At 71.4% G+C, this 385046-nt stretch carries 325 protein-coding genes, 5 pseudogenes and 1 riboswitch; of the genes and pseudogenes, 178 read left to right on the top strand and 152 right to left on the bottom strand.

Features of this window, described 5'->3' with window-relative positions; all coding sequences use genetic code 11:
• Positions 1 to 234: 234 nt before the first annotated feature.
• A complete protein-coding gene (locus tag ACW9J6_RS01875; RefSeq protein WP_457114720.1) occupies positions 235 to 1398 on the bottom strand; it encodes a mandelate racemase/muconate lactonizing enzyme family protein in 1164 nt (387 codons plus the stop codon).
• 114 nt (positions 1399 to 1512) lie between these two features.
• Between ACW9J6_RS01875 and ACW9J6_RS01870 the strand changes: the two genes are divergently transcribed.
• Together ACW9J6_RS01870 and ACW9J6_RS01865 are read left to right on the top strand one after the other, a co-directional pair.
• Entirely contained in the window at positions 1513 to 2442 is a 930-nt protein-coding gene (locus ACW9J6_RS01870; RefSeq protein ID WP_457114719.1) for a LysR family transcriptional regulator, read from the top strand.
• 74 nt (positions 2443 to 2516) lie between these two features.
• The gene (locus ACW9J6_RS01865; RefSeq protein WP_457114718.1) at positions 2517 to 2696 is read left to right on the top strand and encodes a hypothetical protein; all 180 of its coding nucleotides are present in this window, start codon (positions 2517 to 2519) and stop codon (positions 2694 to 2696) included.
• A 3-nt stretch (positions 2697 to 2699) separates the two neighbouring features.
• Here the strand turns inward: ACW9J6_RS01865 and ACW9J6_RS01860 are convergent, their stop codons facing one another.
• The 7 genes from ACW9J6_RS01860 to ACW9J6_RS01830 all read right to left on the bottom strand — a co-directional run bounded on the left by ACW9J6_RS01860 (position 2700) and on the right by ACW9J6_RS01830 (position 12087).
• Positions 2700 to 4658, bottom strand: coding sequence for a methyl-accepting chemotaxis protein (locus ACW9J6_RS01860; RefSeq protein ID WP_457114717.1), 1959 nt, complete (start codon positions 4656 to 4658; stop codon positions 2700 to 2702).
• A 397-nt stretch (positions 4659 to 5055) separates the two neighbouring features.
• Positions 5056 to 5847 carry an aldolase gene (locus ACW9J6_RS01855; RefSeq protein ID WP_457114732.1) on the bottom strand — a complete coding sequence of 264 codons (792 nt, stop codon included), beginning with the start codon at positions 5845 to 5847 and terminating at the stop codon, positions 5056 to 5058.
• 28 nt (positions 5848 to 5875) lie between these two features.
• The gene (locus ACW9J6_RS01850; RefSeq protein ID WP_457114716.1) at positions 5876 to 6205 is read right to left on the bottom strand and encodes a Rieske (2Fe-2S) protein; all 330 of its coding nucleotides are present in this window, start codon (positions 6203 to 6205) and stop codon (positions 5876 to 5878) included.
• A complete protein-coding gene (locus ACW9J6_RS01845) occupies positions 6202 to 7587 on the bottom strand; it encodes a xanthine dehydrogenase family Fe-S subunit (RefSeq protein ID WP_457114715.1) in 1386 nt (461 codons plus the stop codon). The genes ACW9J6_RS01850 and ACW9J6_RS01845 overlap by 4 nt, the downstream gene beginning before the upstream one ends.
• Positions 7584 to 8450, bottom strand: a complete 867-nt coding sequence (locus tag ACW9J6_RS01840) for an FAD binding domain-containing protein (RefSeq protein WP_457114714.1) — start codon at positions 8448 to 8450, stop codon at positions 7584 to 7586. The genes ACW9J6_RS01845 and ACW9J6_RS01840 overlap by 4 nt, the downstream gene beginning before the upstream one ends.
• Complete coding sequence (locus tag ACW9J6_RS01835) at positions 8447 to 10810, bottom strand: xanthine dehydrogenase family protein molybdopterin-binding subunit (protein WP_457114713.1); 2364 nt, start codon at positions 10808 to 10810, stop codon at positions 8447 to 8449. The genes ACW9J6_RS01840 and ACW9J6_RS01835 overlap by 4 nt, the downstream gene beginning before the upstream one ends.
• The gene (locus ACW9J6_RS01830) at positions 10810 to 12087 is read right to left on the bottom strand and encodes an amidohydrolase/deacetylase family metallohydrolase (RefSeq protein ID WP_457114712.1); all 1278 of its coding nucleotides are present in this window, start codon (positions 12085 to 12087) and stop codon (positions 10810 to 10812) included. Before ACW9J6_RS01830 ends, ACW9J6_RS01835 begins: the two co-directional genes overlap by 1 nt.
• Positions 12088 to 12195: 108 nt before the next feature.
• Between ACW9J6_RS01830 and ACW9J6_RS01825 the strand changes: the two genes are divergently transcribed.
• The gene (locus ACW9J6_RS01825; RefSeq protein WP_457114711.1) at positions 12196 to 12702 is read left to right on the top strand and encodes a MarR family winged helix-turn-helix transcriptional regulator; all 507 of its coding nucleotides are present in this window, start codon (positions 12196 to 12198) and stop codon (positions 12700 to 12702) included.
• 67 nt (positions 12703 to 12769) lie between these two features.
• On the top strand, positions 12770 to 13288 hold the full coding sequence (locus ACW9J6_RS01820; RefSeq protein WP_457114710.1) for a hypothetical protein: 519 nt from the start codon (positions 12770 to 12772) through the stop codon (positions 13286 to 13288).
• A 193-nt stretch (positions 13289 to 13481) separates the two neighbouring features.
• Here ACW9J6_RS01820 and ACW9J6_RS01815 read toward each other — a convergent pair whose 3' ends face one another.
• Entirely contained in the window at positions 13482 to 14330 is an 849-nt protein-coding gene (locus tag ACW9J6_RS01815; RefSeq protein ID WP_457114709.1) for a MurR/RpiR family transcriptional regulator, read from the bottom strand.
• 150 nt (positions 14331 to 14480) lie between these two features.
• On the opposite strand from ACW9J6_RS01815, the gene ACW9J6_RS01810 reads away from it, so the two are divergent.
• Genes ACW9J6_RS01810 through ACW9J6_RS01795 form a run of 4 tightly spaced genes read left to right on the top strand, consistent with a single transcriptional unit; the run spans position 14481 to position 19822 of the window.
• Positions 14481 to 15245, top strand: a complete 765-nt coding sequence (locus tag ACW9J6_RS01810; protein ID WP_457114708.1) for a hypothetical protein — start codon at positions 14481 to 14483, stop codon at positions 15243 to 15245.
• Positions 15246 to 15255: 10 nt separating this feature from the next.
• Positions 15256 to 15468 (top strand): hypothetical protein, encoded by a 213-nt coding sequence (locus tag ACW9J6_RS01805; protein WP_457114707.1) that lies wholly within the window; start codon positions 15256 to 15258, stop codon positions 15466 to 15468.
• Positions 15465 to 16715, top strand: coding sequence for an efflux RND transporter periplasmic adaptor subunit (locus ACW9J6_RS01800; RefSeq protein ID WP_457114706.1), 1251 nt, complete (start codon positions 15465 to 15467; stop codon positions 16713 to 16715). The genes ACW9J6_RS01805 and ACW9J6_RS01800 overlap by 4 nt, the downstream gene beginning before the upstream one ends.
• Complete coding sequence (locus ACW9J6_RS01795) at positions 16712 to 19822, top strand: efflux RND transporter permease subunit (RefSeq protein WP_457114705.1); 3111 nt, start codon at positions 16712 to 16714, stop codon at positions 19820 to 19822. The genes ACW9J6_RS01800 and ACW9J6_RS01795 overlap by 4 nt, the downstream gene beginning before the upstream one ends.
• Positions 19823 to 20368: 546 nt before the next feature.
• On the opposite strand, the gene ACW9J6_RS01790 is transcribed toward ACW9J6_RS01795, so the two are convergent.
• From ACW9J6_RS01790 to ACW9J6_RS01780, 3 genes are all read right to left on the bottom strand, one after another.
• Positions 20369 to 21898, bottom strand: coding sequence for an efflux transporter outer membrane subunit (locus ACW9J6_RS01790; RefSeq protein ID WP_457114704.1), 1530 nt, complete (start codon positions 21896 to 21898; stop codon positions 20369 to 20371).
• Between the two features lie 123 nt (positions 21899 to 22021).
• The gene (locus ACW9J6_RS01785; RefSeq protein WP_457114703.1) at positions 22022 to 25168 is read right to left on the bottom strand and encodes an efflux RND transporter permease subunit; all 3147 of its coding nucleotides are present in this window, start codon (positions 25166 to 25168) and stop codon (positions 22022 to 22024) included.
• A 19-nt stretch (positions 25169 to 25187) separates the two neighbouring features.
• Positions 25188 to 26495: an efflux RND transporter periplasmic adaptor subunit gene (locus ACW9J6_RS01780; RefSeq protein ID WP_457114702.1), complete on the bottom strand. Its 1308-nt coding sequence runs from the start codon at positions 26493 to 26495 to the stop codon at positions 25188 to 25190.
• A gap of 361 nt (positions 26496 to 26856) precedes the next feature.
• On the opposite strand from ACW9J6_RS01780, the gene ACW9J6_RS01775 reads away from it, so the two are divergent.
• The 3 genes from ACW9J6_RS01775 (at position 26857) to ACW9J6_RS01765 (ending at position 30664) form a co-directional block, all read left to right on the top strand.
• Positions 26857 to 27570: an MgtC/SapB family protein gene (locus ACW9J6_RS01775; RefSeq protein WP_457114701.1), complete on the top strand. Its 714-nt coding sequence runs from the start codon at positions 26857 to 26859 to the stop codon at positions 27568 to 27570.
• Positions 27571 to 27772: 202 nt separating this feature from the next.
• Complete coding sequence (locus ACW9J6_RS01770; RefSeq protein ID WP_457114700.1) at positions 27773 to 29920, top strand: carbohydrate porin; 2148 nt, start codon at positions 27773 to 27775, stop codon at positions 29918 to 29920.
• Positions 29921 to 30046: 126 nt separating this feature from the next.
• Entirely contained in the window at positions 30047 to 30664 is a 618-nt protein-coding gene (locus ACW9J6_RS01765; RefSeq protein WP_457114699.1) for a ParB-like protein, read from the top strand.
• A gap of 26 nt (positions 30665 to 30690) precedes the next feature.
• On the opposite strand, the gene ACW9J6_RS01760 is transcribed toward ACW9J6_RS01765, so the two are convergent.
• Both ACW9J6_RS01760 and ACW9J6_RS01755 read right to left on the bottom strand, forming a co-directional pair.
• Positions 30691 to 32037, bottom strand: coding sequence for an ATP-binding protein (locus tag ACW9J6_RS01760; protein WP_457114698.1), 1347 nt, complete (start codon positions 32035 to 32037; stop codon positions 30691 to 30693).
• Positions 32038 to 32140: 103 nt separating this feature from the next.
• Positions 32141 to 32818, bottom strand: coding sequence for a response regulator transcription factor (locus ACW9J6_RS01755; RefSeq protein ID WP_457114697.1), 678 nt, complete (start codon positions 32816 to 32818; stop codon positions 32141 to 32143).
• A gap of 164 nt (positions 32819 to 32982) precedes the next feature.
• On the opposite strand from ACW9J6_RS01755, the gene ACW9J6_RS01750 reads away from it, so the two are divergent.
• From ACW9J6_RS01750 to ACW9J6_RS01735, 4 genes are all read left to right on the top strand, one after another.
• Positions 32983 to 34344, top strand: coding sequence for an efflux RND transporter periplasmic adaptor subunit (locus tag ACW9J6_RS01750; RefSeq protein ID WP_457114696.1), 1362 nt, complete (start codon positions 32983 to 32985; stop codon positions 34342 to 34344).
• 8 nt (positions 34345 to 34352) lie between these two features.
• A complete protein-coding gene (locus ACW9J6_RS01745; protein ID WP_457114695.1) occupies positions 34353 to 37502 on the top strand; it encodes an efflux RND transporter permease subunit in 3150 nt (1049 codons plus the stop codon).
• 144 nt (positions 37503 to 37646) lie between these two features.
• A complete protein-coding gene (locus ACW9J6_RS01740; protein WP_457114694.1) occupies positions 37647 to 38141 on the top strand; it encodes an HD domain-containing protein in 495 nt (164 codons plus the stop codon).
• 251 nt (positions 38142 to 38392) lie between these two features.
• Complete coding sequence (locus ACW9J6_RS01735) at positions 38393 to 38827, top strand: hypothetical protein (RefSeq protein ID WP_457114693.1); 435 nt, start codon at positions 38393 to 38395, stop codon at positions 38825 to 38827.
• 426 nt (positions 38828 to 39253) lie between these two features.
• On the opposite strand, the gene ACW9J6_RS01730 is transcribed toward ACW9J6_RS01735, so the two are convergent.
• Together ACW9J6_RS01730 and ACW9J6_RS01725 are read right to left on the bottom strand one after the other, a co-directional pair.
• Positions 39254 to 40198 (bottom strand): hypothetical protein, encoded by a 945-nt coding sequence (locus ACW9J6_RS01730; protein ID WP_457114692.1) that lies wholly within the window; start codon positions 40196 to 40198, stop codon positions 39254 to 39256.
• Between the two features lie 711 nt (positions 40199 to 40909).
• Positions 40910 to 41134, bottom strand: coding sequence for a hypothetical protein (locus ACW9J6_RS01725; protein ID WP_457114691.1), 225 nt, complete (start codon positions 41132 to 41134; stop codon positions 40910 to 40912).
• A 357-nt stretch (positions 41135 to 41491) separates the two neighbouring features.
• Between ACW9J6_RS01725 and ACW9J6_RS01720 the strand changes: the two genes are divergently transcribed.
• Both ACW9J6_RS01720 and ACW9J6_RS01715 read left to right on the top strand, forming a co-directional pair.
• The gene (locus ACW9J6_RS01720; protein ID WP_457114690.1) at positions 41492 to 41818 is read left to right on the top strand and encodes a metal/formaldehyde-sensitive transcriptional repressor; all 327 of its coding nucleotides are present in this window, start codon (positions 41492 to 41494) and stop codon (positions 41816 to 41818) included.
• A 312-nt stretch (positions 41819 to 42130) separates the two neighbouring features.
• Positions 42131 to 43801, top strand: a complete 1671-nt coding sequence (locus ACW9J6_RS01715) for an FAD-dependent monooxygenase (protein WP_457114689.1) — start codon at positions 42131 to 42133, stop codon at positions 43799 to 43801.
• A gap of 188 nt (positions 43802 to 43989) precedes the next feature.
• Here ACW9J6_RS01715 and ACW9J6_RS01710 read toward each other — a convergent pair whose 3' ends face one another.
• A complete protein-coding gene (locus tag ACW9J6_RS01710; RefSeq protein ID WP_457114688.1) occupies positions 43990 to 44361 on the bottom strand; it encodes a hypothetical protein in 372 nt (123 codons plus the stop codon).
• Between the two features lie 199 nt (positions 44362 to 44560).
• Positions 44561 to 46291 carry a dihydroxy-acid dehydratase gene (gene ilvD / locus ACW9J6_RS01705; RefSeq protein ID WP_457114687.1) on the bottom strand — a complete coding sequence of 577 codons (1731 nt, stop codon included), beginning with the start codon at positions 46289 to 46291 and terminating at the stop codon, positions 44561 to 44563.
• A 270-nt stretch (positions 46292 to 46561) separates the two neighbouring features.
• On the opposite strand from ilvD, the gene ACW9J6_RS01700 reads away from it, so the two are divergent.
• On the top strand, positions 46562 to 46936 hold the full coding sequence (locus tag ACW9J6_RS01700) for a hypothetical protein (protein WP_457114686.1): 375 nt from the start codon (positions 46562 to 46564) through the stop codon (positions 46934 to 46936).
• A gap of 216 nt (positions 46937 to 47152) precedes the next feature.
• On the opposite strand, the gene ACW9J6_RS01695 is transcribed toward ACW9J6_RS01700, so the two are convergent.
• Both ACW9J6_RS01695 and ACW9J6_RS01690 read right to left on the bottom strand, forming a co-directional pair.
• Positions 47153 to 48820, bottom strand: a complete 1668-nt coding sequence (locus tag ACW9J6_RS01695; protein WP_457114685.1) for a methyl-accepting chemotaxis protein — start codon at positions 48818 to 48820, stop codon at positions 47153 to 47155.
• Positions 48821 to 49192: 372 nt separating this feature from the next.
• Positions 49193 to 50182, bottom strand: coding sequence for a LacI family DNA-binding transcriptional regulator (locus ACW9J6_RS01690; RefSeq protein WP_457114684.1), 990 nt, complete (start codon positions 50180 to 50182; stop codon positions 49193 to 49195).
• Between the two features lie 174 nt (positions 50183 to 50356).
• Here ACW9J6_RS01690 and ptsP point away from each other — a divergent pair, with 174 nt between their 5' ends.
• From ptsP to ACW9J6_RS01675, 3 genes are read left to right on the top strand one after another with little or no spacing between them, the layout of a single operon-like run.
• Complete coding sequence (gene ptsP, locus ACW9J6_RS01685; RefSeq protein ID WP_457114683.1) at positions 50357 to 52897, top strand: phosphoenolpyruvate--protein phosphotransferase; 2541 nt, start codon at positions 50357 to 50359, stop codon at positions 52895 to 52897.
• Positions 52894 to 53841, top strand: a complete 948-nt coding sequence (gene pfkB / locus ACW9J6_RS01680; RefSeq protein ID WP_457114682.1) for a 1-phosphofructokinase — start codon at positions 52894 to 52896, stop codon at positions 53839 to 53841. The genes ptsP and pfkB overlap by 4 nt, the downstream gene beginning before the upstream one ends.
• Before the next feature lie 55 nt (positions 53842 to 53896).
• Positions 53897 to 55588, top strand: coding sequence for a PTS fructose transporter subunit IIC (locus ACW9J6_RS01675; RefSeq protein ID WP_457114681.1), 1692 nt, complete (start codon positions 53897 to 53899; stop codon positions 55586 to 55588).
• A 717-nt stretch (positions 55589 to 56305) separates the two neighbouring features.
• On the opposite strand, the gene ACW9J6_RS01670 is transcribed toward ACW9J6_RS01675, so the two are convergent.
• The 3 genes from ACW9J6_RS01670 to ACW9J6_RS01660 all read right to left on the bottom strand — a co-directional run bounded on the left by ACW9J6_RS01670 (position 56306) and on the right by ACW9J6_RS01660 (position 61886).
• Positions 56306 to 57169 carry an intradiol ring-cleavage dioxygenase gene (locus ACW9J6_RS01670; protein ID WP_457114680.1) on the bottom strand — a complete coding sequence of 288 codons (864 nt, stop codon included), beginning with the start codon at positions 57167 to 57169 and terminating at the stop codon, positions 56306 to 56308.
• Positions 57170 to 57322: 153 nt separating this feature from the next.
• Positions 57323 to 60517 (bottom strand): efflux RND transporter permease subunit, encoded by a 3195-nt coding sequence (locus ACW9J6_RS01665; RefSeq protein ID WP_457114679.1) that lies wholly within the window; start codon positions 60515 to 60517, stop codon positions 57323 to 57325.
• An 88-nt stretch (positions 60518 to 60605) separates the two neighbouring features.
• Entirely contained in the window at positions 60606 to 61886 is a 1281-nt protein-coding gene (locus ACW9J6_RS01660) for an efflux RND transporter periplasmic adaptor subunit (protein WP_457114678.1), read from the bottom strand.
• 88 nt (positions 61887 to 61974) lie between these two features.
• Here ACW9J6_RS01660 and ACW9J6_RS01655 point away from each other — a divergent pair, with 88 nt between their 5' ends.
• The gene (locus tag ACW9J6_RS01655) at positions 61975 to 62577 is read left to right on the top strand and encodes a TetR/AcrR family transcriptional regulator (protein ID WP_457114677.1); all 603 of its coding nucleotides are present in this window, start codon (positions 61975 to 61977) and stop codon (positions 62575 to 62577) included.
• 794 nt (positions 62578 to 63371) lie between these two features.
• Here ACW9J6_RS01655 and ACW9J6_RS01650 read toward each other — a convergent pair.
• Positions 63372 to 64526, bottom strand: coding sequence for an ABC transporter substrate-binding protein (locus ACW9J6_RS01650; RefSeq protein ID WP_457114676.1), 1155 nt, complete (start codon positions 64524 to 64526; stop codon positions 63372 to 63374).
• A gap of 129 nt (positions 64527 to 64655) precedes the next feature.
• On the opposite strand from ACW9J6_RS01650, the pseudogene ACW9J6_RS01645 reads away from it, so the two are divergent.
• From ACW9J6_RS01645 to nikE, 19 genes and pseudogenes are all read left to right on the top strand, one after another.
• Positions 64656 to 64931, top strand: a pseudogene (locus tag ACW9J6_RS01645) (double zinc ribbon domain-containing protein); the annotation flags it as partial.
• Positions 64932 to 65036: 105 nt separating this feature from the next.
• The gene (locus ACW9J6_RS01640; protein ID WP_457114731.1) at positions 65037 to 68084 is read left to right on the top strand and encodes an adenylate/guanylate cyclase domain-containing protein; all 3048 of its coding nucleotides are present in this window, start codon (positions 65037 to 65039) and stop codon (positions 68082 to 68084) included.
• Between the two features lie 279 nt (positions 68085 to 68363).
• Positions 68364 to 69376, top strand: a pseudogene (locus ACW9J6_RS01635) (transposase).
• A 183-nt stretch (positions 69377 to 69559) separates the two neighbouring features.
• A complete protein-coding gene (locus tag ACW9J6_RS01630; protein WP_457114675.1) occupies positions 69560 to 69733 on the top strand; it encodes a metallothionein in 174 nt (57 codons plus the stop codon).
• A gap of 379 nt (positions 69734 to 70112) precedes the next feature.
• Positions 70113 to 72296: a TonB-dependent receptor gene (locus tag ACW9J6_RS01625; RefSeq protein ID WP_457114674.1), complete on the top strand. Its 2184-nt coding sequence runs from the start codon at positions 70113 to 70115 to the stop codon at positions 72294 to 72296.
• A 480-nt stretch (positions 72297 to 72776) separates the two neighbouring features.
• Positions 72777 to 73400: a GNAT family N-acetyltransferase gene (locus ACW9J6_RS01620; RefSeq protein WP_457114673.1), complete on the top strand. Its 624-nt coding sequence runs from the start codon at positions 72777 to 72779 to the stop codon at positions 73398 to 73400.
• Between the two features lie 8 nt (positions 73401 to 73408).
• A complete protein-coding gene (locus ACW9J6_RS01615; RefSeq protein ID WP_457114672.1) occupies positions 73409 to 74404 on the top strand; it encodes an MsnO8 family LLM class oxidoreductase in 996 nt (331 codons plus the stop codon).
• Positions 74405 to 74445: 41 nt separating this feature from the next.
• Complete coding sequence (locus tag ACW9J6_RS01610) at positions 74446 to 75768, top strand: NtaA/DmoA family FMN-dependent monooxygenase (protein ID WP_457114671.1); 1323 nt, start codon at positions 74446 to 74448, stop codon at positions 75766 to 75768.
• A 274-nt stretch (positions 75769 to 76042) separates the two neighbouring features.
• A complete protein-coding gene (locus ACW9J6_RS01605; RefSeq protein ID WP_457114670.1) occupies positions 76043 to 77386 on the top strand; it encodes an LLM class flavin-dependent oxidoreductase in 1344 nt (447 codons plus the stop codon).
• 10 nt (positions 77387 to 77396) lie between these two features.
• Positions 77397 to 78575, top strand: coding sequence for a M20 aminoacylase family protein (locus ACW9J6_RS01600; protein WP_457114669.1), 1179 nt, complete (start codon positions 77397 to 77399; stop codon positions 78573 to 78575).
• A 27-nt stretch (positions 78576 to 78602) separates the two neighbouring features.
• Complete coding sequence (locus tag ACW9J6_RS01595) at positions 78603 to 79130, top strand: GNAT family N-acetyltransferase (RefSeq protein ID WP_457114668.1); 528 nt, start codon at positions 78603 to 78605, stop codon at positions 79128 to 79130.
• Positions 79127 to 80923, top strand: coding sequence for an amino acid ABC transporter permease/ATP-binding protein (locus ACW9J6_RS01590; protein WP_457114667.1), 1797 nt, complete (start codon positions 79127 to 79129; stop codon positions 80921 to 80923). Before ACW9J6_RS01595 ends, ACW9J6_RS01590 begins: the two co-directional genes overlap by 4 nt.
• Before the next feature lie 25 nt (positions 80924 to 80948).
• Entirely contained in the window at positions 80949 to 81878 is a 930-nt protein-coding gene (locus ACW9J6_RS01585; protein ID WP_457114666.1) for an ABC transporter substrate-binding protein, read from the top strand.
• Positions 81879 to 81912: 34 nt separating this feature from the next.
• Complete coding sequence (locus tag ACW9J6_RS01580; RefSeq protein WP_457114665.1) at positions 81913 to 82854, top strand: ABC transporter substrate-binding protein; 942 nt, start codon at positions 81913 to 81915, stop codon at positions 82852 to 82854.
• Positions 82855 to 82858: 4 nt separating this feature from the next.
• The gene (locus tag ACW9J6_RS01575; protein WP_457114664.1) at positions 82859 to 83881 is read left to right on the top strand and encodes an LLM class flavin-dependent oxidoreductase; all 1023 of its coding nucleotides are present in this window, start codon (positions 82859 to 82861) and stop codon (positions 83879 to 83881) included.
• Positions 83882 to 83916: 35 nt separating this feature from the next.
• Entirely contained in the window at positions 83917 to 85566 is a 1650-nt protein-coding gene (locus ACW9J6_RS01570) for an ABC transporter substrate-binding protein (protein WP_457114663.1), read from the top strand.
• Positions 85547 to 86494 (top strand): ABC transporter permease, encoded by a 948-nt coding sequence (locus tag ACW9J6_RS01565; RefSeq protein ID WP_457114662.1) that lies wholly within the window; start codon positions 85547 to 85549, stop codon positions 86492 to 86494. Before ACW9J6_RS01570 ends, ACW9J6_RS01565 begins: the two co-directional genes overlap by 20 nt.
• On the top strand, positions 86491 to 87357 hold the full coding sequence (locus tag ACW9J6_RS01560) for an ABC transporter permease (RefSeq protein ID WP_457114661.1): 867 nt from the start codon (positions 86491 to 86493) through the stop codon (positions 87355 to 87357). The genes ACW9J6_RS01565 and ACW9J6_RS01560 overlap by 4 nt, the downstream gene beginning before the upstream one ends.
• The gene (nikE, locus tag ACW9J6_RS01555) at positions 87354 to 89045 is read left to right on the top strand and encodes a nickel ABC transporter ATP-binding protein NikE (protein ID WP_457114660.1); all 1692 of its coding nucleotides are present in this window, start codon (positions 87354 to 87356) and stop codon (positions 89043 to 89045) included. The genes ACW9J6_RS01560 and nikE overlap by 4 nt, the downstream gene beginning before the upstream one ends.
• A 274-nt stretch (positions 89046 to 89319) precedes the next feature.
• Here nikE and ACW9J6_RS01550 read toward each other — a convergent pair whose 3' ends face one another.
• Positions 89320 to 89595: a hypothetical protein gene (locus tag ACW9J6_RS01550; protein WP_457114659.1), complete on the bottom strand. Its 276-nt coding sequence runs from the start codon at positions 89593 to 89595 to the stop codon at positions 89320 to 89322.
• Positions 89596 to 89804: 209 nt separating this feature from the next.
• On the opposite strand from ACW9J6_RS01550, the gene ACW9J6_RS01545 reads away from it, so the two are divergent.
• The 9 genes from ACW9J6_RS01545 (at position 89805) to ACW9J6_RS01505 (ending at position 98890) form a co-directional block, all read left to right on the top strand.
• Positions 89805 to 90179 (top strand): YciI family protein, encoded by a 375-nt coding sequence (locus ACW9J6_RS01545; RefSeq protein ID WP_457114658.1) that lies wholly within the window; start codon positions 89805 to 89807, stop codon positions 90177 to 90179.
• Positions 90176 to 91459, top strand: a complete 1284-nt coding sequence (locus tag ACW9J6_RS01540) for an RNA polymerase sigma factor (RefSeq protein ID WP_457114657.1) — start codon at positions 90176 to 90178, stop codon at positions 91457 to 91459. Before ACW9J6_RS01545 ends, ACW9J6_RS01540 begins: the two co-directional genes overlap by 4 nt.
• 66 nt (positions 91460 to 91525) lie before the next feature.
• Complete coding sequence (locus tag ACW9J6_RS01535; protein ID WP_457114656.1) at positions 91526 to 91942, top strand: VOC family protein; 417 nt, start codon at positions 91526 to 91528, stop codon at positions 91940 to 91942.
• Between the two features lie 30 nt (positions 91943 to 91972).
• Positions 91973 to 92437 (top strand): SRPBCC family protein, encoded by a 465-nt coding sequence (locus ACW9J6_RS01530; protein ID WP_457114655.1) that lies wholly within the window; start codon positions 91973 to 91975, stop codon positions 92435 to 92437.
• 35 nt (positions 92438 to 92472) lie between these two features.
• Entirely contained in the window at positions 92473 to 92955 is a 483-nt protein-coding gene (locus ACW9J6_RS01525) for a VOC family protein (RefSeq protein ID WP_457114654.1), read from the top strand.
• A 78-nt stretch (positions 92956 to 93033) separates the two neighbouring features.
• Complete coding sequence (locus tag ACW9J6_RS01520; protein WP_457114653.1) at positions 93034 to 93516, top strand: DUF4188 domain-containing protein; 483 nt, start codon at positions 93034 to 93036, stop codon at positions 93514 to 93516.
• Positions 93517 to 93599: 83 nt separating this feature from the next.
• On the top strand, positions 93600 to 94013 hold the full coding sequence (locus tag ACW9J6_RS01515; protein ID WP_457114652.1) for a PaaI family thioesterase: 414 nt from the start codon (positions 93600 to 93602) through the stop codon (positions 94011 to 94013).
• Positions 94014 to 94130: 117 nt separating this feature from the next.
• On the top strand, positions 94131 to 95408 hold the full coding sequence (locus ACW9J6_RS01510) for a metallophosphoesterase family protein (RefSeq protein WP_457114651.1): 1278 nt from the start codon (positions 94131 to 94133) through the stop codon (positions 95406 to 95408).
• A complete protein-coding gene (locus ACW9J6_RS01505; protein WP_457114650.1) occupies positions 95408 to 98890 on the top strand; it encodes an AAA family ATPase in 3483 nt (1160 codons plus the stop codon). Before ACW9J6_RS01510 ends, ACW9J6_RS01505 begins: the two co-directional genes overlap by 1 nt.
• 36 nt (positions 98891 to 98926) lie before the next feature.
• Here ACW9J6_RS01505 and ACW9J6_RS01500 read toward each other — a convergent pair whose 3' ends face one another.
• On the bottom strand, positions 98927 to 99142 hold the full coding sequence (locus ACW9J6_RS01500) for a hypothetical protein (RefSeq protein ID WP_457114649.1): 216 nt from the start codon (positions 99140 to 99142) through the stop codon (positions 98927 to 98929).
• Between the two features lie 479 nt (positions 99143 to 99621).
• Here ACW9J6_RS01500 and ACW9J6_RS01495 point away from each other — a divergent pair, with 479 nt between their 5' ends.
• Positions 99622 to 99855: a hypothetical protein gene (locus ACW9J6_RS01495; RefSeq protein WP_457114648.1), complete on the top strand. Its 234-nt coding sequence runs from the start codon at positions 99622 to 99624 to the stop codon at positions 99853 to 99855.
• 8 nt (positions 99856 to 99863) lie between these two features.
• Complete coding sequence (locus ACW9J6_RS01490; protein ID WP_457114647.1) at positions 99864 to 100235, top strand: tRNA-binding protein; 372 nt, start codon at positions 99864 to 99866, stop codon at positions 100233 to 100235.
• A 28-nt stretch (positions 100236 to 100263) separates the two neighbouring features.
• On the opposite strand, the gene ACW9J6_RS01485 is transcribed toward ACW9J6_RS01490, so the two are convergent.
• The 4 genes from ACW9J6_RS01485 to ACW9J6_RS01470 all read right to left on the bottom strand — a co-directional run bounded on the left by ACW9J6_RS01485 (position 100264) and on the right by ACW9J6_RS01470 (position 102750).
• Positions 100264 to 100827: an NADPH-dependent FMN reductase gene (locus tag ACW9J6_RS01485; RefSeq protein ID WP_457114646.1), complete on the bottom strand. Its 564-nt coding sequence runs from the start codon at positions 100825 to 100827 to the stop codon at positions 100264 to 100266.
• A 45-nt stretch (positions 100828 to 100872) separates the two neighbouring features.
• A complete protein-coding gene (locus ACW9J6_RS01480; RefSeq protein ID WP_457114730.1) occupies positions 100873 to 101436 on the bottom strand; it encodes a YceI family protein in 564 nt (187 codons plus the stop codon).
• A gap of 71 nt (positions 101437 to 101507) precedes the next feature.
• A complete protein-coding gene (locus tag ACW9J6_RS01475) occupies positions 101508 to 102116 on the bottom strand; it encodes a cytochrome b (protein WP_457114645.1) in 609 nt (202 codons plus the stop codon).
• Positions 102117 to 102138: 22 nt separating this feature from the next.
• The gene (locus tag ACW9J6_RS01470) at positions 102139 to 102750 is read right to left on the bottom strand and encodes a YceI family protein (protein ID WP_457114644.1); all 612 of its coding nucleotides are present in this window, start codon (positions 102748 to 102750) and stop codon (positions 102139 to 102141) included.
• Between the two features lie 119 nt (positions 102751 to 102869).
• Between ACW9J6_RS01470 and ACW9J6_RS01465 the strand changes: the two genes are divergently transcribed.
• Complete coding sequence (locus ACW9J6_RS01465; protein WP_457114643.1) at positions 102870 to 103808, top strand: LysR substrate-binding domain-containing protein; 939 nt, start codon at positions 102870 to 102872, stop codon at positions 103806 to 103808.
• 54 nt (positions 103809 to 103862) lie between these two features.
• On the opposite strand, the gene ACW9J6_RS01460 is transcribed toward ACW9J6_RS01465, so the two are convergent.
• A complete protein-coding gene (locus tag ACW9J6_RS01460; RefSeq protein ID WP_457114642.1) occupies positions 103863 to 104129 on the bottom strand; it encodes a hypothetical protein in 267 nt (88 codons plus the stop codon).
• Between the two features lie 506 nt (positions 104130 to 104635).
• Here ACW9J6_RS01460 and ACW9J6_RS01455 point away from each other — a divergent pair.
• Positions 104636 to 105022 carry a response regulator gene (locus tag ACW9J6_RS01455; RefSeq protein ID WP_457114641.1) on the top strand — a complete coding sequence of 129 codons (387 nt, stop codon included), beginning with the start codon at positions 104636 to 104638 and terminating at the stop codon, positions 105020 to 105022.
• 51 nt (positions 105023 to 105073) lie between these two features.
• Here ACW9J6_RS01455 and ACW9J6_RS01450 read toward each other — a convergent pair whose 3' ends face one another.
• Complete coding sequence (locus tag ACW9J6_RS01450; protein ID WP_457114640.1) at positions 105074 to 105280, bottom strand: hypothetical protein; 207 nt, start codon at positions 105278 to 105280, stop codon at positions 105074 to 105076.
• A gap of 245 nt (positions 105281 to 105525) precedes the next feature.
• The gene (locus tag ACW9J6_RS01445; protein ID WP_457114639.1) at positions 105526 to 106233 is read right to left on the bottom strand and encodes a GntR family transcriptional regulator; all 708 of its coding nucleotides are present in this window, start codon (positions 106231 to 106233) and stop codon (positions 105526 to 105528) included.
• Positions 106234 to 106358: 125 nt separating this feature from the next.
• On the opposite strand from ACW9J6_RS01445, the gene ACW9J6_RS01440 reads away from it, so the two are divergent.
• From ACW9J6_RS01440 to ACW9J6_RS01415, 6 genes are all read left to right on the top strand, one after another.
• Entirely contained in the window at positions 106359 to 107111 is a 753-nt protein-coding gene (locus ACW9J6_RS01440) for an ABC transporter ATP-binding protein (RefSeq protein ID WP_457114638.1), read from the top strand.
• Complete coding sequence (locus ACW9J6_RS01435; protein WP_457114637.1) at positions 107104 to 107814, top strand: ABC transporter ATP-binding protein; 711 nt, start codon at positions 107104 to 107106, stop codon at positions 107812 to 107814. The genes ACW9J6_RS01440 and ACW9J6_RS01435 overlap by 8 nt, the downstream gene beginning before the upstream one ends.
• 44 nt (positions 107815 to 107858) lie before the next feature.
• Positions 107859 to 109082 (top strand): ABC transporter substrate-binding protein, encoded by a 1224-nt coding sequence (locus ACW9J6_RS01430; protein WP_457114636.1) that lies wholly within the window; start codon positions 107859 to 107861, stop codon positions 109080 to 109082.
• Positions 109083 to 109130: 48 nt separating this feature from the next.
• Entirely contained in the window at positions 109131 to 110036 is a 906-nt protein-coding gene (locus tag ACW9J6_RS01425) for a branched-chain amino acid ABC transporter permease (protein ID WP_457114635.1), read from the top strand.
• A gap of 10 nt (positions 110037 to 110046) precedes the next feature.
• Complete coding sequence (locus ACW9J6_RS01420) at positions 110047 to 111042, top strand: branched-chain amino acid ABC transporter permease (protein WP_457114634.1); 996 nt, start codon at positions 110047 to 110049, stop codon at positions 111040 to 111042.
• Between the two features lie 73 nt (positions 111043 to 111115).
• Complete coding sequence (locus ACW9J6_RS01415) at positions 111116 to 112009, top strand: dihydrodipicolinate synthase family protein (protein ID WP_457114633.1); 894 nt, start codon at positions 111116 to 111118, stop codon at positions 112007 to 112009.
• Positions 112010 to 112073: 64 nt separating this feature from the next.
• Here the strand turns inward: ACW9J6_RS01415 and ACW9J6_RS01410 are convergent, their stop codons facing one another.
• Entirely contained in the window at positions 112074 to 113411 is a 1338-nt protein-coding gene (locus ACW9J6_RS01410; RefSeq protein ID WP_457114632.1) for a hypothetical protein, read from the bottom strand.
• 234 nt (positions 113412 to 113645) lie between these two features.
• Between ACW9J6_RS01410 and ACW9J6_RS01405 the strand changes: the two genes are divergently transcribed.
• The 8 genes from ACW9J6_RS01405 (at position 113646) to ACW9J6_RS01370 (ending at position 124650) form a co-directional block, all read left to right on the top strand.
• Complete coding sequence (locus ACW9J6_RS01405; RefSeq protein ID WP_457114631.1) at positions 113646 to 114836, top strand: glycosyltransferase; 1191 nt, start codon at positions 113646 to 113648, stop codon at positions 114834 to 114836.
• The gene (locus tag ACW9J6_RS01400; protein WP_457114630.1) at positions 114833 to 116989 is read left to right on the top strand and encodes a GumC family protein; all 2157 of its coding nucleotides are present in this window, start codon (positions 114833 to 114835) and stop codon (positions 116987 to 116989) included. The genes ACW9J6_RS01405 and ACW9J6_RS01400 overlap by 4 nt, the downstream gene beginning before the upstream one ends.
• On the top strand, positions 116986 to 118137 hold the full coding sequence (locus ACW9J6_RS01395) for a glycosyltransferase (protein ID WP_457114629.1): 1152 nt from the start codon (positions 116986 to 116988) through the stop codon (positions 118135 to 118137). The genes ACW9J6_RS01400 and ACW9J6_RS01395 overlap by 4 nt, the downstream gene beginning before the upstream one ends.
• On the top strand, positions 118134 to 119555 hold the full coding sequence (locus ACW9J6_RS01390) for an O-antigen ligase domain-containing protein (RefSeq protein ID WP_457114628.1): 1422 nt from the start codon (positions 118134 to 118136) through the stop codon (positions 119553 to 119555). The genes ACW9J6_RS01395 and ACW9J6_RS01390 overlap by 4 nt, the downstream gene beginning before the upstream one ends.
• Before the next feature lie 128 nt (positions 119556 to 119683).
• Positions 119684 to 119860 (top strand): hypothetical protein, encoded by a 177-nt coding sequence (locus ACW9J6_RS01385; protein WP_457114627.1) that lies wholly within the window; start codon positions 119684 to 119686, stop codon positions 119858 to 119860.
• Positions 119860 to 121389 carry a lipid II flippase MurJ gene (locus ACW9J6_RS01380; RefSeq protein WP_457114626.1) on the top strand — a complete coding sequence of 510 codons (1530 nt, stop codon included), beginning with the start codon at positions 119860 to 119862 and terminating at the stop codon, positions 121387 to 121389. The genes ACW9J6_RS01385 and ACW9J6_RS01380 overlap by 1 nt, the downstream gene beginning before the upstream one ends.
• 2 nt (positions 121390 to 121391) lie before the next feature.
• Positions 121392 to 123755: a glycosyltransferase gene (locus ACW9J6_RS01375; protein WP_457114625.1), complete on the top strand. Its 2364-nt coding sequence runs from the start codon at positions 121392 to 121394 to the stop codon at positions 123753 to 123755.
• Positions 123756 to 123762: 7 nt separating this feature from the next.
• A complete protein-coding gene (locus ACW9J6_RS01370; protein WP_457114624.1) occupies positions 123763 to 124650 on the top strand; it encodes an FkbM family methyltransferase in 888 nt (295 codons plus the stop codon).
• A 33-nt stretch (positions 124651 to 124683) separates the two neighbouring features.
• Here the strand turns inward: ACW9J6_RS01370 and ACW9J6_RS01365 are convergent, their stop codons facing one another.
• The 6 genes from ACW9J6_RS01365 to ACW9J6_RS01340 all read right to left on the bottom strand — a co-directional run bounded on the left by ACW9J6_RS01365 (position 124684) and on the right by ACW9J6_RS01340 (position 131200).
• A complete protein-coding gene (locus ACW9J6_RS01365) occupies positions 124684 to 125562 on the bottom strand; it encodes an ATP-binding cassette domain-containing protein (RefSeq protein WP_457114623.1) in 879 nt (292 codons plus the stop codon).
• On the bottom strand, positions 125559 to 126365 hold the full coding sequence (locus tag ACW9J6_RS01360) for an ABC transporter ATP-binding protein (RefSeq protein WP_457114622.1): 807 nt from the start codon (positions 126363 to 126365) through the stop codon (positions 125559 to 125561). Before ACW9J6_RS01360 ends, ACW9J6_RS01365 begins: the two co-directional genes overlap by 4 nt.
• Positions 126365 to 127216: an ABC transporter permease gene (locus ACW9J6_RS01355; RefSeq protein ID WP_457114621.1), complete on the bottom strand. Its 852-nt coding sequence runs from the start codon at positions 127214 to 127216 to the stop codon at positions 126365 to 126367. The genes ACW9J6_RS01360 and ACW9J6_RS01355 overlap by 1 nt, the downstream gene beginning before the upstream one ends.
• Positions 127213 to 128160 (bottom strand): ABC transporter permease, encoded by a 948-nt coding sequence (locus ACW9J6_RS01350; protein ID WP_457114620.1) that lies wholly within the window; start codon positions 128158 to 128160, stop codon positions 127213 to 127215. The genes ACW9J6_RS01355 and ACW9J6_RS01350 overlap by 4 nt, the downstream gene beginning before the upstream one ends.
• Before the next feature lie 28 nt (positions 128161 to 128188).
• Positions 128189 to 129706 carry an ABC transporter substrate-binding protein gene (locus tag ACW9J6_RS01345; RefSeq protein WP_457114619.1) on the bottom strand — a complete coding sequence of 506 codons (1518 nt, stop codon included), beginning with the start codon at positions 129704 to 129706 and terminating at the stop codon, positions 128189 to 128191.
• A gap of 180 nt (positions 129707 to 129886) precedes the next feature.
• Positions 129887 to 131200 (bottom strand): aminotransferase class III-fold pyridoxal phosphate-dependent enzyme, encoded by a 1314-nt coding sequence (locus tag ACW9J6_RS01340; RefSeq protein ID WP_457114618.1) that lies wholly within the window; start codon positions 131198 to 131200, stop codon positions 129887 to 129889.
• A gap of 141 nt (positions 131201 to 131341) precedes the next feature.
• Here ACW9J6_RS01340 and ACW9J6_RS01335 point away from each other — a divergent pair, with 141 nt between their 5' ends.
• On the top strand, positions 131342 to 131893 hold the full coding sequence (locus tag ACW9J6_RS01335) for a cupin domain-containing protein (protein WP_457114617.1): 552 nt from the start codon (positions 131342 to 131344) through the stop codon (positions 131891 to 131893).
• A 44-nt stretch (positions 131894 to 131937) separates the two neighbouring features.
• Here ACW9J6_RS01335 and ACW9J6_RS01330 read toward each other — a convergent pair whose 3' ends face one another.
• Positions 131938 to 134988, bottom strand: coding sequence for an FG-GAP-like repeat-containing protein (locus ACW9J6_RS01330; RefSeq protein ID WP_457114616.1), 3051 nt, complete (start codon positions 134986 to 134988; stop codon positions 131938 to 131940).
• A gap of 689 nt (positions 134989 to 135677) precedes the next feature.
• Positions 135678 to 135941 carry a hypothetical protein gene (locus ACW9J6_RS01325; RefSeq protein ID WP_457114615.1) on the bottom strand — a complete coding sequence of 88 codons (264 nt, stop codon included), beginning with the start codon at positions 135939 to 135941 and terminating at the stop codon, positions 135678 to 135680.
• A 616-nt stretch (positions 135942 to 136557) separates the two neighbouring features.
• Between ACW9J6_RS01325 and ACW9J6_RS01320 the strand changes: the two genes are divergently transcribed.
• Both ACW9J6_RS01320 and ACW9J6_RS01315 read left to right on the top strand, forming a co-directional pair.
• Positions 136558 to 137343 carry a sensor histidine kinase gene (locus tag ACW9J6_RS01320; RefSeq protein WP_457114614.1) on the top strand — a complete coding sequence of 262 codons (786 nt, stop codon included), beginning with the start codon at positions 136558 to 136560 and terminating at the stop codon, positions 137341 to 137343.
• 1 nt (position 137344) lies between these two features.
• On the top strand, positions 137345 to 138019 hold the full coding sequence (locus ACW9J6_RS01315) for a response regulator transcription factor (RefSeq protein WP_457114613.1): 675 nt from the start codon (positions 137345 to 137347) through the stop codon (positions 138017 to 138019).
• Positions 138020 to 138143: 124 nt separating this feature from the next.
• On the opposite strand, the gene ACW9J6_RS01310 is transcribed toward ACW9J6_RS01315, so the two are convergent.
• A complete protein-coding gene (locus tag ACW9J6_RS01310; RefSeq protein WP_457114612.1) occupies positions 138144 to 138443 on the bottom strand; it encodes a hypothetical protein in 300 nt (99 codons plus the stop codon).
• Positions 138444 to 138870: 427 nt separating this feature from the next.
• Here ACW9J6_RS01310 and ACW9J6_RS01305 point away from each other — a divergent pair, with 427 nt between their 5' ends.
• Together ACW9J6_RS01305 and ACW9J6_RS01300 are read left to right on the top strand one after the other, a co-directional pair.
• A complete protein-coding gene (locus ACW9J6_RS01305) occupies positions 138871 to 139548 on the top strand; it encodes a sugar transferase (RefSeq protein ID WP_457114611.1) in 678 nt (225 codons plus the stop codon).
• An 87-nt stretch (positions 139549 to 139635) separates the two neighbouring features.
• Positions 139636 to 141738 (top strand): GumC family protein, encoded by a 2103-nt coding sequence (locus tag ACW9J6_RS01300; RefSeq protein ID WP_457114610.1) that lies wholly within the window; start codon positions 139636 to 139638, stop codon positions 141736 to 141738.
• 33 nt (positions 141739 to 141771) lie between these two features.
• On the opposite strand, the gene ACW9J6_RS01295 is transcribed toward ACW9J6_RS01300, so the two are convergent.
• Entirely contained in the window at positions 141772 to 143055 is a 1284-nt protein-coding gene (locus tag ACW9J6_RS01295) for a polysaccharide biosynthesis/export family protein (protein WP_457114609.1), read from the bottom strand.
• A 139-nt stretch (positions 143056 to 143194) separates the two neighbouring features.
• Here ACW9J6_RS01295 and ACW9J6_RS01290 point away from each other — a divergent pair, with 139 nt between their 5' ends.
• From ACW9J6_RS01290 to ACW9J6_RS01275, 4 genes are all read left to right on the top strand, one after another.
• Positions 143195 to 144289, top strand: a complete 1095-nt coding sequence (locus ACW9J6_RS01290; protein ID WP_457114608.1) for a glycosyltransferase family 2 protein — start codon at positions 143195 to 143197, stop codon at positions 144287 to 144289.
• A gap of 43 nt (positions 144290 to 144332) precedes the next feature.
• The gene (locus ACW9J6_RS01285; protein WP_457114607.1) at positions 144333 to 145625 is read left to right on the top strand and encodes a glycosyltransferase family 4 protein; all 1293 of its coding nucleotides are present in this window, start codon (positions 144333 to 144335) and stop codon (positions 145623 to 145625) included.
• Positions 145613 to 147352 carry a carbohydrate-binding domain-containing protein gene (locus ACW9J6_RS01280; protein WP_457114606.1) on the top strand — a complete coding sequence of 580 codons (1740 nt, stop codon included), beginning with the start codon at positions 145613 to 145615 and terminating at the stop codon, positions 147350 to 147352. The genes ACW9J6_RS01285 and ACW9J6_RS01280 overlap by 13 nt, the downstream gene beginning before the upstream one ends.
• 198 nt (positions 147353 to 147550) lie before the next feature.
• Positions 147551 to 148678, top strand: coding sequence for an acyltransferase family protein (locus tag ACW9J6_RS01275; RefSeq protein WP_457114605.1), 1128 nt, complete (start codon positions 147551 to 147553; stop codon positions 148676 to 148678).
• A 97-nt stretch (positions 148679 to 148775) separates the two neighbouring features.
• On the opposite strand, the gene ACW9J6_RS01270 is transcribed toward ACW9J6_RS01275, so the two are convergent.
• Together ACW9J6_RS01270 and ACW9J6_RS01265 are read right to left on the bottom strand one after the other, a co-directional pair.
• Positions 148776 to 150077 (bottom strand): Gfo/Idh/MocA family oxidoreductase, encoded by a 1302-nt coding sequence (locus tag ACW9J6_RS01270; protein ID WP_457114604.1) that lies wholly within the window; start codon positions 150075 to 150077, stop codon positions 148776 to 148778.
• A 112-nt stretch (positions 150078 to 150189) separates the two neighbouring features.
• Positions 150190 to 150402 carry a hypothetical protein gene (locus ACW9J6_RS01265; RefSeq protein WP_457114603.1) on the bottom strand — a complete coding sequence of 71 codons (213 nt, stop codon included), beginning with the start codon at positions 150400 to 150402 and terminating at the stop codon, positions 150190 to 150192.
• Positions 150403 to 150519: 117 nt separating this feature from the next.
• Between ACW9J6_RS01265 and ACW9J6_RS01260 the strand changes: the two genes are divergently transcribed.
• Together ACW9J6_RS01260 and ACW9J6_RS01255 are read left to right on the top strand one after the other, a co-directional pair.
• The gene (locus ACW9J6_RS01260; RefSeq protein WP_457114602.1) at positions 150520 to 151785 is read left to right on the top strand and encodes a putative DNA modification/repair radical SAM protein; all 1266 of its coding nucleotides are present in this window, start codon (positions 150520 to 150522) and stop codon (positions 151783 to 151785) included.
• Between the two features lie 7 nt (positions 151786 to 151792).
• Positions 151793 to 153226, top strand: a complete 1434-nt coding sequence (locus tag ACW9J6_RS01255; RefSeq protein ID WP_457114601.1) for a UdgX family uracil-DNA binding protein — start codon at positions 151793 to 151795, stop codon at positions 153224 to 153226.
• Positions 153227 to 153344: 118 nt separating this feature from the next.
• Here the strand turns inward: ACW9J6_RS01255 and ACW9J6_RS01250 are convergent, their stop codons facing one another.
• From ACW9J6_RS01250 to ACW9J6_RS01240, 3 genes are all read right to left on the bottom strand, one after another.
• Positions 153345 to 155078, bottom strand: a complete 1734-nt coding sequence (locus ACW9J6_RS01250; protein WP_457114600.1) for an autotransporter outer membrane beta-barrel domain-containing protein — start codon at positions 155076 to 155078, stop codon at positions 153345 to 153347.
• A 301-nt stretch (positions 155079 to 155379) separates the two neighbouring features.
• The gene (locus ACW9J6_RS01245; RefSeq protein ID WP_457114599.1) at positions 155380 to 156417 is read right to left on the bottom strand and encodes a TraB/GumN family protein; all 1038 of its coding nucleotides are present in this window, start codon (positions 156415 to 156417) and stop codon (positions 155380 to 155382) included.
• A complete protein-coding gene (locus tag ACW9J6_RS01240; protein WP_457114598.1) occupies positions 156404 to 158782 on the bottom strand; it encodes a tetratricopeptide repeat protein in 2379 nt (792 codons plus the stop codon). The genes ACW9J6_RS01245 and ACW9J6_RS01240 overlap by 14 nt, the downstream gene beginning before the upstream one ends.
• A gap of 345 nt (positions 158783 to 159127) precedes the next feature.
• Between ACW9J6_RS01240 and recN the strand changes: the two genes are divergently transcribed.
• Positions 159128 to 160801, top strand: a complete 1674-nt coding sequence (gene recN / locus ACW9J6_RS01235; RefSeq protein WP_457114597.1) for a DNA repair protein RecN — start codon at positions 159128 to 159130, stop codon at positions 160799 to 160801.
• 181 nt (positions 160802 to 160982) lie between these two features.
• Positions 160983 to 161171, top strand: coding sequence for a hypothetical protein (locus tag ACW9J6_RS01230; protein WP_457114596.1), 189 nt, complete (start codon positions 160983 to 160985; stop codon positions 161169 to 161171).
• A 342-nt stretch (positions 161172 to 161513) separates the two neighbouring features.
• Here ACW9J6_RS01230 and ACW9J6_RS01225 read toward each other — a convergent pair whose 3' ends face one another.
• Both ACW9J6_RS01225 and ACW9J6_RS01220 read right to left on the bottom strand, forming a co-directional pair.
• On the bottom strand, positions 161514 to 162236 hold the full coding sequence (locus ACW9J6_RS01225; protein ID WP_457114595.1) for a NepR family anti-sigma factor: 723 nt from the start codon (positions 162234 to 162236) through the stop codon (positions 161514 to 161516).
• 330 nt (positions 162237 to 162566) lie between these two features.
• Positions 162567 to 162821 (bottom strand): hypothetical protein, encoded by a 255-nt coding sequence (locus ACW9J6_RS01220; RefSeq protein WP_457114594.1) that lies wholly within the window; start codon positions 162819 to 162821, stop codon positions 162567 to 162569.
• 247 nt (positions 162822 to 163068) lie between these two features.
• Here ACW9J6_RS01220 and pstS point away from each other — a divergent pair, with 247 nt between their 5' ends.
• The 6 genes from pstS to phoB all read left to right on the top strand — a co-directional run bounded on the left by pstS (position 163069) and on the right by phoB (position 168637).
• The gene (pstS, locus tag ACW9J6_RS01215) at positions 163069 to 164109 is read left to right on the top strand and encodes a phosphate ABC transporter substrate-binding protein PstS (protein WP_457114593.1); all 1041 of its coding nucleotides are present in this window, start codon (positions 163069 to 163071) and stop codon (positions 164107 to 164109) included.
• 144 nt (positions 164110 to 164253) lie between these two features.
• Entirely contained in the window at positions 164254 to 165228 is a 975-nt protein-coding gene (pstC, locus tag ACW9J6_RS01210) for a phosphate ABC transporter permease subunit PstC (protein ID WP_457114592.1), read from the top strand.
• A 16-nt stretch (positions 165229 to 165244) separates the two neighbouring features.
• Positions 165245 to 166162: a phosphate ABC transporter permease PstA gene (pstA, locus tag ACW9J6_RS01205; protein WP_457114591.1), complete on the top strand. Its 918-nt coding sequence runs from the start codon at positions 165245 to 165247 to the stop codon at positions 166160 to 166162.
• A gap of 55 nt (positions 166163 to 166217) precedes the next feature.
• Positions 166218 to 167030, top strand: a complete 813-nt coding sequence (pstB, locus tag ACW9J6_RS01200; protein WP_457114590.1) for a phosphate ABC transporter ATP-binding protein PstB — start codon at positions 166218 to 166220, stop codon at positions 167028 to 167030.
• A gap of 29 nt (positions 167031 to 167059) precedes the next feature.
• Complete coding sequence (phoU, locus tag ACW9J6_RS01195; protein WP_457114589.1) at positions 167060 to 167782, top strand: phosphate signaling complex protein PhoU; 723 nt, start codon at positions 167060 to 167062, stop codon at positions 167780 to 167782.
• A gap of 150 nt (positions 167783 to 167932) precedes the next feature.
• A complete protein-coding gene (gene phoB, locus ACW9J6_RS01190; protein ID WP_457114588.1) occupies positions 167933 to 168637 on the top strand; it encodes a phosphate regulon transcriptional regulator PhoB in 705 nt (234 codons plus the stop codon).
• Positions 168638 to 169048: 411 nt separating this feature from the next.
• On the opposite strand, the gene ACW9J6_RS01185 is transcribed toward phoB, so the two are convergent.
• Positions 169049 to 169561 carry a GcrA family cell cycle regulator gene (locus ACW9J6_RS01185; RefSeq protein WP_457114729.1) on the bottom strand — a complete coding sequence of 171 codons (513 nt, stop codon included), beginning with the start codon at positions 169559 to 169561 and terminating at the stop codon, positions 169049 to 169051.
• 592 nt (positions 169562 to 170153) lie between these two features.
• Here ACW9J6_RS01185 and ACW9J6_RS01180 point away from each other — a divergent pair.
• From ACW9J6_RS01180 to ACW9J6_RS01165, 4 genes are all read left to right on the top strand, one after another.
• Entirely contained in the window at positions 170154 to 171041 is an 888-nt protein-coding gene (locus tag ACW9J6_RS01180) for a cell envelope integrity EipB family protein (protein WP_457114587.1), read from the top strand.
• A gap of 87 nt (positions 171042 to 171128) precedes the next feature.
• Positions 171129 to 171911 carry a hypothetical protein gene (locus tag ACW9J6_RS01175; RefSeq protein WP_457114586.1) on the top strand — a complete coding sequence of 261 codons (783 nt, stop codon included), beginning with the start codon at positions 171129 to 171131 and terminating at the stop codon, positions 171909 to 171911.
• Entirely contained in the window at positions 171908 to 172471 is a 564-nt protein-coding gene (locus ACW9J6_RS01170; protein WP_457114585.1) for a GNAT family N-acetyltransferase, read from the top strand. The genes ACW9J6_RS01175 and ACW9J6_RS01170 overlap by 4 nt, the downstream gene beginning before the upstream one ends.
• Before the next feature lie 240 nt (positions 172472 to 172711).
• Entirely contained in the window at positions 172712 to 174247 is a 1536-nt protein-coding gene (locus ACW9J6_RS01165) for a DEAD/DEAH box helicase (RefSeq protein ID WP_457114584.1), read from the top strand.
• A gap of 381 nt (positions 174248 to 174628) precedes the next feature.
• Here ACW9J6_RS01165 and ACW9J6_RS01160 read toward each other — a convergent pair whose 3' ends face one another.
• Entirely contained in the window at positions 174629 to 175255 is a 627-nt protein-coding gene (locus tag ACW9J6_RS01160) for an SIMPL domain-containing protein (RefSeq protein ID WP_457114583.1), read from the bottom strand.
• Positions 175256 to 175400: 145 nt separating this feature from the next.
• Here ACW9J6_RS01160 and ACW9J6_RS01155 point away from each other — a divergent pair, with 145 nt between their 5' ends.
• Positions 175401 to 175586, top strand: coding sequence for a YegP family protein (locus tag ACW9J6_RS01155; protein ID WP_457114582.1), 186 nt, complete (start codon positions 175401 to 175403; stop codon positions 175584 to 175586).
• A 149-nt stretch (positions 175587 to 175735) separates the two neighbouring features.
• Here the strand turns inward: ACW9J6_RS01155 and ACW9J6_RS01150 are convergent, their stop codons facing one another.
• Positions 175736 to 176035 carry an addiction module antidote protein gene (locus tag ACW9J6_RS01150; protein ID WP_457114581.1) on the bottom strand — a complete coding sequence of 100 codons (300 nt, stop codon included), beginning with the start codon at positions 176033 to 176035 and terminating at the stop codon, positions 175736 to 175738.
• 12 nt (positions 176036 to 176047) lie between these two features.
• The gene (locus ACW9J6_RS01145; RefSeq protein ID WP_457114580.1) at positions 176048 to 176338 is read right to left on the bottom strand and encodes a type II toxin-antitoxin system RelE/ParE family toxin; all 291 of its coding nucleotides are present in this window, start codon (positions 176336 to 176338) and stop codon (positions 176048 to 176050) included.
• Positions 176339 to 176669: 331 nt separating this feature from the next.
• On the opposite strand from ACW9J6_RS01145, the gene ACW9J6_RS01140 reads away from it, so the two are divergent.
• Entirely contained in the window at positions 176670 to 176864 is a 195-nt protein-coding gene (locus ACW9J6_RS01140) for a hypothetical protein (protein ID WP_457114579.1), read from the top strand.
• Positions 176865 to 176908: 44 nt separating this feature from the next.
• On the opposite strand, the gene ACW9J6_RS01135 is transcribed toward ACW9J6_RS01140, so the two are convergent.
• The 10 genes from ACW9J6_RS01135 to ACW9J6_RS01090 all read right to left on the bottom strand — a co-directional run bounded on the left by ACW9J6_RS01135 (position 176909) and on the right by ACW9J6_RS01090 (position 190332).
• On the bottom strand, positions 176909 to 178069 hold the full coding sequence (locus tag ACW9J6_RS01135) for an ABC transporter permease (protein ID WP_457114578.1): 1161 nt from the start codon (positions 178067 to 178069) through the stop codon (positions 176909 to 176911).
• On the bottom strand, positions 178066 to 179091 hold the full coding sequence (locus tag ACW9J6_RS01130; RefSeq protein WP_457114577.1) for an ABC transporter permease: 1026 nt from the start codon (positions 179089 to 179091) through the stop codon (positions 178066 to 178068). Before ACW9J6_RS01130 ends, ACW9J6_RS01135 begins: the two co-directional genes overlap by 4 nt.
• Complete coding sequence (locus ACW9J6_RS01125; RefSeq protein WP_457114576.1) at positions 179088 to 181016, bottom strand: ABC transporter substrate-binding protein; 1929 nt, start codon at positions 181014 to 181016, stop codon at positions 179088 to 179090. The genes ACW9J6_RS01130 and ACW9J6_RS01125 overlap by 4 nt, the downstream gene beginning before the upstream one ends.
• Positions 181017 to 181168: 152 nt before the next feature.
• The gene (locus ACW9J6_RS01120; protein ID WP_457114575.1) at positions 181169 to 182062 is read right to left on the bottom strand and encodes a hypothetical protein; all 894 of its coding nucleotides are present in this window, start codon (positions 182060 to 182062) and stop codon (positions 181169 to 181171) included.
• On the bottom strand, positions 182062 to 183936 hold the full coding sequence (locus ACW9J6_RS01115; protein WP_457114574.1) for an ABC transporter ATP-binding protein: 1875 nt from the start codon (positions 183934 to 183936) through the stop codon (positions 182062 to 182064). Before ACW9J6_RS01115 ends, ACW9J6_RS01120 begins: the two co-directional genes overlap by 1 nt.
• Positions 183933 to 186104 carry a glycosyltransferase gene (locus ACW9J6_RS01110; protein WP_457114573.1) on the bottom strand — a complete coding sequence of 724 codons (2172 nt, stop codon included), beginning with the start codon at positions 186102 to 186104 and terminating at the stop codon, positions 183933 to 183935. The genes ACW9J6_RS01115 and ACW9J6_RS01110 overlap by 4 nt, the downstream gene beginning before the upstream one ends.
• Positions 186101 to 187120, bottom strand: coding sequence for a glycosyltransferase (locus ACW9J6_RS01105; protein WP_457114572.1), 1020 nt, complete (start codon positions 187118 to 187120; stop codon positions 186101 to 186103). The genes ACW9J6_RS01110 and ACW9J6_RS01105 overlap by 4 nt, the downstream gene beginning before the upstream one ends.
• A gap of 155 nt (positions 187121 to 187275) precedes the next feature.
• Positions 187276 to 188514, bottom strand: a complete 1239-nt coding sequence (locus ACW9J6_RS01100; RefSeq protein ID WP_457114571.1) for a glycosyltransferase family 4 protein — start codon at positions 188512 to 188514, stop codon at positions 187276 to 187278.
• A gap of 11 nt (positions 188515 to 188525) precedes the next feature.
• A complete protein-coding gene (locus tag ACW9J6_RS01095; RefSeq protein ID WP_457114570.1) occupies positions 188526 to 189716 on the bottom strand; it encodes a glycosyltransferase family protein in 1191 nt (396 codons plus the stop codon).
• A 271-nt stretch (positions 189717 to 189987) separates the two neighbouring features.
• Positions 189988 to 190332, bottom strand: a complete 345-nt coding sequence (locus tag ACW9J6_RS01090; RefSeq protein WP_457114569.1) for a c-type cytochrome — start codon at positions 190330 to 190332, stop codon at positions 189988 to 189990.
• A 186-nt stretch (positions 190333 to 190518) separates the two neighbouring features.
• Here ACW9J6_RS01090 and metG point away from each other — a divergent pair, with 186 nt between their 5' ends.
• Genes metG through ACW9J6_RS01075 form a run of 3 tightly spaced genes read left to right on the top strand, consistent with a single transcriptional unit; the run spans position 190519 to position 193693 of the window.
• Positions 190519 to 192066 (top strand): methionine--tRNA ligase, encoded by a 1548-nt coding sequence (gene metG / locus ACW9J6_RS01085; protein ID WP_457114568.1) that lies wholly within the window; start codon positions 190519 to 190521, stop codon positions 192064 to 192066.
• 6 nt (positions 192067 to 192072) lie between these two features.
• The gene (locus tag ACW9J6_RS01080; protein ID WP_457114567.1) at positions 192073 to 192876 is read left to right on the top strand and encodes a TatD family hydrolase; all 804 of its coding nucleotides are present in this window, start codon (positions 192073 to 192075) and stop codon (positions 192874 to 192876) included.
• Positions 192877 to 192886: 10 nt separating this feature from the next.
• Positions 192887 to 193693 carry an MBL fold metallo-hydrolase gene (locus ACW9J6_RS01075; RefSeq protein WP_457114566.1) on the top strand — a complete coding sequence of 269 codons (807 nt, stop codon included), beginning with the start codon at positions 192887 to 192889 and terminating at the stop codon, positions 193691 to 193693.
• On the opposite strand, the gene ACW9J6_RS01070 is transcribed toward ACW9J6_RS01075, so the two are convergent.
• Entirely contained in the window at positions 193660 to 194022 is a 363-nt protein-coding gene (locus tag ACW9J6_RS01070) for a cupin domain-containing protein (RefSeq protein WP_457114565.1), read from the bottom strand. The genes ACW9J6_RS01075 and ACW9J6_RS01070 overlap by 34 nt on opposite strands.
• Positions 194023 to 194292: 270 nt before the next feature.
• On the opposite strand from ACW9J6_RS01070, the gene ACW9J6_RS01065 reads away from it, so the two are divergent.
• The 8 genes from ACW9J6_RS01065 (at position 194293) to ACW9J6_RS01030 (ending at position 203905) form a co-directional block, all read left to right on the top strand.
• A complete protein-coding gene (locus ACW9J6_RS01065) occupies positions 194293 to 195990 on the top strand; it encodes an outer membrane beta-barrel protein (protein WP_457114564.1) in 1698 nt (565 codons plus the stop codon).
• 500 nt (positions 195991 to 196490) lie between these two features.
• Positions 196491 to 197474, top strand: coding sequence for a LysR family transcriptional regulator (locus ACW9J6_RS01060; RefSeq protein ID WP_457114563.1), 984 nt, complete (start codon positions 196491 to 196493; stop codon positions 197472 to 197474).
• A 341-nt stretch (positions 197475 to 197815) separates the two neighbouring features.
• Positions 197816 to 198709 carry a prephenate dehydrogenase/arogenate dehydrogenase family protein gene (locus ACW9J6_RS01055; protein WP_457114562.1) on the top strand — a complete coding sequence of 298 codons (894 nt, stop codon included), beginning with the start codon at positions 197816 to 197818 and terminating at the stop codon, positions 198707 to 198709.
• A 95-nt stretch (positions 198710 to 198804) separates the two neighbouring features.
• Positions 198805 to 199818: a catechol 2,3-dioxygenase gene (locus ACW9J6_RS01050; RefSeq protein ID WP_457114561.1), complete on the top strand. Its 1014-nt coding sequence runs from the start codon at positions 198805 to 198807 to the stop codon at positions 199816 to 199818.
• Positions 199819 to 199925: 107 nt separating this feature from the next.
• Complete coding sequence (locus tag ACW9J6_RS01045; RefSeq protein ID WP_457114560.1) at positions 199926 to 201218, top strand: MFS transporter; 1293 nt, start codon at positions 199926 to 199928, stop codon at positions 201216 to 201218.
• An 85-nt stretch (positions 201219 to 201303) separates the two neighbouring features.
• Entirely contained in the window at positions 201304 to 202347 is a 1044-nt protein-coding gene (locus ACW9J6_RS01040) for an amidohydrolase family protein (RefSeq protein WP_457114559.1), read from the top strand.
• A gap of 146 nt (positions 202348 to 202493) precedes the next feature.
• Positions 202494 to 203177 carry a 4-carboxy-4-hydroxy-2-oxoadipate aldolase/oxaloacetate decarboxylase gene (ligK, locus tag ACW9J6_RS01035; RefSeq protein WP_457114558.1) on the top strand — a complete coding sequence of 228 codons (684 nt, stop codon included), beginning with the start codon at positions 202494 to 202496 and terminating at the stop codon, positions 203175 to 203177.
• A gap of 38 nt (positions 203178 to 203215) precedes the next feature.
• The gene (locus ACW9J6_RS01030; RefSeq protein ID WP_457114557.1) at positions 203216 to 203905 is read left to right on the top strand and encodes a substrate-binding domain-containing protein; all 690 of its coding nucleotides are present in this window, start codon (positions 203216 to 203218) and stop codon (positions 203903 to 203905) included.
• 455 nt (positions 203906 to 204360) lie between these two features.
• Here ACW9J6_RS01030 and ACW9J6_RS01025 read toward each other — a convergent pair whose 3' ends face one another.
• The gene (locus ACW9J6_RS01025) at positions 204361 to 204876 is read right to left on the bottom strand and encodes a MarR family winged helix-turn-helix transcriptional regulator (protein WP_457114556.1); all 516 of its coding nucleotides are present in this window, start codon (positions 204874 to 204876) and stop codon (positions 204361 to 204363) included.
• Positions 204877 to 204959: 83 nt separating this feature from the next.
• Here ACW9J6_RS01025 and hmgA point away from each other — a divergent pair, with 83 nt between their 5' ends.
• From hmgA to ACW9J6_RS01005, 4 genes are all read left to right on the top strand, one after another.
• Positions 204960 to 206309 carry a homogentisate 1,2-dioxygenase gene (gene hmgA / locus ACW9J6_RS01020; RefSeq protein ID WP_457114728.1) on the top strand — a complete coding sequence of 450 codons (1350 nt, stop codon included), beginning with the start codon at positions 204960 to 204962 and terminating at the stop codon, positions 206307 to 206309.
• A 21-nt stretch (positions 206310 to 206330) separates the two neighbouring features.
• Positions 206331 to 207659, top strand: a complete 1329-nt coding sequence (fahA, locus tag ACW9J6_RS01015) for a fumarylacetoacetase (protein ID WP_457114555.1) — start codon at positions 206331 to 206333, stop codon at positions 207657 to 207659.
• Between the two features lie 268 nt (positions 207660 to 207927).
• The gene (gene pepT, locus ACW9J6_RS01010) at positions 207928 to 209163 is read left to right on the top strand and encodes a peptidase T (protein ID WP_457114554.1); all 1236 of its coding nucleotides are present in this window, start codon (positions 207928 to 207930) and stop codon (positions 209161 to 209163) included.
• 963 nt (positions 209164 to 210126) lie between these two features.
• Positions 210127 to 210540 (top strand): response regulator, encoded by a 414-nt coding sequence (locus tag ACW9J6_RS01005; RefSeq protein ID WP_457114553.1) that lies wholly within the window; start codon positions 210127 to 210129, stop codon positions 210538 to 210540.
• A 23-nt stretch (positions 210541 to 210563) separates the two neighbouring features.
• On the opposite strand, the gene ACW9J6_RS01000 is transcribed toward ACW9J6_RS01005, so the two are convergent.
• Both ACW9J6_RS01000 and ACW9J6_RS00995 read right to left on the bottom strand, forming a co-directional pair.
• Positions 210564 to 212075 (bottom strand): sensor domain-containing diguanylate cyclase, encoded by a 1512-nt coding sequence (locus ACW9J6_RS01000; protein ID WP_457114552.1) that lies wholly within the window; start codon positions 212073 to 212075, stop codon positions 210564 to 210566.
• 77 nt (positions 212076 to 212152) lie between these two features.
• Positions 212153 to 212920, bottom strand: a complete 768-nt coding sequence (locus ACW9J6_RS00995) for a CDP-diacylglycerol diphosphatase (protein WP_457114551.1) — start codon at positions 212918 to 212920, stop codon at positions 212153 to 212155.
• Between the two features lie 155 nt (positions 212921 to 213075).
• Here ACW9J6_RS00995 and ACW9J6_RS00990 point away from each other — a divergent pair, with 155 nt between their 5' ends.
• Positions 213076 to 213597: a hypothetical protein gene (locus tag ACW9J6_RS00990; RefSeq protein ID WP_457114550.1), complete on the top strand. Its 522-nt coding sequence runs from the start codon at positions 213076 to 213078 to the stop codon at positions 213595 to 213597.
• 540 nt (positions 213598 to 214137) lie between these two features.
• Here the strand turns inward: ACW9J6_RS00990 and ACW9J6_RS00985 are convergent.
• The 8 genes from ACW9J6_RS00985 to ACW9J6_RS00950 all read right to left on the bottom strand — a co-directional run bounded on the left by ACW9J6_RS00985 (position 214138) and on the right by ACW9J6_RS00950 (position 224869).
• A complete protein-coding gene (locus ACW9J6_RS00985) occupies positions 214138 to 215100 on the bottom strand; it encodes an amidohydrolase family protein (RefSeq protein ID WP_457114549.1) in 963 nt (320 codons plus the stop codon).
• Positions 215101 to 215262: 162 nt separating this feature from the next.
• Positions 215263 to 216222: an amidohydrolase family protein gene (locus ACW9J6_RS00980; RefSeq protein ID WP_457114548.1), complete on the bottom strand. Its 960-nt coding sequence runs from the start codon at positions 216220 to 216222 to the stop codon at positions 215263 to 215265.
• Positions 216223 to 216247: 25 nt separating this feature from the next.
• The gene (locus ACW9J6_RS00975) at positions 216248 to 217168 is read right to left on the bottom strand and encodes an SMP-30/gluconolactonase/LRE family protein (protein WP_457114547.1); all 921 of its coding nucleotides are present in this window, start codon (positions 217166 to 217168) and stop codon (positions 216248 to 216250) included.
• Between the two features lie 45 nt (positions 217169 to 217213).
• On the bottom strand, positions 217214 to 218533 hold the full coding sequence (locus ACW9J6_RS00970) for an MFS transporter (RefSeq protein WP_457114546.1): 1320 nt from the start codon (positions 218531 to 218533) through the stop codon (positions 217214 to 217216).
• A gap of 259 nt (positions 218534 to 218792) precedes the next feature.
• Positions 218793 to 219467, bottom strand: a complete 675-nt coding sequence (locus tag ACW9J6_RS00965) for an RraA family protein (RefSeq protein ID WP_457114545.1) — start codon at positions 219465 to 219467, stop codon at positions 218793 to 218795.
• Between the two features lie 34 nt (positions 219468 to 219501).
• Entirely contained in the window at positions 219502 to 220416 is a 915-nt protein-coding gene (locus ACW9J6_RS00960; protein WP_457114544.1) for a DUF1932 domain-containing protein, read from the bottom strand.
• On the bottom strand, positions 220416 to 223532 hold the full coding sequence (gene ydiJ / locus ACW9J6_RS00955; protein ID WP_457114543.1) for a D-2-hydroxyglutarate dehydrogenase YdiJ: 3117 nt from the start codon (positions 223530 to 223532) through the stop codon (positions 220416 to 220418). The genes ACW9J6_RS00960 and ydiJ overlap by 1 nt, the downstream gene beginning before the upstream one ends.
• Before the next feature lie 5 nt (positions 223533 to 223537).
• Positions 223538 to 224869: an MFS transporter gene (locus ACW9J6_RS00950; protein WP_457114542.1), complete on the bottom strand. Its 1332-nt coding sequence runs from the start codon at positions 224867 to 224869 to the stop codon at positions 223538 to 223540.
• 147 nt (positions 224870 to 225016) lie between these two features.
• Here ACW9J6_RS00950 and ACW9J6_RS00945 point away from each other — a divergent pair, with 147 nt between their 5' ends.
• The gene (locus ACW9J6_RS00945) at positions 225017 to 225721 is read left to right on the top strand and encodes an IclR family transcriptional regulator (protein ID WP_457114541.1); all 705 of its coding nucleotides are present in this window, start codon (positions 225017 to 225019) and stop codon (positions 225719 to 225721) included.
• Positions 225722 to 226224: 503 nt separating this feature from the next.
• Here ACW9J6_RS00945 and ACW9J6_RS00940 read toward each other — a convergent pair.
• The gene (locus tag ACW9J6_RS00940; protein ID WP_457114540.1) at positions 226225 to 227988 is read right to left on the bottom strand and encodes a histidine kinase famiy protein; all 1764 of its coding nucleotides are present in this window, start codon (positions 227986 to 227988) and stop codon (positions 226225 to 226227) included.
• Between the two features lie 346 nt (positions 227989 to 228334).
• On the opposite strand from ACW9J6_RS00940, the gene ACW9J6_RS00935 reads away from it, so the two are divergent.
• Positions 228335 to 228556: a hypothetical protein gene (locus ACW9J6_RS00935; RefSeq protein WP_457114539.1), complete on the top strand. Its 222-nt coding sequence runs from the start codon at positions 228335 to 228337 to the stop codon at positions 228554 to 228556.
• 183 nt (positions 228557 to 228739) lie between these two features.
• Here the strand turns inward: ACW9J6_RS00935 and ACW9J6_RS00930 are convergent, their stop codons facing one another.
• Positions 228740 to 229978 (bottom strand): MFS transporter, encoded by a 1239-nt coding sequence (locus ACW9J6_RS00930; RefSeq protein ID WP_457114538.1) that lies wholly within the window; start codon positions 229976 to 229978, stop codon positions 228740 to 228742.
• A gap of 234 nt (positions 229979 to 230212) precedes the next feature.
• Between ACW9J6_RS00930 and ACW9J6_RS00925 the strand changes: the two genes are divergently transcribed.
• Positions 230213 to 232132, top strand: a complete 1920-nt coding sequence (locus tag ACW9J6_RS00925) for an adenylate/guanylate cyclase domain-containing protein (RefSeq protein WP_457114537.1) — start codon at positions 230213 to 230215, stop codon at positions 232130 to 232132.
• Positions 232133 to 232168: 36 nt separating this feature from the next.
• Here ACW9J6_RS00925 and ACW9J6_RS00920 read toward each other — a convergent pair whose 3' ends face one another.
• The 7 genes from ACW9J6_RS00920 to ACW9J6_RS00890 all read right to left on the bottom strand — a co-directional run bounded on the left by ACW9J6_RS00920 (position 232169) and on the right by ACW9J6_RS00890 (position 239727).
• Complete coding sequence (locus tag ACW9J6_RS00920; RefSeq protein ID WP_457114536.1) at positions 232169 to 232972, bottom strand: Crp/Fnr family transcriptional regulator; 804 nt, start codon at positions 232970 to 232972, stop codon at positions 232169 to 232171.
• Between the two features lie 31 nt (positions 232973 to 233003).
• Entirely contained in the window at positions 233004 to 235784 is a 2781-nt protein-coding gene (locus ACW9J6_RS00915) for a PAS domain-containing protein (RefSeq protein ID WP_457114727.1), read from the bottom strand.
• 186 nt (positions 235785 to 235970) lie between these two features.
• Complete coding sequence (locus ACW9J6_RS00910) at positions 235971 to 236570, bottom strand: SGNH/GDSL hydrolase family protein (RefSeq protein ID WP_457114535.1); 600 nt, start codon at positions 236568 to 236570, stop codon at positions 235971 to 235973.
• Complete coding sequence (locus ACW9J6_RS00905) at positions 236567 to 237559, bottom strand: hypothetical protein (RefSeq protein WP_457114534.1); 993 nt, start codon at positions 237557 to 237559, stop codon at positions 236567 to 236569. Before ACW9J6_RS00905 ends, ACW9J6_RS00910 begins: the two co-directional genes overlap by 4 nt.
• Entirely contained in the window at positions 237546 to 238916 is a 1371-nt protein-coding gene (locus ACW9J6_RS00900) for an MBOAT family O-acyltransferase (RefSeq protein WP_457114533.1), read from the bottom strand. Before ACW9J6_RS00900 ends, ACW9J6_RS00905 begins: the two co-directional genes overlap by 14 nt.
• Positions 238917 to 238964: 48 nt before the next feature.
• A complete protein-coding gene (locus tag ACW9J6_RS00895) occupies positions 238965 to 239306 on the bottom strand; it encodes a hypothetical protein (RefSeq protein WP_457114532.1) in 342 nt (113 codons plus the stop codon).
• Positions 239307 to 239553: 247 nt separating this feature from the next.
• Positions 239554 to 239727: a hypothetical protein gene (locus ACW9J6_RS00890; protein ID WP_457114531.1), complete on the bottom strand. Its 174-nt coding sequence runs from the start codon at positions 239725 to 239727 to the stop codon at positions 239554 to 239556.
• A gap of 232 nt (positions 239728 to 239959) precedes the next feature.
• On the opposite strand from ACW9J6_RS00890, the gene ACW9J6_RS00885 reads away from it, so the two are divergent.
• The 3 genes from ACW9J6_RS00885 (at position 239960) to ACW9J6_RS00875 (ending at position 243329) form a co-directional block, all read left to right on the top strand.
• A complete protein-coding gene (locus ACW9J6_RS00885; protein WP_457114530.1) occupies positions 239960 to 241258 on the top strand; it encodes an ammonium transporter in 1299 nt (432 codons plus the stop codon).
• 279 nt (positions 241259 to 241537) lie between these two features.
• A complete protein-coding gene (locus ACW9J6_RS00880; protein WP_457114529.1) occupies positions 241538 to 242560 on the top strand; it encodes a helix-turn-helix domain-containing protein in 1023 nt (340 codons plus the stop codon).
• 541 nt (positions 242561 to 243101) lie between these two features.
• Positions 243102 to 243329, top strand: coding sequence for a hypothetical protein (locus ACW9J6_RS00875; RefSeq protein ID WP_457114528.1), 228 nt, complete (start codon positions 243102 to 243104; stop codon positions 243327 to 243329).
• Positions 243330 to 243444: 115 nt separating this feature from the next.
• Here the strand turns inward: ACW9J6_RS00875 and ACW9J6_RS00870 are convergent, their stop codons facing one another.
• The 8 genes from ACW9J6_RS00870 to ACW9J6_RS00835 form a co-directional block, all read right to left on the bottom strand.
• Positions 243445 to 244101: an ABC transporter ATP-binding protein gene (locus ACW9J6_RS00870; RefSeq protein ID WP_457114527.1), complete on the bottom strand. Its 657-nt coding sequence runs from the start codon at positions 244099 to 244101 to the stop codon at positions 243445 to 243447.
• Complete coding sequence (locus tag ACW9J6_RS00865; RefSeq protein ID WP_457114526.1) at positions 244088 to 244858, bottom strand: ABC transporter ATP-binding protein; 771 nt, start codon at positions 244856 to 244858, stop codon at positions 244088 to 244090. The genes ACW9J6_RS00870 and ACW9J6_RS00865 overlap by 14 nt, the downstream gene beginning before the upstream one ends.
• Entirely contained in the window at positions 244855 to 245787 is a 933-nt protein-coding gene (locus tag ACW9J6_RS00860; protein ID WP_457114525.1) for a branched-chain amino acid ABC transporter permease, read from the bottom strand. Before ACW9J6_RS00860 ends, ACW9J6_RS00865 begins: the two co-directional genes overlap by 4 nt.
• Complete coding sequence (locus tag ACW9J6_RS00855) at positions 245784 to 246716, bottom strand: branched-chain amino acid ABC transporter permease (RefSeq protein ID WP_457114524.1); 933 nt, start codon at positions 246714 to 246716, stop codon at positions 245784 to 245786. Before ACW9J6_RS00855 ends, ACW9J6_RS00860 begins: the two co-directional genes overlap by 4 nt.
• A 7-nt stretch (positions 246717 to 246723) precedes the next feature.
• Complete coding sequence (locus ACW9J6_RS00850; protein ID WP_457114523.1) at positions 246724 to 248058, bottom strand: ABC transporter substrate-binding protein; 1335 nt, start codon at positions 248056 to 248058, stop codon at positions 246724 to 246726.
• 70 nt (positions 248059 to 248128) lie between these two features.
• Entirely contained in the window at positions 248129 to 249658 is a 1530-nt protein-coding gene (gene citF / locus ACW9J6_RS00845; protein WP_457114522.1) for a citrate lyase subunit alpha, read from the bottom strand.
• Between the two features lie 204 nt (positions 249659 to 249862).
• Entirely contained in the window at positions 249863 to 251221 is a 1359-nt protein-coding gene (locus ACW9J6_RS00840) for an MFS transporter (RefSeq protein ID WP_457114521.1), read from the bottom strand.
• 145 nt (positions 251222 to 251366) lie between these two features.
• Positions 251367 to 252383, bottom strand: coding sequence for a 2-hydroxyacid dehydrogenase (locus ACW9J6_RS00835; RefSeq protein WP_457114520.1), 1017 nt, complete (start codon positions 252381 to 252383; stop codon positions 251367 to 251369).
• 139 nt (positions 252384 to 252522) lie between these two features.
• Here ACW9J6_RS00835 and ACW9J6_RS00830 point away from each other — a divergent pair, with 139 nt between their 5' ends.
• From ACW9J6_RS00830 to ACW9J6_RS00815, 4 genes are all read left to right on the top strand, one after another.
• On the top strand, positions 252523 to 253287 hold the full coding sequence (locus tag ACW9J6_RS00830; protein ID WP_457114519.1) for a FadR/GntR family transcriptional regulator: 765 nt from the start codon (positions 252523 to 252525) through the stop codon (positions 253285 to 253287).
• 42 nt (positions 253288 to 253329) lie between these two features.
• Positions 253330 to 254097, top strand: a complete 768-nt coding sequence (locus ACW9J6_RS00825) for an SDR family oxidoreductase (protein WP_457114726.1) — start codon at positions 253330 to 253332, stop codon at positions 254095 to 254097.
• A 113-nt stretch (positions 254098 to 254210) separates the two neighbouring features.
• Entirely contained in the window at positions 254211 to 255257 is a 1047-nt protein-coding gene (locus tag ACW9J6_RS00820; RefSeq protein WP_457114518.1) for an L-idonate 5-dehydrogenase, read from the top strand.
• A gap of 63 nt (positions 255258 to 255320) precedes the next feature.
• Positions 255321 to 256523: a mandelate racemase/muconate lactonizing enzyme family protein gene (locus tag ACW9J6_RS00815; protein WP_457114517.1), complete on the top strand. Its 1203-nt coding sequence runs from the start codon at positions 255321 to 255323 to the stop codon at positions 256521 to 256523.
• Positions 256524 to 256562: 39 nt separating this feature from the next.
• On the opposite strand, the gene ACW9J6_RS00810 is transcribed toward ACW9J6_RS00815, so the two are convergent.
• Together ACW9J6_RS00810 and ACW9J6_RS00805 are read right to left on the bottom strand one after the other, a co-directional pair.
• Entirely contained in the window at positions 256563 to 257048 is a 486-nt protein-coding gene (locus ACW9J6_RS00810; protein WP_457114516.1) for a nuclear transport factor 2 family protein, read from the bottom strand.
• A gap of 638 nt (positions 257049 to 257686) precedes the next feature.
• A complete protein-coding gene (locus tag ACW9J6_RS00805) occupies positions 257687 to 258604 on the bottom strand; it encodes a LysR family transcriptional regulator (protein ID WP_457114515.1) in 918 nt (305 codons plus the stop codon).
• 190 nt (positions 258605 to 258794) lie between these two features.
• Between ACW9J6_RS00805 and ACW9J6_RS00800 the strand changes: the two genes are divergently transcribed.
• From ACW9J6_RS00800 to ACW9J6_RS00790, 3 genes are all read left to right on the top strand, one after another.
• Entirely contained in the window at positions 258795 to 260255 is a 1461-nt protein-coding gene (locus ACW9J6_RS00800) for an aldehyde dehydrogenase family protein (protein WP_457114514.1), read from the top strand.
• Positions 260256 to 260280: 25 nt separating this feature from the next.
• On the top strand, positions 260281 to 261027 hold the full coding sequence (locus ACW9J6_RS00795) for an SDR family oxidoreductase (protein ID WP_457114513.1): 747 nt from the start codon (positions 260281 to 260283) through the stop codon (positions 261025 to 261027).
• A 219-nt stretch (positions 261028 to 261246) separates the two neighbouring features.
• The gene (locus tag ACW9J6_RS00790) at positions 261247 to 262758 is read left to right on the top strand and encodes a fumarate hydratase (RefSeq protein WP_457114512.1); all 1512 of its coding nucleotides are present in this window, start codon (positions 261247 to 261249) and stop codon (positions 262756 to 262758) included.
• Positions 262759 to 262794: 36 nt separating this feature from the next.
• On the opposite strand, the gene ACW9J6_RS00785 is transcribed toward ACW9J6_RS00790, so the two are convergent.
• Both ACW9J6_RS00785 and ACW9J6_RS00780 read right to left on the bottom strand, forming a co-directional pair.
• A complete protein-coding gene (locus ACW9J6_RS00785) occupies positions 262795 to 263379 on the bottom strand; it encodes a glutathione S-transferase family protein (protein ID WP_457114511.1) in 585 nt (194 codons plus the stop codon).
• A gap of 14 nt (positions 263380 to 263393) precedes the next feature.
• A complete protein-coding gene (locus ACW9J6_RS00780) occupies positions 263394 to 264599 on the bottom strand; it encodes an ABC transporter substrate-binding protein (protein WP_457114510.1) in 1206 nt (401 codons plus the stop codon).
• Positions 264600 to 264917: 318 nt separating this feature from the next.
• Here ACW9J6_RS00780 and ACW9J6_RS00775 point away from each other — a divergent pair, with 318 nt between their 5' ends.
• Positions 264918 to 266120: an iron-containing alcohol dehydrogenase gene (locus ACW9J6_RS00775; RefSeq protein WP_457114509.1), complete on the top strand. Its 1203-nt coding sequence runs from the start codon at positions 264918 to 264920 to the stop codon at positions 266118 to 266120.
• 66 nt (positions 266121 to 266186) lie between these two features.
• On the opposite strand, the gene ACW9J6_RS00770 is transcribed toward ACW9J6_RS00775, so the two are convergent.
• Positions 266187 to 266369, bottom strand: coding sequence for a hypothetical protein (locus ACW9J6_RS00770; RefSeq protein WP_457114508.1), 183 nt, complete (start codon positions 266367 to 266369; stop codon positions 266187 to 266189).
• A 266-nt stretch (positions 266370 to 266635) separates the two neighbouring features.
• Between ACW9J6_RS00770 and ACW9J6_RS00765 the strand changes: the two genes are divergently transcribed.
• The 11 genes and pseudogenes from ACW9J6_RS00765 to ACW9J6_RS00715 all read left to right on the top strand — a co-directional run.
• The gene (locus tag ACW9J6_RS00765; RefSeq protein ID WP_457114507.1) at positions 266636 to 266974 is read left to right on the top strand and encodes an XRE family transcriptional regulator; all 339 of its coding nucleotides are present in this window, start codon (positions 266636 to 266638) and stop codon (positions 266972 to 266974) included.
• Positions 266975 to 266982: 8 nt separating this feature from the next.
• Positions 266983 to 268221: a type II toxin-antitoxin system HipA family toxin gene (locus tag ACW9J6_RS00760; protein ID WP_457114506.1), complete on the top strand. Its 1239-nt coding sequence runs from the start codon at positions 266983 to 266985 to the stop codon at positions 268219 to 268221.
• Positions 268222 to 268373: 152 nt separating this feature from the next.
• A complete protein-coding gene (locus ACW9J6_RS00755) occupies positions 268374 to 268880 on the top strand; it encodes a MaoC family dehydratase (protein WP_457114505.1) in 507 nt (168 codons plus the stop codon).
• A gap of 61 nt (positions 268881 to 268941) precedes the next feature.
• Positions 268942 to 270339, top strand: coding sequence for an MFS transporter (locus ACW9J6_RS00750; protein WP_457114504.1), 1398 nt, complete (start codon positions 268942 to 268944; stop codon positions 270337 to 270339).
• Positions 270340 to 270363: 24 nt separating this feature from the next.
• Positions 270364 to 271530, top strand: a complete 1167-nt coding sequence (locus tag ACW9J6_RS00745; protein ID WP_457114503.1) for an acyl-CoA dehydrogenase family protein — start codon at positions 270364 to 270366, stop codon at positions 271528 to 271530.
• The gene (locus ACW9J6_RS00740) at positions 271527 to 272723 is read left to right on the top strand and encodes a CaiB/BaiF CoA transferase family protein (RefSeq protein ID WP_457114502.1); all 1197 of its coding nucleotides are present in this window, start codon (positions 271527 to 271529) and stop codon (positions 272721 to 272723) included. The genes ACW9J6_RS00745 and ACW9J6_RS00740 overlap by 4 nt, the downstream gene beginning before the upstream one ends.
• A 123-nt stretch (positions 272724 to 272846) precedes the next feature.
• A complete protein-coding gene (locus ACW9J6_RS00735; RefSeq protein WP_457114501.1) occupies positions 272847 to 273620 on the top strand; it encodes a GntR family transcriptional regulator in 774 nt (257 codons plus the stop codon).
• Complete coding sequence (locus tag ACW9J6_RS00730) at positions 273610 to 274416, top strand: HpcH/HpaI aldolase/citrate lyase family protein (protein ID WP_457114500.1); 807 nt, start codon at positions 273610 to 273612, stop codon at positions 274414 to 274416. The genes ACW9J6_RS00735 and ACW9J6_RS00730 overlap by 11 nt, the downstream gene beginning before the upstream one ends.
• The gene (locus ACW9J6_RS00725; RefSeq protein ID WP_457114499.1) at positions 274413 to 275099 is read left to right on the top strand and encodes a class I SAM-dependent methyltransferase; all 687 of its coding nucleotides are present in this window, start codon (positions 274413 to 274415) and stop codon (positions 275097 to 275099) included. The genes ACW9J6_RS00730 and ACW9J6_RS00725 overlap by 4 nt, the downstream gene beginning before the upstream one ends.
• 387 nt (positions 275100 to 275486) lie before the next feature.
• Positions 275487 to 276241, top strand: a pseudogene (locus tag ACW9J6_RS00720) (IS6 family transposase).
• A gap of 78 nt (positions 276242 to 276319) precedes the next feature.
• Positions 276320 to 276667: pseudogene (locus ACW9J6_RS00715) on the top strand (LysR substrate-binding domain-containing protein); the annotation flags it as partial.
• A 382-nt stretch (positions 276668 to 277049) separates the two neighbouring features.
• Here ACW9J6_RS00715 and ACW9J6_RS00710 read toward each other — a convergent pair.
• The 11 genes from ACW9J6_RS00710 to ACW9J6_RS00660 all read right to left on the bottom strand — a co-directional run bounded on the left by ACW9J6_RS00710 (position 277050) and on the right by ACW9J6_RS00660 (position 287499).
• Positions 277050 to 277622, bottom strand: coding sequence for an NADPH-dependent FMN reductase (locus tag ACW9J6_RS00710; protein WP_457114498.1), 573 nt, complete (start codon positions 277620 to 277622; stop codon positions 277050 to 277052).
• A 59-nt stretch (positions 277623 to 277681) separates the two neighbouring features.
• The gene (locus ACW9J6_RS00705) at positions 277682 to 278146 is read right to left on the bottom strand and encodes an SRPBCC family protein (protein ID WP_457114725.1); all 465 of its coding nucleotides are present in this window, start codon (positions 278144 to 278146) and stop codon (positions 277682 to 277684) included.
• A gap of 39 nt (positions 278147 to 278185) precedes the next feature.
• The gene (locus tag ACW9J6_RS00700) at positions 278186 to 279100 is read right to left on the bottom strand and encodes a pirin family protein (RefSeq protein WP_457114497.1); all 915 of its coding nucleotides are present in this window, start codon (positions 279098 to 279100) and stop codon (positions 278186 to 278188) included.
• Positions 279101 to 279165: 65 nt separating this feature from the next.
• Entirely contained in the window at positions 279166 to 280353 is a 1188-nt protein-coding gene (locus ACW9J6_RS00695; RefSeq protein WP_457114496.1) for an HlyD family secretion protein, read from the bottom strand.
• Positions 280350 to 281918 (bottom strand): MFS transporter, encoded by a 1569-nt coding sequence (locus tag ACW9J6_RS00690; protein ID WP_457114495.1) that lies wholly within the window; start codon positions 281916 to 281918, stop codon positions 280350 to 280352. Before ACW9J6_RS00690 ends, ACW9J6_RS00695 begins: the two co-directional genes overlap by 4 nt.
• A 28-nt stretch (positions 281919 to 281946) precedes the next feature.
• Positions 281947 to 282498 (bottom strand): YceI family protein, encoded by a 552-nt coding sequence (locus ACW9J6_RS00685; RefSeq protein ID WP_457114494.1) that lies wholly within the window; start codon positions 282496 to 282498, stop codon positions 281947 to 281949.
• Positions 282495 to 284720, bottom strand: a complete 2226-nt coding sequence (locus tag ACW9J6_RS00680) for a xanthine dehydrogenase family protein molybdopterin-binding subunit (protein ID WP_457114493.1) — start codon at positions 284718 to 284720, stop codon at positions 282495 to 282497. The genes ACW9J6_RS00685 and ACW9J6_RS00680 overlap by 4 nt, the downstream gene beginning before the upstream one ends.
• Positions 284717 to 285709, bottom strand: a complete 993-nt coding sequence (locus ACW9J6_RS00675; protein WP_457114492.1) for an FAD binding domain-containing protein — start codon at positions 285707 to 285709, stop codon at positions 284717 to 284719. Before ACW9J6_RS00675 ends, ACW9J6_RS00680 begins: the two co-directional genes overlap by 4 nt.
• Positions 285706 to 286185 (bottom strand): (2Fe-2S)-binding protein, encoded by a 480-nt coding sequence (locus ACW9J6_RS00670; RefSeq protein WP_457114491.1) that lies wholly within the window; start codon positions 286183 to 286185, stop codon positions 285706 to 285708. The genes ACW9J6_RS00675 and ACW9J6_RS00670 overlap by 4 nt, the downstream gene beginning before the upstream one ends.
• Before the next feature lie 10 nt (positions 286186 to 286195).
• Positions 286196 to 286864, bottom strand: a complete 669-nt coding sequence (locus ACW9J6_RS00665; RefSeq protein ID WP_457114490.1) for a superoxide dismutase — start codon at positions 286862 to 286864, stop codon at positions 286196 to 286198.
• A gap of 35 nt (positions 286865 to 286899) precedes the next feature.
• Positions 286900 to 287499 (bottom strand): isochorismatase family protein, encoded by a 600-nt coding sequence (locus ACW9J6_RS00660; RefSeq protein ID WP_457114489.1) that lies wholly within the window; start codon positions 287497 to 287499, stop codon positions 286900 to 286902.
• Between the two features lie 162 nt (positions 287500 to 287661).
• Between ACW9J6_RS00660 and ACW9J6_RS00655 the strand changes: the two genes are divergently transcribed.
• On the top strand, positions 287662 to 288564 hold the full coding sequence (locus ACW9J6_RS00655; protein ID WP_457114488.1) for a LysR substrate-binding domain-containing protein: 903 nt from the start codon (positions 287662 to 287664) through the stop codon (positions 288562 to 288564).
• 714 nt (positions 288565 to 289278) lie between these two features.
• Here the strand turns inward: ACW9J6_RS00655 and ACW9J6_RS00650 are convergent.
• On the bottom strand, positions 289279 to 290310 hold the full coding sequence (locus tag ACW9J6_RS00650) for an AI-2E family transporter (RefSeq protein ID WP_457114487.1): 1032 nt from the start codon (positions 290308 to 290310) through the stop codon (positions 289279 to 289281).
• Between the two features lie 300 nt (positions 290311 to 290610).
• Between ACW9J6_RS00650 and ACW9J6_RS00645 the strand changes: the two genes are divergently transcribed.
• From ACW9J6_RS00645 to ACW9J6_RS00635, 3 genes are all read left to right on the top strand, one after another.
• Positions 290611 to 291237 carry a LuxR C-terminal-related transcriptional regulator gene (locus ACW9J6_RS00645; RefSeq protein WP_457114486.1) on the top strand — a complete coding sequence of 209 codons (627 nt, stop codon included), beginning with the start codon at positions 290611 to 290613 and terminating at the stop codon, positions 291235 to 291237.
• Positions 291238 to 291350: 113 nt separating this feature from the next.
• Positions 291351 to 292379 carry a patatin-like phospholipase family protein gene (locus ACW9J6_RS00640; protein ID WP_457114485.1) on the top strand — a complete coding sequence of 343 codons (1029 nt, stop codon included), beginning with the start codon at positions 291351 to 291353 and terminating at the stop codon, positions 292377 to 292379.
• Positions 292380 to 292382: 3 nt separating this feature from the next.
• Positions 292383 to 293831 (top strand): GntP family permease, encoded by a 1449-nt coding sequence (locus tag ACW9J6_RS00635; protein ID WP_457114484.1) that lies wholly within the window; start codon positions 292383 to 292385, stop codon positions 293829 to 293831.
• 37 nt (positions 293832 to 293868) lie between these two features.
• Here ACW9J6_RS00635 and ACW9J6_RS00630 read toward each other — a convergent pair whose 3' ends face one another.
• The 5 genes from ACW9J6_RS00630 to glsA all read right to left on the bottom strand — a co-directional run bounded on the left by ACW9J6_RS00630 (position 293869) and on the right by glsA (position 302095).
• The gene (locus tag ACW9J6_RS00630) at positions 293869 to 295092 is read right to left on the bottom strand and encodes an MFS transporter (RefSeq protein ID WP_457114483.1); all 1224 of its coding nucleotides are present in this window, start codon (positions 295090 to 295092) and stop codon (positions 293869 to 293871) included.
• Complete coding sequence (locus tag ACW9J6_RS00625; protein WP_457114482.1) at positions 295089 to 298181, bottom strand: efflux RND transporter permease subunit; 3093 nt, start codon at positions 298179 to 298181, stop codon at positions 295089 to 295091. Before ACW9J6_RS00625 ends, ACW9J6_RS00630 begins: the two co-directional genes overlap by 4 nt.
• Entirely contained in the window at positions 298178 to 299290 is a 1113-nt protein-coding gene (locus tag ACW9J6_RS00620) for an efflux RND transporter periplasmic adaptor subunit (RefSeq protein ID WP_457114481.1), read from the bottom strand. The genes ACW9J6_RS00625 and ACW9J6_RS00620 overlap by 4 nt, the downstream gene beginning before the upstream one ends.
• Positions 299291 to 299339: 49 nt before the next feature.
• Positions 299340 to 300974 (bottom strand): MFS transporter, encoded by a 1635-nt coding sequence (locus tag ACW9J6_RS00615; RefSeq protein ID WP_457114724.1) that lies wholly within the window; start codon positions 300972 to 300974, stop codon positions 299340 to 299342.
• 119 nt (positions 300975 to 301093) lie between these two features.
• Complete coding sequence (glsA, locus tag ACW9J6_RS00610) at positions 301094 to 302095, bottom strand: glutaminase A (RefSeq protein ID WP_457114480.1); 1002 nt, start codon at positions 302093 to 302095, stop codon at positions 301094 to 301096.
• Positions 302096 to 302638: 543 nt separating this feature from the next.
• Here glsA and ACW9J6_RS00605 point away from each other — a divergent pair.
• On the top strand, positions 302639 to 303181 hold the full coding sequence (locus ACW9J6_RS00605; protein WP_457114479.1) for a DUF1269 domain-containing protein: 543 nt from the start codon (positions 302639 to 302641) through the stop codon (positions 303179 to 303181).
• A 484-nt stretch (positions 303182 to 303665) separates the two neighbouring features.
• Positions 303666 to 304133: a DUF4344 domain-containing metallopeptidase gene (locus tag ACW9J6_RS00600; RefSeq protein WP_457114478.1), complete on the top strand. Its 468-nt coding sequence runs from the start codon at positions 303666 to 303668 to the stop codon at positions 304131 to 304133.
• Positions 304134 to 304580: 447 nt separating this feature from the next.
• On the opposite strand, the gene ACW9J6_RS00595 is transcribed toward ACW9J6_RS00600, so the two are convergent.
• Positions 304581 to 305894, bottom strand: a complete 1314-nt coding sequence (locus tag ACW9J6_RS00595) for an MFS transporter (protein WP_457114477.1) — start codon at positions 305892 to 305894, stop codon at positions 304581 to 304583.
• Between the two features lie 131 nt (positions 305895 to 306025).
• Positions 306026 to 306832, bottom strand: a complete 807-nt coding sequence (locus ACW9J6_RS00590) for a helix-turn-helix domain-containing protein (protein ID WP_457114476.1) — start codon at positions 306830 to 306832, stop codon at positions 306026 to 306028.
• A 114-nt stretch (positions 306833 to 306946) separates the two neighbouring features.
• On the opposite strand from ACW9J6_RS00590, the gene mhpA reads away from it, so the two are divergent.
• The 5 genes and pseudogenes from mhpA to ACW9J6_RS00565 all read left to right on the top strand — a co-directional run bounded on the left by mhpA (position 306947) and on the right by ACW9J6_RS00565 (position 312011).
• Entirely contained in the window at positions 306947 to 308446 is a 1500-nt protein-coding gene (gene mhpA / locus ACW9J6_RS00585; RefSeq protein ID WP_457114475.1) for a bifunctional 3-(3-hydroxy-phenyl)propionate/3-hydroxycinnamic acid hydroxylase MhpA, read from the top strand.
• Between the two features lie 33 nt (positions 308447 to 308479).
• On the top strand, positions 308480 to 309331 hold the full coding sequence (locus ACW9J6_RS00580) for a fumarylacetoacetate hydrolase family protein (protein WP_457114474.1): 852 nt from the start codon (positions 308480 to 308482) through the stop codon (positions 309329 to 309331).
• A 75-nt stretch (positions 309332 to 309406) separates the two neighbouring features.
• Complete coding sequence (locus ACW9J6_RS00575; protein ID WP_457114473.1) at positions 309407 to 310387, top strand: VOC family protein; 981 nt, start codon at positions 309407 to 309409, stop codon at positions 310385 to 310387.
• Positions 310388 to 310497: 110 nt separating this feature from the next.
• Positions 310498 to 310770 (top strand): annotated as a pseudogene (locus tag ACW9J6_RS00570) (3-keto-5-aminohexanoate cleavage protein); the annotation flags it as partial.
• A gap of 23 nt (positions 310771 to 310793) precedes the next feature.
• A complete protein-coding gene (locus ACW9J6_RS00565) occupies positions 310794 to 312011 on the top strand; it encodes an ABC transporter substrate-binding protein (RefSeq protein WP_457114472.1) in 1218 nt (405 codons plus the stop codon).
• A gap of 281 nt (positions 312012 to 312292) precedes the next feature.
• Here ACW9J6_RS00565 and ACW9J6_RS00560 read toward each other — a convergent pair whose 3' ends face one another.
• Positions 312293 to 313075 (bottom strand): FCD domain-containing protein, encoded by a 783-nt coding sequence (locus tag ACW9J6_RS00560; protein ID WP_457114471.1) that lies wholly within the window; start codon positions 313073 to 313075, stop codon positions 312293 to 312295.
• Positions 313076 to 313329: 254 nt separating this feature from the next.
• On the opposite strand from ACW9J6_RS00560, the gene ACW9J6_RS00555 reads away from it, so the two are divergent.
• The 3 genes from ACW9J6_RS00555 (at position 313330) to ACW9J6_RS00545 (ending at position 316721) form a co-directional block, all read left to right on the top strand.
• Positions 313330 to 314997, top strand: a complete 1668-nt coding sequence (locus ACW9J6_RS00555) for an L-lactate permease (RefSeq protein ID WP_457114470.1) — start codon at positions 313330 to 313332, stop codon at positions 314995 to 314997.
• 82 nt (positions 314998 to 315079) lie between these two features.
• Positions 315080 to 316225, top strand: a complete 1146-nt coding sequence (locus ACW9J6_RS00550) for an alpha-hydroxy acid oxidase (protein WP_457114469.1) — start codon at positions 315080 to 315082, stop codon at positions 316223 to 316225.
• A gap of 280 nt (positions 316226 to 316505) precedes the next feature.
• Positions 316506 to 316721: a hypothetical protein gene (locus ACW9J6_RS00545; protein WP_457114468.1), complete on the top strand. Its 216-nt coding sequence runs from the start codon at positions 316506 to 316508 to the stop codon at positions 316719 to 316721.
• 2 nt (positions 316722 to 316723) lie between these two features.
• On the opposite strand, the gene ACW9J6_RS00540 is transcribed toward ACW9J6_RS00545, so the two are convergent.
• Positions 316724 to 317347 carry a translation initiation factor IF-2 gene (locus ACW9J6_RS00540; protein ID WP_457114467.1) on the bottom strand — a complete coding sequence of 208 codons (624 nt, stop codon included), beginning with the start codon at positions 317345 to 317347 and terminating at the stop codon, positions 316724 to 316726.
• Between the two features lie 252 nt (positions 317348 to 317599).
• Here ACW9J6_RS00540 and ACW9J6_RS00535 point away from each other — a divergent pair, with 252 nt between their 5' ends.
• Complete coding sequence (locus ACW9J6_RS00535; protein WP_457114466.1) at positions 317600 to 317863, top strand: hypothetical protein; 264 nt, start codon at positions 317600 to 317602, stop codon at positions 317861 to 317863.
• Between the two features lie 110 nt (positions 317864 to 317973).
• Here ACW9J6_RS00535 and ACW9J6_RS00530 read toward each other — a convergent pair whose 3' ends face one another.
• Both ACW9J6_RS00530 and ACW9J6_RS00525 read right to left on the bottom strand, forming a co-directional pair.
• Entirely contained in the window at positions 317974 to 318150 is a 177-nt protein-coding gene (locus ACW9J6_RS00530; RefSeq protein ID WP_457114465.1) for a hypothetical protein, read from the bottom strand.
• 128 nt (positions 318151 to 318278) lie between these two features.
• Positions 318279 to 318464, bottom strand: a complete 186-nt coding sequence (locus ACW9J6_RS00525; RefSeq protein ID WP_457114464.1) for a hypothetical protein — start codon at positions 318462 to 318464, stop codon at positions 318279 to 318281.
• 381 nt (positions 318465 to 318845) lie between these two features.
• On the opposite strand from ACW9J6_RS00525, the gene ACW9J6_RS00520 reads away from it, so the two are divergent.
• The 6 genes from ACW9J6_RS00520 (at position 318846) to ACW9J6_RS00495 (ending at position 323934) form a co-directional block, all read left to right on the top strand.
• Positions 318846 to 319037, top strand: a complete 192-nt coding sequence (locus tag ACW9J6_RS00520; protein ID WP_457114463.1) for a hypothetical protein — start codon at positions 318846 to 318848, stop codon at positions 319035 to 319037.
• A gap of 20 nt (positions 319038 to 319057) precedes the next feature.
• Entirely contained in the window at positions 319058 to 319471 is a 414-nt protein-coding gene (locus tag ACW9J6_RS00515) for a hypothetical protein (protein WP_457114462.1), read from the top strand.
• A 191-nt stretch (positions 319472 to 319662) separates the two neighbouring features.
• Positions 319663 to 320910 (top strand): HlyD family secretion protein, encoded by a 1248-nt coding sequence (locus ACW9J6_RS00510; RefSeq protein ID WP_457114461.1) that lies wholly within the window; start codon positions 319663 to 319665, stop codon positions 320908 to 320910.
• Entirely contained in the window at positions 320907 to 323093 is a 2187-nt protein-coding gene (locus ACW9J6_RS00505) for a peptidase domain-containing ABC transporter (RefSeq protein ID WP_457114460.1), read from the top strand. Before ACW9J6_RS00510 ends, ACW9J6_RS00505 begins: the two co-directional genes overlap by 4 nt.
• A gap of 246 nt (positions 323094 to 323339) precedes the next feature.
• Positions 323340 to 323495 (top strand): hypothetical protein, encoded by a 156-nt coding sequence (locus tag ACW9J6_RS00500; RefSeq protein WP_457114459.1) that lies wholly within the window; start codon positions 323340 to 323342, stop codon positions 323493 to 323495.
• Between the two features lie 25 nt (positions 323496 to 323520).
• Positions 323521 to 323934, top strand: coding sequence for a hypothetical protein (locus ACW9J6_RS00495; RefSeq protein ID WP_457114458.1), 414 nt, complete (start codon positions 323521 to 323523; stop codon positions 323932 to 323934).
• 14 nt (positions 323935 to 323948) lie between these two features.
• On the opposite strand, the gene ACW9J6_RS00490 is transcribed toward ACW9J6_RS00495, so the two are convergent.
• Positions 323949 to 324575, bottom strand: coding sequence for a hypothetical protein (locus ACW9J6_RS00490; RefSeq protein ID WP_457114457.1), 627 nt, complete (start codon positions 324573 to 324575; stop codon positions 323949 to 323951).
• Between the two features lie 196 nt (positions 324576 to 324771).
• Here ACW9J6_RS00490 and ACW9J6_RS00485 point away from each other — a divergent pair, with 196 nt between their 5' ends.
• Positions 324772 to 324927, top strand: a complete 156-nt coding sequence (locus ACW9J6_RS00485) for a hypothetical protein (RefSeq protein ID WP_457114456.1) — start codon at positions 324772 to 324774, stop codon at positions 324925 to 324927.
• A 264-nt stretch (positions 324928 to 325191) separates the two neighbouring features.
• On the opposite strand, the gene ACW9J6_RS00480 is transcribed toward ACW9J6_RS00485, so the two are convergent.
• From ACW9J6_RS00480 to ACW9J6_RS00445, 8 genes are all read right to left on the bottom strand, one after another.
• Positions 325192 to 325758 (bottom strand): isochorismatase family protein, encoded by a 567-nt coding sequence (locus tag ACW9J6_RS00480; RefSeq protein WP_457114455.1) that lies wholly within the window; start codon positions 325756 to 325758, stop codon positions 325192 to 325194.
• A 30-nt stretch (positions 325759 to 325788) separates the two neighbouring features.
• Positions 325789 to 326715 carry a hydroxymethylglutaryl-CoA lyase gene (locus tag ACW9J6_RS00475; RefSeq protein ID WP_457114454.1) on the bottom strand — a complete coding sequence of 309 codons (927 nt, stop codon included), beginning with the start codon at positions 326713 to 326715 and terminating at the stop codon, positions 325789 to 325791.
• Positions 326712 to 327953 carry a CaiB/BaiF CoA transferase family protein gene (locus ACW9J6_RS00470; protein ID WP_457114453.1) on the bottom strand — a complete coding sequence of 414 codons (1242 nt, stop codon included), beginning with the start codon at positions 327951 to 327953 and terminating at the stop codon, positions 326712 to 326714. Before ACW9J6_RS00470 ends, ACW9J6_RS00475 begins: the two co-directional genes overlap by 4 nt.
• Positions 327954 to 327967: 14 nt before the next feature.
• Positions 327968 to 328660, bottom strand: a complete 693-nt coding sequence (locus ACW9J6_RS00465; RefSeq protein WP_457114452.1) for a cysteine hydrolase family protein — start codon at positions 328658 to 328660, stop codon at positions 327968 to 327970.
• 313 nt (positions 328661 to 328973) lie between these two features.
• On the bottom strand, positions 328974 to 330356 hold the full coding sequence (locus ACW9J6_RS00460) for an MFS transporter (protein WP_457114451.1): 1383 nt from the start codon (positions 330354 to 330356) through the stop codon (positions 328974 to 328976).
• Between the two features lie 63 nt (positions 330357 to 330419).
• On the bottom strand, positions 330420 to 331223 hold the full coding sequence (locus ACW9J6_RS00455; protein WP_457114450.1) for an alpha/beta fold hydrolase: 804 nt from the start codon (positions 331221 to 331223) through the stop codon (positions 330420 to 330422).
• A gap of 40 nt (positions 331224 to 331263) precedes the next feature.
• A complete protein-coding gene (locus tag ACW9J6_RS00450) occupies positions 331264 to 332397 on the bottom strand; it encodes a CaiB/BaiF CoA transferase family protein (RefSeq protein WP_457114449.1) in 1134 nt (377 codons plus the stop codon).
• The gene (locus ACW9J6_RS00445) at positions 332394 to 333623 is read right to left on the bottom strand and encodes a CaiB/BaiF CoA transferase family protein (RefSeq protein ID WP_457114448.1); all 1230 of its coding nucleotides are present in this window, start codon (positions 333621 to 333623) and stop codon (positions 332394 to 332396) included. Before ACW9J6_RS00445 ends, ACW9J6_RS00450 begins: the two co-directional genes overlap by 4 nt.
• Positions 333624 to 334561: 938 nt before the next feature.
• On the opposite strand from ACW9J6_RS00445, the gene ACW9J6_RS00440 reads away from it, so the two are divergent.
• Together ACW9J6_RS00440 and ACW9J6_RS00435 are read left to right on the top strand one after the other, a co-directional pair.
• Positions 334562 to 335179, top strand: a complete 618-nt coding sequence (locus ACW9J6_RS00440; protein ID WP_457114447.1) for a TetR/AcrR family transcriptional regulator — start codon at positions 334562 to 334564, stop codon at positions 335177 to 335179.
• 49 nt (positions 335180 to 335228) lie between these two features.
• On the top strand, positions 335229 to 336419 hold the full coding sequence (locus tag ACW9J6_RS00435; protein WP_457114446.1) for an MFS transporter: 1191 nt from the start codon (positions 335229 to 335231) through the stop codon (positions 336417 to 336419).
• A gap of 41 nt (positions 336420 to 336460) precedes the next feature.
• Here ACW9J6_RS00435 and ACW9J6_RS00430 read toward each other — a convergent pair whose 3' ends face one another.
• Positions 336461 to 337054 carry a histidine phosphatase family protein gene (locus ACW9J6_RS00430; RefSeq protein WP_457114445.1) on the bottom strand — a complete coding sequence of 198 codons (594 nt, stop codon included), beginning with the start codon at positions 337052 to 337054 and terminating at the stop codon, positions 336461 to 336463.
• Between the two features lie 236 nt (positions 337055 to 337290).
• On the opposite strand from ACW9J6_RS00430, the gene ACW9J6_RS00425 reads away from it, so the two are divergent.
• Positions 337291 to 338091: a pentapeptide repeat-containing protein gene (locus ACW9J6_RS00425; protein WP_457114444.1), complete on the top strand. Its 801-nt coding sequence runs from the start codon at positions 337291 to 337293 to the stop codon at positions 338089 to 338091.
• A 54-nt stretch (positions 338092 to 338145) separates the two neighbouring features.
• Here ACW9J6_RS00425 and ACW9J6_RS00420 read toward each other — a convergent pair whose 3' ends face one another.
• The 3 genes from ACW9J6_RS00420 to ACW9J6_RS00410 form a co-directional block, all read right to left on the bottom strand.
• Complete coding sequence (locus ACW9J6_RS00420; protein WP_457114443.1) at positions 338146 to 338313, bottom strand: hypothetical protein; 168 nt, start codon at positions 338311 to 338313, stop codon at positions 338146 to 338148.
• A gap of 33 nt (positions 338314 to 338346) precedes the next feature.
• Positions 338347 to 339747 (bottom strand): TAXI family TRAP transporter solute-binding subunit, encoded by a 1401-nt coding sequence (locus ACW9J6_RS00415; RefSeq protein ID WP_457114442.1) that lies wholly within the window; start codon positions 339745 to 339747, stop codon positions 338347 to 338349.
• 113 nt (positions 339748 to 339860) lie between these two features.
• A complete protein-coding gene (locus ACW9J6_RS00410) occupies positions 339861 to 340763 on the bottom strand; it encodes a 2-dehydropantoate 2-reductase (protein ID WP_457114441.1) in 903 nt (300 codons plus the stop codon).
• A 198-nt stretch (positions 340764 to 340961) separates the two neighbouring features.
• On the opposite strand from ACW9J6_RS00410, the gene ACW9J6_RS00405 reads away from it, so the two are divergent.
• The 9 genes from ACW9J6_RS00405 to ACW9J6_RS00365 all read left to right on the top strand — a co-directional run bounded on the left by ACW9J6_RS00405 (position 340962) and on the right by ACW9J6_RS00365 (position 350773).
• Positions 340962 to 341729, top strand: a complete 768-nt coding sequence (locus tag ACW9J6_RS00405; RefSeq protein WP_457114440.1) for a FadR/GntR family transcriptional regulator — start codon at positions 340962 to 340964, stop codon at positions 341727 to 341729.
• 144 nt (positions 341730 to 341873) lie between these two features.
• Complete coding sequence (locus ACW9J6_RS00400) at positions 341874 to 343325, top strand: FAD-binding oxidoreductase (RefSeq protein ID WP_457114439.1); 1452 nt, start codon at positions 341874 to 341876, stop codon at positions 343323 to 343325.
• A 29-nt stretch (positions 343326 to 343354) separates the two neighbouring features.
• Positions 343355 to 344689, top strand: a complete 1335-nt coding sequence (locus tag ACW9J6_RS00395; RefSeq protein ID WP_457114438.1) for an MFS transporter — start codon at positions 343355 to 343357, stop codon at positions 344687 to 344689.
• Positions 344690 to 344722: 33 nt separating this feature from the next.
• Positions 344723 to 345850 carry an iron-containing alcohol dehydrogenase gene (locus ACW9J6_RS00390; protein WP_457114437.1) on the top strand — a complete coding sequence of 376 codons (1128 nt, stop codon included), beginning with the start codon at positions 344723 to 344725 and terminating at the stop codon, positions 345848 to 345850.
• Positions 345851 to 345859: 9 nt separating this feature from the next.
• Complete coding sequence (locus ACW9J6_RS00385) at positions 345860 to 346762, top strand: dihydrodipicolinate synthase family protein (RefSeq protein ID WP_457114436.1); 903 nt, start codon at positions 345860 to 345862, stop codon at positions 346760 to 346762.
• A 187-nt stretch (positions 346763 to 346949) separates the two neighbouring features.
• A complete protein-coding gene (locus ACW9J6_RS00380; RefSeq protein WP_457114435.1) occupies positions 346950 to 348380 on the top strand; it encodes a sodium:solute symporter family protein in 1431 nt (476 codons plus the stop codon).
• A 12-nt stretch (positions 348381 to 348392) separates the two neighbouring features.
• Positions 348393 to 349583 (top strand): sialidase family protein, encoded by a 1191-nt coding sequence (locus tag ACW9J6_RS00375; RefSeq protein ID WP_457114434.1) that lies wholly within the window; start codon positions 348393 to 348395, stop codon positions 349581 to 349583.
• Complete coding sequence (locus ACW9J6_RS00370) at positions 349576 to 350259, top strand: SDR family NAD(P)-dependent oxidoreductase (RefSeq protein ID WP_457114433.1); 684 nt, start codon at positions 349576 to 349578, stop codon at positions 350257 to 350259. The genes ACW9J6_RS00375 and ACW9J6_RS00370 overlap by 8 nt, the downstream gene beginning before the upstream one ends.
• Positions 350260 to 350305: 46 nt before the next feature.
• Positions 350306 to 350773: a DUF4440 domain-containing protein gene (locus tag ACW9J6_RS00365; protein WP_457114432.1), complete on the top strand. Its 468-nt coding sequence runs from the start codon at positions 350306 to 350308 to the stop codon at positions 350771 to 350773.
• Between the two features lie 640 nt (positions 350774 to 351413).
• Here the strand turns inward: ACW9J6_RS00365 and ACW9J6_RS00360 are convergent.
• The 3 genes from ACW9J6_RS00360 to repA all read right to left on the bottom strand — a co-directional run bounded on the left by ACW9J6_RS00360 (position 351414) and on the right by repA (position 354277).
• Positions 351414 to 351941 (bottom strand): redoxin family protein, encoded by a 528-nt coding sequence (locus ACW9J6_RS00360; protein WP_457114431.1) that lies wholly within the window; start codon positions 351939 to 351941, stop codon positions 351414 to 351416.
• 96 nt (positions 351942 to 352037) lie between these two features.
• Complete coding sequence (gene repB, locus ACW9J6_RS00355) at positions 352038 to 353060, bottom strand: plasmid partitioning protein RepB (RefSeq protein WP_457114430.1); 1023 nt, start codon at positions 353058 to 353060, stop codon at positions 352038 to 352040.
• Positions 353057 to 354277 carry a plasmid partitioning protein RepA gene (gene repA, locus ACW9J6_RS00350; protein WP_457114429.1) on the bottom strand — a complete coding sequence of 407 codons (1221 nt, stop codon included), beginning with the start codon at positions 354275 to 354277 and terminating at the stop codon, positions 353057 to 353059. The genes repB and repA overlap by 4 nt, the downstream gene beginning before the upstream one ends.
• 250 nt (positions 354278 to 354527) lie before the next feature.
• Here repA and ACW9J6_RS00345 point away from each other — a divergent pair, with 250 nt between their 5' ends.
• From ACW9J6_RS00345 to ACW9J6_RS00335, 3 genes are read left to right on the top strand one after another with little or no spacing between them, the layout of a single operon-like run.
• A complete protein-coding gene (locus ACW9J6_RS00345) occupies positions 354528 to 355175 on the top strand; it encodes a MotA/TolQ/ExbB proton channel family protein (RefSeq protein WP_457114428.1) in 648 nt (215 codons plus the stop codon).
• 3 nt (positions 355176 to 355178) lie between these two features.
• Entirely contained in the window at positions 355179 to 355646 is a 468-nt protein-coding gene (locus ACW9J6_RS00340; protein ID WP_457114427.1) for an ExbD/TolR family protein, read from the top strand.
• Positions 355643 to 356455 (top strand): TonB family protein, encoded by an 813-nt coding sequence (locus tag ACW9J6_RS00335; RefSeq protein WP_457114426.1) that lies wholly within the window; start codon positions 355643 to 355645, stop codon positions 356453 to 356455. The genes ACW9J6_RS00340 and ACW9J6_RS00335 overlap by 4 nt, the downstream gene beginning before the upstream one ends.
• A 12-nt stretch (positions 356456 to 356467) precedes the next feature.
• Here ACW9J6_RS00335 and ACW9J6_RS00330 read toward each other — a convergent pair whose 3' ends face one another.
• The 3 genes from ACW9J6_RS00330 to ACW9J6_RS00320 all read right to left on the bottom strand — a co-directional run bounded on the left by ACW9J6_RS00330 (position 356468) and on the right by ACW9J6_RS00320 (position 360723).
• Positions 356468 to 357520, bottom strand: coding sequence for a LacI family DNA-binding transcriptional regulator (locus tag ACW9J6_RS00330; RefSeq protein WP_457114425.1), 1053 nt, complete (start codon positions 357518 to 357520; stop codon positions 356468 to 356470).
• A 66-nt stretch (positions 357521 to 357586) separates the two neighbouring features.
• The gene (locus ACW9J6_RS00325; RefSeq protein WP_457114424.1) at positions 357587 to 358372 is read right to left on the bottom strand and encodes a DUF1868 domain-containing protein; all 786 of its coding nucleotides are present in this window, start codon (positions 358370 to 358372) and stop codon (positions 357587 to 357589) included.
• A gap of 44 nt (positions 358373 to 358416) precedes the next feature.
• Positions 358417 to 360723: a TonB-dependent receptor gene (locus ACW9J6_RS00320; protein ID WP_457114423.1), complete on the bottom strand. Its 2307-nt coding sequence runs from the start codon at positions 360721 to 360723 to the stop codon at positions 358417 to 358419.
• A 1325-nt stretch (positions 360724 to 362048) separates the two neighbouring features.
• Between ACW9J6_RS00320 and ACW9J6_RS00315 the strand changes: the two genes are divergently transcribed.
• Positions 362049 to 363080, top strand: a complete 1032-nt coding sequence (locus ACW9J6_RS00315; RefSeq protein WP_457114422.1) for a hypothetical protein — start codon at positions 362049 to 362051, stop codon at positions 363078 to 363080.
• 428 nt (positions 363081 to 363508) lie between these two features.
• Positions 363509 to 364735: a sensor domain-containing phosphodiesterase gene (locus ACW9J6_RS00310; protein WP_457114421.1), complete on the top strand. Its 1227-nt coding sequence runs from the start codon at positions 363509 to 363511 to the stop codon at positions 364733 to 364735.
• Positions 364736 to 364751: 16 nt separating this feature from the next.
• On the opposite strand, the gene ACW9J6_RS00305 is transcribed toward ACW9J6_RS00310, so the two are convergent.
• The 7 genes from ACW9J6_RS00305 to ACW9J6_RS00275 form a co-directional block, all read right to left on the bottom strand.
• Entirely contained in the window at positions 364752 to 366668 is a 1917-nt protein-coding gene (locus tag ACW9J6_RS00305) for a PHA/PHB synthase family protein (protein ID WP_457114420.1), read from the bottom strand.
• A 187-nt stretch (positions 366669 to 366855) separates the two neighbouring features.
• The gene (locus ACW9J6_RS00300; protein WP_457114419.1) at positions 366856 to 367674 is read right to left on the bottom strand and encodes an SURF1 family protein; all 819 of its coding nucleotides are present in this window, start codon (positions 367672 to 367674) and stop codon (positions 366856 to 366858) included.
• Positions 367605 to 368024, bottom strand: coding sequence for a cytochrome o ubiquinol oxidase subunit IV (gene cyoD, locus ACW9J6_RS00295; protein ID WP_457114418.1), 420 nt, complete (start codon positions 368022 to 368024; stop codon positions 367605 to 367607). The genes ACW9J6_RS00300 and cyoD overlap by 70 nt, the downstream gene beginning before the upstream one ends.
• Entirely contained in the window at positions 368021 to 368647 is a 627-nt protein-coding gene (cyoC, locus tag ACW9J6_RS00290; RefSeq protein WP_457114417.1) for a cytochrome o ubiquinol oxidase subunit III, read from the bottom strand. The genes cyoD and cyoC overlap by 4 nt, the downstream gene beginning before the upstream one ends.
• Positions 368648 to 368650: 3 nt before the next feature.
• Positions 368651 to 370654: a cytochrome o ubiquinol oxidase subunit I gene (gene cyoB / locus ACW9J6_RS00285; protein WP_457114416.1), complete on the bottom strand. Its 2004-nt coding sequence runs from the start codon at positions 370652 to 370654 to the stop codon at positions 368651 to 368653.
• Between the two features lie 16 nt (positions 370655 to 370670).
• Positions 370671 to 371909, bottom strand: coding sequence for a ubiquinol oxidase subunit II (cyoA, locus tag ACW9J6_RS00280; RefSeq protein ID WP_457114723.1), 1239 nt, complete (start codon positions 371907 to 371909; stop codon positions 370671 to 370673).
• Positions 371910 to 371997: 88 nt separating this feature from the next.
• Positions 371998 to 373341 carry an MFS transporter gene (locus ACW9J6_RS00275; RefSeq protein ID WP_457114415.1) on the bottom strand — a complete coding sequence of 448 codons (1344 nt, stop codon included), beginning with the start codon at positions 373339 to 373341 and terminating at the stop codon, positions 371998 to 372000.
• Positions 373342 to 374001: 660 nt separating this feature from the next.
• Between ACW9J6_RS00275 and ACW9J6_RS00270 the strand changes: the two genes are divergently transcribed.
• Positions 374002 to 374208, top strand: coding sequence for a hypothetical protein (locus ACW9J6_RS00270; RefSeq protein ID WP_457114414.1), 207 nt, complete (start codon positions 374002 to 374004; stop codon positions 374206 to 374208).
• A 302-nt stretch (positions 374209 to 374510) separates the two neighbouring features.
• Here ACW9J6_RS00270 and ACW9J6_RS00265 read toward each other — a convergent pair whose 3' ends face one another.
• The 4 genes from ACW9J6_RS00265 to ACW9J6_RS00250 are packed head-to-tail and all read right to left on the bottom strand — an operon-like array spanning position 374511 to position 378351.
• Positions 374511 to 375764 (bottom strand): FAD-dependent monooxygenase, encoded by a 1254-nt coding sequence (locus ACW9J6_RS00265; protein ID WP_457114413.1) that lies wholly within the window; start codon positions 375762 to 375764, stop codon positions 374511 to 374513.
• A 29-nt stretch (positions 375765 to 375793) separates the two neighbouring features.
• A complete protein-coding gene (locus ACW9J6_RS00260) occupies positions 375794 to 376516 on the bottom strand; it encodes an alpha/beta fold hydrolase (protein WP_457114412.1) in 723 nt (240 codons plus the stop codon).
• 29 nt (positions 376517 to 376545) lie between these two features.
• Positions 376546 to 377238, bottom strand: coding sequence for an OmpW/AlkL family protein (locus ACW9J6_RS00255; protein ID WP_457114411.1), 693 nt, complete (start codon positions 377236 to 377238; stop codon positions 376546 to 376548).
• Between the two features lie 21 nt (positions 377239 to 377259).
• Positions 377260 to 378351: an AraC family transcriptional regulator gene (locus tag ACW9J6_RS00250; protein WP_457114410.1), complete on the bottom strand. Its 1092-nt coding sequence runs from the start codon at positions 378349 to 378351 to the stop codon at positions 377260 to 377262.
• Between the two features lie 357 nt (positions 378352 to 378708).
• Positions 378709 to 378810, top strand: a riboswitch (glycine riboswitch).
• Between the two features lie 145 nt (positions 378811 to 378955).
• Here ACW9J6_RS00250 and gcvT point away from each other — a divergent pair.
• The 4 genes from gcvT (at position 378956) to ACW9J6_RS00230 (ending at position 385011) form a co-directional block, all read left to right on the top strand.
• Positions 378956 to 380098: a glycine cleavage system aminomethyltransferase GcvT gene (gene gcvT, locus ACW9J6_RS00245; RefSeq protein ID WP_457114409.1), complete on the top strand. Its 1143-nt coding sequence runs from the start codon at positions 378956 to 378958 to the stop codon at positions 380096 to 380098.
• Positions 380099 to 380115: 17 nt separating this feature from the next.
• A complete protein-coding gene (gcvH, locus tag ACW9J6_RS00240; RefSeq protein ID WP_457114408.1) occupies positions 380116 to 380478 on the top strand; it encodes a glycine cleavage system protein GcvH in 363 nt (120 codons plus the stop codon).
• A 20-nt stretch (positions 380479 to 380498) separates the two neighbouring features.
• The gene (gene gcvP / locus ACW9J6_RS00235) at positions 380499 to 383339 is read left to right on the top strand and encodes an aminomethyl-transferring glycine dehydrogenase (protein WP_457114407.1); all 2841 of its coding nucleotides are present in this window, start codon (positions 380499 to 380501) and stop codon (positions 383337 to 383339) included.
• Positions 383340 to 383661: 322 nt separating this feature from the next.
• The gene (locus tag ACW9J6_RS00230; protein WP_457114722.1) at positions 383662 to 385011 is read left to right on the top strand and encodes a cytosine deaminase; all 1350 of its coding nucleotides are present in this window, start codon (positions 383662 to 383664) and stop codon (positions 385009 to 385011) included.
• The last annotated feature ends 35 nt before the right edge of the window (positions 385012 to 385046 follow it).

Genomic DNA, 385046 nt, shown 5'->3' with positions numbered 1-385046 from the left:
CACGACCCGACGTGTGAATCCGCAAGCCTGTGCGGGGGAGGGTGGCCTGCGGAGCAGGCGCAGCGGGACGCAGTCCCGCCGAGAGGCGCAGCGCAACGCTTCTCCAGAAGGTGCGGTTCCCCCGGTCGAGTTCTATCCGGAACCGTGGTTCCCCTCTCCCGCCCCGCGCACGAGTGCTTCGCACTCGCCGCGGGGCACCCTCCCCCGCAGCGGGGGGAGGGATCATGCGCCCCGTCACTCCGCCAGCTCGCGCATCACCCGGATCAGCTCCGCCTTGCCTTCGAAGCCGATGCCCGGCAGCTCCGGCATGGTGATGTGGCCGTCCTCGACCCGCACCCCGTCCGGGAAGCCGCCATAGGGCTGGAACAGGTCCGGGTAGCTCTCGTTGCCGCCGAGGCCGAGGCCGGCCGCGATGTTGAGCGACATCTGATGGCCGCCATGCGGGATGCAGCGCGACGGCGACCAACCGTGCTCGGCGAGCACGTCGAGGATGCGCAGGTACTCGACGAGGCCGTAGGCGAGGGCGCAGTCGAATTGCAGCCAATCGCGGTCCGGCCGCATCCCGCCGTAGCGCAGCAGGTTGCGGGCGTCCTGGTGCGAGAACAGGTTCTCGCCCGTCGCCATCGGCCCCGGATAGAAGGCGCCGAGCGCCGCCTGCAGCGCGTAGTCGAGGGGATCGCCCGCCTCCTCGTACCAGAACAGCGGGTAGTCCCGCAGCATCTTGGCGTAGGGGATCGCGGTCTCGAGGTCGAAGCGCCCGTTCGCGTCGACGGCGAGCCGCGCCCGTCCGTCGATCTCGGCCAGCACCGCCTCGATGCGCCGCCGGTCCTCGGCCAGGGTGGCTCCGCCGATCTTCATCTTCACGACGGTGTAGCCGCGGTCGAGGTAGCTGCGCATCTCGGCGCGCAGCGCCGCGTCGTCCTTGCCCGGATAGTAGTAGCCGCCCGCCGCGTAGACGAAGACCCGCGGGTTCGCCGCGCGTCCGCCGCGCTCGGCCAGCAGCCGGAACAGCGGCTTGCCGGCGATCTTGGCGGTGGCGTCCCAGACCGCCATGTCGAGGGTGCCCACCGCCACCGAGCGCTCGCCGTGGCCGCCGGGCTTCTCGTTGCGCATCAGCGCGGCCCAGATCCGGTGCGGGTCGAGGGTCTCGCCGGCCTCGTCGCGCAGGCTCTCGGGCGGGGCCTCCAGCAGCCGGTCGCGGAAGCGCTCGCGGATCAGGCCGCCCTGCCCGTAGCGGCCGTTCGAGTTGAAGCCGTAGCCCACCACCCGGCGCCCATCGCGCACCACGTCGGTGACGACGGCGACGAGGCTCGTGGTCATCCGGGTGAAGTCGATATAGGCGTTGCGGATCGGTGAGGCGATCGGCTTGGTGACCTCGCGGACGTCGACGATGCGCATGCGGCCCTCCTGATGTCCCGCCGGATAGGCCGGCGGCGCCGGCGGGGCCAATGCCGTTTCCGGCGCGGGTCATGCGCGACCGGCATCGCCCGCGACGCGGCGGTGGGAGAGGAGATGGACCTCGACTGGCTCAAGGATCTCCTCGCCCTCGCCGAGCACGGCAGCTTCTCGCGCGCCGCGGAGGCGCGCAACGTGACGCAGCCCGCCTTCAGCCGGCGCATCCGCGCCCTGGAGGACTGGGCCGGGACGCCGCTGTTCCGGCGCAGCGCCCAGGGGGCGGAGCCGACGCCGGCGGGCGCCCACCTGGTCCCTCAGGCGGCCGCTCTCCTGCAGGACCTGGAGCGGGCGCGCAGGGAGACGCAAGGCGTGGGCGCGCGGGCGACCGCGACGCTGGCGATCGCGGCGACCCACGCGCTCTCCTTTACGTTCTTCCCCGCCTGGATCCGCCGCCACCTGCGCGACGCTGCCGGCACCCTCAACCTCGTCTCCGACAGCCTGGAATCCTGCGAGGCGATCCTGCTGGCCGGCGAGGTTCATTTCCTCCTCTGCCACACCCATCCGGCCCTGCCTCCGCGCCTGCCGGCCGAGCGCTACCCGAGCGTGCCGGTGGGATGCGACCGGCTGATTCCGGTCTGCGCGCCGGATGCGGCCGGGGCACCCGCATGGCCGCTGCCGGCCGCCGCGGAGCGCCCGACGCGCCACCTCGCCTACTCGCCCGCCTCCGGCCTCGGCCGCATCCTCGCGGCCGCGGGCGCCGCCCCCGACCCCGCCGCGACGGTGTTCACCTCGCATCTCGCGGCGACGCTGCTGAGCATGGCCCGCGACGGGCACGGCCTCGCCTGGCTCCCCGAGAGTCTCGCCGAGGACGACCTCGCCCGCGGCGCGCTGGTCCGGGCGGGACCGGATTGCGTCCCGGTCGAGATCCGGCTCGTCCGCTCGGCCGTGTGCCGCAATCCGTCCGCGGACGCGCTCTGGGCGCAGCTGATCCGGGATTCCCGCGACCGGGGCGGGACGCCGGCCCCGGGCGGGCGACCGCCGGCTTGAGCTCCGGGTTAGGTCCATCGTCACACGGCGGGTCAGGGCGATCCCGGCCCGGCTCGCGACGGGCCCTTCCACGGATGCCGCGCGCGTCGGGACCCAGCGAGGTCGCTTTCGCGTCGGCAGAGTTCCTCCGCCTGATCGCGGCGAGCGGCCTCTCCCTGTCGACGATCCGCCGCCTTGCCGTGGCGGCCCTGCACCGCGCGGGCGGCGGCTTCCTCCCGGTGGGGTCCGGCACGATCGCCGTGCAGCGGGCCTGAGGGTCAGGCGCGCACCTGGGCGACGAACCGGCTGACCGACTCGTCGAGGCTCCCCGCCCAGCCCGAGACGTCCCGCGCCTCGGCGAGGGCCTGCCGGGCCGCGGCCGCCGCGGCCTCCGCGTCGCGCCCCACCCCCGCGATGGTGCGCGAGACGTCCTGCGTGCCGCGGGCGGCCTGGGCGACGCTCGCGGCGATCTCCTGCGTGGCCGCGAGCTGCTGCTGCACCGTGCTGCCGATCACCGCCGCGCAGGCATCGACCTCGCCGATCGTCGCGGTGATGCGCTGCACCGCCCCGACCGCGTCGCCGGTGGCGCGCTGGACGGCCTCGATCTGCCCGCGGATCTCCACCGTCGCGCGCGCCGTCTGGGCGGCGAGGTCCTTGACCTCGGCGGCGACCACCGCGAAGCCGCGGCCCGCTTCCCCGGCCCGCGCCGCCTCGATCGTGGCGTTCAGCGCCAGCAGGTTGGTCTGGTCCGCGACCGCGGCGATCAACCCGACCACGTCGCCGATGCGGGCCGCGGAGCCGGCGAGGTCGCGCACCCGCTCCTCCATGTGGCGGGCCTCCTCGGCGGCCCGGCGCCCGACCGCGACCGAGCGCGCCCCCTGCGCGGCGACCTCGCCGAGCGACGCCGTGAGTTCCTCGCTCGCCGCCGCGACGAGCTGCACGTGGGCGGCCGTGCCCTCGCAGGCGGACGCGACCGCGTCGGCCCGGCCGCTCGTTTCCTCGACGCTGCCCGAGACCTGGGCGGCGCAGAGCTGCATCGCCTCCGCGGCGCGGCGCAGTTCGGCGACGGTGTGGCCCACCTCGGTCTCGAGCTGGCCGGCGAGGCCCACCATCGCGGCCCGGCGCTCCGCCTCGTGCCGGATGCGCGACGCCGCCTGCTCCGCCGTCAGGGTGCCGTTCTCCACCATCTTGGCCTGGAAGACCGCGAAGGCCCGCGCGATCGCCCCGATCTCGTCCGCGCGGGACAGGGAGGGCCCGCGCACGTCGAGGTCCCCGCCCGCCAGCCGCTCCATCGCCCGCGCCAGCTGCCTCAGCGGCACCGTGGTGCGGTGCCCGACCCACCAGGAGAGGAGCCCCGCGCAGAGCAGGGTGGCGAGGATCCCGCCGGCGAGGAGCTGCGTCGTGCGCGTGCGCGAGGCCTCGCTGTCGGCCTGCGCCGCGGCGAAGCGGTCGCTGGCCGCGCGGGAGACCTCCTCCACCAGCGGCGCGAGGCGCTTGAAGATCGCGGCGAGGTCGTCCGCCTCCTCCTTCAGGCTGTCGAACCCCACCGAGTAGGCCAGGAACTTCCGCTCGTAGGTGCGGGCGAGGTCGCCGAGGTCGCTCCGGACCGGATCGGGCAGGGATGCCGCGGCGAGCGCCGGGCCGAAGGCGGCGACGCTCTCGCGCAGGGCGTCGGCGTCCTTCTCCGTCCCTCGCAGCATGTAGTCCTTCTCGTGCCGCCGCATCTGCAGCATCAGCACGGAGAGCCGCGGCTGGTCGAGCGCGTCGAGCTTCTGCTCGAGGGTGTGCACCGCCTCGCGCAGGGCGCCCTGGAGCCCGTCCTTCTCGGTGAAGCCGAGGGTCCGCTGGGCCGCGATGACGTTCTGGAACCGGGTGGCGTACTGATTGAGCCCGGGACGGATGATCTCGGCCTTCTTCAGCGGGTCCTCCGCGTCGAGGGGCGCCACCATGCGCTCGACCTGCTCCAGGGCCGAAGCGGCCTGGGCCACCAGCTCGTCGCGCCGGGTGACGAGCGCCTCCTGCCGGTGGAGCAGGAAGTCGGTCTCCGCCTGGCGGGCACCGAGCAGGCTCTCGGCCACGCTCGTGAGGGCGGCGCTGAGGGCGACGCTCTGGTCCGCCACCCGCTGGAGACGCGCCTGCGAGCGCAGGCCGATGAGGGAGATGGCGCCGAGGAGCACCACGCCACCGAGCGCCAGCAGCGCGATCTGCCCTTGGAGGCCGAGACGTGGGATCCGCATGGTGGAGTTCTCTGCCGTAATCGCGGATTATTCGCCGGGGATTCATGAAGAAAGGGATAAGTCGCGACGCCTTGCGGGATCGACCGCGGCCCGGCCCAGCCTGTCATGATCGCGGGGCGGCTCAGGCGACGACCGGGATACGACTAGAAGGCGAAGCGTTCGATGAAGTTTGGAGTCTTGGCAATATTCGCTCGCGAAGCTTGGAAATAGCAGACGGATGGCGTCCAGACGCTTGGTCAAGCGCCGGATCCCGCAGGGACTCCTGGCCTCTCGGCAGCGGATAGACCGCCGACCCGCTTGGAGAGGGTCGAACGCAGCTGGTGAGCAGGCCTCGCGAACGGGCCTGCTCTGTCGGTGTTCTGTGGGGACCGTCGGGCCTGCGGATCGGGCCGGGCGGTCAGGTCCGGTAGGCCGGCTCCTCGGCGTCGAGCTGGCGGCGCAGGCTCTGCAGGTGGAGACGGGCGGATTCGGGATCGCCCTCCCGCATCTGCCTTGCGGCCGCCGCCGCCACCGCCGTGTCGACGGGGCGGATCTCCCGGCCGGTCGCCAGGGCGAGGCACTGCACCTCGCAGGCGCGCTCCAGGTAGTAGAGGTCGTCCCAGGCCTCGGCGATGGTGGGGCCCAGCACCATCACGCCGTGGTGCTTCATGAACAGGATGTCGGCTTGCCCCACGGTGCCGGCGATGCGGTCGCCCTCCCGCTCGTCGAGGGCGAGGCCGTTGTAGTCGCGGTCCACCGCGACGCGGCCGTAGAACTTCAGGGCCGTCTGGCCAGCATAGAGGAGGGGCTCGCCCTCCGTCATGCTCAGCGCCGTGGCGTAGGGCATGTGGGTGTGGAAGGCCACGCGCGCCCGCGGCAGCGCCCGGTGCAGGCGGGCGTGGATGTAGAAGGCGGTGGCCTCGGGCCGGCCCTCGCCCGCGATCACGTTGCCTTCGAAGTCGCAGACGAGCAGGTGCGAGGCGGTCAGTTCCCGGAAGGCGTAGCCGTAGGGATTGACCAGGAAGAGGTCGTCGTGCCCCGGGACCACGGCCGAGAAGTGGTTGCAGATCCCCTCCTCGAAGCCGTTGCGGGCCGCCATGCGGAAGCAGGCGGCGAGGTCGCGCCGGGCCTCCCGGACCGCCTCGCTGTCGAGGTCGGGGCCGTTCGCGCCGCCGCGGCCGGGTCCGGATGAGGTGAAGGCGTGGGCCATGGCGGGTGTTCCCTCGTGGTTGGCGCCCTCAGCCGTCGCGGCCGGCGCCGATTGCGACAGCGACGTCATCGCCGATCACGCGCGCCGGGTACAGGCGGAGCGGGCGGGACGGCCAGCCGGCGCTGATCCGGCCGTCGTCGAGGGAGAAGGCGGCGCGGTGATGCGGGCAGTGCAGCCGGCCCGCGGCGCAGCGCCCGCGGGCGAGGTCGGCGCCCTCGTGCGGGCAGGCCCGCTCGGCGGCGACGATGCGGGTTCCCTCCCGCACCAGGATCAGCGACAGGCCGCCCGCCCGCACGGGCAGGATCGGGCGCGCCTCCAGGGCGGCGCGCGGGGCGACGGGGATCCAGGTCTCGCTCACCGCCGCGGGCCGAACCGTGCCGTCAGCGCGGCCAGGAGGAGGCGCAGCGGGTTCAGCGGCCGGGCGGGGGCCGCGCGCCCGGCGAGCCGCGCCTCGACGTTGCGGGCGAATTCAGCGGCGAGACGTCCGGCGAGGTCGCGCACCAGCCCGGGGCGGCCGAACTGCGCGAGCGGCCCCTTCAGCGTGTAGCCCACCGCGAGGTCGACCCGCGCGGTGCCGGGCGCCGCGCCCGGGCCCACCCGGTAGCGGATCTGGCCCTCGGTCGCCGAGCGCCCGCCCGCGTCGCGGCCGGCACCGCGGATGTGCCCGCTCAGCGTCGCGGAATCCTGCGCGATCCGTGCCTGGCCGCGGAAGACCGCGCCGATCGGGCCGATCCGCACCGACAGCCCGCCCTCGACCCGGTCGGGGGTGGGGCGGGCGGTCAGCACCGCGCCCGGCAGGCAGGCGGCCACCGCCTCGACGTCGCCGAAGAGCGCGAACACCGCCTCGGGCGGGTGGGAGAGGGCGAGCGTCTGGGCGAATGCGTGGTCGGGGGTGAAGGAATCGGGGAGGTCGACGGGAGTGTCTTCGCCTCGTGCCGCCCTCTCTTCCCCCTTTTCCGGACGACTGGAACGCAGTGGAAGGAGATCCGGAAACCAGCGCGAGACGACGCGGAGCGGCCGCTTGTCGACAACGGTGCCGGCAGACGGAGCCGCTTCGCGGCGAGTCGCTGTGCTGGTTCCCGGATCTCCTTCCGCTGACGCTGCTCTCGTCCGGGAGAGGGGAGGGAGGCGAACCGAACGAGGGACTGGATCCTCCGACGAGGCTTGACCCGCGCGGTCCTCACACACCCGCCCCCCGACCGGCCCGAGGGCGCGCTCCCCGCCCGTCTCCGGCGCGATCCCCCGCGCCCGGCGCTCCGTGATCACGGCCGCGACCGCCCGCACGATCCCCGCATAGCCGGTGCAGCGGCAGAGATTCCCCGACAGCCCGACCCGGATGCGCCGCTCGTCGGCATCGGGCAGGCGGCGGACGAGGTCGCGGGCGGTGACCAGCATCCCGGGCGTGCAGTAGCCGCACTGGAGCGCGTGCTCCCGGTTGAAGGCCGTGCGCAGCTCCGCGGCGATCGCGTCCCCGTCGAGGCCCTCGATCGTGGTGACGCGCGCGCCCGCGCAGGCGCCCGCCAGGGTCAGGCAGCCCCGGGCCGGCTCGCCGTCGAGGAGGAGGGTGCAGGCGCCGCAGACGCCGTGCTCGCAGCCGAGATGCGTGCCGGTGAGCCCGAGCCCGTCGCGGACGAGGTCGGCGAGATGCGTGCGCGGCTCCGCGGCGAGCCGGACCGGCGCGTCGTTGACCGTGAGGCTCACGGAGAGGAGCCCGTCGCGCGGGGCGGTCAGCACGGTCATGCAGCCTCCGGATATGCGGGACGGGTCCCGCCCGCTGCCTGCGCCACCGCACGAGCGAGCACCGTGACGTGGATGTGCCGGTCGGCCGGGTCGGCGATCCCCGCCTCGCGCAGGGCGGCATCGGCGACCTCGGGCACGAAGCGCGCGGCAAAGTCCGGCCCGATCCGGCCGCCGAAGAGCGGCCGCGCATCCGCCATCACCAGGGGCGCCCGCTCGATCGCCCCGATCACCGCCCGCCCACGCCCGGCCGCGGGGTCGAGGCAGACCGCCCCGATCGCGTGGGCGAACTCGCCGATCTTGGCGCAGTGTTTGACGTAGCCCCAGGCGGCGCCGTCGGGCAGCGGCGGGACCCGGATGGCCGCGACCACCTCCCCGGGCTCCAGCACCGTCGCGAGCGCCCCGGTGACGAAATCCGCGGCGGCCACGCGCCGCCGCCCGCCGCGCGCGGCGATCTCGATCACGGCGCTCAGCGCCGCCAGCGCCGTCACCCAGTCGGCGGCCGGATCCGCGTGGGCGAGGCTGCCGCCGATCGTGCCGCGGTTGCGCACCGCCCGGTAGGCGATGGCGGCGGCGACCCGGCGCATGGCGCCGCCGGTCAGGTCGGGGACGCGGCCATCCTCGATGTCGGCGTGGGTGACGCAGGCGCCGAGCACCAGCGCGCCCTCCGCGATGCCGGCCCGGCGCAGTTCGGGAAGCCCCGTGACGTCGATCAGCAGGTCCGGCTCGACGAGGCGCAGCGCCAGCATCGGCCCGAGGGACTGCCCGCCCGCGATGAGCTTCGCGGCGCCGCCGGTCGCCGCGAGGCGGTCGAGCAGGTCCGCCAGCGTCTCCGGGCGCGCATAGGCGAAGGGGGCGGGCTTCACGCGGCCTCCCGCGCGCCGGGCGCCGTCCGGGCCGCGAGCACGGCCTCGACGATCCGGCGGGGCGTCACCGGCGAATGCAGCATCTCGACGCCGAGGGGGCGCAGGGCGTCGTTGATGGCGTTGGCGATCGCCGCCGGCGGCGCGATCGCCCCGCCCTCGCCGATGCCCTTCTGCCCGAAGCGCGTGTAGGGGGAGGGGGTTTCCATGTGGTCGATGCGGGGTGCGGGCACCTCGGCGGCGCCCGGAAGCAGGTAATCCGCGAAGGTCGAGGCGAGGGGCTGGCCGCGGGAATCAAAGCGCATCTCCTCGTAGAGGGCGGTGCCGATCCCCTGCGCGAGGCCGCCGCAGATCTGGCCGTCGACGACGAGGGGGTTCACCAGCGTGCCGCCGTCCTCGACCACCACGTAGTCGAGGATCTCGACGGCGCCGAGATCGGGGTCGACCGCCACCACCACGGCGTGGGCGGCGTAGGAGAACGTCCCGGAATCCCGCTGCGGCTTGTAGCCGGCCGTGACATCGAGGCCGCCCGCGTCGGTGCCGGGCGCGAGGTCCTGCGGCCGCCGGTACCAGGTGTGGGCGATCTCGGCGACCGGCACGTCGCCCGACGGCCCGACGACGCGGCCCGCCTCGAAGCGGCAGGCGGCGGGATCGGCTTGGAGCAGGTGGGCGCCGATCGCCACCGCCCGCTCGCGCAGGGCCTCGCAGGCGGAGGCGACCGCGCCGCCCACCATCACCATCATCCGCGAGCCCCAGGCGCCGGTGGAGTAGGGGGTCGCGCCGGTGTCGCCGTGCACGAGCCGCACGCGGGCCACCGGCACGCCCAGGATCTCGTGGGCGACCTGGGCCAGCGTCGTCTCCAGGCCCTGGCCGTGCGAGTGGGCGCCGACGCGCAGTTCCAGCCCGCCGTCGGGCGTGAGCCGGGCGCTCGCCTGCTCGTGGCCGGGCACCATCGGGATGCCCCAGCCCGCGTAGACCGAGGTGCCGTGCGCGGCCTGCTCGCAGTAGATCGCGAGCCCGAGCCCCAGGCGCCGCCCGTCCGGCTCCCCCGCCGCCTGGCGCGCCCGCAAAGCCGGCGCGTCGATGGCGGCGAGCGCGCGGGCGAGGGCCTGCGGGTAGTCGCCGCTGTCGAAGTGCTTGCGGGTAATGTTGTCGAAGGGCATCTGGTCGGGGCGCACCAGGTTCCTCGCGCGCACGGCCTCCGGCGGCAGGCCGATCTCGGCCGCCACGGCGTCGAGGATCAGCTCCATCGCGAAGCACACGCCGGTGCGGGCGACGCCGCGATAGGGCAGGATCGGGCACTTGTTGGTGGCGACCGACCAGGTGCGGCAGCGATAGGCCGGGAAATCGTAGGGGCCGGGCAGGATGCTCGCCACCTGGGCGGCCTCCAGGCAGGCGGAGAACGGATAGGCCGAGTAGGCGCCGGAATCGACGGTCGCCTCGCAGTCGATGCCGCGCAGGGTGCCGTCGCGCTCCGCGTAGGCCGTGATGCGGTAGTGGTGCTCGCGGCAATTGGCGTTGGCGGTCAGGTGCTCGCGGCGATCCTCCAGCCAGCGCAGAGGGTGGCCGCAGCGGAGCGCCAGCCAGCCGAGGCAGATCTCCTCGGCGAGGAGGATCGCCTTGTAGCCGAAGCCGCCGCCGACGTCGGGCGACACCACCCGGACGCGCTCCTGGTCGAGCCCGAGGCATTCCGCGAGGCCGGTGCGCACGATGTGCGGCATCTGGCTCGCCGTGTGGAGGACGAGCTGGTCGAGGCGGTGATCGAACTCGGCCACCACGCCGCGCCCCTCGATCGGTGCCATGCACTGGCGGGCGGTCGAGATGGTGCGGGTGACCCGGACCGGCGCGTCGAGGGCGGCCGCGATGTCGACGTCGACCAGCGTCTCCAGGAAGACGTTGTCGCCCCAATGCTCGTGGACCAGCGCCGCGCCGGGTTCGCGCGCCGCCAGCATGTCGTGCACGGCCGGCAGTTCCTCCAGGTCGAGGACGACCGAGGCGGCGATGTCCTCGGCCTCGGCGCGGGTCGGCGCGACGCAGAAGGCCACGAGCTCGCCCACCTGCCGCACCTTGCCCGTGGCGAGGGGCGGCTGTTCGGAGACCTTGAAGCCCGGCAGGCCCGACACCGCCCGGATCGGCGCGACGCCGTCGAGATCCGCGGCCGTGAAGACCCGGCCGCGATGGGCCTCCGGCACCTGGATTCCCCGGATGCGGGCATGGGCGAGCGGGCTGCGCACGAAGGCGACGTCCTGCAGGCCCGGCCGCCGGATGTCGCCGACGAAGAGCCCGCGCCCCCGCATCAGGCGCTCGTCCTCCTTGCGGGGGAGGGGGGCGCCGACCCCCTCGCGGCGAGACGGCGCGCCCATCAGGCCGCGATCGCCTGCGGGAGGATCGGCGAATCCGCGTCGAAGCGCTGGCCCGCCCGCAGGCAGAAGGCCGGGCGCAACAGCCGGTCGGCGATCACCCGCGTGTCCTCGTTGTCGCGCAGGAGGAAGCGGCCGCGATCGTCGTGCAGCACCGAGATGTCGGCCGAGAAGCCGGGCGTCAGCGCGCCGATCCGGTCGGTGAGGCCGAGCATCTTGGCCGGGTGCGAGGTCACCATCGGGACGACCTCCTCCAGCGGGATCCCGAGCGCCATCATCGAGCTCATCGCCTGGGTCAGGCTGAACCGCGCCTGGCCGAGGAAGGGGTGGTTCTCGTCGTCGTGGTGCTCGTCCGGCGTGCCGGCCGGTCGCGGCACCTCGGTGTTGTAGCCGTGCATGTCGGCGCCGAGCGTGTAGGGCACCACGCCGGCCGGGATCGCCGCCCGGGCGACCCGGTAGGAGAAGTGGCTGCCGTGGCCGACATCGACCTTGAGTCCGGCATCGAGCGCGGCCTTGATGACGCCGTGCACCTCGCCCTGCTCGTTGATGAACCCGCCCGGATGCCGGGTGAAGGGGTGGGCGAGCACGTCGCCGGGACGCAGCAGCGGGATCACCCGCTCCATGATGGTGTTCGCGTCCTCGCCGTTGGCGCCGGATTCCGGCAGGCCCCAGAGCTGGCCGAAATGCACGTAGAGCGGCAGATCGGCCTTCCGGCTGATCTCGGCCGCCATCTCCATCACCTTGATGCCCCAGCGGGCGAAGCCGCCGATCTCGGCATGGCCCTTGATGCCGCGCACGAGGTCGCGGTTCTCGACCGCCGCCTTCACGGTGGCGTCGATATCGACCCCGTCCGGGCTGTACAGGTTCGGGTAGAAGTGCCCTTCGAGCCCGCCCACGAGGTAGGCCGACAGGAAGGCGTAGACCCGCGTCGCGGAGGGCTCGGCGATGAAGCGGCGGAAGCCCGGGAGCGTCATGCAGGACGGCCCGCCCTGGTCGACGACCGTGGTCACGCCCGAGCGCACGCCGACCATGTCCGGGTTCAGGCCGAAGCGGCCGGTGACGTACTGGTAGACGTGGGCGTGGGTGTCGATCAGGCCCGGCAGCACCAGCTTGCCGGCGACGTCGATCACCTCCGCGGCGCTCGACGGCAGGATCGTCTCCGCCACCGCGGCGATGCGCCCGTCCCGCACCGCGACGTCTCGGATCCCGTCGATGCCGTTCGCCGGGTCGATCACCCGGCCGCCCCGCAGCAGCTGATCGTAGCGCGCCGTCTCGCTCATGGCGGATCCTCCCGGTCTCGCGGTGCCCGATAAACGAAGCATGCTTCGTACTTTGACGGGAAGCAGGCTTCGTGCCACAAACCAATCTTCCCGGAGGGGCGGCAGGCGATGGGGGTTCGGCACGCGGAGGTTGTTGCGGACGACGATGCACCCTGGCCGCTGGAGGCGCGGCCGGGCTTCCTGGCGCGCCGCCTCCACCAGATCCATGTGGGCCTGTTCGCCGAGATCTGCGCGCCCTTCCGGGTGACGCCGCTGCAATACAGCGTGATGTCGGCCCTGCTCGAGCGCGGCAATCTCGACCAGACCGCGCTCGCCGCCGCGGTCGCCCTCGACCGCACCACCACGACGGGCATCCTCAAGCGCCTTCAGGCGCGCGGGCTGGTGGCGCGCCTGCCCTCGACCCGCGACCGGCGGGCGCAGGATTGCTCGCTGACGCCGGCCGGCCGCGATCTCTGCACCGCCATGGAGGCGGCGGCCCGCGAGGCGCACGCGGCGACGGTGGCGGTGCTCGCCCCCGCCGAGCAGGCGCTGCTCGTCGGCCTCCTCGGGCGCGTCGTCGCGGCCCATGACGCGGCGGGGGAGGGGCGGCGGACGGATCCGGGCCTCAGCGGCTGAGGGCGGTCATGATCCGGTCCGGTTGCCCTGCTAGGCGCGCGACTCCCGCCGACCGTCGAGAGACCCGATGCTGCTCCGCTCCGCCGCCCTCCTCGCCCTCCTCGCCGCGCCCGCGCTGGCCCAGGAATCCCCCCGCGGCGATCTGATCCGCGGCCTGTGCCAGAAGGACGGCTGCGACGAGTTCAGCGTCGTGAAGGTCGAGCCGGTGACGCGAACCGCCGAGGGCGTCCTCAACCGCACGCGGGTGCGCACCTTCCACGCGAGCTACCAGGGCCGGACCGAGGGGCCGGAGGAGAACGGCTACGTGTTCTGCTCCCCGACGCGGCCGGCGATCCTCTCCGAGCAGGAGGGCCGCACCACGGCTCTCTTGATCGCGCCCTCCGCGACTCAGGATTCCCGCGAGACGGTGCGCAAGAACGCGAATTTCGTCGCCCTCTACTTCGCGATCTGCCACGGGGCGGAGAGCGGCAAGGCGGCGGTGCGCGACCTGCGCGGCACGGCCGAGTCGCTCGGCTACCGCGTGGCGTCGGCGCAGTCGCGGTTCGTGCAGCTCAGAAAAGCCGAGGACATCGTGCGGCCGGATTGAGCAGGGCCGACGGACCGAACGAGACCCCGTCGGGTCACCACACCCGAGCCGCTCGATCCGGGCGCTCGCGACCGCCCTCGGCCGTCCCTCCCGCCATGTCCACGCGGCCGAGCCGATTCGGCCGGCTCGCCGAACGCGTTGGCGCCCGTCGCAATTCAGGAGCGGCGCGCCGCACGATCCCCGGCGAAAGCCCTCAAGGGCCGATCAGCTTCCTCAGCCGGTCGAGGTTGGCCAGTTGCTGAAGGGCGTTGTCGCGGTCGGCCGCGGCAAGGCCGAGGATGACCGCCTCCAACGCGATCAGGGTCGTGGCGTGGAGGGCAACCTCGTTGGCGCGACCGCGCCGGGCCAGCAGCACGACCGTGGCTTGCCGGGCGAGGGCGCTCGTCTGCGTGTCGGTCACGAGCACCACGGGCAGGGCCAGGCGGCGGGCCTCGGCCATCACGGCCTGAACCTCTCGGTAGGGCTGCCCGTAGGCGAGCAGCAGGACCGCATCGTTGGCGTGCAGGCCGAGCAGTTGATCGGCCAGCGCCCACCCCGTGGCGTCGAGGAGGAAGCTGCACCGCCCCGAACGGGTGAGCTGGAAGGCGAGGTATCGCGCGAGGTGGGCGGAGGGGCCGATCCCGAACACCCCGATGCGGGCCGCCGGATGCAGGGTGGTGATGGCCGCGAGGATGGCGGCCCTCCCGTTCTCCGTCTGGAGCGCCTCCATGCCCTCGCGGTGGGCCTCCAGGACGGCGCCGATCGCCTTCTCCGCGTTCTCGCCGACACTGGCGAGGGTGCGACGCATGTCGGCCGCCGGCGTCCTGCTCTCGTCGAGACCGGCGGCCAGCGCCTGCTTGAGATCCGTCAGGCCGTCGAACCCGAGCGCCTGGACCGCCCGGATGACCGTCGCGTCCGAGGTGCCGAGCTGCGCCGCGATCTGGGCGGCCGAGCTGGCCAGGACCGCCGCACGGTTCCGGTCGAGATAGCTCGCGACGCGGGCCGCCGAGGGCGAGAGCGACGGTGTCAGGCGTCTGACCGTGCTGCCGAAATCTTCCGTCACCGCGCCAAACCCTCCCTCCGGCGCGCCGCATCGGGGCCGCCCGGCTCGTGTAGCAAAAACTACATCACTCTTGACAACCGTAGTAATAGCTACAATCTGGCGGACGGGCAAGCCGCCCCGCGGCAGCGCGCCGGCAGGAGGGCGTTCCGGATGACCATCGATTGGGTGCATGCGTGGCCCACGGCCCTCGCGGCCTTCCTGGCGTCGGCGGTCGAGTTCGTCGAGGCGCTGACGGTGGTGCTGGCCGTCGGTGCGGTCCGCGGCTGGAGGCCGGCCCTGACCGGCACCGCCGCCGCCCTGGCCGTGCTGCTCGCCCTCGTCCTTCTCCTCGGTCCCCTGCTGACCCGCATCCCCCTCCGGGACGTCCAACTCGCCGTTGGCGGGCTGCTGCTGCTGTTCGGCCTCCGCTGGCTGCGCAAGGCGGTTCTGCGGGCGGCCGGCGTCATCCCCCTCCACGACGAGACCGTCGCCTACGCCCGGGAGACCGGCAGCCTGCGGGAGGCCGGTCCCGTCGCCGGAGCCTGGGACGCCGTCGGGTTCGCCACCGCCTTCAAGATCACCCTGCTCGAAGGCCTGGAGGTCGTGTTCGTCGTCATTGCCGTGGCTGCGGGCGGCGTCGGCCTCCTGGTCCCGGCCAGCATCGGTGCGGTGGCCGCGCTCCTGCTGGTGGTGGCGCTCGGGCTCCTCCTGCACCGGCCCCTGTCCATGGTGCCGGAGAATACGCTCAAGCTCTCGGTCGGGGTGCTGCTCTCCGCGTTCGGCACGTTCTGGGTCGGCGAGGGCATCGGGCTGACCTGGCCCGGCGCCGATTGGTCGATCCTGGGCCTCACGCTCGGCTTCCTCGCCGTCGCCGCGCTCGGCGTGCCGCTGTGCCGGCGCCGCGCCGCCACCCGTCTCTCCCTCGGACTTCGCTGAGCCGACGCCGATGAACGCCATCAGAGCCATTGCCCGCGAGCTCGTCGGCCTCGTCGTAGACGATGTCGGGTTCGCGGCCGCCGCCGTCGGCTGGATCGCCCTGGTCTGGCTGCTCTCCGCCGCCGCGCTGCTGCCGAGCTCCTGGCTGGCGGTCACGCTCTTCGGCGGGCTGGGGACCATCCTCCTCGAGAGCGTCCTGAGGCGTTCGGGAGACGCGCGATGACCCTTCCTCCACCCCCCTCCACCGACCGGCATGGCGACGCGGGCGCCCCGGCGCGGCAGGCCGCCCCGCCGTCCCCACGACGCGGCTCCTCCCTCCTCAAGATCGCGGTCGCGGTCGCGGCCCTCTGCGCCGTCGGGTTCGCCGTCTCTCGCCACGAGGCGGCGCCTCCGCCCGCCCCGAGCGCCGGCGCCCCGGCGCCCGTCCCCGTCGTGACGGCGACCGTCCGGAAGCAGAACGTGCCCATCGTCCTGACGGGGGTCGGGACGGTGACCGCGCTGAACGTCGCGACCATCCGCAGCCAGGTCACCGGATACCTGCAGAGCGCCGACTTCGAGGAGGGCCGGTTCGTCCGGCGCGGCGACGTGCTCGCCCGGATCGACCCGCGCATCTACCAGGCCCGCCTCGAACAGGCGCAGGCCCAGCTCGCCAAGGACCAGGCGCTCCTCGCCAATCAGAAGACCAACCTCGCCCGCAACGAGCCCCTGCTGCAGAAGGGCTTCGCGACCGACCAGCAGGTCGTGAGCGAGCGCGCCCAGATCGCGCAGACCGAGAGCGCCCTGAAGGGCGACCAGGCCGCCATCGACTCCGCGCGGACCGAACTCGACTTCGCGACGCTTCGCGCCCCGTTCGACGGCGTGACGGGCATCCGCCGCGTCGACATCGGCAACATCGTCAATCCCACGGACACCAACGGCATCGTCGTCCTGACGCAGGTCCAGCCGATCAGCGTGCTCTTCACCCTGCCCACGAGCGACATCGCGGCCGTGCAGGCGGCCCTCGGCCGCGGCCCGGTCGCCGCGACCGCCTACGACCCGTCCGGCGACAGGACGCTCGACACCGGCTCCCTGCTGCTCATCAACAACCAGGCCGACCCGAAATCCGGCACCGTGCAGCTCAAGGCGGTCTTCCCGAACGACCGGCGCCAGCTCTGGCCGGGCAGTTTCGTGAACGCCGAGGTGACGACCTCCGTCGAGACGGGCGCGCTGACCATCCCGACCAACGCCCTGCAGCTCAACGACAAGAGCCAGTTCGTCTACGTGGTCGGCGCCGATGCCGCCGTTTCGGCCCGGCCGGTGACGGTCCGGCAGCGCACGCGCGGCATGGCCCTGGTCTCGGATGGGCTGAAGGAGGGCGAGACCGTCGTGGTCCAAGGCCAGTACCGGCTGAAGCCCGGGACGCGGATCACGCCCGCGAGCCCGGACCAGGTGCCCGACACCTCCACGGCCTCGGCGGGGATGCTGCCATGAACCTCTCCTCCGGCTTCATCCGGCGGCCCATCGCCACCGGCCTGCTCATGCTCGCCGTGGTGGTGCTCGGCGCGATCAGCTACACGCTGCTGCCGGTCGCGGCGCTGCCGAACGTCGACTCGCCGACCATCCAGGTGACGGCCCAGTTGCCCGGCGCCGACCCCAACACCGTCGCCGCCTCGGTGGCGACCCAGCTCGAACGCCAGTTCGGCCAGATCCCCGGCCTCACCCAGATGACGTCGAGCAGCGGCACCGGCCTCACCCAGATCTCTCTGCAATTCGACCGCAGCCGCACGGTCGACTCGGCGGCGACCGACGTGCAGGCGGCCATCAATGCCACGCAGGGACAGTTGCCGGCGGCGCTCCTCAACCCGCCGATCTACCGGAAGACCAACCCGGCCGACGTGCCGATCCTGCTGATCGCGATGTCGTCGGACGTGTTCCCCATCACGACCGTCAGCGACTACGCCTACTCGCTGATGGCCCAGAAGATCTCCCAGATCCCCGGCGTCGGCCTCGTCGGCGTCGGCGGCCTGCAGAGCCCGGCCATCCGCATCCAGGTCAACCCCGCTCAGCTCGCGGCCGAGAACCTGGACTTCGAGACGGTGCGCACCGCGCTGTCCAACCTGACGGTGCTGCAGCCCAAGGGGCAGCTCTATGGCGGCCAGCAGGCCGTGGCGCTCCAGACGAACGACCAGTTGACGACCGCGGCCGGCTTCGAGGACGCCATCGTGGCCTACCGGGACGGCGCGCCGATCCGGGTCCGGGACATCGGGCGCGCGGTCAAGGCGCCGCAGGACGTCACCATCGCGGGCTGGATCGGCGAGAAGCCGGCGGTCGCGCTCGCCGTGCAGCGGGCGCCGGGGGCCAACGTCATCGCGACCGTGGCGGCCATCAAGCAGGCGCTGCCGCAGCTCCGGGCCTCGCTGCCGCCCGGCATCGACGTGCGGATCGCCTCGGACCGCACCCAGACCATCCAGGCCAGCGTCGCGGACGTTCAGTTCACGCTGCTCCTCACCATCGCGCTGGTGGTCGGCGTGATCGCGCTGTTCCTGCGCAAGCTCTGGGCGACCGTGATCCCCGCCGTCTCGGTGCCGATCTCGCTCGTGGGCACCTTCGCGGTGATGGATGTGCTGGGCTACAGCCTCGACAACCTGTCGCTGATGGCGCTCACCATCGCCATCGGCTTCGTGGTCGACGACGCCATCGTCATGGTCGAGAATATCGTCCGCCACATCGAGGAGGGCGCCAGCCCGATGCAGGCCGCGCTCGACGGGGCGGGCGAGATCGGCTTCACCATCCTGTCGATCTCGATCTCCCTGGTCGCGGTGTTCATCCCGCTGTTCCTGATGGGCGGCATCGTCGGGCTGATGTTCCGCGAGTTCGCAGTGACCGTGGCCGTCTCGATCCTCGTCTCGGTGGTCGTGTCGCTCACGCTCACGCCGATGATGGGCGCGCGGCTGCTGCCGGGCCACGAGGAGACGCCTCCGGGACGGCTGTCGCGCTGGCTGGAGGGCTTCTTCACCTGGCTCACCGCGCGCTACGACGACGGCCTGAGAGTCGCCCTGCGCCACCGCTTTCTCACCCTGCTGACCTTCCTCGGCACGGTCGCCCTGACGGGCACCCTGTTCTGGACGATCCCGAAGGGCTTCTTCCCGCAGCAGGACACCGGCCTGATCGTCGGCATCAGCGAGGCGGCCCAGGACGTCTCGCCCGAGGGCATGAAGCAGCGCCAGCAGGCCATCCTCGGCATCATCATGAAGGATCCCGCCGTGGCGGACGTGGCCGGCTACATCGGGCCCGGCGGCCCGACCGTGACCGAGAACAACGGCCGGGTGTTCATCACCCTGAAGCCGGACACCGAGCGGACCGTCACGGCCGACCAGGTCATCCAGCGCCTCTCGGCGGCCCTCGACCAGGTCCAGGGCATGAAGGTCTACATGCAGGCCGCCCAGGACATCACCATCGGCGCGCTCGTCTCGAAGACGCAGTACCAGTTCACCCTCAGGGACATCGACCAGAAGGAGCTCGACCTCTACGGCCCGAAGCTGCTCGCCGCGCTGCAGGAGCTGCCGGAGCTCACCGCAGTCGCGAGCGACCAGCAGTCGTCGGCGCGCATGCTCAACGTCGTGGTCGACCGCACGGCGGCCGCCCGGCTCGGCATCGACCCGGCGGCGGTCGACAACACCCTCTACGACGCCTTCGGCCAACGTCACGTCGCGCGCATCTACCTGCCGCTCAACTACTATTACGTCATCCTGGAGGTCGACCCGCACGACCAGCTCGGCCCGAACGCCCTGCAGCGGATCTACGTCCGCTCGCAGGACAACACCGCGGTGCCCCTGAGCCAGATCGCCCGGGTGGAGACCGGCACGATGCCCGCGGTGGTCAACCACCAGGGGCAGTTCCCGTCCGTGACGCTGAGCTTCAACCTGGCGCCGGGGGCCACCATCGGCGCGGCGGTCGCGGCCGTGCAGAAGGCAGCCGCCGACCTGCACATGCCGTCCTCCGTGGCCACCGCCTTCCAGGGCAACGCCCAGGCGTTCCAGACCTCGCTCGGCTCGACGCCACCCCTGATCCTGGCGGCCCTGTTCGCGGTCTACGTGATCCTGGGCGTGCTCTACGAGAGCACGATCCATCCGCTGACCATCCTGTCGACGCTGCCCTCGGCGGGCCTGGGGGCGCTGGCGACGCTGATGCTGGTGGGGCGGCCGCTCGACATGATCGGCATCATCGGGATCATCCTGCTCATCGGCATCGTCAAGAAGAACGGCATCATGCTGGTCGACGTCGCCATCGTGTCCGAGCGCGAGGGCGGCAAGTCGCCCGAGGCGGCCATCCACGAGGCGTGCCTGCTGCGCTTCCGCCCGATCCTGATGACGACGCTGTGCGCGCTGCTCGGCGGCGTCCCGCTGATGGTGGGCACCGGGACCGGCTCGGAGATCCGCCAGCCGCTCGGCTACGCCATCGTCGGGGGACTGGCCGTCAGCCAGGTGCTGACGCTGTTCACCACGCCCGTCGTCTACATCTACATGGACAAGCTCAGGCTGCTGCTCACCCGGACGCGGCCGGCCGGCGCCGGACGGGCGGTGGTCGAGGCGCGATGACCGCCGTGTGCGTTGCTGACGCCGCCTGCCTCCTCACCCCGCGCAAGGTCGGACAGTTCCGTGAGGCGCCCTGAGTGCCTCCGTCCCAGATCGAGAGCATTTTCCGACGAAGCGGAGACCGGTTGGTCGCTGAACAAGCCTAAAAATCAAAGACCTAGAGCAGTATCCGATCGCCACGTGATCGGATACTGCTCTAAGGGTCGAGATCGGGAATGACATCCGGCAACGGAACGTAGATGGTGTTGAGACGATAAGATCCGACAACGCATCGACGCGGGCTGACGTCCGTCGTGACAGCCCCCCGGCAGAGCGACTCGCAGAGCTCTGTCGCAGTGATCTGGTCGATGCCACAACCCTTTGCCTGACAGAATTGCCCAGAATTTTCGCAGGTTGCAATGTATTTTCCATTGTATATCCGACGCGTGGTCGCGAGTGCATGCGGATCGGCCGCGACGCAGATCGGGCTGCTGAACAAAAAGAGCGCCACTGCGACAAACAATGCAGCCGGCAAGCGGAAGAATCGGCAGCCCAACCGGTAGAAAATTTTCATATAAACTTGAATATTTCTTTTTCGGGAGACACAGGAGCGACGTCCGAGCGATTCCACCAGCCCCCTCCTAATGCTTGGAATAGCGCAGCCGTATCGGAATACTGATTAGCGCGGGCTTGCGACGCGGTCACGAGGGCCTGGAGATAAGCCTGCTCGGCGAGCAGGACCGTGACGCTGCTGACGGCACCAAGGGTGAATTGCCGCCTCACGAGAGTGAGACTCTGCTGAGTCGCCTGCTCGGCCGCGTGCGCCGCTGCGACGGCGCGGACGTCCGTCTGCAGGGCACGCAGAGAATCCGCGACGTTCTGGAACGCCGTGAGGACCGTCGAGCGGTACTGCGCCTGGGCCTGGGCGAGCGTCTCCTCCGCGGCGCGCTGCTTGTGGAACAAGGTGCCGGCGTCGAAGAGCGGCTGGGTGACCGAGCCCACGATCGTGAAGAAGGACGAGCGCGGATCGAGCACCTGCGCGAGCTTCACCGCGCTCGCCCCGCCCGTGACCGAGAGGTTGAACTGGGGCAGGCGGGCCGCGACGGCGACGCCCACCGAGGCGCTGGCTGCGTGAACCAGCGCCTCGGCCGCCTTCACGTCCGGGCGCTGCTGGATGAGGCGCGAGGGCAGACTCACCGGCAGCTTGCGCGGCACCTTGAGCGAGGCGAGCGTGAAGGTCTCGGTGATCTCCTGGCTCGGCAGGCGGCCGACCAGCGCGGTCAGGAGGTTGCGCTGCTGCGCGAGCTGCTTCTCCAGGGGCGGGAGCAGCTGCAGCGACACGGCGAGCGCCGCCTGCTGCTGGACCACGTCCGCCCCGGCGATCTGACCGAGGGAGAGCTGCTTGTTGTAGAGGTTCAGCACCTCGGTCTGCGCCTGGATGACCCGCTTCGTCGCGTCGATCTGCGCGCGGATCGAGGCCTCCTGGATCGCCGCCAGCACGACGTTCGAGGTCAGCGTCAGGTAGGTCGCTTCGAGCTGGAAGCGCTGGTTCTCGGCCTGCGCCTGGAGCGACTCGATCTGCCGCCGCTCGCCGCCGAACACGTCCGGCGTGTAGGTGATCTGCAGCTGAGGCGTGTAGAGGCTGTAGAGATACTGGTTCGGGTTGTTGAGCGGCGGCGAGAAGCTCTCCGTCGTCTTCTGGAGCGATCCCTGCGGCGTCGCCGAGATCGACGGGTAGAGGCTGCCGATCTGGGCCTCGGCGTTCTGGCGCGCGATCCGCAGCGAGGCCTGCGCGGCTTCGAGCGTGGGGTTGTTGGCGAGCGCCTCGTCCACGAGGCGGTTGAGGGCCTTGGAGCCGAACAGCGTCCACCATTGGCCCGGGATGTCGGCGCCGGCAACGAAGTGCTGCCGCACCGCCCCCTTGCTGCCCTGGTCCCCGGGGCTCGGGTCGCCGAGCGGCTCCTTGGTGAAGCGGGACACGGCCGGCGGCGCCGGCGGCACGAAGTCCGGTCCGACCGCGCAGGCGCCGAGGGCGAGGAGACCCGCCCCTCCGGCGAAGGCGGCCGCGCCCTTCCTTCTCCGTGTCGCTGTCCAGGCCATCTTGCCCCTGCGTCCAAGTCCCGTGCGGGCGGAGAGACCCCGCCCGTCACCGCTTGTCAACCAACCCGGCCGAAGCGCGCGGAGACGGAATCGTCCTGTGGCGCGCCCGCGACGCCGCCTCGGTCAGACCGTCTCCCGCGCCGGCGCCGCCCGCGACACCGAGAGCGGGCGACGGCGCGAGAACAGCGCGATCAGCACCGGCACCACGACCAGGATCAGGTTCGGCGCGACGACGATGCCACCCACCACCACGAGGGCGAGCGGCTTCTGCACCTGCGAGCCGATGCCCGTCGAGACGGCGGCCGGGAGAAGGCCGACGCAGGCCGCCACGCAGGTCATCATCACCGGCCGCATGCGGACATTCGCCGCGTTCCAGACCGCCTCCAGCCGCGGCTGACCCTCGGCCACCAGCTGGTTGTAATAGGCGAGCAGGATCACGCCCTCCATGGTCGAGATGCCGAAGAGCGCGATGAAACCGATCGCCGCGGAGACCGAGAAGGGCGTCCCGGTGAACACCAGGGCGCAGATGCCGCCGATCATCGCCATCGGGATCACGCTCAGCGACAGCAGCATGTCGACGATGGAGGCGAAGTTGAGGTAGAGAAGGATGGCGATCAGCGCCAAGGTCACCGGGATCACGATCTTCAGCCGGGCGATCGCGCCCTGCAGGTTGCTGAACTCGCCGACCCACTCGAGCCTGTACTCGGCCGGCAGCTTGACATCGTTGGCGATGGTCTGCTGCGCCTCGATGACGGCGCTGCCGAGGTCGCGGCCGCGGATCGAGAACTTGATCGGGATGTAGCGCTGCTGCCCCTCGCGGTAGATGAAGGACGCGCCCGACACCAGCTTGATCGTCGCGATCTCCGAGAGCGGGACCTGCACGGTGGTGCCGCCGGCATTGGCCACCCCGACGGTGATGTCGCGCAGGGTCTCCAGGGAGCCGCGGTAGCTCTGGGCGAGCCGCACCCGCATGGTGAAGTGCCGGTCCGACCCGTACTCGTAGAGGTCGCCCGCGGTCTGGCCGCCGATCGCCGCCTGGACGGTGGTGTTCACGTCGCCGGGGGCCAGCCCGTAGCGGGCCGCCTTCGCCCGGTCGATGTCGATACGGATCGTCGGCTGCCCCAGGGACGAGAAGATCGCCAGGTCGGTCACACCCGGCACCCTGGACAGCGCGTCCTTGATTTTCTCCGCGTAGTTGTTCATTTCCACGAGATCATTGCCGAAAATCTTGACGGAGTTCTCGCCCTTGACCCCGGAGGCGGCCTCCTGGACGTTGTCCTGAATGTACTGCGAGAAGTTGAATTCGATCCCGGGCAGCTCCTCGTCGAAGTCGTGCGAGAGCTGCTGCACGAGCTTCTCCTTGGTCAGACCGGAGGGCCAGGTGGAAGCATCCGTCAGCGGCGCGAAGAGCTCGACGTTGAAGAAGCCGGTGGGGTCGGTGCCGTCGTCCGGCCTCCCCTGGTGTGACACCACGGTCGCGACCTGCGGGTAACGGGCGATGATCTGGCGCATCTTGCGCACGTAGAAGTCGCCCGCCTCGAGCGAGATCGACGACGGCATGGTGCCGCGGATCCAGAGGTTGCCCTCCTCGAGGGTGGGGAGGAATTCGAGGCCGAGCCCGCGCGCGAGCAGCCCGACGCCGAACAGCAGGCCGATCGTGATCGCCAGCGTGGCGACCTGGTTGCGCAGCGCGGCGCGCAGGAAGCGCACGTGCAGGAAGCGCAGGAGCCGCACGATCAGCGTGTCCTTCTCCTCCAGGTTCGCCGGCAGGATCACCGAGGACAGGGCCGGCGAGATCGTGAAGGTGGCGATGAGCCCGCCGGCGAGCGCGTAGGCGTAGGTCTTCGCCATCGGGCCGAAGATGTGGCCCTCCACGCCGCTCAGCGTGAAGAGGGGCAGGAACCCCACGATGATGATCGTCGCCGAGAAGAAGATCGCGCGGCTGACCTCCGAGGCCGCCATGTGGATCACCTTCATGGGCATGCGGGTGCGGCGCGCGCCGGGCTCGGGCGGCGGCGGCCTGAACTCCGCGAGATGCCGGTAGATGTTCTCCACCATGATCACGGTCGCGTCGACCACGAGGCCGAAATCGATCGCCCCGAGGGAGAGGAGATTCGCCGAATCCCCGCGGATCACCGTGATGCCGATCGCGAAGCTCAGCGCGAAGGGGATCGTCGCCGCCACCACGATCGCGCTGCGGAGGCTGCCGAGGAAGATCCACTGGATCAGGAAGACCAGCGTCACGCCCTCGATCAGGTTGTGGATCACCGTGTGCGTGGTGGTGCCGATCAGGCCGGAGCGGTCGTAGATCCGCTCGATCCGCACCCCGGGCGGCAGGATCCCGCCGGTGTTGATCTTCTCGATCTCGGCCTCGACGAGGCGGATGGTCGGGAGGCTCGGGAAGCCGCGCCGCAGGAGCACGATCCCCTCCACGATGTCGTCCTCGTGGTCGTGACCGACGATGCCGAGGCGCGGCGCGTGCGAGACGCGCACGGCGGCGACGTCGCGCACCAGGATCGGCACGCCGTTCACCTGCGTGACCATGGTGTTGGCGATGTCGTCGGTGCTGCGGATCAGGCCGACGCCGCGCACCACGGCCGCCTGCTCGCCGACATTGAGGGTCTGACCGCCGACATTGATGTTCGCGTTGTTGAGGGCGGTCACGACCTGGACGATGGTGAGGCCCTGGGCCTGCAGGCGGCCGAGATCCACCGCGACCTCGTACTCCTTCGTCTGGCCGCCGAAGCCCGTGACGTCGATCACGCCCGGAACCGCCTTGAAGCGCCGCTGCAGCACCCAGTCCTGCAGCACCTTCAGGTCGGTGACCGAGTAGCCGTCGGGCCCGACGAGCTTGTAGCGCATGATCTCGCCCACCGGACTGGTCGGAGAGATCTGCGGCTGGACCCCGCCCGGCAGGGTCGGCATCTGCGAGAGCCGGTTCAGGACCCGCTGCTCGGCCTCCTCGTAGGTGAAGTTGTAGTTGAACTGGATCTTGACGTCGGAGAGGCCGAACAGGGAGATGGTGCGGATCACCTGGGCGTTGGGGATGCCGGCGAGCTGCACCTCCAGCGGGATGGTGATGTAGCGCTCCATCTCGTCGGCCGACTGACCGGGATTCTGCGTGATGACGTCGACCAGGGGCGGCACCGGGTCCGGATAGGCCTCGATGTTGAGCTGGAGGAAGCTGACGTAGCCCAGCATCAGCGTGGCCACGAACAGCAGGATGATCAGCACGCGCTGCTTGAGGACGACGCGGAAGAAGTGGTTCATGAGCGCGACGCTCCCGGGATCACGACGAGCGGTCGCCGGAGGCGGCGCGGTCGATGAACAGGGCGCCGCGGGTGACGATCGCGTCGCCGGGCTGCAGCCCGTCCTTCACCTCGAGCATGGTGCCGTCCTTGAGCCCGAGCGTGACGGTCCGCGACTCCACCGCGCCGTCCTGGCCGACGACCCAGACGCGCGCCCGGTCGCCCTCGTAGACGACGGCGCCTTCCGGGACCGCCGGGGCGGTGCGGGACGCGCCGGTGACGATCTTGAAGCGAGCGAACATCTCGGGGCGCAGGACCTGGTCCGGGTTCTCGATCTCGCTGCGCACGGGCAGCCGGCGCGTGGCCGGATCCAGGGTCGCCGCCATGTAGTTGACCCGGCCCTGGAACACCCGGTTCCCGAAACCGCTCACCGTCGCCTCGACCACCTGGCCGAGCTTCACGAGCGGGATCTCGCTCTCGCGGACATTGGCGACGAGCCACACGCTGGAGAGATCGCCGACCGTGAAGGCGGCGTCGCTGCTCGTGGTGACGTACTGGCCGAGCCCCACCTTGCGCTGGACGACGGTGCCGTCGATGGGCGAGCGGATCTGGGTCTCGGGGCTCATCACGCCGCTCTGGCCGAAGGCCGCGATCTCCTCGTCGGTCTTGCCCAGGATCCGAAGGCGGTTCACGACGGCCTGCCGCGTCGCCTCCGCGCTGCGCACGTCGCTCTGGGCGCCGATCAGGTCGTTCTGGGCCGACTGGTAATCCTTGAGCGCGGCGGCCTTGGCCTGGAAGAGCTCCTGAAGCCGATCGGCGATGATCTTGTTGAGGCGCAGCTGCTCGCGCGCCTTTGTCAGCGCGTTGGTGGCCGTCTGGTAGTCGTTCTGCGCCTGCACCATGTCGGTGGCCTCGACGCTGAACAACACCTGTCCCTTCTTGACCTTGTCGCCGGCCCGGACCGCGACGCTCATCACCCGCCCCGCATAGGGCGAGTAGACCGGGACGTTGTTGTCCTCGTTGAGCGCGATCCGTCCCTCGGCGAAGCCTTCCGGGACGAAGGCGCGGGTCGCCACCGTCTCGACCTCCACCGAGGCCCGCTGACGCTCGGTCAGCCGGAAGGCGCCGCGCTTCTCGCTTCCCGAGGTTTCGCCCTCCTCGCCGGCCGTGTGCCCGGCGATGAGATCCCAGACCCTGGCAACGACATCTCGCGTCCGCTCCGGTTCCGCATAGTAAGCGCCCGCGGCCGCCAGGATCAGCAGGAGAAGAAATCCGATACGCACCACCGGAACGCCCCGCTTGCGCTTGGCAGCCGCCCCTCCCACGCCGAGATGTTCGTTCATGTCCATGAGTGGACCACTCCGGCGGATAGCGACGCTTGGCAGACAACGCGTGTCGGCCCTCGCTTGCCGTGCGTGAGGGCCGGAGTCAAACGTCGATCGGTCGCGGAGGGCGCGGCCGGCGTATTCGGGGGACGAGTGTTGTCGGTGAGCCGGCTACTTTCCTAGCGGCGCCGCGGCTCCCTGCCGAGCCCCGCCGGTGATCCGACCGACGGCGCAACCGCGTCGGGCGGCAACCTGCGACATCGTCGCGGCGGATGATGGCCTGAACGAGTCCGAAGCGTCACGGGACGCCGTTAAACCGAAGCTTTGCCGTGCTCGAACGGTTCAACCGGAGCCGAGCGGGCGCGGCGGTGGAGAGAGGGTGAGGATGGGTTTCATCGCGAGCTTCAACGGGCCCGAGCTTTTGAACTCGGCCGTGAGCCTGGCGTCCGCCTTCGTGTTCGGGACGCTGATCGGCGCGGAGCGCCAGTACCGCCAGCGGACCGCGGGCCTGCGCACGAACGTGCTCGTCGCGGTCGGCGCGGCGGCCTTCGTCGATGCCGGCATGCGGATGACGGCCGCGGAGGGCGCCGTCCGGGTGATCTCCTACGTGGTCTCGGGCATCGGCTTCCTCGGGGCGGGCGTGATCATGAAGGAGGGCATGAACGTGCGCGGCCTCAACACCGCCGCCACCCTCTGGGGCTCGGCCGCCGTCGGCGCCCTGTGCGGCTGCGACCTCGAGACGGAGGCCGGGCTCGTGACGGTCGCGGTGCTCGCCGGCAACACGCTCCTGCGCCCGCTCGTGAACGCCATCAACCGCATCCCGATCGACGAGACTGCGACGGAGGCGACCTACGACATCCGGGTCACCGTGGATGTCCACCAGGTCGCCAAGGCCCGGGACCTGCTCGTCGAACAGCTCGAGGGGGCGCATTACCCGGTGAGCGAGGTCAAGATCGAGACCCGGAGCGAGAGCGAGGTCGAGCTGATCGCCACACTCGTGAGCACGGCGATCGACCCGGACGAGATCGACGCGGTCCTCGCGCGGCTGCAGCACGACGGCATCCGCTACGCGACCTGGACGGTGAGAACGACGGATTGAGACGGGATCCGCGATCGAAGCGGATCCTGCAGCGCGCGCGCGGCGGCGGCTGTGGCGGTGGCGACACGATCACGTCACGGAGCCGCATTTACGGTCTTGGCGGACGGCATCGGGTTGTTCACGGCGCCGGAATCAGCGTAAGTGCGGCCTGAGGAGCTCGCGAATGCAGTTTGGAACCGTTTTAAATTATGTTCCGGACTGGATGCGGGCGGCGCCCGCTGCGGAGATTCTTCATCGCGCGGCTGATTCCGCTGGGGCATGGCGCTGGATCTGCTCCGCCGGCGTGATCCTCCTGTGCCTGCCGGCCGCGGCGGCGTATGCCGGCCTCCCGGGGGCCGTGGCGCCGAAGCCGGCCGACAGGATCGACTGGTCGGGGCCCTATCTGGGCGGCGAGGCGAGCGGGGGTGGCTCCTACGGCGCCTTCGGCTTCGCGGGGACGAGCGTCGGCGGCCGGGCGGTCCTGCCGTCGCGGACCGGGGACGCGACCGGGCGCAGCGATCTTGGCCGGAGCGCGACCACGGCGGTGGGCGGCCTGTTCGGCGGGTACAATTGGCAGTTCGGGCCGTGGCTCTACGGCGTCGAGGCGACCCTCGACGGGGCGAACCTGAAGCGCCCGCTCGGCTCCGGCGCGCCCGGCTTCGGCTACGAGGGCGTGGACCCCGCCTTCGCGCTGATCCGGGGCAAGACGGACGCCTTGGGGACGCTCCGGGCGCGGTTCGGCTACGCCTTCGACCGCTTCCTTGTCTACGGGAGCCTCGGCCTCGCCGGCGCGGGCACCCGGTTCCTCGCCACCTATCCGGACCTCGCGGGCGGCGCCGTGAGCGCCGCGCGCCGCGACGAGGTCACGGTCGGCTTCACCCTCGGCGTCGGGGTGCAGTTCGCCGTGAGCCCGCACCTCGCTCTCGGGATCGACTACCGCTACGCGGATTACGGCAGCACGCCCCGCTTCGGGCTCGGCACGATCCCGGGCGCCGCCGGCGGCCCCGTCCTGACGCGGGCGAGCGAGACCTCGAACCAGGTGCTGGCGCGCCTGTCCTGGCATCCCGGCGGACTGGTCCTTCCGCCGGAGGCCGAGGAGGGGGGCGCTGCCGAACTCGGCAGCGACCGTTTCTCCCTCCACGGCCAGACGACGCTGATCGCCCAGGGGGTGCCGGGCTTCCACGCTCCCTACCGGGGTCCGGCGAGCCTGGTGCCGAACCAGACGCAGCAGACCACCACGGCCACGGCCTTCCTCGGCCTGAAGCTGACCGACAGCACGGAACTCTACTACAACCCGGAATTCTCGCAGGGCTTCGGCCTCGGCCGCACCACCGGCGTGGCCGGGTTCGTGAACGGCGAGGCGCAGAAGGCCGGCGCGCCCTTCCCCAAGCTGCGCTCGGACCGCTACTATCTGCGCCAGACCTTCGGCCTCGGCGGTGAGACCGAGTCGGTGCCGGACGGTCCCAACCAGGTCGCGATGACGCGCGACGTCGAGCGCGTCTCGGTGGTGGTCGGGAAATTCGCCCTGGGCGACTTCTTCGACGGCAACGTCTACGCGCACGACCCGCGCATCGACTTCATGAATTGGTCGCTGTGGGGGTCGGGGGCCTGGGACTTTCCGGCGAACCTGCCGGGCTACACGCAGGGCGTGGTGGTCGAGTACAACCGCAAGGAATTTGCCCTGCGGGCCGCCTACACGCAGGTGCCGAAGGAGCCGTCGAGCGACGTGCTCGACCCGCGGGTGACGCGCCGCGGCGGCGCCAATGTCGAGCTCGAGACCCGTCACACGCTCCCGCTCCTCGATCAGCCCGGCAAGATCCGGTTCGGCCTGTTCAGCAACGTCGGCAACACGGCGGATTTCCGGGAGGTCGTCGGCCTGACGCAGGCCGGATTGTTCGACGACATCAACGAAGCGGCCGCGGCGACGCGCCGCCCGCGGCGGAAGACCGGCGGCTACGTCAACATCGAGCAGGCGCTCACCGACGCCGTCGGCCTGTTCGCGCGGGTGAGCCTGAACGACGGCCGCAACGAGAGCCTGTCCTTCACGGATATCGACCGCAGCGTCTCGGGCGGCGTCTCGATCAAAGGCGCGCTCTGGGACCGCCCGACCGACACGATCGGGATCGGTGCCGCGATGAACGCGATCTCGCCCTCGCACCGCGCCTTCTTCGCCAATGGCGGCGTCGGCCTCGTCATCGGCGACGGCCGCCTGAACTACGCGTCCGAGCGCGCGGTCGAGGTCTATTACGCGCTGAGCCTCGCGAAGGCGATCACCGTCTCGTTCGACTACCAGCACGTCGAGAATCCGGCCTACAACAAGGACCGCGGCCCGGCCGATTTCTTCGCCACGCGCCTCCACGTCGATTTCTGAGGCGCGGCCGCGGGGCCCTTCCGCAGAGCCCGTCGACAAGATTTGCCGGCGTCACAGTAGCGGTGCGGTCCTGCGCGGCCTAAGCTCGGCCGATCAGGGGCTCGCGGCCCCGCGGGATGAACGATCATGACGGTGAGAGAACCTCTGCTCCGACCCGTGCCGATCGCCGAGCTGCGCCCGACGCAGATCACGGTCGGTTTCCTCGAAGTCGAGGAGAAGCGGCGGCGCTGGCGCGAGCACGATCCCGATAAGAGGGGCGAGTTCCTCGGCGCGCACATGGTCCCGACCGTCCTCGGCCCGAAGAAGCGCCACTACGTCATCGACCACCACCACCTGACGCGGGCGCTGCAGCTGGAAGGGGTCGAGAACGTGCTCGTGACCGTGGTGGCCGATCTTCACAAGCTCGAGAAGGACCAGTTCTGGACGGTCTGCGACCACAAGGCCTGGGTCCATCCCTACGACGCCGAGGGTGTCCGGGTCGGGTTCAAGGACGTGCCGAAGGCCATCGCGGACCTGGTGGACGATCCCTTCCGGAGCCTCGCCGGAGAGCTGCGGCGGGCCGGCGGCTTCGCCAAGGACACGACGCCCTTCAGCGAGTTCCTGTGGGCGGATTTCCTGCGGCGGCGCGTCAAGGCCAAGCTCATCGAGCACGACTTCCCGCAGGCGGTCGAGGAGGCCATGACGCAGGCGAAATCCGCCGACGCCGCCTACCTGCCGGGCTGGTGCGGCCCCTCGGCCGGCTGAACCGCGCGCCACCCCCGGGGCACCCGTCAGGGTTCCGGGGCCTCGCGCGGATCCGGGCAGCGCAGCTCGACGCGGCAGCCGCCGAGGGCGGACCCGTCGAGCCGCAGCGGGAAGCCGTGCAGATCCGCCACCGCCGCGACGAGGGCGAGCCCGAGCCCGTTCCCGGGCGCGGGGCCGCTCGCCTTCATGCGGTAGAAGCGCCGGAAGACGCGGTCGCGCTCCCCCGGCGGGATCCCGGGGCCGGAATCCTCGACCGCGATCATCGTCCCGCCGTCCCGCCGCGCCAGCCCGACCGCGACGAGGCCCCCCGGGGGCGTGAACTTCACGGCGTTGTCGAGGAGGTTGAGCAGCGCCTCGAAGAGCAGGTCGCGGTCACCCCGGACGATGCAGGCCGTCCCGGCCTCGACCCGGACCGCGACGCCCTTGTCCTCCGCGGCGGGCTCGATGAACTCCACCGCCTCCCCGACGACCCGGGTCAGGTCGACATCCGCGAACCCCTCGCGGCGGCGCCCGTGCTCGATCTCGCCGATGCGCAGCACCGCCGAGACCATGGCGAGCGTCTGGTCGATCCAGCCCAGCCCTTGGTCGACGGCCTCGCGGAATTCCTCCACCGAGCGGGCCTGGTCCCGGCTGACCTCCAGCCGCGCCCGCAGCCGCGTCAGGGGAGTGCGCAGGTCGTGGGCGACCGCGTCACCGACGCCGCGCACCTCCTCCACCAGCCGCTCGATCTCGTCGAGGAGGGCATTCACCTTCCGAGCGAGGCGGTCGAACTCGTCATCCGCCTCTCCGACGGGCAGCCGCTGGCTCAGGTCACCGCGCCGCAGCCGCTCGATCGCCGCCTCGGTGGTGGCGACGCGGCGGCGTCCGCGCCCGGCGAGGACCGCGCCGCCCGCCACCGACAGGACCAGCGCCGGCACCAGCGCGAGGCCGAGGGCCCGCGTCACCGTCTGGGCGAGCCGGTCGATCTCGTCGGTGTCGTGCGCGATCACGAGCCGCCGCCCGTCGGGCAGCGCCAGGGCCGCCGCCCACAGCTCCTCGTGCAGCCGCCGCCCCGCGAGCACGACCTGCGTGCCGATCCGGCGCACGCTCCCGTCGGGCGGGATGCCGACGGGCATCCGCTCCAGGTTGCCGCCCTGCCGGCCGCCATCGGACGCGAACAGGCCGGCGAAGTGGACGTTGTGCAGGTCCTCGTGGATCCAGGTCTCGATCCGGGCCGCAACCTGCGCCGGATCCGAGGCGGCGAAGCGCAGTTCGTGGCCGAGATGCTCCGCGAGGTCCGCCTCCATGACCCGCGCCGTCTGCCAGTAGACGAAGGCGAAGATCAGGAGGGCGAGCATCATCGACCAGGCGGCGATGCCGAGCGTCCAGCGCACCGCCGTGATCCGCAGGATCCGGGGCGGGAACCCGGCGCGCGGACCAGGGACCGGCCTGCGCGCGGCCCGCCAGCCCCCGGCCCGGCCCGCTTCTGCCCGCGGCTCAGGCATCCGCCACCAGGACGAAGCCGACGCCGCGCACGCTCTCGATCACCGGCGGCTCGCCCGCCGCTTCGAGCTTGCGCCGCAGGCGCCCGATATGGACGTCGATCAGGTTCGATTTCGGGGTGAAGCGGTAGTGCCAGACCTCCTCGAACAGCAGCGCCCGCGTGACCACCTGGCCGGGCCGCCGCATCAGGTATTCCAGCAGCTTCAGCTCCCGCGGCAGCAGGTCGAGGTCGCGGGTCCCCCGGCGGCCGACGCCCTCCACGAGGTCGATCTCCAGGGAACCCACCCGCAGGAGCGTCTCGCGGGGTTCGGCCGGCCGACGCAGCAGGGCCTCGATCCGCGCCGCCAGCTCGGCGAGGACGAAGGGTTTGCCGAGATAATCGTCGCCGCCCGCGCGCAGCCCGCGGATCCGCTCGTCGACGTCGCCGAGCGCGCTGAGCACGAGGGCCGGCGTGCGCCGCCCCTCCCGCCGCAGCCCGCGCAGGATGGAGAGCCCGTCCGGGCCGGGCAGCGTGCGGTCCAGGATGATGGCGTCCCAGGCTTCCGCGCGGGCCTCCCGCTCGCCCTCGACGCCGGTTGCGGCCCAGCGCACCGCGTGCCCGCGGCCGCGCAGATCCTCCAGGATCGCCCGCGCGGTCTCGTCGTCGTCCTCGACCAGCAGCAGCCTCGCCACGTTCCGCCCCCGCCGGCTCCTCCCCGCGCGGTCCGGCCGCGCCATTGACCGCGTGATCGCGGTGCGGGTCCAGGGCCTGCCACGAATGTGAACGCGATTTTAATGGCAATGCCGCGCGCGCGCCCTTTCTTAGAACGCATCCAATCTGGGGGATGCGAGGAGCCGTGCTGCTGGAGGATGATGGACCGGGTTCGGCCGCGCGCGAGGACGCGGCGGCCGGCGGTCGCCCCGCGGGCGGACGGGCGGCCGCGCGGTCGCCCCGGGGCGCCGCGCGGCGCGTCGGGCCGATCGCGCTGCTGGTCGCCGCCCTCGCCCTCGCCGCCGGGTGGTTTTTTCGGGACTCGCTGCCGCCGCCGGTGGCGCAGCTGATGGCGCAGCTCGGTCTGGCGCCGCAGGCGGCGCCGGAGACCTCCGCGGAGGCGAAGGATCAGGCCGAGGCGCAGCCGGGCGACGCCGACGCCGTCACCCTCGACGCCGAGGGCCGTCAGCGCCTTGGGCTCGCCTTCGGCACCGCCGAGACCCGCCGCATCGTCCGGCCGATCCGCGTGCCGGGAACCGTGGCCTTCGACGAGCGGCGCGTGACGCATCTGCGGCCCCGCACGGCCGGCCGCGTGCTCAGCCTCGCGGTGCAGCCGGGCGACCGTGTCGCCGCGGGCGACACGCTGGCGACCCTGGACGCGGCGGGCGTGCTCGACGCCCGCAACGGGCTCGCCGCGGCGCGGGCGAGCCTCGGCGAGGCGGAGGCGAGCGAGAAGGCCGCCGAGATCAACGTCAAGCGCGGCAAGGACCTGATCGCCATCGGGGGCATCCCGCAGGCGGACCTCGACCAGCGGCAGGTGGCCCTCGCCAAGGCCCACGCGGCGACGCAATCGGCGCGGGCGCAGGTCGATCTCTACACGGCCCAGTACGAGCGCCTCGCCCCGAACCCGGGCGCGGCCCCGGGGACCAGCGCCATCGTTTCGCCGATCGCCGGCGTGGTGACGTCGAGCGCGGTCACGGTGGGGGAGGTGGTCGACACCACGCACGACGCCTTCACGGTCGCCGACCCGTCGCGCATCCTGGTCCTGGCCAGCCTCTACGGCTACGACATCGCGAGCGTGCGGCCGGGCGACGCCGCGACGATCGAGGCGCCGATCGCGTCGCATCCCCGGTTCGAGGGAAAGGTGCGCTCCGTCAACGCGGCCCTCGACCCCGGCACGAACACGGCGCCGGCCCGGATCGAGATCACCAATCCGGGCGGCGTGCTGCGCGCCAACATGTTCGTGTCGGTGGAGATCGCGGCGGATCTCGACCGGGACGGCGTCACGATCCCGGCCGCTGCGGTGCAGCAGGGGGAGGACGGTCCGATCGCCTTCGTGCGCGCGGGTGACGACCGCTTCGAGCGGCGCAAGCTCGCCCTCGGCGTGCAGCGGGCGGATTGGGTGGAGGTCACGGAGGGGATCCGGCCCGGCGAGACGGTGGTCACCGCGGGCAGCTTCGGCCTGAAGGCGGTGCTGATGCGCAGCCTCCTCGGCTCGACCGATTAGAGGCCGCCATGCAGGCGTGGTTCGCCCTCCTGATCCGCAACCGCTGGCTCGTCCTGGCCATCGCCCTCGCCGGCGCGGCGGCCGGCCTCGTCAACCTGAAAGGTCTGACGATCGACGCGGTGCCGGACATCTCGCCCAAGCAGGTGATGGTGCTGACGGTTTCGCCCGGCCTCGGTCCCCTCGAGGTCGAGCGGCTGGTGAGCTTCCCCGTCGAGAACGCGATGGCGGGCGCGCCGGGACTCGCGAGCGTGCGCTCGACCTCCCGCACCGGCGTGTCGGCCGTCTACCTCACCTTCGACGACGGGGTCCCGATCACCGAGGCCCGCGCGCAGGTCTTCCAGCGCCTGCCCCAGGCCAAGGCGACGATGCCGGCGGGCGTGGGCGACCCGCAGATGGGCCCGATGGCCACGGGGTTGGGCGAGATCTACCAGTTCGAGCTGCGCGGCCCGGGCACCTCGCCGATGGCGCTCCGGCGGCTGCTGCAATGGACCATCGCGCCCAAGCTCCGGCTGACGCCCGGCGTCGCGGACGTGAACATCTACGGCGGCGAGATGCCGACCTACGAGGTGCGGGTCGCGTCGGAGTCGCTGCGCCGCTACGGCGTCACCATGGCGCAGGTTTTCGCCGCGCTCGCCGACAACAACGCGGCGCGCGGCGGCGCCTATATCGAGCACAACGACCAGCAGGAGGTCATTCGGGGCCTGGGCCTCGCCAAGAGCGCGGCCGACCTCGGCAGCATCGTGGTGACCACCGGGCCGGGCGGCGTGCCGGTGACGATCGACACGCTCGGCGGCGTGGCGGAGGCGCCGAAGGTGCGCCTCGGGGCGGTCTCGCACGACGGCGCGGGCGAGACCGTCGTCGGCATCGCTCTGATGCAGTACGGCGACAACGCGAGCGCCGTGGTCGAGCGGGTCAAGCAGACCATCGACCGCCTCCGGCCGCAACTGCCGCCCGGGGTCGAGATCCGCCCCTATTACGACCGCAGCGCCCTGGTGGAGCGGACGATCCACACGGTCACCCACAACCTCGTCGAGGGGGCGGGCCTGGTGATCGTCGTCCTGCTCCTGCTGCTCGGCAACCTGCGGGCGGGGCTGCTCGTGGCGACGGCAATCCCGCTGTCGATGCTGATGGCCTTCGCCGGCATGCGGGCGCTCGGCCTGTCGGGCAACCTGATGAGCCTCGGGGCGATCGATTTCGGGCTCATCGTCGACGGCGCCGTGGTGATGGTCGAGAACGTGCTGCGGGCCCGCGGCGAGCATCCGGGCCGGCCGCCCCGGGCGGTGATCCAGGCGGCCACCGCCGAGGTGGCCCGTCCGGTGATGTTCGCGGTGGCCATCATCATCCTGGTCTACGTGCCGATCCTGGCGCTGGAGGGGGTGGCGGGCAAGATGTTCCGGCCGATGGCCCTCGCGGTCATGCTGGCGCTCGCCTCCTCCCTGGTCCTCACCCTCACGGTGATGCCGGCGCTCGCCGCGGTGTTCCTGTCGGGTCCCGGATTGGGCGAGCGCGAGACCGTTCTGGTGCGCGCGGTCCGCCGGATCTACACGCCGGTGCTCGCGGCGACCGAGCGCCGGCCCGGCCTGACCTTCCTCGTCACCCTCGTGCTGTTCGGCGGGAGCTGCGTCCTGGCCACCCGGCTCGGCGGCGAGTTCCTGCCGAAACTCTCCGAGGGGTCGATCGTCGTCACCTCCGAGAAGCTGCCGGGCATCGACCTCGGCGCGTCGCTTAAGGTCGTGAACCGCATCGAATCCGTGCTGCGCGACTTCCCTGAGGTGAAGCGGGTGGTGTCGCTCACCGGAAGCGCCGAGATCCCCACCGACCCGATGGGGGTCGAGTCGACCGACAGCTTCATCACGCTCACCGATCCCGCGACCTGGCGGACGGCCGACACGCAGAACGGGCTGGTGGCCGCTTTCGAGAAGCGGCTGCGCGAGGAGGTGCCCGGGGTCGCCTACTCCTTCTCTCAGCCGATCCAGATGCGGATGGATGATCTGCTCGAGGGCGTGCGCGGCGACGTGGCGATCAGCCTCTACGGGGACGACCTCGCGGTGCTCAAGGAGCGGGCGGACGCGATCGTCCGGGTGGTCTCGGGCATTCCGGGCGCCGCCGACGTGAAGGCGGAAGCCCAGGCCGGGCAGCCGGCCCTCTCGGTCGAGGTCGATCGCGCGGCGGCCGCGCGCTACGGCGTCAGCATCAGCGACGTGCTCGACGTGGTCGAGAGCATCGGCGGGCGGACCGCCGGGATGGTCTACGGCGACGACAATTCGATCACCGACATCGTGGTGCGGCTCGCTGCCGCGGACCGCTCTGACCTGGAGCATATCCGTGACCTCCCGGTCGGGCGCTCCGGCCGGACGATGGTCCCGCTCTCGCTCGTGGCGAAGGTCGGGGTGACGTTGGGGCCCGCCCAGATCAGCCGCGACCGCCTGCAGCGGCGGATCTCGGTGCAGGCGAATGTGCGGGGACGGGACGTGCAGGGCTTCGTCGCGGCGGCCCAGGCGGCCGTGAAGGATCAGGTCAAGCTGCCGCCGCGCTATTCCCTCGAATGGAGCGGCCAGTTCCAGAACCTGCAGGAGGCCACCGCCCGCCTGTCCGTGGTGGTCCCGGCGGTGATGGCGGCGATCCTGATGCTGCTCGTCGCGATGTTCGGCGACCTGCGGCTCGCCGGGCTGATCTTCCTGAACGTGCCGGTGGCGGCGACGGGCGGCATCGTGGCGCTGACCCTGTGCGGGATGCCCTTCTCCATCTCAGCAGCGATCGGCTTCATCGCCACCTTCGGCATCGCGGTGCTGAACGGCGTGGTGCTGACGAGCTATATCCGCACGATCGAGGAGGGCGGCGTCGATCCGAAGGAGGCCGCGATGCGGGCCGCCGAGATGCGGCTGCGGCCCGTGATGATGACGGCACTCGTGGCGACGCTGGGCTTCCTGCCGATGGCGCTCTCGACGAGCGCGGGCGCCGAGGTGCAGCGGCCCCTCGCGACCGTGGTGATCGGCGGCCTGATCTCGGCGACGCTGCTCACCCTCCTTGTTCTCCCCTCGATTTACCCCTACGTCTCTCGGATCGGGTGGCCGCTCGCATCGCGACGAGGCAGCAGTCCCTCGGAACGGCGAAAGCTGCCGCGGAGGCACGATGCTCCGCTCGATGATCGCCGCTGAGACGGCAACGCCGCGCCAGCCTCCAGGCCGCGCCTTCACCATGCACGGCCCCCTGGTCGAGGCGCGGCGAGACTGCGTTGAATGTGGGAGACGTCAGTGGTCTCTCTGCGGTGACGGATCTGTCCAGTCACGGGACGGCCAGCGATGATGACCAGCGCCGACGCGAAGGCTTTCGCCAGGATCCAACATGCCGGCCAGGTCGACGAGACTGACGCGCCGTTTATCGAGCATCTTGAGCGGGTGGCCCATGCAGCGGAGGGGCGGGCGCGTCACGCGCAGGCGCAGGGTCTCAGCATCGATCCGGAGCGGACGATGCAAGCCGCCTGGCTCCACGACGTCCTTGAGGACACGCCCACCACGGTCAGCGATCTGTTCCAGGCTGGCTTCTCCAAGGCCGTCGTCGAGATCGTCTTCCTGCTGAGCCGTAAGCCGGAATTTGAGAGCTACGACGAGCACCTCGAAGCCGTCGCGCAGAGTGCAAACCTCGATGCGATTCTCATCGCGCTCTCGGAGATCGAGGACTGCATCGATCCGGAGACCGCGAAAGCCGAACATCGGGAGACGCTGACCGAACGCTTCGCGGTCTCGCGCGCGCGCCTCCGCATGGCAGCGGCAGCCTTGGGTTATACGGGACCTTGACCGGAGGGCGCATGAACGAATGCAACGGTGAGCGATCTGCGGCCGCCGGACCGCCCCCGCCGACGGGTTCCGACGATGGCCGTCACGGGCTCCGGGACACAGGGCGGCAGCCCCTTCTCGGTTCGGGTCGCATGGTCTCCAAGGCTGCGGCGGTTCTGGGTGGGCTCTTGGTGCTCCTGCCGATCGATCTTTCCGCACGTCCGTTTGTGCCGTCTCCCGCACGAGCAATCAGTCTCGTGCGGAGCCGGCGAATGGCGGAATTTCTCACCGTCGCGCAGGTACTCGCCTCTGCCGAGCGCGCACGGCCTGGGGCCTTCAAAGTGGCTCAATTCCGAGCCGAGCGCCGCCCCGGCGAGCCGTTCGAGCGCGTGCAAATCTGCTACTGGCTTGGCGCATCGCGTGATCTTGGTCGCCTCGTTTGCGGGATTGACTACATCGTTAGCGATGATCCGCCCCACATAAGCCTGCTCACTCCGGACACCGGGCTAGGACGCGAGCTTGAACACAGCCGGGCGCGGTTTATCCGCGCCCTTGACTGCGAGATCGCTTTGGAGCGAGATCCGGCGGTGAAATCGCTGGGAGATTTGCTTGCGCCCGTCAACCCTTACGATCATCTGTCCTCGAAGCCGATTGCGAGGACCGTGCTTGAGGGCGCAGTACCGGCTCCGTGCCGAGAACTTGAGTGATGAGTAGCCTTTTTCTTCGAGGCAAGACTTTTGTTTGGACGTTTAAATAAGTAAACTCTCAAAGAATTTCGGTCTCATTCAATATGAATATTAGGTGAAAAAAGTTGAAAAGTAGCAGGTCGCGGATCAATCCATTGCGAAGCGCCGAATAAATAATGTTTCCTTTATCTACAAATTGTACGGCCGCGCCCTCTATGTGCTCCTTTGATACCGGCGCGCCTTCGACGTGATCCGTTCACCCGAACCATGCCACCCGGAGAGACAGCGGGGAAGAGCGAATCAGCACAAATACTCATGTGAGAGGAGAGCGTGTCGATACCTATTCTTTTATAAGGTTCATAAAAAACTTCATAACACATTCTCCCCATTCATTTCAAAGGAAGCAAGATTACGGAATTTTCCGACCCTGGCAGTAAGAATGCGCGGTCAGCGCGAGAGCAGCGGCTTTCCGAAGATTGACGGAGCAAAATCGTCTAGGAAGATTAGGATCTCAGTGCGGAAACCAAGACCACGTCCGCCTTGACTGTTGAGCGGGACAACTGCCTCGGCTGAGACCTGCCAGACGTCCGCAACATAAGCCAAGCCCGGATTCATCGTAGCCGCCGTCTTCTGCCCTCGCGGTGTGTCGAAGGCGAACTCCACCAGCGGCACGAACTGGTGGAGTGGCTCACTTTTAGGGAGTTGCCCGGGTGTGAACCGGTCCGTCAGGTAGAGCGGGCTATATTCGACGGCAAAGCCCCAATGCAGCGTCGGCACGTCGGCGCTCGCCACGGTGCCGATCTTACCGGCAATCGGGTTATCACCGATGGTGCGCGACCGGGGGCCTATGGGTACTTCGAAGGCGACAGCGCCGGTCACCGCGAACGGCCGAAGCCAACTCAGGCTATCGGGCAGATCACCGAAGCCTTTGCCGAAGCTGATCGCCGGGGACAGCGAGTTGGAAGCACTTGCGCCGACGCGTTGCGACCCTGATCCACCAATGCCCCAACTCAGCGATGCTGATATCAGGGTTTCGTGCAACTCGTCCTTGAAGACAAGCTGCTTCATAGAAAGGCTCGTCCTGTCAAAGCCTGCGCGCGGCGGCTGGCTGCCACCGCTGCGGTAGATGCCGCCACTGTTGATGCCAAGGGCCAGTTCGTCGGTGAGCAGGCGTTGGAACGACCCGTAAATCGCCTGATCGTGCACCACGAAGCTCGGCAGGTTATCTGAAGAGTGCCGCGCACCAACAGTCCAGATTTGCAGCTCGTCCGCCACTGCTGGATCATCGAAAGTGATCGTACCGGGAAAGAGCCGGTTCCCGGCAATGCCGTGCGCGTGCGCGGCCGGGGCAGCGGCCAGGGCAACAGAGACGATCATCGAGCGCACCAGCATGACGCGGCTCCCTCATGTGGCTTCTCGTGTCCATCGGACCAATCCCCGGCATGTAAGAGGTGGATCCGGTTTACTGTCGAGGTCCAATCCAGCTTTATCGGCGGGCAGCAAATCGATCGCCGCGGCCTGTGGCGTGCACGCGACGCGGTGCCAGCCGAACCGGTCGGGACTGAACCGCCGATGTGTCGGAGACTGTCTGCCCGGGGTCGGGCGGCCAGGGCCCGGTCGTCGACGTGAGCAGGCGGCGATGGTTGGACCCATCGACCCAGTCCAGGGCGGCATACTCGACCGCTTCGAAGGAGCGCCACGGAGGGCTCGCAGCGCGTCGCGCAGGATGGCCGCGGCCAGGTCGGCCATGTGCAGGGCCTCCAGGACGGCGTTGGTGAGGGCGAGGCACGCGCCGCGCGGATGAGCCCGCACGGCACGCATCCCGGGCATCGCGACCATGAGGCTCTGCGCGCAGGCGGGTCGGGGTGGGATGAGCGACGACGGCGAGGTCGCATGAGGCGCGTGCGGGGGAGGCCGCCAGGGCCAGCATGGCGGGCCTCCTTCGGTTGGGTCGATTCGCAAATGGACCGGTCCGAAGAGCGCCCCGGTCGTGCCGACGACTGGGAGGCTCCGCGGAAGAGGGTTGCGGGTGAGCCGTCACCATCCTCTCCCGACGTGAGAGATGGCGCACAATACCCAGGGTGGTATTGTGACCCTACGCGATCACTGCGAGACGAGGTGCCAGGTGCAGACGAGGCGGCCCGCCTCGTCCTGATGCCACGCGCGAGCGAGCTGCTCCCTGCCACGCTTCCCGGTCACCTGAGAGGAGATCGTGGTGGGCAAGGTCGGAGCGGCTGCCGTGGTGCGGAGCCGGGCTGCGGGGCTCACGCCACGCAGCAGCCCGAAGGGCAGAACGCCGGCAAGGGCGAGGGTTTGAGCGAGGGCCATGGCCGCCTCCTCTGCGTGGGTCGGGTGCTGTCGCGACCTGAGAGGAGGGCTGAACCGGCCGGCGGACACGCTGCGCCGGCGGGATCTATCCTTGCCGGCTTAGCGCGTCGGGTGCTGGCGAGCGGTTCCGCTCCCCCTCAAGCCAAGAGTCCCACGCTGGCCGCTGGCCGCACCGAACGTGCAGCCACCGTGGCGAACGTGGGACAAGGGTCTAGATCGAGGGTTCATCGGTTCCGTAGAGCTGACTTCGAACCCGGCTGTCACCGGATACGGCGTGGGGTATGGTGGGACTGAGGACGGGTGTCAAGAACCCTTATTGGAATGATTCAAGAAAGCTACCGGCGAGGAGAGGCTCCCGTGTCTGAGAAGGATGATGCGCCGCAGCCCCCGCCTCTGCCGCATGCGGCGGCGCACGTGCTGCGTGACACGCGCGGCTTGGTGAACCGGGTGCGGCGGCTGCGCGGGCAGGTGGACGCGATCGAGCGGGCGCTGCAGGGCGAGGCCAGCTGCTCGGACCTGTTGCAGCGCATCACGGCGGCGCGGGGGGCCATGAGCGGCTTGATGGCCGAGATCCTGGAGGAGCATGTGCGCGAGTACCTGATCCCGCGCGTGGATCTGCCGGAGGAGACCCGCGAGGATGCAGCGGAGGAGTTGATCGAGATCATCCACTCTTACCTTACGTAGAATGATCGCAATAGCGGATTTAAATCAGCAAAAATCGCTTTCAAACGAATCAGTAGCAAGATTACCGGCTCATAGTGTATAAGTTGAATCGGCGGCGCCGCGAGAGGTACGGCGAGGTCCAATCCAGGCAGTGACTTGGGGAATTCGGCTCGCCGCGTGTCGGGAGAATGTCGGTGAGCGGACATTCACGATGGCCGCTTTCCGCGTCCGGAAGGGGTCATTCAGCGCCGTGTCACCGACGAAGTCAAAGTGATTGGCCGATCACTTTCGACGCTTATCGCCGTCGTCGGCCGCCATCAGGAGGAGAGACCTATGCCCACGCACGAGGTTCTCATCATCGGCGCAGGTCCCGTCGGCCTCACGCTCGCCAACGAGCTGGCCCGTCGCGGCGTGATGCCCCGCATCGTCGACAAGGCCCCGGCCATCCGCGAGGTCAGCAAGGCCCTCATCCTCCACGTGCGCACGCAGGAGATGCTGGGCCGGGTCGGGGTCATGGAGCGCCTCGCTGCCGAGGCGCGGCCCCTCACCGAGGTCGTTGTTCACGCCTACGGCAAGCACGTCGGCAGTTGGAACCTCGCCGGCATCGACAGCCCCTATCCCCACCCCCTGATCATCGGCCAGAACCGCACCCAGCACGGCCTCCTCGCCCTCCTGCGCGAGCGCGGCGTCGCGGTGGAGTGGGCGGTCGAGGCGCAGGCGCTCGCCCTCGACGAGGCCGGTGCCACCGTGACCCTGGCCGGGGCGAACCGGGCCCCCGAGACGGCCCGATTCTCCTACGTGGTCGGAGCGGAGGGCTCGAACTCGCTGGTGCGCCGGACGCTGGGCATTGCGTTCGAGGGCGAGCGCTACGCGGGCGAGCAGTTCATCCAGGCCGACTGCCGGATCGAATGGGCGCTTCCGCGGGGCCGCTCCTACCTGTTCCTGACCGCCGACGGCTACATGATGGTGATCGAGATGCCGGATTGCGTCCGCATCTTCATCTCCCTGCCCGACGCGAGCGCCGACGGGGCGGAGGAGGCGGGCCGGCACCTCGGCGCGGTGGAGGCCGTGAGCGAGCAGCCTACGCTCGAGGAGATCCAGCACCACCTCGTCGGGTTGTCCGGCTTCGAGGCGCGGCTCTCGGATCCCGTCTGGCTCGCCCGCTACCGCACCTCCCACCGCTACGCCGCCACGTTCCGGAAGGGCCGCGCCTTCATCGCGGGCGACGCGGCGCACGTGCACGTGCCGATCGGCGGCCAGGGCATGAACACGGGCATCCAGGATGCCTTCAACCTCGGCTGGAAGCTCGCCGGGGTGATCCGGGGCGAACTCGCCGAGGGCGTGCTGGACAGCTACTCGGCCGAGCGGCTGCCGGTGGCCGCGGGGCTGATCCGGGGCACCGACTTCGCCTACCGTGGCGTGCTGCACCCGAGCGAGATCCGCCAGCGCGCGGCCCGCGTGCTCGGCCCGTTCCTGATCCGCAGCGAGCGCGTCCAGGAGTTCATGCGCGACACGCTCGAGGAGCTGTCGATCTCCTACCCCGACTCGGAATTCAACATCGACCTCGGAGGCGCACGCGGGCCGAAGCCGGGTGAGCGGGTGCTCGACGCCGATGTGGTGCGGGCCTCGGATCTCGCCACCACCACGCTGGCGCGCGTGACCGCGGGCGAGCGCTGGAGCCTGTTGCTGTTCGGGGGCGAAGGGAAACGGGAGGACGGTGCGGCGCTCGCCCAGGTCGCGGCGCGGGCCGCGGCGTGCTTCGGTGAGCGCCTCGCCGTGTACCCCGTGATCGCCTCCGCCCGGGTTCCGGCCGCGCTCGCGGGACATCCCGGACTCCTGCTCGACGCACTGCACATCCTGCATGGGCGTTACGGCATCTCGGCCCCAGCCCTCTACCTGCTGCGGCCCGACACCTACGTGGGCGGGCGCGCTCCCCTGGGTCGATGGGAGGACGTGTCGGAGGCCTTGCGCCGCATCGTCGTCCCGGCAGCGGCCCCGGCCTGAGGCGCGGTGGGATCGCCCGGTTTTCGATACTGCTGGCGATTTCTGCTGGCACCCAGGAGGCCCGTCCGAAGCCGTTGAGACACGGGGCGGAAGCTGGTCACCGGCCGTGCTTCCGGCGACGGAACGAACTGGCAGACCGGAATTCGCCAGCAGTATAGGTTCGGTGGTTCTTGCTCATTGTTCGTGGATCAGGCGGCAAGACTCATTCGACGCGTGAGGCGGTCGAGGCCTGCCCGTCCGCAGCATTGGTGCTTGATGAGCTTGAGCCGATTGATCTGGGCTTCGGCCTGGCCGCTCCTCCCGGGCTCCGTCAGAGCAGCCCGGACGGCAGCGATGTCGGCGTCCAATCCCGAGGCGGACGTTGCGATGGCAGGAGCGGCGCAGGTCCGTGCCTGCGTGATCCGGGCGACGATGTCGGCACCGGCGTCCTGACCATGGGCGACGGTCTTGTCATGGGCTACGGTCTTGCCCTTCCCGGCGGCGCGCATGCGTGCGGTGAAGCGAAGGGCCAGACCCGTGACGGCCCGCGCGGTGTCGTCCTGCTCGACGCGGGTCACCACCGCCGCGCCTCGACAAGCGGCGCTCTCGCGACCGCTGGCGGGTCGACATGGACCATCTGCGACCATCTTCAACGTCCGGCCGCCGGAGCGCCGAAGCCCGCCTCGACCCTGAGCAGCCCTTCGGACGGTCGAGCTGAGCGGGTTCGGACCCCGGATCTTTGATTGTGTCGCATGTCCTGGCCCGAACTCGCATCCACCTTCAGCGGGAGATGCTCCCGCCACCCTCCGGCTCATCCCAATCCGTCACCGCCCCGCGCGAGGCGTCGGAGACGAGCCGCGCGTATTTCCCCAGGACCCCGCGCGTGTAGGTGGGCCGAGGCGGCGTCCGGGCGGCGAGGCGCTGGGCGATCACGTCGTCGGCGAGCGCCACGTCGAGCCGCCGCCGGTCGACGTCGATCGTCACGGCGTCGCCGTCGCGAACCGCCGCGATCGGCCCGCCGTCGAACGCCTCGGGCACCACGTGGCCGATCACGAAGCCCCGCGTCGCGCCGGAGAAGCGGCCGTCCGTGAGCAGCGCCACCTCTGCGCCGAGCCCCGCGCCCTGGAGCGCGCCGGTCACCAGCTGCATCTCGCGCATGCCCGGACCGCCCCGCGGCCCCTCGTTGCGCAGCACCATCACGTCGTTCGGCACGATCCTCCCGTCCTTGATCGCCGCGAAGGCGTCCTCCTCGGTCTCGAAGACCCGGGCGGGCCCGCGATGCAGCCGCTTGGTCTGGCCGGACACCTTCATGACGGCGCCCCCTGGCGCGAGATTGCCGCGCAGGATGACGAGGCCGCCCTCGCTCTTCAGGGGCGCGTCGGCGGAGACGATGACGGTCTGTCCCGCCGGCTCGGGCGCCCGGGCGATCTCCTCCCCGAGGCTGCGCCCGGTCACCGTCCGCGTCGCGGGATGCAGGAGCCCGGCCGCCATCAGGCGCTTGCCGACCACCGCCATGCCGCCCGCCGCGTGCATCTCCGGCGCCGTGTAGCGTCCCCAGGGGCGCAGGTCGGCGAGGACGGGGGTGCGGCGGGAGATGCGGTCGAAATCGTCGATGTCGAGCGGGATGCCGAACTCCCAGGCCGTGGCGAGGAGGTGCAGCACCGCGTTGCTCGATCCGCCGGTCGCCATCACGCCCGTGATGGCGTTCTCGAAGCTCTCCCGCGTCACGATCGCGCGCGGGGTCAGCCCGCTCCGCACGAGGTCCACGGCGAGCCGCCCGCACTGGAGCGCCGCCGCCGCCTTGTCGGCGTGCCCGGCCGGGATGTCGTTCCATCCCATCGCCGAGATGCCGAGCATCTGGTAGGCCGTGGCCATGGTGTTGGCGGTGAACTGGCCGCCGCAGGCCCCGGCGCCCGGGCAGGCGTGGTCCTCGACGTCGCGGAACTCCTCCGCCGTGATCCGCCCCGCGTTGTAGGCGCCGACCGCCTCGTAGACGTCCTGGACGGTGAGGTTGCGGCCGGCGAACACGCCGCTCTCGCTCCGGCAGCGGCCGGACGCGATCGAGCCGCCATACAGCATCGTGCCGGGGATGTTCAGGCGTCCGAGCACCATCGCCATGGCCGGGATGGTCTTGTCGCAGCCCGAGATCGTCACGAGCCCGTCGAACATGTGCCCGCGCGCGACGAGTTCGACGGAATCGGCGATGACCTCGCGGCTGATCAGCGAGGTCTTCATGCCCTCGGTGCCGGTGGTGATGGCGTCGTTGATCGCGACGGTGTTCACCTCCAGCGGCGTGCCGCCCGCCTCGCGCACCCCCTGCGCCACCAGGGCGGCGAGGTCCCGGTGGTTCCAGTTGCAGGGCATCGTGCCGATCCAGCAATGCGCGATGCCGATCTGGGGCCGCGCGAGGCTCTCGTCGGTCTCGCCGATGGCCTTCATCATGGAGCGGGCCACGGCCCGGTCCGGCCCCTCGAAGAGCCGCCGGCTGTTGCGTCGCGGATCCACCGCCATGGGTCTGGTCTCCTCCCGCCCAGGGTTCTGGCGTCGCGCGCCGGATGTCCTGGGCCTCTCCGGGCGAGTATGGCCCGCCCGCGCGGGCCCGTGGGCGTCGGATCGTGTGATCCGGCGTCACCCAAGGCGTAACCGAACCGAAAGCTGCAGACAACCTGGTTGCGCAACTCTAATCACATAACGTAAGGTGTTTCTAGTAGATTTGGTAGTGTGATCCGCTGAATATACAAGACAATCGATCGTAATGATCAAAAATGGAGATAGTTTGTCATGAAGGTGTCAATTTTCATCTTCTGCTTATTGATCTCGATACAATATGCCCGCGCAGGTGGCCAATGCTTTGTTAACCAAATCACTCGCATCAGCCAATGCCGGCTGGCAGATGCGAACGTCGGTTACTTGGACGAAATTCAAGAAATTTCGGCAGATTTCCTTGGCGAAGAGACAGAAAGCAAATCCGGAAATTGGACAATTATCAAAATTTCCGGAGACGATCCAAGTCGCCTCGGGATCTCAGCGGTTAAGTTACACCGGTGCGTCTTCTTCAATGTACGTCCCGGTACGCGCCTGCGTCTCGCGATCGGACGGTCGCGGATCGACAGGTCGTGGACGCTTGCTTGCGCGGGGGCGTGGAACCGCTTCTGATCCCACTAACGCGCGGCAGATCGGGAAGCGCAGAAGCGCGCCGCTTCCTTGATGTCCTTATACCAGCGGTCCAGGATGCTGACGCATCGGGCCGTTGACCATCTCGAATTTTCGATGCCAAGCCAGAGGCTTGGCGAAAATTCGAGAACGGAACCAGCGGTCATCGAAAATGGCCGCTGGTATCAGACCCGCTGAGCCGCGCACTGCGAAGCCTCCTCAGGCCGCCCGGACCGAGGTCAGGAACTGCGCCACCTCCCCTTCGAGGCGGCCGGCATGCCCGGCGAGCTCCTGGGCGGCGCCCAGCACCTGGGCGGAGGCCGCCCCCGTGATGCCGGCTCCGTCCTTGACCTGGACGATGCTCGCGGTCACCGACTGGGTGCCCTGCGCGGCCTGGGTGACGTTGCGGACGATCTCCTGGGTGGCCGCGCCCTGCTCCTCCATCGCCGCCGCGACGCCGACCGAGATGCCGCGCAGCTCGGCGATCGTCTGGCCGATCGCCTGGATCGCCCCGACCGCCTCGCGCGTCTCGCCCTGGATGGAAGCGATCTGGCCCGAGATCGTCTCGGTCGCCTTGGCGGTCTGCGCCGCCAGCGTCTTCACCTCGCTCGCCACCACGGCGAAGCCGCGGCCGGCCTCGCCGGCGCGCGCGGCCTCGATCGTGGCGTTGAGCGCCAGCAGGTTCGTCTGAGCGGCGATGCTGGTGATGAGCGCCACCACGTCCCCGATCCGTTCCGCCGAGGTCGAGAGCTGCCGGATCATGGCGTCGGTCCGCTCCGCGTCGCCCGCGGCGCGCTCGGCCATGGCCGAGGAGCGGGAGACCTGTCCGGCGATCTCCTGGATCGAGGCCGCCATCTCCTCGCTCGCCGCCGCCACGGTCTGCACGTTGGCGGAGGCCTGCTCGGCCGCCGAGGCGACCGAGACGGCGTGCTCGGTCGTCACGGAGGCGGTCTCGGTCATGGAGCGGGCGGTGGCCTCCATCTCGGTCGAGGCGGCCGAGAGGCCCTGCGTGAGCGCGGAGACCTGCGCCTCGAACTGGCGGGTCAGGGCGTCGACCGCCTGGGCGCGCCGCATCTTGGCGGCATTCTCGATCGCGCCGGCTTCGTCCGCCTCGCGCTTGGCGATCATCGCGTCCTTGAACACCTGGACGGCGCGGACCATGGCGCCGATCTCGTCGCGGCGCGCGGTCCCGGGGATCGTCACCGCGAGGTCGCCGCCCGCGAGCCGCGTCATCGTCGCGGTGGTGGCGAGGAGCGGGCGGGTGACGCCGACCAGCACCGTGAGGAGGCCGAAGGCACTCGTGGCCACGGCGAGCGCGAGGCAGGCGCTCAGCACCACCTTGGCCCAGGCGGCGAAGCGCTGGGCAGCCTCGTAGGTGCTGCGGGTCTCGCCGAGCTGGTAGTCCGACAGCCGCGTGAGCGCCGCGTTCGTCGGCTTCATCATCTCGTCGAGGGAGCGACGCGCGGCAGCGGACGCATCCGGCGCGTCCATCCGCAGCATCTGGACGACGTTCGAGATCACCCGGCCGTTCGCATCGATCCTGGCCTGGACCTCATCGGCGAGGCGCTTCTCGTCGGCCGTAATGTAGGTCGACAGGTAGTCTGACCAGGTCTTCTGGATGTCGCGCCCGAGGGCATCGATCTTCACCGCCGCCTGCTGTGGCGTGAGCTGGTTCTCCGGCACCGAGCGCGACGTATCGATGATCGCGTCATAGAGATTGCGGATGCTGATGAACTGGCTGAGGCAGATCACGCGATCCTCGTACACGGTCTTGAGGCTCGCATGGCTCGATGACAGGGAGAATAAGCCCGCCGCGGTCGTCACGAGGAGGAGGCTGATGAGGACAGCCAGACAGCAGACCAGGCGTCCCTTAATCGTCTTCAACATACCTAAAATCCCCCACATGACTTAGAGACCTTCTCCGGATGAGAAGGACGCCTTTCCTTACATTATTGCTTAGATGCGTTAAATAATAGTAATTTTTTTTAAACCGGCAGGTATGTACGGGATCGAACAACAGATCGCCGCAGATTGCGGGAGATTTTCCCGTTCTCACCCGATCGGCTCATCCGAGGCGCCTAGAGCGGGCGCTGCTGCGGTCCACCTGGGTGCGCCGCGGCAGCGCAGCAAAATCGAGGAAGTCGAATGACTTCCGGCGGGTGCCTCCGCTCTGTGCTGACAGAAGGTCCGCCGGAACGGCCGCCGGATCGTCGCAGGAAATGTTAGGGTAAGTGGGACGCAGAGCCGGCGTACATTAGGTCAGGAGGCCCTTCGCTCCGTCGAGCCGCGCACCACGAGGCGCCCGCCGAGCAGGACCGTCCGCGTCGGCCGGTCGGGCTCTTTCAGGCGGTCGAACAGCAGGGTCATGGCCTGCGCGCCGATCGCGTCCACCGGCTGCTCGATCACCGTGAGGCCGGGCTCGACGAGGTCCGTCCAGGGCTCGTTGTCGAAGCCCGCGAGCGCCAGGTCCCCGGGCAGGGCCAGCGAGAGGGCGCGGGCGGCCCGCAGCGCCCCGATCATCAGGAGGCCGTTCGAGACCACCAGCGCCTCGGGGCGGCCGGCCTCAGCGAGCCAGTCCGCCGCCGCCGCCTCGGCCGCCGCCGCGTTCGGCCTCACCGCCCGCACGGCCGGGACCAGCCCGTGCCGCTCCAGCGCGGCCTCGTAGCCCGCCCGCCGCTCCGCCGCGGTGGAACTCGTGGAGCCGATCAGGCCGCCGATCCGCGTGTAGCCCCGCGCCACGAGGTGGTCGACGAGGGCGGCGGAGGCGGCCGCGTTGTCGAGCACCACGCCGTCGTAGCGCCCCGCCGGGCCGGCGCGGTCGATCAGCACCACCGGGAAGCCGGGATCCGCCTCCGCCAGGGTGGCGGCCGTGGTGCGGGTCGGCGCGAAGATCACGCCCGTCACCCGCTCCTCCTGCATCAGGCGCAGGTACATCGCCTCCCGCTCCGGATCCTCGTCCGTGTTGCAGAGGATCACGCGCAACCCCGCCCGGTAGGCCGCATCCTCCACCGCGCGGCTCACGGCCGTGAAGAAGGGGTTGCGGATATCCGCCACGATCAGCCCGACCGTCCGCGTGGCCTGCGAGCGCAGGCGCCGCGCCGAGAGATTCGGCCGGTACCCCGTGGCGCGCACCGCCGCCTCCACCTGCGCGCGCAGAGCCTCGCTCACCGGCCCGCCGCCGAGGGCGCGGGACACGGTGGCGATCGACACGCCGGCCACCCGGGCCACGTCGCGGATCCCAACCGTCATGCGAGTGAAAACGTTACCACAACCACACGGTTCATTCTCGCATCGCAGCCGGAGGTCCGCAAGCGGGGTCAGGCGCCGTCCGATTGACAACATCTCTGAAAACGTTTTCAACGGTGGAAACAACGAGGTTTGGGACGGTGCCGGGACTCCGGCCCGCCGAACGGGAGAGACGCCATGCTGGCGCAGACGCCGACCTTCTCGCCGCGCTTGCTGATCCGCCTCGGGGCCGCCCCCGCGAGCAAGGAGGCGGCCATCCGCGAGGCCGCCCAGCTCCTGGCGGCGGCGGGCTGCATCGATCCGGGCTACGGCGACAGCATGCTGCGGCGCGAGGGCGTGGCGAACACCTATCTGGGCGCGGGCGTCGTCATCCCGCACGGCATGGTGGAGGACCGCCACCTCGTGCGCGAGAGCGGGCTCGCGGTGCTGCAAGTGCCCGGCGGGGTGGCGTGGCACGCGGGGCAGGAGGCCCACCTCGTGGTGGCGATCGCCGCCCAGTCCGACACCCATCTCGGGATCCTGCGCCGCCTCACCCGCCTGATCCAGGACGAGGCGCTCCTCGCCCGCCTGCGCGTCACCGACCGGCAGGAGGAGATCGCCGCGGCGCTCACCGCCGAGGCGGCGCCCGCGGCGGGCGCCGGACCGGTGGCGGACCTGCGCCAGCGCTTCGACTGGGTCGTGGATTACCCGAGCGGCCTTCACGCCCGTCCGGCCGCCCGCTGGGTCGAGGTGGCCCGGTCCTGCCCGGCGCGGATCCAGGTGCGCCACGGCGGGCAGGTGGCGGATGCCCGCAACCTGATCGGCCTGCTCCAGCTCGGCCTGCGCTGCGGCGACGCGGTGGTGATCTCGGCCGAGGGCGAGGACGAGGCGGGATCGCTCGCTCGGATCTGCGCCGCGGTCACCGGCCTCAGCGAGGGCGAGAAGGCGGCCGCCCGGCGCGCCGCGGACGCCGCTGCGCGCGCCGCCGGCCCGGTGCGCGGCTGGAACCCGGCGGGCGCGCCCCTCACCCTGGCGGGCCTGCCGGCGAGCCCCGGTCTGGCGATCGGGCCCGTCCACGTCCTCGCCCCGGCCGAGATCCAGGTGCCGGACAATCCCGAGCCCCTGGCGCGGGGCGGGGACCGCCTCCACGCGGCGCTCGCCGCCACCGCCGGCCAGCTCACCGCGCTCGCGGACGACGCCGAGCGGCGCCTGGGCAAGGCGGACGCGAACATCTTCCGGGCGCAGCGCGACCTCATCGCGGATACCGACCTCGTCACGCTGGTCTGCCAGCTCATGGTGGAGGGCCACGGCGTCGCCTATGCGTGGCACGCGGCGGTGGAGCGGATGGCGGGGCAGCTCTCGGCCCTGGGCAACCCGGTCCTGGCGGCCCGCGCGGCCGACCTGCGCGACGTCGGGCGCCGGGTGCTGGCGGCGATCGACCCGTCGCTGCGCAGCGCGCAGGTGCTGCCCGAGACGCCCTGCATCCTGGTCGCGCCGGACCTCGCCCCCTCGGACACGGCGGGCCTCGACCCCGCCCGGGTGATCGGGCTCGCCACCGCGCAGGGCGGGCCGACCTCGCACACGGCGATCCTGGCGCGCACCCTCGGAATCCCGGCCGTGGTGGCGGGCGGCGCGGGCCTGCTGGCGCTCGCGAACGGCACGACGGCGATCCTCGACGGCACGACGGGGCGCCTCTACGTCGATCCCGACGCGGCCGACCGGGACGCCGCCGCCGCCTTCCGCGAGGGCGAGCGCGCCCGGGCCGCCGAGGCGGCGCGGGCCCGCGCGCTGCCGGCCCGCACCCGCGACGGGCACGCGGTGGCGATCGGCGCCAACGTCAACACGCCCGAGCAGGTGCCCTTCGCCCTCGATCAGGGCGCCGAGGGCGTCGGCCTGATGCGCACCGAGTTCCTGTTCCTGGAGCGCGGCGACAGCCCGAGCGAGGACGAGCAGTACGAGACCTACCGGGCGATGCTGCGCGCCCTCGACGGGCGGCCGCTGATCGTGCGCACCCTCGACATCGGCGGCGACAAGCAGGTGGCCCATCTCGACCTGCCCCGCGAGGAGAACCCGTTCCTCGGCGTGCGCGGCGCGCGCCTGCTCCTGCGCCGGCCCGACCTGATGGAGCCGCAGCTGCGCGCGCTCTACCGCGCCGCGAAGGACGGCCTGCCCCCGGGCGCGCCGGGGGGCAAGGACGCGCCCCTCTCGATCATGATGCCGATGATCACCTCGGTGCCGGAGGTGGTGCGCCTGCGCGAGGTCTGCGAGCGGATCCGGGCCGAGATCGGCGCCCCGCCGCTGCCGCTCGGGATCATGATCGAGGTGCCGGCCGCCGCCATCCAGGCGGACGCGCTGGCGCGGATCTGCGACTTCTTCTCGATCGGCACCAACGACCTCACCCAGTACGCGCTGGCCATCGACCGGCAGAATCCCGACCTCGCCGCCGAGGCCGACAGCCTGCACCCCGCCGTGCTGCGGCTGATCCGCATGACCTGCGAGGGCGCGGCCCGGTACGGGCGCTTCGTGGGCGTGTGCGGCGGCATCGCGGGCGATCCCTTCGGGGCGGGCCTGCTCGCCGGGCTCGGCGTCGACGAGTTGTCGATGACCCCGCGCGACGTGCCGGGCGTGAAGGCGCGGCTGCGGGAGAGCGAGTGGCGGGCGCTGAAGGCCCTGGCGGCGCGGGCCTGCGAGCTCGAGGACGCGGCGGCCGTGCGCGCCCTCGACGGGGACGCCCCGTGATCGCGACCCTGACCCTCAACCCGGCGATCGACCTCACCGTCACCCTCGACGCCCTCGTTCCCGGCACGGTGCACCGGGCGCGGGCCGTGCGGGCGGATGCGGGGGGCAAGGGCGTGAACGTCGCCGCCTGCCTGGCCGATTGGGGCCTGCCCGTCAGCGCCTTCGGGCTCCTCGGGGCGGGCAACGACGGCGCCTTCCGGGACCTGTTCGCCCGCAAGGGCATCGTGGACAAGTTCGTGCGGTGTCCCGGCGAGACCCGCACCAACGTCAAGCTGCTCGACGCGGCGCGCGGCGACACCACGGACGTGAACCTGCCGGGTCTCGCCGTGCCCGACGGCGCGCTTGCCCGGGTGGCGGACGCCCTCGACGGGCACGTCCCGCCCGGCGGCCTCGCGGTGCTGGCCGGCAGTCTCCCCGGCGGCCTGCCGGCGGATGCCTACGCGCAGCTCACCGCCCGCCTGCGGGCGCGGGACCTGCGGGTCGTGCTCGACGCCTCCGGGCCGGCGCTCGCCGCCGCCCTCGCGGCCGGCCCGGCGGCGCTGCCCTTCGCGGTCAAGCCCAACCGGCACGAACTGGAGGACTGGGCCGGGCGCCCGCTGCCCGACCTCGCCGCGGTGGCGGCCGCGGCGGAGGACCTGCGGCGGCGCGGGATCCCGCTCGTCGTCGTCTCGCTCGGGGCGGAGGGGGCGCTGTTCGTCACGCAGGCGGCCCCGCTCCACGCAAGGGCGCCGGCCGTGAGGATGGCGAGCACCGTCGGCGCGGGCGACGCGCTGGTGGCGGGGCTCACGGCGGCGCTGGCGGCGGGGGAGGACCTCGCGGGCACGGCCCGGCTCGCCCTCGCCTTCGCGGCGGGCAAGCTCTCGCGGGAGGGCGCCAACCTGCCGGCGCGGGCGGAGGTCGAGGCGCTCGCGGCCACGATCCGGGTCGCGCCCCTGGCGCCGTGAAGGCGGGATCGCCGGGACACAAGAACGAATGCAAGAACGAACGGAGGAGGAGACGATGACGCGATTGCTGGCGGTGGTCGGGGGAGGGGAGCTGCCGACCCACGCGGTTCTGGCGGCGCAGGCCCTGCGCAGGGCGGCGGGCCGCCGCAACCAGGGCCTCGCCCTCGAACTGCGCGGCCCGGGCCTCGCCGGCGAACCGCTCTCGGAGGCGGCGATCCGCGGCGCCGAGACGGTGCTCCTCGTCGGGCCCGGGGATCTCGGGGAGGGGCGCTTCGGCGGCCTGCGCCGCGCCCGCGCCGCCCTCGACGAGGTGCTGGCCGATGTCGAGGGCGTGATCGACCGGGCGCTCGGCGCCGCCGACGAGACACCCGCCCCGGCCGGCGGGCAGCGCATCGTCGCCGTCACCTCCTGCCCCACCGGCATCGCCCACACCTTCATGGCCGCGGAGGGGATCCAGGCCGCCGCCCAGGCGCTGGGCCACGCGGTGCGGGTGGAGACGCAGGGGTCGGTCGGCGCCCGGGACGCCCTGACGGCGGAGGAGATCGCCGCGGCCGACCTCGTGATCATCGCCGCCGACACCAATGTCGACCGGGCGCGCTTCGTCGGCAAGCGCGTCTACGCCACCACCACCAAGGCGGCGATCCGCGACGGCAAGGGGCTGATCGCGACGGCGCTCGCCGAGGCGCAGGTCCAGGGCGCCACGCCGGAGGCGGGTCCCGCGCGGGAGGCCGCGGCCAAGCAGGCCGGCGCCTACCGCCACCTGATGACCGGCGTCTCCTTCATGCTGCCCTTCGTGGTGGCGGGGGGGCTGCTGATCGCGCTCGCCTTCGCGGCCGGCGGCATCGACGCGATGACGAAGCCCGGCACGCTCGCCCAGGCGCTGGGCGAGATCGGCGCCAAGGGCGCCTTCGCGCTGATCGTGCCGGTGCTCGCCGGCTACATCGCCTTCTCGATCGCCGACCGGCCGGGCCTCGCGCCAGGGATGATCGGCGGCATGCTGGCGGCGAACCTGCAGGCGGGCTTCCTGGGCGGGATCGCGGCGGGTTTCATCGCCGGATACACGGCCCGCTTCCTCAACGCCCGCATCCGCCTGCCGCGCAATCTGGAGGGGTTGAAGCCCGTCCTGATCCTGCCGCTCCTGGCGACGCTGGTGACGGGCCTGCTGATGGTGTTCGTGGTCGGCGTGCCGGTGGCGGCAGCGCTGGCGGCGCTCACCGGCTTCCTGAAGAGCATGCAGGGGGCGAGCGCGGTGGTGCTCGGCCTCGTGCTCGGCGCCATGATGGCGGCCGACATGGGCGGGCCCATCAACAAGGCCGCCTACGCCTCGGCGGCCGCGCTGATCTCCACGGGCGTCTGCGCCCCGATGGCGGCGGTGATGATTGCCGGGATGACGCCGCCGCTCGGCCTCGCGCTGGCGACCCGGCTGTTTCCCGGCCGCTTCAGCCCCGCCGAGCGGGAGGCCGGCCCGGCCGCCGCGGTGCTGGGCGCCGCCTTCATCACCGAGGGCGCGATCCCCTTCGCGGCGGCCGACCCCCTGCGGGTGATCCCGGCCATCGTGGCGGGCTCCGCGACCGCGGGCGCGGTGGCGCTCGGGCTCGGCGTCGAGCTGAAGGTGCCCCATGGCGGGATCTTCGTCCTGCCGATCCCGAACGCGGTCACGAATCTTCCGGGAGCGGTGCTGGCGCTCCTGGCCGGGACCGTGGTGACGGCGCTGGCGGTCGGGGCGCTCAAGCGGCGCCGGGTGTGATCGATTCTCCCGCCCTGGTCGCCGGGATGGCGTCACGGCTCGTCACCGGATTTGCCGTTCGTCGCGAGCGTACGGATGGTCTGATTTGCGGCGACGAGGTCCAATCATCGACGATGACACTTCAAGGCTGGGGCGGGATCCCCTCTCTCGAGTGGGCTAGCGTGTGCACACATCTTTGTAGTCCGCTCATCAGCTGAACACTTCTGGAAAACACAACACTCCTCATGCTGAGGTGCTGCGTAGCAGCCTCGAAGCATCACCAATCGTCAATCCAAGAGAAGAGTTTATCGGATACGCCGTTCTGGGGTGCTTCGAGGCTCCCTTCGGTCGCACCTCAGCATGAGGATCTGGGTTTGTTGCCATGAGCTGGGTTTGATGCTGTAGCTCACCATTACCTGACTAGATGGAATCGACCGGTCTTCAGCTCCATCGGCGTCGGTCGAGCCTTGCGACGCCCTGCGATGCCCTGCGAGCAAGCGCGCAGCGGGTGCGGCTGAGCGATGACGGATCCGCTCGAAGTCTGATCGATCGGAACGATCATCCTTATAATACAGAACATGATTTCCTATGCTATGCGCACGCAGAGAGAGGAGACACCCGCGCTTCTTGCGACGGCGCGTGAATGCTTCGGCCCATTCGGGAGCGAGGGCCCCCGCACTCCCAAACTGTGTCCGCCGCGCCGCACAGCACCGACACAGCCTCGCGAATGCGCGCGAATCAGCCCGCCTTGAGGCCGAAATCGTAGGCGAGGTGGCGGTAGGGGCGCTCCATCCGCCGCCCGTCCGGCGCCGGCCCCGGCGGCTCCTCGGTGAACGCCGCGATCAGCGAGGTCTTGACCCCGAACACCGCGTCCGAGTCGAGCCAGGGGCTGTCGGCGGCGAAGACGTGGGTGATCAGCGTCTCGTGGCCCGGCGCCGCGATCATGAAGTGCACGTGAGCCGGCCGGTTCGGGTGGCGGGCCGTCGCCGTGAGCATCTCGCCCACCGGCCCGTCGTCCGGGATCGGGTACCAGGCGGGCATGATGGTCCAGAAGTGGAAGCGCCCCTCGGCATCCGTGCGGAACCGCGCCCGGCCCGCGAGCCCGCCGAGTTCGGCGAGCTGCTGGACGTCGTAGGCCCCGTCCTCGTCCGCGTGCCAGACGTCCACCGTGGCGTCCGCGAGCGGCCGGCCCTCCGCGGAGGAGACCGAGCCGGTCACGAGCAGCGGCGTCCCGTCGAGCGGCCCGGCGATGTCCGACCCGTTCGGCCGCTCCGGCGCCGCCTCGACGTAGAAGGGGCCGAGCACGGTGGTCTCGGTGGCGCCCTCCGGCATGCGGTGGTTGATGGCGTCCACCAGCATCGACACGCCGAGCGTGTCCGAGAGCAGGATGAATTCCTGCCGGTGCGCGTCGCAGATCTGGCCGGTGCGGGTCAGGAAGGCGATGCCCGCCTGCCACTCCGCGAAGGTGAGGTCCACGTCGCGCACGAAGTCGTGCAGGTGGCGCACGAGGCTGGTCAGGATCGCCTTGAGGCGCGGATCGGGCGTGTCGGCGAAGCGGTCGATCACGGCCTGCGTGATGGTGTGCTCGTTGACGTCGCGCATCGGACCCTCCCGTGCTCCCCCGCGCCGGCTCCCGGCATCGGGTCGCGCGCGCGACCATAGCGCGGGCAGGGCCGCCCGGTCGCGTCCCGCGCGAGCCGGGTCCTCCAGCGGCCGGAGCGGGCCCGCCGGCGACCGCTCCGGTTGGACGAGGCCTCAGGCGACCTCGGCGACGGCGTCCCGAAGGATGGGCGGCGCCGCGTCGCCGTGGTGCTTGAGCGGCCTGTTGCCGGTGAGACCCCGCAGCAGGACGTAGAAGACCGGCGTCAGGACCAGCCCGAAGGCGGTGACGCCGATCATGCCGGAGAACACCGCGACGCCCATGGCGCGGCGCATCTCCGATCCGGCCCCGGTCGCGGTCACGAGCGGCAGGACGCCCATGATGAAGGCCATGGAGGTCATCAGGATCGGCCGCAGCCGCAGGCGGCTCGCCTCGATGGCCGCCCGGAGCGGGGAGCGGCCGGCGAATTCCAGCTCCCGGGCGAATTCCACGATCAGGATCGCGTTCTTGGCCGAGAGGCCGACGAGCACGATGAGGCCGATCTGCGTGAAGACGTTGTTGTCGCCCGCCGACAGCCAGACCCCGGTCATCGCGGCGAGCAGCCCCATCGGGACGATCATCAGGATCGCGAGCGGCAGGGCGAGGCTCTCGTACTGCGCGGCCAGCACGAGGAAGACGAGGAGCAGCGCGAGCGGGAAGACCCAGACCCCCGAATGGCCGGCGATGAATTCCTGATAGGTGAGGTCGGTCCACTCGAAGGCGAAGCCCCGCGGCAGGGTCTCGGCCGCGATCCGTGCCGCCGCGTCCTGCGCCTGCCCCGAGGAATAGCCCGGCGCCGCGCCCGCGTTGATGTCGGCGGTGAGGAAGCCGTTGTAGCGCATCGCCCGCTCCGGACCGGCATTCTGCCGCACGCGCAGCAGCGCCGAGAGCGGCACCATCTCGCCGGAGGCGGCGCGCACCTTCAGGAGCCCGATGTCGTCCTGGCGGGCGCGGAAGGGCGCGTCGGCCTGGACCCGGACCGAGTAGGTGCGGCCGAACTTGTTGAAGTCGTTCACGTAGAGCGAGCCAAGATAGATCTGCAGCGTGTCGAACACGTCCGTCACCGGGATGCCGAGCTGGCGCGCCTTGGTGCGGTCGAGGTCGGCGAAGAGCTGCGGCACGTTCATCTGGAAGCTCGAGAACAGGCCGGCGAGTTCGGGCGCCTGGGCGGCCTTGGCCATGAAGGCCTTGGCCGCCTCGTTGAGGGCGTCGTAGCCGAGACCCGCCCGGTCCTCGATCTGCAGCTTGAAGCCGCCGATCGTGCCGAGCCCGTTGACCGGCGGCGGCGGGAACATCGCGATGAAAGCCTCGGGGAGCGCCGCGTACTTCCGGTTGAGGGATTGCGCGATGGCCGCGCCATTGAGCGACGGGTCCCGGCGCTCCGCGAAGGGCTTCAGGGTCGAGAACACGATCCCCGAATTGGAGCTGTTGGTGAAGCCGTTGATCGACAGGCCCGGGAAAGCGACCGCGCTCTCGACGCCGGGCTCCTTGAGGGCGATCTCGCTCATGCGGCGGATCACCTCCTCGGTCCGGTCCAGGGTGGCGCCGTCGGGGAGCTGGGCGAAGCCGACGAGGTACTGCTTGTCCTGCGCCGGCACGAAGCCGCCCGGGATCTGGCGGAAAAGCACCACGGTCAGCCCGACGAGGACGAGGTAGATCCCCATCATCGCGGCCTTGCGCGAGACGACGAGGCCGACGGCGCGCCCGTACCCGTCCGAGGCGCGCCCGAAGGCCCGGTTGAAGCGGCGGAAGAACCAGCCGAGCAGCCCGTCGAGGATCCGGGTCAGCCGGTCCCTGGGCGCGTGGTGGTCCCGGAGCAGGAGCGCCGAGAGGGCGGGCGAGAGCGTGAGCGAGTTCACGGCCGAGATCACCGTCGAGATCGCGATGGTGAGGGCGAACTGCTTGTAGAACTGGCCCGTCAGGCCGCTGATGAAGGCGAGCGGCACGAAGACCGCGACGAGGACGAGCGCGATGGCGATGATCGGCCCCGAGACCTCGCGCATCGCCTGGTAGCTGGCCTCCCGGGGCGTCAGCCCGGCCTCGATGTTGCGCTCCACGTTCTCGACCACCACGATGGCGTCGTCGACCACGATGCCGATGGCGAGGACGAGGCCGAACAGGCTGAGCGCGTTGATGGAGAAGCCGAAGGCGTGCATCACCGCGAAGGTGCCGACGATCGAGACCGGCACCGCCAGGAGCGGGATGATCGAGGCCCGCCACGTCTGCAGGAACAGGATCACCACCAGCACCACCAGGGCGACCGCCTCCAGCAGCGTGTGGATGACCGCCTCGATCGAGGCGCGCACGAACTGCGTCGGGTCGTAGACGATCTGGTAATCGACCCCCTCCGGCATGGTGGCCTTGATCTCGGCCATGGTCCGGCGGACCTCGTCGGAGATCTGGATCGCGTTCGAGCCGGGCGATTGCGAGATCGGGATCGCCACGGCCGACTTGTTGTCGAGGAGCGAGCGGAGGGCGTAGTCGGAGGCGCCGAGTTCGATCCGCGCCACGTCGCGCAGCCGGGTGATCGCGCCGTCCGCGCCGGTCTTGACCACGATGTCGCCGAACTGCTCCTCGCTGGTCAGGCGGCCCTCGGCGTTGAGCGAGAGCTGCAGGTCGAGGCCGGGGAGCGACGGCGACGCCCCGATGGTGCCGGCCGCGGCCTCGACATTCTGGGCCTGGATCTCGCGCACCACGTCCCCGGCGGAGAGGCCGTGCGCGGCGACCTTCTGCGGGTCGAGCCAGATCCGCATCGCGTAGTCGCCGGATCCGAAGAGCTGCACCTGCCCGACGCCGTCGAGCCGGGCGAGACGGTCCCGGATGTTCAGCACCGCGTAGTTGCGCAGGTAGGTCATGTCGTAGCGCCCGTTCGGCGACACGAGGTGCACCACCATGGTGAGGTCCGGCGAGGACTTCACCGTGACGACGCCGAGCTGGCGCACCACGGCGGGCAGGCGCGGCTCGGCCTGCGAGACGCGGTTCTGGACGAGCTGCTGCGCCTTGTCGGGATCGGTGCCGAGCCGGAAGGTGACGGTCAGCGTCATGATGCCGTCCGTCGTGGCCTGGCTCGACATGTAGAGCATGCCCTCGACGCCGTTGATCTGCTCCTCGATCGGCGTCGCGACGGTCTCGGCGATCACCTTCGGGTTGGCGCCCGGGAAGGTGGCGCGCACCACCACGGAGGGCGGGACCACGTCCGGGTACTCGGAGATCGGCATCGCGAAGAGCGAGATCAGGCCGCCGATGAAGATGAGCAGCGAGAGCACGCCCGCGAAGATCGGGCGGTCGATGAAGAACTTCGAGAGGTTCATGCCGCCCTCCGGGGGCGAGGAGGAGTGTGGGGCGTCGCGGGGGCCGGCGGCGAGCACCGGTCCGGGTCGGATGCGCCGCGGGACGACGTCAGCGCTGCGCGAGCCGGCCCGGCCCGGACGCGGCATCGGGCGCGCTCCGCGCCCCCATGGTGACGGGCTGGGGGCTGACCCGCGTGCCGGGGCGGATGCGCTGCAGCCCGCTGACCACGATCCGCTCTCCGCCCGCGAGGCCGGAGGTCACGACGCGCAGACCGTCGACGGCCCGGCCGAGGGTGACGGTTCGGAACTCCGCCCGGTCCTCCGCGCCCACCACGAGGACGAACTTCTTGTCCTGGTCCGTGCCGACCGCCCGCTCGTCGACGAGGAGCAGCGTCTCGGGGGTGCCCCGCCCCAGCCGCATGCGGGCGAACTGGCCGGGGAGGAGCCGGCCCTCGCCGTTGGCGAAGGTGGCGCGGACGCGGACGGTGCCGGAGCGTGCGTCGACCATGTTGTCGATGAACTGCAGCTTCCCCGTCGCGCGGGCGCCATCGGCCGTGACCATCTCGACCGGGATGCGGTCGAGCGTCCCGCGCCCGCCCGACGGGCCGGCGATCGACGCCAGCGCGCTCAGGATCACGGTCTCGTCCGCGTCGAAGCTCGCGTAGATGGGATCGACCGAGACCAGCGTGGTCAGCACGGCGGCGCCGGCGCCGGCCGCGACGAGGTTGCCCGGCGTGATCTCGCGACGCCCGACGCGCCCGCCGACCGGCGCCCGGACTTCCGTGTAGCCGAGGTTCAGGCGCGCCGCCGCCAGCGCCGCCTTCGCCCCGTCGAGGCTGGCCTTCGCTTCCTTGAAGGCGTTGGCCCTGACGTCGAGGTCGCGCGCCGTGACGATGCGCTGGTCCGACAGCCTCTGCCCGCGCTCGAAATCGCTCGCCGTCAGGGCGAGGCGCGCCTCGGCGCCGGCCACCTGGGCCTCCAGGCGCTGCACCTCGGCCGCGTAGGGCGCGGGGTCGATCGTCACCAGGAGGTCGCCGGGCTTGACGAGTTCGCCCTCGGCGAAATGCGTCGACAGGACCGCGCCGCCGACCCGCGCCCGCACGTCGATGCGGTCGACGGCCTCCAGGCGCCCGGAGAACTCGTCCCAGAGCATCGTCCGGCGCGGCTCGACGGTGGCGACCGCGGCCGGCACCGTCTGCTCGGCAGGAGCCGCCACCGCTTCCGATCCGCGCAGCCAGGATCCCGGCGCGCCGTGGTAGGCTGCGCCGGTGAGGAGCGCGGCCAAGAGGCCGGCCAAGAGCCCGGCTCCGAGGCCGCCGCGGATCCGCGGGCGGCCGGTTGGACGGGAAGGGGAGACGTCACGCTGGGGGTTCACGACCGACTCCGACATCTGTACGGTATGCTACACATGTCGGCGTGGACGGCGGTCGTCAAGCGACTTATTTATCACTCGATACAAAACTTGGAGGTGGCGGACAATGGCGATGGGGCGGCCCCGGTCCTTCGACACGGACAAGGCCCTCGACGCGGCGATGGAAGTGTTCTGGCGCCACGGCTACGACGGGGCGAGTCTCGCGATGCTGACGCAGGCGATGGGCATCCGTCCGCCGAGCCTCTACGCGGCCTTCGGGAGCAAGGAAGGCCTGCTCAAGGCCGCCCTCGACCGCTACGCGGAGCGGCGCTCGCAGCACATGGGCTACGTCCTCGCCGCCCCGACCGCGCGCGAGGTGGCGGAGCGGTTCCTGAGCAGCATCGCCGAGAGCCACACGGATCCGGCCAATCCCCCCGGCTGCCTGCTGGTGCAGGGGGGGCTCGCCTGCGGGGCGGGTTCGGAGAACATCCCGTTCGAGCTGGCGGCGCGGCGGGCCCAGACCGAGACGGAATTGCGCGATCGCTTCGCCCGGGCCTTGCAGGACGGCGACCTGCCGGCGGATTCCGATCCGGCGGCCCTGGCGCGCTTCCTCTCGACGGTCGCTTCGGGCATGGGCGTCCTGGCCTCGTCCGGCGCCGACCGCGATGCCCTGAGGGAGGTGGCGCGCGTCTCGCTGAGCGCCTTCGCGGCCGGGCGGGCGTCGCCGTAGCGTCGACATCCGACCTGCTCCGGGCCGTTGGTGGGCCGGACATCGACCCGTTGAAGGCTCGAAGAAGCGACACGTCAGCTTGGTGATGATGGCCTTCGCGTTGTTGGCGGCAATCCGCCGTCACGCCAACGCGCCGCCCCCAAAAAGCCGAGCCCGGCCGAGGCGACGCGCCCAGTGATCCGCTGGTCGGTCCAGCAGATCCGCCGCATCGTCGTGCGGCTGGCGCAGCGGCGCATTGAGCCCGCCCCCGTCATCGCGTGGTCGCTCTGGCGACGGGCGAACCAGGCGGCCGCCCGCCAAGTCCATCTCAAGCGCCGCCCAACAAACGTCACACCGCGTCGCCGCCGGAAGCCCAGCACAACAAGCCACCCACGGAAACCCAAAAAAAGCGCAACTGTATTGCTAAGATCAAAAACCGGATCAGCTTGACCGTGCGAGGGGCTGCTTCCGACCCCGTTCAGACATACAGACTGCACTCGCCTGACCAGCGCTCCTGATCCATGGCGGCCTCGCCTGACACCCTCCTCGGATATCCAGGTGCGAGCGTTTCCCGGAGATACAGCGAGCAATGCCGACTCAAGCGTTCCGAATCGGGGACGATCAAGCCGGATCGCGGCAGTTTCTCAGGGCCCTGATGCGGCGGGCGATAGGGCAGCAGGATAGGATCCGCTCGCTCCTCCCAGGCGACCGCAACGGTAAGACGATGACGGAGGATAGATGCTTCTCACACAAATTACGTTTCGGACGAAGATTTCAATCTGACGCCGCGCATCACTCCCGATGGGCGGATGATTTTAGGAGAAATCGATACGCCTGTCGAAAATGAGTCTGCCCTTCTCGTTCTTGACGATGTTGTAGCCGTGCAGACCGTCGCCATTCTTGTCAAAGTTGTAGGTGCCCTCGGCGCCCTCGTGGCCGCGCACAGCGAGAAGCGCTGCGCGCACGGCCAGCGGGTCGGTCGTGCCGGCCTTGTTGATCGCCTGGGCGAGCACCGTGACCGCGTCGTAGGTCCAGGCCGCCCCGTTGTCGGCCCTGCCACCCGTCGTGGCGCGGTAGGCTTTGCCGAAAGCGCGAGCGACATCGCTGGACTCCTCCGCGTAATCGGTCACGCCGTAGGTGCCGTCGAGGGACGGGCCGGCGAGCCGGATCGCCGTCACGCTCACGACCGTGGTGGTACCCACCCATGGGATGTTCACGCCGAGTTGGCGCAGCTGCCGGGCGAAGATCCCGAGATCGTTCTCGAACGGGAAGTAGGAGCCGATGATCTCGGCGCCCGATTGCCGGATCGCGACGACGACCGGCGTGAAGTCCTGGCTCTGGTTCGCGTAGCCCTGGTCCAGCGCCACCGAGGCGCCCGCCTGGCCCAGCGCGTCACTCAACAGCTTCGCGCCGCTGGTGCCGAAGGCGTCGGTGGAGTGGATCACCGCCCACTTCTTCTTGGCCAACGTGGTGACGCCGAAATCCGCGATCACACGGGCCGAGTAGCTGTCGTTCGGCCGGAACCGGAACATCCACGGGTTGCCCATCTGTGTCAGCATCGGATCGGTGCCGCCGAAGCAGAAGGGCTTTCCCGTCTTGAGGATGTCAGGCGCCATGGCGTGATTCTGGGTCGAGCGGATCGACCCGATGAACCCGACGAGGTCTGCTTGAGAGGCGAGCTTGGAGAAGGCCAGCACGGCACCTGGATTGGTGGTCTGGTCGTCCTCGGTGACGATCTCCAAGGGCTTGCCCAGCACACCGCCGGCCTTGTTGACGGCCTCAAGGGCGATCCTGGCCCCATTGATCGCGTACTTCCCCGCCTCGGCCGCCGAACCGGTAACCGGCAGCACCATGCCGATCCGGACAGTCGATCCCGCACCCTGGGCACAAGCGGATCTCATCGTGCCCGATGCGAAACCCATCGCAACCGTGCTCGTCATACGAGCGAGGAAGCCACGTCGCGTGTCCATCTGTGCGTCCCCCCTTCACCATCTCGCCGCTTTGGACCGACGTTGCATTGTCAACCTGAAGGCGAAGCCGTTCGACGACGGACGCCGCCGCGCCTCAACGGGTCACCGGCCACATCAGCCTGAACGCCAATGCCGCACGCAAGTTCGAGTTCGCTCCAGTGCACTTACCGGCCGATCGTTCGAGCTCCACGTCATAGTCAGCTCTGGACGAAACCCAGCCATTCCCTATCTCAACGCAGTCATAACGGCCCGAGTCCAATAGACATGATGCACACCGGCTTGACAATATGCTTGAGCTGTTCATCCGCAAGCCCTTCGGGAAAGCGCTTCTGCGCTGACTGTGGAGCGCCGCTTCCCCGGATATGCGCCGATTGCGGCGGCCGAATTGCCCAGGGAAGCGAAGTTTGCGGTGAGTGCCGGGCCGATCCGCGTGCGAATTTGCCCGCGAAGCCGTCGAGTCCGCCGGAACGGACAGCCGCTGCGACGTCTGTCTCGCACAACAAGGTTCTGATGGGCGAAGCAGAGCGCCGTCAGCTGAGCGTCATGTTTTGTGACTTGGTCGGATCGACGTCGTTGGCAGGCCGGCTCGATCCCGAAGACATGCGGGATATTATCATATCGTATCAGAATGCAGTTGCGGCAATCGTCGAAAAATACGGCGGCTATGTTGCTAAGTACATGGGTGATGGCGTTCTCGTGCTCTTCGGCTACCCCCATGCGCAGGAGGACGACCCGGAGCAGGCGGTCCGGACAGGCTTGGCCATCGTCGCAGCCGTGTCGGCCCTGTCGAAGCCGGAGCCGTTGCAGGTAAGAATCGGTATCGCGACGGGCCTGACGGTCGTCGGCGATCTAATCGGCATAGGGTCATCGCGAGAGCAGGCCGTCGTCGGAGACACCCCCAACCTCGCTGCGCGACTGCAAGCTCTCGCCGAGCCAAACACCGTGTTCATCTCTGACACGACGAGGCGATTGGTTGGAACCCTGTTCGCTCTTCGCGATCTCGGCCCGCAGAGCCTCAAGGGCATTGCGGCCGAAGAGAGAGTTTGGCAGGCCCTCCGAGAGCAGCGTGGGGCCGGCAGATTCCAGGCCTTGCGGTCGAGCGCCACGACGCTCCTGGGGCGTGACGCCGAATTGCTGGCAGCGCAGGAACAGTGGGACCTCGCCAAGCGAGGTGCTGGCAGGCTTCTGATCATATCGGGTGAGCCCGGAATAGGAAAATCGCGGTTTGCCGAGGCATTACACAGGTTCGCATCGAAAGACGATTTCAATTTCATCAGGCTCGACTGCTCTCCAGCTCACACCAGCAGCGCATTCTATCCTATCATAGAGACCTTGTTGAAAAACATCGGCGGCGACGAGCAGGATGATTTTGAGATTTTTCGGGTCCGATTTGTGAAACGGTTGAGAGCTTGCGGATTGTCAAGCCGTGAGATCTCGTCCATCTGCGGATTCACATTTTCAAGACGCAATCAGAATGATGACGTTCATACTGTATCTTCATCAAGAAAAAGGGAAATGTTTGTCAGGTCTGTAGTTGTGTACATAGCAAAGCTCGCAGAGCAGGTGCCATTGTTGATGACTTGGGAAGATGTGCACTGGGCCGACCCTTCCTCATTAGAATTTATTGCGTATTTAGCGAACAACATAAACAAACTGCCTACCATGCTTGTTACTACAAGCCGTCCCGAACTGGATGATCGCTGGCAAGCGTTGCCCTGCACTCACGTCCTGCGTCTCAGCCGCTTGGACGACAAAGAGGCAGCGGACTTGGTGCGGAACGTCGCCTTTAAGCGTGACCTGTCCGATGATCTCGTAAGTGCTGTCGTCGGTCAGGCGGGTGGCGTACCGCTCTTCATCGAAGAACTGGCGAAGTCCGTCGTGGAAGGCCTCCACAGCCCGATTCAGCGGGCCAGCATCCCGACCACGTTGCAGGCGACCCTGACAGCGAGACTCGATCGCCTGGGCGAGAGTCGCACCATTGCTCAGATCGCCTCCGTGATTGGAAGAAAGTTCTCTTTCGATCTGCTCCTTAAAGTCAGTGGCGTTTCCTCAAGCGTCCTGCAAGATCGCCTGGCGTTTTTGGAGAGCTGCGATTTAATGTACAGAACTGGCATCCAGTCAGAGAACAGCTATGTCTTCAAGCACGCTCTCGTATGCGACGCTGCCTACAATATGCTACTCAGAGTAGAGCGTATCAGAATACATGAACGCGTTGTGCGGGCGCTGGAGCATTCTGCCCATTTTACCGCAGATCATCCGAACGTCTTGGCGGACCATTGCGCGGGCGCTCATCTCTGGGTCAAGGCAATTCGATACTGGATTGCCGCTTCAAGGCTGGCCATTGGGCAGTTTGCTCACCAAGAGGCTTCGCAATACCACGACCGGGCACTCGCGGTCTTGGATCAGATTCCCGACCCGGCCGTGAAACGCGGATTGCAGGTCCAGCTTCACTTGGTGTGTGCCGATATCATGCGCACCACGAGGGGATGGTCGGCACAGGAGACGTTCCTCCGCCTTCAGCGCGCACGCGCGTTGGTCGACAGCACTACGCCTTCCGACGAGAAGACCGACATCATCTGCGGTGTCTGGGGTTTCGAATTCACGAACGGAAGACCGCGTTCGGCGCTCGATTTTCTCGAGAGCGCGGCCGATCTCATCGACGCCGACAACCAGGCTTTCGTGACTTACATGAAAGCGGCGTCAAGACATAATCTGGGCCTGTTTCAAAGCGCTATCGGCGATTTCGAAAGCGTCTTGATCGCGACGAAGCTTCACGCTGCGGCCGGCATGAGGGCATTTGGGTACGGCGTTGCTCCGGTAGCAAGAAGCTGCTTGTGCCAATTGTATTACCTGACAGGTTGCTTCGAAGCCGCGGAAGAAGCAAAGAGATCGGCTCTCGCTGACGCGCGCCAGCTCGACCACCCAGTCACGCTCGCAAACGTATACGCACTCATCTTACCAATTGTGATATTTCTCGGAGATTTGCCTTTCGCACATCAGCTGGTCGATATGCAAACTAAAATAGCTCAGATGAATGGTCTCGATTTCTTTAAGCACAGGGCGGACATTTTTGGAGGGTGGCTGACATCGCTGGAGGCTGATCCGACACGGGGAGCGGATCAGATCATCTGCTCGCTCGAAGCCGGCGGGAGGCAGGGGCACGCCCAACATCGACCGTTCTACATGATGATCGCGGCGCAGGCCTTCGTGAGGGGAGGAGATTTCCGCCGCGGGGTTGCACTGGCGGCCCAGGCATTGCGTGAGGCCGAAGGGAGCCAAGAGCGCGTGCGGCATGCGGAAATCTACAGGATTTATGGCGATATCCTTTCCCATGAACCAAGACATGCAGGCTCAGAAGCCGCCTCATACTTCGAGCGCGCTTTAAAAATTGCAAGCGACCAAGGCGCGAAGACTCTTCAGTATCTTGCGGTACGGAGTTTAGAAAAATTAAAAAGCCAATACGTGCCCGAAATTTGCGCGAAAACTCAAGGTACGCAAATGGATTACGAGTGTTTCAAGGCCGTCTTCTCTCGAAGTCCCTATACGAACATGCTGTAAAGAGGCGCGCGCGGCCTCCATCGCTGAGCCGCATGTCTCGCAAATGTGACGCAGATTGCGTCCGGCTTCGAGACGCCGCCACTCGTCGTCCATGAGACTGGTCCTGGTGTGCACCGTCCCGCGTCACGTGGCCCTCCCACCAAGTTCCGCGCTCTGCTGTCAGGATTGTGCGATGGCAGCCGGAGGGACAATCGCCGGCTTTGAACGACCGCTATCGAGTGAGGTTGTGTGAAAAACACCCTAATCTGCTCAGCTTGTCGCCGATCTGAGGGGGTTGGGATGACCCGCTTCATCGCAGGTAAGGATCGTCGTCAGAGCACGCTCTTGCCTGACTGCCTCGATGATGACGTAGCGGCAGATAACCCGGCGCGCCTCGTCGAGGTCGTCGTCGACGAACTTGATCTCGCGTCTCGTCGCCGAGGGACGAACGGCACGGATCATCGAGAAGATCGCCGGTCTGCGCGAGCAGATGAAGGATCTGCAGGCGATGCGTCAGCAGGTCGAGGAGGCCCCGACCAGCAGGTCTCGTCGACCGACCCCGATGCTCGCTGGATGGGCATCTGCGGCAAGGGAACCGGCATCGTCGGCGACGACGTTCAGGCGGCGATCGATGCCGAGCATCACCTGATCGTCGCCCACGCCGTGACCAACGTCGGCAGCGACCGCGCCCAGTTCGTCCAGATGGGGCTCCTGGCCCAGGAAGCGACGGGATGCGCCACACTCACGGTGCTGGCCGACCGGTGCTACCTCAACGGGGTTCAAGTTCTGGCCTGTGAAGGCACCGGCCTCCAGCCGTGCGTGCCCAACATCCCCACCTTGAACCTCGCCAAGCACGGTCTCTTCACAGGACAAAACTTCGTCTACGACGCCGAGAAGGACCGCTACACCTGACCCGCTGGCCAGCACCTGACCAAGGACGCCGCCCGGTCCGACCGCCGGTCCGGGGATGACGCCATGGACTACTATAGTCATTCGATGGCTTGCTCGGGCTGTGCGCTCGGGCCCCGTTGGACGCCAACGAAGGCACGGCGCATCGAGCGCTGGGTGCACGAGGGCGTGCTCGATGCAATGCAGGATCGGTTCGATCGGATGCCAGAGACGATGATCATCCGCCGCCAGACCATGGAGCAGCCGTTCGGCACGCTGAAGGCCTGGATGGGGCGACACACTTCCTGACCCGGACCCACACAAAGGTCAGAACCGAGATGAGCCTGCAGGTTCTGTCCTACAACATGAAGCGGATGATCCAGATCGTCGGGGTCGGAGCGCTGATCACGGCGATCCGCGCGTAAGCCCGCCCGTGCACGCGAGTTCGCAACAAGGGCTCACTCAGCTGCCCAGCCATCAAAACCGCGTTCTCACACAGCCTGCACCCACAGCAGACGTTTCCGCTTTCAAACGTTTTTGCACGCTCTGTGCGGCAGGGTTAGCCTCGCCAACCTTGCGGCCACGCGTCTCAAGCGAGGGACCCAGCCATGACCAGCGTCAACGTCGATACGGTCAAATGCGCCTGCCCGGATTGCGTGTGTGTGTTCCCGCTGACGAGAGCGGTCATGCGGGGCGAGAAGGCCTATTGCTGCGACGAGTGCGCGGATGGGCACCAGGGTCATGCCGGTTGCGGGCATGCCGGCTGCACCTGCCACGGCTGATCCCGCTCGCGCAGCATGGTGTGCTGCGGCTTGCGTGCCTGCAAGCTTCCGGGAGTTCGCCGGCTCAGACACGAGGGGCGGCGTTCCACCCTCAGCAGGCCGCATAAGGTCAAGCTGATTGGATGAGGATCTCGCGCGGAGACGCCGACGGACGCGCCACGTGCTCATTGGCTAAGCGCTGGTGGGCGCGGGGGAAATCACGCCAAGCTTGTACGTCGTGAAGGTGTCCGCGCACGAGTTGCGCCGCCTGGTCCGTCGCGACGCCTGTTGTAACAGAGTGACATCGGCAGGGATTGTCCTCTGCGACTGACAAACGAGGTTGTCCGATGGCGCCCGCCAGCTAACCGTAACATTATAGCATTGCGGTAGGGCTCGGCACATGCGTTCAGATGCACACCGTCTCGCGGTCACCTCCCTGACGCTTCCGCTCTGGCTGGCCGTCCCGGCCGCACACGCGCAGGGAGACGGCACGATCGCCTTGGACCAGATCGATGTTGCGGCTCCCACACCATCCCCGGACGGAGCCGCTCCACCGAGCGCGACCTCCTCCGACACGCCCGCTGCAGCAGTCGAGCAGCGCTTCGAGGCGGCCCGCGCCCGGATCCTCGCACCCATCGGTGCCAACGTCTCGTCTATCGGACGTACCCAGATCGACAGCCTGCCCCAGGGCGACAACCAGCCCTTCAACCAGGTCCTCCTGCAACTCCCCGGCGTCACGCAGGACTCTGCTTCCGCCGGCAGCTTCCACATCCGCAACGAGCACGCCAACGCCCAGTACCGGATCAACGGCGTCCTCCTGCCCGAGGGCCTGTCGGGCTTCGGGCAGTTCATCGAGACGAGCTTCGTCGGGCAGGTCAACCTTCTCACCGGCGCGCTCCCGGCGCAGTTCGGCTTGCGCACGGCCGGCATCATCGACATCCACACCCGCACCGGCGCCTTCGAGAACGGCGGCAGCATCGGCCTCTACGGGGGCGTGCGCGGCACGATCACGCCGAGCTTCACCTATGGCGGCCACGAGGGGACGACGGACTGGTTCGTCGCGGGCCGCGACTTCCGCAGCAATCTCGGGATCGAGAACCCGACCCCGAGCTACAACCCGATCCACGACCACACGCAGCAGGGCAAGTTCTTCGGCTACGTCTCGACGCTGCTCGATCCCGACACCCGCCTGACCTATGTCACTGGCACGTCGGTCGATCGCTACCAGATCCCGAACAGACCCGGGCTCGTGCCGAGCTTCACTGCCTTCGGCCAGGGTGATTTCGACTCGCGACGGCTGAACGAGCGTCAGCGCGAGTTCACGAACTTCAACGTTATCGCGGTCCAGCGATCAGTCGACGATATCGACATACAATTCTCATACTTCAACCGCAATACGACGCTACATTTCAAGCCGGATATTCTCGGCGACCTGCTGTTCAACGGCGTGGCATCCGACGTCTATCGCAACAGCTTCGTCAACGGCATCGCGACCGATGCAGCCTATCGGATCAGCCCGAACAACACCCTGCGGTTCGGCTTCACGGCAAGCGCCGAGCAGACCCGCAACGTGAACAGCGACGTCCTGTTGCCGGTGGACGATGCCGGTAATCCGCTCGATGCGCCGTTCGGGGTGAAGGATCGCGTATCCAAGACCGGCTACCTCGTGGGCGTCTACGTCCAGGACGAGTGGAAGCTGACCGACCGTCTCACCCTCAATGCCGGCCTGCGCTTCGACCAGCAGTTCCAGTACGTCGATGCCAACCAGCTCAGCCCGCGCGTCAGTCTCACCTACGAGCCCTGGGACGGTACACACGTCCACGCGGGGTACGCCCGCAATTTCACGCCGCCCGAGCAGGCCCTGAGCGCGCCCGTCAAGCTGCCTCTGTTCCTCAACACCACACAGCAGCCGGGTGTCCTGCTCGACAGTCCAGTCAAGCCGGAGCGGTCCCACGTCTTCGACGTCGGCATTGATCAGAAAATCACCCCCGAGCTGGAACTCGGCGTTGACGCCTACTACAAGATCGCCCGGGACCTCCTCGACGATGGGCAGTTCGGGCAGGCGTACGTCCTCACCGCCTTCAACTACGCACGCGCGCACAACGAGGGTGTCGAGATCAAGGCACGGTACGTCAACGGCAACTTCACCGCCTACGGCAACCTCGCGATCGGCCAGCAGCGTGGGACACAGATCGTCTCGAACCAGTTCCTGTTCGATCCCGACAAGCTGGCTTACATCGCGACACACTCCATCTACACGGACCATGCCCAGCTGATAACCGCCTCGGCCGGCGCATCCTACCTGTACGAGGGGACGCGACTCAGCGCAGACATGATCTACGGCAGCGGCTTGCGAAGCGGTTTCGCCAACACCAGCCATCTGCCCGGCTACTTTCAAGTCAACCTCGGTCTGGCGCGAGATGTCCAATTGGCGCCAAGCTTGAAGCCGACCACCTTCCGGATCGACGTCGTCAATCTGTTCGATAGGATTTATCAGCTGAGGGATGGAACGGGCATTGGTGTGTTCGCGCCTCAGTACGGCCCGCGACGAGGAGTCTTTGCGGGGATCTCGCAGAGATTTTGATCGCGTGAGCCCGCACGGCGCAACGTGCGACCATCGAACGTCCGCTTCCCACCCAGGCTGCGTCTCAGCAGCCCTTCACACGGTCGGGCTGAGCAGGTTTTGAGCCTGGCGGGTCACGATGTCCCTCATTGAACGCGGTTCCCGGCGGCCGCGTCTCGGACGGGGCGGCCCCATCGGTGCTCGCTGCGTCCGGGCCGAGGTTGGACCCGGGACCGTCGCAGCGTCCCCCTCCGGTTCGCGCTGTCGTCCGCCATCGATCGATTCTGCTGCGACTCCGCTCGCAGAGAGAAGTATCATATCGACTTCCTTCACAGGAAAGAAAGATATTCTGTTGACGACTGGTGAGATGAGACAGTATCCATAAGCAGCTGAGTTCCTGAGATGTCGCAAGATCAACACTGCGTGTTGGTCTCCGCGTCGGCCGGCCTGCGGCCGGCGCCTCAGTGACGCGACTCAATCTCGTGATGAGCGGAGACAGAATTGGCCGATCTCGTCCTGCGATCATCGCCCGCCGAGAGCGCGGCGCAGCCGCTCCTCGACGGTCTCGTCGCCGAGTACGACGGCCGGTACGGGGCGGACCGGCCCGGGGGCGCCCGCGCGGAGATCCTGCGCTACCCCGCCGAGGCGTACCGCCCGCCGCTCGGCGATTTCCTGCTGCTGCTGCGCGGCGGCGAGACCGTGGCCGGCGGCGCCTTCATGAGCCACGACGACGAGACGGTGGAGCTCAAGCGCATCTGGACGCGGGCCGACCTCCGGCGGCAGGGGCTGGCGCGCCGCATCGTCCTGGCGCTGGAGACGAGCGCGGCGGACCTCGGCTACACCCGGGTCTATCTCACGACGGGCTTCCGGCAGCCGGAGGCCACCGCCCTCTACCTGTCGCTCGGCTACCGGCCGCTCTTCGACCCGGCCGTCGACCCGGTGCTGTACCGCTCGCTGCCCTTCGAGAAGCCGATCGGGGCGGGGGCGGCCTCGCGCGCGGCGAGCCCGGCCTACGCGCCCGCCGCGTCCTTCGCGGCGGCGACCGAGCGGGTCACGGCCCTGAAGGCGGAGCAGGAGCGCCGGATCCTCGACCGCCTCGCGCGTCACCGCGCGGCGGCGGCCTGAGCGCGGCCATGTCCTACGCCCTGAGCTTCCTCGACAAGAGCCCCCTCGACGGCGCGGAGGCGGCCGAGGCGGCCCTCGCGCGCACCGTCGCGCTGGCGAGGCGGGCCGACGACCTCGGCTTCGCCCGCTTCTGGGTGGCCGAGCATCACAACGCGCCGACGCTCGCCGGCTCCGCGCCGGAGGTGCTGATCGGCTTCCTGCTGGCGCGCACCCGGCGCATCCGGATCGGCTCCGGCGGCGTGATGCTGCAGCATTACAGCCCCTACAAGGTCGCCGAGACCTTCAACGTGCTGGCGAGCCTCGCGCCGGGCCGGGTCGATCTCGGCATCGGCAAGGCGCCGGGCGGCCTGCCCCACTCCACCCGCGCCCTGCAGGCGGAGCACGACGCCGCCCGCAAGCCGGGCTTCGAGGCGCAGCTCGCCGCGCTGGACGGGTTCCTCGCCCGTCCGCCCCCGGAGGGAGCGGACCTGGCGGCCTCTCCGTCGCCGGCCGTGCCGGCGGAGCGCTTCCTGCTCGGCGCGAGCCCGGAGAGCGCGCGGCTCGCGGCCCGGCTCGGATGGAGCTTCGTCTACGCCGCGCACATCAACGGCGACGAGGCCGCGATCGCGGCGGCGGTCGCGGCCTTCCGGGAGGCGGGCGGCCGCCGGGTGCTGCTGGCGGTGACCGTCGTCACGGCCGAGACGGATGCCCTCGCCGCCGCCCTCGGGGCCGACCCGCGCCGCTTCCGCGTCGAGGTCGAGGACGGGCCGGCCGTGAACGTGGGCAGCCGCGAGCAGGCGCTCGCCTATGTCCGCCAGCTCGGCGCCCCGCGCTACCGCATCGAGGAGCGCGGCGCGCTCCTGATCCGCGGCGCGCCGGCGCGCGTGCGCGCCGCGCTGGAGCGGCTGCACCGGGCCTTCGGGATCGACGAGTTCGTGGTCGAGTGCCCTCTCACGGAGGGCGCGCAGAGGCTGCGGACGATCGAGCTCCTGGCCGCGGCGGCGCGCCTCCCGCTCGCCGCCTGAGACACAAGCGGGGCCGCGCGTCCCGCCGGACGAGGATCCCCATGGCAGCGCCCCGCCCCCGTCGCCTCAAGACCCTGGTCGCCGCCGGCAACGTCGCCTCGGCGTGGAACGACGCCGACCCCGCCGCCGGTGCGAAGCGGGCGGTGGCGCTCGCCCGCCGGGCGGAGGCGGAGCGGATCACCGGCCTGTTCACCGCCGACCTCCTGCAGATCGACCCGGCCGGCCTCGCCGGGACCACCGGGACGCAGGAGCCGATCGTCGCCCTCGCGTCCCTCGCCCAGGCGACCGCGCGGATCGGCCTCGTCGCCACGGTGTCGACGAGCTTCCACCACCCCTACACCCTCGCCCGGCAGCTCGGCACCCTCGACCACGCGAGCGGCGGGCGCGCCGCCTGGAACGCCGTGACCTCCTCCGTGGGCGAGGAGAATTTCGGCGAGGCGCTGCCGGCCCCGGAGGAGCGCTACGCGCGCGCGGCGGAGTTCATCGAGGTCGTCAACGCGCTCTTCGACGCCAACGAGCGGGACGCCGCGCAGCGCAGGGCCTCCGGCGCGATCGCGGTCGACCCCGCCAAGTTCCACCGGATCGACCATCGCGGGCGGCATTTCCGCGTCGCGGGGCCGCTCAACGTGCCGCCGCTGCCTCAGGGCCGCCCGGTGCAGTTCCAGGCCGGCCAGTCCGAGGCCGGGGTCGCGGTGGGCGCCCGCTACGCCGAGGTGGTCTACACCTCGCAGCCGCGCCTCGCCGACGCGGTCGCCTTCGCGACCGAGCTGCGCCGCCGCGCGGCCGCCCTGGGGCGCGGCCCCGGCCTGCCCTTCGTGATGAATTCCTTCCACGCGGTGATCGGCGAGTCGGAGGCCGACGTCGCCCGGCGCGTGCGGGAGAAGCACGCGCGCATCGACTACGAGCAGGGCCGCCTGAAGCTCGCCGACATGCTCGGCGGCGGCCTCGACCTCTCGGGGCTGCCCCTCGACCGGCCGCTCCCGGAGGCGCTCCTGCCCGAGGTCGCGCACGTCAACCGGCGGCGGGGCCGGGTCGAGATCTTCCGGCGCTACGCCCGCGAGGGCCTGACCCTGCGCCAGCTGATCATCGAGGCGCAGGAGACGGGCCACTGGTCGGTGGCCGGCACGCCCGAGCAGCTCGCCGACGCCCTCGAGGAGCGGTTCCGCGCCGGCATCCTCGACGTCGTCAGCCTGCACGGGCTCGGCAACCCGGACCAGGAGGACCTGCTGCTCAACGGCCTCCTGCCGGAACTGCGCCGCCGTGGGCTGATCGACACCGCCTACGAGGGCGACGATTTCCGCTCCAACCTGCAGCTGCCGCCGCTGGCCGGACCCGCGCGCGCCGCGCAGGCCATCTCCGCCTGACGCGGACGGGTCGGAGATCGGCCGAACACGAAATTCTCCCGTTCCGCGTCGACGCAGCCATTATTCCTCCCTATCGAGCGAAATCTTTGAAAATGCCTTTTATTGACGGCCGGAGAGGCGCCATAAGATAATCTCTCGACTTTGCAACATCATCCCTGACCGCGCGGATTCTGTCCGGCACGCGCGCCGGTCGGGTGATCGTCGGAACACGGTGGGGCTCCGCGTCCCTCCGCGCGGCGCCGCCTGCCGAGAGGACCCCGCCAGAGGACCCCACATGGCCCAGACCCGCCTCACCTTCGGCCTCATGCTCCAGGGCGGGGGCAGCCACATGAACGCGTGGCGCCACCCCAGCAACCCGGCCGACGCGAGCGTCAACCTCGACTTCTTCGTGCGGAACGCCCGCAAGGCGGAGGAGAACGGCATCGCCTTCGCCTTCGTGGCGGACGGGCTCTACATCAACGAGAAGTCGATCCCGCACTTCCTGAACCGGTTCGAGCCGCTCACGATCCTGTCGGCGCTCGCCGCGCGGACGGAGCGGCTCGGCCTCGTCGGCACGGTCTCGACCTCCTACAGCGACCCCTTCACCATCGCCCGGCAATTCGCCTCGCTCGACCTGATCAGCGGCGGCCGAGCGGGCTGGAACGCCGTGACCTCGCCCCTCGAAGGCTCCGGGCGCAACTACGGGCGGCCCCATCCCGAGCACGCCCTGCGCTACGCGATCGCGCAAGAATACCTCGATGTCGCGAAGGGGCTCTGGGATTCCTGGGACGACGACGCCTTCGTGCGCGACCGCGCGAGCGGGCGCTTCTTCGACCCCGCCAAGCTGCACAGGCTCGACCACCGGGGCCGCTTCTTCCAGGTGGAGGGGCCGCTCAACATCCAGCGCTCGCCGCAGGGCCAGCCCGTGATCTTCCAGGCCGGCGCCTCCGACGACGGCATCGGGCTGGCGGGCCGGCACGCGGACGCGGTCTTCGCCAACCATCTCCCCCTGGAGGAGGCGCGGGCGCTCTATCGCAGCCTCAAGGCGAGCGCGGTGGCCCACGGGCGTCGGGCCGAGGAGCTGCGGGTCTTCCCGGGCGCGGGGCCGATCGTCGGGCGCACGCGGGCGGAGGCCGAGGACAAGTACCGGGCGATCCGCGACCTCGTCTCGATCGAGGAGGCGCTGGCCTATCTCGGCCGCTTCTTCGACCACCACGACTTCACGGCCTACGCCCTCGACGCGCCGTTCCCGGACCTCGGCGAGATCGGCCGGAACAGCTTCCGCTCGACCACCGACCGGATCAAGCGCAACGCGGCCGCCAAGGGACTGACGCTCCGCGAGGCGGCGCTCGAGGCGGCCACCCCGCGCACCGACCTGATCGGCTCGGCCGAGGACGTCGCCGACCTGCTGGTCGCCCGCGTGGAGCAGGGCGCGGCGGACGGCTTCGTGCTCGGCTTCCCGGTGATCGGCCAGGGCCTCGACGACTTCGTGGACCTCGTCATCCCGGTGCTGGAGGCCCGCGGCGTCTACGACCGCCGGCTGCGCGGCACGACCCTGCGCGACCATCTCGGCCTGCCGCGCCGCGAGAGCCGCCACGCGGCGCCCGGCGAGGCGGCCACGGCCCGCAGGGTCGGCTGAGGCGCCGCGGATGACCAGCGCCGCCGCCCTCGCCGATTCGGGGATCGACCCGGGCATCCTCTCGACCCTGGACGAGTTCACGGCCCTCCGGCGCGACCTGCACCGGCATCCGGAACTCGCCTTCCGCGAGACGCGCACGAGCGCCCTCGTGGCCGAGCGGCTGCGGGGATACGGCTACGCGGTCACGACCGGCCTCGCGGGCACCGGCCTCGTCGGCGTGCTGCGCAAGGGCGAGGGGACGCGCCGGCTCGCCCTGCGGGCGGACATGGACGCCCTGCCGATCACCGAGCGCACGGGGCTCGCCCATGCCAGCGCGCGCGAGGGCGTGATGCATGCCTGCGGGCATGACGGCCACACGACGATCCTGCTCGCCGCCGCCAAGCGCCTCGCCGAGACCGACTTCTCCGGGACGCTGATCCTGATCTTCCAGCCGGCCGAGGAGATCGGCGCCGGGGCGCGCCAGCTCCTCGCGGAGGGCCTGTTCGCGCGCTTCCCCGCGGACGCGGTCTTCGGCCTGCACAACTGGCCCGGCGTGCCGAAGGGGCAGTTCGGCTTCGTCGCCGGCCCGGCGATGGCGGCGGTCGACAAGGCCGAGATCCGGATCCGCGGGCGCGGCGGCCACGGCGCCTCGCCCCACGAGACGGTGGACCCCGTCGTGGCGGCCGCCGCGGTGGTGCTGGCGCTGCAGAGCGTCGTCTCCCGCAACGTCGATCCGCGCGAGGCGGCGGTCGTCACCGTCGGGGCGATCCACGGCGGGGAGGCCTCGAACGTCATCCCGGACAGCGTCGACCTCACGCTGACGATCCGCAGCTTCGACCCGGGCGTGCGCGACCTCCTGGAGAAGCGCGTCACCGCGATCGCCCGCGTCCAGGCGGAGAGCTACGGCGCGACGGCCGACATCGCCTACCGCCGCGGCTTCCCCGCCGTCCTCAATCACGAGGCGCAGACGCGCCTGGCGCGCGACGTCGCGCTCGCGGCCTTCGGGCCGGAGCGGGTCGAGGCTGCGTTCCGGCCGCGGATGGCGAGCGAGGACTTCGCCTATCTCCTGGAGGCGCGGCCCGGCAGCTACCTCTTCGTCGGCAACGGCGACAGCGCGCCCCTGCACAGCCCCCATTACGACTTCGACGACGCGATCATCGCACCCGCGGCGAGCTTCTGGGTGCACCTCGCGCGCCGGTTCCTCGCCTGACTCCCGCCTCGTCCGACCGGAGCCGCCATGCCCGACCACTTCGTGACCACCACGCCGCTCGATCCCCTGGCCCGGCCCCTCGTCGAGCAGCTGACCTCCGAATACGTCACCCGGTACGGGTCCTATTTCGGCGAGCCGCCGGGCGCCGAGATGACGCGCTACCCGGCCCACCTCTTCGCGCCGCCGGACGGCACCTTCGTGCTGCTCCTGCGCGACGGGCGCGCCGTCGCGGGCGGCGCCTTCATGCGCCACGACGCCCGGACGGCCGAGCTGAAGCGGGTCTGGACCGATACGGCCCTGCGCCGCCAGGGCCTCGGCCGCCGCGTGGTCGCGGAACTGGAGGCCCGGGCCGGGCGGCAGGGCTACGAGAGGATCGTCCTGACGACCGGCTTTCGCCAGCCGGAGGCGAAGGGGCTCTACCTGAGCCTCGGCTACACGCCGCTCTTCGACGTGACCGTCGATCCCGAGATCTACAAGCTCCTGTCCTTCGAGAAGAGGCTCGGCAGCACGGTCGTGCCGCTGCGGCGCCCCTCCGACGCCCGCAGCGCCGCATGACCGCCGTCCCGACCCCCTCCGACGCGACCGCGGTTCCCCGCACCGGCACCGGCACCGCCCTCGCCGCCGCGGCGCCGCCCTCCGGGCGCGATCTCGGTTCCTATCGGATCGTCCCGGCCCGCTACCCCGCGCGCAGCCTCGGCACGCTCCTCGCCGCCTTGGTGATCGCCGGGATCCTGCACTCCGTCCTATCCAACCCGCGCTGGGGCTGGGGCGTCTTCGCCGAGTGGTTCTTCGCCGAGCCCGTCCTCGTCGGCCTCGGCCGCACCCTGCTCCTGACGCTCCTCGGCACCGGGTTCGGGTTCCTGCTCGGCACCGTCCTGGCCCTCGCCCGGGTCTCGGGCTCGCCGCTGCTCGCCGCCCTGTCCTGGGGCTACGTTTGGTTCTTCCGCTCGATCCCGCTGATCGTGCTGCTCCTGATCCTCAACAACCTCGGCTACCTCTACGACACGATCTGGATCGGCGTCCCCTTCACCGGGATCACGCTCGCGTCCTGGCAGACGACGCAGCTCATCACGCCGTTCCTGGCGGCGGTGATCGGGCTGACCCTCTACGCCTCCGCCTTCTCCGCCGAGATCGTGCGTGGCGGCATCCTCGCGGTGGACCAGGGCCAGTCCGAGGCCGCCGCGGCGCTCGGGCTGCCCCGGCACCGGCAGATCGCTCGGATCGTGCTGCCGCAGGCGATGCGCTCCGTCCTGCCGGCGGCGTTCAATGAGGTCATCACCATCGCCAAGGCCACCTCGCAGGTCTACATCCTGGCCCTTCCCGAATTGTTCTACACGATCCAGGTCATCTACCGGCGCAACCTCGAAGTGATCCCGCTGCTGATGGTGGCGACGGTGTGGTACCTCGTCATCCTCAGCGTGCTGTCGCTCGTCCAGCGCCACGTCGAGCGCTACTACGCCCGCGGGGCGTTGCGGAATCCGCCGCCCTCGCTGATCGCCACGGCGCTCGGGCGCCTGCGGCGGCAGGGCGGCGCGGAACCGGTCCCTGCCGCGGCGACGGCGGCCATCCGCCCGGCCGCAGCGGCGCGCGGCGGCGAGATCCGCATCAGCGGCGTGTCGAAGCGCTTCGGCAGCCTCACGGTCCTCGACGATGTCAGCCTCACCCTCCGGCGGGGCAGCGTCACGGCCATCATCGGCCCGTCCGGCTCCGGCAAGTCGACCCTGCTGCGCGCCATCAACCACCTGGAGCGGATCGACCGCGGCCTCATCGCCCTCGACGGCGAGCTGGTCGGGTACCGGCAGGAGGGCGAGACGCTCTACGAGCTCAAGGAGCGGGACATCCTACGGCGACGGGCCGACATCGGCATGGTGTTCCAGACCTTCAACCTGTTCCCGCACCTGACCGCGATCGAGAACATCGTCGAGGCGCCCGTCGCCGTGCGCGGCCTGTCCCGCGCGCAGGCCCTCGCCGAGGCGCGCGACCTCCTCGCCCGCGTCGGCCTCGCCGAGAAGGCCGACGCCTATCCGCGGCAGCTCTCGGGCGGGCAGCAGCAGCGCGTCGCCATCGCGCGGGCGCTGGCGCTGCGGCCCAAGGTCCTGCTCTTCGACGAGCCGACCTCCGCCCTCGATCCGGAACTGGTCGGCGAGGTGCTGGACGTCATCCAGGAACTCGCCCGCTCCGGCAGCACGCTGGTGATCGTCACGCACGAGATCGCCTTCGCCCGCGAAGTCGCCGACCACGTCGTCTTCATGGAGGGCGGCCGCGTGCTGGAGCAGGGACCGCCCGGCCGGGTGCTCGCGGCGCCGGACCATCCGCGGACCCGCGAATTCCTCGCCAAGGTGCTGTGACCCCTCGCAACCCAGGATCCCGACCGTGCTCACCCGTCGCGACTCGCTCGCCCTCCTCGCCGGCGCCGGAGGCGCGCTCCTCGCCGGCCGCGCCCTCGCCCAGCAGAGCATCGACCTCTCCCCCGCGCAGCCCGGGCGCGTCCGGGCCGGCCGCGACGAGGACGCGATCCGGCTCGTCGCCAAGGAGGCGCGCTTCGTGCAGGAGGGCGCTCTCACTGTGGCGATCAATGTCGGGCGCTTGCCGTTCAGCGGCTACGCCACCGACACGAAGACGATCATCGGCTCGGAACCGGACATCGCGCTCCTCGTCGCCGACGCGCTGGGCCGGCGGCTCGAGATCGTTCCGACCTCCTGGGCCGACTGGCCGCTCGGCGTGACCTCCGGCCGGTTCGACGCCGCGATCTCGAACATCACCGTCACCGAGCAGCGCAAGGAGAAGTTCGACTTCTCGACCTACCGCAAGGACCTGCTGGGCTTCTACGTCCGCAAGGACAACCCGATCGTGATCCGCGCGCCGCGGGACGTGGCGGGCCTGCGGGTGATCGTCTCCTCGGGCACCAACCAGGAGCAGATCCTGCTGCGCTGGAACGACGAGAACGTGAAGGCCGGGCTCAAGCCGATCGAGGTCCAGTACCACGACGACGACGTGGTGCTGTACCTCGCGCTCGAGTCCGGCCGCGCCGACGCCTATCTGGGACCGAACGCGCTCCTGAGTTTCAAGGCGGCGCAGGAGGGCAAGACGCGGCTCGCCGGCAATTTCAGCGGCGGCTGGCCGGTCCTCGCCGAGATCGCCGTGACGACGCGCAAGGGGGCGGGCCTCGCGGAGGCCATCACCCACGCCCTGAACACCCAGATCCGCGCCGGCACCTACGCCAAGGCGCTGGCGCGCTGGAACCTCTCGGCGGAGGCGATCGAGGAATCGCGCACCAATCCGCCGGGCCTGCCGCGGGCCTGAGCGCGCCGTCCTTTGCGAACGGGAATTCCTCTCGATGATCCTGCGGCGTCGTCTCCTGTCCCTCCTGATCCTGCCGCTGCTGGCCGCCCTGGGCGCCCTCGCACCCGCTCGCGCGGAGACGCCTCCCTACGACCTCGGGCGCGAGCAGCCCGGCCGGATCCGGGTCGAGAAGGACCCGGCGGCGATCGCCCGCATCCCGAAGGGGTTCCGGTTCGTGACGCCCGGCCAGCTCACGGTGGCGATCACGCCGGGCGGGCCGCCGCTCGGCACCTACGCCACCGACGCCCGGACCGTGGTCGGGGCGGATCCCGACTTCGCGCAGCTCATCGCCGACAGCCTCGGCCTGACGCTGAACCTCGTCCCGGTCGCCTGGGCCGACTGGCCGCTCGGCCTCGCCGCGGGCCGGTTCGACGCGGTCATCTCGAATGTCGGCGTCACCGAGCAGCGCAAGGAGAAGTTCGATTTCACCACCTATCGGCAGGGCCTGCACGGCTTCTTCGTGCGGGCCGACAGCCCGATCGCCCGCATCCGCGCGCCGGAGGACGCGGCGGGCCTGACCATCAGCGTCGGCGGCGGCACCAACCAGGAGCGCATCCTGGTCGAGTGGAGCCGGCGCAATCTCGCGGCCGGGCGGAAGCCGATCGCGCTGCAGCTCTTCGACGACGAGGCCGAGCGGCTGGTGGCCCTGCGGTCCGGGCGGGCCGACGTGATCGTGCAGCCCCACGCGCAGCTCGTCTTCGTGGCGGCCCGCGACCGGGACATCCGGCGGGTGGGGACGCTCAGCGCCGGCTGGCCCGAGCGGTCGGACGTAGCGATCGCGACGCGCAAGGGCAGCGGCCTCGTCGACGCGCTGACGCTGGCCACGAACGACCTCATCGCCAACGGGGCCTACGGGCGGGCGCTCGCGCGCTGGGGCCTGACCGAGGAGGCGCTGGAGCGGGCCGAGACCAACCCGCCCGGCCTGCCGAAGTTCTGACGCCATGGCCGCGCTTCCACGCCGCGCCTTCGCGTTCCTGACGCCGGGCAATTACGACGATGCCGACCCGCGGGCCGGGCTGGAGGACACCCTCGCCCTCTTCGCGGACGGCGAGGCGCTCGGCTTCGAGAGCGCCTGGGTGCGCCAGCGCCATCTCGAGCCCGGCATCTCCTCGGCGGCCACCTTCCTGGCCGCCGCGAGCCAGCGCACGCGCCGGATCGGGCTCGGCACGGCGGTGATCCAGATGGGTTACGAGAACCCGTTCCGGCTCGCCGAGGATCTCTCCCTCGTGGACGTCCTGTCGGGCGGGCGCCTGCAGGTCGGCCTGAGCGCCGGCCCGCCGCCCCTCGCGGCGCTGCTCGGCGACCGCTTCTCCGACGGGGACCCGGCCTGCCTCGACCATTCCCACGCCCGCGTCGGACGGCTCGCCGCCAATCTCGACGGCGCCTGGCTCGGCGCGCCCGACGCGCGCATCGTCTCGGCCGCCGGAGAGCACCGGCCGCGCCTTCGCCCCCACGCGCCGGGTCTGCGCCACCGGCTCTGGTACGGCGGCGGCTCGCTGGCCTCGGCCCGCTGGGCGGCGGAGAACGGCCTGCACCTCCTCGTCGGCAACATCACCCGGGGCGAGGAGACGGACGATTTCCTGGCGGCGCAGCGGCGCCAGGTCGACCTCTTCCGGGCGCAGTGGCGCGGTCCGGGCGCGCCGCGCGTCGCGCTCGGGCGGGTCATCGTGCCCCTCGACGGGGCCGACGCGGCGACGCGGGCGCGCTACCGCACCTTCGCGGCCGGGCGTCACGCGCGCACGCTCGCCCCCCAGGGCGAGCGGCGGACCCTGTTCGCGCCCGACCTCGTCGGCAGCGCCGCCGAGATCGCGGAGCGCCTGCTCGCGGACCCGATCCTGCCCCTCGCCGACACCCTGCGGCTGGAGCTCCCCTACGGCCTCGCCGGCGCCGAGTACCGCCAGATCCTCTCGGATTTCGCGGGCCTGATCGCGCCCCGGCTGGACGCGGTCGAGGCGGCGGCGTGACCGGCCGACCCACATCCCCACGCGGATGGAATGCGATGACGCACACGAAGGCCCATCCCCGAGAGCCGGGCCCTGCCGGCCGTCCCGCGGGAGGATGGCGGCGCGGTCTCACCGTCGCTGCGGCCCTCGCCGTCCTCACCCTCGCCGCGCGCGGCATCCGCGCCGAGGACGGGCCGGTCCCGGGCGGAACGCTCACGGTCGGGCTCGCGACCGACACCCCCATCATCGACCCGTCGATCACCGGCTTCTCGACCACCGCGCTGATCGCCCGCAACGTGGTCGACTCGCTCGTCGGCCAGGCGGAGGACAACCGCTTCACCCCCTGGCTGGCGGAACGCTGGGAGGTGAGCCCCGACAACACCGTGTACACGTTCCACCTGCGCCGCGGCGTGACCTTCAGCGACGGCACGCCGCTCGACGCCGAGGCGGTGAAGGTCAATATCGACCGCATCCTCGACCCGAAGACCACGTCGAGCTACGCCAAGTCGCTGCTCGGCCCCCTCGACTCCGTGACGGCGCCGGATCCCGACACCGTCGTGTTCCGCTACCGGCAGCCCTTCGCGCCGCTGCTCCAGGGCCTGAGCCTGCCCTATCTCGGCATCCAGTCGCCGACCTACCTGCGCGCGGCGCGCGGCACCACGAACACCGTCGTCGGCTCGGGTCCCTTCGTGCTGGAGAGCTTCGCTCCGGGCAGCGGCAGCCGGCTCACCCGGCGCAAGGACTACGCCTGGGGACCCGCCTCCGCGGCCCATCAGGGGCCGGCCCATCTCGACGCCCTCGTGTTCCGCTACCTGCCCGAGCCGGCGGTCCGGCTCGGCGCGCTGACGAGCGGGCAGGTCCAGGTCATCGACGAGGTGCCGCCCGTGAGCATCCGCACGGTCCAGGCGGATCCCCGCCTGCAGGTGGTGACGCGGGAGAATCCGGGCGTGAACCGCGCGCTGTTCCTCAACACGGCCCGGGGGCCCTTCGCCGACCTCCGGGTGCGGCAGGCCTTCCAGAGCGCGATCGACACGCCGCCCCTCGTCAAGGCGGCCTATTTCGGCAGCCTCAAGCCCGCCGACAACATCCTGGGGCCCTCGACCCTCTATTACGATCCGGCGGTCGCGCGCCTGTGGGGCTTCGACCCGCAGCGGGCGGCGCGACTCCTCGACGAGGCCGGCTGGGCGCGGGCGGAGCCGGGCGGGCTCCGCGCCAGGGCCGGCGAGATCCTGACCCTCCGCTTCGTCTACAATGCGGCCGCCTGGGGCGCCGCCGACCTGACCCTGGCCCAGGCCGTGCAGGCCGCGGCCAGGAAGGCCGGCTTCGACCTGCGGCTCGATCCCGTCGATGCCGGCGGCTTCGCGGCGCTCACCGGCGCCGGCGACTACGACATCGCGTCGATCTACTACGTCCGGGCGGAGCCCGACATCCTGCGCACGGTCTTCCACTCCGCCTATATCCCGCCGAACGGCGCGAACCTGTCCCGCGTCACCACGCTCGACGACGCGCTGACCCGCGCGGTCGGGGCGCCCGACGAGGAGCGCGCGCGCCTCTACCGCCAGATCCAGGCCGACATCCTCGGCCAGGCCGCCGTGCTGCCGCTCTTCGTTCCCGCCTACCAGCTCGGGGCCTCCCGGCGTCTCCGGGGCCTCGCCTGGGCGACCAACGCCAAGCCGCTCTTCTACGATGCCTGGCTCGCTCCCTGACCGCGCCGCCGCGCTGGCCCGCCTCGGCGTGATCCCGGCCGTGCTCTGGGGAGCGGCGACGGTCGCCTTCGTGGCCGTGAAGACGATCCCGGGCGACCCCGTGGCGGTGCTCACCGGCGGCGAGAACGTGGTGGACGCGGCCGAGCGGGCGGCGCTCGTGGCGCGCTACGGCCTCGACCGGCCGCTGCCCGTGCAGTACGCGGCCTATCTGGCGCGGGCCCTCACCGGCGATTTCGGCGAGAGCTACCAGTACCGGCAACCGGTCCTGGCGGTCATCGCCGAGGCGGCCGGCCCGACGCTGCAGCTCGCCGCCACCGCCATGGCGCTGGCGCTCGGCCTCGCGCTCGCCAGCGCGCTCGCCACCTCCGGGCGGGGCGGGCCTCTGCGGCACGCGCTCTCCGGCCTCGAACTCGCGGTGCTGAGTACGCCCGTCTACTGGATCGGACTGATGCTCCTGGTGCCGTTCGGCTTCGTCCTCGGCTGGTTCCCGGTCATCGGCGGCGAGGGGCTGCGCGGGCTCGTCCTGCCGGCCCTGGCGCTGAGCCTGCACCAGGCCGCGCTCCTCGCCCAGGTGTTGCGGGACGGGCTGGAGGAGGCGCTCGCGCAGCCCTTCGCCCTGACGGTCCGCAGCCGCGGCGTCGGCGAGACGGCGCTGCGCCTGCGACACGCGCTCCGCCACGCGGCCCTCTCCGCGGCGACGCTCGCCGGCACCCTGTTCGCCGGCCTGCTCGCCGGCTCGATCCTGACCGAGACGGTGTTCGGGCGTCCCGGCATCGGCCAGATCACCCTCCAGGCGATCCGCACCCGCGACATGCCGCTCGTGCTCGGGCTGGTGATGCTCTCGGCGCTGGCCGCCGTGCTGATCAACCTCGCGGTCGACGCCCTCAACCGGCGCCTCGACCCGCGCCTGCGGCGGAGCGCGGCGTGAGCGACGCGCTCGCCCTCATCGACCGCGTGCGGAGCGCCCGCGGGGCGTCGGGGCCGCGGCGCGCGCCGGGCCTGCCGGTGCCCCTCGCGCTCGTCCTGCTCCTGCTGGCGGCCGCCCTCGCGCCGGGGTGGTTCACGGGGCTCGCCCCCGACGCGATCGACACCGACGCGGTGCTGGTGCCGCCGGGCGCCGGCCACTGGTTCGGCACCGACCAGCTCGGCCGGGACGTCTTCGCCCGCGTGGTCCACGGCACCGGGCCGTCGCTCACCATCGGCCTCGGCGCCATGCTGCTCGGCGGCCTCGGCGGCCTCCTTCTCGGGGTCGGGGCGGCGCTGGCGCCCGGCCTCGCCCGGGCCGTCCTGGTGCGGCTGATCGACGTGCTCCTCGCCTTCCCGGAGATCCTGCTCGCGCTCCTCGTCGTCGCGGTCCTCGGGCGCGGGCCGGGCAACACCCTGCTGGCGGTGGGGCTGTCCTCCGTGGCGGGCTACGCGCGGGTGGTGCGCGCGCAGGTGCTCCGCGTGGTCCGGTCGGGCTACGTCGCGCACGCCGCGGTGCTGGGCGAGGCGCCCCTGACGATCCTGGTCCGCCACGTGATCCCCAACGCGACCCGGCCGCTCGTCGTGCTGGCGACGATCGGCGTCGGGAACGCGATCCTCTCGGCCTCGGCCCTGAGCTTCGTCGGCCTGGGCGTGGTGCCGCCGACGGCGGAGTGGGGCGCGCTCCTGGCCGACGGGCGCAACTACCTCGACGCGGCGCCCTGGCTCAGCGTCCTGCCGGCGAGCGTGGTGGCGGCGTCCGTGATCGCCGTCACCCTTCTCGGGCGCGGGCTGCAGGCCCGGCTTGCGGGGAGCGACGGGCCGTGACGGCCGCGCGCGCCCCCCGCGACGCGCGGCCCCGGGAAGCGGCCCGGCCCGCCCCGGTCCTGGAGGTCGAGGATCTGCACGTCGATTTCCCGGGCGCGCACGGCCCAACCACGGCGGTGCGGGGCGTTTCGCTCGCGGTCGCCCCCGGCGAGGTCCTGGCCATCGTCGGCGCCTCGGGATCGGGAAAATCCGTAACGGCCCGCGCCCTCGTCGGCTTGGCGGGGGAGGGCGCGCGGGTCCGGGCCGAAGCTCTGCGGCTGACCGGGCCGAAGGACGAGACCGTCGACCTCCTCGGGCTCTCCGAGCGCGGATGGCGCGCCGTCCGCGGCCGGCAGATCGGCTTCGTGCTCCAGGACGCGCTGACCTCCCTCGATCCCCTGCGCACGGTCGGCCGCGAGGTCGCCGAGCCGATCCTGGCGCATGGCCTCCTGCCGCGGGCCGAGGTCGCCCGGGCCGTCGCGGACCTGCTCCTGCGCGTCGGCATCCCCGATCCGTCCTTGCGCGCGGCGCAGTATCCGCACGAACTCTCCGGCGGCTTGCGGCAGCGGGCGCTGATCGCCTCGGCGCTCGCGGGCCGGCCCCGGCTGCTGATCGCCGACGAGCCGACCACCGCGCTCGACGTCACCGTCCAGCAGCAGATCCTGCGGGTCTTCGGCGACCTGGCGCGGGCCGGGCACGGCCTCGTCCTGATCACCCACGACCTCGCCGTGGCAGCCCGCATCGCCGACCGGATCGCGGTGATGCAGGACGGCGTCATCGTCGAGGCGGGCGCGGCCCGCGCAGTGCTGGCCGATCCCCGTCATACCGCCACCCGGCGCCTGCTCGACGCGGTTCCGGGCCGCGCGACCCGGCAGCGCTGGTTGTCGCGCCCCGGCCCGCGCCCGGAGACGTCCCGGGACGTCGCGTCGCGGGAGCCCCTCCTCGTCCTGCGCGACGTCACGGTCCGCTTCCCCCATCGGGGCGGCGCGATCGCGGCCCTCGCCGGCGTCACGCTGGAGCTGCGTCCCGGCGAGACCCTCGGCATCGTCGGCGAGTCGGGATCGGGCAAGACCACGCTGGGCCGGGTCGCCCTCGCGATGCAGCGGCCCGACAGCGGCGAGGTGCTGTTCGCGGGGCGTCCCTGGAGCGCCTTGCCGGAGCGCGACCGACGGCCGCTGCGCCCGCGCATCCAGACGATCGTGCAGGATCCCCTGAGCGCGTTCGACCCGCGCGACACGGTGCGGCGCGTCATCGAGCAGCCCCTGCGCCTGCGCCCGGACCGCGACGCCCGCGGGCGGAGCGACCGGGTCGCGGCCTTGATGGACCTCGTCGCGCTGCCCGCCGCGCTGCTGGAGCGGCGACCCCGGACCCTGTCCGGCGGTCAGCGCCAGCGGGTGGCGATCGCGCAGGCCCTGGCCTCGGAGCCGGACCTGCTGATCTGCGACGAGCCCGTGTCGGCCCTCGACGTCACCACCCAGGCCCAGATCCTCGACCTCCTGAGCGACCTCCAGCACCGGCTCGGCCTCGCCCTGCTGCTGATCTCCCACGACCTCGGCGTCATCCGGCACATGAGCGACCGCATCGCCGTCATGACGGAGGGACGGATCGTCGAGGCCGGCTCGGCGGACGCGGTCTTCGAGGCCCCGCAGCATCCCGTCACCCGGCGCCTCCTCGCGGCCGTGCCGGACCTGCCGAAGCGCGGGAGGTGAGGCTCCACACACGTCCCCGGGCGCGGCGAGGGTCTGGACTGTACGACCTGAGGCTCTCGCCCAGCTCCCGTCGCTGCCCTCGGCGGCCCGCGCGGCCATGCCTAGAGAGAACGGTGCCGCGCAGCGCGCTGGCGCCCCGGGTGGGCGAGCGGATTCGCGGAACGCGAAAACGACGACTGAGGCAGATCCTGATGGCGACACATACCGGTTCCCGGGTCTGGCGCGGGTGACTCACCTCTCTCCGCGGCGACCCTGCCGCGCGAGAGCGCTCCCCTCAGCCGGGCGGATGCGGACCCGGCTGCGGCGGCCGGACGAGCCAGGTCACGGACGCGTAGGCTCCGCACCACGATCCGAGCGCCGCGAAGGCCACGTAGACCGGGTTCTCCGTGTAGCGGATCACCGCGAAGGCGGAGAGCAGGTACCAGACCGCGCTCCAATGGGCGGCGGCGAAGCGGCGGCGGGCGGCGACGGCCGCGTTGAAGAACACGTAGGCGGCGTCCGTTACGGCGGTCGCCGCGACGACGCCGAGAGCGATGACAGGGTCGATCATGAGCGGGTTCCGTCGCTGACGCGGGAGGCCGCCATTCTACGGCAAGAGCGGGCGTGGGGTCGCGCGCCGCCCCGGCCCCGGGGCGCTTGCGCATCCCGCCCGACTCCCCGAAGCAGGGACGGGCGCGCCGATCGGAATCGCGGAAAGACCGGCCGCCACCCTGTCGGATCGCGGCGGCGCCGCGCGTCCTGCGAGCGAAGGGAGACGTCATGCTCTACGCCATCCTCTGCTACAAGGACGAGGACGTGGTCACCGGCTGGAGCGCGGCCGAGGAGGAGGCCGTCATGGCCCGGCTCGGCCGCGTGCACGAGGCGCTGGAGCGGCAGGGCAAGCTCGGCCCGTCGCTCCGCCTGCTGCCGACCACCGCGGCCACCACCCTGCGCAAGGCGAGCGACCCGCCGCTCGTCATCGACGGTCCCTTCGCGGAGACCAAGGAGCAGCTCCTGGGCTTCTACGTCGTCGACGTGGCCGACCTCGACGAGGCGCTCGGCATCGCCCGCGACCTCGCCGCGGCCAATCCGGGCGGCGCCTACGAACTGCGGCCGGTCCTGCTCTACAACCCCGATCCGCGGCGGGCCGGATGAGCGGGGCCGATCCCGACCTCGCCTGGATCGCCGCCGCCCTCGCGGCGGCGCGCCCGCAGGCGCTCGCCGCCCTGCTGCGGGCCTTCCGCGACCTCGACACCGCCGAGGAGGCGTTCCAGGAGGCGAGCCTGCGGGCGCTGCGCACCTGGCCGCGCAACGGACCGCCCCGGGACGCCGCCGCCTGGCTGATCCTGGTCGGTCGCAACGCCGCCCTCGACGGCAAGCGCCGCACCGCGCGGCTCGCGCCCCTGCCGGAGGAGGCCGCCCTCTCGGACCTCGACGACGCCGAGGCGCCCCTCGCCGAGGCCCTGGACGCGGGCTCCTACCGGGACGACGTCCTGCGCCTCCTGTTCATCTGCTGCCACCCGGACCTGCCGGCGACGCAGCAGATCGCGCTCGCCCTGCGCATCGTCTCCGGCCTGAGCGTGGCCCGGATCGCCCGCGCCTTCCTGGTCGGCGAGGCGGCGATGGAGCAGCGCATCACCCGCGCCAAGGCGCGGATCGCCCGGGGCGCCGTGCCGTTCGGGCCGCCGGGAGCGGCCGAGCGGGCGGAGCGCCTCTCGGCGGTCTCGTCCATGCTCTACCTCGTCTTCAACGCCGGCTACTCGGCCGGCACCGGGTCGGAGCGGGCGGAGCTGTGCGACGAGGCGATCCGCCTCGCGCGGCTGCTGCTGCGCCTCTTCGCCACCGACCCCGAGACGATGGGCCTCGTCGCCCTGATGCTCCTCCAGCACGCCCGCGCGCCGGCGCGGTTCGATCCGCAGGGCGAGATCGTGCTCCTCGACGACCAGGATCGGGCGCTGTGGCGCGCGCCGATGATCGCCGAGGGGCTGGCGCTGGTCGACAAGGCCCTGCGCCACCGCGCGCCTGGCCCCTACCAGGTCCAGGCGGCGATCGCCGCGATCCACGCCCGGGCGGCGCGGCCCCAGGACACCGACTGGGCGGAGATCGCGGCGCTCTACGCGGTCCTGGAGCGCCTGCAGCCCTCGCCGGTCGTGACGCTCAACCGGGCGGTGGCGGTCGGCAAGCTGCGGGGTCCCGCGGCCGGGCTCGCCCTGGTGGAGACCCTCGCCGGGCCGCTCGGCGGCTACTTCCACTTCCACGGCCTGCGCGCCGCCTTCCTGGCCGAACTCGGCCGCTCCGCCGAGGCCCGGGAGGCCATGGGGCGGGCCATCGCGCTCGCCGGCAGCCCGGCCGAGGCCGCCCATATCCGCGGCCGGCTCGACCGGCTGGAGCGGGAGGCCGCGGAAAAAAGCGAAGCGGCGCTGTCGGCCCCGTGACGGGCCGGGCGTCCTTGGGACGAGGCCGGCGGGGATAACCCCGCGGCCCGAGAGGAGAGGACCCCCATGAGCCAGACCCCCGAGATCCCCACCATGGCCCCGGTGAAGGGCGGCCTCGTCACCTACCTGACGGTGGACGGCGCCCTGCGGGCGGCCGAATTCTACGCCCAGGCCTTCGGCGCCGAGATCGCCGCCGCGATGCCCGCCGACGCGCAGGGGCGCACGCCCCACGTCCACCTCTACGTCAACGGCAGCTCGCTGATGCTGAGCGACGCCTTCCCCGAGCGTTGCCACCCGGCGCTGACCCCGCAGGCCTTCAGCCTGACCCTGATGGTCGAGGACATCGACGCCCGCTACGCGAAGGCCGTCGCGGCGGGCGCCACCGGGGTCGTGCCGCCGGCCGAGATGTTCTGGGGCGACCGCTTCGCCCAGCTCCGCGACCCGTTCGGGGTCGTCTGGGCGATGAACCAGGCGAAGCGCTGAAACCCTCCCAAAACCGCCGGGGCCGAACCCATGACCGACCCGACCGACCGCGACCTCGTCCTCACGCGCCTCATCGCCGCGCGCCCGGCCGCCCTCTACCGGGCCTGGACCGAGCCGGAGCTCCTGACGCACTGGTTCGCGCCGGCGCCCTTCACGGTCGCGCAGGCCGAGACCGACCCGCGCCCCGGGGGCAGCACCCTCATCGTCATGCGGGGTCCCGACGGAACGGAGTTCACGAGCGCGGGCGTCTATCTCGACCTCGTCGAGAACGCCCGCATCGTGTTCACGGACGCCTACACGCGCGCCTGGGAGCCCTCGGCCAAACCCTTCTTCACCGGCCTCATCACCTTCGCGCCGGAGGAGGGCGGCACTCGCTACACCGCCCGCGCGCGGCATTGGTCGGCGGAGGACCGCGCCGCGCACGAGGCGATGGGCTTCCACGACGGCTGGGGCCGCTGCACCGACCAGCTCGCGGCCCTCGCGGCCGGCCTGTAGCGCACCATTCCGTCACCCGCCGAGGAGGACCCGTCATGGCGACCGTCAGCACCTGCCTGTGGTTCGAGCGGGAGGCCGAGGCGGCCGTCCGACTCTACGTGTCGCTGGTGCCGGATTCCGGCATCACGCATGTCCAGCGCGCGCCCGGGCCCTGGCCCGGCGGCGAACCCGGCGACGTCATCCTGGTGGCCTTCACGTTGGGCGGGCAGCGCTTCCAGGCCCTGAATGGCGGCAGGCCCGCCGAATACGGCTTCGCCGCCTCGATCTCGGTCGCCTGCGCCGACCAGGGCGAGGTCGACCGCCTCTGGGAGGCGCTGACCGCCGACGGCGGATCGGAGATCATGTGCGGCTGGCTGCGCGACCGCTGGGGCGTGCCCTGGCAGGTCTTCCCCGCCCGCCTGCCGCAGCTCCTCGCCGACCCGGATCCCGCCGTGGCCGCCCGGGTCTTCACGGCGATGCAGGACATGGTCCGGATCGACCTCTCGGCCCTGGAGCGGGCAGCCGCCAGCGCGGCCTGATCCGGCCGCGTCCCCCGCAATGTTGACAATGCCCACATATCAGCCCAGGGTGACGCCGGCCAGGTGGAGGGCGCATCCATGACCGAGATCCTGAGGGAGCGCCTCTGCGCGGAGAGGCCCGGGGAGGTGGTGGTCTTCGCGATCGGGATGCGGATCAACGCGCCCTGGAAGGTCTGGCGCTGGTTGCCCGTGCTGCGCGAGATGGGGCCGATGCTGCGGGAGCAGGCGGCCGACCCGTCGATCGGTCTCCTGTCGACCCGCCCGAGCTTCGGGTTGCGCACCATCGGCGTCCTCCAGCTCTGGCGCAGCGCCGCGGATCTGCACGCCTACGCGCATCGCCCCGGCGGGCTGCACCTCGCGGCCTGGAAGCGCTTCAACGCCCGGATCGGCACCGACGGCGATGTCGGCATCTGGCACGAGACCTACGTGGTCCCGGCCGGCGCGGTGGAGGCGATCTACGTCAACATGCCCCGCTACGGCCTGGGGGCCGTCGGCCGGCTGTTCCCGGCCAAGGGGGAGCGCGCGACCGCCGCCAAGCGCCTGGCCCGCGGCGCCGCCTGACGCGCCCGCCGGGCCCGCGACATCGGCCCCGGGATGGCCTATCTGGCCCGGCGACGCCCCGCCGGATCAGGGAGAGAGCCGCCGTGACACCCGCCTTCGATCCGGCCGCCGCCGGCTGGGAGACCGTCGACCTCTCCGAGTTCATGGACCTGGTCGGGCCCGTCTGGCAGCGGGACGGGGAGGGCGGGATCCTCTACGGCCTCCTCGTGGCGGAGAAGCACCGCAACCGCAACGGCGTCGCCCATGGCGGCGTGATGGCGACGCTCCTCGACATGGCGCTCGGCCGCACGGCCTCCGAGGCCCAGGGCGGACGTCGGCAGGCGACGATCGGCCTCGACGTGCAGTTCCTCGCGCCCGTGCGGGTCGGCGACTTCCTGGTCGCCGAGTGCCGGGTCGTGCGCGCCACCCGGGCGATCCTGTTCATGCACGGGACCCTGCGCGTCGGCGACGAGGTCTGCGCGGTCGCCCAGGGGACCTGGAAGGTCCTGGGGGCGTGATCCCCGGTTGGCCGACACGTCCCAGTCCGCCGCGCTGGGCAACCGGGTCGCGGACGGCTAAGCTTTCGGCCCCGTCCTGACGCCCCGGCCCCGGGCGCGCACCGCCCGCGACCCGAGATGCCCTTCCGCTTCGTCCACACGGCCGATCTCCACCTCGACTCGCCCCTGCGCTCGCTCGCGATGCGCAACGCCGACCTCGCTGCCCTCGTCGGCGATTCGACCCGCCGCGCCCTCGTCGCGATCGTGGACCTGTGCCTCGACGAGCGGGTGGACGCGCTCGTGATCGCGGGCGACCTCTACGACGGCGACCAGACCTCCATGAAGACGGCGCGGTTCCTCGCGGCGCAGATGGAGCGGCTGCACGCGGCCGACATCGCCGTCTTCACCGTGCGGGGCAACCACGACGCCCTGTCGAAGATCACCCAGGAACTCGTCCTGCCGCCCTCGGCGAAGCTGTTCGGCGGCCGGGCCGAGGCGGTGGCGGTCCGCCGCGGGGACCTCGACGTCGTCGTCCACGGCCTGAGCTTCGCCAAGCCGCACGCCCCGGAGAGCCTGCTGCCGAAGTACCGCCGCCCGGTCCCGGACGCGGTCAATCTCGGCATCCTGCACACCAGCCTCGCGGGCGGGCACGGGCACGACCCCTACGCCCCCTGCACGGTGGCCGACTTGTCGGATTGGGGCTTCGACTACTGGGCGCTCGGCCACGTCCATGCCCGGGCCGAGCACCGGGGCGGCTGCGCCGTGGTGATGCCCGGAATGCCGCAGGGGCGCGACATCAACGAGGCCGGTGCGAAGACGGTCAGCCTCGTGACCATCCGGGACGACCGCAGCCTCGTGATCGAGGAGCGCGCGACGAGCCTCGCGCAGTTCGAGCGCATCCGCGTCGACCTGTCGGAGGCCGTGTCCTGGGCGGAGGTGGTCGACGGGATCGAGCGGGCGGTCACGGCCGTCCGCGACGCCACGGCCGCGCCCCACCTCGTTGCCCGCCTGTCCCTCCACGGGGGCACGCCGCTGGCGTGGCGCCTGCGGCGCGACCGGGACCTCCTGCTCGCCGAGACCGAGCACCGGCTCGGCGGTTCCGGACGGATCTGGATCGAGAAGATCGAGATCGCGGCGAGCGACCCGCGCCGGGCGGAACCGGCGGGTCCGGCCGACCCCGTCGACGAACTCGGCGCCCTCATCCGCGGCGAGGTGCTGCGCCAGCCCGACCTCCGGGAGGACGTGCGCGCCCTCGTCAAGGAGATCCGGGACGACCTGCCGCCGGACGCGCGGCGGTTCTGCGGGGACGACGAGGCCGCCTTCGAGCGCTTCGTGGACGCCCTGATGAGCGAGAGCGGCCACGAGATCGTCGCCCGCCTCGGGCAGCCGCAGCCGGGCGGGGCGGAGCCCCGCTGATGCGCCTGCGCCGCCTCGACCTCGTCCGCTACGGCAAGTTCACGGATCACGTCATCGATTTCGGGGAGCGGGCCGAGGGGCCCGACCTCCACATCGTCTACGGGCTGAACGAGGCGGGCAAGTCCACGGCCCTGTCCGGCTACCTCGACCTGCTCTTCGGCATCGAGGAGCGCTCGCGCTACGGCTTCCTGCACCCCTACGGCGCCATGGAGGTCGGGGCGGTGCTGGAGGTCGCGGGCGGGCGCCACGAGGTCCGGCGGGTCAAGCAGCGCTCGGGCTCCCTGCGCGACGCCGCCGGGCAGCCGGTGAGCGAGGCGGTGCTCGGCGGCGCCCTGTCGGGCCTCACGCGCGAGGCCTACCGGATGATGTTCTCCCTCGACGACCAGACGCTGGAGGACGGCGGCAACGCGATCCTCGACAGCAAGGGGGACCTCGGCGAGTTGCTGTTCTCGGCGAGCGCCGGTCTGTCCGGCTTGAGCCGGGTCCTGGCGGGCGTCGCCGCCGAGGCGGACGGGATCTTCCGCAAGCGGGCCTCCACCACCGAGATCGCCGGCCTCAAGCGCCGCCTCGCGGAGCTGAAGGCCGAGCGGGAGCGGATCGACGTCCAGGCCAGCGCCCACGCGGCGCTGGTGGGCGACCTCGCGCGGGCGCAGGCGGCCTACGACGAGGCCGTGCGGGAGCGCGGCGCGCTCAAGGCGCGGCACGACGACCTCGACCGGCTGACCCGGGCCGCCCCGCTCGCGGCGGAGCATGCGCGCCTCGACGAGGCCCTCTCGGCCCTGGCGCATCTGCCGCATCCGCCGGGCCACTGGGCCGCCGACCTGCCGGCCCTGATGGTCGACGACGCCACGTGGCGCACGCGGCTGCAGGGCGAGGACGAGCGCATCGCGCGGCTGCGCGCCGAGATCGACGGGATCGCGGTCGATCGCGCGGTCCTCGGCCTCTCCGAGCGGATCGAGGCGCTGATGGCGGCCGCGCCGCGGTTCCACACGGCGCAGGACGACCTGCCGAAGCGGCGCGCGGCCCTCGACGAGGTCCGGGCGCGGCTGGCGAACCTCGCGCGGGCGGCGACGGGCGGGGCCGACGGCCTCGCGCCGGACGCCCTCGTCATCGACGTGCCGACGCTCGGGACCCTGCGCGATCTCATCGCCGAATGGTCGGGGATCGCGACGCGGCTCGCCGCCGCCTCCGAGGAGACCGGCGCGGCCGCGCAGGCGCTCGATCAGGCCCTGGCGGACCGCGCGCTCCTCGACCGGACCGATCCGCCGCTCGGCCCGGCGCGCAGGGCCGCCCTCCAGGCGGGGGTCGGCCGGCTGCGCGAGGGCGACCTCCTCGCCCGTCACCGCGTGGCCGCGGCCGCCGCCGCGGCGGCGGCGCGGGACCGCGACGAGGCCCTGCGCGCCCTCGTGCCGTGGACGGGGAGCGCGGAGGCGCTGGAGGGCATGACCCTCCCCTCCGCGCGGCAGATCAAGGCGTGGCGGGACGCGCTCGCCGGGCAGGACCTCCGCCGCGACGGGCACCGGGTCAAGCTGAGCGACCTCGCGTCGCGGCGGGCGGAGAGCGAGGCCGGGATCGGCGCGGCCGAGGCCGTCGCCGGGGCGATCGGGGACGAGGAGGCCGCCGCCCTGCGCGCCGCGCGCGACCGGGCCTGGGCGGCCCATCGGGATCGTCCCGGCCCCGACACCGCCGCGGCCTTCGAGCGCCTGATGCGCGAGTCCGACGCGATGGCGGAGGCGCGGCTGGCCCATGCCGACCGCCTCGCGGACCTGCGCGGGCTGCGCCGGGACCTCGCCCTGGCGACGGCGCAGAGCACCCGGGAGACGGAGGGGCTGGCCGAGACCGACCGGGAGCAGGCGGCGCTGGCGTCCCGGATCGCGGAGGCCGCGCCGGCCGGGCTGGCGGCGGCCGTCGCCGGGCCGGCCGGCGAGAGGCTGGACGCCCTCGACGCTTGGATCGCCCATTGGGACCGCGCGGTCGCTGCCCTGCGCGCGCACCGCGCCGCCGCCGCCGAGGCGGCCGGCCTCGAGGCCGAGATCGCCGCCGAGGCGCGCCGGCTCGCCGAGGCCGTCGCACCGGCCGATCCCGCCCTCGCGCGGCTGGACGCGGCGGCCCTGCTGCAGGCCGCCCACACCCTGCTGGCCTCCGACGCGGCCCAGGCGGAGCGGCGGGCCTCGGCCGACGAGCGCGTGCGCGACGGCACCCGGCTCCTCGCCCAGCGTCGGGAGGACGTCGAGTCCGCGCAGGCCGCGCGGGCGGTCTGGGAGGAGCGCTGGGCGCGGGCGCTGGCGGGCACGTGGCTGGCGGACCGGGCCGCGGACCGCGGGGCGGTCCGGGCGGTCGTCGACCTCGTGGCTGGATTGCCGGCCCAGATCGCCGAGCGCGACGGCCTGAGCTACCGCGTCGCCGCGATGGAGCGCGACTGCGCGGCCTTCCTCGCGGACCTGCACGCCCTCCACGCGGTCCTCGGCGAGGCGCCGGACGCGCACCCGGCCTCGGCGGCGGCGGCCCTGCGGGAGCGGCACGGGGCGGCGACCCGCGCCCTGGCCCTGCGGCGCGAGAAGGAGGCGGACCTCGCCGCCCTGGAGGAGGCGCGGCGCGGGCTCCTCGCGGCGATCGCGGTCCACGAGGCCCGCCGCTCCGAGATCCTGACGTTCTTCCGCGCGGAGGATCTCGCTGCCGTCAGCGCCCACCTCGCCGCCTGCGCGCGGCGCGATCGCCTGGAAGAGGAGCGCGCCCAGTGCGCCGCCCGGATCCTGCGCGAGACCGGATGCCCCTCCCTGGACGCCGCCCTGGCGCGGCTCGCCGAGACGGATCCGGACGAGCGCGCGGCCCAGCGCGACGCCCATCTCCTGCGGCTGGACGATCTCGACGCCCGCCTGCGGAGCCTGTTCGCCGCCAGGGCGGGGGCGGCGGACCGGCTCTCCGCCATCGGGGGCGACGACGCGGTGGCGCGCATCGAGGCCGACCGGCGGACGGTGATGCTGGAGATCGAGGACAAGGCCCTGCGCTTCCTGCACCTGCGCACCGGATCCCTCCTGGCCGAGCGGGCGCTGCAGATCTACCGGGACACCCATCGCGGCGCGATGATGCGCCGGGCCTCCGAGGCGTTCCGGGCCATCACGCGCGACGCCTATGCGGGTCTCGCGACCCGCCCGGACAAGGACCGCGAGACCCTGATCGGCCTCACGCGGGCGGGCGGGTCCAAGCTCGCGACCGACATGTCGAAGGGCACGCGGTTCCAGCTCTACCTGGCGCTCCGCCTCGCCGGCTACGCGGAATTCGCCGCGGGCCGCCCGGCGGTGCCCTTCGTCGCCGACGACATCATGGAGACCTTCGACGAACCCCGGTCCGCCGAGGTTCTGTCCCTGTTCGGAACGATGTCCGGGCTCGGGCAGGTGATCTACCTCACCCATCACCGGCACCTCTGCGACCTCGCCCGGACGGTGGTGCCGGGCGTCACGGTGCACGAACTGCCCTCGTAGACGCGGTGCGGCCCGCTCAACGGCGGCGGGGTGTCCTCACGCGGCCCGCTCCGCGACGGCGCGGATCTCGCAGCGATCGGCGCGGACGCGCCAATCCGCCACGCCGAGGCAGTCGCAGAGCCGCGCCTTCGCGTCCGCCACGGCCTGCGCCGCCGACGGGGCCTGCACGACGCATCGCCACTGCAGGACGCTGCGCTCATGCCCCGTATCGTCCGAGACGGTTTTGAGAAACGCGACGGAGAAGGCGTGCATCGGCCCGTGTCCCTTCGGAATTCGGCCGAGTCTGCGGACGAATGGCGGCGCCGGCCTTGATCCAGCACAAGGCCGGCGCCCGATCTCCGCCCACGACGGCGGGACCGGGGTGCATCCGGTTCCGCAGCAACGGAAACCGGCTCGCGGGGCGATCGCACGGCCGACAGTCCGCCCCCCAACTCCCCCCTTGTCCGGGCGCATGCAGTTCGAGCGGAATGCGACCCGGAAACCAGCGCAAGACTCAGCGAAGCGACTGCTTTTCAACACCGCTGCTGGCATTCGGAGCCGCTTCGCGGCCCTTCCTCATCTGGTTTCCGGATCTCCTTCCGCTGACGCCGCACTCGTCCGGAAAAGGGAAGCTTGGAGAAAACCGGGCCCCCGGGCGCTCCCCGTCGCCGGCCCACCGCGGCCGGTTTCAGACTTCGTTAACCACGACTGCGCAGAGAATGGGCCTCCGCCAACCGGTCTCGTGTGTCAGGATGAGCGTCGTCGAGCAGCGCGAGAGCGCCCACCAAGCCTGGACCTTCGCCCTCGGACACCTCGTGCGCAAGGGCTGCGACGAAGCCGTCGCGCTCGAGACCATGAGCGAAGTGGCGTTCCAGACCTATGTCGACCGGCACGGCGCCGTGGCGACGGCGAGTTACCTCCGGCTCCTCGCGCAGCAGGTCGAGGACGCGGACCGCGCCTTCGCGACCGCCCTCATGTACGGCTGAGACCGGCCATGACAGCGGCCCCTTCCCCCGACACGCCGGCCGCCGCGGAGATCGGCATCGACACCTTCCTGGCCGTCGATATCCGGGTCGGCACGATCGTGGCGGCCGAGCCCTATCCCGAGGCCCGCAAGCCGGCCCTCAAGCTGGTGATCGATTTCGGTCCGGCGATCGGCCGGAAGCGGACGAGCGCGCAGATCACCACCCATTACCGGCCCGAGGACCTGATCGGCCGGCAGGTCGCCGGCGTCGTCAACTTCCCGCCCCGGCAGATCGGCAAGGTCATGTCCGAGGTGCTGACCCTCGGCTTCCCCGACGCGGCGGGCGCCGTCGTGCTCGTCGCGCCGGACCGCCCGGTCCCGAACGGCAGCCGCCTGTTCTGAGGCCGCCGCCCGGGCCGCCGGGTCCGGGTCAGAGGCGGCGCGCCAGGACCGCCAGGGCCTCCAACTGCTTCGTCAGGAAGCCCCGCGTCGCCTCGTCGGTGACGAGGCCGGCCTCGACGTCGACCTTGCCCGCCGCGCCGCCGACCATGATCTCCGGCTTGTTGAGAACCTGTGCGTCGAGGAACACCAGCACCTGCCGGAGGTGGTACTGACAGCGCGCCCCGCCGATCATCCCCGGGGAGGCGGTCTGGATCGCCACCGCCTTGCCGGCGAAGGGCGTCGAGGGCAGCCGCGAGAGCCAGTCGAGGGCGTTCTTGAGGGCGCCCGGGATCGAGTAATTGTACTCGGGCGTCACGAAGATCAGGCCATCGGCGGCCTTGATCGCCTCACCCATCGCGACGACCTCGGCCGGGAAGCCCTCGGCCTGGCGATCCGCGTCGTAGAGCGGGAAGGCGCCGACCGAGCCGAGGGCCTCGACGGTCACGCCCGCGGGCGCGAGGCCCGGCAGCGCGCGGGCGATGGCGGCGTTGATCGAGCCCTTGCGCAGGCTGCCGACCAGGGTGACGAAGCGGAGCGGGCGTTGATCAGACATCGGGGATGGTCCGTCCTTTCTGGGGAATGAATCCGGGCCGGAGCCTCACCGGCCGGCGCCCGCCTCCGCCGACCGAGCGGCGGACGTCGCCACGAGGTCGATATCGACGCCCACGTCGAGCGCAACCCACTGCCCCGAGGCCCAGGCGCCCTGGCCGACGCCGAACGCAGTGCGCACGAGGCTGAGATGGCCCTTCGCGCGGGCCTCGGCGCCGTCGAGGGTGAGGTGGAACGGTACGGTCACGGGCTGGCTGATGCCGCGGATCGTGAGGGTGCCGAGCGCCTCGTAGTCGCCGCCGCCCTTGTCGGCGAACCGGGTCGCCTCGAAGCGGGCTTCGGCCGCGCCCGCGACGTCGAACCACTCCTTCTGCGGCAGGGCCTCGTCCCGCTGGACGTCGCCCGTCCGTGCGCTGGCGAGATCGATCCGCACCGTGGCGTGACCGGCCTGCGGCGCGGCGGGGTCGAACGTGATCCGGGCGCTGAAGCGCTCGAACCGCCCGGAGAACGGGGCGCCGACCTGCACGCCCGAGAAGCCGAGACGGCTCCGGGCCGGATCCGCCACCCATTCGGCGGCCGCGGCGGGCGGGGCGGCGGCGAGCAGGGCCGGCATGGACAGCAAGGCAGCGACACTCAGGATCGCGGCGACCCGCGGGGTCGCCGCGATGGAGAGGGGACGGGCTTTCATCGGGGCGCTCCCGCGGGGGTCGGAGTGGGGGAGGGGCCGCGGGCCGGCAGCATGCGGCGCAGCACGTCGTCGCGCAGGACGAGGTGGTGGCGCAGGGCGGCCGCGATGTGGAGAACCAGCAGCGCCCCCAGCAGCCACGCCCCGACGGCGTGCACCCGCGCGACGGCCGCCTCCGCGGCTGCCCGGTCCGCGACGAGGCGGGCGAGCGGCAGGTGCGGCCAGGACACCAGCCCGTAGAGCACCGTTGGGATGGCGTAGGGTGAGAGCGAGACCACGGCCCAGCCGGTCAGGGGCAGCGCCGCGAGGAGGCCGTAGAGGAGGCCGTGGGCCGCGCCCGCCGCCCGCCGCTCCCGGGCCGGCATCGCGGCCGGGTAGGGCGGCGGCCGATGGGCGAGGCGCCAGGCGAGGCGCAGGACCGTGAGGGCGAGCACCGTCAGGCCGACCGACTTGTGCCACTGGTAGAGGTCGAAGCGGCGCATCGGCGCGAGGTCGAGATGGCTCATCGCGAGGCCCATGCCGATCAGGGCGAGCACGCCGAGCGCGCTCGTCCAGTGCAGCAGGATGGCGACCGCCGAGTAGCGACGCGCGGAGACGACGGAGGCCATGGCGAATCTCCGACCGGACGGATCAGTCCTGACGCTCGAAGGCGCCCGCGATGGTCAGGTGAAGGTCGTCGCCGATCAGCGGCAGGTAGGTCTTCACGCCGAACTCGGAGCGCTTGAGCGTGCCCGTCGCCTCGAAGCCGACCGTGATCTTCTTGGTGATCGGGTTCACCCCGGCCCCGACGAGGCTCACGTCGAGCGTCACCGGCTTGGTGACCCCGTGCAGCGTCAGGTCGCCCGTGACCTTCGCGGCGTCCTTGCCCGTCGGCGCCACCTTGGTCGACACGAAGGTCATCTCCGGGAACTTGCCCGCGTCGAGCCACTGCTCGCCCTTGAGCTCGTCCGTGAGCTTGGCGCTGGTGGTGGCGACGCTCGCGACCGGGATCTTCACCGACAGCTTCGCGGCGCCGGGGTTCTTCGGCTCCAGCACGAGGGTGCCCGACACCTCGGAGAAGCCGCCCGCGTAGTTCGTGAAGCCCAGATGCGACAAGCGCCAGCCGACCTGCGTGTGGAGCGGATCGACCGCGTAGGTGCCGGCCTGGATCTGCGCGGGATCGCGGGTCGGGGCGGTCTGCGCCAGGGCGGGCGCCGAGACGAGCAGGGCAAGACCGAGCAGCGAGGGGGTCAGCAGCTTCACGGATGTCTCCAGATCGGCAACGTCGCGCCGGGCCGCCTCGCGGCCGTCGCCGGCGTTGGTTTCGTGACCCGGACTTAACCGCATTCCCGAACCGCGATGAGTCTGCTATCCGGCACCGCATGGTTGCCAGCTCGGAAACCTTCGGCGGGGACATCCGCGACCTGCGCGCCTTCTGCGCGGTGGTGGCGCTCGGGACCGTCACGGCGGCGGCCGCGAGCCTGCGCGAGACCAAGGGCAGCGTCAGCCGCAGGATCTCGCGCCTGGAGCGGAGCCTCGACGCGCGGCTGATGGCGCGTCACCCGCGGGCGGTGAGCCCGACCGCCGAGGGGCTCGCCTTCTACGCCAAGGCCCGGGCGAGCCTCGCGCTCCTCGACGAGGCGGCCGAGAGCGCCCGCGACGCCCAGGCGGTGCCGACCGGGCACCTGCGGGTGACGACGTCGGTGGATTTCGGCATCGAGATCATGCCGGAGATCATCGCGAGCTTCCGGGCGCTCTACCCGCAGATCACGGTCGAGCTCCTGAACACCGACAGCGTCCTCGACCTCGCGGCCAACCGGATCGATCTCGCGCTGCGCCTCGGCGAGGAGGAGGGCGACGGCCGATACCGCTCCTACCTGCTGGCGACGCTCGGCATCGGCCTCTACGCCGCGCCGGCCTACCTCGATCGCCGGCCCGCCCCGGTCTCGCTCGCGGACCTCGCCGGGCACGACCTGATCCTGGCCCGCGAGCGGCTCGGGCCCGCGGCCGAGCGCCTCTCCGCCGAGGGCCGGACCGTGCCGGTGCCGCTGCGGCCGGCGATCCTGGCGAGCGACTTCGTGGCGGTGCTGCGCCTGGCCGTCGCCGGGGCCGGGATCGGACAGATCCCGACCGTGGTGGCCGCCCGCGCGGTCGAGGCCGGAGACCTCCGGCGCGTCCTGCCGGACTGGTCGTCCGGCGAGGGGCCGGTGCGCGCCGTGAGCCTGGCCGGTCGGGAACTCCCGGCCCGGGTGCGGGTGTTCCGCCAGCACCTGCGCGACGCCCTGGCGCGGCGCTTCGCCGTCGAGAGGCCGCCGCGCTGACGGCGGGCCGGGGGGCCGCCGCCATCGTCTCCCGGTGACCGCTCGATCAGCCCCCTACCGCGCCCGCCGCCGCTTGCGGGGCGCGCGCTCGGGCAGGCTGGGCGCGATCGCCGCCCGGCAGGCCGGGCTCAGATTCGCGCGACGGCCCAGGAGGCAGGCCCTCACCCGCCCGGGATCCGGGATGAACTCGCCGCACAGGGTCATCGCGTCGGGCGTGCAGGCCTGCTGTTGCTCGGGCGTCCCCCGGTTCTGCGCGAGGGCCGGGGTGGCGAGCGCCAGGACGCAGAGGGCCGCACCGGCGGCGATCGACGTGAAGGTCATGGTTCCTCGGTGGTCGCGCCCTCGACGGGCCGGGGCGGAAGGCGGAGCGTGAACGTGGGACGGCCCGAATCGGTTCAGGACCGGGCCGTCTGGGCGCCGGGAGCATGACGCGCCCCGAGGTTCCCGCGAGAAGCATGCGGCAGGCGCATGGCTGCCGGGGCCACCGCGCCCTGGCATGCTGCACCGCACCATGCCACAAGGGGTCGTCCCGGCGCGATGGCGTCGCGGCGGGACATTGCCCTTCTTGGGCGTTTCCTCCCTAGACTTCGGGCCGCTCGCGAGAGCGGCCCTTTTTCTGCGCGCGGGCGCTGCAGCGCCGGTCATGGCCAAGCTTTCGGCAAGTGGATGGGCGCCGTTCGTCGCCTTGGACCTTTGGCCGACCGGATAACGGTTAGACGACGAAATCGCCCGTGCGATAACGGTCGGGCGCGAACGGTCGCCCGCGGCCGTCGTTGCCCGTCGGTACAGCGGATCTTGCTGTATGTTAAGCTCGGAGGGGCTCTCGCATGGGACAGGCATTCCGGCCGCGCGACGTCGCGCTCGTCGTCGAGGACGACCTCGATCTGCGCCATCTGGCAGCGGCCGTGCTGGAGGAGACCGACCTGCAGGTCGTCGAGGCCGAGAGCGGCGAGGAAGCGCTGGACTACCTGCAGCGGGAGGCCCACGCGGTGGCCCTGGTCTTCACCGACGTGCGGCTTCCGCACCGCGTCGACGGGGTCGACCTCGCCCGCATGATCGCCCTGAAATGGCCGTGGATCCGCATGGTCGTGACGTCGGGCGGTGCGGGCGACCGGGTCGCGCATCTGCCCCGCTCCGCCACCTACATGCCCAAACCCTGGCGGGTGCTCGACGTTCTCGTGGCAGCCGAGGAGGCGGCCGGACAGGCCGGCTGAGCGGGCCGGCGTCCCCTCTTCTTCGTCGCGGCGATCCCGAGACGGGGCGCGCTACTCGGCAAGGCCGACCTTCGGGCGCGCGGTCCGCGCCGGCGCGCCCTCGGGGCTCGCGGCCTCCGGGCCGGGCGCCGGCGGCAGCCGCTCGGCCAGGCCCGCGGCGACGCCGCAGAGCACCGCGTCCCAGCGGCTGCCGAAGCGGCGCGGGTGCGTGACGGGCCGGATCAGGCCGGACGGGGTCTTGGGCTCTCGGTGGGACATCGGTCGGCCTGCGCTCTGCCAGGGCGTCTGTCCTACCAGATGGGAGTTACCGCCCGGTGAGGACGTGCGTCCCGGCACCCCGCATCGGGCCAGGGTCCCCCGGTGAGGCCGGCGGTCCCTGCCAATGACCGCTGGTGCCGCCGCGTATTGTCGCCAAGCCTTTGGCCTGGCATCGAGAATTCGAGACGGTCAGCGGCCCCGTCGATCTCGGCCGAATCGACGCGTCAGATCCTGGGCCCTTGGCGTCACGCGGCCGGTGCCCGGTAGAGGGCGAGCAGCGCGCGGCCCGCATGCTCGATGTGGTCGCGCAACAGGTCGACCGCCTCCTGCACGGATCCGGCCTCGCAGAGGTCGAGCATCCGCGTGTGCTCCCGGTCCGCCCGCGCCACGTCCCCGGTGAGCGAGAGCTGCAACCGGGTCGGCCGATCGGAATCCTGCAGCAGGCCCGAGACGATGCCGAGCGAGCGCGGCCGGCCGGCATGGCGCAGCAGGCCGAGATGGAAGCGGCGGTTCAACTCGCCCCACAGGTCGACCTGCCCCGCCTCCAGGGCCGTGCTGTACTCGTCGCGCAGCACGCGCAGCTCCGCGACATCCTCCGGCGTCAGCCGCGGGGCGGAGAGGCCGAGCAGTTGCGGCTCCAGGGTCGCCCGGAGCGCGAACACGTCCGCGATCTCTTCGCGCGTCAGCCCGGAGACGACCGCCCCGCGATGGGGCACGATCTTGACGAGCCCTCCCGCCTCGAGCTGGAGCAGCGCCTCGCGCACCGGGATCCGGCTGATCCCGAACTCCTCGGCCAGCGCGTCCTGGCGCAGCTGCATGCCGGGCTTGAGGTCGCCCGACAGGATCCGTTGGCGCAAGGCGTCCGCCACGGCGGCCGAGACCGTCTTGTGCCGCAAGGCGCCGCTGGCCGGCCGGGCGCCGCCCGCGGGCGGGGCGGCCGTCACTGAACTCACGATACGCTCTCCCTTCTTGGATAATTTATACGACCGACCCGGCCGGCGCCAGCCGCCCCGGAACGGCGCTTGACCTTTTTGGAGATTTTATACAATCTACGAAAAGCGAGGCAAGGGATGGCGCGATGCCGGAGATCGCCCTGGAGACGGTCGGATTGTCGAAGTCGTTCGGCGGCTTCGCGGCGGTGCGCGACCTCCACCTGCAGGTCCGGCGCGGCAGCATCCACGCGCTGATCGGCCCGAACGGGGCGGGCAAGACGACGGTCTTCAACCTGCTCACTAAGTTCCACCAGCCGAGCGCCGGGCGCATCCTGTACAAGGGCGTCGACATCACGCGGGAGACGCCCGCGGCCACGGCCCGGCGCGGGCTGGTGCGCTCGTTCCAGATCTCGGCGACGTTTCCGCACCTCAGCGCGCGGGAGAACGTCCGCATCGCCCTGCAGCGCCGGCTCGGCAATCCCTACGGCTTCTGGCGCTCCGCGGCCTGCCTGCGCGCCCTCGACGAGGAGGCGCTCGACCTGCTCGGCGAGGTCGGGCTCCTCGATGCGGCCGAGACCCTGGCGGGGGACCTGCCCTACGGCCGCAAGCGCACCCTCGAACTCGCCACCACGCTCGCCCTCGAACCCTCCGTGCTGCTCCTCGACGAGCCGACCCAGGGCATGGCAATCGACGACGTAGCCCGCGTCAAGGACCTGATCCGCGAGAGCGCCTTCGGCCGCACCGTGCTGATGGTCGAGCACAACATGGCGGTGGTGGCCGACCTCTGCGACACGATCACGGTGCTCCAGCGCGGCGAGATCCTGGCGCAGGGCAGCTACGCCGAGGTCTCGCGCGATCCGGCGGTGCGCGCCGCCTATCTGGGTGGCGGTCATGCCTGAGCGGCCGATCGTCCTCGAGACACGCGGGCTCCAGGCCTGGTACGGCGAGAGCCACGTGCTGTTCGGCGTCGACCTCGCGGTGCGCGAGGGGGAGTGCGTCACGCTGGTCGGCCGCAACGGGGCCGGCCGCACCACCACCCTGCGGGCGATCCTTGGCCTCACCGACCGGCGCACCGGCTCCGTGCGGGTGCGGGGCGTCGAGGCGATCCGCCTGCCGACCCACCGGATCGCGCGGCTCGGCATCGGCTACTGCCCGGAGGAGCGCGGCGTCTACCGCACGCTGACCACGGCGGAGAACCTCACCCTGCTGCCGCGGCTCGGGCCGGAGGGCCTGGCACTGGCGGAGGTGCTGGCCCTGTTCCCAAACCTCGCGGAGCGGGCCGACAGTTACGGCGGCCGCCTCTCGGGCGGCGAGCAGCAGATGCTGGCGCTCGGCCGCATCCTGCTGACCGGCGCCCGGATCCTGCTCCTCGACGAGATCACCGAGGGGCTGGCGCCGGTGATCGTCGAGGCGCTCGGCCGGGCGGTGGAGCACCTGAAGCGCCGCGGCTTCACCATCGTGCTCGTCGAGCAGAACTTCCACTTCGCCCGCCACCTCGCCGACCGCCACCACGTGGTGGAGCACGGCCGCATCGTCTCGGAGATTCCCGCCGGGGCGGTCGCGGACCGCGAGGAAGAGGTCGCGCGCCTCCTCGGCGTCTGAGGCCGGGGAACGGCCTTTCCATCGGAACCCAACAGGAGGCGGGCATGCGGTCACGGATCAGGCTTTGGGCGGCGGGGCTCGCCCTCGCGGCGCTCGCAGCGGGCGAGGGGCGAGCCGCCGAGGCGGTCAGCGACGGCGTCGTGAAGATCGGCATCCTCACCGACCTCTCGGGGATCTACTCCGACTTCACCGGGCGCGGCTCGGCGGCGGCGGCGCAGATCGCCATCGACGAGGTCGGCGGCAAGGTGCTGGGCGCCCCCGTCGAACTCGTGGCGGCCGACCACCAGAACAAGCCCGACATCGCCGCCAACCTCGCCCGCGAGTGGTTCGACCAGGGCAAGGTCGACATGATCGCCGATTTCCCGACCTCCTCGACGGCCCTCGCCGTCATGGAGATCGCCCGGCAGAAGAACCGCGTCACCATGCTCTCGGCGGGCGTCGCCATGGCGGCCGTCGCCGAGAAGTGCTCGCCCGTCAACGCGCAGTGGATGGTCAATACCGGCGCGCTCGCGTCCGGCACCGCCAAGGCCCTGCTGCGGGCGGGCCGCAAGTCCTGGTACTTCGTCACGGCCGACTACACCTTCGGCCACTCGCTGGAGAAGGACGCGGCCGCGGTGGTGGAGGCGGAGGGCGGCAAGGTCCTGGGCACCTCCCGCCACCCTTTCCCGGGCGGCGACTTCTCCTCCTACATGCTCAAGGCGCAGAGCAGCGGCGCCGAGGTCATCGCGCTCGCCAATGCGGGCGCCGACACCATCAACGCGATCAAGCAGGCCGCCGAGTACGGCATCGGCCGCTCCGACAAGCAGGTGATCGCGCCGCTTCTCGCCTACATCACCGACGTGAGGAGCCTCGGCCTCGCGAAGGCCCAGGGCATGCTCCTGACGGAGGCCTTCTACTGGGACCGCGACGAGCGCTCGCGCGCCTTCGCGGAGACCTATTTCGCCAAGACCAAGAGGATGCCGAGCGCCTCGCAGGCGGCGGTCTACTCGGCGGTGCTGAGCTATCTGCGGGCGGTCGAGGCCGCGGGCACCGACGAGGCCGGCGCCGTGATGGCACGGCTGCGCACCATGACCATCGACGACGCCGTCATCCGCAACGGGCACCTGCGGGCGGACGGCTCCCTCGTGCACGAACTCCTGCTCCTCAAGGTCAAGAAACCGGCCGAGTCGAAGCGCGACTGGGATTTCTACACCGTCGAGGCGGTGCTGAAGGGCGAGGACGTCTTCCCGAAGCCGAGCGACGCCTGCCCCCTCAACGTCAAGGGCTGACCGCGAGGGCCGGGGCTCCCCCGGCCCGTACCGCCCGCCGAGGTTCCCATGCCGGACATCACCCTCCAGGCCCTCCTCGCCCAGCTCACCGTCGGGCTGATCGCGGGGTGCTTCTACGCCATGCTGAGCATGGGGCTCGCGATCATCTTCGGGCTCCTCAACATCATCAACTTCACCCACGGGGCGCAGTTCATGATGGCGGCCTTCCTGGCCTGGATCGGGCTGACCCAGCTCGGCCCCTGGCTCGGGCAGCCCGACTTTCAGCTCGGCTTCTGGCCCGCCCTGGCGGTGGCGCCGCTCTGCGTGGCCGTGCTCGGCGTCGCGATCGAGCGCCTGCTCCTGCGGCGGCTCTACCACCTCGACCACCTCTACGGCCTGCTCCTGACCTTCGGGGTCGCCCTGGTGATGGAGGGCGGGTTCCGCTGGGCCTTCGGCGTCTCGGGCCAGGGCTACGAGCCGCCCGAGATCCTGCAGGGGCCGGTGGATCTCGGCTTCATGCTGCTGCCCCGCTACCGCGCCTTCGTGGTGGTGGCCTCGCTCGTGATCTGCCTCACCGTCTGGTACGTCTTCGAGCGCACCAAGCTCGGGGCCTATCTGCGGGCGGGCACGGAGAATCCGCGCCTGCTCCAGGCCTTCGGCATCAACGTGCCGCTGATGATCACGCTCACCTACGGATTCGGCGTCGCGCTCGCGGGTCTCGCGGGCGTGCTCGCCGCCCCGATCATGCAGGTCACGCCGCTGATGGGCGGCAACCTCCTCAACATCGTCTTCGCGGTCGTGGTGATCGGCGGCCTCGGCTCGATCCTCGGGGCCATGCTGACCGGGCTCGGTCTCGGGCTCGTGGAGGGCCTCACCAAGATCGTCTACCCGGAGGCCTCGACCGTGGTGATCTTCGTGATCATGGCGCTCGCCCTGCTGCTGCGGCCGGCCGGCCTGTTCGGCCGCGAGGCCTGAGGGGAACCCGATGCCGACCACCCTGCGGATCTTCTGGGCGCTCGTCCTCCTGGCCCTGCCGGTGCCCTTCGTGCCGGGGCTGATCTACCCGATCTTCGTCATGAAGGTGATGTGCTACGGGCTGTTCGCCTGCGCCTTCAACCTGCTGCTCGGCTTCACCGGGCTCGTCTCCTTCGCGCACGCGGCCTTCCTCGGCACCGCCGGCTACGTGACGGGCGCGCTGATGATCCGCTTCGGCAGCCACCCGCTCGGCCTGCCCGTCGCCTTCGGGGCGGGCGTCGCCGCGGCAGCCCTGGTCGGCCTTGCGATCGGCGGCCTCGCGATCCGGCGCCGGGGCATCTACCTCGCGATGATCACGCTCGCCCTGTCGCAGGTCGTCTCCTTCCTGGCCGTGCAGCTGCCCTGGACCGGCGGCGAGGACGGCCTGCAGGGCATCCCGCGCGGCACGCTGCTGGGCCTCGTCGACCTCTCGGACGACCGGGCGATGTACTACGTCGTGCTCGCCCTGTTCGCGGCGGGTTTCCTGTTCGTCCACCGGGTGGTGCACTCGCCCTTCGGCCGCATCCTCCAGGCCGTGCGGGACAACGAGGCACGGGCGACCTCGCTCGGCTACGACACCGGCCGCTTCAAGCTCCTGGCCTTCGTGCTCTCGGCGGCGCTCGCGGGCTATGCGGGTGCCCTCAAGGCCCTGGTGTTCCAGCTCGTCTCGCTCACCGACGTCTCGCTGCACACCTCCACCGAGGTGGTGCTGATGACGCTCCTCGGCGGGGTCGGCACCCTGTTCGGGCCGCTGGTCGGCGCCGCCCTGGTGGTCGGGCTGCAGAACTACCTCGCGACGATCGGCGACCTCGTCACGGTGGTGATCGGGCTGATCTTCATCCTGTGCGTGTCGTTCTTCCGGCGTGGCCTCGTGGGCGAGGTCCTGCACCGCCGCGCGGCCGCCCCCCGCCCCCCGCAGCGCGTCCCGGCCGGGACGCCCGTGAGCCGGCCTGCCGAGGCCGCCTGAGGCGACCCGAGGCGGCGCCCGGACGCCCGGGCGCGCCGTCCCTTCCCCCGAACCATCGAAGGAGAGAAGACCGATGTGGAGTGGTGTCCTGCCCGCCGTCACGACGAAGTTCACGCCGGACGGCGAACTCGACCATGCCGAGATGGAGCGCTGCTTCGCGCTCCAGCTCGACGCGGGCTGCGACGGGCTGATCGTCTGCGGCTCGCTCGGCGAGGGGCCGATGCTGTCGCATGACGAGCGGCTGGCGGTGCTGCGCATCGCGCAGGGCGTCGCGGGCGGGCGGCCGGTGCTGCTCACGGTCTCCGAGGCGGGGACCCGCGAAGCCTGCGCGCTCGCCGCGAGGGCCGCCAGGGCCGGGGCCTCCGGCCTGATGGTGGTGCCGAGCCCGATCTACCACACCGACGAGGCGGAGACCGTGGCGACGCTGCGCGCCGTGGCGCAGGCCGGCGACCTGCCGGTGATGATCTACTCCAACCGCGTCGCCTACCGGGTCGACGTCACCCCGCGGATCATGGCGGAGCTCGCCGCGGATCCCCGCTTCGTGGCGATCAAGGAATCCTCCGACGACATCCGCCGCACCACGGAGATCTTCAACGCGCTCGGCGACCGCTACGCGGTGCTGACGGGCGTCGACAACCTCGCCTTCGAGGCGCTGACGGTCGGCGCGGTGGGCTGGGTCGCCGGGCTCGTCTGCGCCTTCCCCAGGGAGACCGTCGCGGTCTACCGGCTGGTCAAGGCCGGCCGGCTCGCCGAGGCGCTCGCGGTCTACCGCTGGTTCCGGCCGCTCCTCGACCTCGACGTGTCCAGCTTCCTCGTCCAGAACATCAAGCTCGCCGAGGCGCTGGCGATCGACTCGACCGAGCACGTGCGGGCGCCCCGCCGGCCGCTCGCGGGCGCGCGGCGCGCAGAGGTCGAGGCCATCGTCCGCCGGGCCATCGCCGAGCGCCCGTCCCTGCCGGCGCTCTGACCCGCCCGCCGCGGGCGACGGACCGCCACCCCGGCGGGGCGCCGCGCCTGCGCCCCGCCGGGGCTCAGGCCGGCGCGAAAGCCACCAGCGTCACCGTCCCGCCGACCGGGAGGGTGACCGCGTCGTCGCGCAGGTCGAGCGGCGACCACCCCTCCTGCTCGGCCGGACGGATGACCCGGGCCCGGGCCGCCGGCCGGCCGAGCACGACCCGCTGAGGCGCGGACCCCATCGGGAGGTCGATGCCCCGGGCCGGGTCCCAGCAGCGCAGCGCCCGCCAGAGCGCCACCACCGTGCCGCCGTCGCGGCGCGCCAGCACGACGCTGCGCAGGTCCGGGGTGGCCTCCGGCAGCAGGACCGTCCGGTCCGCCGCGGCGGCGGGTCCGTCATCGGGCGTCGCCAGCGCGCCCATCAGCCCGCGCAGGGCGCGATAGGCGGGCTTGAGGCTGCCGTCGTGGCGCACCAATCCCCAATGGTGCTCGCTGTTGCCCGGATCGTCGCCCCCGTCGAGGAGCTGGTACAGGAAGGTGCGGGGGATGCCGGACGCGAAGTTGTGCAGGAGGAGCCGCGGCAGGTAGACCGCGGCGGCCGCCTCGGAGACGCCGCTGCGGCCCGTGACCGGCGGCGTGCAGTAGCCGGTCTCCGTGCAGATCGCGGGCGCGTCGGGCTTGAACGGGGTCCGGAAGTTGGCGAGGTACCAGCCGATCCCCGCGTAGCCATCCTCGGTCTCCGGCTCCTGGCCGCCCTGCGTGTAGCTGTGGATCGCGACGGCGTCGCAGAACGCGGCGGCGTCGCGGATCAGGGCCACGTCCTGCGGCCGGTAGTCGAGGAGGCTCGGCGAGAGCAGCGGCAGCGTCGCCGGGTCGTAGCGCGCCCGCAGCGCCGCGTGGACCTCCCGCTGGTAGGCGACCACCGTGCGGCTCCAGTCGCCCCGGGCGGCCGGATGGGCCATGAACCAGTCGCTGTCGCCCTCGTTCTGCCCCTCGATGGCCGAGACCGTCGGGACGCCGACGGCGTCCAGATAGGCCAGCATCTCCGCCGGGGTGTTGGTCACCGGCGACACGAGCAGGTGCGCGCGGATGCCGTGGCGCGCGAACAGCTCCCGCCAGCGCCCGAGATCGTTGCTCGGCCGCAATTCGTCCCGCAGGTGCCGGATCCCGCATCCCGCGACGAGGGTGCGGACCTCCTCGAATCGCGTGGCGTAGGACGGGTCGTCCAGGTGGACGTTGAGGCCGACGCTGTCCAGGAAGTCGCCGAGCGGCCAGGGCGGCGGCGCCGGGAACGCGCGGGCGCGGCGGGGCGCGAGCGCGAGGGCGAGCCCCGCCCATCCGCCCGCCAGGATGCGGCGCCGGCTCGGGTGCGCCCGCGCGCCGCCCGGCGACCGCCCGACCTCAGGTCCCGTCATTGCAACCCCTCCGAGTAATAATTCCGCGCTCAACTTGAGGCTTGATCATGTTCACGCAAGCCGGTTTGCGTAGTAAGACCCCCCGAATCACTCAGAGTTCCGGTTTCACTCTGCAGTGCTTTCGGTTATTTCCTCTGCGGCATAGATCGGCTTGCACCAGCGGGTCGTCCCGTCACGGATCGACTGACGGAACGGGATGACGAGGGCGCGGCGGCGCGAGGGGAGACGGGCGGCATGCGGGTGGCGATCGTCCATGATTGGCTCTACGTGGTCGGCGGCGCGGAGCGCGTCTTGGGCGAGATGCTCGCCTGCTACCCGCAGGCCGACGTTTTCGCCCTGTTCGACCTGCTGACGCCGGAGAGTCGGGCCCGGATCGGGCTCGTGCGCGACACGCAGGTGAGCTTCCTGCAGCGCATGCCGCTGATCGGCCGGGCGCACCGCGCCTACCTGCCGCTGATGCCGCTCGCGGTCGAGCAGTTCGACCTCTCCGGCTACAACCTCGTCCTGTCGTCGAGCTGCGCCGTGGCCAAGGGCGTGATCACCGGCCCCGATCAGGTCCACGTCGCCTACGTGCACTCGCCGATGCGCTACGCCTGGGACCTGCAGCACGCCTACCTGCGGGAGGCGGGCCTCGGCCACGGCCCCAGGGGCACCCTGGCGCGGATCCTGCTGCACTACATGCGGCTCTGGGACGTGCGCACCGCCGCCGGGCCGGACGCGCTCGTGGCCAATTCGGATTTCGTCGCGCGGCGGATCCGGAAGTTCTACGGGCGCGAGGCGAAGGTGATCCACCCGCCCGTGACCCTGGCGCAGGACGTCCTCGACCTGCCGCGGGGCCGCCACTTCCTCGCGGCCAGCCGGCTCGTTCCCTACAAGAACATCGGCGCCATCGTGGACGCGTTCGCGGCCCTGCCGGACCTGGAACTGATCGTGGCCGGCGACGGGCCGGAGGCGGCGCGGCTGCGCGAGCGGGCCGGGCCGAACGTCCGCTTCACGGGCCACGTCGACGACGCGGAGCTGCGGCGCCTGATGGCCACCGCGCGGGCCTTCGTTTTCGCGGCCGAGGAGGATTTCGGCATCGTCCCGGTGGAGGCGCAGGCGGAGGGAACGCCGGTCCTGGCGCTCGACCGCGGCGGCGCGCGCGAGACGGTCCTGCGCCACGGTCCGGGACGCACGGGCCTGTTCTTCCCCGAGCCGACGCCCGAGGCGATCGCCGCCTGCGTGCGCGCCTTCGTCGCCTGCGAGGACGCGTTCTCCCGCGACGCCTGCCGGGCCCAGGCGGCCCGCTTCTCGGCCGCGCGCTTCCGGGACGAACTCACGGCCTTCGTCGAGAGCCAGATGCGTCGGGCGGCGTCGCGATGCGCGACGCGCGAGCCCTCGCTCTACGCGGTGGATGTCCGTCCGGCGGAGGCTGGCGCGCGATGACCGCCGGGACGACGCTGCCGACGCGGGACGCGCCCGTCCCGCCCGCCGCCCGGGAGGGCATCGTCACGCGACTCTGGCGGCGCCGGGGCGTGTTCCTCGCGGTGTTCGCGGCGGTGCTCGGCCTCGCCGTCGCGGCCCTGCTGGTGATCCCCGTGCGCTACGTGGCGACCGGGGCGATCATCGTGGCGGAGCCCGAGCCCGGCGACACCGGCGGCTCGGCGGTCTGGGCCCAGAAGCTCGGCGATCCGGCCGACCTGGAGAGCCAGCTCCTGCTGGTCCGCTCGCCCCGCATCCTGCGCCTCCTCGTCGCCCAGGCGGACCTCGCCGAGGCGGCGCGGGCGGAGTGCCGGGCCGAGGCCGGCGGGCCGCTGGCCCTGGTCGCCGGGACGGACCGGGCGGGGAGCCGCTGCGACGCGCTGCAGCCGGGCAGCGAGGCGTTGCTCGACTACTTGGAGCATCGGCTGGGCGTGGGGAATGTCGGGCGCTCGCGCGTGATCGCGGTGAGCTACACCTCCCCGCATCCCGACACCGCCCGCCGGATGGCGAATGCCCTGATCACCGCCTTCCTGGACGACCAGCGCCGGACCCTCGCGCAGGGCCGGGAGGCGGCCGCCTCCTGGATCTGGGCGGAGCTTCGCCAGCTCGACACGACCATCCGCGAGGCGCAGGACCGGATCGAGGCGGAGCGGCGCCGCCGCGGGCTGGTCCGCGGCTCCACCGCGCCGATCGCCTCCGAGCGGCTGACGAGCATCGGGCAGCAGCTCGCCCATGCGGAGACCACCCGGGCCGAGGCCGCCGCACGCCTGCGCGAGATCGACGCCGACCAGGCCCGGGGATCGGCGGATTCCCCCGCGGTGCTGGCGAGCCGCACGGTCGGCGACCTCAAGCAGCAGCACACCCAGATCTCCGCGCAGCTCGCCAACCTGGAGATGACGCTCGGCCCCGCCCACCCGACCATCAAGAGCCTGCAGCGCGAGCGGGACCTCCTGTCCGCCCGTCTCAAGCGCGAGGTCGGGAGCGTCGCGGCGAGCGCCCGCCAGGTCCACGACGCGGCGGCGGCGCTCGTCGCCACCCTCCGGCGTGACCTCGACGCCGCCAAGGGCGAGGTCGCCGCCGCCATGAACGCCCAGGCCCTGGTCGACGGGATGGAGCGCGACCTCGAGATCAAGCGCGCGCAATACGCCGACCTCTACAAGCGGGCGAGCGACCTGGAGACGCAGCGGCGCGTCCTGGTCGGCAGCACCCGCCTCGTCAACCTCGCCGAGACGCCCACCCAGCCGTTCTTCCCCAAGCGCCTGCCGTTCCTGGCGGCGGGCCTGACCCTGGCGGTGCTGCTGGGAGCCGCCGCCGCCCTCCTGCGCGACGGGACCGACCGCACCCTGCGCTCCCCCGGTGCCCTCGAGCGCGAGGCGGGGGCGCCGACCCTCGCGGCCCTGCCGCGGTTGCGCGCGGGCGTGCTCCACGACCGGACCCCGCCCCTGCGGGCGGCGCTCGCGCTGGCCGGCAAGGATCCCGCCTTCCAGGCGGCCCTGCGCACCCTGGCGGCGGGCCTGGCGATCCGGCCCCTGCGCATCCTCCTCGTCACCTCGGCCCGGCCGGGGGAGGGCAAGACCCTGACCGCCCTCGCGCTCGCCGCGCGGGCCGGAGCGCTCGGGCGCCGCGTGCTCGTCATCGAGGGCGACCTGTGCGCGCCCGGCATCGCGGCGGCGCTCGACCTGCCGCCGGGGCCCGGCCTGCTCGGCGTCCTGCGGGGCGAACTCCCCGTCGGGCGGGCCGTTCTGGGCAGCCGCCTCCCGAACGTCGACGTGCTGCCGGCCGGCGGCACGGTGGACGGGTCGGCCGAACTCCTCACCGGGCCGCACGCCGCCGGTCTCCTGGCGCAGGCCGAGACCTACGACCTGGTCCTCATCGACAGCCCGGCGCTCGGCGTCGCCCTCGACGCCTCGCTCCTCGCCCGCCGGGCCGACGCCGTGCTGGTCTGCGCGCGCTGGGGCCGCTCGCGGATCGAGGCCACGGCGTCCGCGGTGGCGACGCTGCGCGCCGCGGGGGGCACGGTCGCCGGCGCCGTCGTCACGGAGGCGCCCGCGTCCCGTCCGGGCGCGCTCGCCGGACGCGTGCTCCCGCCGCTGGCCAGCCTCGAAGCCGCGCGATGACCCCGCCGCGGATCCTGTTCGTCAACCACGCGAGCGTGCTCTCGGGCGCCGAGCTGGTCCTCGCCGATCTGGCCGAGGCGTGGCCGGGGGCGAGCGCCTTCCTGTTCGAGGACGGGCCGCTGCGCGCCCTCCTGGAGAGGCGGGGCCTGCGGGTGGAGCATGCCGCCGGGGCCTCGCTCGCCGGGCTGCACCGGTCCGCCTCGCTCCTGCGCGCCCTGCCGCTGGCCGGGCGGCTCGCGGCCCTGGTGGCGTCGGTGGCGCGGCGGGCCCGCCGGCACGACCTCGTCTACGCCAATTCGCAGAAGGCCTTCACGGTCGCCGCCATCGCCAGCGCGGCGGCGCGCCGGCCCCTGGTCTGGCACCTGCACGACGTGCTCAGTCCCGAGATCTTCGGCGCCTCCCAGATCCGCCTCCAGGTCCGCCTGGCGAACGCCCGGGCCGCGCGGGTGATCGTGCCCTCGGCGGCGGTGGCCGAATCGTTCGTGGTCGCCGGCGGGCGGGGAGACCTCGTCGCCCTGGTCCCGAACGGCCTGCGGATCCCTCCGGAGCCGCTGCCGCCCGCCGCGTTGCGCCGCGCCCTCGACCTCCCGGAGGGGCCGCTCGTCGGCGTGTTCAGCCGGCTCACCGCCTGGAAGGGACAGCACGTCGTGCTGCAGGCGCTCGCCGCCCTGCCGGGCGTCTCCTGCCTCGTCGTGGGCGGTGCCCTGTTCGGGGAGCGGGATTACGAGGAGGCGCTGGCCCGCCAGGCCGCTTCGCCCGCCCTGGCGGGGCGGGTCCGCTTCCTCGGGCATCGCGACGACGTGCCCCGCCTGATGCGGGCGGTCGACGTGGTCGTGCATTCCTCGATCGTCCCGGAGGCCTTCGGCCGGACCCTGGTGGAGGCGATGCTGGCGGGCGTGCCCGTGGTGGCGACGCGCACGGGCGCGGCCGTCGAGGTGCTCGATCAGGGGCGTTCCGGGACGCTCGTGCCGCCGGACGATGCCGATGCCCTGGCGGCGGCGGTGGCCCGGGTGCTCGCCGGGGCGGCGAGGGACCGGACGCGCCTCGCCGCGGCCGCCGAGCGGGCCGAGCGCCTCTACGGTGTCTCGCGCATGCAGCAGGCGGTCGCCGCCATCGTCGCCCCGCTCGCACGGGGCGCGCACGCATGAACCCGGCCCTCGCCGCCCTCGCTCCGCCGCGCCGGCTCCCGGGCTGGCTCCCGGCCGCCCTGTTCCTCGGCGGGACGGCTCTGGCGGGGCCGGCCCTCGGCGCCGCGGCGCGCCCGGCCTTCCTGGTCGGCTGCGCGGCCATCGGCTGGTTCGCCTGGAAGCGCTCGCCCGCCGACCACCTGCAGGCGGCCCTGCTGCTCTTCAGCTTCGCACCGTTCCTGCGCCGGCTCGTCGATCTCGCGGCCGGCTACGAGCCGAGCGGCCTCATGCTGCTCGGCCCGCTGCTCGCGATCGTCGCGCCGGCCCACCACCTCGCGGAGGTCGTGACGCGGGAGCGGCCGCTGCCGCCGATCCTCGGCCCGCTCCTCGTCGTCGGCGCCTGCACGCTCTACGCCCTCGTGCTGACGCTGCTCCAGGGCGACCTCACCGTCGCGGCGGCGAGCGGCGTCAAGTGGCTCGCGCCCCTGGTCTACGGGGCGCTGGTCGCCCTGCGCCCGGCCGAGGAGCGGGCCGGCATGACGCGGGCGGCGGCCGGTGCGTTCCTGGTCGTCCTGCCCGTCACCGGGCTCTACGGCATCGCCCAATACGTCGATCCGCCGGCCTGGGACCGGTACTGGATGTCGCTGACCACGATCATGTCGGCGGGTCTGCCGGTGCCCTACGGCGTGCGGACCTTCAGCACCATGAACGGGCCGAGCAGCTTCGCCACCTTCACGGCGGCCGGGCTGCTGCTGGTCGGATTCCTCGCCCGCGGGCGCTGGGCGCTCCTGCTGGCGGGACCGGCCGCGATCTCCCTGCTGCTCTCGCTCTACCGCACGGCCTGGATGTGCCTGCCGGTCTCGGTCGGGTTCTGCCTCCTCTTCGCGGTCACGCGCGGCCGGGCGCTCGGCATCATCGCCGGGGCGACGGCGGCGATCGGCTTCTCCGCGGCCTTCACCCCGTTCGGCGAGACGATCGGCGACCGGCTCTCCAGCTTCGGCGAGGGCAGCCGGGACGGCAGCGCCCGGGAGCGCCTCGAGGAATTCGTCACCCTGTGGAATTGGCCGGACAGCGGCCTCGTCGGGACCGGGTTCACCATGGGCGACGTCGGCAGCGCCGGCACCATGCCGATCGACGGGATGATCGTGACCTGCTGGGCCGCGATGGGCATCGTCGTCGGCCTCTGCTGCCTGGCGGCCCTGGTCTGGGCACCGGCCCTCGCGATCCGCGCGGCCTGGCGCGATCCCCGCCGGGAGACGGTGGTCCTCGGAAGCCTGGCCTGCGGGACGCTGATTCAGCTCCCGCTCACCAACCTGACCTCGGGCGAACTCGGCGTCCTGTTCTGGCTCCTCCTCGCGCTCGGGGCGGAGGACGGGGAGGGCCGGCGCGGCGCGGACCGCGCGCCGGCGCCCGCCGGGACGGGGCTGCGCCCGGCATGATCACCACCCGCAGGACGCGCGGCGGGCGGATCGCCTCGACAACGACCCCGGCGGCGCGCGCCCGCTCGGCGGCCTCGAAACAGAGGGAGACGGCATTGCGGGGGACGAGGGGACAGGCGCACCGACCGGTGGCGCTCCGGGTCGAGGCCGCGGCGGATCACCAGGGACAGCGGGGGATCGCGACCGCCGCGGTCCTGGCCCTCGGCGTTCCGGTCCTGCTGGCTTGGTTCGGGGCCGTGGGGTTCGCGGCCCTGTGGCTGATCCGGGCCGCCGTCATGCTCCTGGCCGCGTGGATCCTCGGCTGATGAGCGGGTCCCGCTCCTGCGGGCCGGCCGCCGTCGCGCCCGGGGCGGCCGACGCGCCGGCGTCGAGCCGGCGCTTCGTGGCCGTCCTGATGGGCGGCGCGGCGCTGAGCAAGCTGCTGGGCGTGGTGCGGGAGGTGGCGATGGCGCACCTTCTGGGCGTCACGCTGGCGGCGGACGCTTTCCGGGCCGGCATGACGGCGGTGATGCTGCCCCTCGCCTTCCTTCAGAACGAGAGCGTGCCCGCGCTCCTCGTCCCCCTCTACCGGCGCTGGCACGAGGCGGGCGAGGCGCCGCGCCGCTTCGCCGCCCTGGCGGCCGCCGTCACGCTGATCGGCGCCGCCCTCGCGGTCTGCCTCGCCGTGCTGGTCTCGGTCTGGATCGAGGCGATGGTCGGCGGCTTCGCGCCGGAGGCCCAGGCGCTGACGCGGCACTTCGCCCGCATCCTCACCCTGGCGATGCCGGCCATGGCGCTGCTGAACTCCCTCACGGCGGCGGAACTCGCCCTCGGCCGGCCGCGGCTGATGACCCTGAGGCCGCTCGCCCTCAACCTGTCGATCCTGACCGGGCTGGCGCTGATCGCGCTCACCGGCGCGGTCTCCTGCCTGGCCTGGGCGGTGGTGGCCGCGTTCGGCGGCCTGGCGGGGCTCGGCGTGGTCTGGCTCGTCCGGGAGGGCGTCCTCGACCTGGCCGGCCTGCGGCCCGCGGAGATCTGGGCCGCGGGGCGGTACTTCCTGGGCGCGGTGCGCCCTCTCCTCAGCGTCCCCGTCGCCGAGCAGGGCAGCCTCTGGCTCGAGCGCGTGCTCGGCTCGCACATGGCCGCCGGCACGGTGGCGGCCATGGACTACGTGCGCACGCTGACGGACAGCGCCATGCTGCTGATCAGCCAGCCGGTCGGGCTCGCCACCCTCTCGCGCGGGACCGGGCGGGACGCGGGCGGCGAGGCGGAGCGGATCGCGCGCCCGATCCTCGCCGTGATGCTGCCCGCCTCGGTCTTCCTGTTCGCCTTCGCGGACGAGATCACGCGCTTCGTCTTCGCGCGGGGCGCCTTCGACGCGAAGGCGATCCTGCTCACCGGCCAGGGCCTCGCGGGCGTGGCGCCGGGCCTCTGGGCCTCGACGCTCGGCTGGATCCTGCTGCGGCTCCTCAACGGCGCCGGGCGGAACACCGCCGCCGCCGGCATCCTGTGCGGCTCCTACGCGGCCAACGCGCTCGCCAACCTCCTCCTCGTGCTGCCGGCCGGCGTCCCCGATCTCGGCACCCACCTCCTCGGCCTCGCGGAATCGGTGCGCAGCCTCGTGCTCCTCGCCGGGACCGCGCTGCTCCTCGGCTGTGCCCGGCGGATCGCGGGGCTCGTGCTGCGCGCCCTCGGGCCGGCCCTCCTCATGGGCCTGCTCGCCTGGCTGATCCGGGATTTCGTCCCGGGCTCGCTCGCGCGGCTGCTCTGCGGCGCCGGGGCCTGCACGGCGACGGTGGCGCTCGGCCTGCCGCACCTCCTCCCGGTCCTCCGCTCCGTCAAATCCAAGGTGTGACCATGACCCGTCGGCTGCGCGTCCTCTCGATCGCCCATGTGGCCGTGAATCGCCGCGCGGGCCGGTTCCGCTATCATCCCCTGGCGAACCGGCCCGACCTCGACGTCCACCTCCTGGTCCCCCAGGAGTGGCGGGAATACGGGCGCGTCCTGCGCGCCGATCCGCCCGACGATCCCGGCATCACCGTCCACATCCGGCCGGTGGTCCTCGGCAAGGTCGGGGCGGCGGGCTGGTACTGCCACCTCTATCCCGGCCTCGGCCGGCTGATCCGGGAGATCGATCCCGACGTGATCCACCTCGCGGAGGAGCCCTGGGGCTTCCTCGCCCTGCAGGCCTACCTGCTCCGGGGCCGGGCGTCGCTGGTCTTCGAGGTCGACCAGAACGTCCTGCGTCGGCTGCCGCAGCCCTTCGAGGCGATCCGGCGCTTCGTCCTGCCGCGGTCGGGCCACCTCCTCTCGCGCACGCCCGCCTCGACGGCGGTGGCGGAGGCCTGCGGCTATCGCGGCGGGGTGACGCTGATCGGCTACGGCGTCGACACGGCGATCTTCCGCCCCGGCCCGCCCGCCGAGCGGCCGGCCGGCCCGCTGCATCTCGGCTATGTCGGCCGCCTCGTCCACGAGAAGGGGCTGGACGACGTGCTCGATGCGATGGCGGCGGTCGCCGCGCCGATCCGGCTCTCCATCATGGGGGAGGGCCCGCACGAGACGCATCTGCGCCGGCGCGTCGCCGAACTCGGGCTGCAGGTGCAGGTGAGCTTCACGCCCTGGGCGGCGCCCGAGGCGGTGGCGGCCTTCATCCGGCGCCACGACGCCCTGGTCCTGCCGACGCGGACCATCCGCGTCTACAAGGAGCAGTTCGGCCGCGTCATCATCGAGGCGCAGGCCTGCGGCGTGCCGGTGATCGGCTCGGATTGCGGCGCGATCCCGGACGTGGTCGGGGAGGGCGGCTGGATCGTGCCGGAGCGCCGCCCCGACGCCCTCGCGGCCCTGCTCGCGGCCCTCGCGAAGGATCCGGGGGCCTGCCGGGCACGGGGGACGGCCGGGATCGCCAATGTGGCGCGGCGCTTCACCTACCAGGCGACGGCCGACGCCCTCGCCGAAGCCTACTGGGGCGCTGCCGGCGCCGGCACGGCCGGAGAGCCCGAGGTCGTCGAGGTCGTCTCGGAATTCGGCACCGGCGGCGGCGTCGAGCGGGTCGCCTACGATCTCGCGCACGCCCTCGCGGCCCGGAGCTTCCCGACCCGGGTGATCACCGGCCGGGTGAGCGACGCGCCCCGGGCGCCGATCGCGACGCGGGTCGTGGGAGGCGTCCTGTCCCGGATCCCGACCCGGGGCGGCGGCCGTTACCTCGGCCGCTCCCTGGTGGTTCCGCTCTTCACGCTCGCGGCGACCCTGGCGCTGCGGGGGGAGCGCCGCCGCGTGGTGATCAGCCACGGGGACTGCCTGGCGGGCGACATCGTGGTCGTGCACGCCGTGAACGCCGCCTCCGTCGAGGAGAAGCGGCGGGCCGGGTCGTGGCGCTGGCGGCTCAACCCGATGCATCTCTGGATCGCCCTGCGCGACCGGGTGATGATCGGCGGGTTGCGCTATCGCTACTACGTGGCGCTCTCGCACCGGATCGCGCAGGAGTTGCGTCGGTTCTACGGCGTGCCGGACGACCGCATCGTCCACATCCCGAACGGGGTCGACCTCGATCGCCTCCAGCCGGATCCCGTCCTCGGCGCGCGCACGCGGGCGCGGCTCGGGCTGCCCGCGGACGCGAAGGTCCTGCTCTTCGTCGGGCACGAATTCGAGCGCAAGGGCCTCGGCATCTGCATCGACGCGCTCCACCGGCTCGACCCGTCCTGGCGGCTCGTCGTGGTCGGCTCGGACGCGCCCGAGCCTTACCGGGCGCGGGCGGGAGCGCGCGAGGCGGACGTGATCTTCGCCGGGGAGCAGGCCGACGTCCTGCCCTTCTACGCGGCCGCGGACGCCCTCGTCCTTCCCACCGTCTACGAGGCCTTCCCGATGGTCTGCGTCGAGGCCCTGGCCTGCGGGGTCCCGCTCTTCGCGACCCGGGTCGGCGGCATCGAGGAATACCTCGTGGACGGGATCAACGGCTACGCGGTCACCCGGGACGCGTCCGCCATCGCGGAGACGTTGACCCGGACCTTCGCGGATCCGGGCGCTGTGGCGCGGCTGCGGATGGGCGCGCGGCAATCCGCCCTGCGCTACGGCCTCACCCAGGTGGCCGAGTCCTACGCGGCCCTGATCCGGCGGGTCGCCGCCGAGAAGCGGGATGATTCGCGGACGCGCGGCGAGTCGGCCGCGCGCGGCGGCCCCGTCCGGGATGCCGCGCTGCTGCCGAAATCCTCCTCCAACCGGTGAGGTGAGCGTGAACACGATCGTCAAGCGGGTCGGCTGGTCGCTCGCCCGCCTCGCCTCGCAGCGTCTCGGCGTGCTGTCCGACCTCGGTTTCGAGGCGGCCTCCGCCTACGCACGCGCCTACAAGAACCTGAACTACGATTTCGACAGCAATGGCGAATTGCTGCTGCTGGAGCGCCTGCGGGACCTGCCGGTCCGGACCGTGCTCGACGTCGGCGCCAATCACGGCGCCTACGCGCGGGCCTGCCTGGAGCGGTTCCCGACCGCCATGATCCACTGCTTCGAGCCCGTCCCGGTCACCTTCGCGATCCTCGAGAAGGCCTTGGCGGGCGAGCCCCGCGCCATCATCAACCCGAGAGGCCTCTCGGACCGGGAGACCGAGACGGTGATCCGCCTCAACCCGTTGGATGACGGGCGCGCCTCCATGATCGTCGGGATCGCCTTCGACGCGCGGGAGCGCTGGACCGAGGTGCCGGCCGCCTTCCTGCGCGGCGCCGACTACCTGGAGAGCCACGGCATCGACACGGTCGATCTCCTCAAGATCGACGTCGAGGGCGCCGAGCACCTGGTGCTGCAGGGCTTCGGGGACCGGCTCTCGGGCGAGCGGATCCGGGTCGTGCAGTTCGAGTACGGGATGCCCAACATCTATTCGGGCCATCTGCTCAAGGACTTCTGGCGCGTCCTGGAGGCGGCGGGCTACGCGGTGGGGCCGCTGATGCCCGACGGCGTCGATTTCCGCGCCTACGATCCGCGCGACGAGGATTTCCAGGGCGCCTGCAACTACGTCGCGGCCGATGCCCGCGACGGCGCCCTGCTGGCCCGCCTGCGCGCGACGCGGCGGCGGCGGTTCTGGTTCAGCCGCTCCCGCGGCGCCGCCTGGACCCCGCGCATCCACTGAGCCGGCTCCCGGGCGCGCCGCGTCCCGCCCCGATCAGGGGGCCGGGACCGTCCTGGGCGCCGGACCGTCCGGTGCCGCGTCCGCCCCGCGCCCGGCGGCGGGGAGGGGCGTCCGGGGCCGGCGCGTGTCGAGCACCGCGAGCGTCGGCTCGGCGGCGAGGAGGCGGCGCGTATAGGGATCCTGCGGACGGTCGAGCACGTCGCGCACGCGGCCCCGCTCCACGAGGCGCCCGGCCTGCATCACGCCCACCGTGTCGGCGATCTCGTCCACCACGCCGAGATTGTGGGTGATGAACAGGATGGTGAGGCCGTGCCGGTCGCGCAGGTCGCGGATCAGGCGCAGGACCTGCGCCTGGACCGACAGGTCGAGGGCCGAGACCGCCTCGTCCGCCACGACGAGCTTCGGGCGGGTGATCAGCGCGCGGGCGATGGCGATGCGCTGGCGCTGGCCGCCGGAGAATTCGTGCGGGTAGCGCGCGGCCGCGGCGGCGGGCAGCCCGACATCCTCCAGCGCCCGCGCGACCAGCGCCGCCCGCTCCCGGCCCCGCGGCGCATCCGGGACGAGGAAGAGCGGCTCCGCCACGATGCGCCCGACCGTGTGACGCGGGTTGAGCGAGCCGTAGGGATCCTGGAACACCATCTGAAAGTCGCGCCGCTTGGCCCGGAGCGCCCGGGGGGAGAGCGCGAACAGGCTGTCGCCGTCGATCAGCACCTCGCCGCCGGTGGGGCGCGAGAGCGCCATGACGATCCGCGCGAGCGTGGACTTGCCGCAGCCGGATTCGCCGACGATCGCGCAGATCTCCCCTGGCGCGACCGAGAGCGAGACTCCGTCGAGGGCCCGCAGCGGCGCGGCGGCGCCCCGGATCGCGTAGTCGCGCGTGAGGCCGCGCAGTTCCAGCCGGGGGACGATCACAGGCGCAGCTCCGGGGCGAGGCCGGCCCGCGCCCGGCGCGGCAGCGCGGCCAGCAGGTCGCGCGTGTAGGGCTCGCGCGGGTGGCGCAGCACCGCCGCGGTCGGCCCCTCCTCGACGGCGCGGCCGCGGCACATCACCAGCACGCGGTCGGTGATCGCCGCCACCACGCCGAGGTCGTGGCTGATCAGGATCAGCGAGAGGCCGAGCTCCCCGACGAGGTCGTCCAGGATGTCGAGGATCTCCTTCTGCACCGTGACGTCGAGGGCGGTGGTCGGCTCGTCCGCGATCAGCAGGTCCGGCCGCAGCGCCAGCGCGATGGCGATGCCGACCCGCTGGCGCTGCCCGCCCGACATCTCGTGCGGGTAGGAATCGATCCGGCGGGCCGCGTCCGGGATGCGCACCCGGTCGAGGAGGCGCAGGGCCTCCGCCCGGGCGGCGCGGCGCGAGAGGCCGGCATGCAGCCGCAGACCCTCGGCGACCTGGTCGCCGGCCGTCATGGCGGGGTTGAGCGCCGTCATCGGCTCCTGGAAGATCATGCCGATGCGCCGTCCGCGCAGGCGGCACCGGGCGGACTCGGACAGGCGCAGGAGGTCCTGCCCGTCGAACAGGATCCGGCCCGACACCCGTGCGGTGCGGGGCAGGAGGCCGATCGTCGCCAGCGACAGCATCGACTTGCCCGACCCGGATTCGCCGACGATGCCGAGCGTCTCGCCGCGCCCGAGGCCGACCGAGACGTCGTCCACCGCCCGGACGGGACCGCCGGGGCCGGGGAAGCTGATTGAGAGGTTCCGAATCTCCAGCATCAGGAGGCCTGCCTCCGCCGCGGATCGAGCCGGGCCGCGAGGCCGTCGCCGAGGAGGTTGAGGCCGAGCACCGAGGCGGCGATCGCGAGGCCCGGCGCCAGCGCGAGGTGCGGGGCCTGGACCAGGTAGGTCTGCGAATCGGCCAGCATCCGCCCCCAGGTCGGGTTCGGCGGCACGGGGCCGAGCCCGAGGAAGGAGAGCCCCGCCTCGGTGAGGATCGCCATGGCGAGCTGGATCGTGACCTGCACGATGATCGCCCCGGCGATGTTGGGGAGCACGTGCTCCAGGGTCAGGCGGACCGGGCCCTTGCCGGCCATGCGGCCCGCCGCGATGTACTCGCGCACCCAGACCTGCATGGCGGCGCCCCGGGTGACGCGGGCGAAGACCGGGACCATGAACAGGCCGATCGCCAGGATCGCGGTGCCGGCCCCGGGACCGAGCAGCGCGCCGAGCAGGATGGCCGAGAGGATCGGCGGCAGGGCGAAGAGGGCGTCGCAGACCCGCATCAGCACCGCGTCGACGAGGTCGCGCCGCGCCGCCCCGGCGACGCCGATGGCGGTGCCCAGGATGGCGCCGATGCCGACCGCCGCGAAGGCGATCGCCAGCGAGTTGAAGGCGCCGCGCATCAGCATCGAGGCGACGTCCCGCCCGAGCGGGTCGGTGCCCAAAAGCCCCGAGACGAGCGGCGGCTTCAGCTTCTGCAGGATGCGCATCCGCGCCGGGTCCTCGGGCGTCCAGGCGAGGGAGAGGAGGGCGGTCCCGACGAGCAGGAGGGTGATGGCCGCCCCGAGCCAGAGGGTGAGGTCGTCCGCGCCGGGGCGGCGCCGGGTGCGGAGGGCGAGCGTGCTCACGCGCGCCCCCGCAGCCGGGGATCGAGGCGCGTGTAGAGCAGGTCGACGACGAGGTTCACCAGGATCACGATCGCCGCGAAGACCATGACGACGTCCTGGATCACCACCACGTCGCGCTGGGACAGGGCCTGCCAGGCGAGCCGCCCGATGCCGGGAAGCGTGAACACGTTCTCGACCAGGACGGCGCCGCCGATCAGGAAGGAGACCTGGAGGCCGAGCATCGTCACCACCGGGACGAGGGCGTTCGGGACGGCGTGCCGCCACAGGGCGCGGCGCAGGGAGGCGCCCTTGGCGCGGGCGGTGCGCACGAAATCCTCGTTCATCACCTCGATCACCGCCGCCCGTGTCACCCGCGTCAGCACCGCCGATTGCGGGATCGCCAGGGCGAGGGCGGGCAGGACGAGCGCCCGGATCCCGGGCCAGAGCCCCGCGCCCCAGCCCGGGAAGCCGCCCGCGGGCAGGAGCCCGAGGCCGAGCGCCACCGTCATGATCAGGAGGAGGCCGATCCAGAAGTTCGGCACCGCGATCCCGGCCTGGGCGTAGAGCGTGGCCAGCGCATCGACCCCGCCGCCGGGGCGGGCCGCCGCCGTGACCCCGAGGGGCAGCGCGATCGCCACCGCGATCACCACCGCGATCCCGGTCAGCGGCAGGGTCACGGCCATGCGCTCCAGGATGAGCGTCGAGACCGGGACGCCGTAGGTGAGGGAATTGCCGAGCTCCCCGGTCGCCAGCCCGCCGATCCAGCGCAGGTAGCGCCACGCCGCCGGGTCGTCGAGGCCCATCTGCGCGCGCAGGGCCGCCACGCTCTCGGGGGTCGCCGCGGTGCCGAGCATCGCGGAGGCGGGGTCGCCCGGCACCGCCTGCATCAGGCCGAAGACCAGGAGCGAGAGGATCAGGAAGGTCGCCGCGAAGCCGCCGAGCCGCGTCGCGAGGGGTCTCAGCATGGGGGCAACCTCGCGCAACCGCTCCGCCTCACTCGGTCCAGCGGACTTCGGTCAGGTCGTTCGACGGGACCGGCTCGTTCAGCCAGTAGCCCGTCAGCTTCGCCTTCCAGACGCCGAGCTTCGGCTGGACGTAGAGGAACAGCGCGGGCACGTCCTGTGCCAGGATCGCCTGGGCGTCGCCGTAGGCCTTGAGCCGTCCGGCCTCGTCCAGCGCCGCGGAGGCGGCCGCCATCGCGTCCTTGAAGGCCTGGTTCCGGTAGCCGAAGTAGTAGGAATCGTTGGCGTAGATGCCGATGTCCATCGGCTCGGCATGCGCGATGATCGTCATGTCGAACCGGTGGTCGCGCATCACCTCCTGCACCCATTTCGCCGGGAACTCGGTCGGTTGGATGGTCATGGTGACGCCGATCTCGGCGAAGAAGGCCTGGAGGATCTCGGCCGAGCGGGCCGCGTAGGCCATCTGCGGCGCCTTCAGGGCGAAGCTGAAGCCGTTCGGGTAGCCCGCCTCCTTGAGGAGGGCCTTGGCCCTGGCCGGATCGTAGGGAAGCGTGCCGGTGAGGTCGCGATAGCCGGGGTCGTTGGGCGTGTAGTGGCTGCCGATCGGCGCGCCGAAGCCCGACGCCACGCCCTCGATGAGGAGCTTGCGGTCGACCGCCATCATCAGGGCCTGCCGCACGCGACGGTCGGAGAAGGGCGTCTCGGCATTGTTCATGCCGGCGACCACCTTCATCTCGGTGAGGCCGGGCTTGGCGGTGAAGGCCGGGTCCTTCTGGAACCCCGCGTAGAGTTCGGGGGCGGGCAGGAGCGGGAAGGCGTCGAGGTCGCCGGCGCGGAGCGCCGCGACCGCCGCCTGGGCGTCGCCGATGAAGCGGAAGGTCACCCGGTCGAGCTTGGCGGCGCGCTCCGCGTCCCAGTAGGACGGGTTGCGCACCAGCTCCACCCGGTCGCCCTTGCGCCAGGCCGAGAACCGGAACGGGCCGGTCCCGACCGGGTTCGTCCGTGCGCCCTCGCGCGAGGACGGTTCGAGGATCACCGCGGCCGGGAGCCCGAGCCCGTAGAGCAGGGTGCCGGCGGGCTGGGCCAGAGTGACCACGAGCGTCGCCGGGTCGGGGGCGGCCACGTCCGCGATCGCCGCGTAGAGCGCCTTCTGCGGGTTGACGGAGCCGGGCGCCCGGATCGCGTCGAGGGACGCCTTCGCCACCGCGGCGTCGAAGGGGACGCCGTTGTGGAAGGTGACGCCCGTCGCCAGGGTGAAGGTGTAGGTGCGCCCGTCGGGGGAGATCGTCCAGCTCCGCGCGAGCTGGGGCCGCACCGCGCCGTCGCGGTCGATCCGCGTCAGGCCCTCGAACACGTTCTGCCAGACGACCTGTCCGATCGCCACCGGCGCGGCCACCGTCGGGTCGAGGCCGGGCGGCTCGACGGTCATGCCGAGCGCGAGGTCCGTGCGCGGCGCCGCGCGGGCCGGGCCCGTTGCCGCCGGAGCCAGGGCCGCTGCCGCGAGGACGGCCGCGAGGGCGAGCCGGCGGAAAAGGGGGCGCAGCAGCATGGACCTGACCTCGTCGGGACGGGCGTCCGGATCGGCTCGCATCGTCCGACGCCCTGGATGCGGCAGGTTCGGCTTGGCCGGAACTGCGATCTCTGCCGCCGGGTGACGCAGGGTCCGGTTCCCCCTGCGCCGCGCCGGCGCGCGCCCGGACCCCACGGCGGGGCCCGACGTGCCGCCGCCTCACGCCGCCCGGGCGATCGACTCGGCGAGCATCGAGGCCATCTGGTCGATATGGGCCGGCTCGGCGACGAGCGGCGGCGACAGCGCGATGATGTCGCCGGTCACCCGGATCAGCAGGCCGCGCTCGAAGCAGTCCACGAACACGTCGTAGGCCCGGGCGCCCGGCGCGCCCGCCCGGGGCTCCAGCTCGATCCCGGCGATGAGCCCGATCGTGCGGATGTCGATGACGTGCCGCGCGCCGCGCACATCGTGCATCGCCGCGTGCCAGTGGTCCTGGATCGCCGCCGCACGGGTGAGGAGACCCTCCTCCGCGTAGATGTCGAGCGTCGCGAGGCCGGCCGCGCAGGCGACCGGGTGGCCCGAATAGGTGTAGCCGTGGAAGAGCTCGATGGCGTTCTCCGGCCCGGTCATCAGGGCGTCGTGCACGGCCCGGCTGGCGAAGACGGCGCCCATCGGCACGGTGCCGTTGGTGAGCCCCTTGGCGGTGGTGACGAGGTCCGGCGTGACGCCGAAGAAATCCGTCGCGAAGGGCGCGCCGAGGCGCCCGAACCCGGTGATGACCTCGTCGAAGATCAGCAGGATTCCGTGCCGGGTCGCGGTCTCCCGCAGCCGCTCCAGGTAGCCCTTCGGCGGCACCAGGACGCCGGTCGAGCCCGCCACGGGCTCGACGATCACGGCCGCGATCGTCTCGGCCCCGTGCAGGGCGACGAGGCGCTCCAGGTCGTCGGCGAGGTCGGCGCCGTGCTCGGGCTGGCCCCGCACGAAGGCGTTGCGCGCGAGGTCGTGCGTGTGGCGCAGGTGGTCGGTGCCGGGCAGGGTCGGGAAGACGCGGCGGTTGTTGACGAGGCCGCCCACCGAGATACCGCCGAACCCGACACCGTGATAGCCGCGCTCGCGCCCGATCACCCGGGTGCGGGTGCCCTGGCCGATCGCCCGCTGGTAGGCGATCGCGATCTTGAGGGCCGTGTCGACGGATTCGGATCCGGAACCGGTGAAGAAGACGCGGTCGAGGCCGCCGGGCGCGATGGCGGCGAGGCGCTCGGCGAAGTCGAACGCCACCGGATGGCCCATCTGGAAGGAGGGCGCGTAGTCGAGGGTGGCGAGCTGGCGCTCGACCGCCTGGGCGATCCGGCGGCGGCCGTGGCCGGCATTGACGCACCACAGGCCCGCCGTGCCGTCGAGGACCCTGCGCCCGTCATCGGCCGTGTAGTGCATGCCCTCCGCCGCCACGAGCAGGCGCGGCGCCTTCTTGAACTGGCGATTCGCCGTGAAGGGCATCCAGTAGGAATCGAGGCGGGGGGCGTTGGCGGACATGGACGGTCTCCAGTGCGGCCCCTAGGAGAGGCCGGTTCGGGCCAGGTCAACAAGTCCTTTTCTGGCGGCCTGCAAGTGCTTGACACCGCTCGGTCCGGGCATCGAGTGTTGGTGTCCGGTGAACACACGCAACGGCGGCCGATGACGAACGAGGACGTGGGGGCCCGCTTGCGCTACCTGCGGATGCGGCACGGCCTGTCGCAGCGCGCGCTGGCCAAGCGGGCGGGTGTCGTCAACTCGACGATCTCGCTCATCGAATCCGGCCAGGCGAACCCGTCCGTCGGGGCCCTGAAGCGCATCCTCGACGCGGTGCCGATCGGGCTCGCGGAGTTCTTCTCCCTCGAACCGCATCGGAGCGAAACGGCGTTCTACGCCGCCGAGGACCTCGTCGAGATCGGCAAGGGCCGGATCTCCTACCGGCAGGTGGGCGATACCCTGTTCGGACGCGCGCTCCAGATCCTCAAGGAGCGCTACGAGCCGGGCGCCGATACCGGCCGCGTGCCGCTCGTCCATGACGGCGAGGAGGGCGGAATCGTCCTCTCCGGGCGGCTCGAGGTGACCGTGGACGACGAGCGCCGGATCCTCGGACCCGGCGACGCCTACTACTTCTCCAGCCGTCGGCCGCACCGTTTCCGCTGCGTGGGGGATGCGCCCTGCGAGGTCGTCAGCGCCTGCACGCCGCCGACCTTCTGACGCGGCGGCGACGCGCTCCGGGGCGCGCCGCCGCGGCTGCCCGCTCAGCCCACCGCGAAGAAGTCGTGCGAGGCCGCGACATAGACGTTGCTGGCGCCGAAGCCGACGATGTCGGCCCGTCCGTCCCCGGTCACATCCCCCAGCACCCGCCGATAGCTGTCGTCGCTGCTCCAGCCGCCCGCCGTCGCGCCGAAATCGCCCAGCTCGAAGGTCGGCGCCGCGAAGTTGCCGCCCCCGGTGGCCAGGGACACGTACACCCCGGCATCGCCGAAGCCCACGATGTCCGCCTTGCCGTCCCCGTTCACGTCCGCGAGGTGGCGCGGGTAGTGGTCCTGCGAGGACCAGCCGCCGCCGCTGCCCGCCCCGAAATTCGACACCGCGAAGGTTTCCGCCCCGAAGGTGCCGTCGCCGTTGCCCAGCGCCACGTAGGTGCCCGCCTCGCCGAAGCCCACGATGTCGGCCTTGCCGTCCCCGTTCACGTCGCCGAGCTCGCGGTGGTAGGTGGTGTCGCTCGTCCAGCCGCCCCCGCTCGGCGTGAAGGTCGAGGGCGTGAAGGTCGGGGCCGCGAAGTTGCCGCCGCCGGTGGCCAGGGAGACGTACACCCCGGCATCGCCGAAGCCGACGATGTCGGCCTTGCCGTCGCCGTTCACGTCCACGAGGTGGCGCGGGTAGCGGTCCTGGGACGTCCAGCCGTTGCTGGCGCCGAAATTGGCGACCGCGAAGGTCTCGGCCCCGAAGGTGCCGTCGCCGTTGCCGAGCGCGACGTAGACGCCGGCGTTGCCGAAGCCGACGATGTCGGCCTTGCCGTCGCCGTTCACGTCGGCGACCTCGCGGTGGTAGATGGTGTCGCTGGTCCAGCCGCCGCCGCTCGGGGTGAAGGTGGAGGGGGTGTAGGTCGGGGTGGCGAAATTGCCGCCGCCGGTGGCGAGCGCCACGTAGATTCCGGTCTCGCCGAAGGCGACGACGTCCTTCTGCCCGTCGCCGTTCACGTCGGCGAGGACGCGGGGGTAGCGGTCCTCGGTGGTCCAGCCGCCGTTGTTCTGCGTCAGGGCGGCAAGGCCCGCGTGGGGCGACTCGAACCGGCTCGTCGTGCCGGTGTCGGAGAGTTCGACCCGGTAGGTCCCCGTCTGCGACGTCGCGTGGGCGCCGGCGCTCACGTAATACGTGCCGCTGGTATTGGCGCGGATCGCAAGCTGCGCGTCGGAGCCGAAGCCGCCGTCGTCGTTCGACGTCAGCAGGGTGCCGGTGCTGTCGTAGAACCGCAGGAGCGGATCGGCGAGCGTTCCGGCGCCGGTCGGACTACCCCTCTCGTTGATGACGTAGGTGTGGCCGGCGACGAGCTGCACGCGGAACCAATCCTGATCGCCGAACGTCTCGATGGTTCCGGAATTCGAGCCGCCGACGCTGATCGTTTGCGTCGTGGCCGTGCTGCCGGGGATGTCGTCGTAGTAGAGATTGATTGTTCCGTTGTCGAATGAGGCAAGTTCCATGTTGTTCAGCGTGTCCGTGCCGTCGGGTCCGACGACGCGGAAGCTGCTCGTGCCGATCTGGGTGATCGTGTAGGCCGAACTATTGCCATGGAAGACCGCCGTGTCGGTGCCGGCGCCGCCGTCGAGGGTGTCATTCCCGGCTCCGCCGGTCAGGGTGTCGTTTCCGTCGCCGCCGCTCAGGAAATTGTCGGCGGCATTCCCCACGATCACGTCGTTGCCGGAGCCGCCGATCGCGTTCTCGATCAGCGAGCGCGTGTCGCCCTGGTACTGCAGGGCATTGAACACGTTGCCGCGCGCGTAGTGGCCCGCGCCGAGATAGGCGAGCTGCGCGGTCGAGAAGGTCGAGTAGCCGCCGGGCGTGAGGTCGATGTTGAGGTTGGTCGTGTAGTTCGACAGGTCGTAGGTATCGGTGCCGTTGCCGTCCCAGATCGTCTCGAAGATCCGGTTGGCGCTTCCCCCAGCGCCGTTCCCCGGATTGGTGGCGAGGACGCCGTTGACGTAACCCTGGCCGGTGGTCGGGTTCCAGGTGTAGACCGTGTTGCCGGAATTCGACGTGAAGTCCGCCCCGTACATGTACTGCAGCGCGGCGATGTCGAGCATCATGTAGGTTTGCGGGTAACCGTAGGCCTCGTTGGTGTAGCCGGTCGTCGGCCCGCCGACATAGGACCGGTAGGTCATGACGGTGAATTCGAGCGAGTCGACGTTGCTCGGCAGGGCGGTGTTGGCGGGGCCCCCGGTGTCCTGGCCGTGCTTCAGGCCGAGGGCGTGCCCGAGTTCGTGCAGGGTGTTGTTCCAGCCGTAATTGCCCTGGACGGGCGACTGGATCGCCGTCCCGAGCCACGCGTCGCCGCCGTAGATGGTTGTCGAGGGATAGTAGGTGAGGCCCGTCGTGTTGTCGGAGGTGTTCGCGACCCGGATCGTGCCCGTACCGCTGCCCGGGGTTCCATAGTCGATCCCCAGGTTCGTGAACGCCTCGACGGAGAAGCCCGAAGCACCCGCCGGCTGCGTGTAGATCGACTGGTCGAGGGCGTAGTGCACGGCCAGGAGCTGGCCCGCACTGATGCGTCCGAAGCCCTCGTTCTGCGCACTGACGCCGTTGTTGTTGCTATCGACGACGTAACCCGATTGGTAGTCGCTGGGCGAATCCGGGTCCGTGTAGGTGATGACGGAGGCGCTCCAGCGCGTGCCCCTGAGGAGGCCGTCGATCCGCTGATCGCCCGACGCCGTGACGGCCGCGGTCGTGCCCCCGCCGCCCTGGGCGCTGCTGTCGCCCGGGTCGAGGGTCTCCTGCGGAAGGGTCTGGATGGCGTCCGGCGTCGCAACGCCGATGGGCGGATCCTCGGCCTGTCGGTTGCCGGGCGCCGGCCCCGCCGCGACGGAGGCGAAGGGAGCGCTGCCGGCGCCGGCCACCGTTCCGCCGGTCCGCTGCCGGACGCCGTCTCCCGTCAGCAGCGTGCGGACGAAATTGAAGGTGAGATCCGCATTCGGGTCGTCGGCTCCGAACCCGTCGGAGGACGGGGCCTCCAAGTCGCTCGTGTCCGTCCAGGTGGTGTCCGCGTTGGCGCTCGCGTCGGCGTTCCGGCTGCCCTGGTTCTTCCTCGACATCAGATGCTCCCCGGCGGAGGTGGGTCGGTGCGCGGACGGCTCGCCCAAGGCGGCCGCGCGGCATGAGGCGCCGTCGCCCGCCAATTGCTGGACCCAGTTCAGTTTCTATCGTTCAATGCAACCAAAGATTTGTACGTGTTGCAGCGTACGAGACCAGTCGTCCTTACCGACTGCTAACCCGAAATCGGAGTAAGTGCAAGTTTCTACGCTGTTTTCATCCTGGGAAATAGAAGCAATACATATGTACTGCAATAATCAATGTGTGATACGTATCGGTAAAGGCAATTCATAATATGGAATAACTGAATCAATCGGAACGATGGTCGCCGTCGCGGGTAACAGGTGATATCGAAACCGAAAATCTAGCAATGACTTTCCGGTAAGCAGGTGACGATGATCATTCGGCTCGACGATGAGAGGTCGATCGTGCAGGCGCGCGTGCGGATCAGTATCGCGGCCGGCGTCGAACCAGGGCATGATGGCGGCGCGCGGGCGATCGTCTCCCGCGACATCCGGGAGAGGCCTGCCTCATCTGTCCGGAGAACGCGCGGAGGGGCGGTGCGGCCGGACGGCGGCTCCGCCGCGTCGCGAATCCCGGTCACCTCCAGGGCAAAGTCCCGCGCGGGGCGCGGGGGTGTGACGGCGTCCTGCCCGGACCCGAGCCGGACTTCGTGTCGGCGGCTCGCGGTTTAATGCCGTTTGGTCGTCGTGCCGTCGCTGCCCAGGGAGGTCGGGTCCGAGAAGTCCCTGGCGATGTCGAGTGCCACCTCCGGCGTGACGACGGCGCGAACCTGCCGCCGCAGCGTGGCCACAAGGGACTGGGCCTGGTCCCTCGACGGGGTCGAGAGGAAGAATCCGACCACCCTGCGCCCCCTCCACGTCACCGAAACGCAGTATTCATTATCATCGATACTCTCTATTTGAAACTCGTATTCTTCTTCGTCCGTTGGCATCGCCGTTTCCTCTTTCTTTTATATTTTCTGTCTAGATCGAGCCGCGCGACCTTCGGTGTGCGGCCTCCTGGTCCCAGCCGCGTCGTCGCCGGTCGACGAACCCGCATCGGCACGGGGTGGCCGATGGGCCGCTCCGGTCGGTCCCGCGGGAACCACCGGCCGCCGCCGGGTGGCGCGCGCCGCGGCTCGCCGCCCCCCTCCGCGCCATCGCGCGTCACTTGACATATGTCAAGTGCAGCACATCACCGGCGTTCGGAATCAGTTTAAAATTCGCTTTAAGATAATTTTCCCAACGAGGCCTGCGCGCGAGACGAGATTTCAGTGAGGGATAATCAAAATATGATAACCGCAAATATTTTAAATGAATTTGCCAACTTTGTGCTGCGCTCCGAATCTGACTTAAGGATTGTACGAAATCGCCATTTTAGAACTTCTACGATGAATAATAGAAAATTAGCCGAAGGCGATAGAGTTGCAAAACATGAACCTTCCGACCATAGTACTTGAAACGCGAGTTGGAGCGCGGTCCGTGGCGCCGATACCGGGCGCTGGTTATTTCTGAGGGTGTATCATAATCGTGTCGATCGAGGGCCAACGAGACGCTAGCGAGCCACGGTTGCGCGGGCTCGGTGACGGCCGGTTCCGCTGGTGGTCGCGGCGCGCGCTCGCCGAGGAATGCCGGCGCCTGGGGCGGCGGCTGCGCGCGAGCGAAGAGGCCGTCGCCGGGCTCGTAGACGAGCGCGAGGCCGCGCTTCAGCGTCTCGCGCTGGCCCGGTCCGAGGAGCGGATGCGGGTGTCCCGCGATCTGCACGACGAGGCCGGGCAGAGCCTGGCGATCCTCAAGCTCGTCCTCCAGGGCCTTCGTCCGCACCTCGCCGCGGCGGCCTCGCACCGCCTCGACACCGCGATCGGGCTGACCGACCGCCTCGCGCGCGAACTGCAGCGCGTCGCGGGCGGGCTGGCGCCCTCGGCCCTCGATCGCGGTGAGATCGGGCATGCCCTGCGCGCGCTGGCGGCCGACTGGGCCGCCACCAGCGGGATCCCGGTCGAGGTCACCACTCGCGGGGACGATTCGCGCCTGGCCGCACCCGTGCAAGCTGCGCTGTACCGAATTGCACAGGAGAGTCTGACTAATATTGCGAAACACGCATTGACGGCATCGCAGGTTTCAGTCAGGTTGCACTGCAAAATAGGCCGCGCTGCACTGATCGTTGTGGACGATGGACCCGGGTTGCCGAGTGACGAAGTCGGGACTGGGACCGGGCAACGACAGTCGGAAGCGCAAGGCATTATCGGGATGGGCGATCGAGTGGCGCAACTCGGGGGGCGATTGGCGATCTATTCGAAGTCTGGCCGCGGAACCTGCGTGCGAGCGTGGGTTCCCGTGAAGGAGGACCTTTGACATGCGGCTGTCTGCGGACAGTTCACTGCGGGTGTTTCTGGCCGACGATCACCCGCTGTTCCTCAGTGGCGTGCGGACGCTCCTTCAGGAGGCCGGCGACGTGACGATCGTCGGGGAGGCGAACTCGGGCGTTCGCGCGCTGCGGATGATCGGCGAGACCTGCCCGGACGTCGCCGTCCTCGACGTCACGATGCCGGACATGCACGGCATCGCGGTGACCCAGCACCTCGCGGCGCAGGAGGTGCCCACCCGGGTGGTGATCCTCAGCGTCCACGAGGATGGCAACTACGTGCGGCAGGCCCTCGCGGTGGGCGCCCGGGGCTACGTGCTCAAGCGCTCCGTCGGCGAGAATCTGCTCCAGGCGGTCCGCGCGGTGAGCGGGAGCGGCCTCTACCTCGACCCGGCGATCGCCGATCGCTTCGTGTCGACCCGCGACGCCGCGATGCCCCCGCTCGCCGGCCGCTGCGTGCCGAGCCTCACGGAGCGCGAGCGCGAGGTGGTGCGCCTGATCGCCTACGGCTTCACCACCAAGGAGGTCGCGACCAAGCTCGGCGTGACGCCGAAATCCGTCGAGACCTACAAGATGCGGGCGAGCGAGAAACTCGATATCCGCACGCGCTCCAAGATCGTGCAGTACGCGATGCTCCAGGGCTGGTTCCAGAGCCTGCCCCAGTGACCGCGGGGCCGCCGACCGGGGGGCGAGGCCCGGCGGGGCGGTTCAGTGCACCTCACACACCTCCCGCCGCGCTGGAGGCGCCACGGCGAGCCACGAGGGTGATCGGGAGTTGTGTGGGAGAGACTCAGCGCCGTGCCGCCTCGTCCCGGGCCGAGCGCGCCGCGGGCGGCGGAACGATCCTAAAAAAACGCCGGTAGGTGCCGCGGGCGATCACGCCGATCCCGTAGCCCGCCTGGAGCGCCGCGAGCGACACGAGCAGGGTCAGCCAGGCCGGCTGCGCCGCGTCGAGCCCGAACAGCGGCAGCGTGGCGCTCACGGCCAGCGAGAGGCCGACCGCCGCCATCACGCCCAGGAGCAGCGGCACGCGCGCGACCAGGCTGAGCGTCAGGCCCGCCAGCGTGAGGCAAACCGCAGGAACCAGCATCCACGCCTCCGGACGCGCGGGATCCGACGGGGGGACCGGGATCCGCATCGCGCGACTCGCACCCTCTCACTCATACCTCAACGCGCATCTCCGACACAGGGCGCGCTCGCGCGGGCCCCGTGGCGGCAGGAAGGCGTGCCGGCTTCCGATCATCCCGACGCGGTCGGGCAAAACCTGACGGCCCGGCTCTCGATCCTGACGCCGATCGGGCGGAAGCAAACTCGCCACTAGCATCTTCATTTGATAGTTAAGATTCCACCAAGACCAGGCTCGAGCGCCGTGCTTCGCTCGAAGTCATAGTCGGCAATTCCTTCAGACGACGGTCGGTTCCGAGGCCGGGCATGGGACGTCGCACCGACCGATGTCCAAGGGGGCCCGGCTACAGGGGCGCGACGGCCGGCATCGCGGCGTGGAGGACGAAGCGGTCATGAAAACTGTCATCGAGTCTTCGGCTGTCGAGGCGGGGGATCTGGTGCGCGCGACCGCTCCGGCGGGAGCCTACCGCGCCAAGCGGGTGCTCGACGTCCTGGCCGCGGCGGCCGCCCTGGTGCTGCTGAGCGTCCTGATGATCATGGTCGCGCTGGCGATCCTGGCCCTGGAGGGACGTCCGATCCTCATCCGCCACAGGCGGATCGGCCGTCACGGCGTGCCGTTCCCGTGCTTCAAGTTCCGCACCATGGTGGTGAACGCGGACGAGGTGCTGGCACGCCATCTGGCGACCCATCCCGAGGCCATGCTCGAATGGCAGGAAGCGCGCAAGCTGCGCGACGATCCGCGGGTCACGCCCCTCGGCAAGGTGCTTCGCGAGACGAGCCTCGACGAACTCCCCCAGCTCGTGAACATCCTGCGCGGCGAGATGAGCCTCGTCGGTCCCCGGCCGATCGTCGCCGAGGAGATCGCCCGCTACGGCGCGGCCTTCGCCGACTACAAGGCGGTCCGCCCCGGCCTGACCGGCCTGTGGCAGTGCAGTGGGCGCAACGACGTCTCCTACGAGCATCGGGTGCAGCTCGACCGCACCTACGTGCGCACCGCGTCGCTGGGCCAGGATCTCCAGATCGTGCTCCGAACGATCCCCGCGGTCATCCGCTCGCGGGGCGTCTACTGAGCCCGGCTCGGGGCCGCGCTTCCGGCGCGGCCTCTCCCGACCGTCGACGAGGAACCACCATGCGGATCACCCGCCGCGAGTGCGCGCATGCTCCGCACTAGTCCAGCGACGCTCCCGGAGGCGCCCCTCGACGCGGAGGTGCAGGGGCCGACAATCACGTTTCGGGCCGCGCGCGGCATCCTGCGCCGCTCGGCCCTGCCGATCGTCATCGGCATGGCGCTCGGCGTCGCGGTCGCCGCAGCGGTCGTCCAGCTCAGCGTCCCGACCTACGTCGCCACGGCGCAGCTCCTGATCGAGGCCCAGCGCCAGCAGCCGCTGGGCTGGTTCGAACCGGGCATGCTCGATCTGACCCTCGACAACGCCCAGGTGGAGAGCCAGGTCGAGGTGCTGCGCTCGGAGCGGATCTCCGGCGCGGTCGCGGCCGACCTGAAGCTGACGGAGGACGCGGAGTTCCGCGCCGACGACGTGAGCGGTCCGGCGCGGGACGCGGCCGAGCAGACCCGGCGCACCATCTCCCTCCTGTCCCGTGCCGTCGGCGTGCGGCGCGTCGGGCAATCCTACGTGATCGAGATCACGGCGAGCTCCCGCCGCCCGGACCGGGCCGCCGAGATCGCGAACGCCTATACGGGCGCCTACCTGCGCGACCAGTTCGAGGCCAAGGCCCAGGCCGCCCGCACCGGCGCCGACTGGCTGAAGATCCGGATCGACGAGTTGCGCGAGACCCTGGGCGAGGCCTCCCGGGCGGTGGAGGATTTCCGCACCCGCAACGACCTCGTCACGGCGAGCGGGAACCTGCTCATCGAGCAGCAGCTCAGCGAGATGAACAGCCAGCTGATCGCGGCCCGGGCGCAGACCGCGCAGGCCGCCGCGAAGCTCGCCCGGATCCGCAGCCTCGACGGCGCCGGCCGCGACGGCGCGGCGGTGAGCGAGGTGCTGAACAACGCCGTCATGACGAATCTGCGCCAGCGGCGCCAGGAGAACGCGACCCGCGAGGCGGAGCTGCGCGAGCGCTACGGCCCGTCCCACGAGGCGGTCGCCGCGGCCCACCGCGAGGTGCTCCAGGCGGAGGCCGACATCGAGACCGAGATGCGCCGCATCGGCCAGATCTACCTCAGCGACCACGAGATCGCCCTGCGGCGCGAGCAGGTTCTGTCCGAGGAGCTGCGCCGGCTCATCGCGGAGGCGGACCGCCGGCGCCAGGCCAAGGTGACGCTGGCGGAGCTGGAGGCGCGGGCGCAGAGCTATCGCAAGATGTATCAGAGCCTCCTCGAGAGGCTGGCGGAGACCGTCCAGAAGGAGACGCTGCCGGTCTCCAGCGCCCGCGTGATCGCGCCCGCCACGATCCCCGTCGGACGCAGCAGCCCCAAGACGAAGCTCGCCCTCGCCCTCGGGGCCGCGCTCGGCCTCCTCTCCGGGCTCGGGATCGGGACGCTGCGCCACAGCACGGACCAGACGCTGCGCCTGCCGCAGGACCTGCCCCGCCGCACCGGCCTCGACTGCCTCGGCCTCGTCCCGGCGGTGCGGCGGGCGCCGCGCCGACGCCCCCTCGGCCTGACGGTCCTCGCCGACCCGTTCTCCGCCTACAGCCGGGCCCTGCGCGGCGTGAAGGTCTCGCTCGACGTCGCCCGCGAGAGCCGCCGGGTCGGCATCATCGGGGTCGCCTCGGTCCTGCCCCGGGAGGGGAAGAGCAGCGTCGCCCTCAACCTCGCGGCTTTGTTCGCGCAGGCGAACGGGCGGACGCTCCTGATCGACGCCGACTTCCTCCGCGCGGGTCTGACCCGTCTCCTGACGCCCCGGGCCGAGGCCGGGCTGATCGAGGCCCTGATGTGCGGCCAGGATGTGATCGTGCCGACGGAGGTCCCGCGTCTCTCCTTCCTGCCGCTGGTGATGCCCGGCCCCGTGGCGCAGTCGAGCGACCTCCTGCGCTCGACGCAGATGCAGTCGCTGCTCGCCGAGCTCGCGGGCCGCTACGACATGGTGATCCTCGACCTCACGCCGATGCGCGAGACCCGGGACGCGCGGGCCGTCGGCCGATTGCTCGACGGGATGCTGATGGTGGCCACCTGGGGCCGGACCGAGGCCGGGGACGTCGCCGAGGCGGCCGCCATGCTCGACGCCGCGCACGCCCACCTGTTCGGCGTCCTCCTCAACGCGGTGCGCGACCACGCCCTCGTCGCGCGCACCGTCTGACGGGAGGGGATCGTGCCGCGCCCGCCCGCCGCGTCACCGCACCGCCACGGGACCCGGCGTCCCGGCCGAGGCCGGCGTCGGAGCGTTCTCGCGGGGTGCCTCAACCTTGAGCACGTCGTCGGGCCGCACGGGATCGTTCTCGCCCGCCCGGATCTCGGTCGCGCCGCCCTCGTCCTTGCGCATGATGGCGAAGCGCGGCGCGGCCGGCCGGCCTCCCTGCCGCGCCGCGAGGGCCGTCGCGCTCTCCGTCACGAGGTTGCGCAGCGTGTCGGCCCGCTGCTGCAGCTTGACGAGGCGCTGCTGCGTCTCCCGCAGGTCCGCCAGGACGCCGCTCTGACGCTGGTTGCGCAGGTCGAGGATCGACCGGTCCATCCGATTGATGTCCTGGCGCGAGCGGGAGACCGCCAGGAGGTTGTCGAGCTTGGCGCTCTCGAACTGGGCCAGGGTCTGGTCGAGGGTGAGCTGGCGCTGCGTCACCGAGAGCCCCTGCTGGACCAGGGTGGTGACGCTGGCGAGTTCCTTGCGGACGAGGGCGATCTGCCGGTCCTGGGCGGCGATCTTCTGCTGCAGCGTGTCGATCTCGGCGACCACCAGGGTCTTGGCCTGTTCCAGGGCGTCGGTCTGGGAGCGCAGCGCGGTGCGCCGCGCCTCGAACAGCGCCTGCTCCTCCCGCACCGCCTCGGCCGAACCCGCGCCGCGCGCGCTGCGCACCTCGTCGGGGAAGCGGAGCGCCGCATCGTCGCGCATCTCCGCCTCCAGGCGGGCGCGCCGCGCCAGCAGGGCGAGGCGCTCGTTCCCCACGTCCAGCAGCTCGCCGCCGAGGGAGATCTGCTCCCGGGACACGCGGGCGTCCGGGTCGGAGGTCCGGGAGAAGCCACCCGCGAGGCTCACGGCCTGCAGCACGGTCAGGTCCGGCTGGAACGGGTAGGCGCCGGGCTTCTCGACCTGGCCGACCACGTAGAAGGGCCGGTAGCGCGCGATCTCCACCGAGGCGTCCGGCCGCGCGATGAGCCCGATCCGCTGCTGGAGCCGCTCGGCGACCTGCGCCGCCACTTGGCGCGTGTCGAGCCCGGCGGCCGCGAGGTCGCCCACGAGGGGCAGGGTGAGCCGGCCGGCCGAATCGACCGTGTACTCCCCGGACAGGGCGGCCCATTCGTAGGTCTCGCCGCGCCCGGCGCGCCACTCCGTGACGCGCAGGCGGATCCTGTCCTGCGCCCCGAGGCGGTAGGGCTGCTCCCCGGCGCGGGCCGGACCGGCCGAAACGATGGCGGTCATGACGGCGGCGGTCACCGCGGTCCCCAGAAGCCGTCCTCGCATTCGCGTCCCTCCTGCTGCGGCGCCACGCTGCCGGCCAAATCTGCCAGATCGATCCGACCAGTCAAGTATATAAATAGATAATTCGGCGGAAGATTATCAGTATTATACCCAAAAAGCTTCGTCATCGGAGTATTGGCGCATGACATGGACGAGAGAGAGCCCGGGTCGCGCGGTCGTCGGACCCGGCGTGCCGGAGCCGGTCCTGGCCGAGGCCGCGGCGGGCGCGCTGAAGGCCGCGCTCGGCCACGCCGCCGGCTTGGTCTGGGTCCACGGGCTCGCGATCGGCGCGAGCGCCATGGCGTGGCTCGACCGGCGTGACGCCGCGGTCCCGACCGCCGCCCGGATCCCCGTGCCGGCCGGCCGGCTGCGGATCGCCGTTGGGCTGGCGACCGTCGGGCGGCCGGAAGTCTGCGGGGAGACGCTGACCCGGCTCTGCGTGCAGACGAGGCTCCCGGACCGCGTCCTCGTCTCGGTGCCGAGCCCCTCCGACCTCGCCGCGCCGGCGCCGGAGGGCTTGCCCACGACGGTCCTGGTCGGCCCGCGCGGGCTCACCCGGCAGCGCAACGCCATCCTGACCGCCCTCGACGACGTCGACCTCGTCTGCTTCTTCGACGACGACTTCGTTCCCGATCCCGGCTACCTCGCGGCCCTGGAGCGGGCCTTCCTGGCGGATCCGGGGCTGATCGGGGCCACCGGGCGGGTCCTCGCCGATGGCATCACCGGGCCCGGCTACAGCTTCGCCGAGGCCGACCGGGTGCTCGGCGGCGCGTCGCCCGGGTCCGGCCCGCCCGTTCCGGTCTACTCCCTGTACGGGTGCAACATGGCCTTCCGCGTGGCGCCGCTGCGCGCGGCGGGCCTGAGCTTCGACGAGGTTCTCCCCGCCTACGGATGGCTGGAGGACGTCGATTTCAGCCGCCGCGCGGCGCGGCTCGGACGCCTCGCTCGCGTGGGGGAGGCGTCCGGCGTGCATCTGGGCGTCAAGGGCGGCCGGCAATCCGGCCGGCGCTTCGGCTACTCGCAGGTCGCCAACCCGCTCTACCTCGTGGGCAAGGGCAGTTACGCGCTGCCGCGCGCCGGCTGGCTGATGGGCCGCAACCTGGCCATGAACCTGCTGCGCGGCCTGCGCCCCGAGCCGCATGTCGACCGGCGCGGCCGCCTCGTCGGCAACCTGCGCGCGCTTGCCGACCTCGCCCGCGGCCGGCTGCACCCGGGCCGCATCGCGGACCTGGCGTGATGACTGCGGCCCGGCCCGACCGCACCGACGAGGAGGCAGCCCGATGATCGAGCGCGTGGTGGTGATCAGCGACGACGCGGTGGAGAGCGGCGGGGCCGCCGGGATCGCCCTCCTGTCGGTGCGCCTGCTGGCGGAGCGGGGGATCCCGGTCACGGTGCTCAACGGCAGCGCCCCGCCGGCCGGTCCGGTCCCGCCGGGCGCGGAGGTGATCTCGCTCGGGGGCGAGGGGCTGCTGCAGGCGCCGCGCGGCCGGGCCGCCCTGACGGGGCTGTTCAGCCCCGCCGCCCTGCGCTTCGTCGGCGACTGGATCCGCCGCCACGACACGCCGGGCACCGTCTACCACCTGCACAACTGGCACAAGGTGCTGTCGCCCGCGGCCTTCTGGCCGCTGCGGGCGGTCGCGGACCGGCTCCTCGTCACGGCCCACGACTACTTCCTGGTCTGCCCGAACGGCGGCCAGATGGATTACCCGCGCCAGGTCCCCTGCGCGCGGGTGCCCCTCTCCGCCTCCTGCCTCGCCGTGCAGTGCGACCGCCGCAACCGGATGCACAAAATGTGGCGGGTGGCCCGCCACGCGGTGCGGGCCGGGCTGTTCGATCTCGCGCGGACCCGGGCCACGGTCGTCGCCGTCCACGAGGGCATGCTGCCCTACCTGGCGCGCGGGGGCGTGGGGGCGGGGTCCCTGGCGGTGCTCCGCAACCCGGTCCTGCCCTGGTGCCGCGCCCGCGTCCCGGCCGAGGCCAATGCCGAGGTGCTGTTCGTCGGGCGGCTGGAGGCCGACAAGGGGGTCGACGTGGTGGCCTGGGCGGCGCGCCGCGCGGGCGTGCCCCTGCGGATCATCGGCGACGGACCCCTCCGGGGCGCCCTGGAGCGCGACCATCCCGAGGTGCGGCTGATGGGGTGGCGCCGCCGCGAGGAGATCGCGGCCCTCGCCCGCTCCGCCCGCCTCGTGGTCGCGCCGACGCGCTGGCGCGAGACCTTCGGCCTCGTCGCCCTGGAGGCGCTGACGAGCGGGATCCCGGTCCTGATCTCGCGCCACGCGCTGATCGCGCCGGAGGTCGAGGCGCTCGGCTGCGCCGAGACCTGCGACCCGACCGATCCCGAGGGGCTCGCCGGGCAGCTGGCGCGCCTCGCCCGGGACGACGCCGCCGTCCGGGCCATGAGCCTCGCGGGGATCGCGCGGGCCCGCGACCTCGCGCCGACGCCCGAGGCCTGGGCGGACGGCCTCCTCGCGCTGTACGGCGCGAAGGTGCGGACCGCCCCCGCGCCGCAGGGCGCGCAACGCCACATCCCTCCTGCCTTGCCACGGACGGAGCCGACGCCATGGTCGACCTGACGGGTTTCCGACTCACCTTCGACGACGAGTTCAACAGCCTCAGCGTCTCGGCCACGGGCCGCGGCACCACCTGGGCGGACACGCGGTCCGGCTCGCTGATCGGGCCGGGCGTCGATCTCGGCTTCGGCCAGTCCGCTTTCGTCGACCCGACGACGACCGGGATCCAGCCCTTCGCCCTGGTGAACGGCGCGCTGCGCATCACGGCCGCGCCTGCCACCGGATCGGCCGCCTCCCTGGTGGCGCCGAGCCTGTGGACCTCCGGCCTGCTGCAATCCTCCGGCAGCTTCTCGCAGACCTACGGGTATTTCGAGATGCGCGCCCAGCTCCCGGCCGAGCCCGGGACCTGGCCGGGCTTCTGGATGCTCGCGTCGAGCGGCGTCTGGCCGCCGGAACTCGACGTGGTCGAGACCTTCGGGGCCGACCCGACCGGCCTGTCGAACTCCGTCCATACCGGCCAGGGCGGCCAATCGGCCACGACCACGAACTGGACCTCCCAGCCCGACCTCGCCAGCGGCTACCACACCTTCGGCACGCTGTGGACCGCCAGCACCGTGACGTTCTACTACGACGGACGGTCGGTGGGGCAGATGGCGACTCCGGCCGACATGCACGCGCCGATGTACCTGGTCGCGGCGCTCGCCATGTCGCGCGGGGTTGCGGGAACGACCGACACCCCGAAATCCATGGCGATCGACTACATCCGGGCCTTCTCGGCGGATCCCTCCGCCGTCGCGGTCGCGCTCCAGCCCGTCTCCTCCCCGGACGGGGTCGACACGCGCAACCTGTCTGGCGCGACGGCCGCGACCTCCGGGTCCGGGACGGCGTCGCTGACCCTCGAAGTGTCGGCGGACCTGTGGAACGGCGGTGCGGACTTCACCGTGACGGTCGACGGCGTCGCGGTCCCGGGCGTCTACGAGGCCAGTGCCAGTCACGCCGCCGGCGCGTGGCAGGACATCACCCTCCAGGGCCAGTACGGGACCGGCCCGCATCAGGTCGCGGTGAGCTTCATCAACGACGCCTCGGCGCCGCCCACCTACGACCCGGCGACGGGCTGGCACATCAACGACCGCAATCTCTACGTGCGCAGCCTGATCCTGGCGGACCAGACCTACGGGGTCTCCGCCATGACGGGCAACACCGCCTCGGCCGGCTGCGACTGGCTCGATCCGAGTGCCGCCGTCCTCGTGCACGACGGCACCGCCACCTTCGCGACGAACGGCGTCGGCCAGTCCACCGGCAGCCCAACCCCGACACCCACCCCCACCCCCACCCCAACCCCGACACCAACCCCGACTCCGACCCCAACCCCGACGCCCACCCCGTCCGGGACGGCGTCGCTGACCCTCGAAGTGTCGGCGGACCTGTGGAATGGCGGCCCGGACTTCACCGTGACGGTCGACGGCGTCGCGGTCCCGGGCACCTACGAGGCCAGCACCGATCACGCCACCGGCGCGTGGCAGGACATCACCCTCCAGGGCCGTTACGGGACCGGCCCGCACCAGGTCGCGGTGAGTTTCATCAACGACGCCTCGGCGCCGCCCACCTTCGACCCGGCGACGGGCTGGCACATCAACGACCGCAATCTCTACGTGCGCAGCCTGTCCGTGGGGGACCACACCTACGGGGTCTCCGCCATGACGGGCAACACCGCCTCGGCCGGCTGCGACTGGCTCGATCCGAGTGCCGCCGTCCTCGTCCACAACGGCACCGCCACCTTCTCGATCTAGAGCGGCGCCCGACCGCGTGGCGCTCGGGCGCTGCGCCAAGTGTTTTGTTTCTGAGAGATTATCTGCGCCGAACCGGCATCCACTCCAGCGGACAATGCTCTCGCACATCGTCCGCGTCCCGGCTCTCTCCGTCCCGAGACGCGTCGTCCGTCCACTCCGCAAACCGAACCGTGGAGACCTGCCCGTGGAGACCTCCCGATGACGACGCCGCTCTCGCATCCGCGCCCACGGGGGGACGCCGCGGACCGGTCGCAGCCGCGGACCGGCACCGTGGTCCCGCTGCGCCTCCTGCTGTCGTCGCTCGTGATCGTGGCCCACAGCCCGGAGGTGCTCGACGGGAACCGTCTCAGGGAGCCGCTGACCCGGCTCTGCGGGACCCTGTCACTCGGGGACCTGGCGGTGGACGGGTTCTTCCTGCTCAGCGGCTACCTGATCGCGCGGAGCTTCGACCGGTCGGATTCCGTGCTCGGCTACCTGCGCAACCGCGTGCTGCGCATCTATCCCGGTTTCATCGTCGCCTCATTCGCGTCGCTGGCGCTGGCCGTCGCCCTGTTTCCCCGGCTGCAGGAAGCGTGGGGCGTGCCGCAGGTCGCCAGGGTTCTGGCGCGGATGGTCCTGCTGCTGCCGCCGACGCTTCCGGGCGCCTTCGCCGACCTGCCGGTTCCGCTCCTCAACGCCTCCCTCTGGACGATCGCCTGGGAGTTCGCGTGCTACCTGCTGATCATCCCGATCGGGTCCCTCGCCGCGCGGCACCGCGGCCCCGTGCTCGCCGCCGCCGTCGCGCTCCTCGTGGCCGGCTGCATCCTCGACATGGTGCTCCGGCAGCAGGCGGGGGGTCTGCGGGTCGGGGAGCAGATGACGGTGACGTCCTGGATCCGCTTCCCGGCGCTCTTCTGCACGGGCAGTCTGTTCTACGCCTATCGGCACCGCGTGACCTTCGGCCCGGGGCGGGCCGCGCTGGCCGCCCTCGGCCTCTGCGTCCTCCTCCCGGTCCCGGCGCTGGCGGAGGCGGCCGTCGCGGTGCTGGGCGGCTACGTGATCGTCTTCGTGGCCTTCCACGTCCGGGCGCCCCGCGCCCTGACCACCCTCGAGTCCTGGGACGTCTCCTACGGGCTCTACCTCTATGCCTGGCCGGTGCAGCAGCTCCTCGCCCGGTCCGATCCGACCCTGGCGCCCGCGGCCCTAACCGCCTTCGCGCTCGCCGCCTCGCTCGGCCTGGGTCTCGCGAGCTGGGTGCTGGTCGAGCGGCCCTTCCTGCGGCTCAAGGCGCGGCGCGCGTCCGGGTCGCACGGCGCGCCGGGACTCGCGGCGGGCGTGGGGGTCTGACGCCTGCTCTCGGCGTGACCGGCGCCGCGGAGGCGGGTCTGCGGCGCTTCGTGCGCACGACGGGGTCGCCCGCAGAGGGGGGGCGCTCCGGTTCCCCTCAGCCCGCCTCGTCGGCCTCCGGCCCGCGCGTCAGATCGAGCGGGCCCTTGCCGGGCGCCCGTTCCGGCGGCTTCAGGGTCACCGCCGCGCCGGTGCGGGCGGCCTCGTAGATCGCCTCCATCAGGATCTGGTCCTGCAATCCCTCCTCGCCGGGCGTGCGCGGCGTGCGGTTCTCCAGCACGCAGGTCGCCATGTGGTCGAGTTCGAGGGCGAACTGGTTGCGCACGGGCAGGACCCGCTCCTCGCGAGCCTCCGCCTTGCCCTCGCGATGATGGAGCATCAGGCGCTGGCCCTCATACGCGAAGGCGTTCTCCAGGGTGACCGCCCCGCCCTCGCCCTGGACCGTGAGCCGGCGCGTCTCGTGGGCACCGTAGCTCGTCGCGCATTGCGCCAGCACGCCCGAGGGAAAGCGCAGGGTGAACGCCACCGTCTCCTCGACCTCCCGGTACAGGGGATCGTCCGGCGAGTGGATCTGCGCCTGGACCGAGACCGGCTCCTCGCCGAGCACGGCCCGGGCCCCGTTGAGGCAGTAGAGGCCGATATCCGGCAGCGCGCCGCCCCCGGACAGGGCCCGCTTCATGCGCCACTGCTCGGGCAGGCTCATGGTCTGGGTGTTCACCGCCTCGATCAGCTTGACGGGGCCGAGGCTCTTGCCGCGCACCAGCCGGATCACCTCGCGGTTGTGGGTCTCGTACTGGCAGCGATAGGCGATCATCAGCTTCACGCCCGCCTGCGCGCAGGCGTCGATCATCGCGCGGGCCTGCGCCGAGGAGGCCGCCATCGGCTTCTCGCAGAGCACGTGCTTGCCCGCGGCGGCGGCGGCCGCCACGTGCTCCGCGTGGAGCGCGTTCGGCGTGACGACGTAGACCGCCTTCACCTCCGGGTTCCGCGCCAGGGCCGGGAACCCGTCGTAGCCGTGGATCGCCTCGGGCCGGATGCCGTACTGGCGCGCCACGACCTTGGCCTTGTCGGGGGATCCCGACACCAGGGCCACGACCTTCGCCTTCCGGCTCTGCGCGAAGGCGGGCAGGATCTCCTCCAGGGAGAGCCGGCCGAGGCCGACCACCGCGAATCCGACGCGCTCCTCGGGCGGCAGCGGTGCCGGGGGCGGCGCGCCGGGCCGGTCGGAGGGGCCGCGCCAGTTCGGGAAGCTGACCCGGCCGTTCTCGACCTTGCCGGTGTCGACGGGGTTCTCCGGAGGCGGCGCGTCGGCGCCCTGCGCGCCGCCCAGGGCGGCGAGAGTCGCGCTTCCGGCGAGCATCAGGGTCCTGCGCGAGAGGAGGGTCAGGTCGTCCGGCATGCGCCTCGCTCGGGTCCGAGTTTGCGGGGGTGCTCGCCAACGCCCCCCGGACGAGGCCGGTTCCTGCCGCGCGAAGGACCACCCCGGGGCGGTCCTTCTGGAATGCGGCGATCTACTCGCCGGCCATCATCTCGGGCGAATAGTGCCCGCACCAGTCCGAGGCCGACACCACCGGCCACAGGCCGTGGCCCTGCGGCTCGGGCTGGCTCACCGGCGGATTGAAGCGGCAGAGCCCCTCGTCGCCCTGCGGGCTGCCGGCGTTGAGCTTGTGCGTGTCATAGTAGCGGCAGGTGCGGCAGGCCGTGCCGGTCTCCATCATCGCCATACGGGCCTCCTCGATTGGAACTCTTCCAGAGAACGGGGACCCGCAGCGGTTGTTCCGGCCGGGTGAGCGCCAATTGGTCGCCTTGAACAAATCAAGAACTTGCCACAGCTTGCCCGCATGGACGACCGTCTCGCCAAGAAGCTCACCATCCTCGCGGACGCCGCGAAGTACGACGCCTCCTGCGCCTCCTCCGGAGCGCCCAAGCGGCGGGCGGCGGCGGGCGGGCTCGGCTCGACCACGGGGGCGGGGATCTGCCACGCCTACACGCCGGACGGGCGCTGCGTCTCGCTTCTGAAGATCTTGCTCACCAATTACTGTCTGTTCGACTGCGCCTATTGCGTGAACCGGCGCTCCTCGAACGTGCGGCGGGCGGCCTTCACGGTGGACGAGGTGATCGCCCTCACGATCGGGTTCTACAAGCGCAACATGATCGAGGGTCTGTTCCTGTCCTCCGGGATCGTGCGCTCGCCCGATCACACGATGGAGCAGCTGATCCGGGTGGCGAAGGGCCTGCGCACCCGGCACGGCTTTCGCGGCTACATCCACCTCAAGACGATTCCCGAGGCGAGCCCCTGGCTGATCGAGCAGGCGGGTCTGTTCGCCGACCGGCTCTCGATCAACCTCGAACTCCCCACCGAGACCGCCCTGGAGCGGCTCGCCCCCGAGAAGGACGGCGCGGCGATCCAGACCGCCATGGGCCAGATGCGCGAGCGGATCGCGCAGGGGAAAGCCGAGAAGCGCCGCTTCGCGCCGGCGGGCCAGTCGACGCAGGTGATCGTCGGGGCGGATGCCTCCACGGACGCCGCCATGATCCGCACCAGCGCGGCGCTCTACGCCACGCACGATCTCAAGCGGATCTACTACTCGGCCTTCAGCCCGATCCCGGACGCCTCCTCGATCCTGCCGCCGCAGGCGCCGCCGCTGCGGCGCGAGCACCGGCTCTACCAGGCCGACTGGATGCTCCGGTACTACGCCTTCGCGCCCGAGGAGGTGGCGGCGGCGACCGACGCGGGCATGCTCCCCCTCGACATCGACCCGAAGCTCGCCTGGGCGCTCAAGCACCGCGCGCATTTCCCGCTGGACGTCAACCGGGCGGACCGGGAATGGCTGCTGCGGGTACCGGGGCTCGGCGTGCGCGCGGTGGACAAGATCGTGGCGGCGCGCCGCCACGCGCGGCTGACGCTCGCGGATGTCGGCCGCCTCACCAGCGGGCTCAAGCGGGCGCGCCCCTTCCTGATCGCCGCCGATTACGTGCCGACCCGCCTCGCCGACCGCCTCGACCTGCACGGCCGGCTCGCCGAGCCGGACCCGGTCGCACAGCCGCCGCGTCTCGCCGAGCCGCCGCGGCTTGCCGAGCCGCCGCGGCAGCTCTCGCTGTTCTGAGGCGCGCATGCTCCGCACCGTGCGGCTGGCGCCCGGCGCCGACCTCGCCGGCTTCCGCGACGCGGCGCGGCGCCTCGCCGCCGAGGGCGTGCCGCCGGAGGCGGTGACCTGGACGCAGGAGGCGGCGCCCGGGTTGTTCGGGGCCGCGCTCGCCGTCGCCCCCATCGCCGAGGCGCCGCCGCTCCGCCTGCCGCGGGCGGTCGCCGCCCTGGTGCCCGAGGTGGTGCCCCATCGCGACCCCGAGCGCCACGCACTCCTCTATGCCCTGATCTGGCGGGTGACCCAGGGCGAGCGGCACCTCATGGAGGTGGCGAGCGACCCGCTGGTCCACCGGCTCTCGCGCCTCGCCAAGGCGGTGCGGCGCGACCTGCACAAGATGCAGGCCTTCCTGCGCTTCCGGCAGGTGCCCGGCGAGGGCGCGCGGGAGCGCTACGCGGCCTGGTTCGAGCCCGACCACCACATCCTGGAGGCGGCCGCGCCGTTCTTCGTGGCGCGCTTCCCGTCCTTCGACTGGTCGATCCTGACGCCCGAGGCCTCGATCCACTGGGACGGGGAGGCCCTCCGCTCCGGACCCGCCGGACGCCGCGGCGACGTCCCGGAGAGCGACGCGTTCGAGCCGGGCTGGCGCGCCTACTACGCCAGCACCTTCAACCCGGCCCGGACCAATCTCGCGGCGATGCGGGCGGAGATGCCGAAGAAGTACTGGCGCAACCTGCCCGAGGCCGCGGCGATTCCCGAGATGGTGCGCGCGGCTGGCACCCGGGTCGCCGCGATGATCGACCGGGAGGCCGTCCCGCCTCAGAAGCGCCGGCCCGACCGCGCCCTGGCGGCGATGACGGCGCAGGAGCCGGACTCGCTCGCGGCGCTCAACGGGATCATCCGGCGCTCCGAGCCGCTGGTCCCGGGCGCGACGCAGGCGGTGCTGGGCGAGGGGCCGGTCGGGGCGGGGATCGCCTTCGTGGGCGAGCAGCCCGGCGATCAGGAGGACCGGCAGGGGCGGCCCTTCGTGGGCCCGGCGGGGCAGGTCCTCGACCGGGCCCTGGCGGAGGCCAGGATCGACCGCGCGACCGCCTACCTGACCAATGCCGTCAAGCACTTCAAGTTCGAGGAGCGGGGCAAGCGGCGCATCCACCAGAAGCCCACCGCCGGCGAGGTCGCCCATTACCGCTGGTGGCTCGACCGGGAGCTCGGCTTCGTGCAGCCGCGCCTGGTGGTGGCGCTGGGAGCGACCGCCGTCCTGGCGCTGAGCGGTCAGGCGGTGCCGATCACCCGGGCGCGGGGTCCGGCGCGGTTCGGCGACAAGCCCTATGCGGGCTTCATCACCGTGCACCCGTCCTACCTGCTGCGCCTGCCCGACGCGGCGAAGGCCGAGGCCTACGGGGCCTTCGTCGACGACCTGCGCCGGGTGCGCCGTCTCGCCGAGGATCTGGCCGCGGCGTGAAACGACATTCGATCGATCGTTTCGCCACGCGGATGTCGGCTCCGCTCAGGCGTGTTGAGCGACGCTCCGCCGCGCGGGCTTGTGATACGGCCTCCGCTTTCCTCAAGCGGATCCCGTATCACCACTGATAGCGTATCCCGGCCCGGCCGCCCGCGGCGAAGTACTGGTCGCCGCCGCGCACGTTCCCCTGGACGAACGAAGACCAGCCGTTCCCGTAGTCGAGCGCCACCGCGAGGATGCCCTCGCCGCGGGTCTTGCCCTGGTCGTTCAGCGCAAGCGTGTTCGACCCGAACGCGCCGGCCTGGATGAAGCCGCCATTGATGAGCACGTTGTTGTAGACGAGGCCGGTCAGCGTGAAGACGAAGCGGCTTGACCCGACAGGCGCCTCGAATCCGAGCCGCGCACCGCCCTGCACGCGCACGAGGTCGCCGTCGCGCAGGCCGAGCGCCGCCGCGCCGGTGTCGTAGAAGGAGTGGATGTACTGGTAGCCGACGGTCGGCTCGATCCACCACGCGTCGTTGACCGGGATGCGGTAGTTCGCGTTGCCGGCCGAGGAGAGCTGGACCACGCCCGTCTTGCCGGCGCCGGTGATTCCGCCGAGCACGTTCAGGCCGCGGAAGAAATCCAAGCCGGCGAAGACCGCGGACTCGGTGAAGCGCTGGTCGAGGGCGAAGAAGTCCGCCTTCAGGATCTGGTCGAAGGAGAACGGACCGTCGAAGTAGGTGGCGTAGCCGCCGACCGAGGGGCCGTAGAGAGCGACGGTGGTGCGCGCCGCGCCGGGGGGCAGCTGTCCGCCGTTGCGCAGCTCCGGCCCGAAGGTGATCCGGGTCGTGATGTCGACCGAGGTGTCAGTGTAGCCGGTGAGGACGCCGAGGATCAGGCCGTCGCCGAAGGTCGCGACGTCGCGCTTGGTCACGTCGAAGCCGGCCAGGAAGCCGACCGAATGGGTGAAGCTCTTCTGGTTGACCTGGAACGGGAAGGTGAAGGTTCCGTCGATGGCGGTGTAGACGAGGTTCGACGACAATTGCCCGGTCCGGCGCTCGTAGTCGCCGAAGACCTGCGCCCAGGAGCCGTAGCGGGTGTCGTCCTGGACGTAGGTGAAGGTCGGGGGCAGCACGTCCGCGTCGTAGCCCTTCCGCACGAGCGGCCGCGGGGCGGGCGCCCCGGCCGACGGGCCCGGCTCGTAGACGTCGCGGTCGTCGGGGCGCACGCGCCCGGCGCGCCGGACGGGGACGGGCCTCCGCTCGGTCTCCTCCACCCGCACGCGCTCCCGCTCCCGCGGCGCGGCGCGGTCGGATCTCCGTTCGGCGGCGGTCGTGCGCTCGGTGGTCCTGCGCTCGGTGGTCTTCCGTTCGGCGGCCGTCTTGGGCTCAGCGGTCCGGCGCTCGGTGCCGCGCTCCTCGCGGGTCGTCTCGCGCCGCCGCGTGCTCCGATCCTGCCCCCGCTCCTCGCGCGCGGTCTCCCCCCGGCGGCGCTCCGTGGTCCGCTCCCGGTTCTGGTTTTGGTTTTGGTTCTGGGCCTGGTTTTGGTTCTCCCGGCGCCGGTTGGACTCCTCCTCGCGGCGGTTCGAGACCGCGTTCAGGGTCGTCCGGTTCGTCTCGGTCGTGGTCGTCTGCGACAGGCCGGTCAGCGCCTGGCTGGCGAGGGCGGCGCCCGAGAATGCGCCGTTGCCGCTCGGACCGCTGGTGCAGCGTCCGTTCTGCAGGGAGTAGGTGGCGGCATTCAGGACCGGCAGGCCGGTGGTGGTGTTCTGGAAGTCGTTCGTGACGCCCGTCACCACCGGCGGGCAGAAGATGGTCTGGGCGGCCGCCGGAGTGGCCAGGCCAGTCGCCGACAGGAGGAGCGTGGTCAACGAAAACGTAACAAATGTCTGGATGGAAGCGAACGAACGCATCATGCCCCCCGGCGCGGCAACGAATCCAGTTTATACAGCTTGGCCGTTCCGATGACTGTGGCTGCGCGAGCACAATGGCAGGACAGCGTGCGGTCTGTTGGTACGGGACGGGAACAGAACCAGTCTTCGCGCCTGCACGCAGGTGTGCCGGCCGAGCAGATCCGCAGCGGTGACCCGGGTCGCAGCCGCCGGCAAGTGCAGAGATGCGGGCGCGGCGCCGGATCGACCGAGAGCAGCACCCTGCATCAGTCGAGAGTGCTCAATCCAGGCGCGTCACACGGAACTGGTCGCGCGCCAGCAGCTCGAGGAGCCCGGTCGTCCCGGGCAGATGCGCGGCGCCGACGGCGATGAAGACCCCGCCCTGCCGCAGCAGGGATCCCAGGCGGTCGTGCATCCGCCGGCTGCGCTGGTCGAGGAGCAGGTCGAGGAAGCGGTCCGGGATCGGCGGGGCGTCGATCCGGGGGACCATCTCGGGCGACCGCATCCAGGCGAGGAGGCGACCGGGCTCCTTCTCGACGTAGCGCCGGACCGACGTCTCCAGGATGTCCTCGGCGTATCCCGAGAGCCCGACCAGGGCGAGGAGGAGGCGCCTCTGCTCCTCCGCCGACAGCGGGTCCAGGATCGCGATCTGCTCGCTCAGGCTCTCGAGCCCGACCACGGCCAGCCCGCGGCGGCGGGCGATGCGCACCAGCGCGGCGTCGACGAGGGGCGTTCCCGCCCCCGGCGCGCCGGCCGCGCAGGGCGGCAGGTCGAGCATCAGGGCGAGGACGGAGGGTTTCAGCCGCCCCGTATCGTCCGGCGCGAAGCCGTGCTCGCCCATCAGGCGCTTGAGCCTGGCGAGATCGGCCTCGGGGAGGAGCGCGTCGGCGGCCTGGTCCGGCCGCGCCGCGATGGTGCGGCGGAACTCCGCCAGGGCGGTCCCGCGCAGGGAAGCGACCTGGTCCACCGTCTCGGTCACCAGGACCCGCGACGCCGAGAGGGCGCGCAGGACCGCCCGCGGGAAGCGGGTGGCGCGGCGGTCCCGGACGTGCAGCGTCCCGAAGACGAAGGAATCGCGCAGGCCCCGCTTCGACACGCGGAACAGAAGGCCGGCGCCGTGGGGGGCGCCGCTCCCCTCGGCGATCCGGCTCCAGGCCGCCGGCGCCTCCTCCCGGATCCGGGGCAGGAGGTCGCTGCCGCCGCAGGCCGCCCCTGCCGGGACGGCCGCCAGGGCGAGGAGAGCGGCGAGGAGGGCCGGGCCAGCCGTCCCGCCCGGAGAGCGGCGGCCCGGCCGCCGCGCCGCCTCAGTTGCTGACAAAATAGAAGCTCTCGCCGGAGAGCGAGCCCCAGGTGATCGGCTCCTGCTGCTTCTTGGTCTGCGTGAAGACGCGGTCGCGCACCGAGCGGAACATCATGTTGACCTCCAGCCCCGGCTTCACGACCGTGTCGAGGAAGGCCGAGGTGAAGGGGCTGTGCCCGTCCGACCCGTCGAGGGCGACCTTGTTCTCGCGGGCCGCGAAGGCCACCAGCGTCCCGCCGTCCGGCTCGATGCGGGCGAGGCCCGAACTGACCCGGAACCCGGACGAGCGGCGCATGCGCGCCGCGAAGGGGTTGTCGCGGCAGGCATCGAGCACGACGACGCGCAGCTTGCGGGCGCGCTCGGTCGCCGTGAGGATCCGGTCGAGCGGCACCGCCTCGTCCAGGATGTCGCGGTCCGATTTCAGGCGGGCATCCACCGGAATCATGTAGTTGCGGCCGTTCGCCTCCATGCCGTGGCCCGCGTAGTAGATCATCGCCCAGTCCGAGCGCTCGACCTCGTCCTCGAAGGCGCGGATGGTCTTGACGAACTCCTCCCGGGTCAGGTCGAGGCCGACGGTCACGAGCTGGAACCCGATCTTCCGCAGGGTCTGGGCGACGGCCTCGGCGTCCGAGCGCGGATTCTGCAGCGAGGGCACCTCGCGATAGGCCGAGTTGCCGATCACCAGGGCGACGCGGCGCTCGATGGGGGCGGCGAGCTTGCGCTGCGGCTCGATGCGCGCGTTGGCCTCCGTGATGACCCGGGACTGCGCCTCCACCTGTGCCTTCACGCGGGCCTCGACCTCGGCCTTCAGGCGGGCCTCGAAGGCGCGCTTGGCCTCGGCCTCGGCCTGCGCCTTGACCCGCGCGGCGAACTCGGCCCGCTCGCGGTCGGCGGCGGCCTCCTTCATGCGCAGCTCGGCCTCCATGCGCTCGCGGGCGGCGCGCGTCTTCTCGGCCACCACGGCGTCGGCCTCGGCCTTGACCTTGACCTCGAAATCCGCCCGCGCGGCCCGCTCGGCCTCGATCCGGGCATTCGCCTCGGCCTCGTACTTGCGCCGCTCCGCCGAGGCGGCGGCCGCGGCCCGCTCGGCCTCGCTGCGGCGGATCGCCTCCAGGTCGGCGGAGGCCTGGGCGGAGCGCAGGGCGAGGGTGGCGCGCTGCTCGTTGAGGGCCGCGAGGCGCTTGCGCGCCACGTCCTGCGCCGGCTTGGCGAGGCCGTAATCGACCGCCACCGGCAGGGCGAGGGCCTTCTCGTAATCCGCTCGCGCCGCGTCGTTGTCGCTGCGGCGCTCGTAGGCGAGGCCGCGCCCCGCGTAGGCGGCGACGAAGTCGGGCAGCTTGCGCAGGGCGTTGTCGTAGTCCGAGAGCGCCTCGGCGATCCGCCCGGCCAGGCGCAGGGCGTCGGCCCGGAAGGTGAGGGCGATGGGCGAGGCCGGGGCCAGCCCCACCGCCTTGTCGAGATCCGCGAGGGCGGCCTTCAGGTCGCCGGCCTCGGCCCGGATGGCGCCGCGATTCGCCAGGGCGAGCGCGTCGCGCGGGTTGAGCAGGATCGCCTGGCCGAGATCGTCCTGGGCCGCGTCGAGGTCGCCGCGGCTGCGCTGCAGGAGCGCCCGGTTGATCAGGATCTCCGGGGTCGGGCCGAGGGCGACGGCCCGGTCGTGGTCGGCCAGCGCCCGGTCGAGATCGCCCTTGAGCCGCAGCGCTTCGCCCCGGCCGCTATAGGCGATCGCGGCATTCGGGGCGAGGCGGATCGCCTCGGTGTAGTCGGCGATCGCGCCGTCGAAATCCGCCTTGTCCAGCCGCGCCATCGCGCGGTTAGTCAGCCCCATCATGTCGCGGGGAGCGAGCCGGATGTACTCGCCGAAATCCTTGATCGCGGCGTCGAGCCGGCGCCGGTACTGGTTGGCGATGCCCCGGTTCAGGTAGGCCGGCGCGAAGCTGCGGTTGAGCGCGATCGCCCGGTTGAAGTCGTCGACCGCGGCGGCGTATTCCTCCTTGCTAGTCAGCGCGGTGCCGCGGGCGTTGTAGAGCTGCTCCGACTTCGGGTTCAGCTTCAGGGCGCGGGTGTAGTCGGCGACGGCCTTGTCGAAGTTGTTCGACTTCAGCCAGGTGAAGCCGCGATTCTGGTACGCCTCGACGCTGTTCGGGTTGCGGTTGAGCGCCTCGCCGAAATCCTTGATCGCGTCGTCGTAATCGCCGAGGGCGGCCTTCGCCGAGCCGCGGTTGAGGTAGTACTGCGCGGCCTGGGCGCTCGCGGGCGCCCGGTCGAGGAGGCGCGAGCAGGCCGCGATCCCGAGATCCGGCGCGGCCAGCGACCTGTTGCACAGATCGAGGTCATCGGCGCGGGCGGCCGCCTTCGGCAGGCCGGCCAGGGCCAGCACCACCAGAAGAAAGGACCACAGCCAGGCGGAACGCCCCGCTCTCCCGCCTCCGCCGAAGACGACGCCGGGTGTACGGCCCGCTGCGCGGACGGGATGGGGAAGACGAGCGTGTGAGCACATGACCGCGCGATTTCAGGTCCCCTGGAGGACCCCACGACGAGACTGGAGTTTGCCACGGATCGGCGCGCCCGAACAAGCGCAGCCGGGGCCGCCCGGTGCGGCCGCACACGCCGCGCCCATGCCGGCGCGGCGCCGCGACCGCGACCCCGCTCCCCCCTCGCGCCGCGGCGAATCCTCCTGTAGAGACGCCCGATCCGCAGACCCTCAAGAGAGACCCGGCCAGGCGGCATGCTGGTTCAGCTCGCCATCCGCGACATCGTCCTGATCGACAAGCTCGAGCTGAATTTCCGCGACGGCCTCAGCGTGCTGACCGGCGAGACCGGCGCCGGCAAGTCGATCCTCCTCGACGCGTTCACGCTGGCGCTCGGCGGGCGCGGCGACGGCCGTCTCGTGCGCCACGGGGAGGCGCAGGGGCAGGTCACCGCCGTGTTCGACGTGCCCCTCGACCATCCGGCCCGCGCGCTCGCCGCCGCGGCCGAACTCGACACGGAGGGCGACCTCGTCCTGCGCCGGATCCAGGTGACGGACGGGCGCACCCGCGCCTTCGTCAACGACCAGCCGGTCGGCGTGCAGGTGCTGCGCGCCATCGGGGCGGCGCTCGTCGAGATCCACGGCCAGCACGACGACCGCGCCCTCGCCGACCCGGGCACCCACCGCTCCATCCTCGACGCCTTCGGCAACCTGCAGGGCCGGCAGGCGGCGGTGGCGGAGGCGGCGCGGGGCGTGCGCCAGGCGCGGCAGGGCCTCGCCGAGCACCGCGCCCGGGTCGAGGCAGCCCGCAAGGAGGCGGACTTCCTGCGCCACGCGGTGGAGGAACTCGGCGCCCTCGATCCCAAGCCCGGCGAGGAGGGCGATCTCGCCGCGCGGCGCACCGCCATGCAGCAGGGCGAGAAGGTGGCGCGGGACCTCAACGAGGCCCTCGACGCCGTGGGCGGCCAGGGATCGCCCGCCGCCCAGCTCTCGGCGGCCCTGCGCAAGCTGGAGCGGCGGGCCGCGCAGGCGCCCGCCCTGGTCGATCCCTGCGTGACGGCGCTGGACGCCGCTCTCGTCGCCCTCGACGAGGCCCGGGACGCCCTGGAGGGCGCGCTGGAAGCCGCGGAATTTGACCCGCGCGAGCTGGAGCGCGTGGAGGAGCGCCTCTTCGCGCTCCGCGCGGCTTCCCGCAAGTACGACGTCGCGGCCGACGCCCTGGCGGCCCTGCGCGAGCGCTATGCCGCGGACGTGGCGGCGATCGACGCCGGCGAGGAGACCCTCGGGCACCTGGAGGCCGAGCTCGCGGCGGCGGAGACGGCCTACCTGACGGCCGCGCGGGCGCTCAGCGACGGGCGGCGCAAGGCGGCCGCGCGGCTCGACAAGGCCGTCCAGGCGGAATTGCCGCCGCTCAAGCTCGAGCGCGCCCGCTTCGTCACCGAGATCGCCACCGACGAGGCGAGCCGCGATCCCGCCGGCCTCGACCGGGTCGAGTTCTGGGCCCAGACCAATCCGGGCACCCGGCCCGGCCCGATGATGAAGGTCGCCTCCGGGGGCGAGCTGTCGCGCTTCATGCTCGCCCTCAAGGTGGTGCTCGCCGACAAGGGGTCGGCTCCCACCTTGATCTTCGACGAGATCGACACGGGCGTCGGCGGCGCCGTGGCGGACGCGATCGGGGCCCGGCTCGCCCGGCTGTCCGAGCGCGTGCAGGTGGTGGCGGTGACGCACGCGCCGCAGGTCGCGGCGCGGGCCGCGACCCATTTCCTGATCGCCAAGGAGGCGGTGCGGGGCTCGGACCGGGTCGCGACCCGCGTCAGGCGCCTCGACGCGGCGCCGCGCCGGGAGGAGATCGCCCGCATGCTGGCGGGCGCCACGGTCACGGACGAGGCCCGGGCCGCGGCCGACCGTCTCCTCCAGGGGGCCGAGGCTTGACGATCGCCCCGCCGCCGGGCGAATGCTCAAGCTTGCGCGCTCCGCTCACGGGTCGGATCGCGCTGCGAGCGACAAACAAAGATTAGCCGTTAACGGAAAATTAACCATGCGGGCCGATCCTGCGGCCTCGCAGCGGGTCTCCTGTTGCAGGGGACTTGCGGACCGCGCAGGGGGAACCGTGATGGACCAGCACGCCGTGACGCCGGGCAGCCGACTGCCGCGCCTCGGAGCCGAGATCCAGCGGCGGCTGGGACAGGTCCTCCGGTCCGTCTACGAGAAGACCAGCGACGGGCTGCCGCTCCCGGCCGACCAGATCGACCTGCTGCTGCGCCTGCGCCACCGGGAGCGCGATCTTCAGCGCTCGCGCTGAGCCGCGCGCGGGCTTGCCGATCCGCCCCTCCGAACCGGCATCCTTCACGTCGCGCAGGAAAGACAATCCCTCGCGAGCGCGTTCCGCTTCAAGCAAGGTGACGGCGGCAAACCCACCGCCTCACGCTGAGGTGCGACCGAAGGGAGCCTCGAAGCACCCAGGAACTGGTTGTCCGAGGCGCCCTTGTCCTGGACCGGTGGTCAGGGGTGCTTCGAGGCTGCGCGCGATCTTCGATCGCCGCAGCACCTCAGCGAGAGGAATGGTGTGGGTTCCACGATGCCCCCTTGATGGGCCGTTCACCAGGATGCGGCCATCCGGCCGCCCACCCGCGGCGTTCCCCGCTCAGACCCCCTCGCCCATGGCCGATTGGATCATCCGGTCGCCGTTGAGATCGTCCTCGGTGTAGCCGAGAAGATCCGCGAGGCGGTTGCGGGCGCGGTTGACGCGGCTCTTGATCGTCCCGATCGCCACGCCGCAGATCCGCGCCACCTCCTCGTAGGACAGCCCCTCGGCGCCCACCAGGATCAGCGCCTCGCGCTGGTCCGGCGGCAGCTTGGCGAGGCCGGCCCGGAGATCCTGCACGTCGAGACGGTGGCCCTGGTCGGGCGCCGTGAAGAGCCGCGCCGCATAGGCGCCGTCCTCGTCCTGGACCTCGCGCGTGCGCTTGCGCTGCTCCGAGTAGAAGGCGTTGCGCAGGATCGTGAACAGCCACGCGTTCAGGTTCGTGCCCGGCTGGAAACGGTGCTGGTTCTGCCAGGCCCGCAGGATCGTGTCCTGCACGAGATCGTCGGCCCGCGCGGCGTTGTTGGTGAGCGAGAGCGCGAAGGCGCGCAGCGAGGGCAGGGCGGAGAGGAGCCCCGCGCGGAATTCCGGCTCGACGCTGCGCCCCTGCGCGGCGAGGGCCGCCTCCAGGCGCTCGATCAGGGCCAGGAAGGCGTCCGGAATGCCGGTCTCGACCGCCGCGTAGGCGTCGCGCAGGTGTCGGCCCAGGTGCTGCTGCACGGCGGCGGGCAGGGTCGGCTTGGCCTCGGCCGGGATCAGGGCGTCGGCGTTCGGATGCAGCATGGGGAAGACTCTCGACAGGGGGAGGGGCCGCAGGCGGCGGGAGCGCCCATCGGCCGGGATCGGGGAGGGGGTTCACCACCCGCGGGGACGGGCGACCGGGTCGGGCGCGCGGGCGTCGGCCACGCTCCGCCGCGCGGGCGCGTTCGTCATCGGATCCTCCTCCGCTCCCGCGACGCCGGCCGCGCGCCTGGCCCGACCATGGCGGCGGGCCTCGGCGCCGGTCATGGGCGCGGCCCGCGATTCCGGGCCGAGCGCCGGGGCAACGGCCCAACCACGGTCAAGGTTCCCGGTCGCGCCCGGCGAAATCCGCGCGGGCCGCCTTCGGGGCGGCTACCAGGAACGGCCCCCGGGCTGGCGCCGGTATTCCGCCGCGCGGATCCGCGTCAGCAGCCGGTCGAGCTGCACGAGGAGATCCCGCTCCTCGGTCTCCGCCGCCGCGATCGCCTCGGGCTCGGACCGGTAGAGGCGCTGCTGGCGCGCGAGGGCGAGCCGCCGCTCCAGCGCCTCCCGCTCCGCGTGGAGGGCGAGCAGGGCCGCCCGCTGCGAATCCTGCCCGTTCACTCTCGTCGTCGACGCCTCTGCCACGGCGGGGTCCTCGGCTGCTCCTGAGCGGCGCTCCCGTATCAACGCGCGAGCCCCCGGGACCGTCGCATCGGGGAGGCGCTTTCGTGCGGGACAGGCCCCGCGGCCCGGCGCGTGTGTCACGCAACCGTCATGGAAGCGTCATAGGGCCGGCGTCGTTGCCGGGATACCGGTCGCGCCGCGATGGAGGGCCTTCCCCAGGGACGGGCCAAAACCGCGCGTCAGTCTGACAGGAACACGGAGTGCTTTCGTGAAACCCTTCGCCACCGCGCTCGCCATCGGGCTCGCGACCGCCCAGATCGCCACCGCGGCGCTCGCCGCCGACATCACCGGCGCCGGCGCCACCTTCCCCTTCCCGGTCTACTCCAAGTGGGCCGAGGCCTACCGCAAGGAGGCCAATGTCGGCCTGAACTATCAGTCGATCGGCTCGGGCGGCGGCATCAAGCAGATCCAGGCCCGCACCGTCGATTTCGGCGCGACCGATGCTCCCCTGAAGGGCGAGGCGCTGGAAAAGGACGGTCTCGTCCAGTTCCCGACCGTGATGGGCGGCGTGGTGCCGGTGGTGAACATTCAGGGCGTCAAGTCGGGTGAGGTCAAGCTCACCGGCGAGGTGCTGGCCGAGATCTACGCCGGCAATATCAAGAAGTGGTCCGATCCCAAGATCGCCAAGCTGAACGAGAGCGTGAAGCTCCCCGACGCGGTGATCACCCCGGTCTACCGCTCGGACGCCTCCGGCACGACGAACATCTTCACCACCTACCTGTCGGACGTCTCGGCCGACTGGAAGAAGGAGTTCGGCGCCTCGACCACGATCAGCTGGCCGGCCGGCCAGGGCGGCAAGGGCAACGAGGGCGTCACCGCCGTCGTCAAGCAGGTGCCGAACGCGATCGGCTACGTCGAGTACGCCTACGCCAAGCAGAACAAGCTGCCGGTGGCGCTGCTCCAGAACAAGGCCGGCAAGTTCCCCGAGCCGGGCGACGAGGCCTTCCAGGCCGCCGCCGCCAATGCCGACTGGAAGTCCGCCCCGGGCTTCGGCATCTCGCTGACCAACCAGGCCGGCGAGAAGGCGTGGCCGATCACCGCCGCGACCTTCATCCTGGTGCCCAAGCAGCCGGCCGACGCGGCCCGCGCCGCCGACGTGCTCAAGTTCTTCGACTGGGCCTACAAGAACGGCGCCAAGATGGCGAGCGACCTCGACTACGTGCCGCTGCCCACCAACGTGGTCGGCCTGATCCACGACGAGTGGAAGAAGGTCACCGGCAAGGACGGCAAGCCGGTCCTCGGCCTGTAAGGGCGGTCTTCACGGCCCGCACCGAACGCGGATCCCCCTCCCATTGCGGGAGGGGGATTCTCCGCGTCACGACCGACCCGCCGGCCGGGACTCGCCACGCCCGGCGCCACGCGCTACAGGCGGCTCACTCAAGGGAACCACCGGATGGTCGCGTTGTCCGAATCCGCCGCTCTCGCCACTGCCCCGAAGGCCGCGCGCTCCGCGCCGAGCCCGGTGGCGGACCGCCTGTTCTACGCCGCCTCCCTGGGTTCGGCGCTGCTGGTCCTCCTCGTGCTTGCCGGCATCCTGGCGTCCATCGTCTACGGCGGCTGGCCGGCCTTCCAGACCTTCGGCCCCGGCTTCATCACGTCGAGCGCCTGGAACGTGGGGCGCGAGGAGTACGGGGCGCTCGTCGCCATCATCGGGACCCTGGTCTCGGCCTTCCTGGCGCTGCTGATCGGGGTGCCGATCTCGCTCGGGATCGCGATCTACCTCACCCAGCTCTGCCCCGGCTGGGCGCGCCGGCCGGTCGCCATGACGATCGAGCTCCTCGCCTCGGTGCCGAGCATCATCTACGGGATGTGGGGCCTGTTCGTCTTCGCGCCGCTCTTCGCGCGCTTCGTGCAGGTGCCGGTGTCGAACCTCGTCGAGGGGCTGCCCGTGGTCGGCACGCTCCTCTACGCCCAGGTGCCGTCCGGCGTCGGCGTGCTGACCGCCGGGATCATCCTGGCGATCATGATCGTGCCCTTCGTGGCCTCGATCACCCGGGACATGCTCGACCAGATCCCGACCGTGCTGCGCGAGAGCGCCTACGGCATCGGCTGCACCACCTGGGAGGTGGTGCGCCACGTCCTGCTGCCGCAGGCGTCGGTGTCGATCATCGGCGCGATCATGCTGGGCCTCGGGCGGGCGCTGGGGGAGACCATGGCGGTCACCTTCGTGATCGGCAACGCCAACCGCCTGTCGGCCTCGGTCTTCGATCCCGGCTCGACCATCGCGTCGCGCATCGCCAACGAGTTCAACGAGGCGGACGGCATGCAGCTCCACGCGCTGCTGGCGCTCGGCTGCATCCTGTTCATCGTCACCTTCATCGTTCTGATCATCGCCCGGCTGCTGGTGCGCCGGGTGAAGGTCGCCTGATCGCCGGAGCCGATCCATGGACGCCCGCACCCTCGCTCCGGCCGGCCCTTCTCCCACGACGCCCGCCCTCCAGGCCCCCCAGGCCTGGGGCCGCGTCCGGGCCGGCCGCCGCACGGCCGACCGGCTGCTCATCGTGCTCTGCACCGCCGCCACCGCGCTCGGGGCGGTCGTGCTCGGCTCGATCCTGATCATGCTGATCATCGAGGGCATCCGCGGCTTCTCGCCGGCCCTCTTCACCCAGGTCACGCCCGGTCCCGGCTCCGAGGGCGGCGGCATCGCCAACGCGATCCTCGGCAGCCTGATCATGACGGTGATCGGAATCGTGGTGGCGACGCCGGTCGGGGTGCTCGCCGGCACCTACCTCGCCGAGTACGGGCGAACCTCCAAGCTCGCGGACGCGATCCGCTTCCTCAACGACATCCTGCTGTCGGCGCCCTCGATCCTGATCGGCCTGTTCGTCTACACGGTCATGGTCCGCCCCATGGGCGGCTACTCGGGGTGGGCCGGCGGCGTGTCGCTGGCGATCATCGCCACCCCGGTCATCGTGCGCACCACCGAGGACATGCTGCGCCTCGTGCCGAGCCCCCTGCGCGAGGCGGGGGCGGCCCTCGGCGCCCCGCCCTCGATCGTCATCCGCGCGGTGACCTGGAGGGCCGCGCAGGCCGGCATCGTCACCGGCATCCTGCTGGCGCTGGCCCGCATCGCGGGCGAGACCGCGCCGCTCCTCTTCACCGCCCTCAACAACAATTCCTGGTTCAGCCCGAACCTGATGGGCGGCGTCGCCAACCTGCCGGTCATGATCTACCAGTTCGCCCTGTCCCCCTACGAGAACTGGCGGCAGCTCGCCTGGGCGGGCGCGCTCCTGATCACCGTCACCATCCTGGCCCTGTCGATCGCCGCTCGCATCTTCCTGCGCGGCGGCAAGAGCCGCTGACGCCGATGCCCGCGTCGATGAGGCCGACCCCGTTCCGATCCTCCGGAGAATCCCGATGAGCGCCTCCGCCACCGCCGCACCGGTCGTCAAGTCGGGCTCGGCCGACGAGACCGCGCCCGTCCGGCTCGCCGTCAAGAACCTGAACTTCTACTACAACACCTTCCAGGGGCTGAAGAACGTCAACCTCAACTTCCACGACCGGCAGGTGACGGCGCTGATCGGCCCGTCGGGCTGCGGGAAGTCCACGCTTTTGCGCACCTTCAACCGCATCTACTCGCTCTATCCGGAGCAGCGGGCGGAGGGCGAGATCCTGCTCGACGGGCGCAACATCCTCGACCCGTCGATCGACCTCAACGAGCTGCGCGCCCGGGTCGGCATGGTGTTCCAGAAGCCGACCCCCTTCCCGATGTCGATCTACGACAACATCGCCTTCGGCATCCGCCTCTACGAGCGGCTCGGCAAGGCCGACCTCGACGTGCGCGTCGAGGAGGCCCTGCGCAAGGCCGCCCTGTGGGACGAGGTGAAGGACAAGCTCAAGCAATCCGGCATGGGCCTGTCGGGCGGCCAGCAGCAGCGCCTCTGCATCGCCCGCACGGTGGCGCAGCGCCCGGAGGTGATCCTGTTCGACGAGCCGACCTCGGCCCTCGACCCGATCTCGACCGGCCGCATCGAGGAGCTGCTGGAGCAGCTCCGCGGCGAGTTCACCATCGCTATCGTCACCCACAACATGCAGCAGGCGGCCCGCATCTCGCAGTTCACCGCCTTCATGTATCTCGGCGAGCTCATCGAGTTCGGGCCGACCAACCGGTTGTTCATGAACCCGACCAAGCGGCAGACGCAGGATTACATCACCGGCCGGTTCGGCTGAGCGAAACCATATCGAGCGGGGAAAGCGCCATGCCGGACCACATCGTCAGTTCCTACGACGCGGACCTGCAGAACCTGCGCCGCAGCATCGCCGAGATGGGCGGCATCGCCGAGAAGATGATGGCGGATTCCGCCACCGCGCTGGTGCGGCGCGACTCGACCCTCGCCCAGGCGGTGATCGCGGCGGATTCCCGCCTCGACACGCTCCAGCGCGAGATCGAGGAGCGGGCGATCCTGCTCATCGCCAAGCGCCAGCCGATGGCGATCGACCTGCGCGAGACCATCTCGGCGATCCGCGTCTCGGGCGACCTGGAGCGGATCGGCGACCTCGCCAAGAACATCGCCAAGCGGGTGGTGGCGATCAGCGACCAGCCCCAGCCGCAGAAGGTCGTGGTCGGCGTCCAGCACATGAGCGACCTCGTGCAGGAGCAGCTCAAGGACGTGCTCGACGCCTACGCGACGCAGGACACCGCCGCGGCCCTCGACGTCTGGGCCCGCGACGGCGGCATCGACGCCCTCTACACCTCGCTGTTCCGCGAACTCCTGACCTACATGATGGAGGATCCGCGCAACATCAGCTTCTGCACGCACTTGCTGTTCTGCGCGAAGAACGTCGAGCGGATCGGCGACCACACCACGAACATCGCCGAGACGATCCACTACCTCGTCACCGGCGAGACCCTGCCCACCGACCGGCCGAAGAACGACCGGTCGAGCTTCGCCACGGTCGCCCCGCCGGCGCCGGAGGCCTGATACCACCGGTCATTTTTAATGACCGGTGGTTCCGTTCTCGAATTTTCGTCAAGCCTCTGGCTTGGCATCGAAAATTCGAGATGGTCAACGGCCCGATGCGTCAGCATCCTGGGCCGTTGGTATGACATCGTCGGGAGTGCAGCGTCCTTGATGAGCACCAGGATCCTGATCGTCGAGGATGAGGAGCCGTTGACACTGCTCCTCCGCTACAACCTCGAGGCGGAGGGCTTCACGGTCGACGCGGTCGCGCGCGGCGACGAGGCCGACATCCGGCTGCGCGAGCATGTGCCGGACCTCGTCCTCCTCGACTGGATGGTCCCGGGCCTGTCCGGGATCGAACTCTGCCGCCGCATCCGGGCGCGGCGGGAGACCGAGCGCCTGCCGATCATCATGCTGACGGCGCGGGGGGAGGAGGGCGACCGGGTGCGCGGGCTCGCCACCGGCGCCGACGACTACATCGTCAAGCCCTTCTCGGTGCCGGAGCTGCTCGCGCGGGTGCGGGCGCTGCTGCGCCGCGCCAAGCCGGCCCACGTGGCGCATCTGCTCGTCGCGGGCGACATCGAGCTGGACCGGGTCAGCCACCGGGTCCGCCGCGAGGGCCGCGAGCTGCATCTCGGCCCGACCGAGTTCAAGCTGCTCGAATTCCTGATGCAGAGCCCCGGCCGGGTCTTCTCCCGCGAGCAGCTCCTCGACGGCGTCTGGGGCCACGACGTCTATATCGACGAGCGCACGGTGGACGTGCATATCGGCCGCCTGCGCAAGGCCATCAACCGGCCGCGCCGGCCCGACCCGATCCGGACCGTCCGGGGCTCCGGCTACTCCTTCGACGAGATGTTCGCCAGCGGCGCCATCTAGGTGGAGCGCACGCGCGAGGCGGTGTCGTTGCTGAAGCACCCGGCTTCCGGAACCGTGGCGCGTCGAGCAGGCGATGGGTGCGCAGCGCTCCGCGACGGGTTCATCAGCGGAACGCTCCTGGAGCGCACGACACGCCTCATGCTGAGGTGCGATGTGTCTTCCCTATTCGTTCCGCTGATGAGCCTATCACGGAACATTGTACACGCGATAATCTGCTTGTGAGAGAATTCTGCACGGGCATCGACGCACTCGCATCAATTGCTCAATATCTTCGCCGCCGATCACACCCCGCGTTCATGCGCGAGGGACGGCGAAGCCGGTGAGGAACCGATGCCAACGGCCCGGCATGGGCTCGCCTCGCCCCGCGCGTGCGGAGTCGCGCGGGCAGCGCTCGGCCATGGCCCGCGCCGGTCAGCGGAAGGCCACGACCCGGCGGTCGCTGCGCTTGCGCTCGGCGGCGGGCTGGTAGGCGATGCGCGCGTGATGCGTGCAGTAGGGCAGGCCGGTGATGGACCGCGCGCCGCAGAAGCGGAAATCCGGGGAGGCCGGGTCGCCCATGGGCCAGCGGCACATGAATTCCCGCAGCTCCATGATCGTCACCCGCTCCGAGACCGGCAGCGCCACCTCGACCGGGGCCGGCGGCTCCGCGCGGATCAGGGCGAGCGGCGCGGGCGCGGGCGCCACGATCGTCGGGAGGGTGGCGGGGCGCTCCTCGTCGCCGGGGGCGCGGCTCCGGGGCGCCGGCGCCCCGTTCGTCTTCGTCACGCGCCCGGCGAGGCCGAGACGATGCACCTTGCCGATCACCGCGTTGCGCGACACGCCGCCGATCTCGGCCGCGATCTGACTCGCGCTGCGCCCCTCGCCCCAGAGCCGCTTCAGGAGCTCGACCCGTTCCTTCGTCCAGCTCGGGCCCGCATCCACCATCGCCGCCTCCGACATCCCCCATCCACCAGCCGCAACGACGCACGCGACCGCCCGCGATCGGCCAAGCGACCGCCCGTCCCGTGCCTCGAATCCTGCTGATGATCGCCGCTTCGTGACAGCGCTTGCGACGGGGGTGAACCTACAGGAGCCGCCGTTCTTCGCGCAAGAGTCCCCGGCTCGGCACCGGCCCTTTTCCCGGCGCGCGGCGGAGGGCGCCGGCCGCTCGCGGCACCGTCGCGCAGCGCGATGCGGGCGGCGGGGCGGGAGGAAGACGGCGGCGGAAAAACGCGGCTGAACAAGGCGTTAATGCGTCGTCCCGCGGGTGCAGTGCGGCCGGTGCGGCGCGTTCGGGACGGGCCGGGCGATCGGATCTGAGTCGCGCGGTAGGCCTGCCGGAGGCGCCGGACCGGCGCGGGCGGGCGAGGAGAGTGGCATCCGCGCCACGCTTCGGCGGACCGGGATCCGCCGCCCGCCGCGCCGCGGCCGACGCGACGGCGCATGCTCCACGTTGCCCGCGTGCCGGCCTGCACCTATGGTTTCGCTCCGGCGCCCCGCGCGCCCGACAGGATTGTCGCGCACTATGGGACCCTTCATGCGGACATCTCTCGCGGCCCTCCTGCCGGCCCTCGTCCTGGCCCCCGCCGGTCTCGCCGCGGAACCGGTCGGCGGGATCCACCTGGCGCCGCACCGTGCCGTCTACGACCTCACCCTGCTGCGCAGCGAAGGGGCGCGCTCGGTCGACAGCGCCCGCGGGCGCATCGTCTTCGACTTCGCGGGCGATGCCTGCCACGGCTGGACGCTCCAGTACCGGCAGGTGACCGTGCTGGAGAGCGCCGAGAGCGGCACCCGCACCTCGGACCTGCGCAACAACACCTTCGAGAGCGGCGACGGGACGGCCTTCCGCTTCCGCACGCAGACGGACCTGAACGGCAGCGCGCAGCCCCCCGTCGACGGGGACGCGAAGCGCGACGCCGCGGGGCTCGCGGTCGCCATCAAGGAGCCCCAGCGCGCGCGGATCGCCGTGCCCGGGGAGGTGCTGTTTCCCGCCTCGCACATGCGCCGCCTGATCGAGGCGGCGGAGGCCGGCGAGCACACGGTCTCGGTCAAGGTCTTCGACGGGTCGGATGACGGCCGCAAGGTCTACGACACGCTCGCGGTGATCGGCCCCCGCCGCACCGGACCGGCCGCCGTCGAGGCGAAGCCGGAAGGATCGGCGGACCCGGTGGACGGCAAGGCGGCGGGCCCGCCGGCGGAGGCGCCCCTGCAGGCGGGCGGCATGGCGACGATGCCGCGCTGGCCCGTGACCCTGAGCTACTTCTCCAGCGGCGAAGGGGAGCGCACGCCGATCTACGTGCTCTCCTTCGACCTCTACGAGAACGGCGTCAGCGGCGCGCTGCGGCTCAATTACGGCGATTTCACCCTGAGGGGCGACCTGTCGCGGATCGACCTCGGGGCGCAGAGCACGACGTGCACGCCCTGACCGGGCGCCGCGGCCGTGCTTTCCTCTTCCTCTGCGGAAGAAGCCGCCGAATGCCGGCGGAGCCGCGCACCTCCGCCGGGGTCACCGATGCCGCAGCCCGCCGAGCCGCTCGCGCTCTGCACCGATGACGATCTCGGCTACCAGCGCGGCCGGACGCGCTTCCTCCCCGGCGCGGGCTTCGCCTTCGACGAATCCTATCGCCTCGCCCACCTGCCCCTGGTCGCCCCCGAGCACCCGCTGGCGATCCCCGCGCGGCCGGGCACCTTCTACGATCGAGGCCGGCACCCGACCGTGACCTCGCTCGTCCTGCCGGTGCCGGTGGAGGATCTGCTGGCCTCGCCGGCCTATCGGGATCTCGACGCCGCCCTGCGGGCGGCGCCGTTCGCCCGCAAGATCGCCTGGATGGTGGCGGAGCGCCGCCGCCCCCGCCTCCATGCCACGCTCTGCGGCGGCCTCGCGGTCGGGGAGGCGCCCTTCGCCCTCGACCCGGCGCAGCGGGCAGCCCTGGCGGAGATCGGGCCGATCACCGTCGAGCTGCGCGGCCTGTTCTCGGGCAATCTCAATCTCGGCCGCCTCTACCTGCGGGCCTATCCGGAGAGCCGCGGCGGCGAGAACGTGGTGCGGATCCTGCAGCGCCGGCTCGGACGGAAGGAGTCCGACCTGTACGTCGTCGGCCTGCACAATCTCATCGAGGAGCTCGATCCGGACGAGGCCGCGGGCCTCGACGCGCTGATCGCCGCGTGGTGGGAGCGGCCGATCCTGCGGTTCCGGGCGGATCGCCTCTGGCTGCTGCGCGCCCGTGACGACCTCGTGCTGGATGGGGAGATCGGCGCCGTGGTGCCTCTCGCCTCGAGAGGGGGTGGGGCATGAGCGCGACCGGCGCGCCGGACCACTTCGCGCCGATCATCACCGAGCGGCTACGCCTGCGCTGCCCGCGGGCGGACGATGCGGAGGCCGTGTCGCGGATGCTGACGCCCGCAATCAGCCGCTGGCTGGCCTCGTGGCCGGTCCCGTTCACCCCCGCGATGGCAGCGGAGCGGATCGCAGCGGCGCGCCGGGCGGTCGCCGAGAACCGCGCCCTGATCTGCGCCATCGACGGGCGGGCCGATGGGATCCTGATCGGCTGGATCGGCGTCGTGCGGGAAGCGCAGGGCTGCGGCACGCTGGGCTACTGGCTCGGCGAGGCGCATCACGGGCGGGGCGTCATGCGCGAGGCTGCGCCCGCCCTGGTCGCGGCGGCATTCGCGCGGCTCGACCTCGCCGTGATCGAGGCGTCGGCCAACCCGGAGAACGCGGCCTCCCTCGGGGTGATGCGCGCCTGCGGGATGTGGCCGGCAGGGACGCGGGTGATCCACGCGCCGGCCCGCGGCCGCGACGAGGCGTGCCTCGTCTACCGGATCGCCTCGCCGACCGACCCCGCCGCGGATTGACTTCGCACCCGCACAACGCCATATCGGTGCTGCAGCGTCAGCGGCCGTACGGCCTGCGTGAGGAGGCTGCGTGACGGATTGGCCCGCTCCCATGCGCGGCAGGCCCGGCCTCCTCTTCAATCGCTTGACCCCTCCGGGCCGCTCCATCACGCGGGCAGCCCACCCCGAGAACCGGATCGCGATTGCAGTGCCACGCGCACCCTCACGGGCGATCCCGCTGCTCCCGAAAGTTCCACTCCCTTGACCCAATTCACTGATTTCGGCCTCGCGGCGCCGATCCTGAAGGCGCTCGCCGAAACCGGCTACGTCACGCCGACCCCGATCCAGGCCCAGGCCGTCCCGCTGGCCATGACCGGCCGCGACCTTTGCGGCATCGCCCAGACCGGCACCGGCAAGACCGCCGCCTTCGCCCTGCCGATCCTGCACCGCCTCGCCAGCGAGAGCCCGCAGCGCCGCGCGCCGCGCCGGGGCTGCCGCGTCCTGGTGCTCTCGCCCACCCGCGAGCTCGCCAGCCAGATCGCCGACAGCTTCCGCGACTACGGCAAGCACCTGCCCTTCTCGACCACCGTCGTGTTCGGCGGCGTCACCATCGGCCGCCAGGAGCGGGCGCTGGCGAACGGGATCGACATCCTGGTGGCGACGCCGGGCCGGCTCCTCGACCTGATCGACCGCCGCTCGCTGACCCTCGATTCCGTCGAGTACCTCGTCCTCGACGAGGCCGACCAGATGCTCGACCTCGGCTTCATCCACGCGCTCAAGCGCATCGTGACCCTGCTGCCGAAGGCCCGTCAGAGCCTGTTCTTCTCGGCCACCATGCCGAAGAACATCGCGGGCCTCGCCGCGCAGTACCTGCGCGACCCGGCCCAGGTCGCCGTGACGCCGGTCGCCACCACGGCCGAGCGCGTCGACCAGCGCGTCATCCACGTCGCGACGGGCGCCAAGCAGGCGCTGCTCGCCACCATCCTGCGCGACGAGTCGATCGACCGCGTGCTGGTCTTCACCCGCACCAAGCACGGCGCCGACCGCGTGGTGCGCGGGCTGGAGAAGTCCGGCATCGGCTCGGCGGCGATCCACGGCAACAAGTCCCAGCCGCAGCGCGAGCGGGCGCTCGCCGCCTTCCGGGCCGGGACCTGCCGGGTCCTCGTCGCCACCGACATCGCGGCCCGCGGCATCGACGTCGAGGGCGTCAGCCACGTGGTGAACTTCGACCTGCCGAACGTGCCGGAGGCCTACGTGCACCGCATCGGCCGCACGGCGCGGGCCGGGGCGGACGGGCTCGCGATCTCGTTCTGCAACGACGAGGAGCGCGCCTACCTGCGCGACATCGAGCGCCTGACCCGCCAGAAGGTGCCGGAGATGGCGATTCCCGAGGGCTTCGTCGCCCCGAGCCGCCAGGAGGCCGCGGTGGCCGAGGCCGAGGCCGAGCGCGACCGCCGCCAGCCCGGTCCGCGGGGCCAGCGCCCCGGCGGCCGGCCGCAGGGCCAGCGTCCGGCGCAGCCCCAGGGCGCGCGTCCGGCCGAGAACCGGTCGCGCAATGGCCGCCCGGCCCAGGATGGTCGCGCGGCCCATGACGGCCGCCCGGCCCGCCAGGGTCAGCCGGCGCGTCAGGGCCAGCCGGCCCGCCAGGGTCAGGAGGGTCGTCCCGCCCAGCACCGCGCCGAGGGCCACCACGGCCGGCCGCAGCAGGCGCAGGGCCAGCGCCGCGACGGCGCCCGCCCGGCCGGGGGCGGTCAGGATGGCCGCTCGATCGGCTGGCTCGACCGCGCGCCGCGCTGACGCGCCCGATCGGCCGGGCTTCGGCCCGGCTCCCGGTTCATGCAGCCCGTGCTCAGCGATGAGCACGGGCTGTCTTGCGTTCGGGGCCCTACCGGGAGGCCGGGATCCCGGCGCTGGCCGCCCAGGACTGCCCCCGCGCCTCGCCGCGGGTGCCCGCCTCCTCGATGTGCTGCCGGTACGAGGACGCGGTCATGACGTGCTGCGGCGCGTCGCTCCGCGGCGCCGCGATCCCGCGTCGGTCGCCACGCGGGGAGGCGCGAGCGGGTCCGATGCCGCGGCCCGTCAGCGGGGAGCGATGTGCCAGCGGAGGGTGACGCTCGCGGTGAACGGGATGTCAGCCGGCGGCGAGAGGGTGATGGCCGTCGGCTGCGGGATGTCGCCTTAAGAATGCTCCTGGCTCACATCCGCGCCCGTGATCTCGACGATCTCGCCCAGCGCCACGTCGGCGGCGTCCGCGAAGACCGCGGCCTGGGCGCGAGCGTCGCGCACGGCGGCGCGGCGCGCCTCGTCTCCGGCGATCCGATCATCCGCGACTTGGAATTCGATCCGGCTGATCTCGACAACGCCGCTCGACGCGAGACGGGTGATGACGTCGTTCAGTCTGTCGAGGGAGGCGGCCTTCAGCGTCATCGACGTCTGCGCCTTGTCCCTCATCGGCTCCTTTTCTTCCGGAGGCTTCTTCGCCCCTGGGGATTCACGCTCCTCCGTCAGCGAAAACGACGCTTTCTCGATGGTCACGCCGTTCTCCGCGAGCCCATCGACGACCGCCCTCGCGCGAGCGAGGCGCTCGCCGTGCGCGGCCGCGGCCTCCTGCAGCGTGCGCCCCTTGGTCTCGACGGAGACCGTGATCTCGGCCTTATCGGGCTTTTGGCGATGCTCTCCGCTCCCGCGCAGCGCGAGCACGCGGCTCGCGGCCGCCGGGGAACAGGGGCGATCCTCGACCCGGGCGGGTCCGAGCGCCGTGACAAAGCCGAAGACAAGTGCGGCCAGCCTGTGAGGGAACGGCATGAACGATCCGGGGGACAGCGAAGCATCGCCAGATTACGCTACGGAATGACGATTTCGAGGCGCTGCGAGATCCGCTGCCCCGCGGCCTCGAAGCCACGCACCCGCATCCCCATCTCCGTCCAGGATCGATGACCAGGAGGACGGGATGCGCTTCGAACTCTACCGCGATGCGGGCGGTCACTGGCGCTGGCGACTGCGGGCCGTCAACGGCGCGGTCGTCGCCGATTCGGCCGAGGGCTACGTCCGCCGGGAGGATTGCGAGCACGGCATCGCCCTCGTGAAAGGGGCCGCCCAGGCCGCGATCGTCGACATGACGCTCAAGATCGCCTGATCCACAACGCCGCGGTGACGGGACCGGCGCTCATGCGCCGGGTGCCAACTCGGCGGCGTCGGGCCGGCACCGACGGCCCGGAGACGCCCACGGTCCGGTCACGCCGGCAGGGTCCGAGCGCTGTCCGGCGCTTGGCGCCCTGCATCCGTTCAGACCGCTTCGGTATCGCCGACGGCCGTGGCGGTCAGGCGGACGTTCAGCGCCTTCAGCACGCGCAACGCGGTGTCCAGGCTCGGATTGCCCTCGTCGGAGAGCGCGCGGTACAGGCTCTCTCGCGACAGCCCGGCCTCTCGCGCGATCTGCGTCATGCCGCGCGCGCGCGCCACGACGCCGAGCGCGTGCCGAAACAATGCGGGGTCGTTCTCCTCGATCGCAGCGGCGAGATACTCGGCCACGGCCGTATCGGAATCGAGATACTGCGCGGAGTCGTAAGGTTTGATGTCCGTCATGGCGGCGCTTCCTCATACCGTTGCGGCGAGCGCCTTCGCGCGCTCGATGTCCTGCGTCTGGCTGCTCTTGTCACCACCGCAGAGGAGCAGGATCACGGTCCGATCTCGACGGGCGAAATAGACCCGGTAGCCCGGGCCATAGTCGATCCTCAATTCGCTGACGCCGCCGCCGACGGACGTGACGTCGCCGGGATTTCCGAGCGCAAGGCGATCGATGCGGAGTGCGATTCGGGCCTTCGCACGCGGGTCGCGCAACCCGGCGATCCAGGCGTCGAACTGAGCGGTCCGCGAGACCTCGAACATGCGTCATCGTAGCCTATAGGCGACGAGGCGGCAAACGCCGGCCCTCCAGGCCGGGTCGGGCTCCGGATCCTGAAACGCGCCGCCGCGCCGGCACCCGGACGTCACGACGTCCTCACGCAGCCCGTTACCGTCCAAGCTTGGCGAGCGACAGGACGCGAGGGGCCTCGAACACGACCGCGGCCCGTCGTTCCGGAGCGCCCGACCCGATCCCGCCCCAGGCACGGCCGGATAATGGCGGCCCGCCGCATTCTGGCCCCAGAGATGACCATGCTCCGTCGAGCTCGGCCGTTCCGGCGGCCAGGGCCTCGACCACCAAAAAGGGGATACCGGAATGACCTCCTCCACCGCGAACCGCCGCCGTCAGCTCGAGACCGAGCTGCAGGGCTACGAGCAGGCGCTCGCCGAGATCCGCAGCTCCGCCGGCCAGGGTGCCAACAGCCGCGCCCTGCAGCTCCAGCACGCCCGCCTCATCGACCGGGCCCGCACGGAACTGGCAGCCCTCGACGCCGAGGACGATCGGGCCTGAGACAGGCGGCCCCGCGGGAGAAGGGCCGCGGGGCCGCACCGGAGTCAGTGGTAGGGGTCGGCCGCGTCGCGCAACCCATCGCCCAGGAAGTTGAAGGCCAGCACCACCACCACCACCGGGAGGATCGGCGCCAGCAGCCAGGGATGCAGCTGCACCGCCGCGAGGTTCTGGGCCTCGTTGAGCAGCACGCCCCAGCTCGTCACCGGCGGGCGCAGACCGAGCCCCAGGAAGGACAGGGCCGTCTCGCCGAGGATCATCGAGGGGATCGACAGGGTCGCCGAGGCGATCAGGTGGCTCATGAAGTTCGGGATCAGGTGCCGGCCGATGATCCGCGCCTTCGAGGCGCCCATCAGCTCGGCCGCCCGCACGTAATCCTCCTCGCGCAGGGCCAGCAGCTTCGAGCGAACCGCGCGGGCGAGGCCCGGCCAGTCGAGGAGGCCGAGGATCAGCGTGATCGCGAAGAAGACCAGGACCGGGCTCCAGTTCGGCGGCAGCGCCGCCGAGAGGGCGAGCCAGAGCGGCAGTTCCGGCAGCGAGCGCAGGATCTCGATCAGGCGCTGCACGAGGTTGTCGACCCAGCCGCCGAGATAGCCCGCGAGCCCGCCGAAGAAGAGCCCGAGGGCGAAGGACACCGCGATCCCGACGATGCCGACCGTGAGCGAGATCCGCGACCCCGTCACGATGCGCGAGAACAGGTCGCGCCCGAGCCGGTCCGTGCCGGCGACGAACAGGGTGCCGCCCTCCGGCGGGCAGACGAGGTGCCAGTCCGTCCGTACCAGCCCCCAGAAGGCGTAAGCGTCGCCCCGGCACAGGAAGCGAAGGGGCTGCACCCTGGTGTGGTCGACCGTGTAGGTGCGGTGGAAGCGCTCGACGTCGAAATGGAACGTGTAGGGATGGGTGTAGGGCCCGACGAGCCGGCCCTCGTGGAACAGGTGCACGGGCTGGGGCGGCGCGTACAGGAAGTCGCCGTGGCGCTTGGCCGGATCGTAGGGGGCCAGCACCTCCACGAAGGGGATCAGCGCGTAGAACAGCACCAGCACGAGGCCCGCCGCCACCGCCACCCGGTGCTTGCGGAACTTCCACCAGGTGAGCCGCCAGGAGGAGGCGCGGTCGAAGACCTCGCTCTCGGCGCCCGCCGGCTCGGTGCGGCCCGGTTCGAAGGGCGCCGGGTCGACGAAGTGGCGGGGACGGACCTCCAGGTTCATCGGCGGGAGCCCCCGAGACGGATGCGCGGGTCGAGCCACGCGAGGAGGAGGTCGGAGATCAGCATCCCGATCACCGTGAGAATGGCCACGAACATCAGGATGAAGCCCGCCAGGAACTGGTCCTGGCTCTTGAGCGCGGCGAGCAGGATCGGCCCGACGGTCGGCAGGCTCAGCACCAGCGACACCAGCACCGAGCCGGAGACGAGGTGCGGCAGCAGGTTGCCGATATCGGCGATGAATGGGTTGAGCGACATCCGGAACGGGTATTTCAGCAGCGCCCGGGTCGGCGGCAGGCCCTTGGCCTTGGCGGTGACCACGTATTGCTTGCCGAGTTCGTCGAGGAGGTTGGCCCGCATGCGCCGGATCATGGCGGCGGTGCCGCCGAGCCCGATCACCAGGGTCGGCACCACGAGGTGGGCGGCGAGCGACTGCACCTTGTCCCAGGTCCAGGGTTGGCCCGCATAGGCGCTGTCGTAGAGCCCGCCGATCGAGATCCCGAGCCAGCGGTTGGCGTAGAACAGCATGATCAGGGCGAGCAGGAAGGACGGCGTGGCGAGGCCGATGTAACCGATGAACGTCGCCACGTAGTCGCCGACCGAGTATTGCCGGGTGGCCGAGTAGATCGCGATCGGGATCGACACCAGGTGCACGAAGATCACCACCGCGATGTTGACGACGAGGGTGAGCCAGAGCGCCTCGCCGACCACGTCGCGGACCGGCCGGTCGTACTCGAAGGACCAGCCCCAATTGCCCTGCAGCAGGCCGTTGAAGGCGCCCTCGGGATTGGGCCATAGGCCGATCCAGCGCAGGTACTGCTCCCAGACCGGCCGGTCGAGGCCGTATTGCTGCATCAGGAACTGCGCCTTGGCGACCGAGGCGGCCTCGCCCTGGGAGCGCAGCTCGGCGATCTGGTTCGTCAGGAAGTCCCCGGGCGGCAGCTTGATGATGAAGAAGACCAGGGCCGAGATGATCAGGAGCGTCACCGCCATGGTGAGCGTGCGGCGCAGCAGGTAGCGGATCACCGGGCGGCCTCCTTGCGCTCCGGCCCCCAGAAGAACTCGTCCATGCGGTAGATCCCGATCATGGCGGTGGGCTTCCAGCTGTAGGTCGCCTTGTCGGGCAGGTTGACGAGGCGGCTCTTGCCGACGACGGGCTGCAGCGCCCCCGAGACGGTGCCGATCACCCACTGGTTCTCGGCGCGGTTCCGGAGCATCTCGCCCCAGATCCGGGCCTGCGCGGTGGCGTCGCCGGTCGCCATCCATTGCGCGTTGAGGTCGAGGAGCGCCTTGGCCTCCGGGATGTCGACCGCCTCGCCCTCCTTGCCCTTGGTCTCCACGTACTGGCCCCATTTCGGCCAGGCGTAGGTGTCCTGGTGGTCGGGGGCGATCTCGTCGGGCGGCATCTCGGCCGTCGGCATGGCGAGGTCGAGCCCCTGCGCCGCCACCATGGTGGTCAGGCCCGCATAGGCGCGGTTGCGCAGCACCGTGCGGTCCTGCGGCTTGACGAAGAGCTTGACCCCGACCTCGCGCCAGAACTCCGCGATCAGGGTGAGCCCGTCCGTGAGCATCATGCTCTCGCCGTCCGTCTCGACGACGATCTCCAGCTCCCGCCCATCCGGCAGCAGCCGGAAACCGGCGCCGTTGCGCTCCGTGAGGCCCACCGCGTCGAGGAGGCGGGAGGCCTCCTCCGGATCGTAGCCGGCGTAGAGCGTGCGGTATTCCGGCTTGAAGAGGGGGCTTCCCTCCACGATCGTGTCGTTCCCCTCGGTGCCGAGCCCGAACAGCAGCGCGTTGTTCAGGGTGCGCCGGTCGATCGCGAGCGACAGGGCGCGGCGGTAGCGCACGTCGCGGTTGAGCTTGCGCCAGACCGGGTCGGCGGCCGTGAGGTTCGGGTAGAGGGCGATCTCCGAGCCGCGGGCGGTGGGCCAGAGGTGGGTGCGGTAGCCCTTGGCCGCCTCGCCCTCCCGCAGGATCGGGATGTCCTCCATGGTGAGGCCGCGGAACAGCAGGTCCGCCTCGCCCGCATTGGCCTTGGCGGCGAAGAGGCCGGCCGCCGCCACGTCCATCAGCACCCGGTCGATGTAGGGCAGTTGCTGCCCCTGCCCGTCGACCCGGTGATAGTAGGGGTTGCGCACGAAGACGAACCGGGGGGCCGGCGCCGTGTTGGTGACGCGCCAGGGCTGCAGCGTCGGCAGGTCCGGGTTGGTCTGCTCGAACATCGCGTCGAGGCGGTTGTGCAGCGCAGCCCAGCCCTTGGCCTTCTGCGCCTTGACCGCCGCGTCGAGGTCCTTCTTCGGCGCGTACTTGGCGTGGAAGGACTTCAGGTAGTGGGCCGGGCGGTAGATGAAGGGGTCGCGCGGGGAGGCGAGTTCCGGCAGGAAGCGCGGGTTCGGCTTCTCCCAGGTGAAGCGGACGCGGAGCGGGTCGAGGAGCTCGAAGCGGGGCAATTGCCCGTCGACCATCATGAATTCCGGCGGGCCGGAGGGGCTCAGCTCCTTGTTGAGGGCGACGTCCTCCCACCAGTAGCGGAAATCCTCCGCCGTGAAGGGCTGCCCGTCCGACCAGCGGTGCCCCGACCGCAGCGTGAAGGTGAAGACCTTGTCGTCCTGGGAGTCGAACCGCGCCAGGAGGTCGGGCTGCAGCGTGAGCCTCTCGTCGTAGCCGACGAGGCGGGTGTAGCTGTAGGCCGAGATGTAGCGGATGTCCCGCGGCTTGGAGACCAGGGTGACGACCTCGCCCCCGGGCCGGCCCACCTGGCGCCCCCGGGCCGGGAGATCGACCACGAGCGGCTCGGCGGGAAGGCGGGCCGCCGGGCCCTCGTCGGCGGCGCGGGCGAGGGGCGGGGGGAGAAGGGCGGCGAGGAGGAGGAGGGCGAGGCCGGCCCCGATGCCGCGGCGGGTGGAGGAGAGCCCCCAACCCTCCCCCCTCTGCTGGGGAGGGTGCCCCACGGCGTGGGGCGGGAGAGAGGAACCACCGTGCCGGGTATCGCTGAACCCGTTGTGACACGCGCCCCCTCCTGAAGCGTTGCTCCCCTCTCCCGGCCTGCTCCGCAGACCACCCTCCCCCGCAGAGGGGGGAGGGTTGAGGCGCCAGGGCATGCTCATCCGGCATCTCCCGTCTCGCGGTCGCGCAGGGCCACGTAGGTGATCCGCGTCGGCGAATACCCGGTCGCCGCGTGGAGGTCGTCGAAGGGATGCGCGAGCCGGATCGCCGCGCGGGCCGCGCGCGCCTCGTCCCCGTCCGGGTGGTAGACGAAGTCCCGGCCGTTGCGCCGCCAGCGCACCGGCTCGGGTCCCGCGCCCTCGTCGAGGAGCATCGCGATCGTCGGGAAGGCCGGACCGCCATGGGCGTGCAGCCGGTGGGCCGCCGCGTCGTCGTCGAAGATCAGCCGGGTGAGGCCGCGCGCCCGCGCCTCCAGGACCCGCCGGGCCTGACTGATGTGGTCGTCGAAGAAGCCGACGCCCTGCGCGAGGTCGAGCCCGGCGAGGTCGCGCTCCGACCAGTCGCCCGCGTGGTAGCGGGCGCCGGGGTCCCGGTAGCGCAGCCCCGACAGGTCCGGGTCGAAGCAGAGGATCTCGGCCGCCGGGCAGGCCTGCCGGGTGATCCAGGTGGTCAGCCCGCGAAAGACGCCCGATTCGATCACCACGCGCGGCTGCAGCGCCCGCATCAGGACGTAGAGCTGCAGCGCGCCGTTGAAGCCGTTGCCGCCCCGGCGCTGGGCCACCGGCGCGGCGGCGATCAAGTCCCAGAAGGTCTCGACCGCTTGCTTCGCGCCGCCCGGCAGGGCGAGCCCGCAGGCGGCGAGATCCGCGTCGAGCCGCGCCGCGGCGGCACCGATCAGCGCCTCGGTCTCCCGCCGCGAGAGCGGCCGGTGCGCCCAATCCGGCACCGCCGGAACGAGGTCGTAGCCGAGCCGGTCGAACAGGCGGCCGAGGAAGCGCCGCCGCAGGCGCTCCAGCAGCGGATGTGGACGGGTTGCGGCGGCGGGCGGCATCAGGCGGCCCGCCGGAGCGAGGGTCGGGACACCCGCACGCGGTGGCCGGGCGAGACCTCTTCCATCAGGCCGGTCTCCGGCCCGGTCAGGCGGAAGGGCTCCGGCCAGGCGGCCGGATCCGAGAAGCGATCGCTCATCAGGAGCTTGAGGTCCAGCGGGTGGTCGAGGTCGGGCTCGGGCACGGCGGCGAGCAGCGCCCGGGTGTAGGGATGCATCGGCTCGCGGAACAGGGCCGCCTTGGGCGCCTCCTCGACAATGAAGCCCCGGCACATCACCGCGATCGTGTCGGCGATGTAGTCCACCACCGCGAGGTTGTGGGAGACGAACAGGTAGGAGATGCCGAGGCTCGCCTGCAGGTCCTTGAGCAGGTTCAGCACCTGCGCCTGGACCGAGACGTCCAGCGCCGAGACCGGCTCGTCGCAGAGCAGCACCCGGGGCTTCAGGGCGAGCGCCCGGGCGATGCCGAGGCGCTGGCGCTGGCCGCCCGAGAAGGCGTGCGGATAGCGGCGCAGGGAGCGGGCATCGAGCCCGACCATGTCGAGGAGTTCCTTCGCCCGCTCGTAGCGCTCGTCCGAGGTGCCGACCCCGTGGATGCGCAGGGGCTCCGTCAGGATCTCGTAGACCGTCATGCGCGGGTTGAGGGACGAGAACGGATCCTGAAACACGAACTGCACCGCCCGGCGGAAATCCTTCAGCTCCCTGTCCTTGAGGCCGAAGACGTCGCGCGGGCCGCGGCCCGAGCCGTCGTCGAAGCAGACGCTGCCGGAATCCGGGCGCAGCGCCCGCATCACGATCTTCGACAGAGTGGTCTTGCCGCAGCCGGATTCGCCCACGAGGCCCAGCGTGCGCTGCGGGCGCAGCTCTAGGCTGACCCCGCGCACGGCCTCGATCCGCCGCACCGTGCCGCTGAACCAGCCCGCCCGCAGGGTGAAGGACTTGCGGATGTCGCGGATCGCCAGCAGCGGCCCGGGCGGGTCGGGGCGGTGGGGCTCGCCGGCCTTGCGGGCGAGGACCGCGCTCGTCACCTCGCGGATCGGGGTGAGGCGCTCGCCCTCCGCCATCTGGAAGCGCGGCACCGCGCGCATCAGCGCCCTGAGATAGGGGTGGCCCGGGCGGCGGAAGATGTCCTCGCGCCCGCCCGCCTCCGTGACCCGGCCGCGATAGAGCACCACGACCTCGTCGGCCATGTTGGCGACGACGCCGAGATCGTGGGTGATGAGCAGCATCGCCATCCCGGTCTCGGCCTGGAGGTCGCGCAGCAGGTCGAGGATCTGGGCCTGGGTGGTGACGTCGAGCGCCGTGGTCGGCTCGTCGGCGATCAGCAGCGCGGGCCGGGTGATCAGCGCCATGGCGATCATGGCGCGCTGGCGCAGGCCGCCGGAGAGTTCGAACGGGTAGGTGAGGAGCGCCCGCTTCGGGTCGGGGAAGCCCACGCGGGCGAAGACGTCGACGGCGCGGCGCTTGGCCTCCTCGACGGAGACGTCGGCGTGGAGACGCAGGGCCTCCGTGACCTGGTCGCCCACCGTGTGGAGGGGCGAGAGCGAGGTCATCGGCTCCTGGAAGATCATGGCGATGCGCCCGCCGCGCAAAGCCCGCATTTCGGGCGTATCCGGCCCCAGCCGCCCGATCTCGGCGGTCCGCCCCGTCGCCGGGTCGGTGAAGCGGATGGCACCGCCCGTGATGCGCGCCGATTTGGGAAGGATGCGCAGGATCGCCTGCGCGGTCACCGACTTGCCCGAGCCCGACTCGCCCACGAGGGCCACGGTGCGGCCGGCCGGCACGTCGAGGGACAGCCCGTCGACCGCCCGGAACGCTCCGGTATCCGCCGAGAAGTCGACCGTGAGATCGCGGATCGACAGGAGAGAAGCCGTCATGCCGATGCTTTTCGTCCCTCGGGATCGTCCTCGGGCGAGGACGGGTCCCGCGCGGTGACCGTCGTGCCGGGTTGTGACACGGGCGACGCCTCCGGCGCAAACAAACGCGCCGCCCGCGCGACGCGGACGGCCGGATGTTCTGCCAGACGCTCCAAGAACGCGGCGCAGAAGGTCCAGGTTGCGCGACTCTGCGCGAGATGATGGGTCAGGAGTCCCACCGGCTCGCCGATGCTCGCCGGATCCGCGACGATCTCTGCGGCGCGCCGGATCAGAAGCACCGGATCGACCAGTCCGCGCCCGGTCCCGTGCCAGTCGACCGGGTCGAGATGGGTGTTGACCTGGACGAGGCCGGGCAGCCTCGGCGCGCGCCGCCCGAAGGTCGAGAGCCCGCGGTAGCCGAGACTTGGGAGACGCCCCACGAGGTCCGGGGCGATCCGGTTCCAGGGCGGCACCAGGACGGGCAGGAGCCGGGGGCCGCAGCGCTCGGCGGCGAGGGCGAGGCCGCGCCGCGCCTCCTCGGCCAGCACGGCGGGCGGGCGGTGGAGGCCGAACTCGGCCTTCTTGTCCGCGCCGGCGTGGTTCGCGTGGGAGAGGCCGTGGACCAGGAGGTCGACCTCCGGCTCGTCCGCCACGCGTGCCGTGAGGGAGGGCTCGGTGCTGGCGGGGATCGCCGCGAGCGCCACCGGCCAGCCGCTGCGCCGGCTCAAGGTCAGCAGGCGGTCGAGGGCGGGGGTGTCGGCCACCGCGTCGTCGTCGCGCCACCACAGGGTGACGGTGCGGCCCTCCGCGGCGAGCCGGGCGAGGGCGGCGTCAAGGGGCGCCCAATCGAGGGCGTCGACGGCCCGCGCGTCGGCGAGCATCGCGGCGACGATCGCGACCGAGCGCGCGGCCCCGTCGAGGGCGACGGGATCCGAGTCGTAACCCTCCCCCCTCTGCGGGGGAGGGTGCCCCGCGGCGAGTGCGCAGCACTCGTGCGCGGGGCGGGAGAGGGGAACCCCGGTGCCGGATAAACCTGAAGCATGGTGAAGCGCGACAACTGAAGAAGCGTCGTGCTGCCCCTCTCCCGCCCCACTCCGTGGGGCACCCTCCCCCGCAGAGGGGGGAGGGGTCACCGCCCTCCCGACCATCGCCTCCACCATCCCGGCGAGCCGCTCCGCCGAGAGGTCCGCCTCCGGCAGCACCCGGGCGAGCCCGCGCCCGGCCAGGGTCTCGGCCCTCAGCCGCTGCTCGGTCTCGCCCCCGGCCTCGAAGGGCACGAGCAGGGCCGGGCAACGGCTGCGCAGGAGGTCGAGCACCGTGTTGTAGCCGGCCTGGCTCACCGAGAGCGCCGCGCCCGCCAGCAGCGCCCGGAAATCGGGCCGCGCCCGCTCCACCACGGCGTTGCCCGGCGCCCGCGCCCGCAGGTCGGCGAAGGCCGCTTCCGGAACCGCCCGGCCCACCAGCACCCGCCAGGCGAGACCCGGCAGGAGGCGCGCCGCCCCGAGCGCCGCCTCCTGGAGGGGCAGTCCCGCCGCGCTCGACCCGCCCGAAACCACGATGCCCGCGCGCTCCGCGGCCCGGGCCGGACCCGCCTCCTCGCCCTCGTCGACGTAGCCCGTGTAGTGGAGGCGCGGCCGCAGGGCGGCCTCCACCGGCCAGGAGGCGTCGAGGGGCAGGAGGTCCGGGTCGCCGTGGACCAGGGCGCCGTCATAGGCGTCGAAGCGGGCATGGGTCGCGGCGACGCGCTCCGGGCGGCTCGGCCGGGCGAGGATGTCGCGCAGCGAGGCGAGGAGCAGCGGGCGGGGCCGGCGCGCCGCCACCGCTCCGGCCAGCGCGTCGAATTCCGGTGCCAGCACCCGGCGGCCGAAGGGATGGAGTTCGGTGATCACCGCGTCGGGATCGGCCTGCGCGACGGCGGCCAGCAGGGCGGCCCGGCGGGCCTCCAGCCGCTCCGGCCCGACCGGCGCGAGATCCTCGTCGAGGAGGGTGGTGAAGGCCGTCCCACGGATCCGCACCGGCGGCAGCTGCACGAGCCGGATCCGGTCGAGACGCGGCAGGGCGGCCGGCATGCCGCCCGAGACCAGGGTGACGGCGTGGCCGGCCCCCGCGAAGGCCCGGGCGAGGGAAGCCGCCCGGGTCAGGTGGCCGGCGCCGAGCAGATGCGTGACCGCGATCAGGATCCGGCTCATCGGACGAGGTCCGACAGCGCGTCGCGCAGGCGCGCGGCGGCGGCGGCGAGGCCGCGCTCCTCGCGGGCGAAGGCCAGGGCCGCCCGTCCCATCGCCGCCCGGGCGGCCGGGTCGGCGGCGAGGCGCCGGATCGCGGAGGCGAGCGCGACGGCATCGCCCGGCGCGGAAACGAGGCCGGTGACGCCGTCGCGGACCACCCCCGGCACGCCCCCGTAGCCGCCGGCGACGACCGGGCAGCCCTCGGCCTGGGCTTCCAGCAGGACCATCCCGTAGGCCTCGCGGACGGCCGGCCAGACCAGGAGGTCGGCCCGCGCGTAGAGGGCCGCGAGCGATGCGGGGTCGGGGGCGCCGTGGCGGCGGACGCGCTCGCCTAAGGGCGCGAGGAGCCGCGAGACCTCCCCGGCCGCTGGCCCGTCGCCGGCGACGTCGAGGGTCCAGGGCAGGTCGGCGCAGAGCGCCAGGGCCTCGGCGAGGAGGCGGTAGGAGGCGAGCTTTTCGCCCTCCCGCATCATCGCCACGGTGAGGAGCCGCAGGGCGCCCGCGGGCCGGACCGGCTCCCGCGCCAGGGGCCAGTCCGCGGGGTCGAGGAAGGGCGGCAGGTCGGCGAGGATCTGGCCCGCCGGACGGGCCGCGTCGAGGGCGGGCCGGTCCTTGGCGTTCATGACGAGGACGAGGTCGGCCGCGTCGAGGGCCGCCTCGGCGCCCGCGTGGCCGAGCGCGTGGGGGCCCGCGGCGCGCTTGGCCGCCCGCGAGCCCTCGGCGATCACGTAGGGGATGCCCAGCGCCCGGGCGACGGCGGGGCCGATCCAGTCGGGCGCCTTGTAGTAGACGTGATAGGTGAACCACAGGCGCGGCGGGTCGGCCGCGAGGGCGGCCGCGAGCCGCGCGGCCTCGGCCGCTGCGGCGGTCTTCAGGGCGGCGTGTCGATCCCCCGCGGCGTCGTAGCTGCGAAGGTCGCTCGCCGGGAACGGCGCGAAGCCGGCCGCCGCGAGCGCCCGCAGCAGGAGCCGCGCCATCGTGCGCTCGCCGGAGGGCACCGGGTGATCGGCGGGCTTGAGCGGGGCGTAGAAGGCGATGCGCCGGGAGCCGGACTCGGATGCCTGTGGGCGGCCACCCTCCCCCGCAGAGGGGGGAGGGGCCGGCGCGGCCCCTGATCCCGGGATGGGCTGGTTCACGCCTCCCGCCCCCCGAGCAGAGCCGCGATCCGGTCGAGCCCCGCCTCGGCCCCGAACGCCTCCCGCAGCCGCGCCAGGGCCGCCGTCCCGAACCGCTCGCGCTCCGCCGGGTCCCGCCCGAGCAGGTTGACCGCGTTCGACAGCGCCGCCCAGTCGCCCGGCGGCACCAGCCGGCCCTCCACGCCGTCGCGCAGGAATTCCGGGATGCCCGCGAAGTCGGTGGCGACGATGGCGAGCCGCTGCGAGGCCGCCTCCATGATCACGTTCGGCAGCCCGTCCCGGTCGCCGGAGGGCGCGCGCTTGGCCGGCAGCACGAACAGGTCCGCCTCGCGCAGGAGCGCCACGACGTCGGGCTGGGGCTTGGCCCCGAGGAAGACCACCCGCTCCCCGAGCCCCAGCGCCGCGGCCCTGGCCTTGAGCGCGCCGAGGGCCTCGCCGTTGCCCACGTGAGCGAAGCGCCAGTGCAGGCCGGGCGGCAGGGCCGCGAGGGCGTCGAGGAGGTCGTCGTAGCCCTTCTTGGCCACCGCCCGCCCCACCGAGACGAGGCGCAGGGGATCGCCCGGGTCGCTCCCGTCCCGGGGCGGTCGCGCGGGCGGCGGCTCCGGGAAGCGCCGCAGGTCGAGCCCGTGATAGACGAGCCCCACCCGCGCGGGCGCCGCCGCGACCTCCCGCAGCCGCGCCGCACCCGCCGCCGTGCAGGTCACCGCGAAGGTGAGGCGCGGATCGTCGAGCTTGCCCGCGAGATCCCACGCGGGCGTCGTCCAGATGTCCTTGGCATGGGCCGAGGCGCTCCAGCTCCGCCCGGTGAGCAGGGCGGCGTAGCGGGCGACCGAGGCCGGCGTGTGCAGGTAGTGGACGTGGATGTGCCGGACCGCCTCCGGCAGTTCCCGGGCGAGGACGAGCGCCTGGCCGAGGCGGCGCAGGCGGTTGCGGCTCGGGTCGCGCGCGAAGTCCCGCCAGACCAGGGCGAGGAGCGGCCGCAGGCCGGGGCGGGGCAGGGCGGCGAGGAGCCCGCGCAGCACGCGCAGCGGCGCCTCGTGCAGGTATTCGGGCAGGTAGGCGACGGGGGCGCGGATCTCCCGGTGCATCGGGTGCACGGCCCCGTCATGCGGCCGGCGCAGGGACCAGATCGCGAGGGAAAGCCCGCGCGCTTCGAGTCCGAGCAGTTCCTGGGCGATGAAGGTTTCGGACAAGCGCGGATAGCCCTTGACCAGGACGGCGATGGGAGCGGGCATGGGACGGGACGCTACTCCGCCGCCACGCAGGCCGCGGCGTCCGGCGCCTCGACGAGCCGGCGGATCGTCGGCAGGCCGTCGAGCAGGCGCGGGATCGGTCGCGCCGAGGGGCGCGGGCGCTCAGGGAGCGCCGCCAGCGCCGCCGCCATCCGCTCCGGCCCGGATTCCGCCGGGTCGAGCGTCTCGACGAGCCCGAGCCGGGCCGCCGCCACGGCCCGGATCAGTTGCTCCCGGCGGGGCCGGGTCCGCGGCAGGATCAGGGCGGGCCGGTCGAAGGACAGGATCTCGCAGAAGGTGTTGTAGCCCCCCATCGCCACCACGCCCGCGGCGCGGCGCATCAGCCGCTCCAGCCGCGCGTCGAAGCCGAGCGCGGAGAGGCGCGGATGGGCGTCGATGCGCGCCTGCAGGGCGTCCCGGGCGGCGGGCGGGAAGAAGGGACCGAACACCACGAGCGCCCGATGGGGCAAGGCTTGCGCCTCGTAGGCGCGCACCACCGCCTCCACGAGGTCGACGCCGTCGCCGCCGCCGCCCGGCGTGACGAGGAGGAAGGGCGGCTCCTCGCTCTCCGCGGCCTCCGGGGCCGGCGCCTCCCGGCGCAGGTAGCCCGTGTAGGTCAGGCGCTCCCCCACGCCCTCGGGGAGGGCGAGGCCCGAGAGCGGCGCGTAGATCGCTTCCAGGCCGTAGACCCAGAGCGCGTCGTAGAGCGGCAGCACCGCGAGCGCACCCTTGCGCTCCCATTCCGGGGCGAGCAGGTCGGGCGCGTCGAGCACGTCGCGCAGGCCGAGCACGAGCCGGCAGCCCCGCGCCTTGAGGGGCGCCAGCACCGGCAGCACCTCGCCGTGGAACCCGGTCGGCTCCTTGTCGACGAGGAAGAGGTCGGGATCGAAGCGGCGGGCGACGTGGCGGATCAGCGCCGCCCGGGTCTCCACCACGGCGTCGAGGTCGTGGGCCGCGCCGAGGCTGCGGTAGCCGCCATCCTCGCGCTTCACCACCCCCGGCAGCCGGCGGCAGGTCACGCCGGGGGCGAAGCGGAAGGCGTGGCTCACGGGCGAGCCCGACAGGATCAGCACCCGCCGCTCCGGCGCCTGCGCCACGAGGGCGTGCGCGATGGCCCGCGCCCGGCGCAGGTGCCCGAGGCCGAACGTGTCGTGCGAATAGATCAGCACCCGCTGCGGGGCGCCGGGGACGAGCGGCGGCCTCATCAGGCGGCCCGCATCCCGCGGGATGCGCCCATCCCGACGGGCGGCGGCGCGTCAACCGGCGACCGGGAGCGGCACGGGGACAACGGCATCCTGCGACGGACCTCCCGGATCGGAGCCCGCCTGTCCTAGCGCATCCTCCCCCCGCTGGGCTACCCGCCCCGGATCGTTACCCCGGGCCGCGCGTCAGCTTTGTCCGGCGCTGCGTGCCGAAATGGGCGGCCGCGCCGGCCCGGAAAGCGCCGGTTGCTGGGAGAAGCACACGCAACCCGCATCAAGAAGGCGGTACGACATCCACCTGGATTCCGCTGTAATAGGCGGCGAGGTCGGCGATGTCGGTCTCCGACAGATCCTTGGCGGCGACGGACATCACCTCGTTCTTGCGCACGCCGCCGCGGAACTCCGTCAGCGCCTTGACGAGGTAGGGCTCGACCTGGCCGGCGAGGTTGGGCGCCTCGGGGAGCTTGGACAGCCCGTCGAGCCCGTGACAGGCTTGGCAGGCGACGGCCTTCCGCCGCCCGGCCGCGGCATCGCCCGCCCGGGCCTCGCCTGCCCCCGACAGGGCGGCGGCGGCGACGAGGGCGGAGGCGAGGGGCAGGGCGCCGGGAATGCGGGGCATGGCAGGGCTCCGGGTGGACCCTATCATCTCGGCCGGACGGCTCCCGCGGCAAGGGTTGCACCGCGCTGCGGGCCGGCCCGGCGCCCGAGGGGAGTCCACGCGACCCGCGATTTGCTCTAAGGCTTCCACCGGGCGGGCGCAGCCGCGCCGCCCTTAGGTCCTCGAACTGTCCCGGGAATCCCACGCGTGGCCGGCGAACGCTTCACCATCACCACCGCGATCTCCTACCCGAACGGGGCGCCGCATATCGGCCACGCCTACGAGGTGATCGCCGCCGACGCCATCGCGCGCTTCAAGCGCATCGACGGCTACGACGTGTTCTTCACCACCGGCACGGACGAGCACGGGCTCAAGATCCAGCAGACCGCCGTGAAGGCCGGGATCACCCCGCGGGCGTTCGTCGACCAGATGGCGCCGCGCTTCCGCACCATGGCGGAAACGCTGAACTGCGCTTTCGACCGCTTCATCCGCACCACCGACCCCGACCACATCGCGTCGAGCCAGGCCCTGTGGCGGCGGATGGAGGCGGCCGGCGACATCTACCTGTCGAAATACGCCGGCTGGTACTCGGTGCGCGACGAGGCCTATTACGACGAGGCCGAGCTGGTGCTGGGCGAGGACGGCGTGCGCCGGGCCGAGAAGACCGGCACGCCCGTCGAGTGGGTCGAGGAGGAGAGCTACTTCTTCCGCCTCTCGGCCTACGCGGACCGGCTGCTCGCGCATTACGCGGCGAACCCCGACTTCATCGGCCCAGAGACGCGGCGCAACGAGGTGGTGAGCTTCGTGCGCTCGGGGTTGCAGGACCTCTCGGTCAGCCGCACCACCTTCGACTGGGGCGTGCCCGTCCCGGGGGCGGACGGCCACGTCATGTATGTCTGGGTCGACGCGCTGACGAACTACATCACGTCGTGCGGCTTCCCGGACGAGGCGGATCCGCGCTGGCGCCGCTGGCCGGCCGACCTGCACGTGATCGGCAAGGACATCATCCGCTTCCACGCGGTCTACTGGCCGGCCTTCCTGATGTCGGCCGGGCTGCCGCTGCCCAAGCGCGTCTTCGGCCACGGCTTCCTGCTCAGCCGCGGCGAGAAGATGTCGAAGTCGCTCGGCAACGTGGTTGATCCGATCGAGCTCGCCGGCCTCTACGGGGTCGATCCGCTGCGCTACTTCGTGCTGCGCGAGGTGCCGTTCGGCCAGGACGGCAACTACTCGCACGAGGCGATCGTCAACCGGACCAACGCCGACCTCGCCAACGACCTCGGCAACCTCGCCCAGCGCTCGCTGACCATGATCGCCCGCAACTGCGACGGGGCGGTGCCGCGGCCGGGCGACCTGACGGAGGCCGACCGGGCGATCCTCGCCGCGGCGGACGCGCTGCCGGCGGCGGCCCGGGCCGCGATGACGGATTACGCGCTGCACCACGCGCTCGCGGAGATCTGGGCCGTGGTGGCGGAGGCCAACCGCTACTTCGCCGCCCAGGAGCCCTGGACCCTGCGCAAGACCGACCCGGCCCGCATGGCGAGCGTGCTCTACTGCACGGCCGAGGTCCTGCGCGCCGTCGGCATCCTGGTGCAGCCCTTCGTCCCGGCGGCGGCGGCCAAGCTCCTCGACCTCCTGGCGGTTCCCGAGGCGGCGAGGGGGCTCGACCGGGTCGGGGAGGGGAACCGCCTCGTCCCCGGCACGCCCCTGCCGGCCCCGAGCCCGATCTTCCCGCGCTTCGTCGAGCCGGAGGCCTGAGGCGCGATGCTGGTCGACAGCCACTGCCACCTCGACTTCGAGGGGCTCGCCGGACGGCTGCCCGAGGTGCTTGCCGACGCGAAGGCGGCGGGCGTGACCCGGATGGTCACGATCTCGACCCGGGTGCGGCGGGCGGAGACCTACCGAGCCCTCGCCGAGGCGCATCCCGAGATCTTCTTCACGGTGGGCACCCACCCGCACCAGGCGGGCGAGGAGCCGGACATCCCGGCCGAGGAGATCGTCGCCCTGTCGCGCCATCCGCGCTGCGTCGGCATCGGCGAGGCGGGCCTCGACTACCACTACGACAATGCCCCGCGCGATGTGCAGGCGCGGGTGTTCCGGACCCAGATCGCTGCGGCGCGCGAGACCGGCCTGCCGCTGGTGATCCACGCCCGCGACGCGGATGCCGACATGGAGGCGATCCTCACCGAGGAGATGGGGCGGGGCGCCTTCAAGGCGGTGCTGCACTGCTTCTCGTCCGGGCGGCGCCTCGCGGAGGCCGGGGTGGAGCTCGGCCTGTTCGTGTCCTTCTCGGGCATCGTGACCTTCCGCCGCTCGGAGGAGTTGCGGGCGATCGCCGCCGCGCTGCCGCGCGACCGGCTCCTGGTCGAGACCGACGCGCCCTTCCTGGCGCCCGAGCCGCATCGCGGCCGCCCGAACGAGCCCGCCTACGTGGCCGAGACCGCCCGGGTGCTCGCCCGGACCCTCGACGTCGCGCCGGACGCCCTCGCGCAGCTCACGACCGAGAATTTCTACCGGCTGTTCGACAAGGCCGCGCGGGCGGATGCCGCGGCGGCGGCCGCCCCGTGAGGTCGCCCCGATGCCCGCGCTGACGCTCCGCCTCCTCGGCTGCGGCTCCTCCGGCGGCGTGCCCCGCGTCGGCTCCGGCTGGGGCGCCTGCGACCCGGCCGAGCCGAGGAACCGCCGCCGCCGCTGCTCGCTCCTGGTCGAGGGGCGGCGGGACGGGGGCGCGGCCACGACGGTGCTCATCGACACCTCGCCGGACCTGCGCGAGCAGCTCCTCGACGCGGGCGTGACCCGGCTCGACGCGGTGCTGTTCACCCACGCCCACGCGGACCACACCCACGGCATCGACGACGTGCGCCCGCTGGTGATCCACATGCGCCGCCGCATCCCGGTCTACGCGGACGCGGTCACGGAGGCGCTGCTGCGGGTGCGCTTCGCCTATTGCTTCGACACGCCGCCCGGGAGCCAGTACCCGCCGATCCTCGACCTCCACGCGCTGCCCGACGATGCGCCACTCACCCTCGACGGGCCGGGCGGCCCGGTGACCGCGACCTCCTTCCGGATGGAGCACGGCAACGAGGAGGCCCTGGGCTTCCGCTTCGCGGACGCCGCCTACGCGCCCGACGTCAGCACCATGCCGGCCGACGCCAAGGCGCGGCTCTCCGGCCTCGATCTGCTGATCATCGACGCCCTGCGCGACACGCCGCACCCGACCCACTACTCGGTCTCGGACGCGCTGGCGCTGATCGAGGAGGTGCGGCCGCGCCGCGCCATCCTGACGAACCTCCACACCGACCTCGACTACGAGGCCCTGCGCCGCCGCCTGCCGGAGGGCGTGGTGCCGGCCTATGACGGACTCACCGTCACGGTCGACGGCTGAACGAACAGGCAGAGCCAGACCGTCGCGGCCGCGGGGTCGGTCCACTCGACCCGGTGGCGGCAGCCGGCCGGGAGCAGCAGGTGGTCGCCCGGCCGCAGGGCGCGGTCCTGCGCCTCGCCGGCGACGCGCAGCCGGGCCGCGCCCGCCACCAGCAGCACCCACTCGTCCTCCCGTTGGTCGTACCAGAAGCCCGGCGGGCTCGCCTGGCCGGTGGAGACGATCCGCTCCAGGCGCAGCCCCGGCCGCGCGAGGAGCGTCGCCACGCTCTCCTCCGCGGCACCCGGGAGCGGCAGGCCGGCGAGCAGGCTGGCAGTCGGTGCGGCGGGCATGCGGCCTTCCTCGTCGGACGATCGAGAGCTTGCGAGGTGATCCTGCACGCGCAGGCGAGACCGATCCAGGCCTGCGGGCGGCACTCGCTTCGCAGGGATCGTCGAGGGGGCACGCGACGTCCTTGATGCGGCATGGCAGGGGAGCGTCGGCTCGGGCGTGCGACCGGTCGGTCGCCGTCATTCAACGTCGGAACGCTCCGTTGCCGCAAGGTAACATTATTATCCCGCCGGTTGCCCTAACGTCTCGGCCGCATCGTCGGACGAGTCATCATGCGCGCAGCTCTCATCGTGGGTTCTCTCGTCGTCGCGTCGGTTGCCGGACCCTCGACTGCGCGGGCGGCCGATCCGGCGGGGCCGGGGGGCGGGCTGCCGGCGGGTTGGACGGGCTTCTCCGCCGGGCTGTTCCTCGGCTACGGGGCCCTCGACAACCGGCTCGCCCCCTCCTGCATTTCGGTGGCCGGCATCCCGCAGGGAACGGGCTGCCGGATCGGCCCCGTCCTGCGGCCTGTCACCGAGGACGTCGTGGCCGGCGGAGAGGTCGGGTACGACCGCGAGATCGGAGCGGGTCTGGTCCTCGGCGTGGCTGCGGACCACACCGTGACGCGCCTGCGCGGCTACGCGGACCAGGAAGGGCTCACGATCGTCAACGGCCGCGCGCTCCCGTCCGGCACGGCCCATGCCGGCCAGCGGCTCGACGGTTTCGGCACCCTGCGCGGGCGCGTCGGGCTCGCCATCGACCGGGCGCTCGTCTACGCGACGGCGGGTCTCGCCTACGGGACGGTGCGGATCGACGCCACCGAGACGCGGTCGACGGGCGCGAGGAGCGCCTATGGCGGCTTCTCCGACGCCCGCGACGGCGACGAACGGCTGGGCTTCGCGGTGGGCGGGGGCATCGCCTACGCGTTCGGCGAGCGGGTCTCGGCGAAGGTGGAGACGCTCTACTACGATCTCGGAAGCCGCACGGTGATGGCGCACGGGATCTCGCGGAACACGTTGGCGGAGAGCAGCATCCGGATCGGGACCCGCGCACGGACCAGCGGCGTCCTCGCCCGGATCGGCCTGACCTACCATTTCGGCGACGGGGCGCTGGGTACGGCCGACGCGGCGCCTGCCCGGGGGGCGCCGGCGTCCTTCGACCTCGAAGCGGGCCTGCGCTACTTCGGCAGCACCGGGACCCAGCGCGCGACGATCGCGGCCCCGGGCAACGCCGCGCAACTGAACTCGCGCCTGACCTATGCCGGCCTGGCGGCCCATGCGGGCGAGAGCTTCGCCCGCCTCGACCACCGTCCGACGGGATTGTTCGTCAAGGGGTTCGTCGGAGCGGGCGGGCTCACCTCGGGCCGGCTGGCGGACGAGGACTTTGTGCCGGCCCGCGCGCTCACGGCGCGGTCCGACTCGACGATCCGCGACGGCGGCATCGCCTACGGGGTCGCGGATGCCGGATACAGCCTGCTGTCCGGCGAGGATTACCGGCTCGGGGCGTTCCTGGGCTACCAGTTCCTGCAGGAGGGACCCAACGCGGTCGGGTGCCGCCAAGTGGCCGGCAGCGCCTTCGGCTGCGGCCCGTTTGCCGTGGGGAACGTCCGGACGATCAGCGAGGATGCGCATTGGAGCGCACTGCGGATCGGCCTCGCGGGTGAGATCCGCCGCGACCGCGTCCGGATCGGCCTCGAGGGCGCGTATCTCCCGGTCGCCGCGATCCAGGCTTACGACCGCCACTGGCTGCGCCCCGACATCAACCCGCAACCGCAATGGGGATCGGGAGACGGGGTCTTCGTGCAGGGCGTCGTCTCGTACGACGTGACGCCGGACCTCAGCATCGGCGTCGGCGGCCGCTACTGGCACATGGAGGCCGGCAACGGACGCAGCCGCTTCCCGCTCGCGCCCGCCAGCCCGACCCGCCTGGAGGCCGACCGCCTCGGTGGCTTCCTCCAGGCGTCCTACCGCTTCTCGGTGCCGAGCCTGTGATCGGACCGGCACGAAGAGCAGTTCCATAATGTTTCTTATGCGAGTTGGCCGTGTAGGCGCAAAGTTAGAATGTCCCAGCTGGGCAAAGGTGGAATGGCACACTCCCCTGTCCGCATGGGCGCGGGAGCAAGCAGCCCTCACCGCATCGGTCGGCTTCGCACCCCGAACGGCCCTGCTGACCATCCGCTCTTCGGCAGCCGGCCTCCGCGCCGGTCGAGCCTGGCGGCTCGCCCGGGTCGAGAGAGCGGAGATCCGCGGACGACCCTACGCCAGGCGGATTGCGGCCGAGCTCTGCGCGGCATGGAACCTCCGCGCCCGCCCACTGCCCCACACGGACGTGAGGCCTCTCCCCGGCGTCTACAGCGGCGTGTCGGGGCGCCGTTGACATCTCCCACCCATGCGATGGTGGAATCGCATCCTCCCCTGTCGACGCGGCGCAGGGACTTGTTCCAATACCCACGCGGGACCGGGCCGTCCCCCCCTCGCGGCCAGGAGATCGGATGCCGATGTCACGCCGCTACCTCGACCGGCGCCTGAAGCTCTCCCAACTCCGCGTCGTCGATGCCCTGGAGGCGCACCGCAGCCTGGTCAGGGCCGCGTCGGTGCTCGGCGTGACGCAGCCCGCCCTCACCAAGAGCCTGCACGAGATCGAGGATATCCTTCAGGCCCGCCTCTTCGACCGGCACGCGCGCGGCGTGCGCCCCACCGAGGCCGGCATGGTGCTGGTGCGGGCCGCGCGCCGCATCCTCGCGGAGATCCACGACCTCGACGAGGAACTCGACCGGCACATGGAGAACCGGGGCGCCGCCGTCGCGGTGGGAGCGCTCCCGGTCGCGGCGTCCGGCGTGCTGCCCGGGGTGCTGGCGCGGCTCAAGGCGGCCCATCCGGACATCAGGGTCGGGCTGCAGCAGGGGCGGACGGAGGACCTCCTGCCGCGCCTCGCCGCGGGTGAGCTCGATCTCGTCGTCGGGCGCCTCTACGCGCCCGCCGTCCCGGACCACTTCATCCGCGAGCCGCTCTGGACCGAGCCGATCTCGATCCTGGCCCGGGCGGAGCACCCGATCTTCGCCGGACCGGCGACCGTCGCGGCCCTGCGCCAGTACGAGGTCGTCCTGCCCACGGTGAGCCAGCGGGTCGGCCAGGAGATCGAGCACGTGCTGTCGCTGCTCGGCCTGGTGCCGTCGGCCTCCCTCCGCTCCAGCTCCCACGGCTTCATCCGCGAGATGCTGCACGCCTCCGACCTCGTCGCCGTGATGCCGCGGCTGATGATGGCCGGGGATCTGCTCCGCGGGACCCTGCGCGTCGTGCCGCTGCCGATCTCCGCCCCCGATCGGCCGGCCGGGCTGATCCTGCCCTTTGATCGCCCGCTGCCTTCCGGCGGGCGGCTCTTCGCGGAATGCCTGCGGGCCTATATCGGCGAGATCTCGCAGCGCGGCCTCGCCGATATCACCGATGGTGATAGCAAGCGGCGAAAAAAGAAATAGGACTCGGCCCCGGCGGGCAATGTACGACGCAAGCAGCGTCCGATCCTGCAAAGACACGGCGGGCGCTCGCAAGCAGAGAACGCCACCCCGATGGTCGTCCCAGGGAGGGATCGCCGATGAGACCGGCCGCGCGCCCGCATGTCCTCGATTCCGTCGCAGCCTTTCCCGAGCAGCGCCCGAACGCGTTGCGAGCTGTCGCGGCCGCAGGTGTTTGTGTCTGCCGCATTCTCTGCGCTGAACCGGCATCCGTTTCGGCGGAGGTTCCCGCCGCACCGCGCCGCCCCTGAGGAGGCGGGAGGGCCGCCACGCGGCCGGACCCGCGCGACGAGAGACCGCCAGACATGACCCATTTCGCCATCGTCGGGTTCGGCGAGGTCGGCAGCCGCTTCGCCCGCGACCTGCGGGCCGCCGCTCCCACGAGCCGCATCACGGCCTTCGACATCGATCCCGCGGCGCAGGCGCACGCCGCCGCGACCGTCGCGGTCGGCGCCGACGCCGCGGAGGCGGTGAGAGAGGCCGACATCGTGTTCGTGGCCGTCACGGCCGGCGCCGCGCTGTCGGCGGCCGCGGCGCTTGCGGGCGGTCTCGGGCACGGCCCCCTCGTCGTCGACGTGAACTCGGTGGCGCCCTCGACCAAGCGGGAGGCCGCCCGCCTCGTGGCGGCGGCGGGCGGGCGCTACGTCGAGGCGGCCGTGATGACGAGCGTGCCGCCCCACGGCCTAGGCGCGCCCATGCTGCTCGGCGGCCCCCACGCGCCGGATTTCGCGGCGGCGATGGCCCCCTTCGCGATGCGCCTGACGGTCTTCTCCGACGAGATCGGACGCGCCTCCTCGGTCAAGATGTGCCGCAGCGTCATGGTCAAGGGTCTGGAGGCCCTGGCGAGCGAGTGCCTGCTGGCGGCGCGCCGCTACGGCGTGGAGCGGGAGGTGCTGGCCTCGCTCGCCGACACCCTGCCGCACGAGGACTGGCCGGGCCTCGCCCATTACCTCATCGGCCGGACTTTGCTGCACGGCCGGCGACGGGCCGAGGAGATGCGGGAGGTGGCGCGGACGGTCGGGGATGCGGGCATCGCCCCGCTCATGAGCGGCGCCATCGCGGAGCGCCAGGACTGGGCCGGCGCGCTCGGACGCCACGTCGACCGCGCCGCCCTGTCCGCCGGAACGCTCGACGCCCTCCTCGACGGCGTCACCGGCGCGGCGGCCGCGCGCGCCGCCCCCTCCCCGGCCGCGGCCTGACCGCTTCCGTCGCGGGCCGCCCCCGCGTCCCGATCCACGCGCGAACGCATGCCTCCCGCTGCCGCGCGGGGCGGCGTCCACCACGGAGACGACCTGTGACCAGCGAGCCGATCCTCGACGTGGCCCATCTCGGGCACCTCGAACTCCTCACGCCCAAGCCCGAGGAGAGCCTGCGCTTCTTCGTCGACGTGATGGGCATGACGGAGAGCGGGCGGCAGGGCGATTCCGTCTACCTGCGCGCCTGGGACGATTACGAACGCTACTCGCTTCAGCTCACCGCCTCCCGCGTTGCGGGCCTCGGTCACGCGGCCTTCCGGGCGCGCAGCCCGCAGGCCCTGGAGCGGCGCGTCGGCGCGATCGCGCAGACCGGCGCCGGGATCGGCTGGCACGAGGGCGAGCTCGGCCACGGGCCCGGCTACCGCTTCCACGACCCGGACGGCCACGTCATCGAGCTCTACTACGAGACGGAGTGGTACGAGGCCCCGGAGGCCCTGCGGCCCGCACTCAAGAACCAGGCGCAGCGCTTCCCGGCGCGCGGCCTCAACGTGCGCCGGCTCGACCATTTCAACTGCCTCGCCGTCGACGTGAAGGCCAACCGCGAGTTCTTCGAACGGCATCTCGGCTTCCGCCTCACCGAGCAGATCGTGCTCGATTCCGGCGAGGAGGCCGGGATGTGGCTGACGGCGACCAACAAGAGCTACGACTTCGCCTACACCAAGGAAGCGCACGGGATCAAAGGCCGCTTCCACCACATCACCTACGCGCTCGACAGCCGCGAGGAGATCCTGCGGGCCGCGGACATCTTCCTCGAGGCCGGGGTGCCGATCGAGACCGGTCCGCACAAGCACGCCGTCCAGCAGACCTTCTTCCTCTACGTCTTCGAGCCCGGCGGGCACCGCGTCGAGGTCGCGAATGCGGGCGCGCGCCTCGTCCTCGCCCCCGACTGGAAGCCGATCCGCTGGACCGAGGCCGAGCGGAGGAAGGGCCAGGCCTGGGGCCTCAAGACCATCGAGAGCTTCCACAGCCGCGGGACGCCGCCCCTTCCCGGCCAGCCCGGGGCCGGCGACCCCCCGGAGGATCTCCGCCCCGAGGCGGGATCGCCCCGCTGAGACGCAGGCCGCACAAGCATCACAAGATCTCATCGGCACAGGGAGGAGAGGCGGGCATGTCCAGGACGGTCGACATCAAATCGTTCATCGATAGCCGACCCATTTCGATGGCCCAATGGGCCCTGGTCGCGATGTGCTTCATGGTCGTCGTGGCCGACGGCATGGACGTGGCGATCATGGGCTTCGTCACGCCGTCGATCCTGCAGGAATGGGAGATCTCGCGGCCGGCCTTCGGCATCGTGATGAGCGCGGCGCCGTTCGGCCTCGTGATCGGCGCCCTGGTCGCCGGTCCGTCCTCGGACCGGTTCGGGCGCAAGATCGTCCTGCTCACCGCGGTCCTGGTCTTCGGCCTGTTCACGGTGGTGGCGGCCTATGCCTCGTCGCCGGCCGAGATGGCGCTCCTGCGCCTGTTTGCCGGTACCGGCATGGGCGCGGCCATGCCCAACACCACGACGCTGCTGTCGGAATACGCCCCCCAGCGGCGGCGCTCGCTGATGATCACGATCATGTTCACGGGGTTCACCCTCGGCTCGGCCGCGATCGGCTTCGCGGCGGCCGTCCTGATCCCGCTCCACGGCTGGCGGTCCGTGCTGCTGCTGGGCGGCGCCGTGCCGCTGACCCTGCTGCCGATCCTGGCGCGCTTCCTCCCGGAATCGGCGCGCCTGCTGGCGCTGCGCGGGGCCGCGCCCGGGACGATCGCGGCGACGCTCTCCGCAGTCACCGGCCACCGGTTCGCCGGTGACGAGACCTTCGTGTCCGACGAGCCGCCCCTGCGGACGAAGACGCCGATCGGGGTCCTGTTCTCTCGCGGCTACGCCCTGATGACCGTGTCCCTCTGGGTCACCTACTTCATGGGCCTGATGGTCATCTACCTGCTCACCGGGTGGCTGCCGACCCTGCTGCGGGATGCCGGCGTTCCGGTCGAGACCGCCTCCACCCTCACGGCCCTGTTCCAGATCGGCGGCACGCTGGGCGCCGTCGTGGTCGGCTGGATCATGGACAAGGCCCGGCCCCCGCTCGTCATCGCGGCCGCGTATCTGGGCGGCAGCCTCTGCATCGTCGCCCTCTCGGTGCTCGGCATCGTCTCGTCCTCGCTGGCCGTCCTGATCCTCGCGGCCGGGTTCTGCATGAGCGGGGCCCAGACCGGGCTCAACGCCTTCGCGCCCGGCTGCTACCCGACCGCGGCGCGCGCCACCGGGGTGAGCTGGATGCTGGGCATCGGGCGCTTCGGCAGCATCCTCGGATCCGGCTTCGGGGGCGCCCTCCTGGGCTCGGGATGGGATTTCAGCGCGATCCTCCTGGTCCTGGCGGCTCCCGCCACCTGCGCCGCCCTGGCGATCGCGGTGACGCAGTTCGGAAGCGCCGACGCCGCCAGCCCCAGGGCCGCATCAGCGCACTGACCCGCGGGGGGCTCCGGCCCCGGCCGCCCAAGACGGGCCCTCCTCCTCAAGACGGGCCCTCCTCCCGCACGAAGAGCGAGACACGATGATCATCGACTGCCACGGACACTACACGACGGCGCCTCGGGCGCTCGAGGAGTGGCGCAACCGCCAGATCGAGGGCCTGCGCGACCCGGCCCGCCGGCCGCAGCGCTCCGATCTGCGGATCAGCGACGACGAGATCCGCGAGTCGATCGAGAGCAACCAGCTGCGGCTGATGCGGGAGCGGGGCAGCGACCTCACGATCTTCAGCCCGCGCGCGAGCTTCATGGCGCATCACATCGGCGATCTCGCGGTCTCCTCGGAATGGGCCGCGATCTGCAACGCCCTCTGCCACCGCGTCGCGCAGCTGTTCCCCGACCACTTCATCGGCGCCGCTATGCTGCCGCAGAGCCCCGGCGCCGATCCGAAGACCTGCATCCCCGAACTCGAAAAATGCATTCGCGATTACGGCTTCGTCGGCATCAACCTCAACCCCGACCCGTCAGGGGGATACTGGAAGAGCCCGCCGCTGACCGACCGCTCCTGGTACCCGATCTACGAGAAGATGGTGGAATACGACATCCCGGCGATGATCCACGTCTCGACGAGCTGCAATGCCTGCTTCCACACCACGGGCGCGCATTACATCAACGCCGACACCACCGCCGTCATGCAGCTCATCGAGGGCGACCTGTTCGCGGACTTCCCGACGCTGCGCTTCGTGATCCCGCATGGCGGGGGCGCGGCGCCGTATCACTGGGGGCGCTACCGCGGGCTCGCCCAGGCGCTCAAGAAGCCGGAGCTGCGCGAGCATCTGCTCAAGAACGTCTACTTCGATACCTGCATCTATCATCAGCCCGGCATCGACCTGCTGACCGACGTCATCCCGGTCGACAACATCCTGTTCGCGAGCGAGATGGTGGGCGCGGTGCGGGGGATCGATCCCGAGACCGGGCACAACTTCGACGACACGAAGCGTTACATTGAAGCCGCCCGGCACCTGAGCGCGGAGGACCGCCGGAAGATCTACGAGGGCAACGCGCGCCGCGTCTATCCGCGCCTCGACGCCGCCCTGAAGGCGCGCGGGCGCGAGAGCATGTCCCGCTGAAGGGGTTGCCGGTTCAGCGTGCAAGAACCGGCAAAACCAAACGCGGAGACGGGGCCAGCCGTCAGCCTGGCCCGGGCTTCCGAATCCTCTCCCTCTTCTGCGGCGGACCGGCCGCTCTTCGCCGGACCACATCTCGGAGCCGAGCCATGGTCGAACTTGGGATCGTGAAACGCACCATCGCGCGCGCCGACCGCGCGTCCGTCGAGACGCTGGGGACCCACGGCGTCGCCACGGTGCACGAGGCGATGGGCCGCGTGGGCCTGATGAAACCGTCTCTGCGGCCGATCTATGCCGGCGCGCAGGTCGCCGGGACGGCGGTCACCGTGCTGCTGCATCCGGGGGACAACTGGATGCTGCACGTCGCCGCCGAGCAGATCCAGCCGGGGGACATCGTCGTGGCGGCGGTCACGGCCGCGTGCACGGACGGCTATTTCGGCGACCTGCTGGCGACGAGCTTCCAGGCGCGCGGCGCCAGGGCCCTGATCATCGATGCGGGCGTGCGCGACGTGAGGACCTTGACCGAGATGGGCTTTCCCGTCTGGAGCCGATGCATCTCGGCCAAGGGCACCGTGAAGGCGACGATCGGGTCCGTGAACATCCCGGTCGTCTGCGCGGGCGCGCTGGTCCATCCGGGCGACGCGATCGTGGCCGATGACGACGGCGTCGTCGTCGTGCCGGCGGAGGCGGCCCGCCGCACGGCCGATGCGGCGGCCCAGCGCGCGGCGAACGAGGAGGCCAAGCGCGCGAAGCTCGCCGCGGGCGTGCTCGGGCTCGACCTCTACGCGATGCGCGAGCCGCTGGCCAAGGCGGGGCTGCGCTACGTCGATTGAGCGCCGTGACGTCGTCCCATCCTGCCCGGGAGTCCTCGATGACCGATCCGATCACCGGCCTGTCCTCCATGGCGACGCGCCAGGTCCTGGCCGATCTGGCGGCCTCCTACGAGCGGCGGACCGGCCAGGGCGTCGCCATCCGGTCCATGGGCGGCGTGGATGCGGCGCGTCTGGTCCGCTCCGGCGCGGGGGCGGACGTCATCGTCCTCGCCTCGGCCGTGATGGAGCAGCTGGAGGCGGAGGGGTTCCTGGTTGCCGGCAGCCGGGTGGCCTTCGCGCGATCCGGGATCGCCGCCGCCGCGCCGTCGGGCCGGCCGCGGATCGCGATCGACGACGAGGCGGCCGTGAGGGCGGCGGTTCTCGGGGCGGAGCGGATCGCCACCTCGACGGGCCCGAGCGGCGACCATCTCGGGCGGTTGTGGCAGCGGTGGGGCATCGCCGACGCGATCGCGGGGCGCGTGGTCCAGGCGCCGCCGGGCGTCTCCGTCGGTTCGCTGCTCGCGCGGGGCGAGGCCGATCTCGGCTTCCAGCAGCTCAGCGAGTTGCGGGACGTGCCGGGCATCGCCGTCCTCGGGATGCTGCCGCGGGAGATCCAGGCGGTGACCGTGTTCTCGGCCGGACTCGGCGCGGCCTCACCCGATCCGGCGCGGGCGCGGGCCTTGATCGCGTATCTCACCTCCGCGGAGGCGCGCCCCGCGAAGGAGCGATGCGGCTTGGAGGCCCCCTGACCGTCCTCGACGCGAGGGCGGCCCTGGCTATCCGGCGGGCGAGGCGGGCCTCGTCGTTCCGGTAATGGGCGGCGGCGACGACGGGGCCGCCGCGGCGCGGAGAGCGGCACCCCGCGCCTCCCGGGCGATCACGTCAGCGGGATGATGAGCAGCGCGTTGAACGGCAGGCCCGTCGCGAGATTGCAGTCGCGACCGGGACGTCCATGTTCAGGTTGAGCGCCCGTCCGGAAAGTCTGTCGATGCGCAGGCCCGGACCCGGATAAGGCCGATCGGTTGGTATCGGGAAGGCTGATGGTGTTGATGCGGTCGTTGGTGAGCTGCTGCAGGCCGTAACCGTCGAGCCCGAACGCGATGCCCTGCGAGATCTCCTGCGATACGGTGAAGTCGACGCCGTCGCGCCTCGGGACGCTGCGGCCAGGCGGGAGGAGGCCGGCGGGCCGCCGCGATCGCCGCCGTCACGGCCTCCCGGCGCGGAGCGGATCTGCCGCCGGGTCCCGCGATGCCGCGGCGAGGAGCCGGTCGATCAGGGCGGACAGCGCCCGCCGCTCGCCTTCGCCGAGGTCGCGCAACAGGGCCGCCTCGTAGCCGCGGGCCAGGGGGACGATGTCCCGATAGGCCCGCCGGCCCTCCGCCGTGAGGGTCAGGAACGCCTCCCGCAGATCGTCGGCGTTCGGCCGCCGCTCGATCCACCCGCGCGCCGCGAGCGCCGCGACGGCCCGGCTCACCTTCACCTTGCTCATCCGGGCGTGCTGCCCCACCGCCGTCCCGGTGATCGACCCGTATTCGCCGACCGTGGCGAGGACCCGCCAGCCCGGGATGTCGAGGTCGAACCGCTCCCCGTAGAGGCGGGCCAGCCCCTCGCTGATCACGGTCGCGAGCACGTTCAGCCGGTAGGGCAGGAACGTGGCCAGCGCGAGACCCTCCTCCCCGTTCCCGGGTTCCGGCGCGCTGAGGGTTGACAACGGTTTCATCGGAAACTATCACCCCGCCAATAAGTTTCATTTGAAACTATAAACCGTCGACCCGGGAAGCAACCGCCATGACCGCACCCGTCATGACCGCATCCGCGACGACCCCGCCCGCGGCCCGCCCGGAGGCGGTGGCCTACATGTCGGGCTTCGGCAACGGTTTCGAGACCGAGGCGCTGCCGGGCGCCCTGCCGGTCGGCCGCAACTCGCCCCAGCGCTGCCCCTACGGCCTCTACGCCGAGCAGCTCTCGGGCTCTCCCTTCACCGCGCCCCGCACCACCAACGAGCGCTCCTGGCTCTACCGCATCCGCCCCACCGTGATGCATTGGGGCGAGTTCCGGCAGGTCGCTTCCGGCCCCTGGCTCACCGCCCCGGCCGAGGCGGCCGCGCTGCCGATCGCGCCGCAGCGCTGGGATCCCGTGCCGATCCCCTCCGAGCCCCTGTCCTTCGTCGAGGGCATCCGCACCATGACCACGGCGGGCGATGCGGGGGCACAGGCCGGGATGGGGGCGCATCTCTACTTCGCCACCCGCTCGATGCCGGACGAGTACTTCTACGACGCCGACGGCGAGCTGCTGGTCGTGCCCCAGGAGGGCGGCCTGCGCTTCCGCACGGAGTTCGGGATCATCGACGTCGAGCCCGGCGAGATCGCGGTGATCCCGCGCGGGGTGAAGTTCGCGGTCGACCTGCGCGACGGCCCCGCCCGCGGCTACGTCTGCGAGAATTACGGCGGCGCCTTCACGCTGCCCGAGCGCGGGCCGATCGGCGCAAACTGCCTCGCCAATCAGCGCGACTTCCTCACCCCGGTCGCGGCCTACGAGGACCGCGACGCACCCGGCACCATGCTGGTGAAGTGGGGCGGCACGCTCTGGGCGGCGGAGATCACCCATTCGCCCCTCGACGTGGTCGCCTGGCACGGCAATTACGCGCCCTACAAGTACGATCTCAGAAAGTTCTCGCCGGTCGGCCCGATCCTGTTCGACCACGCCGACCCGTCGATCTTCACGGTGCTGACGTCGCCCTCCGAGACGCCGGGCACCGCCAACATCGACTTCGTGATCTTCTCCGACCGCTGGCTGGTGGCGGAGAACACCTTCCGGCCGCCCTGGTACCACCTCAACGTGATGAGCGAGTTCATGGGGCTGGTCTACGGGGTCTACGACGCGAAGACCGGGGGCGGGTTCCGCCCGGGCGGGGCCTCCCTGCACAACACCCTGCTGCCGCACGGGCCGGACGTGGACGCCTTCGAGCGGGCCTCGACCGCGGCGCTGGCGCCCCACAAGCTCGCGGGCACGCTCGCCTTCATGTTCGAGACGCGCTTTCCCCAGAAGGTCAGCCCCTTCGCCGCCGAACATCCGGCCCGGCAGCGGGACTACGCCGCCTACGGCCGCAAGCTCGCCAAGCATTTCGACCCCTCCGCCGGGCCGGCGCGGTAGACCCCGGCAGGACGCCCCGCCATGACGGACGAACCCGACGCGGACGGCCTCGACCGCACCCATGATGCCGGCCTGCGCTCCTTCGTGCCGGGGGCGGACGGACATCCGGATTTCCCGATCCAGAACCTGCCGCTCGGCATCTTCGCCCCCCGGGACGGGCGGCCGCGGGCGGGCGTGGCCATCGGCGAGGCCATCCTCGACCTCCCGGCGCTGCTCTCCGCCAAGCTCCTGGCGGGCGAGGCGGCGGCCGCGGTCGAGGCAGCGGCCGGAGGCAGCCTGAACGGTCTCCTCGCCCTCGGGGCCGGCCCCCGCCGGGCCCTGCGGCGGCGCCTGTCGGCGCTGCTGGCGGTGGGCTCGGCCGAGCGCGACCGGGTCGCCCCGCTCCTGCACGCGGCCTCCGCCTGCAGCCTGCACCTGCCGGCCGCGATCGGCGACTACACCGACTTCTACGTCGGCATTCACCACGCGGAGGCGATCGGCCGGCTGTTCCGGCCCGACAACCCGCTCCTTGCGAACTACAAGCACGTCCCGATCGGCTATCACGGCCGCGCCTCCTCGATCCGGCCCTCCGGCGTCCCGGTCCGACGGCCCCGCGGTCAGACCAGGGCGCCGGACGCGGCGGCGCCGGAATTCGGCCCGACGCGGCGCCTCGACTTCGAGCTCGAACTCGGCGTGTGGATCGGGCCCGGCAACGCCCCCGGGACGCCGATCCCGATCCGGGAGGCGCAGGCCCACATCGCCGGCCTCTGCCTGCTCAACGACTGGTCGGCCCGCGACATCCAGGCCTGGGAGTACCAGCCGCTCGGGCCGTTCCTGTCGAAGAACTTCGCCACGACGGTCTCGCCCTGGATCGTCACCGCCGAGGCGCTGGCGCCGTTCCGGATCCCGCAGCCGCCCCGCCGGGAGGGCGACCCGGAGCCCCTGCCCTACCTCGCCGACGCGGAGGATCGCCGCCGCGGCGCCTTCGACCTGGCTCTCGACGCCTTCCTGTTGACGCCCGGCCTGCGGGCGGCGGGTCTGGCGCCGCACCGGCTCTCGGCCTCGAACGCGCGGTTCATGTACTGGACCGTGGCGCAGATGGTGGCCCATCACACGAGCGGCGGCTGCGACCTGCGGCCGGGCGATCTCCTCGGGACCGGGACGCTCTCGGGGCCGGGCCGCGACGCCTGCGGCAGCCTCGTCGAGGCCACGCGCGGGGGCCGGGAGCCGCTGCGGCTCGAATCCGGCGGGGAGCGCCTTTTCCTGGAGGATGGCGACGAGATCATCCTGCGGGCGCGGGGCTTGCGCGTGGGCTTCGCGGCGATCGGCTTCGGCGAATGCCGGGCGCAGGTCCTCGGGGCGGTGGCCTGATACCAACGGTCATTTTTGATGATCGTTGGTTCCGTTCTCGAATTTTCGCCAAGCCTTTGGTTTGGTGTCGAAAATTCGAGATGGGCAACGACCCCGTCGATCTCGGGCCTGCCCGAGATCGAATCGATGCGTCAGCATCCTGGGCCGTTGGTATGAGGCCCTGCGACTTCCGACGCGATCAGAGCCGGTCGGTCGCATCGGGCTGTGACAAGAGGCGCCGGCGGTCGTATGCGCAGCCTGCGGCAGCAAGAGCGGAGCACCCGATCCGATGGACATTCGTGCGCAGCTGATCGAGCGCTTCCTGCGCTACGTGGCGGTCGAGAGCCAGAGCGATGCCCGCGCGACGGCGCTGCCGAGCACGCCGGGCCAGCAGCGCCTCGCCGCGCTGCTGGCGGCGGAGCTGCGCGATCTCGGTCTCGCCGACGTGCTCGTCGACGCCTCCGCCACCGTCACGGCGCGCAAGCCCGGGACGGTGCCGGATGCGCCGCGCATCGGCTTCATCGCCCATCTCGACACCGTCGATGTGGGCCTGTCGCCCATCGTGCATCCGCAGCTGCGCCGCTACGAGGGCGCGGATCTCTGCCTCAACCCGCAGCAGGACATCTGGCTGCGCGCGGCCGAGCATCCCGAACTCGACCCGTGGGTCGGTGCCGACGTGCTCTTCGGCGACGGGACCAGCGTGCTCGGCGCCGACGACAAGGCCGCGATCGCGATCATCATGACGCTGCTCGCCCAACTCGGACCGGACGACCGCCACGGCGACATCCACGTCGCCTTCGTGCCCGACGAGGAGATCGGGCTGCGCGGCGCGAAGGCTCTGGACCTCGCCCGCTTCCCCTGCGACTTCGCCTACACGATCGATGCGACCGAGCTGGGCGAAGTCGTCACCGAGACCTTCAACGCCGCCTCGGCCGAGATCGTCTTCACGGGCGTGACCGCCCATCCGATGTCCGCCAAGGGGGTGATGGTCAACCCGCTCCTCATGGCCCACGACTTCATCGCCGCCTTCGACCGGGCCGAGACGCCCGAGCGCACGGCGGGACGGGAGGGTTACGTCTGGTTCCACGACCTCGTCGCGCATGCCGGGCAGGCGCGCCTGACGGCGATGGTGCGCGACTTCGACCGGGAGGTCTTCGCGGCGCGCAAGCAGCGCCTCGCCGCCGTCGCCGAGGCGATCGCCGCCCGCTATCCCACCGGGCGGGTCGAATGCCGGATCGGCGACACCTACGGCAATATCGCCGACAGCCTGGGCGGGGACCGCCGCTGCGTCGATCTCCTCCTCGCCGCGCTGGCCGATGTCGGCGTCGCGCCCAAGCCCCTGGCGATGCGGGGCGGCACCGACGGGTCGGCGCTTTCCGCCCGGGGCCTGCCCACGCCGAACTTCTTCACGGGCGGCCTGAATTTCCACTCGCGCTACGAGTGCCTGCCGGTCCCGGCCTTCGCGGCGGCCTACGCGGTGGCCGCCGCCATCTGCAGGCTGGCGCCGGACTATCCCGCGGCCTGACGCGTTCGGGGCCGTTGCGCCTGGAACCATCGTCTCGCGGGTCGCTTTCTGGGGACCATGCGGAGCACGTCCCCCCTTCTCCCGCATGGGAGAGGGGATCCCGCGCCAGTCTCGAAGACCCCGCATCGGTGCACCTCAACACTGCTTCGGGGCCTCGACCTCGTGATCGGCATCGCGTGCCTGCCGCGCCGCGTCGCTGCCGAGATGCGGCCAATCCGGTCTCCGCGTTCCAACCACGGTCGGGACCTCGCCTCGGCGCGCGAGGGACCACCGCGCGGCTTCGCCGAACGGCACGACCCGTGCGCCCCTACCTTCGAATTGTTATAAAAAAGCAACAGACTGCCTGAACGTCAATTCGGCACATTGCACGAAACACATCACTCCGACATATGGGGAATGTCACGTAAATCTGGCGGCGACCGGACGGTGAGGCCGATATTTCGCGCCTCGGCGCGCCATCAGGATTTGGGCAATTCGTGTAGGATTGAGTGCAGGCGAGCATGCTTAACCGTATTGCCGACTGGTTCGGCCTCCGCAAAGCCGGTCGGACGACGCGGCCCTGCGGGACCGGTGGTCCGCCCTCGCGGGACCAGGGCAGTCCGAACGCCCGTGACCTGATTCGCATGGCGCAGGCCGCGCGCCTCCGCGCGACGGCCGCGGAGGAGAGACGCGCCGATCCCCGTGCAGCCGGACGCGGCGGATGGGCCGCGCCGGTTTATGGTCAAGCTTGACGAAGGCGAAGCTCGGCCATGTCCATCGGCGTGGAGGCGTGACGACGAGCGCCCATTCGCTGCCTCTGTGCCTTGCCTCATCGCTGCAAACCGGTCTGCCGCAGGCCAATCTCGACGATTTTAAGCGATGTTTAGCCGCTTTAAACGGTTCGTTAACCAGTTTGCTGCTTTTCAGCAGGGTATCTGCAGCGCCGCGATGCCGGCGCGCCGCTCCTCTCACCGGATGTCCGCCATGCCTGCTGCCCAGCACTCGCCCGTCGTCCTGCTGCTCGCCGGGGACGAGTTCACGCGCCGCACGACCACCCACTGCCTGGAGGGGTTCGGCTTCACGGTGATCGGCACCCGCAGCGCCGCGGAGGCCGGCCGCCTGCTCCACGCGCAGGCGGCGGGACGGCGCATCGACGTGCTGGTCACCGATACCGATGTCCGCGACGAGGTGGACGGCCTGTCGCTCGGCGCCCTGGCCCGGCGACTCAACGCCCGCACGAGCGTGATCTACACCGCACGCATGCCGCACGCGATCCCGCGGGCCGGGCGGGTCGACGGCGCGCCCTGCCTGCGCACGCCCTACCAGGGCCACCAGCTGGTCTCGGTCATCAACGGGCTGCGCGCGACGCCCGCCGAGACCAGCCGGAACGCGGCCTGAGGCACGGCGTTCCGGACCGGCCGCTACGCCGCCACGCGGACTTGGTCGCGGCCCATGCGCTTGGCGGCGTAGAGCGCGCCGTCGGCCGCGCTGAACCACTCCTCCGCCGTGCCTCCCCGGAAGCGGTCGGCGTGCATCACGCCCGCGCTGACCGTCACGAAACCGGAGGGTTGGCCGACATGCGGGATGCGCGCGCCCGCCACCGCCGCGCGGATCTTCTCGGCGAGCGCGACGGCGGCGTCCTCGCCGATCCCCCGCGCCACGAGGGCGAATTCCTCGCCGCCGATCCGGCAGGCGAGATCCCCTGGCCGGTCGGCGTGCCGCCTGAGAATGCGGCCGATCGCCTGGAGCACCCGGTCTCCCGCGGGGTGGCCGTAGATGTCGTTGTAGGGCTTGAACCGGTCGGTATCGAACAGCAGCAGCGCCAGGGGCTCGCGCTCCGCGTCCTGCCGGGCCTGCGCGAGGGCGTCGTCGAAGGCCCGGCGGTTGGCGAGCCCGGTGAGGCTGTCGGTCGAGGCGAGGCGAGCGAGTTCTTGGCTCGTGGCCCGGGCCGCCTCCTCCGCCGCGGTGCGGCGCTGCAACTCCCCGGCGAGCCAGACCGTGAGCACGCCGATGCCGGCGCACATCACCAGCGCGAGCAGGCCGATCAGGGCGGCCTTCGGGCGCCAGACCGCATCGATGTCCTGCACGCTCAGCGAGACGGCGAGTCGCAGCGGCCATTGGCCCACGCGCGTGAAGACGTGGGAGCGCGTCACGCCGTCGGAGGGCGACACCGCCACGAACCGACCCTCGCCCTCGCGGAGGATGCGCCGGACGTTCGGGTTCTCCGCCGCCTCCCAGCCCGGGCTCCACCGGCCCACGGGGGTGCGGATGAGGAGCACCCCGTCGTCGCGCAGGAAGGTGACCGCGCTGCCGAGCGCGCCGCCGAGGCGCTCGAACAATTCGGCGAAGTGGGCGAGTTCGATGGTTCCGACCACCACGCCGGCGAAGGCCCCGTCCGCGTAGGTGACGCGCCGGCTCAGCGGGATCATCGCCTTGCCGCTCACCGCCGAGGTGAGCGGCCGCCCGATGTGCAGCCCGTCCCGGGGATCGGCCCGATGCGCCAGGAAGTAGTCGCGGTCGGCCGCGTTCAGCTGCCGCGGCACGATGGCGCTGGCGTCGATATAGGCCACCCCCTGCGCGTCGAGCACGAGAATCGACCCGAACCCGCGTGCGCTGGCCGCGCGGTCGAACAGGGCGAGGCGCCGGACCTCCGGCGACACCCCCTCGAGGGCCGGGTTCTGGAGCCCCTCGACCACACCCTGCAGCGACAGGTCGTAGAGCTCGATGTCGCGATCGAGGGCGTGGGCGAGACTCTGCAGCACGGTCTCGGAGTTGCGGGCGGCCTCGCTCCAGGCATTGGCGCGCAGGGTGAGGATCAGGCTCCCCGCCAGCGCGCAGAGCGCGACGGTCACGGCGAAGCTGAAGACCACGAGGATCCAGGGGGGCCGCGTCGGACGCTCCGGCCGATTCAGGTTCTGGCGCCTCAGCTGCATCGTCCGTGATCGCCGGTCTCGACCCACCGGTCGTCGCACGCCCGTGCTAAGGGCTGGTTACGGAGCCCGGCCGCATTTCATCGGGCCTCGCCGCCGTCGAGGATCGTGCAGCGGTGGTCGAGCAGCTTCTCGGCCGCCGCGTAGGGCTGCCGGACGAGGAGGAGGTAGAAGCCGCCCGCGGGATCGTCCGGGGGCGCGCTGATCGCCGCGAAGGTCGTGTGGCGCAGGCCGGCCGCCGCGCCGGGCGCCGCGGCCAGGGCCGCGAAGGGGTTGAAGTCGTCGACCGCGGCGGCCGGGACCCGCATCGCCGCGAGCCGGCCGCCCTGGATCGTCGTCGGCAGCACCACCCAGCCCGCCGGGAGGCTGCGCGCGTAGCGCCGCAGGAGGGCGCGGGTCTGCGGCCGGACGCAGTCGACGTGGATGTGCAGCTGGTCCTGGCTGCGGCCGGTGGGGGAGTTGACCGCGAGACCCACCTCCGCGCCCGGCAGGCGGTCGCCGAAGACCTCGGTGACGTCGCGCCGCGCCGCCAGGGCCGCGCGCCAATAGGCGACCCCGGCCGGCCCCTGGAGCACGGGCGCCTCGAGGCCGATCACGTCCGCGGTCGGCATCACGACGAGGTGGGTGCGCTGCCCGGGCGCGCGGAGGATGGCGGTTCCCGGCCGGTCGGGGGTCCCGAGGTCGACGGAGAGGCACGGGAAGGCGCGCCCCGTGGTGCGCTTCGCGACGATGCAGCCCTGGAGGGCCGCCCAGAGGATGTTCCGGGGGACGTCGGCTGCCGCCGCGACGGCCGCGGTCGCGAGCGCCGCGACGAGCAGCAGGATGCGGATCGACCGCCTTGACCTCACGGGGAACCACCTTCGCTGGTGTGGGAGCCTCGCCTCCCTCATGCCCGTGCGGCCGCGTTCCCGCCAGGGTGTTCGCGCGCGGGGTGACGGGCCGCCGCGCGGTCGGCTATCATCGCGCCCGGGGCCGGTCGGTCCCGCGGCGGAGGGGCGTGCTGATGGCGAAAGGCCGCTTGCCGAAGCGCCGGCTCGCTCTGGCGGCGATTCTCCTGCTCGCCGCGGCGCCCGAGGCGATCGCCGAGACCCGCTGGACCGACCCGCCGATCCGCACCGCGGCGCCGCCGGACGCGCCGACGCCCCCGCCCGAGGGCGGTCCGTCGCGCACGGCCTCACCGCGCCCGGCGCGGCAGCTGCGCCAGCCCGCCGCCCGCCTCCGCCCGGCCCTCCGGCGAGAGGCCGCGCGGCGCGCGGCGCCCCGTCCGCGCCGGGAGGCGACGGCGGTGCGGCGGATCGCCCGCGGCCGCGCCCCGCGCCCCGCGGCGATCGAGCACCGGCGCGTCGTCGCCCGCGCGCGGCCCGGTCCGCGGCCGGCGGGTCCGCTCCTGCGGGCCGACCCGTGGTCGATCCGCCTCGGCCCCTGGGCCGGGGACATCGACTGCTCCAGCCCCGGCACCCCCGACGCCCGGCGCGGACTCTGCCCCTTCGCCCCCGCCGGGGACGCGGCCGCCGACGACCCGTGACGGCGGCCCGATCCGGTCCGGATCAGCCGGCGCAGCCGGACGATCGGCTCGCCGCCGGGCGCGGCCTCGGCGGCGCTCCCGGGAGGGACCACCCGGCCGAATCGGCTCAGGAGCAAGCCGGTCCGACGCACCGCCTCCTGGGCTCCGGCGGCGCCGGAAGGGCGCTCGATCATTCGGCGATCCTAGCTCAGGTGAATGCGCCGGCCGGCCCGAGATGGTTCGCTCACTTGGCCCATCGATCTCTTCGGCCCGCCCGGCACCCTCCTGCCTGGCGGGTCCTTCTTGTGCGTGAAGGCCGTGTCCACGGCTGGTCCCGCGCGTCCGTTGCTCCAGCCACCCTTCATTCATCTGTATTGCTCGGATAGGGCTGGCGGATCGGATCTTATTCGCACAAGATAGGCTCTGTGCCGCACGCGGTACGATTGGTACGACCTGCCGGTGGATGCCCCCATCACGGCCGGCAGCTTGGCCCGAGACTTCGCCCGCCCGGTTCCGCCGCGGCGGGCTCTTTGTTCGACCGCCGCGGCCGGCGACCTTCGCTCAGGCCGCCGGGAAGCCGTAGAGCGCGGCCGGGTTGTCGACCAGGATCCGCCGCCGCGCCGGCTCGTCCGGCGCCCAGGCGGCGAGGAGGTCGAACAGGCGCGAATCGTCCGGCATGTGCTTCTCGCCGCGATGGGGCCAGTCGCTGCCCCAGACCATGCGCTCGGGTGCGGCCGCCGCGAAGGCCCGTGCCACCGCGCTCGCATCGGCGTAGTCGGGCGGGCCGCTCGCGGTGTTGAGGTAGGCGCCCGACAGCTTCATCCAGGTCCGGCCGCCGTCGAGCAGCCCGCGCACGACCGGGTAGGCGCGATGCGCCGTGCCCTCGCCGGGCGGCAGGCGGGCGAGATGGTCGATGACGAGCGGCGTCGGCAGCCGCCGCAGCACCTCCGCGTGGTCGGCGATCTGATCGCCGGTCATGTAGACCTGCACGTGCCAGCCGAGCGGGTGGACCTTGCGGGCCATGGTCTCCAGGCGCTCGACCGTGGTGACGCCCCAGGATTGCGGCGTCACGAAATTCACCCGGATCCCCACGGCGCCCGCCGCCGCCATCCGCCTCAGCTCCGCGTCGGGGATGTCGCGGTCGACGACCACGACGGCGCGGGCGCTCGGCCCAAGCTGGGCGACCCCGTCGAGGGTGGCGCGGTTGTCGGTGCCGTAGGTCGAGGGCGTCACCACGACGACGCGGCGCGTGCCGAGCCGCGCCTGCAGCCGGCGATAGGCCGGGACGTCGCTGTCGACCACCGGTTCGCCCTTCCAGTGCGGCGAGGCGGGGTAGCGGGTCGAGAAGATGTGGATGTGCGCGTCGCAGGCGCCCTCCGGCGCGGCGTTGCGCGGCCGCCCGGTTCCGGACGAGAACGGCACCGCCTCCTCCTCGGCCCGGCCGCGCCCCAGGCCTACGGCCATCGCCGCGCAGGCGCCCATTCCCGTCAGGATCGCGCGCCGCGACCGGTCCGGCATCGTCATGGTTCAGCCTCTCTCTTGAGATCGTTGTCGTTCGCGGGTCGATGCGGCGTCCGCTCGATGGCTCCGCCATGCGGGAGACCGGCTTCGCGCGGGCCTGCGGCATGAAGGTCCGCTGCGCGGGCTCGCCGATCCGCCCCCCGCTTCGACCCGGCGGCGGGCGGATCAGAAGCCGTAGAGCCGGGCCGGGTTGTCGACGAGGATCCGCGTCCGCAGAGCCGGGTCGGGCGCCCAATCCGCCAGCCGGTCGAGCAGGACGGCGTCGTCGGGCTTGGCGTCGGCGGGGGATGTCGGGTGCGGCCAGTCGCTGCCCCAGACGAGCCGCTCGGGGGCGAGCGCCACGAAGGCCCGCGCGAGCCGCCCGCGATCCGCGTAGGCCGGCGGGCCGGACCGGGAGAGGATGTAGGCGCCGGTGAGCTTCACCCAGGCGCCGCGTGTCTCGATCAGGCGGGCGATCACCCCGAAGGCCGGGTGGTCGGGGCCCTCCGGCTCCGGCAGGTGGCCCATGTGGTCGAACACCACCGGCACGGGGAGGCGCTCCAGCACGTCCCGCAGCGCCACGATCCGCTCGCCCTCGGAGACGAGCTGGATGTGCCAGCCCAGTTCCGCGATCCGGCGGGCGACCGGCTCCATGTCGTCGATCGGGGCGCCGCCCGGCAGCCGCGTCCCGAACCGCACGCCCCGGATGCCCGCCGCGTGGAGGCGCCGCAGCTCGGCCGGCGCGACCGAGGCGTCCAGCATCGCGACGCCGCGGGCGGTCTCGCCGAAGGCCGCCACCGCCTCGACGAGGAGCCGGTTGTCGGTCCCGTAGGTCGAGGGCTGCACGACGACGTTGCGGCTGAGGCCGAGCCGGCCCTGCAGCTGCCGGTAATCGGCGACGCTCGCGTCCGGCGGCCGCAGGGTCGCGGCGGGCGACGCGGGGTAGCGGCCGTCGTAGACGTGGTGGTGGCAATCGGTGGCGTTCGGCGGCAGCGGGACCGCGGGCGGCGCCGTGCCGGTGGACCAGCGCACCTGGGCGGCGGCCCGCCGCGTCCCCGCGAGGGCGAGCCCGGCCGCGAGCAGCCCGAGCTGCGCGCGCCGCGTCGTGCGGGTGATGTCCCGCTCCCTCGTATCCCGCTCCCTCATGCCCCGATCCCTCATGGCGCTCCCCTCAGGCGTGCGAGAACAGGGCCTGGCCGGGCGCGGGCATGCGCGCCGTCAGGATGCTGCCGGTCTGGGACTCGGTGATGAACAGGGTCGCGCCGTCCGCTCCCCCGTAGGCGACGTTGGTGGTCGAGATCCCGGCCGGGGATTTCACCCGCAGCAGCGGCTCGGCGACCGGGGACAGGCGCCAGACCGAGCCGAAGCCCGTATGGGCGACGATCAGGCAGCCCTCGGCGTCGAGGGCGATGCCGTCGGGGCCGCCGAGCCCGCCGTGGAGTTGCGCGAAGACGCCGACCTTGGCGACGAGGCCGCTCGTGCCGAGCGGGATCCGCCAGATCTGCTGCGCGCGCGTCACGGCCACGAACAGGCTGGTCATGGCGGTGTCGATCACGATGCCGTTCGGGCTCGGCACCGTGTCGACGAGGCAGGTCAGTTCGCCGGTGGGGCGCAGGCGGTAGACGCGGCCGGTCGGGTCCTGCAGGCCGGTCTGGCCCTGGTCGGTGAAGTAGAGGTCGCCGTTCGGCGCGAAGGTCAGGTCGTTGACGCCCCGGAACCCCTCGGAGCCGGCCGTCTCCAGGAACGGCGTCACGGCGCCGGATCCCGGGTCGAGCAGCATGATCCCGCGCTTGTAGCAGGTGATGAAGATGCGCCCGTCGCGGTGGATCTTCAGCCCGTTCGGCCAGCCGTCGTATTCCGCCACGAGGTCCCAGGTCCCGTCCGGCGCGATGCGGAAGATGCGGCCGAACGGGATGTCGGTGACGTAGAGCCGGCCGGCGCGGTCGAAGACCGGTCCCTCCAGGAAGGAATCGATCGCGTGGCCGCCGCGATTGGCGGTCGCCCACGCCGTGGGCCGGGCCTTGCGGTAGCGGTCGGGAAGCCGCGTGAAGATCTCGGCCGTCACGGCCGGCGGAGGAGCGAAGAACGACATCGTGCGCCCTCAAGGGAGGATGGGAGGATCGATGACCGCTTGCCGTCAGGCCGGGGCCGCGGCGGTGCGGGCCGTCCGGGCATGCGCCCGGCTGATCATCACGACGCTGATCGCGGCCGCCGCGTCGAGGGCCGCCACCGGGAGCATTCCGACGGCGAAGCTGCCCGTGTGCTCCTTGACGAGGCCGACGATGTTCACCATCAGGCCGCCGCCGATGAGGTTCGCGATCGCGTTGATGCCCGCGAGCCCTGCCGCGAGCACCCCGGGGGACAGCCAGCCTGCCGAGAGCGCCCAGAACGGCCCCTTGAAGGCGTAGGCGCCGACGAGCGCGCAGGACACGGCCAGGATCGTCGCCGCGATCCCACCCGAGAGCGTCAGGGAGGCGAGCCCCGCGGCCGCGAGAAGCAGCGGAATCGCCGTGTGCCAGGTGCGCTCGCCGGTGCGGTCGGAGCGGCGGCCCCACAGGATCATCAGGACCGTGGCGAGCCCGTAGGGAATCGCGTTGACGAACCCGGTCTGCAGGTTCGTCAGGCCGAAGGCCTTGATGATCTGCGGCTGCCAGACCGAGAGCACGGTGCCGGTCGCCGAGGCCCCGGCGCAGACCAGCGCCATGGTGGCGAAGACCGGGTTGCGGGCGAGCTGCCACAGCGAGAGGTGGCCGACCGGCGTCTTGCGGGCGGCCTCCTCGGCGAGGCGATCGACGAGCCAGGCGCGCTCGGCCTCGCCGAGCCACGTCGCGTCCCGCGGCCGGTCGGTCAGGACGAACAGGCAGCCGATGCCGAGGAGCACGGTCGGCAGCCCTTCGAGCACGAACAGCCACTGCCAGCCCCGCAGGCCAAGCGCGCCGTCGAGTTCGAGCAGGGACACGGAGAGGGGCGAGCCCAGGAAGGTCGCGAGCGGGATCGAGACCGTGAAGGTCGCCAGGATCCGCGCCCGGTAGGCGCTCGGAAGCCAGTAGGTCAGGTACAGGATCGCGCCGGGGAAGAAGCCCGCCTCCGCCGCGCCGAGCACGAAACGCATCGCGTAGAGCGAGGTCGGGCCGGTCACCAGCGCCATGCCCATCGTCACCACGCCCCAGGTGATCATGATCCGGGCGATCCAGCGCCGCGCCCCGAAGCGCTGCAGCGCCAGGTTGCTCGGCACCTCGACCAGGAAGTAGGAGACGAAGAACAGGCTCGCGGCGAAGCCGAACATCGCCGGCGTCAGCCCGAGATCCTTGTTCATCTGCAGCGCGGCGAAGCCGACATTCACCCGGTCGAGCAGGGCGAAGAAGTAGCAGAGCATCAGGAAGGGCACGAGCCGCAGGATCACCCGGCGGATGGTCGCCGCCTCCAGGGATTGCGGGTTTGGTTCGGCGACGCTCACGGTCCGTCCTCCCAGGTTCTGTTTATTTCGCGTTGCGGCCTGTCAGTCTCATCGACCGCCTTTTCCGGACGACTGCAGCGTCAGCGGAAGGAGATCCGGAAACCAGATTAGGAAGTGCCGCGAAGCGGCTCTGTCTTTGCGACGGCGTCGACGAGCGGACGCTTCGCGACGTCTTGCGCTGGTTTCCGGGTCGCATTCCGCTGGCGCTGCATGCGCCCGGAAAAGGGCGGAGAGCGTTCGGCCCGTCAGAAGTCCCGCCCTACAGCCCCTCGCAGCCCGCCTCGCGCAGGGCGCGCTCGACCCAGGACCGGTCGACGGTGCCGGCCCGGATCGCCGCCATCGTGCCCTCCTCGCCCTGCTGCTTCTTGTGCGCGGCGGCGTAGACCGCCTCGGTCAGGGCGAAGGGCACGCAGACGACGCCGTCGTCGTCCCCGACGATGAGGTCGCCCGGCTCGATCACCATGCCGTCGAGGGCGATCGCGACGTTCACCTCGCCGGGCCCGTCCTTGTAGGGGCCGCGATGGGTGATCCCGGCCGCGTAGACCGGAAGCGCGTTGGCGCGGATCCAGGCGGAGTCGCGCACCGCCCCGTTCAGGACCACGCCCGTGACCCCGATCTGCTGCGCGTGGGCGAGCATCAGCTCCCCCATCAGCGCGTTGCTGAGGTCGCCGCCCGCGTCGATGACGAGGACGTCGCCGGGCTTGGCGCGGTTGAGGGCCGCATGCACCATCAGGTTGTCGCCCGGACGCGTCTTCACCGTGAGGGCGGCGCCGGCCAGCACGCCGCTCGCGTGGAGCGGCCGCAGGCGCGGCCCACCATGGACCATGCGGTTCATCGAATCGCTGATATTCGCGACCGCGATGCTCCTGAATTTCTCGATGGTGGCGGCGTCGACCGTGCGGGCGCGGGGATGGATCTTGAAGCCGATGGACATGGCGCGTTTCCTCAACGGGGAGCGGGGGGTGAGATCAGGCGGGGTCGGGGCGCTTGAGGCCGGCCTTGAGCACCATGGCGTCGAGCGCCTCCTGGTAGGTGGCCGGCACGACGCCGTGGAAATGGTCCTTGAGGCCGAGGCTCTCCTTCCAGCGCAGGCGCTGCGCGACCGCGCGGGCCATGATCGGCTCGACCCCGGCATCCGCGACCGCCTCGGCCGACATCTCCAGCTCCTCGGCGCGGCGCTTGGCGTGGATCGCGCCCGAGGGCGTCAGGCTCTGGACGGTGTCCATCCAGGGGCGCGCCAGGGTCTTGCAGGCGGAGGCGAGCACGACCTCGTCGATCCCGTACTGGCGGGCGGCGAGCAGCATCTCGTCGGTCAGGGCCTCGATGCCCTTGATCAGGACGGAGCGGATGATCTTGATGCCCGAGGCGGTCCCGAGCTGCGGGCCCGTATAGGTGATCTGCATGCCCCAGGGCACCAGCAGGTCGCGGACGCGCTCACCGGCCGGGCCGCTCGACAGCATCCGCATGGAATAGCCGTGCAGCGGCGTCCCCTCGATCGAGCCGTCGCCGAGGAGGGCCCCGCTCGCCGCGAGACGGGCGGCGACGCCCTGCTTGATCTTCGGGGTGGCGGAGGCGAAGTCGAGGAAGGTGTGCCGCGCCGTGAGGACCGGCGCGAAGGCCTCCGCGCTCTCCAGCGAGGACGCGCCCGGCGTGACGCTCAGGATCAGGTCGCTCGCCTCGGCGAGGTCCGCGTTCGACCGCACCAGGGTGACCCCGGCCTCCCGCGCGCGGGCCTGGATCAGGTCCGCGAAGGGCCCCTCGAAGGCGTACTTGTCGTAGCAGGCGATGGACTCGAGGCCCGCCCCGCGCAGCCCCGCCCCCAGCGTGCTGCCGATCTCGCCATAGCCCACCAGGCCCAGCCTGAACTGCCTGCGCTCCGCCATCACGTGCTCCTTGGTGTCGATGCGATCGGGTCTGCGCCGCGCGCCGGTGCGGCCGCGGCGGGGTTGTCCCGCAGGTGGTCCCGCAGGATCTCGACGGGGTGCCGCAGCCGGACCCCGTCGATGATCCGGGCCTGCGTGCGGCAGGAATAGCCGTCGGCGAGCAGCCGGCCCGTCCGGCCCTTCTCGGCCACCGGCGCCGCCCAGCTCAGGCCGTAGATGCGCTCGGACAGCGCCCGGTGCTCGGCCTCGTGGCCGAAGGTGCCGGCCATGCCGCAGCAGCCGGCGGGCAGGGTCGCGAGGCGAAGCCCGAAGGCCGCGAAGACACGGGACCACGCCGCCAGCGCGGGCTGCGCGGTCGCCCGCTCGGTGCAGTGCGGCAGCAGCCAGTAGGTCTCGCCGCTCGGCGGCGCGCCGCGGTCGAGGCGGCCGGCGAGCCATTCCTGGACGAGCAGGACCCGCGGCAGGTCGCGCCCCGGCAGGGCCTGCGCGTAGTCCGACCGGTAGGTCAGCGTCATCGAAGGGTCGAGGCCGATCAGGGCGATGCCGGTCTCGGCGAGGCGGGCGAGATCGGCCGCGGTGGCGGCCGCGACCCGTTCGAACCGGCCGAGGAAGCCGTGGACGTGCAGCGGCTTGCCGTTCGGCCGGTAGGGCGCGAGCCAGGGCCGGAGGCCGATGCCGGCCAGGAGGTCGATGAGGGCGAGGAGGACGGGCGTGTCGTAGTGGCTGGTGAAGGCGTCCTGCACGATCACGACGCTGCGCAGGCGCTCGGCGGCCGGCAGGGCCGCCAGAACCTCCGCCCGCGCCACCGCCACGTCCCGCCGCGCGATCTCGCGCCCGAGGTCGAGCCCCGACAGCCTCGGCGCGTGGACGAGGCCGACCGCGCGGGCGAGACCGAGGCCCGTGACCGCGTTCGCCAGGCGCGGCACCCGGGCGAGGTGGGGCGCCACGCTCTCCAGCGCCGCCACCGCGTGGTGGCGCAGGGGCCGCAGGTAGCGGCCGTGATAGAGTTCGAGGAACTTCGCCCGGACGCTCGGGACATCGACCTTGATCGGGCAGAGGCCCGTGCAGGACTTGCAGGCGAGGCAGCCCGCCATGGCCTCGTGCACCGCGTGGGAGAAATCGTCCCTCCGCCGCAGGGTCGCGGCGAGGCGGGCCGGGAAGGCGCGCCAACCCGGCCGCGCGCGCAGCCGCCGGGCCTCGGCCAGCGGGTCGGTTCCCTCGGCGGCGAGCCGCCGCAGCCACTCGCGCAGGAGCTGGGCGCGCCCCTTGGGCGAGTGGCGGCGCTCGCGGGTGCCCTTCCAGGAGGGGCACATCGCCTCGTCCGGGTCCCAGGTGAAGCAGGCACCGTTGCCGTTGCAGTGCAGCGCTTCGTCGTAGGCTGCCCGCAGATCCGGCGGGATGGCGCGGTCGCGGCCGCCCTTGGTCGGCACGCCGTCGATGGAAAGGAGCGCGCCCCCCTCCGGCACGGCGATCTTGCCCGGGTTGAACTGGTTGCGCGGGTCGAAGGCCGCCTTCACGGCCTGGAGCACCGGGTAGAGCTCTCCGAAGAACCGCGGCGAGAACTCGGACCGCATCCCCTTGCCGTGCTCGCCCCAGAGGAGCCCGCCGTAGTGGCGCGTCAGGGCGACGACCTCCTCGGTGACCGCGCGGATCAGCGCCTCGGCGCCCGGCGCCTTCATGTCGATCGCCGGGCGCACGTGCAGCACGCCCGCATCGACGTGGCCGAACATGCCGTAATCGAGGCCGCGCCGGTCGAGCAGCGCCCGGAACTCCGCGATGAAGTCGGCGAGGTGCTCGGGCGGCACCGCGGTGTCCTCCACGAAGGCGACCGGCCGCGCCTCGCCCCTCATGGCGCCGAGGAGCCCGACCGCCCGCTTGCGCATGTCCCAGATGCGCGCGACCTCCGCCTCGCCCCGCGCCACGGTGTGGCCGCGGCGCTCGCCGGCCGGGCCCGCGGCCAGGGTCTGCGTCAGCCGGTCCACGGCCGCCTCGACCGCGTCGGCATCGTCCCCGACGAACTCGACGAGGTTGACGCCCCGCGCCCGCTCGCCGCCGTCCTCGGGGAAGAAGGCCGCGACGCCCGCCCAGACCGGGTCGTCCTGGGCGAGGGCCAGGACCTTGGAATCGACCGTCTCGATCGAGGCCGCCCCGAAGGCGGCCAGCGCCCGCGCGTCGCGCAGGGCCGCGTCGAAGCTCGCGTAGCGCAGGTTGACCAGGGCGGCGTGGCGGGGCAGCGGCAGCACGTTGAGGGTTGCCTCGGCCAGGAAGCCGAGCGTCCCCTCCGACCCGCACAGGATCGCGTTGAGGTCGAAGCGCCCGTCCGGGCGGCGCAGATGGGCGAGGTCGTAGCCCGTCAGGCAGCGGTTGAGCGGCGGGAACAGGGACGCGATGGCCTGCGCGTTCTCGCGCACCAGCCGGTCGACCTCGCGGTGGATGACGCCCGCCCGGTCCGGCCGGGCCTGGACCGCGCGCAGCTCCGCCGCGTCGAGGGGCGCCGAGTGCCAGACGGTCCCGTCCGAGAGGACGCTCGTCAGCGCGAGGACGTGGTCGCGGGTCTTGCCGTAGAGGCAGGAACCCTGGCCGCTCGCATCCGTCGCGATCATGCCGCCGATCGTCGCGCGGTTCGAGGTCGACAATTCGGGCGCGAAGAACAGGCCGTGGGGCCGCAGCGCCGCGTTGAGCTGGTCCTTGACCACGCCCGCCTCGACCCGCGCCGTCCGGGCCTGCGGGTCGATCGCCAGGATGCGGTTCATGTGCCGCGACAGGTCGACCGCGAGCCCGTCCGTGAGGGACTGGCCATTGGTGCCGGTCCCGCCGCCGCGGGGCGCGACCCGCACCTCGGCGAAGCGCGGATCGGCGAGCAGCGTCGCGATGCGCACGAGGTCGTCGCGGTCGCGCGGGAACGCGACCGCCTGGGGCGCGAGCTGGTAGATCGAGTTGTCCGTGGCCAGCACGATGCGGTCGGCCAAGCCCGTGGGGAGTTCGCCCGTCGGGAGTTCGCGCGTCGGGAGTTCGCCCGCCGAGAGCTCGCCCGCGAAGCCGCGGACGCGCAGTTCGGCGCAGAAGGCCGCGTAGACCGGCAGCCCGGGAGGCTCGGGGGCGAGGCGCGGGATCATGGCGCTCAGGCCGCGACCGGGGCCGCCGCGGCGTCCCGCCGGGCGCGGCGCCCGAAGGCGAGCATCAGGGCGGCGCCCATGAGCAGGATGGCGCCGACCGCGACGAGCGGGGCCGTGAACCCGCCCGAGAGGTCGCGCACGAAGCCGATCATGTAGGGGCCGGCGAAACCGCCGAGATTGCCCACCGAGACGATCATCGCGATCCCACCCGCCGCCGCGCGGCCGGTGAGGAACTCGGACGGGACCGCCCAGAAGGTCGCGACGTAGGAATTGATCCCCGCCACCGCGACGCAGAGGGCGGCGATGGTGACGAGCGGCGTCGGGGTGACGGCGCTCGCCAGCAGGGCGAGGGCTGCGACGCCGAGGGCGGCGGCGGGGTAGAGGGTGCGGTCGCGGCCCCGGTCCGACATCCGTCCCCATGCCACCATGGCGACCGCGCCGCACAGGTAGGGGATCGCCGCCACCACGCCCACGGACGCGGCGTCGAGGCCGAGATGCCGGATGATCTGGGGGAGCCACAGGCCGATGCCGAGCGACCCGATGATGCTGCAGAAGTTCACCGCCGCGAGCGTCAGCACGCGACCGTCGCGCAGGGCCTGGCCCAGCGTGAGCGCGTGCTTCTTCTCGATGGCGGCCTTCTCGGCGGCGAGGCGCTCGACCAAGTGGGCGCGCTCGGGCCCGGTGAGCCAGGACGCCTTCTCGGGCCGGTCGGTGAGGACGAACAGGCAGGTGACGCCGAGGATCACGGCGGGCACGGCCTCCACCACGAGGAGCCACTGCCAGCCCTTGAGCCCGAGCCCTTCGAGCTGGATCAGGGTCCCGGAGATCGGCGAGCCGACGATGTTGGCGACCGGGATCCCGAGCAGGAACAGGGACGTCGCCCGGGCCCGGACCGCGGCCGGGAACCACATCCCCAGGTACAGGAACACGCCGGGGACGAAGCCGGCCTCGCCGAGGCCGAGCAGGAAGCGCGCGATGCCGAACTGCACCGGCCCGGTCACGAAGGCGGTCCCGGCCGAGACCAGGCCCCAGGTGATCATGATTCGGGCGATCCAGAGCCGCGCCCCGACCCGCATCATGATCAGGTTGCTGGGGATCTCGGCGGCGAAGTAGCCGAGGAAGAACAGCCCCGCCCCAACCCCGAAGGCGGTCGCGCTGAGGCCGATGTCCTTGTTCATCGTCAGTGCGGCGAAGCCGACATTCACGCGGTCGAGGTAGCTGACGACGTAGCAGACGAACAGGAACGGCAGGATGCGCCGCATCAGCTTGCGGTGGAGCGCGGTCTCGTCGACCGCCGCCTTCACCGGTCCGGGCTCCGCCGGGCGCTGCCCTGCCATGGTGCTTCCTCCTCGGCCGCATTTTGCAACGGCGTTTCATTTTTGATAGAGCAGACGGGCCGGGGGGTCAAGGGGCGGGGCGCCGTTGGCGCAGCTGGGCCGCCCGGCTATGGGGGGCGGATCGGAACTGGGGCGGGCGGAGGGCGAATGCCGAAGGCGGTGCGGGCGAGGCCGAAACTGGAGGGCGTGGCCTCGGCCGAGCGGGTCCTGGCCGTCCTGACGGCGTTCCAGCGCGGGGACGACGCCCTCGAACTCTCGGAGCTCGCCCGGCGCACGGCGCTCGTGAAGAGCACCATCATGCGGCTGTGCATCTCGCTGGAGAAGTTCGACCTGGTCGAGCGCCTCGACGACGGTCGCTACCGCCTCGGCGTCGAGGCGGCGCGGATCGGCTCGGTCTACCAGCAATCCTTCGCCCTGGAGGAGCGGGTGGTCCCGGTCCTGGAGCGGCTCGCGGCCGAATCGCTGGAGACGGCCTCGTTCTACATCCGCCGCGGCCAGCAGCGCCTGTGCCTGTTCCGGGCCGACTCGCCCTATCCGCTGCGCATGAACGTCCGCCCCGGCGACATGCGGCCCATGGACCAGTCGGCGATCGCCCAGGTCCTGTCGCTGTTCGGCGAGCGGGGTGCGTCCGGCCGGGCCGAGGTGACGCCGCCGCTCTACACCGCGGGGGTGACGGACCCGCACGTCGCGTCGATCGCCACGCCGGTCTTTGGGGCAGGCGGGCGGCTGATCGGGGCGCTCGCCCTGTCGGGCCCCTCGTCGCGCCTGGACGCCGCCCGGGCGGACGCTCTGGCGCCGCGCCTGCGCGAGGCGGGCGAGCGGCTGTCGTCGGAACTGGGCGCGCAGCTCTGAATGGAAACAAGTCTTCTCGGCGATCGAGAGGGCTGGTCTTTTGTGAGACTCCCCTTTTCCGGACGACTGCAGCGTCAGCGGAAGGAGATCCGGAAACCAGCGCAAGGACTCGCCGCGAAGCGGCTCCGAATGCCAGCAACGCTGCTGACAAGCGGTCGCTTCGCGAGTTTTTGCGCTGGTTTCCGGGTCGCATTCCGCTGGCGCTGCATGCGCCCGGAAAAGGGGGCGGTGGTCGATGGGAGAAACACGCCATTGGACCGCGCGTTACGCGGCCTCGACCGCGGAGGCCGGGACGGCGCCGTCCCGTCGCAGGATGTTGCCGACCGAGCGGACGGATCCCCAGCCTCCGGCCGGGCGGCGGCAGGGCTTGTCTTCGGGCTTGTCCAACGCCGGCCCGCCGTCATCCTGGCGGGCGCCGCTTGCCTCGCCTCGCTCGCCCTGGTGGGGCTGCTGCGCGGGCAGGACGGCGCGCGCCGCTCCGACCAGGGCCCGGTGCGCGGGGGTCAGCCCTCGTGGCCCGGCCCCTCGTAGGTGCGGCGCGCGTCCCGCGGCGCCTCCTCGCGGCGGCTGAGGGCGGCCCGCACCCGGTCGGCGAGTTCGCCGCGGCGGTAGGGCTTGCCGAGCACGTCCATGCGGGGGACGGCCGGTCCCTGCGCCACGAGATCCTCGTTGTAGCCGGTGGTCAGCAGCACCGGCAGGCCGGGATGGCGCGCCTTCGCGCGCTCGGCGAGGACGAGGCCGTTCATGCTGCCGGGCATGATCAGGTCCGTGAACAGGAGGTCGACCCGGACCTCGCCCTCCTCCAGGAGCCCCCAGGCCTCATCCGCGCTGTGGGCCGGCAGGACGTGGTAGCCGAGCGCCGTGAGGTGCTCGCGGGCCAGCGCCAGGACGTCGTCGCTGTCCTCCACCACCAGGATGGTCTCGGCGTTCCCGCGCGGGTCCCCGCGCAGCGCCACGGCCTCGGCCGCGGCGGGACGAGACGGCAGCGCCCGCTCGGCCGCGACGGGGAAGATCATCCGGATCGTCGTGCCCCGGCCCGGCGCGCTGTCGATCTCCAGCCGCCCGAGCGACTGCTGGACGAAGCCGTGCACCATGGCGAGGCCGAGCCCAGTGCCCTTGCCGGTCGCCCGGGTGGTGAAGAAGGGCTCGGTCGCCCGCTCCAGGACGTGGGGCGGCATCCCTTCGCCCTCGTCGGTCACCGTCAGGGAGACGTAGTCCCCGGGGGGGAGCGGCGCGTCGGCGTCGACGCGCAGGGAGGCGGTCTCGACCGTGATCGTGCCGCCCCTCGGCATCGCGTCCCGCGCGTTGATGAGCACGTTGAGGAGCGCCATCTCCAGGTGCACGGGGTCGACCAGCGTCGGGGGCAGCCTTCGGCGCAGGTTGAACTGCAGCCCAACCTGTCCCCCGACCGCGCTGTCGAGCATGTCACCGAAATCGTTGATCAGCGCGCTCAGGTCGACGGGCCTCGGCTCCAGCCGGGTCTTGCGCGCGAAGGCGAGGAGCTGGCGCGTCAGCTTGGCGCCGCGCTCCGCGGCCTGGGAGGCGGACTCCGCGTAGCGCTGCAGCCGCTCATCCGTCAGCCGGCCGCGCAGGATCTCCAGGTTGCCCGAGACCACCTGGAGCAGGTTGTTGAAATCGTGCGCGAGACCCGCGGTGAGCTGGCCGACCGCCTCCATCTTCTGGGCCTGCCGGTAGGCCTGCTCGGAGGTGCGCCGCCGCGTGACGTCGAGTTGGCTCGCGAAGAAGTAGAGGAGTTCGTCGTCCGGGCCGAAGACCGGGGCGACGTAGACCGCGTTCCAGAACGGGGTGCCGTCGCGCTTGTAGTTCAGGATCTCGACCGACACGGCGCGGCGGGCCGCCACGGCCTCGCGCAGCTCGTCCACCGTCTCGCGGTCGGTCTGCGCGCCCTGGAGGAAGCGGCAGTTGCGCCCGACGATCTCCTCGCGCTCGTAGCCCGTGAGGTCCGAGAAGGCGCGGTTGGAGAAGACGATCGGGTTGTCGGGCTGGCTCGGATCCGTGAGGATCATCGGCATGCGGGTCATCTCGACCGCCGCGAAGAAGACGTCGCCGCGGTCGTCCAGTCCCGGCTTGCTGATCGTGGCTTCCTGCCAGTGGCGCAGCCCCGGGCCGCCGGTCGGCGAGAAGGACGTGCCCTCGTGCCGGCCGGCCGCCGGCACGCCGCGGCTCCGGCCGCCCGCCTCGACCTCCGGCACGGATTCGTCCGCCGCGGAGGTGTCGTGCGGCTGCCTGTCGGTCTCGTCGGTCACGGGGTCTCCGGTCTCACCTGCAGATCGGGTGCGCGGCCGTCCTTTCCCGCGGGCCGATCTCTGCCGCAGGCGCTTGCCGGATAGGGGTACGGGACGATCCTGCGCGATGACAAGGGCACCGGCCCTGCCTGCACGCAACGCGCAAGGCGGCGCGTCGATCCCGCCGGCGGCCGGCACGCGTCGCGGCGCCGCCGCGCCGTCCACAGCGCGTTCGGGCGGCCTTGCCGGGGCGTGAGCGTCCGCACCCGGATTTTCGCGGCTTCGGCAAGACTTCGTTAGGGACGGCGCTCCGATGCCCTCCCGGCCGTCCCGGTGACGGCGCCCGACATCGCGCGCGGAGGTCGCCATGCCCGATCCCACCCTGGTGGTCCTGGAACTCGTCTCCGAACTGGCGGACCTGCGTTCGCAGCTCGCCGAGGCGCAGGACCACTGCGTCGAGATGGCGGTCGATGCCGGCTACCTGAACGAGGAGATCCGCGCGCTCCGGCGGGACCTCGCGGCCGCGCGCCGCGAGGCGGAGGCGCTGCGGACCCGGCTCGGCCGGCCGGGCGGCCGCGCGGCCGCGTAGCAGGGCGATGGCGCGATCCCGCGTCGCCTCGTACCAACGGCCCAGGATGCTGACGCATCGATTCGATCTCGGGCAGGCCCGAGATCGACGGGCCGTTGACCATCTCGAATTTCCGATGCCGAGCCAGAGGCTTGGCGGAAACCCGAGAGTGGAACCTACGGTCATTTCCAATGACCGTACCTATCAGAGGGCCCGGTCGCGGCTCTCGGGCAGCGCCGCCATGGCCGCGGCCGTGACGAGGCTCGTGGCTGTCACGTACCAGGCCGGTGCGACCGGGCTCCCCGTCCGGCCGATCAGCCACGTGATCACGACCTGCGTGGTGCCGCCGAACAGCGACACGCCGAGCGCGTACGAGACCGCGAGGCCGGTGGCGCGGACGGAACGCGGCAGCAATTCAGGGATGACCACGAAGGCGGCCGCGCTGCTGATCGCGTTGAGCGTCGTGAAGACCGCGGTGGCCAGGAACAGCGTCGCGGGCGTGGGAATCGCGGAGATCCAGAGGAAGAGCGGGACGATCAGCACCGCGAGCGCCACCCGCGGGATCAGCATCACCGGGCGGCGGCGCCAGCGGTCGGCGAGCCAGCCGCCGATGAGCGCGCCCGCGGTGATCGACAGCCCCACCACCACCGTCGCGGCGAGCGCCGTCGAATCCGGGAAATGCAGCGTCGCGATCGCGTAGGTGGTCATGTAGGTGGCCACGTAGGTCGAGACCGTCCCGCCCAGGATGACCAGGACCGCGAGGCCGATCAGGCGCAGGTGCGGCCGGATCGAGTCCCGCCCGGCCGGGTCACCCCCGCCCTGATGCAGGGTCTCCGGCATCGCCCGGCGCAGCATCACGGCGACCGGGATCAGCGCGAGGCACAGCCCGAAGGGCAGGCGCCACGCCCAGCCCTCCAGGGCCTCGTGCGGCAGGACGAGGGACAGGGCGAGCCCGGTCAGGCCGGCCGCCAGCGAGGCGAGGCCCTGGCTGGCGAGCTGCCAGCTCGCGTAGAAGGCCCGCCGGCCGGCCGGGGCCGCCTCGATCAGGAAGGCGCTCGTCGGGCCCACCTCCCCGCCCAGCGCCAGTCCCTGGACCAGCCGGCAGGCCACGACGATCAGCGGCGCGGCGAGGCCGATCGTCGCGAAGCCGGGCGTGCCGGCGAGGCCCAGCGTGCCGACCGTGATCAGCGCGATGGTGAGGAGCATGGCCGGCCGCCGTCCGGCCCGGTCCGCGTAGGCGCCGATGAGGAGGCCGCCGAGTGGCCGGAACACGAAACCGACACCGAACACCGCAACCGAGAGCAGGAGGCTGGCGTAGGGCGTCTCGGCGGGGAAGAAGGTGCGGCCGATCGGGACGGCGAAGAACGCGTAGGTGACGAAATCGTAGAATTCGAGGGCGTTGCCGGCGACCGTGGCCGCGACCACCCGTTTGGAGACGTCCATCCTGATCATTCTTTCCCGGGCTGCGTGACACTGATGGTGGTCTGCCGAAACTCGGGCCGATGACCGGTCACGTCCAGATCCCGGAATGGAAGATTGGCCGGACATGCGGATCGACGAAAAATTGACGTCGCGTGCAGGCCGGGGCCGGCTGCTGCGGCGTCGATCGGCTGGCCGCGGAACCCGCCTGTTCGTAAGATCCGCGCCGATCCCACGGAGAGCCGATGGAGGACGGCTTTGCACAAACCCGTCGAGCGCCGCCTCGCCGCGATCCTGATCACCGACCTCGTCGGCTACAGCCGGATGATCGGCGCGGACGAGGCCGGCACGCTGCGCCGCCTGAAGCGGCTGAGGCGGGACATCGTGGATCCGCGGATCGCCGCCGCGCGCGGCCGAGTGGTCAAATCGACCGGCGACGGCGTCATCGCCGAGTTCCCGAGCCCGGTGCGCGCCGTCAGCTGCGCGGTGGCGATCCAGCGCGCGGCCGCCGCGGCCAATGCGGGGGTCCCCGAGGCCGAGGCGATGCGCATGCGGATCGGCATCAACCTCGGCGACGTGGTGGCCGAGGCGGACGGCGACCTCTACGGGGACGGCGTGAACGTGGCGGCCCGCCTGGAGCCCCTCGCGGAGCCGGGCGGCCTGTGCATCTCGCGCGCCATCCACGATCAGGTGCGGGACCGGTTGCCCTATCGGTTCGAGGATCGCGGCGAGCACACCCTGAAGAACATCGCGCGTCCGGTCGGGGTCTTCACGCTGCCGGCCGCGGCGGTCCTGGATTCGTCGGAGGATGAGCCGCTGGACGGCGGCACGGCGAGGCGCGGCCGGCGGCGCCTGCTCGCCGCGGGCGCGGCCGGCCTGCTGCTGGCGGCGGGCGCGGGCTGGTGGGTCTGGAAGGCCGCGGACCCGGCGGCCCAGCGCTGGCCGGGTCCGGCGAGGGAAGGCGCGACGGCGCTGCCGCGGCTGTCGCTCGTGGTCCTGCCATTCAGCAACCTGAGTTCCGATCCGGAGCAGGAGTTCTTCGCCGACGGGCTGACCGAGGATCTGACGACCGACCTGTCCCACCTCTCGGGAAGCTTCGTCATCGCGCGCAACACGGCGTTCACCTACAAGGGTAAGGCCATCGACGTCAGGCAGGTCGGACGGGACCTCGGCGTGCGCTACGTGCTGGAGGGCAGCGTCCGCCGGACCGGCGACGCGGTGGTCGTCAACGCGCAGCTGATCTCCGCGGAGACCGGCGCCCATCTGTGGGCGGACCGCTTCGAGGGCGATCGCGGCAAGCTCGGCGAGCTGCAGGCCGATTTCGTGGCGCGCCTGGCGCGATCCCTCGACATCGCGCTGGTGGGGGCGGAGAGCCTGCGCAGTGCGCGCGAGCGGCCGCTCTATCCCGACGCCTCCGACATGGCCATGCTGGGGCGGGCCGCCCTGAACAGGCCGAGGACCAAGCAGAGCACGCTCGACGCGCGCAGCGCCTTCGAGGGCAGCCTCGCCATCGATCCCACCGACGTGATGGCCAAGATCGGTCTTGCCCGCGCCATCGTGCAGCTCGTGAACGCCCGCTGGAGCGCCGATCCGGCGACCGATCTCGAGACGGCCAACCGCCTCATCGCGGAGGCCCTGCGGGCGAGTCCGGGAAACGCCCTGGCGCATTTCGTCATGGGCGAGATCTTCCGGTTCACGAAGAACTTCGACCGCTCCTTGAGCGAGGCCAGGATCGCGATCGACTACGACCCGAACCTGACGCCCGCCTACGCGTCGGCCGGCCTCGTCAGCCTCTACGACGGTCACGCGGGCGACCTGTTCCCCTATGTCGAGAAGGCGATGCGCCTGAGCCCCAAGGACCCGCTGATGAGCACCTGGGAGTACTATATCTGCCACGCGCACACGCATCTCGGGCACTGGCAGGACGCGATCACGTGGTGCAACCGGTCGGTCGGGCGAGCCCCCTACTGGGCCGCCTACATCGACCTCGTCGTCGCCTATACGTTCACCGGCCGGACGCAGGAGGCCGCGGAGGCGATGGCGGGTGTTGTCAAGCTGATGCCGGGCTACACCGTGCAGAAGTGGATCGAGGCCGACTGGTCGCGTAATCCCACCTTCCTGGCCGAGTACCAGACCATCGTGGATGGCTTGAGGAGGGCCGGATTTCCCGAGCGGTGACGGAGCGCCGCAGCGCCGCCCATCCGCCGCCCCGCGTCACCGCCCCGCGGCCTCCCGCTCCGGCAGGTGCAGGTAGGCCGGGTTGAACTCGGCGCGCGCGGCCATCGCCTCCCAGTCCAGGATCTCCAGGGTGCGGTCCTGCCACCGGATCAGCCCGGCGCCCTTCAGCTCCTGCATCGTGCGGTTGACGTGCACGGTCGTCAGGCCCAGGGCGTCGGCGAGCTCGGCCTGGGTGGGCGGGAACTCGTAGCGGTACTGCGCGGCCAGCCCGATCGCCTCGAGCTTGCGGTAGATCTCGCAGATCATGTGCGCGAGCTGCGCGGTCGCCGATTGGCGGCCGAGGCCCACCATCCAGGCCCGGAACACCGCCGCGTCGATGACGGTCTCGCGCCAGAGGGCGGCGGCGAGGTTGGGACGGGTCGCCACGAGGTCTCGGACGGCCGCGTGCGGCACGAAGGCCAGGGAGGCCGGCGTCAGCGTCGCGATCGCATGGTCCATCACCGGCAGGAACAGGCTGTGCAGGTCCGGCATGTCGCCCGGCACGTGGAACGCGAAGATCTGCCGCCGCCCGCCGCGCAGCATCCGGTAGCGGTAGAGCCAGCCGCTCAGCACGATGCAGCATTGGGCGGGCCGGCTGCCCTCCGCGACGACGTCGCGGCGCACCGGGACGGCCTGGACCCGCAGCGGCAGGCCGAGGAGCGCCCGCCGGTCCTCCTCCGAGAGCGGACCGTGGAGTTCGAGGTTGCGCAGCAGGGGCCGAAGCACGTGTTCGGGGTGCAGGTCCATGGCGTCGGCGCCGGTTCCGCGGATGTGTCGGACGTCGCGCGCGTCATAGCGCATGATCGTCCCCCGGGTCACGGGCCGTCCCGTCTCACGGGGCCGGATCGGCCGCCCTCGCCCGGCTGCGCCGCAGGACCTTGCGCAGCGCCCGCGAGACCTGGTCGGCCGAGTAGGGCTTCTGCAGGAGCTCGAAGCCGTGGGACCCCTCCTGCGCCAGGACGTGGCTGTAGCCCGAGGCCAGCACCACCGGCAGCTTCGGCAACCGGCGGCCGAGGAGCCGGGCGAGCTCGATCCCGCCCATGCCCGGCATCACCACGTCCGAGAACACCACGTCGTAGCCCGCCCCGTCGACGCCGAGGCTCGTGAGGGCGTCCTCCGCGTTGGCCGCCCAGGTCGTGCGGTAGCCCAGATCCTCCAGGATCTGGGTGGCGAAGCGGCCGACCTCGATGTTGTCCTCGACCACCAGCACCCGCTGTCCCGCGCCACCCGGCTCGACCGGCAGGGCCTGGCCCTCGTCCTCGACATCCGGCGCCTCGGGCGCGACCTCCGGCAGGTAGAGCGTGAAGGTGGTGCCCTGGCCGACGGCGCTCGCCACGTCCACGTCGCCGCCCGACTGCTTGGCGAAGCCGAACACCTGGGACAGGCCGAGGCCGGTGCCCTTGCCGACCTCCTTGGTGGTGAAGAAGGGCTCGAACACGCGGGCGAGCACGTCGGGGGCGATGCCCGAGCCGGTATCGGCGAGGGAGACCGCCGCGAAGCGGCCCGCCGCCGCCGCGTGGCCGCGGATCGGCGGCAGGGGCACCCGGCAGCGCAGCCGCAGCGTCAGGGTGCCCTCGCCCGCCATCGCGTCGCGGGCGTTCACCGCCATGTTGACCAGCGCCGTCTCGAACTGGCTCAGGTCCACCCGCACGAAGCAGGGGGTCTCGGGCAGGTCCGTCACCACCCGGATGCGCGCGCCCGTGACCGTGTCGAGGAGGTCGGCGACCCCGCGCAGGCGCGCGCCGACGTCGAGGGTCTCCGGGTTCAGGGCCTGGCGCCGGGCGAAGGCGAGGAGCTGGCCGGTGAGCTTGGCCGCCCGGTCCACGGTCTCCGAGACGGCGTTGAGGTAGCGCCGCCGCCGCTCCTCCGGCAGGTCGGGCCGGCGCAGGAAGTCGACGGAGGAGCGGATGATGGTGAGCAGATTGTTGAAGTCGTGCGCCACACCGCCGGTGAGCTGGCCCACCGCCTCCAGCTTCTGCGACTGGCGCAGGGCCTCCTCGACCTGGCGCAGGGCCTCGGCCTGGGTCCGCTCGGCGGTGACGTCGCGCCCGTAGGCGTAGACGAGGTCCCCCTCGACGGAGGTGCGCCAGGAGATCAGCCGCAGGCTGCCGTCGCGGTGGCTGTAGCGGTTCTCGAAATCGGTGAGGTCGTCGGCCGCGGCGGCCTGGTTCAGGGCCGCCTGGGTCGCCCCGGCATCGTCCGGCCAGACGAAGTCGAGGAAGCTGCGCCCCACCACCTCGGCGGGGTCGTGGCCCAGGATCGCCTGCCAGGCCGGGTTGACCGCCCGGAAGATGCCGTCCGCCCCGATCACGACGAGCAGGTCGCGGGAATTGCGCCAGACCCGGTCGTGCTCCGCCGTGCGGGCCGCGACCCGCTGCTCCAGGGTCTCGTTGAAGCGCACCAGCTGGGCCATCACCCGCTTCTGGTCGTCGACGTCGGTGCTGGTGCCGACCCAGCGCAGCACGGCGCCGCCGTCGCCCAGCACCGGCTGCGCCCGGGCCAGGAACCAGCGGTAGCTGCCGTCGGCGCGCCGCAGGCGGTACTCGGACTGGAAGCCGGTGCGGGCCTCGACCGCCGCCCGCCACGCCTCGGCCGCGCGCGGCAGATCCTCGGGATGGATGATGGCCTGCCAGCCGGCGCCGTCGAGGTCGCCCGGGCGGACGCCCGCATAGGCGTAGACGCGCTCGTTGAACCACTCGGCGCGCCCGGCCGCATCCGTGGACCAGACGAAGTTCGGCAGCACCTGCGAGAGGACGCGGAACTGCTCCTCGCTGGCGCGCAGCGCCTCCTCGGCCCGCTTGCGCGCCGTGACGTCGATGGCGGTGCCGACCACGCGCACGCAGCGGCCGTCCTCGAAGATCCCGCGCCCCTTGGCGGCGACCCAGCGGACGATCCCGTCCTCCTTGCCCACCGTCCGGTACTCGACGTCGTAGACCGGTCGCGTGCGCGGATCGAGGGTGGCGAGGTAGGCGGCGCTCGTGGCCTCCCGGTCCTCCGGATGCAGGCCCGCGAAGTAGTCGGTCATCGTGACCGGCACGTCCGGCGAGATCCCGAACATCGCCTTGACCCGCGGCGGCCAGAACAGGGTGTCGTTGACGACGTCCACGTCCCAGAGGCCGACCTCCGCCGCCTCGGTGGCGAGCCGCAGGCGCGCCTCGGTCTCGCGCAGGCCCGCCTCCGCCTCGACCCGCCCGGTCGTCTCGGTGCAGGCGCAGAACATGCCCGCGACCCGCCCCTCTTCGTCGCGCAGCGGCGAGTACGAGAAGGTGAACCAGGTCTGTTCGTCGTAGCCGCGCCGGTTCATGACGAGCGGCATGTTCTCCGCCCAGGTCGCCTCGCCCGCGAGCGCCCGGTCGATGAGCGGCGCGATGTCGGACCAGATCTCCGCCCAGATCTCGCGGAAGCGGCGGCCGAGTGCCGCCGGGTGCTTGCCGCCCAGGATCTCCGCGTAGGCGTCGTTGTACAGGAAGGCGAGGTCCGGCCCGAAGGCCACGAACATCGGGAAGCCCGAACCCAGCATCAGGCTCACGGTAGAGCTCAGGCAGGGCGGCCAGGTCGACGGCGGCCCGAGCGGCGAGCCGGACCAGTCGTGGTTCCGGATGCGCTCGCCCATCTGCCCGCCCCCGACGAGGATCTGCCCGCCTCCGGCGACGATGTGCCCGCTTCCAGCGAGGTCATGCGGGACGGCGGGGACGGCGCTCTCGGACATGCGGGACGGGGTCTCGATGGCGGGCGGATCTGCGGCCTTCCTAGGGAATCGCGCTCCGGGAAGGTAGGCGCAAGCGGGCACACCTCCAGATCAAGGCCGCGCGAGCAGCCCGGCGAGGGCGGGCGCGAGGGCCGCGTAGCCGCCCTCCGAGAGGTGCAGGCGGTCCGCCGCGAGGTGGAGCGGGGCGCCCGCCTCGCCCCCGAGGAGCGCGTCCGCGTCGAGACAGGCGAGGCCCTCGCGCCGCGCGAGGTCCGTCAGGCAAAGGTTGAACCGGCGCCGCTCGCCCTCGCGGGCCGGCGCGTCGCGCCACGGGATGGTGGCGAGGATCGGGGAAGCGCCGGGCCAGACCCCGCGCAGTTCCCCCGCGAGCGCCGCGAGGCCGGCCGCGATCGCCGCGGCGGCGTCGCCGTCCGCGAGGTTGTTGGTGCCCACGAGGAGGAGCGCCGCGCGGGGGGCGAGGCCCCGCAGGTCGACGGCGCGCAGGCGCCAGCGGGTGGTCTGCACCCGGTCGCCCGGGAGGCCGAAATTGAAGCTGCCCGGCGGCAGAAGCCGCGCGGGCCAGCCCGCCGCGAGGGAATCGCCGAGGAGCACGAAGGCGGCGTCCCGCGGCACGGCGGCGGCGAGCCGGGCGTGCCGACGCAGGGCCGAGGGCTTGGCCGGCGGGCGGGCATCGAGGGGAGGAGCCGTCACGGCGCCGTCGCGCGCGGCCCGTCCCGGCGCAGGCCCATCGCCGCCAGGACGAGGCGGCCGATCCGCGGCGTGTAGTGCAGGTTGTCGAGCCACGCCTCCGTCGAACCCTTCTCCGGGTCGAAGGGGAAACCAGCGCCGAGTTCCGTCAGGTCGAGGACCCGGATTCCGTGCGCGGCGCCCCTGCGCAGCACCGCCCCGCGCCAGAGCTCGAAGTCGTCGCGCAGGCCGAGATCGGCCAGCACCCGGCGCTGCACGTCGCTCACCGGCGAGAGGTAGGCGGTGACGTCGAGCCGCGACAGGCGCTCCAGGGTCAGGTCGAGGGCCGCCAGGGTCTCGGGCCGGAAGGGCGCGGTGCTGCGGCGGCGCGCCGCGTCGTTGGCGCGGGTGAGCGCGGCCGGCAGCGGCGGCGTGATGCGGAATCCCGCGTGGGTCCAGGCGCCCGGGTCGTCCCCGCCCGCCACCGCGGCGAACCGGCTGTCCTCGATCGCGTAGCGGCCGAGCAGGCTCCCCGCCAGGGCCGTGAAGCGGCCGGTCGCCGTCGCCAGACCCGGATCGAGATGGACCGGCACGGTGGGGCGGGAGAACATGTAGTAGTCGAGCCCCAGCACCGCCCGCTGCACCCCCGCCCGCGAGGCCACGACGCTCGCCACCAGCGGCAGTTCGTCCGCCAGGATCGCCGAGATGCCCGCGTTGAAGACCGGGCCCTGCCCCTCGACGTCGGCCGGGTCGAGGCCGTGATAGACGGTGGAGCTGCCGATCAGCACCAGCGCGTAGGGCCGGGTGAGCGCCTGCAGCACCTTGGCGCGGCGGGTCTGCCGGTCGAGGAGGCGGTTGCCTCCCTGGGTGAGCGCGCGCCAGGGCGGGTCCTCCCGGAACACCCAGTAGGCGTCGAACCACGCCACCCGGCCGGCGATCAGTGCGAGGAGGAGCGCGAGGCCGGCGCCCGTCAGGGCGAGGAAGCGGCGGGCCGCGCCGTCAGAAGCGCGCATAGATGAAGGCCTGGTTGGCGTCGTTGCCGACCTGCAGGATCACCGCGGCGAGCGCCAGGGCCGTCGCGGCGGCGGCCGGGGCGCCGAGCGGGAGCCGCGCCGTCGCCTCCCGGGCGGTCGGCCCCGCGACCGCGAGGGCGAAGGCGAGCGCCGCGAGCGGCCAGAACTCGGCCGCCCCTCCCCCCGCCCCGCCGAAGCCGACGAGGCCGCGCAGCATCGCGTCCGCGGCGGCGAAGTCCGGCGCCCGGAACGGCACCCAGGCGAGGATCACGAAGGCGAGCGTCAGCGCCCAGCCGGCCGGCGCCGGCAGGGCGCGCCCCGCCCGGCGCCACAGCAGGTGGAGGCTGAGGGCGAGCCCGTGCAGCAGTCCCCAGGCCACGAAGGTCAGGCCCGCCCCGTGCCACAACCCGCCGAGCCCCATCGTGACGACGAGCGCCAGCACCTGCCGCGCCAGCCCGTGCCGGCTGCCGCCCAGCGGGACGTAGAGGTAGTCGCGCAGGAAGAGCGACAGGGTCACGTGCCAGCGCCGCCAGAAATCCTGGATCGACACCGCCCGGTACGGCGCGAGGAAGTTCTCGGGAAGCCGCACGCCGAGCATCAGGGCGAGGCCGAGGGCCATGTCGGTGTAGCCGGAGAAGTCGAAGTAGAGCTGGAGCGCGTAGCCGAGGACCGCCTGCGCGGCCGCCGTCATGCCGGGCGGGCCGGATGCGGCCTCGGCCCAGACCGGGTCGACGTAGCCGGCGAGCGCATCGCCGAGGAGCACCTTCTTGGCGAGGCCGGCCGCCAGCAGCAGCAGCCCGCGCGCGGCGAGCTCCGCCCAGGGCTCGGCGGGCGGCGCCCGCCATTGCGGCGCGATCTCGGCCGGCCTCACCAGCGGTCCGGCGATCACGCGCGGGAAGAACGCGACCGTGAGCGCGTATTCGGCGAGCGTCATCCGCGGGCCGGTGCCGCGGGTCAGGTCGACCAGGTAGGCGACGTGCTGGAAGGTGAGGAAGGAGAGGCCGAGGGGCAGCACCCAGTCCGGCCCGGCGAGCGTCGCGCCGGTCGCCGCGTCGACGAGATCGGCGAAGAAGCCCAGATATTTGAATAGCCCGAGGACCGCCAGGTCGAGGCCGATCGCGACGGCGACGATCGCGCGGCGGCCCGTGCGCAGCAACGCCTCGCCCGCCGCCCAGTTCAGCCCCGCCGACGCGAGGAGGAGCGGCATCACCCGCGGGTCCCACCACGCGTAATAGGCGAGCGAGACCCCGAGGAGCAGCGCCGGCCGCCATCCGGGGCGCCACGCGAGGCAGAGCGCGTGCAGCGCCAGCACCGCCGGCAGCACGACGAGCAGGAAGGCAAGGGAGTTGAAGGGCATCGGCCTCTCCGCGCCCCGAGAGCTCCCGGCCCCGCGGCGCCCGCGATCCTACCAGCCCGCGAGCGGGAAGGACCACCGGCTCATGGTCCGCATCTGGCCGTGCGGGTCGGGCTTCGCGCCCCGCATCCCGACCGTGAGGGTGATGCTGACCGCCGCCTCGGCGGATGGCGGGGCGGGCCGGCGGATCTGGATCCAGGCCTCGGGGAGCGATGCGGCGCACCAGTCGAGGAAGGTCTCGGCGCTGTCTCCGGCCGGCCAGGGGCAGGCGGCGAGGTCGCCCCTCAGGCCGGCGCGGTTCGTCACCTTGACGGCCGATCCCGGCCAGCCGCGCGGGTGGCCGAGGCGGGCATCGTCGCGCAACTCGTGGATCACCAAGCGGACCAGGGCCATGGCGGGGAGTTGGCCCGCCGCGCCTTACGATCCGGTTAGCCGGGCGCGCCCTTGCCCCACTGCCGGCGGCGGTCTTTCGGTCCGGCAGGCCGCATGTCCCGGCACGCCGAAGGCGTCGACGGATCGCCCGTCTCGGCCCGACGCGGCGCCGGTGGTGATCGCGTTCGATCCCGAGGCGCCTGGCGCGAACCCCGACCCTCATCCGGCCCGGGCACGGCGTCATCCGGCGGCGCCGCGTCCCGGCGGATCAAGCCGGATCGTTCTCCTTGGGGTCGAAGGGCTTGTCGTGCTCGTCGGTCGGCGACTGCGCGTCGGGGTCGAGGCGGCCGTCAACGACACGGTCATCGGTCCGGGGCCGCGGCGGTTCTCCGCTGCGCCGCTCCTGGGGACCCCCCTCGCTCCTGGGCTTCTCGTCGGACATGGGGGCGACCTCCTGGTGGAGACCGGCAGATAGGGCGCCCTCGACCCTGGGACGATGGCGGATGCGCGGTCATGTCCCTCGCAAGGGCGTCGCCGACCGCGAGGGGGGAGAGCCTACCGGTTGCGCAGAATGCCGTGCCCGTGGGCTCGCCCTCCTCGGCGCAACGGACGGGCTTGCCCGATCCATAGGCAATCTGGTTGAAGGCTGGGCCGATTCCCGAAGGGCTCACCGCATGCTCGCGCTCACCGCGCGGGGCCTCCCCGGCCTCCTGCTCCTGCTCGTCTCCGCCTCTCCCAGCCTCGCCGCCGCGCCCGCCCCGGACAGCGGCAGTACGGCCTGGATCCTCACCGCCTCCGCGCTCGTCCTGTTCATGACGCTGCCGGGCCTCGCGTTGTTCTACGGCGGGCTCGTCCACGCCCGAAACCTGCTGTCGGTGCTGATGCAGTGCTTCGCGATCTGCTGCATCGTCTCCGTCCTATGGGCGGTCTGCGGCTACAGCCTCGCCTTCGAGGGCGACGGCGCCCTGATCGGCACGCTGCACAAGGCCTTCCTGGCGCCGCTCGCCCCGCTGCGCGCCGGGACCGCCCTGCCCGAGCCCGTCTTCGTCCTCTACCAGATGACCTTCGCGGTCATCACGCCGGCCCTGATCATCGGGGCCTTCCCGGAGCGGGTCGCCTTTCCGTTCGTCGCCCTGTTCTCGGCCCTCTGGCTGCTCCTCGTCTACGTGCCGGTGGCGCACTGGATCTGGGGCGGGGGCTGGCTGGTCCGGCTCGGCACCCTGGATTTCGCGGGCGGCATCGTGGTGCACACCACGGCGGGCGTGTCGGCCCTCCTGCTCGCGATCCTGGTCGGGCCGCGCCGCGGCTTCCCGGCGACGCTGGCGCCGCCCCACTCTCCCGGCCTGACCATGACCGGAGCCGGGATGCTCTGGGTCGGCTGGTTCGGCTTCAACGGCGGCAGCGCGCTGGCGGCGGATGCGGGCGCCGGGAATGCCATCCTGGTCACCCACCTCTCGGCGGCAGCCGGCGCGCTCGCCTGGACCGCGGCCGAGTGGGTGAAGATCGGCAAGCCCACCTCGATCGGCATCGTCACCGGCTGCGTGGCGGGCCTTGCCACGATCACGCCCGCTGCGGGCTTCGTGGCGCCGGCGGCGGCCCTCGCCATCGGGACGGCGGGCGGCCTCGTCTGCTTCGCGGTGACGCTGTTCGTGAAGCACCGCCTGCGCGTCGACGATTCCCTCGACGTCTTCGCGGTCCACGGCGTGGGCGGCATCCTGGGCTCGCTGCTGCTCGCCGTCTTCGCCCTGCCCGCCCTCGGCGGGGCGGGGTTGCCCGAGGGCCGCACGGCCGCCGCGCAGCTCGGGATCCAGGTCCTCGCCGTCCTCGTCACGGCCGCCTGGTCGGGCGTGGTCACGGTCGGCCTCGCGCGGCTGCTCGGGGCGCTCACGCCCCTGCGGGTGGACGTGGAGGCGGAGCATGACGGCCTCGACCTCGCGAGCCACGGCGAGCGCGCCTACGAGTTCACCGCCTAAAGAATGTTCCGACGAAGTGGAGACCGGTTCGTCGTAGAAAATGCGTTCAAAATCAAAAATCTAGAGCAGTATCCGAGTGCAGCGTGATCGGATGCTGCTCGAGGGCCGCGCCGTCGCGCCCCGGGGATCGGCCCGGGGCGGCGAGCGCCCTGTCCTTGGCAGCCCGCGCGCGAGGGTCTATCGCGTGGGGCGGGAACGATCGTCTGCTTTCGTTCCCCTGCGCGATGACCGAGGGTCCATCGATCCCGGGCTCGTCCCGCCAAGTGGATCGTCGGCGTGATGACGAATGGGAAAGCCGTGCCTCGCGCCGGCAGCGTGCCGGCCCTGCCGCCCCTCGCCTTCGGCGGCCGGTCGGCCCGCGAGGATCTGGACGCGGAGGCCATGGCCGAGCGGTTGTCGCATGAGCGCGGGGCCACGATGGACTATCGGGCGCCCCGCCGCGGCGACGGGTTCCGCAGCCTCTCGGCCCTGGTCGGCATCAACGGCCAGTACCTGGTGGCGAACAGCTGCTCGGCCGTCGGCTTCCGGGCGGCGGAACCCCGGCGCCCCCACCTGCTCCTGCCCCTCGCGGGCCGCGGCGTCGTGCGGCAGGACCGGCGCGAGATCGCCTGGAGCGCGAACGAGTCCGCCGCGCTCCTGGCCGCCTTCGACAGCACCGGGACCCTGGGACGCCGGTCGGCCGTGGCCATCGAACTCGCCCCCGCGCCGATGGAGCGGCTGGCCTGCCGGATGCTGGGCCGCGAGCCCGGCGGGGAGGCGGTGCTCGACCTCGAGGTCCTGCGCGCGCTGCCCCTGACGGCCGGCCCCTTCGCCTTCGGGCCGTTGTTCCGGCACCTGTTCGGGGCGGTCGATGCGTGTCTCGCGACGCCGGCCCTGCTGGACCGGAGCGGCCTGGACGACGCCATCCATCGGGCCGTCATCATGCTGCTGCGGCCCGACCTCTTCGCCGAGCAGGTCACCCCTCCGAAGGCGCCGCGCCCCAAACTCGCCGACGTCTGCGAGTACATCCGCGCCAACCTGGATCAGCGCCTGACCCTGTCGGTCCTGGAGGAGGTGAGCGGCCTCTCGGCGCGTGTCCTGCAATACGCCTTCCGTGAGTATCACGGCTGCACGCCGCTGCAATGGATCGCAGCCCAGCGGCTCGACGCCGTGCGGGCGGCCATCCTGGCGGCCCCGCCCGGCACCCACCTGTCGGCGATCGCCTCCCAGTACTTCAGCAACCTCGGCGAATTCTCCCGGAAATACCGGGAGCGGTTCGGCGAGCTTCCCTCGCACACGATGGCGACCAGGCGCGAACCCTGACGCAGTCCCCTTCGCCGCGCCCCCCCCCCGATGCGGCGGCGCGGGGATGATCGCTCGCCGCCGTCAAATGGCGGGTGACGATCGGCCGATCCACCCGCCTTGCCGACGCGAGAGGGTGGGTCAGATGCGAAACCAGCGTGGCGGCGCGGGACGGACGGTCGAGCAGCGGCGGTCCGGTTGGCTCCTCGCCCGCTTGCCTCGACGGCGCTGGTGGCAGTGCCCCAGGCACGGGCGCCGTTCGGGTTCGGGTCTGCCGTCGATGCGGCCGATGCCGATGCGCCGGGCCGCGCGGGCGAAGGCGGCACGAACGGCGACGGCGGCGGTGGATCCGGCGGCAATGGCGCGGCGGACTCTCCTCATGCCTCGACACGCGGCTCGGGGCTCCCACGGCCCGGATCTGTGGCTTCGAGGGCGCTGCGGGCGACGCTCCCGCGCCGGAATGGCGAAAAAGGCCCGCCGCCATCTCTCCGTCAAACCGCCGCCACGCACCCGCGTTGTACTGGGGTCATCCACCCCGCGCGACCGACGGAGTGCACGCATTATGGTCCACACCCTCGAGCAGCGTGCCAGCCTGGCCATCTGGCCGAGCGAGCGGCCCGGAGGTGCGACGCCCGGACAAGAGTTCCAGACCGTCCGCGAGGCGATCCGCACGGCCGCCACCGTCCTCAAGGATCCGGCGGCCAAGCCGTGGATCGTGACCGAGGATGGCGCGATCCTCCGGCCCGGCTGGATCCGCGAGCAGGCCCGGATCCTCGGCTTCCTCGATTAGAGCATTTTCCGACGAAGTGGTTGCCGGTTCGTCGTAGACAATGCGGCAAAAACAATGACCTGGAGCAGCGCCCGGTTGCAACGTGATCGGGCGCTGCTCTCGAGGCGGGCGGCCGTCAGGCCGCCGCGATCTCGCCGCGCTCGATCTGGAGGGTGCTGTCGACCAGCGCCCGCAGCAGGTCGGGGCTGCTCTCGGTGATCAGGATCGCCACGTCGGGCAGGGCCGCGCGCAGACGGGCCAGGGCCTCGGCGTAGCGCAGGGCCAAAGCCGGGGCGAGACCCTGGAAGGGCTCGTCGAGCAGGACCGCCCGGGTGCCCACCATCAGGGCGCGCCCGAGCGCCACCATCTTGCCCTGACCGCCCGACAGGCCCGCGGCCTTGCGGGGCGCGAAATCCTTCAACTCCGGCAGCAGCCCGTAGACGGCGTCGAGGCGCCGCGCGATCTCGGGCCGCGGCAGGCCCAGCACCTGGGCGGGCAGGAGCAGGTTGTCGCGCACCGTGAAACTGCCGAACAGGTTGCGCTCCTCGGGCGCGTAGCCGATGCCGAGCCGCGCCCGGTGATGGGCCGGCACCGCCGTGGCGTCCTGCCCGTCGAGGACGACCCGGCCGCCGCGCAGCGGCAGCAGGCCCATCAGGGTGCGCAGGGTCGTGGTCTTGCCGGCGCCGTTGCGGCCGATCAGGGCGACGCGCCCGCCCGGCGGGATCGCGAAGGACACCCCGCGCAGGACCGTCACCCCGGCGATCTCGACCGCCGCCCCCTCAAGCGTGAGCATGCGCGCCTCCCGCCGGGACGATGCCGATCACGGTGCGCTGCACCTCGGGGTCGTTGAGGATTTGCCGCGGCGGCCCCAGCGCCGCGATGCGCCCCTGGCCCCAGACCGCCACCCGGTCGGCGAAGCGCCCGACCACGTCCATGTCGTGCTCCACGAACACCGCCGTGACGCCGGCGCCGCGCAGCACCCGCACCAGGGTCTCGACGATCCCCATCTTCTCGGCCGCGGCGACGCCGCTCGTCGGCTCGTCCATCATGATCAGGCGCGGGCGCAGCGCCACCGCCATGGCGATGTCGACGAGCTTGCGCGTGCCCTCGTTGAGAGCGTCCGCCCGCACCTCCGCCACGCCCGACAGGCCGAAGCGCGCGATCAGCTCCGCCGCCTCGTCCCGGCAGGCGGGGCGAAGGAGCGGCCGCCACAGGGGCAGCGAGCCCTCCCGGGAGGCCACCGCCAGCGCCACGTTCTGCAGCACGCTGTGCTCGGCGAAGAGCTGCGGCAGCTGGAAGCTGCGGGCGACCCCGAGCCCGACGATCCGCCGCGGCGACAGGCCGAGGATCGGCTGCCCGTCGAAGGCGATGCTCCCGCCCTGCGGCTTCAGGTAGCCGGTCGTCATGTTGATGAAGGTGGTCTTGCCGGCACCGTTCGGGCCGATGATCGCCAGGAACTCGCCGGCCTCGACGTCGAGGTCGATGCCGTCGGCGGCCTTCAGGCCCCCGAAAGCGAGGCGCAGCCCGCGCGCGGAGAGGAGCGTGCTCATGCGGTCCTCCGGCGGCGCGCGATCAGGCCCCACAGCCCGCCCGGCGCGAACACGATCACCCCGAGGAGCACGATCCCGAGCACCGCCTGCCAGGCATTGGCGACGAGGGCGGCGGCATAGACCCGGGTCAGCTCGTAGGCCGCCGCGCCCAGGAACGGCCCGAGCACGCTGCCCGCCCCGCCCAGGATCGCGATGAAGACGAGTTCGCCCGAGGTGGTCCAGTAGGCGAGCGCGGGCGTGACCTGGCGGGTGGTGAGCGCGATCACCGCGCCCCCGCTTCCCGCCATCACGGCCGAGGCCGCGTAGGCGATCAGCAGCACGCGCTTGGGCGAGACGCCCATGAAGTCGAGCCGGGTCTCGCGGGTCTTGATGCCGGCGAGCGCCTCGCCCCAGGGGGAGTGCAGCGTCACCCGCACCAGCGCCCCGAACCCGAGGGCGAGGACGAGCGCGAGGCCGAGCACCGCCCATTCCCCCGCCTCGCCCGAGAGGCGCTGGCCCAGGAAGGTGACGGGGCCGATCCGGATGCCGTCCGCCCCGTGCGTGATCGCGTAGAACTTCTCCAGCAGCGAGTAGAACACCATGCTCAGCGCGAGGTTGAGCATGCCGAAGAAGATCTCGCGGTAGCGCACCACGAACAGCCCGATCGCCACCCCGAGGAGCCCGGCGGCGAGGGCCGCCAGCGGCACCAGGAGCAGGGCCTCCGGCACGATCGCGGTCGCGAAGGCCACCACGTAGGCGGCGAGCGCGAGGTAGAGGGCGTGGCCGAAGCTGACCTGGCCGGCGCGCAGCAGGAGGAGGATGCCGAGCACCGCCAGCCCCTTGGCGAGCGCGATGGTGAGCACGAAGCGCAGCCAGGGCACCGCGTCGGCGAGGCCGAGGATCAGCGCGGCGCCGGCGAGCGCCAGCAGGGTTTCGCCGCGGCGGGTCATATGCGTCTCGTCTCCGCCACGCCGAACAGGCCCTGGGGTCGGAACAGCAGCACCGCCACCATGATGGCGTAGGGCACCACCACCTCGAATTCCGGGGCGACGTAGACCGCGAAGGAGCGGCCGAGCCCGATCAGCAGGGCGGCGACCGCCGCGCCCTCGATCTGGCCGAGCCCCGCCGTCGCCACCACCGCGAAGGAGAGGACGATGGTCGAAGCCCCGACGCCGGGCACCAGCGACACGGTCGGCGCCGCGAGCGCGCCCCCGAGCGCGGCGAGGATGGTCCCGGCCGTGAAGGTGAGGAGCGTGACCTTGGCGGCGTCGATGCCGAGGGCGCGGGCGGCCTCGCGGTCCACGGTCACCGCCACCACCATGCGGCCGATGAGCGTGTAGCGCAGGACGAAGGCCAGGATCGCCAGCGTCGCCAGCGCCACGCCCGGCAGCACGTAGAGCTGGTAGGCGGTGAACGGGATCGCGTCGGCCCCGAAGGGCACGTCGACGGTGCCGAGCCACTTCAGCGGCGCGTCGAACACCACCGGCTGCACCCCGAAGGCGAGCTTCTGCAGGTCCTCCAGGATCATGAACAGCGCGAAGGTGACGAGGAGCTGCAGCACCGGCTCCTGGCCCTGCATCCGCCGCAGCAGCAGCCGCTCGATCAGGGGCCCGAGCACGATGCCGACCAGGATCGCGGCGGCGAGAAGCACCGGCAGCCCGGCCCAGGGCGGCGCCCCGAGCGAGGCGACGAACAGCCCGAGCGAGGCCGCCGCGTAGCCGCCGATCGCGTAGAGGCTGCCGTGGGCGACGTTGAGCACCCGCAGCACCCCGAAGACGAGGTTCAGCCCCACCGCCACCATGAACACGGCGGCGGCGTAGGAGAGCCCGTCGAGGAGAGCGAGGCCGACGAGGAGGCCGTTCTCGGAGAGCCAGGACACCGGCGGCCTACTTGAACGCCAGCGCCTGCGGCACCTTGGCCACCATCGCGGGGGTCAGGGTCTTGAGCCAGTCGGCGCTCTTCTGGCCGACCGGGGCCGTGATCGTGTCGGCCGGGAACACCACCATGTCGGTGAGCACCGGGAACGGGTAGCGGTCGCTGTGGAGCGTCGTGCCGATGAGCTGGTTCTCCAGCCCCTGCCCGTCCTCGCGGATGCGCACGCTGGCGGTCGGCGAGGGGAATTGCAGCCCCTTGAAGGCACCGGCGAGCTCCGCGTCGGTGGGCCAGCCGCCGCCCTTGGCCGCCACCGCCTTCTCGATGCCGGCCTTCATGGCCGAGACCGCCTGGGCCATGTGGAAGCAGGGATAGATCGGGTAGGCGTTGAAGCGGCTGCGGTAGCTCTCGGTGAAGCGCTTCAGGCGCTCCGGGTCCTCGGGCGAGGGGTGCAGGAACCAGTGGTCGCCGCGCGCGCCCACGATCTGGCCGGCCGGCAGCGCCTTGCCGACCCGCTGCAGCGAGGATTCGGCGAGCGGCATCACGAAGGTCGCGCGCTCGAACAGCTTGCGGTCGGAGGCCTGCCGGATCAGCGTGTCGAGGTCGCCGCCCCAGGAGGTCGACAGCACCACCTCCGGCCGCAGGGCCAGGACGCGGGTGATCTCGGTCGAGAAATCGGTGGCGCCGAAGCGCGGAAACAGCTCGGCCGCGACCTTCACCCCGGGCTTCAGGATGTTCATCGCCGTGCGGAAGATGTCCCAGGAATCGCGGCCCCACGCGTAATCCTGGTTGATCACCGCGATCGACTTGAAGTCCGGCTTGACCTTCAGGAGGTAGAGGAGCGCGGCCAGGATCTCCGGCGTCGCGTTGGCCTGGGTGCGGAAGGCGAACGTGTAGCGGTTGTCCTCGAAGATGCGCTGCGTGCCGCAATCCCACAGCAGCGTCGGGCGCTTCAGCTCGTCCGCGAGCGGCGCGCAGGCGATGCAATCGGCGGACGAGATCGCCGCGAACACGACGTGGACGCCCTCGCTCTGCACGAGGCGGCGGTACTCGCCGACCACGTGGTCGACGCCGGGCCCCTCGTCGACGAAGATCGGCCGCACCTTGATGCCGGCGATGCCGCCGGCCGCGTTGATCTCGTCGAACAGCATCTCGGCGGTCTGCCGGCCGGGCACGCCGAACACGCTGGCCGGCCCCGACAGGTAGGTGGCGATGCCGACCTTGATCTCGGCGGGCTTGGCGGCCTGCGCCTGCGCGCTGCGGCCGGCGAGGACGAGGCCGCCGGCCCCGATCGCCCCGAGGGCGGCCCGCCGCGTCAGGGACGCGCGCGCGTCGTGGCTTCCCACCATCTCATCCTCCCTGTCGTCTTCTGTCGTCTTTGGTTCGCGCGGCGCTGCGACCGCTCGTCTTGAACGTACGTCAGTTGCGGCGCTGGCGCACGACGTCAATGACCGTCCCATCCCGATATTCCACGACCGCCACGATCCGCGCCCGCGGATCGACGGAGGGGCGCGGCGCCCCCTTCGTGAGCGCCGCCGCGCGATCGCGCAGTTCCGCGATGTCGACGAGGGGCAGGCCCGCGGCCGCGAGGCGCGCGGCGAGGTCGGTGCGGCGCGGGTTGACCGCCACGCCCGCCTCCGTGACGACGGCGTCGACCGTCTCGCCCGGCGTGGTCACGCATTCCACGGCATCGACGATCTTCGGGGCGCCGCCCGCGGCGAGTTTCGTGGTGACGAGGGCGAGCTTGGCGCCGGCCGCCGTGTCGGCGTGGCCGCCCGAGCCGCCGATGATCGCGCCGCCCTTCACCGCCGTGACGTTGACGTTGAAGGCGAGGTCGACCTCCGCGGCGCCCATCACCATGCAGTCGAGGTGGTTGACCAGCGCTCCCTTCGCGGCGGGGTTGGCGTAGAGCGAGGCCGACATCGCCACGTGGCCGCGGTCCTCCCGGTAGGAGGCGACCGCCGCGAGGTCGAAGCACTGCACGTCGAACAGGGTGCGGAACAGCCCCTGGCGGAACATCGCCACGATGCCCTGGTGGACGCCTCCCGCCGCGAAGCCGCCGACCACGCCCTTGTCGCGCATGATCGCCGCCACGTCCTGGGCGACCGCGAGCGAGATCCCGCCCGCCCCGGTCTGGAACGAGAAGCCGTCGACGAGGAGGCCCGAGGCGTCGATCACCTTCGCGGCGGTGGCCGCGATGGCGAGACCGACCGGGTCCTCGGTGACCCGGGTGGTCCCCGACACGATCTTCGCGGCGTCGCCGATCGAGTCCACCGCGACGACGGCGTCGACGAGGTCCTGGGCGATGTCGACGGAGGCGAGGGGATGGGGGGAGAGGGCATCGGTGATCGCCACCACGCGGTCGGCATGGCGGGCATCCACCATCGGGTAGCCGAGCGGACCGCAGGCCGAGGGGCCGTCGACGCCGTTGAGGTTGCCGTAGACGTCCGCGGCCGGCGCCGCCACGAAGGCGACGTCGATGGGAAGTTCGCCCGCCTCGATCGCGCGGGCGCGGCCGCCATGGGTCTGGAGCACCGCGGGGTGGCGCAGGTCGCCCGCCGCGATCGCCTCCGCCACCGGCCCGGTGACGTAGTTCGTCGCGAGGCGGGTGACGACGCCGCTGCGGATGTGGTCGACGAGGGGCGCGTGGACGGGGAAGAGCGAACTCGCCGCCACCCGGATGTCGCGCAGGCCGAGCGCCGCGATCTCCGCCATGACGGCGCGCAGCACGTCGTCGCCGTTCCGCAGGTGATGGTGGAACGAGACCGTGGCGCCGTCCCTCAGGCCGCAGGTGCGGATCGCCTCGCGGATCGAGGGCAGCACCTTGCCCTCGCCGGGCCGCTGGGCGCGGATGCGGGACGCCGCCCGGACGGAGTCGCGCGGCGCCGCGAAGGCGCCCGAGAAGGGCCGCACCTCGCCGTAGCCTTCGATGAAGGAGGGTATCGACATCGGCTCCCGTCCGCCGCTCGTTGGCTGTCGCTCCGAATAGGCGCGCGAGCCGGGCATAAATCCAATACGCAGAGTCCCGCCGATCGATAGCGGCGGCTTATGATCGAGGCCGGCGATTCTCTCCTCGTCCGGCCGGCCGGCGACGGTGCGGAGCTTGCCCCTTCCTTCCGAGGGAGCTTGCGAAAGCGCGGAATGTCCCGTGCATCAACTCCGGCTGGCCTCGCCCCATCGGGCATCGTTCGGGAGGTTCAGGTCCCGGTCGACCGTCTCGGGCACGGAGCGGGTGACCAGGAACGACACCAGCATGGTGAGCGACATGTAGAGCGCCACCGGCACCCAGGACTTGTCGAACCACAGCATCAGCGAGGCACACAGGATCGGAGCGATGCCGCCGCCGATGATGGACGAGAATTCCCGCCCGAGCGTGACGCCGGCGTAGCGGTAGCGGCAGCCGAACATTTCGGGAAAGAAGCTCATGTGGACGCCGGTGACGCCTTGTGCGGCCAGCATGTAGCCCAGCACGACGATCAGGACGATCAATGCCGGCGATCCCGTGTTGAGGCCCGGGAAGGTGAGGAACGGCGTCGCGACCAGCGTGCCGGTGAGGAGCAGGGTCATCCGGCGCCGGCCGTAAAGGTCGGACAGCCACCCGGCGACGAAGGCCGCGAGAGCGGCGAAGAGCGAAGCGGCGAGCTGCACCGGCGGGATGAACCGTGCCTCGACGCCGACGACCGAGATGAGATACGACATCAGGAAGACCTGATAGGTGTAGGACTGGGTGGAGACGCCCCAGTTCATGAAGATCACCTTCAGAACGCTTCGGATGCCGTGCCGGGCCACGACCTTCAGCGGGGCTTGCTCGGCGACATGGCCCTGCTCGCGCAGCGCGGCGAAGACCGGGCTCTCGGCGAGCTTGGACCGGATGACCATGGCGGCGATGGTGACGACGATGCTGCTCCAGAAGATGGCCCGCCAGCCCCAGCGCATCAGCTGCTCGTCGGGCAGCTGCTGCACGGCGATCCAGGCCACGGCCCCGAGGCCGGTGCCGAGGGCGGCTCCCACCATGATGAAGGAGGACAGGCGGCCGCGCTGGCCGCGCGCCGCCGTCTCCGTGAGCAGGGTCGCACCGCCCGATTGCTCGGCACCGGCGCCGAAGCCCTGGAGGAAGCGGCAGACCACGAGCAGCAGCGGCGCCCAGATCCCGATCGCCTCGTAGGTCGGCAGGCAGCCGATCGCGAAGGTGGCGCCGCCCATCAGGAACAGCGTCGTCACCAGCACCCATTTGCGCCCGAGCACCTCACCGAAATGGGAGAAGAAGAGGCCGCCGAGCGGGCGGGCCAGGAACCCGATCGCGTAGGCCCCGAAGCTGGCGATGATGCCCGCGGCCGGCGAGATGCTCGGAAAGAACAGCTTGCTGAAAACCAGTGCGGAGGCCGTGCCGTAGATCACGAAATCGTAGTTCTCGAGCATGGTTCCGACCAAGCCCGCGATCGCGGCCCGTTTGGTCGGGGACGCGTCGTGCTCGGTGGCGTCCGACCGCACGACGTAAGCGGCATCAGCCATGGACATCCTCCCCTTCGTTGCGTTCCATGATGAGATGTGCAGCGCGATGTCCGGCCCCGGACGGCGGCGGATGACGGCAGCCGCCCTCGGGCCGGGTGATGCGGGCCGCGGCGGCCCGAGACCGGTGCCCGGCCGGATGGCGCCTTCAGCCGGCGTGGACGACGTTGACGAGCGGGAGGCCCGCGTGGAGCCGCCGGATGTTGTCGGCCACGTCGCGCACCCGGCCCTCGAAGGTCTGCCGGGTGACGCCGGAGACGTGCGGCGTGAGCAGCACGTTGTCCAAGGCGCCGAAGTCGACGTCGCTCGGCGCGGCGTGGGCGCCCGCCGTCGGATAGCTGTACCAGACGTCGATGACGGCTCCGCCGATCCGCCGCTCGGCCAGGGCCGCGTGGAGGGCGGCGGCATCGACCAGGGGTCCGCGGCCGACGTTGATCAGCACGGCGTCGCGCGTCATCAGCGCGAGCCGGCGCGCGTCGATCAGGTGCCGGGTCTCGGACGAGAGCGGCAGGCAGAGCACCACGAGGTCGCTCTCGCCGAGGAGGCGGTCGAGACCCGTCATCGGCCCGATCCAGGCCAGCCCCTCGGCGGCGGCATCGGGCGGACGCCGCGTCACCGCGATGCCTCGGACACCGAAGGACCGCATCACTCTCCAGGTCTCGCGGCCGATATGGCCGTAGCCGACGATGCCGAGCGTCGCGCCCGCGAGCGTCGACGGCTGCGGCCGGTGCGGTTCGTAGACGGACGAGGCCCAACGGCCCTGGCGCAGGGCCCGGTCCTGGGCGAGAAGCTGGCGCCGCACCATGATGCCGGTGGCCGCGACGTATTCGGCGATCGAGGTTTCGTGACGGAATGTGTTCGCGCACGAAACCCCGGGCGGCAGGGCCGTGAGATCGATGCCGTCATGGCCCGCGCCGCCGACATGGACGAGGCGCAGGCCCTCGGCCGCGTCCGCCATCGCCCGCGTGAAGCGCGGCCCGACATAGACCGCGGCGCCGGGCAGGTCGCGCCGCACCGCCGCTTCGTCGAAGGCCGGGTGCCACGCCACCACCGCGCCGCCGGGCAGCAGCTCCTCCATCAGGGCGCGGTGGGGGTGGAAATTGGCGTCGGCGATCACGATGCGCATCGCTTCGGCGGCCCGACCCGGGCCGGACTCGAACGTCATCTCTCGTCTCCCCTGCGCCCGTCCCTCGTGGGATCGGACCCGCGTTCCCCCGACGGCCGCGCTCCGACCCGGACGGACGGGCGCGGCGCGATCTGATGTCAGGTTGTCATACAGCCGATAGCATGACAAGGTGGAGCCCATGATGAGTTCCGCGATGCACCTCGATGCGATGCAACCGCGCCCGAACCTGGCCCTCGACGCGGCGGATGCCCTCGCCCGCTCGATCCGGGACGGATCGCTGGCCCCCGGCGACCGCCTCCCCTCGGAGCACGAGATCGCCCGCCGCCTCGGGGTCAGCCGCCCCGTGGTCCGCGAGGCGATCGCCTATCTCAAGGCCGACGGCATCGTGGAGAGCCGGCGCGGGCTCGGCCTGTTCGTCAACACGCAGGACACGCTGCGCCTGCGCGTGGCGGAGATCGCGGCTTCGGAGCAGTCACTCCTCGAATTCCTGGAGTTCCGCCTGGGTCTCGAGGTCGAGGCGGCGCAACTCGCCGCCCTGCGGCACGCGCCGGACGACATCGCCCGCATGGAGGCGGCCCTCGCCGGACTGGCGGAGGCCGACGAGGCCGGCCGCGACAGTGCCGAGCAGGATCTCGCCTTCCACCTCGCCATCGCCGACGCGGCGCACAACCCGCTCTTCGCCAAGGTCCTGGCCTTCGTGTCGGCACCGCTGCTCAACTCGATCCGGACGATGCGCGCCAAGGACCGGGGGGCGCGCGTCCATGTCGAGATCCGGCGCAGCGACCATCGGCGCATCCTCGAGAGCATTCGCGCCGGCGACCCGGCCGGGGCCGAGGCGGCGATGCGCGACCACATCGGCGAGTCCTATCGCCGCTATGCCGGCGGCATGTCCCGGCCGGGCGTGGCCCTGCGGCCGCATCCGGCGCTCCGGCACCGCCCCTGAAGGAGCACGAACAGCCCCATGAGCGCCTCCGAGACCCGTCCTGTGACGACGCATCCTTTCGACCTGACCGGCCGCACCGCCCTGGTCACCGGCTCCTCGCGCGGCCTCGGGCGCGCCATGGCGGAGGGGCTCGCGGCGGCCGGCGCCCGGATCGTCCTCAACGGCGCCGACGAGGCGCGCCTCGCGACCGCCGTCGCCGAGATGGCGGCGGCGGGCCACGACGTGCTCGCGGCCCGCTTCGACGTCACCGACGAGGCCGCCGTGACCGCTGCCTTCGCGGATCTCGACGCGAGCGGCGTCGCGGTCGACATCCTGGTCAACAATGCCGGCATCCAGTTCCGCCGGCCGATGCTGGAACTCGACACGGCCGATTGGCGGCGGGTGATCGACACCAACCTGACGAGCGCCTTCGTGATCGGCCGCGAGGCCGCCCGGCGCATGGCCGCCCGCCGCCGCGGCAAGGTGATCAACATCGGGTCGCTGACGAGCGAACTCGCCCGGGCGACGGTGGCGCCCTACACGGTGGCCAAGGGCGGCATCAAGATGCTGACCCGGGCGATGGCGGCCGAGTGGGGCGAACTCGGCATCCAGGCCAACGCCATCGGGCCGGGCTACATGCTCACCGACATGAACCAGGCCCTGATCGAGAACCCGACCTTCGACGCCTGGGTCAAGGGGCGGACGCCGGCGCGGCGCTGGGGCCGGCCCGACGAGCTCGCGGGCACCTGCGTCTACCTCGCCTCGGCGGCCTCCGACTACGTCAACGGCCAGATCATCTACGTCGACGGCGGGATGCTCGCCGTCCTGTGAGGCGCGAACGGTCCGGCACCGTCCCGGCACCGAGCGGCGCCGATCACCCCGCTGGCGGCCGGTCCCGGCGCGACCGACCTTCTCCCGCAAACCCACGAGACAGGAAGAGCGTCATGCCAGCCCACGATGCGCTCGGCGTCGTCATCCACGCCCCCCGCGACCTCCGCATCGAGCCGGTCGCACCGATGCCGCCCGGCCCCGGCGAGGTGCGGATCCGGATCGAGGCCGGGGGCATCTGCGGCTCCGACCTGCACTACTTCAATCACGGCGGCTTCGGGACGGTTCGTCTCAAGGAGCCGATGGTGCTCGGCCACGAGATCGCCGGCACCGTGGTCGAGGTCGGGCCCGACGTGACGGGCCTGGGCGTCGGCACCCGGGTCGCCGTCAACCCGAGCCGGCCCTGCGACCGGTGCCGCTACTGCCGTGAGGGCTTGCGGCACGAGTGCCTCGACATGCACTTCATCGGCAGCGCGATGCGTTTCCCCCACGCGCAGGGCGGCTTCCGCCAGAGCCTGACCGTGCGGGCCGAGCAGGCCTTGCCGATCGCGGAGGAGATCGGCCTGGGCGAGGCCGCGATGGCCGAGCCCCTGGCGGTCTGCCTGCATGCCGCCGCGCAGGCGGGCCCGCTCCAGGGTCGGCGCGTGCTCGTGACGGGCTGCGGGCCGATCGGTGCGCTCGCGGTCCTCGTCGCCCGGCATGCCGGCGCGGTCGAGGTCGTGGCGACGGACATCGCCGAATTCCCACTCTCGCTGGCCCGGCGGGTCGGCGCCACGCGGACGATCGACGTCGCGGCGGATCCCGATGCCCTCGCGCCCTACGGCGCCGACAAGGGCACGTTCGACGTCCTGTTCGAGTGCTCGGGCAATGGTGCGGCGCTGGCCGGCGCGCTGCCGCTGCTGCGGCCGGGCGGCATCGTGGTGCAGGTCGGGCTCGGCGGCGACATGACCCTGCCGGTCAATCTGATCGTCGCCAAGGAGCTGCAGCTGCGCGGGACCTTCCGGTTCGACCGGGAATTCGCCCTCGCGGTCGCCCTGCTGGGTGAGCGTCGGATCGACGTGCGGCCGCTCGTCACCGCGACGATGCCGTTCCGCGAGGCGCCGGCGGCCTTCGCCCTGGCGCAGGACCGCACGCGGTCGATGAAGGTGCAACTCGCCTTCTGAGACCCCTCTCTCCGAACCGGACCCCATGACGGCGCCGCGCCCGCGCGCCGCGAGGACCTTGCGATGAAGATCACGGCCATCGAGACCTTGCGGACCGAGGAGTTCGGGAACGTCCTGTGGGTGCGGGTGCACACGGATGCGGGGACGATCGGCCTCGGCGAGACCTTCTACGGGGCAGGCGCCGTCGAAGCCCATCTGCACGATGTCCTCGCCGGCCGATTGCTGGGCCGCAACCCGCTCCACATCGAGGCGCTGCACCGGGAGATGTCCAACCTGCCGATGGCGCAGGCCTCGACCGGTGCCGAATCCCGCGCCACCTCGGCGGTCGACATCGCGCTCTGGGACCTCTTCGGCAAGGTCTGCGGCCAGCCGGTGCACCAGATGCTCGGCGGCCTGTGCGCGGATCGGATCCGGGTCTACAACACCTGCGCCGGCTACCGCTACGTGCGCACGAACAGCATCAAGCCGGTCGCGACCTGGAACCTCGGCGGGGAAGCGGACGGGCCCTACGAGGACCTCGCCGGCTTCATGACCCGGGCCGACGCGGTCGCGGAGAGCCTGCTGGAGAGCGGCATCACGGCGATGAAGATCTGGCCGTTCGATCCGGCGGCGATCGAGAATCACGGCCTGTTCATCACGGCCGCGCAGATGAAGGCCGCGATCGCGCCGTTCGAGAAGATCCGCCGGGCGGTCGGGGACCGGATGGAGATCATGGTCGAGTTCCACTCGCTCTGGAATCTGCCGGTCGCCAAGCAGATCGCGCGGGCGCTCGAACCCTACCGGCCGACCTGGTACGAGGACCCGATCCGGATGAACTCGCCCCAGGCGCTGGCGGAGTATGCCCGGGCGACGGATGTCTGGGTCTGCGCCAGCGAGACCCTCGGGACGCGCTTTCCCTTCAAGGACATGCTGGAGCGGGACGCGACCCATGTGGCAATGGTGGACCTGTGCTGGACCGGCGGGCTGACCGAGGGCCGCAAGATCGCGTCCCTTGCCGAGACCTACCACCGTCCCTTCGCACCCCACGATTGCACCGGGCCCGTGGGATTCGCCGCAGCCGTCCATGCCTCGTTCAGCCAGCCCAACACGCTGATCCAGGAATCGGTTCGGGCCTTCTATACCGGCTGGTACAAGGAACTGGTCGACACCGTGCCGCGCATCGAGGACGGATACGTCTATCCGATGGAAGGGCCCGGGCTCGGCGTCGACCTCCTGCCCGCGGTCTATGCGCGGCCCGACCTGACGGTGCGGCGCTCCACGCTCTAGAGGGACGCCCCTTGCCCAACCCCAGAGCGCTGGAACACCCTATTTCGGAATCATTTGGCTATGATGCGAAATCATCTGCCATGCCGCGCCGTCCTTCTCGAAGATATTGGTCACGAACGTGTCGAAGATCAGCGGATCTCCGCCGCTGCGCGGTTGCAGCTTGGCGCTTTCCATCCCGATGACGTATCCGATCTTGCCATCCGAGTAGATTTGCGCAATGGACGCCATGGAGCCGTCCATTTGTGAAAAGAAGTCAAATGATTTTGCCCAGTATTTAGAAACCGCAGCGTCATAGCCCACGAGCACAGTCTTGCTGCGTGGGCCAATATTCACGACGTACGGCTTGTTCGCCCAGACTGCCTCCATCGCTTTCAGGTCCCGCGCCGACAGCGCGGCATAGAACGCCTGATTGGCTGTCTTGATCGCCTCGACGTCGGCGGACTGCGCGTTCGCGTCCTTGCTCCTCATCAGCAAAGGCGTTGCGGCGAGCACCGCAGCGGCACCGAAAATTTGCCGTCTTTCCATCGCCAACCTGCCGTTGTTTTGAGTCTACGACAACTAAATTAGTACGCTCGTCCCTGCAACGCAACAGACCGAAGTGAGGCATGTCAAATACTTTGGCTTAGGTCTCGCTCGCTGCCCACGACTGGGTGGTAAGGGCAAGGCCGTGGTGATCTGCCACCATCTATGCTCCCTCTCAGCCATCGATGACCACGTCGGATCCTATGCGGATCATGTCGCCTTCGCACGACATGGAGCTTGCTACGAGGTCCGCTCATACGGTCGCCCGCTCGCTGGGCTCGTCACCGGCTCTGGATCGGACGCGGAACGTCCGCTTTCTGATCGAAAGCCAAGGACCGATTCCAACCCTCAGCGGCCCTTCGCACGGTCACGCTGATTGGGTTTTGACCTGAGAACAGGCTTCGTCCGGATCGATATGTGAAGCCTGCTTCAGGTCTTCGATTTCGCCACGTGTCCTATGCTGCCGCAGGAACCACGTCAGCAGGGCGTGCCCTCGACGATGACGCATGAGACCGATGTCATGTCCCATGACCGGTGGTTCCGTTCTCGAATTCGCCCTCAGCTGCTTTCGCGGGAGTGGTCGCCGGTTCTGCGACGAAACGAGACCCCGAGCGGACGAGGCGCTGCCGCCGCAAGCCCGCTCAGGCGACGATCTCCGTCGTCAGCGGGTCCCGCGTCGCCTCCTCCAGGCAGCGGATGAAGTTGCGCACGGCCGTCGTCACCAGGAGGTCGGGCCCCTGCACCAGGGCGAGCGCGGCGGTGGGCGCCGGCTCCGCCAGCCGCAGATAGGCGACGCCCGGCGCCCGGATCTGACGCATCGAGGCGGGGACGAGGGCGACGCCGACGCCCGCCGCCACGAGGTTGACCGTCGAGGCCATCTGCGGCGCCTCCTGGACGATGTGCGGGCTGAAGCCGGCCCGGCCGCAGGCCGCCACGATGGCGTCGTAGAGGAGCCGTCCGTTCACCCGCGGGTAGACGATGAAGCTCTCGGCCGCGAGCGCCGCGAGGTCGAGCCGCTCCTCCCCCGCGAGGGCGTGCTTGGCCGGGAGCGCGGCCCAGAGGGGCTCGTCCGGCAGGGCCGTGCGGCGCAGGCCCTCCGTCTCGTCGGCGGCGGCGCGCACGAAGGCGAGCTGAATGCGGCCCTCGCGCAGGGACCGCAGCAGGACCGTCGTGACCTGCTCCTGCAGGGCCAGGTCCATCTCCGGATAGGCGTCCCGGAACCGCCCGATCGTGCCGGTGACGATCGGGTTGAACGAGGCCGAGGAGGTGAAGCCGATGCGCAGCTCCCCGAGTTCGCCCTTGGCGGCGCGCCTCGCCGCGGCGGCGCCCTCCTCCGAGGCCGCGAGGGCGGCCCTGGCGAAGGGCAGGAAGGCGCGCCCCGCCTCGGTCAGCTCGACCCCGCGGGTCAGGCGGTGGAAGAGCTGCGTTCCGAGTTCGTCCTCCAGCTGGCGGATCTGCTGGCTCAGCGCCGGCTGGGCGACCCCGAGCCGCTGCGCGGCCCGGGTGAAGTGGAGTTCCTCGGCCGCTGCCAGGACGTAGCGAAAATGCCGGAATTCCATAAGCAGGACGCATGGCTTCGGGACCTTCGCCTTATTAGACGCTATCGCCCGACCGGGCTATGGTCCCTCCCCGAGAGAGCCGCCCCAGATGGCCCGCTGAGGAAACGCCGCCGTCCGCGCTGCCCCCCGGGGGCGCGCGGACGCTGGGCGTCCGGGCCGCGGGGCGCTCACCGTGAAGGAGCACGCTGCCATGTCCCGACCCCAGGACCTCACCCGGCCCCTGAACTTCATTGGTGGCGAGTGGACGCGGTCGTCCGGCGGCGCGACCCTCGACGTGGTGGAGCCGGCCACCGGCGAGGTCGCCGGCACGATCGCGGACAGCACGCAAGAGGATGTCGACCGCGCCGTCGCGGCGGCCCGGGAGGCCTTCGACCACGGCGCCTGGGGCCGCACCTCGGCGCTCGACCGCAGCCGCCTGCTGATCCGCCTCGGCACGCTGATCCAGCGCGACGCCGAGCGCCTCGCGGGGATCGAGGCCCGCGACACCGGCAAGCCGGCGAGCGTCGCCAAGGCCGACATCGTGGCGCTCGCCCGCTACTTCGAGTTCTACGGCGGGGCCGCCGACAAGCTCCACGGCGAGACGATCCCCTACCTCAACGGCTACTTCGTCACGGTCACGCACGAGCCGCACGGCGTCACCGGCCACATCCTGCCCTGGAACTACCCGGCCCAGATGTTCGGGCGCACGCTGGCTCCCGCGCTGGCGGTCGGCAACGCCACCGTGCTCAAGCCCGCCGAGGATGCCTGCGCGACCGCGCTGGCGCTCGCCGACCTCGTGACCGAGGCCGGCTTCCCGCCGGGCGCCGTCAACATCGTGACGGGCCGCGGCGCCGGGGCGGGCGCCGCGCTCGCCGCGCATCCGGGCGTCGACTTCGTATCCTTCACCGGCTCGCCGGAAGTCGGGCAGATCATCCAGAAGCTCTGCGCCGACCACTTCATCACCTGCACGCTGGAGCTCGGGGGCAAGTCGCCGCAGATCGTGTTCGCGGATGCCGACCTCGACGCGGCGATCCCGGTGATCGTCAAGGCGATCATCCAGAACAGCGGCCAGACCTGCTCGGCGGGCAGCCGCATCCTGATCGAGCGCGCGGCCTACGACGCGGTGATCGCGCGGCTGACGTCCGCCTTCGCGGCGGTGCGCGTCGGGCCGCCCGCCATGGACCTCGATTGCGGGCCGATCATCACCGAGAAGCAGCGGCGGCGCGTGCAGGGCTTCATCGACCGCGCGGTGGCGGACGGCATCCCGGTGCTGGCGGAAGGGCAGATCGCCGAGGGCGCGCCCGCGAACGGGTTCTACGTGAAGCCGACCCTGTTCGGGCCGACCCCGCGCGACAACGCCATCGCGAGCCAGGAGGTGTTCGGCCCCGTCCTGGTGGCACTGCCCTTCGACGACGAGGAGGACGCGGTGGCGCTCGCCAACGGGACCGAGTACGGCCTCGTGGCGGCGGTCTGGACCCGCGACGGCGGGCGCCAGATGCGGCTCGCCCGGCGGGTGCGCACCGGCCAGATGTTCGTGAACTGCTACGGGGCGGGCGCGGGCATCGAACTGCCCTTCGGCGGCTCGGGCAAGAGCGGCCACGGGCGCGAGAAGGGCTTTGCGGCGCTGCACGATTTCAGCAAGACGAAGACGACCGTGTTCAACCACGGCTGAGCGAGGCGGGTGAGGGAGGATGACGATGAAGCTTGAGAACAAGATCGCGGTGGTGACCGGAGCGGCGAGCGGCTTCGGCGAGGCGACCGCGCGCCTCTTCGTGGAGAACGGGGCACGGGTCGCCATCGCCGATCTCAACGGCGACAAGGCGGCCGAGGTGGCCCGCTCGCTGGGCGAGGAGAGGGCGATCGCAGTCAGGACCGACGTCTCGTCGCGGCCCGACATCGACCGGCTGCTGGCCGAGGTGACGGGCCGCTTCGGGACGCCGGACATCATCGTCAACAACGCCGGCTACACGCACCGCAACCGGCCGCTCCTGGAGGTCGACGAGGCCACGTTCGACCGGGTCTTCGACGTCAACGTGAAGTCGATCTACCACATGGTCCAGGCGGCGGCCGCGGCGATGCGCGACAACGGCGGCGGGGTGATCCTGAACGTCGGCTCGACGGCCGGCATCCGGCCGCGGCCGGGCCTGACCTGGTACAACGCCTCGAAGGGCGCCGTGAACCTGATGTCGAAGTCGCTGGCGGTGGAGCTGGCGCCCTGGAAGATCCGGGTCAACGCGATCTGCCCGGTGATGGGCGTGACCGGGATGCTGGGCGACTTCATGGGCGTGCCGGACACGCCGGAGAACCGCGCGAAGTTCATCGCCACCATCCCGCTCGGCCGGCTCAGCGAGGGGCGGGACGTGGCCGAGGCCGCGCTCTACCTCGCGGCGTCGGACTTCATCACCGGCGTGGAACTGCCGGTGGATGGCGGGCGCACGGTGTGAGCCGCGCCTGAGCCCTCCCCCCTCTGCGGGGGAGGGTGGACTGCGGAGCAGGCCGGGAGAGGGGAACCACGCTTCCGCAGGTGACTGAGCCGTGGTGCAGGGCGCCAAATCCTGAAACGTGGCTCCCCTCTCCCGCCCCACTCCGTGGGGCACCCTCCCCCGCAGAGGGGGGAGGGTTCAGTGCTGCGCGCGGATCGTGAAGACAGGAGCACCCCACCCATGCCCGTCATCCAGGCCGCCGACCTCACCGCCAGCGTGGCCGACGCGCTGCAATACATCAGCTACTACCACCCGCTCGACTACATCCAGGCCCTCGCCGCGGCCTACGAGCGGGAGGAATCCCCCGCCGCCCGGGACGCGATCGCGCAGATCCTCACGAACAGCCGGATGTCGGCGGAGGGCCACCGTCCGATCTGCCAGGACACCGGCATCGTCACCGTGTTCGTGAAGTGGGGCCAGGGCTGCACGCTCGCCGCGCACGAGAGCCTGCAGGCGGTCATCGATGCGGGCGTGCGCCGCGCCTATCTCGACCCGGGAAACCCGCTGCGCGCCTCGATCGTGTCGGACCCGGCCTTCGCGCGCAAGAACACGCGCGACAACACCCCGAGCGTGCTCCACGTCGAGATGGTCCCGGGCGACACAGTCGAAGTGACCGTGGCGGCCAAGGGCGGCGGCTCGGAGAACAAGGCCAAGTTCAAGATGCTCAATCCGTCGGATTCGCTGGTCGACTGGGTGCTGGAGACCGTGCCGACGATGGGCGCCGGCTGGTGTCCGCCGGGGATGCTGGGGATCGGGATCGGCGGCACGGCCGAGAAAGCCATGGTGATGGCCAAGGAATCCCTGATGGCCCCGATCGACATGGCGCAGCTGAAGGCGCGCGGGCCGGCGAACGAGATCGAGGCCCTGCGCATCGACCTCCACGACAGGGTCAACGCCCTCGGCATCGGCGCCCAGGGGCTCGGCGGCCTCACCACCGTGCTGGACGTCAAGATCCTCGACTGGCCGACCCATGCGGCCTCGAAGCCCGTGGCGATGATCCCGAACTGCGCCGCGACGCGCCACGCCCATGTCGTCCTCGACGGGTCCGGCCCGGCCCTGCTGCCGGCGCCCGACCTCGCCGCCTGGCCGGACGTGGCCTGGGCGCCCGACGCCCGGGCCCGCCGGGTCGATCTCGACGCACTCACGCCGGCGGAGGTCGAGAGCTGGAAGGCGGGCGACCGGCTGCTCCTGTCGGGCCGGATGCTCACCGGGCGGGATGCCGCGCACAAGCGCATCGCGGACATGCTGGCCCGCGGCGAGACGCTGCCGGTCTCGTTCGAGAACCGGGTGATCTACTACGTCGGCCCGGTCGATCCGGTGGGGGACGAGGCCGTGGGACCGGCCGGCCCGACCACCGCAACCCGCATGGACACGTTCACCGACGCCATGCTGGGCCTCGGGCTGCTGGCGATGATCGGCAAGGCCGAGCGGGGACCGGCCGCGATCGCCGCCATCGCGGCCCATCGCCGGGCCTATCTCACGGCGGTCGGGGGGGCGGCCTACCTCGTGTCGCGGGCGATCCGGTCCAGCCGCGTGCTGGCCTTTGGGGATCTCGGCATGGAGGCGATCTACGAGTTCGAGGTCCGGGACATGCCCGTGACGGTGGCGGTCACCGCCGAGGGCGAGAGCGTGCACGCCGCGGGGCCGCTCGCGTGGCGGCGCCCGCCGGTCCGGGCGGTGGGCGGGGCGTAGGATTCCGCCGATCCGGCGCGCACCCGGAACACCGGCTCACGCGCGCGGCGCGGTCTCCCGCACCGAGGGCCGGTCGCCCTGCGCGTCGCGGAACGCCGCGAGCCGCGGGACGATCCCGCGCCAGTCGCTGTCGGGGAACCGGAACACGAGGTAGTCGAGCGCCGTCACCGCCGCGATCGGCGCGAGGTCGAAGGTGCCCCCCTCCGGCAGCGCCGCGTCGAGACGGCGGAGCCCCTCGCGCATGGTGCGGTAGCGCTTCTGCCCCACCATCCCGGCGTCGAAGTCCGGCGCCGACTTGCGCCCGATGATCACCGCCACCGCGGCGTCGAACACCCCGACGGCGAGCCCGGCGCAGGACAGGGCGGCCGCCCCGGTCAGCATCGCCGGCTCCGGCCGGAGCGCGTCGAGGTGGCGCACGATCAGCAGCGCCTCGGTCAGCGGCGCGCCCTCGGCGGTGATGAGGGTCGGCACGCGGCCGGCCGGGTTGGCGTCGAGGAAAGCCGGGTCGTCCGCCCAGGCATCCACGAAGGCGGTCTCGACGGAGGCGTCGAGCCCCTTCTCGATCAGGGCCATGCGGACGATGCGCACGAAGGGCGAGGTCGGGTTGGCGAAGAGCTTCACGGCTTTCACTCCCGTCAGCCGGTGGTCAGGGGGCAGCCGCTCTTGTCGGCCGGCGTGAACAGGGTCTCGCCCGGGATGGTCTCGATGATGCGGTAGAGGTCGGCCTTGCCCTTCGACTCCTTGGGGCTCTTCACCTCGACGAGCTGCATGTCCATCACCACGCGGCCGTTCGCCTGGATGCGCGGGTTCCCGTAGAATCCGTCGGTGATCGGCATCTCCTTCATCAGCTTGTTGACCACGGCCGCGTCGTCGGTGCCGGCCTTCTCGACCGCCTGCAGGTAGTGCAGCACCGAGGCGTAGGCGGCGGCGTGGCCCATGGTCGGGACCACGTCGCCGTTGCGGGCCATCAGGCGCTTGGCGAAGGCGCGGCTGGCGTCGTTCGCGTCCCAGTAGAAGTTCACCGCCATGCGGATGCCCTGGGCCGCGTCGAGGCCGAGCGCCACCGTGTTGTTGGTGAAGACCAGCATCGCCACGACCTTCGAGGTGATGCCGAATTCCCGCGCCTGCTTGATCGTGTTGACGAGGTCCGGCCCGGCATTGGCGAGCCCGATCACGTCGGCGCCCGAGGCCTGCGCCTGGATCAGCTGCGAGGACAGGTCGGTGGCGCCGAGCGGGTGGCGCACCTCCCCGACCACGCTGCCGCCCGCCGCCTTCACGGCCTTGCCGGCATCGGCCGCGAGGCCCTGCCCGAACACGTAGTCGGCGGTGATGAAGTACCAGCTCTTGCCGCCGGCCTGCACCACGGCGCCCGCCACCGCCTTGGCGAGCTCGCCCGTCGAGGGCACCCACTGCGTGCCGTAGGGCGAGCAGCCGGCTCCCGAGAACTGCGAGGCGTAGCCGCCCGTCACCATCGTGGTGATCTTGCGCTCCTTGGCATAGGCCTGCACGGCGAGGCCCACCGAGCTCGCGCCGCCGAGCACGAAGGCCGAGACGCCGCGCTGGTCCACGAGCTGCCGGGCGAGGCCCGAGCCGATATCCGGCTTGTTCTGGTGGTCGACGCCGATCACCTCGATCGGCCGGCCCAGCACCTTGCCGCCGAAGGACTCCGCCGCCAGGGTGGCGGCCAGCACCATGTTGGGGCCGCCATTCCCGGAATACATCCCCGACAGGTCCTCGATCACGCCGATGCGAAACGGCGTCTGGGCGGCGACGGGCGCCGCGAGGGCGGTGGCGAACAGGCCGGCGAGCGCGACGCGTCGCGTCCAGGATGTGCGGGGCATCGGCGTTCCCTCGGATACGCACCGGTCTTTGCGCGCCCGGAGACGGGCGTCGGAGCGGTGCTTGTGGATCGCCGGGTTATCGCCGCCCGGGGCGGCCTGGTCCAATAGCGCGCACCCTCGTCTTCCATCGATGCTGCTTATGGCAGGGCGTCGTCTTGATGAGGCCGAGACCACGCCCGCCATACGCCGCGGTTATCGAACGCAGCCGCCGTTTCTATTGGACGCGGCGGCCGCTTGACGGCACCACCGGGAGGAGAGCCGGCCGGACCGGCCCGCGCGAGAGGGCCGGACAGCGCCCTGCACCGAGGAGACGCCCGCATGATCACGACCTTCTTCATGCCGACCCGGATCGTCGCCGGCGCGGGGGCGCTCGCGACGATCGGCACGCTCGCCCGCGACCTCAAGATGACGCGGGTCCTGGTCGTGTCCGACCCGGTCATCTCGGCCCAGGGCTTCCACGCGGACGCCCTCGCGGCACTTCGGGAGGCTGGGATCGCGGTGGCGCGCTTCGACGAATGCGGCATCGACGCGCGCTGCTCGCACATCGACGACCAGGGCGAACGGGTGCGCCGCGACGGGCTCGACGGAGTCGTGTGCGTCGGCGGCGGCTCGGTGATGTGCACCGGCAAGGGCATCGCCATCGTGGCGACGAACCACAAGCCGATGGCGGAGTGCACCGGCGTCGGGCAGTTCGACCGCAAGGCCCTGCCGATGATCATGGTGCCGACCACCGCGGGCTCGGGCTCCGAGGTCTCGCAATGGACCATCGTCAAGGACGAGGTGCGCCACCTCAAGCTCCTCGGCGGCGGTCCCCTGAGCTTCCCGGACGCGGCGATCCTCGATCCCGTCACGCTGCGCTCGCTGCCGATGCACGTGGCGGCCCTGCCCGCTGTCGACGCGCTCACGCACGGCGTCGAAGCGTATCTGAGCGGCATCGCCTCGCCCCTCACCGACGCGGTGGCGCTCGCCGCGGTGCGGCTGCAGCACGCCTCCCTGCGCGCCTCGATCAACGCGGACGACGACCGGGCCCGCGCGGACAACCTCGTGGCCTCCTGCATGGCCAACATCGCCTGCGGGAATGCCCGTCTCGGGCACGGCCACGCCCTGTCCCTGCCGCTGGAGGGGCATCTCGACCTGCCCCACCCGTACGGGGTCGGGGTTCTGTTGCCGCACGTGATCGCCTTCAACCTGACGGTTCTGCCCGAGAAGGTGAGGCCGCTCGCCGAGGCGCTGGAGGTCGAGGCCGCCGGGCTCTCCCGGCCGGAGACGATCGCGGCCTGCGCGGCGGCGGTGCGGGCGCTCTACGCCGATATCGGCTTCCCGGAGAGGTTCACGCCCGCGCAGCTTCCCCGCGACCGGGTGCGCGAGATGGCGAGCCGGGCGGTGCCGGGTCTCTACGCGGGCATCGCCGCCAAGGATTTCGACCCCGCGACCGCCACCGACCGCACGCCCATCGCCAGCCCGGCGGCGCGGCGGATGACCGTGCGCCAGGCGGAGGAGATGCTGGAGCGGTGTCTGTAGGGCGAGCGCCGGACGCGCCGAAATCGGATTGCGGTTTGTGACGGGCGGGGTCGAACCATCTGCGCGTCAGTTGGCCCTCCAAGCCGCCGCGCCGACGGCGATCATCGCACAGGACAGCCACAGGAGCCCGACCCAGGGAGCGACAGGGCCGGCAGCGATGCCCGATGGCAGGGCGATGATTGCGATCATGGTGCCGATGCCGACGGCCGGCAGCGTGAGCCGGGCGGTGATGGTGAGGGCGGTGTGCATGGGACGAGCCTCCGAGGAGACGTCTCCTCGCGCGCAGGGTCGGGGCCATCGCCGAAAGCCACAAGCGTCGCGTGCCCTGTTTCGGGGTGACCAGCGCCCGTTCCTCGTCCGGGACATCCGAGGCGGTCGATCATGGCTCCGCTGCTGGTCGGCGATGACGCCCTCTCCCATGGCTCCACGCGTCGCTCATGTCGGTTTCATCCTCCAGATCCTTTGCATCTGTCGGTTTAAGCCGACATAGAAGGGTGGGAAACGGAGGTACCTGCATGCGTCGCGGTCACTTGCTGAGGACCCCGCCCTACGAGGTCGAGGCAGCCCTGAAGCGGTTGGGAACCGACCTGCGCACCGCTCGCTTGCGCCGCAACATCACCCTGGTCGAGATCGCGGACCGGATCGGCGCGAGCCGGGAGGTGGTCGCCGAGGCCGAGCGCGGCAAACCGTCGACCAGCGTCGCCATCTACGCCGCTCTGCTGTGGTCTTACGGCATGGTCGAGCAACTCGGTGCGCTTGCCGATCCTGCGAACGACGCCGAGGGACTTCGCTTCGCATCCTTGCGCGAACGGCGCCATGCCCGGGCGCCCCGGCCGCTCGACGACGATTTCTGAGCGCGCCGATGCCCGAGGCCTACGTCTACATCACCCTGCCGGGCGCCGTGGCGGCCGTCACCGCGGGCCGCTTCGAGCACGTCGTCGACCGCTCGGGCGTCGCGGTCGGCCGCTTCGTCTACGGCCGCCGTTATCGCGAGCGTCAGGACGCCGTCGAGATCGATCCTCTCGAACTGCACCTCGGTCGTGCGCGGTTCGAGACCGTGCGCCTCAATGGCGTCTTCGGGGCGCTCCGCGATGCCGGCCCGGATTATTGGGGCCGTCGGGTCATCGAGAAGCATGCCGGCCTCGCACGGCTCGACGAACTCGACTACCTGTTGTCCTCCCCCGACGATCGTGCCGGCGCCCTGGGCTTCGGTCTGGGCGTGGAGCCGCCAGCACCGGCGCGCGCGTTCAACAAGACTTGGGATCTGGCGAAACTCCAGAGCTTGGCCGATGCACTGCTCACGGACGAGCCGCCCGGGGACGCCGCTCAGGTGGAGGACCTGCTGCTGCTCGGGACATCCATGGGAGGCGCCCGCCCCAAGGTGGTGGTCGAGCATGACGACGCGCTGTGGCTCGCCAAATTCAACCGGCCCGACGACCGCTGGAACATGGCGCGGGTCGAGCATGCGACCCTGGAACTCGCGCGCCGGTGCGGCCTGCAGGTTGCCGTCTCGCAGATTACCGCTGTCGGCGGCCGGGACGTGCTGCTGGTGAAGCGCTTCGACCGCGAGCATGCCGCGGGGGGCTACACCCGTGCCCGCATGATCAGCGCCCTCACGCTGCTCATGACCGACGAGACTCCGGATGGACGCGCGCGCTGGTCCTACATCCTCCTGGCCGAGACGCTGCGGCGGATCAGCGAGCGGCCGCGGGAGGACGCGCACGAGTTGTTCCGCCGGATGACGTTCAACGCTCTGGTGTCCAACATCGACGATCATCCCCGCAACCACGCAGCGGTCGCGCCGATGCGGGGCTGGCGGCTTTCGCCGGCCTACGACCTGACGCCCACACCTGCCGTCGCCGAGGAGAGGCGGGATCTCGCCATGGTCTGCGGTCGCCAGGGCCGGTTCGCGAACGCCGCAAATCTCGTCAGCGAGTGTCGGCGGTTCCTGCTGACGACGGAGGAGGCTGGCGCCATCGTCGATGACATGGAACGGGTGGTCCGCGGGCAGTGGTACGGCACGGCGCGCGAATGCGGCGTCAGCGAAAGCGACTGCGACGCCATCCATCGCGCCTACGCCTATCCGGGCTTCCGACGCTGACCGCGCGTGGTGCTCTCGGGTTTCATTCGCCAGGGTCCGCGGCGCCGGTGGAAACTCATACTGCTTCAGGACTGCCCTCCGGGTGCGCGCCACCCCACCCTTGACGCCTCCGCCGCTTTGTGGCTTTGTCCGTACAAATCAGGGAGGACACCATGCCCGCAGGCGGCACCCGCCAAGCCACCCGCCAAGTCACCCCGTTCGGCCGCTACCTCGAGGATTTCACCATCGGGGATGTCTACGAGCACCGGCCCGGGCGCACGGTCACGGAGTCGGACAACATCAACTTCTCCCTGATGACCATGAATTTCCACCCGATGCACTGCGATCGGGCCTTCGCGGAGAAGAGCGAGTTCGGGCGACCGCTGGTCAATAGCGGGCTCAGCCTCGCCATCGTGCTCGGCATGACGGTGGCGGACGTGAGCGGCAAGGCCATCGCCAATCTCGGCTGGCGGGAGATCAACCTCACCGGGCCGGTCTTCCCGGGCGACACGCTCTACGCGGAATCCGAGGTGCTGGAGAAGCGCGAGTCGCGCTCGCGCCCGACGCAGGGGATCGTCACGGTCAAGACCCGGGCCTTCAAGCAGGACGGCACGCCCGTGATGGACTTCGTGCGCAGCGCCCTGGTGCCCAAGCGCGGCCACGGCGTCGGCGAGGGCTGAAGCCGGACACCGGACCCGCGCCGAGAACGGCCGGGCCGACCTTGAGGGAGGAATCCGGACCATGCCCCAGACGCCCATCGTCAATGCGGGAGCGCGCCTCGACCGCCTCCCGATCGCCCGCTTCCACTGGCGCATCCTCGGCCTGATCGGGGCCGGGGCGGCCCTCGACGCCTTCGACATCTACCTCGCAGGCGGCGTCATCGCGGCGATGCTGAAGGAGGGCTTCTCGACCCCGGCCCAGAACGCCACCTTCGTGTCGGTGACCTTCGCCGGGATGCTGATCGGGGCCGGGCTCGCTGGATTCATCGGCGACCGCCACGGGCGGCGCGCCTCCTACCAGTTCAACCTCGGCCTGTTCGGCCTCGCCTCCCTGGCGGCGTGCTTCGCGCCGACCATCCTGCTCCTGACCCTCTGCCGCTTCGTGATGGGCGTCGGGCTCGGGGCGGAGCTCGTGGTGGCGGCCGGCACGCTGTGCGAGTTCGTGCCGCCCGCCTATCGCGGGCGCTGGATCGCCATCCTGGGCATCCTGACCAATTCCGGGCTCTTCGTCGCCACCAGCGTCGGCTACCTCGTCATCCCGGCCTTCGGCTGGCGGGCGATGTTCGCCATCGCGGGGATCGGCGCGATGGCGATCTGGCTCCTGCGCAAGCGCATGCCGGAATCGCCCCGCTGGCTGGAAGCGGTGGGCCGGCGCGAGGAGGCGGAGCGCACCCTCCAGGCCATCGAGGCGGAGGTGGCGGCCGGCCGCGCCCTGCCCCCGGTGGCGACCGTGCGCAGCCTGGAGGTGCCCGCCGCGCCCTTCCTCGCCCTGTTCGCCCCCGCGATGCGCGGGCGCACGGTCGCGGCGGCGCTCACCTGCATGACGGTCAACGTCTCGGTCTACGGCTTCGTCGCGTGGCTGCCGACCTTCCTGGTGGGCCAGGGCATGAGCGTGGTGCAGTCGCTGGGCTTCACCACCCTGATGTCGCTCGGCAGCATCGCCGGGGCGCTGGTCGGCATGGCGCTGGGCGACCGGGTCTCGCGGCAGCGCTCGCTCGTCGGCACCTGCCTCGCCATCCTGGTGCTGGGCTCGGTCTACGCGACCCTGCGCGAGCCCCTGGAGATCACGCTCGCCGGCTTCGCGCTGGTGACCAGCATCTACACGCTCGTGACGCTCGGGCTCTACGCCTACATCCCGGAGCTGTTCCCCACCCATCTGCGCCTGCGCGGCACCGGCTTCGCCGGCATGTGCGGCCGCGCCGCCTCGATCGCCACGCCCTTCCTGGTCGTGAGCCTGTTCGGGGCCTTCGGCGTCGCGGGCGTGCTCGGCATGGTCGCCTGCATGCTGGTGCTGCTGATCGCCGCGATCCTGCTCCTGCGCGTCGAGACCGGCGGCCTGTCGCTCGACGCGAGCGACGTCGAGATCGGCGCGGCCGCCCGCCCCACGGCCGCGCCGGCCGGCCTGCACCGCCACGCCTGACCCCCTCGCGAAGGATCACCCGCCATGGACATGAAGACCCCCGCCGAGCACCTCGACGACGAGATCCTGATCCTCGACGCGGTCGATCGCTTCCTCGCCGCCGACGTCAAGCCCTACGTCCACGACCTCGAGGCGCGGGACGAGTACCCGGCCGCCATCGTCGAGGCGATGAAGGAACTCGGCCTGTTCGGCTGCCTGATCGAGCCCGAATACGGCGGGCTCGGCCTCTCCACCGCCACCTACGCCAAGATCATCGAGCGGATGTCGGCGGTGTGGATGTCGGTCAGCGGCATCATCAACTCGCACCTGATCATGGCGATGGCGGTGCAGCGCTTCGGCACCGAGGCGCAGAAGCAGGCCTACCTGCCGCGCTTCGCCACCGGCGAGCTGCGCGGGGGCATCGCGCTCACCGAGCCCGATTGCGGCACCGACCTGCAGGCGATCCGCACCACCGCCCGGCGCGACGGCGATGATTACGTGGTCAACGGCACCAAGACCTGGATCACCAACAGCTATTACGGCAACACCTTCGCGCTGCTGGTGAAAACCGATTCCGCGGCCACGCCCCGCCACAAGGGCATGAGCCTGCTCATCGCCGAGAAGGGGCCCGGCTTCACGGTGAGCCGCAAGCTGCCGAAGCTCGGCTACAAGGGCATCGACACCTGCGAGATCGCCTTCGCGGATTACCGCGTCCCGGCGGACCGCGTCATCGGCGGCGCGGAGGGGCGCGGCCTGCAGCAGATCCTGGGTGGGCTCGAACTCGGCCGCATCAACGTGGCGGCCCGCGGCGTCGGCGTCGCCGAGGCGGCGCTGAAGGAGGCCGTGGCCTACGCGCAGGTGCGCAAGACCTTCGGCAAGCCGATCTGCGAGCACCAGGCGATCCAGCTCAAGCTCGGCGAGATGGCGACCCGGGTCGAGGCGGCCCGCCTGCTGACCTACCGGGCGGCCGAGGCGTTCGACCGCGGCGAGCGCTGCGACATGGAGGCCGGCATGGCGAAGTACTTCGCCACCGAGGCGGCGGTCGAGAACGCCACCGAGGCCATGCGCATCCACGGCGCCTACGGCTACTCGAAGGAGTACAACGTCGAGCGCCTCTACCGGGACGCCCCGCTCCTCGTCATCGGCGAGGGCACGAACGAGATGCAGCGCATCATCATCGCCAAGCAGCTCGTCGAGAGGAACCGGGTATGACCACCCTCCCCCTCGCCGGCCTGCGGGTGCTGTCCGTCGAGCAGTACGGGGCCGGCCCGTTCGGCACCCAGCATCTCGCGGATCTCGGCGCCGAGATCGTCAAGATCGAGAACCTCGCGGATGGCGGCGATATCGGCCGTCACGTGGGGCCGCATTTCCTGGAGCCGGGGGACAGCCACTTCTACGAGGCGTTCAACCGCAACAAGCGCTCGCTCGCCCTCGACCTGAAGGCGCCGGACGGCCAGGCGGTGCTGCGGCGCCTCGCGGCGGAGGCCGACGCAGTGTTCAACAACCTGCGCGGCGACCTGCCAGCCAAGCTCGGCCTCGACCATGCCAGCCTCGAAGCGGTCAACCCGGCGCTGGTCTGCGTCCACCTCTCGGCCTATGGCCGCGAGGGCTCGCGGGCGGCCTGGCCCGGCTACGACTACCTGATGCAGGCGGAGGCGGGCTACCTCTCGGTCACCGGCGAGCCGGACGGCCCGCCGGCCCGGATGGGCCTGTCGATCATCGACCTGATGACCGGCACCACCGCCGCCATGGCGCTGCTCGCGGGCGTGGTCGAGGCGCGCCGGACCGGGCGGGGCCGCGACTTCGACGTCAGCCTGTTCGACGTCGCGCTCCACAACCTCTGCTACGTGGGATCCTGGTACCTCAACAAGGGCGTGGTGACCGGCCGCGAGCCGCGCTCCAGCCACCCGTCCCTGACGCCGAGCCAGCTCTACCGGACCGGCGACGGCTGGATCTTCATCATGTGCCAGAAGGAGAAGTTCTTCCGCGTGCTCGCGGACCTCCTCGGGCATCCGGAATGGCTGGACGACCCGGATTTCGCGACCTTCGCGGCGCGGCTCGCCCACCGCCCGCGGGTCAACGCGGCGATCGACGCGGCGCTCGCCCACCGCACCACCGCCGAGTGGATGCAGATCCTCGGCGGCAAGGTGCCGGTGGCGCCCGTGCACGACGTCCGCGAGGCGCTGGAGAGCGACTTCGTGCGCGAGCAGGAGCGCGTCCTCGCCTTCGCGCATCCGCGGCACGGGGCGATCCGCGGCATCGCCTCGCCGGTGCGGGCGGCGGGCGCAGCCCATCCCACCGCCGCCGCGCCGGCCCTCGGCCAGGACACCGACGCGATCCTGGAAGCGGCGGGCTTCCCGGCCGACACGATCGCGGATTTCCGCGCCCGGGCCGTGGTGCGGTGACGGCCGATCCACGGCCTTCCCTGCGGCAGCGCGTCCGCTCGTCTGGGCGAAACCACGGGCGCGTCCAGTATATGGGGCATCCACGCCCCGTCCGGGCCCGACCCCGCCCAGGTCCCTGATCCCATGTCCCTGATCGCCCCGCAGCCCCGCTACCTGCAGCTCGCCCAGACCCTGATCAGCGAGATCGAGTCGGGCCGCTACCCCGTCGGCGGCCTGATGCCGACCGAGTTCGCGCTCTGCGAGCAGTTCGGCGCCAGCCGCTTCACCGTGCGCGAGGCGATCAAGCGGCTGGTGGATCTCGGCCTGGTGAGCCGGCAGGCGGGGGTCGGCACCCGCGTGCTCAGCACGCAGCCCCGCACCGCCTACCGGCAGGTGATGCAGGGTATCGCCGACCTGCAGCAATATACCGCCGAGACCGAACTCGAGATCCTCGACGTCGAGATGGCGCCCCTCGACCCGGAGATCGCGGCGCTGGCCCAGGCGCCGGCCGGCCAGTCCTGGCTGCACATGCGCGGCCTCCGCCACCGCGAGGGCGTGGCGGCGGCGCCGCTCTGCGTGACCGAGATCTACATCCACCCCGCCTTCCGCTCCGTGCGCGAGGTCGGCGGGCGCTCCGCGGTGCCGGTCTACCTGCGCCTGGAGGAGCAGTTCGGGGAGAGCGTCGCGGAGGTGCAGCAGCAGATCCGCGCGGTGGCGCTCACCCCCGAGCAGGCGCTCCGCCTCGGCGCCGAGGCCGGGGCGCCGGCCCTGTGGATCTGCCGGCTCTACCTCAACCGCCGGGGCGAGGTGATCGAGGTGGCGATCAGCGTGCATCCGGCCGAGCGCTTCAGCTACTCGGCCGTGTTCCGCCGCGAGCGGGCCCCCGCCCGCGGCCCGGAGGGATCCGATGAGGCGTGAGCGCAGCTACCTGTTCTGTCCCGGCGACCGCCCCGAGCGCTTCGCCAAGGCGCTGGCGAGCGGCGCCGACCGGGTGGTGCTCGACCTGGAGGACGCCGTCCTGCCGGACGCCAAGGCGGGCGCCCGGGACGAACTCGCCCGCTGGTTGGCCGATGCCGCACCGGGATCGGCGCTGGTGCGCGTCAACGCGGTCGCGACGCCCTGGCACGCGGACGACGTCGCGGCGCTGGCGGGGCTGCCGGGCCTCGCCGGGCTGATGCTGCCGAAGGCCGAACGCCCCGACGACGTCCGGGCCCTGCGCGCCGCCCTGCCGGCGGACAGGGTGATCGTTGCCCTGGTCGAGACGGTGCGGGCGGTGGCGGAGCTGCGGGCGCTCGCAGGGACGCCGGGTCTGCAGCGTCTCGCCTTCGGGTCGGTGGATTTCTGCACCGAGGCCGGCATCCGCGGCCAGGGCCGCGAACTCGACTTCGTGCGCGGGCAGTTCGTGCTCGAATCGGCGCTCGCCGGGCTCGCGGCGCCGGTCGAGGGCGTCACCGTCGCGGTGCGGCAGGAGGATGTCCTCGCCGAGGACGTGGCGCGGGCGCGCCGCTTCGGCTTCGGGGCCAAGCTCTGCATCCACCCCTCCCAGGTCGCGGCGGTGAATGCCGGCTTCTCGCCGGGCGAGGCGGAGATCGCCTGGGCGCACCGGGTGGTGGAGGCCTGTGCGACCGGGCGCGGGGCGATCGTGGTCGACGGCAAGCTCGTGGACCGGCCGATCCGCCTCCAGGCCGAAGCGATCCTGGAACAAGCCGGGTGACGAGCGCCCTCGACCTCGTGGCGGAGGCCTTCGCCCCGCTGCACGGGCGCTCCCTCCTCGACATCGGCTGCGGAGCGGGGGCGCTCGCCCGCGCGCTCGCGGCGCAGGGTGCCCGGATGGCCGGGATCGATCCTTCCGCGCCGGCGCTGGCGGCGGCCCGCGACGCCCTGCCGGAGGCGGATCTGCGGCTCGGTGAGGCGCAGGCCCTGCCCTGGCCGGACCGGACCTTCGACGGCGCGGTCTTCTTCAACTCCCTCCACCATCTGCCCGCCGACGAGATGGGACCGGCCCTGCGCGAGGCTGCCCGGGTGACGGGCCCGGGCCGCGCCGTCGTGGTGGTCGAGCCCCTCGCCGAGGGCAGCTTCTTCACGGCGATGCGGCCGGTGGAGGACGAGAGCGCGGTCCGGGCCGAGGCGGCGGCGGCGCTCGCCGCGGCCGTGGCCGAGGGTCTCGCGGTGACGGTGCTGGACCGGACGGTCGAGCGCGTCGAGACCTTTCCGGATCTCGACGCCTTCCTCGCCCGCGTCACGGCGGGCGACCCGGCCCGGGAGGCGGCGGCCCGGGCGCATCGGGACACCGTCGCGGCGGCGTTCCGCGCGCAGGCGGAGCGGGGGGACGGGGGCTATGGGCTACGCCAGCCCCTGCGGGTGGTCGTCCTGCGGGTCGCGCCGGGGGGAGGTTGAGAGGGCGCCCACACCGCGGGAAAACCCTCCCTGACAGAAGGCTTGGCTATCCGGAGAAGATTCGAGCACTTGCCGAAAGCAGGTTCATCAAAAAAAGTACCAATTATCAAATCCTCTTCGGTATCCGAGCATGGCGCGGGATCCCCTCTCTCGATTGGGAGAGGGGTAGGGGCGATCGGAGATCGCGCAGGGTGGCTCGGGTTAAGCAAGTATCCTGACCCGTGCCGCTGGAACCGGGACGGTTGCGTCTTCTTGCTGAAGCGTCCGTGCCTCACCCCCGGCCCCTCTCCCACTCGGGAGGGGCCTGTCGCAAACGCGAACGGATCCCCGCTCAAGGATCGTTAACCACACCTGCCCAGCCTGCCGCCTCCGCCTTGGAGCCGGCCCATGATCCTGTCCGCCATCGCCGCCAAGCTCAAGCAGCGCGCCAAGGCCGACTTCAGAGGCCGGCACGTCGAGGCGGCACTCATCGTGCAGGCGGTCGACTGGTACCTGCGCTACCCGCTGAGCTATCGCGATACCGAGGAGCTGTTCCTGGAACGGGGTCTGAGGGTTGACCACTCCACCCTGAACCGCTGGGTGCTCGCCTACGCGCCGCTGATCGAGAAGCGCCTGCGGCAGTTCCGTCGGCCCCCCCCTGCGGCTCGGTCCGGATCGACGAGACCTCCATCAAGGTGCGTGGCCAGTGGCGGTATCTCTACCGGGCCATCGACAAGCACGGCGCGACGGTCGACGTCCTGCTCACCGCACAGCGCGACCTCGATGCGGCTAAGCGCTTCTTCCGCAAGATGCTGCAGCATCAGCCGCTTTTCGCGCCCGACCGGATCGGCACCGATGGAGCCGGTCCCTACCCGCCCGGGATCGCCGACAGCCGCAAGACGGGTCTACTGCCACGCACGCCTATCCACCACGTCACCGAGCACCTGCAGCAGGGGATCGAGAGCGACCACCTCCGGGTGAAGCGGGCGATGCCCCGCGTGGGCGGGTTCCGCTCGTTCCACACGGCGCGGCGCACGATCCAGGGCTTCGAGGCCTTGCTGTGGCTGCGCAAGGGCTTCGGGTTAGCGGGCGCGTGGACTGTCGGGGAGCAGAACCAGCTCCTCACCACCTGCTTTGAACTTCCCGTCGCGAACAAAGCGTGAAAGCGGGGGCGGGCAGCCCCTCCTGCGACCTGAACCCGAGCTTGCGACAGGCCCGTCTGCGCGACCGGGCTCGACCTCGAGGCGTTCGCCCGGTGGCCGCACCTTCTCATTACGGAGAGGGGCGATGCCACCGGTGCCGTCGACCGCATCCTGACCTCGCGCGGCCTTCGCCGCCGCGTCGCCCTGACGGCCCCTCACGTCATGCTGGTGCCGATGCTCCTTCCCCGTACCGATCTCATCGTGACGACAGGCGGTCGCGCGGCTCGGATGTTCGCCGCGTCGGGACGGCTCCAGTTGCACGAGCCGCCTGTTCCGCTTCGGCCGTGGTCCCTGATGCTCGCGTGGCAGCGTCGCCGCGGCCGTGACGCCGGCTTATCATGGTTGCGCGATTGTATCCGAGACTGCGCTCCCGTCGATGTATCCTGATGGAGCTTATTTGGCATGCCTTTACCTCTATCATCTGACGACTCTTGAGAGACAGTTGGATGATAGTTGTATTCTGCTTCGCATGATCGCTGCGTGCCGCCTGCAACGTCGCCCGGTCGTCGCACGGGTCCGGATTCGACGGGTGCGGGACAAGCTTCAGGGCGCCCCGAGCGCGAGAGCCGCCGCCGGGACGCGGCCGACGGTGACCGCAGTCTCGGCGCAGATGTCACTCAGGGTGTGACGCATGATGCCCCCAGCGCCAGCTGAAGCGACCCGGTCCCCTTCAGGGCAAGCGAAGGGCTAAGTGCACCTCACAAAACTCCCGCCGCGCTGGAGGCGCCACGGTGAGCGACGACGGCGGTCGGGAGTTTTGTGAGAGACACTAAGTGCGGACGCGCCGTGCCAGCGCCGCGAGGGCTTCGAGCTGCTTCGCCAGGAAGCCGCGGGTCGCCTCGTCGGTGATCGTACCGCTTTCGACGTCGACCTTGCCGGCCACGCCGCCAACCATCACCTCCGGTTTGTTCAGGACATGCGCGTCGAGGAACACCAGGACTTGGCGGAGGTGGTACTGGCACCGCGCGCCGCCGATCATGCCCGGCGAAGCCGATTGAAGGGCCACCGGCTTGCCGGCGAAAGGGGCGGACGGCAGGCGCGAGAGCCAGTCCAGCGCATTCTTGAGCCCACCCGGGATCGAGTAATTGTACTCCGGAGTAACGATCAAGACGGCGTCGGCCGCCTTGATGGCCTCGCCCATGGCGACGACCTCGGCTGGAAACCCGTCCGCCTGGATGTCGGCATCGTACAGCGGGAACGCGCCGATCGAGCCGAGCGGCTCGACCGTCACCCCTTCCGACGCCAGGGCCGGGAGGGCCCGCGCGATGGCGGCGTTGCAGGAGCCTTTGCGCAGGCTGCCGACCAGGGTGACGAAGCGGAGGGTGCGAGGCGACGCGTCCATCGTGGCTGGCTCCAAGGTTCTCCGAGGGGAGGCGGTGGCGGCGTGGAAGGGCGTCCCGGTCAGGACGCGGGAATAGCGCCCGAGCGGACGAGGTCGCGCACGCGGTCGAGCGTCGCGGCGACGGCCGCCACGTAGGCGCCCCGCATCTCCTCGCCCTTCCGGCGCTCGGCATCGGGGCCCTCCTCGGCTCCCTCGAACGTCACCGCGAAGGTGAAGGTCAGGAGGAGCCCCGCCTCCGTGTCGCTGATCACGTTCGTGATCCAACCCGCGTTGTCGGGGCTGTCGATCCGCTCGAAAAGAACCTGGATCGGCGGCGTCAGCGTGATCCGCTCGCGCATGCGGCTGCCCCGGAAGCTCACGTCCCGCACGAGCCCCGTCGCCGTGCGTTCGACGACGTCGCAGGCTTCCATGCCAGGCACGAACGGCAGCGCGTTCTCGGCCTTCATGACCAGGCCTTGCCAGACCTGCTCGCGCGTCAAGGTCGGCGTGGTTCCGGTCGGGTTGACGGGTACGGCGTAGGACAGCGCGTAGATCGCGTGGCCTCCTTCGCGAGGAACAGGGGATCAGGGGAGCGGGATGATGTCCTCGGCATCCCCCGGCACGGTGTCGAAGCGCCCGGCCTTCCACTCGGCCTTGGCCTGCTCGATCCGCTCGGGCCGCGAGGAGACGAAGTTCCACCAGATGTGGCGCGGCCCGTCCATCGGCTCGCCGCCCAGCACCATGAAGCGGGCCGTCTCCTGCGCCCGCACCGTGATCCGGTCGCCGGGGCGGAAGACCAGCAGTTGCCCCGGCCCGAAGCGGTCGCCCGCCACCTCGATCGCGCCCGAGACCGTGTAGACCGCCCGCTCGTCGTAGTCGGGGTCGAGCGGCAGGCTCGCGCCCGCCTCCAGCTGCACGTCGGCGTAGACCATCGGGCTCGACGTGCGCACCGGCGAGCGCGCCCCGAAGGCCGCGCCCGCGATCAGCCGCACGCGCTTGCCCTCGCCGGCCAGCACCGGCAGGGCGTCGGCGTCGTAATGCTCGAAACCCGGTGCGCTCTCCTCGTCCTTCGCCGAGAGGGCGACCCAGGCCTGGAGGCCGAACATCCGGAAGCCCGTGCTGCGCAACGACTCCGCCGTGCGTTCGGAATGCACGATGCCGCGCCCGGCGGTCATCCAGTTGAGTTCGCCCGGGCGGATCGGCAGCACGGTGCCGAGGCTGTCGCGGTGCATGATCTCGCCGTCGAACAGGTAGGTGACGGTGGAGAGCCCGATATGCGGGTGGGGCCGCACGTCCATCCCCTGGCCAAGCAGGAACTCGGCCGGCCCCATCTGGTCGAAGAAGATGAAGGGGCCGACCATCTGGCGTTGCGCGGAGGGGAGCGCGCGGCGCACCGAGAAGGAGCCGAGGTCGCGGGCGCGCGGGACGATCACGGTCTCGATCGCGTCGCAGGAGAAGCGGTCGCCGGGGACCGGATCCTCGGCCGAGTGGTAGCTCATCCCTGTGTCCTTTCGTTGCGTCGACGAATAGCGCGGTGCTCGACCCTCGCAACGTCACCCGGTGGTCATGGACTGGTGGCGCCGCGGTCGTCGCGGTCCGGGGTGCGGGTCGACGAGGTCTGGGGCGATCCGGCCTCGGCGAGGCCCGGATGGGCCGGGAGGATCGGGACAGAGCGCAGCTGGCGGTCCCGGACCGGGTCGAATCGGCAGCCGTCGATCTCGGGCGCATCGACCGCGACGCGCACCAGCGTCGACATCCCGGGCTTGAGGAGCCCCCGGTCGGCGTCGTTCGCGCTCGCGCGGATGCGCACGGGGAAGCGCCGCACGATCTTGGTGAAGTTGCCCGTCGCGTTGTCCGCCGGGACGAGAGAGAATTCCGAGCCCGAGGCTGGGCCGACCGCCTCCACGTAGCCGCAGACCCGCCGGCCGCCGTAGGTGTCGAGGCCGATCCAGACCGGCTGGTCCGGGCGCATGCGCGCGAGCTGCGTCTCGCGGAAGTTCGCCTCGATCCATAAGCCCTCCCTCGGTACGATCGACAGCATCCGGGTTCCGGCCGTGACGTACTCCCCGACACGCGTGCGGCGGTTCGCGATCGTGCCTGCGACCGGCGCCCAGACCTCGGTGTCGTCCAGGGCGAGGCGGGCCGTGTCGAGGGAGGCTTGGGCGTCCGCGACCTTCGCCTCGGCCGCCGTCACGTCGGCCTGGAGCACGCCGAGTTGCCGGCGCTGATAGGCGAGTTGCGCCCGTGCCTGAGTCACCGCCGAGGTGGCGGTCACCTCGGCGGCGCTCGCCTGATCGAACGCCGCCTGCGTGCCCGCGCCGCGGGCGAGGAGGTCCCGCGCCCGGCCCAGAGTGAGCTCGGCATTCTGCGCCTGAGCCTCCGCCGACCGCAAAGCCGCCTCGGCCACCTCGATCTGGGAAGCCTGCAGGTCCAGGCGCGCCTTGGCTTGCCCGAGGCCGGCCCGGGCCTGGTCCAGCGTCGCCTGGGCGCGGGCGACGGCGGCGCGGAAGTCGCGTGGGTCGATACGCACCACGACCTGCTTGGCGTGCACGGCCTCGCCGTCGTCGGCGAGGATCGCGACGGCGTAGCCCGCCACGCGCGGGGACAGCGTCGTGATCTCCCCGCGCACGTAGGCGTCCTCGGTGGACTGGACCGCCCCGCGCATGTCCCATTCGCGCCAGCCGTACCACGCGGCCGCCACGAAGGCGGCGAGGAGGCACAGGGTGACGAGAAAGCGGCGCAGCGCGCTCATGTCGCCTCCGGACGGACGGGTTCGGGGGAGGCAGGGATGCGCGGCAGGAGCGGCACCAGCAGCGCGAAGCCGGCGAGCACTGCCGCGATGGCGAGGAACACGTCCCCGAAGGCGAGCGCGTAGGCCTGCCGGCTCGCCTCGCTCGCGAGTGCGGTGAGCGAGGCCGACTGGACGGCGCCCGCGTCGGGAATGAGGGTGCGGTAGGTGCGGGCGAGGTCGTCGAGCCGCGCGGCTGCAGCCTCGCTCGCGCCGGCGATGCCCTCGACGAGGCGGGCCGAGTGCCCGTTCTCGCGGACGCGCACGCCGTAAGCCACCGCGGCGCTCGCCGCCGAGGTGCCGAGCACGCGGGTGAGGTTGAACAGCCCCGCCGCCGTGGCGCCGGCGGCGGCCGGCACATCCCAGGTCGCGAAGGTCACCACGCTGGTGAGGAAGAAGCCCTGCCCGAAGCCGGCGAGCAGCATCGGCCCGGCGAACTGATCGCCCTGCCAGGACGGGTCGATCCGCGACGCGAAGGCGGCGGCGAGCGCGAAGGCTGCGAGGCCGAGCGCCAGCGCGACGCGTCCGTCCCGCCGCTTCAGCCAGAGCCACGCCAGTGGGAATCCCGCGAGTTGTCCGACCCCAAGCCAAAGGACCGCCTCCCCGGCCTGCTCCGGGCGAAAGCCCTGGAGCCGGGCGAGAGCCTGCGGCACGGCGAAACTCGCCATCAGCAGGCCGAAGCGCAGCGACAGCGCCTCCGCCATGCCGACCGCGAAGGTGGGTTTGGCGAGCAGCGACAGGTCGAGGTAGGGCGAGGCCGCGGTCAACAGGCGCGCGGACGTGAGGGCGAGGAGCGCGACTCCCGCCGCCGCGAGGGGTGCCACCCAAGCCGTCTCCAGCCAGAAGCGGCGTTCGCCCTGCTGCAGCACGAGAACGATCAGCATGGTGGCGCAGGAGAGGAGCGCGTAGCCGGGCCAGTCGATGCCGACGAGCCGGCCCGCCTGAACCGGCTCGTGCGGAAGGACGGTGAGAGCGAGGAGCGCGACGAGGGGCGTCCAGAGAAGATCGACGAGGAACACGCCCGTTCCGCCCCAGTGGCTCGTCGCGAGGCCGGTCGCGAGGGCCGCGACCGCGCTCGGCGCGGAGGACGCGAAAGCGAAGAGCATCAGCGGCAGGCCGCGCGCGCCCGGCGCGAAGGCGCGCATGGCGAAGGTCATCATGACGACGGGCAGGAGCCCGCAGGCGAAGCCCTGGGCGAAGCGGACCGGCACCAGGGCGGTCGGGGCGGCGAGCGCCGTCACCGCTAGGCACCCGGTCGCGATGGCGGCCCCGGCGACGACGCGGCGCACGCCGAAGGCGCCCGTCAGAGGGGCCGCGACGAGCACGGCCGCGCCCTCGGCCATGGCGCCCGCGGTCGGCACCCAGGACGCCTCGTCGGCCGAGAGCCCGAGCGCGCCGCCGAGGTCCGGAGCGGCGAGCAGGTGAGCCTGCATCGAGAAGCCGCCGAGCAAGGCGGCGACGCCGCAAGCCGCGAGCGCCGGCCAGGCGACCGCGGGCGGGACAGGCTGACCGGGCAGGAGCGTCGCCATGGGCGTCGTGCCTCTCGGGGCCGGCCCGTCAGGCCGCGAGCATCAGCTGGGCCTCGATCAGAAGCTCGACCTCGTCCGGCATCAGAGGACCGAGCAGGAAGTCGAGGCCGTGGCGCGAGCGCAGGAGGGTGCCGCGGGCCGAGAAGCCGACATGCGGCTTGCCCGAGCGGTGCTGGACGAGCGAGCCGTTGTAGCTCACGTCGAGCACGAGCGGCTGGGCGATGCCCCGGAAGTCGAGATTGCCGGTGACGCGCGCGGTCGCCTCGCCCGTGCGCTCGACCGTCGTCGAGGCGTAGGTGGCAAGGGGATGGCGAAGGGCGTCGAGGAGGTTGGCATCCTCGGCGAGTTCCCGGTCCCAATCCTTGTCGCCGCCCTGGTACTCGGTGCGGACGGATCGGAGGTCCACGCTCGCCTGCAGGCGCATCGACTCGACGGCGTCGGGCCGGAACTCGAGGGCGGCCGAGAACCGGCTGAAGCGCCCGACGTACCAGGCGAGGCCGAGATGCTTGATACGCCAGAGCACGCTCGAATGGTTGACGTCTGCCTCGTAGTGGCCTGCCGGCGCCGTCTCGTTCGTCATCCCCTGACCTCCCGGGAGAGCGCCGTCACCACCTTGTCGAGGGTGACCGGCAGCTGTGTGAAGCGGTATCCGGTGGCGTGCCAGACCGCGTTGGCGATGGCCGCCGCCGAGCCCACCGTGCCGATCTCGCCCGCGCCCTTGGCGCCGACCTCGTTCGCCGCGTAGTCCGCCTCGCCCACGAAGCCGATGTCGAAGGCCGGCATCATGGCCATGCCGGGCAGCCAGTATTCGGTGATGCCCGCCGAGATGATGCGGCCCGTGGCGGGGTCGGGCACGATCTGCTCGGAGAGCGCCATGCCGAGCCCGAACACGATTCCGCCGAGCACTTGGCTGCGGGCCTGGAGCGGGTTGAGCACCCGGCCGATGTCGCAGCGCGAGGTGAAGCGGGTCACGCGCACGAGCCCGAGCCGCGGGTTCACCCGTACCTCCGCGAAGTGCGCCGCGTAGGCGTAGGTCGCCGCCCGGTCGGTCTTCGGCAGCCGGATCGTGTTGATGCCGGACGCCAGCGTTGCGAAGGCCTTCTCGTCGAGTTCCGGCGGACCGGCCCGGCGCGTCACGCTCAAGGCGTGTGCCCCCTCGGCCCGCAGCACCGCGAGAGCGCCCGGGAGCCCGCCCCGCGCCATGATCTCGGCCGCCAGCGCCTCGGCGGCGGCCTTCACGGCCGGGCCGATCGTCGCCGCGTTGCGCGAGGCGCCGTGGACGGGCGCGGCCGGCAGGTCGGTGTCGCCGAGCCGCACGCGGATGCGCCCGAGCGGCAGGCCGAGCGCGTCGGCGGCGACCTGCGCCATCAGCGTCGTGGTGCCCGAGCCGATCTCGTGGGTCGCCGATGCGAGTTCGACGGTGCCGTCCGGCAACAGGCTCGCGCGCACCTCCGCCTGGCTGCGGTACGCGCCGTAGCAGCCCGCCGCCATGCCGGTGCCGACAAGCTCGTCGCCGTCGCGCAGCGTCCCCGGCGCGGAGGGGCGCCCGGCCCAGCCGAAAGCGGCGGCGCCCTCAGTCAGGCACTGCCGCATCGCGTTCGAGGTGAACGGCACCCCGTCCTCCGGGTGGCGCGCGGGCAGGTTGCGCAGGCGCAGCTCCACCGGGTCGAGGCCGAGCCGCTCGGCGAGGGTGTCCATCGCGACTTCGAGCGCGAAGGAGCCGTAAGCCTCGCCCGGGGCCCGCATGTTCGTCGGCGTCGTCGTGTTGACGCGCAGGAGCGTGTGCCGCGTTTCCAGGTTCGGCACGTCGTAGAGCACCTCCGTCACCTCGCCCACAGCCCGCACGAAGGTGTCGGCGACCGACGTCTGCGAGGCGGCGTGCTGGCGGATGGCGAGGAGCTTGCCATCCGCGTCGGCACCGAGCGCGATGCTCTGGTGGGCCGCCGGCCGGCAGCCGGTCGCGAGGTGCATCTGTGCACGCGAGAGAACGAGCCGCACGGGCTTGCCAGTGATGTGTGCGGCGAGCGCGGCCAGCACCGTGTGCGGGTAGGTGAAGCACTTCGCCCCGAAGCCGCCGCCGACGAAGGGCGCCACGACCCGCACTCTGTCGAGGGGCAGCCCGAGGCTGCGCGCCACCATGTTGCGGCAACCGAGCACCCACTGTGTCGAATCATGCACGACGAGCCCGCCCTGCCCGTCGGGCGTCGCCACCGTGGCGGCGAGTTCCATCGCCGCCTGGCTGTGGCCGGGCGTGTCGGCGGTCATCTCGACCGTGACGGCGGCCTCCCGCAACGCCGCGCCCGGGTCGCCCCGCGACAGGTCGAAGACCTTGGCGAGCGGGGGCGGCAGGGGCTCGCGCTGCCCCTCGCCGGAGAGGAGCGCCCAGGTGCTCTGGTGTGCGGCCTCCTCGTACCGGACAGCGATGAGGTCGGCTGCGGCCTGCGCCTCCTCGGAGCTTTCTGCCACCACCACGGCGACCGCCTGGCCGGCGTAGCGGATCTCGTCGTCCTGCAGGGGCGGGCGGCCCTCGCCGGCGGGACCGCGCGGGAAGATCTCGACGGGCGCGAGCCTGGGAGCGTTGCGGGCCGTGATGACCGCGACGACCCCCGGCGCCGTCTCGGCCGCGGCCGTGTCGAGATCGGCGATGCGGCCGGCCGCCACCGTGGCCCCGACCACCACGGCGTGGTGCAGGTCGGGGTAGAGGTCGGCGCCGTGCTCGGCGACGTAGCGGGCGCGGCCGGTGACCTTGAGCGCGCCCTCGACGCGCGTCACGGACCGACCGAGGAGGGGCTCGGCGCTCATCGGGCGGCTCCGGATCTCAGGGCCTCGGTCAGGGCCTCGACCACGACCTCGCGCACGAGGGTGGCCCGGTAGGCGGTCTGCGGGTCGGTGGCGGCGTCCGCGAGGGCGGCCTCGGCCACCTCCCGGAACGCGGCCTCGTCGGGCGCGCGCCCGTGCAGCAGCGCCGCGGCTTGCGGCACCAGCCAAGGCCTGTGAGCGACGCCGCCGAGCACGAGTGACGCTTCCGCGATCGACCCGTCCTCACTCCGCAGCAACGCTGCCGCGGAGGCGAGCGCGAAGCCGTCGCGCGGCACCTTGGCGTAGTGCCCGCGCCAGCCGGGCCGGGCGGGGAGGCTCACGGCGGTGACGAGTTCGCCGGGGTGGAGGTTGGTCTCGCGGGTCGGGTCGTCGCCCGGAAGCCGGTGATAGGCCGTGATCGGGATCACGCGCGTCGCGCCCGTCGGATCGGCGAGGTGCAGGCGGGCGCCGAGCGCGGTCAGCGCGACGCAGAGGTCGGAGGGGTGGACCGCGATGCAATCGCGCGCCGCCTCGCCGCCGAGGATCGCGTGCCCGTGATGCACGCCGGCCTTCGCGGCGCACCCTGAGCCCGGTGCCTTCTTGTTGCAGGCGAAGGCGGCCTCGCGGAAGTAGATGCAGCGCGGGCGCTGCGTGACGTTGCCGCCGAAGGTGGCCGCGTCGCGCAGTTGCGGCGTCAGCCCCTTCAGGATGGTCTCGACGAGGAGCGGCCATCCCTGCCGCACGCGGGGATCGCGGGCGACGCGGGCGAGGGTGGCGGCGGCCCCGACGCGCAACTCGCCCTCCTCGACCGCGACGCCGGCGAGGTCGGGCGCGTGGGTGAGATCGACGACGCGGCTCGGACGGGCGACGTCCTGCTTCATCAGGTCGAGGAGCGTCGTGCCCCCGCCGAGATAGGCGGCCCCGGGATCCTCCCCCGCCGCCGCGACCGCCTCCGCGGCAGAGGCCGCCCGGAGGTAGGCGAACGGCCTCATGGCGTTCCCTCCGTCGCCGGCAGCACGCTGGCGATGGCGGCCCTGATGTGGTCGTAGGCGCCGCAGCGGCAGAGGTTGTCGAGCGCCTCCGGGATGTCCTCAGGGTCCGCGATGTCGCCGGCCGCGATGGCGCCGAGCGCCGACATGATCTGGCCGGGCGTGCAGTAGCCGCACTGGAAGGCGTCGTGGTCGATGAAGGCCTGCTGCAGCGGGTGCAGCGTGCCGTCGGGCGCCGCCACGCCCTCGATGGTCGTGACCGCCCGCCCCTCGGCGGAGGCGGCGAGCATCAGGCAGGAGACCCGGCGCTCGCCATCGACCAGCACCGTGCAGGCTCCGCACAGGCCGTGGTCGCAGCCCTTCTTGGTGCCGGTGAGGTGGAGGTGGTCGCGCAGCGCGTCGAGCAGCGTCACCCGCGGGTCGAGAACCAGCGCGTGGTCCGCCCCGTTGACGCTGAGCGTGAGGGGGATCGGGCTCATCCGTCGACCTTTAGAGCTGCTTCTTGCCGGCGCGGATGCCGTCGAGGCGCTCGGCGATGGTGTCCCAGTCGACGATCTCCCAGAACCGGCTCAGCCACTCGGCCCGGCGGTTGCGGTATGTGAGGTAGTAGGCGTGCTCCCACAGGTCGCAGGCGATCAGCCCCGGCGCGGGCTCGGGCAGCGTCAGCACGCTGTCCTGGTTCGGCAGGGCCACGATCTCCAGGCGGAAATCCCGTTTGGGGCGGGCGACAAGGAAGGCCCAGCCCGAGCCGAAATGCCTCGTCCCGGCCTCCTCGAACTGCGCCTTGAAGGCCTCGTAGGAGCCGAAATCCCTGTCGATGGCCTTGGCGAGGTCGCTCGAGGGCCGGCCCGGTCCGTTCGGGGTCAGGATCTTCCAGAAGAACTGGTGGTTGGCGTGGCCGCCGCCGTGGTTGCGCACGGCCGCGCGGATGTCATCGGGCACTTCGGCGAGGTGGCGCAGCACGTCCTCGATGGTGCGCCCGAGCCACTCGGGGTGCTTGGCGAGGGCGGCGTTGACGCCCTCCACGTAGGCGCGGTGGTGGGCGCCGTGGTGCAGCCGCATCGTCTCGGCGTCGATGACGGGGGCGAGCGCGCCCTCGTCGAAGCGCAGGGGCGGCAGGGCGTACGGCCCGACGGGGGGCGTCGTCTCGGCGGTCACGGGTGTCTCCTCTCCTGCGTTCGCTCGGGGGGCCGTCACAACCGCGGCTGGACGGCAGGCAGCACGTCGGTGAACAGGAGCCGGATCAGCTCCGAACCGTGCGGCGTCGCCCAGTCCTGCGCGAGTTCGGCGATGATGGTGTTCGTCGCCGTGAACTGGACGCCGGCGCGCTCCATGCGGTGACGCGCGGTCTCCTCCGAGAGCGCGAAGGGCGAGCCCGAGATGTCGAGCACCGCCTGGACCTCGTAGCCGGCCTCGACGGCGCTGATGGTCGGGTAGATCAGGCAGACGTCCGTGGTGACGCCGCCCATGATGAGCTGGCTCCGGCCGGTGCCCTCGACGGCGGCCCGGAAGGCGGGATCGTCCCAGGCGTTGACGATGCCCTCGCGCTTGACGCGGGCTGCGAAGGCCCCGGGCAGGAGGTCCGCGAGTTCGCCCATCAGCGGACCCTGGATGCGGCCCTCCTGGCTCGACGTCAGGACGACCGGCAGGCCGAGGATCTTCGCCGCCTTGGCGAGGGCCAGGGTGTGGCGCTTCACCTGCTCGACGTCGAGCGTCTTGATGAGTTGCATCGTGCCGACCTGGTGGTCGATCAGGATCAGGGCCGAGGTCTCGGGACGGAAGGGCTTGGGCATCAGGGCTCCTGCGCAAGGCGGGTGCGTCGAAGGCCGGGCGGTCCGGCTGACCGAACCACGCGCTGAACCTGATTGAGCGTGGCGTTGCAGCCTTCCTTGCCACGGCCTATTGTCGCTGAGTAGACGCTAGATTGAAGACACTGCGTCTTGAAATGAAAGACAATGACGCTCAATAAGATCGAAGCCCTTCGCACCTTTGCGGCGGCGGCCGAGGCTGGGAGTCTCGCGGGCGGCGGCCGCGCGCTCGGGCGTACGCGCGATCAGGCGAGCAAGCTGCTCGCCGCGCTCGAAGCCGATCTCGACGTGGCGCTCTTCGAGCGCTCGACGCGGTCGCTCGTCCTCACGGAGGCGGGGGCCGCCTACCTCGACACCGTCCGGCGGGTGCTGCGCGACCTCGACGCGGCCGACGCGGCGGTCCGGTCGGGGATGGCCGAGGTGCGCGGGCCCCTGCGGGTGAACGCCCCGATGCTGTTCGGCATGCTACGCCTCGCGGCGCTGATCCCGGAGTTCCTGGCGCGCTACCCGGAGGTGGCACTCGACGTGCGGCTCGACGACCGCCTGATCGAGGATCCGAGCGCCCTGGCGGACGTGACGCTGCGCATCGCCGCGACGGCACCGGAGGACTACGCCACGCGCGTGCTCTGCACGGTGGCCCGGCATCTCTGCGCGGCGCCCACCTACCTGTCGCGTCGGGGCCATCCCGCCTCTCCCGACGCGATCCGCGAGCATGCCTGCCTGCACTACGGCAATCTCGCTTCTGGCGGGGAGTGGGTGCTCGACCGGGCCGGCGAGGTCCGGCGCATCCCGATCCGCGGGCACCTCGCTGCCAACAACGGCCTCGTCCTGCGCGAAGCGGCCCTGGCCGGCCAGGGGATCGCCATCCTGCCGGACTTCGTTTGCGCCGCCTATTTGGCGGCCGGGCAGCTGGAGGTCGTCCTGCCCGACTGGCGCGTCCCGGACATCCACGTCTTCGCGATGGTGCCCTCGGTCCGACAGCACGCGCCGAAGCTCCAGGCCTTCATCGATTTCCTGGCCGAGCGTTTGCACGCACCGGACGGGGCATAGCGCGACGTTCGCCACGCGGAGTTCCGGCCCGTTCGGCTGTATAGATTTCCAGGAGCCGAGGCTGCTCTGTTTGTCGGGAGAACCCGATGACGGCGGGAGCGTCGGTCGCCGACAGGCTGGAGGTCGTCAACGTGCCGGGACCCGCTGATGCTTTGGCCATCGCGGTCAGGTCGGCTTCCGGCTTTATAGCGGACGTACGAAGCAGGGGAGCGGAAGGTCCGGAAGGGGTCAGCAGTTCGCATTCGTTTTGTTCTGCTATGCGCCGATTTTGTTGAAAAACTCCAACGCCACTCGAGGCAGTGCTCCGCGCCAGACGTCGTGAAGAATAAATTTCTACCGACGCCACTCCCGCCGGCAAAAAATGCGAGCGTGTTGCCGCCTGAGGCGATGAAATTTCTCCTTCTCGAGGCATGAGACGAGGCCGCAGGTGCCAGCTGCGAGCTTTTCAATACAATCCGCCACTTGCAGATATTTCAGCGACGGCAGTGGAATGGCGGCTTAATGCTTGATAGCGGACTATTTCAAGCGGCTGCAAATCGCACCATGCGGTCCGCTTAAGCCGAGATGATGAAATGCCACGCATCCGCAACCGCCCTTTTCTAGGAAGAAGTTGCAGGCGGGCTTCGAAGTCTGCAACGCGGCTGAGCAGGTATGACCCAACCCGCGACGCCGCCTTTTCCGGGAGTGCACGACCGACGCACCGCATTGCGACGGTTATCGCACTCGCCTGCCGTACGTCGCCACCAAGGTCGCCAGCCAGCGGCTCGAGGGATGTTCCTCGCACAGCGTCACGATCGCGATCACGATCGGCACGCCGATAAACGCCCCGGGGATGCCCCACAGGAATGTCCCGAAGAAGACAGAGAACAGAAGCACGAACGGCGAGATCGACACGGCGTTGCCGGCGACGCGTGGCTCCAGGTAGCTCCCCACCAGGAACTGGATGAGATTGAGGCCGGCGAAGACGATCAGACCCGCCTGCCATGACGAGAACTGCGCCATCGCGTAGAGGGTTGGGAAGGTCGTGGCGACGAGCGGCCCAATCACCGGGATGTAGTTCAGCACGAACGCGATGACCCCCCATTCAACCGCGAGGGCGACGCCCGCGAGTGAGGCGAACGCTCCCACGAGGAGCCCGGTCAGCAGGCTCATCACGGTCCTGACGAGCATAAAGCGCCGCAGCTTTGCGGCCGTCCTCGCGCTCGCGACGAGCAGGAACTGCCCGAACTCCCGCCGGGGTGCGAGGCGGAGCCGTCTCGCCGCGTCCTCCACCTCGAGCAGGCCGAGGATGACGTAGATCAGGATCACGAACAAGAACGTGGCCATTTCGCTCATCCGGTTCATGACCTCTGGCAGCACGCGGAGCATCCCGCGCACGTTGACGTGTTCGGCCCAGAGACCTGCGAGCACGACGCCGTGGGCCTCCAGCCACTCCGCCATCTGGGCGTAGATCGCCTGGATGCGGGCTGCGTCGGCGATCACCGACCGGACGACCCGGGTGAAGCCCCACGCGATGAGCGACGCGAACGTCGCGATGATCACCGTCGTGGCCGACACGGTGACCAAGAGGGCGACGAGCTTCGGCAGCGCCTTCTGGAGTTGCAGCTGGACCGGCCAGACGACGGCGATGACGAAGAGCGCGAATGCGACCGGCGCGAAGACTGTTCGGGCGAGGGACAGCGCGGCCCCGATCAGGATAACGGCGCAGAGGCCGTTCAACGCGCGGCCGATCGCCGGTTCGTGCATGGCGCCGTCTCCTCGTCGTTGCATTGGCCGGCGGGGGCGGGATCCGCCCGAAGCGCGAGAGCAGGCGATCCTGCAAGGCAGGGAATTTGCCGCTGCGCCAGCAATTCGATCGATCGCGATCGCTTTGCTTACGAGAGTATTCGCCTGAGCGCAGAGGCTGAAAGCATAGTATCACATTGCATTGCGGGCCGTACGGTCGCGATAGATTGGGGTGAGTAACTTTTGTAGTTTCGATACCTACAGCTGAGATGCCATCCTATGTGAGCCCTCGCCGTCTCGAGATAACCCGACGGGTGCACGATGCGTGTTCTGATCGCCGATGAGCATGATATCGTGCGAATAGGCGTTCGCGCCATCCTAGAAAATTCCAGCAGTCATGAAGTCTGTGGAGAAGCATTCGACATCGAATCAACACTAGATGTCGCACGCGCGAGCAAACCTGACGTTATAATGCTGGAATATTTGCCAACAAGTTTCGGCTCTTCGGAAGTCGTTGTTGATATTAAGAAAAATTTTCCGGACACAAGCGTAATGATGCTGACAGGGTATGGCGAGAAAGACTTGATCTCTGAGACTTTGCAGGCCGGTGCGCGGGCCTATCTTCTGAAGAGCGAAGCCGTAGACCACATGCTGCTGGCCTTGGATGCGGTGGCGAGAGGCAAGACTTATCTCAGCACGGCTGCCTCGACATCGCTCGCGGAGGTCTGGGCGAGCGGTTTCCAGCAACGCCCGATGCTGACGATGAGGGAGCGGCAGATCATACGACTCATCGCGGAAACGTGCAGCATTAAGGATATTGCCGAAAAGCTCAACCTGAGTCCTAAGACCGTCGAGGCGCACAAGACCTCGGCGATGCATAAGCTGAAACTCAGAAACATCGCGGAGCTGGTCAGATATGCGATTCGACACAGGCTGATCGCACCCTAAGGCTGGTTTTGAGATCTCGCCGCCGTTCCGAGATCATTCCCTCAAATACTCTGGTGCACCGACCCGATGTCATAGCGTGAGATCAATCCAGTCCGGGTGGCGGGGGAGCCGAGATGAGCCAGAGCGTGAAGCCGCGTCCCCGGCAGTTGATCGATTTGGCGTTGCAGGGAGGCGGGTCGCACGGGGCATTCACCTGGGGGGTCCTCGACCGCCTTCTGGAGGAGCCCTGGATCGAGATCGAGGGCATCTCGGGCACATCGGCCGGCGCCATGAACGCCGCCGTGATGGTGGACGGCTACGCTCGCGATGGACGCGCGGGCGCGCGGGAGGCGCTTGCCCGGTTCTGGCAGCAGGTCTCGGATGCCGCCGCGCTCAGTCCCCTGCAGCGAAGCCCGCTCGACGTCGTCCTGGGCCGGTGGACCCTCGATCACTCCCCGGCCTACCTCGCGCTGGACCTGATGGCGCGGGTGTTCTCGCCCTACGATTTCGGCGCGGCAAACCCACTCGGCCAGATCCTCGCGGCGTCGGTGGATTTCGGCCGCCTGGCTCGCGCGCCGATCAAGCTGTTCATCACTGCCACGAACGTACGCAACGGAAGGCCGCGCGTGTTTCGCAACGCGGACCTCTCCCCGGAGGTTCTGATCGCCTCGGCCTGCCTCCCCACCCTGTTCCAGGCCGCGATGATCGACGGCGAGGCGTACTGGGACGGCGGCTATGCAGGCAACCCGACCATCACGCCGCTCGTCAGGGAGTGCGTCGCGGACGACATCATCCTGGTGGCGATCAACCCGGTTGAGCGGCCGGACCTGCCCCGCACGGCGCGGGACATTCTTAACCGGGTGAACGAGGTCTCGTTCAACGCGGTGCTGCTGAAGGAGTTGCGCATGATCGCGCTGCTTCGTCAGGTCGCCGACCCGGGCGGCGCCGAGACCGCGCACTGGGCGCGCATGCGCATCCACCTCGTCCGCAGCGAGCGGCTGATGGAGTTCGGCGCCTCCTCGAAGCTCAATGCCGAGGCGGCTTTCCTCGCCCTGCTGCGCGAGGAGGGACGGCGCGCCGCGGAGGCTTTCCTCACCGCGCGCGGGAGCGACCTCGGGCATCGCTCGACGCTCGACATCGACCGCCTGCTGGATGGGGCGTGAGGCATGGGGCTCGTCGGCATCATCCTCGCCCTCGCGCTGCTCGTAGGGCTGGCGTTCCGGGGCTGGAGCATCCTGCTGCTCGCCCCGCTCGCGGCCCTGCTGGCGGCCGCCTTCGCGGGCGAGCCGCTTCTCGCCCACTGGACGCAGACGTTCATGGGCAGCGCCTCCGGCTTCCTGGCGCAGTTCTTCCCCCTGTTCCTCCTCGGCGCCCTGTTCGGGAAGCTGATGGAGGACAGCGGCTCGGTCTCGGCCATCGCGCAGTGGATGATCGCGCGGCTCGGCACGCAGCGGGCCATGCTGGCCGTCGTGCTGGCGGGGGCCGTCGTTACCTACGGCGGCGTTAGCCTGTTCGTCGCCTTCTTCGTGCTCGCGCCGATGGCCGAGGCGCTGTTCCGGACCGCCTCTATCCCGCGACGGCTGATGCCGGCCGCGATCGCGCTCGGCACCTCGACCTTCACCATGTCGGCGATGCCGGGCACGCCGGCGATCCAGAACGCGATTCCGATGCCGTTCTTCGGCACGACCCCCTTCGCCGCGCCGGGCCTCGGGCTCCTGGCCTCGGCGATCATGCTGGGCTTCGGATTGTGGTGGCTCGCACGCGCCGCCGCTGGGGCGCGCCGGGGCAACGAGGGCTTCGGCGACGAGGCGCCGCCGGTCCGGGCCGACGAGGCATCCCTCCTGCGCGAGCGGGCGGCCACGTCCTGCGCGTTCGACCCGCCCGAGGCCCTCAGCGCCGCCCCGGCGCCGAAGCCCCCGCCATTCGGCCTCGCGGTGATGCCGCTCGCCGTTGTGATCGCCGTGAACCTGCTGATGTCGTTCGTGGTCCTGCCCCGGATGGACACCGGGTTCCTGGCGCAGCCCCGCTGGGGAGAGACGTCGCTCCAGGCAGTGGCGGGCGTCTGGTCGGTCGCGGTGGCGCTGACCGCCGCGATCCTCGTCCTCCTCGGCGTCAGTGGGCGGCGCCTGCCGTCCCTGCGTGAGAGCATCGATGCCGGCGCGAACGCGGCCGTGCTCCCGGCCTTCAGCGTCGCGAGTCTCGTCGGGTTCGGAGCGGTGATCGCGGCCCTGCCGGCCTTCGCGCTGGTCCGCGACTGGGTGGTCGGGATCGAGGGAGGTCCCCTGGTCTCCCTCGCAGTTGCCACGAACATCCTCTCGGCGCTCACGGGCTCGGCCTCGGGCGGCCTGACGATCGCGCTCGATGCCCTGGGACCGACCTACCTGCGGCTTGCCGCCGAGCACGGCATCGATCCAGGTCTCCTGCACCGCGTCGCGGTGATCGGCGCGGGCACGCTCGACAGCCTGCCGCACAACGGCGCCGTGGTGACGCTCCTCGCTGTGTGCGGTTCGACTCATGCCCGGAGCTACGTCGACATCGTCATGGTCAGCGTGGCGAGCGCGCTCGCCGCCCTCGTGGCGGTGATCGTGCTGGGCGGGACGCTCGGTTCGTTCTGAGACAGGGAGCGATCCCCGGGGCGCGGCCTGCAGCGCCTTACGATGACGCCGCGGGCCACGTTCTCGCGGCGACTCCGACACAGGCCGTCACCAGGCAGGCGAGCACCAGGAAATCTCCCAGCAGCCCGATCGCGCCGCCGACCCAGCCCGCGACCGCGTAGCCGACGGCGAGGGAGAGATTGAACAGCGCGAACTGCGCCGCGTAGAGTGCCGGCTTCTCCTCGGGAGAGCCGGACCGGCGCAGCAGGTTCCCGGCCGGCGTATGCGCGAGCCCGCAGCACAGGCCGAGCACGAACCAGAGCGGCAGCAGGGTCGCGTAGCCGAGCACCAGCGGCGCGATGCCGAGGGCTGCGCCGGCAGCGCCTGCCCCCGCGAGCATCACCGTCCGGTCGGCGGTCCGCCGAAGCAGATGCGGCATGAGCAGCGCCCCGACCAGGGATCCCATCCCGAAGCAGGTCAGCGCGATGGCCGTCTCGCGCTCCCCGAGCCCGATCCGGTTCTGCACCAGCACGACGGTGTTCACCGCCACCATGGCGGAGGCGAGGGCAACCGCGAGGTTGAGCGCGATCAGGGCCCGCAGCCGCGGCGTCCCGAGGAAGATCCGCCATCCCCGCGTCAGGCGCCGCCCGAGGTCGGCGGTCGCGTGGCGACGGGGGGCGGGCAGGACGAGGGACGCGGTGATCGCCGCGGCGAGGACGAAGCCGAGGGCCGCGCCCGCGAACACTCCTCGCGCATCGACGACGAGCAGAAGGGCTGCGGCCAGCATCGGGCTCGCCACGTTCTCCAGTTCGCCGATCGTGCGGAAGAGCGAGAGCGCGCGTAGGTACTCCCCCTCGTCGGGGAGGAGGTCCGGGATCGTCGCTTGATAGGCCGGCGTGAAGGCCGCGGAGGCGAGCTGAAACAGCACCACAACGAGATAGAGATCCATCACCCCAGTCACGAAGGGCAGCAGCAGGATGGCGCCGGTCCGCACGAGGTTGAGCGTCACGAACAGGGTGCGGCGCGCAAGGCGGTCGACGAGGGCGGCCATCAGCGGCGCGGCGAGCGCGTAGGTGAGCATCTTGATCGCCAGGGCATTGCCGAGGACGACGCCCGCATCGGCGCCGGCGATCGTGAAGGCGAGCAGGGAGAGCCCCACCGTCGCGAGGCCGGTGCCGAGGAGCGCGAGCCCGTGCGCCGCGAAGAGGAGCGGGTAGGCGCGGCCGCCTCCCGCGGCCGGATGCTGCTGCTGTGCGAGGCCTCTCTCGACCTCGTCCGTCATGGTGAAGCGTGCGCCGGCAGCGGCCGACCGGTCTCGGGGACAGCCATGGGCGGCTTTTGCGGCCGGGCGCGGAACCACGTGACGTAGAGCGTCGGCAGGAAGATCAGCGTGAGCAGGGACGCGACGAGCAGGCCGCCCATCACGGCGATCGCCATGGGTCCCCAGAACACCGTAGGGGCGATCGGGAGCATGCCCAGCACTGTGGAGCCGGCTGTGAGGAGGATCGGCCGAGCCCGCGAGAGGCTCGCGTTGATGACCGCAGTCCAGACTGGGTCGCCCTCGTCCCGGCAGGCCTCGATCTGCGTGAGCAGGATCACCGCGTTGCGAGCGACCATGCCAAGCAGCGACAGGATTCCCAGGATCGCGACGAAGCCGAGCGGCTGACGGAACACCAGCAGGGCCAGCACGACGCCGATGACGCTGAGGGGAACGACCGCCAAAACCAGGAAGGTGCGCGCGAAGCCACCGAGCTGAAAGATCAGGATCGTCACGGTCATGAGCAGCATGGCGGGCACGACGGCAAGGACCGAGGCGCGTGACTGGGCGCTCTCCTCCACGATCCCGCCCGTCTCCACCCGGTAGGGCGTGCCCAGACCGGCGTTCACGGCCTTGATGGCCGGCGCGAGGTCCGACACCGCCGCCTCCGCCAGGAGGCCCGGCGCGACGTCGGCTCTCACAGTCAGCGTCGGAAGGCGGGCGCGACGCCAGATGAGCGGCATTTCCTGCGCGTAGCCGAACCGGGCGAACTGGCTCAGCGCCACGGTCCTCCCGCTGGGCAGGGGCACCTGCATTGTCTCCAGGGCCGCCACGGAGGCACGCTCGTCCGCCATGGCCCTCGCCACCACGTCGACGAGATAGATGTCGTCCCGCACCTGCGTGATCACCGTGCCGGTCATCGCCGATTGCAGCGTCGCCGCGAGACTTTCCGAACTCAGCCCGATGAGGCGGGCCTGATCCTGATCGACCTCGATCCGCAACTGGCGGCGCGGCTCCATCCAGTCGAAGTTGATGTTGCGCACCCCCGGATGACCCGCCATCGCCTGCGCGACCTGGACGGCAATCGACCGCACGGTCGCGATGTCCGGTCCGGTCGCGCGGTACTGGATCGGCCAGCCGACCGGAGGTCCAAGTTCGAGCGGGTAGACCCGTGCGACCGCCTCGGGCAGTTCCTCCGCGAGGAACGCGCCGAGCCGATCCCGCAGGCGGTCTCGTCCGGGCACGTCGTGCGCGACGACGACCGCCTGCGCGAAGAAGTCGTTCGGAAGCTGGACGTTGAGCGGCAGGTAGAAGCGTACCGCGCCGCGGCCCACATAGGTGCTCCACTGAGCAACGTCCGGGTGGCCTTTCAGGAACCGGTCGAGGCGCTTGGCGGCATCGTCGCTCGCGTGGATGGACGCCCCCTGGGGCAGCGTCAGATCCACGACGAGTTCGGTCCTGTCGGATGACGGAAAGAACTGCTGGGGCACGAAGCGGACCGCGACGACCGCCGCCGCGAAGGCCGCCACTGTGACGGCGATCGTGAGCCAGCGCCGCCGCATCGCGGCCTGCAGGACCGACACGTAGAGGCGCGCGAGCCGGCCGGGACCCGCACCCTTCGCGCGCTGCGGCGCGCGCACGATCGCCGCCCCGATCAGCGGCGCAAAGATCACCGCCACGAACCAGGACACGACCTGGGCAATCGCCACGACGGCGAAGATCGAGAAGGTGTACTCGCCGGCCGTGCTCCGCGCGAAGCCGATCGGAACGAAGCCCGCGATGGTGACAAGCGTCCCGGCCAGCATCGGTGTGGCGAGCGTGCGGTAGGCGTAGGTTGCCGCGTCGTGGGGGGAGTCCCCGGCCGCAAGACGCCGCAGCATCGAATCGACCGTGGTCATCGCGTCGTCGACGAGGAGCGTCAGGGCGATGATGAGGGCGCCGAGGGAGACCCGGTGCAGGTCGATCCCTGCCCACGACATCAGGGGGAAGACGATCGCGAGGGTGAGCGGGATCGAGCAGGCGACGACGGCGCCCGGCCTGAGCCCGAGGCTGATGAAGCTGACCACGATGATGATCAGGATGGATTGCCACAGCGAGGTCGTGAACTCGCCGATCGCCGTGCTGACCGTCCGGGCCTGGTCGGCGACAAGGACCGGCTCGATCCCGACCGGCAGGTCGGCGGAGATCGCGCGCATCTCGCGCGCGAGCCCACGCTCGAGGGCGAGGATGTCTCCGGCCTTCCGCATCGCGATCGCGAGACCGATCGCGGGATGCCCATTGACGCGAAAGAGCGGCTGCGGGGGATCGCTGTAGCTGCGCCTCACCTGCGCGATGTCTGTGAGGCGGATCATGCGCCCGCCGGCCGCGAGGTTGACAGCCTCAACGTCCTTGACCGTCTCGAACGCCCCCGAGACGCGCACTGAGAGCTGCTCCATGCCGGTCTCGATCACCCCTGCCGGGCGCACGACGTTCTGGGCGCGCAGCGCGGCGATGATGGAGGGATAGTCGAGCCCGAGGGCGGCGAGGCGTTCGGTCGAGAATTCCAGGAAGATCCGCTCGTCCTGCGCGCCGAGCACCGCGATTTTCGACACGTCCTTGACCAAGAGGAGGCGCGACCGGATGGTCTCGACCGCGTCGCGCAACTCGCGGTGCGTGAAGCCGTCGCCCGTGAAGCCGTAGATGATGCCGTAGGTATCGCCGAAATCATCGTTGAAGCCCGGCCCGACGACGCCGGTCGGCAGGGTGTGGCGGATGTCCCCGATGCGCTTGCGGACTTGATACCAGAGATCGGGGACCTCCCTCGGCGGGGTGGAACCCTCCAGGTCGACGAAGATCGTCGCCGTGCCGGGGCGGGTGAAGCTGCGCACCGTGTCGAGATGCGGCGTCTCCTGGACCGCGCGCTCGATCCGCTCGGTGACCTGCTGCAGCGTGTCCTCAATCGTTGCGCCCGGCCACTCGGCCTGGATGATCATCGTGCGGAAGGTGAAGACCGGGTCCTCGGCCCGGCCGAGACGCTGGTAGGCGACCGCGCCGGCCACGATCGACGCTAGCATCAGGTAGATCACGATCGAGGGGCGCCGGACCGACCACTCCGCCAGGTTGGGCCCGATCATGACGCCGCTCCCAGCAGCCGCACCTTCTGCCTGGGGCGCAAGGCGTGAACCCCGGCGGTTACCACGATCTCGCCCGGCGAGACGCCGCGGGCAATCAGGGCGCGGGATTGGTTGAAGCGGGCGAGTTCGACCGCGCGCAGGTCGACGGCCATCGTCGCCGGATCGACGATCCAGACGGCCGGGTGCTCGCCCTCCGCGATGAGCGCCGTCGCTGGGATCTCCAGCTCGCCGTCGCGATCGACGTGCATCCGGCCCGTGACGGCCGCGCCGAGCCGCATCTGCGGCGGCGGATCACTCAGCCCGACCCGGACTTGGAACGTCCCCGTCACCGGATCCGCCCGCGGCGAGATCTCGCGCACCCGGCCACGGGCTCTGACCGCCGCGTCCGTCGTCAGGGTCACCTCGATTGCCGGGTCCGGCGACGCTCGATCCTTGATCGCGGCCGGCACGTCGAACACGGCGTCCTTGCCGTCGTGGCGGGCGATCTGCACGATCATCTGTCCCGCTCGGACGATCTCGCCCTGCTCGGCCCCGCGCTGCGTGACCGTCCCGGGCGCGTCGGCCTTGAGTTCGGTGTCGCTCGCGCGTTCCTCCGCGATGCGTAGCTGGGCGAGGGCGGCATCGAACTGAGCGCGCGTGGTGTTCTGCTGCTGAAGCGCCTGATCGTAGCGGACGCGCGTCGTCCAGCCGCCAGCGAGCAATTCGCGCTGCCGTCCATAGTTGTTCCGCGCTTCGTCGTACTGACCTTGGGCCGCCACCACAGCGGCCTGGGCGGCCCGGACCGCGCTCCGCTCGTTCTCCGGATCGAGGCGCGCCACGACCTGGCCGGCTTTGACCCCGTCTCCCACGGAGACGAGGCGTTCGATCATGCGCCCGTCGATGCGGAACGCGAGATTGACTTCCACCTGCGGCTGGACGGTCCCAGTCAGCGAAACAACTTCGCCTTCGCTCCGCTGGCCCACCGTGACGACCCGGACGGGCCTAATCTCGGCAGACGGGGGCGGGGTGGAGTCGTTGCAGCCGGTCAGAAGCAGCGCCGCGGCAGCGATCGGTGCCGGGAACCGGTGGCGAGGCACGACCATGGCTTTGTCCAACCCCATCCAGAACATGCCAGTCCGTCGCACCCCGCGCCCGAGCGCGCGAGACGAGGAGCCGGTCTCAGGCCGGATTGGCGATCGCGCCGGCAGGGGATTGCGCGTCGGCGGTCGCCGACCCGCCCGCCGCGCGCTCGGGCCGGCCGCCTGGGATCTCTCCGGGCCTGTAGGGAGGCAGCCGACCGGCTGGAATGATCGTCAGGAGCGAGAGCGCCGCCATCAGCAGGAACCCGATCTTCAGCGCGCGCAGGCGCGCCTCGGTGTTGACCCGGATCGCCTCGTCGACCTGCTCGGGCGTCGCGCTCGTGGCGGCCATGACGCCGCGCAGCCGATCGTTGCTCACGAACGTGATGCTATCGAGGTCGACCTGGGACTGGAGCGCGGGCGGGAGCGTCGGATGGTCCGCGAGGCTGCGCAGGACCGACGAGCTGAGAAGCCCAACGAGAAGCGCCCCCGCGACTGCCGTTCCGACCGCCGCCGCGAGGTTGTTGGTCGTTCCCCGCAGGGATCCGACGTCGCCGGCGAGCTCCTTGGGCGAGGCCGTCACGAGCACGTTGAAGACGAGCGTCACGAGCGAGCCCTGCCCGATGCCGAACAGGACGAGGCCGACCAGCACCGGGAGCTCGCTCCAATCGTTGAACACCACGAAGGCGAGCCACAGAAGCGCGATGCTGCACAGCACGAAGCCGGCCCGGCCGATCTGGCGCGGCGTGAACCGGTCGTACAGGCGCGTGATGAACAGGGCGGCAAAGAACACCGACAGGTTGAACGGCAGCATCGCGACGGCGGTCGCGAGCGGAGAGCGGCCCTGCACGATCTGGATGTAGAGCGGGACCGAGAAGTTGAGGGCGGCTTCGAGGGCCACGACCGAGAACATCGCGTAGACCGCGGCGCGCTCCTCGGGCGAGTCGATCACCTGGAGGGCCAGCAGGGGCGTGCGCCCCGCCGCTTGCCGCCGGTGCGTCCACGACAGGAAGAGCTGGCCGAAGGCAAGCCCCAGCACGATCATCACGGGAGCCGGTGACAGGCCGAGGACGGTGAAAGGCGCTCCCGAGAGGGCGAGGCTCAAGCCCCACCGGTTGAGGTTGTTGAACCCGAAGCTGAGGAGGAGCACGGCCAGGGCGGCGAGCACGACCCCGACCCCATCGATGCCCACATCCGGGCGTTCGCGCTCAGGATTGAGGCGAAAGCTGAGGACGACGACGAGCGCCGACAGGACGATCAGGATGCCGAAGACCGGACGCCACCCGATGTAGGTGCCGAGGATGCCGCCGATGAGGAAGGCCGCCACGCCGGCCGCGGCCCGGGCGGAGCCGAGCGCGCCGAGCGCCGTCGCCTGCTGCCGGCCGCGGTATTCGTTGGCGATGAGCGCGACGAGCGACGGCACCAGCGCCGCGCCCGCCATGCCGCTGATCCCTTGGGCGGCGATCATCAGGGTGGCGCTGGGGCTGAACGTCATCAGGACCTGGGCGAGGCCGAACATCACCGCGACGACGCGAAAGACGCGCGGCGCCCCGTAGCGCTGATTCAGCTTGGCGCCGAGCATCACGAGGCCGGCGACCGCCATCGAGTACATCACGATCCCGGTGGCGATCGTCGTGGGTGGGACGTCGAAGCTCTTCACCATGCCGCCGAGCGCCACCGGCAGGGACGCCACGTTGAAGGACATCAGAACCTGGCCAAGCGCGATGGTGATCATCGGCACCCAGGAGGCGTGTGGATCCTCCCTGGACGCCGAGACGGAGTCTGATACCGGAGTCGCTTGTCCGAGCATGGTCCGAGCCCTCCCTGTTCGGCAATTTCCCTGCGCGGCGGTGATCACACCTCGGGCTTCGACACGAACAGGTCCATGCCGAGCCGGCGGGACAGGTGCCGGGCGACGAGCTGGCCCTTCACGCTGTTGCCGGCGCGGTCGAGTCGCGGAGCGAAGGTCCCGAGGCCGCCCTTTCCCGGCGACACGGTGACGATGCCCCCGCTGATGCCGCTCTTTCCTGGCAGCCCGATCTCGTAGAGCCAGTCCCCGGAGGTCTCGTAGAGGCCGGCCGTGGCCATCACGACGAGGACGTAGTGGCAGGTCTCCGCATCAATGACCCGCTCACGCGTGACCGGGTTCACGCCGCCATCCGCGAGCGTCGCTCCCATCACCGCGAGATCCTGCGCGGTGACGTCGAGCGAGCACTGGCGCGTATAGAGGTCGGTCACCTCGGTCGGATCGCCCGTGATCCGACCGAGACTGCGCAGGAGATGGGCGATGCCGCGGTTGCGGAAGTTCGTCTCGCAGGCGGAGGCATAGACCTCCTCGTCGAGTTGGAGGCGCCGGCCTGCAAAGCGCGACAGTCCATCCCGGATGATTGCCCATTTCTCGTCCGCGTCGGCTCCAGGCACGAGAGCCGTGGTCGCAATGGCGCCCGCGTTCACCATGGGATTGGTGCGGCCGTCGCCCCCCTCGACCGCACCGAGCGAGTTGAACGGCAGGCCGGTCGCATTCACGCCCAGCCGCTCCCGCGCTGCGGCGGCGCCCAGCGCGTCGCAGACCAGCGCGAACACGAACGGCTTCGAGACGCTCATGAGGGTGAACTCACGGGCGGTGTCGCCGACGGCGTAAAGTTCGCCGCCCGTTCCGACGACGCAGATGCCGAAGAGATCGCCCGGCACGCGCGACAGCGCCGGGTATACCGTCGAGACATCTCCGTCCTCGTTCGCCCTGTAGCGGTCGTGGGCCTCCGTGATGAGTGCACGCATCGCGTCAGGAGGCGGCAAGTGTCCGGTCGAGACGTAGAGAGGAGCATCCGACGCCGAGACCACATCGAGCGTGCTCATGGGAGCCTCCGTCATGCGAGCCCGGCGGATGGCGCCCGATCGGAATCGGACATTGCCGGGCCGAGCCTGATCGAGTTTGGCCTTCAGCGTCGACCGCTCATCCCGACCGATTGAGCAACTCTGAGACGCGACTCGCCTGCATGCTGCCCGGGTCACGCGTGTTCGCGCCACCAAAGAATACTCCCTTAACGCAATTTTGCGTCAAGCAAGGAATTTCCTCGCGGTGTACTAAGGAATTTCCTGATCTCCCGACCGGGAAAACACCGAGCATCGTCACCGCCAACCCAAGGCGAATGCACCGCGAAGAATGGGGCTTGACGCCTATGATGTATCATGAATACTGCGTCCACTGCAGGATGTGCGTGCCGATGCTCATCTATGACGGCTGTGCTTGGACGGTGTTCGAGCTCGTTATAGCCTGTTCCGAGAACGTCGCCTGACTTCATCGGCCTTGGGGCGAAGGCGCTTCGCGCGCCGACCAGACATCGCATTCGGCTTCGCCGGGCGACCGCGGCGGGCTCTTGTCCGTGAGGGAGAGAGTCGATGAGTGATCTCGTCTTTATCGCATTCCCGTCGGAAGAGAAGGCGGAGCAGGTTCGGCGGCAAGTCCTCGCACTTCAGAAAGAATACCTGATCGAGCTGGGCGACGCCGTGGTCGCTGTGAAAACTACGGACGGTCAGATCAAGCTCAATCAGATGATCAACATGACCGCAACCGGGGCGGCGACCGGCGGCATGTGGGGCACGCTGATCGGGCTCATCTTCCTCGCGCCGCTGGTGGGGACGGCGATTGGAGCCGCCTCCGGCGCCCTGGTGGGGCGGTTCACGGATGTCGGCATCAATGACCAGTTCATGAGGGACGCGGCGGGCGCCCTGCAGCCCGGCACGGCCGGCCTCTTCCTCCTCGTGCGGCGCATGACCACCGACAAGGTGCTCGCCGATCTGCGCGGCGTCGGCGGAACGGTCATGCGCACCTCGTTCGACGAGACCAAGGAGGCGGCGCTGCGAGAGGCGCTCGCCGCGTGTGCCGCGGCCGCACCACCCGTCACTGCGCCGCCTGCACCGGCTGCGGCGGCGCCGGCCTGAGCCGCGAGAGACAGGATCATCCCGCGCAACGCTTCCAGTCGCCGTTGGACAGGAGCATCGAGATGCTTGCGGTGAACCGTCGCGCCATGCTTCGAGGGGTCAGCCGTTGCGCGGCAGCGGCCGTGCTGGGCTATGCTGCCGTGCCGCACGCCGCGCAGGCCCTGCCGCTGCCCACCGTGGCCCCAACCGGTCCAATTCCCGCCGAAAACTTGATCGAGCAGGCTCAGGTCGTGGTCGTGCATCCGCGTCGCCGACGGCGCCGGGTGTGCTGGTGGCGCAGGGGGCGCCGCGTCTGCGCGTGGCGCTGAGCCTGATCTGACGCGGCGAGGCCGCCGGGCCGGATTGCAGCGCCGTCGCGCCGGTCACGTGAACACCGGCCCGTCAGGGATCAGGGGTCCACGTCGCGCGAGGACGGTTCCGGCGAGATCCTGGATGGGCAGCTCCCCATGACGCTCCGCCTCATCGTTCTCGCCTCGATCGCTCTGTGTCTCGCGCTGAGCGCCAGCTCCGGGATCGCGGCCGCCCAAGGTTTGGATGGGCCAAGACTCGGAGCCGTCGCGCAGGCCCTCGCCGACGCCAGCCCGTCCGTTCGCGGCCTCGACCCGCGGCAGCGGGAGGAGGTCACCATTTTGTCGTCGGCAATGTGCTTTTCGTCTTGGCGCACGAGCTTGGGCACGCAGCCGTCAGCGAATTCGACCTGCCGGTGCTCGGACGGGAGGAGGACGCGGTCGAGACCTTCGTCCCTCTTGCGCTTCTGCACATCGGCAGCGACTTCTCCCCTCGCGTTCTGATCGATGCCGCGCGCGGCCATTATCGGATCGGCGAACGCAATCTGCAGCAGAGGCAAGGGCTTGCGCTCTACGGGGCGGATGGCCTCGACAAGCAACGTGCCTATCAGATCATCTGCCTGATGGTCGGTTCGGACCCTAGGGTCAAAACCCAATCAGCTTGACCGTACGAGGGGCTGCTTCCGACCCCATCCAGACATCCAGACTGCACTCGCCTGACCAGCGCTCCTGACGCAAACCCGCCCCTCTCAGCCTGTGTCAGGAATGTCCGGTTGCGAGGTTTTTCCGGACATCTGATTTCCTGACACGGTATCCTGACACGTACTGTCTCGCCAGGCTCTCGCGTCACGCACGTCAGCTCCGGACAGCCTGTCAGACTGCCTGGAAACGGTCGTTTTACTGAGATTCAGACCCGAGTAGCGGGATGACCGTTCGGGGTGGAAAGCGGGAAATCAAGAGGAGGCCCATAAGCGGACGTTAGTCCGCCCGTCGTTCGAGCGTACCGGCCGGAGAGGTCAGCAGCCCGACCTTCCGGCATCGGTCCTGCAACCAGCGTCGTCCGGTGTTGTTCTAGAAGCGACAGCGGAATTCTCTCCGCTACCGCCTTTCCGTCACGCTGTGCGAGGACGATAGGAGATCCCGGCCGAGCGGCTGAACCTCGGAAGGGCGAAGGTGCTGGCAAAGGTGATCAGGGTACAGAATGCGATGTAGTACGCCGGCGCCGCCAGAATGCCGCTTCGCTCGATCATCATCGAGGCCACCAGAGGCGCGAAGCCCGACAAAAGCGTTACCGATATATTGTACGAGAGTGCGATGCCGCTGAACCTCACGCGGGTCGGAAAGATCGTCGCGACGATGCTCGGCCAGATGCCACTTGAGATCGAGAAAGCCAGCGAGAGCAGCCCGAGAAGTATGACCAGGTGCTCGCTGCCCGACACGATCAGGTTCCAGATCGGCAGAACGAGGAGCAGCACGGTCGCGCCGGCCCGCAGCACCAGATGTCTCGGCAGGCGGTCGCCGAGCCAACCGGTGACGAACAGACCCGCGGAACTGACCAGGAGCGCCGCCGTCATGGCCTGTGCGACGAGGGCGGGGCTGTAGTGGAGCGACTGAACCAGGTACGCCGGCACGAAGCCGTACAGCATGCCGTTGAAGCCGCCGACGACCGCGACGATAGCGGCGGCGGTCAGCACGGCCCGGCCGTGATCGCGCAGCAATTCCACCGCCGGATTGGTCGCGACTGCGTGCATGCGGACGAATTCCGGCGACTCCTCCAGGGTGCGGCGCAGGAGGTAGCTGACGCAGCCGATCAGTCCGCCAAGGAGAAACGCGATCCGCCAACCGTACGCAGCGACATCGCCCGGTGCGAAGACGTGCTGAATGCCGAGATTGACCAGTGTGGCGACCAGAACTCCGGCATTGACGCACAAGATAATGATGCCGCAGGCGAGCCCGGCCCGTTCGGGTGCCGCCTCCACCGCGTAGGTCAGGGCGCCCGGCAACTCGCCGCCCAGACAGATGCCCTGGACGAGGCGCAGCGCGATGAGAAGCAACGGCGCGGCAAGCCCCCAACTCTCATAGGACGGCAGCAAGCCGATCAGGATCGTCGCGGTCGTTGTTGCGAAGAGCGAACCGAGAAAGACGGGTCTCCGGCCATACCGGTCGCCGATCCAGCTCAGCACGATGCCGCCGATCGGCCGCGCGAGAAAGCCCAAGGCCAGCACGGAGAACGATAGGATCAGCGAGACGTACGGATCAGTCGCCGGGAAGAATTGTTTCGCGATGTATTGAGCAAAAATGCCGTATATGATGAAATCGTAATATTCCAACGAGCCGCCGAGGCTTGCCAAGGCGATGACGCGCCGTTGCGCACGGTTGAGCGACTTCGGACTGCCGCCGCGGGACGCCGCATCTGTTTCCGACATCGGTGCGCTTCCTCCAAATCATCGCTGCGCGGCGATTCGTCGATCGCGGTGCTTTTCCAGGCAGACATCGTCATGCCGGCCGCAGCAGATCGGTTGTAGGAGGAGTCTTGCTCGTCGGACGAGCAGCGTTTTCAATCTGCCCGGCTGGTGGACAGACCCGCGTCCTGGTCGGCCCCTGCCGCCAGCCGGGCCTCGATGGTGGCCTTGGCCGCTCGCAGGGGCGCAAGACAGCGCTCGACGCCCTCGTCGTTGCCGATCACCCGCGCCATCCAGATCGCGCTGATGCAGCCGAGCACCCGGTCGCCCTCCATGATCGGCAGGGCCACCGCGCCGGAATGCGGCCAGATCGGTCCGCCCTGCCTCAGGCCGTAGCCGAGCCGCTGCGTCGCCGCGATCACGCGCTCGGCATAGGCAGCGTCCCGCGCCGGGGCGTCCGCCGGATCGTCGGACCTGGCCAGCAGGCCGAGGAGTGTGGCGCGCTCCGCCGCGGAGGTGAACGCGATGTAGGCCAGCCCGGCGGAGCTACCCAGAAGCGGCATCTCCCGGCCGACCATGTTGCGGTCGATCGACAAGGGGGCGACGCGATGCGTCGTGTCGCGGATGATCATCCGGACGCCTTCGAGCGTCGACACGTCGCAAGGCCACGAGATCGACTTCGTCAACTCGAGCAGGACCGGGGCGGCCACGGCCGAGATCCAGTGCTCGTCCTCGAAGCCCTCCGATAGGCCGCGGACCTTGAGGCGCAACTGATAGCGGTCGTCACCCGGACTGCGCCGGATGTAGCCGAGATCCAAGAGCGTCTGCAGCAGGCGGTAGACCGTCGCCCGGGGGACCTTGGACTCCTGGGCCAGCCTGAGCGCCGTCGCGCTGCCGAGGCGGTTGAGGGCTTCGAGCACGGCCAGCCCGCGTGCGAATGAGCGGCTCGCCTTCGGTTGCATCGGCACTGCCCGCCAGGTGGACATATCCAACAACGGCTTTGCGCACCCCGCTGTCAATATGAAAGGTGTCCCGCATCGGCCGGATGCAACGCGGCTTCAGCAGGAGGAAGCGCCATGGCGACGAAAGTCGCGTCTCGGGAAGCTATAGAGCAAGTCGAAGTCGCGATCATCGGCTGTGGTCCGGTCGGGGCGATGCTCGCCAACCTGCTCGGCCTGCAAGGTGTCAGCTGCGTGGTCCTCGAACGCGAGGCCGAGATCTACGCGCTTCCCCGCGCCGTCCATTTCGACGACGAGGTGATGCGGCTGTTCCAGACGGTCGGGCTCGCCGACGCGCTGCTGCCCCTCGTCCATGTCTCCCCGGGCATGAAGTTCATCGACGATACCGGACGGCTCCTCCTCGACTGGTCCCGCCCGCAGGGCATTGGTCCCCAGGCGTGGCACACCAGCTACCGCTTCCACCAGCCGGATCTGGAACGCGTCCTGCGCTCCGGTCTCGCGCGCTGGCCGACGGTCACGATGCGTCTGCGCACCGAAGTGTTCGCGGTCGAGGAGGCTCGGGCCGGCGTCGAGATCGCTTACGAGGATCTCGCGACGGCGCGCCTCGGCCGGCTTCGCGCCAACTACGTCGTGGGGTGCGACGGGGCGCGGTCCCTGATCCGTCGCCTGATCGGTCGGCCGATGGAGGATCTCGGCTTCCACGAGCGCTGGCTGGTGATCGACGCGATCCTGAAACGTCCCCGGCCCGACCTCGGCGATTACAGCGTCCAGCATTGCAGCACGCGGCGGCCGGCCACCTACGTCCGGGGGACGGGCGATCGCCGGCGCTGGGAGATCGCCGTGCTGCCCCACGAGGACGGCGCTTCGCTGACGCAGCCGGCGGCGGTCTACGATCTGCTGCGGCCCTGGGTGACGCCTGAGGACGTCGAATTGGAGCGCACGGCGCTCTACACGTTCCACTCCGCCCTCGCCCCCGTCTGGCGCGCCGGGCGCCTGCTGATCGCCGGCGACTCGGCCCACCTGACGCCCCCGTTCCTCGGTCAGGGGATGTGCGCGGGAATGCGGGATGTCGGCAACCTCGCCTGGAAGCTCGCCCGCGTCCTGCGCGGGCAAGCCGAGGACAGCCTGCTCGACACCTACCAGGAGGAGCGCTGCCCGCATGTGCGGGAATACATCGAACTGGCGGTGCGGCTCGGCGGCCTGATCAACACCAAGGCGATGGCGGCGGCCCTGCCCGACGGGACACGCCCCGGAGGCGAGGCGACGCGCATGAGCTCGATCAAGCCGACCCTGAAGCGGGTGCTGACGGGCGGCTGGGACGAGCCGGCCGGGCAGATCGCGCCCCAGCCGCTCCTCGCCGACGGAAGCCGCCTCGATGACCGGGTCGGCTACCGCTTCGCCGCCCTGGTCGATCCCGAGCTGGAAGCCGCAATGCCGCCCCGCATCCGCGAGCACCTGGCGGCGCGGGACGTCGTCATCGTTGCCGACGAGGCCCCGGAGCAGCGGGCCTGGCTGCGGCAGACGGGAGCCGCCGCCGTGCTGGTGCGACCCGACCGCTACGTGCTGGGCGCCGCCCGAACCGTCCAGGAACTGGATGCCCTGGCCCAGGCCATCTGAGCGTCCTCGAAGCCTCAACATCAGGAGAGAACCATGAAGCTCGTATCCTTCCAACGCGACGGCGGCGCCACCTACGGCCTCGTCAAGGCGAACGGTGTCATCGACCTGGGTCAGCGCTATGGAACGAGGTGGCCGACGCTGCGGGCTGTCCTTGCGGCGGGCGGGCTGGCGCAGGTGGAGCGCGAGTTCCAGGACGCAGCGCCCGATCTCCCTTGGGAGGGCCTCACGCTGGCGCCGGTGATCCCGAACCCGGACAAGATCATCTGCATCGGCCTCAATTATCGCGACCACGTCGCCGAGACCGGCCGGACCGAGACCGAGAAGCCTGCCTTGTTCGCGCGCTTTGCTGGCAGCCAGGTCGGGCATCTCCAGCCGCTGGTGAAGCCGGCGGTCTCGGACGAGTTCGACTACGAGGGTGAACTCGCCGTTGTGATCGGCAAGGGGGGACGCCACATTGCCCCCGCCGACGCCCTGGCGCATGTCGCGGGCTACGCCTGCTACAATGAGGGCAGCGTGCGGGACTGGCAGCGCCACACCAGCCAGTTCCTGGCCGGCAAGACGTTCGCGGGCACCGGCGGCTTCGGCCCCTGGCTCGTGACCGCCGACGAGATTCCCGACCCCTCGCGCCTGACCCTCGAGACGCGCCTGAACGGCCAGGTCGTCCAGCACACCACCACGGACCTGATGATCACGGCGATCCCGGAGCAGATCGCCTACATCTCGACGGTGCTGCCGCTGCTGCCTGGGGACGTCATCGTGTCGGGCACTCCGGGCGGGGTCGGCGTCAAGCGCAAGCCGCAGCTGTTCATGCGCGCCGGCGACGTCGTCGAAGTCGAGATCAGCCAGATCGGCATCCTGCGCAACCCCGTGGTCGCCGAGGCCTGAGCACCGGCCAGCGGCTCCCTCTCCAAGGGCCGCCTCGTCGCGGGCGGCCCTCTTCAGGCTGCAAGGAGACCAGCGATGGATGCAGGACTGACGGCTCTCGGCTATATCGGCGTCCGCTCGACGAAGCTCGACGACTGGAACGCCTACGCGACACGGCTGCTCGGCATGCAGCCGGTCGACCGGGGCGGCGCTGTGCGGGCCTTCCGCATGGACGACCGCAAGCAGCGCCTGGTGGTGACCGGCGATGAAGGGGATGGTCTCGATTTCCTGGGCTGGGAGGTCGCGGATGCCCGAGCCCTCGACGCCCTCGCGGCCAAGCTCGAGGCTCACGGAGTCGTGGTGCGCCGCGGCTCGCGCCGCCTCGCCGACGAGCGGCACGTGCGGGACCTGATCGTGTTCCACGACCCGGCCGGCAACCGCATCGAGGTCTTCCATGGGCCGGCGGTCGCCAGCGATCCCTTCCGACCCGGACGACCGATCTCGGGCTTCAAGACCGGTGCACTCGGCATGGGCCACGTCGTCCTGAACGTGGTCGATGTCGAGCCGCTGCTGCCGTTCTACCGCGACCTGCTCGGGTTCCGAATCAGCGATTACGGCCTCAAGCCGTACAAGCTGTATTTCTTCCACATCAACAATCGCCACCACAGCTTCGCCATGGTCGGATCCGGAAAGTCCGGCCTCCACCACTTCATGGTCGAGCTCTACAGCCTCGACGACGTCGGCCAGGGCTACGATCTGGCGCAGCTGGAGGACGATCGCCTCGCCTATACGCTTGGGCGTCACACCAACGACCATATGACGTCGTTCTACTCGCACACGCCATCCGGTTTCTTCGTCGAGTACGGCTGGGGCGGGCGCGAGATCGAGCCGGCGACCTGGGAGGCACACGAGACCCATGACGGGCCGAGCTTCTGGGGCCACGAGCGCCTCTACATGGAGCCGGAGCAGCGTGCCCGCCTGCGCGAGATGCGCCTGTCCGCGGCCGCTCGCGGCGTGCGGGCCCCGATCGACGTCCCGAACTGCCCCTGGCTCGACGCGGTGATCGCCCGCGAGTGATCCGGGCATCGACGGGTTGCTTGGCGTCAAGCAGCCCACTCGGTCCCTGAGATCTGCGACAGACTGGAAGGGTGCGATCGTGGCGTCTGTGGCGATGAGGGCGAGAACACAATCTGTATTCGTCCCGTGGCGTCCTGGCACCCGGCAACGCTGCGCTGGTCGCACGTGTCGCACGCATCATCGAAGAACTCCGGGGCAGCGTCGCCAGTCCGAGCGGGGCAAGGGCGATGCGAGAGCATTTTCCGACGAAGTGGTTGCCGGTTCGTCGTAGAAAATGCGGCAAAAACAAAGACCTAGAGCAGCGCCCGGTTGCAACGCGATCGGGCGCTGCTCCAGGCCTCAGATCAGGAATAAACCTGTACATCAGAAAATACAAATCATAGAGAATACATGGAAGGTAGCGCTCATGTTGGAAAATAAAAAGCGTGTCCATAAGCTGCCGCTTGTGATCGCGATCTCTGGACTTCTATTGACCGCGGCACACGCGGAAATCAAAGGCACGGCAATCCGGATCGGCGTGCTGACCGACATGAGCGGTCCGTTCGCCACCGCCATGGGGCCGGGCTCCGTGGAAGCCGCGAAGATGGCGGCCGAGGAATTTGGCGGAGCGATCAGTGGCAGGGCCATCCAAATCCTGCAGGCGGACCACCAGAACAGGCCGGACGTCGCCTCGGCGCTGGCCCGCCAGTGGTTCGACCGTGACGGCGTCCAGGCCATCGCGGATGGCGGGACATCCGCTGCCGCACTCGCGGTCCAGGAACTGGTGCGGGCCAACCGGCGCATCTTCCTGATCTCCGGCCCCGGCGCCGCGGACCTCTCGGACCGGGCGTGCGCGCCGACCAGCGTCCAGTGGACCCAAGACTCCTACTCCAGCGCGACCGCAGTGGTCTCGGCGATTGCCCCGGCCAGGAAGGATGCCTGGTTCTTCATCACGGCGGACTACGCTTACGGCCACGCGGTCGAAGCCGATGCACGCGCCCGGTTGCAGGAGCTCGGCGTCAAGGTCGCGGGGAGCGCCAAGGCTGCGCTCGGCACGTCGGATTTCAGCGCGTTCCTGCTCCAGGCCCAAGCATCGGGCGCCAAGGTGCTGGCCCTCAACGCGGCGGGCGGCAATGCGACGGCGATGAAGCAGGCCGCCGAGTTCGGCTTGGCGGAGCAGGGTATGACGATCGTCCCGATGTCGTTCCAGAACGTCGACATCGCCGCGGTCGGCCTGCCGGTGGCACAGAACGATCTGGTGTTGACCAGCTTCTTCGAGGATGCGTCGCCGAAATCCCGCCGATGGTCGGACGCCTTCTTCAAGCGCATGAAGAGCATGCCGTCGCAGATCCAGGCCGGCGTGTACTCGGCCGTGCGCCACTATCTCCAGGCCGTGAAGGACACGGACTCGGACGACGGTCCGACCGTGATGGCCCGGATGAAGGCGACGCCCGTGACCGATGCCTACGTGCAGAACGGGCACATCCGGGACGACCAGCGGTTGATCCGCGACCTGTACCTCGTGCAGGTCAAGGCACCGTCCGAGTCGAAGGGGCCGTGGGACTTGGTGAAGCTTGTAACGACGGTGCCGGCCGAGCAGGCATTCCGCCCGCTGGCGCAGAGCAAGTGCCCGCTCGCCAAGTAATCGATTGGACCGGGCCCAAAACGGGCTGCAGGCGTTCTACTGACGTTGGTCACCGGCGCTACGGCTGCGCATATCTCCCGACATCTGCAATGGAGCAGTATACCCGCTAAGACGATGGTAAAACCCTTCGCAACGCCGGCGCCGTCGGAGGCGCAGGCCAATTCCTGAAGGTGGCAGTCCGCTTCGACATCATGTCGGAGGCCGCCACCCGCACCTCCCGAACAGGCGCACTGAGCAGTCCGATAGCTGCTTGGAGCGGCAATCAGCCTCTGACCTGCGTCCTAACGATCAGCTCGATGCCGCGCCGAAACTCGACCGCCGTTAAGCCGGCGCAACGACACCTGTAGCCGCGCCTCCGACGCCTTGATCTCGTTCAACGCGCGGTGAGTGTAGTGGATGTGAGCTTCCGCGGCTTCACCAGCTGCCTCAATGTTCCCCGCCATGACGCTCTCATAGATCGCCCGATGTTGCGCGCGCAACTGATCGCGCGTCTCTGGTCGGGAAAACAACAACTCGCGGTTCTCAATCACACCTTGACGGAGCATGCCCGACAGCGCCCGCATTGTGTGCAGGACAACGAGGTTGTGGCTCGCCTCGTAGACCGCGATGTGCAGATCGACATCGGCGTCCGCCTCTTCGCGCTGCACGCCACTCTCGTGAGCGCGGTCGATACGCTCCATGCAGGCGGTCAGCCGCTCGCGATCGACCGTGTTCGCGCGTTCGGCAGCAAGGCGCGCAGCCATCCGCTCGGTCGTCGCCCGAAACTCCAGATAATCATCGACCACCTCCGCGTGGGAGGCGATCAGCGCGATCAGCGGATCGGTGATCTCGCGGCCGAGAGAGGCCACCGAGCGCCCGGCCGGCGTCGAGACAATGAGCCCTTCCTCTTCCAGGATCTTGATGCCCTGGCGGAGGGTCGGGCGGGATACGTTCAGCTGCAGGGCGAGATCGCGCTCGGGCAAGAGGAGATCGCCCGGGCTGAGCGCGCCTTCGAGGATCAGGTCCTTGAGGTGACGCGCCGTGCTCTCAGCGACGCTCGCACCCTTGATCGACTCCTGCTCCATCGCGCACCTCCACTCACCGACACCAACCCGGCAGCGACCGCCTGATTGTAGGCCGGTCAAGTGCCATGTCCAGTTGACACCAATGGTAAAATCATTTTACCAAACATCTGCCAGTGGCTCATTGAGGAAGCCAAGGCTTCGGCGCTGCCCAGGAAATGCGGCTTCGGCTCCCTGCGCTCTCACCCTGCGCAGGGGCAACGATCGAGGCTTACCGGAACGCGGCGGATCGAACCATTCATCGGGAGGACCACGCCGTGAGTTGGAACCAAGTCTACGATCCCCTGGCGAGCACATTCTGGTCGACGGCGCTGGCGGCGCTACCGATCGCGGTGCTACTCGGCGGTATCGGCCTCTTCCATCTGAAGGCGCATGTCGCGGCGCTGTTGGGTCTTGTCGTGGCTCTCGGCGTGGCGGTGCTCGGCTTCGGTATGCCGGCTCCCATGGCAGGTGCCACAGCGGTCTACGGTGCCGCCTTCGGGCTGTTGCCGATCGGCTGGATCATCCTGAACGTGATCTTCCTCTACCGGCTCACGGAGCGGACCGGACAGTTCGATATCCTGCGAGACTCGATCGCGGGCATCACGCCGGACCGGCGCCTGCAGCTCCTCTTCATCGCCTTCTCGTTCGGCGCCTTCTTCGAGGGCGCGGCCGGCTTCGGCACGCCGGTGGCAGTGACGGCGGCGATGCTCATGGGCCTCGGCTTCACGCCTCTGGCGGCGGCCGGCCTCTCGCTGATCGCCAACACGGCGCCCGTGGCCTACGGGGCGCTCGGCGCGCCGGTCATCGCACTGGCCGCCGTCACGGGCCTCGATCTGACCGAGCTTTCGGCCATGATCGGACGGCAGCTGCCTTTCTTTTCCCTCCTCGTGCCATTCTGGCTGATCTGGGCCTTTGCCGGCCGCAAGGGCATGCTGGACGTCTGGCCGGCGCTACTCGTGGCTGGCCTCTCCTTCGCCATTCCGCAATATCTCGTATCCAACTTCCACGGGCCCTGGCTCGTGGACGTGGTCGCGGCGATCTGCTCGATGGCCGCGCTCGCGGGCTTCCTGCGCATTTGGCAGCCGTCCCGGCTCTGGACTGAGGCCGACGCGGATGCGCGATCGGCTCCGGCTGTAACACGGCAGACCCACAGCGCGAGCGCCGTTCTCCGAGCCTGGCTGCCGTGGCTCATCCTCTCGGTGTTCGTCTTCGCCTGGGGGACACCCCAGTTCCGCGCCTGGCTCGACTCGCTCTGGGTCTGGCGGCTGCCCGTGCCCTACCTGCACAACGTCGTGTTCAAGGTGCCGCCGGTCGTCGCCAAAGCCCAGAGCGAGGCCGCCATCTACACCCTGAATCTGCTCTCAGCGACCGGCACGGGCATCTTGCTGTCGGCCATCGTCGGCGGCCTGATCCTCGGCTTTGGTCCACGCAAGCTCCTGCGGGAATATGGCCGCACCGCCTGGATCGTCCGCTACTCTCTGATCACGATCTCGGCGATGTTGGCGCTCGGCTACGTCACGAAGTACTCGGGCACCGATGCCACTCTGGGTCTGGCCTTCGCGCGGACGGGTTGGATCTATCCCTTCTTCGGGGCCATGCTGGGCTGGCTCGGCGTCGCGCTGACAGGTTCCGACACGGCCTCGAACGTCCTGTTCGGCGGCCTTCAGAAGATCACAGCGGAGCAACTCGGTCTATCGCCAACCCTGATGGCGGCCTCCAACTCCGCGGGCGGCGTGATGGGCAAGATGATCGATGCGCAGTCGATCGTGGTCGCCTCGACAGCAACTCAGTGGTACGGCGGCGAGTCGAAGATCCTGCGCTACGTGTTCTTTCATTCGATTGCGCTTGCTTGTCTCGTCGGCGTGCTGGTGATGCTGCAAGCCTACGTACCTCCGTTCACCGCCATGGTCCCCTCTGCGTCAGCCGTGGCCATTGCACACTGAGGTCGTTGGGCCGGGAGCGGACGCTTCCTCCCGGCTCCCGTTCCAATCCGGCACCGGTGCTGTGTGCTCGCGGAGACTCGAGATGCGACTGAAGAGCTGCCATAGCTTCCACGATTTCCGACGCATGGCCCAGAAGCGGCTGCCCGGACCGATCTTCGACTACATCGACGGTGCCGCCGACGACGAGGTCACCTGCCGGCGTAACACCATGGCCTTCGACGCCTGTGATCTGGTGCCGAACGTCCTGCGCGGCGTGGGCGAGATCGACATGTCGGTGACGGTCATGGGCCAGAAGCTTGCCATGCCCGTCTACTGCTCGCCGACCGCGCTGCAGCGGCTCTTCCATCATCAGGGCGAGCGCGCCGTCGCTGCAGCAGCGGGCAAGTACGGGACGATGTTCGGCGTCTCCTCGCTCGGAACCGTGAGCCTGGAGGAAGCCCGCCGCATCGGTGGCCGTCCTCAGGTCTATCAGTTCTACTCGCACAAGGATCGCGGCCTGAACCGCGCGATGATGGCTCGCGCGAAGCAGGCCGGTATTGAAGTGATGATGCTGACCGTCGACAGTATCACGGGGGGCAATCGCGAGCGCGATAAGCGGACGGGCTTCTCCATTCCGTTTCGGCTCACCTTGGCTGGTATGATGCAGTTCGCGATGAAGCCGGCCTGGGCGGTTAATTATCTGACTCACGAGAGCTTCAAGCTGCCGCAACTCGATGAGCACGTCGACATGGGCGGAGGCGCGCTGTCCATCAGCCGGTACTTCACCGAGATGCTCGACCCGAGCCTGTCCTGGGATGACGTTGCCGCGATGGTGCGGGAATGGGATGGTCAATTCTGCCTGAAGGGCGTGATGTCGGTCGAGGATGCGAAGCGCGCGGTCGAGATTGGCTGTACTGGCATCATTCTGTCGAACCATGGCGGCCGGCAGCTCGATGGTTCCCGTACGGCCTTCGACCAACTTGCTGAGATCGTTGACGCAGTCGGCGACCGGATCGACGTGATCATGGACGGCGGCGTTCAGCGCGGCACCCATGTGCTGAAGGCGTTGTCGCTCGGAGCAAAGGCAGTCGGCCTGGGCCGCTACTACCTGTTCCCCCTCGCTGCAGCTGGTCAGGCAGGGGTCGAGCGCGCGCTCGAACTGATGCGGTCTGAGATTGAGAGGGACATGAGACTGATGGGATGTGCGTCCATTGATCAGCTGACACGAAGCAGCCTTCGCTTTTCCTGAAATCTATAACCGATTTATCCTAACAGCCCATAAGTTCAAGGCAGAGTTATATTTCCGACAGGCCTGCACTTGCTCAACCACTCAGCGAAAGCGTCTATTTACCCCGGCACTATCAGATACTCTGGTTCCATAGGCCGCCCTTATGCCCACGGGCAGCCCTCGCGCGCGCAAGGGCGAGCACAACCGCGGATCAGGCAAGAGCAACCAGCGGGGTCAATCCCATCCGGCCGAGCTTGGACTACAAAGTCGGCTCAGCAGCAAACGGCGGGGGGACGTTCTCATGGTCGACAGCTCGTTCCGCTGCGCGCTGCCCCCAGCCCTGGTCGTCGCTCCACCGCCGCCCGTTCCGGTTGTTACCGACGACGTCGAGCAGGTGTTGCGGCGCTTCGCGGACCTGAGCGCCCGGGCGCAGCGGCAAGGCGAGCCCGAGCTGGCGGTCGTGATTGATCGTGCCGGATTGCGGGCTGCCGCCGCGCGGTTGAGACGGTTGAGTTGATCCTATCGGCAGGCGCGGTCGAGCTTGAAGCCGTGCGGCCCGCTCAGCCCGGAGAAGTGGCAGCCGCCGAACTTGCCCTCGAAGCCGTAGGCGTTCTTCCCGGTCTTCCAGGTGGAGCCCCCGCCCCCCTTCCACTGCGCGCTGCGGCGGCCGACGGGCCGGACCGGATTGCGCACGGTCGGCGGCGCCTGAACTACCTCACGGCGCGGGGCCTCAACCCGGCTCGGCGCGGGGGCCGGAGCGGGAGCGGGCACCGCTTCGCTGATGGCGGGCTGCACCTCGGGCGCCGGCGCGGCCTGCGCCAGCTGCTGAGGTTGGATGGAGATCAGGGCGGGTCTCGGCGCGGTCACGTAGCTCTGGCTCGAGGTGTCGGCCCTGGGCAGGTCAATCACCCGGGGCGCGGGCCGCTCGCTGGCGTCGGTCTGCGTCAGGGGGGCGAGGGTCCTGACCTCGGCATAGCGCGTGGCGGACCGCACGGGTGCTGTCTGGGCCGCCATCGGGGCCGGCTGCACGAGGGCCACGCCCGGGGCCGCAGACACGGAGGGGGACATGATGAGGCCGGCGTGGGCGACGGACGCCAGTCCTACACTGAAGACCGCAGCGGTGGCGAGCGAGCGTTTGATCATCGTGGCCTCCCTTGTCCGCTACGGGCGCTTCGCCCTTCAAGACGAAGCCTCCATCGCACGAGGAGGGCCGGGACGACGTGCTCGGACGCACTCGATGATCGGTGCGTGGCGGCCGGGCATGAGTGTTCGCGAGCCCCACCCGGCCGCCGGCGGAGTGACCGGGTTTGCGACACGCCCGCCTCGCGCGCGACGAACCGCCATTCGGATCGTCGGACCCTGCGGCCGCCGGTTCCAGCCCGGCGTCATGATGCCGTGGACTTCACCGACGCTGTGCGGCCCGTCGTGGTGGTGGATCCGGATGTGGGAGCCGAACCGCCCGCGACGGCGGCGACCTCGTCGGGCCTCAGGGTCACCGGCCTGCGGGCGGGATCGGCCGTTGGGGTCTGGTCGGCCGTCGGGGCGGCCGAGGACGCGCGAGCGGAATCAGACTTGGCCATGACCCAAGCATCCTTCAAATGGATGGTCTGCACGCGTACCGTTCTGGGCGCGAATATGCGGACGATCGGCTTCAATTAGTCGCCGATTCAGGGCGAGTGTCAAGCAATCGTCTGTACCGAGGGGCGGCTCTCCTCCGCCGAGGATCGGCGCGGCAGGATCATGGGCACGAGATCCTGCCGCGCTGGATCTCACTTCTTCACGGAACCCTTGATCTCGGCTCCCGAGCATACCAGGGTCCCGCGGGAATCGTAGTGGCATTCCCCGCCCTTGTCCCCTCCGCTCACCAGGTCGAGCTGGTCTGCCGGCAGCGGCGCCAGCGCGAGGGCCGGGCGGGACTTCTTGTTCGACTTCAGCATCGCAAGCATTGTCATCTCCGTCGTTTGACTGAGTCTTGAGTGGGTTCATGGTCAGTGGGGTCGCGCGATCCTCGCCCGCCGGGGCGGTCCCGGAATAAAGGGCGATCACGCGGCATGAGCGGGCACGGCCCGGATCCTCACTTCGACGAGCACTTCTCCAGGCAGGCGAGGGTGCCGGCCCGAGTCGTCTCATTGCCGCAGCGGGAGACACAGGACAGCGTGTCGGAAGCCTTGTCGCCCCCCGAGATCGCCGACACCTCGGCACGCGACAGGGCGCGGAGGGTCTTGGTGGAACACTTGGACTTGTTCAGGAAGAAGGTCATGGTCAGCATCCTTTCTAGTATCGGAGTCAACGCTTACAGTTTTACGCGGCAAAATCAGGCATGAATGTGCGGTGTCTCACACGTGGCAACCGCAACGATGACAGCGATGACCGGCACCGCCGCGGTGAACGGCAAAGCTAAACGCCACGCCGAAGTCAGATCCACGCCGCAACCTGCGTCGAAACCTCCAATCCGCCGCACCTATGAATTGCGAGCAATCGGTCTATTCCGGCAACAAGCGAATTCCTCGACCGATACGGAGTTCAGGCCGGGCCGCTGCTTGACTCATGAAGCGATTTGCTAGCTACTGTATGCGATTTCTCGCGGCGGCGCGATCTTCAACTCCGCCGGCCGATCGTCCCTGCGAAGGAGTTCGGAGCCATGATCAAGACACCAGCGGACAAGAGTGCGACCGGTGGTCCTGGCGCCGAAGCCGGCTCGATCAAGCCCGGCCGCAAGCCGGTGAGCCTGACGCCCGACCAAGTCGCCACCGTGGCCGGCGGATCCGCGCAGAAATCCGGCTCGACGACCACGACGGGGATCGTGAAGTCGGAAAAGTCCACGGTGTCGTGACGTCTGTCGGAGGGACGGCCATGCGCGAGGCGATCGATTGCCCGTCCGCCCAGGCGGGCACGCGCGGCGCCCGCGTTTACGGGGTGATGACGGGGCCCGCGGGCGACCAGCGCGTGGGCTACCTGACCGAAACCCTGCGGCCGAACCCCGACCTTCTCGCGCTGGCCGGCGACGCCAAGCCGACGCAACTGTTCAGGATCGCGGCCCCTTGCGCGCAGGGGGCCTGTGCCCACTTCGACGGCAGCTGCACTCTGGCCCGCCGGATCGTCGCGGGCCTCGAGCCGGTCGTGGACGGTCTGCCGGCATGTCAGATCCGGGCGACCTGCCGATGGCACCTTCAGGAGGGGGACGCAGCCTGCACGCGCTGCCCCCAGGTCGCGACGGACAAGGTCGACGCGACCGAGACGGAGCGCCGTATCGCAGCCGTGGCGTGACGCGCGATCCGGCCGCGCCGCCAGACGATTCTCACCGGGTCTTCGATGCATCCTGACGCGCCGCAACGCCGCGACCGGCCGCCCCGCAGGGAGGCGGTCCGGGTGCGCGCGTGGCCCGCGGGTGGCCGCTGCCCGGCCAGGGGGGTCGGTCGGCGCGCGCCCGGCCCTCCCCCGGCTGCCCGGGGCGGGCCGTGACGACCCCGCTCTTCCGCCAGGAGGCGATCGACCACCAGCGGGCGAAGATCTGGGGCGCCGTCACGCTGGCGGTGCCGCTGCCCCTCACCCTGGTGACCGCCTTTCTGGTCCTCTGCACGGTCGGGCTCGTCACCTTCGTGGCCACGGGCTCCTACGCGCGCAAGGAGCACGCTTCCGGCTACCTCGCGCCCCGCCTGGGCGTGGCCGCCGTGGTGGCCTCCCGGCCGGGAACCATCACGGCGGTCCACGTTGAGGAAGGCCAGGTGGTCGAGAAGGACGCGCCGCTCCTCACCGTCACGGTCGAGCAGAGCGGCGAGCACGGCGGCGGCATCGACACGGCCGTGCTCGCCAACTTGCGCGAGCAGCGCGAGCACCTCGAGGATCAGATCGGGCTGGAGCGGCGGCGCATGGCCGCCGAGATCAACCGGTTGAGCACCGACATCAGCGGCCTGGGCGGCGAACTTGTCGCCTTCGAGCGCGAGCGCGGCGTCCAGGCGGCCCGCACCGCCATCGCGCACGACCAGGTCGACTCGATCGCCGAGCTCGTCCGGAAAGGGACGGTCTCGCAACTCGAGTACGGCCGCCGGCAGGATGCCTACCTGGCTGCCCAGCAGGCCGAACTCACCCTGGTGCGGACCATCGCTGAGAAGCAGCGGGAACTCGGTCAGCGGCGCAGCGCCCTGGCGCAGCAGCCGATCGACAGCGAGCGGCAGATCCGCCAGCTCGAGGCGCAGATCAGCGACATCGACACCCGCATCCGCCAGACCGAGGGCCAACGCGCCTACCTGATCACGGCCGCCAAGCGCGGGCGCATCTCGGCGCTGCAGGCCTGGATCGGCAAGGTCGCCGACACGGTCCACCCGCAGATGTCAATCGTGCCCGAGGGCGACGTCCTGACCGCCGAGATCTTCGTCCCGGCCCGCGCGATCGGGTTCGTGTCCCCGGGTCAGAGCGTCAACCTGAGCTATGCCAGCTTTCCGGCGCGGCAGTTCGGATTCGCACGGGGCCGGATCGAGTCGGTGTCCTACACCCTGCTCAAGCCCGAGGAGATGGTGGGCCCGGCGACCCTGCGGGGGCCAGCCTACCGGGTGAGCGTGGCGCTGCCGCGCCAGACCATCCTGGCCTACGGCCGGCAGATCCCGCTGCAGGCCGACATGCAGCTCGACGCCGAGGTCATCCTGGACCGCCGCAGCCTCGTCGACTGGGTGCTCGACCCAATCCGGGCCGCCTGGAGGCGCGCGTGATCGGCATCCTCGCGGAGATCTTCTCCGGGGGCCGGCAGCTGCCCGACCTGCGCCAGTCCGAAGCGGCGGAATGCGGCCTGGCCTGCCTGGCGATGGTCTCGGCCTTCCACCGGCGGGCCGTGGGCCTCAACACCCTGCGGCACCAGTACCCCGTCTCGCTGAAGGGGATGACGCTCAAGACCCTGATCGAGACCGCCGAGAAGATCGGCTTCGCCAGCCGACCGCTGCGGCTCGACCTCGACCAGCTCGACGAGCTGCAGACGCCCGCAATCCTGCACTGGGACATGGCGCACTTCGTGGTGCTGAAGAAGGTGTCCCGCGGGACAGTCACGATCCACGATCCGGGCGCCGGCCCGACCCGGCTGACGATGGCGGAGACGTCCAAGCACTTCACCGGCGTCGCGCTCGAACTCACCCCCGGGCTCGACAGCCCGCCGCCTCCGCCCGTCCGGACCCTGACGCTCGCCACCCTGTTCGGCCCGCTGAGCGGCCTGCGCCAGGCGGCGCTCCAGATCCTGGCGCTCTCCGGCATCCTCCAGCTCTACGTGCTGGCCAGCCCCTTCCTGATGCAGATCGCGGTGGACGACGCGATCGCCACCAACGACCGCGACCTCGTCCTGACGCTCGCCCTCGGCTTCGCCCTGTTCCTCCTCGTCAACACGGGCGCTGCCCTCCTGCGGGTGCGGATCATGGCGGGGGTTCAGAGCACGCTCGCCTTCCAGATGGGTGCCGGGCTGTTCCGGCACCTGCTGCGCCTGCCGCTCGGCTACTTCGAGAAGCGCCACGTCGGCGACCTCGTCTCGCGCTTCAACGCCACCGAGCCGATCCGCCAACTCCTGGCCGAGGGCCTGATCACCGCGCTGATCGACGGGAGCATGGCGGTCCTGACGCTTGTCATGATCCTGCTCTACTCGCCCGCGCTGAGCCTGGTGGTGCTGGTGGCCCTCGGCCTCTACGTGATCCTGCGGACGGTCTTCTACCACCGCATGCGCCACGTCGCCCTCGAGCTGATGGTCGCCCGGGCCGGCGAGGGCACCGCCTTCGTCGAGACGGTGCGGGCTATCCAGAGCATCAAACTGTTCAACCGTCAGGCCGAGCGCGGCGCGGTCTGGATGAACCGCTACGCCGAGATGGTCCGCGCCGACACCAGCATCCACGCTCTGCGCAAGACGTTCCACGCCCTCAACGGCTTCATCTTCGGACTGGAAACCATCGCGGTGGTCTACCTCGGCGCCCACGCCGTGCTCGACGAGCGGATCACGGTGGGCATGCTGTTCGCGTTCGTCGCCTACAAGCAGCAATTCGTCGAGAAGGCGTCCGCCCTGGTCGAGAACGCGATCGAGTTCAAGATGCTCGACCTCTATCTCGACCGGCTCGCCGACATCGTGGTCGCCGAGCCGGAGCGCACCGCCCCGCGCAGCCTCCACATCGGGCGCGAGATCGTCGGCGAGATCGAGGTCCGCGACGTCGGGTTCCGCTATGCGCAGGGCGAGCCCTTCGTGTTCGAGGGGATCTCGTTTCGGATCGCGGCGGGCGAGTACGTGGCCCTGACCGGCCCCTCCGGCGGGGGCAAGACCACCCTGATGAAGATCATGCTCGGACTGCTGGAGCCGACCGAGGGCGAGGTCCTGATCGACGGGATCCCGCTCCCCCAGCTCGGGCACGAGGCGTACCGGGAGGCGATCGGGGTCGTGATGCAGGACGACCACCTGCTGTCGGGCACCATCGCGGACAACATCTGCTTCTTCGACGAGCGGCAGAACGTCGAGCAGATGGTGCGCTGCGCCACCCTGGCGGGCATCCACGAGGACATCGTGGCGATGCCGATGGGCTACAACAGTCTGATCGGCGACATGGGCTCCTCGCTGTCGGGCGGGCAGCGCCAGCGAGTGCTCCTGGCGCGGGCGCTCTACCGCAACCCGCGCATCCTGTTCATGGATGAGGGGACCTCGAACCTCGATCCGGCGATGGAGGCCCGCGTCTCGACCGCCGTGCAGGAGCTGGGGCTCACCCGGGTGATCATCGCGCACCGGCCAGAGACGATCGCTTCCGCCTCCCGCCGCCTGGTGATGGACGCCGCGGGCCTGCGCGAGGAGGGCGCGGTCCGCCATCCGCCCGTGCTGGTGTCCTCCGCGAGCCGCGACCACGGGGGGGGCGGGGCGCCCGACAGCTTCGCCCGCTGAAGCGGGGTCGGCTCGGCGGGCCGCCTTCCACGGCCGCGCATGTCCGGATGGGCGCGCATCCCGCGCGGTGCGGGACCGCCGCCCGACACCCCGTGCGGGGCATCCGCGCCCGTGCGTCGCCGCACGGCGCCGCCCCCCGCCTCGGCGCAGAGTGTTGGGGCTCCGGCGGCTCCCGGCCCCGCCGGACGGCGCGGTGCCCCCGGGCCCGATCGCATCCCGCCGCCGGGCCCGACCAAGGAGAATCCCATGTCGTCAGAGAAGCCCGCGAAGAAGCCGCTGTCGGCCCCCCTCACCCTCACCCCCGACCAGATCGCGCAGGTCGCGGCCGGAACGGTCCTGCGGGGCGGGTCCGGTGGCACGACGACCGGCCGGATCCCGGTGGAGCCCGTCGTCCGCGTCTGAAACCCGCTTCCCCGGAGGCCTGGCCATGAGCACACGCGTCGACTGCCCCAGCGCCCAGCCCAGCGGGCGTTCCAGCCGCATCTACGGCGTCATGACCGGGCCCTCCGAGGAGCGGCGGGTCGGCTACCTGACGGAAACCCTCGCGCCGACCCAGGATCTCCTCGCCCTCGCCGGCGAGGCGAAACCCACGCAGCTGTTCCGGATCGCCGCGCCCTGCGCCAAATCCGCCTGCCAGCACTTCAACGGCACGTGCACCCTCGCGACGCGCATCGTGGCGTCGCTGGCGCCGGTCGTCGACGACCTGCCCCTCTGCCAGATCCGGGCAACCTGCCGCTGGTTCCTGCAGGAGGGCCGGGAGGCCTGCTTGCGCTGTCCCCAGATCGCCACCGACAAGCCGGACGCGACCGAGGAGGAGAAGCGCATCGCCGCGCCGCGCTGACCACGCCGCTGTCCTCAGTTGATGATCCCCCCATTGTCGAGCCAGCGCCGGGCCACTTCGCTGACGACGCAGACCGACATCAGGAAGTAGGACCCGTCCTGGAACGTCGCCATCTGCTTGCCGCACACGAGCTTGATGTCCGGCGGCACGTCGTTCCAGACGACCGATAGCTTCCGCTTGCTCTCGGTCTCGTTGGCGATGCAGCTCTCCAGGATGACGCCGCGCGAGGGTCCCTCGACACCCACGACCGACAGCCCACAGTACTTGCTCGGTTCATACTGCGGAAAGTCGTCCGAGATCTTCAGCGCCGACCTTTTCAGATATCCCGAAATGCCTGAGGCCAGACAGACCGTTAGGATGAAGTAGGATCCCTCGCTGAGAGACTTCATCTGCTTGCTGCAGGTGGCCTTAACCGCGACCGGGATGCTGGGCCAGATTTTAGCGAGCCAGACCTTGCTGGACGCTTCGTAATTCTTACAGTCCGAGATCTTAGCGGCCTTCTCGGCGTCAGTGTGCCCCGTGACAGCGGTGGCACAGTAGGTGCTCTGGTCGAAGGTCGGGAAATCGTCGGCCGCACGCGCCGGGCCGGTCCCGAGCAGCGTCGGCGACGCGCCGAGCAGGATCCCGATCGCTAGCCTCATGGCCACCCCCGCGAGCCCCGCCCATCCGGCTCACCCGATCCGACCCGGCCCACGGGGTCGCGCCATCATAGAACCTGTCGTCCTGCGCGCCAATCGCGCCGGCCGGGCGTGCCCCGATACACAGATGACCGGCCGTCCGGCGGATAGAATATTCGCTTCAACACGGCGCCGACCGGCGACCAAACCGGAGAGAACGATGTCGATCCTCAAGCCCACCAAGCGCGCCCCACGAAACCGCGGCGCGCTTCGCGTTCTCTCCGAGGCGGAGACCCGGCTCGTCACCGGCGGTGCCCCGAGCACCGGCATCGACGTCGTGCCGGTGACTCACACCGGCCTCCCGAACACCGCGTAGAGGCGGCGACCGTGCGGCTGCTCGAGTCCCGCGTCGCCGTCGGCTCCCGCGGCCCGCCCGGCCCCTCGACCTTTCCGCGCGAGGCACAGGCCGGGTCCGGCGGCGGCGTGGCCATCGTCGGGAACTGCACCCAAAGCGTGGTGCGGGTGAGTGGACCGCCCGTGGATTGTGAGACACCGGTTCGAACTTGATGTGGCGAGTGGGATTGCCCCGGATCGGTGGGCAATCCCACTTCTTGGGAGGGTTCGGGCGCTCCCCCCGCTCTCACCCCATCAGCCGCTGCAGCGCCGCCATGGCGGCCTGGCCCTCGGGCGTGTCGAACGTGTCGGCGAAGCGCGTGGCGAAGCTCGCCACCGAGCTGGTGACTCCGCCCGCGGCCTCGATCTCCCGCAGGGCGGCCGCCTCGGTGCGGGCCGAGAAGCCGCCGCTCGCATCGAGGAGCACGTGGACGTCGAGGCCCGCCGCCCGGGCCGCGAGCGCGGCGTGCAGCACCACGACCTCGCTCGCCACGCCGGCGATCGCCAGGACGCGCCGGCCGCTGCCGAGCAGGGCCTCGCGGCTCGGGGCGTGGGCGAAGACCGCGGGACCGCCGCGCTTGAGGACCGGGATGTCCGGCAGGACGGCCGTGATCTCGGCGATCGGCCGGGGATCGTCGGTCCCGAACGGCACCACGGAGGCGAAGGCGGGGAGGCGCAGGTCGCGGGCAACGCCCGCGAGCGCCGAGGCGGAGCGGCGCAGGGCCGCCTCCTCGGTCGTGGCGCTGTGGCCGACGATGCTGTCCTGAAGGTCGGCGAAGAGAACGGCGACGTCGCCGGGAGCGAGCTGGGGCATCGGGATGGGGATCTCCACGGTGGGACGGCCTCAGGCGGCCGGGGAAACGACCCCGGAGAAACCCGCCCGGCCGAGTTGGGCCGGGACCGGGTGCCCGAGCCGTTCCTCGAGCCAGGGACCGAGAGCCGCGACGGCGGGACCGTCGACGCCCGTGGTCACCCCGAGACCGTCGAGGAGGTAAACGAGATCCTCCGTGGCCACGTTTCCGGTGGCACCCGGCGCGAAGGGGCAGCCGCCGATGCCGCCCGCGCTGGCGTCGAGGATGGTCACGCCCGCCATCAGCGCCGCGAACGCGTTGGCGTAGCCGGTGTTGCGGGTGTTGTGGAAATGCGCCCGCAGCGGAACCGCGCCGCTTCGCGCCCGCAGGCGCCCGAACAGGTCGAGCACCTGCGTCGGGACCGCCACGCCGATCGTGTCGGCCAGCGCGATCTCGTCGGGCTCGGCCGCCAGCGCCGCCTCCGCCAGGGCGACGACGCGCGCGGGATCGACCCGTCCCTCGAAGGGGCAGCCGAACGCCGCCGCGATCGTCACGGTCAGCCGCTTGCCCGCCCCGCGGGCGATCCCGGCGATCCGCTGCCAATCCGCAAGGGTGTCGGCGACGGAGCGGCCCTGGTTGCGGCGGCTGAAGGTCTCGGTGGCGACGATCGCCGCGCCGATCTCGTCGCAGCCCGCCGCCACCGCCCGCTCGGCGCCGCGGGGGTTGAGGACGAGGCCTGCGTAGATGACGCCGGGCGCGCGCGGCACGCCCGCCATCACGGCCTCCGCATCCGCCATCTGCGGCACGCGCCCCGGATGCACGAAGCTCGTCGCCTCGATCCGCGTGTGCCCGGCCGCCACGAGCCGCCCGATCAGCGCGAGCTTGTCGGCGGTCGAGACCGGCCGGGCCTCGTTCTGGAGTCCGTCCCGGGGGCCGACCTCGACCAGGGTCGCCCGGGCGGGGAGCGCGGGCGCACTCACGCGGCGCTCCGCGCGTCCCGCGCCACCGGACCGATCACCCGCCGGGTCTGCAGCGCCTCGATCCGGGCGGAGTCGAGGCCGAGAAGCCCGCCCAGCACCTCGCCGTTGTGCTGGCCGAGGTCCGGACCCGGGCTGCGCACCGCGCCCGGCGTCTCGGAGAGGCGCGGGGCGACGTTCTGCATCTTGACCGTTCCGAGCACCGGGTGGAGTACCTCGACGATCGCCTGCCGGGCCTTGAAGTGGGCGTCCTCCAGCATCTCGGGCGCCCGGTAGATGTCCCCGCGCGGCACGCCGTGTTCGTCGAGGAGGCGGCCGAGCTCCTCGCGGCCGAGTGCCCCGGTCCAGGCAGCGATCAGCCCGTCGAGCTCCTGCTGGTTCTCGCCCCGGGCCGTGTGCGTGGCGAAGCGCGGGTCGTCCGCGAGGTCCCGGCGGCCCATCGCGGCGGCGAGGCGCCGGAAGACGCTGTCCATGTTGGCGGCGATCAGCACGAAGATCCCGTCCCGGGTCGGGTAGACGTTCGAGGGCGCGATCCGCGGCAGGATCGCGCCGGTGCGCTCGCGGACGTAGCCGGTGCGGTCGTAATCCGTGATCAGGCTCTCCATCACGGCGAGCACCGCCTCGTAGATCGCGCTGTCGACCACCTGCCCCCGGCCGAGGCGCTCGCGCGCATGGAGCGCCATCATGCCGCCGAGGCACGCGAAGGTCGCCGCCAGCGTGTCGCCGATCGAGATGCCGCTGCGCGAGGGCGGCGTCGAGGGGTCACCCACCACGTAGCGCATCCCACCCATCGCCTCGCCGATCGAGCCGTAGCCGGCCTTCTGCGCGTAGGGACCGGTCTGGCCGAAGCCGGAGACGCGGATCATCACGAGGCGCGGGTTGAGGGCGGCGAGCGCCTCGTAGCCGAGGCCCCAGCGCTCCATCGTGCCGGGCCGGAAATTCTCGACCAGCACGTCGGCCCGCGCGACGAGGTCGCGGATCAGCGCCTGGCCGTCGGGGTCGCGGGCGTCGATCTCCACCGACTTCTTGTTGCGCGCCACCACCGGCCACCACAGGGCGGTGCCGGCATCCTTCTGGCCCCACTGGCGCATCGGGTCGCCGACGCCCGGCGGCTCGATCTTGATCACCTCCGCGCCGAAATCGGCGAGGAGCTGGCCGCAGAAGGGGCCGGCGAGCAGCTGGCCCATCTCGATCACCCGCAGGTCGGAGAGCGGGCCCTGGCCCGTCGCGCGGTCGGTCATGGTCTCCCCTCCCCTCACGCGGCCGCGCGCGGCGCGACCTCGGCGCCGCCGATCGCGCGCAGCACCTCCGCGGTGTCGGCGATGCGGCCCCACAGGCGCGAGAAGCCGCGCAGGGTCGTCTCCTGCATGATCTCGCTGCAGGTGCCGGTGGCGTCCGAGACCATCACCACCCCGAAGCCGCGGTCCGAGGCCTCGCGGGCCGTGGTCTCGACGCAGTTGTTGGTCGAGACGCCGGTGACCACGATGGTCTCGATGCCGAGCGCGCGCAGCACCGCCTCGATGCCGGTCGACGCGAAGGCGCCCTGGGTGCGCTTGTTGATGACGAGCTCGCCCGGCAGCGGCTTCACGGCGTCGACGATCTCGTGCTCGCGGGTCCCCACCGTGTTGTTGGTCGCCCGGAAGAAGGCCGCGGTGCTGGGCGGCGCGTCCGAGAAGTCGGGCGTCTCGCAGCCGAGGGTGACGTGGACGATCCGGGCGCCGGCCTGGCGGAAGCCGTCCAGCAGGCGGCGGGTGTTCGGCACCACCACCTGGTCGATGCGGTCGAACCGGTAGGCGGCCTCGTGCAGGCGCCCCTCCCGGGCGAGCAGGGCGCCGAGCCCGTGGTCGCGGCTGCCGGAGGCGTATTGCAGGTCCACCGGCACGAGGGCGGTGCGGCGGGGATCGATGGCGACCTTGCGGGTGAAGAGGTCGACGTAGGACGGATGCATGGCGGGCTCCTCGAAGGGGATGTCTCGAATGAAATCGATGTTCGGGATCAGGGTGGCTCTTGCTTCGATCCAAGCCCCCCTTTTCCGGACGACGGCAGCGCCAGCGGAAGGAGATCCGGAAACCAGCGCAAGACTCCGCGAAGCGGCTGCTTTTCAGCAACGTTGTTGGCATTCGGAGCGGCTGCGCGGCGATTCATTTGCTGGTTTCCGGATCTCCTCCCGCTGGCGCTGCCGTCGTCCGGAAAAGGGGAGGGACGGAATCAGGGCGGGCGTCACGTGTTGCATCCGCCATGATCCGTTCCCCCGTGAGATCTCAAACGACCTTGCTCGGCACCAGGGCCGGGATTGGCGCGTCGCCCTCCCGCTCGGCCTCCTCCAGGGAGGTCGCCCGCATCTCGACGGGCAGCAGCAGGACGCCGATCGCGAGCAGCGCGAGCACGCTCACCACCATCCCGACCACACCCCCGACCCCGAAGGCGGTGAACAAGGCCACCACCGCGTAGGGCATGCCGATCGAGGCGAGGCGCCCGCAGGCATTGGCGAGGCCGCCGCCGCGCAGGCGCAGGGCCGTGGGGAAGAGCTCCGGCCCGTAGGAGTAGAACGAGATCGCGACCAGGAAGTAGATCGCGCTCACCAGCCCGAACCCGACCGCCGTGACGGCGGCCGGCTCGGTCACCTGCGGGTAGAGCAGGGCGAACAGGCCGATCACCGCGCAGACGCCCGCCATCGAGGCCTTGCGCGGCAGCCGGTCGGCGACAAGGAAGCCGACGAGCGCCCCGAACGGGCCGCCCACCGTCATCAGCGTGGTGAAGCCGAGCGACTGCACCACCGACAGGCCCTGCTTGACCATGAAGGTCGGGATCCAGGCGATCATCCCGTAGACCGAGACGTTGACCGCGATGTGCGAGAGCGCCGCCACGATGGTGCGGCCGATGAGGCCCGGCGCGAAGAGCGCGCGCATCGGCACGTCGGGCTGGCGCAGGTCGCGGGTCGCTGCGACGGGCGGCAGGGCCCCGGTCTCGGCCGCGACCTCGGCCTCTATCCGGGCGAGCGTCGCCTCGGCCTCGGCGAGGCGTCCCCGGGATTCCAGCCAGCGGGGCGATTCCGGCATCTGCTTGCGCAGGATCCAGACCGCCAGCGCGCCGACGCCGGCGAGCAGGAACATGATCCGCCAGCTGAAGGCCGGGATCAGGAAGTAGCCGGCGGCGTTGGCGGAGGGCAGGCCGATATTGATCAGCATGCCGAGCAGCGCGCCCCAGCGCCCGCGATGCGAGGGCGGGATGAACTCGCACAGGGTGCCGGCCGCCACGACGAGTTCGGCGCCGAGCCCGATCCCCATCACGAAGCGGCAGAGGGTCAGGGCCGCGATGTTCGGCGCGAAGCAGGCCGCCAGGGAGGCGAGCCCGAAGATCGCGAGGTTCGTCTGGTAGGAGAAGCGGCGGCCGAAGCGGTCGCCGAGATAGCCGGAGGTCGCCGCCCCGATCAGCATGCCGAAGAAGCCGGCCGAGACGAACATCGCCCCCTGGGCGAGGTCGGCGAAACCGTCCTTGACCAGGGCGGCCATGACGCTGCTGGCGAGGTAGACGTCGAAGGCGTCGACGAAGCCCCCGGCCGCGATCAGCAGCAGCATCCGCTTGTGGAAGCGGGAGATCGGGAGACGGTCGAGCCGCGCCCCCGCATTGACGATGTCGGCCATTGGGGTTTCCTCCAGGGAGCGCGGCCGTTCGTGGCCGTCGTTTGTCGGGGGCGGGCGGCGGCCTCAGTGGCGGGCGAGGAAACCGAGGAGCGCGTCGGCAAACTCCGCCTTGCGCTTGGAGCCGGCGATGACGTGGGCGGCGTTGGGCATGTCCAGCCCCTCGGCGTTGGGGATGGCCTCCTCGATCGGCCGGGTGGTGCGCGGCCCCGTGACCTGGTCGAGGCCGGCGTGCTGGACGAGGGTCGGCGCCCGGATGGCTCCGGCGCGGTCGCGGGCGTCGTGGGCGACGCAGGCGTCGATGAAGCGGGCATGCGCGCCCACCCGCCCGTTGAGCTCGCTCCAGACGCCCGTCTCGCCGAGCAGGCGGTCGGCGTTGCGGGCGTAGTAGTCCGGCTCGAAGGAGAGCAGCGAGACGATCGTCTGGAAGGGCAGGAAGCCGAACTCCGCGTGGGCGGAGAGCAGCATCCGCAGCTGGTCGCCGAGGAAGCGGTCGACCGAGATCCAGGCCCCGGTATTGACCATGGAGCGGGCGAGGGAGGGCTTGCGGATCGCCACCTCCTGCATGATGCAGGCGCCCATCCCGATCAGCCCGACGAGGTGGGCGCGCTCGATGCCGAGATGGCTCGCGAGCCCCATCACGTCGTCGGCGTAGAGGGCGGTGGTGGCCGGCACCGCGAGGTCGTCGTCGGACTCGCCGATGCCACGGTGGTCGAAGATCACCACGCTGTAGCGGTCGGTGAGGCCCTGCGGCAGGTGGCGCTGCTCGCCGTGGCAGAAGGTGCCCCAGCCGCCCGACAGGATCACGGGATCGCCCGTGCCGTGGACCTCGTAGTGCATCCGGTGTCCGTTGATCCGCGCGCTCGGCATGGGGCTCGTCCGTTGAGGGTCTGGGGGTCGGGAGGGAGGGTCAGGCCACCGGATCCGCGGCCGGAATCGCCGCAAGGATCGCGGCGCCGTGCTCGCCGAGGCGCGGTTCGCGCAGGCGCGGCCGGGGCGGCTCCTCGCGGAAGCGCACCGCCGGCGCCACGTGCCGGCGGCCCTCGGCATCGGTGAGGATCATGCCGCGGGCCCGCGCGTGGGGATCGTCGAGCGCCTCCGGCAGGGTCTTGACCGGGGCGAAGCAGACGTCGAGGTCGTGAAACCACGCGACCCACTCGGCCTGGGTCCGGGTCCGGAACACGTCGCGCAGGACGGCGATCAGCGGCGCCTGGTGGGGGCCCGGACCGGCCTCGCACAGGGGCACGAGGTCGAGGCGGTCGAGCCGGCCGAGCAGGGTGCGGACGAACTTGATCTCCTGGCCGCCGAGCACGACGTGGCGGCGATCCTTCGTCTCGTAGATCTGGTAGAAGGCCGAGCCGCCCATGCTGCGCTCGTGCTTGGGGACCGGGTGGCGCCCCTCGGCGAGGGCCGGCCCCAGCACGTTCGGCATCGAGGCGAGCACGCTCTCGTGCATGGAGACGTCGACGTAGTCGCCCCGCCCGGTGGTCTGGCGGCGCAGCAGCGCCATCAGGACGCCCGAGAGCGCGTGGAGCGAGGCCAGCATGTCGGCGGCCGGGAGGCCCGGCATGGCCGGCGCGTCGTCCTGGCCGAGCGTGATGCCGAGCGTCCCGGCGAGCGCCTCCGTGGCGAGGTCGTGGGCGGGCTTCTGCGCGTAGGGGCCGGTCTGGCCGAAGGCGCTGATCGCGCAGTAGACGATGCCCGGATTGCGCCGCCGCACGGCCTCGTAGCCGACGCCGAGGCGGTCGACCACGCCGGGGCGGAAGGTCTCGACGAAGACGTCCGCCTCCTCGCACAGGCGCAGCAGCGCCTCGCGGCCGGATTCCGCCTTCAGGTCGAGGACGACGCTGCGCTTGCCCCGGTTGACGTTGCGGAAGAACACCGTCGAGGGCCCGTCCGCCGGGCCGATGGCCCGCCCGGGATCGCCCTCGCCGGGAGGCTCCACCTTGATCACCTCGGCGCCATGGTCGGCCAGCACCATGGTGAGGTAGGGCCCGGGGAGGAAGACGGAGAGGTCGACGACCTTGAGGCCTTCGAGCTTCATGCGACGGTCTCCGACAGGGGCGCGGCGACGGTTTCCAGGACCGCGTCCGTGTCGGCGCCGAGCGCGCTGCACGCGGCCTGGGCGGGCCGCTGTCCGTCGATCCGCAGGGGGTTGGCGAGGACGCGGAGACCGGGCCGGGCCGGGTGGTCGACCCGGGCGATCATCCCGGTCTCGGCCACGAAGGGGTTGGCCAGGGCCTCGGCGACGTCGTGGACCGGGGCGACCGGCAGCCGCCCGGAGAGGAGGTCAAGCCAGGCCGTCGTCGGCCGGGTCGTGAACACCGCGTCGAGCGCGGCCGTGAGGGCGTCGCGGTTGTCGCGGCGGGCGGCGGCGGTGGCGAAACGCGGGTCGGCGGCGAGGTCGGGCCGGCCGATCCCGGCGATGAGCGCGTCCCAGAACTTGTCCATCATGCAGCCGACGAAGATCCAGCCGTCGGCGGTGCGCAGGGTCTGGACCGGCGTGCGGGCGAGGTGCGAGCCGCGGGGCAGCCGCGGAGGCACCTCGCCCTCGTTGAGGTGCCAGGTCCCCGGATAGGTGAGCTGGTGCAGGGCGACGTCGAACAGGCAGGTGTCCACGTCGCAGCCCCGCCCGGTGGCGCGCGCGCGGATCACGGCGGCGAGGAGGCCGGTGACGCCGGTCATGCCGGTCATGAAGTCGATCATCGACACGCCCATGCGGGCGGGCGGCCCGTCCGGCTCGCCGGTGAGGCTCATCAGCCCGGCCTCGGCCTGCATCAGGAAGTCGTAGCCCGGCCAGGCCCGGCGGCTGTTGTCCCGGCCGTAGGCCGAGATGTGCAGGCAGACGATTCCGGGATTGGCCTCCCGCAGGCTCGCGAAGTCGATCCCGAGCTTCTCGGGCTGGTCGCCGCGCAGGTTGTTGACCACGGCGTCGGCCGTCGCGACGAGGCCCAGGAAGGCCGCGCGGCCCTCGGGCGTCTTGATGTCGAGGGCGACGCTCCTCTTGTTGAGGTTGAAGGTCTGGAAGTACTGGCTGTCGCCCTCGCCGAGGAGGTGGGGTCCCATGGCCCGGGAGGCATCGCCGCCGACGGCCGGGTTCTCGACCTTGATCACCTCGGCGCCGAGATCCGCCAGGAACATCGACCCGTAGGGACCGGCCCCGAACTGCTCGAAGGTGAGGACGCGCAGCCCGTCGAGGAGGCGCGCGGCGGCCGGCTGCGGACGCGCCGGGTGATCCGGATCCACGGGCCGGGTTCGGGCGTCGGGCACGCTGTTCCTCCGTTTTGTTTGTATGTCCGGACAAAGTTGCATTCCGGGATGGACGTTGTCAATCGGGGACTCGGCGGCCCGCTCTGGTGCGACGGGCGAGATCGACCGCCGCGCGATCGGGCTGACCGGGGCGGTCGGGCGAACCGCACCGGGTTTTCTGAAGGCTCCATCTCCCCAGAGCATGGAGCGATGACGAAGCAGGGCCGCCCTTCCTGCTCAAAGGAAACCAAATTGCGGGCCGGTCAGATGGCTTGCGGGGGTTTGCATCACCCCTTTTCGGGTCCGTTCCGGACCTGCGCGCATGCAGCGACAGCGGAATGCGGCCGGGAAACCAGCGCAAGCCCCCCAGAAGCGACCGCTTCTCAACACCGTTGCGGGAAATCGGGGCCGCTACGCGGCAGATTCTTGTGCTGGTTTCCGGATCTCCTTCCGCTATCGCTGCAGTCGTCCGGGAAATGGGAGATTGGACAGACGCGGGTGTCGCCTGGTCTGATCCGCCAGGGCCCGCTGCACCATCAGATCGTCTCCAGCCTGATCGTCCATTGTGGATACAATCGTCTTCCGGTTTGCCGCGAAGTCTTTGTGTCCGCGATGCCACCACTTCAATCCTGGCGCGAGATACCTCCCTCCCGCGCGGGCACACATCGTCACCTTCGCCGGAGGAAGCGCGGGTTTCTCCTCTTGCCGCACGCGGGGAGAGGGCATGCGCACGCCCCGAAACGTGATGACGTCCGAGAGGGGGTGTTACAAATCTCGCAGCAAGGACAACGCTTTGCGAGACATCGGCGGCGAGATGGCCGTGAGCGCCAGCGGCACGTTCACTGGAACCGTCGGGCCTCGCTCAACGACGGGTCTGTGCGATGACAGTCAGGGAGGCGTCAGGGATCGGGCCCCTGAAAACGGCTTGATTTGAAAACGATCGTTTTCTATCAAGGACCATGTCCCGTGCATCACCATCCTCCACCTCCCGTGGTCCGGGCCGCCCGCGCGAGTTCGACATCGACGAAGCGCTCGACAAGGCGGTCCGGGTGTTCAGTGAGCGTGGCTATCATGCCACGTCGATCGGGGACCTGACCGATGCGATGGAGCTGACCCAGGGCAGCCTCTACAAGGCCTTCAAGGACAAGCGCGCGGTCTTCCTCGCCGCCTTCGACCGGAACAAGGCGGTGCGCAACGAGAAACTCGCCCGCGCGATCGAGCGCGGCACGACCGGGCTCGAGCGTGTTCGCAACGCGCTCACCTTCTACGTGGAATCGTCCCACGGCGCGGACGGCGTGCAGGGCTGCCTCGTCGTCGGCAGTGCGGCGGAACTCGCGATCTTCGACGACGAGGTCGCCCAGCGCGTCGAAGCGTCCTTCGACCGCAATGAAGCCCTGATGGCGGCGCTGATCGAGCAAGGCCGTTCGGACGGCTCGATACCGGCCGGGATCGACAGCGCGGCGACGGCCCGGCTGATGCTCTGTCTGCTTCAGGGCATGCGGGTCATCGGCAAGACGGGGCGCACCCGCGCGGAGATGGCGGCCGTCGTGGAGGTCGCGATGCGCACGCTCGCCTGATCGATTTGTCGAAATAGAAAACGATTGATTCCTTATTCCGAGGGCCGCCATGACGACCGCCGCCGACCATCTCCCGCACCCGCGCGCCGTTTCCGCCGGGATGACCTCCCTGCTTGCCGCAGCCTGCGGGCTCATCGCGGCCAACATCTACTATGCTCAACCCCTGGCCGGCCCGATCAGCGCCGCGCTCGGGCTGTCGCCCCAGGCCGCGGGCCTCGTCGTCACCCTGACGCAGATCGGCTATGGAGCCGGGTTGCTGCTCGTCGTGCCGCTCGGCGATCTCGTCGAGAACCGCAAGCTGGCGCTCGTGATGATCGGCATCGCCGCCCTCGGCCTTCTCGGGGCGGCACTGTCGCCGAGCGCGGCTCCGTTCCTGCTCGCTTCGCTCCTGATCGGCCTCGGCTCGGTCGCCGTCCAGGTGCTCGTTCCCTACGCCGCCCATATGGCGCCGGAGTCCGTGCGGGGGCGCGTCGTCGGCAATGTGATGAGCGGTCTCATGCTGGGGATCATGCTGGCCCGCCCGGTTTCCGGCTTCATCGCCGAAGTGTCGTCGTGGCACGTCGTGTTTCTCGCCTCGGCGGCGGCGATGATCGCGCTGGCGCTGGTGCTCTCGCGGGCGCTGCCGGCGCGGGTGCCGAGGTCGAAGCTCCGCTACGGCGAATTGCTGGCGTCGATGGCGCACCTCGCCGCAACGACGCCGATCCTGCGACGGCGCGCGCTCTATCATGCCTGCCTGTTCGCAGCGTTCAGCCTGTTCTGGACGACCACACCGTTGCTGCTGGCCGGTCCGGCGTTCCGTTTGTCACAAGGCGGGATCGCGCTGTTTGCCCTCGCGGGCGTCGCCGGCGCCGTCGCGGCTCCGATCGCGGGGCGCGTTGCCGATCATGGCTGGACACGGCTTGCCACCGCGTGCGCGATGCTGGCCGTGGCAGGCGCCTTCCTGATGACGAAACTCGCGCCGCTCGGTTCGATGCTGTCGCTCGGATTGCTGGTCATCGCCGCAATCGTCCTCGACTTCGGTGTGTCCGCCAATGTGACACTGGGCCAGAGGGCGATCTTCGTCCTCGGCGCCGAGTTTCGGAGCCGCCTCAACGGCCTCTACATGGCGACCTTCTTCCTCGGCGGCGCCATCGGATCGGCGGTTGGAGGCTGGGCCTATGCGCGGGGCGGTTGGCCGCTCGCTTCGTGGATCGGGGTCGCGCTTCCCGTCGCGGCCCTGCTTTACGCAGCGTCGGAATGAGCGCGCGCGATCCGGATGCCGGCCGGCTTCACGGCGCCGCGCTACGGCTCCGTCCCGGCCACGCGCCCGACCGGACGGTCGCTGTCGCCGTCCAGCAGCAGCGGCGAGAGCTGACGATAGGACCACGGCGCCGTCGGGAGCGCGCGGTCGAACCGCAGCACCACGTCGAAGCGGTCGCCGTCCCAGTCGACCGGCACCCCGGGCAGGGTCTGCGCACCCAGCAGGGCGGGGATGATCGCCGCCGGAATCGCCTTGTGCTCCCAGAAGATCAGGACCGTCCCGGTCAGCCGCAGCACCGCGTCCACCAGTTCGCGCTCCTGGCCCACGCCCCAGGTCGCGATGACCGGGAGGTGGAGGCGCGCGGCGGTCGGGAGGGCGGTCTCGTAGGGCCGGTGGCTGAACTTCGCCCCTTCGTCGATCGGCTCGGGCTTGGCGGCGTAGACGAGTTGCGGCCGCGGGTAGTCCGGCCCTCCGAGCCCTGAGCCGAACAGGGCAGCCCAGGCGCCGGTCCGCTGCCAGCCGCGGATGACGAGCGACTTCTTGTCCTCCTCTCCCTCCGGCGTGAGGCCGGGGCCCGGGAAGGCGCCGTTGGGCTTCTCGGCGTGGCGGGCGATCAGAACGGAGAGGAAGGACATCGGGACTCCGGTTCGCTGTGGCGGCGCGCAGAGGCGGGCGACCAACACCAGGGATTATCCGGCTGCCGCAGCGGACGCCATGGCGTCCAAGATCTTCGGGCGGGACGAAGCAGGTTCCGGCCGCCTTCCGTTTTGCCGCATTCCCTTCATCGCCGCGAAGGCCGCATCGTCGAGCGCGCGCCGGCACCGGCGCGCCGTCACCGCGGGGAATGCCCCGGGACCCGATGGGAGGACCCATGCGCCGCCTGCTTCCGCTGCTGATCTCCGCCGCCCTGCTCGCGGGGCCGGCCATGGCCGAGCAGGACATGCTGCTGGGCGCCGACATGACCTCGCCGATGATGACCAGGGCCGAGATGAGCCGGGCCGACGTCGAGGCGCGGATCGCCGCCTCCGCCGGTACGCCGCTCGACCTGTCGGACAGGTCCCTCTCCGGCCTCGACCTGTCCGGGCTGAACCTGCGTGGCGCGAACCTGCGCTTGGCGCGGCTCAACGGCGCGAACCTGCGCGGCGCCGACCTCACCGGCGCCAACCTCGAACAGGCCTGGCTCCTCAAGGCGGACCTCAGCGGGGCCAAGCTCGCCGAGGCCCGGATGTTCGGGATCATCGCCCGCGACGCCAAGCTCCGCGGGGCCGATCTCAGCCGCTCGCAGCCCATCGGCGACTTCAAGGGCGCCGACATGAGCGGGGCGACGCTCATCGGCCTCAAGGGCGGCGCCGACATCCGGAATCAATCGATGGGGCTGATGCGGGCGGTGTTCGTCTCGGTGAATCTCCGGGGCGCGAACCTGACCGGCGCCGACCTCGGGCGGGCGCGCCTGGACTTCGCCGACCTCACGGAGGCCGACCTCACCGGCGCGGTGCTGATGGGCAGCGACCTGTCGGGCGCCAACCTGACCGGGGCCACCGTCGCCGGGGCCGACTTCCGGAACGTCGACGTCAGCGGCGCGCGCCTCATGGCCCTCAAGGGGCAGGACCGGGCCAAGGACTGGGACGCCCGGGTCAATGCCGACCGGGCGATCACCCGCGCGGCGGAGTGAACGCCGGGTGGGAGTGCGGCTCCCCCCGGAGCTGATGGCGGGCTCCCGCGCCGGTCACGTGCCCGGCGTCGCGGCCCCCTCCCCCGCCGCCGCATCGCCGCCCTCCGGTTCCGTTTCGGGAGGCGGCAGCTTCGGCGGCGGCGGACGGCCCGGATTCGGGGGCGTGCGCAGCCCGGCCTCCTCGCTGGCCGGTGGAAGCGGCGGCTGGTCGGTCTCCTGCATGCTCTCTCCTCCCGGGATGGCGTCGCCCAAAGCCTACTCCCGATCCGTGCCGCGCGTCGCCAGCCGCGGCAGGGCACGCTCGGGCGACCGTCCGGCCCCCTCGATGGCGCGGCGGCGGGCCGCGATGGCGGAGCGCGCGGCGTCCATGGCGAGGTCGACCGCGCTCAGCGTCCGGCCGTCGGTCTCCTGCGCGCGGCTGGTGCGGACCACCTCGGCGGCGAGGGCGTCCGCCTCCGCGAGCAGCCCGTCGAGGGCGGCCGCCTCCGCGTCGGGCGCCTCCGCGACGATGGCGAGCAGCCGCTCGATCGCCTCGTCGACCGGCTCCCGCCGCAGCCGCGCCATGCGCTGGCGCAGCCACGCGACGGCCGAGCCCAGGCCGCCGAGAACGAAGCCGGCGAGATAGATCAGGTCGCCGTAGCGGTCGACGAAGCCGCGCTGCTCCCGCTCGAAATAGTCGATCGCGCCGGGGTGGATCGGCACCCGCGCGCTCGTCGCCGCGGCCGTCGTCTCGTAGGCGGGCGCCTCCACGTAGTCGGCGGCCTCGGTCGATTCCGCGATGGCGGTGCGGAGCTCGAACAGGCGCTGCGTGACCTCGGCCGCGAGGCTGCGGCTGAGGGAGGCCCGCGCGACCAGCCGGTAGGAGGCACCGATGGTCTTGAGGTCGTCCTCCGGCACCTTCGGGTGGCCCGAGAACAGGCCGCCCGGCACCGTCACCGCCTGGAGGCGCGGGAAACGCTCGATGAGCGCGTCGCTGTCGTCGAGGGCGACGAACTGCACCTTCCCGCTCCGGTTCAGGGACTGCACGGCCTGGACGAGGCCGATCGCCTTGGGGGCGCTCGGCGCGATGATGCTCACCACGGCGTCGATGCGCTTGTCCCGGAAGGCCGCCGGGACGTCGTCCTGCGCCACCGGGACGAGCAGGACCTCGGAGGCGGCGAGGGGCCGCGCGGGCCGCTCCGTGAGCAGCGCCAGCCCGTAATAGGCGAGGATGCTCTTCAGGAGCTGGAAATCCGCCTGCTTGTGCGCCGGGATCCCGAGGCGCTTGCGGGCGAGATCCGGGAAGGTATTGATGCGGGAGCCCTCCGGCGACACCACCAGCATCGCCTGTCCGCGCAGGATGGCGAGCGTCAGCCCGTTGCGGGGCAGCATGACGTCCGGGCGGACCACCGCGAGGTCGACCCGCCCGTCCTGGAGGGCGGCGGCGCTCTCGGTGACGTCCTCGTAGGAGACGGTCTTGAGGCGGATGGGTTCGCGCCCCTCATGCAGCGCCTGCGCGAAGGCGCGGATCAGTTCGGGCTCGGTGCCGTCGCGGGGCGCGACCGCGATGGTCAGCACGGTGGCCTGCGTGGCGTAGAAGCCGATGCCGGCGCCCACGGCGAGGAGGAGGGCCACCGCGAGGAGCAGCGTCTCGCGCCGGAAGAGCCAGTTCATCATGGTCGGCCATCGCGGCGCGGGGTTGCCCGAAGGATGACGCAGAGGTCGGCCTTCGGTTCACGCGCGGTGGTCACGCTCCCGCGAGCCCCCCGCGCGGATCCCCGCCACGCCGCTCAGCGGCTCCCGTCGAGCGGATGGCCGCTCGCCCCGCCGAGCAGGGCGAGCAGGGCCCGGTTCAGCGGCACGGCGATGCCGTGGCGCTCCGCCGCCTCGACCACGGCGCCCGAGATGTAATCGTGCTCCAGCGGGCGCCCCGCCAGACGGTCGTAGAGCATCGAGGAGCCGCCGCTGCCCATGCGGGCGTAGCCGTCGAGGATGCGCTCGCCATCCTCCGGCGTGATCCGCGCGCCCTCCGCGCGGGCCACCGCCACCACCTCCGCCATCAGGTCGCGGGCGAGCGCCTGCACGGCGGGCTCCCGAAACACCGTCATGCGGCGCAGGGTGAGCGCGGTGATGCCGTTGGCCACGGCGTTGCTGAGGAGCTTGCGCCACGCGGTGGTGACGAAATCCGGCTCCCGCACGATCTCGAAGCCCGTGCCGGCGAAGAGGTCCGCGAAGGCGGCGCCGGCCGCGTCCGCGGGCACGTGCATGCGCGCGGCGCCGTGATGGACGATGCGGCCCGGCGCCGTGCGCTCGACCGCGCAGTAGATGATCGTCGGCAGGAGGATCGCCCCCGGGGGCAGGTGCGGGGCCGCGCGGCGGACGTGGTCGACGCCGTTCTGGATCACCGCCACGATCGTGCCGGGCCCGCAGAGCCGCGCCAGCCAGGGCGCCGCGCCCGGGATGTCCTGCGCCTTGGTGGTGAGCAGCACCCAGCGCACCGGGCCGACCGCGTCCGGATCGGTGGCGACCGGCACGTCGACCACGCGGGTCTCGCCGCCCTCCGTCACCTCCAGCCGGTCGAATCCCGTGCGCACGCACAGGGTCGGCCGGTGCCCGGCCCGGGCCAGGGCCCCGGCGATGTAGCCCCCGATGCCGCCGCTGCCGATGATGGCGATCCCGCTCGGCTCCGTCATGTCCGCTCCTTCGCGCGTCGTCTGCACCCCTGCCTTTACAGCCCGCAGGCTCCCGCGTCGCGCCATCCGTCGCCATGCCGCCCCCTCTCGCGGCGGCGCGCGGCCCGCCGCCCACTTTACAACCTTTGACAAGCTTGCGCCGCCGGGGCCGGAACGGGCATACTTGTCAGGGCAAGGACCGGCGCGAGCGAGGAGATCATGGACCTGGATGCGCGGGACGGGAGAGAGGACGCGGCGATGGACGCACCGGGGCAGGCGGGTGCGTCGGCGCGTCCGTCCGGCCTCGCCGAGAGCGTCTACCAAGCCCTCGCCGCGGAGATCGCGGGCGGGACCTACGCGGAGAACCGGAAGCTGCCGAGCGAGAACGAGCTGGCGGCGCGGTTCGGGGTCTCGCGCCCGATCGTGCGCTCCGCCCTGGAGCGCCTGCGGCGCGAGGACCTGATCGTCTCGCGCCAGGGCGCCGGCAGCTTCGTGCGGGGGCGCGGCCGCGCGCCCGCCCTCGGCTACGCCCCGGTGGAGAGCATCGCCGACATCCAGCGCTGCTACGAGTTCCGCCTCACGATCGAGCCCGAGGCCGCCGCCTACGCGGCCGCGCGGCGCGATGCGGCCGCCCTCGCGCGCATCGCCGAGGCCCTCGACCTCATGAACACGGCGACGCGCCAGCACCAGCACCGCGACGACGCCGACTTCGCTTTCCACCTCGCCGTCGCGGAGGCGGCAAACAACCACTACTACTCGGCCTCCCTGCAGGCCCTGCAGGCCCACGTCGCGGTCGGCATGAAGATCCACGGCCTCGCGCTGCTCGGGCCCAATTCCGGCCTCCAGGGCGTCTTCGACGAGCACCGCTCCCTCTTCGCGGCGGTCCGGGACGGCGACCCGGAGGCGGCCCGCGCGCGGATGCGCCGCCACATCACGGCCTCCCGCGACCGCCTGTTCGAGGGCCGCCTCCTCGACCTGTCGCTCTGATCCTCCCCGGGATCGGGCCGCCGCCGGCCGATCCCGCCGCCGGCGCCGTCCCGGCCGCTTGACAACCCACTCCCGCTCGCTTACGCCGAATACAAGTTTACAACAAATCCGGAGCCTGTCGCAGGCCCGCAGGGGAGGAGGCCCATGAGCGGAGACGACGCGCTGACGGAGCGGCTGGTCGCGCTCCTCGGGCCCGCGAACGTCCTCCGGCCGGGGGCGGGGACCGGCGACGACCTGGAGCCCTACACCGTCGACTGGCGCGGCCGCTACCGGGGCGAGGCCCTTGCGGTGGCGCGCCCGGGCTCGACCGAGGAGGTCGCCCAGGTTGTCAAGTTGTCAAGCGAGCGCGGCGTCGCCATCGTGCCCCAGGGCGGCAATACCGGCCTCTGCGGGGCCGCGATCCCGAGCGGCGACGGGCCGGCCGTGATCGTGCGGCTCGACCGGATGCGGCGCATCCGGGCGCTGAGCCCCCTCGCCAACACGATCACCGTGGAGGCGGGCTGCGTGCTCGCCGAGGTTCAGGCCGCCGCCGAGACGGCCGACCGCCTCTTTCCCCTGAGCCTCGGCGCCGAGGGCAGCTGCCGGATCGGCGGGACCATCGGCACCAATGCCGGCGGGACGGCCGTGCTGCGCTACGGGCCGATGCGCGAACTTGTGCTCGGGATCGAGGCGGTGCTGCCGGACGGGCGGGTCTTCGACGGATTGCGGGCTCTGCGCAAGGACAACACCGGCTACGACCTCAAGCAGCTCTTCATCGGCGCCGAGGGCACGCTCGGCATCGTGACGGCGGCGGTGCTGAAGCTGTTCGCGCGGCCCCGCGCCTCCTCCCTCGCCCTCGTGATGCTGCAGGGGGTGGGCGAGGCGATCGCCCTGATGGGCCTCCTGCGCGGCGAGGTCGGCGACCGCATCGGCAGCCTGGAGATCCTGTCGCGCGGCCAGGTCGAGGCCATCGCCGCGACGGTGCCGGACACCCCGATCCCCTTCCCCCTCGACGCGCCCTGGTACCTCATCGTCGAGCTCACCGACACGCTGGCCGGGATCGACCTGCGCGGGCCGCTCGAGGCGGCCCTCGCCCTCGCGCTGGAGCGCGGCCTCGTCGCGGACGCGCTGATCGCTTCGAGCGAGGCCCAGGCGCGGGCGATCTGGAAGGTCCGCCACAGCGTCTCGGAGGGCAACAAGCGCTCGGGCTTCGTCGTCTCGCACGACAGCGCCGTGCCCCTCGACCGCCAAGCCGCCTTCGCGGAGGGCGTCGAGCGCCGCATCCTGGCGGCGGTGCCGCACGCCCGGGTGGTGATGCACGGGCATATCGGCGACGGCAACCTGCACGTCATCGCGCTGATCGACCCCGCCCGCGCGGCCGACCCGGCCGAGGCGGAGCGCCTCGTGCGCCTGATCAACGAGGCGGTCGACGACGAGACCAAGGCCCAGAACGGCGCGATCAGCGCCGAGCACGGCATCGGCCAGTCCAACCGCGGCCGGCTCGCCCGCGTCACGGACCCGCTGGAACTCGACCTGATGCGGGCGATCAAGGGCGTGCTCGACCCACTGGGCCTGATGAACCCCGGCAAGGTGCTGGAGCCCGCGCCGCGTCGCTGACCACGACAGCAGAGAGGAACGCCCCGCCGATGGCCCCGTCGCCCCATCCCGTTCCCGTCGCGCTGCCGCGGCAGCGCTGGCTCATCGTGCTGATGTGCTTCCTGGCGGTGGCGATCAACTACATCGACCGTGCCAATCTCGGCGTCGCCGTGCCGATGATCCGCAAGGAGTACGGGATCGACCCGGCCCTGATGGGGCTGATCCTGTCGGCCTTCTTCTGGAGCTACGTGCTGATGCAGCTCCCGGGCGGCTGGCTCATCGACCGGTTCGGGGCGCGGGCCACCTACACGGCCGCGACGCTCGTGATGTCGGCCGCCACCATCGCCACCGCCTTCGCGGGCGGCGTCGCCTCGCTCGTCGCCTGCCGCCTCGTCCTCGGGATCGGCGAGGCGTTCTGCTACCCGGTCAACGCCAAGGTCACGGCGCTGTGGTTCCGCCGCGCCGAGCGCGGGCTCGCCACCGGGATCTGGGCGAGCGGGTCGCGGGTCGGCTCGGCCATGACCCTGCCGCTCGTCGCCTTCCTGATCGCGAATGTCGGCTGGCGGGAGGCGTTCCTGGTCACAGGCGCCATCGGCCTCGTCTGGATGGCGGTCTGGTTCCTGCTCTACCGCGACCCCGCCCGCGACCCGTCCGTCACCCCGGCCCAGCGCGCCCTCCTGGAGGCCGACTACGCCGCGCCGCCGGCCGGGCGCCGCATCGGCTACGCGGCCCTGTTCCGGCACCGGACCATCTGGGGGATGATGATCGGGTTCTTCTGCCTGAACTTCGTCATCTACTTCTACACGACGTGGTTCCCGTCCTACCTGACGGAGTCGCGCGGCTTCTCGCTGGCCGAGCTCGGCACCCTCGGGATGCTGCCCGGCCTCGTCGCCATCCCGGCGGGCTGGCTCGGCGGCTACCTCTCGGACCGCCTCTACGCGGGCGGCTGGAGCCTGACCGCGGCGCGCAAGACCTGCCTGGTCGGGGGCCTCCTCGCCTCCTCGGTGGTGGCGCTCGCCCCCCTGGTCCCCGGGGACGCGGCCGCCCTGGTGCTGCTGGGGATCTCGTATGCGGGCCTCGCCTTCGCGGGCGCCAACATCTGGACCCTGCCGGGCGACGTCGCCCCGACTCCCGCACACGTGGCCTCGATCAGCGGCATCCAGAACTTCGCCTCGAACCTCGCCGGCATCGCGCTCACCACCTTCACGGGGGTGATGGTGAGCCTCACCCAGGGGTCCTTCGTGATCCCGCTCGCGGTGGCGGGCGGCCTCAGCCTGGTCGGGGCGGCCGCCTACCTGTTCGTGGTCGGCGAGATCGCGCCGCTGCGGATCGACGAGGGCGGGCCCACCGACCTGCCCGCGCCGGCCGCCCCCGGGCGGGCCTGACCCCGTCCTCCCCCTCACCGAGAGGTCCGCCCCATGACCGCCCTCCCCTCCCCCATCGAGATCCTGCGTCCCGAGATCGTGTTCGGCGCCGGCACCGCCCGCCAGGTCGGCGCGCGCGCCCGCGCGATGGGCGCCCGCACGATCCTGGTCGTCGCCGACGCCTTCAACGCGGGCCGGGTCGACCTCCTCGACCTGCCGGGTGAGGTCCACGTCTTCGGCGAGGTCCGCCCCGAGCCCGACATCCCGAACCTCGAGCGGGCGCTGGCGCTCGCCGAGGAGGTCTCGCCCGCCCTCGTGGTCGGGTTCGGCGGCGGCTCCGCCATGGACCTCGCCAAGCTCGTGGCCGTGCTGCCCGACAGCGGCCAGACGCTGCGCGACGTGGTCGGCCCCGAGAAGGTGGCGGGGCGCCGCGCCGGGCTGATCCAGGTCCCGACCACCGCCGGCACCGGCAGCGAGGGCGGCACCCGCGCGCTCGTCACCGACCCGCACACGCAGAGCAAGCTCGCGGTGCAGAGCCGGCACATGCTGGCCGACCTCGCGGTGATCGATCCCGACCTGACCATGACGGTCCCGGCCGCCGTGACGGTGGCGACCGGCATCGACGCCCTCGCCCACTGCGTCGAGGCCTTCACCAGCCGCAAGGCCCATCCGCTGATCGACCTCTACGCGCTGGAGGGGGCGCGGCTCGTCGGCCGCTTCCTGCCCCGGGCGGTGCGGGACGGGCGCGACGCCGAGGCCCGGGCCGGGCTGGCGCTCGCCTCGCTCTACGGCGGCTTCTGCCTCGGGCCGGTCAACACCACGGCGGGCCACGCGGTCGCCTACCCGCTCGGCACGCGCCACCACGTCGCCCACGGCCTCGCCTGCGCGGTGATCTTCCCGCACACGCTCGCCTTCAACGCCCCCAGCGTGCCCGAGAGGACCCGGCAGGTGATGGCGGCGCTCGGCCTGCCCGAGACCGCCGAGGAGGCGGCCGTGGCCGAGGCCGCGACGCGCTGGTGCGCCGATCTCGGCGTGCCGATGCGCCTCTCGGCGCTGGGGATCCCGGCGGAGGATTGGCCGACCATGGCGGCGGAGGCCCACGCGATCCGCCGCCTCCTCGACAACAACCCGCGCGAGATCAGCCCGGCGCAGATCCTGGCGCTCTACCGCGCCGCCGCCTGAGAGGGATTCATGTCCGAGACCATCCTCCCGCGCGGCGTGTTCTGCGCCGCCCTCACGCCCCTCGACCGGGACCTCGCCCCGAACCTGCCGGCCTTCACGGCGCATTGCCGGCACCTCCTCGACGAGGGCTGCCACGGCGTGGCGCTGCTCGGCACCACGGGCGAGGCCAATTCCTTCTCGTCCGACGAGCGCCGGGCGCTGCTTGAGGCCGTCGTCGCGGGCGGGATCGCGCCCGACCGGCTCATGCCCGGCACCGGCGTCGCGGCGCTCACCGAGACGGTGGCGCTCACCCGCCACGCCCTCTCCCTCGGCGTCACCACGGTCGTGATGCTGCCGCCGTTCTACTACAAGGGCGTGAGCGAGGACGGGATCGTCGCGGCGTATTCGGAGATCGTCGAGCGCATCGGCGATGCCCGGCTGCGGGTGATCCTCTATCACATCCCGCAGGTCTCGGGCGTGCCGATCCCGCACGGCGCCATCGCGACCCTGCGCGAGCGCTACCCGCACACCGTCGTGGGCATCAAGGATTCGGCCGGCGACCTCGCCAACATGACCGCAATGGTCGACCGCTTCCCCGGCTTCAGCGTGCTCGCCGGCGCCGACCCGCTGATGCTGCCGCTGCTCAAGGCCGGCGGCGCCGGGGCGATCACTGCGACGAGCAACCTCGTCGCCCGCGAGCTCCGCTTCGTCTTCGACCACCACGCCGATCCGGCGCGGGCGGGCGAGGTCGAGGCCGCGCAGGCCCGGGTGGTGGAGGCCCGCGAGCGCGCCTCGCGCTTCCCCCAGATGGCCTCGCTCAAGGCGCTCGTGGCGGCGCGCACCGGCGATCCGGGCTGGCAGCGGCTGCGCCCGCCGCTCCTGCCGCTCACCGAGGCGGAGCGCGCCGCGCTCATCGGCGGAGAGGATCCGTAACGCGCCTCCTGAGCCGGCGCGGCCTCGGCGCGCCGATCCCGGGAGCGCCTCCGATCCTGATGCCGAGGCGCCGCGGATCGCATCGGCGGACCACCGACACGATCGAGACCAGACGCGAACACCCGGCACCGAACGACGCGCCAAGACGTCGAGCCCCGCCGATCACCGACCCCGCGAGGAAACGCCCATGCACGACTTCACCGAGGGCGAGAGCCTGACCATCGCCGCGATGGTCGTCGCCTACATCCTCTTCACCGCCTGGCTGACGCTGAAGCTGCGCAGCCGCACCAGCGCGCAGTTCCTCACCGCCGCGCGCGCCATGCCGGCCGTGGTGGTCGGCGTGCTGCTGATGTCGGAATTCGTCGGCGCCAAGTCGACGGTCGGCACCGCCCAGGAGGCGTTCAATTCCGGCATCGCCTCGGCCTGGTCGGTGCTCGGCGCCTCGATCGGCTTCCTGCTCTTCGGACTCTTCATCGTCCGCAAGATCTACGATTCCGGCGAGTACACCATCTCGGCCGCGATCGCGCAGCGTTACGGCAAATCGACCATGCTGACCGTGTCGATCATCATGATCTACGCGCTGCTGCTGGTGAATGTGGGCAACTACGTGAGCGGCGCGGCCGCGATCGCGACCGCCCTGCGGGTCGATCTGCCGACCGCGATGTGCATCATCGCGGCGGTGAGCAGCTTCTACTCGGTGTTCGGCGGAATGAAGGGCGTGGCCTGGGTCACGCTCCTGCACAGCGCGATCAAGGTCGTCGGCATCGCCATCATCCTGACGGTCGCGCTCTCGGCGACGGGCGGCCTCGCGCCGATGCGGGAGGCCCTGCCGGCCTCCTATTTCACCTGGGACGGCAAGATCGGCGCCGCCACCATCTTCGCCTGGACCTTCGGGACCGTGGGGGCGATCTTCTCCACGCAGTTCATCGTGCAGGCGATCTCCTCGACCCGCAGCGCCGGGGCGGCCCGCGCCGCGGCCTTCTACGCGGCGGCGTTCTGCTTCCCGCTCGGCATCGTGCTGGCGCTGATCGGGCTGGCCGCGCGGACGCTCTACCCGAGCATGAACAGCCTCTACGCGCTGCCGATCTTCCTCAAGAGCATGCACCCGCTGCTCGCCGGCCTCGTCACGACCTCCCTCGTCGCCTCGATCTTCGTCTCGGTGAGCACCGTCGCGCTCGCCATCGCGTCCCTCGTGGTGCGCGACCTCTACGTGCCCTACTGGAAGCCGGACGAGGCGCAGGAGCTGCGCATGACGCGCCTCTTCTCGCTGGTGATCGCCGTGGTGCCGCTGGTCTTCGTGTTCTTCATCCCGGAGATCCTGAAGCTGTCCTTCTTCACCCGGGCGCTGCGGCTGTCGGTCTCGATCGTGGCGATGGTCGGCTTCTACCTGCCCTGGTTCGGCTCGAACCGCGGCGCGACCCTCGGCCTGCTCGGCGCCGCGGTCGCCACGACGGTCTGGTACGCGCTCGGCAACCCGTTCGGGATCGACAACATGTACGTGGCCGCCCTCGCCCCCCTGGTGGTGATGGGCATCGAGCGGCTGGCCGGCTGGCGCACGCCCCGGCCGGCCCCCTCCCCCGCCTCCGCCGAGCGGCCCCGCGCCGCGACGCCCGTCTGACAGGAGCTCCCCATGCTCGACACCGTCGCTCCCCCGCCGGACCGCACCGGCGCGATCCGCCCCGTGGCTCCGGGCCGCAGCGAGGCCTTCCTCCCCTCCCCTTGCGTGCAGAACCACGCCGCCAACCTGATGCCGCTGCCGAACGGCGACCTCGCCTGCGTCTGGTTCGGCGGCACCCAGGAGGGCATGGCGGACATCTCGGTCTACGGCTCGCGCCTCGCCGCCGGGACCGACGCCTGGTCCCCGGCCGAGAAGCTCTCGGACGACCCCGCCCGCTCCGAGCAGAACCCGATCCTGTTCCCGGCGCCGACCGGCGACCTCTGGCTGATCTGGACCGCGCAGGTCTCGGGCAATCAGGACACCGCCTTCGTCCGGCGCCGCATCTCCCGGGATCACGGACGGAGCTGGGGGCCGATCGAGACCTTGTTTCCCCAGCACGCCGGCGGGGGCATCTTCGTGCGTCAGCCCCCGGTGGTACTCGGCAACGGCGACTGGCTGCTGCCGATCTTCCACTGTCCCACCATCCCCGGCCGCAAGTGGACCGGCGACACGGATACGAGCGCCGTCCGGATCTCCTCGGATGCCGGCCGCACCTGGCGCGAGGTGCCGGTGCCCGAGTCGACCGGCTGCGTGCACATGAGCATCGTGCCGCTCGCCGACGGGACGCTGCTCGCGCTGTTCCGCAGCCGCTGGGCGGACTTCATCCACGAGAGCCGCTCGACCGACCACGGCGCCACCTGGTCCGCTCCCGTGCCGTCGGCGCTGCCGAACAACAATTCGTCCATCCAGGCGACCGCGCTCGCCGACGGCCGGGTCGCGCTCGTCTACAACGCGGTCAACGCCGAGGCCGCGACCGAGCGGCGGGCCTCGCTCTACGACGAGATCGAGGACGAGGGCGAGGCCGCGGCCCCGGAACCGGCGCCCGAGCCCGGCCGGCGCACCGCCTTCTGGGGGACGCCGCGGGCACCGCTCACGCTCGCGCTCTCGCCGGATGGCGGCCGGACCTGGCCGCTCCGGCGCGACCTCGAGACCGGCGACGGCTACTGCATGACGAACAACTCGCGCGACCGCAGCAACCGCGAACTGTCCTATCCGTCGGTGGCGCAGACGCCGGACGGGGCGCTGCACGTGGCGTTCACGTACCACCGGCAAGCCATCAAGTACCTGCGGCTCGGCGCGGAGTGGGTCGCGGGCGATGCCTGAGCCCCTCCCCCGCGCGCTAGTGACGGGAGCGCGATCGGGCATCGGCGCGGCCATCGCGGCGCGGCTCCTCGCCGACGGCTACGCGGTGACCGGCCTCGGCCGCGGCGCCGGCGCCATCGCCCATCCGCGCTACAGCCACCTCTCCGTCGACCTCGCGGATTCCGGAGCGATCGCCCCGGCCCTCGCCGACCTGCGCGTCGGCGCCCTCGTCCACGCCGCCGGGCTGCTGCGGGTCGGCCGCCTCGGCGAGACCGGACCGGAGGACGCGGCCGCGATGTGGCGCGTCCACGTGGAGGCAGCGACCCGGCTCGCCGAGATCCTGGTCCCGCGCATGGAGGCGGGCGGGCGCGTGGTGCTGATCGGCAGCCGCACGGCCGCCGGGGCGGCGGGCCGCGGCGCCTACGCGGCCAGCAAGGCGGCCCTGATCGGCCTCGCCCGCTCCTGGGCCGCCGAACTGATGCCGCGGGGCATCACCGTGAACGTGGTGTCGCCGGCCGCGACCGACACGCCGATGCTCGCCGACCCGGCGCGCGCGGGTGTGGCGCCGCGCCTGCCGCCGCTCGGCCGCTTCATCCGGCCCGAGGAGGTCGCGGGGGCGGTGGCCTATTTCCTGTCGCCGGAGGCGGGCGCCGTCACGGGCCAGCAGCTGGTGATCTGCGGCGGAAGCTCGCTGTGAGCGGGGCCGCGTCCATGCGCGCATGCGCTCCACGGGAGGATGACCGATGAGTGACGACCAGGACCACGGATGGGCGCGGCGCGGCGTGCTGCTGGGGCTCGGCCTCGCGGCGATGCCCGGCCTCGCCGCGGCGGAGACGGGCGCGGACGAGGCCGTGGGCGCCGCCGTGGAGCGCCTGCGCGTCGCCATCCAGGCGGGCGACGCGGCCACGCTCGACGCGCTCACCCATCCGCAGCTCAGCTACGGCCATTCGAGCGGCCGGAAGGTGCAGACCAAGGACGCGTTCATCGCCAGCCTCGCCGGCCGGGTGAACTACAAGTCGCTCGCCTTCTCCGAGCAGGTCGTGCAGATCGTGGGGAGCAACGCGCTGGTCCGGCACGTCTGGGACGGCGCCGACATCCTGCCGAACGGCGAGATCGGCCGCTCCTTCATCGCGGTGCTGCAGGTCTGGGTGAAGGAGCCGGCCGGCTGGCAGCTGCTGGCCCGGCAGAGCTGCCCGCTCAAGCCGGCCTGACGCCGGAGGCGGCACCATCATGGTGAATGAGACGTAAACACCCGGTTCGCCCGTCGGGCTGCCGATGGCGGCGCGCGAGGTTTCTTCGCCCGAGGGCGGGGCTGTCCGGGCGACGGTGAGGCGCTTCCCCCTTTCCCGGGGGGCTTGCGGAGTCACAGAACTCGGAAAATAAAACAGGGCAGATACTTACGTCGGCACACAACTTTTCCCGGGCATGGCGCAGGGAACCCCTCTCCCGTGCGGGAGAGGGGCAGGGGTGAGGGCCCAGGTGGTTCAGCAAGAATTCTGACGTGTCCCGCTGCTAGCACGACCGTCTTCGCCCGATGACGGCACGGTCCGGGACCCTCACCCCTACCCCTCTCCCGCACGGGAGAGGGGATCCCGCGGGTCTCCTCGGTTTCGTTCAAGCAACAGCGAAAGACGAGCCTTTTAATGCCGATAGGCGAAGTGTGAATCCGCAAGCCCGCTCGGGAGAGAGGATCCCCCCCGCTCGGGACCGGCGTCGCTTGTCGTCGACATGGCATGGTCCGGCGAGCGAGGCCCATCGTCAGGGGCGTTGGATGTCTCCCGGACGACCGGGCCGCACGCGGGAAGGGTGTACCGCCCCCCTCCCCGCCCGCACCGCGCCGGCGCGGCCGCATCACCGCTCCCGCAGGTAGCGCAGCATCGTCCCGGCGTCGGAGACCTCCAGCCCGACGCCCGCCGGATCGTCCCGGAAGCCCGGCTCGGCGAACAGCTTGCGGATCGCGCCGTCCTCGACGTGCATGGAGTAGCGCCAGCTCCGCAGCCCCATGCCCTGTCGCGTGCGCCGGACCAGCATCCCCATCAGGCGCGTGAAATCCGCGTTGCCGTCCGGCAGCATGAACACCTTCTCGATGGCGCGGCTGCGCGCCCACTGGAACATCACGAAGGCGTCGTTCACCGACAGGCAGACCACGCGGTCGATGCCGAGCGCGACGAAATCGTCGTAGTGCCGCTCGTAGCCCGGCAGGTGCTCGTCGGAGCAGGCCGGCGTGAAGGCGCCCGGCAGCGCTAACAGCACGACACTCTGGCCGCCGAAGATCTCCGCCGTGGTGACGTCCTTCCACTCGAACGGGTTCGGGCCGCCGAGGGCCTCGTTGCGCACGCGGGTTTGGAAGGTCACGTCGGGCACGGTGGCGGGCGGCATGGGCGAACTCCCGGCGGGAGGAAGAGGACGGCGCGACCTTAACCTCGGCCCCTCGCGTGCGCCAAGGGACACCGCGCGGGGTCCGTCGCTGCGCCGTCAGCCCTTCCCGGCCCGGTAGGCCGCCACCAGGTCGGGCAGCCGGTCGAGGATGTAATCGGCGAGACCGGGTTCGAGCCGCTCGTCGAAGGACAGCGCCACCCTGTCCGCCCGGCGCTCGACCCGGGCGATCGTCCGGCCCTGCGCGTCGGCCCAGTCCTGCGCGCGGGTCGCCGGCGGCGGCGGGGAGACGGCGGCGAGCACGGCGGCGAAGCGCTGATCGGTCGGCTTCGCGCGGAAATCCGGATCCTCCAGGAGGGCGGCGAGCTTGCCGCGCTTGACCGTGCGGATGCCCTCGGCGAGCTGCATCCAGCGCGGGCGGCCCGCGGCGGGCGCCGGCCCGATCGCCGCCAGTACGTCCTCGGGCACGGTCCGGGCGACCGAGATCAGGGTCGAGAGGTCGCCCTTGCCGACGCCCATCGCGGCCGTGATGGTCTCGCGCGGGAAGCCGTGCTGCTCCAGCCGGAGGGCGAAGAAGGCCCGCTCGATGTAGCTGAGGTCGCGCCGCTCCAGGTTCTCCTTGCCCTGCGCCACAACCAGCTCGGCGTCGGTGAGCGGCCGGATCACCGCCCGGACGGGGCGGCCCAGGATCTCGGCGGCCCGGACCCGGCGGCGGCCATAGGCGATCTGGTAGCGGCCGGGTGCCGCCGGATTCGGGCGGACCAGCACCGGCACCTGCTGGCCGCTCTCGCGCACGCTCTCGACGAGCCCGGCGAGTCCCGGATCGCCCGGGTCGGGAACACGGTCGGCGACGAAGGACGGGTCGATCAGGCCCGGCTCGATCTCGACCACCGCGGAGCCGGCCTCGATCGTCGCGGCGGCGTCCGCCTGGGCGGCGAGACCGCGCAGGGTCTGGCTCATGGCGCCGATGGCGCCGCTGCGGCGCCGGGCGGCCGGGGAGGGGTTTGCAGCTGCAAACTCCGGCGTCTCGGCGGCCGGGTTTGCAGCTGCAAACGGCTCCGGCGCCGGCCGGGACGGGGGCTTGGCGCCGAACAGGGCGTCGAGGTTCGATTTGCGGCTCATACCCGCCCCCAGGCGCGGCGGATCAGCCCGTCGATCTCGCCGTTCACGGCCTCCAGGGCCTCGAGGGCGCGGTCGTAGGTGGAGCGTGTCACGCCCTCGCGCCCGATCTCGTAGAGGGTCTGCTTCGACAGGCCGGCATCCGACACGGCCGAGGATTTCAGCATCGGGGCGGTGAGCACCGCGTCCTCGAACAGGGTCCGGAGCATGCCGACGATCCGGGTCTGGGGGGCGTCCTGCTGCTCGTAGCGGGTCACGAGGTAGCGCAGCCAGTCGTATTGCAGCCGTCCGCCGTGCTCCGCCACCACCCCGAGCAGGTCCTCGGTCATGGCCAGGAACTGGCTCATGGAGGCAACGTCCAGCATCTGCGGGTGCACGGTGATCAGCAGCGCGGTGGCGGCGCAGAGGGCCGAGAGGGTGAGGTAGCCGAGCTGCGGCGGGCAGTCGATCACCACGACGTCGTAGCGCGCCTCCACCGCCTCGATCGCCTGGGCGACGCGGTCGAAGAACAGCGGCTCGCCGGGCCGGCGCTGGCCCAGCGCCCGCGGCGTCTCGTGCTCGAACTCCATCAGCTCCAGGTTGGCCGGGACGAGGTCGAGGCCGGTGAAGTAGGTCGACCGCGCGATCGCCGAGAGCGGGCGCCGCGCCCCGTCGTACCGGATGGCGCCGAACAAGGTCTCGTTCTCGCCGACCTCCAGCTCCGGCTGCACGCCGAACAGCGCCGAGAGGCTGGCCTGCGGGTCGAGGTCGAGGGCGAGCACCCGGTAGCCCCGGAGCACCAGGGACTGGGCGAGGTGCGCCGCCGTGGTGGTCTTGCCCGAGCCGCCCTTGAAGTTCGCCACCGCGACGACCTGCAGGTGATCGTCCGGGCCGCGCCGCGGCGAGTAGCGGCGCCCGGCCCGCGGGTTGTCGTCGAGATGGGCGCGCAGGGCGTGGATGTCCGCCAGGCTGTAGGAGCGCCGACCGGTCGGCGAGACCTCCGGCTGGGGCCCGAGCCCCTCGGCGGCGAGCTGCTGCAGGCGCGACACGGTGATGCCGACGATCCGGGCGGTCTCGGCCGAGGAGAAGCGCCGCAGCGTCTTGGCGGAGGTCGGCGGGAACAGGCCGGAGGAGATCGCCTGGAGCTGCTCGCGCAGGACGGCCGCGTGGGTTCCGATCATCGCAGCGGGCGCGATCGGGCCCGGGCCGGGCTCCGGCGCCGGCGAGGCGGCGTGACTCATGCTTCCGCACCCCATTTGCAGAAAAATCGCCGAGACGGCGCTTTGTCTGCAAGTGACCCGAAACGGCCCCGATTCGCAAGGGTCGGCGCGGCGATCCAGCAAGCCCCGCGCAAGCGTCGCGTCGGCGGCGGACCGGACGGGGGAGGGGCTGCTGCGTCACGGAGACGACACATCGCGCCCATATAGAACGTTCTAATTCGAATCCGACACTGGTCCGGCCGGGCCGTTCAACGCCGCACGGGGGCGACCGATGGAGCCGATGTCCCTTTCTCCGCAAACCCTGTTCCTCCAGGCCGGCCCGGTCGGGAAGGGCGTGATCGTGGTCCTCCTCGCGGCCTCGGTCTGGTGCTGGGTGCTGATCGCCGAGGGGCTCTACGGCACCGCCCGCCTCCGCCGCGCCCTGCGAGCCCTCGAGCGCGGGGAGACGCCGCGCTTCCTGCGCCCGCTCGTCGAGGCGGGCCGCAGCGCCGCCGCCGTCACCCTGCCGCGGGAGGGGGCGGGCGACGTCCGGCGGCGGACCATCGAGGCGATGAACCGGGCCGCCACCCATGCGATGATGACCACCGAGGGCGGGTTCTCGAACCTCGCGGTGATCGCCTCGGTGGCGCCCTTCGTCGGCCTCCTCGGCACGGTCTGGGGCATCATGACGAGCTTCGTCGGCATCGCCGAGGCCAAGGACACCAGCCTCGCCGTGGTGGCGCCGGGCATCGCCGAGGCGCTCGCCACGACGGCGATCGGCCTGATCGCGGCGATCCCCGCGGCCGTCGCCTACGGCCGCTTCGGCGCGGTGCTGGGCGCGCTGTCGCAGCGGCTGGCCCATCTCATCGAGGCGCTCTCGGTCGACCTGGTCGCCCGCGGCGAGGGCGCGGCGCGCCGTGGGGCCGAGCGGGAGGCGTGAGCCATGGCCTTCTCGTCGAAGGCGAACGGGCCTTACCGCCCCAGCGCCGAGATCAACGTCACGCCGCTCATCGACGTGATGCTGGTCCTCCTCATCGTGTTCATGGTGACCGCGCCCCTGCTGAGCGCGGGCGTGAAAGTGTCCCTGCCCCAGGCCCAGGCGGCGAGGCCGGTCGACCCCAAGGAGCCGGCCGTGGTCACGGTCGCCCGGGACGGCTCCCTCTCCATCGGTCCGGACGCGATCGCGGCCGAGGGGCTCGTGCCGGCCGTGCTGGCGGCGATCGGGAACGACCTGTCGCGCAGCGTCCATCTGCGCGGGGACAAGGACGCCGCCTACGGCGACGTCATCCGGGTGATGGACCTGCTGGCGAGCAACGGGATCACCCACATCGCCATCATCACCGTCAAGGCGGCCGGGGAGGGGGGTGCCGCGCCGGGCCGGTCCGCCGAGGCCGGGAGGGCGGGGCCGTGACGGCGCTGGCGATCGCGTCCCCGGTGCTCGTCCTCCCCCTGCCGCGGCAGGACCGGAGGCGGCTCATGGTGCGCGGATCGGCGCTCGCGGGCGCCCTCGCCCTGCACGGCCTGCTGCTGATCCCGCCGCCGGCCAAGCGCCTGCCCCCGGCGGCCGTCGAGACGCTGGACGTCACCGTGGTGGCGCAGGGCGACGCCACCACCGACACGGCCCGGGAGACGCAGAGCTCCGCCGAGGTGGCGCCGCCCTCGGAGCCGGAGCCCGCCCCGCAGGCGCCCGAGCCGCCGCCCACCGTGCCCGCCGCCGAGGTACCGCTGCGGGAGAACCCGACCGCCCCCGCGCTCCCCGTCCGCAAGCCCGCGCCGCCGGCCCCGCCGCAGCCGCGCCCGCGGGCCGAGACCAGACCCGTCCCGAAGCCCACACCGAAACCGGCGCCCGCCCGCAGGCCGGTCCCGAAGCCGAGCGCCGCCAGCACGGCGCAGCATCGCTCCCACGCGGGTGCCGAGCGGGGCGCCGTCGCCGATGCCGGCCAGGCGGTCGCGAATTACGGCGCCCGGGCGAAGGCGGAGATCAACCGCCACAAGGCCTATCCGGCGGCCGCGCGCGACCGGCAGGCGGCGGGCACCGTGGTGGTGACGTTCCTGGTCGGTCCCTCCGGGCGCGTCGCCAGCGCCTCGGTGTCGCGGTCGTCGGGCGACGCCGCCCTCGACGGCGCGGCGCTGCAGGCGGTGCGCGCCGCGAGCCTGCCGCCGCCGCCCGGCGGGCGGTTCGGCGGCCGCATCGCCATCGACTTCTCCCTGCGGCACTGACGCCGGCTCCCGTCACGGGACCGGGCGGGTCGAGTCGCGCAGGACGAGGCGGGTCGGGAACAGCCGCTGGGCCGGCCCGTCCGGCCCGGCCTTGCCCTCGATCGCCGCGACCACGCTCGCGAAGGCGAACTCCACCATCTCCAGGGTCGGAACCGCCACGGAGGTCAGGCTCGGCACCGTGTAGGCGCTCTGCACGAAGTCGTCGAAGCCCACGACGCTGATCGCGTCCGGCACCCGGACGCCATGATCGTGGAGCGCCTTCAGCACGCCGTAGGCGACCCGGTCGTTGGCGGCCACGATCGCGTCGGGCCGCGACGGCCGCGCGAGGAGCGCCTCGGCGACGCGGTAGCCGCTCGCCGAGGTCCAGTCGCAGGGGACGACGAGGTCGTCGCTCGGGCGGAGGCCCGCCGCCTCCAGGGCCTCGCGGTAGCCCCTCAGGCGCTCGGCCACGGAGGGCAGCCGCCGGCCCTCCCGCTCGCCCTTCAGGAAGCAGATCGACCGGCAGCCGGTGCGCAGCAGGTGATCGACCACGGCCCGCACCGCGTCGCGCTCCGCCCGCATGGCGTAGGGTGTGCCGGGCACGTCGAGGCCGAACACGAAGAACGGGACGCTCTTCGCCTGCAGGATCCCGATCAGCGGGTCGTCGCGGCGATCGGCGAGCAGCACGATCCCGTCGACCCGCGCCTCGCTCACCAGGCTCGCCACGCGGCCGGCGCCGTCCGTGTCGCCGCTGCGGCAGCGCCGGTGGATCAGCGTGTAGCCGTGCCGGTCGGTCACGTGCGCGAAGGTCTGGAGGACGAGCCCCTGGTAGGTCTCCTGCATCATGCCCGAGACGTCGTCGTAGGGCTGCGCCCCGGCCGAGAACACGCAGGCGATGCTGCGGCTCGGCTTCTTGCGCAGGGAGCGGGCGGCGAGGCTCGGCACGAAGTCGAGCTCGCGCATCGTGGCCTCGATGGTCTCCCGCGTGGTGCGGGCGACCTTCTCGGGATGGTTCAGGACCAGGGACACGGTCTGGAAACTGACGCCGGCCCGCTTGGCGACGTCCTTGATCGTGACTTGGCCCATCGTCACCTCGGTACCGGCCGGTTCGGCCGGCAGCCTGTCCGTCGCGCAGGTCTCCGCGGCCGCAACTTAGGGCCGGCGTGGTCCGAGATAAAGCCGCGGCCGGAATTCGAACATGTCGTCGAAGAAGCAGAATTCGGGTGCCCCGAGTTCGAGCACCGGCATCGCGGCGGCGAGCCGCGCCAGGGCGTCGCGGCGGAACGCCCGGTAGCGGGCAGCCTCGGGCTCGGTCAGCGGCGCCAGCGCGTAGGTCTGCGTGGTGTGGAAGCGGTAGGCGGCGTGACCCGGCTGCCGCAGCCGCAGCAGCTCGGCCAGGCGGTCGCGCAGGCCGCGCAGCTTCGCCTCCTCCTGGTCGTCGACCGGCGCGAGGCGGATCGCCTCGCCCGGACGGGCCTCGCGATCGTCGGCCCCCTCGGCGACCCGCATCCGGAAGCGCGGCTCGCAGCCGAGGTCGAAACCTTCGAGCTTCTCCAGGAAGACTCGGTCGCACGCGCCGAGGGGCGCGTCGAGGGGGAGGTCCGCCGGCCAGAAGCCCGGCTTGCGGACGAGGTCCACCACACCCTCGAAGACCGTCATGTGGTAGCTCGACGGCGGCGTGAAGGCGAACTTGCCCGCGTAGGGCTCCGCCGCCGTCGCGGCGCGGAACGCCTCCAGGGCCGCGGCGGCCGCGCCCCCCGGCGGCACGTGGCAGATGATGGTGTTGCCGGGGCAGGGGAGGACCTTGCCCGCGGCGGTGAACTTGATCCCGATCCAGGGGAAGCGGGGCGGCTCGCCCGACGCCGCGGCGGCGCGGGCCTCCGCGAGCGTGCCGAGCGCGAGCGCGCCGGACGCGCGGAGAAGGGACCGACGCGTCATCGCTCGCTCTCGTGTGCCTCGCAGTCTCTCGTGGAGCCGCATGGTCAGAAATCCAGGCTCAGGCTCGCCGTCACCGCGAAGGGTGCGCCGAGGTAGAAGGTCGGGCTGTTCTTCGCGGTCAGGCCGAAACCCGTCGTGTTTCCGGGATTGATGAACAGGTATTTCCGGTTCAGCAGGTTGGTGATGTTCAGTTTGAACTGACCGTCCTGCGCGCCCGGCAGCGCCTCCAGGAAGGCGGTCCCCCTCAGCTTGTAGCCGAGGCCGAGGTCGACCGTTGTGTAGCCCGGCAGCGCGATGTCGTTGGTGAGCGTGGCGTAGACCTTGCTCGTGGACTTGGCGCGGGCGAAGCCGTAGAGCGGTCCGTCCTCGTAGAGCAGGGTCGCGGCCGTGATGGAGAACGGCGCGTTGAAGTACTGCTTGCCCTTGGTCGTCAGCGCGACCTTGTCGCCGCCGGGGATGACGTAGCCGTCGAGGCGGTCGTCGTTGATGGCCTGCGACACCAGCAGGCTCCAGCCCTCGTAGGGCTTGGTGCCGACCTCGAACTCCGCGCCCACGGCCGTGGTGCTGCCGATATTCGTGTACTTGCTCGACAGGGAGCCGTCGCCGTTCGCGGTCTGGGCGATCCTGTCCGAGTACTTGATCAGGAAGCCGGTCGCGTTGACGTTCAGGAGATCGCCCTTGTAGCGGTAGCCGAGGTCGAAGCTCAGCGACCGCTCGGGCTTGAGATCGGGGACCGCGATCGCGTTGGTGGCGTTGTTCACGAGGCGGCCGTCGGCGAAGTTCGCGGGCACTCGCGCGTTCATGGAGACGTTGAAGAAGACCTGGTCGGCCGGATCGAGGTCGTAGCGGATCCCGAGCGCCGGCAGCAGGAACGCGTAGGTCCGCCTCACCGTATAGTCGAGGTAGGAATCGGTGCGGTCGCTCGTCCCCGCCGGCAGGTTGTGGAAGCTGCGGGCGTAGAAGCGCTCCCGCAGCGAGAGATCGACGTGCAGGGCGTCGTCGAGCAGCGCGATGCTGTCGGAGAGGCCGATGCTGGCGTTGGTATAGTCGGTCTTCCAGTCGCGGGCGGTGACGAGGCGGCCGTTGAGGTCGCGCAGCAGGTGCGACTTGAACCAGATGTCCGGCAGCGTGTTGCTGCCGCGGTCGATCTCCTCGAAGGGATTGAGCTGCGTCTGGTGGGTGTACTCGGTCCAGAGGCTGCCGGTGAGGGTGTGGTTCTCGACCCGGCCGGTCAGGCTCACCGTGTTGCCGACGCGGTCGAAGTCGCTCTGGCTCATCTGGCCGAGAAGGGCGTTGGTGCCCGTCGTGCCGTAGGCCGAGAAGGCCCCGATGGGCGATTTGAGGAAGCGGTTCGAATAGCCGCCTTCCTTCAGCAGGATCTCGCCGGTGCTGCCCGATTCCTGGTGCAGGAGGTAGGGCGTGATGCGCAGGTCGACGCCGTCGAGGGGGAACTTGCCGTCCGCCGACAGGTAGGCGTGCCGGCCCGGCTCCCAGTAATCGTGGAAGTAGCCCGTATTGGCGGGCGTGTACGGAACCGCGAGCGTCGTCGCCGAGAACGCCGCGTTCTTGCCCGCCAGGATCGTCGGCGGCGTCCGCAGCCAACCGTTGTTGTAGCCGAAGGCCTCGTACTGCGCCTTCGACACCGTGCGGATGTAGGTGTTCTCGAACTGGTTGAAGAACGACGTCACGGAGACGCTGCCGCCGCCGTCGAGCTTCCAGTCGAACCGGCCATCGACGTGGTGGCGATCCGCACCGCCCGGGCCCGCGAACGTGTCGGTCTGCGCGTGCGAGTAGGACAGGTAGCCCTTGAGGGTGTCGTCGCGCATCAGCCCGGTATTGACGCGCGCGAACGTCTTGAAGAGGTTGTAGGAACCGACCGATTGCGAGACCGTGGCGCCGCGGATGTCGGTGGGCGCGCATTGCTCCATGGAGACCTGGCCGCCGATCGCTCCGTGCTGGGCCACCGCGCCCGCACTGGTGCCCTGCGTGACCGAGATCGCGCAGAGGTTCTCGCCGTCGGTGTAGACCTGGGGCAGGACCGCGAAGGTGCCGGGATCGTTGAGCGGGACGCCGTTGAGCGACAGGCCGATCTGCGTGCTGTCGAAGCCGCGGATCGAGTAGCCGCCCCCGAACAGGCCGGAGGGGTCGCGCGAATAGGCGTTGACGCCCGCGACGGTGCCGATGCGCTGCGCGACGTTCTCGGTGCTGGGTTGGCGGGCGAGATCCTCCCGGCGCAGCGTCGTCGTGGCCGCCGTGCCGTTCTGCGGCGCGAGGAGGGGGGTGCCGCCGTCAGCGGCCGGCGCCGCTCGGGTGGACGCGGCTTCGACCGACAGGGTGCCGAGGTCATTCACCCCCTGGGACCAGGCGGATCCGGGCAGGATCGCCAACGGAGCGATGACGGGCGCGGCCGCCCGAATGTAGAACGTTCTAATTCGCATCGATGCTGCCCCCGTCCTGTTGATCTGTCCGGTCGACCCCGAGGCACCCCAGGCGCGTCTCGGATCACCCTCATCCTTGGAACGTTCCAACTCCTACGGAGCGCGGATTTCAAGCGTGTGACGCCTTCGCCTCCGGTCCGGCGCGGCCTGTCCAACACCGGGCTGCGATGCCGTCCGTCGTGGGGCTGCTATTCCCGCTTGGATGCCGTCGGCGCGGCGCTCCGGGGCCGATTCGTGGGGCCGTGATTCCCATTTGAGTCCCTGGGAAGCTTGCCTCCCGGTTCCTGCTCACGCCCAGCCGGTGCGGGCCTCGTGGGGCTGCGATTCCTGCTTACGGTGATCCCCGCCGGCGCGTATTACCGTGCGTTTCCAACACGATATTCGGCAACTTCGATGGCCGGCCGGTCTCTGTGCCCGGAAGGAGGCATGGGTTTCGCGCATCAATCGCGGTCGCACTCTCGGCCCGTGGGGAGGATCTGGCCGAGAGAGGTTTCCGGAAGGGCGCATGGCAGCCCTCGTCGTGGGGCCGTAATTCCGGACGAAATCTCTTCTTTCTCAGTGGTTTGGCCGACCAGGTCGAGCGTGCCCGGCTCGTGGGGCCGGTATTCCCGCGACTCATGTGGGAGACCGAGACACGCTGCGCTCCGAAGGGGCTCAACGCAGGACTGCGACGCGACTCTTCCGCCGGACCATCCTGCGGTTCGTTCTCTGGGGCTGCAATTCCCGAGCAATCGATTGAAAATGCGAAGGAAATCCGCGAGGCCGATGAAAACTTCGGCCGTTCCTCCATGCCCGGCGAATCGGGATTCTGGGGCCGCAATTCCGAAAATTGTGCTGAGATCTCAGAGCGTTGCGATGGTGTGGGCAGGATCCGCGTCCTTCCCGGCAGCCTTCCGGGTCCCGCTGGACGCTGTGCGTCGGCGTCGGAGCGCCGTGAGCTTTCGTCGACTTACAGTCGATTCATAGATCGTATTAGGAGTCTGCGGAACGCTTCCTTCGATTTCAATGACTTAGCGCCGTCTCGTGGGGCCGCGGCTCCGGTTCGTGAGGCCGCGATTCCCTCCGGTGGGGTCGGGATTCCGTGTCGTGGGGCCGCGGTTCCGGCTCCCGCGGAGTTTATCCACACCCGGTCGGTCGATGTTCGTCGCTCGCCGGCCCGCTTCGTGGGGCTGCGATTCCCGATCGCTTGACGCTCACCCGCCCGCCTGCAGTGTGGGTGGGTGAGCAGCGGAGGCGTCATGCAGGACAAGCGCGATCTGACCGAAGCCGAGAAGAAGCGCTTGGCCCGTGACGAGCGCACCCGCCGTAACCGGCGCGGTCGCACCAATCCCTCGGCGGTGCCGGCGCGGCTCACCCGCACCTCGGCCTTCGCGCCCCGGCGGTTCGGCCTCGTCGATCGCGGCATCGAGCGCATCTTCCACGTCCCGGGTCACTCGGTCGTGGTGGTGAAGGGCGGCGAACTCGGCTCGCTCCACCGCGACATGATCTACGCGCTGTTTCGCCTGCGCAGCAAGATCGCCACCTACCGGATGCGGAACCCCGAGGCGCCCACCAACGGCACGATCGACGGCATCCCGTCCCACATCGACGTCGTCGAGAGCGTGGTGTCCTGGCGCGATCTCCTGCGCACCATGGGCAAGACCGAGCACGTCAACAACCTCCTGACCGCCAAGAACGTGATGGAGGACCTCCGTCAGATCATGCTGACCATCTACGAGGGCGATCCGGACGAGGTGATGCGTCGCCTGGAGAGCGGGCGGCTGCCCCCCGGGCGCGGCCAGATCACCGGCGTCATCGACCTCGTGGAGTGGGAGGGCGCGAACCTCGACAGCAAGGTCAAGGTGCGCTGGGGCCGGGCGGTGATGACCGCCTTCCGCAGCCGCCACCTCGTCTCGCTGAATGCCGAGGTCCAGTTCGCGTTGAAGAGCGACTACGCCAAGAGTTTCTGGCCCTTCATCGATTCCAATCCCACTCACGTCTACGTCGACGAGACGATGCTGGCGGCTCTGGTGGCGCATCCGATCCGGGAGGGCCGGGAGACCAACGCCCAGCGCTCCCAATTCCGCAAGGATTGCCGGCAGGCCTTCGACGACATGGTTCGGGCCGGCGGTCTCCTGAAATACAGTGTGGAGGAGATCGGGCGCGGACGCCTCAAGATGAGGCGTTACCATTACAAGCACGCCTTGCCGCGCGCCGACGAGAAGCCGCAGCTCGAACTGGAGTTGCTGCCGGCTCTTCCGGAGGAGTCCCGCGCCCTCCTGCCCGCCTGATCGTCGCGCGCCCGAGGTGCCGTTGCGCCGCGGCACCATCGTCGGCGCTCCGCCGGGGTCGGGATTCCGGCGCGCGGCGGACGGTGAGGGATCGCGCCGGGTCGATGTCCCGTGAAACGCCGGGTGACGGACGAGGACCGGCCGCTGTCGGTATTCGCGCCATCGTCATCGCGCATCTCGATCGCGTTGGATTGTGAGGGATGGCCTCGCCGCGTCGACTTCATTGCTGGCATCATCGAAATTGAATCGCGTGACGCGCTTAGCATTGTGGTTGGATTTGCTGGAACAATTCGTCGCGCAACAGTGTCGCGACTGGACGCGGCGTCGTGTTCCGTTAAGATCGTAATGGGAGCAGTTGCGGCAGGGGTCGGCGCGGAATGCGTTGGCTGCCGAGCGCCGCCGGCCCGTGCGTTCCGAGACCCGTCCTCATGCCTTTGCCCTCGCTGTTCGAGATGGCGCCCGGGAGCGCCGGGAAGCAGATCCAGTCCATCCTCAGCGCGGCCCGCCGTCACCTCGCGATGGATGTCGGCTTCGTCTCCGAATTCGTGCGCGGTGACCGCGTCTTCCGGTTCGCGGACGGGGACACGGCGCGCAATCCGGTGGTCCTGGGCAAGGCGGACCCGCTGGAGGAGAGCTACTGCTACTACGTGGCCCGCGGCCTGATGCCGGGGGTGCTGCCCGACGCGGCGCGCGATCCCGTGGCCGCCCGGCTGTCCGCGACCCGGAATGTGCCGGTCGGAGCCCATCTCAGCGTGCCGCTGCGCCTCGCCGACGGCGCGGTCTTCGGCACCCTCTGCTGCTTCAGCTTCACCGCCGACCATCGGCTCTCGGCCCGGGACCTCGGCACGCTGCGCCTCTGCGCGGAGGTGATCGTCTCGATCGTCGAGAAGGAGCGCGGCGACTTCCTCAGGCGCGAGGCCCAGCGCGCGCGCGTCGCGGCGATCCTGGCCGACCGCGCCGTGACCATGGCCTTCCAGCCCTTCTACCGCGTGCCCGACGGACAGCTCACCGGGTTCGAGGCCCTGGCGCGCTTCGATGCTGAGCCCGCCCGGCCGCCGGACGCGTGGTTCGCCGACGCGGCGGAGGTCGGCCTCGGCGCGGAACTGGAATTCCTCGCGGTCGAGCGGGCGCTGGAGGCGCTCCCGGTCCTCGACCCGTCGCTCAAGGTCACCGTCAACCTGTCGCCCGCCAGCATCCTCAGCCCCCTGTTCGGCGCGAGCTTCGCCGGGATGCCCCTCGACCGGCTGGTGATCGAGATGACCGAGCACGCGGCGGTGCCGTGCTACGACGCCCTGAACGCGGTGCTCGCTCCGATGCGCGAGCGCGGCCTGCGGCTCGCGATCGACGACGTGGGCGCCGGCCACGCGACCCTGCGCCACGTGCTCGACCTCGCGCCCGACTTCATCAAGATCGACCGCAGCCTGATCAGCCGCATCGACAGCGATTCCGCCCGCCAGGCCCTCGTGGAGGCGCTCACCCTCTACAGCCGGCGCATGGGCTGCGAGGTCGTCGCCGAGGGCGTGGAGACGCGCGCGGAATACGCGGTGCTGCGGGAGATCGGCGTGACCCGCCTGCAGGGCTACCTGCTGGGGCGGCCGATGCCGCTCGGTGCGGCGGCCCGCCTCGACGCCCACTGGCGCGACCGCGCGCACTGACCGGCGCGCCGCCGGCTCACGTCTGCAGGACGTAGGTCCCCGGGGCCTCGGCGAGGGGCGGGTGCGCCGCATTCCCCAGCGGGGGCGGGGCGACGAGCGGCCCCGAACGCGCGGCGAGCCAGGCCGACCAGTCCGGCCACCAGCTCCCCGCCTGGCGCTCGGCCCCCGCCCGCCAGGCCTGGGGCGTGTCCGCCCGCTCGGGCCCGCCGGTGCGGTACTCGCCCTTGCCGCCGGGCGGGTTGATCACGCCCGCCACGTGCCCGCTCGACGCCAGCACGTAGCGCACCGTTCCGCCGAAGAGCTGCGAGATGCGCCAGGCCGAGTCCCAGGGCACGATGTGGTCCCGCTCGCAGCCGACCGCGTAGGTGTCCTGCCGGATCCGCCCGAGATCGACCCGCTCGCCGTTGAGCTCCACCTTGCCCGGCACGATCAGGTTGTTCTCCAGGTAGGTGTTGCGCAGGTACCAGCTGTGCGCCGCGCGGGTCATCCGGGTGCTGTCGCTGTTCCAATAGAGAAGGTCAAAAGCCGGCGGCTTGTTGCCGAGAAGGTAGTTGTTGACGACGTTCGACCAGATCAGATCGTTGGAGCGCAGCAGATTGAACATGTTGCTCATGGCGCGGCTATCGAGGTAGCCGCGCTCCATCATCTGCTGCTCGACGAGGTCGATGGTGGGCTCGTCCATGAAGACGGCGGTGTCGCCGATCCGCGAGAAGTCCTGCGGGGAGACCATGAAGCTCGCGCTGGCGAAGCGCCCGTCCCCCTGCGCCGCCAGCACGGCCAGCGTCAGGGTGAGCAGGACGCCGCCGATGCAGTAGCCCATGGCGTTCAGGGTCTCGGCCCCGGTGAGGTCGCGGATCACCCGGCTCGCCTCCAGGGGGCCGAGGTCGAGGTAGTCCTCGATGCCGATCGCGTCCATGCCGGCGTCGGGGTTTCGCCAGGAGATCAGGAACACGGTGAAGCCCTGGGAGACCAGGTAGCGCACCATGCTGTTCTTCGGCTGCATGTCGAGGATGTAGTACTTGTTGATCCAGGGCGGCACGATGAGGAGCGGGATCTGACGCACCTGCTCGGTGGCGGGGCTGTACTGGATCAGCTCCATCAGCGCGTTGCGGTGGACGACCTTGCCGGGGGTGAGCGCGAGGTTGCGGCCGGGCGCGAAGGCGGTCTCGTCCACCATGGTCAGGCGGCCCGCCGCGAGGTCCTCCGCGAGGTTGCGGGCCCCGTCGACGAGGCTGGCGCCGCCGGTCTCCAGCGCCCGGCGCAGGGCGACCGGGTTCGACATCAGCATCAGGGCCGGGCTCATCGCGTCGACGAACTGGCGCAGGTGGAAGGTCAGGCGGTGCCGCTCGGCCGGGTCGAGGTCGTCGAGGTCGCCCCGCTCCAGCAGCCAGTCGGAAGCCAGGAGGTAGAGTTCCTTGAGGGCGAGGTAGGCCGGGTTCAGCCGCCACTCGGGGGCCGCGAAGCGCTTGTCGGGCCGTCCGGCCGGGGCCGCCTCGGGCGCGAAGCCGAGGAGGCCGAGCCAGGTCCGACCGGCCTCCTCCCAGGCGGTGACGAGGGAGCGCCACGCGCCCTGGCCGAGGTCGAGGAGGGCGCCCGCCGCCTCCGGCTTCTGGGCGGAGCGCAGCCAGACGGTGCGGAGCGCCCAGGCGATCCCGCCCCAGTCGACGGGCACCACCTCCCGCAGCGGGTTGGCGTTCCAGATCTGGTCGATCGAGCGCAGGAGCGGGTCCGCGGCGAGGCGGCGGGCGATCTCCTCCTCGTCCACCAGGCCCGGAGCCACCGGCAGGGGCAGCGGCAGCGCCTGCGGCGCCCGCGACATCGACTCCATCCAGTCCGTCCACAGGCGCAGCACGGCGTCGGGGCTCTGCGGGAAGGGCGGGGAGGGGGGCGGGGACGATGGCGTCGTCTCCGGCCCGGTGATCCGGTCGGCCATGATTTCCTCCGGTGTTCTTACCGTTATTATAGCGCCGCGGCGCCGTGATTTCAGCTCCTCGCTGGGCAAGGTCCGAAGGCTGGGTCCGGCAGGCGCCTGCTCTTCGGGCGATCACCCATCGTCGCACCGTGGCGGGGCGAATCCGAACAATGCGCGGGTTAGGGGATGGTTGCGGAGGCGGGCGGCCCTACACGTCCCGCACCCGTCCGCGCAGCGCCCGCACGAGATCCGGCCGCACCACGTCCAGATTGACGTAGACGGCACCCGCCGCCGCCATCAGCGCCAGAGCGCCCCAGGTCAGGGCGTAGACGAGGTGGTTGTTGCGGAACGCGATCACCGTCAGGCCCGCGACCGGAAGGCCCGTCGCCCCGGGGATGCGCTCGGCGTCGACGAAGTAGGGCGCGACCCGGTCGAGGTGGCGCGCCGTGGCGACCGCCGCCACGTCGCGCGAGGTCCAGCGGTCCGCCGCCGGGTCGTTCGCGCGCAGGAAGCCGCCGCCCGGTTCCGACAGGCGCAGGAGGCCCGTGACAACGACCGGTCCCGGGGGAGGGCGCCACGCGGCCGGGTCGCGCATGTCGGCGGGGACGAAGCCCCGGTTGACGAGGACCACCGTCCCGTCGTCGCGGCCGAGCGGCGCCATCACCCAGAAGCCGCCGCCCCGTTCCGTCACCGCCGTGACCAGGGCGGGCCGTTCCGGGCGCCATCGGCCCGCCACGGTCACGCGGCGGTACTCGTCCGCGGCGGCCGACACGGCCGGCCACGCATCCGGTCCCGGCGCGGGCACCGGGTCCGCGTGGACCCGCGCCTCCACCCGGGCGATCAGGTCGAGCTTCCAGGCCCGGCGATGCACCTGCCAGACCGCGAGCGCCACCAGGGCCGCGACCACGAGCAGCGCGGCGGCGTCGAAGGCGAGGAGCGCCGCGAGCCGCCGGCCGGTCAGGGCTTCTGCAGGGCCTCGTGGGGCGACATCGGCATCATGTTCTGGTCCATGTGGTACATCACCCATATCGAGCCGGTCAGCGTGATCACCACGAGGGTCAGCGTGAACACGAGGGCCATGAAGGTCCAGCCGCCTTCCGACTTCGTGTTCATGTGCAGAAAGTAGATCATGTGGACGACGATCTGCACGGCAGCGAGCGCCATGATGACGATGCTGGTCACGAGCGTGTCGTCCAGCACGTTGCCCATCACCAGCCAGAACGGGATGGCGGTGAGGATCACCGACAGCACGAAGCCGGTCACGTAGCTCCGGGCGGTGCCGTGCGCCCCCGCGGCGTGCGGCTCCCCGTGCGCCGGTCCCTGCGCGCCGCCGTGCCCGTCGCCCGCCCGCCGGGCGGCCTCGGCCATCGCGCTCATCGCATGGACCCCATCAGGTAGACGAAGGTGAAGACGCCGATCCAGACCACGTCCAGGAAGTGCCAGAACATCGACAGGCACATCAGCCGGCGCTGGTTGTCCGGGATCAGCCCGCGCTGGCGCACCTGCAGCACCAGCGTGCCGAGCCAGATCATCCCGAAGGTCACGTGCAGGCCGTGGGTGCCGACCAGCGTGAAGAAGCTCGACAGGAAGGCGCTGCGCTGCGGCGTCGCTCCCTCGCGGATCAGGTGGCCGAACTCGAAGAGTTCGATCCCCAGGAAGCCCGCGCCGAACAGGGCCGTGATGCCGAGCCAGCGCAGAACCGCGTTCACCTGCCCCTTCTCCATCTCCAGCATCGCGAAGCCGTAGGTGATGGAGGACAGGAGCAGCAGGCTGGTGTTGAGGGCGACGAGCCGGAGGTCGAACAGGTCCGCCCCGGAGGGGCCGGCCGCGTAGTTGCGGCCGAGCACCCCGTAGGTGGCGAACAGCACGGCGAAGATCAGGCAGTCGCCCATCAGGTAGAGCCAGAAGCCGAGCAGCGTGCCCCCGTCGCCGTGGGCGTGCTCCTCCCGCTCGTAGAAGACGGGCGCGGCGGCGCCGGGCGGGGCCGTGTGTTCGTGCATCGCCTAGACCTCTCCCGCGAGCTGCGCGGTCCGCAGGCGTTCCTGCCGGACGACCTCCTCGGCCGGGATGTGGTAATCCCGGTTGTAGTTGAAGGTGTGGATGATCGCCGTCGCGATCAGGCCGACGAAGGACAGGGCCGCCAGCCACCAGATGTACCAGATCATCGCGAAGCCCAGCACCGTGCTCAGGCCCGCCAGCACCACGCCCGCGCCGGTGTTCTTGGGCATGTGGATCGGCCGGAAGCCCTCGCGCGGACGGTCGTAGCCGCGCTGCTTCATGTCCCACCAGGCGTCGTGGTCGTGCACGACCGGCGTGAAGGCGAAGTTGTAGGGCGGGGGAGGGGAGGAGGTCGACCATTCGAGGGTGCGCGCGCCCCAGGGGTCGCCCGTGAGGTCGCGCAGCTGCTCGCGCCGGAGATAGCTCACGAAGAGCTGCACCAGGAAGGCCAGGATCCCGGCCAGGATGACGAAGACGCCGAAAGCCGCCACGGTCAGGTAGGGCTGCAGGGACACGTCCTCGAAATGCTGCGTGCGGCGGGTCACGCCCATCAGGCCGAGCGCGTAGATCGGCGCGAAGACCAGCCAGAAGCCGGACAGCCAGCACCAGAACGAGACCTTCCCCCAGAACGGGTCGAGCTTGTAGCCGAAGGCCTTCGGGAACCAGTACTGCACGCCCGCGAGCAGCCCGAACACCACGCCGCCGATGATCACGTTGTGGAAGTGGGCGACCAGGAACAGGCTGTTGTGCAGCACGAAGTCGGCCGGCGGCACCGCCAGCAGCACGCCGGTGAGGCCGCCGAGCACGAAGGTCGGGATGAAGCCCAACACCCAGATCATCGGCGTCTCGAACCGGATCCGGCCGCGATACATCGTGAACAGCCAGTTGAACACCTTCGCCCCGGTCGGGATCGAGATGATCATCGTGGTGATGCCGAAGAACGCGTTGACGTTGGCGCCCGACCCCATGGTGAAGAAGTGGTGCAGCCAGACCAGCCACGAGATCAGCGCGATCACCGCGGTGGCGTAGACCATCGACGTGTAGCCGAACAGCCGCTTGCCGCAGAAGGTCGAGGTCACCTCCGAGAAGATGCCGAAGGCCGGCAGCACCAGCACGTAGACCTCCGGATGCCCCCAGATCCAGATGAGGTTCATGTACATCATGGAGTTGCCGCCGAGATCGTTCGTGAAGAAGTGCGTTCCCACGTAACGGTCGAGCGACAGCAGCGCCAGGGTGGCGGTGAGGACCGGGAAGATGGTGATGATCAGGGCGTTGCTGGCGAGCGTGGTCCAGCAGAAGACGGGCATCTTCATCATGGTCATGCCCGGCGCCCGCATCTTGACGATGGTGGCGATGAGGTTGATGCCCGAGAGCGTGGTGCCGACGCCCGCGACCTGAAGCCCCCAGATGTAGTAGTCGACGCCGACGCCCGGCGAGTAGTCGGCCCCCGACAGCGGCGGGTAGGCGAGCCACCCGGTGCGGGCGAACTCGCCCACGAACAGGGACAGCATGGTGAGCGAGGCCCCGCCCGCCGTCATCCAGAAGCTGAAGTTGTTCAGGAACGGGAAGGCGACGTCGCGCGCGCCGATCTGCAGCGGCATCACGTAGTTCATGACGCCCGTCACGAACGGCATCGCCATGAAGAAGATCATGATCATGCCGTGGGCGGTGAAGACCTGGTCGTAGTGGTGGGGCGGCAGGTAGCCCTCGTTGGCGCCGACCGAGAGCGCCTTCTGGGTGACCATCATCAGCGCGTCGGCGAAGCCGCGCAGCAGCATCACGATGGCGAGCACGACGTACATGATGCCGATCTTCTTGTGATCGACGCTGGTGAACCATTCCCGCCAGAGGTAGCCCCACTGCCCGGCCCAGGTGATGGCGCCGAGCAGCAGCAGGCCGCCCACCGCCACCACTGCGAAGGTCCCGACCAGGATGGGCTCGTGGTAGGGAATCGCGTCGAGCGTCAGGCGCCCGAACAGGAGGTGCTGCAGATCGAGGTTCGAGAGCATCCGGGTCCTCGCTCGGTCAGTGCTGGTGCTCGTGGGTGGGCCGGTCGTTCAGCTGGGCCGGGGCGGGGCCCCGGTCGGCGCCCGGCAGGGCGTTTCCTTGCCCCTGATCGGGCTGAGCCTTCGGCGGGTTGACGCCGCCGCGGCTGAGGTCCTGGTCGCGGGGCTGCATGCCCTGGGGCTGGACGGAGCTGTTCGGCGGCCGGCCCGAGGCCGGGAAGGTGGCGGCGGAGGATTCGTCGCCGCTGCGGGCGCGGCGGTTGTCGTATTCGAGCCGCTCGCGATTCGCCTCGCTCTCCCGGCCGGCGCCGCCCATCATGTCGATGTGGTGCATCTCGGCGACGCACATCTTGCCCGGCTGCACGCACATGCCCAGGATGGCGTCGTAGAGGCCGGCTTCCACCGAGCCGTAGTGCCGCACCGGGTCCGCCTCGCTCGGCTTGTCGAGCTCCAGGTAGGCGGCGCGGTCGAGGGGCTTTCGCGTCTCCTTGACCTTCGCCACCCAGGCGTCGAAGCCCTGCCGGTCCAGGCTGCGGAAATCGAAGTTCATCCGCGAGAAGCCCGATCCGCTGTAATGCGCGGACTGGCCCCGGTAATCGCCCGGCTTGTTCATGACGGCCTGCATCTCGGTCTGCATGCCCGGCATCGCGTAGATCATGCCCGCCAGCGTCGGCACGTAGAAGGTGTTCCAGACGGACGCCGAGGTGATCTTGAAGGAGAGCGGCACATCGACCGGTGCGGCGAGCTCGTTCACGGTGGCGATGCCGAGGTCGGGATAGATGAACAGCCACTTCCAGTCGAGGGCGACGACCTGGACCTGCAGGGGCTTGAGGTCGGGCGGCACGGGCTTGTTGGGGCCGAGCCGGGTCAGGGGCCGGTAGGGGTCGAGGGTGTGCGTGCTGATCCAGGTCATGGCGCCGAGCGCGATGATGATCAGCAGCGGCACGGTCCAGATCACCACTTCGAGCTGGGTCGAGTGGTGCCAGTCGGGATCGTAGGTCGCCTCGGTGTTGGTGGCGCGGTAGCGCCACGCGAACACGAAGGTGAGGGCGATCACCGGCAGGATCACGAGCAGCATCAGCGCGGTCGAGGCGATGATGAGGTTGCGCTGCTGGACCGCGACGTCGCCGCCGGGATTCAGGACGACCATGTTGCAGCCGCCGAGCAGCCCGGCGGCGAGGAGGACCCCGCCCCGCAGGGCGCGGCGCGACCAGGTCCCGCTCCGGCGGCGGGAGGCGTGCGGGCTGGTGGTGGGCATGGCCAGGACGGTCACTCCATGGTCCCCCGCCGCCACGGGATGCGGCCGGGTGGGTCGGACGGGAGGCGAGGCACGGCGGTCCGCGGGGTCAGACCTGCCGGATCTCCGAGCGGGTGAGCGCGAGTGTGAGCAGCGTGGTGACCGCCCCGGACAGGAGGTAGAGCCCGACGCAGGCCAGGCCGTAGCGGGCCGACAGGAACAGGACGATCAGGGGCGCGAAGCCCGCCCCGAGCAGCCACGCGATGTCGTTGGTCAGCGCCGCGCCCGTGTAGCGGTAGCGCTGCGCCAGCCGGGAGGTCACGGCGCCGGAGGACTGGCCGTAGGAGAGGCCGAGCAGGGCGAATCCGGCATTGACGTAGATCGTCTGCCCGATCGCGTTCTCCTCGACGACGAGCGGGGCGATGATGCTGCCGATGGCGAAGATCGCGATCAGGCCCGCCGCGAGGAGCAGCAGGTTGCGCCGGCCGATCTGGTCGGCGATCAGGCCCGAGGCGACGACCGCGCCCGCGCAGATGAAGGCGCCGGTGCACTGGACCATCAGGAACTCGCCCGCCGAGCGCTGGGTGAACAGGGTGATCCAGCTGATCGGGAACACGGTCACGAGGTGGAACAGCGCGAAGCTCGCGAGCGGGATCAGCCCGCCGATCAGCAACTCGCGGGCGTGGCTGCGCACGAGCGGCAGGATCGGCGCCGGTTCGAGCCGCCCCCGCTTGAGGAGATTGGCGAATTCCTCGGTCGCCACGAGGCGCAGCCGCGCGAACATCGCCACGATGTTGATGGTGAAGGCGCAGAAGAAGGGGTAGCGCCAGCCCCAGTCGAGGAAGTCCGCCTCCGACAGGTTGATGAGGAAGAACGAGAACAGGACGCTCGCCACCATGAACCCGATCGGCGCGCCGAGCTGCGGGATGGCGGCGAAGAAGCCGCGGCGCTCGATCGGCGCGTTGAGCGCCAGCAGGGAAGCGAGCCCGTCCCAGGCACCGCCCAGCGCGAGGCCCTGCCCGACGCGCAGGATGCCGAGCAGGTAGAGCGACCAGGCGCCGATCTGGGCGTAGCTCGGCAGGAACGACATCGCCATCGTCGAGAAGCCGAGCAGGAACATCGCGATGGTGAGCTTGACGCCGCGCCCGTGCCGCCGGTCGACCGCCGTGAAGATCACCGAGCCGATCGGCCGCGCCACGAAGGCGAGCGCGAACATCGCGAAGGAGTAGAGCGTCGCCGTCACCGGCTCGGCGAAGGGGAAGAACACCTTCGGGAACACCACCACCGAGGCGATGGCGAAGATGAAGAAGTCGAAATACTCGGCGGCCCGGCCGATGATCACCCCGATGGCGATCTCGCTCGGGGCGATCCGGTGGTCCGTGGAGACCAGGCGGGCGTCGCGCTCGAGGGGCGCGGAGGAGGGGACCGGCCCCTGGACCTGATCCATCGCCATCGGTGATTGCCTCCGCTGCGAACCGTCCGACACGGGCATCTCAAGCCCATCTAGGCCCATCGCGCAAGTTGGAAGGTTGCCGTAACCCGCTGGCGATGCGACAGATTGTTGCCCAGCTCATCAATTGCGCCCGGCCTTCATGGCGCGACACCGCGCCCCGCGCTGCGTTCATCGAAGAGAAGCGTCGCATGATGGGTCGAATTCCTGCGATCAGGACCTGCGCCCGATCTGTATCGGCGCGGCCTCGCCGCCGTTTCGTCAGTTCTGACCGGCCGAAGCGACGCGCAGGACGAGACATCATCGCTGCGGGACTTGGACCTCGGTCCGGGAGCGGGCGTGCATGATCTCGTCGCGCCGTCGTCACAGGATGTCCGGCCGCCGCGGCCCGGGCGGCGGCGCTCTCGTCGCCGCGCGGACCTGGCCCGGTGGGGCACACGTGCGACGTTCCGCGGATCAGGACCATCGGTTCACCCGGCCGATCTCGACGCGGCGGCTCCCGCGATCGGTCGGAAGGGCGGGTTGAGCCGGAATGCGGCCCACATCCCGCCGCGCGGCGCCTCGGCGGATCCCCCGTCATTCTCCTGTGTGCGCGGCGCGCGACCGCTTGCCGCCGGCCGCGCGGCGCGGCATGGGGCGCCGGAGGATTTGCGGAGCGGGACGATGCCGGATTGCGACTACATCGTGCGGGAGGCGGGCGACGGCTGGGGCGTCTATGCGCGCCGCACCGGGGAGCCCGTGCGGCTGAACGGGCGCGTCCAGACCGGGCTCGCGATCGAGACCGCGACCGGGCTCGTCGAGGCCTTGAGCCTCCTCACCCCGCTCGCGCCCGACCGGGCCGACGAGGCCGAGCGCGAAACGACCCATTAGATCGCCATCCGCGCGAAGGGCGGGGGTGGATCAGACGACAATCGGTTGGTGGCCTCGCAGAACGGGTGTCGGCTTCGCTCCGCACCCGCGAGCGAGGGCGGCTTCCGCTTGGCCGAGCGCCGGCCAGGGCCGGCAGGGGTGCGGCATCGCCGAGCCGTCGATCGGCGACCCGACGACCGCTCGGCGGGCCCGTGCCGGGGATCACGCCGGGGGCCTGGAGCAGGCTTCGGTCAGAGTGAAACGTGACGCCTGCTCTCGGTCTTCGAGGGGGCCGCGGCTCCGACGCTGAACCGGCCACCCCATCAGCGGGACATGCTCCAGGGTGCCGGGGCGGCGGCCTGCGCGGCGCGGGCGGCGTCGAAGGCGTGGATCCAGCCGAACTCTTCCGGGAAGCGCGCCACGCGCCCGTTCCGCTCGTCCGCATCCGCTCCGTCGGGCAGGTGGAGCGCGTCGTTCGTCGCGCGGGAACTCGTCTGGATCAGCCGCGTCCGCCGGCAGCGCAGCGCCCGGTAGCGGCCCAGCGTGGCGTCGAGGTCGGAGAAGCCCTCGCGCGCCAGCAGTTCCGCCAGGGTCACGGCGTCCTCGATCGTCGTGTTGGCCCCCTGGCCGTGGTGGGGCAGCATCGCGTGCGCCGCGTCGCCGAGCAGCACGACGGGTCCGCGATGCCAGCGGCGCAGGGGCCGCGTCGTGAACAGGCCCCAGCGCAGCCCGTAGGGCTCGGCCGCGACCATCTCCGCCACGGCCGGGTCCCAGCCCGCGAAGGCCGCCGCCGCCTCGCCCGGCGCGATCGGGATCGTCCAGCGCTCGGGATCGGGCCAGACCTCCGGCCCCTCAGTGACGGCGAAGAAGTTGACGTCCTCGCCGGAGGGGCCGATCGCGTAGTGGAGCAGGTGCGCCGCGGGCCCCATCCAGAACTGGATCGCCTCGGGATCGGGCAGGTGCGGCAGGCGGGCGGCCGGAACGATCCCGCGGAACGTGCTGGTGCCGGAGTACCGCACCGCCCCGGGCCCGGCGACATGGGCGCGGACGCACGAGCGCACGCCGTCCGCGCCGATCACGAGGTCGGCCTCGACGACGCGATCGTCCCCGAAGGCGAGCCGCACCGCGCCGCCGCGCGGATCGAGGGAGTGCAGCCGGTGATCGAGCCGGATCGCCGCCGGGCCGACCGCCTCGCCCAGCACCTTCTGGAGCTCGGCCCGGTGGATGCCCAGATAGGGCGCCCCGTACCGCAGCCGGTAGGCGTCCCCGCAGCGGACCGCGAAGCTCGCGATCCGCGTCCGGTCGCGCCAGCCGCGATAGATCAGCTCGGTCGGCTGGGTCGCCCGCGCGACGATGGCCGGCAGGCAGCCGAGCCGCTCCAACTCGCGGGTGGCATTGGCCGAGAGCGCGACGGCGGCGCCGATCTCCCGGAGTTCCGCGGCCTGCTCGTAGACCAGCGCCGCGATGCCCCGCGCGCGCAGGGCGAGCGCCAGCGTCAGGCCGCCGATCCCCGCACCGACGATCGCGACCCGCGGCTCCCGCCCGCCCACGGACTGTCCCATCCTCACCTGTGTCATGCTCCCTCCGAGTCCTGCCGGTCGGCCGGTCAATCCCGGCCGGCTTCGATGATCTTGCGGGCCAGGAGATCCGGCGCCGTGACGAAGACCGAGTGGCTGCCCGGCATGGTGACCAGGCGGAACAGGCCGAGCTTCGCCGATTGGCCCGGATGGAACGGGGCGCTGTGGGGCAGGGCCGTATCCTCGGTCGGGTAGAGGAACGACTTGCCGATCGGGAGCGCGGCGGGATCGCGCGTCAGGCGGATCGGATCGGAGAAGGTGCGGAAGGGCTGCGGGTTGAGGGAGGCGAACAGGGCCTGCGCCTGCTCGTGGGTCCCGTCGTTGATGAAGGCCTCGCGCAGGACCGGGAACGGGAACAGCACCTCGCCCGTCGCCTCGCCCATGCCGACGAACATCTCGCGATAGTGGGGGGGCACGAGGTCGAGGAGGCTCTCCCCGTCGTTCGGCACGAAGGCCGAGAAGTAGACGAGGCGCCGGATGCGGCCCGGCACGAGCCGGTCGGCCGCGCCCGTGATGGCGAAGCCGCCCCAGCTGTGACCGACCAGGACCGCGTCGTCGATGGCGTGCTCGTCGAAATGGGCGACCAGCGACGCGATCGCGTCGTCGAGGGTCGTCGCGCGCCGATCGTCGCCCGGCCTGTTGCCCTTGAGCGTCGGGCAGGAGACCTCGTGGCCGGCCGCGCGCAGGATGGCGGCGCAGGCCTCGAAATGCGCGCCCGCATGGGCGGCGCCGTGAACCAGGACGTAGTGCAAGTCGATCCTCCCTTTGACGGTGCTCGCGCTCAGAACCGCAGCGCGACGCCGGCCGACAGCACCACCGGGTCGAGCGTCACCCGGGCCCGGCCGGGCCGGAAGAGGCCGTTCCCCGCGGGCTGATCGAAGCTCGCATCCGCGGAAAGCCAGAACTTCTTCACGTCGACGAACAGGCCGATCCGGTCGGTCACCGGGATGTCGACGCCGCCGACCAGGACGGCGCCGAAATTGTCGTCGACCTTGACCGTGCGGAGCGCCCTGTCGTGGGTGTTGAAGATCATCGCGTAGGCGACGCCGCCGCCCAGATAGGGCACGATCGGCCCGAGGCCGGTGAGGTGGTAGCGCGCCGAGATCACGGCGGGGCCGTACGTGACGTCGCCGAGCTTGCCGGCGGACCTGAGGGTGCCCGCACCGCTCAGGGTGGTCGTCGGCGGGATGCCGACCGACAGCGCCGCAGACCAGTTCGGCGTCAGGTGGTAGCCGGCCTCGGCGATCACCGCGACATTGTCCTTGACGCGCGCCGTCCCGCCCGGGATCCGCACGCCCGAGACGCTGACCTTCGCGCTCGCGTCGAACCAGATGCCGGCCGCCCCGACGCGCAGGTAGAGCGGCCTCCAGGGCGGGATCGCACTCGGCGCCGGTGCCGCCTCCGGCGCCAGGTCCGCGGCCTGCGCGGCCGCCAGCATGCCGGCGAGAAGTATCGAGGCTGTGAGCGTTCGCATGGTCGACCGGATCCTCCCTTGTCAGGCCCGGCATTCGAGCAGGGATCCGGCGGCCGGGCTGCTTCGGGACGGCAGGACCTGTCTCGTTTCGGCGGGAATCACCGCGCCCTCCGGGAAGGCCGCGACGGGGCTCCGCACGGCGGAGCGCCGCGGCGGGGGAGCGGCCGCGTCCTTCCCGAGGCGGAAGGTCTCCGAGGGCAGACAGCCGAAGCGCTGGCGGTAGGTGCGGGCGAAGACGCCGAAATTGGCGTAGCCCCATTCGGCGGCCGTTCGCGCCACGCTGACGGCCTCTCCCGCCGTCAGCGCGGCGTGGATGCCGTTCAGCCGCTGCTCGCGCAGGAACGCGCCCGGCGTCGAGTCCCGAAAGCGGCGGAAGCTCGCCGCCAGCGTCCGGACGCTCACGCCGGCCGCGGCCGCGACCTCGGACAGGGACGGGGCCGACCGGGCATGGGCCACCATGAACGCCTCCGCCCGGCGCACGCAGCCGGGCGCGATCCCCGGCCTGCCGGCGCAGAGGTCGAGGCCGATGCCGCGGGACCACGCCCGCAGCAGCTCGACCGTGAGCAACTCCTCCAGCCGGATGGCGAAGAGCCCGTCGGCACCCGTGCCGGTCGTTTCCGCGAGGAAGCGGTCCGCGCCGAGCAGCAGGCTGTGCCAGGCCGTGCCGGAGCCGCCGATCTTCGCGCCGGTCCGCCACAGGCGGGGGGCGGGGTCGCACCCGAACCACGTGCGGCAGGCCGATTCCGCGGCGGCGTGCGGCACCGTGAGGTTGAGCTGGCAATGCCTGTGGTCGGCTTCGAGCCGGTAGGAGGGGCTGCGCGCGCTCACGGCGAAGCTCTCGCCAGCCGCGGTGGTCACGGCGGGCTCGCCCGCGCCGCCGTGGCGAACCTCTCCGTTCAGGGTCGTCAGCACGAAGATCCTGTCCGCCTCGGGATCGAAGTCGGAGACGCGGACGCGTGTTCCGTAGCGGAAGCGCGACAGACCCATGGCGCCGAGCCCGGCCGTGGCCATTCGCGCCCGCGGCGGCCCCGCGTCGAGCGGCGTCAGCGCATGCCCCGCATAAGTGCTGTTCGTGAAGGCGTTGATCTCGTCCCAGTCCTCCGAGCAACGCATGCGGCTCCACGCGCCGGCATGACTGCTCCCGGCCGTGGAACGGCCGGATGTGCGGGGTGCCCCCATGGTCGTCGTTCTCCGATTCTTTGCACGGGCCGGTTCATGCGCCGGCTCCTTGAGGTGACGAAGGGTAAAATGCCACTCAAGAGGGGGCAAAGACTGTTCCGGAATGACATCATTCCCGCGCAGAATGAGGATCGTCGCTCCTCCTTAGCGACGGCGGTGCACCGGCCCGCCGGCTCTTCAGGAGAGGGGGGCGGGAAGCGACCTTGCGAACCTTGCGTGATGTAAGGGGCGGCGCCGGCGCTCTCGCGTGTTGCGCCGCACGCGCTCTTGTGCTTTGGTCCCCCCGTCCGAAAGGGCGATGCGGGAGAGCCCAGTCCGGCCGCGAGGCCGGCCATGGCGCCGACGGAGCAACCACCCCCGGAAACTCTCAGGCACAATCACCGCATCGTTGGACGATCTGGAGAGAGGTGCCGTCCGGCGCCCACCGAAGGAGAAACCTCGCACCCCGTGTGAGGGAAGCTCTCAGGTACCCGCGACAGATGGGGGTGGCCGCCTCGCGTGAGCGAGGTCGGTCTCGCTTGTCGCGGAGGACCCTGAGATGCATGCGCAGCCCGCCGAGCCGGTTGCCCTCGCCACCACGCCCCTGCACGATCTCCACCAGCGCCTCGGGGCGCGGATGGTGCCCTTCGCGGGCTACGCCATGCCGCTGCACTACCCGGCGGGTCAGCTCAAGGAACACACCCAGACCCGCACCGCGGCCGGCCTGTTCGATGTCTCCCACATGGGGCAGATCCGGCTGTCCGGCGCAGACCCGGAGCGCATCGCCCTGGCGCTGGAAGCCCTGATCCCCGCCGATCTCGTCGGGCTGAAGCCGGGGCGGCAGCGCTACGGCCTCCTCACCGATGACGCGGGCGGCATCCTCGACGACCTGATGGTCGCGCGCTTCCCCGACCACGTCGTCGTGGTGGTGAATGCCGCCAACAAGCGGGCGGATTTCGACCGGATCCGGGCGCATCTCCCGGCGGACATCACCGTCGCGGCGACCCCCGACGCCCTCCTCGCCCTGCAGGGCCCGGCTGCCGAGGCGGCCCTCGCCGCGCTGGCGCCCGAGGTGACGCGGATGCGCTTCCTCGACGTGCTGCCCGTCACGCTGCTCGGCCATCCGGGCTTCGTGGCGCGGTCCGGCTATACCGGCGAGGACGGGTTCGAGATCTCGGTTCCCGCCCAAGGGGCCGAGGCGGTGGCGGAGGCGCTCCTCGCCCAGCCCGGCGTGGCCCCGGTCGGATTGGGGGCCCGCGACACCCTGCGGCTCGAAGCGGGCCTGTGCCTGCACGGCTCCGACATCGACGCGACCACGAGCCCGGTGGAGGCGGCGCTGACCTTCGCCATCCCGAAGGTGCGGCGCCGCGGCGGCGCCCGCGCGGGCGGCTTCCCGGGCGCCGAGCGGATCCTGCGCGAACTGGAGGAGGGCACGGCCCGCCGCCGCGTCGGCCTCAGGCCCGAGGGCCGCGCCCCGGTGCGCGCCGGCGCCCCGCTCCTCGCCGAGCCCGGCGGCGTATCCCTCGGCAGCGTCACCTCCGGCAGCTTCGGCCCGAGCCTCGGGGCGCCCGTCGCCATGGGCTACGTCGCCACGTCCCACGCGGCGCCCGGCACCCGGCTCTACGCCGAGGTGCGGGGGCAGGCCCTGCCCCTCGTCGTCACCCCGCTTCCCTTCCTCCCCGCCACCTTCAAGCGCGATTGAGCCGCCGGAGACATCCCATGCTGCGTTTCACCGAAGAGCACGAGTGGCTGAAGCTCGAGGGCGACGTCGCCACGGTCGGCATCACCGCCCACGCCGCCGAGCAGCTCGGCGACCTCGTCTTCGTCGAACTGCCCAAGGTCGGGGCCGCCCTGACGAAGGGCTCCGCCGCGGCGGTGGTCGAGTCGGTCAAGGCCGCCTCCGAGGTCTACGCCCCCCTCGACGGCGAGGTGACCGAGGTCAACGAGGCCGTCGTGGCGAGCCCGGAGACCGTCAACGCCGACCCGCAGGGGGCGGGCTGGCTCTATCGCATGCGCCTCTCGGACCCGGCCGCCATGGAGGCCCTGTTGGACGAGGCCGCCTACGCGGCCCTGCCCAAGTAACGGTCGGAGAGGTCCCCGCCATGGCTGCCTACGACCCCTACGACTTCGCCAACCGCCGCCACATCGGCCCGACGCTCGGCGAGATGGCCGAGATGCTCCGGCAGGTCGGCGCCCCGAGCCTCGACGCGCTGATCGACGAGACGCTGCCGCCGGACATCCGCCAGGAGGCGCCGCTCGCCTTCGGCCAACCGCTCACCGAGCGGCGCGCCATCGAGCGGATGCGCGCCATCGCCGACAAGAACCGGCTCCTCGTCTCGCTGATCGGCCAGGGCTACCACGGCACCACCATGCCGCCCGCGATCCAGCGCAACATCTTCGAGAACCCGGCCTGGTACACGGCCTACTCGCCCTACCAGCCGGAGATCAGCCAGGGCCGCCTCGAGGCGCTGCTGAACTTCCAGACGCTGGTCTGCGACCTCACCGCGCTCGACATCGCCAATGCCTCGCTCCTCGACGAGGCCACCGCCGCCGCCGAGGCGATGGGCATGGCCCACCGCGTCGCGACCTCGAAGGCCGAGGCGTTCTTCGTCGACCGGGACTGCCTGCCCCAGACGCTCGCGGTCCTGCGCACCCGCGCGGCGCCGCTCGGGATCCGGATCGTCGTCGGCAACCCCTTCGCCGACCTCGACCCGGCCGCAGTGTTCGGGGCGCTGTTCCAGTATCCGGGCGTGAGCGGCGCCATCCGGGACTTCACCGGCCCGATCGCCGCGCTCCACGCGGCCGGCGCCATCGCCACCGTGGCGGCCGATCCCCTCGCCCTCACGCTCCTCAAGGCGCCGGGTGAGATGGGCGCCGACATCGCCATCGGCTCGATGCAGCGCTACGGCGTGCCGATGGGCTTCGGCGGCCCGCACGCCGCCTACATGGCGACCCGTGACGCCCACAAGCGCTCGCTGCCCGGCCGCATCGTCGGCGTCTCGGTCGATGCCCGCGGCCAGCGCGCCTACCGGCTCGCCCTCCAGACCCGCGAGCAGCATATCCGCCGCGAGAAGGCGACCTCGAACATCTGCACCAGCCAGGTGCTGCTCGCGGTCGTCGCCTCGATGTACGCGGTCTATCACGGGCCGGAGGGCCTCAAGGCCATCGCCCAGCGCGTGCACCGGGACGCGGTGCGGCTCGCCGACGGCCTCACCCGGCTCGGCTTTCAGGTGGAGCCGAAGGAGTTCTTCGACACGGTCACCGTCGCGGTCGGCCCCTTCCAGGGGCTGATCCTGCGCAGCGCCGTCGAGAACGGCGTGAACCTGCGCAAGATCGGCGAGGACCGCATCGGCATCACGGTGGACGAGCGCACGCGGCCGGACATCATCCAGGCGGTGTGGCGGGCCTTCGGCGGTCTCGACCTCGTCTACGACGAATCCTGGCCCGAGCCGCGGCTGCCGGCCGACCTCGTGCGGACCTCCGCCTACCTGACCCACCCGATCTTCCACATGAACCGGGCCGAGAGCGAGATGACGCGCTACATGCGCCGTCTCGCCGACCGCGATCTGGCGCTCGACCGCACCATGATCCCGCTCGGCTCCTGCACGATGAAGCTCAACGCCACGGCGGAGATGCTGCCGATCTCCTGGCCGGAATTCGCCGAGATCCATCCCTTCGTGCCGGCCGACCAGGCGGAGGGCTACGCCGAGCTGATCGGGGACCTCTCGGCCAAGCTCTGCGCCATCACCGGCTACGACGCGATCTCGATGCAGCCGAATTCCGGCGCGCAGGGCGAGTATGCGGGGCTCTTGGCCATCCGCGGCTACCACCTCGCCCGCGGCGAGGGGCACCGCAATGTCTGCCTGATCCCCTCCTCGGCGCACGGCACCAACCCGGCCTCGGCGCAGATGTGCGGGATGACCGTGGTGGTGGTCGGCGCCGACCCGCAGGGCAACGTCGACGTGGAGGATTTCCGCCGCAAGGCGGAGCAGCACGCGGACAAGCTCGCCGCCTGCATGATCACCTACCCGTCGACCCACGGGGTGTTCGAGACCCGGGTGCGGGAGATCTGCGAGATCACCCATCACCACGGCGGCCAGGTCTATCTCGACGGCGCCAACCTCAACGCGCTCGTCGGCCTCGCGCGGCCGGGCGACATTGGGGCGGATGTCAGCCACCTCAACCTGCACAAGACGTTCTGCATCCCGCATGGCGGCGGCGGCCCCGGCATGGGCCCGATCGGCGTCAAGGCGCATCTGATCCCCCACCTGCCCAAAGACCCGCGCAGCGGGGAGGAGGGTGCGGTCTCGGCCGCGCCCTTCGGCTCGGCCTCGATCCTGCCGATCTCCTGGAGCTACTGCCTGATGATGGGCGGGCGCGGCCTCGCCCAGGCGACCCGCGTGGCGATCCTCAACGCCAACTACATCGCGCGGCGGCTCGAAGGGGCCTATTCGATCGTCTACACGGGCCGGAACGGGCGCGTGGCGCACGAATGCATCGTCGACGTGCGCCCCTTCCAGAAGAGCGCCGGCGTCACGGTCGAGGACATCGCCAAGCGGCTGATCGATTGCGGCTTCCACCCGCCGACGATGAGCTGGCCGGTGGCCGGCACGCTGATGATCGAGCCGACCGAATCCGAGACCAAGGCCGAGATCGACCGCTTCTGCGACGCGATGCTGTCGATCCGCGAGGAGATCCGGGCGATCGAGGAGGGCCGGGCCGACCGGGCGAACAACCCGCTCAAGCAGGCGCCCCACACGGTGCAGGACCTGATCGGGGAGTGGGACCGGCCCTATTCGCGGGAATCGGCCTGCTTCCCGGCGGGGTCGCTCGGCATGGACAAGTACTGGCCGCCGGTGAACCGCGTCGACAACGCCTACGGCGACCGCAACCTCGTCTGCAGCTGCCCGCCGGTGTCGGATTACGCCGAGGCCGCGGAGTAGGGCGGCGCGCGGCCGAGGCCGTCGCGATCGGGGAGCGAGCGACTCTCTCGCTCTCCCCCCTTTTCCGGGCGCATGCAGCGACAGCGGAATGCGACCCGGAAACCAGCACAAGACTCCGCGAAGCGACTGCGTGTCAGCAACGATGCTGGCATGCGGAGCCGCTTCGCGGCGATTCTCGCGCTGGTTTCCGGATCTCCTTCCGCTAACGCTTCAGTCGTCCGGAAAAGGGGTGAGGACAATCGGGTGGAGGAGCCGTCATCCTCCCCCGTCCCGCTCGCCCCGTGCGGTGACAGGGCTCGGTCGCCCCGAGAGATCCGTGCCGATGCCCATCCCCGACGCCCCGGCCTACGTCCTGCGCCGCGCCTGCGTGCCCGCGCCCTTCCTGGCGGAGGGCGTGCCGCCCGGGGCGATCCGCGACCCGGAGGGCAACCCGCTCCTCGACCTCGTCGTGGCAGCGGGGCGCCTCGACGCGATCCTGCCGGCCGGAGCGGGCGCGGCGGACCTCCCGTCCCTCGACCTCGCCGGGCGCCACGCCTGGCCGCGCCTCGTCGACGTGCACGCCCATCTCGACAAGGGCCACACCGTCGACCGCTCGCCCAATCCCGCCGGCGACTTCGCGGGTGCCCTCGACGCCACGCGCCAGGACCGCACCGCGCACTGGACCGCCGACGACCTGCGGCGGCGCATGGCGTTCGGGCTCGCCTGCGCGGAGGCGCACGGGGTGGCGGCGATCCGCACCCATCTCGACAGCCAGGAGGGCGGGCCGCTGCGCGACCAGGCGGCCACGACCTGGGCCGTGTTCCGCGATCTGCGGGACGCCTGGGCCGGCCGGATCGCGCTCCAGGGCGTCGCGCTGGCCCCACTCGACGCCTACGGGCGCGAGCACGGAGCGCGCCTCGCCGACCTCGTCGCCGCCTCGGGCGGCCTCCTCGGCGGCGTGACGCGGGCGGTCGGCGCGCCCCAGGGCCCGAGCTTCGCCGAGCGGGAGGATCTCCTCGACCGGCTGTTCGGGCTCGCCCGGGCGCGCGATCTCGACCTCGACCTCCACGTCGACGAGACCGGCGATCCGACGGCGGATTCCCTCGACGCGGTGGCCCGGGCGGTGCTCCGCCACGGCTACGAGGGCCGGGTCACCTGCGGCCATTGCTGCAGCCTTGCCCTGCAGCCGCCGGATCAGGCCGCCGCCGCCATCGCCCGGGTGGCCGCGGCCGGGATCCGCGTCGTCACGCTGCCGACCGTGAACCTGTATCTCCAGGACCGGCACAGGGGCCGGACGCCGCGCTGGCGCGGCCCCGCCCCGGTGCAGGAACTGCTGGCGGCGGGCGTGACCGTGGCGGTGGCCGGCGACAATTGCCGCGACGGGTTCCACGCCTACGGCGACCACGACGTCCTCGACACCTGGCGCCAGGCCGTGCGGATCCTCCACCTCGACCACCCGTTCGGGGCGGCGCCGGCCCTGGTCGGCCCGGTCCCGGCCGGGATGATGGGGGTGCCGGAGGCGGGCCGGATCCGGGTCGGCGGTCCGGCCGACCTGATCCTGCTCGCCGCGCGCCGCCTCGACGAGGTAGTGGCGCGGCCGCAGGCCGACCGGATCGTGCTGCGCCGCGGGCGCCGGCTCCCCGCCACGCCCCCGCCCTACGAGGCGCTGAGCGGGGAACCGGCGCCCTGGTAGGGTCCCCGCATGGCCGGACCCGTCCCGCTCGCCGT

The organism is Methylobacterium sp. JK268, from assembly GCF_054052225.1.
The sequence above is the reverse complement of the archived record's forward strand: the minus strand, read 5'-3'. Positions and strand labels throughout refer to the sequence as shown.

Coding starts and splice junctions, on each gene's coding strand:
- ACW9J6_RS01875 (WP_457114720.1), bottom strand. CDS start 1,398: ATGCGCATCGTCGACGTCCGCGAGGTCACCAAGCCGATCGCCTCACCG.
- ACW9J6_RS01870 (WP_457114719.1), top strand. CDS start 1,513: ATGGACCTCGACTGGCTCAAGGATCTCCTCGCCCTCGCCGAGCACGGC.
- ACW9J6_RS01865 (WP_457114718.1), top strand. CDS start 2,517: ATGCCGCGCGCGTCGGGACCCAGCGAGGTCGCTTTCGCGTCGGCAGAG.
- ACW9J6_RS01860 (WP_457114717.1), bottom strand. CDS start 4,658: ATGCGGATCCCACGTCTCGGCCTCCAAGGGCAGATCGCGCTGCTGGCG.
- ACW9J6_RS01855 (WP_457114732.1), bottom strand. CDS start 5,847: ATGGCCCACGCCTTCACCTCATCCGGACCCGGCCGCGGCGGCGCGAAC.
- ACW9J6_RS01845 (WP_457114715.1), bottom strand. CDS start 7,587: ATGACCGTGCTGACCGCCCCGCGCGACGGGCTCCTCTCCGTGAGCCTC.
- ACW9J6_RS01835 (WP_457114713.1), bottom strand. CDS start 10,810: ATGGGCGCGCCGTCTCGCCGCGAGGGGGTCGGCGCCCCCCTCCCCCGC.
- ACW9J6_RS01830 (WP_457114712.1), bottom strand. CDS start 12,087: ATGAGCGAGACGGCGCGCTACGATCAGCTGCTGCGGGGCGGCCGGGTG.
- ACW9J6_RS01825 (WP_457114711.1), top strand. CDS start 12,196: ATGGGGGTTCGGCACGCGGAGGTTGTTGCGGACGACGATGCACCCTGG.
- ACW9J6_RS01820 (WP_457114710.1), top strand. CDS start 12,770: ATGCTGCTCCGCTCCGCCGCCCTCCTCGCCCTCCTCGCCGCGCCCGCG.
- ACW9J6_RS01810 (WP_457114708.1), top strand. CDS start 14,481: ATGACCATCGATTGGGTGCATGCGTGGCCCACGGCCCTCGCGGCCTTC.
- ACW9J6_RS01805 (WP_457114707.1), top strand. CDS start 15,256: ATGAACGCCATCAGAGCCATTGCCCGCGAGCTCGTCGGCCTCGTCGTA.
- ACW9J6_RS01800 (WP_457114706.1), top strand. CDS start 15,465: ATGACCCTTCCTCCACCCCCCTCCACCGACCGGCATGGCGACGCGGGC.
- ACW9J6_RS01795 (WP_457114705.1), top strand. CDS start 16,712: ATGAACCTCTCCTCCGGCTTCATCCGGCGGCCCATCGCCACCGGCCTG.
- ACW9J6_RS01790 (WP_457114704.1), bottom strand. CDS start 21,898: ATGGCCTGGACAGCGACACGGAGAAGGAAGGGCGCGGCCGCCTTCGCC.
- ACW9J6_RS01785 (WP_457114703.1), bottom strand. CDS start 25,168: ATGAACCACTTCTTCCGCGTCGTCCTCAAGCAGCGCGTGCTGATCATC.
- ACW9J6_RS01780 (WP_457114702.1), bottom strand. CDS start 26,495: ATGGACATGAACGAACATCTCGGCGTGGGAGGGGCGGCTGCCAAGCGC.
- ACW9J6_RS01775 (WP_457114701.1), top strand. CDS start 26,857: ATGGGTTTCATCGCGAGCTTCAACGGGCCCGAGCTTTTGAACTCGGCC.
- ACW9J6_RS01770 (WP_457114700.1), top strand. CDS start 27,773: ATGCGGGCGGCGCCCGCTGCGGAGATTCTTCATCGCGCGGCTGATTCC.
- ACW9J6_RS01765 (WP_457114699.1), top strand. CDS start 30,047: ATGACGGTGAGAGAACCTCTGCTCCGACCCGTGCCGATCGCCGAGCTG.
- ACW9J6_RS01745 (WP_457114695.1), top strand. CDS start 34,353: ATGCAGGCGTGGTTCGCCCTCCTGATCCGCAACCGCTGGCTCGTCCTG.
- ACW9J6_RS01740 (WP_457114694.1), top strand. CDS start 37,647: ATGATGACCAGCGCCGACGCGAAGGCTTTCGCCAGGATCCAACATGCC.
- ACW9J6_RS01735 (WP_457114693.1), top strand. CDS start 38,393: ATGGCGGAATTTCTCACCGTCGCGCAGGTACTCGCCTCTGCCGAGCGC.
- ACW9J6_RS01730 (WP_457114692.1), bottom strand. CDS start 40,198: ATGCTGGTGCGCTCGATGATCGTCTCTGTTGCCCTGGCCGCTGCCCCG.
- ACW9J6_RS01725 (WP_457114691.1), bottom strand. CDS start 41,134: ATGGCCCTCGCTCAAACCCTCGCCCTTGCCGGCGTTCTGCCCTTCGGG.
- ACW9J6_RS01715 (WP_457114689.1), top strand. CDS start 42,131: ATGCCCACGCACGAGGTTCTCATCATCGGCGCAGGTCCCGTCGGCCTC.
- ilvD (WP_457114687.1), bottom strand. CDS start 46,291: ATGGCGGTGGATCCGCGACGCAACAGCCGGCGGCTCTTCGAGGGGCCG.
- ACW9J6_RS01700 (WP_457114686.1), top strand. CDS start 46,562: ATGAAGGTGTCAATTTTCATCTTCTGCTTATTGATCTCGATACAATAT.
- ACW9J6_RS01695 (WP_457114685.1), bottom strand. CDS start 48,820: ATGTTGAAGACGATTAAGGGACGCCTGGTCTGCTGTCTGGCTGTCCTC.
- ACW9J6_RS01690 (WP_457114684.1), bottom strand. CDS start 50,182: ATGACGGTTGGGATCCGCGACGTGGCCCGGGTGGCCGGCGTGTCGATC.
- ptsP (WP_457114683.1), top strand. CDS start 50,357: ATGCTGGCGCAGACGCCGACCTTCTCGCCGCGCTTGCTGATCCGCCTC.
- ACW9J6_RS01675 (WP_457114681.1), top strand. CDS start 53,897: ATGACGCGATTGCTGGCGGTGGTCGGGGGAGGGGAGCTGCCGACCCAC.
- ACW9J6_RS01670 (WP_457114680.1), bottom strand. CDS start 57,169: ATGCGCGACGTCAACGAGCACACCATCACGCAGGCCGTGATCGACCGC.
- ACW9J6_RS01665 (WP_457114679.1), bottom strand. CDS start 60,517: ATGAACCTCTCGAAGTTCTTCATCGACCGCCCGATCTTCGCGGGCGTG.
- ACW9J6_RS01660 (WP_457114678.1), bottom strand. CDS start 61,886: ATGTCGGAGTCGGTCGTGAACCCCCAGCGTGACGTCTCCCCTTCCCGT.
- ACW9J6_RS01655 (WP_457114677.1), top strand. CDS start 61,975: ATGGCGATGGGGCGGCCCCGGTCCTTCGACACGGACAAGGCCCTCGAC.
- ACW9J6_RS01650 (WP_457114676.1), bottom strand. CDS start 64,526: ATGGACACGCGACGTGGCTTCCTCGCTCGTATGACGAGCACGGTTGCG.
- ACW9J6_RS01640 (WP_457114731.1), top strand. CDS start 65,037: ATGGGCGAAGCAGAGCGCCGTCAGCTGAGCGTCATGTTTTGTGACTTG.
- ACW9J6_RS01630 (WP_457114675.1), top strand. CDS start 69,560: ATGACCAGCGTCAACGTCGATACGGTCAAATGCGCCTGCCCGGATTGC.
- ACW9J6_RS01625 (WP_457114674.1), top strand. CDS start 70,113: ATGCGTTCAGATGCACACCGTCTCGCGGTCACCTCCCTGACGCTTCCG.
- ACW9J6_RS01615 (WP_457114672.1), top strand. CDS start 73,409: ATGTCCTACGCCCTGAGCTTCCTCGACAAGAGCCCCCTCGACGGCGCG.
- ACW9J6_RS01610 (WP_457114671.1), top strand. CDS start 74,446: ATGGCAGCGCCCCGCCCCCGTCGCCTCAAGACCCTGGTCGCCGCCGGC.
- ACW9J6_RS01605 (WP_457114670.1), top strand. CDS start 76,043: ATGGCCCAGACCCGCCTCACCTTCGGCCTCATGCTCCAGGGCGGGGGC.
- ACW9J6_RS01600 (WP_457114669.1), top strand. CDS start 77,397: ATGACCAGCGCCGCCGCCCTCGCCGATTCGGGGATCGACCCGGGCATC.
- ACW9J6_RS01595 (WP_457114668.1), top strand. CDS start 78,603: ATGCCCGACCACTTCGTGACCACCACGCCGCTCGATCCCCTGGCCCGG.
- ACW9J6_RS01590 (WP_457114667.1), top strand. CDS start 79,127: ATGACCGCCGTCCCGACCCCCTCCGACGCGACCGCGGTTCCCCGCACC.
- ACW9J6_RS01580 (WP_457114665.1), top strand. CDS start 81,913: ATGATCCTGCGGCGTCGTCTCCTGTCCCTCCTGATCCTGCCGCTGCTG.
- ACW9J6_RS01575 (WP_457114664.1), top strand. CDS start 82,859: ATGGCCGCGCTTCCACGCCGCGCCTTCGCGTTCCTGACGCCGGGCAAT.
- ACW9J6_RS01570 (WP_457114663.1), top strand. CDS start 83,917: ATGACGCACACGAAGGCCCATCCCCGAGAGCCGGGCCCTGCCGGCCGT.
- ACW9J6_RS01565 (WP_457114662.1), top strand. CDS start 85,547: ATGCCTGGCTCGCTCCCTGACCGCGCCGCCGCGCTGGCCCGCCTCGGC.
- ACW9J6_RS01550 (WP_457114659.1), bottom strand. CDS start 89,595: ATGATCGACCCTGTCATCGCTCTCGGCGTCGTCGCGGCGACCGCCGTA.
- ACW9J6_RS01545 (WP_457114658.1), top strand. CDS start 89,805: ATGCTCTACGCCATCCTCTGCTACAAGGACGAGGACGTGGTCACCGGC.
- ACW9J6_RS01540 (WP_457114657.1), top strand. CDS start 90,176: ATGAGCGGGGCCGATCCCGACCTCGCCTGGATCGCCGCCGCCCTCGCG.
- ACW9J6_RS01535 (WP_457114656.1), top strand. CDS start 91,526: ATGAGCCAGACCCCCGAGATCCCCACCATGGCCCCGGTGAAGGGCGGC.
- ACW9J6_RS01530 (WP_457114655.1), top strand. CDS start 91,973: ATGACCGACCCGACCGACCGCGACCTCGTCCTCACGCGCCTCATCGCC.
- ACW9J6_RS01525 (WP_457114654.1), top strand. CDS start 92,473: ATGGCGACCGTCAGCACCTGCCTGTGGTTCGAGCGGGAGGCCGAGGCG.
- ACW9J6_RS01520 (WP_457114653.1), top strand. CDS start 93,034: ATGACCGAGATCCTGAGGGAGCGCCTCTGCGCGGAGAGGCCCGGGGAG.
- ACW9J6_RS01510 (WP_457114651.1), top strand. CDS start 94,131: ATGCCCTTCCGCTTCGTCCACACGGCCGATCTCCACCTCGACTCGCCC.
- ACW9J6_RS01505 (WP_457114650.1), top strand. CDS start 95,408: ATGCGCCTGCGCCGCCTCGACCTCGTCCGCTACGGCAAGTTCACGGAT.
- ACW9J6_RS01500 (WP_457114649.1), bottom strand. CDS start 99,142: ATGCACGCCTTCTCCGTCGCGTTTCTCAAAACCGTCTCGGACGATACG.
- ACW9J6_RS01495 (WP_457114648.1), top strand. CDS start 99,622: ATGAGCGTCGTCGAGCAGCGCGAGAGCGCCCACCAAGCCTGGACCTTC.
- ACW9J6_RS01490 (WP_457114647.1), top strand. CDS start 99,864: ATGACAGCGGCCCCTTCCCCCGACACGCCGGCCGCCGCGGAGATCGGC.
- ACW9J6_RS01485 (WP_457114646.1), bottom strand. CDS start 100,827: ATGTCTGATCAACGCCCGCTCCGCTTCGTCACCCTGGTCGGCAGCCTG.
- ACW9J6_RS01480 (WP_457114730.1), bottom strand. CDS start 101,436: ATGCCGGCCCTGCTCGCCGCCGCCCCGCCCGCCGCGGCCGCCGAATGG.
- ACW9J6_RS01475 (WP_457114645.1), bottom strand. CDS start 102,116: ATGGCCTCCGTCGTCTCCGCGCGTCGCTACTCGGCGGTCGCCATCCTG.
- ACW9J6_RS01465 (WP_457114643.1), top strand. CDS start 102,870: ATGGTTGCCAGCTCGGAAACCTTCGGCGGGGACATCCGCGACCTGCGC.
- ACW9J6_RS01460 (WP_457114642.1), bottom strand. CDS start 104,129: ATGACCTTCACGTCGATCGCCGCCGGTGCGGCCCTCTGCGTCCTGGCG.
- ACW9J6_RS01455 (WP_457114641.1), top strand. CDS start 104,636: ATGGGACAGGCATTCCGGCCGCGCGACGTCGCGCTCGTCGTCGAGGAC.
- ACW9J6_RS01450 (WP_457114640.1), bottom strand. CDS start 105,280: ATGTCCCACCGAGAGCCCAAGACCCCGTCCGGCCTGATCCGGCCCGTC.
- ACW9J6_RS01440 (WP_457114638.1), top strand. CDS start 106,359: ATGCCGGAGATCGCCCTGGAGACGGTCGGATTGTCGAAGTCGTTCGGC.
- ACW9J6_RS01435 (WP_457114637.1), top strand. CDS start 107,104: ATGCCTGAGCGGCCGATCGTCCTCGAGACACGCGGGCTCCAGGCCTGG.
- ACW9J6_RS01430 (WP_457114636.1), top strand. CDS start 107,859: ATGCGGTCACGGATCAGGCTTTGGGCGGCGGGGCTCGCCCTCGCGGCG.
- ACW9J6_RS01425 (WP_457114635.1), top strand. CDS start 109,131: ATGCCGGACATCACCCTCCAGGCCCTCCTCGCCCAGCTCACCGTCGGG.
- ACW9J6_RS01420 (WP_457114634.1), top strand. CDS start 110,047: ATGCCGACCACCCTGCGGATCTTCTGGGCGCTCGTCCTCCTGGCCCTG.
- ACW9J6_RS01415 (WP_457114633.1), top strand. CDS start 111,116: ATGTGGAGTGGTGTCCTGCCCGCCGTCACGACGAAGTTCACGCCGGAC.
- ACW9J6_RS01410 (WP_457114632.1), bottom strand. CDS start 113,411: ATGACGGGACCTGAGGTCGGGCGGTCGCCGGGCGGCGCGCGGGCGCAC.
- ACW9J6_RS01405 (WP_457114631.1), top strand. CDS start 113,646: ATGCGGGTGGCGATCGTCCATGATTGGCTCTACGTGGTCGGCGGCGCG.
- ACW9J6_RS01400 (WP_457114630.1), top strand. CDS start 114,833: ATGACCGCCGGGACGACGCTGCCGACGCGGGACGCGCCCGTCCCGCCC.
- ACW9J6_RS01395 (WP_457114629.1), top strand. CDS start 116,986: ATGACCCCGCCGCGGATCCTGTTCGTCAACCACGCGAGCGTGCTCTCG.
- ACW9J6_RS01390 (WP_457114628.1), top strand. CDS start 118,134: ATGAACCCGGCCCTCGCCGCCCTCGCTCCGCCGCGCCGGCTCCCGGGC.
- ACW9J6_RS01380 (WP_457114626.1), top strand. CDS start 119,860: ATGAGCGGGTCCCGCTCCTGCGGGCCGGCCGCCGTCGCGCCCGGGGCG.
- ACW9J6_RS01375 (WP_457114625.1), top strand. CDS start 121,392: ATGACCCGTCGGCTGCGCGTCCTCTCGATCGCCCATGTGGCCGTGAAT.
- ACW9J6_RS01360 (WP_457114622.1), bottom strand. CDS start 126,365: ATGCTGGAGATTCGGAACCTCTCAATCAGCTTCCCCGGCCCCGGCGGT.
- ACW9J6_RS01350 (WP_457114620.1), bottom strand. CDS start 128,160: ATGCTGAGACCCCTCGCGACGCGGCTCGGCGGCTTCGCGGCGACCTTC.
- ACW9J6_RS01345 (WP_457114619.1), bottom strand. CDS start 129,706: ATGCTGCTGCGCCCCCTTTTCCGCCGGCTCGCCCTCGCGGCCGTCCTC.
- ACW9J6_RS01340 (WP_457114618.1), bottom strand. CDS start 131,200: ATGTCCGCCAACGCCCCCCGCCTCGATTCCTACTGGATGCCCTTCACG.
- ACW9J6_RS01335 (WP_457114617.1), top strand. CDS start 131,342: ATGACGAACGAGGACGTGGGGGCCCGCTTGCGCTACCTGCGGATGCGG.
- ACW9J6_RS01330 (WP_457114616.1), bottom strand. CDS start 134,988: ATGTCGAGGAAGAACCAGGGCAGCCGGAACGCCGACGCGAGCGCCAAC.
- ACW9J6_RS01325 (WP_457114615.1), bottom strand. CDS start 135,941: ATGCCAACGGACGAAGAAGAATACGAGTTTCAAATAGAGAGTATCGAT.
- ACW9J6_RS01315 (WP_457114613.1), top strand. CDS start 137,345: ATGCGGCTGTCTGCGGACAGTTCACTGCGGGTGTTTCTGGCCGACGAT.
- ACW9J6_RS01310 (WP_457114612.1), bottom strand. CDS start 138,443: ATGCTGGTTCCTGCGGTTTGCCTCACGCTGGCGGGCCTGACGCTCAGC.
- ACW9J6_RS01305 (WP_457114611.1), top strand. CDS start 138,871: ATGAAAACTGTCATCGAGTCTTCGGCTGTCGAGGCGGGGGATCTGGTG.
- ACW9J6_RS01300 (WP_457114610.1), top strand. CDS start 139,636: ATGCTCCGCACTAGTCCAGCGACGCTCCCGGAGGCGCCCCTCGACGCG.
- ACW9J6_RS01295 (WP_457114609.1), bottom strand. CDS start 143,055: ATGCGAGGACGGCTTCTGGGGACCGCGGTGACCGCCGCCGTCATGACC.
- ACW9J6_RS01290 (WP_457114608.1), top strand. CDS start 143,195: ATGACATGGACGAGAGAGAGCCCGGGTCGCGCGGTCGTCGGACCCGGC.
- ACW9J6_RS01285 (WP_457114607.1), top strand. CDS start 144,333: ATGATCGAGCGCGTGGTGGTGATCAGCGACGACGCGGTGGAGAGCGGC.
- ACW9J6_RS01280 (WP_457114606.1), top strand. CDS start 145,613: ATGGTCGACCTGACGGGTTTCCGACTCACCTTCGACGACGAGTTCAAC.
- ACW9J6_RS01275 (WP_457114605.1), top strand. CDS start 147,551: ATGACGACGCCGCTCTCGCATCCGCGCCCACGGGGGGACGCCGCGGAC.
- ACW9J6_RS01270 (WP_457114604.1), bottom strand. CDS start 150,077: ATGCCGGACGACCTGACCCTCCTCTCGCGCAGGACCCTGATGCTCGCC.
- ACW9J6_RS01265 (WP_457114603.1), bottom strand. CDS start 150,402: ATGGCGATGATGGAGACCGGCACGGCCTGCCGCACCTGCCGCTACTAT.
- ACW9J6_RS01260 (WP_457114602.1), top strand. CDS start 150,520: ATGGACGACCGTCTCGCCAAGAAGCTCACCATCCTCGCGGACGCCGCG.
- ACW9J6_RS01255 (WP_457114601.1), top strand. CDS start 151,793: ATGCTCCGCACCGTGCGGCTGGCGCCCGGCGCCGACCTCGCCGGCTTC.
- recN (WP_457114597.1), top strand. CDS start 159,128: ATGCTGGTTCAGCTCGCCATCCGCGACATCGTCCTGATCGACAAGCTC.
- ACW9J6_RS01230 (WP_457114596.1), top strand. CDS start 160,983: ATGGACCAGCACGCCGTGACGCCGGGCAGCCGACTGCCGCGCCTCGGA.
- ACW9J6_RS01225 (WP_457114595.1), bottom strand. CDS start 162,236: ATGCTGCATCCGAACGCCGACGCCCTGATCCCGGCCGAGGCCAAGCCG.
- pstC (WP_457114592.1), top strand. CDS start 164,254: ATGGTCGCGTTGTCCGAATCCGCCGCTCTCGCCACTGCCCCGAAGGCC.
- pstA (WP_457114591.1), top strand. CDS start 165,245: ATGGACGCCCGCACCCTCGCTCCGGCCGGCCCTTCTCCCACGACGCCC.
- pstB (WP_457114590.1), top strand. CDS start 166,218: ATGAGCGCCTCCGCCACCGCCGCACCGGTCGTCAAGTCGGGCTCGGCC.
- phoU (WP_457114589.1), top strand. CDS start 167,060: ATGCCGGACCACATCGTCAGTTCCTACGACGCGGACCTGCAGAACCTG.
- phoB (WP_457114588.1), top strand. CDS start 167,933: ATGAGCACCAGGATCCTGATCGTCGAGGATGAGGAGCCGTTGACACTG.
- ACW9J6_RS01185 (WP_457114729.1), bottom strand. CDS start 169,561: ATGGTGGATGCGGGCCCGAGCTGGACGAAGGAACGGGTCGAGCTCCTG.
- ACW9J6_RS01180 (WP_457114587.1), top strand. CDS start 170,154: ATGCGGACATCTCTCGCGGCCCTCCTGCCGGCCCTCGTCCTGGCCCCC.
- ACW9J6_RS01175 (WP_457114586.1), top strand. CDS start 171,129: ATGCCGCAGCCCGCCGAGCCGCTCGCGCTCTGCACCGATGACGATCTC.
- ACW9J6_RS01170 (WP_457114585.1), top strand. CDS start 171,908: ATGAGCGCGACCGGCGCGCCGGACCACTTCGCGCCGATCATCACCGAG.
- ACW9J6_RS01160 (WP_457114583.1), bottom strand. CDS start 175,255: ATGCCGTTCCCTCACAGGCTGGCCGCACTTGTCTTCGGCTTTGTCACG.
- ACW9J6_RS01155 (WP_457114582.1), top strand. CDS start 175,401: ATGCGCTTCGAACTCTACCGCGATGCGGGCGGTCACTGGCGCTGGCGA.
- ACW9J6_RS01150 (WP_457114581.1), bottom strand. CDS start 176,035: ATGACGGACATCAAACCTTACGACTCCGCGCAGTATCTCGATTCCGAT.
- ACW9J6_RS01145 (WP_457114580.1), bottom strand. CDS start 176,338: ATGTTCGAGGTCTCGCGGACCGCTCAGTTCGACGCCTGGATCGCCGGG.
- ACW9J6_RS01140 (WP_457114579.1), top strand. CDS start 176,670: ATGACCTCCTCCACCGCGAACCGCCGCCGTCAGCTCGAGACCGAGCTG.
- ACW9J6_RS01135 (WP_457114578.1), bottom strand. CDS start 178,069: ATGAACCTGGAGGTCCGTCCCCGCCACTTCGTCGACCCGGCGCCCTTC.
- ACW9J6_RS01120 (WP_457114575.1), bottom strand. CDS start 182,062: ATGCCGCCCGCCGCCGCAACCCGTCCACATCCGCTGCTGGAGCGCCTG.
- ACW9J6_RS01115 (WP_457114574.1), bottom strand. CDS start 183,936: ATGACGGCTTCTCTCCTGTCGATCCGCGATCTCACGGTCGACTTCTCG.
- ACW9J6_RS01110 (WP_457114573.1), bottom strand. CDS start 186,104: ATGAGCCGGATCCTGATCGCGGTCACGCATCTGCTCGGCGCCGGCCAC.
- ACW9J6_RS01105 (WP_457114572.1), bottom strand. CDS start 187,120: ATGGCGCGGCTCCTGCTGCGGGCGCTCGCGGCGGCCGGCTTCGCGCCG.
- ACW9J6_RS01100 (WP_457114571.1), bottom strand. CDS start 188,514: ATGCCCGCTCCCATCGCCGTCCTGGTCAAGGGCTATCCGCGCTTGTCC.
- ACW9J6_RS01095 (WP_457114570.1), bottom strand. CDS start 189,716: ATGAGGCCGCCGCTCGTCCCCGGCGCCCCGCAGCGGGTGCTGATCTAT.
- ACW9J6_RS01090 (WP_457114569.1), bottom strand. CDS start 190,332: ATGCCCCGCATTCCCGGCGCCCTGCCCCTCGCCTCCGCCCTCGTCGCC.
- ACW9J6_RS01080 (WP_457114567.1), top strand. CDS start 192,073: ATGCTGGTCGACAGCCACTGCCACCTCGACTTCGAGGGGCTCGCCGGA.
- ACW9J6_RS01075 (WP_457114566.1), top strand. CDS start 192,887: ATGCCCGCGCTGACGCTCCGCCTCCTCGGCTGCGGCTCCTCCGGCGGC.
- ACW9J6_RS01070 (WP_457114565.1), bottom strand. CDS start 194,022: ATGCCCGCCGCACCGACTGCCAGCCTGCTCGCCGGCCTGCCGCTCCCG.
- ACW9J6_RS01065 (WP_457114564.1), top strand. CDS start 194,293: ATGCGCGCAGCTCTCATCGTGGGTTCTCTCGTCGTCGCGTCGGTTGCC.
- ACW9J6_RS01060 (WP_457114563.1), top strand. CDS start 196,491: ATGCCGATGTCACGCCGCTACCTCGACCGGCGCCTGAAGCTCTCCCAA.
- ACW9J6_RS01055 (WP_457114562.1), top strand. CDS start 197,816: ATGACCCATTTCGCCATCGTCGGGTTCGGCGAGGTCGGCAGCCGCTTC.
- ACW9J6_RS01045 (WP_457114560.1), top strand. CDS start 199,926: ATGGCCCAATGGGCCCTGGTCGCGATGTGCTTCATGGTCGTCGTGGCC.
- ACW9J6_RS01040 (WP_457114559.1), top strand. CDS start 201,304: ATGATCATCGACTGCCACGGACACTACACGACGGCGCCTCGGGCGCTC.
- ligK (WP_457114558.1), top strand. CDS start 202,494: ATGGTCGAACTTGGGATCGTGAAACGCACCATCGCGCGCGCCGACCGC.
- ACW9J6_RS01030 (WP_457114557.1), top strand. CDS start 203,216: ATGACCGATCCGATCACCGGCCTGTCCTCCATGGCGACGCGCCAGGTC.
- ACW9J6_RS01025 (WP_457114556.1), bottom strand. CDS start 204,876: ATGAAACCGTTGTCAACCCTCAGCGCGCCGGAACCCGGGAACGGGGAG.
- hmgA (WP_457114728.1), top strand. CDS start 204,960: ATGACCGCATCCGCGACGACCCCGCCCGCGGCCCGCCCGGAGGCGGTG.
- fahA (WP_457114555.1), top strand. CDS start 206,331: ATGACGGACGAACCCGACGCGGACGGCCTCGACCGCACCCATGATGCC.
- pepT (WP_457114554.1), top strand. CDS start 207,928: ATGGACATTCGTGCGCAGCTGATCGAGCGCTTCCTGCGCTACGTGGCG.
- ACW9J6_RS01005 (WP_457114553.1), top strand. CDS start 210,127: ATGCCTGCTGCCCAGCACTCGCCCGTCGTCCTGCTGCTCGCCGGGGAC.
- ACW9J6_RS01000 (WP_457114552.1), bottom strand. CDS start 212,075: ATGCAGCTGAGGCGCCAGAACCTGAATCGGCCGGAGCGTCCGACGCGG.
- ACW9J6_RS00990 (WP_457114550.1), top strand. CDS start 213,076: ATGGCGAAAGGCCGCTTGCCGAAGCGCCGGCTCGCTCTGGCGGCGATT.
- ACW9J6_RS00985 (WP_457114549.1), bottom strand. CDS start 215,100: ATGACGATGCCGGACCGGTCGCGGCGCGCGATCCTGACGGGAATGGGC.
- ACW9J6_RS00980 (WP_457114548.1), bottom strand. CDS start 216,222: ATGAGGGAGCGGGATACGAGGGAGCGGGACATCACCCGCACGACGCGG.
- ACW9J6_RS00975 (WP_457114547.1), bottom strand. CDS start 217,168: ATGTCGTTCTTCGCTCCTCCGCCGGCCGTGACGGCCGAGATCTTCACG.
- ACW9J6_RS00965 (WP_457114545.1), bottom strand. CDS start 219,467: ATGTCCATCGGCTTCAAGATCCATCCCCGCGCCCGCACGGTCGACGCC.
- ACW9J6_RS00960 (WP_457114544.1), bottom strand. CDS start 220,416: ATGGCGGAGCGCAGGCAGTTCAGGCTGGGCCTGGTGGGCTATGGCGAG.
- ydiJ (WP_457114543.1), bottom strand. CDS start 223,532: ATGATCCCGCGCCTCGCCCCCGAGCCTCCCGGGCTGCCGGTCTACGCG.
- ACW9J6_RS00950 (WP_457114542.1), bottom strand. CDS start 224,869: ATGGCAGGGCAGCGCCCGGCGGAGCCCGGACCGGTGAAGGCGGCGGTC.
- ACW9J6_RS00945 (WP_457114541.1), top strand. CDS start 225,017: ATGCCGAAGGCGGTGCGGGCGAGGCCGAAACTGGAGGGCGTGGCCTCG.
- ACW9J6_RS00935 (WP_457114539.1), top strand. CDS start 228,335: ATGCCCGATCCCACCCTGGTGGTCCTGGAACTCGTCTCCGAACTGGCG.
- ACW9J6_RS00930 (WP_457114538.1), bottom strand. CDS start 229,978: ATGGACGTCTCCAAACGGGTGGTCGCGGCCACGGTCGCCGGCAACGCC.
- ACW9J6_RS00920 (WP_457114536.1), bottom strand. CDS start 232,972: ATGCGCTATGACGCGCGCGACGTCCGACACATCCGCGGAACCGGCGCC.
- ACW9J6_RS00915 (WP_457114727.1), bottom strand. CDS start 235,784: ATGGGCGAGCGCATCCGGAACCACGACTGGTCCGGCTCGCCGCTCGGG.
- ACW9J6_RS00905 (WP_457114534.1), bottom strand. CDS start 237,559: ATGCGCGCTTCTGACGGCGCGGCCCGCCGCTTCCTCGCCCTGACGGGC.
- ACW9J6_RS00900 (WP_457114533.1), bottom strand. CDS start 238,916: ATGCCCTTCAACTCCCTTGCCTTCCTGCTCGTCGTGCTGCCGGCGGTG.
- ACW9J6_RS00895 (WP_457114532.1), bottom strand. CDS start 239,306: ATGGCCCTGGTCCGCTTGGTGATCCACGAGTTGCGCGACGATGCCCGC.
- ACW9J6_RS00890 (WP_457114531.1), bottom strand. CDS start 239,727: ATGTCCGACGAGAAGCCCAGGAGCGAGGGGGGTCCCCAGGAGCGGCGC.
- ACW9J6_RS00885 (WP_457114530.1), top strand. CDS start 239,960: ATGCTCGCGCTCACCGCGCGGGGCCTCCCCGGCCTCCTGCTCCTGCTC.
- ACW9J6_RS00880 (WP_457114529.1), top strand. CDS start 241,538: ATGACGAATGGGAAAGCCGTGCCTCGCGCCGGCAGCGTGCCGGCCCTG.
- ACW9J6_RS00875 (WP_457114528.1), top strand. CDS start 243,102: ATGGTCCACACCCTCGAGCAGCGTGCCAGCCTGGCCATCTGGCCGAGC.
- ACW9J6_RS00870 (WP_457114527.1), bottom strand. CDS start 244,101: ATGCTCACGCTTGAGGGGGCGGCGGTCGAGATCGCCGGGGTGACGGTC.
- ACW9J6_RS00865 (WP_457114526.1), bottom strand. CDS start 244,858: ATGAGCACGCTCCTCTCCGCGCGCGGGCTGCGCCTCGCTTTCGGGGGC.
- ACW9J6_RS00860 (WP_457114525.1), bottom strand. CDS start 245,787: ATGACCCGCCGCGGCGAAACCCTGCTGGCGCTCGCCGGCGCCGCGCTG.
- ACW9J6_RS00850 (WP_457114523.1), bottom strand. CDS start 248,058: ATGGTGGGAAGCCACGACGCGCGCGCGTCCCTGACGCGGCGGGCCGCC.
- citF (WP_457114522.1), bottom strand. CDS start 249,658: ATGTCGATACCCTCCTTCATCGAAGGCTACGGCGAGGTGCGGCCCTTC.
- ACW9J6_RS00840 (WP_457114521.1), bottom strand. CDS start 251,221: ATGGCTGATGCCGCTTACGTCGTGCGGTCGGACGCCACCGAGCACGAC.
- ACW9J6_RS00835 (WP_457114520.1), bottom strand. CDS start 252,383: ATGACGTTCGAGTCCGGCCCGGGTCGGGCCGCCGAAGCGATGCGCATC.
- ACW9J6_RS00830 (WP_457114519.1), top strand. CDS start 252,523: ATGATGAGTTCCGCGATGCACCTCGATGCGATGCAACCGCGCCCGAAC.
- ACW9J6_RS00820 (WP_457114518.1), top strand. CDS start 254,211: ATGCCAGCCCACGATGCGCTCGGCGTCGTCATCCACGCCCCCCGCGAC.
- ACW9J6_RS00815 (WP_457114517.1), top strand. CDS start 255,321: ATGAAGATCACGGCCATCGAGACCTTGCGGACCGAGGAGTTCGGGAAC.
- ACW9J6_RS00810 (WP_457114516.1), bottom strand. CDS start 257,048: ATGGAAAGACGGCAAATTTTCGGTGCCGCTGCGGTGCTCGCCGCAACG.
- ACW9J6_RS00805 (WP_457114515.1), bottom strand. CDS start 258,604: ATGGAATTCCGGCATTTTCGCTACGTCCTGGCAGCGGCCGAGGAACTC.
- ACW9J6_RS00800 (WP_457114514.1), top strand. CDS start 258,795: ATGTCCCGACCCCAGGACCTCACCCGGCCCCTGAACTTCATTGGTGGC.
- ACW9J6_RS00795 (WP_457114513.1), top strand. CDS start 260,281: ATGAAGCTTGAGAACAAGATCGCGGTGGTGACCGGAGCGGCGAGCGGC.
- ACW9J6_RS00790 (WP_457114512.1), top strand. CDS start 261,247: ATGCCCGTCATCCAGGCCGCCGACCTCACCGCCAGCGTGGCCGACGCG.
- ACW9J6_RS00780 (WP_457114510.1), bottom strand. CDS start 264,599: ATGCCCCGCACATCCTGGACGCGACGCGTCGCGCTCGCCGGCCTGTTC.
- ACW9J6_RS00775 (WP_457114509.1), top strand. CDS start 264,918: ATGATCACGACCTTCTTCATGCCGACCCGGATCGTCGCCGGCGCGGGG.
- ACW9J6_RS00770 (WP_457114508.1), bottom strand. CDS start 266,369: ATGCACACCGCCCTCACCATCACCGCCCGGCTCACGCTGCCGGCCGTC.
- ACW9J6_RS00765 (WP_457114507.1), top strand. CDS start 266,636: ATGCGTCGCGGTCACTTGCTGAGGACCCCGCCCTACGAGGTCGAGGCA.
- ACW9J6_RS00760 (WP_457114506.1), top strand. CDS start 266,983: ATGCCCGAGGCCTACGTCTACATCACCCTGCCGGGCGCCGTGGCGGCC.
- ACW9J6_RS00755 (WP_457114505.1), top strand. CDS start 268,374: ATGCCCGCAGGCGGCACCCGCCAAGCCACCCGCCAAGTCACCCCGTTC.
- ACW9J6_RS00750 (WP_457114504.1), top strand. CDS start 268,942: ATGCCCCAGACGCCCATCGTCAATGCGGGAGCGCGCCTCGACCGCCTC.
- ACW9J6_RS00745 (WP_457114503.1), top strand. CDS start 270,364: ATGGACATGAAGACCCCCGCCGAGCACCTCGACGACGAGATCCTGATC.
- ACW9J6_RS00740 (WP_457114502.1), top strand. CDS start 271,527: ATGACCACCCTCCCCCTCGCCGGCCTGCGGGTGCTGTCCGTCGAGCAG.
- ACW9J6_RS00735 (WP_457114501.1), top strand. CDS start 272,847: ATGTCCCTGATCGCCCCGCAGCCCCGCTACCTGCAGCTCGCCCAGACC.
- ACW9J6_RS00730 (WP_457114500.1), top strand. CDS start 273,610: ATGAGGCGTGAGCGCAGCTACCTGTTCTGTCCCGGCGACCGCCCCGAG.
- ACW9J6_RS00710 (WP_457114498.1), bottom strand. CDS start 277,622: ATGGACGCGTCGCCTCGCACCCTCCGCTTCGTCACCCTGGTCGGCAGC.
- ACW9J6_RS00700 (WP_457114497.1), bottom strand. CDS start 279,100: ATGAGCTACCACTCGGCCGAGGATCCGGTCCCCGGCGACCGCTTCTCC.
- ACW9J6_RS00695 (WP_457114496.1), bottom strand. CDS start 280,353: ATGAGCGCGCTGCGCCGCTTTCTCGTCACCCTGTGCCTCCTCGCCGCC.
- ACW9J6_RS00690 (WP_457114495.1), bottom strand. CDS start 281,918: ATGGCGACGCTCCTGCCCGGTCAGCCTGTCCCGCCCGCGGTCGCCTGG.
- ACW9J6_RS00685 (WP_457114494.1), bottom strand. CDS start 282,498: ATGACGAACGAGACGGCGCCGGCAGGCCACTACGAGGCAGACGTCAAC.
- ACW9J6_RS00680 (WP_457114493.1), bottom strand. CDS start 284,720: ATGAGCGCCGAGCCCCTCCTCGGTCGGTCCGTGACGCGCGTCGAGGGC.
- ACW9J6_RS00675 (WP_457114492.1), bottom strand. CDS start 285,709: ATGAGGCCGTTCGCCTACCTCCGGGCGGCCTCTGCCGCGGAGGCGGTC.
- ACW9J6_RS00670 (WP_457114491.1), bottom strand. CDS start 286,185: ATGAGCCCGATCCCCCTCACGCTCAGCGTCAACGGGGCGGACCACGCG.
- ACW9J6_RS00660 (WP_457114489.1), bottom strand. CDS start 287,499: ATGCCCAAGCCCTTCCGTCCCGAGACCTCGGCCCTGATCCTGATCGAC.
- ACW9J6_RS00655 (WP_457114488.1), top strand. CDS start 287,662: ATGACGCTCAATAAGATCGAAGCCCTTCGCACCTTTGCGGCGGCGGCC.
- ACW9J6_RS00650 (WP_457114487.1), bottom strand. CDS start 290,310: ATGCACGAACCGGCGATCGGCCGCGCGTTGAACGGCCTCTGCGCCGTT.
- ACW9J6_RS00645 (WP_457114486.1), top strand. CDS start 290,611: ATGCGTGTTCTGATCGCCGATGAGCATGATATCGTGCGAATAGGCGTT.
- ACW9J6_RS00640 (WP_457114485.1), top strand. CDS start 291,351: ATGAGCCAGAGCGTGAAGCCGCGTCCCCGGCAGTTGATCGATTTGGCG.
- ACW9J6_RS00635 (WP_457114484.1), top strand. CDS start 292,383: ATGGGGCTCGTCGGCATCATCCTCGCCCTCGCGCTGCTCGTAGGGCTG.
- ACW9J6_RS00630 (WP_457114483.1), bottom strand. CDS start 295,092: ATGACGGACGAGGTCGAGAGAGGCCTCGCACAGCAGCAGCATCCGGCC.
- ACW9J6_RS00625 (WP_457114482.1), bottom strand. CDS start 298,181: ATGATCGGGCCCAACCTGGCGGAGTGGTCGGTCCGGCGCCCCTCGATC.
- ACW9J6_RS00620 (WP_457114481.1), bottom strand. CDS start 299,290: ATGTTCTGGATGGGGTTGGACAAAGCCATGGTCGTGCCTCGCCACCGG.
- ACW9J6_RS00615 (WP_457114724.1), bottom strand. CDS start 300,974: ATGATCACCATCGCGCTTGGCCAGGTTCTGATGTCCTTCAACGTGGCG.
- glsA (WP_457114480.1), bottom strand. CDS start 302,095: ATGAGCACGCTCGATGTGGTCTCGGCGTCGGATGCTCCTCTCTACGTC.
- ACW9J6_RS00605 (WP_457114479.1), top strand. CDS start 302,639: ATGAGTGATCTCGTCTTTATCGCATTCCCGTCGGAAGAGAAGGCGGAG.
- ACW9J6_RS00595 (WP_457114477.1), bottom strand. CDS start 305,894: ATGTCGGAAACAGATGCGGCGTCCCGCGGCGGCAGTCCGAAGTCGCTC.
- ACW9J6_RS00590 (WP_457114476.1), bottom strand. CDS start 306,832: ATGCAACCGAAGGCGAGCCGCTCATTCGCACGCGGGCTGGCCGTGCTC.
- mhpA (WP_457114475.1), top strand. CDS start 306,947: ATGGCGACGAAAGTCGCGTCTCGGGAAGCTATAGAGCAAGTCGAAGTC.
- ACW9J6_RS00580 (WP_457114474.1), top strand. CDS start 308,480: ATGAAGCTCGTATCCTTCCAACGCGACGGCGGCGCCACCTACGGCCTC.
- ACW9J6_RS00575 (WP_457114473.1), top strand. CDS start 309,407: ATGGATGCAGGACTGACGGCTCTCGGCTATATCGGCGTCCGCTCGACG.
- ACW9J6_RS00565 (WP_457114472.1), top strand. CDS start 310,794: ATGTTGGAAAATAAAAAGCGTGTCCATAAGCTGCCGCTTGTGATCGCG.
- ACW9J6_RS00560 (WP_457114471.1), bottom strand. CDS start 313,075: ATGGAGCAGGAGTCGATCAAGGGTGCGAGCGTCGCTGAGAGCACGGCG.
- ACW9J6_RS00550 (WP_457114469.1), top strand. CDS start 315,080: ATGCGACTGAAGAGCTGCCATAGCTTCCACGATTTCCGACGCATGGCC.
- ACW9J6_RS00545 (WP_457114468.1), top strand. CDS start 316,506: ATGGTCGACAGCTCGTTCCGCTGCGCGCTGCCCCCAGCCCTGGTCGTC.
- ACW9J6_RS00540 (WP_457114467.1), bottom strand. CDS start 317,347: ATGATCAAACGCTCGCTCGCCACCGCTGCGGTCTTCAGTGTAGGACTG.
- ACW9J6_RS00530 (WP_457114465.1), bottom strand. CDS start 318,150: ATGCTTGCGATGCTGAAGTCGAACAAGAAGTCCCGCCCGGCCCTCGCG.
- ACW9J6_RS00525 (WP_457114464.1), bottom strand. CDS start 318,464: ATGACCTTCTTCCTGAACAAGTCCAAGTGTTCCACCAAGACCCTCCGC.
- ACW9J6_RS00520 (WP_457114463.1), top strand. CDS start 318,846: ATGATCAAGACACCAGCGGACAAGAGTGCGACCGGTGGTCCTGGCGCC.
- ACW9J6_RS00515 (WP_457114462.1), top strand. CDS start 319,058: ATGCGCGAGGCGATCGATTGCCCGTCCGCCCAGGCGGGCACGCGCGGC.
- ACW9J6_RS00500 (WP_457114459.1), top strand. CDS start 323,340: ATGTCGTCAGAGAAGCCCGCGAAGAAGCCGCTGTCGGCCCCCCTCACC.
- ACW9J6_RS00495 (WP_457114458.1), top strand. CDS start 323,521: ATGAGCACACGCGTCGACTGCCCCAGCGCCCAGCCCAGCGGGCGTTCC.
- ACW9J6_RS00490 (WP_457114457.1), bottom strand. CDS start 324,575: ATGAGGCTAGCGATCGGGATCCTGCTCGGCGCGTCGCCGACGCTGCTC.
- ACW9J6_RS00485 (WP_457114456.1), top strand. CDS start 324,772: ATGTCGATCCTCAAGCCCACCAAGCGCGCCCCACGAAACCGCGGCGCG.
- ACW9J6_RS00480 (WP_457114455.1), bottom strand. CDS start 325,758: ATGCCCCAGCTCGCTCCCGGCGACGTCGCCGTTCTCTTCGCCGACCTT.
- ACW9J6_RS00470 (WP_457114453.1), bottom strand. CDS start 327,953: ATGACCGACCGCGCGACGGGCCAGGGCCCGCTCTCCGACCTGCGGGTG.
- ACW9J6_RS00465 (WP_457114452.1), bottom strand. CDS start 328,660: ATGCATCCGTCCTACGTCGACCTCTTCACCCGCAAGGTCGCCATCGAT.
- ACW9J6_RS00460 (WP_457114451.1), bottom strand. CDS start 330,356: ATGGCCGACATCGTCAATGCGGGGGCGCGGCTCGACCGTCTCCCGATC.
- ACW9J6_RS00455 (WP_457114450.1), bottom strand. CDS start 331,223: ATGCCGAGCGCGCGGATCAACGGACACCGGATGCACTACGAGGTCCAC.
- ACW9J6_RS00450 (WP_457114449.1), bottom strand. CDS start 332,397: ATGAAGCTCGAAGGCCTCAAGGTCGTCGACCTCTCCGTCTTCCTCCCC.
- ACW9J6_RS00440 (WP_457114447.1), top strand. CDS start 334,562: ATGTCCCGTGCATCACCATCCTCCACCTCCCGTGGTCCGGGCCGCCCG.
- ACW9J6_RS00435 (WP_457114446.1), top strand. CDS start 335,229: ATGACGACCGCCGCCGACCATCTCCCGCACCCGCGCGCCGTTTCCGCC.
- ACW9J6_RS00430 (WP_457114445.1), bottom strand. CDS start 337,054: ATGTCCTTCCTCTCCGTTCTGATCGCCCGCCACGCCGAGAAGCCCAAC.
- ACW9J6_RS00425 (WP_457114444.1), top strand. CDS start 337,291: ATGCGCCGCCTGCTTCCGCTGCTGATCTCCGCCGCCCTGCTCGCGGGG.
- ACW9J6_RS00420 (WP_457114443.1), bottom strand. CDS start 338,313: ATGCAGGAGACCGACCAGCCGCCGCTTCCACCGGCCAGCGAGGAGGCC.
- ACW9J6_RS00415 (WP_457114442.1), bottom strand. CDS start 339,747: ATGATGAACTGGCTCTTCCGGCGCGAGACGCTGCTCCTCGCGGTGGCC.
- ACW9J6_RS00410 (WP_457114441.1), bottom strand. CDS start 340,763: ATGACGGAGCCGAGCGGGATCGCCATCATCGGCAGCGGCGGCATCGGG.
- ACW9J6_RS00405 (WP_457114440.1), top strand. CDS start 340,962: ATGGACCTGGATGCGCGGGACGGGAGAGAGGACGCGGCGATGGACGCA.
- ACW9J6_RS00400 (WP_457114439.1), top strand. CDS start 341,874: ATGAGCGGAGACGACGCGCTGACGGAGCGGCTGGTCGCGCTCCTCGGG.
- ACW9J6_RS00395 (WP_457114438.1), top strand. CDS start 343,355: ATGGCCCCGTCGCCCCATCCCGTTCCCGTCGCGCTGCCGCGGCAGCGC.
- ACW9J6_RS00390 (WP_457114437.1), top strand. CDS start 344,723: ATGACCGCCCTCCCCTCCCCCATCGAGATCCTGCGTCCCGAGATCGTG.
- ACW9J6_RS00385 (WP_457114436.1), top strand. CDS start 345,860: ATGTCCGAGACCATCCTCCCGCGCGGCGTGTTCTGCGCCGCCCTCACG.
- ACW9J6_RS00380 (WP_457114435.1), top strand. CDS start 346,950: ATGCACGACTTCACCGAGGGCGAGAGCCTGACCATCGCCGCGATGGTC.
- ACW9J6_RS00375 (WP_457114434.1), top strand. CDS start 348,393: ATGCTCGACACCGTCGCTCCCCCGCCGGACCGCACCGGCGCGATCCGC.
- ACW9J6_RS00370 (WP_457114433.1), top strand. CDS start 349,576: ATGCCTGAGCCCCTCCCCCGCGCGCTAGTGACGGGAGCGCGATCGGGC.
- ACW9J6_RS00365 (WP_457114432.1), top strand. CDS start 350,306: ATGAGTGACGACCAGGACCACGGATGGGCGCGGCGCGGCGTGCTGCTG.
- ACW9J6_RS00360 (WP_457114431.1), bottom strand. CDS start 351,941: ATGCCGCCCGCCACCGTGCCCGACGTGACCTTCCAAACCCGCGTGCGC.
- repB (WP_457114430.1), bottom strand. CDS start 353,060: ATGAGCCGCAAATCGAACCTCGACGCCCTGTTCGGCGCCAAGCCCCCG.
- repA (WP_457114429.1), bottom strand. CDS start 354,277: ATGAGTCACGCCGCCTCGCCGGCGCCGGAGCCCGGCCCGGGCCCGATC.
- ACW9J6_RS00345 (WP_457114428.1), top strand. CDS start 354,528: ATGGAGCCGATGTCCCTTTCTCCGCAAACCCTGTTCCTCCAGGCCGGC.
- ACW9J6_RS00340 (WP_457114427.1), top strand. CDS start 355,179: ATGGCCTTCTCGTCGAAGGCGAACGGGCCTTACCGCCCCAGCGCCGAG.
- ACW9J6_RS00330 (WP_457114425.1), bottom strand. CDS start 357,520: ATGGGCCAAGTCACGATCAAGGACGTCGCCAAGCGGGCCGGCGTCAGT.
- ACW9J6_RS00325 (WP_457114424.1), bottom strand. CDS start 358,372: ATGACGCGTCGGTCCCTTCTCCGCGCGTCCGGCGCGCTCGCGCTCGGC.
- ACW9J6_RS00315 (WP_457114422.1), top strand. CDS start 362,049: ATGCAGGACAAGCGCGATCTGACCGAAGCCGAGAAGAAGCGCTTGGCC.
- ACW9J6_RS00310 (WP_457114421.1), top strand. CDS start 363,509: ATGCCTTTGCCCTCGCTGTTCGAGATGGCGCCCGGGAGCGCCGGGAAG.
- ACW9J6_RS00305 (WP_457114420.1), bottom strand. CDS start 366,668: ATGGCCGACCGGATCACCGGGCCGGAGACGACGCCATCGTCCCCGCCC.
- ACW9J6_RS00300 (WP_457114419.1), bottom strand. CDS start 367,674: ATGGGTGATGTACCACATGGACCAGAACATGATGCCGATGTCGCCCCA.
- cyoD (WP_457114418.1), bottom strand. CDS start 368,024: ATGAGCGCGATGGCCGAGGCCGCCCGGCGGGCGGGCGACGGGCACGGC.
- cyoC (WP_457114417.1), bottom strand. CDS start 368,647: ATGCACGAACACACGGCCCCGCCCGGCGCCGCCGCGCCCGTCTTCTAC.
- cyoB (WP_457114416.1), bottom strand. CDS start 370,654: ATGCTCTCGAACCTCGATCTGCAGCACCTCCTGTTCGGGCGCCTGACG.
- cyoA (WP_457114723.1), bottom strand. CDS start 371,909: ATGCCCACCACCAGCCCGCACGCCTCCCGCCGCCGGAGCGGGACCTGG.
- ACW9J6_RS00275 (WP_457114415.1), bottom strand. CDS start 373,341: ATGGCGATGGATCAGGTCCAGGGGCCGGTCCCCTCCTCCGCGCCCCTC.
- ACW9J6_RS00270 (WP_457114414.1), top strand. CDS start 374,002: ATGCCGGATTGCGACTACATCGTGCGGGAGGCGGGCGACGGCTGGGGC.
- ACW9J6_RS00265 (WP_457114413.1), bottom strand. CDS start 375,764: ATGACACAGGTGAGGATGGGACAGTCCGTGGGCGGGCGGGAGCCGCGG.
- ACW9J6_RS00255 (WP_457114411.1), bottom strand. CDS start 377,238: ATGCGAACGCTCACAGCCTCGATACTTCTCGCCGGCATGCTGGCGGCC.
- ACW9J6_RS00250 (WP_457114410.1), bottom strand. CDS start 378,351: ATGCGTTGCTCGGAGGACTGGGACGAGATCAACGCCTTCACGAACAGC.
- gcvT (WP_457114409.1), top strand. CDS start 378,956: ATGCATGCGCAGCCCGCCGAGCCGGTTGCCCTCGCCACCACGCCCCTG.
- gcvH (WP_457114408.1), top strand. CDS start 380,116: ATGCTGCGTTTCACCGAAGAGCACGAGTGGCTGAAGCTCGAGGGCGAC.
- gcvP (WP_457114407.1), top strand. CDS start 380,499: ATGGCTGCCTACGACCCCTACGACTTCGCCAACCGCCGCCACATCGGC.
- ACW9J6_RS00230 (WP_457114722.1), top strand. CDS start 383,662: ATGCCCATCCCCGACGCCCCGGCCTACGTCCTGCGCCGCGCCTGCGTG.